Annotated in this window: 404 protein-coding genes, 2 tRNA genes, 3 other RNA genes, 4 pseudogenes, 2 riboswitches and 1 other annotated feature (2 of these 416 running past the window's edge); of the genes and pseudogenes, 199 read left to right on the top strand and 214 right to left on the bottom strand. The window is 59.7% G+C overall.

All coding sequences use genetic code 11. The annotated features are described in order from the left end of the window. The 4 genes from ACMGGW_RS12310 to sppA form a co-directional block, all read right to left on the bottom strand. On the bottom strand, positions 1-201 hold the 5' end (the start) of the coding sequence (locus ACMGGW_RS12310) for a glycosyl hydrolase family 18 protein (RefSeq protein WP_197822986.1). Its footprint begins 1,077 nt before the window's first position; the window shows 201 of its 1,278 coding nt (coding positions 1-201); the start codon lies at positions 199-201; its stop codon lies off the left edge, out of view. A gap of 233 nt (positions 202-434) precedes the next feature. Continuing rightward, positions 435-1,067, bottom strand: a complete 633-nt coding sequence (gene pncA / locus ACMGGW_RS12305; protein ID WP_049203352.1) for a bifunctional nicotinamidase/pyrazinamidase — start codon at positions 1,065-1,067, stop codon at positions 435-437. Positions 1,068-1,089: 22 nt separating this feature from the next. Continuing rightward, complete coding sequence (gene ansA, locus ACMGGW_RS12300) at positions 1,090-2,106, bottom strand: asparaginase (RefSeq protein WP_025303090.1); 1,017 nt, start codon at positions 2,104-2,106, stop codon at positions 1,090-1,092. Between the two features lie 93 nt (positions 2,107-2,199). Beyond that, on the bottom strand, positions 2,200-4,056 hold the full coding sequence (sppA, locus tag ACMGGW_RS12295; RefSeq protein ID WP_033643311.1) for a signal peptide peptidase SppA: 1,857 nt from the start codon (positions 4,054-4,056) through the stop codon (positions 2,200-2,202). Between the two features lie 160 nt (positions 4,057-4,216). On the opposite strand from sppA, the gene ACMGGW_RS12290 reads away from it, so the two are divergent. The 5 genes from ACMGGW_RS12290 to ACMGGW_RS12270 all read left to right on the top strand — a co-directional run bounded on the left by ACMGGW_RS12290 (position 4,217) and on the right by ACMGGW_RS12270 (position 9,305). Beyond that, entirely contained in the window at positions 4,217-4,768 is a 552-nt protein-coding gene (locus ACMGGW_RS12290) for an NAD(P)H nitroreductase (RefSeq protein WP_197832028.1), read from the top strand. Between the two features lie 157 nt (positions 4,769-4,925). Continuing rightward, on the top strand, positions 4,926-5,969 hold the full coding sequence (gene selD / locus ACMGGW_RS12285; protein ID WP_025303088.1) for a selenide, water dikinase SelD: 1,044 nt from the start codon (positions 4,926-4,928) through the stop codon (positions 5,967-5,969). 8 nt (positions 5,970-5,977) lie between these two features. Further along, positions 5,978-7,087 carry a tRNA 2-selenouridine(34) synthase MnmH gene (gene mnmH, locus ACMGGW_RS12280; RefSeq protein WP_038629396.1) on the top strand — a complete coding sequence of 370 codons (1,110 nt, stop codon included), beginning with the start codon at positions 5,978-5,980 and terminating at the stop codon, positions 7,085-7,087. After that, entirely contained in the window at positions 7,087-9,012 is a 1,926-nt protein-coding gene (locus tag ACMGGW_RS12275; protein ID WP_043142985.1) for a DNA topoisomerase III, read from the top strand. The genes mnmH and ACMGGW_RS12275 overlap by 1 nt, the downstream gene beginning before the upstream one ends. After that, positions 9,009-9,305, top strand: coding sequence for a DUF1496 domain-containing protein (locus tag ACMGGW_RS12270; RefSeq protein ID WP_047574918.1), 297 nt, complete (start codon positions 9,009-9,011; stop codon positions 9,303-9,305). The genes ACMGGW_RS12275 and ACMGGW_RS12270 overlap by 4 nt, the downstream gene beginning before the upstream one ends. Before the next feature lie 21 nt (positions 9,306-9,326). On the opposite strand, the gene ACMGGW_RS12265 is transcribed toward ACMGGW_RS12270, so the two are convergent. The 10 genes from ACMGGW_RS12265 to ACMGGW_RS12220 form a co-directional block, all read right to left on the bottom strand. Further along, complete coding sequence (locus ACMGGW_RS12265) at positions 9,327-9,728, bottom strand: pyrimidine (deoxy)nucleoside triphosphate diphosphatase (protein ID WP_197832087.1); 402 nt, start codon at positions 9,726-9,728, stop codon at positions 9,327-9,329. A gap of 44 nt (positions 9,729-9,772) precedes the next feature. Continuing rightward, the gene (xthA, locus tag ACMGGW_RS12260; protein ID WP_197832027.1) at positions 9,773-10,579 is read right to left on the bottom strand and encodes an exodeoxyribonuclease III; all 807 of its coding nucleotides are present in this window, start codon (positions 10,577-10,579) and stop codon (positions 9,773-9,775) included. 101 nt (positions 10,580-10,680) lie between these two features. Beyond that, positions 10,681-11,253 (bottom strand): TIGR00730 family Rossman fold protein, encoded by a 573-nt coding sequence (locus ACMGGW_RS12255; RefSeq protein WP_004932190.1) that lies wholly within the window; start codon positions 11,251-11,253, stop codon positions 10,681-10,683. A gap of 192 nt (positions 11,254-11,445) precedes the next feature. Further along, a non-coding RNA gene (locus ACMGGW_RS12250) (RtT sRNA) lies at positions 11,446-11,573 on the bottom strand. A gap of 47 nt (positions 11,574-11,620) precedes the next feature. Continuing rightward, positions 11,621-11,748, bottom strand: a non-coding RNA gene (locus ACMGGW_RS12245) — RtT sRNA. Between the two features lie 47 nt (positions 11,749-11,795). After that, positions 11,796-11,923: non-coding RNA, RtT sRNA (locus ACMGGW_RS12240), on the bottom strand. 47 nt (positions 11,924-11,970) lie between these two features. After that, a tRNA-Tyr gene (locus ACMGGW_RS12235) sits at positions 11,971-12,055 on the bottom strand. Positions 12,056-12,268: 213 nt separating this feature from the next. Beyond that, positions 12,269-12,353, bottom strand: a tRNA-Tyr gene (locus tag ACMGGW_RS12230). Between the two features lie 175 nt (positions 12,354-12,528). Further along, on the bottom strand, positions 12,529-13,377 hold the full coding sequence (gene purU, locus ACMGGW_RS12225; RefSeq protein WP_004932187.1) for a formyltetrahydrofolate deformylase: 849 nt from the start codon (positions 13,375-13,377) through the stop codon (positions 12,529-12,531). 68 nt (positions 13,378-13,445) lie between these two features. Continuing rightward, on the bottom strand, positions 13,446-13,910 hold the full coding sequence (locus tag ACMGGW_RS12220) for a YchJ family protein (protein ID WP_025303082.1): 465 nt from the start codon (positions 13,908-13,910) through the stop codon (positions 13,446-13,448). 118 nt (positions 13,911-14,028) lie between these two features. On the opposite strand from ACMGGW_RS12220, the gene rssA reads away from it, so the two are divergent. From rssA to ACMGGW_RS12195, 5 genes are all read left to right on the top strand, one after another. Further along, positions 14,029-14,931 carry a patatin-like phospholipase RssA gene (gene rssA / locus ACMGGW_RS12215; RefSeq protein ID WP_197832026.1) on the top strand — a complete coding sequence of 301 codons (903 nt, stop codon included), beginning with the start codon at positions 14,029-14,031 and terminating at the stop codon, positions 14,929-14,931. Positions 14,932-15,034: 103 nt separating this feature from the next. Further along, positions 15,035-16,048, top strand: a complete 1,014-nt coding sequence (gene rssB / locus ACMGGW_RS12210; RefSeq protein ID WP_025303080.1) for a two-component system response regulator RssB — start codon at positions 15,035-15,037, stop codon at positions 16,046-16,048. A 212-nt stretch (positions 16,049-16,260) separates the two neighbouring features. Continuing rightward, on the top strand, positions 16,261-17,178 hold the full coding sequence (gene galU, locus ACMGGW_RS12205; RefSeq protein ID WP_197832025.1) for a UTP--glucose-1-phosphate uridylyltransferase GalU: 918 nt from the start codon (positions 16,261-16,263) through the stop codon (positions 17,176-17,178). Positions 17,179-17,218: 40 nt separating this feature from the next. Further along, positions 17,219-18,562 (top strand): UDP-glucose dehydrogenase family protein, encoded by a 1,344-nt coding sequence (locus ACMGGW_RS12200; protein WP_197832024.1) that lies wholly within the window; start codon positions 17,219-17,221, stop codon positions 18,560-18,562. A 9-nt stretch (positions 18,563-18,571) separates the two neighbouring features. After that, a complete protein-coding gene (locus ACMGGW_RS12195) occupies positions 18,572-19,582 on the top strand; it encodes an NAD-dependent epimerase/dehydratase family protein (RefSeq protein ID WP_197832023.1) in 1,011 nt (336 codons plus the stop codon). A 185-nt stretch (positions 19,583-19,767) separates the two neighbouring features. On the opposite strand, the gene hns is transcribed toward ACMGGW_RS12195, so the two are convergent. Continuing rightward, positions 19,768-20,175, bottom strand: coding sequence for a histone-like nucleoid-structuring protein H-NS (gene hns, locus ACMGGW_RS12190; protein ID WP_004932170.1), 408 nt, complete (start codon positions 20,173-20,175; stop codon positions 19,768-19,770). Between the two features lie 700 nt (positions 20,176-20,875). On the opposite strand from hns, the gene ACMGGW_RS12185 reads away from it, so the two are divergent. Then, positions 20,876-21,460, top strand: coding sequence for a thymidine kinase (locus ACMGGW_RS12185; RefSeq protein WP_015378091.1), 585 nt, complete (start codon positions 20,876-20,878; stop codon positions 21,458-21,460). Positions 21,461-21,579: 119 nt separating this feature from the next. On the opposite strand, the gene adhE is transcribed toward ACMGGW_RS12185, so the two are convergent. Beyond that, the gene (adhE, locus tag ACMGGW_RS12180; protein ID WP_197832022.1) at positions 21,580-24,252 is read right to left on the bottom strand and encodes a bifunctional acetaldehyde-CoA/alcohol dehydrogenase; all 2,673 of its coding nucleotides are present in this window, start codon (positions 24,250-24,252) and stop codon (positions 21,580-21,582) included. Positions 24,253-24,783: 531 nt separating this feature from the next. Here adhE and ACMGGW_RS12175 point away from each other — a divergent pair. The 7 genes from ACMGGW_RS12175 (at position 24,784) to oppF (ending at position 33,500) form a co-directional block, all read left to right on the top strand. Continuing rightward, positions 24,784-25,428 carry a YchE family NAAT transporter gene (locus ACMGGW_RS12175; protein ID WP_015378089.1) on the top strand — a complete coding sequence of 215 codons (645 nt, stop codon included), beginning with the start codon at positions 24,784-24,786 and terminating at the stop codon, positions 25,426-25,428. Between the two features lie 696 nt (positions 25,429-26,124). Continuing rightward, positions 26,125-27,762: an ABC transporter substrate-binding protein gene (locus tag ACMGGW_RS12170; protein ID WP_049207077.1), complete on the top strand. Its 1,638-nt coding sequence runs from the start codon at positions 26,125-26,127 to the stop codon at positions 27,760-27,762. 147 nt (positions 27,763-27,909) lie between these two features. After that, a complete protein-coding gene (gene oppA / locus ACMGGW_RS12165) occupies positions 27,910-29,547 on the top strand; it encodes an oligopeptide ABC transporter substrate-binding protein OppA (protein ID WP_197832021.1) in 1,638 nt (545 codons plus the stop codon). Between the two features lie 83 nt (positions 29,548-29,630). After that, positions 29,631-30,551 carry an oligopeptide ABC transporter permease OppB gene (gene oppB, locus ACMGGW_RS12160; protein ID WP_004932150.1) on the top strand — a complete coding sequence of 307 codons (921 nt, stop codon included), beginning with the start codon at positions 29,631-29,633 and terminating at the stop codon, positions 30,549-30,551. 14 nt (positions 30,552-30,565) lie between these two features. Beyond that, complete coding sequence (oppC, locus tag ACMGGW_RS12155; RefSeq protein WP_025303073.1) at positions 30,566-31,474, top strand: oligopeptide ABC transporter permease OppC; 909 nt, start codon at positions 30,566-30,568, stop codon at positions 31,472-31,474. A gap of 11 nt (positions 31,475-31,485) precedes the next feature. Continuing rightward, on the top strand, positions 31,486-32,502 hold the full coding sequence (locus tag ACMGGW_RS12150; RefSeq protein ID WP_043142468.1) for an ABC transporter ATP-binding protein: 1,017 nt from the start codon (positions 31,486-31,488) through the stop codon (positions 32,500-32,502). Beyond that, a complete protein-coding gene (oppF, locus tag ACMGGW_RS12145; RefSeq protein WP_025303071.1) occupies positions 32,499-33,500 on the top strand; it encodes a murein tripeptide/oligopeptide ABC transporter ATP binding protein OppF in 1,002 nt (333 codons plus the stop codon). Before ACMGGW_RS12150 ends, oppF begins: the two co-directional genes overlap by 4 nt. Before the next feature lie 72 nt (positions 33,501-33,572). Here oppF and ACMGGW_RS12140 read toward each other — a convergent pair whose 3' ends face one another. Then, complete coding sequence (locus ACMGGW_RS12140; protein ID WP_004932139.1) at positions 33,573-33,896, bottom strand: HI1450 family dsDNA-mimic protein; 324 nt, start codon at positions 33,894-33,896, stop codon at positions 33,573-33,575. 56 nt (positions 33,897-33,952) lie between these two features. Next, a complete protein-coding gene (gene cls / locus ACMGGW_RS12135) occupies positions 33,953-35,413 on the bottom strand; it encodes a cardiolipin synthase (RefSeq protein WP_025303070.1) in 1,461 nt (486 codons plus the stop codon). 242 nt (positions 35,414-35,655) lie between these two features. Between cls and ACMGGW_RS12130 the strand changes: the two genes are divergently transcribed. Continuing rightward, entirely contained in the window at positions 35,656-35,832 is a 177-nt protein-coding gene (locus ACMGGW_RS12130; protein ID WP_025159792.1) for a YciY family protein, read from the top strand. Between the two features lie 45 nt (positions 35,833-35,877). On the opposite strand, the gene ACMGGW_RS12125 is transcribed toward ACMGGW_RS12130, so the two are convergent. Both ACMGGW_RS12125 and smfY read right to left on the bottom strand, forming a co-directional pair. Continuing rightward, a complete protein-coding gene (locus ACMGGW_RS12125) occupies positions 35,878-36,369 on the bottom strand; it encodes a Dps family protein (protein WP_004932132.1) in 492 nt (163 codons plus the stop codon). 200 nt (positions 36,370-36,569) lie between these two features. Beyond that, positions 36,570-38,042: a multidrug efflux MFS transporter SmfY gene (gene smfY, locus ACMGGW_RS12120; protein WP_025303068.1), complete on the bottom strand. Its 1,473-nt coding sequence runs from the start codon at positions 38,040-38,042 to the stop codon at positions 36,570-36,572. 127 nt (positions 38,043-38,169) lie between these two features. Between smfY and ACMGGW_RS12115 the strand changes: the two genes are divergently transcribed. Continuing rightward, a complete protein-coding gene (locus ACMGGW_RS12115) occupies positions 38,170-38,733 on the top strand; it encodes a TetR/AcrR family transcriptional regulator (RefSeq protein WP_141998237.1) in 564 nt (187 codons plus the stop codon). A gap of 142 nt (positions 38,734-38,875) precedes the next feature. Here the strand turns inward: ACMGGW_RS12115 and ACMGGW_RS12110 are convergent, their stop codons facing one another. From ACMGGW_RS12110 to ACMGGW_RS12090, 5 genes are all read right to left on the bottom strand, one after another. Beyond that, the gene (locus tag ACMGGW_RS12110) at positions 38,876-39,883 is read right to left on the bottom strand and encodes a substrate-binding domain-containing protein (RefSeq protein WP_025303066.1); all 1,008 of its coding nucleotides are present in this window, start codon (positions 39,881-39,883) and stop codon (positions 38,876-38,878) included. A 33-nt stretch (positions 39,884-39,916) separates the two neighbouring features. Continuing rightward, positions 39,917-40,894: an ABC transporter permease gene (locus ACMGGW_RS12105; protein WP_016927501.1), complete on the bottom strand. Its 978-nt coding sequence runs from the start codon at positions 40,892-40,894 to the stop codon at positions 39,917-39,919. 76 nt (positions 40,895-40,970) lie between these two features. Then, complete coding sequence (locus ACMGGW_RS12100; RefSeq protein ID WP_049295757.1) at positions 40,971-42,476, bottom strand: sugar ABC transporter ATP-binding protein; 1,506 nt, start codon at positions 42,474-42,476, stop codon at positions 40,971-40,973. Continuing rightward, positions 42,473-43,990, bottom strand: coding sequence for a xylulokinase (gene xylB, locus ACMGGW_RS12095; RefSeq protein WP_049295755.1), 1,518 nt, complete (start codon positions 43,988-43,990; stop codon positions 42,473-42,475). Before xylB ends, ACMGGW_RS12100 begins: the two co-directional genes overlap by 4 nt. A gap of 4 nt (positions 43,991-43,994) precedes the next feature. After that, on the bottom strand, positions 43,995-45,029 hold the full coding sequence (locus ACMGGW_RS12090) for an alcohol dehydrogenase catalytic domain-containing protein (protein ID WP_197832020.1): 1,035 nt from the start codon (positions 45,027-45,029) through the stop codon (positions 43,995-43,997). Between the two features lie 228 nt (positions 45,030-45,257). On the opposite strand from ACMGGW_RS12090, the gene ACMGGW_RS12085 reads away from it, so the two are divergent. Further along, on the top strand, positions 45,258-45,812 hold the full coding sequence (locus ACMGGW_RS12085; RefSeq protein ID WP_025303061.1) for a D-lyxose/D-mannose family sugar isomerase: 555 nt from the start codon (positions 45,258-45,260) through the stop codon (positions 45,810-45,812). A gap of 70 nt (positions 45,813-45,882) precedes the next feature. Continuing rightward, positions 45,883-46,884 carry a LacI family DNA-binding transcriptional regulator gene (locus ACMGGW_RS12080; protein ID WP_025303060.1) on the top strand — a complete coding sequence of 334 codons (1,002 nt, stop codon included), beginning with the start codon at positions 45,883-45,885 and terminating at the stop codon, positions 46,882-46,884. A gap of 24 nt (positions 46,885-46,908) precedes the next feature. Here the strand turns inward: ACMGGW_RS12080 and ACMGGW_RS12075 are convergent, their stop codons facing one another. After that, entirely contained in the window at positions 46,909-47,865 is a 957-nt protein-coding gene (locus tag ACMGGW_RS12075; protein ID WP_089180987.1) for a DMT family transporter, read from the bottom strand. A gap of 91 nt (positions 47,866-47,956) precedes the next feature. Between ACMGGW_RS12075 and ACMGGW_RS12070 the strand changes: the two genes are divergently transcribed. Next, positions 47,957-48,811, top strand: a complete 855-nt coding sequence (locus ACMGGW_RS12070) for a LysR substrate-binding domain-containing protein (RefSeq protein WP_197832019.1) — start codon at positions 47,957-47,959, stop codon at positions 48,809-48,811. A 108-nt stretch (positions 48,812-48,919) separates the two neighbouring features. On the opposite strand, the gene ACMGGW_RS12065 is transcribed toward ACMGGW_RS12070, so the two are convergent. Then, the gene (locus ACMGGW_RS12065) at positions 48,920-49,216 is read right to left on the bottom strand and encodes a YciI family protein (RefSeq protein ID WP_004932096.1); all 297 of its coding nucleotides are present in this window, start codon (positions 49,214-49,216) and stop codon (positions 48,920-48,922) included. 175 nt (positions 49,217-49,391) lie between these two features. Between ACMGGW_RS12065 and ACMGGW_RS12060 the strand changes: the two genes are divergently transcribed. Beyond that, complete coding sequence (locus ACMGGW_RS12060) at positions 49,392-50,045, top strand: epoxyqueuosine reductase QueH (RefSeq protein WP_025303057.1); 654 nt, start codon at positions 49,392-49,394, stop codon at positions 50,043-50,045. Between the two features lie 236 nt (positions 50,046-50,281). After that, complete coding sequence (tonB, locus tag ACMGGW_RS12055) at positions 50,282-51,025, top strand: TonB system transport protein TonB (protein WP_147823874.1); 744 nt, start codon at positions 50,282-50,284, stop codon at positions 51,023-51,025. Between the two features lie 68 nt (positions 51,026-51,093). Here the strand turns inward: tonB and yciA are convergent, their stop codons facing one another. Then, complete coding sequence (gene yciA / locus ACMGGW_RS12050; protein WP_004932085.1) at positions 51,094-51,522, bottom strand: acyl-CoA thioester hydrolase YciA; 429 nt, start codon at positions 51,520-51,522, stop codon at positions 51,094-51,096. 76 nt (positions 51,523-51,598) lie between these two features. Continuing rightward, on the bottom strand, positions 51,599-52,138 hold the full coding sequence (locus tag ACMGGW_RS12045; protein WP_016927511.1) for a septation protein A: 540 nt from the start codon (positions 52,136-52,138) through the stop codon (positions 51,599-51,601). A 222-nt stretch (positions 52,139-52,360) separates the two neighbouring features. Here ACMGGW_RS12045 and ACMGGW_RS12040 point away from each other — a divergent pair, with 222 nt between their 5' ends. Next, complete coding sequence (locus tag ACMGGW_RS12040) at positions 52,361-54,064, top strand: SulP family inorganic anion transporter (RefSeq protein ID WP_025303055.1); 1,704 nt, start codon at positions 52,361-52,363, stop codon at positions 54,062-54,064. A 53-nt stretch (positions 54,065-54,117) separates the two neighbouring features. On the opposite strand, the gene ACMGGW_RS12035 is transcribed toward ACMGGW_RS12040, so the two are convergent. Further along, a complete protein-coding gene (locus ACMGGW_RS12035; RefSeq protein ID WP_016927513.1) occupies positions 54,118-54,870 on the bottom strand; it encodes a YciC family protein in 753 nt (250 codons plus the stop codon). 34 nt (positions 54,871-54,904) lie between these two features. Next, positions 54,905-55,345, bottom strand: a complete 441-nt coding sequence (locus ACMGGW_RS12030; protein ID WP_025303054.1) for a YkgJ family cysteine cluster protein — start codon at positions 55,343-55,345, stop codon at positions 54,905-54,907. Between the two features lie 286 nt (positions 55,346-55,631). Between ACMGGW_RS12030 and ompW the strand changes: the two genes are divergently transcribed. Further along, a complete protein-coding gene (gene ompW / locus ACMGGW_RS12025; protein ID WP_016927514.1) occupies positions 55,632-56,264 on the top strand; it encodes an outer membrane protein OmpW in 633 nt (210 codons plus the stop codon). 44 nt (positions 56,265-56,308) lie between these two features. Here ompW and ACMGGW_RS12020 read toward each other — a convergent pair whose 3' ends face one another. From ACMGGW_RS12020 to ACMGGW_RS11995, 6 genes and pseudogenes are all read right to left on the bottom strand, one after another. Continuing rightward, positions 56,309-56,623, bottom strand: coding sequence for a BON domain-containing protein (locus tag ACMGGW_RS12020; RefSeq protein WP_060447751.1), 315 nt, complete (start codon positions 56,621-56,623; stop codon positions 56,309-56,311). Positions 56,624-56,840: 217 nt separating this feature from the next. Beyond that, positions 56,841-57,647: a tryptophan synthase subunit alpha gene (gene trpA, locus ACMGGW_RS12015; protein WP_025303052.1), complete on the bottom strand. Its 807-nt coding sequence runs from the start codon at positions 57,645-57,647 to the stop codon at positions 56,841-56,843. After that, positions 57,647-58,837 (bottom strand): tryptophan synthase subunit beta, encoded by a 1,191-nt coding sequence (trpB, locus tag ACMGGW_RS12010; RefSeq protein ID WP_025303051.1) that lies wholly within the window; start codon positions 58,835-58,837, stop codon positions 57,647-57,649. The genes trpA and trpB overlap by 1 nt, the downstream gene beginning before the upstream one ends. A 41-nt stretch (positions 58,838-58,878) precedes the next feature. Next, positions 58,879-60,240: a bifunctional indole-3-glycerol-phosphate synthase TrpC/phosphoribosylanthranilate isomerase TrpF gene (trpCF, locus tag ACMGGW_RS12005; protein WP_193402373.1), complete on the bottom strand. Its 1,362-nt coding sequence runs from the start codon at positions 60,238-60,240 to the stop codon at positions 58,879-58,881. 3 nt (positions 60,241-60,243) lie between these two features. Next, positions 60,244-61,840: pseudogene (gene trpD, locus ACMGGW_RS12000) on the bottom strand (bifunctional anthranilate synthase glutamate amidotransferase component TrpG/anthranilate phosphoribosyltransferase TrpD). Continuing rightward, a complete protein-coding gene (locus tag ACMGGW_RS11995; RefSeq protein ID WP_025303047.1) occupies positions 61,840-63,402 on the bottom strand; it encodes an anthranilate synthase component 1 in 1,563 nt (520 codons plus the stop codon). The pseudogene trpD and the gene ACMGGW_RS11995 overlap by 1 nt, the downstream one beginning before the upstream one ends. A gap of 24 nt (positions 63,403-63,426) precedes the next feature. Next, positions 63,427-63,530 (bottom strand) — a sequence feature (Trp leader region). Positions 63,531-63,782: 252 nt separating this feature from the next. Here ACMGGW_RS11995 and rnm point away from each other — a divergent pair. The 5 genes from rnm to rluB all read left to right on the top strand — a co-directional run bounded on the left by rnm (position 63,783) and on the right by rluB (position 67,822). Continuing rightward, on the top strand, positions 63,783-64,664 hold the full coding sequence (rnm, locus tag ACMGGW_RS11990; RefSeq protein ID WP_049205503.1) for an RNase RNM: 882 nt from the start codon (positions 63,783-63,785) through the stop codon (positions 64,662-64,664). A gap of 47 nt (positions 64,665-64,711) precedes the next feature. Next, positions 64,712-65,332, top strand: a complete 621-nt coding sequence (locus tag ACMGGW_RS11985) for an L-threonylcarbamoyladenylate synthase (protein WP_025303045.1) — start codon at positions 64,712-64,714, stop codon at positions 65,330-65,332. Between the two features lie 115 nt (positions 65,333-65,447). Further along, positions 65,448-65,807, top strand: coding sequence for a Rap1a/Tai family immunity protein (locus ACMGGW_RS11980; RefSeq protein WP_025303044.1), 360 nt, complete (start codon positions 65,448-65,450; stop codon positions 65,805-65,807). A 149-nt stretch (positions 65,808-65,956) separates the two neighbouring features. Beyond that, positions 65,957-66,754: an alpha/beta fold hydrolase gene (locus ACMGGW_RS11975; protein ID WP_049205501.1), complete on the top strand. Its 798-nt coding sequence runs from the start codon at positions 65,957-65,959 to the stop codon at positions 66,752-66,754. 162 nt (positions 66,755-66,916) lie between these two features. Then, positions 66,917-67,822, top strand: a complete 906-nt coding sequence (gene rluB, locus ACMGGW_RS11970; protein WP_025303042.1) for a 23S rRNA pseudouridine(2605) synthase RluB — start codon at positions 66,917-66,919, stop codon at positions 67,820-67,822. A 38-nt stretch (positions 67,823-67,860) separates the two neighbouring features. Here the strand turns inward: rluB and cobO are convergent, their stop codons facing one another. Further along, positions 67,861-68,451: a cob(I)yrinic acid a,c-diamide adenosyltransferase gene (gene cobO, locus ACMGGW_RS11965; RefSeq protein ID WP_197832018.1), complete on the bottom strand. Its 591-nt coding sequence runs from the start codon at positions 68,449-68,451 to the stop codon at positions 67,861-67,863. 13 nt (positions 68,452-68,464) lie between these two features. Next, the gene (locus tag ACMGGW_RS11960) at positions 68,465-69,226 is read right to left on the bottom strand and encodes a YciK family oxidoreductase (RefSeq protein ID WP_025303040.1); all 762 of its coding nucleotides are present in this window, start codon (positions 69,224-69,226) and stop codon (positions 68,465-68,467) included. A 359-nt stretch (positions 69,227-69,585) separates the two neighbouring features. On the opposite strand from ACMGGW_RS11960, the gene sohB reads away from it, so the two are divergent. After that, positions 69,586-70,632 (top strand): protease SohB, encoded by a 1,047-nt coding sequence (sohB, locus tag ACMGGW_RS11955; RefSeq protein ID WP_197832017.1) that lies wholly within the window; start codon positions 69,586-69,588, stop codon positions 70,630-70,632. Positions 70,633-70,683: 51 nt separating this feature from the next. Here sohB and ACMGGW_RS11950 read toward each other — a convergent pair whose 3' ends face one another. Beyond that, positions 70,684-70,935 carry a YciN family protein gene (locus ACMGGW_RS11950; protein ID WP_033650243.1) on the bottom strand — a complete coding sequence of 84 codons (252 nt, stop codon included), beginning with the start codon at positions 70,933-70,935 and terminating at the stop codon, positions 70,684-70,686. A gap of 427 nt (positions 70,936-71,362) precedes the next feature. Here ACMGGW_RS11950 and topA point away from each other — a divergent pair, with 427 nt between their 5' ends. From topA to acnA, 5 genes are all read left to right on the top strand, one after another. Then, the gene (gene topA / locus ACMGGW_RS11945; protein WP_004930691.1) at positions 71,363-73,960 is read left to right on the top strand and encodes a type I DNA topoisomerase; all 2,598 of its coding nucleotides are present in this window, start codon (positions 71,363-71,365) and stop codon (positions 73,958-73,960) included. Positions 73,961-74,320: 360 nt separating this feature from the next. Beyond that, positions 74,321-75,295 (top strand): HTH-type transcriptional regulator CysB, encoded by a 975-nt coding sequence (cysB, locus tag ACMGGW_RS11940; RefSeq protein ID WP_004930690.1) that lies wholly within the window; start codon positions 74,321-74,323, stop codon positions 75,293-75,295. A 333-nt stretch (positions 75,296-75,628) separates the two neighbouring features. Further along, positions 75,629-77,938, top strand: a complete 2,310-nt coding sequence (locus ACMGGW_RS11935; RefSeq protein WP_197832016.1) for a type VI secretion system tip protein TssI/VgrG — start codon at positions 75,629-75,631, stop codon at positions 77,936-77,938. A gap of 17 nt (positions 77,939-77,955) precedes the next feature. Next, the gene (locus tag ACMGGW_RS11930; RefSeq protein ID WP_043142513.1) at positions 77,956-78,351 is read left to right on the top strand and encodes a hypothetical protein; all 396 of its coding nucleotides are present in this window, start codon (positions 77,956-77,958) and stop codon (positions 78,349-78,351) included. A 218-nt stretch (positions 78,352-78,569) separates the two neighbouring features. Then, a complete protein-coding gene (acnA, locus tag ACMGGW_RS11925) occupies positions 78,570-81,242 on the top strand; it encodes an aconitate hydratase AcnA (protein ID WP_127145975.1) in 2,673 nt (890 codons plus the stop codon). Between the two features lie 56 nt (positions 81,243-81,298). Here acnA and ribA read toward each other — a convergent pair whose 3' ends face one another. Further along, the gene (gene ribA, locus ACMGGW_RS11920) at positions 81,299-81,892 is read right to left on the bottom strand and encodes a GTP cyclohydrolase II (protein ID WP_025303036.1); all 594 of its coding nucleotides are present in this window, start codon (positions 81,890-81,892) and stop codon (positions 81,299-81,301) included. A gap of 279 nt (positions 81,893-82,171) precedes the next feature. Between ribA and pgpB the strand changes: the two genes are divergently transcribed. The 3 genes from pgpB to lapB all read left to right on the top strand — a co-directional run bounded on the left by pgpB (position 82,172) and on the right by lapB (position 84,716). Continuing rightward, complete coding sequence (gene pgpB, locus ACMGGW_RS11915; protein ID WP_148123496.1) at positions 82,172-82,936, top strand: phosphatidylglycerophosphatase B; 765 nt, start codon at positions 82,172-82,174, stop codon at positions 82,934-82,936. Positions 82,937-83,234: 298 nt separating this feature from the next. Then, entirely contained in the window at positions 83,235-83,537 is a 303-nt protein-coding gene (locus tag ACMGGW_RS11910; protein ID WP_025303024.1) for a LapA family protein, read from the top strand. Between the two features lie 6 nt (positions 83,538-83,543). Beyond that, entirely contained in the window at positions 83,544-84,716 is a 1,173-nt protein-coding gene (gene lapB, locus ACMGGW_RS11905) for a lipopolysaccharide assembly protein LapB (RefSeq protein WP_025303023.1), read from the top strand. Positions 84,717-84,777: 61 nt separating this feature from the next. Here the strand turns inward: lapB and ACMGGW_RS11900 are convergent, their stop codons facing one another. Both ACMGGW_RS11900 and bhsA read right to left on the bottom strand, forming a co-directional pair. Then, the gene (locus tag ACMGGW_RS11900; protein ID WP_025303022.1) at positions 84,778-85,077 is read right to left on the bottom strand and encodes an Arc family DNA-binding protein; all 300 of its coding nucleotides are present in this window, start codon (positions 85,075-85,077) and stop codon (positions 84,778-84,780) included. A 172-nt stretch (positions 85,078-85,249) separates the two neighbouring features. Beyond that, positions 85,250-85,510, bottom strand: a complete 261-nt coding sequence (bhsA, locus tag ACMGGW_RS11895) for a multiple stress resistance protein BhsA (RefSeq protein WP_025303021.1) — start codon at positions 85,508-85,510, stop codon at positions 85,250-85,252. Between the two features lie 329 nt (positions 85,511-85,839). On the opposite strand from bhsA, the gene pyrF reads away from it, so the two are divergent. Continuing rightward, positions 85,840-86,568 carry an orotidine-5'-phosphate decarboxylase gene (gene pyrF, locus ACMGGW_RS11890; protein ID WP_025303020.1) on the top strand — a complete coding sequence of 243 codons (729 nt, stop codon included), beginning with the start codon at positions 85,840-85,842 and terminating at the stop codon, positions 86,566-86,568. A gap of 10 nt (positions 86,569-86,578) precedes the next feature. After that, a complete protein-coding gene (gene yciH, locus ACMGGW_RS11885) occupies positions 86,579-86,905 on the top strand; it encodes a stress response translation initiation inhibitor YciH (protein ID WP_025303019.1) in 327 nt (108 codons plus the stop codon). Positions 86,906-87,095: 190 nt separating this feature from the next. On the opposite strand, the gene osmB (ACMGGW_RS11880) is transcribed toward yciH, so the two are convergent. The 4 genes from osmB (ACMGGW_RS11880) to ACMGGW_RS11865 all read right to left on the bottom strand — a co-directional run bounded on the left by osmB (ACMGGW_RS11880) (position 87,096) and on the right by ACMGGW_RS11865 (position 91,728). After that, complete coding sequence (osmB, locus tag ACMGGW_RS11880) at positions 87,096-87,314, bottom strand: osmotically-inducible lipoprotein OsmB (RefSeq protein WP_004945176.1); 219 nt, start codon at positions 87,312-87,314, stop codon at positions 87,096-87,098. A gap of 280 nt (positions 87,315-87,594) precedes the next feature. Beyond that, positions 87,595-88,341 carry a DNA-binding transcriptional regulator YciT gene (locus ACMGGW_RS11875; RefSeq protein WP_004930631.1) on the bottom strand — a complete coding sequence of 249 codons (747 nt, stop codon included), beginning with the start codon at positions 88,339-88,341 and terminating at the stop codon, positions 87,595-87,597. 50 nt (positions 88,342-88,391) lie between these two features. Next, positions 88,392-90,824 carry a formate C-acetyltransferase/glycerol dehydratase family glycyl radical enzyme gene (locus tag ACMGGW_RS11870; protein WP_049205491.1) on the bottom strand — a complete coding sequence of 811 codons (2,433 nt, stop codon included), beginning with the start codon at positions 90,822-90,824 and terminating at the stop codon, positions 88,392-88,394. 4 nt (positions 90,825-90,828) lie between these two features. Further along, complete coding sequence (locus tag ACMGGW_RS11865) at positions 90,829-91,728, bottom strand: glycyl-radical enzyme activating protein (protein ID WP_049205489.1); 900 nt, start codon at positions 91,726-91,728, stop codon at positions 90,829-90,831. A gap of 149 nt (positions 91,729-91,877) precedes the next feature. On the opposite strand from ACMGGW_RS11865, the gene fsa reads away from it, so the two are divergent. Then, positions 91,878-92,543, top strand: a complete 666-nt coding sequence (gene fsa, locus ACMGGW_RS11860; protein WP_049205488.1) for a fructose-6-phosphate aldolase — start codon at positions 91,878-91,880, stop codon at positions 92,541-92,543. Positions 92,544-92,591: 48 nt separating this feature from the next. Here fsa and ACMGGW_RS11855 read toward each other — a convergent pair whose 3' ends face one another. After that, a complete protein-coding gene (locus tag ACMGGW_RS11855) occupies positions 92,592-94,658 on the bottom strand; it encodes a carbon starvation CstA family protein (RefSeq protein ID WP_025303016.1) in 2,067 nt (688 codons plus the stop codon). A gap of 385 nt (positions 94,659-95,043) precedes the next feature. Between ACMGGW_RS11855 and ACMGGW_RS11850 the strand changes: the two genes are divergently transcribed. Together ACMGGW_RS11850 and ACMGGW_RS11845 are read left to right on the top strand one after the other, a co-directional pair. Further along, positions 95,044-96,207, top strand: a complete 1,164-nt coding sequence (locus tag ACMGGW_RS11850; RefSeq protein ID WP_197780417.1) for a M20 aminoacylase family protein — start codon at positions 95,044-95,046, stop codon at positions 96,205-96,207. 30 nt (positions 96,208-96,237) lie between these two features. Then, positions 96,238-97,548, top strand: coding sequence for an MFS transporter (locus ACMGGW_RS11845; RefSeq protein WP_197824087.1), 1,311 nt, complete (start codon positions 96,238-96,240; stop codon positions 97,546-97,548). A 65-nt stretch (positions 97,549-97,613) separates the two neighbouring features. Here ACMGGW_RS11845 and ACMGGW_RS11840 read toward each other — a convergent pair whose 3' ends face one another. Both ACMGGW_RS11840 and gloA read right to left on the bottom strand, forming a co-directional pair. Further along, a complete protein-coding gene (locus ACMGGW_RS11840; RefSeq protein WP_142590324.1) occupies positions 97,614-99,548 on the bottom strand; it encodes an exoribonuclease II in 1,935 nt (644 codons plus the stop codon). Between the two features lie 187 nt (positions 99,549-99,735). Continuing rightward, on the bottom strand, positions 99,736-100,263 hold the full coding sequence (gloA, locus tag ACMGGW_RS11835; protein ID WP_025303012.1) for a lactoylglutathione lyase: 528 nt from the start codon (positions 100,261-100,263) through the stop codon (positions 99,736-99,738). Between the two features lie 99 nt (positions 100,264-100,362). On the opposite strand from gloA, the gene ACMGGW_RS11830 reads away from it, so the two are divergent. Continuing rightward, positions 100,363-101,217 carry a LysR family transcriptional regulator gene (locus ACMGGW_RS11830; protein ID WP_043140670.1) on the top strand — a complete coding sequence of 285 codons (855 nt, stop codon included), beginning with the start codon at positions 100,363-100,365 and terminating at the stop codon, positions 101,215-101,217. Positions 101,218-101,232: 15 nt separating this feature from the next. Here ACMGGW_RS11830 and ACMGGW_RS11825 read toward each other — a convergent pair whose 3' ends face one another. Further along, the gene (locus tag ACMGGW_RS11825) at positions 101,233-103,539 is read right to left on the bottom strand and encodes an FdhF/YdeP family oxidoreductase (RefSeq protein WP_197832015.1); all 2,307 of its coding nucleotides are present in this window, start codon (positions 103,537-103,539) and stop codon (positions 101,233-101,235) included. A 282-nt stretch (positions 103,540-103,821) separates the two neighbouring features. Here ACMGGW_RS11825 and dacD point away from each other — a divergent pair, with 282 nt between their 5' ends. Both dacD and ACMGGW_RS11815 read left to right on the top strand, forming a co-directional pair. Further along, the gene (gene dacD, locus ACMGGW_RS11820; protein WP_197832014.1) at positions 103,822-104,991 is read left to right on the top strand and encodes a serine-type D-Ala-D-Ala carboxypeptidase DacD; all 1,170 of its coding nucleotides are present in this window, start codon (positions 103,822-103,824) and stop codon (positions 104,989-104,991) included. 64 nt (positions 104,992-105,055) lie between these two features. Next, positions 105,056-105,961 carry a LysR family transcriptional regulator gene (locus tag ACMGGW_RS11815; RefSeq protein ID WP_025303008.1) on the top strand — a complete coding sequence of 302 codons (906 nt, stop codon included), beginning with the start codon at positions 105,056-105,058 and terminating at the stop codon, positions 105,959-105,961. 43 nt (positions 105,962-106,004) lie between these two features. On the opposite strand, the gene ACMGGW_RS11810 is transcribed toward ACMGGW_RS11815, so the two are convergent. The 6 genes from ACMGGW_RS11810 to sapA form a co-directional block, all read right to left on the bottom strand. Further along, positions 106,005-107,189: a peroxidase gene (locus tag ACMGGW_RS11810; RefSeq protein ID WP_197810802.1), complete on the bottom strand. Its 1,185-nt coding sequence runs from the start codon at positions 107,187-107,189 to the stop codon at positions 106,005-106,007. Between the two features lie 424 nt (positions 107,190-107,613). Continuing rightward, complete coding sequence (gene sapF, locus ACMGGW_RS11805; RefSeq protein WP_016927550.1) at positions 107,614-108,426, bottom strand: putrescine export ABC transporter ATP-binding protein SapF; 813 nt, start codon at positions 108,424-108,426, stop codon at positions 107,614-107,616. Position 108,427: 1 nt separating this feature from the next. Next, positions 108,428-109,420, bottom strand: coding sequence for a putrescine export ABC transporter ATP-binding protein SapD (gene sapD, locus ACMGGW_RS11800; protein ID WP_019452674.1), 993 nt, complete (start codon positions 109,418-109,420; stop codon positions 108,428-108,430). Beyond that, a complete protein-coding gene (gene sapC, locus ACMGGW_RS11795; RefSeq protein ID WP_004930580.1) occupies positions 109,420-110,310 on the bottom strand; it encodes a putrescine export ABC transporter permease SapC in 891 nt (296 codons plus the stop codon). Before sapC ends, sapD begins: the two co-directional genes overlap by 1 nt. Beyond that, a complete protein-coding gene (gene sapB, locus ACMGGW_RS11790) occupies positions 110,297-111,262 on the bottom strand; it encodes a putrescine export ABC transporter permease SapB (protein ID WP_004930575.1) in 966 nt (321 codons plus the stop codon). Before sapB ends, sapC begins: the two co-directional genes overlap by 14 nt. Continuing rightward, positions 111,259-112,908: an ABC transporter substrate-binding protein SapA gene (sapA, locus tag ACMGGW_RS11785; protein ID WP_025303005.1), complete on the bottom strand. Its 1,650-nt coding sequence runs from the start codon at positions 112,906-112,908 to the stop codon at positions 111,259-111,261. Before sapA ends, sapB begins: the two co-directional genes overlap by 4 nt. Before the next feature lie 204 nt (positions 112,909-113,112). Here sapA and folE2 point away from each other — a divergent pair, with 204 nt between their 5' ends. Genes folE2 through zigA form a run of 3 tightly spaced genes read left to right on the top strand, consistent with a single transcriptional unit; the run spans position 113,113 to position 115,787 of the window. Then, the gene (gene folE2 / locus ACMGGW_RS11780) at positions 113,113-114,039 is read left to right on the top strand and encodes a GTP cyclohydrolase FolE2 (RefSeq protein WP_025303004.1); all 927 of its coding nucleotides are present in this window, start codon (positions 113,113-113,115) and stop codon (positions 114,037-114,039) included. Next, a complete protein-coding gene (locus tag ACMGGW_RS11775; protein WP_025303003.1) occupies positions 114,029-114,589 on the top strand; it encodes a carbonate dehydratase in 561 nt (186 codons plus the stop codon). The genes folE2 and ACMGGW_RS11775 overlap by 11 nt, the downstream gene beginning before the upstream one ends. A gap of 10 nt (positions 114,590-114,599) precedes the next feature. After that, entirely contained in the window at positions 114,600-115,787 is a 1,188-nt protein-coding gene (zigA, locus tag ACMGGW_RS11770) for a zinc metallochaperone GTPase ZigA (RefSeq protein WP_197832012.1), read from the top strand. Positions 115,788-115,980: 193 nt separating this feature from the next. On the opposite strand, the gene pspF is transcribed toward zigA, so the two are convergent. Beyond that, positions 115,981-116,988 (bottom strand): phage shock protein operon transcriptional activator, encoded by a 1,008-nt coding sequence (gene pspF / locus ACMGGW_RS11765; RefSeq protein ID WP_025303001.1) that lies wholly within the window; start codon positions 116,986-116,988, stop codon positions 115,981-115,983. A gap of 184 nt (positions 116,989-117,172) precedes the next feature. On the opposite strand from pspF, the gene pspA reads away from it, so the two are divergent. From pspA to tyrR, 7 genes are all read left to right on the top strand, one after another. Further along, positions 117,173-117,838, top strand: coding sequence for a phage shock protein PspA (gene pspA / locus ACMGGW_RS11760; RefSeq protein WP_025303000.1), 666 nt, complete (start codon positions 117,173-117,175; stop codon positions 117,836-117,838). A gap of 63 nt (positions 117,839-117,901) precedes the next feature. Then, complete coding sequence (gene pspB / locus ACMGGW_RS11755; RefSeq protein WP_004930553.1) at positions 117,902-118,129, top strand: envelope stress response membrane protein PspB; 228 nt, start codon at positions 117,902-117,904, stop codon at positions 118,127-118,129. After that, complete coding sequence (gene pspC / locus ACMGGW_RS11750; RefSeq protein WP_004930552.1) at positions 118,129-118,488, top strand: envelope stress response membrane protein PspC; 360 nt, start codon at positions 118,129-118,131, stop codon at positions 118,486-118,488. Before pspB ends, pspC begins: the two co-directional genes overlap by 1 nt. A 96-nt stretch (positions 118,489-118,584) precedes the next feature. After that, on the top strand, positions 118,585-118,851 hold the full coding sequence (gene pspD, locus ACMGGW_RS11745) for a phage shock protein PspD (protein ID WP_025302999.1): 267 nt from the start codon (positions 118,585-118,587) through the stop codon (positions 118,849-118,851). Further along, entirely contained in the window at positions 118,832-120,229 is a 1,398-nt protein-coding gene (locus ACMGGW_RS11740; protein WP_025302998.1) for a YcjX family protein, read from the top strand. Before pspD ends, ACMGGW_RS11740 begins: the two co-directional genes overlap by 20 nt. Continuing rightward, on the top strand, positions 120,226-121,287 hold the full coding sequence (locus ACMGGW_RS11735; protein WP_004930545.1) for a YcjF family protein: 1,062 nt from the start codon (positions 120,226-120,228) through the stop codon (positions 121,285-121,287). The genes ACMGGW_RS11740 and ACMGGW_RS11735 overlap by 4 nt, the downstream gene beginning before the upstream one ends. A gap of 313 nt (positions 121,288-121,600) precedes the next feature. Beyond that, positions 121,601-123,172 carry a transcriptional regulator TyrR gene (gene tyrR, locus ACMGGW_RS11730; RefSeq protein WP_025302997.1) on the top strand — a complete coding sequence of 524 codons (1,572 nt, stop codon included), beginning with the start codon at positions 121,601-121,603 and terminating at the stop codon, positions 123,170-123,172. 57 nt (positions 123,173-123,229) lie between these two features. On the opposite strand, the gene tpx is transcribed toward tyrR, so the two are convergent. Beyond that, entirely contained in the window at positions 123,230-123,733 is a 504-nt protein-coding gene (gene tpx / locus ACMGGW_RS11725) for a thiol peroxidase (protein WP_004930536.1), read from the bottom strand. A gap of 225 nt (positions 123,734-123,958) precedes the next feature. Here tpx and ycjG point away from each other — a divergent pair, with 225 nt between their 5' ends. Next, positions 123,959-124,933: an L-Ala-D/L-Glu epimerase gene (gene ycjG, locus ACMGGW_RS11720; protein ID WP_049207462.1), complete on the top strand. Its 975-nt coding sequence runs from the start codon at positions 123,959-123,961 to the stop codon at positions 124,931-124,933. Between the two features lie 3 nt (positions 124,934-124,936). Here the strand turns inward: ycjG and mpaA are convergent, their stop codons facing one another. After that, positions 124,937-125,644: a murein tripeptide amidase MpaA gene (mpaA, locus tag ACMGGW_RS11715; protein ID WP_049205472.1), complete on the bottom strand. Its 708-nt coding sequence runs from the start codon at positions 125,642-125,644 to the stop codon at positions 124,937-124,939. Between the two features lie 206 nt (positions 125,645-125,850). Here mpaA and ACMGGW_RS11710 point away from each other — a divergent pair, with 206 nt between their 5' ends. Beyond that, positions 125,851-126,201, top strand: a complete 351-nt coding sequence (locus ACMGGW_RS11710; protein WP_025302994.1) for a hypothetical protein — start codon at positions 125,851-125,853, stop codon at positions 126,199-126,201. A 158-nt stretch (positions 126,202-126,359) separates the two neighbouring features. Next, positions 126,360-127,994, top strand: a complete 1,635-nt coding sequence (locus ACMGGW_RS11705; RefSeq protein WP_049205471.1) for a peptide ABC transporter substrate-binding protein — start codon at positions 126,360-126,362, stop codon at positions 127,992-127,994. A gap of 160 nt (positions 127,995-128,154) precedes the next feature. On the opposite strand, the gene ACMGGW_RS11700 is transcribed toward ACMGGW_RS11705, so the two are convergent. The 3 genes from ACMGGW_RS11700 to ACMGGW_RS11690 all read right to left on the bottom strand — a co-directional run bounded on the left by ACMGGW_RS11700 (position 128,155) and on the right by ACMGGW_RS11690 (position 130,342). Further along, on the bottom strand, positions 128,155-128,403 hold the full coding sequence (locus ACMGGW_RS11700) for a hypothetical protein (RefSeq protein ID WP_004930507.1): 249 nt from the start codon (positions 128,401-128,403) through the stop codon (positions 128,155-128,157). Between the two features lie 194 nt (positions 128,404-128,597). Next, entirely contained in the window at positions 128,598-129,689 is a 1,092-nt protein-coding gene (locus ACMGGW_RS11695) for a hypothetical protein (RefSeq protein WP_141998188.1), read from the bottom strand. Continuing rightward, positions 129,641-130,342: a hypothetical protein gene (locus ACMGGW_RS11690; RefSeq protein WP_043143631.1), complete on the bottom strand. Its 702-nt coding sequence runs from the start codon at positions 130,340-130,342 to the stop codon at positions 129,641-129,643. Before ACMGGW_RS11690 ends, ACMGGW_RS11695 begins: the two co-directional genes overlap by 49 nt. A 154-nt stretch (positions 130,343-130,496) precedes the next feature. Between ACMGGW_RS11690 and zntB the strand changes: the two genes are divergently transcribed. Beyond that, complete coding sequence (gene zntB, locus ACMGGW_RS11685) at positions 130,497-131,480, top strand: zinc transporter ZntB (protein ID WP_025302990.1); 984 nt, start codon at positions 130,497-130,499, stop codon at positions 131,478-131,480. Between the two features lie 218 nt (positions 131,481-131,698). Here zntB and ACMGGW_RS11680 read toward each other — a convergent pair whose 3' ends face one another. Beyond that, positions 131,699-132,097: a VOC family protein gene (locus ACMGGW_RS11680; RefSeq protein ID WP_099817206.1), complete on the bottom strand. Its 399-nt coding sequence runs from the start codon at positions 132,095-132,097 to the stop codon at positions 131,699-131,701. Between the two features lie 146 nt (positions 132,098-132,243). Further along, positions 132,244-133,182: a tRNA 2-thiocytidine(32) synthetase TtcA gene (gene ttcA / locus ACMGGW_RS11675; protein ID WP_197832011.1), complete on the bottom strand. Its 939-nt coding sequence runs from the start codon at positions 133,180-133,182 to the stop codon at positions 132,244-132,246. A gap of 294 nt (positions 133,183-133,476) precedes the next feature. Here ttcA and ACMGGW_RS11670 point away from each other — a divergent pair, with 294 nt between their 5' ends. Next, on the top strand, positions 133,477-133,791 hold the full coding sequence (locus ACMGGW_RS11670; protein ID WP_025302987.1) for a hypothetical protein: 315 nt from the start codon (positions 133,477-133,479) through the stop codon (positions 133,789-133,791). An 87-nt stretch (positions 133,792-133,878) separates the two neighbouring features. Here the strand turns inward: ACMGGW_RS11670 and nifJ are convergent, their stop codons facing one another. Further along, positions 133,879-137,412: a pyruvate:ferredoxin (flavodoxin) oxidoreductase gene (nifJ, locus tag ACMGGW_RS11665; protein WP_197827623.1), complete on the bottom strand. Its 3,534-nt coding sequence runs from the start codon at positions 137,410-137,412 to the stop codon at positions 133,879-133,881. 238 nt (positions 137,413-137,650) lie between these two features. Here nifJ and ssmE point away from each other — a divergent pair, with 238 nt between their 5' ends. Then, positions 137,651-137,983 carry a multidrug efflux SMR transporter SsmE gene (gene ssmE, locus ACMGGW_RS11660; protein WP_025302985.1) on the top strand — a complete coding sequence of 111 codons (333 nt, stop codon included), beginning with the start codon at positions 137,651-137,653 and terminating at the stop codon, positions 137,981-137,983. Positions 137,984-138,482: 499 nt separating this feature from the next. Further along, the gene (locus ACMGGW_RS11655; RefSeq protein ID WP_015377999.1) at positions 138,483-138,737 is read left to right on the top strand and encodes a DUF333 domain-containing protein; all 255 of its coding nucleotides are present in this window, start codon (positions 138,483-138,485) and stop codon (positions 138,735-138,737) included. 21 nt (positions 138,738-138,758) lie between these two features. Here ACMGGW_RS11655 and hslJ read toward each other — a convergent pair whose 3' ends face one another. The 3 genes from hslJ to ACMGGW_RS11640 all read right to left on the bottom strand — a co-directional run bounded on the left by hslJ (position 138,759) and on the right by ACMGGW_RS11640 (position 140,662). Next, positions 138,759-139,187, bottom strand: coding sequence for a heat shock protein HslJ (gene hslJ / locus ACMGGW_RS11650; RefSeq protein ID WP_049205463.1), 429 nt, complete (start codon positions 139,185-139,187; stop codon positions 138,759-138,761). Between the two features lie 50 nt (positions 139,188-139,237). Continuing rightward, positions 139,238-140,230 (bottom strand): 2-hydroxyacid dehydrogenase, encoded by a 993-nt coding sequence (locus ACMGGW_RS11645; RefSeq protein WP_025302983.1) that lies wholly within the window; start codon positions 140,228-140,230, stop codon positions 139,238-139,240. A gap of 141 nt (positions 140,231-140,371) precedes the next feature. Further along, complete coding sequence (locus ACMGGW_RS11640) at positions 140,372-140,662, bottom strand: putative quinol monooxygenase (protein WP_025302982.1); 291 nt, start codon at positions 140,660-140,662, stop codon at positions 140,372-140,374. 139 nt (positions 140,663-140,801) lie between these two features. Here ACMGGW_RS11640 and ACMGGW_RS11635 point away from each other — a divergent pair, with 139 nt between their 5' ends. The 5 genes from ACMGGW_RS11635 to ACMGGW_RS11615 all read left to right on the top strand — a co-directional run bounded on the left by ACMGGW_RS11635 (position 140,802) and on the right by ACMGGW_RS11615 (position 145,211). After that, a complete protein-coding gene (locus tag ACMGGW_RS11635; RefSeq protein ID WP_080287156.1) occupies positions 140,802-141,626 on the top strand; it encodes a LysR family transcriptional regulator in 825 nt (274 codons plus the stop codon). Between the two features lie 324 nt (positions 141,627-141,950). Beyond that, positions 141,951-144,563, top strand: coding sequence for a YdbH family protein (locus ACMGGW_RS11630; protein ID WP_197832010.1), 2,613 nt, complete (start codon positions 141,951-141,953; stop codon positions 144,561-144,563). Further along, positions 144,560-144,757 carry a YnbE family lipoprotein gene (locus tag ACMGGW_RS11625; RefSeq protein ID WP_025302979.1) on the top strand — a complete coding sequence of 66 codons (198 nt, stop codon included), beginning with the start codon at positions 144,560-144,562 and terminating at the stop codon, positions 144,755-144,757. The genes ACMGGW_RS11630 and ACMGGW_RS11625 overlap by 4 nt, the downstream gene beginning before the upstream one ends. Before the next feature lie 8 nt (positions 144,758-144,765). Continuing rightward, positions 144,766-145,089 carry a YdbL family protein gene (locus tag ACMGGW_RS11620; protein WP_048796882.1) on the top strand — a complete coding sequence of 108 codons (324 nt, stop codon included), beginning with the start codon at positions 144,766-144,768 and terminating at the stop codon, positions 145,087-145,089. Then, on the top strand, positions 145,074-145,211 hold the full coding sequence (locus ACMGGW_RS11615; protein ID WP_127145959.1) for a hypothetical protein: 138 nt from the start codon (positions 145,074-145,076) through the stop codon (positions 145,209-145,211). The genes ACMGGW_RS11620 and ACMGGW_RS11615 overlap by 16 nt, the downstream gene beginning before the upstream one ends. Here the strand turns inward: ACMGGW_RS11615 and azoR are convergent. Further along, complete coding sequence (azoR, locus tag ACMGGW_RS11610; protein ID WP_015377994.1) at positions 145,208-145,813, bottom strand: FMN-dependent NADH-azoreductase; 606 nt, start codon at positions 145,811-145,813, stop codon at positions 145,208-145,210. The two genes, ACMGGW_RS11615 and azoR, sit on opposite strands and share 4 nt — an antisense overlap. Before the next feature lie 269 nt (positions 145,814-146,082). Between azoR and hrpA the strand changes: the two genes are divergently transcribed. Next, entirely contained in the window at positions 146,083-149,970 is a 3,888-nt protein-coding gene (gene hrpA, locus ACMGGW_RS11605; protein WP_072070378.1) for an ATP-dependent RNA helicase HrpA, read from the top strand. A 98-nt stretch (positions 149,971-150,068) separates the two neighbouring features. Here the strand turns inward: hrpA and ACMGGW_RS11600 are convergent, their stop codons facing one another. Both ACMGGW_RS11600 and asr read right to left on the bottom strand, forming a co-directional pair. After that, positions 150,069-150,881, bottom strand: a complete 813-nt coding sequence (locus tag ACMGGW_RS11600; protein WP_025302976.1) for a trypsin-like serine peptidase — start codon at positions 150,879-150,881, stop codon at positions 150,069-150,071. 294 nt (positions 150,882-151,175) lie between these two features. Beyond that, positions 151,176-151,451, bottom strand: a complete 276-nt coding sequence (gene asr / locus ACMGGW_RS11595) for an acid resistance repetitive basic protein Asr (RefSeq protein ID WP_197832009.1) — start codon at positions 151,449-151,451, stop codon at positions 151,176-151,178. A gap of 185 nt (positions 151,452-151,636) precedes the next feature. On the opposite strand from asr, the gene ACMGGW_RS11590 reads away from it, so the two are divergent. Further along, a complete protein-coding gene (locus tag ACMGGW_RS11590; RefSeq protein WP_197832008.1) occupies positions 151,637-152,542 on the top strand; it encodes an alpha/beta fold hydrolase in 906 nt (301 codons plus the stop codon). Between the two features lie 166 nt (positions 152,543-152,708). On the opposite strand, the gene ACMGGW_RS11585 is transcribed toward ACMGGW_RS11590, so the two are convergent. The 4 genes from ACMGGW_RS11585 to folM all read right to left on the bottom strand — a co-directional run bounded on the left by ACMGGW_RS11585 (position 152,709) and on the right by folM (position 157,068). Continuing rightward, a complete protein-coding gene (locus ACMGGW_RS11585) occupies positions 152,709-154,208 on the bottom strand; it encodes a carboxypeptidase M32 (protein WP_197832007.1) in 1,500 nt (499 codons plus the stop codon). A gap of 35 nt (positions 154,209-154,243) precedes the next feature. After that, entirely contained in the window at positions 154,244-155,548 is a 1,305-nt protein-coding gene (gene rstB, locus ACMGGW_RS11580; protein WP_043143616.1) for a two-component system sensor histidine kinase RstB, read from the bottom strand. Then, the gene (rstA, locus tag ACMGGW_RS11575) at positions 155,545-156,270 is read right to left on the bottom strand and encodes a two-component system response regulator RstA (protein WP_004938307.1); all 726 of its coding nucleotides are present in this window, start codon (positions 156,268-156,270) and stop codon (positions 155,545-155,547) included. Before rstA ends, rstB begins: the two co-directional genes overlap by 4 nt. Positions 156,271-156,345: 75 nt before the next feature. Next, on the bottom strand, positions 156,346-157,068 hold the full coding sequence (folM, locus tag ACMGGW_RS11570) for a dihydromonapterin reductase (protein ID WP_025302971.1): 723 nt from the start codon (positions 157,066-157,068) through the stop codon (positions 156,346-156,348). 184 nt (positions 157,069-157,252) lie between these two features. Between folM and ACMGGW_RS11565 the strand changes: the two genes are divergently transcribed. Continuing rightward, positions 157,253-157,663, top strand: coding sequence for a hypothetical protein (locus ACMGGW_RS11565; protein WP_025302970.1), 411 nt, complete (start codon positions 157,253-157,255; stop codon positions 157,661-157,663). A gap of 99 nt (positions 157,664-157,762) precedes the next feature. On the opposite strand, the gene ACMGGW_RS11560 is transcribed toward ACMGGW_RS11565, so the two are convergent. The 4 genes from ACMGGW_RS11560 to ydgH form a co-directional block, all read right to left on the bottom strand. Further along, entirely contained in the window at positions 157,763-158,158 is a 396-nt protein-coding gene (locus ACMGGW_RS11560; RefSeq protein ID WP_025302969.1) for a pyridoxamine 5'-phosphate oxidase family protein, read from the bottom strand. A gap of 33 nt (positions 158,159-158,191) precedes the next feature. Then, positions 158,192-158,677, bottom strand: a complete 486-nt coding sequence (locus tag ACMGGW_RS11555; protein WP_197832004.1) for a hypothetical protein — start codon at positions 158,675-158,677, stop codon at positions 158,192-158,194. 219 nt (positions 158,678-158,896) lie between these two features. Beyond that, complete coding sequence (locus ACMGGW_RS11550) at positions 158,897-160,288, bottom strand: amino acid permease (RefSeq protein WP_049207475.1); 1,392 nt, start codon at positions 160,286-160,288, stop codon at positions 158,897-158,899. A 244-nt stretch (positions 160,289-160,532) separates the two neighbouring features. Next, positions 160,533-161,483 carry a DUF1471 family protein YdgH gene (gene ydgH / locus ACMGGW_RS11545; RefSeq protein WP_025302966.1) on the bottom strand — a complete coding sequence of 317 codons (951 nt, stop codon included), beginning with the start codon at positions 161,481-161,483 and terminating at the stop codon, positions 160,533-160,535. A gap of 537 nt (positions 161,484-162,020) precedes the next feature. Here ydgH and pntA point away from each other — a divergent pair. Both pntA and pntB read left to right on the top strand, forming a co-directional pair. Beyond that, positions 162,021-163,550: a Re/Si-specific NAD(P)(+) transhydrogenase subunit alpha gene (gene pntA / locus ACMGGW_RS11540; protein ID WP_089195928.1), complete on the top strand. Its 1,530-nt coding sequence runs from the start codon at positions 162,021-162,023 to the stop codon at positions 163,548-163,550. 10 nt (positions 163,551-163,560) lie between these two features. Beyond that, positions 163,561-164,955, top strand: a complete 1,395-nt coding sequence (gene pntB / locus ACMGGW_RS11535) for a Re/Si-specific NAD(P)(+) transhydrogenase subunit beta (protein WP_025302964.1) — start codon at positions 163,561-163,563, stop codon at positions 164,953-164,955. 63 nt (positions 164,956-165,018) lie between these two features. On the opposite strand, the gene uspE is transcribed toward pntB, so the two are convergent. The 13 genes from uspE to ACMGGW_RS11470 all read right to left on the bottom strand — a co-directional run bounded on the left by uspE (position 165,019) and on the right by ACMGGW_RS11470 (position 178,129). Continuing rightward, positions 165,019-165,981, bottom strand: a complete 963-nt coding sequence (gene uspE / locus ACMGGW_RS11530; protein WP_004938281.1) for a universal stress protein UspE — start codon at positions 165,979-165,981, stop codon at positions 165,019-165,021. A 126-nt stretch (positions 165,982-166,107) separates the two neighbouring features. Continuing rightward, complete coding sequence (locus tag ACMGGW_RS11525) at positions 166,108-166,872, bottom strand: FNR family transcription factor (protein WP_004938278.1); 765 nt, start codon at positions 166,870-166,872, stop codon at positions 166,108-166,110. Positions 166,873-167,143: 271 nt separating this feature from the next. Next, the gene (gene ogt / locus ACMGGW_RS11520) at positions 167,144-167,668 is read right to left on the bottom strand and encodes a methylated-DNA--[protein]-cysteine S-methyltransferase (RefSeq protein WP_025302963.1); all 525 of its coding nucleotides are present in this window, start codon (positions 167,666-167,668) and stop codon (positions 167,144-167,146) included. 219 nt (positions 167,669-167,887) lie between these two features. Then, entirely contained in the window at positions 167,888-168,199 is a 312-nt protein-coding gene (locus ACMGGW_RS11515) for a hypothetical protein (protein WP_043144071.1), read from the bottom strand. 306 nt (positions 168,200-168,505) lie between these two features. Then, positions 168,506-169,360, bottom strand: coding sequence for a tagatose bisphosphate family class II aldolase (locus ACMGGW_RS11510; RefSeq protein WP_025302961.1), 855 nt, complete (start codon positions 169,358-169,360; stop codon positions 168,506-168,508). A gap of 9 nt (positions 169,361-169,369) precedes the next feature. Beyond that, positions 169,370-170,536 (bottom strand): SIS domain-containing protein, encoded by a 1,167-nt coding sequence (locus ACMGGW_RS11505; RefSeq protein WP_043144075.1) that lies wholly within the window; start codon positions 170,534-170,536, stop codon positions 169,370-169,372. Positions 170,537-170,562: 26 nt separating this feature from the next. After that, the gene (agaR, locus tag ACMGGW_RS11500) at positions 170,563-171,333 is read right to left on the bottom strand and encodes a transcriptional repressor AgaR (protein WP_025302959.1); all 771 of its coding nucleotides are present in this window, start codon (positions 171,331-171,333) and stop codon (positions 170,563-170,565) included. 332 nt (positions 171,334-171,665) lie between these two features. Beyond that, positions 171,666-172,571 (bottom strand): ROK family protein, encoded by a 906-nt coding sequence (locus tag ACMGGW_RS11495; RefSeq protein WP_049207688.1) that lies wholly within the window; start codon positions 172,569-172,571, stop codon positions 171,666-171,668. Positions 172,572-172,589: 18 nt separating this feature from the next. Further along, positions 172,590-173,873 (bottom strand): Gfo/Idh/MocA family protein, encoded by a 1,284-nt coding sequence (locus ACMGGW_RS11490; protein ID WP_141998174.1) that lies wholly within the window; start codon positions 173,871-173,873, stop codon positions 172,590-172,592. A 19-nt stretch (positions 173,874-173,892) separates the two neighbouring features. Then, the gene (locus tag ACMGGW_RS11485; protein ID WP_025302956.1) at positions 173,893-175,005 is read right to left on the bottom strand and encodes an ABC transporter ATP-binding protein; all 1,113 of its coding nucleotides are present in this window, start codon (positions 175,003-175,005) and stop codon (positions 173,893-173,895) included. Positions 175,006-175,026: 21 nt separating this feature from the next. Continuing rightward, the gene (locus ACMGGW_RS11480; protein WP_004938251.1) at positions 175,027-175,845 is read right to left on the bottom strand and encodes a carbohydrate ABC transporter permease; all 819 of its coding nucleotides are present in this window, start codon (positions 175,843-175,845) and stop codon (positions 175,027-175,029) included. Between the two features lie 10 nt (positions 175,846-175,855). Continuing rightward, entirely contained in the window at positions 175,856-176,797 is a 942-nt protein-coding gene (locus tag ACMGGW_RS11475; protein ID WP_025302955.1) for a carbohydrate ABC transporter permease, read from the bottom strand. Positions 176,798-176,875: 78 nt separating this feature from the next. Continuing rightward, the gene (locus ACMGGW_RS11470; RefSeq protein ID WP_043143430.1) at positions 176,876-178,129 is read right to left on the bottom strand and encodes an ABC transporter substrate-binding protein; all 1,254 of its coding nucleotides are present in this window, start codon (positions 178,127-178,129) and stop codon (positions 176,876-176,878) included. 466 nt (positions 178,130-178,595) lie between these two features. Here ACMGGW_RS11470 and ACMGGW_RS11465 point away from each other — a divergent pair, with 466 nt between their 5' ends. The 4 genes from ACMGGW_RS11465 to ACMGGW_RS11450 all read left to right on the top strand — a co-directional run bounded on the left by ACMGGW_RS11465 (position 178,596) and on the right by ACMGGW_RS11450 (position 183,817). Next, complete coding sequence (locus ACMGGW_RS11465) at positions 178,596-180,266, top strand: DUF4091 domain-containing protein (protein ID WP_164099659.1); 1,671 nt, start codon at positions 178,596-178,598, stop codon at positions 180,264-180,266. Positions 180,267-180,421: 155 nt separating this feature from the next. Further along, entirely contained in the window at positions 180,422-182,143 is a 1,722-nt protein-coding gene (gene olsF / locus ACMGGW_RS11460; RefSeq protein ID WP_049207482.1) for an ornithine lipid synthase OlsF, read from the top strand. Between the two features lie 101 nt (positions 182,144-182,244). After that, positions 182,245-183,027: an N-formylglutamate amidohydrolase gene (locus ACMGGW_RS11455; RefSeq protein WP_025302951.1), complete on the top strand. Its 783-nt coding sequence runs from the start codon at positions 182,245-182,247 to the stop codon at positions 183,025-183,027. A 76-nt stretch (positions 183,028-183,103) separates the two neighbouring features. Then, positions 183,104-183,817: a flagellar brake protein gene (locus tag ACMGGW_RS11450; RefSeq protein WP_025302950.1), complete on the top strand. Its 714-nt coding sequence runs from the start codon at positions 183,104-183,106 to the stop codon at positions 183,815-183,817. A 43-nt stretch (positions 183,818-183,860) separates the two neighbouring features. Here the strand turns inward: ACMGGW_RS11450 and pdxY are convergent, their stop codons facing one another. Genes pdxY through ACMGGW_RS11435 form a run of 3 tightly spaced genes read right to left on the bottom strand, consistent with a single transcriptional unit; the run spans position 183,861 to position 185,674 of the window. After that, positions 183,861-184,703: a pyridoxal kinase gene (gene pdxY, locus ACMGGW_RS11445; protein ID WP_025302949.1), complete on the bottom strand. Its 843-nt coding sequence runs from the start codon at positions 184,701-184,703 to the stop codon at positions 183,861-183,863. A gap of 3 nt (positions 184,704-184,706) precedes the next feature. Further along, complete coding sequence (locus tag ACMGGW_RS11440) at positions 184,707-185,423, bottom strand: glutamine amidotransferase (RefSeq protein ID WP_025302948.1); 717 nt, start codon at positions 185,421-185,423, stop codon at positions 184,707-184,709. Beyond that, positions 185,420-185,674, bottom strand: a complete 255-nt coding sequence (locus ACMGGW_RS11435) for a hypothetical protein (protein ID WP_025302947.1) — start codon at positions 185,672-185,674, stop codon at positions 185,420-185,422. Before ACMGGW_RS11435 ends, ACMGGW_RS11440 begins: the two co-directional genes overlap by 4 nt. A gap of 66 nt (positions 185,675-185,740) precedes the next feature. Here ACMGGW_RS11435 and ACMGGW_RS11430 point away from each other — a divergent pair, with 66 nt between their 5' ends. Then, complete coding sequence (locus ACMGGW_RS11430) at positions 185,741-187,045, top strand: aminotransferase class I/II-fold pyridoxal phosphate-dependent enzyme (RefSeq protein ID WP_164099660.1); 1,305 nt, start codon at positions 185,741-185,743, stop codon at positions 187,043-187,045. Here ACMGGW_RS11430 and ACMGGW_RS11425 read toward each other — a convergent pair. The 5 genes from ACMGGW_RS11425 to ACMGGW_RS11405 form a co-directional block, all read right to left on the bottom strand. Further along, a complete protein-coding gene (locus ACMGGW_RS11425) occupies positions 187,042-188,028 on the bottom strand; it encodes an MsnO8 family LLM class oxidoreductase (protein WP_043143445.1) in 987 nt (328 codons plus the stop codon). The two genes, ACMGGW_RS11430 and ACMGGW_RS11425, sit on opposite strands and share 4 nt — an antisense overlap. 138 nt (positions 188,029-188,166) lie before the next feature. Beyond that, positions 188,167-189,003, bottom strand: a complete 837-nt coding sequence (pbpG, locus tag ACMGGW_RS11420; protein WP_043143447.1) for a D-alanyl-D-alanine endopeptidase — start codon at positions 189,001-189,003, stop codon at positions 188,167-188,169. 93 nt (positions 189,004-189,096) lie between these two features. After that, positions 189,097-189,522 (bottom strand): nucleoside triphosphatase NudI, encoded by a 426-nt coding sequence (gene nudI / locus ACMGGW_RS11415; protein ID WP_060433134.1) that lies wholly within the window; start codon positions 189,520-189,522, stop codon positions 189,097-189,099. 120 nt (positions 189,523-189,642) lie between these two features. Further along, the gene (ppk2, locus tag ACMGGW_RS11410) at positions 189,643-190,557 is read right to left on the bottom strand and encodes a polyphosphate kinase 2 (RefSeq protein ID WP_164099661.1); all 915 of its coding nucleotides are present in this window, start codon (positions 190,555-190,557) and stop codon (positions 189,643-189,645) included. A gap of 26 nt (positions 190,558-190,583) precedes the next feature. Further along, positions 190,584-192,194 (bottom strand): inorganic phosphate transporter, encoded by a 1,611-nt coding sequence (locus ACMGGW_RS11405; RefSeq protein ID WP_025302941.1) that lies wholly within the window; start codon positions 192,192-192,194, stop codon positions 190,584-190,586. A gap of 186 nt (positions 192,195-192,380) precedes the next feature. On the opposite strand from ACMGGW_RS11405, the gene ACMGGW_RS11400 reads away from it, so the two are divergent. Then, positions 192,381-193,409: a transporter gene (locus tag ACMGGW_RS11400; protein ID WP_197832003.1), complete on the top strand. Its 1,029-nt coding sequence runs from the start codon at positions 192,381-192,383 to the stop codon at positions 193,407-193,409. Here ACMGGW_RS11400 and ACMGGW_RS11395 read toward each other — a convergent pair whose 3' ends face one another. The 9 genes from ACMGGW_RS11395 to ACMGGW_RS11355 all read right to left on the bottom strand — a co-directional run bounded on the left by ACMGGW_RS11395 (position 193,410) and on the right by ACMGGW_RS11355 (position 200,843). Beyond that, the gene (locus ACMGGW_RS11395) at positions 193,410-193,943 is read right to left on the bottom strand and encodes an SRPBCC domain-containing protein (protein ID WP_197832002.1); all 534 of its coding nucleotides are present in this window, start codon (positions 193,941-193,943) and stop codon (positions 193,410-193,412) included. Positions 193,944-193,946: 3 nt separating this feature from the next. Beyond that, positions 193,947-194,294 carry an ArsR/SmtB family transcription factor gene (locus tag ACMGGW_RS11390; RefSeq protein ID WP_004938187.1) on the bottom strand — a complete coding sequence of 116 codons (348 nt, stop codon included), beginning with the start codon at positions 194,292-194,294 and terminating at the stop codon, positions 193,947-193,949. A gap of 83 nt (positions 194,295-194,377) precedes the next feature. Next, on the bottom strand, positions 194,378-195,604 hold the full coding sequence (locus ACMGGW_RS11385; protein WP_164099663.1) for a Zn-dependent hydrolase: 1,227 nt from the start codon (positions 195,602-195,604) through the stop codon (positions 194,378-194,380). Beyond that, positions 195,601-196,092, bottom strand: coding sequence for an L-2-amino-thiazoline-4-carboxylic acid hydrolase (locus tag ACMGGW_RS11380; protein WP_025302937.1), 492 nt, complete (start codon positions 196,090-196,092; stop codon positions 195,601-195,603). Before ACMGGW_RS11380 ends, ACMGGW_RS11385 begins: the two co-directional genes overlap by 4 nt. An 18-nt stretch (positions 196,093-196,110) precedes the next feature. After that, entirely contained in the window at positions 196,111-197,220 is a 1,110-nt protein-coding gene (locus ACMGGW_RS11375; RefSeq protein ID WP_376788159.1) for a branched-chain amino acid ABC transporter substrate-binding protein, read from the bottom strand. A gap of 76 nt (positions 197,221-197,296) precedes the next feature. Further along, a complete protein-coding gene (locus tag ACMGGW_RS11370) occupies positions 197,297-198,010 on the bottom strand; it encodes an ABC transporter ATP-binding protein (RefSeq protein ID WP_049205646.1) in 714 nt (237 codons plus the stop codon). Further along, complete coding sequence (locus tag ACMGGW_RS11365) at positions 198,003-198,773, bottom strand: ABC transporter ATP-binding protein (protein ID WP_025302934.1); 771 nt, start codon at positions 198,771-198,773, stop codon at positions 198,003-198,005. Before ACMGGW_RS11365 ends, ACMGGW_RS11370 begins: the two co-directional genes overlap by 8 nt. Then, on the bottom strand, positions 198,770-199,882 hold the full coding sequence (locus ACMGGW_RS11360; RefSeq protein ID WP_164099664.1) for an ABC transporter permease subunit: 1,113 nt from the start codon (positions 199,880-199,882) through the stop codon (positions 198,770-198,772). The genes ACMGGW_RS11365 and ACMGGW_RS11360 overlap by 4 nt, the downstream gene beginning before the upstream one ends. Before the next feature lie 10 nt (positions 199,883-199,892). Beyond that, complete coding sequence (locus tag ACMGGW_RS11355) at positions 199,893-200,843, bottom strand: branched-chain amino acid ABC transporter permease (protein ID WP_049205650.1); 951 nt, start codon at positions 200,841-200,843, stop codon at positions 199,893-199,895. Positions 200,844-201,013: 170 nt separating this feature from the next. Here ACMGGW_RS11355 and ACMGGW_RS11350 point away from each other — a divergent pair, with 170 nt between their 5' ends. Further along, positions 201,014-201,946 carry a LysR substrate-binding domain-containing protein gene (locus ACMGGW_RS11350; protein WP_043143466.1) on the top strand — a complete coding sequence of 311 codons (933 nt, stop codon included), beginning with the start codon at positions 201,014-201,016 and terminating at the stop codon, positions 201,944-201,946. 77 nt (positions 201,947-202,023) lie between these two features. Beyond that, on the top strand, positions 202,024-202,326 hold the full coding sequence (locus ACMGGW_RS11345) for a cupin domain-containing protein (protein ID WP_043143548.1): 303 nt from the start codon (positions 202,024-202,026) through the stop codon (positions 202,324-202,326). Here ACMGGW_RS11345 and ACMGGW_RS11340 read toward each other — a convergent pair. After that, positions 202,323-202,913, bottom strand: a complete 591-nt coding sequence (locus ACMGGW_RS11340) for a TetR/AcrR family transcriptional regulator (RefSeq protein ID WP_164099665.1) — start codon at positions 202,911-202,913, stop codon at positions 202,323-202,325. The genes ACMGGW_RS11345 and ACMGGW_RS11340 overlap by 4 nt on opposite strands. Before the next feature lie 140 nt (positions 202,914-203,053). Between ACMGGW_RS11340 and ACMGGW_RS11335 the strand changes: the two genes are divergently transcribed. The 3 genes from ACMGGW_RS11335 to ACMGGW_RS11325 are packed head-to-tail and all read left to right on the top strand — an operon-like array spanning position 203,054 to position 205,920. After that, positions 203,054-204,109, top strand: coding sequence for a sugar phosphate isomerase/epimerase family protein (locus tag ACMGGW_RS11335; protein WP_164099666.1), 1,056 nt, complete (start codon positions 203,054-203,056; stop codon positions 204,107-204,109). A 25-nt stretch (positions 204,110-204,134) separates the two neighbouring features. After that, positions 204,135-205,028 (top strand): alpha/beta fold hydrolase, encoded by an 894-nt coding sequence (locus ACMGGW_RS11330; protein WP_025302927.1) that lies wholly within the window; start codon positions 204,135-204,137, stop codon positions 205,026-205,028. Beyond that, positions 205,018-205,920: an alpha/beta hydrolase fold domain-containing protein gene (locus ACMGGW_RS11325; protein ID WP_197832000.1), complete on the top strand. Its 903-nt coding sequence runs from the start codon at positions 205,018-205,020 to the stop codon at positions 205,918-205,920. Before ACMGGW_RS11330 ends, ACMGGW_RS11325 begins: the two co-directional genes overlap by 11 nt. Before the next feature lie 48 nt (positions 205,921-205,968). On the opposite strand, the gene ACMGGW_RS11320 is transcribed toward ACMGGW_RS11325, so the two are convergent. Next, on the bottom strand, positions 205,969-207,402 hold the full coding sequence (locus ACMGGW_RS11320) for an NAD-dependent succinate-semialdehyde dehydrogenase (protein ID WP_025302925.1): 1,434 nt from the start codon (positions 207,400-207,402) through the stop codon (positions 205,969-205,971). A gap of 196 nt (positions 207,403-207,598) precedes the next feature. Between ACMGGW_RS11320 and ACMGGW_RS11315 the strand changes: the two genes are divergently transcribed. Together ACMGGW_RS11315 and ACMGGW_RS11310 are read left to right on the top strand one after the other, a co-directional pair. After that, positions 207,599-208,426 carry an AraC family transcriptional regulator gene (locus tag ACMGGW_RS11315; protein WP_164099667.1) on the top strand — a complete coding sequence of 276 codons (828 nt, stop codon included), beginning with the start codon at positions 207,599-207,601 and terminating at the stop codon, positions 208,424-208,426. A 98-nt stretch (positions 208,427-208,524) separates the two neighbouring features. Then, a complete protein-coding gene (locus tag ACMGGW_RS11310) occupies positions 208,525-209,493 on the top strand; it encodes a DMT family transporter (RefSeq protein ID WP_043143475.1) in 969 nt (322 codons plus the stop codon). A 27-nt stretch (positions 209,494-209,520) separates the two neighbouring features. On the opposite strand, the gene fusA is transcribed toward ACMGGW_RS11310, so the two are convergent. Next, entirely contained in the window at positions 209,521-211,626 is a 2,106-nt protein-coding gene (fusA, locus tag ACMGGW_RS11305) for an elongation factor G (RefSeq protein ID WP_164099668.1), read from the bottom strand. 249 nt (positions 211,627-211,875) lie between these two features. After that, complete coding sequence (locus tag ACMGGW_RS11300) at positions 211,876-212,124, bottom strand: CsbD family protein (protein ID WP_016927634.1); 249 nt, start codon at positions 212,122-212,124, stop codon at positions 211,876-211,878. A gap of 221 nt (positions 212,125-212,345) precedes the next feature. Between ACMGGW_RS11300 and ACMGGW_RS11295 the strand changes: the two genes are divergently transcribed. Beyond that, the gene (locus ACMGGW_RS11295) at positions 212,346-213,842 is read left to right on the top strand and encodes an alpha/beta hydrolase (RefSeq protein WP_164099669.1); all 1,497 of its coding nucleotides are present in this window, start codon (positions 212,346-212,348) and stop codon (positions 213,840-213,842) included. Positions 213,843-213,872: 30 nt separating this feature from the next. Here the strand turns inward: ACMGGW_RS11295 and ACMGGW_RS11290 are convergent, their stop codons facing one another. The 3 genes from ACMGGW_RS11290 to ACMGGW_RS11280 are packed head-to-tail and all read right to left on the bottom strand — an operon-like array spanning position 213,873 to position 217,540. Continuing rightward, a complete protein-coding gene (locus ACMGGW_RS11290) occupies positions 213,873-214,910 on the bottom strand; it encodes an ABC transporter ATP-binding protein (protein ID WP_025302920.1) in 1,038 nt (345 codons plus the stop codon). Next, positions 214,907-216,490 carry an ABC transporter permease gene (locus ACMGGW_RS11285; RefSeq protein ID WP_151428548.1) on the bottom strand — a complete coding sequence of 528 codons (1,584 nt, stop codon included), beginning with the start codon at positions 216,488-216,490 and terminating at the stop codon, positions 214,907-214,909. The genes ACMGGW_RS11290 and ACMGGW_RS11285 overlap by 4 nt, the downstream gene beginning before the upstream one ends. A 33-nt stretch (positions 216,491-216,523) precedes the next feature. Next, on the bottom strand, positions 216,524-217,540 hold the full coding sequence (locus ACMGGW_RS11280; RefSeq protein WP_043143486.1) for an iron ABC transporter substrate-binding protein: 1,017 nt from the start codon (positions 217,538-217,540) through the stop codon (positions 216,524-216,526). Between the two features lie 411 nt (positions 217,541-217,951). On the opposite strand from ACMGGW_RS11280, the gene ACMGGW_RS11275 reads away from it, so the two are divergent. From ACMGGW_RS11275 to ACMGGW_RS11255, 5 genes are all read left to right on the top strand, one after another. After that, positions 217,952-219,571 (top strand): ABC transporter substrate-binding protein, encoded by a 1,620-nt coding sequence (locus ACMGGW_RS11275; protein ID WP_043143549.1) that lies wholly within the window; start codon positions 217,952-217,954, stop codon positions 219,569-219,571. A gap of 142 nt (positions 219,572-219,713) precedes the next feature. Next, positions 219,714-219,887: riboswitch (M-box (ykoK) riboswitch) on the top strand. Between the two features lie 75 nt (positions 219,888-219,962). After that, the gene (locus ACMGGW_RS11270; RefSeq protein WP_025302916.1) at positions 219,963-220,985 is read left to right on the top strand and encodes a magnesium transporter; all 1,023 of its coding nucleotides are present in this window, start codon (positions 219,963-219,965) and stop codon (positions 220,983-220,985) included. 132 nt (positions 220,986-221,117) lie between these two features. Further along, entirely contained in the window at positions 221,118-221,210 is a 93-nt protein-coding gene (gene mgtS, locus ACMGGW_RS11265; RefSeq protein ID WP_004938109.1) for a protein MgtS, read from the top strand. Between the two features lie 107 nt (positions 221,211-221,317). Then, on the top strand, positions 221,318-221,497 hold the full coding sequence (locus ACMGGW_RS11260; RefSeq protein ID WP_025302915.1) for a hypothetical protein: 180 nt from the start codon (positions 221,318-221,320) through the stop codon (positions 221,495-221,497). Positions 221,498-221,523: 26 nt separating this feature from the next. Further along, positions 221,524-222,900 (top strand): cation diffusion facilitator family transporter, encoded by a 1,377-nt coding sequence (locus ACMGGW_RS11255; RefSeq protein ID WP_164099670.1) that lies wholly within the window; start codon positions 221,524-221,526, stop codon positions 222,898-222,900. Here ACMGGW_RS11255 and ACMGGW_RS11250 read toward each other — a convergent pair. The 3 genes from ACMGGW_RS11250 to ACMGGW_RS11240 all read right to left on the bottom strand — a co-directional run bounded on the left by ACMGGW_RS11250 (position 222,843) and on the right by ACMGGW_RS11240 (position 225,973). Next, complete coding sequence (locus ACMGGW_RS11250; protein WP_142590346.1) at positions 222,843-223,688, bottom strand: inositol monophosphatase family protein; 846 nt, start codon at positions 223,686-223,688, stop codon at positions 222,843-222,845. The genes ACMGGW_RS11255 and ACMGGW_RS11250 overlap by 58 nt on opposite strands. Positions 223,689-223,754: 66 nt before the next feature. Continuing rightward, positions 223,755-224,195 (bottom strand): GNAT family N-acetyltransferase, encoded by a 441-nt coding sequence (locus tag ACMGGW_RS11245; protein ID WP_043143491.1) that lies wholly within the window; start codon positions 224,193-224,195, stop codon positions 223,755-223,757. A gap of 47 nt (positions 224,196-224,242) precedes the next feature. After that, positions 224,243-225,973: an ATP-binding cassette domain-containing protein gene (locus tag ACMGGW_RS11240; RefSeq protein WP_197831999.1), complete on the bottom strand. Its 1,731-nt coding sequence runs from the start codon at positions 225,971-225,973 to the stop codon at positions 224,243-224,245. A gap of 450 nt (positions 225,974-226,423) precedes the next feature. Here ACMGGW_RS11240 and ACMGGW_RS11235 point away from each other — a divergent pair, with 450 nt between their 5' ends. Further along, a complete protein-coding gene (locus ACMGGW_RS11235; protein ID WP_065424061.1) occupies positions 226,424-228,853 on the top strand; it encodes a DUF3772 domain-containing protein in 2,430 nt (809 codons plus the stop codon). A gap of 48 nt (positions 228,854-228,901) precedes the next feature. Here ACMGGW_RS11235 and ACMGGW_RS11230 read toward each other — a convergent pair whose 3' ends face one another. Further along, entirely contained in the window at positions 228,902-229,069 is a 168-nt protein-coding gene (locus ACMGGW_RS11230; RefSeq protein ID WP_164550866.1) for a hypothetical protein, read from the bottom strand. 129 nt (positions 229,070-229,198) lie between these two features. On the opposite strand from ACMGGW_RS11230, the gene ACMGGW_RS11225 reads away from it, so the two are divergent. After that, on the top strand, positions 229,199-230,014 hold the full coding sequence (locus ACMGGW_RS11225; protein WP_197770336.1) for an alpha/beta fold hydrolase: 816 nt from the start codon (positions 229,199-229,201) through the stop codon (positions 230,012-230,014). 50 nt (positions 230,015-230,064) lie between these two features. Here the strand turns inward: ACMGGW_RS11225 and ACMGGW_RS11220 are convergent, their stop codons facing one another. Further along, positions 230,065-232,203: a TonB-dependent siderophore receptor gene (locus ACMGGW_RS11220; protein WP_420279446.1), complete on the bottom strand. Its 2,139-nt coding sequence runs from the start codon at positions 232,201-232,203 to the stop codon at positions 230,065-230,067. A gap of 387 nt (positions 232,204-232,590) precedes the next feature. On the opposite strand from ACMGGW_RS11220, the gene ACMGGW_RS11215 reads away from it, so the two are divergent. The 5 genes from ACMGGW_RS11215 (at position 232,591) to ACMGGW_RS11195 (ending at position 237,137) form a co-directional block, all read left to right on the top strand. Then, entirely contained in the window at positions 232,591-234,033 is a 1,443-nt protein-coding gene (locus ACMGGW_RS11215) for a sensor domain-containing diguanylate cyclase (RefSeq protein ID WP_049295670.1), read from the top strand. 104 nt (positions 234,034-234,137) lie between these two features. Further along, positions 234,138-234,488, top strand: a complete 351-nt coding sequence (locus ACMGGW_RS11210) for a DUF1428 domain-containing protein (RefSeq protein WP_025302905.1) — start codon at positions 234,138-234,140, stop codon at positions 234,486-234,488. An 11-nt stretch (positions 234,489-234,499) separates the two neighbouring features. Continuing rightward, positions 234,500-234,973: a VOC family protein gene (locus ACMGGW_RS11205; RefSeq protein ID WP_025302904.1), complete on the top strand. Its 474-nt coding sequence runs from the start codon at positions 234,500-234,502 to the stop codon at positions 234,971-234,973. Between the two features lie 27 nt (positions 234,974-235,000). Next, positions 235,001-235,690, top strand: a complete 690-nt coding sequence (locus tag ACMGGW_RS11200) for a VIT1/CCC1 transporter family protein (RefSeq protein WP_089191793.1) — start codon at positions 235,001-235,003, stop codon at positions 235,688-235,690. A 109-nt stretch (positions 235,691-235,799) separates the two neighbouring features. Beyond that, positions 235,800-237,137, top strand: coding sequence for a D-serine ammonia-lyase (locus ACMGGW_RS11195; RefSeq protein WP_164099671.1), 1,338 nt, complete (start codon positions 235,800-235,802; stop codon positions 237,135-237,137). A 48-nt stretch (positions 237,138-237,185) separates the two neighbouring features. Here the strand turns inward: ACMGGW_RS11195 and ACMGGW_RS11190 are convergent, their stop codons facing one another. From ACMGGW_RS11190 to tet, 4 genes are all read right to left on the bottom strand, one after another. Further along, on the bottom strand, positions 237,186-238,622 hold the full coding sequence (locus tag ACMGGW_RS11190; RefSeq protein WP_099817256.1) for a 6-phospho-beta-glucosidase: 1,437 nt from the start codon (positions 238,620-238,622) through the stop codon (positions 237,186-237,188). 130 nt (positions 238,623-238,752) lie between these two features. Beyond that, entirely contained in the window at positions 238,753-239,487 is a 735-nt protein-coding gene (locus tag ACMGGW_RS11185; protein ID WP_167324328.1) for a MurR/RpiR family transcriptional regulator, read from the bottom strand. A 258-nt stretch (positions 239,488-239,745) separates the two neighbouring features. Beyond that, entirely contained in the window at positions 239,746-240,702 is a 957-nt protein-coding gene (locus ACMGGW_RS11180; protein WP_197812576.1) for a sulfonate ABC transporter substrate-binding protein, read from the bottom strand. A 198-nt stretch (positions 240,703-240,900) separates the two neighbouring features. Further along, complete coding sequence (gene tet, locus ACMGGW_RS11175) at positions 240,901-242,220, bottom strand: Tet(A)/Tet(B)/Tet(C) family tetracycline efflux MFS transporter (RefSeq protein WP_145957798.1); 1,320 nt, start codon at positions 242,218-242,220, stop codon at positions 240,901-240,903. Here tet and tetR point away from each other — a divergent pair. From tetR to ACMGGW_RS11150, 5 genes are all read left to right on the top strand, one after another. After that, positions 242,144-242,785, top strand: coding sequence for a tetracycline resistance transcriptional repressor TetR (gene tetR / locus ACMGGW_RS11170; protein ID WP_043143511.1), 642 nt, complete (start codon positions 242,144-242,146; stop codon positions 242,783-242,785). The two genes, tet and tetR, sit on opposite strands and share 77 nt — an antisense overlap. Positions 242,786-242,960: 175 nt before the next feature. Further along, positions 242,961-243,434, top strand: a complete 474-nt coding sequence (locus ACMGGW_RS11165; protein WP_025302897.1) for a (2Fe-2S)-binding protein — start codon at positions 242,961-242,963, stop codon at positions 243,432-243,434. Continuing rightward, positions 243,431-245,689, top strand: a complete 2,259-nt coding sequence (locus ACMGGW_RS11160; protein ID WP_167324327.1) for a xanthine dehydrogenase family protein molybdopterin-binding subunit — start codon at positions 243,431-243,433, stop codon at positions 245,687-245,689. Before ACMGGW_RS11165 ends, ACMGGW_RS11160 begins: the two co-directional genes overlap by 4 nt. Before the next feature lie 28 nt (positions 245,690-245,717). Then, positions 245,718-247,016, top strand: coding sequence for a c-type cytochrome (locus ACMGGW_RS11155; protein ID WP_049295664.1), 1,299 nt, complete (start codon positions 245,718-245,720; stop codon positions 247,014-247,016). 69 nt (positions 247,017-247,085) lie between these two features. Further along, positions 247,086-247,691: a nitroreductase family protein gene (locus tag ACMGGW_RS11150; protein WP_025302894.1), complete on the top strand. Its 606-nt coding sequence runs from the start codon at positions 247,086-247,088 to the stop codon at positions 247,689-247,691. A gap of 209 nt (positions 247,692-247,900) precedes the next feature. Here ACMGGW_RS11150 and ACMGGW_RS11145 read toward each other — a convergent pair whose 3' ends face one another. After that, positions 247,901-248,809 carry an EamA family transporter gene (locus tag ACMGGW_RS11145; protein WP_197831996.1) on the bottom strand — a complete coding sequence of 303 codons (909 nt, stop codon included), beginning with the start codon at positions 248,807-248,809 and terminating at the stop codon, positions 247,901-247,903. 129 nt (positions 248,810-248,938) lie between these two features. Between ACMGGW_RS11145 and ACMGGW_RS11140 the strand changes: the two genes are divergently transcribed. Beyond that, a complete protein-coding gene (locus tag ACMGGW_RS11140) occupies positions 248,939-249,508 on the top strand; it encodes a helix-turn-helix domain-containing protein (RefSeq protein ID WP_043143518.1) in 570 nt (189 codons plus the stop codon). 123 nt (positions 249,509-249,631) lie between these two features. Then, positions 249,632-251,557 (top strand): DUF3857 domain-containing protein, encoded by a 1,926-nt coding sequence (locus ACMGGW_RS11135; RefSeq protein WP_049295663.1) that lies wholly within the window; start codon positions 249,632-249,634, stop codon positions 251,555-251,557. Positions 251,558-251,624: 67 nt separating this feature from the next. Here ACMGGW_RS11135 and ACMGGW_RS11130 read toward each other — a convergent pair whose 3' ends face one another. The 3 genes from ACMGGW_RS11130 to ACMGGW_RS11120 all read right to left on the bottom strand — a co-directional run bounded on the left by ACMGGW_RS11130 (position 251,625) and on the right by ACMGGW_RS11120 (position 256,824). Next, the gene (locus ACMGGW_RS11130) at positions 251,625-253,919 is read right to left on the bottom strand and encodes an FdhF/YdeP family oxidoreductase (protein WP_197781537.1); all 2,295 of its coding nucleotides are present in this window, start codon (positions 253,917-253,919) and stop codon (positions 251,625-251,627) included. Positions 253,920-254,125: 206 nt separating this feature from the next. Beyond that, positions 254,126-255,799, bottom strand: coding sequence for a gamma-glutamyltransferase (gene ggt / locus ACMGGW_RS11125; RefSeq protein WP_043143523.1), 1,674 nt, complete (start codon positions 255,797-255,799; stop codon positions 254,126-254,128). A 161-nt stretch (positions 255,800-255,960) separates the two neighbouring features. After that, positions 255,961-256,824, bottom strand: coding sequence for a LysR substrate-binding domain-containing protein (locus tag ACMGGW_RS11120; protein WP_197831995.1), 864 nt, complete (start codon positions 256,822-256,824; stop codon positions 255,961-255,963). Between the two features lie 143 nt (positions 256,825-256,967). Between ACMGGW_RS11120 and ACMGGW_RS11115 the strand changes: the two genes are divergently transcribed. Further along, positions 256,968-258,107: an agmatine deiminase family protein gene (locus ACMGGW_RS11115; RefSeq protein ID WP_164099681.1), complete on the top strand. Its 1,140-nt coding sequence runs from the start codon at positions 256,968-256,970 to the stop codon at positions 258,105-258,107. A gap of 76 nt (positions 258,108-258,183) precedes the next feature. Beyond that, complete coding sequence (locus ACMGGW_RS11110) at positions 258,184-258,879, top strand: class I SAM-dependent methyltransferase (RefSeq protein ID WP_167324322.1); 696 nt, start codon at positions 258,184-258,186, stop codon at positions 258,877-258,879. Here ACMGGW_RS11110 and ACMGGW_RS11105 read toward each other — a convergent pair. Beyond that, positions 258,876-259,544 carry a TetR/AcrR family transcriptional regulator gene (locus tag ACMGGW_RS11105; RefSeq protein ID WP_197770310.1) on the bottom strand — a complete coding sequence of 223 codons (669 nt, stop codon included), beginning with the start codon at positions 259,542-259,544 and terminating at the stop codon, positions 258,876-258,878. The genes ACMGGW_RS11110 and ACMGGW_RS11105 overlap by 4 nt on opposite strands. Before the next feature lie 82 nt (positions 259,545-259,626). Between ACMGGW_RS11105 and ACMGGW_RS11100 the strand changes: the two genes are divergently transcribed. The 5 genes from ACMGGW_RS11100 to ACMGGW_RS11080 all read left to right on the top strand — a co-directional run bounded on the left by ACMGGW_RS11100 (position 259,627) and on the right by ACMGGW_RS11080 (position 267,505). Beyond that, the gene (locus tag ACMGGW_RS11100; RefSeq protein WP_025302884.1) at positions 259,627-261,141 is read left to right on the top strand and encodes an MDR family MFS transporter; all 1,515 of its coding nucleotides are present in this window, start codon (positions 259,627-259,629) and stop codon (positions 261,139-261,141) included. Positions 261,142-261,270: 129 nt separating this feature from the next. Then, positions 261,271-262,413 (top strand): efflux RND transporter periplasmic adaptor subunit, encoded by a 1,143-nt coding sequence (locus ACMGGW_RS11095; RefSeq protein ID WP_025302883.1) that lies wholly within the window; start codon positions 261,271-261,273, stop codon positions 262,411-262,413. Between the two features lies 1 nt (position 262,414). Further along, positions 262,415-265,552, top strand: coding sequence for an efflux RND transporter permease subunit (locus ACMGGW_RS11090; RefSeq protein WP_197831994.1), 3,138 nt, complete (start codon positions 262,415-262,417; stop codon positions 265,550-265,552). Position 265,553: 1 nt separating this feature from the next. Next, positions 265,554-266,996, top strand: a complete 1,443-nt coding sequence (locus ACMGGW_RS11085; RefSeq protein WP_025302881.1) for an efflux transporter outer membrane subunit — start codon at positions 265,554-265,556, stop codon at positions 266,994-266,996. Between the two features lie 155 nt (positions 266,997-267,151). Continuing rightward, on the top strand, positions 267,152-267,505 hold the full coding sequence (locus ACMGGW_RS11080) for a DUF1493 family protein (RefSeq protein ID WP_025302880.1): 354 nt from the start codon (positions 267,152-267,154) through the stop codon (positions 267,503-267,505). A gap of 7 nt (positions 267,506-267,512) precedes the next feature. On the opposite strand, the gene ACMGGW_RS11075 is transcribed toward ACMGGW_RS11080, so the two are convergent. Beyond that, on the bottom strand, positions 267,513-268,082 hold the full coding sequence (locus tag ACMGGW_RS11075; protein ID WP_025302879.1) for a DJ-1/PfpI family protein: 570 nt from the start codon (positions 268,080-268,082) through the stop codon (positions 267,513-267,515). Between the two features lie 336 nt (positions 268,083-268,418). On the opposite strand from ACMGGW_RS11075, the gene ACMGGW_RS11070 reads away from it, so the two are divergent. Further along, the gene (locus ACMGGW_RS11070; RefSeq protein ID WP_197812600.1) at positions 268,419-269,408 is read left to right on the top strand and encodes a hypothetical protein; all 990 of its coding nucleotides are present in this window, start codon (positions 268,419-268,421) and stop codon (positions 269,406-269,408) included. Positions 269,409-269,475: 67 nt separating this feature from the next. Here the strand turns inward: ACMGGW_RS11070 and ACMGGW_RS11065 are convergent, their stop codons facing one another. Continuing rightward, entirely contained in the window at positions 269,476-270,750 is a 1,275-nt protein-coding gene (locus ACMGGW_RS11065; RefSeq protein ID WP_043143546.1) for a Glu/Leu/Phe/Val family dehydrogenase, read from the bottom strand. A 618-nt stretch (positions 270,751-271,368) separates the two neighbouring features. On the opposite strand from ACMGGW_RS11065, the gene ACMGGW_RS11060 reads away from it, so the two are divergent. Together ACMGGW_RS11060 and ACMGGW_RS11055 are read left to right on the top strand one after the other, a co-directional pair. Next, the gene (locus tag ACMGGW_RS11060; protein WP_025302876.1) at positions 271,369-272,826 is read left to right on the top strand and encodes an amino acid permease; all 1,458 of its coding nucleotides are present in this window, start codon (positions 271,369-271,371) and stop codon (positions 272,824-272,826) included. Between the two features lie 110 nt (positions 272,827-272,936). Then, on the top strand, positions 272,937-273,557 hold the full coding sequence (locus tag ACMGGW_RS11055) for a helix-turn-helix transcriptional regulator (protein ID WP_016927684.1): 621 nt from the start codon (positions 272,937-272,939) through the stop codon (positions 273,555-273,557). Positions 273,558-273,624: 67 nt separating this feature from the next. On the opposite strand, the gene ACMGGW_RS11050 is transcribed toward ACMGGW_RS11055, so the two are convergent. Further along, positions 273,625-274,539, bottom strand: a complete 915-nt coding sequence (locus tag ACMGGW_RS11050; RefSeq protein WP_089196524.1) for a LysR substrate-binding domain-containing protein — start codon at positions 274,537-274,539, stop codon at positions 273,625-273,627. Positions 274,540-274,715: 176 nt separating this feature from the next. Between ACMGGW_RS11050 and ACMGGW_RS11045 the strand changes: the two genes are divergently transcribed. Beyond that, entirely contained in the window at positions 274,716-275,492 is a 777-nt protein-coding gene (locus tag ACMGGW_RS11045) for an SDR family NAD(P)-dependent oxidoreductase (RefSeq protein WP_043137268.1), read from the top strand. A 176-nt stretch (positions 275,493-275,668) separates the two neighbouring features. On the opposite strand, the gene ACMGGW_RS11040 is transcribed toward ACMGGW_RS11045, so the two are convergent. Continuing rightward, positions 275,669-277,858 (bottom strand): TonB-dependent siderophore receptor, encoded by a 2,190-nt coding sequence (locus ACMGGW_RS11040; RefSeq protein ID WP_049204053.1) that lies wholly within the window; start codon positions 277,856-277,858, stop codon positions 275,669-275,671. Between the two features lie 201 nt (positions 277,859-278,059). On the opposite strand from ACMGGW_RS11040, the gene fes reads away from it, so the two are divergent. From fes to entS, 4 genes are read left to right on the top strand one after another with little or no spacing between them, the layout of a single operon-like run. Continuing rightward, the gene (gene fes, locus ACMGGW_RS11035) at positions 278,060-279,367 is read left to right on the top strand and encodes an enterochelin esterase (RefSeq protein ID WP_239662951.1); all 1,308 of its coding nucleotides are present in this window, start codon (positions 278,060-278,062) and stop codon (positions 279,365-279,367) included. A gap of 30 nt (positions 279,368-279,397) precedes the next feature. Next, entirely contained in the window at positions 279,398-279,622 is a 225-nt protein-coding gene (locus tag ACMGGW_RS11030) for an MbtH family protein (RefSeq protein WP_049295632.1), read from the top strand. A 51-nt stretch (positions 279,623-279,673) separates the two neighbouring features. Further along, a complete protein-coding gene (locus ACMGGW_RS11025) occupies positions 279,674-288,184 on the top strand; it encodes a non-ribosomal peptide synthetase (RefSeq protein WP_197831993.1) in 8,511 nt (2,836 codons plus the stop codon). A gap of 60 nt (positions 288,185-288,244) precedes the next feature. Next, positions 288,245-289,528, top strand: coding sequence for an enterobactin transporter EntS (entS, locus tag ACMGGW_RS11020; RefSeq protein ID WP_197831992.1), 1,284 nt, complete (start codon positions 288,245-288,247; stop codon positions 289,526-289,528). Positions 289,529-289,532: 4 nt separating this feature from the next. Here entS and ACMGGW_RS11015 read toward each other — a convergent pair whose 3' ends face one another. Beyond that, positions 289,533-289,892 carry a winged helix-turn-helix transcriptional regulator gene (locus ACMGGW_RS11015; RefSeq protein ID WP_025302868.1) on the bottom strand — a complete coding sequence of 120 codons (360 nt, stop codon included), beginning with the start codon at positions 289,890-289,892 and terminating at the stop codon, positions 289,533-289,535. A gap of 102 nt (positions 289,893-289,994) precedes the next feature. On the opposite strand from ACMGGW_RS11015, the gene ACMGGW_RS11010 reads away from it, so the two are divergent. Beyond that, complete coding sequence (locus ACMGGW_RS11010; RefSeq protein WP_043137298.1) at positions 289,995-290,549, top strand: NAD(P)H-dependent oxidoreductase; 555 nt, start codon at positions 289,995-289,997, stop codon at positions 290,547-290,549. 92 nt (positions 290,550-290,641) lie between these two features. Then, complete coding sequence (locus tag ACMGGW_RS11005; protein WP_072008229.1) at positions 290,642-291,292, top strand: LysE family translocator; 651 nt, start codon at positions 290,642-290,644, stop codon at positions 291,290-291,292. Between the two features lie 15 nt (positions 291,293-291,307). Here ACMGGW_RS11005 and ACMGGW_RS11000 read toward each other — a convergent pair whose 3' ends face one another. Next, the gene (locus tag ACMGGW_RS11000; RefSeq protein WP_049295628.1) at positions 291,308-292,084 is read right to left on the bottom strand and encodes an NAD(P)H-dependent oxidoreductase; all 777 of its coding nucleotides are present in this window, start codon (positions 292,082-292,084) and stop codon (positions 291,308-291,310) included. An 84-nt stretch (positions 292,085-292,168) separates the two neighbouring features. Here ACMGGW_RS11000 and ACMGGW_RS10995 point away from each other — a divergent pair, with 84 nt between their 5' ends. Beyond that, positions 292,169-293,062, top strand: a complete 894-nt coding sequence (locus ACMGGW_RS10995) for a LysR family transcriptional regulator (RefSeq protein WP_049295626.1) — start codon at positions 292,169-292,171, stop codon at positions 293,060-293,062. Between the two features lie 22 nt (positions 293,063-293,084). On the opposite strand, the gene ACMGGW_RS10990 is transcribed toward ACMGGW_RS10995, so the two are convergent. The 5 genes from ACMGGW_RS10990 to ACMGGW_RS10970 form a co-directional block, all read right to left on the bottom strand. After that, positions 293,085-293,246, bottom strand: coding sequence for a hypothetical protein (locus tag ACMGGW_RS10990; protein WP_162837924.1), 162 nt, complete (start codon positions 293,244-293,246; stop codon positions 293,085-293,087). A gap of 141 nt (positions 293,247-293,387) precedes the next feature. Beyond that, complete coding sequence (locus tag ACMGGW_RS10985; RefSeq protein WP_420279539.1) at positions 293,388-295,400, bottom strand: TonB-dependent copper receptor; 2,013 nt, start codon at positions 295,398-295,400, stop codon at positions 293,388-293,390. A 280-nt stretch (positions 295,401-295,680) separates the two neighbouring features. Then, the gene (locus ACMGGW_RS10980; protein ID WP_089195890.1) at positions 295,681-296,082 is read right to left on the bottom strand and encodes a DUF2946 domain-containing protein; all 402 of its coding nucleotides are present in this window, start codon (positions 296,080-296,082) and stop codon (positions 295,681-295,683) included. A gap of 338 nt (positions 296,083-296,420) precedes the next feature. Continuing rightward, a complete protein-coding gene (locus tag ACMGGW_RS10975) occupies positions 296,421-297,722 on the bottom strand; it encodes a PQQ-dependent sugar dehydrogenase (RefSeq protein ID WP_197831990.1) in 1,302 nt (433 codons plus the stop codon). 10 nt (positions 297,723-297,732) lie between these two features. Next, positions 297,733-298,158 carry a DUF2231 domain-containing protein gene (locus tag ACMGGW_RS10970; RefSeq protein WP_025302860.1) on the bottom strand — a complete coding sequence of 142 codons (426 nt, stop codon included), beginning with the start codon at positions 298,156-298,158 and terminating at the stop codon, positions 297,733-297,735. 168 nt (positions 298,159-298,326) lie between these two features. On the opposite strand from ACMGGW_RS10970, the gene ACMGGW_RS10965 reads away from it, so the two are divergent. Continuing rightward, a complete protein-coding gene (locus tag ACMGGW_RS10965; RefSeq protein WP_025302859.1) occupies positions 298,327-298,785 on the top strand; it encodes a YbaK/EbsC family protein in 459 nt (152 codons plus the stop codon). 85 nt (positions 298,786-298,870) lie between these two features. Here ACMGGW_RS10965 and ACMGGW_RS10960 read toward each other — a convergent pair whose 3' ends face one another. Beyond that, positions 298,871-299,248 (bottom strand): VOC family protein, encoded by a 378-nt coding sequence (locus ACMGGW_RS10960; RefSeq protein WP_025302858.1) that lies wholly within the window; start codon positions 299,246-299,248, stop codon positions 298,871-298,873. A gap of 312 nt (positions 299,249-299,560) precedes the next feature. Here ACMGGW_RS10960 and ACMGGW_RS10955 point away from each other — a divergent pair, with 312 nt between their 5' ends. Next, complete coding sequence (locus ACMGGW_RS10955) at positions 299,561-299,950, top strand: GrpB family protein (RefSeq protein WP_197832085.1); 390 nt, start codon at positions 299,561-299,563, stop codon at positions 299,948-299,950. A 181-nt stretch (positions 299,951-300,131) separates the two neighbouring features. Here ACMGGW_RS10955 and ACMGGW_RS10950 read toward each other — a convergent pair whose 3' ends face one another. The 3 genes from ACMGGW_RS10950 to ACMGGW_RS10940 all read right to left on the bottom strand — a co-directional run bounded on the left by ACMGGW_RS10950 (position 300,132) and on the right by ACMGGW_RS10940 (position 302,161). Beyond that, a complete protein-coding gene (locus tag ACMGGW_RS10950; RefSeq protein ID WP_043137323.1) occupies positions 300,132-300,512 on the bottom strand; it encodes a DUF4440 domain-containing protein in 381 nt (126 codons plus the stop codon). 86 nt (positions 300,513-300,598) lie between these two features. Further along, complete coding sequence (locus tag ACMGGW_RS10945; protein WP_043137327.1) at positions 300,599-301,111, bottom strand: hypothetical protein; 513 nt, start codon at positions 301,109-301,111, stop codon at positions 300,599-300,601. A 39-nt stretch (positions 301,112-301,150) separates the two neighbouring features. After that, a complete protein-coding gene (locus ACMGGW_RS10940; protein ID WP_043137331.1) occupies positions 301,151-302,161 on the bottom strand; it encodes a LacI family DNA-binding transcriptional regulator in 1,011 nt (336 codons plus the stop codon). A gap of 317 nt (positions 302,162-302,478) precedes the next feature. On the opposite strand from ACMGGW_RS10940, the gene ACMGGW_RS10935 reads away from it, so the two are divergent. The 3 genes from ACMGGW_RS10935 to ACMGGW_RS10925 all read left to right on the top strand — a co-directional run bounded on the left by ACMGGW_RS10935 (position 302,479) and on the right by ACMGGW_RS10925 (position 305,597). Next, positions 302,479-303,402, top strand: a complete 924-nt coding sequence (locus ACMGGW_RS10935; protein WP_197831989.1) for a substrate-binding domain-containing protein — start codon at positions 302,479-302,481, stop codon at positions 303,400-303,402. 67 nt (positions 303,403-303,469) lie between these two features. Then, positions 303,470-304,645, top strand: coding sequence for a Gfo/Idh/MocA family protein (locus ACMGGW_RS10930; RefSeq protein WP_197831988.1), 1,176 nt, complete (start codon positions 303,470-303,472; stop codon positions 304,643-304,645). Between the two features lie 10 nt (positions 304,646-304,655). Then, the gene (locus ACMGGW_RS10925; RefSeq protein ID WP_025302851.1) at positions 304,656-305,597 is read left to right on the top strand and encodes a sugar phosphate isomerase/epimerase family protein; all 942 of its coding nucleotides are present in this window, start codon (positions 304,656-304,658) and stop codon (positions 305,595-305,597) included. Positions 305,598-305,640: 43 nt separating this feature from the next. Here the strand turns inward: ACMGGW_RS10925 and ACMGGW_RS10920 are convergent, their stop codons facing one another. After that, positions 305,641-306,726, bottom strand: coding sequence for an NAD(P)-dependent alcohol dehydrogenase (locus tag ACMGGW_RS10920; RefSeq protein ID WP_025302850.1), 1,086 nt, complete (start codon positions 306,724-306,726; stop codon positions 305,641-305,643). A 293-nt stretch (positions 306,727-307,019) separates the two neighbouring features. Between ACMGGW_RS10920 and ACMGGW_RS10915 the strand changes: the two genes are divergently transcribed. After that, a complete protein-coding gene (locus ACMGGW_RS10915; RefSeq protein WP_197831987.1) occupies positions 307,020-307,433 on the top strand; it encodes an energy transducer TonB in 414 nt (137 codons plus the stop codon). Between the two features lie 19 nt (positions 307,434-307,452). On the opposite strand, the gene ACMGGW_RS10910 is transcribed toward ACMGGW_RS10915, so the two are convergent. Next, the gene (locus tag ACMGGW_RS10910; protein ID WP_025302849.1) at positions 307,453-307,767 is read right to left on the bottom strand and encodes an ArsR/SmtB family transcription factor; all 315 of its coding nucleotides are present in this window, start codon (positions 307,765-307,767) and stop codon (positions 307,453-307,455) included. Positions 307,768-307,952: 185 nt separating this feature from the next. Here ACMGGW_RS10910 and ACMGGW_RS10905 point away from each other — a divergent pair, with 185 nt between their 5' ends. Together ACMGGW_RS10905 and ACMGGW_RS10900 are read left to right on the top strand one after the other, a co-directional pair. Beyond that, positions 307,953-308,375 carry an MAPEG family protein gene (locus ACMGGW_RS10905; protein WP_025302848.1) on the top strand — a complete coding sequence of 141 codons (423 nt, stop codon included), beginning with the start codon at positions 307,953-307,955 and terminating at the stop codon, positions 308,373-308,375. Beyond that, positions 308,372-308,728 (top strand): thioredoxin family protein, encoded by a 357-nt coding sequence (locus ACMGGW_RS10900; RefSeq protein WP_025302847.1) that lies wholly within the window; start codon positions 308,372-308,374, stop codon positions 308,726-308,728. Before ACMGGW_RS10905 ends, ACMGGW_RS10900 begins: the two co-directional genes overlap by 4 nt. Here ACMGGW_RS10900 and ACMGGW_RS10895 read toward each other — a convergent pair. The 9 genes from ACMGGW_RS10895 to ACMGGW_RS10855 all read right to left on the bottom strand — a co-directional run bounded on the left by ACMGGW_RS10895 (position 308,709) and on the right by ACMGGW_RS10855 (position 319,910). Next, a complete protein-coding gene (locus ACMGGW_RS10895; RefSeq protein WP_025302846.1) occupies positions 308,709-310,244 on the bottom strand; it encodes a phospholipase D family protein in 1,536 nt (511 codons plus the stop codon). The genes ACMGGW_RS10900 and ACMGGW_RS10895 overlap by 20 nt on opposite strands. Before the next feature lie 186 nt (positions 310,245-310,430). Next, positions 310,431-310,604 (bottom strand): hypothetical protein, encoded by a 174-nt coding sequence (locus tag ACMGGW_RS10890; protein WP_154649133.1) that lies wholly within the window; start codon positions 310,602-310,604, stop codon positions 310,431-310,433. A 4-nt stretch (positions 310,605-310,608) separates the two neighbouring features. Continuing rightward, positions 310,609-313,707 carry an efflux RND transporter permease subunit gene (locus ACMGGW_RS10885; protein WP_089180906.1) on the bottom strand — a complete coding sequence of 1,033 codons (3,099 nt, stop codon included), beginning with the start codon at positions 313,705-313,707 and terminating at the stop codon, positions 310,609-310,611. Then, positions 313,704-314,813 (bottom strand): efflux RND transporter periplasmic adaptor subunit, encoded by a 1,110-nt coding sequence (locus ACMGGW_RS10880; RefSeq protein ID WP_060447169.1) that lies wholly within the window; start codon positions 314,811-314,813, stop codon positions 313,704-313,706. Before ACMGGW_RS10880 ends, ACMGGW_RS10885 begins: the two co-directional genes overlap by 4 nt. Before the next feature lie 74 nt (positions 314,814-314,887). After that, entirely contained in the window at positions 314,888-315,502 is a 615-nt protein-coding gene (locus tag ACMGGW_RS10875; RefSeq protein WP_089180905.1) for a TetR/AcrR family transcriptional regulator, read from the bottom strand. 390 nt (positions 315,503-315,892) lie between these two features. Beyond that, positions 315,893-316,684 carry an AraC family transcriptional regulator gene (locus tag ACMGGW_RS10870; RefSeq protein WP_025302842.1) on the bottom strand — a complete coding sequence of 264 codons (792 nt, stop codon included), beginning with the start codon at positions 316,682-316,684 and terminating at the stop codon, positions 315,893-315,895. A 357-nt stretch (positions 316,685-317,041) separates the two neighbouring features. Beyond that, complete coding sequence (locus ACMGGW_RS10865; RefSeq protein WP_025302841.1) at positions 317,042-317,359, bottom strand: cupin domain-containing protein; 318 nt, start codon at positions 317,357-317,359, stop codon at positions 317,042-317,044. 314 nt (positions 317,360-317,673) lie between these two features. After that, the gene (locus tag ACMGGW_RS10860; protein ID WP_060447172.1) at positions 317,674-318,720 is read right to left on the bottom strand and encodes an NAD(P)/FAD-dependent oxidoreductase; all 1,047 of its coding nucleotides are present in this window, start codon (positions 318,718-318,720) and stop codon (positions 317,674-317,676) included. Positions 318,721-318,737: 17 nt separating this feature from the next. Continuing rightward, positions 318,738-319,910, bottom strand: a complete 1,173-nt coding sequence (locus tag ACMGGW_RS10855; RefSeq protein WP_230201384.1) for an MFS transporter — start codon at positions 319,908-319,910, stop codon at positions 318,738-318,740. Between the two features lie 181 nt (positions 319,911-320,091). Here ACMGGW_RS10855 and ACMGGW_RS10850 point away from each other — a divergent pair, with 181 nt between their 5' ends. After that, entirely contained in the window at positions 320,092-320,961 is an 870-nt protein-coding gene (locus ACMGGW_RS10850; protein WP_149570021.1) for a LysR substrate-binding domain-containing protein, read from the top strand. 82 nt (positions 320,962-321,043) lie between these two features. Here the strand turns inward: ACMGGW_RS10850 and ACMGGW_RS10845 are convergent, their stop codons facing one another. From ACMGGW_RS10845 to ACMGGW_RS10835, 3 genes are all read right to left on the bottom strand, one after another. Beyond that, entirely contained in the window at positions 321,044-321,451 is a 408-nt protein-coding gene (locus tag ACMGGW_RS10845) for a DUF2000 family protein (protein ID WP_043137360.1), read from the bottom strand. A 58-nt stretch (positions 321,452-321,509) separates the two neighbouring features. After that, positions 321,510-322,358 carry an AraC family transcriptional regulator gene (locus tag ACMGGW_RS10840; RefSeq protein ID WP_043137364.1) on the bottom strand — a complete coding sequence of 283 codons (849 nt, stop codon included), beginning with the start codon at positions 322,356-322,358 and terminating at the stop codon, positions 321,510-321,512. 71 nt (positions 322,359-322,429) lie between these two features. After that, a complete protein-coding gene (locus ACMGGW_RS10835) occupies positions 322,430-324,310 on the bottom strand; it encodes a diguanylate cyclase domain-containing protein (protein ID WP_043137367.1) in 1,881 nt (626 codons plus the stop codon). 180 nt (positions 324,311-324,490) lie between these two features. Next, positions 324,491-324,566: riboswitch (Fluoride riboswitch) on the top strand. A gap of 40 nt (positions 324,567-324,606) precedes the next feature. On the opposite strand from ACMGGW_RS10835, the gene ACMGGW_RS10830 reads away from it, so the two are divergent. Genes ACMGGW_RS10830 through eno form a run of 3 tightly spaced genes read left to right on the top strand, consistent with a single transcriptional unit; the run spans position 324,607 to position 327,304 of the window. Beyond that, entirely contained in the window at positions 324,607-325,572 is a 966-nt protein-coding gene (locus tag ACMGGW_RS10830; RefSeq protein ID WP_167324313.1) for a DHH family phosphoesterase, read from the top strand. Positions 325,573-325,575: 3 nt separating this feature from the next. Beyond that, positions 325,576-326,004 (top strand): universal stress protein, encoded by a 429-nt coding sequence (locus ACMGGW_RS10825; protein WP_025302833.1) that lies wholly within the window; start codon positions 325,576-325,578, stop codon positions 326,002-326,004. A 16-nt stretch (positions 326,005-326,020) separates the two neighbouring features. Beyond that, positions 326,021-327,304 (top strand): phosphopyruvate hydratase, encoded by a 1,284-nt coding sequence (gene eno, locus ACMGGW_RS10820; protein WP_167324312.1) that lies wholly within the window; start codon positions 326,021-326,023, stop codon positions 327,302-327,304. Here the strand turns inward: eno and ACMGGW_RS10815 are convergent. After that, positions 327,301-327,708 carry a MerR family transcriptional regulator gene (locus ACMGGW_RS10815; RefSeq protein WP_025302831.1) on the bottom strand — a complete coding sequence of 136 codons (408 nt, stop codon included), beginning with the start codon at positions 327,706-327,708 and terminating at the stop codon, positions 327,301-327,303. The genes eno and ACMGGW_RS10815 overlap by 4 nt on opposite strands. Positions 327,709-327,778: 70 nt before the next feature. On the opposite strand from ACMGGW_RS10815, the gene ACMGGW_RS10810 reads away from it, so the two are divergent. From ACMGGW_RS10810 to ACMGGW_RS10800, 3 genes are all read left to right on the top strand, one after another. Continuing rightward, the gene (locus ACMGGW_RS10810) at positions 327,779-328,999 is read left to right on the top strand and encodes an NADH:flavin oxidoreductase/NADH oxidase family protein (RefSeq protein WP_025302830.1); all 1,221 of its coding nucleotides are present in this window, start codon (positions 327,779-327,781) and stop codon (positions 328,997-328,999) included. A gap of 505 nt (positions 329,000-329,504) precedes the next feature. Continuing rightward, the gene (locus ACMGGW_RS10805; protein ID WP_071826114.1) at positions 329,505-330,887 is read left to right on the top strand and encodes a diaminobutyrate--2-oxoglutarate transaminase; all 1,383 of its coding nucleotides are present in this window, start codon (positions 329,505-329,507) and stop codon (positions 330,885-330,887) included. A gap of 18 nt (positions 330,888-330,905) precedes the next feature. After that, positions 330,906-332,375, top strand: a complete 1,470-nt coding sequence (locus ACMGGW_RS10800) for a pyridoxal phosphate-dependent decarboxylase family protein (protein WP_043137457.1) — start codon at positions 330,906-330,908, stop codon at positions 332,373-332,375. Between the two features lie 76 nt (positions 332,376-332,451). Here the strand turns inward: ACMGGW_RS10800 and ACMGGW_RS10795 are convergent, their stop codons facing one another. Together ACMGGW_RS10795 and ACMGGW_RS10790 are read right to left on the bottom strand one after the other, a co-directional pair. Then, positions 332,452-332,979 carry a carboxymuconolactone decarboxylase family protein gene (locus tag ACMGGW_RS10795; protein ID WP_049204030.1) on the bottom strand — a complete coding sequence of 176 codons (528 nt, stop codon included), beginning with the start codon at positions 332,977-332,979 and terminating at the stop codon, positions 332,452-332,454. Positions 332,980-332,982: 3 nt separating this feature from the next. Beyond that, a complete protein-coding gene (locus ACMGGW_RS10790) occupies positions 332,983-333,771 on the bottom strand; it encodes a cyclase family protein (protein WP_049204029.1) in 789 nt (262 codons plus the stop codon). Between the two features lie 127 nt (positions 333,772-333,898). Here ACMGGW_RS10790 and ACMGGW_RS10785 point away from each other — a divergent pair, with 127 nt between their 5' ends. Both ACMGGW_RS10785 and ACMGGW_RS10780 read left to right on the top strand, forming a co-directional pair. Further along, positions 333,899-334,705 carry a helix-turn-helix domain-containing protein gene (locus ACMGGW_RS10785; protein ID WP_239665988.1) on the top strand — a complete coding sequence of 269 codons (807 nt, stop codon included), beginning with the start codon at positions 333,899-333,901 and terminating at the stop codon, positions 334,703-334,705. Between the two features lie 69 nt (positions 334,706-334,774). Beyond that, positions 334,775-335,707, top strand: a complete 933-nt coding sequence (locus ACMGGW_RS10780; RefSeq protein ID WP_197833435.1) for a LysR substrate-binding domain-containing protein — start codon at positions 334,775-334,777, stop codon at positions 335,705-335,707. Positions 335,708-335,714: 7 nt separating this feature from the next. Here ACMGGW_RS10780 and ACMGGW_RS10775 read toward each other — a convergent pair whose 3' ends face one another. Then, positions 335,715-336,356: a TetR family transcriptional regulator gene (locus ACMGGW_RS10775; protein WP_089180899.1), complete on the bottom strand. Its 642-nt coding sequence runs from the start codon at positions 336,354-336,356 to the stop codon at positions 335,715-335,717. A gap of 93 nt (positions 336,357-336,449) precedes the next feature. Between ACMGGW_RS10775 and ACMGGW_RS10770 the strand changes: the two genes are divergently transcribed. The 8 genes from ACMGGW_RS10770 to pqqF all read left to right on the top strand — a co-directional run bounded on the left by ACMGGW_RS10770 (position 336,450) and on the right by pqqF (position 343,897). After that, positions 336,450-337,112: an O-methyltransferase gene (locus tag ACMGGW_RS10770; protein WP_089180898.1), complete on the top strand. Its 663-nt coding sequence runs from the start codon at positions 336,450-336,452 to the stop codon at positions 337,110-337,112. Positions 337,113-337,193: 81 nt separating this feature from the next. Beyond that, entirely contained in the window at positions 337,194-338,243 is a 1,050-nt protein-coding gene (locus ACMGGW_RS10765; protein ID WP_049207640.1) for a dipeptidase, read from the top strand. A 117-nt stretch (positions 338,244-338,360) separates the two neighbouring features. After that, the gene (gene pqqA, locus ACMGGW_RS10760) at positions 338,361-338,438 is read left to right on the top strand and encodes a pyrroloquinoline quinone precursor peptide PqqA (RefSeq protein ID WP_004937827.1); all 78 of its coding nucleotides are present in this window, start codon (positions 338,361-338,363) and stop codon (positions 338,436-338,438) included. 58 nt (positions 338,439-338,496) lie between these two features. Further along, the gene (pqqB, locus tag ACMGGW_RS10755) at positions 338,497-339,408 is read left to right on the top strand and encodes a pyrroloquinoline quinone biosynthesis protein PqqB (RefSeq protein ID WP_025302821.1); all 912 of its coding nucleotides are present in this window, start codon (positions 338,497-338,499) and stop codon (positions 339,406-339,408) included. A gap of 8 nt (positions 339,409-339,416) precedes the next feature. Next, positions 339,417-340,172: a pyrroloquinoline-quinone synthase PqqC gene (gene pqqC, locus ACMGGW_RS10750; protein ID WP_025302820.1), complete on the top strand. Its 756-nt coding sequence runs from the start codon at positions 339,417-339,419 to the stop codon at positions 340,170-340,172. Next, positions 340,172-340,450, top strand: coding sequence for a pyrroloquinoline quinone biosynthesis peptide chaperone PqqD (gene pqqD / locus ACMGGW_RS10745; RefSeq protein ID WP_016927749.1), 279 nt, complete (start codon positions 340,172-340,174; stop codon positions 340,448-340,450). Before pqqC ends, pqqD begins: the two co-directional genes overlap by 1 nt. Continuing rightward, the gene (pqqE, locus tag ACMGGW_RS10740; RefSeq protein ID WP_142590387.1) at positions 340,443-341,579 is read left to right on the top strand and encodes a pyrroloquinoline quinone biosynthesis protein PqqE; all 1,137 of its coding nucleotides are present in this window, start codon (positions 340,443-340,445) and stop codon (positions 341,577-341,579) included. The genes pqqD and pqqE overlap by 8 nt, the downstream gene beginning before the upstream one ends. A gap of 2 nt (positions 341,580-341,581) precedes the next feature. Next, positions 341,582-343,897 (top strand): pyrroloquinoline quinone biosynthesis protein PqqF, encoded by a 2,316-nt coding sequence (gene pqqF, locus ACMGGW_RS10735; RefSeq protein WP_197831985.1) that lies wholly within the window; start codon positions 341,582-341,584, stop codon positions 343,895-343,897. A gap of 140 nt (positions 343,898-344,037) precedes the next feature. On the opposite strand, the gene ACMGGW_RS10730 is transcribed toward pqqF, so the two are convergent. After that, positions 344,038-347,073, bottom strand: a complete 3,036-nt coding sequence (locus ACMGGW_RS10730; protein WP_197831984.1) for an autotransporter domain-containing protein — start codon at positions 347,071-347,073, stop codon at positions 344,038-344,040. A 907-nt stretch (positions 347,074-347,980) separates the two neighbouring features. Between ACMGGW_RS10730 and ACMGGW_RS10725 the strand changes: the two genes are divergently transcribed. Beyond that, a complete protein-coding gene (locus ACMGGW_RS10725; protein WP_025302815.1) occupies positions 347,981-350,074 on the top strand; it encodes a putative bifunctional diguanylate cyclase/phosphodiesterase in 2,094 nt (697 codons plus the stop codon). Here ACMGGW_RS10725 and ACMGGW_RS10720 read toward each other — a convergent pair. Then, complete coding sequence (locus ACMGGW_RS10720) at positions 350,071-351,267, bottom strand: MFS transporter (protein ID WP_167324308.1); 1,197 nt, start codon at positions 351,265-351,267, stop codon at positions 350,071-350,073. The genes ACMGGW_RS10725 and ACMGGW_RS10720 overlap by 4 nt on opposite strands. A 149-nt stretch (positions 351,268-351,416) precedes the next feature. Here ACMGGW_RS10720 and ACMGGW_RS10715 point away from each other — a divergent pair, with 149 nt between their 5' ends. Next, positions 351,417-352,334 carry an ABC transporter substrate-binding protein gene (locus ACMGGW_RS10715; protein ID WP_021504584.1) on the top strand — a complete coding sequence of 306 codons (918 nt, stop codon included), beginning with the start codon at positions 351,417-351,419 and terminating at the stop codon, positions 352,332-352,334. A gap of 55 nt (positions 352,335-352,389) precedes the next feature. Here ACMGGW_RS10715 and ACMGGW_RS10710 read toward each other — a convergent pair whose 3' ends face one another. Next, positions 352,390-354,168 (bottom strand): sigma-54-dependent Fis family transcriptional regulator, encoded by a 1,779-nt coding sequence (locus ACMGGW_RS10710; RefSeq protein WP_167324307.1) that lies wholly within the window; start codon positions 354,166-354,168, stop codon positions 352,390-352,392. A gap of 276 nt (positions 354,169-354,444) precedes the next feature. Here ACMGGW_RS10710 and ACMGGW_RS10705 point away from each other — a divergent pair, with 276 nt between their 5' ends. Then, positions 354,445-355,965, top strand: coding sequence for an aldehyde dehydrogenase family protein (locus tag ACMGGW_RS10705; RefSeq protein WP_049207655.1), 1,521 nt, complete (start codon positions 354,445-354,447; stop codon positions 355,963-355,965). A gap of 52 nt (positions 355,966-356,017) precedes the next feature. Here the strand turns inward: ACMGGW_RS10705 and adhP are convergent, their stop codons facing one another. Continuing rightward, a complete protein-coding gene (gene adhP, locus ACMGGW_RS10700) occupies positions 356,018-357,034 on the bottom strand; it encodes an alcohol dehydrogenase AdhP (RefSeq protein WP_004928541.1) in 1,017 nt (338 codons plus the stop codon). 556 nt (positions 357,035-357,590) lie between these two features. On the opposite strand from adhP, the gene ACMGGW_RS10695 reads away from it, so the two are divergent. From ACMGGW_RS10695 to ACMGGW_RS10680, 4 genes are all read left to right on the top strand, one after another. Next, positions 357,591-357,800, top strand: coding sequence for a hypothetical protein (locus ACMGGW_RS10695; protein ID WP_049207659.1), 210 nt, complete (start codon positions 357,591-357,593; stop codon positions 357,798-357,800). 355 nt (positions 357,801-358,155) lie between these two features. Further along, entirely contained in the window at positions 358,156-366,102 is a 7,947-nt protein-coding gene (locus ACMGGW_RS10690) for an RHS repeat-associated core domain-containing protein (RefSeq protein WP_197831983.1), read from the top strand. A gap of 58 nt (positions 366,103-366,160) precedes the next feature. After that, positions 366,161-367,645 carry a Ca2+-dependent phosphoinositide-specific phospholipase C gene (locus ACMGGW_RS10685; protein WP_049207663.1) on the top strand — a complete coding sequence of 495 codons (1,485 nt, stop codon included), beginning with the start codon at positions 366,161-366,163 and terminating at the stop codon, positions 367,643-367,645. A 66-nt stretch (positions 367,646-367,711) separates the two neighbouring features. Further along, positions 367,712-368,005 (top strand): SelT/SelW/SelH family protein, encoded by a 294-nt coding sequence (locus ACMGGW_RS10680; protein WP_004928553.1) that lies wholly within the window; start codon positions 367,712-367,714, stop codon positions 368,003-368,005. A 6-nt stretch (positions 368,006-368,011) separates the two neighbouring features. Here ACMGGW_RS10680 and ACMGGW_RS10675 read toward each other — a convergent pair whose 3' ends face one another. Beyond that, positions 368,012-368,953 (bottom strand): LysR family transcriptional regulator, encoded by a 942-nt coding sequence (locus ACMGGW_RS10675; RefSeq protein WP_089195875.1) that lies wholly within the window; start codon positions 368,951-368,953, stop codon positions 368,012-368,014. Between the two features lie 97 nt (positions 368,954-369,050). Here ACMGGW_RS10675 and ACMGGW_RS10670 point away from each other — a divergent pair, with 97 nt between their 5' ends. The 7 genes from ACMGGW_RS10670 (at position 369,051) to ACMGGW_RS10640 (ending at position 373,671) form a co-directional block, all read left to right on the top strand. Next, the gene (locus ACMGGW_RS10670) at positions 369,051-370,250 is read left to right on the top strand and encodes an MFS transporter (protein WP_025302806.1); all 1,200 of its coding nucleotides are present in this window, start codon (positions 369,051-369,053) and stop codon (positions 370,248-370,250) included. Positions 370,251-370,355: 105 nt separating this feature from the next. Further along, positions 370,356-370,850: a TIGR00645 family protein gene (locus ACMGGW_RS10665; protein ID WP_025302805.1), complete on the top strand. Its 495-nt coding sequence runs from the start codon at positions 370,356-370,358 to the stop codon at positions 370,848-370,850. 189 nt (positions 370,851-371,039) lie between these two features. After that, on the top strand, positions 371,040-371,495 hold the full coding sequence (fabZ, locus tag ACMGGW_RS10660) for a 3-hydroxyacyl-ACP dehydratase FabZ (protein ID WP_025302804.1): 456 nt from the start codon (positions 371,040-371,042) through the stop codon (positions 371,493-371,495). A gap of 30 nt (positions 371,496-371,525) precedes the next feature. After that, a complete protein-coding gene (locus tag ACMGGW_RS10655; protein ID WP_197831982.1) occupies positions 371,526-372,314 on the top strand; it encodes a fused MFS/spermidine synthase in 789 nt (262 codons plus the stop codon). 80 nt (positions 372,315-372,394) lie between these two features. Further along, positions 372,395-372,589 carry a ribbon-helix-helix protein, CopG family gene (locus ACMGGW_RS10650; protein ID WP_004928567.1) on the top strand — a complete coding sequence of 65 codons (195 nt, stop codon included), beginning with the start codon at positions 372,395-372,397 and terminating at the stop codon, positions 372,587-372,589. 141 nt (positions 372,590-372,730) lie between these two features. Then, entirely contained in the window at positions 372,731-373,132 is a 402-nt protein-coding gene (locus ACMGGW_RS10645; RefSeq protein ID WP_025302802.1) for a VOC family protein, read from the top strand. Next, the gene (locus ACMGGW_RS10640; RefSeq protein ID WP_197831981.1) at positions 373,132-373,671 is read left to right on the top strand and encodes a dihydrofolate reductase family protein; all 540 of its coding nucleotides are present in this window, start codon (positions 373,132-373,134) and stop codon (positions 373,669-373,671) included. The genes ACMGGW_RS10645 and ACMGGW_RS10640 overlap by 1 nt, the downstream gene beginning before the upstream one ends. Here the strand turns inward: ACMGGW_RS10640 and ACMGGW_RS10635 are convergent. The 3 genes from ACMGGW_RS10635 to ACMGGW_RS10625 form a co-directional block, all read right to left on the bottom strand. Then, on the bottom strand, positions 373,656-375,053 hold the full coding sequence (locus ACMGGW_RS10635) for an MFS transporter (protein WP_049204010.1): 1,398 nt from the start codon (positions 375,051-375,053) through the stop codon (positions 373,656-373,658). The genes ACMGGW_RS10640 and ACMGGW_RS10635 overlap by 16 nt on opposite strands. Positions 375,054-375,166: 113 nt before the next feature. Continuing rightward, the gene (locus tag ACMGGW_RS10630) at positions 375,167-376,234 is read right to left on the bottom strand and encodes an oxidoreductase (protein ID WP_025302799.1); all 1,068 of its coding nucleotides are present in this window, start codon (positions 376,232-376,234) and stop codon (positions 375,167-375,169) included. Between the two features lie 12 nt (positions 376,235-376,246). Beyond that, complete coding sequence (locus ACMGGW_RS10625; protein WP_025302798.1) at positions 376,247-376,996, bottom strand: DeoR/GlpR family DNA-binding transcription regulator; 750 nt, start codon at positions 376,994-376,996, stop codon at positions 376,247-376,249. Positions 376,997-377,148: 152 nt separating this feature from the next. On the opposite strand from ACMGGW_RS10625, the gene ACMGGW_RS10620 reads away from it, so the two are divergent. After that, positions 377,149-378,024 carry an alpha/beta hydrolase gene (locus ACMGGW_RS10620; protein WP_049204058.1) on the top strand — a complete coding sequence of 292 codons (876 nt, stop codon included), beginning with the start codon at positions 377,149-377,151 and terminating at the stop codon, positions 378,022-378,024. Here ACMGGW_RS10620 and ACMGGW_RS10615 read toward each other — a convergent pair. Next, entirely contained in the window at positions 377,951-379,168 is a 1,218-nt protein-coding gene (locus ACMGGW_RS10615) for an MFS transporter (protein WP_127145888.1), read from the bottom strand. The genes ACMGGW_RS10620 and ACMGGW_RS10615 overlap by 74 nt on opposite strands. Then, positions 379,168-380,325, bottom strand: a complete 1,158-nt coding sequence (locus ACMGGW_RS10610) for a serine hydrolase domain-containing protein (protein WP_197791009.1) — start codon at positions 380,323-380,325, stop codon at positions 379,168-379,170. The genes ACMGGW_RS10615 and ACMGGW_RS10610 overlap by 1 nt, the downstream gene beginning before the upstream one ends. Before the next feature lie 121 nt (positions 380,326-380,446). Here ACMGGW_RS10610 and ACMGGW_RS10605 point away from each other — a divergent pair, with 121 nt between their 5' ends. The 6 genes from ACMGGW_RS10605 to ACMGGW_RS10580 all read left to right on the top strand — a co-directional run bounded on the left by ACMGGW_RS10605 (position 380,447) and on the right by ACMGGW_RS10580 (position 386,813). Next, positions 380,447-381,334, top strand: a complete 888-nt coding sequence (locus ACMGGW_RS10605; protein ID WP_197831980.1) for a LysR substrate-binding domain-containing protein — start codon at positions 380,447-380,449, stop codon at positions 381,332-381,334. A gap of 225 nt (positions 381,335-381,559) precedes the next feature. Continuing rightward, positions 381,560-382,864: an MmgE/PrpD family protein gene (locus ACMGGW_RS10600; RefSeq protein WP_167324302.1), complete on the top strand. Its 1,305-nt coding sequence runs from the start codon at positions 381,560-381,562 to the stop codon at positions 382,862-382,864. A 19-nt stretch (positions 382,865-382,883) separates the two neighbouring features. Continuing rightward, positions 382,884-384,221, top strand: coding sequence for an LLM class flavin-dependent oxidoreductase (locus ACMGGW_RS10595; RefSeq protein ID WP_049204006.1), 1,338 nt, complete (start codon positions 382,884-382,886; stop codon positions 384,219-384,221). Positions 384,222-384,238: 17 nt separating this feature from the next. Further along, positions 384,239-385,153: an ABC transporter substrate-binding protein gene (locus ACMGGW_RS10590; RefSeq protein WP_049204005.1), complete on the top strand. Its 915-nt coding sequence runs from the start codon at positions 384,239-384,241 to the stop codon at positions 385,151-385,153. After that, the gene (locus tag ACMGGW_RS10585) at positions 385,150-386,055 is read left to right on the top strand and encodes an amino acid ABC transporter permease (RefSeq protein ID WP_025302790.1); all 906 of its coding nucleotides are present in this window, start codon (positions 385,150-385,152) and stop codon (positions 386,053-386,055) included. Before ACMGGW_RS10590 ends, ACMGGW_RS10585 begins: the two co-directional genes overlap by 4 nt. Beyond that, positions 386,052-386,813, top strand: a complete 762-nt coding sequence (locus ACMGGW_RS10580; RefSeq protein ID WP_025302789.1) for an amino acid ABC transporter ATP-binding protein — start codon at positions 386,052-386,054, stop codon at positions 386,811-386,813. Before ACMGGW_RS10585 ends, ACMGGW_RS10580 begins: the two co-directional genes overlap by 4 nt. Before the next feature lie 39 nt (positions 386,814-386,852). Here ACMGGW_RS10580 and ACMGGW_RS10575 read toward each other — a convergent pair whose 3' ends face one another. The 3 genes from ACMGGW_RS10575 to ACMGGW_RS10565 all read right to left on the bottom strand — a co-directional run bounded on the left by ACMGGW_RS10575 (position 386,853) and on the right by ACMGGW_RS10565 (position 388,180). Beyond that, positions 386,853-386,990, bottom strand: coding sequence for an AcrZ family multidrug efflux pump-associated protein (locus tag ACMGGW_RS10575; RefSeq protein ID WP_016927779.1), 138 nt, complete (start codon positions 386,988-386,990; stop codon positions 386,853-386,855). 193 nt (positions 386,991-387,183) lie between these two features. Then, complete coding sequence (locus ACMGGW_RS10570; RefSeq protein ID WP_043142753.1) at positions 387,184-387,654, bottom strand: Rrf2 family transcriptional regulator; 471 nt, start codon at positions 387,652-387,654, stop codon at positions 387,184-387,186. Between the two features lie 130 nt (positions 387,655-387,784). Then, a complete protein-coding gene (locus ACMGGW_RS10565; RefSeq protein ID WP_025302787.1) occupies positions 387,785-388,180 on the bottom strand; it encodes a DUF427 domain-containing protein in 396 nt (131 codons plus the stop codon). A gap of 231 nt (positions 388,181-388,411) precedes the next feature. On the opposite strand from ACMGGW_RS10565, the gene osmB (ACMGGW_RS10560) reads away from it, so the two are divergent. Continuing rightward, a complete protein-coding gene (gene osmB, locus ACMGGW_RS10560) occupies positions 388,412-388,624 on the top strand; it encodes an osmotically-inducible lipoprotein OsmB (protein ID WP_004940700.1) in 213 nt (70 codons plus the stop codon). Positions 388,625-388,778: 154 nt separating this feature from the next. On the opposite strand, the gene ACMGGW_RS10555 is transcribed toward osmB (ACMGGW_RS10560), so the two are convergent. Then, on the bottom strand, positions 388,779-390,326 hold the full coding sequence (locus ACMGGW_RS10555) for a methyl-accepting chemotaxis protein (RefSeq protein WP_197832084.1): 1,548 nt from the start codon (positions 390,324-390,326) through the stop codon (positions 388,779-388,781). Positions 390,327-390,740: 414 nt separating this feature from the next. Between ACMGGW_RS10555 and ACMGGW_RS10550 the strand changes: the two genes are divergently transcribed. Then, entirely contained in the window at positions 390,741-391,979 is a 1,239-nt protein-coding gene (locus ACMGGW_RS10550; protein ID WP_197831979.1) for a hypothetical protein, read from the top strand. Between the two features lie 49 nt (positions 391,980-392,028). Continuing rightward, complete coding sequence (locus ACMGGW_RS10545; RefSeq protein ID WP_025302784.1) at positions 392,029-392,424, top strand: polyketide cyclase; 396 nt, start codon at positions 392,029-392,031, stop codon at positions 392,422-392,424. Positions 392,425-392,430: 6 nt separating this feature from the next. Here the strand turns inward: ACMGGW_RS10545 and ACMGGW_RS10540 are convergent, their stop codons facing one another. Further along, positions 392,431-394,149, bottom strand: a complete 1,719-nt coding sequence (locus ACMGGW_RS10540; protein WP_025302783.1) for a penicillin-binding transpeptidase domain-containing protein — start codon at positions 394,147-394,149, stop codon at positions 392,431-392,433. 107 nt (positions 394,150-394,256) lie between these two features. Continuing rightward, a complete protein-coding gene (mrdA, locus tag ACMGGW_RS10535; RefSeq protein WP_089195869.1) occupies positions 394,257-396,182 on the bottom strand; it encodes a penicillin-binding protein 2 in 1,926 nt (641 codons plus the stop codon). Positions 396,183-396,476: 294 nt separating this feature from the next. On the opposite strand from mrdA, the gene ACMGGW_RS10530 reads away from it, so the two are divergent. After that, complete coding sequence (locus ACMGGW_RS10530) at positions 396,477-396,758, top strand: YjcB family protein (RefSeq protein ID WP_004940713.1); 282 nt, start codon at positions 396,477-396,479, stop codon at positions 396,756-396,758. A 36-nt stretch (positions 396,759-396,794) separates the two neighbouring features. Here the strand turns inward: ACMGGW_RS10530 and ACMGGW_RS10525 are convergent, their stop codons facing one another. Further along, the gene (locus ACMGGW_RS10525; protein ID WP_038629307.1) at positions 396,795-397,241 is read right to left on the bottom strand and encodes a MarR family winged helix-turn-helix transcriptional regulator; all 447 of its coding nucleotides are present in this window, start codon (positions 397,239-397,241) and stop codon (positions 396,795-396,797) included. A 251-nt stretch (positions 397,242-397,492) separates the two neighbouring features. Here ACMGGW_RS10525 and ACMGGW_RS10520 point away from each other — a divergent pair, with 251 nt between their 5' ends. Then, positions 397,493-398,692, top strand: coding sequence for a multidrug efflux MFS transporter (locus tag ACMGGW_RS10520; protein ID WP_004940721.1), 1,200 nt, complete (start codon positions 397,493-397,495; stop codon positions 398,690-398,692). Positions 398,693-398,863: 171 nt separating this feature from the next. On the opposite strand, the gene ACMGGW_RS10515 is transcribed toward ACMGGW_RS10520, so the two are convergent. The 4 genes from ACMGGW_RS10515 to ACMGGW_RS10500 form a co-directional block, all read right to left on the bottom strand. Next, the gene (locus ACMGGW_RS10515; RefSeq protein WP_197831978.1) at positions 398,864-399,355 is read right to left on the bottom strand and encodes an ester cyclase; all 492 of its coding nucleotides are present in this window, start codon (positions 399,353-399,355) and stop codon (positions 398,864-398,866) included. Between the two features lie 9 nt (positions 399,356-399,364). Beyond that, entirely contained in the window at positions 399,365-399,817 is a 453-nt protein-coding gene (locus tag ACMGGW_RS10510) for a MoaF-related domain-containing protein (RefSeq protein ID WP_028127408.1), read from the bottom strand. A gap of 310 nt (positions 399,818-400,127) precedes the next feature. Beyond that, positions 400,128-400,562 (bottom strand): glyoxalase/bleomycin resistance/dioxygenase family protein, encoded by a 435-nt coding sequence (locus ACMGGW_RS10505; RefSeq protein WP_049203999.1) that lies wholly within the window; start codon positions 400,560-400,562, stop codon positions 400,128-400,130. Positions 400,563-400,579: 17 nt separating this feature from the next. After that, complete coding sequence (locus ACMGGW_RS10500) at positions 400,580-401,449, bottom strand: helix-turn-helix domain-containing protein (RefSeq protein ID WP_049207125.1); 870 nt, start codon at positions 401,447-401,449, stop codon at positions 400,580-400,582. Positions 401,450-401,630: 181 nt separating this feature from the next. On the opposite strand from ACMGGW_RS10500, the gene ACMGGW_RS10495 reads away from it, so the two are divergent. Both ACMGGW_RS10495 and ACMGGW_RS10490 read left to right on the top strand, forming a co-directional pair. Continuing rightward, entirely contained in the window at positions 401,631-402,548 is a 918-nt protein-coding gene (locus ACMGGW_RS10495; protein ID WP_049207124.1) for a DMT family transporter, read from the top strand. 54 nt (positions 402,549-402,602) lie between these two features. Continuing rightward, the gene (locus ACMGGW_RS10490; protein WP_167324298.1) at positions 402,603-403,499 is read left to right on the top strand and encodes a PhzF family phenazine biosynthesis protein; all 897 of its coding nucleotides are present in this window, start codon (positions 402,603-402,605) and stop codon (positions 403,497-403,499) included. A gap of 47 nt (positions 403,500-403,546) precedes the next feature. Here ACMGGW_RS10490 and ACMGGW_RS10485 read toward each other — a convergent pair whose 3' ends face one another. The 10 genes and pseudogenes from ACMGGW_RS10485 to ACMGGW_RS10440 all read right to left on the bottom strand — a co-directional run bounded on the left by ACMGGW_RS10485 (position 403,547) and on the right by ACMGGW_RS10440 (position 413,201). Next, on the bottom strand, positions 403,547-404,077 hold the full coding sequence (locus ACMGGW_RS10485; RefSeq protein WP_060433018.1) for a hypothetical protein: 531 nt from the start codon (positions 404,075-404,077) through the stop codon (positions 403,547-403,549). A 219-nt stretch (positions 404,078-404,296) separates the two neighbouring features. Continuing rightward, positions 404,297-404,845: a hypothetical protein gene (locus ACMGGW_RS10480; protein WP_420279421.1), complete on the bottom strand. Its 549-nt coding sequence runs from the start codon at positions 404,843-404,845 to the stop codon at positions 404,297-404,299. 86 nt (positions 404,846-404,931) lie between these two features. Beyond that, positions 404,932-405,333, bottom strand: a complete 402-nt coding sequence (locus ACMGGW_RS10475) for a hypothetical protein (protein ID WP_420279419.1) — start codon at positions 405,331-405,333, stop codon at positions 404,932-404,934. A gap of 12 nt (positions 405,334-405,345) precedes the next feature. Next, on the bottom strand, positions 405,346-405,804 hold the full coding sequence (locus ACMGGW_RS10470) for a hypothetical protein (RefSeq protein WP_025302773.1): 459 nt from the start codon (positions 405,802-405,804) through the stop codon (positions 405,346-405,348). Between the two features lie 141 nt (positions 405,805-405,945). Continuing rightward, on the bottom strand, positions 405,946-406,332 hold the full coding sequence (locus ACMGGW_RS10465) for a hypothetical protein (RefSeq protein WP_154219756.1): 387 nt from the start codon (positions 406,330-406,332) through the stop codon (positions 405,946-405,948). A 200-nt stretch (positions 406,333-406,532) separates the two neighbouring features. After that, positions 406,533-406,862, bottom strand: a complete 330-nt coding sequence (locus tag ACMGGW_RS10460) for a hypothetical protein (protein ID WP_242405506.1) — start codon at positions 406,860-406,862, stop codon at positions 406,533-406,535. After that, positions 406,855-407,934 (bottom strand): annotated as a pseudogene (locus ACMGGW_RS10455) (RHS repeat domain-containing protein); the annotation flags it as partial. The gene ACMGGW_RS10460 and the pseudogene ACMGGW_RS10455, both read right to left, overlap by 8 nt. 148 nt (positions 407,935-408,082) lie before the next feature. Continuing rightward, positions 408,083-408,436: a hypothetical protein gene (locus ACMGGW_RS10450; RefSeq protein ID WP_033633100.1), complete on the bottom strand. Its 354-nt coding sequence runs from the start codon at positions 408,434-408,436 to the stop codon at positions 408,083-408,085. 3 nt (positions 408,437-408,439) lie between these two features. Further along, a complete protein-coding gene (locus ACMGGW_RS10445) occupies positions 408,440-412,738 on the bottom strand; it encodes an RHS repeat-associated core domain-containing protein (RefSeq protein WP_167324296.1) in 4,299 nt (1,432 codons plus the stop codon). A 31-nt stretch (positions 412,739-412,769) separates the two neighbouring features. Then, positions 412,770-413,201, bottom strand: coding sequence for a DcrB-related protein (locus ACMGGW_RS10440; protein ID WP_049207056.1), 432 nt, complete (start codon positions 413,199-413,201; stop codon positions 412,770-412,772). A 233-nt stretch (positions 413,202-413,434) separates the two neighbouring features. Between ACMGGW_RS10440 and ACMGGW_RS10435 the strand changes: the two are divergent. Both ACMGGW_RS10435 and ACMGGW_RS10430 read left to right on the top strand, forming a co-directional pair. Continuing rightward, positions 413,435-414,456 (top strand): annotated as a pseudogene (locus ACMGGW_RS10435) (alpha/beta fold hydrolase). A gap of 69 nt (positions 414,457-414,525) precedes the next feature. Then, complete coding sequence (locus ACMGGW_RS10430) at positions 414,526-415,176, top strand: dihydrofolate reductase family protein (RefSeq protein ID WP_167324295.1); 651 nt, start codon at positions 414,526-414,528, stop codon at positions 415,174-415,176. Between the two features lie 42 nt (positions 415,177-415,218). On the opposite strand, the gene ACMGGW_RS10425 is transcribed toward ACMGGW_RS10430, so the two are convergent. Then, positions 415,219-416,835 carry a serralysin family metalloprotease gene (locus ACMGGW_RS10425; RefSeq protein WP_099816820.1) on the bottom strand — a complete coding sequence of 539 codons (1,617 nt, stop codon included), beginning with the start codon at positions 416,833-416,835 and terminating at the stop codon, positions 415,219-415,221. A 411-nt stretch (positions 416,836-417,246) separates the two neighbouring features. Between ACMGGW_RS10425 and ACMGGW_RS10420 the strand changes: the two genes are divergently transcribed. Then, positions 417,247-417,600: a protease inhibitor Inh/omp19 family protein gene (locus ACMGGW_RS10420; protein ID WP_016927814.1), complete on the top strand. Its 354-nt coding sequence runs from the start codon at positions 417,247-417,249 to the stop codon at positions 417,598-417,600. A 4-nt stretch (positions 417,601-417,604) separates the two neighbouring features. Here the strand turns inward: ACMGGW_RS10420 and ACMGGW_RS10415 are convergent, their stop codons facing one another. Together ACMGGW_RS10415 and ACMGGW_RS10410 are read right to left on the bottom strand one after the other, a co-directional pair. Next, positions 417,605-418,126: a chromate transporter gene (locus ACMGGW_RS10415; protein ID WP_025302761.1), complete on the bottom strand. Its 522-nt coding sequence runs from the start codon at positions 418,124-418,126 to the stop codon at positions 417,605-417,607. After that, positions 418,123-418,689, bottom strand: coding sequence for a chromate transporter (locus ACMGGW_RS10410; RefSeq protein WP_060433884.1), 567 nt, complete (start codon positions 418,687-418,689; stop codon positions 418,123-418,125). Before ACMGGW_RS10410 ends, ACMGGW_RS10415 begins: the two co-directional genes overlap by 4 nt. Before the next feature lie 103 nt (positions 418,690-418,792). Here ACMGGW_RS10410 and ACMGGW_RS10405 point away from each other — a divergent pair, with 103 nt between their 5' ends. Then, on the top strand, positions 418,793-419,707 hold the full coding sequence (locus tag ACMGGW_RS10405; protein ID WP_043143219.1) for a LysR family transcriptional regulator: 915 nt from the start codon (positions 418,793-418,795) through the stop codon (positions 419,705-419,707). On the opposite strand, the gene licT is transcribed toward ACMGGW_RS10405, so the two are convergent. From licT to ACMGGW_RS10390, 3 genes are read right to left on the bottom strand one after another with little or no spacing between them, the layout of a single operon-like run. Beyond that, entirely contained in the window at positions 419,692-420,534 is an 843-nt protein-coding gene (gene licT, locus ACMGGW_RS10400; RefSeq protein ID WP_049206105.1) for a BglG family transcription antiterminator LicT, read from the bottom strand. The genes ACMGGW_RS10405 and licT overlap by 16 nt on opposite strands. 20 nt (positions 420,535-420,554) lie before the next feature. Next, complete coding sequence (locus tag ACMGGW_RS10395; RefSeq protein ID WP_151428495.1) at positions 420,555-421,970, bottom strand: glycoside hydrolase family 1 protein; 1,416 nt, start codon at positions 421,968-421,970, stop codon at positions 420,555-420,557. Then, entirely contained in the window at positions 421,967-423,823 is a 1,857-nt protein-coding gene (locus ACMGGW_RS10390; protein WP_193403133.1) for a beta-glucoside-specific PTS transporter subunit IIABC, read from the bottom strand. The genes ACMGGW_RS10395 and ACMGGW_RS10390 overlap by 4 nt, the downstream gene beginning before the upstream one ends. 560 nt (positions 423,824-424,383) lie before the next feature. Between ACMGGW_RS10390 and ACMGGW_RS10385 the strand changes: the two genes are divergently transcribed. Next, entirely contained in the window at positions 424,384-425,553 is a 1,170-nt protein-coding gene (locus ACMGGW_RS10385; RefSeq protein ID WP_167324293.1) for a cupin domain-containing protein, read from the top strand. 36 nt (positions 425,554-425,589) lie between these two features. Here the strand turns inward: ACMGGW_RS10385 and ACMGGW_RS10380 are convergent, their stop codons facing one another. The 5 genes from ACMGGW_RS10380 to ACMGGW_RS10360 all read right to left on the bottom strand — a co-directional run bounded on the left by ACMGGW_RS10380 (position 425,590) and on the right by ACMGGW_RS10360 (position 431,683). Then, complete coding sequence (locus tag ACMGGW_RS10380) at positions 425,590-426,894, bottom strand: c-type cytochrome (protein ID WP_025302753.1); 1,305 nt, start codon at positions 426,892-426,894, stop codon at positions 425,590-425,592. Between the two features lie 11 nt (positions 426,895-426,905). Beyond that, positions 426,906-427,364, bottom strand: coding sequence for a (2Fe-2S)-binding protein (locus ACMGGW_RS10375; protein WP_025302752.1), 459 nt, complete (start codon positions 427,362-427,364; stop codon positions 426,906-426,908). After that, positions 427,364-429,586: a xanthine dehydrogenase family protein molybdopterin-binding subunit gene (locus tag ACMGGW_RS10370; protein WP_049207190.1), complete on the bottom strand. Its 2,223-nt coding sequence runs from the start codon at positions 429,584-429,586 to the stop codon at positions 427,364-427,366. Before ACMGGW_RS10370 ends, ACMGGW_RS10375 begins: the two co-directional genes overlap by 1 nt. Positions 429,587-429,786: 200 nt before the next feature. Beyond that, complete coding sequence (locus ACMGGW_RS10365; RefSeq protein WP_197831973.1) at positions 429,787-430,611, bottom strand: M55 family metallopeptidase; 825 nt, start codon at positions 430,609-430,611, stop codon at positions 429,787-429,789. A gap of 16 nt (positions 430,612-430,627) precedes the next feature. Next, positions 430,628-431,683, bottom strand: a complete 1,056-nt coding sequence (locus ACMGGW_RS10360) for a P1 family peptidase (RefSeq protein WP_197831972.1) — start codon at positions 431,681-431,683, stop codon at positions 430,628-430,630. 109 nt (positions 431,684-431,792) lie between these two features. Here ACMGGW_RS10360 and ACMGGW_RS10355 point away from each other — a divergent pair. Next, positions 431,793-431,992: pseudogene (locus tag ACMGGW_RS10355) on the top strand (monooxygenase); the annotation flags it as partial. 69 nt (positions 431,993-432,061) lie between these two features. Here ACMGGW_RS10355 and ACMGGW_RS10350 read toward each other — a convergent pair. Together ACMGGW_RS10350 and ACMGGW_RS10345 are read right to left on the bottom strand one after the other, a co-directional pair. Beyond that, positions 432,062-432,328 (bottom strand): hypothetical protein, encoded by a 267-nt coding sequence (locus ACMGGW_RS10350; protein WP_197831971.1) that lies wholly within the window; start codon positions 432,326-432,328, stop codon positions 432,062-432,064. Between the two features lie 291 nt (positions 432,329-432,619). Then, complete coding sequence (locus tag ACMGGW_RS10345; RefSeq protein WP_167324291.1) at positions 432,620-433,363, bottom strand: sulfite exporter TauE/SafE family protein; 744 nt, start codon at positions 433,361-433,363, stop codon at positions 432,620-432,622. Positions 433,364-433,470: 107 nt separating this feature from the next. On the opposite strand from ACMGGW_RS10345, the gene ACMGGW_RS10340 reads away from it, so the two are divergent. Beyond that, positions 433,471-434,352: a LysR substrate-binding domain-containing protein gene (locus ACMGGW_RS10340; RefSeq protein WP_127146118.1), complete on the top strand. Its 882-nt coding sequence runs from the start codon at positions 433,471-433,473 to the stop codon at positions 434,350-434,352. 6 nt (positions 434,353-434,358) lie between these two features. Here ACMGGW_RS10340 and ACMGGW_RS10335 read toward each other — a convergent pair whose 3' ends face one another. From ACMGGW_RS10335 to ACMGGW_RS10320, 4 genes are all read right to left on the bottom strand, one after another. Continuing rightward, positions 434,359-437,928, bottom strand: coding sequence for a molybdopterin cofactor-binding domain-containing protein (locus ACMGGW_RS10335; protein ID WP_167324290.1), 3,570 nt, complete (start codon positions 437,926-437,928; stop codon positions 434,359-434,361). Continuing rightward, the gene (locus ACMGGW_RS10330; RefSeq protein WP_167324289.1) at positions 437,921-438,463 is read right to left on the bottom strand and encodes a (2Fe-2S)-binding protein; all 543 of its coding nucleotides are present in this window, start codon (positions 438,461-438,463) and stop codon (positions 437,921-437,923) included. Before ACMGGW_RS10330 ends, ACMGGW_RS10335 begins: the two co-directional genes overlap by 8 nt. An 85-nt stretch (positions 438,464-438,548) precedes the next feature. Then, positions 438,549-439,022 carry a MarR family winged helix-turn-helix transcriptional regulator gene (locus ACMGGW_RS10325; protein WP_025302743.1) on the bottom strand — a complete coding sequence of 158 codons (474 nt, stop codon included), beginning with the start codon at positions 439,020-439,022 and terminating at the stop codon, positions 438,549-438,551. Positions 439,023-439,088: 66 nt separating this feature from the next. Continuing rightward, entirely contained in the window at positions 439,089-440,147 is a 1,059-nt protein-coding gene (locus ACMGGW_RS10320; RefSeq protein WP_025302742.1) for a 2,5-dihydroxypyridine 5,6-dioxygenase, read from the bottom strand. 326 nt (positions 440,148-440,473) lie between these two features. Here ACMGGW_RS10320 and ACMGGW_RS10315 point away from each other — a divergent pair, with 326 nt between their 5' ends. The 5 genes from ACMGGW_RS10315 to ACMGGW_RS10295 all read left to right on the top strand — a co-directional run bounded on the left by ACMGGW_RS10315 (position 440,474) and on the right by ACMGGW_RS10295 (position 445,276). Continuing rightward, positions 440,474-441,625, top strand: a complete 1,152-nt coding sequence (locus ACMGGW_RS10315; RefSeq protein WP_033645813.1) for an FAD-dependent monooxygenase — start codon at positions 440,474-440,476, stop codon at positions 441,623-441,625. Continuing rightward, a complete protein-coding gene (locus tag ACMGGW_RS10310) occupies positions 441,622-442,416 on the top strand; it encodes an alpha/beta fold hydrolase (RefSeq protein ID WP_049207178.1) in 795 nt (264 codons plus the stop codon). Before ACMGGW_RS10315 ends, ACMGGW_RS10310 begins: the two co-directional genes overlap by 4 nt. 15 nt (positions 442,417-442,431) lie before the next feature. Beyond that, positions 442,432-443,184, top strand: coding sequence for a maleate cis-trans isomerase (locus tag ACMGGW_RS10305; RefSeq protein ID WP_015377793.1), 753 nt, complete (start codon positions 442,432-442,434; stop codon positions 443,182-443,184). Positions 443,185-443,193: 9 nt separating this feature from the next. Beyond that, complete coding sequence (locus ACMGGW_RS10300) at positions 443,194-443,823, top strand: N-carbamoylsarcosine amidohydrolase (protein WP_025302739.1); 630 nt, start codon at positions 443,194-443,196, stop codon at positions 443,821-443,823. Between the two features lie 142 nt (positions 443,824-443,965). Further along, positions 443,966-445,276 carry an MFS transporter gene (locus tag ACMGGW_RS10295; RefSeq protein ID WP_004938595.1) on the top strand — a complete coding sequence of 437 codons (1,311 nt, stop codon included), beginning with the start codon at positions 443,966-443,968 and terminating at the stop codon, positions 445,274-445,276. Between the two features lie 127 nt (positions 445,277-445,403). Here ACMGGW_RS10295 and ACMGGW_RS10290 read toward each other — a convergent pair whose 3' ends face one another. Beyond that, complete coding sequence (locus ACMGGW_RS10290) at positions 445,404-446,819, bottom strand: aldehyde dehydrogenase family protein (protein WP_025302738.1); 1,416 nt, start codon at positions 446,817-446,819, stop codon at positions 445,404-445,406. A gap of 105 nt (positions 446,820-446,924) precedes the next feature. On the opposite strand from ACMGGW_RS10290, the gene ACMGGW_RS10285 reads away from it, so the two are divergent. Beyond that, positions 446,925-447,821: a LysR family transcriptional regulator gene (locus ACMGGW_RS10285; RefSeq protein ID WP_025302737.1), complete on the top strand. Its 897-nt coding sequence runs from the start codon at positions 446,925-446,927 to the stop codon at positions 447,819-447,821. 107 nt (positions 447,822-447,928) lie between these two features. On the opposite strand, the gene dcp is transcribed toward ACMGGW_RS10285, so the two are convergent. After that, positions 447,929-450,130, bottom strand: a complete 2,202-nt coding sequence (gene dcp, locus ACMGGW_RS10280; RefSeq protein WP_043143240.1) for a peptidyl-dipeptidase Dcp — start codon at positions 450,128-450,130, stop codon at positions 447,929-447,931. 300 nt (positions 450,131-450,430) lie between these two features. Here dcp and ACMGGW_RS10275 point away from each other — a divergent pair, with 300 nt between their 5' ends. The 6 genes from ACMGGW_RS10275 to ACMGGW_RS10250 form a co-directional block, all read left to right on the top strand. Continuing rightward, a complete protein-coding gene (locus ACMGGW_RS10275) occupies positions 450,431-450,721 on the top strand; it encodes a hypothetical protein (RefSeq protein ID WP_025302735.1) in 291 nt (96 codons plus the stop codon). A 362-nt stretch (positions 450,722-451,083) separates the two neighbouring features. After that, positions 451,084-452,610 carry a hypothetical protein gene (locus ACMGGW_RS10270; RefSeq protein WP_025302734.1) on the top strand — a complete coding sequence of 509 codons (1,527 nt, stop codon included), beginning with the start codon at positions 451,084-451,086 and terminating at the stop codon, positions 452,608-452,610. A gap of 18 nt (positions 452,611-452,628) precedes the next feature. Next, on the top strand, positions 452,629-453,078 hold the full coding sequence (locus tag ACMGGW_RS10265; RefSeq protein WP_025302733.1) for a toxin-activating lysine-acyltransferase: 450 nt from the start codon (positions 452,629-452,631) through the stop codon (positions 453,076-453,078). A gap of 17 nt (positions 453,079-453,095) precedes the next feature. Then, positions 453,096-456,902, top strand: coding sequence for an AMP-binding protein (locus ACMGGW_RS10260; RefSeq protein WP_420279409.1), 3,807 nt, complete (start codon positions 453,096-453,098; stop codon positions 456,900-456,902). Further along, on the top strand, positions 456,902-461,047 hold the full coding sequence (locus tag ACMGGW_RS10255) for a non-ribosomal peptide synthetase (protein WP_197831969.1): 4,146 nt from the start codon (positions 456,902-456,904) through the stop codon (positions 461,045-461,047). Before ACMGGW_RS10260 ends, ACMGGW_RS10255 begins: the two co-directional genes overlap by 1 nt. A gap of 244 nt (positions 461,048-461,291) precedes the next feature. Beyond that, a protein-coding gene (locus ACMGGW_RS10250; protein WP_016927848.1) for a hypothetical protein crosses the window boundary here: on the top strand, positions 461,292-461,373 show its beginning. It continues 179 nt past the right edge of the window; the window shows 82 of its 261 coding nt (coding positions 1-82); it begins with the start codon at positions 461,292-461,294; its stop codon lies beyond the right edge, outside the window.

Raw genomic sequence — 461,373 nt, 5'->3', positions numbered from 1 at the left:
GTAGATCAGGCCGAACGAATAGTTGAGGTGGGTGATTTGCGTGACGTCCAGCTTATCGATATCGCCACCGGGGCCGGCGGTGACGTCGCCGCCGCCGTTGAAGTAGCCGACGGAGAGATAGGCCGCCTGGGCCGTGCTTGCGCCAGCCATAGCCAATTGCACCGCCGCCAGCAAAGGCAGCAGTTTTCGGGTTATTTTCATGTCAGTCTCCTTGTGGTCGGCAAGGCCGACCGTACCGCCAGGGGCGGGCACAATAAAGCCGGGCTCAGTGGGCCCCGGATGCGTATAACCGATTGACGCCAAAAGCGTCGCAGTCATAACAGCAAAAGCGCCTGCCGGTCACAAGCCGTTGGGGAAGAAGAAAGGCGGTATTGTGAGCAGCGTCGATAATTTCGCCGCCGCGCAGAGAGGGCGCCGGTGGCGCACGAGCGGATTTAGTTGGCGAGAAACTGTGACAGGGTAACTAGCTGCGCGCCGGCGCGCGCCATGTCCTGCAGCGCTCGCTCACTGTCGTCCGGCTGCAGATTCACGCCGCGGCAGCCGTCGACGATCACTTGCGTCGGATAGCCGGCAGCCAGCGCATCCAGCACGCTGAACTTCACGCAGTAGTCGGTCGCCAGGCCCATGACAGCCAACCGCCGGACGCCCTGCGATTGCAGCCAGCCGTGGAGTTCGGTTTGCGCACGGTGGCCGTTATCGAAGAACGCGCTGTAGCTGTCGATGTTCGTATCTTGCCCTTTGCGAAAGACGGCATTGATGTGTTGCCGCTGTAACTGGGGATGAAAATCGGCGCCGTGGCTCCCTTGCACGCAGTGCACCGGCCACCACACCTGCGGCAGGCCTTCCAGCTCACCGAGAGTGCCGACCTGCGCATCGGAGTTCACCGCAAAGCTGCGGTGATTGGCGGGGTGCCAGTCCTGGCTGGCCACCACCGGCTCTCCCCGCGCCAGGCAGGCGGCGATCGCCTGATTGGCGACCGGGATGACGGCGTCGCCCGCCGTGACCGCCAGCGCGCCGCCGGGGCAGAAGTCGTTTTGCAGATCGATCAACAACAGGGCCGTTTTCATCGCCGCTCCAGAGTTCAGTCGATTAACCGTTGATGCTCAGCTCGCCGCGCAGATCTTGCTGCATCAGGGCGCGGATTTGTTCCGGCGTCAGCGGCTGGCTCAACAGATAGTGCAGCTTGGTCAGGGCGGCTTCCACCGTCATGTCGAAACCGCTGATAACCCCGGCGTGCGCCAGCGCGTTGCCGGTGGCGTAGCCTTCCATATTGACGCGCCCGGAGATGCACTGCGTCAGGTTGACCACCACGATGCCGCGTTCGGAGGCCGCACGCAACTCGTCGATCAGCTCGGCCTTCTGCGGCGCGTTGCCGACGCCGTAGGAACGCAGGATCAGCGCCTTGACCGGCTGCAGCAGGAAGTTACGCACCACCGCGCCGGAAATGCCCGGATAGATAGTGACCACGCCGATCGGCTGCGGCGTGATGTCGTGCACTCGTAACCCGCCGTTGCAAGTCGGGCTGTCGATGCCGTGCTGGCGACGAATGTGGATACCGGCTTCCAGCAGCGGCGGCAGGTTGGGTGAAGCGAAAGCGTCGAAGCCGTCGGCATGCGCCTTGGTGGTGCGGTTGCCGCGGAACAGCTTGTTGTTGAAGAACAGGCTGACTTCGTTCACCGGATGGTTGGCTGCCAGGTACAATGCATTCAGCAAATTGGTTTGGCCATCGGAGCGCAGCTCCGCCAGCGGAATCTGCGAGCCGGTGACGATCACCGGCTTAGCCAGGTTCTCCAGCATGAAGGAAAGCGCCGAGGCGGTGAACGCCATGGTGTCGGTGCCGTGCAGGATCACGAAGCCGTCGTAGCGATCGTAGTTCTGCTTGATGTCGTCGGCGATGTGCTGCCAGTCTTCCGGCGTCATGTCCGAAGAGTCAATCAATGGCGCGTATTCATGAATGGTGAAATCCGGCATTTCCGGCCGATGGAATTCCGGCATCAGCGCCAGTTGGCGCTGCAGGTGGCCGGAAACCGGGATATAGCCGTGATCGGAGCGCTGCATGCCGATGGTGCCGCCGGTGTAGGCGACGTAAATGGATTTCTTTTGCATGGTCATGATTTTAACAAAGATAAGATGGGCTGAATTATAGGGGCATGGCGGCAGAAAAAAAGCCCGGCGATGGCCGGGCTGTAGAATTATTTGTTAGCGGACTTCTCCGCAGGTCAGACAGATCGCGTAGCGGTTCTGCGGATCGTTCAAGTTATTGAACAAACCCGGCTGCTCTTTCACCGCATTGGCGACCGAGGCCAGCGGGGCAGGCAGCATGGCCTGAATCGCCGCTGGCAGCATGGCGTGAATGGAAACGCCGAACTGGCTGAGCACCATATCGCTCAGGCTCGGGGTGTCGACGAACCAGTCGAGCTGCCACTGTTGCAGTTTCGCCAGCTCAGCGGCTTTCTTCACCGCGTCGTCGAAATCGCCCAACTGATCGACCAGGCCGTTGGCCTTGGCGTCGCTGCCGAGCCACACGTGGCCCTGCGCGATTTGGTCAACCTGCTGCGGGGTCATCTTGCGTGATTTGGCGACCAGATCGAGGAAGTTCTTATACCCGTTTTCGATATTCAGCTGCATCATCTGCGAGAACTCCTGCGGCAACGCCTTGGTGACCGCGATATCGGCCAGCGGCGATGTCGCCACGCCGTCGGTGTGCACGCCCAGCGTATCCAGGGTTTTCTCGTAGGTATTGATGATGCCGAAAATACCGATGGAGCCGGTCAGCGTGCTCGGGCTGGCGATGATGTAGTCGGCCGGCGTCGAGACCCAGTAACCGCCCGACGCGGCCATGCCGCCCATCGACACCACCACCGGTTTGCCGGCGGCGCGCACGGCGGCCAGCTCGGAGCGGATCACTTCGGACGCGCTGACGCTGCCGCCAGGGCTGTTGACGCGGAACACCACGGCTTTGACGGCCGGATCCAGACGGGCCTGACGCAGCTCGGCGGCGGTGGTGTCGCCCCCAACGTTGCCCGGCGTCTGCGGGCCGTCCATGATGGCGCCGTTGGCGAACACCACGGCGATCTTGCCACCCTGGTTGGCGTCCGGCTTCGGCTGGTAGTCGTAGATGCTGATGGCGTTGAAATCGTTCGCCTGTTTGTCCCAGCCGAAGGTTTTGACCAGCTGATTTTCGATCGCGGTGCGCGACGCCAGCTCGTCCACCAGCTTATTGTCCAGCGCATAGCGGGCGGTGTCGCCGCCTGCCGCCTGCAGGCCGCTCAGCACGCCGGCGGCGCCGGGGAACAGCTGCTGCGGCGTCAGCTGCCGGTTGGCCGCCACGGTTTCCAGATAGTTCTGCCACAGGCCGCCAATCCAGCGGCTGTCCGCTTCACGCGCCGCCGGGGACATGTCGTCGCGGATCAGCGGTTCGACCGCCGATTTATAGGTGCCGACGCGGAAGATATTGGTGGTGACCTTGAGCATGTCCAGCAACGACTTGTAATACAAGTTGTTGGTGGCGAAACCGTGCAGATCGACCGCGCCCTGCGGCGACAGGTAGACCTTGTTGGCGTAGCTGGCCAGGTAGTATTGCGTTTGATTGTAACTGTCGCCGATGGCGAAGATCGGTTTGCCGCTGTCGCGGAACTCGCGCAGCGCTTTGCCGATATAGCGCAGCGACGGCTGATCGGCACCGGCAAAGTCATTCAGCTGCAACACCATGCCGGTAATGTTTTTGTCGTCTTTGGCCTTGCGGATGCTGTCGACTACGTCGAACAGCGAGTTTTCCTGCAGGCGGCTGCTGGAGGCGCCCAACAGTTCGCGGCCCCATTGCCGCACTCGGTTGTTTACCGAAGGCTGATCGACCACCACGCCGCTTAAATCGACCAGCAGCGCGCCGCGCGCCGGGGCCGTCGAGGTGGAGGAACTTTGGAAGGACAGATAGATGCCGACCCCAACCAGGATCAGCAAGACCAGGAACAGGTTAAGGATCAGTTCCCTGATAAAATTCAGCAGACGCCATGTCCACCGGAAAATGCCGGCAATAATTTGCCACAATGTGCGCATGTGCTCTCCAACAAGAGTCGAGAATGTTCCGCTATCCTAATGAGCGGCCGGGTAAATGTCAGCTTTAAATCGTGGCACACAGACGCTATCGCCGAGGCTGTAACTCGTCGTTTAGCTATGTTAACGTGGCCGGAATGAAAATTGTTATCAGGAGTTTACGATGGATGCTCTGGATCTTTTATTGAATCGTCGCTCGGCTTCGCGCCTGGCGGAACCGGCGCCGGCGGGGGAAGTGCGCCAAAATATCATCAACGCGGGCCTGCGTGCACCCGATCACGGCGCGCTGCAGCCGTGGCGTTTCGTGATGATCGAGAATCAGGGCCTGGAACGCTTCAGTCAGCTGCTGCAGGCGGCGGCGAAGCAGGATCAGCTGGACGAGGCGGCGATCGAAAAAGCCACCAAGGCGCCGTTCCGCGCACCGCTGATCATCACCGTCATCGCGCACTGCACGGAAGAGACCAAAGTGCCGCGCTGGGAGCAGGTGGTTTCCGCCGGTTGCGCCGTGCAGGCGATGCAGATGGCGGCGCTGGCGCAGGGCTTTAACGGCATCTGGCGCACCGGCGCCTGGACCGAGCATGCGCTGGTGCGTGAAGCCTTCGGTTGCCGCGCGCAGGACGAGATCGTCGGCTTCCTCTATCTGGGGACGCCGCAGCTGAAGGCTGCCACCAAGGTGACGCCGCCGGACAGCACGCCTTTCGTCAGCTATTTCTGAGTTTTTTCCAACGGGGCGCGGTGAAAATGCGCCAAACCCCGCAAAATTGCATGGTTTCTGAGCAGGCCGTTCGCTTATCGGCGGCCCGCTCTTATCAATCCCCTCGGCAAGCGCTACCCTATGTTATCTTGAGTGCCGTTACCGAAGGGAGTGGACTATGACATCGCCAGCGATCCGTTTAACCCAGTACAGCCATGGCGCTGGCTGCGGCTGCAAAATCTCACCGAAAGTTCTCGAAACCATCCTGCATAGCGAGCGGGAAAAGTTTGTCGATCCGCGCCTGCTGGTCGGCAATGAAACCCGCGACGATGCGGCGGTGTACGACATTGGCAACGGCGTCGGTATCATCAGCACCACCGACTTCTTCATGCCGATCGTCGACGATCCATTCGATTTCGGCCGCATTGCGGCTGCCAACGCCATCAGCGACGTGTACGCCATGGGCGGCAAACCGATCATGGCGATCGCCATTCTCGGCTGGCCGATCGCCAAGCTGCCGCCGGAGGTGGCGCAGCAGGTGATCGACGGCGGCCGTTTCGCCTGCCAGCAGGCGGGGATCGCGCTGGCCGGTGGCCATTCTATCGATGCACCGGAACCTATTTTCGGCCTGGCGGTGACCGGCGTGGTCAATACCGAGCGGGTGAAGAAAAACAGCGCGGCACAGGCCGGATCAAAACTTTATCTGACCAAGCCGTTGGGCATCGGTGTGCTGACGACCGCCGAGAAGCAAAGCAAGCTGCGCCCTGAGCATCAGGGCCTGGCGACTGAAGTGATGTGTCGCCTGAATAAACCGGGTGCTGATTTTGCCGAGGTGGCGGGCGTCACGGCGATGACCGACATCACCGGCTTTGGCCTGCTGGGCCACCTGAGCGAGGTATGCCAGGGCTCCGGTCTGCAGGCGACGGTCTGGTTTGATCGGGTGCCGAAACTGCCGGACGTTGAGGCGTATATCGCCGAGGGCTGTGTGCCGGGCGGCACCGGGCGCAACTTCGACAGCTATGGCCATCTGGTGGGCGAGATGAGCGATTTGCAGCGCCAGCTGCTGTGCGATCCGCAAACCTCCGGCGGCTTGCTGTTGGCGGTATTGCCGGAGGCGGAAGCGCAGGTGCTGGCGATTGCCGAACAGCACGGTATCACGCTCAATGCTATCGGTGAATTGCATGTGGCATCGGCCGATAAGCCGCTGATCGAGGTCGCGTAGTGTCCAACATGCAAGGAAGGGCGGACAGCGACGATTACCAACGCATTTTCCTGCAGGACGTGCCGCTGATTGACGTGCGCGCACCGATCGAGTTTCAGCAGGGCGCCTTCGCTCAGGCACTGAATCTGCCGCTGATGATCGACAGCGAACGCCAGGCGGTCGGCACCTGCTATAAGCAGCATGGGCAACAAGCGGCGATCGCGCTCGGCCACAGCCTGGTGAACGGCAAACTGCGCGAACAGCGCACCGCCGCCTGGCTGGCGGCCTGCGCAGAGCGGCCCGAAGGCTATATTTACTGCTTCCGCGGCGGGCTGCGCTCGCAGCTGGTGCAGCAATGGCTGCATGAGGCCGGCGTCGAGTACCCGCGTATCATTGGCGGTTATAAGGCGCTGCGCAATTATTTGCTCGGCGTGCTGGCGCAAAGCGCGGCATTGCCGATGGCCCTGGTGGGCGGCAATACCGGCAGCGGCAAGACGTTGCTGGTCAACGAACTGGCCGACGGCGTCGATCTGGAAGGCGTGGCGCGCCATCGCGGTTCATCTTTTGGTCGAACGCTGGCGGGCCAGAGCTCGCAGATCGATTTTGAGAATCGTCTGGCTGTGTTATTGCTGAAAAAACAGCATGGTGGCAGCCGCCGTTGGGTGCTGGAAGACGAAGGGCGGATCATCGGCAGCAACAATCTGCCGCTGCCGCTGTTCAATGGGATGCAGCAGGCGCCGGTGGCGGTGATCGACGATCCGTTCGACATTCGTCTGGCGCGTCTGCAGGCGGAATATATCGACGGCATGCGCGAACAGTTCGAACAGGCCTATGGTGTGGAAGACGGCTGGCGACAGTACGACGACTATCTGCACCACGGCCTGTTCGCCATACGCCGCCGCCTGGGGCTGGAACGCTTCCAGCAGCTGACGCAACGACTGGAAGCGGCGCTGCGGGCACAGCGGCTCAGCGGCCAGGGCGAGGCGCACCGTGAATGGTTGGCGCCCCTGTTGCAGCAGTACTACGATCCGATGTATTGCTATCAGTTGGAAAAGAAAGCCCAGCGGATTGTCTTCCGTGGGAACTATGCAGAAGTAAGAGAATTCTTGATGACGTTCAGCCAGAAAAACGGTGAATAATGCGACTGTTCATAGCCGAGAAACCGAGTTTGGCGCGCGCCATTGCCGACGTCTTGCCCAAGCCGCATCGCCGCGGCGACGGGTATATCGCCTGCGGTAACAACGACGTGGTGACCTGGTGCGTCGGCCACCTGTTGGAGCAGGCTCAGCCTGACGCTTATGACAGCCGCTATGCGCGCTGGTCGTTGGCGGATCTGCCGATCATTCCCGAAAAATGGCGGTTGCAGCCGCGTCCTTCGGTCAGTAAACAGCTCAACGCCATTAAAAAGTTGCTGCTTGAAGCCGATGAAGTGGTTCACGCCGGCGACCCGGATCGCGAAGGGCAACTGCTGGTGGATGAGGTGCTGGACTACCTGGATTTGACGGCGGAGAAGCGCCAGAACGTGCGCCGCTGTCTGATCAACGATCTCAACCCGCAGGCGGTGGAGCGCGCGGTCGAGCGTCTGCGCGACAACCGAGACTTTATCCCGCTGTGCGTGTCTGCGCTGGCACGTTCGCGCGCCGACTGGCTGTACGGCATCAATATGACCCGCGCTTATACGCTGCTGGGCCGCAACGCCGGTTACGACGGTGTGCTGTCGGTGGGCAGGGTGCAGACGCCGGTGCTGGGATTGGTGGTGCGGCGCGATGAAGAGATCGAAAACTTCGTGCCGAAAGATTTCTTTGAGGTCAAGGCGCACATCGTTACGCCGAAAGAAGAACGCTTCGTGGCGCTGTGGCAACCCAGCGACTCCTGCGAACCTTATCAGGATGAAGAGGGGCGTTTGCTGCACCGGCCGTTGGCGGAGCACGTGGTCAAGCGCATCGAGGGCCAGCCGGCGCTGGTCACGTCCTATAACGATAAACGGGAATCAGATACTGCGCCGCTGCCGTTTTCGCTCTCCACGCTGCAAATTGAAGCGGCCCGGCGTTATAACCTCAGCGCCCAACAGGTGCTGGACGTTTGCCAGCGGCTGTACGAAACCCATAAATTGATCACCTATCCGCGTTCCGACTGTCGCTACCTGCCGGAAGAACATTTCGCTGGCCGCCATGCGGTGCTGAACGCCATCAGCGTGCACCAGCCTGAACTGTACCCGCAGCCGGTGATCGACAGCGATCGCCGCAACCGCTGCTGGGACGACAAAAAGGTCGATGCGCACCACGCTATCATTCCTACCGCCCGTGCCGGCAAGATTAACCTGACGCAGGATGAACGGAACGTGTATGGGCTGGTGGCGCGCCAGTATCTGATGCAGTTTTGTCCGGATGCGGTGTTCCGCAAATGCGTGATCGAGCTGGATATCGCCGGCGGCAAATTCATCGCCAAGGCGCGTTTCCTGGCGGAGGCCGGTTGGCGTACGCTGCTGGGCAGCAAGGAACGCGACGAGGAAAATGAGGGCGCACCGTTGCCGGTGGTGGCTAAAGATGATGAGCTGCTGTGTGAGCGCGGTGAAGTGGTGGAGCGCCAGACGCAGCCCCCGCGGCCGTTTACCGACGCCAGCCTGTTGTCGGCCATGACCGGCATCGCGCGCTTCGTACAAGATAAAGCGCTAAAGAAAATACTGCGGGCGACCGATGGTTTAGGTACGGAAGCGACGCGAGCGGGGATCATCGAATTGCTGTTCAAACGGGCGTTTCTGTACAAGAAGGGACGCTATATTCACTCCAGCGAAACCGGGCGCGCGTTGATTCACTCGCTGCCGGATCTTGCTGCGCGTCCTGATATGACGGCAAACTGGGAAGCCACGCTGACGCAAATCAGCGAGAAATCCTGCCGTTATCAGGACTTTATGCAGCCGTTGGTCGGCACGTTGCAAGAGCTGATTTATCAGGCCAAGCAGAGCCGGGCGAGCATGGCATTTCGTGGATTGCCGCCGCCGCCCTCCAGCGGGGGCAAAAAACGCAGGAAAAGCGCCGGCAAGGCGCAGGAGAAAAGTGAATGAAGCGTGGACTCAATGGGGTGCTGGCTGCCGCTGCCCTGGCGTATTGCGGCCTGGCGGCCGCCAACCGGGGCGATGTGGACGTGGTGTTGCCGGTTTCGCCGGAGATTTGGGGGACGGCGAAAAACGGCGCCAATTCGCCACCGGCGCAACCCTGCAACCGCTGTTGCGTCTACCAGAATCAAAACTATTCCGAAGGCGCGGTGCTCAAAGTCGAAGGCGAAGTGCTGCAGTGTGTGCGTGAGCCTAACACTATCGGCACCAACCCCTTGATTTGGGTGCGATTAAAGAAGTGACCATGTAACCTATCGCCGCGCTCAGCGCGCATCGCCTTGCGCGGCGATATAGTCCGCCAGCAGTGGAATGTCGGCCGGGGCCAGGGTATATTCCTGCGCCTGTTGCGGCGTGACCCACACCAGCGCTGAGTGACAATGCAGCTGCAATTCACCGGAGAACTCCGCGACTCGCCAGGCGTGTAGCCGGATGAGGCGTTCGCCTTGCCGCCACTGATTGCTGCCTACATAGTTGCCGATACGGGCGCAAATCCCCAATTCTTCATCCAGTTCGCGCGCCAGCGCCTGCGGTTGGCTTTCACCCGGCTCAACTTTGCCGCCGGGAAACTCCCACAGACCGGCCTGATCGCTGTCTGCGCCGCGCTGGGCCAGCAAAATGCGGCCATTTTTTTCCAGAATGGCGGCCACCACGTCGATAATTTTCATTGGCTTCACAGAGTAAAACCCCGGCGAGCGCCGGGGTGATGGGGTTACAGCGTAAATTCCGCCCAGACCGGTGCATGGTCGGAAGGTTTCTCCATACCACGGGTTTGGTAATCGATGCCGGTGGCGATGCAGCGCGAAGCCAGCGGGGTGCTGGCGAGCAGCAGATCGATACGCAGGCCGCGGTTGTCGTCGAACCCTTTGGAGCGGTAGTCGAACCACGAGAATTCGTCGCTGCGCCCCGGGTTGGCGTGGCGGTAGGTATCCACCAGGCCCCAGTTCAGCAGGCGGTCCATCCATTCACGCTCTTCCGGCAGGAAGGAGCATTTACCGGTGCGCAGCCAGCGTTTGCGGTTGTCTTCGCCGATGCCGATATCGTAATCGCTGGGGCTGATATTCATGTCGCCCATGATCAGCACCGGGGATTCTGCCGACAGCTGTTGCTCCAGGTAATTTTGCAGGTCCTGATAAAACCGCGTTTTAGCCGGGAATTTGATCGGATGGTCGCGGCTTTCACCTTGCGGGAAGTAGCCGTTGATCACCGTCAGCGTGCCCTGTGGCGTAGCCAGATCGGCCATGATGATGCGACGCTGCGCATCTTCTTCATCGGTCGGGAAACCGCGGCGCACGGCCAGAGGCTCCTCTTTGGTCAGCAGCGCCACGCCGTAATGGCCTTTTTGCCCGTGATAGAATACGTGGTAGCCGTGTTGGCTGACGTCTTCCAATGGGAACATGTCATCGTGAACTTTGGTTTCCTGCAGACCGATCACGTCGGGCTGGTGCTGTTCGATAATTGCCGCCAGCTGATGCGGACGCGCGCGCAGTCCATTGATATTAAAAGAGACAAACTTCATGAGCGGTGCCGTTTTCACGAGAAAAATGTGCTGTGATAGTAGCAGAGTTTGGCGGGAAATGTAACGCAGACAGCGGCGGGACCGCTGACTGCGCAGCGGGTTTATTTCGCCCAGCGGTCGTAATTTTTAGGTTGATAGTCGTCAAACTGTTGCAGCAGCGTTTGTGCCGATTCACTGATGTGCAGGGTACCGAGATAGTCGTGGCGCATGAAACCCTGATCGGCGACGTGCTCGAGGAACTGGCTCAGTGGGCGGTAGAATCCGTTGACGTTCAGCAGGCCGACCGGCTTGTTGTGATAGCCGATTTGCCCCCAGGTCCAGATTTCAAACAGCTCTTCCAGCGTGCCGATGCCGCCGGGCAGGGCGATAAAACTGTCCGCCAGCGCCGCCATACGGGCTTTGCGCGTATGCATATCGGGTACCACTTCCAGTTCGGTCAGGCCGCGATGCGCCGTTTCCGCTTCCACCAGGCGCTCGGGGATAATGCCGACAGCTTCACCGCCCGCTGCCAACACCGCGTCTGCCACGATCCCCATCAATCCTTTTTTGCCGCCGCCGTAGATTAAACGGCGCCCCTGAGCGGCCAGCAGCTGCCCCAGTTGACGAGCCTGCTCGGCATAAGCGGGATTGACGCCCTCACTGGCGCCACAAAAAACGCAAATATTGTTTCGCATCCACCTGTTCCTTACTGCACTAAAGAAGCCAGTGGTATAGCGAATTGTCGGCCGGAGTTCAAGTTACGGCTGGGAGAGAGGAATAAAACGGCTGGGTGAAAGCGGCGATAAGGGGAGATAAATTGAGTTTATTGATACGAGAACATTGGATGCAACGAGTTTTAAGTAGGGTTTGGATTTTTCTGCAAGAGATGGTGGTGGGGGAAGGATGATTCGTCGCTGTGCGACTCACCCTGCGGGCCGCGCTGAAGCGCGTTGTCTCACTGCGTGAGACTCGAACCTTGGTCGAAGCTTCTCATCCTTCCCCAATACGGAACATTATGGAGGCGATGTGCTTTTAATTCGGTTTGGGGATTTCTGCAAGAGATGGTGGTGGGGGAAGGATGATTCGTCGCTGTGCGACTCACCCTGCGGGCCGCGCTGAAGCGCGTTGTCTCACTGCGTGAGACTCGAACCTTGGTCGAAGCTTCTCATCCTTCCCCAATACGGAACATTATGGAGGCGATGTGCTTTTAATTCGGTTTGGGGATTTCTGCAAGAGATGGTGGTGGGGGAAGGATGATTCGTCGCTGTGCGACTCACCCTGCGGGCCACGCTGAAGCGCGTTGTCTCACTGCGTGAGACTCGAACCTTGGTCGAAGCTTCTCATCCTTCCCCAATACGGAATATTATGGAGGCGATGTGTTTTTAATTCGGTTTGGGGATTTTTGCAAGAGATGGTGGTGGGGGAAGGATTCGAACCTTCGAAGTCTGTGACGGCAGATTTACAGTCTGCTCCCTTTGGCCGCTCGGGAACCCCACCATGGTATTCATGGATTTACAAATTGTTGTTCTGGTTTTATCCAGAAGAAACCTGGCCGGTTTCTTTACTGCGTCTTCGCTCCTGGCGGAGAGAAGATGGTGGTGGGGGAAGGATTATTCGTCACTTCGTTCCTCACCCTTTGGGCCGCGCTAAAGCGCGTTATCCTTCCCTTTCTGACTCGCTTAAACTCAGTGCGTATCAGCAACGAAAAGATGGTGGTGGGGGAAGGATTCGAACCTTCGAAGTCAGTGACGGCAGATTTACAGTCTGCTCCCTTTGGCCGCTCGGGAACCCCACCATATACATGGCTATTTAACTGGCCTTGCTTGCGAGAGCGCTGTCTCGGTAAGCGGGGCGCATCATATCAAATGAAGCGGATGTGTAAAGCATTGAAATGCAGAAAATGAATCGTTTGCCGTTTTTTTATTCTTGGCGGTGCATCCCTGAACGAAATGCACCGATTTATTGAGCGATTACAGAATAACGGTGCGGTTGCCGTAGACGAAGACGCGCTGCGCCAACACCTGATAAAGCGCGCGGCTGAGCACGTTTTTCTCTACGTCGCGGCCGGCGCGCATCATATCCTCGGCGGAATAGGTGTGATCGACGTGGATCACGTCCTGCATGATGATCGGGCCTTCGTCGAGATTGTCGTTAACGTAGTGGGCGGTGGCGCCGATGATTTTTACCCCGCGCTCATAGGCCTGGTGATAAGGGCGTGCGCCGATAAACGCCGGCAGGAACGAATGGTGAATGTTGATCACCTGGTTCGGATAATGTTGCACGAAGGCCGGCGTCAGCACGCGCATATATTTGGCCAACACCACGTAATCCGGCTGATATTGATCGATCTTGGCCGTCATTTCGCGGTCATGCTGCTCCCGCGTCAAGCCTTCGTGGCTCACCAGATGGAAAGGAATATCGAAACGCTCCACCAGCGTTTGCAGCGTGTCGTGGTTGCCGATCACGGCGGCAATTTCAACGTCGAGGCCACCATAGGCGCTTTTCATCAACAGATCGCCCAGGCAGTGGGCCTCTTTGGTGACCAGCACCACGATGCGCCGGCGCCCGGTGCTGTGCAGCTCGCGCAGCGAACCTTCCGGCAGCGCGCTGTCCAGATCGGCCAGCAACGTGTTGTCGTTGAAAATGCCTTCCAGCTCGGTGCGCATAAAGAAACGCCCGGTGCGGTGATCGACGAACTCATTATTCTGGACGATATTGAGTTCGTGCTTGTAACAGATGTTGGTGATCTTGGCGATCAGCCCTTTGGCGTCCGGGCAGATGGTGCGTAACACTTTTCGTTGTACATTTTGGTGTGGCATGGGTTTGAGGATCCTGTCTGATACTGAACGGCCTGTCTGCGCAGGCGTAAACGTGAAGCGCCGGCCGGTTAGCGCCCGCAGCACTTCTTATATTTTTTCCCTGAGCCACAGGGACACATCGCATTTCTGCCGGGCTGGGGTTTGGTACCGTCGATATAATACCAACGTTGATCGCGACGAAGGAAGCGTGAGCGCTCATGCATCGCTTGCGGTTCGCCGCTTTCGCCATCGGTAAAACGGGCGATGAATTCGACGAAGCCTTCATCCGGCTCATGACCGGCTTTCTCTTCCACGACCGTCAGGCCCAGCCATTCGGTATTCTTAAAACTGTCGACGATTGCATTGCGCCACGCTTCGGCACCGCAGTCGGGGTGCCAGGTGGCGATCAGATAGTCGACGTTATGACTCACGTAGGCGGTGAAGCGTGAACGCATCAGCTGGCCGGGCGTCGGCGCTGGCTGATTGCCGCTGATAAAAGGGGCGCAGCACGCGTTATACGCCAGTCCGCTGCCGCATGGGCATAATTCGGGCAAAATAACTCCTGAGAACACGAGGCAGAAAATGAATTTAGCGCATATGTTACCTAACAATATTCGTCAGTGACAATCTACCCTGAAAGCAGAGAACACCTTTCACCCTGAGGATGGCGCGATGCGGCAAATCAAGATCGGACTGGCGCTGGGAGCGGGCTCGGCCAAAGGCTGGGCGCACATCGGCGTGATCAATGCGATAAAGAAATTGGGGATTGAGGTTGATGTCGTTGCCGGCTGTTCTGTCGGCGCGTTGGTGGGCGCGGCGTTCGCCAGCCATCGTCTGCCGGCGATGGAGCAGTGGGTGCGATCGTTCAGCTATTGGGACGTCATTCGCCTGATGGATTTTTCCTGGCAGCGCGGCGGCCTGTTGCGCGGCGAGCGGGTGTTTAACGCCGTCGGACAGCTGCTGAAGGTCAATGATATCGCCGATTGTGCGTTGAAGTTCGGTGCCGTGACCACCAATCTCAGCACCGGGCGCGAGCTGTGGCTGACCGAAGGCGATATTCATCAGGCGATACGCGCCTCCTGCAGTATGCCTGGCCTGTTGGCGCCGGTATGGGCCGACGGCTATTGGCTGGTGGATGGCGCGGTGGTCAATCCTGTGCCGGTGTCGCTTTGCCGCGCCATGGGCGCCGATATCGTCATCGCGGTCGATCTGCAGCATGATGCGCATCTGATGCAGCAGGATCTGTTCTCGATACGTATCGAGGAAGAAAGCCCGAACGATGCGCCTGCGGCGACCTGGCGCGGGCGTCTGCGGGAACGCGTCGGCAGAATGCGTAAGCGCAAACCGGCGACGGCGCCGACGGCGATGGAGATTATGAGCACATCGATTCAAATGCTGGAAAATCGTTTGAAGCGTAATCGGATGGCGAGCGATCCGCCGGATGTGTTGATTCAACCTTTTTGTCCGCAAATCTCGACGCTGGATTTCCACCGCGCCGATGAAGCGATCGCAGCGGGGGTGCTGGCGGTGGAAAAACAACTGGATCGGTTGTTGCCGTTGATAAAAAATAGATAATTCTCGGTTCTCGGTTGGCAATGCGCGGTCAGTCTGTTTCAGACGAGCATAAGTGACCTTTTTGAGCCACTATTACACTATGGAAAGGGACGAGGCTCGGCTGATGGCATTACCACTTACTCACAAGCGCATCTTGATCGTTGAGGACGAACAGGTTTTTCGTTCAGTGCTGGTCGGTTATTTGGCCTCACTGGGTGCTGAAACCGGCGAGGCGACCAACGGTATACAGGCGCTGGGTGCCGTCGATGACTTCAAGCCGGATCTGATCCTGTGCGATCTCGCGATGCCGGAAATGGGGGGGATCGAATTCGTAGAGCACCTGCGTTTGCAGGGGCTGCAAATCCCGGTGCTGGTGATCTCGGCCACCGACAAGATGGCTGACATCGCCAAGGTGCTGAGGTTGGGCGTGCAGGATGTGCTGCTCAAGCCGCTGACCGATCTCAATCGCCTGCGTGAAGCGGTGTTGGCATGCTTATACCCCAATATGTTCACTTCCCAGGCGATTGAAGAGGTTGAACTGTTTCAGGACTGGGATGCGTTGAGCAAAAATCCCTCCGAAGCCGTCAAACTGCTTAAACAATTGCAACCGCCGGTACAGCAGACTATTGCGCATTGCCGGATCAACTATCGGCAGTTAACCACCGGCGAAAATCCTGGCCTGGTGCTGGATATCGCCGCTTTGTCAGAAAAGGATCTGGCATTCTATTGCCTGGACGTCACGCGCGCCGGCGATAATGGCGTATTGGCGGCATTGCTGTTGCGTGCATTATTTAATGGGCTGCTGCAAGACCATCTGGCTAATCAACAGCATCGTCTGCCGCAAATGTCGGCATTGTTAAAGCAGGTTAATCAATTATTGCGGCAGGGGAAATTAGACGGTCAATTCCCGCTGTTGCTGGGATATTATCACGCCGAAAATAAAAATCTGATTCTGGTTTCTGCCGGGCTGCATGCCAACGTCAATACCGGTGACAATCAAATCCAGCTGAGCAATGGCGTGCCACTGGGGACGCTGGGGGCCACCTACATGAATCAGATCAGCCAGCGCTGCACTGCCTGGCAGTGTCAGGTATGGGGAAGCGGTGGTCGGTTGCGACTGATGCTCAGCGCTGAATAACAGGCAACGAACGGCGAGATCTTAAGCTATTCACTTATCGGTAATTAAACCGTTTATTTATTCTCCCGATTATCCGAACGGGTAATAGTCCTAAATGTTTTCTATTTGTGTTCTGGTTAATGCCAGGCGCGCATAAGCTGGTATACTCCGAAGGTTTTTTATATTGAGCCCAAGCTCATAAAATGAGCGCTTTAGCTTCAAGAGAGGAAATAATGCCTGCTGTAAATCGCAAAGTCAGAAAAGCCGTGATCCCGGTTGCAGGCTTGGGTACGCGGATGTTGCCGGCCACCAAAGCCATTCCGAAAGAAATGCTGCCGCTGGTTGATAAACCGCTGATCCAATACGTCGTTAATGAGTGCATTGCGGCGGGGATTAACGAGATTGTGCTGGTCACCCACTCCTCCAAGAACTCGATCGAAAACCATTTTGATACCAGTTTCGAACTTGAAGCGATGCTGGAAAAACGCGTCAAGCGCCAATTGCTGGATGAAGTGCAGTCGATCTGCCCGAAAGGCGTTACCGTGATGCAGGTTCGTCAGGGCAATGCCAAAGGCCTGGGGCACGCGATTATGTGTGCCTACCCGATGGTGGGCGATGAACCGGTGGCGGTGGTGTTGCCGGACGTGATCCTCGACGAATACAGCGCCGATCCGAAAAAAGACAACCTCTGCGAAATGCTGCAGCGCTTCGAAACTACCGGCGTCAGCCAGATCATGGTTGAACCCGTGCCGCATAAAGATGTCGGAAACTACGGCGTAGCCGACTGTAAGGGCGTTGCTTTGCAACCGGGCGAAAGTGCGCCGATGGTGAGTGTGGTTGAGAAACCTTCGCCGGATAAAGCCCCTTCCAACCTGGCGATTGTCGGTCGTTACGTGTTATCCGCCGATATTTGGCCGCTGTTGGCTAAAACGCCCCCTGGCGCCGGCGACGAAATTCAGCTGACTGACAGTATCGAAATGTTGATGCAGCAGGAAACGGTGGAAGCGTATCACCTGAAGGGCGTAAGCCATGACTGTGGTAACAAGCTGGGATACATGCAGGCTTTTGTAGAGTACGGCATGCGTCATGCCAGCCTGGGCAAAGAATTTTCTCAGTGGCTGCAACAGGTTGTTGCCGCTGACAAGAAGTAATTTGATCTTTCGTCTTAATTTGAAAAACTAGGATTTTCACATGAAAGTAACAGTTTTTGGTATTGGCTATGTAGGGCTGGTGCAGGCCGCCGTACTGGCTGAAGTTGGCCATGACGTTATGTGCATTGACGTCGATGAGCGAAAAGTCGAAAACCTGAAAAAGGGCAATATTCCGATTTTTGAACCGGGCTTGACGCCGCTGGTGCAGAAAAACTATGAGGCTGGGCGCCTGCATTTCACCACCGATGCCAAAGCGGGCGTGGCGCACGGGAATATCCAGTTTATCGCCGTCGGCACGCCGCCGGATGAGGATGGCTCCGCCGATCTGAAATATGTCACCGCGGTTGCACGTACCATCGCTGAACACATGATCGATCGCAAAGTGGTGATCGATAAATCCACCGTGCCGGTCGGTACGGCGGACAAGGTGCGTCAGGTGATGGCGGAAACGCTGGCTAAACGCGGCAGCAACGTGGCGTTCGACGTGGTATCCAACCCTGAATTCCTGAAGGAAGGCGCTGCGGTAGCTGACTGCATGCGCCCTGAACGCATCGTGATCGGTACCGATAATAAAGAGGTAATCGAACCGATTCGCGAACTGTACGAGCCGTTTAACCGCAATCACGATCGTATGATCATGATGGATATCCGCAGCGCAGAGCTGACCAAATACGCCGCCAACTGCATGCTGGCGACCAAAATCAGCTTTATGAACGAAATGTCCAATCTGGCGGAAATGCTGGGTGCGGACATCGAGAAAGTGCGTCAGGGCATCGGTTCCGACTCACGCATCGGTTATCACTTTATCTACCCTGGCTGCGGCTACGGTGGTTCTTGCTTCCCGAAAGATGTCCAGGCGTTGATCCGCACGGCGGAGCAGATCGGTTACCAACCGAAGCTGCTGCAGGCGGTAGAGCAGGTCAACTACCAACAGAAAGATAAGTTGAACAGCTTTATCAAAGATTACTTCGGCAGCGATCTGAAGGGGAAAACCTTTGCGCTGTGGGGCCTGGCGTTCAAGCCGAATACCGATGACATGCGTGAAGCGTCCAGCCGCGTGCTGATGGAGCAATTGTGGGCTGCCGGCGCCACCGTTCAAGCCTACGATCCTGAAGCGATGAACGAAGTTCAGCGCATCTATGGCCAGCGCGACGACTTGAAGCTGATGGGGACCAAAGAGGCTGCATTGCACGGCGCCGATGCTCTGGTGATCTGCACCGAATGGCAGAATTTCCGCGCACCGGACTTCGATGTGATCAAGAGTGCGTTGAAGCAGCCGGTGATCTTCGATGGACGTAACCTGTACGATCCGGAGCGTTTGGAGAATCGCGGCTTTATCTATTACGCGATTGGCCGCGGCGCCTCGATTAAACCGGTTATTTAAGGAGTGGGCATGAAATTCCTGGTTACAGGCGCCGCAGGGTTTATTGGTTATCACGTTGCAGAGCGTTTGTTGACCGCCGGGCATCAGGTTGTCGGCATCGATAACCTGAATGACTATTATGACGTGGGCCTGAAAATGGCCCGTCGGGACAGACTGGCGGATAAGCCGGGATTCCGCTTTATCAAGCTGGATTTGGCCGATCGTGAAGGGATGGCGGCATTGTTCGCCGAGCATCAGTTCCAACGAGTCATTCATTTGGGGGCACAAGCCGGCGTGCGTTATTCGTTGGTTAACCCGTTGGCTTATGCGGACGCCAACCTGATCGGCCATTTGAACGTTCTGGAAGGCTGCCGCCATAATAAGGTCGAGCATTTACTTTATGCTTCCTCCAGCTCTGTTTATGGCCTCAATCGCAAGTTGCCGTTTGCTACCGAAGATTCTGTCGATCACCCTGTGTCACTGTATGCGGCCACCAAAAAAGCCAATGAGCTGATGTCACACAGCTACTCTCATTTATACGGTCTCCCGACGACGGGGTTACGCTTCTTTACCGTATATGGTCCCTGGGGGCGTCCGGATATGGCGCTGTTCAAGTTTACCAAGGCCATATTGGCGGGGGAGAGCATCGATGTATATAACCACGGTGAAATGCACCGTGACTTTACCTACATCGATGATATCACCGAGGCGATTGTGCGGCTGCAGGCGGTTATTCCGCAGGCAGATCCGTCATGGAGCGTTGAACAGGGATCGCCAGCGACCAGTTCCGCACCGTATCATGTTTATAATATCGGCAATAACACCCCTGTTAAACTGATGGAATATATCACGGCGCTGGAGCAGGCTTTGGGGGTAACTGCCCGCAAGAATATGCTGCCGATGCAACCTGGCGACGTGATGGATACCAGTGCGGACACCGCAGAGCTTTATCGTGACATTGGTTTTAAACCGGAAACCAGCGTTGAAGAGGGTGTAAAGCGCTTTGTTGATTGGTATAAGGCATTCTACCAGGTTCAATAATTGAACGAGGGTAAATGCGATAAAGGGGCCTTAGGGCCCCTTTTTTCATTGGGGCTCCATGCAGGGAAGAAAATGCGAATTAGGATATTTACTAAAAGGAGAGGGGTGAGGTGGGATCACGTCGATAAGCTTTAAAATGAAAAGGCCCCCCGGAGGGAGCCTTTCAGATACGGACTGAATCGCTATTACAGCAGGAAATCGTCCAGAGATTTACCTTGCTCTTCGATAGCTTTCTTAATCACCGCAGGCGTACGGCCTTGGCCGGTCCAGGTTTTCAGTTCGCCGTTTTCATCTTTATATTGGTATTTAGCAGGACGTGCTGCACGCTTTGCTTTGCCGGCAGCCTTGTTGGCAGCCATGGTTTGCAGCAGCTCATTTGGATCGATACCATCAGCAATCAGCATTTCGCGGTATTGCTGCAGTTTACGAGTGCGTTCTTCGATTTCTGCTTGAGCCTGGCTGTCTTCTTCGCGACGTTCGTTCACAACAACTTCCAGTTTCTCGAGCATTTCTTCCAGCGTTTCCAGTGTGCATTCTCTTGCCTGGGCGCGCAGAGTGCGGATGTTGTTCAAAATCTTTAATGCTTCGCTCATTGTCCTAGTCTCAAATTATATTGGTGGGGGGCGTCTCGATAATAATAGAGTGCTATTTTCTTTTCTGCAATAGCCAAATTGACTTGAATACTCAAATTTACCTTTTAAAAAACCGTTAATCGGATCTGTCCGACTAATATAGGAAGGGCTGTTAACTATTATCCTCACCGCACTTAAGTCAAAATTTCAGCAGGCATGCTTTAAAAGGCGCGTGTCGCAAGGCTTTCATCGATAAGTTATCGTCGTAATTTATATCAATATTACAATGAGTTCTGTGGGCTTAATCACGCCATGGTAAGGCAGACATTGTAAACAATAGGGGTATATAGGTAAAGGTTGCGTCAGGAAACGTCGGGGGGATAGCGAAGGTGATTAAATGCCCTGTATTGGCCTCACGTATAATAGACAAGCACTCTCCCGCGGCTGCGGTGCCTGCCGCAGTGAAAGAGGATTATGCATTAATGGGCAAATGTTCGGGGTTAACCATTAGCAAGAATTAATAGTGATGACAGGCATACATTATCCTGTAAATAGCTGTAAAAAGAACGGGCCGACAGAACGATATGTTTCGCTTGAAAGCGCATTATTACGGCGAACGCAATATTCGTTCGCTTTGGGCTGAGCCGGGGGGCGGCTTATGGTACACTTACCGTCCTAATCAACATTTGAATATTTCTTATACCATCGGAGTTGCGGGGCCATGGCTCAACTTTATTTTTATTACTCTGCGATGAATGCCGGCAAGTCCACCGCGCTGCTACAGTCTTCATATAACTATCAAGAACGTGGTATGCGCACGCTGGTGTTCACCGCGGAGATCGATCACCGCTTTGGCGTCGGTAAAGTCAGCTCGCGCATCGGTTTATCCTCGCAGGCCCAGCTCTATAACAACGACTCGATGCTGTACGCCATGATTCAGCAAGAGCATCAACAGCAGCCGGTGCATTGTGTGCTGCTGGATGAAAGCCAGTTCCTGACCAAGGCGCAGGTTGAGCAATTGTGCGATGTGGTGGACCAACTGGACATTCCCGTATTGTGCTACGGCCTGCGTACCGATTTTCTCGGTGAGCTGTTTACCGGCAGCCAATATTTGCTGGCCTGGGCCGATAAGCTGGTGGAATTGAAAACCATCTGTCACTGTGGGCGCAAAGCCAACATGGTGTTGCGGTTGGATGAAAACGGCCAGGCGATGCACGCTGGTGAACAGGTGGTGATTGGCGGTAACGAGAGCTATGTCTCCGTCTGTCGCAAGCATTATAAAGAGGCGATTCACTCCCTGGAGTAGGAGCGAAAATGCCGCCAGCGCCCGCTGAGGCGTTTTGGCGGCGGGATAAGAAAAACCGCGCGCCAGGCGCAATAAAAAACCCGCCGTTTGGCGGGTTTTTTTATCGGTTCACGGAACCGTTATTTCTTGGGCTTCTTTACCGCGGTTTTGGCTGCAGCCGGAGCCGCCGCTTCCTCGTCGACCGCTTCGCTGAATTCGCGGCCGTGGAAGGTATCCAGCATGATTTGCTTCAGTTCGGCAATCAGCGGGTAGCGCGGGTTGGCGCCGGTGCATTGGTCGTCGAATGCGTCTTCCGACAGCTTGTCGACTTTCGCCAGGAAGTCCGCCTCCTGCACACCCGCCTCACGGATGGAGGTTGGGATGCCCAACTCGGTTTTCAGCTCGTCCAGCCAGGCCAGCAGTTTCTCAATCTTCTGCGCGGTGCGGTCGCCCGGTGCGCTCAGGCCGAGGTGGTCGGCGATTTCAGCGTAGCGGCGGCGCGCCTGAGGGCGGTCGTACTGGCTGAAGGCCGTTTGCTTGGTCGGGTTGTCGTTCGCGTTGTAGCGAATGACGTTGGAAATCAGCATCGCGTTGGCCAGGCCGTGCGGAATGTGGAACTCCGAACCCAGCTTGTGCGCCATGGAGTGACAAACCCCGAGGAAGGCGTTGGCGAAAGCGATACCGGCGATGGTGGCGGCGTTGTGCACGCGTTCACGGGCAACCGGGTTTTTCGCGCCTTCTTTATAGCTGGCCGGCAGATACTCTTTCAACAGTTTCAGCGCCTGCAGCGCCTGGCCGTCGGAGTATTCGTTCGCCAGCACCGACACGTAGGCTTCCAGCGCGTGGGTTACCGCATCCAGACCGCCGAAGGCGCACAGGGATTTTGGCATGTTCATCACCAGGTTGGCGTCGACAATCGCCATGTCCGGGGTCAGCGCATAGTCGGCCAGCGGGTATTTCTGTCCGGTGGTGTCGTCGGTCACGACGGCGAATGGCGTGACTTCCGAACCGGTGCCTGAGGTGGTGGTGATGGCGATCATCTTCGCTTTCACGCCCATTTTCGGGAACTTGTAGATACGCTTGCGGATGTCCATGAAGCGCAGCGCCAGATCCTCGAAGTGGGTTTCAGGATGTTCGTACAGCACCCACATGATTTTCGCGGCGTCCATCGGCGAACCGCCGCCCAGCGCGATGATGACGTCCGGTTTGAAGGAGTTCATCTGCTCGGCGCCTTTGCGCACGATGCTCAGCGTCGGATCGGCTTCCACTTCAAAGAACACTTCAGTTTCGATACCGTGAGACTTCAGAACCTTGGTGATCTGGTCGGCATAGCCGTTGTTGAACAGGAAACGGTCGGTCACGATGAAGGCGCGTTTCGCCCCGTCGGTCGCCACTTCTTCCAGCGCGATAGGCAGTGAGCCACGGCGGAAGTAGATCGATTTCGGAAGTTTATGCCACAACATGTTTTCTGCTCGCTTCGCTACAGTTTTCTTGTTGATCAGGTGTTTAGGTCCGACGTTTTCAGAGATGGAGTTACCACCCCAGGAACCGCAACCCAGCGTCAGCGAAGGCGCAAGTTTGAAGTTGTACAGGTCGCCGATACCGCCCTGAGAAGCCGGGGTGTTGATCAGAATGCGAGCCGTTTTCATTTTATCGCCGAAGTAGGCGATGCGAGCCGTTTGGTTATCCTGGTCGGTGTACAGGCAGGACGTGTGGCCGATACCGCCCATGGCGACCAGTTTTTCGGCTTTGGCGACGGCGTCTTCGAAGTCTTTGGCACGGTACATCGCCAGGGTAGGCGACAGTTTTTCATGTGCGAAAGGTTCAGACTCGTCGACCAGCTTCACTTCACCGATCAGCACTTTGGTGTTGGCCGGCACTTTGATGCCTGCCATTTCGGCGATTTTCGGTGCGGATTGCCCGACGATGGCCGCGTTCAGGCCGCCGTTTTTCAGGATGATGTCCTGCACCGCTTTCAGTTCTTTACCCTGCAGCAGATAGCCGCCGTGGGAAGCGAAGCGCTCGCGTACCGCATCATAGATAGCGTCAACAACGATGACCGACTGTTCGGAAGCGCAGATAACGCCGCTGTCGAAGGTTTTGGACATCAGGATAGAGGCGACCACGCGTTTGATATCTGCGGTTTCGTCTACCACGACCGGCGTATTGCCGGCGCCGACGCCGATTGCCGGTTTGCCGGAACTGTAGGCGGCTTTCACCATGCCCGGGCCACCGGTGGCGAGGATCAGGTTGATGTCAGGGTGGTGCATCAGCTGGTTGGACAGCTCGACGGTAGGTTGGTCGATCCAACCGATAATGTCTTTCGGCGCACCGGCGGCGATAGCGGCTTGCAGCACGATATCGGCGGCTTTGTTGGTGGCATTCTTCGCACGCGGGTGCGGCGAGAAGATGATGCCATTGCGGGTTTTCAGGCTGATCAGCGCTTTGAAGATCGCGGTAGAAGTTGGGTTGGTGGTAGGCACGATACCGCAAATCAGGCCGATAGGCTCGGCGATGGTGATGGTACCGAAAGTGTCATCTTCAGACAGGATGCCACAGGTTTTTTCATCTTTATAGGCGTTGTAGATGTACTCGGAAGCGAAGTGGTTTTTGATCACTTTGTCTTCGACGATACCCATTCCGGATTCTTCCACGGCCATTTTGGCCAATGGGATACGGGCATCAGCAGCGGCGAGGGCGGCAGCGCGGAAGATTTTATCCACTTGCTCTTGAGTGAAGTTGGCATATTCGCGCTGGGCTTTTTTGACACGTGCGACAAGCTCGTTCAGTTCAGCGACATTCGTTACAGCCATAATGCTCTCCTGATAATGTTAAACTCTTTCAGTAAATAAGCCGTGCGAGCCACTAGTATAGTCGTAACGGGGATAAGCGGTGATGAGAATACCGGGGTCTTCCCGCGTTATTTCTTCGCATGCTGCTGATTTGCTTAAAGAGCTTCACCCTACGCCAACCGGAGGGGCAGGCAGTGAGGAGAACGGAACCGGCGATGCAGCTGCCGACTTTGTTCTACTCCCTGACTACGACTAAGAGCTTACCCACAGTTGGGTAGTTGATTTGTGATCTAAATCATGAAAACTGCAAGCTGACACCTTTCAGCTTGCTGGTGTTGGGAATTATTCTCGATAACTGTGAGCGGTGACTCTTTTTTCAACATAAAAAATCAAAAGGCCATACATCACTTTAACAAAGGGCATTTGTTTTGTTGCATAACCTGCTGGTAGTCAAAAATGCTGCTCTGGCCGGATGGATTACCCGCGGCAATTCCATTACATTAGCGCGCATAGGCAGCACACCTTTTTATAGTACTTAATGCGGAGCCATCTGTGGGCCAATCTCTGTTGGATCTTTCCGGCTTTATCAAGTTCTTTGTCGGTCTGTTTGCGCTGGTCAACCCGGTGGGCATCTTGCCGGTGTTTATCAGTATGACCAGCTATCAGGCGGAAGCGGGGCGCAACAAAACCAACCTGACCGCCAACCTGTCGGTCGCCATCATTCTGTGGACCTCGCTGTTCCTGGGCGAAGGGATCCTGCGGATGTTCGGCATCTCTATCGATTCGTTCCGCATCGCCGGCGGTATTCTGGTGGTGACCATCGCCATGTCGATGATCAGCGGCAAGCTGGGGGAAGACAAACAGAACAAACAAGAGAAGTCGGAGAGCGCGATCCGCGAAAGTATCGGCGTGGTGCCGTTAGCGCTGCCGCTGATGGCGGGGCCAGGGGCGATCAGTTCTACCATCGTCTGGAGTTCACGTTATCACAACTGGCAAAGCCTGCTCGGTTTTACGGTGGCGATCGCCTTGTTCGCCTTTTGCTGCTGGCTGTTGTTCCGCGCCGCGCCGCTGTTGGTGCGTTTGCTTGGGCAGACCGGCATCAACGTGATCACCCGAATCATGGGCCTGTTGCTGATGGCGCTCGGGATCGAGTTTATCGTTACCGGCATTAAGGCGATATTCCCCGGCCTGTTGTAATACCCTTTGTTTAGCCGCGCACCTTTCGCGTTGGCGCGGCTAAAATTAATTTTAAAATTTAAATTATTTATTGGTTCGCATTATTATAGTGCAGAGGATGAATAAAATTTATTCGGTTGCACCCTTATGTTGCATAAATCTCATCTTGCTGTGCAAAAAAAACGCTAAGCGTTATTTCAGATACTTTTCTTCCCCCATTTCCGCGCGTTTTGTCCCCGTTCAACGGTAAAGCTGTTGTTAAATTAATCACATCATTCTGTGGGGCTTGTCTCACTTTCATCCAGGTGTTATTAGTGATTAACCGACCATAGGCAGGTGTTTGTTCTTTGAATGGCTGGATTGTTAACTGAATGTTTCTTTGTGCGGCGGTGAGATGACGCTGACGGTTTCAAACGAAATGATTTTGGTTTTTTTATCTTTAAAATCAAAGTGATGATTTTGTTTTTTCGTTGCCCCGCTCTCGGGGAGCGGATCGGGCTTCGTGCGATAAAAGAGAATTGCTTAACATTTTCGTAAAATTTATTGGCTATGGAATTTGGCTTCTGCTAATTTCCGAGCAACTTTCCCGTGGTCAATTAACTGAAATGCGCCATAAAAACGGGAATGATTTTTGCTGGTATCCGTTTATTTAGAATTCTTATAAACACTTCACAAACTTCGATAAGCGATGCTTGTCGGTGAAAAGGAGCCTCGATTATGCAGCAAACCCTGAAGCGTACTTCTTTGACCTTGTTGATTAGCGGCGCGTTGAGCGTCGGCGCCATAAATAACAGTTTGGCGGCGGAAGTGCCGGCCGGCGTTCAGTTGGCGCAGCAACAGAATATTGTGATCAACAACGGCAGCGAAGTGGCTTCATTGGATCCGCATAAGGTCGAGGGCGTACCGGAAAGTAATATCATTCTTAACCTACTTGAAGGGCTGGTGAGCACCGACGCCAACGGGCATGTGGTGCCGGCGGCGGCGGCGAGCTGGGAAAACCAGAATTATCAGCAATGGACCTTCCACCTGCGCCCCGGCGCGGTGTGGAGCGACGGTACTCCGGTGACCGCGCAGGACTTCGTCTACAGCTGGCAGCGCCTGGCCGATCCGAAAATCGCCTCGCCTTACGCCAGCTATCTGCAATACACCAAAGTCGACAATATCGACGACATCCTGACCGGCAAGAAGCCTCCGCAGACCCTCGGCGTCAAGGCGTTGGATGACCAGACGCTGCAGGTGACGCTGAGCGAACCGGTGCCGTATTTCATCAGCATGCTGAGCCACACGTCGCTCAAACCGGTCAAACGGGCGGTGGTGGAGAAATTCGGCGATAAATGGACGCTACCCGCCAACTACGTCGGCAACGGCGCTTACCGCCTGAAAGAGTGGGTGGTGAACGAGCGCATCGTGCTGGAGCGCAGCCCGAGCTACTGGAACAACAAGCAGACGGTGATCAATCAGGCGACCTTCCTGCCAATTACCTCGGAAGTCAGCGACGTCAACCGCTTCCGCAGCGGCGAGATCGACATCACCAACAGCGCGATCCCGCCGTACCTGTACGTCAAGATGAAGCGCGAAATGCCCGAACAGCTGCACGTTAACCCTTATCTGTGCACCTTCTATTACGAGCTCAATAACAAGCGGGCGCCGTTTACCGATCCACGCGTGCGTACGGCGGTGAAGATGACGCTGGATCGCGACATCATCGCCAACAAGATCATGGGCCAGGGACAGATCCCGGCCTACAGTTTCACGCCGACCTTTACGGAGGGCGCGAACTTTACGCAGCCCGCATGGGCCGGCTGGAGCCAGGAACAGCGCAACGCCGAAGCCAGGAAGCTGCTGGCTGAGGCGGGCTACAGCGATGCCAAACCGCTGAAGTTCTCGTTGCTCTACAACACCTCCGATCAAAACAAACAGCAGGCGATCGCCGCCGCATCGATGTGGAAGAAGAACCTCGGTGCGGAGGTCACGCTGCGCAATCAGGAGTGGAAGACTTCATTGGAGAGCCGCCATCAGGGGCAATACGATGTGGCGCGCGCCACCTGGTGCGGCGATTACAACGAACCCAGTGCGTTCCTGAACCTGGTGCTGTCCAACAGCAGTATCAATACCGTGTTCTATAAGAGCCCGGCGTTCGACGCCATCATGGCCGCTACGCTGAAGGCGCCGGATGAGGCCGCGCGCGCCGCGCTCTATCAGCAGGCGGAAGCTCAGCTGGACAAAGACTCCGCGTTGGTCCCGGTTTATTACCGCGTCAGCGCACGGTTGATCAAGCCGACGGTAGGCGGGTTCACCGGCAAAGACCCGCTGGACTATACCGACGTTAAAAATCTGTACATTATCAAGCAGTAAAGGGGTATTCCTTGCGCTAACTCGCGGAGGAATATAGGGAAGGCCGGCCGCCGCATTCGTTCCGCGGCGGCGGGAAAACAGAGTCCGCTTACGGGCAACGCAGGTTCCACGAAGAGCCTGTGATAATAAAAACTGGAGTCGATAAGTATGACCAACATCACGAAGAAAACGCTCATTGCCGCCGGCGTCATCGCCGCGCTGGGCATCACAGCAACCACCTCCGCCTTTGCCGCCGACGTTCCTGCCGGCGTGCAACTGGCCGACAAGCAAGAAATTGTCAAAAATAACGGTTCCGAAGTGCAGTCGCTTGACCCACATAAAATCGAGGGCGTGCCGGAAAACAACGTCACCCGCGATCTGATGGAAGGCTTGGCGAACAACAGCCCGGACGGTTCCATCGTGCCGGGCGTCGCGGAAAGCTGGGATAACAAAGATTTCAAAGTCTGGACCTTCCACCTGCGTAAAGACGCCAAATGGTCCAACGGCAAGCCGGTGACGGCGCAAGATTTCGTCTACAGCTGGCAGCGCGTAGTGGATCCGAAAACTGCATCGCCTTACGCCAGCTACCTGCAGTACGCCCATGTGGAAAACGTCGATGACATTATCGCCGGTAAAAAAGACAAGTCGACGCTGGGCGTGAAGGCCATCGACGACCACACCTTCCAGGTGACCCTGAGCGAGCCGGTGCCTTATCTGGTTGAAATGACCCCACACTACGCCATGAAGCCGGTTTACAAAGACGCGGTGGAGAAGTTTGGCGAGAAGTGGACGCTGCCAGCCAACTACGTCAGCAACGGCGCTTACAAACTGAAAGACTGGATTGTCAACGAACGCATCGTACTGGAACGCAACCCGGAATATTGGGATAACGCCAAAACCATCATCAATAAAGTGACGTTCCTGCCTATTTCGTCGGAAGTGACCGACGTTAACCGCTACCGCACCGGCGAAATCGACATGACCTACAACAACATGCCGATCGAACTGTTCCAGAAGCTGAAGAAAGAGATCCCGAAAGAGGTGCATGTCGATCCTTACCTGTGCACCTACTACTACGAAATCAACAACCAGAAGGCGCCGTTCACCGATGCGCGCGTGCGTGAAGCGCTGAAGCTGGGCATGGACCGCGACATCATCGTCAACAAGGTGAAAAACCAGGGCGATCTGCCGGCCTACAGCTTTACGCCGCCATACACCGACGGCGCCAAGCTGACTCCGCCGGAGTGGTTCGGCTGGACGCAGGAAAAACGCAACGAAGTGGCGAAGAAACTGCTGGCGGAAGCCGGCTACGGCCCGGATAAACCGTTGACCTTCTCCCTGCTGTACAACACCTCCGATCTGCACAAGAAGCTGGCGATCGCCGCCGCCTCCATCTGGAAGAAAAACCTGGGCGTGGACGTGAAGCTGGTGAACCAGGAGTGGAAAACCTTCCTGGATACCCGTCATCAGGGGACCTATGACGTGGCGCGCGCCGGCTGGTGCGCCGACTATAACGAGCCGAGTTCGTTCCTGAACATGATGCTGTCCGACAGCAGCAGTAACACCCCGCACTATAAGAGCGCCGAGTTCGACAAGCTGATGGCCAACGTGTTGACCGCGAAGAGCAAAGACGAGCGCGCCGATCTGTATCAGAAAGCGGAAGTTCAGCTGGATAAAGATTCCGCCATCGTTCCGCTGTATTACTATGTGAACGCCCGTTTGGTGAAACCTTACGTCGGTGGCTACACCGGCAAAGACCCGCTTGATAACGTGTACGACAAAAACCTGTACATCATCAAGCATTGATACGGTAAGAGCCGGCGGCGCAGGCCGCCGGCCCATGTTGAGAATAATAAGCCGTCATCAGGCTGTCGCACAGGGTTAGGGCAATGCTTAAATTTATACTTCGTCGCTTATTGGAAGCGATCCCGACACTATTTATCCTTATCACCATCTCATTCTTCATGATGCGCCTGGCGCCCGGCAGTCCATTTACCGGGGAACGCGCATTGCCGCCGGAAGTTATGGCGAATATCGAAGCCAAATACCATTTGAACGACCCGATCTGGAAACAGTACGGTCATTATCTGGCGCAGCTTGCGCAGGGAGACTTCGGCCCGTCCTTTAAATACAAGGACTATTCGGTCAACGATCTGGTCGCCAGCTCTTTCCCGGTTTCCGCCAAACTCGGCCTGGCCGCGTTTCTGCTGGCGGTGGTGCTGGGCGTGAGCGCCGGCGTGATCGCCGCGTTGAATCAGAACACCAAATGGGACTACACGGTGATGGGGTTCGCCATGACCGGGGTGGTGATACCCAGTTTCGTGGTGGCGCCGCTGTTGGTGCTGATCTTCGCCATCACGTTGAAATGGCTGCCGGGCGGCGGCTGGAACGGCGGCGCGCCTAAGTTCATCATCTTGCCGATGGTAGCGCTGTCTCTGGCCTATATCGCCAGCATCGCCCGTATCACGCGCGGCTCGATGATTGAAGTGCTGCACTCCAACTTCATTCGCACCGCGCGCGCTAAAGGCTTGCCGATGCGCCGCATCATTTTCCGCCACGCGCTGAAGCCGGCGCTGTTGCCGGTGCTGTCCTATATGGGCCCGGCGTTCGTCGGGATCATCACCGGTTCGATGGTGATCGAAACCATCTACGGCCTGCCGGGGATCGGCCAGCTGTTCGTTAATGGCGCGCTGAACCGCGACTACTCCCTGGTGTTGAGCCTGACCATTCTGGTGGGCGCTCTGACCATTCTGTTCAACGCGATCGTCGATGTGCTGTATGCGGTCATCGATCCGAAAATCCGTTATTAATCTGGAGCACGCGAATGATGTTGACTAAAAAGAACAGCGAAGCTCTGGAACACTTCAGCGAGAAGCTGGAAGTGGAAGGACGCAGCCTGTGGCAAGACGCGCGCCGGCGCTTTATGCATAACCGTGCGGCGGTCAGCAGCCTGTTCATCCTGGTGTTGATCACGCTGTTTGTGGTGCTGGCGCCGATGCTGTCGCAATTTGCCTACGACGATACCGATTGGGCGATGATGTCCGCCGCGCCAAGCCTGGAATCGGGGCACTATTTCGGCACCGATTCCTCCGGGCGCGACCTGCTGGTGCGCGTGGCGATTGGCGGGCGTATCTCGCTGATGGTCGGCGTGGCGGCGGCGCTGGTGGCGGTGATCGTCGGCACCCTGTACGGCGCGATGTCCGGTTATCTGGGCGGCAAGATCGACTCGGTGATGATGCGTCTGCTGGAGATCCTCAACTCCTTCCCGTTCATGTTCTTCGTGATCCTGCTGGTGACCTTCTTCGGCCAGAATATCCTGTTGATCTTCGTGGCGATCGGTATGGTGTCGTGGCTGGATATGGCGCGTATCGTGCGCGGCCAAACGCTCGGTCTCAAGCGTAAGGAGTTCATCGAAGCGGCGCTGGTGTGCGGCGTCTCCACGCGCAACATCGTGCTGCGGCATATCGTGCCTAACGTGCTCGGCGTGGTAGTGGTGTACGCGTCGCTGCTGGTGCCGAGCATGATCCTGTTCGAATCCTTCCTCAGCTTCCTGGGGCTGGGCACGCAGGAGCCGCTGAGCAGTTGGGGCGCATTGCTCAGCGACGGCGCCAACTCAATGGAAGTTTCACCGTGGTTGCTGCTGTTCCCGGCGGGTTTCCTGGTAGTCACTCTGTTCTGTTTCAACTTTATCGGCGATGGCCTGCGTGACGCCCTCGACCCGAAAGATCGTTAAGGAGTGCAACCATGAGCACCATTGAACATCCTCAACTGCAAACCGGCGCCGGCGTCAAAACGTCGCCGCTGCTGGACGTGAAAGACCTGCGCGTCACGTTTTCCACGCCGGACGGCGACGTGACGGCGGTAAACGATCTGAACTTCGATCTGCGCGCCGGCGAAACGCTGGGCATCGTCGGTGAATCTGGCTCAGGCAAATCGCAGACCGCGTTCGCCCTGATGGGGCTGCTGGCGAGCAATGGCCGCATCGGCGGCTCGGCCAAATTCAACGGCCGCGAGATCCTCAACCTGCCGGAAAATCAGCTTAACAAGCTGCGGGCCGAGGAGATCTCGATGATCTTCCAGGACCCGATGACCTCGCTCAACCCTTATATGCGCGTTGGCGAACAGCTGATGGAAGTGCTGATGCTGCATAAGAAACTGAGCAAAAGCGAAGCCTTCGAAGAGTCGGTCCGCATGCTCGACGCGGTGAAAATGCCGGAGGCGCGCAAGCGCATGCGCATGTACCCGCACGAGTTTTCCGGCGGTATGCGCCAGCGCGTGATGATCGCCATGGCGTTGCTGTGCCGGCCGAAGCTGCTGATCGCCGACGAGCCGACCACCGCGCTGGACGTGACCGTCCAGGCGCAGATCATGACGCTGCTCAACGAGCTGAAGCGCGAGTTCAACACCGCCATCATCATGATCACCCACGACCTGGGCGTGGTGGCCGGCATCTGCAACAAGGTGCTGGTGATGTACGCCGGCCGCACCATGGAATACGGCAGCGCACGCGAGGTGTTCTACCAGCCGAGCCATCCGTACTCCATTGGTCTGTTGAATGCGGTGCCGCGTCTCGACGCCGAAGGCGAAGCGTTGTTGACCATTCCCGGCAACCCGCCGAACCTACTGCGGTTGCCGAAAGGCTGCCCGTTCCAACCGCGCTGCCCGTACGCCATGGAACAGTGCGCGAGCGCTCCGCCGTTGGAGCAATTTGGGGAAGGGCGCCTGCGCGCCTGCTTTAAACCGGTGGAGGCGTTGGTATGACAGCGGTAACCGACAAGAAAGTGCTGCTCGAAGTCGCCGATCTGAAAGTGCACTTCGACATTCATGATGACAAACAGTGGTTCTGGCAGCCGCCGAAAACCCTGAAGGCGGTCGATGGCGTCACGCTGCGGCTGTTCGAGGGGGAAACGCTGGGCGTGGTTGGCGAATCCGGCTGCGGCAAATCCACCTTCGCGCGCGCCATCATCGGCCTGGTGAAGGCCACCAGCGGGCGCGTCGCCTGGCTGGGCAAAGATCTGCTGGGCATGAGCGACGCTGACTGGCGTAAAACCCGCAGCGATATCCAGATGATCTTCCAGGATCCGCTGGCTTCGCTCAACCCGCGCATGACCATCGGCGAGATCATCGCCGAGCCGCTGCGCACCTACTACCCGAAAATGCCGCGTCAGGAAGTGAAGGACAAGGTCAAGGCGATGATGCTGAAGGTCGGCCTGTTGCCTAACCTGATCAACCGCTACCCGCACGAGTTCTCCGGCGGTCAGTGCCAGCGTATCGGCATCGCGCGCGCGCTGATCCTCGAACCGAAGCTGGTGATCTGCGACGAGCCGGTCTCCGCGTTGGACGTGTCGATTCAGGCGCAGGTAGTGAACCTGTTGCAGCAGCTGCAGCGCGAGATGGGGCTGTCATTGATCTTTATCGCCCACGATTTGGCGGTGGTGAAGCACATTTCCGATCGCGTGCTGGTGATGTACCTGGGCCATGCGGTGGAGCTGGGCACCTATGACGAGGTGTATCACAACCCACAGCACCCTTACACCAAAGCGCTGATGTCGGCGGTGCCGATCCCGGATCCGGACAAGGAGAAGGAAAAACAGATCCAGCTGTTGGAAGGGGAGCTGCCTTCGCCGATCAACCCGCCGACCGGCTGCGTGTTCCGCACCCGCTGCCCGATCGCCGGGCCGGAGTGCGCCAAGACGCGTCCGCTGCTGGAGGGCAGCTTCCGCCACGCGGTATCCTGCCTGAAGGTCGATCCGCTGTAATGCGCCGCTAGCCGGCAACAAAAAGCCCCGCTGAATAAGCGGGGCTTTTTTATCCGATGCGCTGGCGGCGAATCACTCTTTCCACAGAATGTGGCACAGCTTGTGGTCTTTCTCGCGGCAGATCAGCACGCGGGCGAACACGTCGTTGATTGGCTCGCCGTCGCTGTCCGCCAGACCGATCACCACTTCGGCGAAGAAGTCTGGGTTCAGATCGTAGTCCACGTGCTCGCTCCAGTCTTCGGAGGGATCGTACAGTTCTGCGCCGCCGCGCTCTTCAAACTGCAGATTGAACAGCAGAATATCCGCCGGATCCAGATTGTCGCCGGCCAATTCGAGAAAGATGTCGTAGGCCTGTTCCAGCGTTTCGTCTTCGGTAAGGCGGTTATTCAAATCCATAAAAAAATCCTGATAACAAATGATTTGGCGCTATTAAAGCACGCTCGTTGCGGCTTTTACAGCAGCGGGCTGAAAAAGTAGAACAGGCGCTCAACCAGGCGATGCCAGAACGGCCGCTTCAGCCACTCTTTGGCGTTCAGCAACTGGGAACGGGCGATGTAATCTTCCTGCACGCAGGCCAGATCGCTGCCGAAGCCGTCGTCGTCGATCACCAGGGTGATTTCGAAATTCAGCCACAGGCTGCGCATATCCAGATTGACGGTGCCGACCAGGCTAAGCTGGCCGTCAACCAGCACACTCTTGGTGTGCAGCAGACCGCCTTCGAACTGATAAATTTTCACTCCGGCTTCCAGCAGCTCGGAGAAGAACGCGCGGCTGGCCCAGCGCACCATCATCGAATCGTTGTCGCGCGGCACGATGATGCTGACCTCGACGCCGCGCAGAGCGGCGGTGCAGATGGCGTGCAGCAGATCGTCGCTCGGCACGAAGTACGGCGTGGTCATGATCAGCTGCTCGCGCGCGGAATAAACCGCGGTTAGCAGCGCCTGGTGGATCATTTCCTCGGGGAAGCCGGGGCCGGAGGCGATCACCTGAATGGTGTGGCCGCTTTCCTGCTCGAACGGCATGATGTTGACGTCCGGCGGCGGCGGCAGAATGCGCTTGCCGGTTTCAATTTCCCAGTCGCAGGCATAGACGATGCCCATGGTGGTGGCCACCGGGCCTTCCATGCGCGCCATCAGATCGATCCATTGGCCGACGCCCGCATCCTGTTTGAAGTAGCGCGGATCGACCATGTTCATGCTGCCGGTATAGGCGATATAGTTGTCGATCAGCACCACTTTGCGGTGCTGACGCAGATCCATGCGGCGCAGGAACACGCGCAAGAGGTTGACCTTCAACGCTTCGACCACTTCGATGCCGGCGTTGCGCATCATCGCCGGGTAGGGGCTGCGGAAAAATTGCAGACTGCCGGCGGAGTCCAGCATCAGGCGGCAGTGTACGCCGCGCCGGGCGGCGGCCATCAGCGATTCGGCCACCTGATCGACCAGGCCGCCGGGCTGCCAGATATAGAACACCATTTCGATGTTGTGGCGCGCCAGCTCGATGTCGCGGATCAGCGCTTTCAGCGTGTCGTCGGTGGTGGTGAGCAGCTGCAGCTGGTTGCCCTTGACGCCGTCGATGCCCTGGCGGCGGTTGCACAGCTGGAACAGCGGTTCGGCGACTTTACTGTATTCGGTGGCGAAGATGCGACGGCTCTCTTTCAGTTCCTTCAGCCAGCGCGCGGTCGACGGCCACATGGCCTTGGCGCGCTCGGCCCGGCGCTTGCCCAGATGCAGCTCGCCGAACGATAAATAGGCCACGATGCCGAACAGCGGCAGAATATAGATAACCAGCAGCCAGGCCATGGCAGAGGGAACCGCACGGCGTTTCATCAAAATGCGCATCGTCACGCCGGCGATCAGCAGCCAGTAGCCGAACACCATGAGCCAACTGATTACGGTATAAAATGTTGTCATAAAGGCGAAAAATCCCGTTCGCAAACCACCAATGATGAGTGTACGCACAGATCGGGCAAGGCGAAACCTTTTATCGGCGCTTATGTTACATAAATATGATGAAGTTAAGGCACTTGCCGAAATTGAAAGGGGGGTTTTTGCCGGTGCGACGTCCGGTATGTTGCCGATAACGGCGGCTTGGATCACGGGCGGAAAGGGCTATAATGCCCGCGGTTGGCATTAGACGAACGAGTGACGGAATTATGAGACGCAGTAGAAATGAAGTGGGCCGTTGGCGCATGTTGCGACAGAGCCAACGTCGCCGGCATCGCTGGCTGGAACGCCAGTCGTGCAGCAATCGCCATATTATCCGGGTGCGGCGCCGCCTGGACGATCAGCATCGGCGTGCGCTGCTGTTTGCGGTATCCTGCGAGTGGTAAAACGAAAACAGTCCCGAGAGGGACTGTTTTGTTATGGCGTCAGGGTTATTTGCCCAGATAGGCGTTGAGCATCCAGACCTGTTTTTCCTGCTCTTTGATATAATCGCTCATCAATGACGCGGTGCCTTCGTCGCCGGCGTCTGCCGCTACCGTCAGCAGTTCACGCTGCTGCTGCAGCAAGATTGAATACCCTTCCAACAGGCCGCGCAGCGTGCCCTTATCATCGGTCACGTTGGTGTGTTCCTTGATGTCGGCGGTTTTCAGATAGTCGCTGAAAGCGTGACGCGGCTGTGAGCCCAGCGTCAGGATACGTTCCGCCAGCTCATCCACCTTGGTCAGCAGATCGTTGTAAGTTTCTTCGAATTTCGCGTGCAGCTCAAAGAACTGCGGGCCGGTAATATTCCAGTGATAGCCGCGCACGTTCATATACAGCACCTGATAATTCGCCAACAGCGCATTCAGCGCTTCGGCGAGTTTTGCCGATTGTTTACTGTCGAGGCCGATATGGGTTTTCGCTGCTTTCTTCGCCGTTGCCATAATAATCTTCTCCTGATTATTCGTTCCAAGGGTAGACAGAATCAATTTCCATAGCTGTTACAGTAACCGGATTTATCGCAGGGTTAAACACGATAACAGGCATCATTACCATCGCTTAAACCGATGACGATAAATCCGTCGAGCAAATTGCCGAATCAGTTTACGCAGGATCCGCCGGCGAAAAAAGCCGCTTTTATCGGTTACTTGCGCAGCGCCAGTTTTACCACGCCGGCGCCCAGCGCCATTAACAGCGCGGCGGCGATCAGCACCGTAATAAAGGCGCGATCGAAGGCCAAACGCGCCAGCTGCGTCAGCTGCTGCGCGCGATCGGCCGCCATTCCGGCGGCCAGACGCAGGGCTTCGTCGATACTGTCGTAGGCCAGATCGCTGACCGGCAGCGCCGCCGGCAGCGCCAGGCTGTGACTGTAAACCGCCGTCATCAACCCACCGAGCAGCGTCACGCCCAGCACGCCACCCAGCTCGTAGGAGACGTCTTCGATAGATGCCGCCATGCCGGATTTCTCCTCCGGCGCGTTCAGCATGATGGCGGTGGACGCGGCGGTGATCACGCCGCCGAGGCCAAAGCCCACCAACGCCAGGCTCACCAGCTGCGGTGCCATGCTGCTTTGATACCACAGGGCGAGGCCGGCGATGCCGAAGGCGGTCAGGACGAAACCGCCGAGGATGATGCTGCGCTCACCGTAGCGCGGCAACAGTAAACCGGCCATTGGCCCCGCCAGCGCCGAGGCCAGCGGGATCGGCAAGATGAACAGCGCAGCCTGCAGCGGGCTGAGGCCGAGCACCAGCTGCAAGCGTTGGCTGAGCACCAGCTCGACGCCGATCAGGGCCACCATCGACAGCAACGCCACGCCGATGCCGCCGGCGAACAGCCGGTTGCGGAACAGGGAGAAATCGATCATCGGGTGAGCGCTGCGCTGCTGACGACGCACAAACAGCACCAGGAACAGGATGCCGATCAGGGCCGCTGCGAGCAACGCGCTGAGGTCAGGCGCCGGCTTGCTCAGTTCCTTCAGCGCATAGATAGCGCCGACCAGACCGATCATGATCTGCACCGAGCCGACGATATCGGCGGGGCGCGGGTTATCGCCGCCGCAGCGCGGGATCAGTTTCCACGCCAGCGGCCAGACCAGCAACACCACCGGTACGTTGATCAGGAACACCGATCCCCACCAGAAATACTCCAGCAGCAGGCCGCCGACCACCGGGCCGATGGCCGCGCCGCCGGAGGCCACCGAGGCCCAGATGCCGATCGCCAGCGCGCGTTCGCGTTCGTCGGTAAAGACGTGGCGCACGATGGACAGCGTGGCGGGCATCATCATTGCCGCGCCAACGGCGAGGAATACCCGCGCGGCGATCAGCCACTCGGCGGTGGGCGAGAAAGCGGCGCACAGCGAAGCGACGGCAAACACCGGCAGCCCGGCGAGAAACAGCCGCTTATGGCCGATGCGATCGCTCAACATGCCGGCGCCGGGCAGTAGCCCGGCGACCACCAGCGGGTAGGCGTTGACGATCCAGAGTTTTTGCGAGGCGCTGGCGTCCAGCGCCTGGGTTAAGCGTGGCAGAGCGGTATAGAGCACCGTCATGTCGATAACAATCAGGAACAGGGCGCTGGCGACCATTGTCAGGATTAACCAGCGGTTCTTGGCGTACATAAGTCATAATCCAGTTAACGTGGGCGGCGCGAAGGCGCCGCCATTGTGGTAACCCTCCGGCGATGCCGGGTGGTATACTGGCGATAATATATATCCATACGTTCGTATTGAAAAGAAGGGTTTCTTATTGGGACGTCAACGCAGCATCGATCGCGACAAAGTTTTGGACACCGCCGAAGAGATCGTCGCCACCCAGGGCGCCGCCGGCTTGACCATTGACGCCGTCGCCAAAGCGATGGGGATCTCCAAGGGCGGGGTGCAGTACTGTTTCGGCAGCAAAGACGCCCTGATCGACGCGATGTTCGATCGCTGGGGCAGTGCCTACGAGACGCTGTTCGCCGCTATCGCCGGTGACGATCCTTCGCCGCAGACCAGCGTGCGGGCGCATATGTTGGCGACGCAAAGCTCGGATCAGACCGCCAGCGCCAAGGCCGCCGGGCTAATGGCGACGCTGATTCAAACGCCGGAGCATCTGGCGAGCACGCGTGAATGGTATCGCAGCCGCATCGCCGGTTTGGATTTGACGACGGAAGAAGGCAAGCGCGCGCGCCTGGCGTTTCTCGCCACCGAAGGCGCCTTTATGCTGCGTTACTTTGGTTTAATGGATATCGACCAGGCGGAATGGGAAACGATGTTCACCGATATGCAGGCGTTGATTTTAACTGAGGGTGCCTATCGCACTGATAGCTAGTAAAGCCCGCAGTGAAAGGCGTATGTTTATCGCACAAGATATTCCCTCGAAGAACTTTTTAGCCAGCCACTCCGTGCTGGCTTTTTTTTGCCTGCGGCAAGCTTCGGAGCAAAGGCCCCCTGCGTGCAGGGGGCTCCGGACATTACTTGCGCGCGTCCAACAGTTGCTGGGCATTCTCTGTGGTAACGACGGTCCACGGAATGTAGTAATGCTTCTGCGTGCCACCCTCCCATTTCAGATCCTTGGCGTACTGTTTCCAGATATCCGACTGTGGTTGATAGCTTTCACCTTTCACGGCGCGCAGCGCGACGTCGATGGAACCCTGCATCTGGCCTTTGGCATCTTGCAGAATAGAGACCATTTCACCGGCCTGCACCGCATGAATCGCGTCGGAGACGCCGTCAACGCCGGCAATCGCGAAGTCCTTCACATTCAGGCCAGCGCCTTTGATCGCTTCGATAGCGCCCAGCGCCATCTCGTCGTTTTGACCAATCACGCCGTTGATTTTACCCCGGTGCTTCTGCAGCCAGTTTTCCATCAGCGGCTGCGCTTCCGCGCGTGACCAGTTGGCCGTTTTGCGCTCAAGTACCGTGACCTGGCCGGCGCCGCACTCGGCAATCGCTTTATCGTTACCCTTGCCGCGCTGGATCTCGCCGCTGCCGCCTTTCGGGCCTTCGATAATCACCACATTCACCTTCTGGTTCTTGCAGTCGAGTTTGTCCAGGACGGCTTTGGCTTCCAGATACCCCCCCAACTCGTCATTAGACACCACTTCAGACGTCATCGCGTCCGTGTTCAGGCGCGCGTTGGTGACCACCACCGGGATTTTGGCTTCGTTGGCATTAGTGACGATATCGATATTGGCCTCAAAATCCATTGGGTTGACGATAATGGCATCGGCGCGCGTTTGGATAGCGGTGGCGGCCTGATCGTTTTGCACCGATGCATCATAACGCCCATCGTAGAAGGTCAGCACGGCTTCGCCGCTTTTCACCGCCGGGTGTTCCTTCCCGAACCTTTCCATCAATTGCACGAACTCGGCTTTGTTGCCGTACATCAATACCGCGATTTTTACCGGGGCGGCCTGAGCTGCCGACAGGCTACCGAGCATCATGGCAGAGGCAAACAACGCTATCTTGGTCTTATTCATGGTTTTCTCCTGGTAGAGTTGGGTCTGATGTTATTAATCGCGCTGTTGCTTACGCGATGGGTCGAGCAATACGGCAAGAACGATCAATGCGCCTTTGATAATTTGTTGGTAATACGATTGCACGCCGAGCAGATCGAGGCCGTTATTCATCACCCCGATAATCAGCACGCCGAAGAAGGTGCCGACCAGCGTACCGACGCCGCCGGCCATGCTGGTGCCACCGATCACCACCGCCGCGATGGCGTCCAGCTCATACCCTGCGCCGGCGTTGGTCTGCGCCGAACCGGTGCGTGCGGTGAGGATCAGGCCGGCGATGCCGGCCAGTGCGCCGCACAGCGTATACACCAGTATTTTGATGCGGGTGACGTTAATCCCCGAGGTGCGCGCGCTTTTTGGGTTGCCGCCGACGGCGTAGATGTAACGCCCGAAGAGGGTTTTATTCAGCACCAGCCAGGCGAGGGCGAACAGCACGATGAAGATGATGACCGGCACCGGAACGCCGCCGACATAGCCATTGCCTAACCAGCGGAAATCGCTGTTCAATTGCGATACCGGATTGCCGTTGGTGGTCAACATGGTTAACCCGCGCGCCGCGGAGAGCATGCCCATGGTGACGATAAACGGCTGCAGCCGATAACGGGCTAACACGGTGCCGTTCACCAGGCCGCAAACGATGCCGATGCCCAACGCCACAATCAGCGGCGCCATGACGGCGGTCGCGGTGTCGCCGATAGCCAATCCGCTGTTGTTGGTGGCGAAGCGGGCGGCAACGATCCCGCTTAGCGCCAGCACCGAGCCTACGGAGAGATCGACGCCGGCCGTAATGATGACGAAGGTCATGCCGATCGCTAGAATGCCGTTGATCGAGACCTGGCGCAGGACGATCAGGGTGTTTTCATTGCTGAGAAAATAATTGCTGCTCCAGGCCCCCTGAGCGACCTGATATTCGCCAATCAGCGCCACGATCAGGCACAGGGCGAAAAAGGCGATGATAATGCCGTATTTGTGCATACGGCGCTTATTGCGGGTGAAAAATGAAATTCCTGGTGATAAGGAGTGGGCGCTGCTCATTTTTTTTCTCTCTCTGTTAAACCGCAAGTTTCATCAGTGCTGCCTGGGTCGCATCGGCCGCCGAAAGCTCGCCGGCCAACTGCCCGTCACGAAACACCAATATGCGATCGCTCATGCCGATAATTTCCGAAAGCTCGGAGGAAACCATGATGATCCCTTTGTTTTGCAAGGCGAACTCCGACATAAATCGGTAGATCTCTTTCTTGGCGCCGACGTCGATGCCGCGCGTCGGCTCGTCGAGCAGCAAAACCTCCGGATCCAGCAGTGCCCAACGGCCCAGCACCACTTTTTGCTGGTTGCCGCCGCTCAGGTTACCCACGGGTTGTTCGCCATCGTGGGTTTTAACGTTGAAGCGCTGGATCATGTCGCGGGTTCGCGCCTGCTCCCGTTTCTCGCTGACAAACCCCATCCGGCTGATGCCGGCAAAAGAGGCGATATTGATGTTTTCACTGACGGAACGGCACAGCACCAGGCCGGTTTCCTTGCGATCTTCCGTCACGTAGGCAATACCGCTGTCGATGGCCTTGCGCGGAGAATGGCGGTTCAGCGTCTTGTCACCCAAGCGGATCGTGCCGCTGTCGGCATGCTGAATGCCGAAGATAAGATCGAGAAACTCGCTGCGGCCCGATCCCACCAGGCCGTAGATGCCCAGGATCTCACCGTGCTTAAGCTGCAGGCTGATATCCTTTATCTTGCTGCGCCAACACAGGCCGTTGACCTCCAACAAGACCTCTTCACCGGGCTGATTGAATTTGGCGAACTCGCTGTCGTACTCGCCGCCAATAATGTGTTCGATCAGCTGCTCACGGGTAATGTCAGCGATATAGCCTTCATGGATATAGGCGCCGTCGCGGAAAATGGTGTAGCTGTCCGCGATTTGGAATATCTCTGACAAACGGTGGGATACGTAGATAATGCCTTTACCTTTCGCCGCCAGTTGCTGAAGCGTCTGAAAGATTTTTTGCGCATCCTCCTCGCCAATCGCCGAGGTGGGTTCATCCATGATGATGATGTCGGCATTGGCATGCGACAGCGCTTTGGCGATCTCGACCAACTGCTGCTCGGCGACGCTCAGGTTGCGCATTTTTTCTCGGGCGTCGATCTTGAAATCGAGTTCTTTGAGCAGGCGGGTCGTGCGCTGGTTGAGCGTCGCGAAGTCGACGAATCCCAGGCGTCTCGGCTCGCGGCCCAGCCAAATGTTTTCGGCCACCGTCAGATCCGGGATCGCGCTCAGCTCCTGCTGCACGATGGCGATGCCGGCGTTGAGGGCTTCCCGGGGATGATGAAACTCACAGCGTTGGCCATTGATAAAAATGTCGCCGCCATCGGGTTGAATAAAGCCCATCAGAATGCTGAGAAAGGTGGATTTACCCGCGCCGTTGCCGCCGCACAGGGCATGGATGGATCCACGCCGCAGGCAAAACTCCGCATTCTTGAGCGCCACGACCGGGCCAAAAGCTTTCCTGACGCCGCTGACCTCCAGCAGGTAGGCGGGCGCTTGCGTCTGGGGATCTCGCGTCACAGTTGCACCTCCGGATAGGTCTGCTGCAAGCGTTGCAGGTACCGTTGATAAAGCGTCTCGTATTGCGCCTGTCTGCCAGCATGTGGCCGTGTGCGCGTGGCCTCATCCAGCGCAACGAAACGCTGGCACAGTTCGGCCAGCAACGCGCCGGCGTTCCGCTGCGGATCGTCGGCCAACGTCGTCGCCCACATCGCCTGAATGGCGCCGCCCAGCGCGGCGGTCTCTTTGGCTTTCAGACAGACTACCGGGCACCCCATCACGTCCGCGACGATTTGTCGCCAGGCGGCGCTGCGGGCGCCGCCGCCGGTGAGGCGGATCTCGCGCGCTTCAATGCCCTGACGGCGAAACAGCTCGATGCCATAGCGCAACCCATACGTAGCGCTTTCGACTACCGCCAGGCAGAGATTGGCACGGGTAAAATTGTCGCTATCGAGGTTATGCAGACTGGCGCGTGCGTGAGGCAGCGGCGGAACACGTTCGCCATTGAAGAACGGCAGCATCTCGACACCGCCTGCGCCGGGCGAGGCCTGCGCCAATAAACTGTTAAAGCCGGCAAGGTCTTCGTCCAGCAGCGTTTGTACCGCAGTGGTGGCCGAGGTGACATTCATGGTGCAAATCAATGGCAGCCACCCATTGGTGCTGGAGCAGAAGCCGGCAATCATGTCCGATTCCGCCGTGACGGGGGCGGCAGACCAGGCGAATAGCGTACCGGAGGTGCCCAGACTCAGGGTAAGGGTGCCGGCCTCGATGTTGCCGGAACCGATGGCCGCCATCATGTTGTCGCCGCCGCCGGTCGATACCCGAACTGCCGGGCCGAGGCCGAGTTTTTCCGCGGCGGCGGGGCGCACCGTGCCGATGCAGCACTCCGCGCTTTTGAGCGGCGGCAGAGCCTGCCACAGGCGGCCGCTGTCGTCGATGAGATCGACCGCGGTTTTGCTCCAGCGACGGGTGCGTACATCGAACAACCCGGTGCCGGAAGCGTCGCCATATTCCGCTACGCGCTCCCCGGTCAGCCAGAAGTTCAAATAATCATGAGGCAACAACACGGTGTGCAGTTTTGCCCAGAGCGCCGGATGGTGTGTTTTGAACCAAAGGATTTTTGACGCGGTATAACCGGTGGCGATCCGCAGGCCGAGTGTTTCCAGCGAGCCGTTGGCTCCGCCGAGCTGTTGCAGGAGCCGTTCGTTTTCCTCTGCGGTTTCGGTATCGCACCACAGCTTGACGCTGTGCAGCACGTTGCCGTCTGCGTCCAGTGGCACAAACCCATGTTGTTGGCCCGAGACCCCCAGAGCATGAATCTCCCGTGCATCAACGCCGGCGTTAGTCACGGCTTGGCGAAAAGCGATGACTAACGCCTCAATCCACCAGTCGGCCTCTTGTTCGCGCCGGCCATTGGCTTGGCTGATGAGACGGTGAGGGGCGTTGCCCTCACCGAGGATCACGCCCTGTGTGCTGTCGACAATCACGACTTTCGTGCCTTGCGTACCGCAGTCTATGCCAGCATAGAGCGCCATAGGATCACTCCATTTCCAGCATGATTTTGATGTCCGAGGCATGTCCTGCCGCCGCGCGCTCGAAAGCGGCTACGCTGTCGGAAAACTTGTAGGTTTGGCTTATCAACGGCTGGACGCGCAATTTGCCGCTGCTCAACAGCCGCAGCGTGCGCGGGTACATGTTAGCGTAGCGGAAAATGGTCTTGAAGGTGATTTCCTTGGCCTGCGCGGCGACGATATCCATCGGCGCGGCATCGATCGGCATGCCGACCAGCACGGCGGTCGTCCCGGGCGCCGCATGCTCGGCCAGCGTAGCGATAGCCGGTTTGGCGCCGCTGCATTCAAACACGACATCGGCGCCATTGCCGCTGGTGAGCGCGGCCACTTTCCCCGCCAGGTCGCCGGTTTTGATATTGACGGCGTGCAGCCCCTCATAACTGGCCGCCACGGCGAGTTTTTCGTCAAACAGGTCGCAGATAATGACGTCCGAACAGCCGCCCGCCAGCGCCGCGAGGGCGGTGACCACGCCGATCGGCCCGGCGCCGATCACCAGTGCGATATCGCCGGGTTTGATCCCGGCTTTGGTGGCCGCTTGCATGCCGATGGCTAAGGGTTCCACCATGGCGCCCTCAGCGAAACTGACGTTGTCCGGCAATCTGAACGTGAAGGCGGCGGGGTGGATGACGGTTTCGCGCAGGCAGCCGTGCACCGGTGGCGTCGCCCAGAAGCGAACGGCGGGATCCAGATTGTAAATCCCGGCGCGCGTCTGCGCCGAGTTGAGGTCGGGAATGCCGGGCTCCATGCAAACGCGATCGCCGATGCTGAGGTGAGTGACGTTTTTACCGGTCGCGAGCACCACGCCGGCGGCTTCATGGCCGAGCACCATCGGGGCGTTAACCACGAACGGGCCAATGCGGCCATGTTGGTAATAGTGCACATCGCTGCCGCAGATGCCCACGGAATGAATTTTTATCTGCACATCATCGGGCCCCAGCGTTTCGGCAAGCTGGACGTCCTCGATAGCGATTTCCCCCGCTTTGGCCAACACTAATGCTTTCATATTGCCTCCTGGTGAATCATTTTTATGGTAACGGTATCATTTCAATGCGGCGATAGTGGGCTAAAGCGGGGGGTTAAACTGTGATCGATGTTGGAATTACTCGACGGGAGTTAATTTTGCTGGTGGGTTGTTATTCAATATAGGGATGAAGATCACAAAATCGGCGATGCAATGACGGTTTTAATATCAGCATGCTGATATCGATACCGTTACTTTGCAGGGGAAATGATGAACAAACAACAACGTGCCATAGCCGCTACGCTGGAATACTTGCGTGAGGCGGACATTGTTTTGACTGAGGAAGAACAGCAACGTATTGAAATTGCGACGTTTGGCTTGGCTGACTATCCCGTCTCAGGGCTGCAACTGCTGACCTATGTCAACTCACCTCGGTATTGCGCGAAAGAGCTGGTGCTGTTTCCTGGTCAGACTTGCCCGGAACATTTACATCCTCCCTTTGCCGGCACACCCGGCAAGCAAGAGACGTTCCGTTGCCGTTGGGGAGAGGTGTTTTTGTTTGTCGATGATGAAAACCTGACGCTTAATGATGCCGGCGGCGAACCGGTATGTCGGGTGCCAGAGGGCGCAGAACCTTGGTACACCTGCAATCGCTATATTCTCTTGCGGCCTGGCGAACAATACACCATCGCACCCAATACCCGGCACTGGTTTCAGGCTGGAAAGCGGGGAGCGGTGGTGTCCGAGTTCTCTTCCGAGAGTCGTGACGAGCTGGATATCTTTACCGATCCCCGGATTAACCGCCTAGCAGGCGTAAACCATTAGCGCCACGATGAAAGTTCTGTCATGATGTTGCCAATGGTACAAAATGATACTTTAAGCTAAGGAGCTGCATTTGGCAGTGGGTCGAGGACGGAAAGCGACGCTGGCTAGCGTGGCCGCACAGGCAAACGTCAGTAAAATCACCGCGTCGCGGGCATTTTCACAGCCGGACAAGGTTCATCCGGAAACGCTGCGCCGCATTCGGGAGACGGCTGCCGAACTCGGTTATGTGGTCAATGCCGCGGCGCGCAACCTGCGGGCGAAAAGCAGCAGAACCATTGGCATCGTCAACCCGGATATGGCCAACCCGTTCTTTGGCGGCCTGACACGCCTGATGACGCTTGAAGCGCAAAAAATGGGGTACGACACCCTGGTGTTCGACTCCTATGAGTCTCAGGAAAGCGAAGACAGAATCATCGACAAACTGATTGGCTACAACGTCGATGCGATCATTCTCTCGGTCATTTCCAACGATCATCTGTACCAGCCTTCCTATCTAAAACGGTTGGAAACATTGAATATCCCGGTGGTGCTGATCGACCGGGAACTGGACAATCGCCACTGCAGCGGCGTGTATATCGATAACCTGGACTGCGGTCTCCAGGCGGGGCGCTGGCTTTTGGAACAGAAAGCGCAGCGGGTGGTGGTGGTGTCCGGACCGGAGAACTCCAACGTTGCACGGGACAGGGTCACAGGGCTGCAGGCGGCGTTGCAAGGGAAAGTGGCGTCGTTTGAAGTGCTGTATGCCGATTTCTTTATGGACGTCGCCTGGCAAGAGACGAGCCGCTGGCTGGCCAATCACCGCGCGCCGGACTTTTTCGTCGGCTGCAATAACCAGATCTCCCTGGGTATCATCAAGGCCTGTATCGAACATCGGCTGCCGTTGATGCAGGACGTGTCGCTGTTCAGCATCGATGAGGTTTCGCATGCCGAGATCTACGGTTTCCATTTCCCTTGCGTGTCGCATGATTTGCAAGAGATCGCCTGGCAAGCCTTGAATCTGGCGATCCGTCGTATTGCCGACCCCGAGATCAAGCCGGGCAAAGTGGTGGTGCGAGGAAAACTCGTCGCGTAACGGCGCCGCCGTTCGGCTTATCCGTCATTTTTCAGCGTGTTGCGCTGTTTTTGGCTCATCCCGCCCGGCGGGACGGATGAGCAGCCACAAACCGCTTCCTGCCGTCGCCGCGCCTAGCAGCATGGGCCAGGAAAGGGGTTCATTGAACATTAACCCGGCCCAGCAGAAGGTAACGAAGGGACTGAGAAACAGCAGGCTCGTCACGCGCAGCGCAGAAGTGAGCTTTAGACACAACCAGTACAGGCCGTAACCGGCCAGCGTCGCCAGTAGCGCGTTCCAAAGCACGCCGATCGCAAACCCCGTCGTTACCGTGGGCAGCAGCGGGCCTTCATTGCCGGCCAGCGCGGCGAAAGCCAGCGCCGAAACCGCGCTTTGTATCCCCAGCGAGGCCGGCAAACTCATTGCGTGCGCCCGCGGCAGCCGTTCCTGCCACAGGGTTGCCAGCGCGAGCGAGAGCATCCCCGCCAGCGGCAACAGGTAACTCCACAATGGGGCTTCTCCCCATGAGATGGCGCTGCCGGTCGCCAGCGTTACCCCGCTAACCCCCAAGGTTAAGCCGGACCAAACGCGACCATCGGGCAGACGGCGTTGCAACAGCATGCTCAGCAGCGCGGTGCCGAGAGGGAGCAAATCGGCGATGAGTGCGGCCAACCCGGCCGGCACGCCATATTCGATGCCTTTGCTGACGCCGGCCAGGTAACCGGTCATGGCAAGCAACCCAATCCCGGCGTGAACCGCTATCGTCAGAGGAGATGCACGCCTGATGGCGTTCAGACTAAACGGCAGCAACGCGAGAGCGACGACCACGCAGCGCCAGAACGCCACCAGCAACACCGGCGCGTAATCGGCGGCGAAGCGGATGCCGACGAAACCGGAGCTCCAGGCCACGATCAGCAGAACCTCGGCCGCAGCCAGCCAGAGGGCGGCTTTGCCGCGATGTTTGCCGCCGTGGGACGAGGGGCGAAATGATGGCAGGGACATGATGGTCACCTCCTTTCCGCCCGATGGTAGTGTGTGGCTATAATTTAATAAATCGAATAATTTTCGTTCAGTTGTTTAATGGAGTTAAATCATGCGGCCGACATTGGATATCGATCTCTTGCGCACTTTTCACGCCATTGCACGTTTGGGGCAATTTCGCGCGGCGGCGGCATTTGTCAATCGCAGCCCCGCCGCCGTGAGCGTGCATATCCAGCGCCTGGAACAGGTGGTGGGCGGCCGCCTGCTGGAGCGTGACAATCAGGCCGTGGTGCTGACGCCGCTGGGAAGCAAGCTGCTGGCATCGACGCTCGGGCTGCTGAGCGCCCATGACGATATTCTGCGGGAACTGCAGGGCGCGCCGCTAAGCGGCCATATCAAATTGGGATTGCCTGATGAGTACGCTTCTCATGTGATACGCCATATTTTGCCGCGGTTTGCCGACAGTTTCCCCGCGGTGGAGCTGGAGGTCTCTACCGCTGCCAGTCAGGCGCTGGTGGAACAAATTGGCCGTAATCGGCTGCATCTTGCGCTGGTGGTTCAACCCTCGAAGAGACAGAGTCAGACACCGCTCGCGGTGACAGTACCAGTGTGGGTTGGAGGCCGTTCGCTGGCGCTGCAGGCTAACCGGCCGCTGCCGCTGGCATTGCATGCCGCCGATTGCCCTTATCGTGAGGCTATGATCGATGCATTGACCAGGGCGGGAAGGCATTGGCGAGTGGTTGTGAGCAGCCCTTCGGCCAGCGTGGTGGCAGCTGCCATCGAGGCAGGATTGGCCGTCACGCTGCTTGACCGCGCACGGGTTTCGGCGGCGATGCGGATACTCGACGAATTGCCTTCGGTCGCACCACATGAAGTGCAACTGCTCCGTTCTGCCACGGCCGCCAGCCAACCGGCGGTGGCGATGCTGGAAAGCGTCATCGGTGAGTATTTACGGGGGGGAACATGAATATCGGCCGCGTGGGGAAGACGAATCGAGCATGACGGTGACGGAGAGATGTGGCTAGCGCCGGGAACGCTGTATCGCGGGGCGTTCCCGGTATTCGAGGGCTGGAGATCAGAACACCTGTTTGAACGGCTTCACCGTCACGTCGGCATAGACGCCGGCGGCGATATAGGGATCCTGCTGCGCCCAGGCCTGGGCTTCCGCCAGCGAGGCGAATTCGGCGATCACCGTTGAACCGGTAAAGCCGGCGGCGCCGGGATCGTTGCTGTCGATGGCCGGGTTAGGGCCGGCGACCACCAGGCGGCCGGCGTCGCGCAGCGCCTGCAGGCGCGCCAGGTGTGCCGGGCGCACCGCCAGACGGTTTTCCAGCGAGTTGGGGACGTCTTGCGCGTAGATCAGATAAAGCATGTTTCACCTTTAAAATCATGGCTATAAAACGGTGCTACCAAGGTAGCGCAAAAGGCGCGGCAGGGGAACGGTACGCGGCGAATTTCCCCGCGGATTGGCGCTTATGCCTTGAAGCCGCTACTTTTTATTCGTATAGTGCGGCGCGCTTAAACTGATATGCCATTGAGGTGAGGACATGACGGAACTGGTAAGGGAAAAACTCGATTTGCCGGCGGGCAAAAGTAAACTGCTGCTGCACTCTTGCTGCGCGCCCTGTTCCGGCGAAGTGATGGAAGCGATCCAGGCGTCCGGGATCGAGTACGCCATTTTCTTCTATAACCCCAACATTCACCCGCAAAAAGAGTATCTGCTGCGCAAGGAAGAGAACATCCGTTTCGCTGAGCAGCACGGGGTGCCGATTATCGATGCCGATTACGACACCGACAACTGGTTCGCCCGCGCCAAGGGGATGGAGAATGAGCCGGAGCGCGGTATCCGCTGCACCATGTGTTTCGACATGCGTTTCGAGCGCACGGCGCTGTATGCGCATGAGCATGGTTATGACACTATCTCCAGTTCGCTGGGCATCTCGCGCTGGAAGAATATGCAGCAGATCACCGACTGCGGCATCCGGGCGGCGGAAAAGTATCCCGATCTGGTGTACTGGGATTACAACTGGCGCAAGAAGGGCGGTTCGTCGCGCATGATAGAGATCAGCAAGCGCGAACGCTTCTATCAGCAGGAATACTGCGGCTGCGTCTATTCGCTGCGCGACACCAACCTGCACCGTAAGGCGCAAGGGCGACCGCTGATCAAACTGGGCGTGCTTTACTATGGTGATGAAGAATAGCGCTGACTCACCGCAATTAACCCGCTCCGGCGGGTTTTTTACTTTTTGACGCCTGGCCAAACGTTAATGAAGCGTGTCGCCCCGGCGGTAAAAAAGCAACGGCCAGGTTAATATCCTTATGAGTTTGCTGGTTTTAGCCGCGCATACTGACGATTAAAGCGATAGTTTGCCTTTCGTTATTGAATATGATTGCTATTTGCATTTAAACTTGGCGAACCAGAGGAAACAGAATCATTATGCCGCTAAAAAAGATGTTCCTTAATCGCCGTATATCCGTGCCTTTCGTCTTGTCCGTAGGCCTGCACAGCGCCCTGGTGGCGGGATTGCTTTACGCTTCGGTAAACGAAGTAGTGGAGCTGCCGAAGCCAGAGGACGCGCCGATCAGCGTCATGATGGTCAATACTGCCACGATGGCCGAACCGCCTCCGCCGGCGCCGGCCGAGCCGGAGCCGCCGCAGGTCGAACCTGAGCCGGAGCCAGAACCGGAACCTATTGTGGAGCCGCCGCCGAAGGCGATCGTGAAGCCGGAGCCGGTCAAGCCGAAACCAAAACCTAAGCCGAAGCCAAAGGTCGAAAAACAGGTCAAACCGGAGCCGAAAAAAGTCGAGCCGCGCGAACCGTCACCGTTCAACAACGATTCGCCGGCCAAGCCGATCGACAAAGCGCCGGTGAAACAGGCGCCTGCCGCGCCGGTGCAGGGCAATTCGCGCGAGGTCGTGCCGAAGGCGTTGGTGCAGTCCAAACCGATGTATCCGCCGCGCGCGCTGGCCTTACAGATTGAAGGCAGTGTTAGGGTCCAGTTTGATGTCGACAGCGATGGTCGCTTGAGTAACGTGCGTATCTTGTCGGCCGAACCGCGCAATATGTTCGAGCGCGAAGTGAAGCAGGCGCTACGCAAATGGCGCTATGAAGCCAAAGAAGCGAAAGACCTCATCGTCAACATTCGCTTCAAGCTGGATGGCTCGACCGAATTGAACTGAGGTCGGTCAACACCAAAAAGAAAGGGTCGCCTCGGCGACCCTTTTTGCATTTGCGGTGTAGCGTCAGTTTATTCTTCGAAACCGACGCGGAAATTCATTTTGCCCTCAGGCAGCGCGCGCGAGTTGCCTTCCGCATCGACCGCCACATAGGTGAACACCGCTTCGGTCGCCCGGTAACGCTGGCCGATCGGGGCGGAAGAAACTTTCTTTACCCACACTTCGATATTGATGGTGATCGAGCTACGCCCGGTGCGGATACAGTGCGCATAGCAGCAAACCACGTCGCCTACCGCCACCGGTTTCAGGAAGGTCATGCCGTCTACGCGCACCGTCACCACGCGCCCTTCGGCGATTTCTTTTGCCTGGATGGCGCCGCCGATATCCATTTGCGACATCAGCCAGCCGCCGAAGATATCACCGTTAGCATTGGTATCAGCCGGCATCGCCAGCGTGCGCAGCACCAGCTCGCCGCTGGGTAAAGGTCGTTGTTGTGTCATAGCAGTCTGCTTTTAAAAGGAGGGAATAACATCATACTGCCCGCGGCAAGCGCCGCAGGCATTAACAATTTTGTAACTATTTTTTCTGTTCTTCCGGCATGTGCCGGTAAATATAGATACCGCTGAGGAGGGTGAAGACCAGCGTCAGTACCGTCAGGCCAAAGACTTTGAAATTGACCCAGACGCTTTGCGGCAGCCAGAAGGCGACATAGATGTTCGCCAGGCCGCAGGCCAGGAAGAAGATCGCCCAGGCCAGGTTGAGGTTGCTCCACACTTTGTCCGGCAGCGTCAGCTCTTTGCCCAGCATGCGCTGAACCAGCGGCTTTTTGAGCACCCATTGGCTGATCAGCAGCGCCAGCGCGAACAGCGCGTAAATCACCGTGACCTTCCATTTGATGAACAAATCGTTGTGGAACACCAGCGTCAGGGTGCCGAATACCAGCACCATCAGGAAGGTGATCAACGTCATCTTCTCGACCTTGCGGTATTTCACCCAGGTGAACACCAGCGCCAGCGCGGTGGCGACAATTAACGCGCCGGAAGCAACGTAAATGTCGTACAGCTTATAAAAAGCGAAAAAGACAATTAGCGGGAGGAAATCAAGAAACTGCTTCATAAATCAATCCATCATCTGTTCATCGGCCGACTATACCGGATTCGGCGAGCTCTGTGTACCGCCGGGCGTTGCCGATTATCGGCGTTTGGCCGGCGGATTTCTGCCGCGAAAGCAGGAATTTGCATAAACTTACGCAAGAAAGTGCCGGTACATTGCCAGCGCGGGCCGCAGGCCGCATAGTAAGTGTCATAATAACCAGATAATTTACCGCGGAAAACAAGCATGCAGTGGAAATCTCTCCAGGCCCTGACGCCTGGTTTGACGCATTTATTGGGCTATCAACGCAGTTGGCTCAAGCCGGATATTCGCGCCGGCCTTTCCGTCGCCGCCGTCGCCCTCCCGGTGGCCATCGCCTACGCCGAACTGGCCGGGGTCAGCCCGGTGGTGGGGCTCTACTCCTGTATCTTGCCGATGATGGCCTACGCGCTGTTCGGCTCGTCGCGCCAGCTGATCGTCGGGCCCGACGCTGCCACCTGCGCGGTGATCGCCGCAGTGGTGACGCCGCTGGCAGCGGGCAATATGGAACGCCATTGGCAGCTGACCATTATGATGACCGCCATGATGGGCGGCTGGTGCCTGCTGGCCAGCCGGTTCAAGCTGGGGGCGCTGGCGGATTTGCTGTCGCGGCCGATCCTCAGTGGGCTGCTGAACGGGGTGGCGATCACCATTATTGTCGATCAGATCGGCAAGGTGTTGGGGTTTACGATGCGCCCGGCACAGCTGATCGAGCGCATCTACGCGCTGCCCGGTAACCTGCTGCACAGCGACTGGCTGACGATGGCGGTGTCGTTGCTGACGCTGGTGACGCTGCTCGGATTTAAAAAATGGCGGCCTAACTGGCCGGCGCCGCTGTTCGCTATCGTGCTGGCGGCGTTCGTGACCTGGGCGGGCGGCCTGCAGCAGCATGGCGTGGTGACGGTGGGCGGTTTCAGCGGCGTGCTGCCGATCGTCCAGTGGCCGGACTTCCAGCCCGGTTTGCTGCGCGACATGGTGATCCCGGCGCTTAACCTGGCGGTGGTGAGTTTTGTCAGCATGATGCTCACCGCCCGCAGCTTCGCCGCCAAAAACGGTTATGAGGTGAACGCCGACGCCGAGTTTCGCGCGCTGGGGCTGGTGAATATCGTCTCTGCGCTGTCGCAAGGTTTCGCCATCAGCGGCGCGGATTCGCGCACCGCGGTGAATGATGCCAACGGCGGCAAGAGCCAACTGGTGTCGATCATCGCCGCCGCGGTCATTGCCTTTGTCTTGCTGTTCCTGATGGCGCCGCTGCAGTTTATTCCGGTGGCCGGGTTGGGCGTGGTGCTGATGTATGCGGCCTGGTCGCTGCTGGACATCCGCGGCATCTGGATCTTGCGCCGTCGCAACGCGCAGGCGTTCCGCCTGGCGCTGTTTACCTTCCTCAGCGTGCTGCTGGTGGGAGTGATCAGCGGCATTGGGCTGGCGGTGTTGCTGGGGCTGATGCAGTTTCTGCGCACCGTCTTCCGGCCGACGGAACAGCTGCTGGGCGTCAACGACGAAGGCATGATCCATTCCATGGGCAATAACAATGGGGTGAAGGCGGTGCCTGGCGTCATGATGTATCGCTTCAATTCGCCGCTGACCTATTTCAACGTGGCGTATTTCAAACGCCGTATTCTCAATTTGGTCGACGGCACGCCGTTCCAGCCACGTTGGGTGGTGGTGGATGCGGTGGCCAGTTTCACCCACGCCGATATCAGCGTGCTGGCGGCCATCGACGAACTGAAACGCGACCTGTTACAGCGTAACGTAAGGCTGGTGCTGGCGGGGCGCCGCACCGAGCTGACGCGTTGGTTCCGCATCAACCGCTTAGGGCGCGACAAAGAGCTGATTTTGGTGCCGGACCTGTATCTGGCCCTGAAACTGATTCAGAGTAAGGAGCAGGCGGAAGCCGCCGTGGTGGGGTAAACAAAAAAAGGGGCGCGCCGAAGCGTGCCCCTTGGTTTTTGCTTGCGCCGGCGTTAGCCGCGCAGCAGCATGTACAGACGGAACAGGTAGATCAGCAGCAGAGCAGACACCAGGTTGCTCAACGCGGTCAGTACCACGCTGGCGACGTTCGGCGTCAGTACCGACAGATGGCTCACCAAAAACAGCACCAGCAGCTTGGCCGCCAGCCACAGCATCATCGCCGGCACCAGCACGCGCGCATTGGCGAAGGCTAATTTGCTGCTCAGCTTGAGCGAAGCGAAGACGCCTTTTTTGTCGACGGAGGCGATCACCGGCGCCAGTGCGAAGGCGATAGCCATCAGCACGCCCGGCACCACAAACAGCGTCAGGCCAAGTTGGATCAGCAGGGTGCAGATAAACAGCAGCAACAACAGGCGCGGCAGATCGGGCGCCGAAGCGCCGAGCGCGCGCAGGGCGCTGGTGCGTTGCCCTTGCGACACCAGACGGATCAGCGTCAGCATCCCGCCGACCAGCAGCACGTTGCCGACCAGCGCGGAGAAGGTGGCGGCCGCCGACACTTTCAGCAACACCATCTGCTGTTCCGGCGTCATCTGCTGGATCACTTCCTGAATGCCCATGCCGGTAGAGGAAGCGAAATCGCTGGTGGTGGCAGCGAGCGTCGCCAACTGTTCGGCATCGGGGCTGAAGGCCTGATTCAGCAGCACGGAGATAAACGCCGTCAACAGCGCCAGCATCAGGATGCTGGCCAGTTGGTTGCGTAAAAAGTTAAAACTGTCACGGTACAAAGCGTTGGCCGTGATAGGCATGCAGACTCCTTGGCGTCGGGAAAACAGAGATAAATCAGTGGGTGATTGTACCCTGTTCCACGCCGCTGTGGCACCCCGCGAATTGCACTACGCCTATTTCTTCAACGATCGTCGTCTCAGGCAGCGATAGCGGCAAGGGCACCGGCAAGGGGGGCAGGCCGTAGCGTTCCCGGGCGCGATCGCAGGCTTCGTTACGCAGGCCGTTTTCACCGGACTGATCGAACTCTCTGCACGGGCTGGGTCGATTGAGGTAGATCGAGCAGGACACGGCTTTGCCGATCTCGCCGTCCAGCGCGGTGCAGCGGGGGGACTTGCTGTTGGTCCCCTGCATGCAGCGCAGGAACGGGCTCAAAGGCTCCGTCAGGGAAAGGGGGACGGTGCCGCCGCCGTCTTCGGCTTCGGCCCAATAGAATGACACTCGAAAATAACCGCAGCATGCGCCGCAGCTGACACAGGGATTAAGGATTTCGCTCATCTTGATTGCCCGCCGACTCCTCACGGCACCAACCAAAACCAACACGGAAAATGAAATTACCTCAGCCGCATTTTTCTCCGCAACTGAAATTTGAACATGTAGATAATTTGCAACAAAATCGTTTTTTTGATGCAGATCAATCCTTGATTTATTAGACGGTTAGGTAACCTTGTTTTTAGTGGGATTTTAAATTTTTACACATAAGATGTGATCTCGATGGGATCACAAATACCCGAAAGTAGGTATATTCCCCCTCGAGCGATTAACCACACAAATGGAATGGATAATGAAAAAGACAACTCTGATGGTATTGGCGACGATGATGGCGCCTATGTTGGCAAGTGCGCATCAGGCCGGTGATTTCCTGTTCCGCGCGGGAACCGCGACCGTGCGTCCAAATGCGGGTTCAGACAACGTACTGGGGTTGGGCTCGCTGGATGCGAAAAACAACACCCAGCTCGGTCTGACCTTCGGTTACATGGTGACGGACAACATCGGCGTTGAGTTGTTGGCCGCAACGCCATTCCGCCACAAGGTGACGCTGGGCGGTACCGATCTGGCGACCGTTCACCAACTGCCGCCTACGCTGATGGCGCAATACTACTTCGGCGACAAGCAGGACAAACTGCGTCCTTACCTGGGCGTTGGCGTTAACTACACCACCTTCTTCGACGAGAAGTTCAACGACTACGGCAAAAGCGCCGGGTTGAGCGACCTCGATCTGAAAGATTCCTGGGGCGTGGCGGCGCAGGCCGGCCTGGATTACAACCTGGATGAGCACTGGATGCTGAACATGTCGGTGTGGTGGATGAACATCGAAACCAAAACTCGCTTCAACGATGCGAATGGTGGGCACCATAGCTTCGATACGCGTCTGGATCCGTGGGTGTTCATGTTCGGGGCGGGTTACCGCTTCTGATGAAGGCTTCAAGCAGGGAGGCGTTGCGCCTCCCTGTGTCAGTATTATTTAATCTGCATCACGTTTTCAACAGATTTCACGCCGGCTACGCCGCGTGTGACCTGCACCGCACGGTTGGCGTCATCGCTGGACGTCACGAAGCCGCTCAGCTGTACGCGCCCTTTAAAGGTTTCCACGCTAATCTCGCGTGACTTGATGTTTTTATCCGCCAGCAACGCCGATTTCACTTTGGTGGTGACCACGGTGTCATCGATATAACCGCCTGTTCCCTCTGATTTTGCCGTCGGCGCGCAAGCGCTCACCGCGACCGACACAACGGCTGCCATGCACAAGGCCGAAAGGGTTTTAAACAGCTTCATAAATTACTCTCCATGCAATGTTATGGTTGAAATTCGCTACGGTTTTTCGCCGCAGCGAGCGCATTCCCCAAATCAAACGAAGAAATGCATAGCGAACAAAGTTCATTGTGAGACAAGACTGGGTTTTGTTCAAATTTTTGCTGTAAATAAATGGAACAAACTTTGAGGGGAAACAAGCTGTTAAAACGAGCGCCGGCAGGGCGCTCGCTAAAGAGGATCACGCCCGGGTGGCGCGCTTCATATTGCTGACAAAGGCCGCCAGCTTAGTCAGCATCTCCGCCGGGTTGGCATGGTGCTGTTCGATGATTTTGACGATTGCCGAGCCGGAGATCGCGCCGGCGGCCCCGGCCTGCAGCGCCGCCTTCACCTGCTCGGGTTCGGAGATGCCGAAGCCCTGCAGCGGCGGCGCGGCGTGATACTCGCGCAGCTTGTTCACCAGGTGATGCAACGGCAGCTGCGCTCGGCTTTCGGTGCCGGTGACGCCGGCGCGCGACAGCAGGTAGGTGTAGCCGCGGCCGTGCGACGCGATTTCACGCAGCAGATCGTCATCGGCGTTCGGCGGGCAGATGAAGATCGGTGCGATACCGTGGCGAATGGCCGCGGCGCGGAACGGCGCAGACTCTTCAAACGGCACGTCGGCGACCAGCACCGAATCCACGCCCACTTCGGCGCAGCGTTGGTAAAACGCATCGATGCCTTTATGGAACACCAGATTGGCGTACATCAGCAGCCCAATGGGAATGGTCGGGTGCTTCTGGCGGATGGCCGCCAGCATCTCGAAGCACTGGGTCGGCGTGACGCCGGCGGCGAAAGCGCGCAGCGTCGCGCTCTGGATAGTGGGGCCATCCGCCAGCGGATCGGAGAAGGGGATGCCCAACTCCAGCGCGTCCGCACCGGCTTCGATCAGGGTGTCGATAATCTGCAGCGATAGCGTCGGATTGGGATCGCCTAACGTCACGAACGGGACGAAGGCGCCTTCCTTGCTGCTTTCCAGACGCGTGAACAGTTGCTGATAACGTTCCATCAGATTTCTCCCCGAGCTTTCAAAATGTCGTGAACGGTAAATATGTCTTTGTCGCCGCGGCCGGACAGGTTGACCACCAAGATTTGCTCTTTCTGCGGCGTTTCACGGATCATTCTCAGCGCGTGCGCCAGGGCGTGTGAGGATTCCAGCGCCGGGATAATGCCTTCATGGCGCGACAGCGCCTTGAACGCTTCCAGCGCTTCGTCGTCGGTGATCGACACGTATTCGGCGCGGCCAGTGCTGTTCAAGTAGGCGTGCTGCGGCCCGACGGATGGGAAGTCCAGCCCGGCGGAAATCGAATAGGACTCTTCAATCTGGCCTTCGTCGGTCTGCATCATCGGCGCCTTCATGCCGAAGTAGATGCCGACGTGGCCGTGCTTGAGCGGCGCGCCGTGCTGACCGGTTTCGATACCCAGGCCGGCAGGTTCCACGCCGATAAGCCCAACGTCGGCGTCATCGATAAAATCGGCGAACATACCGATGGCGTTGGAGCCGCCGCCGACGCAGGCGATGACCGCATCCGGCAGGCGGCCTTCGCGCTCCAGCACCTGCGCTTTGGTTTCTTCGCCGATCATGCGCTGGAATTCACGCACGATGGTGGGGTACGGGTGCGGGCCGGCGGCGGTGCCGAGCATATAGTGCGCGGTTTCATAGCTGCCGGACCAGTCGCGCAACGCTTCGTTGCAGGCGTCTTTCAGGGTGGCGGAGCCGCTGTGCACCGGGATCACTTCCGCGCCCATCAGCCGCATGCGGAACACGTTCGGCGACTGGCGCTCGACGTCTTTGGCGCCCATATAGATGCGGCATTTCAGGCCGAGCAGTGCGCAGGCCAGCGCCGACGCGACGCCGTGTTGGCCTGCGCCGGTTTCCGCGATGATCTCGGTTTTGCCCATGCGCTTGGCCAGCAACGCCTGGCCCAGCACCTGGTTGGTCTTGTGTGCGCCGCCGTGCAGCAGGTCTTCACGCTTCAGATAAAGCTTGGTGTTGCTGCCGGCGGTGAGGTTTTTGCACAGCGTCAGCGCCGTCGGGCGGCCTGCGTAGTTCTTTAGCAGATCGATGAATTCGGCCTGAAACGCCGGATCGCGCTGAGCGCTGACAAAGGCTTCTTCCAGTTGTTTCAGGGCCGGCATCAGAATTTGCGGCACATACTGGCCACCAAATTCGCCGAAGTAGGGGTTAAGCAGCGTCATGAGAGTTCCCGTTATTATCCGTTATTAATGTTGAGCCGTATTCAGTAGGCGCGCAGGGTCTGGAAGACCGAGGCCAGGCGCGCGGGATCTTTGATGCCCGGTTCGCTTTCCACGCCGGAGTTGAAGTCCAGCCCGGCGCAGCCGAGCTTGGCCGCTTCGACGCAGTTGTCGGCGCGCAGGCCGCCCGCCAGCATCACGTTAGTCAGATCTTCGTCTTGCAATACCGACCAGTCGAAGCGTTGGCCGGTGCCACCGGCACCGTTGTCGAGCAGGTAGCGATCGACATACTGCAAATCGCGCGCCGGCACCCGATCTTTCACGCTCAGCGCTTTCCAGATGCGGCAATCGGCCGGCAAGCGGGCGCGCAGGGCGCTGATATAAGCCTGGTCTTCCGCGCCGTGTAATTGCACCGCGTGCAGACCGAGGCGCTCAACGGTCAACGCCACGGTCTCGACCTGGGCGTCGCAGAATACGCCGACGTACTTCAGCGGCGCGCCGGAAATCACTTCGCGGGCGCGGGTGATATCCACGTAGCGCGGGGAGCGGCCGACGAAAATCAGCCCGCCGTAGATGGCGCCCGCCTGATACGCGGCGGCGGCGTCCTGTGGGCGGGTCAGGCCGCACACTTTGTTGTCGCCCAGGATCACGCGGCGCACGGCGGCGCGCAGATCGGGTTCAGACATCAGCGCGCTGCCGATCAGGAAGCCGTTGGCGTAATGGCTCAGCTCGCGGATCTGCCCATAGTTGTTGATGCCCGACTCGCTGATCACCGTCACGCCATGCGGCACGCGCGGCGCCAGTTGACGAGTACGGTCCAGATCGATGCTCAGATCGCGCAGATCGCGATTATTGATGCCGACCACGCGCGCTTCCAGCGCGATCGCCCGCTGCAGCTCTTCTTCACTGATCACTTCGGTCAGCACGCCCATATTGAGGCTGTGGGCCACCGCGGCCAGCTGGCGGTACTGCTCGTCGGTTAACACCGACAGCATCAGCAGAATGGCGTCGGCCTGATAGTAGCGCGCCAGGTAAATCTGATACGGGTCGATGATAAAGTCTTTGCACAATACCGGCTGGCTGACGGTCTTACTGACCAGCGGCAGGAAATCGAAGCTGCCCTGGAAGTATTTCTCGTCGGTCAGCACCGAGATCGCCGAGGCGAAATCTTTATAGACCGTGGCGATCTCCACCGGATCAAAGTTTTCGCGAATCAGCCCCTTGGAAGGCGAGGCCTTCTTGCATTCGAGAATGAAAGCCGTCCGGGTGCCCTGCAGCGCGTGGTAGAAGCTGCGTTCGCTCGGTACGATGTCATTCTGAAAGCCGGCCAGGGGCTGTTGCTGTTGTCGCGCCGCGATCCATTGCGCTTTGTCGCGGACAATCTTGTGTAGCACGGTTTCCTGCATCATTTATCCTCTTGCCGCCAGTGCGATGACACGCTCATAGGCCTGCCCGCTGTTGATCATATCCAGTGCCTGCCGCGCATTTTGGCGCAGGTCTTCATGTCCGAATAACTTCAGAAGCAACGCGACGTTGGCCGCGACCGCCGCGGCGTGCGCCGGCTCGCCTTTACCTTGTAACAGCCGCGCCAAAATGTCACGGTTTTCTTCCGGCGTGCCGCCCAGCAAGGCTTCCAGCGGATAGGTTTCCAATCCGAAGGACTGCGGAGTGAGCTGGTAGCTGCTGATTTCGCCGTTGTTCAATTCCGCTACGTGCGTCGGGGCGTGGATCGCCACCTCGTCCATGCCGCCGCCGTGAACCACCGCCGCACGTTGATAACCCAGCACGCGCAGGGTTTCGGCAATCGGCAGCACCAGTTCCGGGCTGTATACGCCGATCAGCGCCAGCGGCGGACGCGCCGGGTTAATCAGCGGGCCCAGCACGTTGAACAGCGTGCGGGTCTTCAGCTGCTGGCGCACCGGCATGGCGTGGCGAAAACCGGTGTGGTACTGCGGCGCGAACAGGAAGCACACGCCGAGGTCGTCCAGCGCTTTGCGCGCTTCTTCCGCCGGCAGATCCAGACGGATGCCGAACGCCGCCAGCAGATCCGAAGAGCCGGAACGGCTGGAGACGCTGCGGTTGCCGTGTTTGGCGATTTTCGCGCCGCACGCCGCCGCCACAAAGGCGCTGGCGGTGGAAATATTGATGCTGTTGGTGCCGTCGCCGCCGGTGCCGACGATATCGGCGAACGGGTAGTCAGGGCGCGGAAACGGCTGAGCGTCGTCCAGCAGCGCTTTGGCGGCGCCGGCGATCTCTTCCGGGCGCTCGCCGCGGACTTTCATGCTGATCAACGCCGCCGCCAGTTGGCTAGGTTCCAGTTCGCCGCGCACGATAGCGCTGAACAGCTGTTGGCTTTCCTGCTGGCTCATCGACTCGGCGCGGTACAGTTTCTCAAGAATAGGTTGCATCGTCGTGTTCCTTATATTACTTCGCCAGCGCCCAGGCGAGGGTCTGCTCAAGCAGGCGCGCGCCATGGGTGGTCAGAATCGATTCCGGGTGGAACTGGAAGCCGCACACGCGGCGGTGGTCGTCGCGCACCGCCATCACCATCTCGCCGAAATGGGCGTTGACGGTGAGATCGGCCGGGATGTTGCTGCCGACCAGCGAGTGGTAGCGCGCCACCGGCAGCGGGTTGGCCATGCCGGCGAACATGCCTTCGCCATCGTGAGCGATCGCCGAGGCTTTGCCGTGCAGGATCTCACCCGCCTGGCCGACCTGGCCGCCGTAGGCTTCGACGATCGCCTGGTGGCCGAGGCAGATGCCGATAATCGGCAGCCGACCGCGCAGGCGCTGCAGCAGTTCCGGCATGCAGCCTGCTTCGGACGGCGTGCCGGGGCCGGGCGACAGCATCAGTACCGGCTGGGTCATGTGCTCCAGGCGTTCGATGATCACCTCGGCGGCGATCTGGTTACGGTAAATCACCACCTGGTGGCCGCTGGCGCGCAGCTGATCGACCAGGTTGTAGGTAAAGGAGTCGACGTTGTCGAGCAGCAGGATATCGGCCATCAGAACACCTCCTTGGCATGGTGCGCAGTGGCGATGGCACGCAGCACGGCACGGGCTTTGTTGCGGGTTTCGTCGGCTTCCGCCTGCGGGATGGAATCCAGTACCACACCGGCGCCGGCCTGCACGGTGGCGATGCCGTCTTCAACGTAGGCAGAGCGAATGACGATGCAGGTATCCAGATCGCCGGTGGCGGTGAAGTAGCCCACCGCGCCGCCGTAGCTGCCGCGGCGCGTGCCTTCTGAGGCGGCGATCAGCTGCATCGCCCGCACTTTCGGCGCGCCGCTGAGGGTGCCCATGTTCATGCAGGCCTGATAGGCGTGCAGCACGTCGAGATCGGCGCGCAGGGTGCCCACCACGCGGGAAACCAGGTGCATGACGAACGAATAGCGATCCACCTTGGTCAGGTCGGCCACGTAGCGGCTGCCGGCCTGGCAGATGCGTGCCAGATCGTTGCGCGCCAGATCGACCAGCATCAGGTGCTCGGCCAGCTCTTTGTGGTCGGTGCGCATTTCCAGCTCAATGCGGCTGTCGAGATCCAGATCCAGCGAACCATCGGCACGGCGTCCGCGCGGGCGGGTGCCGGCGATCGGGTAGATTTCGATCTGGCGATTGCCCGCGTCGTATTTCAGCGCGCTCTCCGGCGAAGCGCCGAACAGGGTGAAGTCATCATCCTGCATGAAGAACATGTACGGGCTGGGGTTGTTGTCTTTCAACGTCTGGTAGGCCGCCAGCGGCGCCGGGCACGGCAGGGTGAAGCGGCGCGACGGCACCACCTGGAAAATCTCGCCCTGGCGGATCGCTTCCTGCAGCTCGCTGACCACCGCGCCGTACTCTTCGTCGCTCTGGTTACAGCTCAGCTGCATGTTTTCCAGCGTTTGGTGCGGGATCGGCTGCGGGGTTTGTTGCAACTCGGCCTGAAGTTGTTCCAGACGTTGCTGCAAACGCTGCGCTTCACTCGCTTGTTCACTGAAGACGCTGGCCTGCAGACGGGCCGTACCGCGTTGGTGATCAAGCACCAACAGCGTTTCCGCCAGATAGAAGCAGAAGTCCGGGCAGCGCTGATCCTGGCGCAGTGCCGGCAGGTCTTCGAAACCGGCGACCAAATCGTAGGCGAACAGGCCGCCCAGCATCACGGCTTCGCGCTCGTCCGCCGGAGAGTCCACCAGGGTCAGCAGCGTACGCAGCGCGTCGAACACCGACAGTGAGCGCAGGCGGGCATCTTCGTCCTGCACCGCGTCGATCGCCGGGAAGGTCAGCTCGCGGCCGTTGGGGCGTGCCTGGTTGCGTACCTCAGGCGGCAGCGCTTCGTCCAGCAGCGGCAGCAGCGCCGCGCCGTTGGCGGTCAGTGCCTGCACGCTGACGGTGTGGCCCAGTGCGGTAATGCGCAGCGCGCTGTCGATCACCAGCAGGCTCTGCAGATTCTGTTTGCTGTTGATTTCCGCCGATTCCAGCAGCAGGGTGGCCGGACGGGCGCCGCACAGCTGGTGGAAAAGGGTGGTGGGGTCGCCCCGATAGCTGGCTTGCGCCTTCAGCAATGTCAGTTGTGGTTTGGTGTTCATCATCGGTGGTTCCAGTGGATTCTGTCCATAAAAAAGCCCGCATCAAGTGCGGGCTCAGGAAATCTGCATTGTCAGATGACAGCTATGCGCGATTACACCGCCCGCAAGAGGGAGGTACGCCACCAACCGTGAAGAGAAATATAGTTGTTCATTTGCCGACTCTCTCTGTTAACGCTCATCTGACACGGCCGTTGCCGTGAACTTGTGTACTAGTTAACTGGTTCGTGGCTGCAAAGTCAACCCTCTTTTTGCACAATGTTTTAGCGGCCAGCGTGAATTCTATTCATCATCCGCCTGGCGCCTGCGGCCAGGGCAGAATAGATTTCCGTCCGGCCGTCGATCGCGGGTATGATAGAAAACCAAGCCATTGCCGGATAGCCGTTTTGACAGACAGTAACCCCCCATCCACCGCTTTTACTCTGTACGATCTCCACAGCCACACGACCGCCTCCGACGGTTACCTGACGCCGACGCAGCTGGTACTGCGGGCGGTCGAGATGCGTGTAGGCGTGCTGGCGATCACCGATCACGATACCACCGCCGGATTGGCCGAGGCCGCCGCGGCCATTGCGGAGCAGGCGTTGCCGCTGCGGTTGGTCAACGGGGTGGAAATCTCGACGCTGTGGGAAAATCATGAAATTCATATCGTTGGGTTGGGCATGGACGTCACGCATCCGGCGCTGGTGGCACTGTTGGCGGAACAAACCGAACGCCGCAACTGGCGGGCGCAGGAGATTGGCGTGCGCCTGGGTAAAGCGCGGATCCCTGACGCCTATGCCGGCGCGCAACGGCTGGCGGGCGCCGGCGCGGTCACCCGCGGCCATTTCGCCCGTTACCTGGTGGAGCTTGGCGTGGCGAACAACATGGCGCAGGTGTTCAAGAAATACTTGGCCAAGGGCAAAACCGGCTACGTGCCGCCGCAGTGGTGTACAATAGAACAAGCCATTGATGCGATTCATCAATCGGGCGGTCAGGCGGTGATGGCGCATCCCGGCCGTTACGATCTGACCGCGAAGTGGTTGAAACGTTTACTGGCGCATTTCGCCGAACACGGCGGCGACGCCATGGAAGTGGCGCAGTGTCAGCAGGCGCCGCATGAGCGCGCGCAGCTGGCGAAATACGCGCAGGACTACCACCTGTTGGCCTCGCAAGGCTCTGATTTCCATCAACCTTGTTCGTGGATCGAACTGGGGCGCAAGCTGTGGCTGCCGGGCGGTGTCGAGCCAGTGTGGCGCGATTGGCCGCAACCGGGCCAGGCGGTCTGATTTTACGCGCGTGGCAACGCGCGCGGGCATCATTTTAGGAGCAAGTCATGAGTCAGCTTTTTTATATTCATCCGGACAACCCGCAACCGCGTTTGATTAACCAGGCGGTCGACGTGCTACGCAAGGGCGGAGTGATCGTTTATCCCACCGATTCCGGCTATGCGTTGGGTTGCATGCTGGAAGAGAAGGCGGCGATGGAGCGCATTTGCCGCATCCGTCAACTGGACGGCAACCACAACTTTACCCTGATGTGCCGCGATCTGTCCGAATTATCGACCTATGCGCACGTCGATAACACGGCCTTCCGCCTGATCAAAAACAATACGCCGGGCCACTACACGTTCATTCTGAAGGCGACCAAAGAAGTGCCGCGCCGCCTGATGAATGAAAAGCGTAAAACTATCGGCCTGCGCGTGCCCTCAAACCCGATCGCGCTGGCGCTATTGGAGGCGTTGAACGAACCGATGATGTCCACCACCCTGATGCTGCCGGGCAATGATTTTGCTGAGTCCGATCCGGAAGAGATCAGCGATCATTTGGGCAAGGTGGTCGATCTGGTGATCCACGGCGGCTTCCTCGGCCAACAGCCGACTACGGTTATCGATCTGACCGAATCCACGCCGGAAGTGGTGCGCGAAGGGGCGGGCGACGCGGCGCCTTTCCGCTGATGTAAAAGGTTGCCACCTTGCCCATTGTCTGAAAATCGGCTGAAGCGAGGCTATTTCGCGTGAAAGCCGCTATTCTTGATTACTTCAGAATTGATAATGGGCAGGATGCGCAGCAATGATTAAACAGGTTTCTTTTTTAGCGGCCTTATTATTTTCCTCAATGGCAAATGCGGGTTTTTATTCAGGCAGCGGTTTGCTGGCGGAATCCGGCGGTTACGTAAAAAATAAAAGCGGTGAAGCCACCGTGGCCGAAGCGCTGAATGGTGGCATGTTTATGGGATACGTCGCCGGCGTATTCGATACCTATTCTATGCAGGGCAATCGCAATATCTGTCCGGCTGCCGGGATGAGCATCGGCGTCGCCGCCGACGCGGTGATGAAGTATTTGAACGAGCACCCAGAGCAACTGCATTATTCCGCTCCGTCGGTGATCATGCTGGCATTAAGCGCTGCCTATCCCTGCGTGCGCCATTAAGTTCCCGTTCCAATTAGTGCGCATTTTTTCATAAGATGCGCTCGGGGCGCATTCCGCACGAACTTCAATAGATCAATGCCTGCTGCGCTGTCACCTTATTCCCGTCGGTATTTCCCGAACGGGTCGGGGAGAGACGCGCAGGAGGTAATATGACCGCATTTCACAGTGCCAACATGATGCTCGACTATCAGGATATCGGCTCAGGGCCGCTCACGCTGGTGCTGTTGCCCGGCTGGTGCGAACCGAAAACCGTGTTCGAGCCGTTCATTGCTTTGGCGGCCGAACGTTATCGGGTGATCAACATCGACTGGCGGGGCCATGGCCTGTCGTCGAAAGCCGCGGAGATGTCGCTGACGGCGGACGATTTGCTGGAGGATGTGCGCCAACTGCTGACGGCGCTGCGTTTGGATAACGTGGTCACCCTGTCGGTGGCGCACGCCAGCTGGCTGGCGGTAGCGTTGGCTGAAGCGTTGCCGCAGAGGGTGCAGGGCATGGTGTTTCTCGACTGGATCATGACGCAGCCGGAACCGGCGTTCTTTACGGCGGTGAGCCGCATGCAGGAGCCGCAGCAGTGGCTGGCGGCGCGCGACGCCTTGTTCGACTTCTGGCAGGGCGGCATCCGCCACGATCGGGTCAAACGCCATCTGGAGGTTGAGATGGCGCAGGAAGATTACCGGCTCTGGCGTGCCGCCGGCGTGGCCATCGAACAGGCCTATCGGCAATTCGGCTCACCGCTGCAACGCCTGGCGGGAATGAGCGCACCGCCGCCGTGCCGGCACATCTACTCGTTGGATCGCCGTGACGACTATCTGCGGCAACAGCAGGCCTTTGCCGCCGAGCAGCCGTTTTTCTCCGTGGTGCGTCTCGGGGAGGCCCGTACTCACCTCGGCATTCTGGAACGGCCTGACTCGGTGCTGTGGGCTGTGGAGGATTTTTTGGCGCCGTGAACGCCGTCTGAAGGGGGACACCGCCGATAAAGTGGGTTTCAACACCTTAGAAAGCCTGTATAATACACGGTTCGATCCTGATAAACGTATTATGACCGTTGTGGCTGTTGGCCACGACGGTATCCCCCCGACGCCTGTGAAGGCGACATTAGAGGTTGCTCAATGAGCGAAAAGTTACAGAAAGTATTAGCGCGCGCCGGGCATGGCTCGCGTCGTGAAATCGAAACCATGATTGAAGCCGGGCGCGTCAGCGTCGACGGCAAGGTCGCCAAGCTGGGCGACCGCGTTGAAGTGACCCCGGCGATGAAAATTCGTCTGGATGGCCATGTCCTGTCGATCAAAGAATCCGAAGAGGTGGTTTGCCGGGTGTTGGCTTACTACAAACCGGAAGGCGAGCTGTGTACCCGCAGCGATCCTGAAGGCCGCCCGACGGTGTTCGATCGCTTGCCGAAGCTGCGCGGTTCACGCTGGGTGGCGGTAGGGCGACTGGACGTCAACACCTCCGGTCTGCTGCTGTTCACCACCGATGGCGAACTGGCCAACCGTCTGATGCATCCAAGCCGTGAAGTGGAACGTGAGTACGCGGTACGCGTGTTCGGCCAGGTTGACGATGCGAAAGTGAAGCAGCTGAGCAAGGGCGTGCAATTGGAAGACGGCCCGGCCGCCTTCCGCACTATCAGCTTCCAGGGCGGTGAAGGCCTCAACCAGTGGTACAACGTGACCCTGACCGAAGGCCGCAACCGTGAAGTGCGTCGCCTGTGGGAAGCGGTGGGCGTGCAGGTGAGCCGCCTGATCCGCGTGCGCTACGGCGACATCGATCTGCCGAAAGGCCTGCCGCGCGGCGGCTGGGCGGAACTGGATCTGCCGGCGATCAACTACCTGCGCGAGCTGGTGGAACTGAAGCCGGAAACGGTCAGCAAAATGCCGGTGGAGCGTGAGCGCCGCCGCGTGAAGGCTAACCAGATCCGCCGTGCGGTCAAGCGCCACTCGCAGGTAGCCGGCAGCGGCCGCCGCAGCGCGCCTGGCAGCAAACCGGGTAAACCGGGCAAGCCAAGCAAACGCAGCTAATCCCTCATTCTGGCCCCGTTCGGGGCCAGAACTTTTTGTTACCAATCGATCCCTTGTTGCGCCTTCACGCCTGCGTCGAACGCGTGTTTCACCGGTCGCATCTCCGTGACCGTATCAGCCAGTTCCAATAGATCGCGATGGCAACCGCGCCCGGTCAGGATCACCGTTTGGTGCACAGGGCGCCGTAGGAGCGCTTCCTTCAACTCGTCCAGTTCCAGATAGCCGTAGGTCAGCATGTAGGTCACTTCGTCCAGCAGCACCAGGTCCAGGCTGCTGTCGGCCAGCATGCGTTTACCGTGCTGCCACACCGCCTGGCAGGCGGCGGTGTCGCCGGCCTTGTTCTGCGTCTCCCAGGTGAAACCGGTGGCCATTACCTGAAATTCAACGCCGTGTTGCTGTAGCAGATTCTTTTCGCCATTGGGCCATTCGCCCTTGATGAACTGGATCACCCCGGCGCGCATGCCGTGGCCAACCGCCCGGGTGACGGTGCCGAAGGCGGCGGTGGTTTTACCCTTGCCGTTACCGGTAAACACCAGCAGCAGGCCGCGGGTATCCTGCGCCGCGACGATGCGCGCATCGACCTGTTCTTTCAGGCGCTGCTGGCGCTGTTGATGACGATCTTCCGCCATGAAACGCTCCTTATTATTCGGCCGCGCCGGGTTTACGGTTCGGCTGCGCGTCGAAGCTCATGCCAGTTTTGCGGCGGCTGTCCTCGCCCATCAGATACAGGTACAACGGCATAATATCGGCGGGGGTCTTCAGTTTGTTCTTGTCTTCGTGTGGGAAGGCGGATGCGCGCATTTTGGTGCGGGTGCCACCCGGATTGATGCAGTTCACCCGCAAATTGCGAGTTTTGTACTCGTCGGCCAATACCTGCATCATGCCCTCGGTGGCGAACTTCGACACCGCATAGGCCCCCCAGTCTGCGCGGCCGGTACGCCCGACGCTGGAGCTGGTGAACACCAGCGAACCGGCGTGGGATTTCAGCAGCAGTGGCAATAGTGCCTGGGTCAGCATAAAGGTGGCGTTGACGTTAACCTGCATCACCTCTTGCCACATGGTCATCGACAGCTCGGCCATCGGCGCGATGTCGCCGAGCAGGCCGGCGTTGTGCAGCACGCCGTCAAGGCGGGGGATCTGGCTAGCCAGATCGTCGGCTATCTGCCGGCATTGCTCCTGAGTGGCGTGCAGCAAGTCCAGCGTCACCACCAAGGCCGGGGCGCCGCCCTGGGCCGCAATTTCTTGTTGTACCGCCAGCAGTTTGCTCTCGGTACGGCCCAGCAGCACCAGTTGGGCACCGAAGCGCGCGTAGGTCAGCGCCGCTTCACGGCCGATGCCGTCACCGGCGCCGGTAACTAAAATGATACGTTGTTCGAGCAGGTCTTGTTTGGGTTGGTAATGCACGATACATCCTCGCCTGGGTGGCTGTTCTCCCGCGAATATCGGGGAGCAAGGGTGAAACGCGCGGCCGGGGCGGGAGCAAAGGCTCGACCGTCTGCGGGCCGCGCAGCGAATCCGTCTCATCGTATTGATGAATAATGGGTGTTATATGCCTTAATCCGCGGGCATTTTCAATGCGTAGCAGGCTGAAATGGCATTCTTTTGTAACAAAAGCGCGGCAGCGGCGGCTTGGTTCGACCGTAAATCGTCCCCATAGTGATGCTCCGTGCGCAATGAATTTTCATTTAGCCGCGACAGCAGCCGCTGCGGTTGGCTAGAATGGAAAGAAGTATACTAACAACCTGTAAATAAAGGCGGAATCTGTGGAGTTTATATCTGTTTATGGCCTGTTTCTGGCCAAGGTCGCCACGGTGATGCTCGCCATCGCCGCGTTGGCCATATTGGCGGTCAGCCTGGGGCAACGTAAGAACCGCCAGAAAGGGGAGCTGCAGCTGACCGATCTCGGTGAACAGTATCGCGAGATGCAGCGTGATATGCGCCTGGCGCGCATGGATGCCGCCGAGCAGAAGGTCTGGCTGAAACAGTTCAAGAAGCAGACCAAATCTGATGACAAATTGAAGAAGCAGCGCGCCAAGTCCGGCGCGGTGGAAGTGGCCAAGCCGTGCCTGTATGTGCTGGATTTCAAAGGCAGCATGGACGCGCACGAGGTGACGTCGTTGCGTGAAGAGATCTCGGCGGTGCTGGCGGTGGCGTCGGCGCAGGATGAAGTCCTGCTGCGCCTGGAAAGCCCTGGCGGGGTGGTGCATGGCTATGGCCTGGCGGCCTCGCAGTTGGAGCGCCTGCGCAAGGGCGGCATTCGCCTGACGGTAGCGGTGGATAAAGTGGCGGCCAGCGGCGGCTACATGATGGCCTGCGTCGCGGATCGCATCGTGGCGGCACCGTTCGCCATCATCGGTTCCATCGGCGTGGTGGCGCAGATCCCGAACTTCCACCGCCTGCTGAAAAAGAATGACATCGACGTGGAGCTGCACACCGCCGGGCAGTTCAAACGCACGCTGACGCTGTTCGGTGAAAACACCGAGCAAGGGCGCGAGAAGTTTCGCGAAGATCTGAACGAAACCCACGAACTGTTCAAGCGCTTCGTGCATGAGCAGCGCCCGTCGCTGGATATCGATAGCGTCGCCACCGGTGAGCACTGGTTCGGTTCTCAGGCCAAAGAAAAGGGGCTGATCGACGCCATCGGTACCAGCGACGATTTGCTGATCGCCGAGTTGGATAACCACGAAGTGATCGCCGTGCGCTACACGCGCCGCAAACGCCTGATGGATCGCTTCACCGGCAGCGCGGCGGAAAGCGTCGATCGTTTGCTGTTGCGCTGGTGGCAGCGTGGGGAAAAGCCGTTGTTGTAACGGCGATGAGAGCAGGAATCAACGGGGGCCAGGTGCCCCCGTTTTCTTTACTCAATCGACCAGGTGGTATTTTTCCGAAAGCAGATGGGCCAAATGTTTAAACATATTAAATACCGCGGTGGTTTTGGCGGTGGGCAATCCGTCGGCATCCAAAAAGTATTCGCCTCGAAAAACTAAAACGCCGCTTTTTTGTTCAACGTCGGTGGCGATCATGCCGTGCAGATAATCTTCGTGTTGGCGGATGATGTTATTTGCTTCCGCCAGTAGGGCCTCGCGGCCGATAGGTGCAGTATTCTTGTGCATTTATTAGACTCCAAACAAAAAACGCTGCGCATATTCTAACGCCGGTTCGCTTTTATCCGCAAACCGACTAAGGTTTATTTGCCGTCTGGATGGCCATGGGCGGCCGCCGGTTGGCGAAATCTGCCTTTCCGTGCTAATTAGGTTGCGTGACGCTTTTTATCAGGTACAGTGTGGGATTTTGCGGCGTCGGGTGGAAGGTTTTGTTTACGCCATGAATAAAACTCACACAGCCATACTTCTGGGGCATGGGTGAATAGCAGGCAGGATCAACAACTTGCGTTCAGGTTGAGCAATTGGGCAACCAAAAGAAAAAAATCTGTTGATCTCTTGCCAGACTGCCGCAATATAAAAAAAGAGACACGAATTGCCGCGGCACGGCGAGATAAAAGACTTCTTTTTAGAAGAAATAAATTAGGTAAAGGTAAATATGGGTAAAGCTCTCGTAATAGTTGAGTCCCCGGCAAAAGCCAAAACTATTAATAAATATTTAGGAAGTGACTACGTGGTGAAGTCCAGCGTCGGTCATATCCGTGATTTGCCGACCAGTGGCTCAGCCAGCAAAAAGAGCGCTGACTCAACCGAAGACAAAGCCAAGAAAAAAGTTAAAAAAGATGAGAAGGCGGCGCTGGTAAATCGCATGGGCGTCGACCCTTACCACGGCTGGAAAGCGCATTATGAAATCCTGCCGGGTAAAGAAAAAGTGGTCGCCGAGTTAAAATCGTTGGCGGAAAACGCCGACCACATTTATCTCGCAACCGACCTTGACCGCGAAGGGGAAGCCATCGCCTGGCACCTGCGGGAAGTGATCGGTGGGGATGACAAACGCTTTAGCCGCGTGGTGTTTAACGAAATCACCAAAAACGCAATCCAACAGGCGTTCAAACAGCCGGGCGAGCTGAACATTGACCGCGTCAACGCGCAGCAGGCACGCCGGTTTATGGACCGCGTGGTGGGCTATATGGTCTCGCCGCTGCTGTGGAAGAAAATCGCCCGCGGCCTGTCCGCCGGCCGCGTGCAGTCGGTGGCGGTGCGTCTGGTGGTTGAGCGCGAACGAGACATCAAGGCGTTCGTGCCGGAAGAGTACTGGGAACTGCATGCCGATCTGCTGGCGAAGGGTGAAACCGCGCTGCAGATGGAAGTGACCCATGCGCACGACAAACCGTTCAAGCCGGTCAACCGCGAGCAGACTCACGCCGCGGTCAAGCTGCTGGAAAAAGCCCGTTATACGGTGCTGGATCGCGAAGACAAACCGACCAGCAGCAAGCCGGGCGCGCCTTTCATTACCTCCACGCTGCAACAGGCCGCCAGTACCCGCCTGAGCTTCGGCGTGAAGAAAACCATGATGATGGCGCAACGGCTGTATGAAGCCGGCCACATCACCTATATGCGTACCGATTCCACCAACCTGAGCCAGGATGCGCTCAACATGGTGCGTGGCTACATCGGCGACAACTTCGGCGACAAATACCTGCCGAAGGCGCCGAATCAGTACAGCAGCAAAGAGAATTCGCAGGAAGCGCACGAAGCGATCCGTCCTTCGGACGTGAACGTGCTCGCCGAGCAGTTGAAAGACATGGAGGCGGACGCGCAGAAGCTGTATCAGCTGATCTGGCGCCAGTTCGTTGCCTGCCAGATGACACCGGCGCAATACGATTCCACCACGCTGACGGTGAAAGCCGGCGATTATCAACTGCGCGCCAAGGGCCGTACGCTGCGCTTTGACGGCTGGACCAAGGTGATGCCGGCGCTGCGCAAGGGCGATGAAGATCGCACTCTGCCATACGTCGAAATCGGCAGCGAACTTGATCTGCAGAAACTGATCCCAAGCCAGCACTTCACCAAGCCGCCGGCGCGCTACAGCGAAGCCTCACTGGTGAAAGAGCTGGAAAAACGCGGTATCGGCCGTCCGTCCACCTACGCCTCCATCATCTCGACCATTCAGGATCGCGGTTATGTGCGGGTGGAAAGCCGCCGCTTCTATGCCGAGAAAATGGGCGAGATCGTTACCGATCGCCTGGAAGAGAACTTCCGCGAGCTGATGAACTATGACTTCACCGCGCGCATGGAAGACGGCCTTGATGAGGTCGCCAACAACCAGGCCGAGTGGAAAGCGGTGTTGGACGAATTCTTCGTCGACTTCAGCGAGCAGCTGGAAACGGCGGAGAAGGATCCGGAAGAAGGCGGCATGCGGCCTAACCAGATGGTGATGACCAGCATTGACTGCCCGACCTGCGGCCGCAAGATGGGCATCCGTACCGCCAGCACCGGTGTGTTCCTCGGCTGTTCCGGCTACGCGCTGCCGCCGAAGGAGCGTTGCAAAACCACCATCAACCTGGTGCCTGAAGCGGAAGTGCTCAACATCCTCGAAGGCGACGACGCGGAAACCAACGCGCTGCGCGCACGCCGCCGCTGCCAGAAATGCGGTACGGCGATGGACAGCTATCTGATCGACAACCAGCGTAAGCTGCACGTCTGCGGTAACAACCCGGCGTGTGACGGTTATGAGATCGAAGAGGGCGAGTTCCGTCTGAAAGGCTATGACGGCCCGGTGGTGGAGTGCGACAAATGCGGCTCGGAAATGCACCTGAAAATGGGGCGCTTCGGCAAGTACATGGGCTGCACCAACGAGAACTGCAAAAACACCCGTAAGATCCTGCGTAACGGCGATGTCGCGCCGCCGAAGGAAGATCCGGTACCGTTGCCAGAGCTGCCGTGCGAGAAGTCCGACGCCTATTTCGTGCTGCGTGACGGCGCTGCCGGCGTGTTCCTGGCGGCCAATACCTTCCCTAAATCGCGCGAAACCCGTGCGCCGCTGGTGGAAGAGCTGGCTCGCTTCAAGGATCGTCTGCCGGAGAAACTGCGTTATCTGGCCGATGCGCCGGTCGCGGATGCCGAAGGCAATAAAACGCTGGTGCGTTTCAGCCGTAAAACCAAGCAGCAGTACGTCTCCTCTGAAAAAGACGGCAAGGCGACCGGTTGGTCCGCGTTCTACGTGGACGGCAAGTGGGTCGAAGGCAAGAAGTAAGGCCGATGTCCTGCCTGCAAGATGAAAAACCAGCCCTGGCGGCTGGTTTTTTATTGGTGAAAAGGGGCAAACGGATCTATCCTTTGCTGCTTTTATCCCTCCGACACCGCCGTTTCACGTTGATACCCATGCAAAATAATCGTTATCATAGTGTGACGCGGATCTATACTTGAAGCTGCAACGTGGTATAGTGGTTATATAAAAAGTTTTTTTATTATTAAAGCTTATTAACAACGGCGCTTTCTTCACCATCAGGGTAGAACACGGTGTTTATGGCTTGTGAGTTTCAGCATACCGGGGCGACACCGATATACCTGGCTGCGGGTAAGCCGCAGTGTTTAACCTAGGATGGTATAAGATATGAAATTGCAGCAGCTTCGTTACATTGTGGAAGTGGTTAACCACAACCTGAATGTCTCCTCGACGGCAGAAGGGCTCTATACCTCGCAACCCGGCATCAGTAAACAGGTGCGCATGCTCGAAGATGAGCTGGGCATCCAGATTTTCGCCCGTAGCGGCAAGCACCTGACCCAGGTCACCCCCGCCGGCCAGGAAATCATTCGCATCGCGCGTGAAGTATTGTCCAAAGTGGACGCCATCAAAGCCGTTGCCGGTGAACACACCTACCCGGACAAAGGCTCGCTGTACGTCGCCACCACGCATACGCAGGCTCGCTACGCCTTGCCCAACGTGATTAAGGGCTTTATCGAGCGTTACCCGCGCGTCTCGCTGCACATGCACCAGGGGTCGCCGACGCAGATCGCCGAAGCGGTCTCCAAGGGCACCGCCGATTTCGCCATCGCCACCGAAGCGCTGCACCTGTACGACGATCTCATCATGCTGCCGTGCTACCACTGGAACCGTGCGGTGGTGGTGAAGCCCGATCATCCTTTGGCGGGGAAAAGCAGCATCAGCATTGAAGAACTGGCGGCTTACCCGATCGTCACTTACACCTTCGGCTTTACCGGCCGCTCGGAGCTGGACACCGCCTTCAACCGCGCCGGCCTGACGCCGCGCATCGTCTTTACCGCCACCGACGCCGACGTGATCAAAACCTATGTGCGTCTGGGACTGGGGGTGGGGGTGATCGCCAGCATGGCGGTGGATCCAGTGCAGGATCCGGATCTGGTGACGGTGGATGCGCGCGATATCTTCACCTACAGCACCACCAAGATCGGCTTCCGCCGCAGCACCTTCCTGCGCAGCTACATGTACGACTTTATTCAGCGCTTCGCGCCGCACCTGACGCGCGACGTGGTCGACAGCGCGGTGGCGTTGCGTTCCAACGAAGAGATTGAAGCGATGTTCAAGGACATCAAGCTGCCGATTAAATAGCCGCCAGCGTTGACGACATCAAACAACACCCGGACAGGCCTGCGCCTCTCCGGGTTTTTTATGCGTAAAACCCTGCGCCATAACACACCCCATTCGCAAGCTGCGCTAATCCAATCTTGGTTGGGGGAACGCGTAATGGCGCTTTAACGTCAGACCGACTCCCTCTGTCATTTCCACTAAGTTTCTGAATAACGCCCATTCTGCCTTAAGACAGCTTATGTCTTCCTTGTTAGGAATCATCTGAAAACAAAGTGTTTTTGTTCTGGCAAAGAGTTTTTTTTCTCTCGGAAGTTAAAGTAATGCTAACCAATTACCACCGGAGCCGCTTATCTCATGACCAGCCGTATCTCTGTCCAATTGCCCGTTGAGGGCCTGCTTTTTTGGAAGCTGGCGGGCCGTGAGGCCTTGTCCGAGCCGTTTGCGCTTACGCTGACCTTGCTGGGCCGGGATGCCCGCATTAATCGCAGCGAGCTGTTGGGACAACCGGTCACGGTGAATCTACCGACGGGGCTGCTGTCTGCGGATCGCCATATCAATGGGAAAGTGACCCGCGTTGCCGTCAGTGCCGTCGAGTTAAGTGGCACGCGTTATGCTGTGTATACGCTGACGGTGGAATCGGATCTATGGCCGATGAAGCGGGATCGCAATCTGCGCATCTTCCAGGGGCAGACGGTGCCGCAAACGGTGCATGCTTTGCTCAGCGAATATCAGGTGAACGTAGAGGATAAACTCACCGGTCGCTATCGGGTGTGGGATTACTGTGTTCAGTATCAGGAGAGCAGTCTCGATTTTATCAGCCGCCTCATGGAGCTGGAGGGTATTGTTTACCATTTTCGCCATGAGGCGGGCCGCCACACGCTGGTGCTGACGGATGCGGCAGGGCAGTATCAGCCGTTTAGCGGCTACGAGACGATTCCTTACCATCAGACTCCGTCTGGCGGCAGCACCCTCGAGCAGGGCATCGGCCAATGGGCACCGGAAGACAGCGTAACGCCGGGCATTTACGGTTTGGACGACTATGACTTTCGCAAACCGAACGCCTGGCTGTTCCAGGCTCGCCAAAACCCGGCCTCGCCGATGCCGGGCAGCATCGACGTCTACGATTGGCCGGGCCGCTATGTCGAGCACGCCGATGGAGAATTCTACGCACGCGTGCGCCAGGAACGCTGGCAGGTGGAACATCAGCAGGTACACGGCACAGCAACGGCGATCGGAATCGCGCCGGGCTATACCTTTACCCTGATCAACGCCCCGTTTTTCAGCGATAACGGCGAATACCTGACGACGGCCGCCGATTACACGTTCTCCGAGAACCGCTACGCCAGCGGCGAAGAAGGAGAGACGATTCATCGCATCGACTTTACGGTTATCCCGGCTGCTACCGTCTTTCGTCCGCTGACGGTGACGCCGTGGCCGCGCACCTATGGCCCGCAAACGGCCAAGGTGGTGGGGCCCGTCGGCGAGAATATCTGGACGGACAAATACGGCCGGATAAAAGTGAAGTTTCACTGGGATCGCCGCGCCAAAGGGGATGATACCAGTTCGTGCTGGGTGAGGGTCTCGAGTGCCTGGGCGGGGCAAGGGTTCGGTTCGGTACAAATACCGCGCGTCGGTGATGAAGTGGTGGTGGACTTTATCAATGGCGATCCGGATCGGCCGATTGTCACCGGGCGCGTCTACAATGAAGCGAGCATGCCGCCGTGGGTGTTGCCGGCGGCGGCTACGCAAATGGGCTTTATGACTCGCAGTAAGGACGGAAGCCGGGACAATGCCAGCTATCTGTTTTTCGAAGATAAGGTGGGCAGCGAGGCCGTGGAACTGCACTCCGAAAAGGATATGAAGGTTTCGGTGGAAAATGACCAGCAGGTCAATATTGACGGTAACCGGTCGACAACTATCCTCAAGCAACAGCAAGACGAAGTGACGGGCAATGCCACCTTCCATTACAAGAGCCAGCGCACCACCACGGTGGATAAAAAAGAAACCGGCTATTTTAATGGCGGTGTCGCTACGGAGATCAAGGCAGGGCGGACGTTCGACATTAAGGACGGCGGTGACAAGGTAACGATCAAAGGCGACCGTACCAGCGATATCGACGGGAATGAAAGCCACCATGTCTCCGGCAAACTGACTGAGACCCTGGATAAAGGGCGGGACGTTACGATCGGCGCTGGCGGCCATAAAGAGAACATCACGGGGGGCGTTACCAGCGAGATCAAGGGCGGCGTCAACGAAACGATCAAAGACGGCGTTACCACCAATATCAATAGCGGCGACTGGACGCAAAACGTCAACGCGGGAACCATTACGATTTACAGCCCGCATCAGATCAAAATTGTCAGCGGCGAAAAGATCAACCTCGAAGCGCCGGAGTCCGTGTTCAATCCCAAGCTGCACAGCCTGACCGTGACTGCCTTCAGTGAAAGCATTACCGGTAATAGCGTATCGGCATCGGCGATAGCCAGCAGCATCGTTGGCGTGTCCAACGGCCTGACGGGGCTATCCAATTCTTATAAGCTGAAAGAGTTTTCAAAGACGGCGTTCAAAACGGAAACGAACGGGGTGGTGGTGAATGTCGAGGTGACCAATATCAGCAACAGAACGCTGAATGTAACGAATAACTCATTGTTTATAATTACATAAAATGGAGCAGCACGCTTATGTCTCTGGCTGATATGTCGAAGTACTTCCTGTATGCGGGGATCGCCACCCCTGTCGTGATGGGCATTTTCTTTTACTGTATTTTTAAAAACAACGGCGGTAACTCGACCGAGATGTCTGCAGTTAAAAACTATCTCAACAAGGACAGCTGGCAAGGTGAAATTATCGCCTCACACCTCGAATCCTGTCGGCAAACCAACACTCGATATGGCAATGACTTTTTCTTTGACGTTGATTTTTATCTCCCGGGCGACACCCGACTCCACACTGCCAAGGCCCTGGTTCAACCAGGCCAGATGCATCTACTGCGCAAAGGGATGGACATCAAGGTAAAGAAGGGGCGTAAGAATCAGCTGGCGGTTGTGGAGATGGATTTCCCCGCTGAGCTGTTGTAGCTAACCTTTCCCTGCCAAAGCGCCGCATCGTTGCGGCGTTTTTGTTGGCGTATTGCCTAACCCCTTGGCTGGGCTCGCACTTCCTTTCGGCTGATTGTTCCCACCTATCGTTGTGATCAAATCGTGTTGTTATCAAAACGTTAACTTATCTTTGTGGTATCTTTAAACAAGACCTCACTGATTACCCTGTTTTAGTCACAATAAGAAATGGAGGAGCTATGTCGTCCGATCTTCGTGAAACAAGTCTGGATAAGCTGGTTGCGCTGAATAGCGAATATTACTACTACAGTCTGCCGCTGGCGGCGAAGCAGCTGGGTGATATCGACCGGTTGCCGAAATCAATGAAAGTGCTGTTGGAGAACCTGCTGCGCCATGTGGATGGCGATACCGTGCAGGTTGACGACCTCAAGGCCATCGTCGCCTGGCTGCAAACCGGCCATGCTGACCGTGAGATCGCCTATCGTCCGGCGCGCGTGCTGATGCAGGATTTTACCGGCGTTCCGGCGGTGGTAGATCTGGCCGCGATGCGCGAAGCGGTACGGCGACTGGGCGGCAACGTCGACCAGGTGAATCCGCTGTCGCCGGTGGATCTGGTGATTGACCACTCGGTTACCGTCGATGAATTTGGCGACGATAACGCCTTCGAAGACAACGTGCGTATCGAAATGCAGCGCAACCACGAGCGCTACACCTTCCTGCGCTGGGGGCAGAAAGCCTTCAACCGCTTCCGCGTGGTGCCACCGGGCACCGGCATCTGCCACCAGGTCAACCTCGAATACCTCGGCCAAACGGTCTGGCACAGCGACGAAAGCGGCCGCCGCGTGGCTTATCCGGATACGCTGGTGGGCACCGATTCCCACACCACCATGATCAACGGCCTGGGCATTCTCGGCTGGGGCGTCGGCGGTATCGAAGCGGAAGCGGCGATGCTGGGCCAGCCGGTGTCGATGCTGATCCCGGACGTGGTCGGCTTTAAGCTGACCGGCAAGCTCCGTGAGGGCATTACCGCCACCGACCTGGTGCTGACGGTGACTCAAATGCTGCGTAAGCATGGCGTGGTCGGCAAGTTCGTCGAGTTTTACGGCGATGGGCTGGCCGATCTGCCGCTGGCGGACCGGGCAACCATCGCCAATATGTCGCCGGAGTTCGGCGCCACCTGCGGTTTCTTCCCGGTGGATGACGTTACGCTCGGCTATATGAAGCTCAGCGGCCGCAGCGCCGAACAAATCGCGCTGGTGGAAGCCTACGCCAAAGCGCAGGGCATGTGGCGCAACCCGGGTGATGAACCGGTCTTCACCAGCTCGCTGGCGCTGGACATGTCAACCGTGGAAGCCAGCCTCGCCGGGCCAAAGCGCCCGCAGGATCGCGTTGCGCTGCCGAATGTGCCGCAGGCGTTCAAGGCCGCCACCGAGCTGGATATCGGGGGACACAAGGCCAATACCGACAGCAAAACCTTCACGCTGGACGGGCAGCAGCACGAACTGCGCGACGGCGCGGTAGTGATCGCGGCGATCACCTCTTGCACCAACACCTCCAACCCGAGCGTCATGATGGCGGCCGGCCTGCTGGCGAAAAACGCCGTCAAGAAAGGGCTACGCAGCAAACCCTGGGTAAAAACCTCGCTGGCGCCGGGTTCCAAAGTGGTGACCGACTACTTTGACAGTGCCAAACTCACCGCCTATCTGGAAGAACTGGGGTTCAACCTGGTGGGATATGGCTGTACCACCTGTATCGGCAACTCCGGGCCGCTGCCGGATCCCATCGAGCAGGCGATCAAAGAGGGCGATCTGACCGTGGGCGCGGTGCTGTCGGGCAACCGTAACTTCGAAGGGCGCATCCACCCGCTGGTGAAAACCAACTGGCTGGCCTCGCCGCCGCTGGTAGTGGCTTATGCGCTGGCGGGCAGCATGAAGATCGATCTGACCAAAGAGCCGCTGGGCGAGGGTAATGACGGTCAGCCGGTCTATTTAAAGGACATCTGGCCGAGCAGCCAGGACATCGCTCAGGCGGTGGAAGAAGTGCGCACCGAGATGTTCCACAAGGAATATGGTGAAGTGTTCGACGGCGACGCCAACTGGCAGGCGATCCAGGTGACCGGTTCGGCGACCTATCAATGGCAGGAGGATTCTACCTATATCCGCCATCCTCCGTTCTTCAGCACCATGAAGGTGAAGCCGGATCCGGTGCAGGACATCAAGGACGCGCGCATTCTGGCGATTCTGGCCGACTCGGTGACCACCGACCACATCTCGCCGGCGGGTAACATCAAGCGCGACAGCCCGGCGGGGCGTTATCTGAGCGAGCACGGCGTGGCGCCGCAGGATTTTAACTCCTACGGTTCACGCCGCGGCAACCACGAAGTGATGATGCGCGGCACCTTCGCCAACATCCGCATTCGCAACGAAATGGTGCCGGGCGTCGAAGGCGGCTATACCCGCCATATTCCGTCGCAACAGCAGCTGTCTATCTACGACGCCGCCATGCAGTACCAGCAGGAGAAAGTGCCGCTGGCGGTGATCGCCGGTAAAGAGTACGGTTCCGGCTCCAGTCGCGACTGGGCGGCGAAGGGGCCGCGCCTGCTGGGCGTGCGGGTGGTGATAGCCGAATCCTTCGAGCGCATTCACCGCTCCAACCTGATTGGCATGGGGATTTTGCCGCTGGAGTTCCCGCAGGGGGTGACTCGCAAAACGCTGGGGCTGACCGGGGATGAGCAGATCAGCGTTGGTGGCCTGCAGCAGCTGCAGCCGGGCCAGACGGTGCCGGTGCATATCACCTATGCCGACGGGCGCAAGGAAGTGGTCGACACCCGTTGCCGCATCGATACCGGCAATGAGCTGACCTACTACGAAAACGACGGTATCCTGCACTATGTGATCAGGAAAATGCTGTAATTAAGCAATAAAAAGGGCGCCGCGAGGCGCCCTGATTGTTTCCACCGCGGTAGCGATCACTTCTGGTCGAGCAAATGGCCCATTTTGGCGGCCTTGGTGGCCAGATAGCGTTCGTTCTTCGGATTGCGGCCGACGATCAGCGGCACGCGCTCGCTGATATTGATACCGGCTTCGGTCAGGATCTCGACCTTTTTCGGGTTGTTGGTCAGCAATCGCACCGCGTCGACGCCCAGCAGTTTGAACATATCGGCGCACAGGGTGAAGTCGCGCTCGTCGGCGGCGAAGCCGAGCTGATGGTTGGCTTCCACGGTGTCTGCGCCCTTATCCTGCAGCGCATAGGCGCGGATCTTGTTCAACAGGCCGATATTGCGGCCCTCCTGGCGATGATAAAGCAGGATGCCGCGGCCTTCTTCGGCGATCTGTTCCAGTGCGGCTTCGAGTTGAAAACCGCAGTCGCAGCGCAGGCTGAATAAGGCGTCACCGGTCAGACATTCGGAATGCACGCGTGCGAGTACCGGCACTTCGCCGGAAATATCACCGAATACCAGTGCCAGATGGTCATGCCCGGTCGCCAGTTCTTCGAATCCTACCATCAGGAAATCGCCCCAAGGTGTCGGCAGTTTAGCCTCTGCCACCCGTTTAAGCTGCATGTCATTCTCCACAAAAACCTACGATTCAATCATTGTCGCGCATCCTAAGTCCGGTTCAGTGAATTGACCAAGACTAAAACGTGCTACGCCGATCTCTATTTCGTTAATTATCGGCTATTTTGCCACAACTTCTTGCCGGGCGGTGCTCAGCAAACCAGCAGATGACGTTTTCTGACCACCTATTATTGCGATAGGTTGCCTATCTGTTTAATTTTTCGCGTGTTATCAATATTGCACTCTTGTTACACTGCAGACTGATTCACGCAGAGGAAAACGGGAATGTATGAGATAGCGAAGCGTACGGCGGGCGGCGCGCTGCTGCTGCTGTTGATGCCGCTGATAGTATGGGCATCCGGCTGGCACTGGCAGCCTGGCGGCAATGATCGGCTGCTCAAAGCGCTGTACTGGGTGACCGAAACCGTGACCTCGCCGTGGGGTATTCTGACCAGCGCTATCCTTTGCGGCTGGTTTTTGTGGTGCCTGCGCTTTCGGTTGAAGGCGGCCATCGGTCTGGCAATCCTGCTTTCCGCCGCGTTGGTGATTGGGCAGGGGGTCAAATCGTTGATCAAGGATCGGGTGCAAGAACCGCGACCGTTTGTGGTATGGCTCGAGCAAACCCACGGTGTGGACGGAAAATATTTCTATTCGCTGCACCGCAAAGAGCGCAGCGCGCTGGTGCGCGAGCAGTTGCAAGACCAGACGCTGGTGCCGAACTGGCTGCGTAAGCACTGGCAGTTTGAAACCGGCTTCGCTTTCCCGTCGGGGCATACGATGTTCGCCGCCACCTGGGCACTGTTGGGCGTAGGGCTGCTGTGGCCGCGCCGCCATTATAAAACTGTTGCGCTGCTGATGGTGTGGGCAACGGGTGTGATGGGCAGCCGTCTGCTGCTGGGCATGCACTGGCCGCGCGATCTGGCAATGGCCACGTTGATCAGTTGGTTGCTGGTGGTGATCACCTGCTGGCTGGCGCAGCGTTGGTTCGGTCCGCTGACGCCGCCGCCGCAAGAGCAGCAGGAAATCGCGGCGCGCAAGCCGGAGAAATGAACGTTATGTGACCGCGTCACAAACAAAGCGGCGTCGGATCGGCGCCGCATCAATCGCTTACATTTTCCCGCCATTGCAATCCACGCGGTTGCCCCCATATCCTTATAAATTCGACGTTTTGAGAAGCTTTCTCATCAATTTGTTCGCTAAAGCCGTTTACTGCCGAATATGCCAGCAGATATGTGGTTTTATCGTGCCGCAGGGTTTCCCTGCCGCAGCGGGAAATGCTAACTTAAGGGTTAGGGACGCCACGTTTTGGCATCGTTCATCCGATTCACTCGGCATCGCGGGAAAGAATGTGAAATATTTGCTGATTTTTTTGTTGGTTCTGGTGATCTTCGTGATTTCCGTCACTTTGGGTGCGCATAACGATCAGGTGGTCAATTTTAACTATCTGGTTGCGCAGGGCGATTATCGCGTATCGACCCTGTTGGCCACGCTGTTTGGCGCCGGCTTCGTTCTCGGCTGGATCATTTGCGGCTTGTTCTACCTGCGCACGCGCATTGCGCTGGGCCGCGCCGAGCGCAAGATCAAAAGGCTGGAGCTGCAGCTTGAGCAGCCCGCTGAACCGGCGGCTCAGGCCGTTGTCAGCAAGGAATAACCCTCTATGTTAGAACTGCTGTTTCTGTTGCTGCCCGTGGCTGCCGCGTACGGTTGGTACATGGGGCGCAGAAGCGCTCAGCAGGATAAACAGCAAGAAGCCAACCGCCTGTCGCGCGAATACGTGGCAGGGGTGAACTTTCTGCTTTCCAACCAGCAGGACAAGGCGGTTGATCTGTTCCTCGATATGTTGAAAGAGGACAGCAACACCGTTGAAGCCCACCTGACGCTGGGTAACCTGTTCCGTTCGCGCGGTGAAGTCGACCGCGCCATCCGCATCCATCAGGCTTTGATGGAAAGCGCTTCCCTGACCTTCGAACAGCGCCTGCTGGCGGTACAGCAGCTGGGCCGCGACTATATGGCGGCCGGGCTGTACGATCGCGCGGAAGACATGTTCAGCCAGTTGACTGACGAAGCGGATTTCCGCGTATCGGCGCTGCAGCAGTTGCTGGTGATCCATCAGGCCACCAGCGATTGGCAGAAAGCCATCGACGTGGCGGAAAAGCTGGTCAAGCTGGGCAAAGAGAAACAGCGCGTCGAGATTGCGCATTTCTACTGTGAGCTGGCATTGCAGGCGATGGGCAGTGACGATCTCGATCGGGCGATGAGCTTACTTAAGCGTGCGGACGCGGCCGATAAACAGTGTGCACGAGTATCTATCATGTTCGGGCGCATCTACATGGCGCAAAACGACTACGCCAAAGCGGCAGAGTCGCTGCAGCGCGTACTGAGCCAGGACAAAGAATTGGTCAGCGAAACGCTGCCGATGCTGCAGGAATGCTACACGCATCTGCCGGAACAACAGCACAACTGGGCTGAATTCCTTAAGCGCTGCGTAGAAGAAAACACCGGCGCTACCGCCGATCTGATGTTGGCCGAGATCATCGAGCAGCACGAAGGGCGCGACGTGGTGCAGGTCTATATCAACCGTCAGCTACAGCGTCATCCTACTATGCGGGTGTTTTATCGGTTGATGGATTATCACCTGGCGGACGCCGAAGACGGCCGTGCGAAAGAGAGTCTGCTGTTGTTGCGCGATATGGTCGGCGAGCAAATTCGCACCAAGCCGCGTTACCGCTGCCACAAGTGCGGATTTACCGCACACTCGCTCTATTGGCATTGTCCGTCGTGCCGCGCCTGGTCATCGGTCAAACCGATCCGCGGTCTGGACGGACAATAACGCGGCGGCGCGACAAAATAAAACGGGGCGATTCATCGCCCCGTTTTTCTACGTTCATCGCTTACTTTTTCTTGCCGCCTTTGGCGCCGGTTTTCAACAGCTGACGCAGTTTCTTCAGCTCTTTCTGGCTCAGCGGCTGTTCAATCTCTTCTTCAGTGCTTTGATTGTCGATCTCGCCGTGGTGCAGCTCATCCGCCTTTTTGGTCGGTTTTTCTGCCTTGGCGGCGGGGGCGCTGAAGCTGCTTTCCAGGCGCTGGCACACTTCCACGCTCAATGAAAACTCGTTTTCAGCGGCGGCGGCGCGGATTTTTTCCTTCAGTGCCAGAGGAATTTTAATGGTAAGTGTCGATATCTCGCTCATTTTGAAAGCCTTTCTGCAGGAAGATGCCTTCAAGCTAAGCCACTGGCGATCGGGTGTCTAGTGTGTAATAAAAATTTAATATTTTTGTAACAGTGTAAGGCGAGCAAGATGCGGTTTTTTCAGGCGGGAAACAGAGGCAGGGCCCGAGCGAGCGGGCCCTGTACCGGAAACATTATTTGTAGATGACCGCGGTGCCGCTCAGCATGTTGTTACCACCGGCGGAGATGATGCGGTAGCTGCTGGCGCCCTGGGCATCCGCTTTAGCGGCCAGTTTTTTCTCCAGGCTGCTGAGGGTGGTCGCATGACCTGCGGAAACGACGCCGGTGGCGGTCAGGCTATCGGCCTGCTGGCTGCTGATCGGCTCAGCGGCGAAAGTGGCGAAAGAGGTCAGTGCGATAGCGGCAGCGGCTGCAAAATATTTGATGGTTTTCATAGGTGACTCCAGTATGTTTATTTAGGAAGGAAGCCATTCGCTTCCGATGTGGTGAATAATAAAGCATCTTGGCCGATTGAAAATCTGATAATGCTGAGTAATTTATTCAAAATATTTGATTGATAATTTACGCATCTTTACGGCGTTTTACGCTGCGTGGTTTATCGCTGGCGCGCTTTCGTTGACGCGCCATGACAAAGGTGAGAGGTAGCATGACAGAGCGCCGGTGCGCGCTGCGGCTGGGATTTCTGGCCCCCGGCATGTAGAATGCGGCGGTCAGTTTCGCGGGTGAGTCCCTGATTATGTCTATTTTACAGAAGGTAGAAGAAATGAAGTCTGAAAATAACGCTAATAACAATGACTTAAAATCATCTCCAATCGTTGTGGCGTTAGATTACGCCGATAAGAATGCCGCGCTGGCGTTCGCCGACCGTATCGATCCGCAAGACTGCCGGCTGAAAGTGGGCAAAGAAATGTTCACGCTGTTCGGGCCGCAGCTGGTGCGCGATCTGCACGGGCGTGGCTTCGACGTATTTCTTGACCTGAAATTCCACGATATTCCCAATACCACCGCGCATGCGGTCGCGGCGGCGGCCGAGCTGGGCGTTTGGATGGTCAACGTCCACGCCAGCGGCGGCGCGCGCATGATGACCGCCGCTAAAGAAGCGCTGACGTCATTCGGGGCGGATGCGCCGCTGCTGATCGCCGTGACGGTGCTCACCAGTATGGAAGCGGAAGACCTGCGCGGCATTGGTATCGAAGCCAGCCCGGCGGAACACGCCGAGCGCCTGGCGCGCCTGACCCGCGACTGCGGGCTGGACGGCGTGGTGTGTTCGGCTCATGAAGCGCAGCGCCTGAAGGCCGCCTGCGGGCAGGCTTTCCAGCTGGTGACGCCGGGGATCCGCCCTGAAGGCAGCGCGGCGGGCGATCAGCGCCGCATTATGACGCCAGTGCAGGCGCAGGCCGCTGGCGTGGACTACATGGTGATTGGGCGTCCGATCACCCAATCTGCGGATCCGGCCGCGACGCTGCGCGCGATCCGCGCCTCTTTGGCCTGAGGAACCGCCGATGAATGACGATAACAGCCGCCTGGTGTATTCCACGGACACCGGCCGCATCAAGCAGGAAGACGTTAAACCGCAACGCGCCAAGGGCGACGGCATCGTGCGCATCCAGCGTCAGACTAGCGGCCGCAAGGGGAAGGGCGTGTGCCTGATTACCGGCGTCGATCTGGATGACGCTGCGCTCGACAAACTGGCGGCCGAACTGAAAAAGAAATGCGGCTGCGGCGGTTCGGTGAAAGACGGGATCATCGAGATCCAGGGCGATAAACGCGATCTGCTCAAACAGCTACTGGAAGCCAAAGGCATGAAGGTCAAACTGGCGGGCGGTTGAGGCGAATCGCCATGCCGCAGTGCAATGCTGCGGCATGGCTTGAGGCTGTTGCTGCCGGGGGTTAGCCCGTTAACGGCGAAAGAACCATAGACTTAAAGTAAAGCAGACCTGAAATCATCGTTATTCTGGTTAATACGTCAAAGCGCCTCGGCGCTTTTGCCCGCCTGTCGGCAGAGGAACATCGGAAAGGTTATTTGCCAACCTGGTGACCGATGATGCCCCCTACCGCAGCCCCACCCAGCGTGCCCAACGCGCTGCCGTCTGTCAGCACTGCGCCGCCGACTGCACCGGCGCCGGCGCCGATAGCGGTGTTGCGATCGCGTTTGGACATGTTGGAACAGGCGCTCAGTGAAAACGCCAGAGTCAGAGCCAGAGCGGCGGTGGCGAAACGTTTATTGATAATCATCATAATGACTTCTCCTTAGCATTGGCTATATGGAAGTGCCCTCTAAGTATAGGCGCTAACCATAAATCAGGCCTGCTGTTGATTCCCGTACAGTATCGATATAAAAAATGGCACTTTTTGTTAACGGCCGAATAATTAGCAGGTTACGGCCCAAAAGTGACCGAAACTGAGTATAGGTTTCTCTGAAAGGATAAACAGGTAAATAGTCTTAAAATCCCGTTGCACAAGGGAAACGGCGCGCGGCGTGGCCCGCGCGACGCGAGAGGTGCGGTGGCGGCCCGCGTTATTCGTTGACCAGCTCCACCTGTACGCCCTGGCGTTTCAGCTGATGCTGATACTCCAGCGCCAGGCGTGAATCGGTGATCACTCGGCTGATTTGCCCCGGCTGCGCCAGCGGGTTGGGTTGGATCTGGCCGAATTTGCTGGAGTCCGTCAGCACGATATTCTCCACGCCCTTGGCCAGCACCGCGCTGACCACGTCGGCGCGCATCATGTCGCGGCCGGTAAAGCCGGTTTCGGCCTGAAAGCCGTCAATGCCGATAAACGCCTTGTTGAAATGCACCTGCTGAATGCACAGCCGTGTGAGCGGGCCGACCACGGTCTCGCTTTTCTTCTGATACATGCCGCCGAGGACAATCACGTCGCAGTCGGTTTCTTTCAGCAGGTTGGCGATATAGTGGCTGACGGTGATCAGCGTAATACGCTTGCGTTCGGCGATGTAGCGCGCCAGCAGGGCGTTGGCGCTGCCGCTCTCGATGAAGATCGTCTCACCGTCGTTGACCTGCGCCGCAGCGTACTGTGCCAATCGTTGTTTGAGGGTGAAATTGGACATCATGCGAGCGTCGACGTCGTCGCTTTCCAACGCCACGGCGGAACCGTGTACGCGCTTCAAATAACTGCGTTTTTCCAGCAGGTTGAGATCCTGCCGGATGGTGACTTCCGATACGCCCGAGGCCCGCGCCAGCTCATTGACGCTGATCCGCCGGCGATCGTTAACCAACTGCAATATGGTCTGTTGTCGTAAATTCATATCGGCCTGATGATGCGGCCGCCAAGGCGCGGCCGCTAAGAGTCAAAGGTTTAAAGAGTATGTTCTGTGCGCGCAATAATATCATCCTGCGCCTCAGGGGATAATGCGGTAAAGAAAGCGGAATAGCCAGCTACGCGAACCACTAAATCACGATATTGGTCAGGGTGTTGCTTCGCCGCCAGCAGCGTTTCGCGCGACACGATGTTGTACTGCACATGCCAACCGCGATAGCTCTCGAAGAAGGTGCGCAACATCAGCATCAGCTTTTCCCGATCGCGCGGGTTGTCCAGCGTCGCCGGATTCAGCTTTTGATTGAGCAGCACGCCGCCAAGGATCGCCTCGGTTGGCAACTTGGCGAGCGAATTGAACACCGCCGTTGGCCCCAGGTGGTCGGTGCCGGACGCCGGGCTGGCGCCTTCCGCCAGAGGCTGGTGCGCCTTGCGCCCATCCGGCGTGGCCAGGGTGGCGGCGCCGAAGGGCACGTTGGCCGAAATCGACGAGGTGCCGGCGTAGTAGCCGCCGCCGATCGGCCCGCGGCCGAAGCGGGTGTTGCGGTACTGTTTCAGTTCTTCGATGTAGGTTTGGTAGGCGCGCACCAGCAGCCGATCGACCTCGTCCACATCGTTGCCGTATTTGGGCGCGGCGTTGAGCAGCCGCTGACGCAGCTGTTCGCCATCCAGTCCGGCGAAGTCTTCGGCCAGCGCGGCCGCCAGCTGCTGCTGGCCGATTGCCCCTTGGTCGAACACCAGTTTGCGCACCGCCGCCAGGCTGTTGCCCAGGTTGGCGATGCCGACCTGCAGGCCGGAAACCCAGTCGTATTTGGCGCCGCCTTGCTTGATGCTTTTGCCGCGTTCAATGCAGTCATCCACCAGCGCGGAGCAGAGGATATCGTGGGCGTTCTCCTCCAGCACGCTGTCCACCACGCACTCGATCTCGATCGACTTGCGCGTGTAGTAGCGAATTTGCCGATCCCAGGCGGTTAAGACCTGTTCGAAATCGGCGAAGTTTCCTTTGGACAGCGCCTGTTCCTGCGGCAGGAAGATCTGCCCGGAGGTGGCGTCGCGGCCTTGTTCCAGCGCCGCCAGCAGCACGCGGGCGAAGTTGATGAAGCTCATGCCGGTGCAGCGATAACCCCATTTGCCGCCGACGGCGGTCTCGATACAGCCGATGGCGGCGTAGTCGTAAGCGTCCTGCGGCTCGACCCCCAGCTTGATGAACTCGGGAATGACGATTTCGTCGTTATTGAATGCCGGCATGCCGAAGCCGCAGCGGATCACCTGTACGCAGGCGTCGAGGAAATCGGCGCTCATCCCGGCGTGGTAACGCACGCTGAGGTTGGGCTGGGTGGAGCGCAGGCGGCCGCAGGACTCGAGAATGGCGTAGGACAGCGGATTGACCGCGTCACACGGCCGCCCATCGACCCGTTTTTGCCCGCCGATGGTGACGTTTTGGTACAGCGGGCTGCCGGCGGAGGCCTTGGAGTGCGAGCCGGAGCGGATCTTGTTGATCTCCAGCAGCTTCAGCCAGCAGCTGTGCAGCAGCTCGATGGCGTCTTCCCGCGCCAGGTTTTGCTCCAGCTCCACGTCGCGCCGATACCAGGGATAAAGATATTGGTCGAGGCGACCGAAGGAAACCGAATGGCCGTTGGATTCGATCTGCAACGTCAGCTGGATGAAATAGCACAGTTGCAGCGCCTGCCAGAAGGTTTGCGGCGGGCGATGGGCGATCAGGTCGCAGTTGTCTGCGATAGCCAGCAGCTCGGTGCGACGCCAGTCGCGGGTTTCGCGTTGCGCCATATCGCGCGCCAGGCGTGCGAAGCGTAGGATGTGCTCACTCAGCGCCGTCAGCACGATATCGATAGCGTTGAGAAACTGCGCTTTGTGCAGATCTTCCCACTCGGTCAGGCGCAGGCGGCTGCGGCGCGCGTTCACTTTTTCGCGCAGGCCGTCGAGGCCTTGTTCCAGTAGCAGCGGGAAGTTGACCGCCAGATGGGCGTCGCCAGAGGTCATGTTGCCCTCGGCCTTGATGATGCCGGTGGCCAGCAGCGCCTTTTGTTCGTCGGTGAACATGCCGTAGCAGCGATCCTGCACCGTTTGGCCGCGCCACCATGGGCACAGACGGTGCAAAATCGCCTTATTCTCTTCGCTGACCGAGAAGCCGGCACCCGGCCGGTCTGCCAACTGGTCTATCTCGTTTTCTATCCAGCCGACGGTGTATTCGGGGAAGATCGGCGCGGCGCGCAGCTCGCTGGCCTGGTTGCCGACGATCAGCTCGTCGTTGGCGATCCAGATGCTGCGCTTCGCCAGGTGGTTGGCCAGCGCCAGCGCACGGCGCACCGGCAGCGGCCGATCCTGATGCTGCTGATAGGCCTCGGTATAGTGCTGCGCGCGTTCGGTGCACACCGGCGGTTTGACGATGTGGATCAGCGCGTTCTTATGCGCCTGAATACGGGCGCTGAGGGTGGTCAAATCCAATGTGGTCATGGCGTTATCCTCGCAAAATGGCGGTCAGGCCTTTGGCGCCGGCGTACGTTTCGGCGAAGGCCAGCAGATCGGGCGCGTCCAGCGGTGTGCGGGCGGCGCGGTAGGGTTCGCCGAGCAGGTGATACTTGTTGATGCCCAGCGTGTGGTACGGCAGAAAGTGGATCTCCGATACGCCGATCTCGTCGGCGGCGAAGTCGACAATCGCGCGGACAGAGTGGCGATCGGCATTGAAATCGGGGATCAGCGGTACGCGCACGGTCATTGGCACGCCGTGCGCCGCCAGCCGGCGAAAATTGTTCATCACCCGGCGGGCCGAGCCGCCGGTCCAGGTTTTGAAACGCGCTTCATCGGTGTGTTTGAGATCGGCCAACAGCAGATCCAGCCAGGGCAACGAAGGGGCGATGTAATGCCACGGCACGTGCAGACAGGATTCGACGGCGGTGTGGATGCCGGCTTCGCGACCGCGCCGCAGCAGCTCCGCCGCGACTTCCGGCTGCATAAAGGGTTCGCCGCCGGACAGCGTTAAACCGCCGCCGCTGCGCAGGTAGAAAGGCTTATCCCGCATCACCTCGGCCATGATATCGTCGGGGTTGACCACGCTGCCGCACAGGCTGAGCGCGCCGGTTGGGCAGGCGGCGGCCAGCGCCGCGTAGTCGTCTGCGCTGATGACGTCGCGCCGCAGCGTCAGTGCGCCCTCGTCACGTAGCAGGCCTTGTGGGCAGCGCTCGGTGCACAGCGTACAGCCGCTCAGACACAGGCGCTCGTCAAACAGCAGATCCGCGTGGCGCGAGCGGCTTTCCGGGTTCTGACACCAGCGGCAGCTCAGCGGGCACCCTTTTAAAAAGACCACGCTGCGGATGCCGGGGCCATCATGGGTCGAGTAGCGCTGCAGATTGAAGAACATGAATCACCCGTTTGGCGTTGCTGAATCTTTCGCCATTAAAGATCTTTCGAATGAAAGTTGAATTGATTTTGATCAAAAGTTGACGGGGTTTTTGCCCTATGATGATCAGAGTTTGAATCCGCCCACAGAACATGACACAGGAGTCCGTGATGGAGCTTTATCTCGATACCGCCGATGTGACCGCGGTAAAACGCCTGGCGCGCATTCTGCCGCTGCACGGCGTCACCACCAACCCGAGCATCGTGGCGAAGGAAGGCAAGCCGATCTGGGAAGTGCTGCCTGCGCTGCGCGACGCCCTTGGCGGCACCGGCAAGCTATTCGCGCAGGTGATGGCGGCCGATGCGGAGCGCATGGTGGCGGAGGCGTCGCTGCTCAGCCAGCGGGTACCGGGGCTGGTGGTGAAGATCCCGGCAACCGCGGAGGGATTGGCGGCGATCAAGAAGCTTAAAACGATGTCCATCCCGACGCTGGGCACCGCGGTGTACGGTGCCGGGCAGGGGCTGTTGGCCGCCTTGGCCGGGGCGGAATATGTGGCGCCTTACGTCAATCGGGTTGACGCGCAGGGCGGCGACGGTATTGAAATGGTGCACGAGCTGCAGCAGCTGCTGAGCCTGCACGCGCCGTCGGCGCAGGTGCTGGCCGCCAGCTTCAAAACACCGCGCCAGGCGCTGGAATGCCTGCTGGCGGGCTGCCAGGCCATCACGCTGCCGGTGGATGTGGCGGAGCAGTTCCTCAGTGCGCCGGCGGTGCAGGCCGCGGTCGAGAAGTTCGAGCAGGATTGGCAGGGGGCGTTCGGCTCCACGCTGTTAGGCTAAAGCCAGTAAAAAGGGCGCCGCGGCGCCCTTGCTTGATGCTCGGTTCGTTTAGCCGCGGCCGGTCTCCTCTCGCAGCGCGGCGCCGACCTCGTGCGTCGTCGGCTGTTCGGAACGCAGCGCCCGGCGGATCGCGAAGAAGGCGGCAATCAGCATGGTTACCGCCACCAGCATAAAGAACCCGCACAGCGCGGCGTTGATCTGGTTGCTGAACACGATGGTTTCCATGTCTTTCAAAGACTTGGCCGGCGCAATGATCGTGCCTTGCTCGATGCCGGTGGAGAACTTCTTCGCCTGCGCCAGGAAGCCGATGCTTGGTTTTTCGTGGAAGATCTTCTGCCAGCCGGCGGTCATGGAGGTCACGAACAGCCAGGCGGTCGGTAAAATGGTGACCCAAGCGTAGCGCTGTTTTTTCATCTTGAACAGCACCACGGTGCCGAGGATTAGCGCCATCGACGCCAGCATCTGGTTGCCGATACCGAACAGCGGCCACAGGGTATTGATGCCGCCGAGCGGATCGACCACGCCCTGATACACGAAGAAGCCCCAACCGGCCACCGCCACCGTGGTGCCCGCCAGGTTGCCGAACCAGGAGCGGTTGTTGGCCAACTGCGGTACCGCCACGCCCACCAAATCCTGCACCATAAAGCGACAGGCGCGGGTACCGGCGTCGACGGCGGTCAGGATGAACAGCGCTTCGAACAGAATGGCGAAGTGGTACCAGAAGGCCATCATCGCCCGGCTGTTGAATACCTCGCTGATGATGTGCGCCATGCCCACGGCGAAGGTCGGGGCGCCGCCGGCGCGCGACAGGATGGAGTTCTCGCCCACCTCTTTGGCGATCAGCGCCAGCGTTTCCGGCGTGACGATAAAGCCCCAGCTGTTGATCACCTGCGAAGCATTTTCCACCGTGGTGCCGATCAGTGCCGCCGGCGAGTTCATGGCGAAGTAAACGCCCGGATCCAGCACCGAGGCGCAGATCAGCGCCATGATGGCGACGAAAGACTCCATCAGCATGGCACCGTAGCCAATAAAGCGAATGTGGCTTTCGCGTTCCACCAGCTTGGGCGTGGTGCCGCTGGAGACCAGCGCGTGGAAGCCGGAAATGGCGCCGCAGGCGATGGTGATGAACAGGAACGGGAACAGGGCGCCGGCGAACACCGGGCCGCTGCCGTCGATGAAGCGCGAGACCGCCGGCATTTTCATCTCCGGCATGGCGAAGACGATGCCGATAGCCAGGCCGATGATGACGCCGATTTTCATAAAGGTGGAAAGGTAATCGCGCGGCGCCAGCAGCAGCCACACCGGCAGCACCGAGGCGACGAAGCCGTAGATCACCAGCACCCAGGTCAGGGTGGTACCGTGCAGCGTGAAGAACGGCCCCCAATAGGGATCTTGCGCCACGTTGCCGCCGTAAACGATCGCCAGCAGCATCAGCACGAAGCCAATCACCGAAATTTCAGCGATTTTGCCCGGCCGGATAAAGCGCATGTAGATGCCCATGAACAGGGCGATCGGGATGGTGGCGGCGATGGTGAACAGCCCCCACGGGCTGTCGGCCAACGCTTTTACCACCACCAGCGCCAGCGCCGACAGGATGATGATCATCACCCCCAGTGCGCCGAGCATGGTGATCACCCCGGCGAATGCGCCCAGCTCTTGCTTGGCCATTTCCCCCAGCGAACGGCCGTCGCGGCGTGTGGAGATGAACAGCACCAGGAAATCCTGCACCGCGCCGGCCAGCATGACGCCGACCAGGATCCAGATGGTTCCCGGCAGGAAGCCCATCTGCGCGGCCAGGATCGGCCCCACCAGCGGCCCGGCACCGGCGATGGCGGCGAAGTGGTGGCCGAACAGCACCCATTTGTTGGTGGGCACGTAGTCCAGGCCGTCGTTGTGACGTTCTGCCGGGGTCAGACGACGGTCATCCAGTTCAAAGACCTTGTCGGCAATGAACCGGCTGTAGAAGCGGTAGGCGATGCTGTAGCAGGCGACGGCGGCGACCACCAGCCAGACGGCGTTGACGTGCTCGCCACGGCTGAGCGCCAGCATGGCGAAAGCGAAGGCGCCGACCAACGCCACCAGCAGCCAGATAAATCCGGACCTGATGTTTTTCATGAAACAACTCCTTGGCGTGCAGAGGTAAAAATCAACGTTGTTATTAGGAATGACGTTTTAACAGTAGAAGTTTTGCCGCCGAACCGCGGCAGGTCGGATGAGAAATGTGAAGCAGGTGGGGTTTTAGTGTAAAAACAACGTGATGAAACCGCGTTGGCGCAGGCTGTCGCCCACACCATCCTGAGCAGTTATTCATTCTGCATTTTCACGGCGCGCACAGCGAATTATCGTCGTTTTTTATCTGGGCACAGTGTCTGGCGGATTATTATTTTATCTGTCGAGGCGTGCCGAAATAAAATTATTCATGCCGTGTTATACCTTTATTTTCACCCGCAGGCTTAATCATTCATCAAATAAATAATAAAGCTACGAAAGGAATTTAATTATGATAAATAAAATCATCGAAGGGTATTTACCGCAGCTCACGGCCATTCGGCACGATATTCATCAGCACCCTGAATTGGGTTTCGAAGAGTTTCGCACCAGCGATCTGGTGGCGGATTATCTGAGTTCGTGGGGCTATGAGGTGCACCGCGGATTGGCGGGCACCGGCGTGGTGGGTACGTTGCGGGTGGGCGACGGCGTTAAACGCCTCGGATTGCGTGCCGATATGGACGCTCTGCCGATCGAAGAGAACAACGGCAAGCCCTGGAGCAGCAGCGTGGCCAACCGCATGCACGCCTGCGGCCATGATGGTCACACCACTATGTTGCTCGGTGCCGCCCGCTATCTGGCGCAAACGCGCAACTTCAACGGCACGCTGCACCTGATTTTCCAACCGGCGGAAGAGATGCTGAACGGCGGCGCGCGCATGGTGGAACAGGGGCTGTTCGAGCGCTTCCCCTGCGACGCCATCTTCGCCATGCACAACATGCCGGGGATGCCGCTCGGCGAGTTCTTCTTCCAACACGGTCCGTTTATGGCCTCGATGGATCAGTTCAACGTGCGGGTGCAGGGGCGTGGCGGCCACGGCGCCATCCCGCAGCTGGCGGTCGATCCCGTGCTGGTGGCCTCGCATATCACGGTCGCCCTACAGAGCATCGTTTCGCGTAATATCGATCCGCTGGAGGCGGCCGTGATCACCGTCGGCAGCATCAAGGCCGGTGAGGCGGCCAACGTGATCCCGGACAGCGCGGAAATGAAGCTCAGCGTACGCTCTCTGGATCGTCAGGCGCGCGCAACCCTGCTGGCGCGCATTCCGGCGCTGATCGAGGCGCAGGCGGCAAGCTTCGGTGCCCACGCGGTGGTGGAGCACGTTAACGGTACGCCGGTGTTGGTCAACGACGAAGCGATGACCCGCTTTGCCCACCGTGTGGCGGAGCAGCAGTTCGGCGCCGCCCGCGCGCACTACGGTGCCCGGCCGCTGATGGGCAGCGAAGATTTCGCCTTCATGCTCGATGCACATCCGCAGGGCTGCTACCTGATCGTTGGCAACGGCGATGGCGAAGGCAGCTGCATGGTGCATAACCCGGGATATGACTTCAATGACGGCTGTCTGGCGGCCGGCAGCCAGTATTGGGGAGCGTTGGCGGAAGCGTATTTAAAATAAACGCGAAAAATAATAACAGGGAAGATAATGATGAGTGAAAATACGGCTGAAACCCAAACGGAAATAATATCGGCCCCGAAGGTCGGTGGCAAAAAGGTCATATTCGCCGCCTCCTTCGGTAATGCGCTGGAGTTTTTCGATTTCGGTATTTATAACTTCTTCGTTATTTATATCAGCGTATTGTTTTTTCCCCCGTCTAGCGATCCGCATCTGGCGTTGCTGTTGGCGTTTGCCACGTTCGGCGTCAGCTTTTTCATGCGGCCGCTGGGCGGCATTCTGATTGGCGCCTATGCCGATCGCTGTGGCCGCAAGCCGGCGATGATCCTGACGATTTCCTTGATGAGCCTGGGCACGGCGATGATCGGCTTTGCGCCGACCTACGCCAGCGCCGGCTATTGGGGAACCGCCACGCTGGTGGCCGCGCGTCTGATCCAGGGCGTAGCGGCGGGCGGCGAGGTGGGGGCGTCGATGTCGTTGCTGGTGGAGTCGGCGCCGCCCAATCGGCGCGGTTTCTATTCCAGCTGGTCACTGGCGACGCAGGGCATCGCCACCGTGGTTGGCGGCGTCACCGCGCTGGCGCTCAGTGCGACCTTGCCGGTGCTTTCCGGCGAACCGAACGCCATGGCCGAGTGGGGATGGCGCATTCCATTCTTTATCGGCGTGGCGCTGGCGCCGCTCGGTTGCTGGCTGCGTCTCGGGCTGGAAAGCGATCGGCCGTCGGTGGCGCGGGCTCACGAGCCGCCTGCTCAGCTGCGCCAGCACTCGCGGGCGGTAGTGCTCGGTGTGATGCTGACCATCGGCGCCACCGTCGCCACTTACATCTCGATGTATTATCTCGGCACCTACGCGGTGAAATACCTGGGAATGGCGCAGGCCTACGGTTATGCCGCGATGCTATTGGCGGGGCTCATCACCTTCGGCGGCAGTCTGCTGGTCGGGCACTGGTGCGATCGTTACGGCCGTCTGCCGCTGATCCGCGGGTCGCGGGTCGCGATTCTGATCGTGGCCCTGCCGGCGTTTTGGTGGCTGAGCGCGGTGCCGCATCCTGCGGTGCTGCTGCTGATCGTCGCGGTGCTGGTCGGGTTGACCACGCTCGGTTCGGTGCCGACCATGCTGATGATTTCGGAGCTGTTCCCGCAGCGCATTCGTGCGCTGGGGTTTGCGTTGGTCTACAGCCTCGGGGTGGCGATCTTCGGCGGCTTCGCCCAGTACATCGCTTCGCAGTCGATCGCGCTGAGCGGTTCGCTGCTGGCGCCCGCCGTCTATCTGATGGTGGCTACGCTGGCTTCGCTGGCGGTGCTGCCATTGCTGCGTGAAACCGGCGGAGAGCCGCTGCGCTAGCCGAAAAAAAACGCCGGCGGTTTTCACCGTCGGCGCTTTGCGTTGCGACCGTTTCAGGCTGGCGTTCAGACCGCCGGGCGGGCGATCACGCTGCGGGTTTCCATGCGCACTTCGGCGATGGTGACCTGCAAGGTATCGCTCTGGCGGTAAACCACTTCGCCTTTAATCTGCACGGTGCCGGTTTCCTGGCTGCACTGCATCTCGTCACGCACCGCGTGAATGAACGGTGCCGGGATGAAGGCAACCGCGCCGTTGTCCAGCAGGCGTACACGCAAGCCGCCACGGGTCACGTCGATGATCTCGGCGTTGAAGCGGGTATCGGTACCGGCCTTGTCCTGCAGGAAGCGGGCGTACAGCCAGTCGCCGACGTCGCGCTCCGCCATGCGGTTCAGGCGGCGGCGCTCCGCCAGCTGCACCGTGACGTCATCCTGTGGCTTTTCCGCCGGTTGCTGGTTGATGATCGCCTTCAGCAGACGATGGTTGACCATATCGCCGTATTTACGGATCGGCGATGTCCAGGTGGCGTAAGCCTCCAGACCCAGACCGAAGTGTGGCCCCGGCGTAGTGCTGATCTCGGCGAAGGTCTGGAAGCGACGGATGCGGCTGTCGAGGAATTGGGTCGGCTGCGCATCCAGGTGGCGGCGCAGTTCGCAGAAACCGTCGAGGGTCAGCAGCTTCTCGGCTTCGGCTTCCACGCCGTTGGCCTGCAGCACGGTGACCGCTTGTTCAACCAGCGCAGGATCGAAACCGGTGTGCACGTTGTACACGCCGAAGCCCAGGCGATCGCGCAGCACGATGGCGGCGCAGACGTTGGCGGCGATCATGCACTCTTCAACGATGCGGTTGGCGCTGCGGCGCTGCTCGGTAACGATCTCCAGCACGTCGCCTTTTTCACCCAGCACGAAGCGGTAGTCCGGACGATCTTTGAACACCAGCGCATGCTGGTGGCGCCAGGCATTGCGCGCATCGCAAACGCGCTTCAGCAGGGTGATTTGTTGCGCGATGGCGTCGCTCGGCGGTTGCCAGCCGGCAATGCCGTCCAGCCAGTCGGAGACTTCGTCGTACACCAGTTTGGCTTTGGATTCGATCTCGGCGGCGAAGAACTGAATATCGTCGCCTAGCGCGCCGTCGGCGGCGATGGTCACGCGGCAAGCCAGCACCTGGCGGCGCTCGTTAGGGCGCAGCGAGCACAGGTTGTCCGACAGATCGCGCGGCAGCATCGGGATGTTGAAGCCCGGCAGGTAGTTGGTGAAGGCGCGCACGCGGGCGATATCGTCCAGCTTGCTGCCTTGTTCGACGTAGGCAGTCGGATCGGCGATGGCGATGGTCAACTGCAGCGAACCGTCACCGTTGTCGGTCACGTACAGCGCATCGTCCATGTCCTCGGTGCTGGCGCTGTCGATGGTGACGAATTCGAGCGCGGTCAGATCTTCACGCACCAGCGCAGCGTCCGGCTCGCTGAGGGCCTGCATCTCCGGCGCCTCTTTTTCCAGGTTGTGACGCGCCAGCGTCACCCACCACGGGGCGAAATGGTCTTCGCCTTCGGTGATAAAGTGGGTCAGGTCGGCGTTGAAGCCGCGATCGCCTTTCAGCGGATGGCGGCGCATTTCCGCCACCGCCCAGTCGCCGGCCTGGAAATTGTGGGTCAGTTCACGCACCGGGCGGCACGGAATCGCATCTTTCAGCAACGGATGATCGGGCACGATGGACAGGCGATCGTCGCGCTTTTGCACGCGGCCGACAAAGCGCGACAGGAACGGCTCGACCAGGGTTTCCGGCTCGGCGATTTCGCGCTCTTTCTCGGTGTGCAGGGTGGCGATAATGCGATCCCCGTGCATGACTTTCTTCATGTACGGCGGTGGAATGAAGTAGCTTTTTTGACCGTCTACTTCAAGAAAGCCAAAGCCTTTCTCGGTCCCTTTCACGACGCCTTCAACGCGCGGGGTCTGAGAGTGAAGTTGCTGTTTAAGCTGCGCCAGCAGCGGGTTATCTTGAAACATATCGTCCAGTGAATGGGTTGTGAGTGGCAAGATTTGCGGCTGACAGTTTTACGCGAATCACCCGCTGCGAGCAAGCCTAACGTCACGGAACCCCGCGTTGCCGCGCGATTTTGCGCAAGAATGGTCAATCGAAGGGCGAACGATGAAAAACCCCGGCGCGCAGGCCGGGGTGAAGGGCGTGGGACAATCAGTCCCGCAGCGGCGTCGGCTGCAGGATTTCAATCCAGTAATCGTCTGGATCGCGAATGAACGCCACGTAGTTCATGCGGCCTTCATGCAGGCGTTTCTGGAAGGTGACGCCCAGGCGCTCAAACCGCTCGCAGGCGGCGCGCACGTCCGGCACCGTGACGCACAGGTGGCCAAAGCCGCGCGGTTCGCTGTTGCCGTTGTGGTAGTGGAAATCCGCCTGATTTTCGGTGCCGTGGTTATGGGTCAGCTCGAGAATACCCGGCTGGCTCAGCGCCCAGCGTTTGCGTTCGTCGTCATCCTGCGGGATCTGCTCGCGCGGGCTGCGCGTCAGGTAGCAGATGGTGAAAGCGGCTTCTTTGAACTCTTCCAGATAGACCGGGGTAAAGCCCAGCACGCGCGTATAGAAATCCAGCGCTTTGGCCAGATCCTTCACGCGGATCATGGTGTGGTTGAACACGTAACCGTCGGTAACCGCGTCCGGTTGGGCCGCCACGCCGGGCAGCGTCAGTAAATCATTCAGTGGCATCAGTGATCCTCCTCAGGGTGTCGGCAGACTGTAGGTGAAATCGATGCTAATCTAAAGTAATTGTTTTTAACTAAAACACTAACTAAAAGTGAATGATAGATGAAGCTGAGCCAGCTGAAGTATTTCTGCACCGTGGTGGAACACAAAACCATCGCCGCCGCCGCCCGCGAGCTGCACTGCGTGCCTTCCAACGTCACGCTGCGGCTGCGCGAACTAGAGGAGTCGCTGGGCGGCGAGCTGTTTTTCCGCGACAAGAACCGGCTGTACGTCAATCCCAAAGGGCGGCTGTTCTACCAGCAGGCGCGCGACATCGTGGCGCAGGCGGAGCGCAGCAAGCAGCTGTTCGCCGGCGAGCATCAGCATGGGCTGCTGAACCTCGGGGCGCTGGATTTCTCGCTGGTCAGTCATTTACCGGCGCGTATTGCCCGGCTGCGCCGTTTACAGCCTCATCTGCACATCAACGTACTGAGCCGCGACTCGCTGGTGCTGGAACGCATGCTGATCGACAGCGATCTCGACCTGGCGATCACCGACGGCCCGATTGAGCATCCGTTACTGGCCAGCCAAAAGGCATTCGATGAACGGCTGGTATTGCTGATGCCGGCCGATGTCGGGGAACCCGACGCCGCCACGCTGGTGCCGCTGGAGTTTTACACGTTCAGCCGCGAATGTTCGTTTCGCCTGAAGGTGGATCACTGGCTGGCCTCGCGCGGGCTGAAACCGCGCATGACGCTGGAAATGGAGTCTTATGCCGCGATGGCGGCCTGCGTGCAGGCCGGTTGCGGCGTGGCCTGCGTGCCCGGTTCGTTGCTGCCGCTGATCTTGCCGGCACCAGGGTTGAAGGTGGTGGAAATGGGTGAGGAGGGCGTGAGCGATCTGTACTTCGTCTGGCGACGGCATCAGCTGTCCGACGAGTTGCAGACTATCCTGGAAATATTGGCGCGCCCGGCGTGAACCGGGCGCGCATGTTCAGGCAATACGCAGCGAGGGTTGCTGCTCGCTGCGGCGAATCACCACCGGGATCGACTTCGAGGTCGGGGTGCCGGTACCGTCGCCGAAGCTGGCCAGCGGCACCAGCGGGTTGGTTTCCGGGTAGTAGGCCGCCAGGTTGCCACGCGGAATGTCGTAACTCACCAGCTTGAACCCGTCCACTTTACGCACCACGCCATCGTTCCACAGGGTTTCTATCTCTACCCGTTCGCCATCCTGTAGGCCCAGTGCCGCCAGATCCTCCGGATGGATGAACAACACTTCGCGCTGGCCGTAAACGCCGCGATAGCGGTCATCCAGACCATAGATGGTGGTGTTGTACTGATCGTGCGAGCGCAGCGTCTGCAGGGTAAACGGCGCTTGCTCGTCGCCCAGCTGCGGGAACAGGGTGGTCGGCAGCGCGGCGGCGCTGAATTCCGCCTTGCCGCTCGGCGTGGCGAAGCGCAGTTCGGCGGCAGCATTGCCCAGGTAGAAACCGCCGGGCTGGTCGCAGCGCCGGTTGAAATCTTCGAAGCCGGGAATGGTGGCGGCGATATGATCGCGGATCAGCGAATAGTCGTCGGCCAGTTCCAGCCAGTCCAGCTGTTGCGTACCTAGCACGGCGTCGGCGATGCCGCAGACGATCGCCGTCTCTGAACGTTGAGTATCCGCCAGCGGTTTGCCGATGCCTTCCGAAGCGTGAACCATGCTGAATGAATCCTCGACCGTGATGTACTGCGAGCCGCTGGCCTGCATGTCCAGTTCGGTGCGGCCGAGCGTCGGCAGGATCAGCGCGTCTTTGCCGGTCACCAGGTGGCTGCGGTTAAGCTTGGTGCTGATATGCACCGTCAAATCGCAGTTGCGCAGGGCGCGGGCGGTGCGCTCGGTGTCCGGCGCTGCGGCGGCCAGGTTGCCGCCCAGCGCGATCAGCACTTTCACTTCGCCGCGCAGCATCGCTTCGATCGCTTCCACCGTGTTGTGCCCCACCGCGCGATTGGCGGTGAAGTTAAAGTGGCGTTCCAGGCTGTCGAGCAGCGCCTTCGGCGACTTCTCATCAATCCCCATGGTGCGGTTACCCTGGACGTTGCTGTGGCCGCGCACCGGGCACAGACCGGCGCCCGGTTTGCCCAGTTGCCCGAACAGCAGCTGCAGGTTGGTGATTTCACGCACCGTCGCAATAGAGTGTTTATGCTGAGTCACGCCCATCGCCCAGGTGCAGATCACCCGTTCGGCACCCTGGTAGGTGGCCGCCGCCTGGCGCAATTGCGCTTCGCTCAGGCCCGATTGCGCGGTAATGGTCTGCCACTCGGTCGCGTCCACCTGCGCCAGGTAAGCCTCCACGCCGACGCTGTGCTGTTCGATAAATGCCAGGTCGAACAGGGCGGGTTCACCAGCGGCCATACGCTGGCGGTGAGTTTCCAGCAGCGCTTTCACCATGCCGCGCACCGCTGCCATATCGCCGCCCAGATTTGGTTGGTAATAGGAAGAGCTGATCGGCGAGGATTTTGGCGTCAGCATCTGTACCGGATCCTGCGGATCGGCGAACCTTTCCAGCCCACGTTCGCGCAGGGTGTTGAAACTGACGATACGCGCGCCGCGTCGGGCGGCGTTTTTCAGGCTGTGCAACATGCGCGGGTGGTTGGTGCCGGGGTTTTGACCGAACACGAAGATGGCGTCGGCCTTTTCGAAGTCATCGATGCGGATGGTGCCTTTGCCAACGCCGATGCTCTGCTTCAGCCCGACGCCGCTCGCTTCGTGACACATGTTGGAGCAGTCGGGGAAATTGCTGGTGCCGAGCATGCGGCCGAACAGCTGATAAAGGTACGACGCTTCGTTGCTGGCGCGGCCCGAGGTATACAGCTCGATCTGGTTCGGGTTGTCCATATCGTTGATGTGCTTGGCGATCAGCGCCAGCGCGTCCGGCCAATGGATAGGCTCATAGTGGTCGGTTTCGGCGTTGTAGCGCATCGGATGGGTGAGGCGACCCTGGTATTCGAGGAAATAGTCGCTCTGCTGCTGCAGGGTGCTGACGCTGTGGGCGGCGAAGAACTCAGGCTCCACGGCGCTGCGCGTCGCTTCCCAACTGACCGCTTTGGCGCCGTTTTCGCAGAAGCTGAAGGTGCTGTGGTTGTCGTCGCCCCAGGCGCAACCGGGGCAGTCGAAGCCGCGTGCCTTGTTGACGCGCATCAGGTTGCGCATGTTTTTTAGCGTTTGTTTACTGTCGAGGACAAAGCGGGTGGTGGCTTCAAGCGAACCCCAGCCGCCCGCTGGGCCGGTATAAGGCTTGATTGACGGTTTGAATTTCATGGTGACACTTCGCAGGTGGTTGTAGCTAAAAAGTAAACGCTTTTTTATGCGTCTTGCGTATTTATGTCACAAGTTTAGGGGCGTGGCAGGCAGGCGTCTAATCGAATGGGGCAATGGCGGCATAGAGCGTATCTATCGCAGGCGGACGCTGACCTAAACAAATGGTTGCATAAAGACACCCGCTGCAAAAGAGTAATGGTTTCGTCTGAAAGTGAATTCATGCAGTCTATCTCGCGGATTATATTGGCATTTTATTCAGCCTGCGGGCCTGAGGAACACAGCGTGAAGCGTTCAGTATCAGTGGTGATCGGCGGTATATTACTGCCTTTAGCGGCGCAGGCGGCGGAAACGACGCCCCATTTTCCCACCATGACCCCACCGGCGATAGACGCCGCCTCTTACGTTTTGATGGATTACACCACCGGCCAGGTACTGGCGGCCGGCAATGCCGACGAACGGCGCAACCCGGCCAGCTTGACCAAACTCATGACCGGGTTGGTGATCGACCACGCGCTCGATCAGCACAAGATTGGCCTCGACGATGTCGTCACCGTGGGGAAAGACGCCTGGGCGCAGGGCAACCCGGTGTTCAAAGGCTCTTCGTTGATGTTCCTGAAGCCTGGTGACAGGGTCACGGTTCGCGATCTCAGCCGCGGCATCATCATCGATTCCGGCAACGACGCCTGCGTGGCGATGGCGGACTATGTGGCGGGCAGCCAGGCCAACTTCGTCAAGCTGATGAACGAGAAGAGCGCGCAGCTGGGCCTGCAGAACACCCATTTCGAAACGGTACACGGGCTGGATGCGCCGGGGCAATTCACCACCGCCGGCGATCTGGCGGTGATTGCGCGCGCCATCATCATGAGTGAGCCGGCGGAATACCACATGTACAGCGAGAAATCGCTGACCTGGAACGGTATCACGCAGCAGAACCGCAACGGCCTGCTGTGGGATAAGACGCTGCACGTCGATGGGTTGAAAACTGGGCACACCGCCTCTGCCGGCTTCAACATCATCGCCTCCGCCACCGAAGGGGATCGCCGCCTGATTGCCGTGGTGATGGGCGGCAAAAGTTCCAAAGGCCGCGAGGAACAGGCGCGCAAGCTGCTGAGCTGGGGGCTGCGCGACTTTACCACGGTACACCTGTTCAGCGCCGGCCAGAGCCTGGGGGAAGAGCCAGTCTGGTACGGCGAGAATCACCGGTTACCGGTCGGCAGCGTGCAAGAGCAGTCGCTCAGCCTGCCAAAAAACGAAGCGGACAAGCTGAAGGCGCAGTACGTGATCAATACCGCGCGGCTGGAAGCGCCGATTGGTAAAGGGCAAACCGTCGGCGAGATCCGCATCAGCAACAATGGCCAGGTAGTGAAAACCCTACCGCTGGTGGCGCTGCAGGCGGTACCGCAGGGCGGCGTGTTCTCGCGCCTGGTGGATTACGTGAAGCTGAGGCTCTGACTCGTCGGGCGGGCGGCGGCCCCCGGTGGTATACTGGTGCGAATGCCGATCATTGAGCTGCGCTATGGATATTAAACAACTGATTTATTTGTGCAATCTGGAACGAGAGCGCCACTTCGGCCGGGCGGCGGAGGCCAGCTTCGTCAGCCAGCCGACGCTATCCATGCGATTGAAAAATTTGGAAAAAGAGCTGGGCGTTTCGCTGATTAACCGCGGCAACCATTTCGGCGGTTTTACCGCCGAAGGCGAGCGGGTGTTGGCGTGGGCGCGTGAGATCGTCTCGGTTTATCAGGGGCTGAAGCTGGAAGTGGAGTCGCTCAAGCACGGTTTGCACGGCACGCTGCGCCTCGGCGTGGTGCCGCAGTGCAGTATCTCGGTATCGGAAATGCTCAAGGCGGTCAGCGAACGTTACCCGCATCTCGATTACCGGCTGGCGGTGCTGAGCGCTGATCAGCTGTTGGAGGCGCTGACGGCGCACACCGTCGACATCGGCATCGGCTTTTTCGAGCTGTCGACCTTGAAGGAGCTGCATTTCCAATCGCAACCGCTGGTGGAAACCGGCGTCGAGCTGGTATTTCATCCGCAACATTTCCCGAAGCTGGTGGGCGATACGCCGTTGCCGCTGGAGGCGGTGGCCGCCTTGCCGTTGTGTCTCGCCGAGCCGACGCGTTATTTCCGCCGCTATCTCGATCAACACTTTCGCGACGCCGGGTTGACGCTGCACACGCGGCTTGAGACCGCGTCGATCTTCCAACTGCTCGAAGGTATTTTCGTCGGTTTGGGCTGCGGACTGTTCCCGCGCGGCCAGCTGCAATCGCCGTTGATGCCGGCGTTGCAGCGGCGTCCGGTGGCCATCGGCGCCATGCCGCGTCATGCGGCGGTGGTCGTCGATATGGCGGAGCGCGCTACGCCGTTGGCGCAAAAGTTCTTCGATGCCGCCAGCGAGTGGCTGCGTCAGCAGAATGTCTAAAACGCGCCGTATTGCGGCCGGTAATAAGGTCGCATAGCGGTATTCAGTCGGCGGTGATGGAAGATGTTGCATCGCCCAACGTTTGGCGCAGGCGATTTTCCCAGGCGTAGAGTGCGGCGGTGAGGATCACTTCCAGCGCCTGCGCCTGATTCAGACCGCTGTTGAACAACGGCTGCACGCTCTGCGGGGTAAATTTCTCCGGTGCGCGCGTCAGCTCGGCGGCGGTGTGGATCACCGCGCGTTTGACCGTATCCTCGGTAGAGGCCAATCCCTGAGGCAGCCCGGTGAACAGCGCCTGTACCAATCCGTCATCCTGCATTTCATGCGCCACCGTGGCCGCGCAGTAACGGCTGCCGTTGATGCGCGAGACCACCAGCGTCGCCAGCGCCTTCAGGCGGCTCGATAACCCATACCCTTCGGCATTGATGCCATTGAACACGCCGTTGCGTTCGCGCAGTGCGGCGGCATCGTGCGCTAACAGCAGATAATAAGATTCGGCGCGCGCCTGCGGGTGGCTCTGATCCAACACGTCAAGCTGTTCGGCGGCGGCGGTTTCCGTGTCGATCGGCGACAGCCGCGCAGTCCAGCTCAATTCTTCGGTACTGAAAGCGACGCCATCGGCGTCTTCGACATTCGGGAAGCCGGGCACCACTACCGCCGGTCGGCCGGCTAACGCCGCGATGCCAGCTACCACACGCGCCTGATAGCTGACAAAACCGATGATTTGCGAAAAGGTGACGATATCCGCAGGGCTCAGCCCGACGTCGACAAGCTGTTGCAGCGCCTTGCGGCAAATCAGCGTGGGTTGGCTGGCAAGCTGGCGGGCATATTGGGTGATCTGGGCGAGCCGGATATTGCTTTCCCGGGAGGCGTCCGGGCTGTGCAGCGGGGCGAGGCGGGCGGCATAGTGGCTACAGAGGGACTGCACGCCGGTCACCTGCGCGACGGTCAGTGCGGTGCTGAGGCGATCGTAGGGTGACAATGTCACGTATCGTGATAGCGACACCTGGTCGGGAAACAGGGCGTGGTAACCGGCCAGTGAGGCGTTGAATACCCCGGCGCGGGCGCCGAGCGCGCTGTTTAACGCTTCATCGGCGAAGGCACCCAGCCCCAGCAGAAAACGATCGCGCAGGGTAGCCGCCTGCGGCTCCAACGGCGCATCGCCCCGCACGCTGCTTTGGGTTTCGTGATACCACTGGGCATTATGTTGTCGACGGAGTCGTTCCATAGGGTCAATCCTTAATCATGATCAACAGCCACCGCTGCGTACGGCAGCGGCGGCTGGACAAAGAGGCAACATGCCCGCAAGCGGGGCGAAAGGCGGATTTAGCGCAGCTCATCGCAGTACAGCGCGTGGCCGTAAACAGAGAAACCGGCGGCCAGCGTGAGCAGAAACTGCGTGAGGCGGCGATGGCGAAGGCTGTTCATCAGTGCGATATCCTGTCGTATGAGAGGCTCAACGTAGGGGATATCCTCACCGATCGCCCTGGCGAGATAAAATAATGTTACGGACTAATCAATAACTGAAAGGAATAAAATATAAGGATATATAACAAGAATGTAATTTGTATGTGCGTTTTCTCGCTAAGCGACCGAGGCGCGCAGCAATAAAAAACCCGCCGCAGCGGGTTTGTTGCAGGCCAGGACGGGGCTCAGAAACGGCCGCCGTCGCGTCGCCAGGCGTCGGCGGTCAGCGCCTCGCCGAAGTGGCTGGCGATAAGGCGCTTGGTCAATTCGTGCAGCGGCGCCGCCAACACCTCGGCGGTACTGCCGCGTTCGACGATTTCCCCTTCGTGCATCACCAGCACCTGGTCGCTGATATGCTTCATCATGCCGAGGTGCTGGGTGACGTAGATATAGGAAATGCCGTGTTTTTCCTGCAGTTCCAGCATCAGGTTGATGATTTGCGAGCGCATCGACATGTCCAGCGAGGCCAGCGCCTCATCGGCGACGATCACCTTCGGCTGCAGGATCAGCGCACGGGCCAGCGCGACGCGCTGTTTTTGCCCGGAAGCCAGCATGTGCGGATAGTAGTAAGCGTGATCCGGCAGCATGCCGACCTGGCGCAGCGTCTGGTTGATACGCTGCTCGCGCTCGGCGGGTTCCAGATCGGTGTTCAACCGCAGCGGCGCATCCAGCAGCTGGCCGATGCGCTGACGCGGGTTGAGCGAGGTGCTCGGATCCTGAAAAATCATACGAATGCGCTGGCTGCGGTAGCGATAATCACCGAACGCCAGCGGATGATCGTCGATCAGCAGTTCGCCGGCGGTCGGTTCCACCATGCCGGAGAGCATTTTCGCCAGCGTGGATTTGCCAGAGCCGTTCTCACCGATCACCGCCAGCGTCTGACCTTCACGCAGGGTAAAGCTGACGGATTTCACCGCCTCGACGTGCTGACGGCGGAACAGCCCGGTGCGGTAGCGGTAGGTTTTGCTCAGGTTGCGCACTTCCAACAGCGTTTCCATGTTATTGCTCCTCCATGTTCAGCGGGAAGTGGCAGGCGAAGAAGTGGTTTTTGACCGGGCGCAGGCGCGGCGTTTCGATGCACTTCTTCTGCGCGTAAGGGCAGCGTGGCCCCAGGCGGCAGCCGATCGGCAGGTGTTCCAGCGAAGGAATGGCGCCCGGTAGCGTGTTCAACCGGCTTTTGTGCGGCAGCGAGCGGCCGAAGTCCGGCATGGCGCGGATCAGCGCCTGGGTATAAGGGTGGTGCGGCGCCGCCAGCAGCTCTTCGCACTGGGCGCTCTCCACCGTTTGCCCGCAGTACAAGACGTTCACCCGGTCGGCCCACTTGCTCATCATCTGCAGGTCGTGACTGATCAGCAGAATGGTGGTGTTGTTGTTCTGATTGAGACGCGCCAACAGGCGGAAAATCTGCGCCTGGGTGGTCGGCTCCATGGCGTTGGTCGGCTCATCGGCGATCAGCAGGCGCGGCTGGTTGGCCAGCGCGATGGCGATCATCACTTTCTGGCACTCGCCCTCGGTCAGCTCGTACGGGAAGCTGCCCATGATGTCGTCGTGATCCTTGATGCCGACGCGGTGCAGCAGTTCGATGGCGCGGCGTTTGCGCCAGTTGAAGCGTTGCCACCAGCGGCCCTTGTAGGTCCAGCCCGGTATGGCCTGCGCCAGCTGGCGGCCGATGCTTTCGGAAGGATCGAGACAGGACTGCGGCTCCTGGAAGATCATCGAGACGTTGTGGCCCACCAGCCTGCGCCGCTCGCGCGGACTTAGCTGCAGCAGGTCGATGTCGTCGAAGCGAAAGCGATCGGCGGTGACGCGCCAGTTGTCTTTGGTCACGCCGCAGATGGCCTTGGCGATCAGGCTCTTGCCGGAGCCCGATTCACCCACCAGGCCGCGCACCTCGCCCTCGGTCAGCGTCATGCTGACGCGATCGACCGCCTTGACCGGCCCTTCGGCGGTCATAAATTCAATCGTCAGATTGCGGATATCGAGTAACGGCATTATTCCACCCCGGCATTGATTGCGCGGCGCATACCGTCGCCTAACAGGTTAACCAGCAGCACGCTGACGAGGATGGCCGCGCCGGGCAGCATCACCGTCCAGGGCGCAACGTACACCAGCTCGAGCGAATCGCCGAGCATCGCTCCCCATTCCGGCGAAGGCAGCTGCGCGCCGAGATCGAGGAAGCCGAGTGCGGCGATATCCAAAATGGCCATCGACAGCGCGCGGGTGAATTCGGTCACCAACACCGCCGCGATGTTCGGCATGACCGCGTACCACAAGATCTGCAGCGTGGAAGCGCCGTCAAGCCGGGCCGCCACCACGTACTCTTTCTCCAGTTCGTCGTGCACCGCGCTGTAGATGGTGCGCACCATGCGCGGCAACAAGGCGAGCCACACCGCCAGCATGGCGTGTTCAAGTTTGGGGCCGATAAACGCCACCACCACGATCGCCAGCAGCAGCGAGGGAATCGACAGCAGGGTATCGAGGATGTGGTTGAGCACCGCCGAGCGCAGCCCGTGGGTGACGCCGGCGAACACGCCGAGGATCACCCCGCAGAACGCCGCGGCCAGCGTCACCGCCAGCGCGGAGCCGAAGGTGGCGGCGGTGCCGGTCAACAGGCGGCTGAGGATGTCGCGCCCGAGATCGTCGGTGCCGAGGAAAAACGACACGTTGCCATAGCGCGACCACGACGGCGGCAGCAGCTGATAACCAAGGAACTGCTGATCCAGCGCGTAGGGCGCCAGCAGGCTGCCGAACAGCGACAGTAGCAGCAGGGCGATCACCCCGTAAAAACCGATCATCGCCAGCGCGTCGCCATAGAAAATCCGCCAGGTGTAGCGCAGCGGGCTCGGCATCTTTTTCTCGCGGTATACGTTATCGAAGGGCATACCATTCCTTATGTTTCAGCGGGTTGGTTGCCGCACCCAGAATGTCGGCCAGAACGTTAATGGTGATCACCAGCGTGCCGACCACCATGACGCCGGCGGAAATTGCCGCATAGTCCTGCTGGCGAATTGCGTTGATCAGCCACCGGCCGAGGCCTGGCCAACTGAACACCACTTCGGTGATCATCGCCAGCGTGAGCATGGTGGAGAACTGCAGCCCCAGTTTGGGCACGATCGGCGGCAGCGCGTTGTGCAACACGTGGCGACGAATGATGGTGAAGCGCGACAGGCCGCGGGTGGCGGCGGCCTTGATGTAGTTTTGGCTCAGCACGTCGTCGGTGCTGATGCGCATCAGCCGCACCACTTCGGTGGTGGGCGCCACCGCCAGCGCGGCGATCGGCAGGATCATGTGGCGCAGGGCGCTGCCGATCATCTCGGCGCGATACGGCGAGTCCGACAGCCAGGCGTCGATCAGCGCGAAACCGGTGATAGGCTTCACCTGATACAGCAGATCGAAACGGCCGGAAACCGGCAGCCAGCCGAGATGCAGCGAGAAGAACAGCATCAGCAGCAGCGCCAGCCAGAACACCGGCATTGAAAAGCCCAGCAGCGCGAAGGTGCTGATGGCGGTGTCCTGCCACTTGCCGCGCAGCACGCCGGCGATGATGCCCAGCGGAATGCCGATAAACAGCGCCAGGGCGAACGCCAGCAGGCACAGTTCCATGGTGGCCGGGAATACTTCGCGCAGCTGTTCGCTGATCGCCTGGCCGTTGATGCTGGAGACGCCGAAGTCCCAATGGAGCAGGCTGACGAAGTAGAACTGATAGGCGTCCAGCAGGGCGGCGCCGTTCAGCGGCGCGCGCGGCGTGAAATAGCTCAGGCTGAAGCTGACCAGCGTCAGGAAGAACAGCGTGATCAGCAGCAGCAGAATGCGGCGCAGGGTAAAGATAATCACTTGTTCACCTCCGGCGCGGATTCACGGTACACCCCGGCGAACGAGGCGTTGCCGAACGGGCTCAACACCAATCCCTTGATGTCGTAGCGGTAGGCCTGCAGACGCAAAGAAGAGGCCAGCGGCAGCACCGGCAGTTGCTGCTCGAGGATTTTCTGCGCCTTGCGGTAGTTGTCGATGCGCTGAGACAGCTGCTGCGACAACAGCGCGTTCTGCAGCACCTCGTCGAAGCCTGGGTCACACCAGTGAGCATAGTTGGTTTGCGAACGGATTGCCGCGCAGCTCAGCAGCGGCCGGAAGAAGCTGTCCGGGTCGTTGCTGTCGGTGGCCCAGCCGGTCAGGGTCAGATCGTGGTTCATTTCCATCAGGCGCGCCTCTTGGAAACGGCCTTCTACCGGCACGATGGTGACGTTGATGCCCACCTGGCCGAGATCGGCCTGGATCAGCTCGGCGGTTTTCAGCGGGCTCGGGTTGTAAGACTGCGAGGCGGTCGGCACCCACAGCTTCAGGTTCAGCTGGCCGACGCCGGCCTGCCGCAGCATCTCGCGCGATTTGGCCGGATCGTACTCGGTGACGTGCGCGTCGTTGTCATAGGCCCAGGAGGCGCGCGGCAAGATTGAGGCGGCGGTTTCCGCCGTGCCGTAATAGATCGACTGCATCAATCGTTGGTTGTTGATCGCCAGCGAAATCGCCTGGCGCACATTGAGGTTGTCGAGCGGCGGTTTGCGGGTGTTGAACGCCAGATAGGCGATGTTCATCCCAGGGCGCAGCGTCAGGCGCAGGCGCGGATCGTCGCGCAGGATCGACAGCTGGCTGGCCGCCGGATAAGCCAGTACGTCGCACTCGCCGGTCAGCAGCTTGGAGAGGCGGCCGGTGCCGCCGGCGCCCAGATCGATCACCACCTGCGGCATGCGCGGCAGGCCTTTCCAGTAGGCGGCGTTGCGCGCCAGGCGAATATATTGCCCCGAGCGGTATTCGTTGAGCAGGAACGGGCCGCTGCCGACCGGCTCGCGGTCGATCAGCTCCTGATGGCCTTGGCGCGTCAGCGTGTCGGCGTATTCGGCGGACAGCACCGGCGCGTAGTGGGTCGCCAGGTGCCACAGGAACGAGGCGTCCGGTGACTGCAGGCGAATCTCCACCGTGTAGTCGTCGAGCTTTCTCACGCTCTGCACCGAATCGCCGAACTGCAGGCTGTCGAAATAGGGGTATTCGCCACCGTTGACGTCGTGATACGGGTGTTTTTGGTCAAATACGCGCGCGAAGCTGAACACCACGTCGTCGGCGTTCATCTTGCGGGTGGGCGTAAACCAGGCGGTGGTCTGGAACGGTACGTCCTTGCGCAGATGGAAGCGGTAGGTGGCGCCGTTGTCCAGCACCTCCCAGCTTTGCGCCAGTTCGGGGATCAGCCGGTAGGTGTACGGGTCGACGTCCAGCAGGCGATCGTACAGCTGGGCGGCCAGGGTATCCACCGTCAGGCCGCTGCTGGCCATTTGCGGGTTGAAGGTATTCAGTATGCCGCTGACGCAATAAACAAAGCCGCTCTGGCGAATGTCCGGCAGCGGCGCCGCGCTGGGCACGGGCGGTGTTGTCGCGGCCAGGGCAGAGCCCGTCAGGCACAACGACAGTATCCAAAAGGGTAAACCACGCATAGAGGCTCATGGGTTAATCAGCAATAGCGTTAGTGTATCGTACTCTGACCAGCAGCCCAATCCATTGAACAAAATCGCTGAGTTTTCTGCGACTTGATTAATCAGGCCGTTCAGCGGCAAGAAAAAAGTTTTTCATGTTATGTTATAATATAACAAAACCGTGTTACCGTTCCCCGGCAAAGTCACAATAACGCAAGGGGATGTATGAACGAAGTTGCACTTCCACCACGCCGTTCGCTGCCGGACGCTCAGGCATGGCGCGGCGAAATGAGTGATGTCGGGCTCGATTGGGTCGGGATGCAAGGGATCGCGCTGCCGCTGGAACTGGCTGGCAAGCCATTGATGGCGAAGGTCGACGCCGGCATCAACCTGCGCGCCGAAGCGGCGGGCGAACGCGGTATTCACATGTCGCGGCTGTATCTGGCGCTGGACGAATTGACGCAGGGCGAGCTGACGCCGCAGCGCATCGGCCGGACGCTGCAGGCCTTTCTGGATTCGCAGCCAGAACACAGCGATCGCGCCAGCTTGTCGATCGGCGGCGAGCTGTTGCTGTCACGTCCGGCGCTGCTGTCGCCACAGCGTGGCTGGAAGGCTTACCCGCTGCGCATCGAGGCCACCCTGGCAGGCACGCTGACGCTGGCGCTGACCGTCGGCGTGCCTTACTCCTCTACCTGCCCGAGTTCGGCGGCGCTCAGCCGTCAGTTGGCGCAGCAACAGTTTCAGTTTGATTTTGAACAGGCGGCGGAGCGGGTCAGCCAACGCCAGGTGAGCGAGTGGCTGCTGGAGCAAGGTATGCCGGCCACGCCCCACAGCCAACGCAGCTGGGCCTGGATCACCGTGACGCCCGAGAATGAACGGGCGTTCGAACCGGTGAAACTGATTGACCGCATCGAACACGCGCTGGGCACGCCGGTACAAACGCTGGTGAAACGCCGCGACGAGCAGGCCTTCGCATTAGCCAACGGTCAGAACCTGATGTTTTGCGAGGACGCGGCGCGCCGTCTGTATGGCATGCTGCGCAGCCAGTGCGACTACCGCGCTTTTTCGCTGCGCGTCGAGCATCAGGAGAGCCTGCATGCCCACAATGCGGTGGCGGAGCTGAGCTGGCGGGGAGAACACCATGCTGCGTAAAAATCCCAGCGGCCATCTGCCGCAGGTCTCGCCGCTGGCCTACATCGATCCCACCGCCATTATTTGCGGCCGGGTGATCGTCGAAGATTTCGTCTACGTCGGGCCGTATGCGGTAATTCGCGCCGACGAGTTGAACGCCGCCGGCGACATGGAACCTATCGTCATCGGCTCGCACTCCAATATTCAGGACGGTGTGGTGATCCATTCCAAGAGCGGGGCGGCGGTCACCATTGGCCGTTACAGCTCGATCGCCCACCGCGCCATCGTTCACGGCCCGTGTCGCATCGACGATCGGGTGTTTATCGGTTTCAACAGCGTGCTGTTCAACTGCCACATCCAGTCCGGCTGCGTGGTGCGTTATAACGCGGTGGTGGATGGCGTGACGCTGCCGGAAAACCGCTATATCCCCTCGACCGAGCGCGTGGGGCCGGACAGCGACCTGTCGCGCTATCGCCAGGTCGACCGCGGCGCGCTGCAGTTTTCGGAAGAAGTGGCCGCCACCAACGTCGAGCTGGTGCGCGGTTACCAGGCATTACGCAATGAATTTTAGTGAGGCTCTCATGAAACAACTTCCCGTGACCGTGCTTTCCGGCTTTCTCGGCGCCGGCAAGACCACGGTGCTGAACCACATCCTGAACAACCGGCATGGCATGCGCGTGGCGGTGATCGTCAACGACATGAGCGAGGTGAATATCGACGCCGCGCTGGTGGAGAATGAAGTGCACCTCGATCGCCAGCAGGAAAAGCTGGTGGAGATGAGCAACGGCTGCATCTGCTGTACGCTGCGCGAAGACCTGCTGGTGTCGGTGCGCGAGCTGGCGCAGGACGGGCGCTTCGATTATCTGCTGATCGAATCGAGCGGCATCTCCGAACCGCTGCCGGTGGCGGAAACCTTTACTTTCGAGGATGAAGAAGGGGAAAGCCTGTCGCAGTTCGCCCGGCTGGATACCCTGGTGACGGTGGTCGACGGGGTAAATTTCATCCAGCAATATCAGCAGGCGCAAAGCCTGCAGGAGGCCGGTCAAAGCCTGGGCGAGGACGATCTGCGCAGCGTGGCGGACCTGTTGATTGAGCAGATCGAATTCTGCGACGTGATCCTGGTCAGCAAAACCGATCTATTGACGCCAACCCAGCAGGGCGAAGTGATGGCGCTGCTGGCCAGCCTGAACCCCGACGCCCGCATTGTGCCGATCGCGCCGGGCAAACTGCCGCTGGAGGTAGTGCTGAATACCGGCAGCTTCAGCTTTGAAAAGGCTCAGCAGGCACCCGGCTGGCTGAAAGAGCTGCGCGGCGAACACGTGCCGGAAACGGAAAGCTACGGCATCAGTAGCTTTGTCTATCAGGCGCGGCGGCCGTTTGCGCCGGACAAGTTCTACCGCGTGATCAACGGCGACTGGGGAGGCGGCAAGCTGCTGCGGTCGAAGGGCTTCTTCTGGCTGGCGACGCGGCCGCGGCAGGCCGGGCAGTGGAGCCAGGCGGGCGGCATCGCCCATTATGGCCTCGCGGGCACCTTTTGGCGCGCCATCCCGCAAGACAACTGGCCACAGGATCCCGAAACGCGGGCGCATATTCAGGAGAAATGGGTGGAACCGTTCGGCGACATGCGCCAGGAGCTGGTGTTTATCGGCCAGCATTTACAGCAGGCGACGATCGTGCGTCTGCTGGACGACTGCCTGTTGAGCGACGATGAAATGGCCGCCGGCGTGGACTATTGGCTGGACATGGCAGACCCGTTCCCTGAGTGGTAATTGCGCAATCTTCGTGTGGAGATGAGAAAAATTCTCAACAAAGTGCTTTACAGACGATACTGATAACTATTATCATCGCCTGGCAGTTCACGGAAGGCCACAGTTTGCGGCTCTGATGTGGAAGGCACGACATTGCTCACATTGCTTCCAGTGTTTTTTAAGCCAGCTCGGGTGCTGGCTTTTTTTTTGCCTGTTATTCCTCGTCCGCTTCGCCGTTTTGCAGCAGCGCATGCTTTTTCAGCATACCGCGCAGCTGATGATAGGTGAGCCCCAGCAGCTGCGCCGCCTTGCGCTGATTGAACCGCCCCTGCTGCAGCGCCGCTTCGATCAATGCCTTCTCCTGCTCAAGCTGCCAGAGTTTCAAATCCAACGGCAGCGGCGGTAACGCGCCGGCGTCTTCAGGAATGGGCGCGACCGGCGTGGCCTCGCGTGGCGCAAACGGGTTGATGACGATCTCATCCAGCGGGCTGTCGCTGTCGCCGTGACGATAGACTGAACGCTCCACCACGTTTTTCAGTTCGCGCACGTTGCCCGGCCAGCCATACTCGAGCAACGTTTGCCTGGCACGTTCGGTAAAGCCGGGAAACAGCGGCAGCGCCAGCTCGCGGCACATTTGAATGGCGAAATGCTCGGCCAACAGCATGATATCGGGCCGCCGTTGGCGCAGTGGCGGCAGTTGCACCACGTCGAACGCCAGCCGATCTAGCAGATCGGCGCGGAATTTGCCCGCCGCCGCCAGCGCCGGCAGATCGTCGTTGGTGGCGCACACCAGGCGCACATCCACCCGCAGCGGCTGGCTGCCGCCCACGCGTTCCAGCTGGCCGTATTCGATCACCCGCAGCAATTTCTCCTGCACCAGCATCGGTGCGGTCGCCAGCTCATCGAGGAACAGCGTACCGCCGTCGGCGCGTTCGAAGCGGCCCAGATGGCGCTTTTGGGCGCCGGTAAACGCGCCGGCCTCGTGGCCGAACAGTTCGGAATCCAGCAGGTTTTCATTCAGCGCCGCGCAGTTAAGCGAGATGAACGGCCCTTGCCAACGGTTGGAGAGGTAGTGCAGACGGTGGGCGATCAACTCCTTGCCGGTGCCGCGTTCGCCGATCACCAGCACCGGCTTGTTCAGCTTTGCCACCTGGGAGACTTGCTCCAAGACTTCGACAAAGGCGTTTGCTTCGCCCAACAAATTCTCTGGCTGTTCGTTCATGATGAAATTCGCCAATGTTTGGTGAAAATAATCACTCTACAGCAAGCGCGCAGAGAGTCAAAAATAAAGAGTTGTTGTTTTTCAATGAAATAAAAGTTGGCACGGGTTTTGATTGTCTCTTTGGGCAAGCTGTACGACTTAACGCGGCGCTTCAGACGCCATCAGAACCAAGAGGAAGTGAATTATGGGTATTTTTTCTCGTTTTGCCGACATCGTGAACGCCAACATCAACACCCTGCTGGACAAGGCGGAAGATCCGCAGAAGCTGGTGCGGTTGATGATCCAAGAGATGGAAGACACGCTGGTTGAAGTTCGCTCTACGTCGGCGCGTGCGCTGGCGGAGAAAAAGCAGCTGCTGCGTCGCATCGAGCAGGGTGAAAACCAGGTCAGTGACTGGCAGGAAAAAGCCGAACTGGCGCTGCGCAAAGATAAAGAAGACTTGGCCCGTGCGGCGCTGATCGAAAAACAAAAAGTGGCCGATCTGATCGCTACGCTGACGCAGGAAGTGGCGACCGTAGAAGAAACGCTGGCGCGCATGAAGAGCGAAATCGGCGAGCTGGAAAACAAGCTGACCGAAACCCGTGCGCGGCAGCAGGCGTTGGCGCTGCGTCATCAGGCCGCATCTTCTTCTCGTGACGTGCGCCGCCAGCTCGACAGCGGCAAGCTGGATGAGGCGATGGCGCGTTTCGAACAGTTCGAACGTCGCATCGACCATATGGAAGCCGAAGCGGAAAGCATCAGCATTGGTAAAAAGAAGTCGCTGGACCAGGAGTTTGCCGAGCTGAAAGCCGACGACGCCATCAGTGAGCAGCTGGCGGCGCTGAAAGCCAAAATGAACCGCTCCGAGTAAGGCGAGCCGCGGCCACACGCCGGAGGTGGCCGCCTATCCAGGATCCGATAAGAAGGAACAACAATGAGTGCTTTATTACTTGCCATTCCGCTGACAATTTTCGTGCTGTTTGTCGCGCCGATTTGGCTTTGGCTGCATTACAGCAATCGGCAACAGACCGGCATACAGCTGAGTCAGCAAGAAATGCAGCGCCTGGCGCAGCTGGCGGAAGATGCCAAACGCATGCGTGAACGCATTCAGGCGCTGGAAGAGATCCTCGATGCGGAACACCCGAACTGGAGACAGTCCTGATGAGCACGACGCTGGGCAGTAAAAAGCTTTATCGCGTTCCCGAAGAAGGCATGGTGAAAGGCGTCTGCGCCGGTTTGGCGCACTATTTCGACGTACCGGTGCGACTGATCCGCGTGATGGTGGTGCTGTCGCTGTTCTTCGGGCTGTTCTTCTTCACGCTGGTGGCCTATATCGCGCTGGTGTTCGTGTTGGATGAAGCGCCGGCCAGCCGTTTCGAAGGCGAGCATCAGAAGACGCCGCGCCAGCTGCTCGATCAGCTGGAGTATGAGTTGGGCAGCGGCGAGCAGCAGCTGCGTCAGGTCGAGCGCTACGTGACGTCCGATACCTTCGGCGTACAGAGCCGTTTCCGCAAGCTGTAACCCTTCTTGCGATACCCGGCCTGCGCAGGCCGGGCATCTTCGCCGCCGTTATCCCGTTGAATGTAACCTTAATCTCTTGTGCCGGAGGGCATTGTCATGAATAAAATCGATGTTGCAAACACCGCCAGAACGGGTGGATTTAAACGAGGAGCGGCGGCAATGTTGAAGACATTGGCTAAAGTCATCATCATAGCGTTATTGAACTATGGCCCGGCGGGCGCCGCCGGCTGGCTGCTGAAAACCGTCGGCCGTAAACCGGTGCGCGTCGTGCTGGCGCTGGTGCTGGAACCGCTGTTCCGTAAAGGCCTGAACAAGGCATTCGGGCGTTACGTCAAGGAGAGCAATGAAACGACTGCAAAATGAGTTAACCTCGCTGGTCAACCGCGGAATGGATCGCCATCTGCGCCTGGCAGTGACCGGCCTGAGCCGCAGCGGCAAAACCGCCTTTATCACCGCCTTCGTCAACCAACTGCTGCATGTGCACAGCGGCGCGCGCATGCCGCTGTTTTCACCGGTGCGCGAAGAGCGCCTGCTGGGCGTCAAACGCATCCCGCAACGCGATCTCGGCATCCAGCGTTTCACCTATGACGAAGGGCTGGCGCAGCTGTACGGCACGCCGCCGGCCTGGCCGACGCCGACGCGCGGCGTCAGCGAAATCCGGCTGGCGCTGCGTTACCGCTCCAACGATTCGCTGCTGCGGCACTTCAAAGACACCTCCACGCTGTACCTGGAGATCGTCGATTATCCGGGCGAATGGTTGCTGGATCTGCCGATGCTCGAACAGGATTACCTGGCCTGGTCGCGCCAGATGACCGGGCTGCTGCAGGGCGAACGCGCCGAATGGGCCAAGCCCTGGCTTGAACTGTGCAAGGCCTGCGATCCGCTGGCCCCGGCCGACGAAAACCGGCTGGCGGCGATCGCCCAGGCCTACACCGATTATCTGTTGCGCTGCAAAAGCGAAGGGCTGCACTTCATTCAGCCGGGGCGTTTCGTGCTGCCGGGCGACATGGCCGGCGCGCCGGCGCTGCAGTTTTTCCCGTGGCCCGACGTGGCCGCGATCGGCGAATCGAAGCTGGCGCAGGCCGACAAACACACCAACATCGGCATGTTGCGCGCTCGCTTCAACTATTACTGCCAGTCGATCGTCAAAAACTTCTACAAAGAACACTTCGTTCGTTTCGATCGGCAAATCGTGCTGGTTGACTGCCTGCAGCCGCTCAACAGCGGCCCGCAGGCGTTCAACGACATGCGCCTGGCGCTGACCCAACTGATGCAGAGCTTCCATTACGGCAAGCGCACGCTGTTTCGCCGCTTGTTCTCGCCGACCATCGACAAACTGATGTTCGCCGCCACCAAGGCGGACCATATCACCGCCGATCAGCACGCCAATCTGGTGTCATTGCTGCAGCAGCTGGTGCAAGAGGCGTGGCAGAACGCGGCGTTCGAGGGCATTAGCATGGATTGCGTCGGCCTGGCCTCGGTGCAGGCGACCGAGAGCGGCATCGTCGATCACCAGGGGCAACGCATTCCGGCATTGAAGGGCAACCGCCTGAGCGACGGCGCGCCGCTGACGGTGTTCCCCGGCGAAGTGCCCGCCCGCCTGCCGGGACCGGCGTTCTGGCAGAACCAGGGGTTCCACTTCGATGAGTTTCGTCCGCGCGCCATGAGCGTGGACAGCCCGTTACCGCACATCCGTCTGGATGCGGTGATGGAGTTTTTATTGGGAGACAAATTGCGATGAGCGAGCCGATCAAACCGCGTATCGATTTTGACGAGCCGCTGCAGCCGCCGCAGGAGCCGGCGTTGCGCGCCGGCGTCGCTTTCGATGCCGAACAGGCAGAAAGCTTTTTCCCGGCGGCGCCGGAACTGCAGCAGGAAGAGGAAGAAGGGCGCGCCGAAGGCATCATCAACGCCGCGCTGAAACCTAAACGCAGCCTGTGGCGCAAAATGGTCACTGCCGGGCTGGCGCTGTTCGGCGTCAGCGTGGTGGCGCAGGGCGTGCAGTGGGTGCATACCGCTTGGGTGCAACAGGACTGGATCGCCATGGGCGGCGGCGTGGCCGGCGGCCTGATCGTGTTCGCCGGCGTCGGTTCGGTGGTCACCGAATGGCGGCGTTTGTATCGGCTGCGCCAGCGCGCAGAAGAGCGCGACGTGGCGCGCGAGCTGTTGCACAGCCACGGGCTGGGGCAAGGGCGCGAATTCTGCGAGAAGCTGGCGCGTCAGGCCGGGCTGGATCAGGGGCATCCGGCGTTGCAGCGCTGGCAGGCCTCGCTGCATGAAACCCAAAATGACCGTGAAGTGGTGGAGCTGTACGCCAAGCTGGTACAGCCAGTGCTCGACAACCAGGCGCGGCGCGAAATCAGCCGCTCCGCCGCCGAATCGACGCTGATGATTGCCGTCAGCCCGTTGGCGCTGGTGGACATGGCGTTTATCGCCTGGCGCAACATCCGTTTGATTAACCGCATCGCGGCGCTGTACGGCATCGAACTGGGTTACTTCAGCCGCATTCGTCTGTTCCGCCTGGTGCTGCTCAACATCGCCTTCGCCGGCGCCTCTGAACTGGTGCGTGAAGTGGGCATGGACTGGATGTCGCAGGATCTGGCGGCGCGGCTATCGGCGCGCGCGGCGCAGGGCATCGGCGCGGGGTTGTTGACCGCGCGGTTGGGCATCAAGGCGATGGAGCTGTGTCGCCCGCTGCCGTGGCTGGAAGGGGAAAAACCGAAGCTTGGCGATTTCCGCAGCCAGCTGATCGGCCAGTTGAAAGACACGCTGAAAAAGAGCGACGGCAAGGCCAAATAACCCCGCGACGGCGCTCCCAGGAGCGCCGTTTTCTCAACGGCACCGACGCCGGACGTAATCGAGACTTGACGACAGTCGATCCCCCTGTGATTGCGTGATAAATCTCTGCAAAATTAATTCTGGTTGTGATAACTCTCTGTTTGTAGGCTAAAATGACGCCGATGCTGTTATCCGCTTGCGTTTAAAATCAGCAACCACGGCAATAAATCAGAGTTCTGTCAACTTTTGCTGACAGATCGCTTCTACCGCCCGGTGCGAGGGAGTATCATCATCGTCAACGATCCCCGCACCTGCAGAGATAAGGCCAACACTGATGCGTTTGGAAGTATTTTGCGAAGACCGCCTCGGTCTCACTCGAGAATTACTCGATCTTTTGGTATCGCGCAGCATTGACTTACGTGGCATCGAAATCGATCCCATCGGCCGCATTTACCTCAATTTCTCCCAGCTGGATTTCGATACTTTCCGCGCGCTGATGGCGGAGATCCGCCGCATCGCCGGCGTGACAGACGTGCGCACCGTCAGCTTTATGCCTTCCGAACGCGAACATCGCGCGCTGCGTGCGCTGCTGGAATCGATGCCGGAACCGGTGTTCTCTATCGACATGAAGGGCAAGGTCGAGCTGGCCAACCCGGCGGCGCAGGCGCTGTTCAGCCTGAACGAAGACAAGATCCGCAACCAGACCGCCGGGGCGCTGATCGGCGGCTATAACTTCAGCCGTTGGCTGGAGAGCGAGCATACGGCGCCGCACGCTGAGCGGGTGGTGATCCGCAGCCAGGACTTCCTGATGGACATCACGCCCATCTATCTGGAAGACGAACAGCAGCAGGCGGCCGCGGTCGGCGCGGTGGTGATGCTGAAGTCCACCGCGCGCATGGGCCGCCAGTTGCAAAATCTGTCGGTGAACGACGATACCGAATTCGACCACATCGTGGCGGTGAGCGCCAAGATGCGTCACGTGCTGGAGCAGGCGCGCAAGCTGGCGATGCTCGATGCGCCGCTGCTGATCGTCGGCGATACCGGTACCGGCAAGGATATTCTGGCCCGCGCCTGCCATTTGCGCAGCCCGCGTGGCAAACAGCCGTTCCTGGCGCTGAACTGCGCCGCGCTGCCGGATGACGTGGTGGAGAGCGAACTGTTCGGCCATGCGCCGGGCGCTTATCCCAACGCGCTGGAAGGCAAGAAGGGCTTCTTCGAGCAGGCCAACGGCGGTTCGGTGCTGCTGGATGAGATCGGCGAAATGTCGCCGCGTATGCAGACCAAGCTGCTGCGTTTCCTCAACGACGGCACGTTCCGCCGCGTTGGCGAAGAGCATGAGGTGCACGTCGACGTGCGCGTGATCTGCGCCACCCAGAAAAACCTTACCGAGTTGGTGCAGCGCGGCGAATTCCGCGAAGATCTCTATTATCGCCTCAACGTACTGACCATCACCATCCCGCCGCTGCGCGAACGTCCGCAGGACATCATGCCGTTGACCGAGCTGTTCGTGGCGCGCTTCGCCGATGAGCAGGGGGTGGCGCGGCCCAAGCTGGCGAACGATCTGGGCGGCTTCCTCAGCAAGTACGGCTGGCCGGGCAACGTGCGTCAGCTGAAAAACGCTATCTACCGCGCGCTGACGCAAACCGAAGGCTACGAACTGCGGCCACAGGATATCGTGTTGCCGGAGTTTGAGGTGGAGATGTCGCTGGGCGACGAGGTGCTGGACGGTTCGCTGGACGACATCAGCAAGCGTTTCGAGCGCTCGGTGCTGACGCGCCTGTATCGCACCTATCCCAGCACCCGCAAGCTGGCGAAGCGGCTGGGCGTTTCCCATACCGCCATCGCCAACAAGCTGCGCGAGTATGGCCTGAGCAGCCGCAAAGGCGGCGCTGAGGGCGAAGAATAAGAAAGGCGCCTTGCGGCGCCTTTAATGGGTATCCAAAGCCGGCGAACGCCGGCTTTGTTATTTCAGCGCAGCCAGCGCCGCGTCGTAGTCAGGCTCGGTGGTGATTTCGTTCACCAGCTCGCTGTACAGCACGTTGTCCTGGCCATCCAGCACCACGACCGCACGCGCGGTCAGGCCTGCCAACGGGCCTTCGGCGATTTCGACGCCGTACGCCTGCTTGAACTCGGCGCCGCGCAGGGTAGACAGGGTAACCACGTTGCTCAGGCCTTCCGCGCCGCAGAAGCGAGACTGCGCGAACGGCAGATCGGCGGAGATGCACAGCACCACGGTGTTATCCAGGCCGCTGGCCAGCTGGTTGAATTTACGCACCGACGTCGCGCAGACGCCGGTATCGATGCTTGGGAAGATGTTCAGGACTTTGCGTTTACCCGCGAAGCTGCTCAGCGCCACGTCTGACAGGTCTTTGGCAACCAGCGAGAAGGCCTTGGCCTGTTCGCCCTGCTGTGGCAGTTTGCCTGCTACGCTGACCGGATTGCCTTGAAAATGTACTGTCTGAGTCATTGCTAGATTCCTTTTACAGGTGTTTATACAAAGGGTATGAACCTGATGAAACGGCGCGCCGGCAACGGCATTTAACATCAGGTTCACACCCTGGCGCCAGTTTATGACAACCGGGGCGGATTGGATATCAAAGTTTGCTAAATAGTTGTATATATTAGGCTGTTCTATAAAACATCACCGGCGCATCAGCCTGGCTGAATGCGCAGTTTTCGCTCAGGAGCCGTTATGAGAGACATGCGTTTTTACCCGGAAGCCTGGCCGCTGCATACTGCCTTCGTGATTGCGCGCGGCAGCCGCACCGAAGCCCGGGTGGTGGTGGTCGAAATCGAACAGCAGGGCGTGCGCGGCACCGGTGAATGTACGCCGTACCCGCGTTACGGCGAGAGCGAGGAATCGGTGATGGCACAGCTGGCAGAGATGGCGCCGGCGATCGCACAAGGCATGACCCGCGAACAGCTGTTGGTGCAGATGCCGGCGGGCGCCGCCCGCAACGCGCTGGATTCGGCGCTGTGGGATCTGGAGTGCCGCCTGCACGGGCAGAGCCTGTGGCAGCGCAGCGGTGTGACGGCCCCGGCGCATATCCGTATGGCGCAGACCGTCAGCATCGGCACGCCGGAAGCGATGGCCTTCGCCGCGCGTGAACTGGAGCAGCAGGGCGCCACGCTGCTGAAGATCAAACTCGACGATCACTATATCAGCGAACGATTGGTAGCGATCCGCGCCGCGGTACCGCAGGCGACGCTGATCGTCGACGCCAATGAGTCCTGGCAGGCGGAAGGGCTGGTGGCGCGCTGCCAGCTGCTGGCCGATCTCGGCGTGGCGATGCTGGAGCAGCCGCTGCCGGCCGGTGACGACGCTGCGTTGGAGCACTTTATCCATCCGCTGCCGATCTGCGCCGATGAGAGTTGCCACACCCGTGCCGATCTGCCGCGGCTGGCGCAACGCTATCAGATGGTCAATATCAAACTGGACAAAACCGGCGGCTTGACTGAGGCGTTGGCGCTGGCGCAGGCCGCGCGCGAACAAGGGTTCGCCATCATGCTCGGCTGCATGTTGTGCACGTCACGGGCGATATCCGCCGCCTTGCCGCTGGCGCCGGCGGCGCGCTTCGTCGATCTGGACGGCCCGACCTGGCTGGCGCGGGACGTCGAACCGGGTCTGGCGTTCGAATGCGGGGCGATCGTCGATATCGCCCCGTAGGGATTAATTCGGGTAGGTCAGCAGCTCGGTCATCGCGTCGATGTAGCGCTCGCTGGCGGCATCGGCGGAGATCGGCGGGAATTCGGCGGTGATGCACGGCAGCGACAGATCTGCGCACCAGCTGCCGAACGAACCGGGCGTTTCATAGCCGACGCTGGTCACCAGCGGCAGTTCGAACTTGTGCGACAGCCAAACGCCGAGCCGCGAGCTGGCGGGATCTTCGATGCAGGCCAGCGGTTCGTGGAACGACACCACCCAGTGCGGCTTCAGACGATGGATCAGATGACACAGCGCCTGGGTTTCCGGTTCGGAACCGGGGCGCCCACCGGTGGAGAGCTTGACGTCGCGCACCGGCGCCGCGCTGTTCCAGCGGTAGACGGTGTCGCCGGAGCGCCAGTTGGCAGCCGGGAAGTTGCGGTTCAGATCGACGCCGTTGGCATTGGCGCGCAGCCCCAGCTGACAGCCGTCGGGGTTGACCGCCAGCACCACGTGGTGGCGCAACTGTTCGGGGGCGATGCTGCGCAGCGCGCAAGATAGGGTCACGATGGCGGCGCTCTCATCGCCGTGGGTGCCGGCGATGATAAGCCCGGTCTCCGGGCCGCTGATCGCCGCCGGGAAATAGAGCAGCGGCGCGCCCAGCAGCGAGCTGCCGTAGTTCTCTCCTGCGATGGCCAACTGGCCACGTTCACTGCGTGGTCGATGTTCGGTCATGGTGTTGTCCCTGGATTAAAGGTCGAGAGTCATTGTCATTTTATTCAGTGTATTACGCTTTGAGGCATCTTTCCCATCGCAATTGTGCGACGTTTGCGCAATCTGTGACGCCGCGGCGGTGAAAACGCCAATTAAACCGCACCTGGCCTGACGCTGTTGTTATACTAACGGCAGAGCTAAGCCAATCACCCGCAAGAGGATTTAACATGCCAGTAGCCAGAATCATCGCCAGCTATAGCGAAAATGAAAATGACACCATCACGCTGCTGTGCGGCGTGGATGCTGAAAACCAGATCCGTCAGGGGGAATGGTTCGGCGTGGTGAAAAATGACGACGGGCGCGGGGACGAATCGAACTATCCGTTCACCCTGCATATCGATTACCAAAAAGATGTCTTCTACCTCGACTACGGCTACGACGACGCCGACGCGCGCCAGCTGCAAAAAACCGATATCTCGGCCCGTCCGCTGGCCGAGAAAGGCTTTTTCACCGTGTTCGATGAAGAAGAGGGTGAAGAGTTCAGCTACCGCATCAACAGCATCCACCTGTACGACTGACGGTCGCCGCTGCAAACACCGCCCGTGCCGCCCTGCGCCGCACGGGTTTTTTATTGCCTGAATCGCACTTTTTGCAACTTCTCGGCCGTGAGCGCTAGGCCGGACGGATCTTGTGCTATATGATAAAAAATTCAGATGGTTAACGGGGGTAAATCATAATGACGGGAAGAAAAATGCAACGGGGTTTTCGTTTGGCGCTTTGCGCGGCGGCGATCGGCGCCTGTATGAGCAGCGCTATGGCGGCGCAGGTTCCCCCGGGCACCGCGTTGGCGGCCAAACAGGAAATCGTGCGCCACATTAAAGACGAACCGGCCTCGCTCGATCCGATTAAAGCGGTAGGCCTGCCGGAGGCCCAGCTGGCGCGCGACCTGTTCGAAGGGCTGGTCAATCAGGACGCCAATGGGAAAGTGATCCCCGGTGTCGCCACGCGCTGGCAGACCAGCGATAACCAGACTTATATTTTCCATCTGCGCAAAGATGCGCGGTGGTCAAACGGTGACCCTGTCACGGCGAAGGATTTCGTCTACAGCTGGCAGCGGCTGGTCGAACCGAAAAACCTGTCGCCGTTCGCCTGGTTCGCGCAGTTAGCGGGGATCCAGAACGCCGAGCAGATCATCAGCGGCAAACTGCCGGCCGATCGCTTGGGCGTGTCGGCGCCGGACGACTATACGCTTAAAGTACAGCTGGACAAGCCGGTGCCGTACTTCGTCAGCCTGACGGCTAACTTCAGCCTGTTCCCGGTGAATAAGGCGGTGGTGGAAAAATACGGCAACGACTGGACCAAGGTCGGCAATCTGGTGGGCAACGGCGCGTTCAAACTGCAAGAGCGGGTGGTGAACGAGAAGCTGGTGCTGACGCCTAACGATCATTACTGGGATCATGCGCAAACCGTGCTGACCAAAGTGACCTTCGTGCCGATCAATCAGGAATCCAACGCCACCAAGCGTTACCTGGCGGGCGATATCGACATCACCGAATCCTTCCCGAAAAACATGTATCAGAAGCTGCTGAAAGATATTCCGGGGCAGGTGTACACGCCGGATCAGCTCGGCACCTATTACTACGCGTTCAACACCCAGCGCGCGCCGACCAACGACGTGCGGGTGCGCCAGGCCTTGTCCTACGCCATCGATCGCAAGATTATCGCGGAAAAAGTGCTGGGCACCGGCGAAAAACCGGCCTATCACTTCACGCCGGACGTGACTGCCGGGTTCAAACCGGAGGCGAGTTTGCTGCAACAGCAATCGCAGGCGGAGCTGGATGCGCAGGCCAAGGCGTTGTTGCAGGCGGCCGGTTACGGCCCGAACAACCCGCTGAAGCTGACGCTGTTGTATAACACCTCGGAAAGCCACCAGAAGATCGCCATCGCCGTGGCTTCAATGTGGAAGAAAAAGCTCGGCATTGACGTCAAGCTGCAAAACCAGGAGTGGAAAACCTATATCGACAGCCGTAATACCGGTAATTTCGACGTGATCCGCGCCTCCTGGGTAGGTGACTATAACGAGGCGTCGACCTTCCTGTCGCTGTTGACCTCTACCCACAGCGGCAACATTGCCAAGTTCAAGAACGCGGACTACGACAAGCTGCTGGCGCAGGCGGGGCGGGAAACCAACCCGGCGGCGGTGACCGCCGATTACAACAAGATGGAGCAAATCATTGCCGATCAGGCACCGATCGCGCCGATTTACCAGTACACCAACGGCCGCCTGATCAAACCGTGGGTAAAAGGCTACCCGATCACCAATCCGGAAGACGTGGCCTATAGCCAAACGATGTATATTATCAAACACTGATTGGGCTTATTTTTCACCCCCGCATAACGCGGGGGATTTATTTTTATTGACGGTTAAATGAAGAAGGTAATTAATTTATCCACGCGATAAACCCCGTTTAATAATAAACAGGGTTGCCATCATCACATTATTTTTTTGCTATTTCAGAGAGCGGTTACGCTTATAGACAGTCCCGCATGGCATCCACCACCACACGGCCGCTCATGTCGGTTTGGGTGATGCGATAGCTGGTGGGATAAGAGCGGCGAGTGCTGAAACGATCGTGGACGGAGACCTTGCCAATCTGCAGGCCAGCGGCGTTTTTTACCACGAATTCACTGATCTCTTCCTGCCCCTGGTTTTGCAAATGGATATTGCTGATTTTTTCCAGCGTATCGCTGGCGTTTATTTTTAAATGGTCGCGTAACATAACTACCTCCTCGTAGTGAGAAAAGTATATGCCCCTAAAATTTGCGCTGAAACAGCTTTATGTTGATTTATTATTATCATTTTGAATTAAAAGTGATAGCAATATGTTAAGTCATAATAATAACGGCATTACCAGTGCTTTATCGGCGATATTGCCCGATTTATCGGCAATGGTTTATTTCATTACCGTTATTATTAGTCTGCATTAATCGGGAAAAGCGCCTGCCTGGCCGCCGGGGCGGGAAAGACGCAGGCGACGTTGTGCCCGCAGCCGGGAACGATCGTTAACCGATGCGGCTTCTTCGGCGCCAGGTAACGCCGATCGTAGTCGGCATAGGCCAGGGCGCGCTGCAACCGGTAGGGGCCCTGCAGCTGGGCGGCGCAGGATTTGTCGAGTATCCGATAGTAGGCGCCCGGCGCGGTGCCGGTATCCTCGGCGGCAGCCAGATAGGTGATATCGGCGGCGGCGTAACGCCGGCGTGCCGTGTCTGCGGTGCGTTGCAGATGAGCGGGAAGCGCTTCCAGACCGTATTTCCACTGGTTAGCCTGTGGGCACTGGCCGCCATTCACCGTTTGCCAACGGAATCGACAGGTTTTTTCACTGCCGCAGCTTCCCCAGCTTGTGGGCTGAGGACGCAGATTCTCAAAGTAGAGCCAGCTGCCGGGATCGGCCACCACATAGCGCAGACGCACCCCGTTTGGCGGATGGGCAAAGCCGACATAGTGCTGCACGAACTGGGCGCCGGCGGAAAAACCGGCCACGGTTATCGACTGCAGCGATGGCCAGCGCCGTTTCAGATCGGCCAGCAGGTTATCCAGGGCGTTGAACGAACCGGTTTTCCCGCTATTATCCAAATCGCCTGCGATCCAGGAGCCGCAGCGCCACAGGGCATCGCCGTCTTGCGGTGACGGGAGCCCGGCGGAATGGCAATGAACGGCAAGTTTCTCCGGCACCTGGAACAGCGGGGCGACCAATAAGCCATTGTCTCCCGCTTCCTGCGCGGCATCGATCGCCGCTTGCAACGTCTTGGCGACATCGCGCGGGCGGCCGTGCATCACCACCAGTGCGGTGCGCGGCTGGCGGGAGTGAGCGTGAGCGACAAAATAAGGCAGTGAACCCGCCGCCGTCGGCGCGTGATAGGGCGTGGCGAGGCGTTCTAATACCGGCTCTGCACGAACCGATTGGCCGAACAGCAGCAGGGCGGCCATTGCGATGTAGCGCAGGCGGCGCATCCTCGTCAGGTTCGGCGCAGCGCAGTGCGCAGTTGTCTCAGGACTTCCCGGCATCGTTGTTCCTCACGCGCTCGTTGATAGTAGCGATAAAAGGCGCGTTCCGAACTGAGGTTACCCGCCAGCGCCAGTTGCCTGAAGATTAAGTATGTCAGACTGAGCATGATGATAATAAATATAAAGCCGGGGAACAGCAGCTGCCAGCCGTCGGTGATGCGCGCACCGGACATAAACACCAGCGACGGCGCGATAACCAGCACGCCAAGCTGCCGCAAGCCCCATTGCGCCAGCACAGGCATTAGCACCAACAGAGTGACGAATAGCAGGTATTTCAACAGATAGCGACAGGAAAGCAGCGAGCGTTTTAACGCACTGTCGGCGCGTCGTTGCAAAACGAAACCCTTGGACGTGGTGCGCAGGATCTGCTGTCGGCCGCCAGTAGGTCTGTAGCGCTCCAGCGCCGTTACGCCGTCCGGCAGTGCCAGCAATTGCTGCAACTCCGCCAGCCCGACGGTTTTGCTACCGATGTAATCCCTAAACAGTAAGAGCTGCATGCGCTCACTGTGGGGCTTCTCGACGGATTCGAGTAGCTTGAGCAGCTTGTCATGGTTTTCCCGCCGAATACGAAATGGCGTTTTAACAACGGCGATAAACAGGGTGATAACGGTCAAACTGACTTTGAGAATATCTGCGGCGCTGATCTCAAACATGGGGGCTTCCTGTCGTTGCGATGTGTTCCCTAAGGCCAGAAGTATAGAGCACGTTTTTCACCTGGCGTGAAAACTGGCGTTACAGCTTGGCCTTTGATCTCCAAGGCGTTAAGGCTAGACTCAGCAACATAAGTAAGACTGAGGGGATAAATGAATGGATGTGATTGAGGGGAGCGAGCTGCAGATCGCCGATGCGGTTTACGCCTACCAGCTGGACGGCAAGGGCGGCGTCACGCCGATCGAGCAAGATGACAAGATCACCTGCGACGCGCCGTGCTGGCTGCATCTTGATTACGCGCACCCGGCCAGCGCCGAATGGCTGAGCACCACGCCGCTGCTGCCGGACTCGGTGCGCGAAGCGCTCTCCGGCGAAAGCTCTCGGCCACGCGTCAGCCGCCAGGGCGAAGGCACCATGATCACCCTGCGCAGCATCAACTTCAATGCCAACTCACGGCCGGACCAGTTGGTCACCATCCGTGTGTACATCACCGATAAACTGATTATCTCCACGCGGCACCGCAAGGTGTATTCCATCGATCAGGTGGTGAACGATTTGCAAAGCGGCGCCGGGCCGACCAACAGCGGCAACTGGCTGGTGGAGATTTCCGATGCGTTGACCGATCACACCAGCGAATTCATTGAGGATCTGCACGACAAGATTATCGATCTGGAGGACGCCTTGCTGGAACAGCAGGTGCCGGAGCGTGGTCAGCTGGCGTTGATCCGTAAACAGCTTATCGTGCTGCGCCGTTACATGGCGCCGCAGCGTGACGTTTTCGCACGGCTGGCCAGCGACCGCCTGCCGTGGATGAGCGACGACGATCGCCGCCGCATGCAGGACATCGCCGATCGCCTGGGGCGCGGGTTGGACGATCTGGACGGCAGCATCGCGCGCACCGCTATCTTGTCCGACGAAATCACCACGGTGATGGCCGACGCGATGAACCGCCGCACTTACACCATGTCATTGTTAGCGATGGTCTTTTTACCTACCACCTTCCTGACCGGGCTGTTTGGCGTCAACCTTGGCGGCATACCGGGCGGCGGTAACCCCTTCGGTTTCGCGGCATTTTGCCTGATGTTGGTCGGGTTGGTGCTTGGCGTCGCCTGGTGGCTGAAGCGCAGCCGCTGGCTGTAGGTGAAAATGACGAAAACCCGGTTAACATTGAGCAAAATCAACATTTAGCCGGGGGAAATGGGGCATGATCTCTCTCGCAGGTGAATGCAACGTCAAGCGATGGGCGTTGCGCTCCATAATTGTCTTACTTTCTTATTTTTGAATTACTGCATAGCACATTTGATTCGTACAATGCCGGTTTAATCACCGGCATTTTTTTATTCGGCTTCCCTTCTTCTTCAGGCCGCGCTTTCATCCCAGAAGCTGGCTTCAATCTTGTGCCCATCCAAATCCCGGACAAAGCAGCCGTAGTAAGCCTCACCGTAATGCGGCCGCGAACCGGGCGCGCCTTCATCGACGGCACCGGCCAGCAGCGCCTGGCGATGGAATTCATCCACCTGTTGCTTACTGGTGGCGAAAAAACCGACGTGCGTACCGTTGCCGGGTGAGGCCGGGCGGCCGTTGATCGGCACCTGCAGCCAAAACTCCGGGTAGTCGCGGCCGTAACCGATGGCGCCGGGATGCTCCAGCACTCGTCGGCATCCCAAGGCGGCCAGCGCACGATCGTAAAAGGCGGCGGCGGCCTCGAAATCGTTGGAGCCCAGCGAGATGTGGGACAGGCAGGGGGTAATATTCATTGCGCGATCTCCATGTAACTGTATAAATAAACAGTATAGGGTAAAAACGGCACTGCCCAGTAAATTTTGCGCAAACTGTGAACAGGATCGAGATCGTCGAGAAAGGGAAATGTCGCCGCTCGCAGGATGGCAAGCGGCGAGGGGGCTTATTTGATTTCCAGCACGTTCAAACGTTCTGGCGCAGGTATCGCGTCGTCCGAGTCTTCCGGCTGCCAGCCGACCGGCTGCATCGGGATGTCTTCGCGATCGAAGGCCAAATCGCCGCCGTCTACCACGGCGCTCCCGTGGTGAATGCCCTTGAAATCGAACAGATTGATATCGCTCAGGTGCGAAGGCACCACGTTTTGCATGGCGCTGAACATGGTTTCCAGCCGGCCAGGATAACGTTTGTCCCAGTCACGCAGCATATCGCCGATCACCTGGCGCTGCAGGTTAGGCTGCGAGCCGCACAGGTTGCATGGAATGATCGGGAACGCTTTGGCGATCGAGAAACGCTCGATGTCTTTCTCGCGGCAATAGGCCAGCGGGCGAATGACCACGTGCTTGCCGTCGTCGCTCATCAGTTTGGGCGGCATGCCTTTCATCTTGCCGCCGTAGAACATGTTGAGGAACAGCGTCTGCAGAATGTCGTCACGGTGATGGCCCAGCGCGATCTTGGTGGCACCCAGTTCGGTGGCGGTGCGGTACAGAATGCCGCGGCGCAGGCGCGAGCACAGTGAACAGGTGGTTTTGCCTTCCGGGATCTTGTCTTTGACGATGCTGTAGGTGTTCTCTTCGACGATCTTGTATTCCACCCCCAGGCTTTGCAGGTAGGCAGGCAAAATATGCTCAGGGAAGCCGGGCTGTTTCTGATCGAGATTCACCGCGATCAGCGAGAAGTTGATCGGCGCGCTCTGCTGCAGGTTACGCAGGATCTCCAGCATGGTGTAGCTGTCTTTACCGCCGGACAGGCAGACCATGATGCGGTCGCCTTCTTCAATCATATTGAAATCGGCGATCGCTTCGCCCACGTTGCGGCGCAGGCGCTTTTGCAATTTGTTCAGGTTGTACTGCTCTTTTTGGCTAACGGATTGCTTTTCTGACATTTAAATCGTGCTCATTCTCAATAGGGGGCACTAGGGGCATGGCGTTGTAGACCGCGAGTTTACCATTCAACCGGCCGATTTTGATCATTATTCATCATCCAGCCGCCACGCACCCGACGCGAGGTCTGTATGGTACGGATTGTAGCGATGAATACCAGCAGGTTTTTCAGCTCGCCGCTTTATCGGTTTCCCTTAAAAGCCTTCGCCGTCATTTGAACGAAGGCCTTGAGGGAACGTTGTTTCGCGGTGCAGGTCTCATCTCAGACAGAACTTACTTCGAGAGGCACTGAGAGCATGAAAGGAATCGCTGTTGTTGGATTTTACGCATCGTTTTTTGCCTACGCAGAAAACGCACTGGCGTTTGACACGATACCTGTTGGTCTGAGCGAACCGACCGAAACCGTGGTACTGGTACCGCGCGAGCAAAAAGAGCGTCTTGATGGCAAGGATAAGGGAGATGCACTTTATTGTTATTATGACGGGAAATTATTCTCGCTGGGCGCCACGTTCAAAGACAAGGTTTGCGCTTTAGCGGAGATTAAAACGGATAAGCCGTTCTCAGCACGCGTCATGGCCCAATGGATAAAAGAAAAAAGTGCGGCTCGCTAAGTGTGAAACCCCTGAGCATTGAGGCCCACCGCTGATTCAAACGGTATGTGAAAAACAGGGCGCGAATCGCTCGCGCCCTGAGGGAGGTTACTCAGCAGCGGACTTTTCCGCCTTACCGGCCAGCAGGCTGAGGAAATCGTATTTCTCCTTCAGCTCTTTCTCGGCGGCCTGATACAGCGCGCTGGCCACCTCCGGCTGCTGCGCGTTCAGGCGTCGGAAACGCTGTTCTTTCAGCAGCGTTTCCGACAGGTTGCTGTTTGGCGGCCGCGAATCCAACGCTAACGCGGCCTTGCCCTCGGCGCTACGGCGCGGATCGAAGCGGTACAGCGGCCAGAAGCCGGTGGCGGTCAGCTGTTTCATCTGATCGTGGCTGAGCGCCAGATCGTAGCCGTGTTCTTCGCACGGGCTGTAGGCGATGATCAGCGACGGGCCCGGATAGGCCTCGGCCTCCTGAATCGCTTTCACCGTTTGGTTAAGCTGCGCCCCCAGCGAGATCTGCGCGACGTAGACATGGCCGTACATCATCATGCTGACGCCCAGATCCTTGCGCGCCTTCCGCTTGCCGTGCTCGCCGAACTTGGTCACCGCGCCGAGCGGCGTGGCTTTCGACTGCTGGCCGCCGGTGTTGGAGTAGCATTGGGTGTCGAGCACCAGCACGTTGACGTTCTCCGTCAGGCTGAGGACGTGATCCAACCCGCCGAAGCCGATGTCGTAGGCCCAGCCGTCCCCGCCGATCAGCCAGATGGATTTATCGACCAGGTAATCGGCGTCGGCCGCCAGCTGGCGTGCGTCTTCACCTTCAATACTCGCCAGCAGCGTGCGCAGTTCGGCGATTTGCTTACGGCGCGGCTCCGGCGCCACATCTTCCATCTGCAGGGCATTGACCAACTGCTCCGGCAGCTGCGTCGCCAGCGAATTCAGCAGGCGCAGCACCCGTGCGCGATGTTGATCGACCGTCAGACGGAAGCCCAGGCCGAATTCGGCATTGTCTTCGAACAGCGAGTTGGCCCACGCCGGCCCGCGCCCTTCGGCGTTGGTGGTGTACGGCGTGGTCGGCAGGTTGCCGCCGTAGATCGACGAACAGCCGGTGGCGTTGGCGATCAGCAAACGGTCGCCATAGAGCTGGGTCAGCAGCTTGATGTACGGCGTTTCGCCGCAGCCGGAGCAGGCGCCGGAGTATTCGAACAGCGGCGTGATCAGCTGCGAGGTGCGAATGTCGATGCGCTCCAGCTGCGCTGGATCGATTTCCGGCAGCTGTAGGAAGAAGTCGTAGTTGTCTTTTTCCGCCGTCAGATTATCGAGGCGCGAAGCCATGTTGATGGCCTTGATCTCTGGGTTCTGGCGATCTTTCGCCGGGCAGACCTCGACGCACAGGTTACAGCCGGTGCAATCTTCCGGCGCCACTTGCAGTACGTATTTCTGGCCGCGCATATCGCGTGATTTGACATCCAGAGACTGCAGGGAAGCGGGGGCGTGTTCCATCTCCGACGGCTGAACCACTTTGGCGCGAATGGCGGAGTGCGGGCAGGCGGCGACGCAGTGGTTGCACTGGGTGCACAGATCGGGCTGCCAGACCGGGATCTCTTCGGCGATGTTGCGCTTTTCCCACTGGGTGGTGCCCACCGGCCAGGTGCCGTCCGGCGGGAAGGCGGAAACCGGCAGCGCATCGCCCAGCCCGGCCAGCATCGCGGCGGTAACGGTTTTGACGAAGTCCGGCGCGGCGTCCGAGACCACCGGTGGGCGCATCGGGCTGCTGTCGTCGACCGGCTGCAGTGGAATTTCAATCAGTGCGCCACGGGTGGCGCCCAGCGCCTGCCAGTTGCGCTCGACGATCTCCTGGCCCTTGTTGCTGTAGCTGCGCGCGATGGCATCCTGCAGCTGTTGCAGCGCCACGTCGCTCGGCAGGATCTGCGTCAGGTGGAAGAACGCCATCTGCATTACGGTGTTGATGCGCGCGCCGAGCCGGCATTCGCGCGCCAGCTTGGCGGCGTTGATGATATAGAAACGCGCCTGGCGTTGATGCAGCAGCGCCTGTACCTCCTGCGGCAAGCGTGACCAGACCTCGTCCGCGCCGTAAGGGGTATTGAGCAGGAAGGTACCGCCGGGTTTGAGACGTTCAACCATCTGATACTTATCGATAAACTGCAGCTGGTGGCAGCCGACGAAATCCGCCTGGCTGACCAGATAGGCCGAATTGATCGGCTGCTCGCTGACGCGCAGATGCGACACCGTCAGGCCGCCGGCCTTTTTGGAGTCGTAGACGAAATAGCCCTGCGCATACAGCGGCGTGGCGTTGCCGATGATTTTGATGTTGTTCTTGGTGGCCGAGACCGAACCGTCGCTGCCCAAACCGTAGAACAGCGCTTCCAGCGAGGCGCGCTGCGGCAGGATTTCGTCGCTCAGCGGCAGTGAAAGCCCGGTGACATCATCGAAGATGCCGACGGTAAAGCGCGGGCGCGGCTGCGGCTGGGCCAGCTCGCGAAACACCGCCAGCGCACAGTCCGGGCTGAACTCTTTCGACGACAGGCCGTAACGGCCGCCGATCACCCGCGGCAGCGTGGCGCGCTCACCCCGGCTGTAGGCCTCCGCCAGCGCGGTCATCACGTCCAGATACAGCGGTTCGGCCAGCGCGCCCGGTTCTTTGGTGCGATCGAGCACCGCGACGTTGCGCACGCTGTCCGGCAGCGCGCCGAGCAGGTATTTGGCGGAGAACGGCCGGAACAACCGGACTTTCAGCACGCCGACTTTCTCGCCGCGGGCCAGCAGGGTGTCAATCACCTCTTCGCAGGTGCCGGCGGCGGATCCCATCACCACCACCACGCGCTCGGCCTGCGGGTGGCCGTAGTAGTCGAACGGCCGATAGTGGCGGCCGGTGAGGGCGGCGAAGGCCGCCATGGCGTCGATCACGTGTTGGCCGGTGGCGTCATACCACGGGTTGGTGGCTTCGCGCGACTGGAAATAGGTGTCCGGGTTGGCGGAAGTGCCGCGCACCACCGGATGATCGGGCGACAGCGCCCGGCTGCGGTGAGCGTCGATCGCCGCCTGCGGCAGCATTTGCCGCAGCGTATCGTCGCTGAGCGGCACGATCTTGTTGATTTCGTGCGAGGTGCGGAACCCGTCGAAGAAGTGGATAAACGGCACGCGCGCGTTGAGAGTGGCGGTCTGTGAGATCAGCGCGAAGTCCTGCGCCTCCTGCACGTTGCTGGCGCACAGCATGGCGCAGCCGGTTTGGCGCACTGCCATCACGTCCGAATGGTCGCCGAAGATCGACAGCGCGTGTGTGGCTACGGTGCGGGCGGCGACGTGCAGCACGAACGGCGTCAGCTCTCCGGACAGTTTGTACAGCGTCGGGATCATCAGCAGCAGACCCTGCGATGAAGTGAACGAAGTCGACAGTGCGCCGGTTTGCAAGGCGCCGTGCACGGTGGCGATCGCGCCGCCCTCAGACTGCATTTCCACCACCCGGGGGATGTCGCCCCAGATGTTTTGCCGGCCATCGCCGGACCAGGCGTCTGCTTGCTCCGCCATGGTGGAACTTGGCGTGATAGGGTAGATGGCAATCACTTCGTTGGTGCGATAGGCCACGGAAGCGACTGCGTTATTACCATCTGTAGTTATCATCGACATTACCTTTTCATTGCTCACAAAGCCGCGAAAGCACACTTTCGCAGTAATGGGAAAAAGTCTAACAGAGGGTTTGAACGTGGCTTTATCGCGTTTGTGTGGCGGGTGATAAATCGTCAATGGCGTATTTCCTCGCCGAATGAGATGCAGTGGCAATAAATTGTTTTGACCGTTTAAAGACAATTTATTTCCGGCGCGTCATAATTGCGCATCGGCAAACTGACAGAAGAAAATCATGAGCGCATTTATGTATTTGACGATGGCGATAGTCGCGGAAGTGATCGCCACCACCATGTTGAAAGCCTCCGAGGGCTTTACCCGCCTGTGGCCGTCGCTGCTGGTGGTGCTGGGTTACGGCGTGGCCTTTTGGGGGCTGTCGATGGTGGTCAAGAGCATGCCGCTGGGCATCGTGTATGCGATTTGGTCGGGTATGGGCATCGTGCTGGTGTCGATCGCCGCGGTATTCGTTTACCAGCAAAAATTGGATTGGCCAGCGATTGTCGGCATGGGATTAATTATTGCCGGCGTGCTGGTGATTAATTTACTGTCTAAAGCCTCGGTGCACTGAGTGTTATTTTAATGTGAAAAAAGGCCGGCGTGACAGCAAGTCGCGCCGGTTGAAGAATTCAGCCATCATTCACTGAAAATAGTGGAATGCTAATTACTTAGCGCCGCCAGCATAGACGTAAATATCGTCCTCTCCGGTAGCAAAAAATGCGTCGTCTCACTGAAAGCACGTGAAGATAATGAATACCGATGTCGCGGGAGAAATCTCTTCGTCAGCAGCGGTGACGTTATCACTTTCTGCGTGCGGCCGGGGCCAGGCACAGGGTGGCGCTGTCACGTTTGGCGTATCGCGCCGGGGCGGAAATATTCTGCAAACAAAATAAATGTCCGGCCGGTGCAAAAAAATGACAAATAATGGCTGGAATATATTTTCATTATTTATATATCGAGCTAGATTAAACAAGTTTGCATCAAAGATAGCGAAACGTGTCCGCTAAGTGACGCGCGTTATCAGCAATGGCGATTTTACACAGCGCAGTTCCGGGTTCAGGAGTGGGATAATGACGACATCAAAATGGTTGCTTGCCAGCGCCGTGCTGCTTTTAGCCGCCTGCAGCAGCAATAACGAAGAGCCAGTACAGCAGGGCAACAGTGCCAGAATCAATACGTTGCAGACCAGCGCCGGTTGCGCGGCGGTCGGCGGCGTTACTACCATCGCGCATAACCTGAACGGTGAAGCGCTGCGCATGTGCCAAATGCCGAATGGCAAGCAGTGCGAAGAACGCACGCTGGGCCTGGGCAGCTGCGCCGGGTAAGCCCGCAGCGACAGGCCCGGATCAATACACCCAGTCGCGCAGGGTATAAACCAGCGTGTGGCCGCTGCCGTTGAGCGTCAGTTGCTGCGCGTTCAGCATCACGTCGGCGCCGTTTTCGAGCACGGTGCCGATCACCCGATCCCAGCGGTTGCGCTGCTCATCAGGGCACAGCTTGCGCGTCGAGGCCAACGGTTTTACCGTCAGCACGCCGTCGCGTAACTGCCCCTGGCCGAAGAAGCGGTTGCACATCGCGCCGGAGACATGCAGGTTCTCGCCAAATTCCAAATTGAGCAGGCCGCCATCCGTTCGTGATTGTGCCGCTTCACCATCTACGCTCTGCAACACGAAGTTGTGATGCAACAGATCGCCGGGTGTGACGGTAGACTGTGGTTTCATGCTGCATCCCCCTAGGACCAGCGTCGCAAGGGCGGCCACCGTGGTTTTTCTCATTGCGTTCTCTCAAATAAACAGGGCGCCGCAAGGGCGCCCCGAAGTTACGCTCAGGCGTTCAGCTGGTTCGGGCAGGCTTCGCCGCGATCCAACAGGCTGATGTTCTGCAGCGTGGTTTGCGAAATGCTGGTCAGCGCCTCTTCGGTCAGGAAAGCCTGATGGCCGGTGAACAGCACGTTGTGGCAGGCCGACAGGCGGCGGAACACGTCATCCTGAATCACGTCGTTAGACTTGTCTTCAAAGAACAGATCGCGTTCGTTCTCGTAGACGTCCATCCCGAGCGCGCCGATTTTTTGCTGCTTCAACGCGTCGATGGCGGCGGTAGAGTCGATCAGCGCGCCGCGGCTGGTGTTGATCACCATTACGCCGTTTTTCATCATCGCGAAGGCGTCGGCATTCAGCAGATGGTGGTTTTCCGGCGTCAACGGGCAGTGCAGGGTAATCACGTCGGATTGCGCGTACAGCGTTTTCAGGTCGACATACTCCGCGCCCAGCGCCAGCGCCTGCTCGCTCGGGAACGGATCGTAGGCCAGCAGCTTCATGCCGAAGCCTTTCAAAATGCGCATCGTCGCCACGCCGATTTTACCGGTGCCGATCACGCCGGCGGTGCGGTTGTGCATGTTAAAACCGATCAGCCCTTCCAGCGAGAAATTGGCGTCGCGAGTGCGTTGATAAGCGCGGTGAATACGGCGGTTCAGGCACATCATCATGCCTACCGCGTGTTCTGCCACGGCCTCCGGCGAGTAGGCCGGCACGCGCACTACCTTGATGCCCAGTTCTTTGGCGGCGTCCAGATCGACGTTATTAAAACCGGCGCAGCGCAGGGCGAGGATCTCGACGCCCAGTGCCGCCAGTTCTTCGAGCACTTCACGGCTGCCGTCGTCGTTGACGAAGATACACACCGCCTTGCAACCGGCGGCCGTTTTGGCGGTTTTTTTGCTGAGTAAAAAGTCGAAGAATTCCAGCTCATAGCCAAACTGCTGATTCACCAGTTCGAGATATTTACGGTCATACTGTTTGGTACTGTATATCGCCAATTTCATCGTGGTTTCTCCACCGTGATTTTGTGATCAATTTAACAGATTTTAGTAAATTCGACAATTGGTTAGCGGTTTGGCCAGCGTGGGGTTTGTTCGGTCAACCAAGAGGATGAAACCGGCCCCATAGGGCCGGTTCACGCGATGTTAGCGAGCGATTTCCGTGTAATGATGCTCATCGTAGTCATGGGTCAAGTACCCGTTGACGGCATCGTTAAAGGCGACCCAATGCGGGGTTTTCTGGTGTGCCGAAAGCGCCGCCTTATCGTCCCAGTTTTCGATCAGCGCGTAGCTGTTTTCATCGTTCTGGCATTGCCAAAGCTGGTAAAAAGAGCAGCCGGTTTCTTTATTGGATTCCTGCACCATGGTGTTGAGCAGGCTGAGAAACGCGGGGCGTTTGGCCGGATTGACCTGAAAAAAGACATTGAGCGTGATCATGGTTTATTTCCTCAGTCGATAATGAAACTGGAATTTCCAGGTGGCAGCAATGTGCTGACTGCGAGGATTCTACGGACTTGATGGTTGACTAAAAGTGAAATAAAGTTCCGTTGCTATTCATTTTTGGTGAAGGTTTGTGATGTTGAAACGTGCTCAGTTGGTGACCTTTTGCATGGTGGTTGAGTCAGAGAGTCTCACGGCAGCGGCTGAGAGGCTGTTTTGCGTGCCCTCTAACGTGACCAAGAAATTAAAAGAGTTGGAAATGGCGTGTGGCGTTACGCTATTTGATCGTGAGCGCAATCGACTGTCGCTCACACCGGAAGGTCGGGCGCTTTACCATAAAGCCAAGCGCTTTTTGGCTATCGAAGAGCGGGCGCGAGCGCAGCTTGAACAGGATCCGGTGCAGGGTGAACTGAAGCTTGGCGCGCTGGATATCGCCTTGAGTCATCATCTGCCGCAAAAGTTGGCGCATTACCGTGCGCAGAACCGCCGCGTTCAGTTGAGTGTGGTGCAGGGCTATTCGCTGGATCTGGAGTTTCAATTGCAAAAAGGAACTCTGGACGTGGTGTTTTCAGATGGGCCGATAGAACATCCGCAGCTGCAGAGCCGGCGTGCTTTTCAGGAGCGTTTGGTCTTCATTGGCGGGGCGTATCAGCCAGCGTTGTTGGCAAAAAGCGATCTCTATGTTTATTCGCGTCAATGCCACTATCGCCATCTGGTGGACGCCTGGCTGCAAAAGCAGCAAGTGATCCCCGCCGCGCTGCTGGAGGTGGAATGCTATGACGTGATATTCGCCTGCGTAAGCGCGGGGTTGGGGTATGCGTTTGTCCCTGAGAGCCTGGCGCGACAGCGGGAGGTTGCGTATACCGAGTGCGGGAATGAAATGCGCAGCGATATTTATGCTATCTGGCGTAAAGCGAGCGACAGCCGCATAGTACAGGCTTTTATTGAGGCCGTGATTTGAAATTAGCGGCAAAAAAATCCCCACGGGGGTGTGGGGAATGGCTTCTCTAGTACACAGTTAGCTAGCAGCTAAACTTTTATTAGAATGGTTGCAAGACTATTAATCATCAACGGTAACGACAATAACAAAAGTCTGAAAACCGTCCTATTTATGTGATGTATATGTAACGAAAATCTACAACTTCGCACACGTTTGCGCTAAAAAGGTGCAAATCGCCTTTGCGACCCCGCTCAGCTTCACCCTATGTCAAATTCGTGCCATCATTATTGTCAATTCAGGCATAGACTTAACCAATGCCTAACTCAGGAACGAAGCAATCATTTAATGACCAGGCGATTGAAAGTATTCATAGGGACCGTGGCGGGCTGTGCAATTCTGGTGCTGGCGTTATGGCAAACTTTGCCGCGCTGGCTGCCGGGGGTGTTATCGCATTGGTTGCCGGCGGGAAGCCGACTTGAGTTACAGGGCAAGTTGTATTGGCGCCAAGGCGGCCTGGCGTTGCCGGGGGCACGTTTCACCGCGCAAGATTGCCTGCTGGCCAACGTCGGTCCGACGCGGCTGGCTTACCGCCAAGGCCGCTGGCAGCTGTCGAGCGATAAGGTCAGCGTCGATAGCGCCTGTTTGTCAAAACTGCCGGGCGGCGACGCCAACAGCGCGCCGCTGGCGCTCGATCAATTGCAGCGGCAACTGCCGGCGCTGGATCTCACCATTAATGATCTGACGCTTATTCCCTGGCAGCGCTATGCCGGCAAGCTACAGATTTCCTCCGGCCCCGACGGGCAACGTCTGCATTATCGGGGACCGAATCTCAGCGCCGAGGCGCGGCTGGATGAAAAACAGCAGCTGACGTTGCAGAGTCTGACCGTCGTCCCGCCCAACAGCGCGCAACCGCTGCACCTAGCCGGTAAGATAACTCTCCCGCTGGATCTGGCCAGCCTGCCGAAGCAGGGCGCGTTGCAGGGTGAAATGCAGACGGCCTATCTGGAAAAACCGGTTTTGCTGGATATGCGCTGGCAACAGCAGCAGGGCGTGTTGACGGTGAGCGAGAAAGGCGACGATCGGCCGCTGGCGGTGCTGCCGTGGGAAGTGACCCCGCAGCGGGTCAGCATCAAGCAGGGCGAGTGGCGTTGGCCCTACAGCGGACAGCCGTTGAACGGCGGCCTCAGCATCGCGCTGCACGACTGGAGCAAGGGATTGGATGAAACGGAGATCAGCGCGCGGCTGAACGTGATCACCGCCGGCCACAACGGCAAGGGTAATGCGGTGCTCACCCTCGGGCCGGGCAAGGTGGGGTTGACCGACAGCGATCTGCGCTTCCAACTGACCGGGCAGGCCAATCTGGCCGATTTCTCCACCACCGCGTCGATCCCGGGCGTGATCGGCGGCAGCATTCTTAACCCGACGCTGGTTCTGCAGCCAGGTTCGCTGCTGCGTCTGTGGGGCAAAGTGACGCCGGAAATGACGCTGGAAGAGGCGCGTCTACCGCTGGCCGGCGTGAAGGTGACCGCCGCCGGCATCACCGGCCGCCTGCAGGCGATTTTGAGCGCCAGCGACAGTTATTGGGGGCGTTTCAAGCTCCACCTGGACGGCCAGGCGCAGGATTTCTGGCCGGACAAGGGCGACTGGCAGTGGCGTTACTGGGGCAACGGCCGGTTGCCGCCGCTGCAGGCCGCCTGGGACGTCGCCGGCAGCGGTCGTTGGCAGGACAGCGAGCTGGTGCTCGACAAGCTCTCCACCGGTTTCGACAAATTGAAGTACGGTCTGGTGACGGTCGCCGCGCCGCGCTTGAGCCTCAACCAGCCGCTGCGCTGGCAGCGTGATGAACAAAGCCCGCAGTTCAACGGCGAATTCCAGCTGGCGGCGGATAAGGTCAGCTTCAGCGACGGTGGCTATCTGCCGGCGCCGGTGCTGGCGCTGCAGGTGAACGGCCGTTCGCCGGACAGTTTCCAGATGCAGGGCAAGCTGCAGGCGCAACAGATCGGGCCGATCGCGCTGCGCGGCCGTTGGGACGGCGAACGTCTGCGCGGCGAAGGCTGGTGGCCGAAACAGTCGCTGAAGGTCTTCCAACCGCTGTTGGCACCGGATCTCAATCTCACGCTGCGCGACGGCGAGTTTTACGCGCAGTCGGCGTTTTCCGCCGCCCGTGAACAAGGGTTCGAGGCCGGTGGCCACTGGGTGGTGAAAAACGGCGGCATGTGGCTGAAAGACGGCGAAATGAGCGGCCTGGATTTCATCCTGTCGTACCGTTTCAAGCAGCATCACTGGCAATTGGGAGCTAAACAGCCGGTATCGCTGCGCATCAAGTCTTTCACCAACCTGTTCGAGATGCAGAACATTTCCGCCGATCTGCAGGGCACCTATCCTTATAGCGAAGGGCAGCCACTGACGTTGAGCAACGTCGGCGTGGACATGCTCAACGGGCATATCAGCTTGTCGGCGCTGCGGTTGCCGCAGCATGACGCCGCGGTGCTGAAGCTGGATAAGGTCGATCTCAGCGCGCTGTTTACCGCCCTGAAACCGAAGCAGTTCGCCATGTCCGGCCGGGTCGACGGCGAGCTGCCGCTGTTCCTGAACCATCCGAAGTGGTTGGTGCAAAACGGCTGGATCGCTAACGCCGGCACGTTGACGCTGCGCCTGGACAAAGACATGGCCGACGCCATCGGCAGCAATAACCTGGCGACCGGCGCGGCGATCGACTGGCTGCGCTACATGGAAATCAACCGTTCGCATGCCCGGGTCGATCTCGACAACCTGGGCGAGTTGACGCTGAGCGCGCGCATCGACGGCATCAACCCGCAGAAAAGCGCCAAGCGCGAGGTGATCCTGAACTATCGCCATCAGGAAAACGTGTTTCAGCTGTGGCGCAGTTTGCGCTTCGGCGACAATTTACAGGAGTGGCTGGAGCAGGCCCTCTCACAACCTGGGGAGCAACAATGAAAATCATGAGTGTGTCGACGCTGGCAGCGGTGCTGTGCGTTTCGCTGCTGAGCGGCTGCGTGCCGCGCATCGAGGTGGCGACGCCGAAGGATCCGATCACCATCAATATGAACGTCAAGATCGAGCATGAAATTCATATCAAGGTGGATAAGGACGTCGAAAACCTGCTGAAAACCCAAAGCGGTCTGTTCTAGGAGCCGACATGAAAAAACGTTATTTGTGGCTGGCCGGCGCCGCCTGGTTGTTCAGTGGCATGGCGATGGCGTTGACGCTGGATGAGGCGAAGCAGCAAGGGCGGGTAGGTGAAACCCTGAGCGGCTACATCGCGCCGGTGAAGCAGGACGCGGAAACCCTGGCGCTGGTGAAACGCATCAACGCCGGCCGCGCCGAGAAGTATCAGGAAGTGGCGGACGGCAACCATATCGCCGTCGACGAAGTGGCGCGCATGGCCGGGCAGAAGCTGGTGACGCGGGCGCAGAGCGGCGAGTATGTGCGCGGCATCAACGGGCAGTGGCTGAAGAAATAAAAAAAGCGCGCCGTCTGGCGCGCCAAAAGATACGGATAGATGATTATTATGAGGGTAGTGCAGGTTTGACAGGACTTGCCTCTTGTCCGGCAGGGGCTCGGCGCCCCTGCGCAGGGTCTTAGGCAGCAACCACCTGAGACAGGGCCGCCTTGGCGTCTTCCTGTGCTTTGGTCGCCACTTCCGGGCCATAGGCGATGCCTTCCGCGAAGACGAACTCCACGTCGGTGATGCCGATGAAGCCCAGGAACAGACGCAGGTAAGGTTCTACCAGGTCGGTCGGGGTGCCTTTATGGATGCCGCCGCGGCTGGTCAGGATCACGGCGCGTTTGTTTTTCACCAGGCCTTCCGGACCGTTTTCGGTGTAACGGAAGGTCACGCCGGCGCGGGCAACCAGGTCGAAATAGTTTTTCAGCTGGGTCGGAATGTTGAAGTTGTACATTGGTGCGGCAATCACGATGACGTCATTGGCCTGCAGCTCGGCGATCAGCTCGTCCGACAGGGCCAGCGCTTCTTGTTGACGTGGAGTCAACGGAGCATCGGAAGGACGCAGCGCGCCGACCAGTTCACCGTCCAGCACCGGGATTGGCTGTGCGGCCAGATCGCGCACGGTGATGGTGTCGCCGCTGTGGGCGTTGCTCCATTGCTCTACGAAGAAATCGGCCAGTTGGTTAGACTGAGAGTAGGTCGCCAGGATGCTTGATTTCAGAACCAATACGTTGCTCATCGATAATTCCTTACGTTGTGACAGTGACATCAGGACTCAGCGTCCCTTGCATGAAGTACATGCTATTCACATTCCCCCAACAGTGATAGCGCAATATTTCGAGATCTCCGTTCAATTTTATTGAATGACATGGCGACGCTTTACTCGCGGAAGTAGGGGGAGAAAGCCGTTTGTGATAGGCTGTGCGGCTAAAGCAAAAAAATCGCTAAAAAAACATTAAACCGTTGCCAAGCCTGGCCTTGGCGGCGAAGAAACAAGGAACACCGAACGTGAAATCTCCGCTCGAGGCACTGCCGGCCCAACTGGGCGAGCTGATGCTCCGCGATCAACAACGCCTGCGTCGTCGCCTGCAGGGCGCACGAAAAATCAAAAATCCCGATGCCCAGCTGGCGGTCGCCGCCGACGTGGAAAGCGACATCGCGACGGCGCGGCAAAAAGTGCAGGCGCGCGCCGCGTCTTGCCCGCGCATTACCTATCCGGAAAGCCTGCCGGTCAGCCAGAAAAAGCAGGACATCTTAAATGCTGTCCGCGACCACCAGGTGGTGATCGTCGCCGGGGAGACCGGCTCGGGAAAAACCACCCAGTTGCCGAAGATCTGTCTGGAGCTGGGGCGTGGGGTGAAAGGGCTGATCGGCCATACCCAGCCGCGCCGCCTGGCGGCGCGCACCGTCGCCAACCGCATCGCCGACGAGCTGGAAACCCCGCTCGGCGGCAGCGTCGGCTACAAGGTGCGCTTCAACGATCAGGTGGGGGAAAACACCCTGGTCAAGCTGATGACTGACGGTATCTTGCTGGCGGAGATACAGCAGGATCGCCTGCTGATGCAGTACGACACGTTGATCATCGATGAAGCGCACGAGCGCAGCCTGAATATCGACTTTATTCTCGGCTACCTGCGCGAACTGCTGCCGAAGCGCCCGGATCTCAAGGTGATCATCACCTCGGCGACCATCGATCCGCAGCGTTTCTCGCGCCACTTCAACAATGCGCCGATCATCGAGGTTTCCGGCCGCACCTACCCGGTGGAGGTGCGTTACCGCCCGGTGGTGGACGACGGCGATGATACCGACCGCGACCAGCTGCAGGCGATTTTCGATGCGGTGGACGAGCTTGGGCGCGAAGGGCCGGGTGACATTCTGATCTTCATGAGCGGCGAGCGCGAGATCCGCGATACCGCCGACGCTTTGAACCGCCTCAATTTGCCTCACACCGAGGTGCTGCCGCTGTATGCGCGCCTGTCGAACAGCGAGCAGAACCGGGTTTTCCAGTCGCACCACGGCCGCCGCATCGTGCTGGCCACCAACGTGGCGGAAACCTCGCTGACGGTGCCGGGCATCAAATACGTCATCGATCCGGGCACCGCGCGCATCAGCCGCTACAGCTTCCGCACCAAGGTGCAGCGCCTGCCGATCGAGCCGGTGTCGCAGGCCTCCGCCAACCAGCGTAAAGGGCGCTGTGGCCGCGTGTCGGAGGGCGTGTGCATCCGTCTGTACTCTGAACAGGATTTCCTCTCGCGGCCGGCGTTTACCGATCCGGAAATTCTGCGCACCAACCTGGCGTCGGTCATTCTGCAGATGACCTCGCTGGGGCTGGGCGACATCGCCGCGTTTCCGTTTGTCGAGGCGCCGGACAAGCGCAACATTCAGGATGGCGTGCGCCTGCTGGAAGAGCTGGGGGCGATCACCACCGCCGATAACGGCCACTATCAGCTGACGCCGCAGGGCCGGCAGCTGGCGCAGTTGCCGATCGACCCGCGTCTGGCGCGCATGGTGTTGGAAGCGCAGAAGAGCGGCAGCGTGCGCGAGGTGATGATCATTACCGCCGCGCTGTCGATTCAGGATCCGCGCGAGCGCCCAATGGATAAGCAGCAGGCCTCGGATGAAAAACACCGCCGTTTTGCCGACAAAGACTCGGACTTCCTGGCGTTCGTCAACCTGTGGGATTATCTGCAGGAGCAGCAAAAGGCGAACTCTTCCAGTCAGTTCCGCCGGCTGTGCCGCAACGATTTTCTCAACTACCTGCGGGTGCGCGAGTGGCAGGATATCTATACCCAACTGCGCCAGGTGGTGAAAGAACTGGGGCTGCCGATCAACAGCACGCCTTCCGATTATCGCAGCGTCCACACCGCGCTGCTGACCGGCCTGTTGTCGCACATCGGCCAGAAGGATACGGACAAGCAGGAATTTACCGGCGCGCGCAACGCCCGCTTCTCGATCTTCCCCGGCTCCGGCCTGTTCAAGAAGCCACCGAAGTGGACCATGGTGGCCGAACTGGTGGAAACCAGCCGCCTGTGGGGACGCATCGCCGCGCGCATCGAACCGGAATGGATCGAGCCGCTGGCTCAGCACCTGGTGAAACACAGCTACAGCGAACCGCACTGGTCGAAGTCGCAGGGGGCGGTGATGGCCAGCGAAAAGGTCACGCTGTTTGGTCTGCCGATCGTTGCGGCGCGCCAGGTCAACTACGGCGCCATCGATCCGCTGCTGTGCCGTGAGCTGTTTATCCGCCATGCGCTGGTAGAGGGAGACTGGCAGACGCGCCACGCCTTCTTCCGCGAAAACCAAAAGCTGCGCGCCGAGGTGGAAGAACTGGAGCATAAATCGCGCCGCCGCGACATTCTGGTGGATGACGAAATGCTGTTCGGGTTCTACGATCGCCGCATCCCCAACGACGTGGTGTCCGGCCGTCATTTCGACAGCTGGTGGAAGAGCGCGGCCAAGCAGCAGCCGGATCTGCTGAACTTCGAAAAAGAGATGCTGATCAAAGACGGCGCCAACAAGATCAGCGCGCTGGATTACCCGAACTTCTGGCATCAGGGCAACCTCAAGCTGCGGCTGAGCTACCAGTTTGAACCGGGCACCGACGCTGACGGAGTGACGGTGCACATCCCGCTGCCGATCCTCAACCAGGTGGAGGAGCAGGGCTTCGAATGGCAGATCCCCGGCATCCGCCGTGAGCTGGTGATTGCGCTGATCAAGTCGCTGCCGAAACCGGTGCGTCGCAACTTCGTGCCGGCACCGAACTACGCCGAGGCGTTCCTTGGCCGCGTAACGGCGCTGGAATTGCCGCTGCTGGACGCGCTGGAGCGCGAGCTGCGGCGCATGACTGGCGTGACCGTGTCACGTGATGACTGGCAGTGGGATCAGGTGCCCGATCATCTGAAGATGACCTTCCGCGTGGTGGGCGAGAAAAACCAGACGCTGCGCGAAGGCAAAGATCTGGCCGCCTTGCGCCTGCAGTTGAAAGAGAAGGTGCAGGAGACGCTGTCGGCGGTGGCCGATGACGGACTGGAGCAGAGCAATCTGCATGTCTGGAGCTTTGGCCAATTGCCGGCGTTTTACGAGCAGAAGCGCGGCGGCTATTCGATGAAGGCATACCCGGCGCTGGTGGATGAAAAGGACAGCGTGGCGATCCGCCTGTTCGACAGCGAAAGCGAGCAGCAACAGGCGATGTGGCAGGGCACGCGTCGTCTGCTGTTGTTGAATATTCCTTCACCGATCAAATACCTGCATGAGAAACTGCCGAACAAAGCCAAGCTGGGGCTCTATTTCAACCCGTACGGCAAGGTGCTGGAGCTGATCGACGACTGCATATCGTGCGGCATCGACAAGCTGATCGCAGAACACGGCGGCCCGGTCTGGCAAGAAGCAGACTTTGCACGGCTGCAGGAGCAGATCCGCGCCGAGCTGAACGACACGGTCGTCGAGGTGGCCAAGCAGGTTGAACAGATCCTGACGGCGGTCTTCAACATCAACAAACGGCTGAAAGGCCGGGTGGACATGTCGTTGGCGCTGGCGCTGTCGGACATCAAGACCCAGCTCGGCGGGCTGGTCTACCGCGGCTTCGTGACCGGCAACGGGTGGAAACGCCTGCCGGATACGCTGCGTTACCTGCAGGCGATCGAGCGGCGGTTGGAAAAACTGGCTATTGATCCGCACCGCGATCGCGCGCAGATGTTGCGGGTGGAGCAGGTGCAGCAGGCCTGGCAGCAGTGGCTGAACAAGCTGCCGCCGAAGCGACAGCAGGAGGAAGAAGTAAAAGCGGTGCGCTGGATGATAGAAGAGCTGCGCGTCAGCCTGTTCGCGCAACAGTTGGGCACGCCTTACCCGATCTCCGATAAGCGCATTCTGCAAACTATCGAGCAGCTTTCGAGCTAAGCTCGGGTGCACCGGCCGGCAAGCGGCCGGCGCAGCGCAAGTTGAAATTCGCAGAGCAGAGAAACAGCAACGGCGCATAATGCGCCGTTGAGAGAGGGTTAGTTGCCTGCCGCCAGCGCGTCCAGCGCTTCGCGGATACCGGGCACCGCCAGGGCACGGTTATCGGCGCGATAGCGATCTTTCGCCGCCGGTGCCGAGCTTTGGATGGCGATCAGTTGCCAGCCGTCGGCGGTTTTCAACAGCAACGGCGAACCGCTGTCGCCGGGCAGAGTATCGCACTGGTGCGACAGTACGCTTTGCTGGGCCCAGCCGGTGACCTTGCAGTTTTGGTGGCTGTAGAGGTCATCCAGATGATCCTCCGGGTAGCCCGCTTGAGTTATCAGCCGTTTGGCCTGTTTCAGGGCCTGAGTCAGCGCCTTGCTGTCGCCTTGCCACAGCGGCAAGGGTGCGATCGGCAGCGGTTTTTTGTCTTTCAGACGGATCAGCGCAAAGTCATAAGCGGCCGCGGCGGGCGGGACGATCCAGCCATCACCGTCCGGCTTCAGCTTTTTGCCCAGTTTGCTGTCGACCAGGGTCTCGATATTGTCGGTTTGATACTGCCACGACTTATCACCCGCCACGAAGCGCAGAGCGATGGCTTTATCCAATTGCCCCGGCGGTGCCAGCACGCAGTGGCCGGCGGTCAACGCCAGGTGTGGGGAGATCAGCGTGGCGGTACACAGATTGCCGCTGGCGGTTTCGACCTGGCCGATGGCCTGCCACGGCTTGGCGGCGGTATCCGTGACCTTGATTCGTTCATCTTTGCCGAAAAACAGACGCGTTTGCTCGGCCTTGGACGGGCCGTCTGCGCGTGCCGCCTGAGAAGCGATGAGCGGGAGTGAACACAGCAACAGTAAAACGGATATGCGCATAGATCTCTTGCCTGACAAATACGGATCATCCATAAACACACTGAATGCTAACTATAGACTGATTTAGCAGCCATGTGGATGGGCAATAATTGATTTTTCAATAATTTCCCGCCGGCGATGCGGCAGGCTACAGGTAAAAAAAGACGGCGATCAGTCCGCAAAGGATCAGGGCGGTCAGAACGATCTCGAACAGGTAGCGGCGCAGCATCAATGAGAACCCCCCGATGAAAAAACACCCGGTGAACCGGGTGTCGTACACGTCAAGCCTGAAACGGTGAGGGGACCCTCACGACATTACGCTTTTTTGTGGCTGGCTTTCTTGTGGTGCTTTTTAGCCGCCTGGGCTTTTTGCGCCGGGGCTTTCTTGCCGGCTTTTTTGTGATGCTTTTTGGTCGCCTGAGCTTTCTGAACCGGGGCTTTCTTGCCGTGGTGTTTCACCTGAGCTTTAGCCGGCGCAGCGGTGGCGGTGGTTGCGGTAGCCGCAGGTGCGGTGGTGGCAGCCTCGGCAGCGAAAGCCACGGAAGACAGACCCATTGCAGCGGCAACAACCAGAGCTAATACTTTTTTCATCGCAGAATCCTCAACATGACTTTTGGGTACCAACCCCACTGCGGGGCCGTTGAGATGATAGTAGGCAAACGGCGTCCGGCTTTCCGTGAGTGATTGGTTTCGGCATGTAACCTAATGTACAGGGCGGCGGTGGCGAGGGGGATTGCTGCTATAATGACCGCCAGACAAGGAAAAAGGGATTTAAAATGAACGAGATAACGATTCGTTGTGGCGTGACTGAACAGGGCGAGGTGCCGCTGGCCTATGAGGACTGGGGCGATGAGACGCACCCGCCGTTGTTGCTCATCATGGGCATCGGCGCGCAGCTCCTGTTGTGGCCTGACGACTTCTGCCGCGCCCTGGTGTCCATGGGGTTTCGGGTGATCCGTTATGACAACCGCGACGTCGGCCTTTCAGGAAAAACGCAGGCACAACGCTCACAGCCATTGTGGCTGCTGATGTTGCGCGCCCAGCTTGGCTGGCAAACGCCGGTGCCTTATACCCTGGCGGACATGGCAACGGACGCGGCGCATCTGCTCGATCATTTACGCATTCCGCAGGCTCACGTACTGGGCGCTTCGATGGGGGGGATGATCGCCCAGGTGCTGGCCGCCGAATACCCGCAGCGCGTCGCCTCGTTATGCATCTTGTTTTCCAGCACCAATCAGCCGCTGTTGCCGCCGCCGGCGCCTTCGCTGCTGTGGTTGCTGGTGCGCCGGCCTGCCGCCGATATGACGCTGCAGCAGCGCCAGGAAGGGATGAAGGCCTTTCTGCGCGCGCTTGGCACCGCGACTTATCCACCGGAGGAGGCGGAGCTGGATGTCCTGGTGACGCGGTTGCTGAAGCGGGGTGTGGATCCGGCAGGCATGCAGCGGCAACTTTCCGCGTTGCTCGGCAGCGGCGATCTGCGGCGTTACAGCCGGCGCATCGCCGCGCCGACGCTGGTGATTCACGGCGATCGCGATCGGCTGGTGCGCAAGGCCGGCGGGGTGGCGATCGCTCGGGCCGTCGCCAACGCCAGATTGCAGATTATGCCGGGCATGGGGCATGACCTGCCCGCCGCGTTGAGGCCGCAGCTGGCGGCGATGATCGCCCGCCATGCATTGGGATGAGAGGCCGGTTGGTTCGGTATTTTTGCTTTTTTAGTTACAACATACTAATGGTGGGTGGCCACCCGCCACTCTGTAGCCAAGGCGTTACCCGCAGGAAAGTGCACTATGGAACAGTGTCAGGTCAACCAGAGGAAAAAAGGGCGCGGCAGGGCCGCGCCAGGAGAGATTACAGGTAGCGGTTTTCCAAATGCTGACGGAAGTAGCGTGGGTTGAGCGCTTCGCCGGTCGCGTTGGCGATCAGCGTCTCGGTCGGGAAGCGGCTACCGTGGCGCCAGATGTTGTGCTGCAGCCAGTGGAACAGCGGCTGCAGATTGCCGGCGGCGATATCCTCGCTCAGCGAAGGTAGGGCCTGGCGCACGCTGTGGAACAGCTGCGCGGCGTACATCGCGCCGAGGGTGTAAGTCGGGAAGTAGCCGAACGCGCCGTCTGTCCAGTGGATATCCTGCATGCAGCCGTTGCGATAGTTGCCGATGGTGTCGAGGCCGAGGTAAGCGTGCATCTTTTCATTCCACAATGCCGGAATGTCTTCCACTTCGACCTCGCCTTCGATCAGCGCTTTTTCAATTTCGTAGCGCAGGATGACGTGGGCAGGATAGCTCACCTCGTCGGCGTCGACGCGGATCAGGCCCGGTTTAACGCGCTGGTTGAGGCGAATGAAGTTGGCTTCTTCCAGCGCCGGCTGTTCGCCAAATTGCGCGGTGACCAGCGGACGCAAGATTTTCAGGAATTCATTGCCGCGCGCCAGCTGCATTTCGAACAGCAGGCTCTGCGATTCGTGGATGGCGGTAGAGCGGGCCAGGGCGACCGGCTGGCCGAGCAGATCGCGCGGCAGGTTCTGTTCGTAACGGGCGTGGCCGGTTTCGTGCACGATACCGAGCAGCGCGGTCAAAAACTCTTTCTCGTTGTAGCGCGTGGTGATGCGTACATCTTCCGGCACGCCGCCGCAGAACGGGTGGGCGCTGACGTCGACACGGCCGTTGTCGAAGTTGAAACCGAGCAGTTTCATGACGCTCAGGCTCAGCTGACGCTGGGTGTCCACATTGAACGGGCCTTGTGGCGCCTGGCAGGGCTCATTAGCCTGTTTGGCCACCACGCGCTGCAGCAGATCCGGCAGCCAGGTTTTCAGATCGCCGAAGATGCGGTCGAGATCGCTGCTGCGCATGCCCGGTTCATACAGATTGAGCAGGGCGTCGTAACGGCTGGTGCCGGTCGCCTGCGCACGGATCTGCGCCTCTTCCCGGCTGAGTTTGACCACTTCGCGCAGGTTCTCGGCGAAGCCGTCCCAGTCGTTGGCCGGGCGCTGGGCGCGCCAGGCGTGTTCGCAGCGCGCGCCGGCGAGCGATTTGGCTTCGACCAGCGACGCCGGTAGCAGCACCGCGTCTTCATACTGGCGGCGCATTTCGCGCAGGTTGGCGCGGTCGATCTCGTCCAGCGTCTCTTGCTGCGCGCGATCCAACAGCGCGCCGGTGCTTTCCGCTGTTAAAAGCTGGTGCTGCAGCACGCTCAGCTCGGCCAGTGCTTCGGAGCGCGCCTTGCTGCCGCCCGGCGGCATCATGGTTTGCATGTCCCAACCGGCGATGGCGGACAGGTGGCCGAAACGCGACAGACGGCTAAAAAGCGCGCGCAGGTGATCGTAAGCAGACGTGTTGGAATGTGCAGATGTCATTATTATTCGACTCCAATGAGAAGGGTCCGGCGGTATTACGCCAGATCGGCTTTTAAACTGAATGTCGGCTTCACCGGCCAACAGAAACGGAAACTGGCGCCGCCGAGCGAACTGCTCTCTACGAACACCTGTCCCTGGTAGGCGACGGCGATGGAATGGACGATGGCCAGCCCCAGTCCGCAGCCGCCGGTGGCGCGATCGCGGCTGGGATCGAGGCGAACGAAAGGCTCGAATACCCGCTCGCGCTCTTCCGGCGGGATACCCGGCCCGTCATCTTCGACCTGCAAACAGGCGAGGTCGCCGTCGAACCACAGACCCACGCGCAGACGCTGCTCGGAATAGCGCAGCGCGTTATTGACCAGGTTATCGAGCACGCGTTCCATCAGGCGCAGATCGACGCCGCCGAAGTCGCCGACGTGCGGGATATCGAGCTGGATGTCGCGTTCCTGATGAATAAGACGGATATCGTCGACCTTGTCCTCCAGCCACTTTGGCAGATCGATGGGTTCAATGTTTAGCGCAACCTGCGGCCGGTCCAGGCGGGCATAGGTCAGCAGCTCGTCGATCAGCGACTCCAACTGGCCGATATCGCGGTTCAGCGCTTGCTGTTCGCCTTCGGACAGGTTATCGCTCATCTCGAGCCGATAGCGCAGGCGCACCAGCGGCGTGCGCAGCTCGTGCGCGATGCCGTCGATCAGCTGTTTCTTGCTGGCGATCAGGGTGTTGACGTTGTCGGCCATCTGGTTGAACGCCACGCCGAGCCGGCTTAGGCTGGAAGTGGGATCGAAGTGGGTGCGTTCATCCAGATGCCCGGCACCGAGCCGCTGGGCGGCGTTTTCCAGTTTGAGCAGGTCTTGCCAGTGCGGCCGCATCCACAGAAACACCGGCAGCGCCAGCGACATGCCGATAAACACCAGCAACACCAGATCCAGCAGGCGCATCTGGTGCAGATAGAACAGATAAGGAATGGGGCCGACCACCAACACATAGTGGCTGCGCGGAATGCGCTGCATAAAGGTGTACTGATCGTCGAGGGCGATGATTTCACCCAGCCGCAGCCGCTTTTTCAGATCCTCGCTCAGTTCCTGTTTGCCGAGCGGTTCGATATGCAGCTTGAACGACAGATTGAGATCCAGCGTGGCGATAGTCTTGTTCCAGTCCTTCAGCGGGATTTCGCGCAGCTCGCTGCGCATCAGGTACAGCGAGCTTTTCATCAGATCGTCCATCGACTGGCGGCCTGCGCGCTCGGCGGTCACCTTGTACACCAGGCCGACCAGCATCGCCATCACCAGAAAACAGACGAACAGCAGCAGGAAGAACTGGACGAAAAGTTTTCTCATTGTTGCACCGAAGCCCAGGCATTAGGGGCGAACAGATAGCCCTTGTTGCGCACCGTCTTGATACGGAAAGGCTCCAGCGCATTGTCGTACAGCTTACGACGCAGGCGGGAGATCGCCACGTCGATGCTGCGATCCATACCGTCGTAGCTCACGCCGCGCAGGTTTTGCAACAACGCCTCGCGATCCATGATCTGCCCGGCGTGGGTCGCCAGCTCCCACAGCAGATCGAAATCCGAGGTGGACAGGGTGATGGTTTCTTCGCCCAGCGTAACCTGACGGTTGACCGGATCGATGCACAGCAGCCCGAAATGCAGCGCGTTATGCTGGGTGAGCGGCTGAACCGACTCTTCTTTCGGCTGTTGGCTGTGTTGGCGCAGGTGCAAACGCAGGCGCGCCAGCAACACCGCCGGTGGCGTGGTTTTCAGGATATAGTCGTTGGCGCCCATCTCCAGCGACAGGATATGGTTCATGTCACTGTCGAGCGAAGTGAGCAGCACGATCGGGCCGGGGAAGGTAGGGCGCAGATCGCGGCACAGCGTCATGCCGTCTTTGCCGGGCAGCATGATGTCCAGCAGCACCAAATCGGGTTGCTCGCGCTCGATGCGCGCCTGCGCGCTGTCGCCACGCGGTTCGATCAGCACCTCGATGTCATGTTTGCCCAGATAGGCGGCGATCAGTTTGCCGACTTCAGGATCGTCTTCCACAAAAACAATTTTATGCATATGCCCGTGTTTTAATATAAAAAGCGGATTTGAGCATAGCGCGGCCCGCGACGTTGCGCCATGCGGATCTTGGCGTCAGCGCAGCGGCCGGCCGCCGTCGACGCCGTGGGTGCGGCCGGTGACGTAGCGGCTTTCCAGCAGGTAGTTCACCAGATTGACCACTTCACTTTCGCCGGGCGCGACCTTCATCAGCGATTTCGCCAGCGCCTGCTGGCGATAGGCTTCGTCGTCGCCCGGATTGAAGATGATCAGCGCCGGCGCGATGGCGTTGACCTTGACCTCCGGCGCCAGCTTGCGGGCAAACGAACGAGTCATATTGTCCAGCGCAGCCTTGCTGGCGGCGTAGGCGATATGCTTGTCGCTGCCTTTTTCCACCACGTAGTCGGTGAGATGGATAATGTCGGCGCCAGCCTGGCCCTGGCCGGTCAGACAGGATTCGAGCAGCTGGTTGAGCAAATAGGGCGTGTAAACGTGAATTTGCAGCATTGCTGCCATCACCTGTTCCGGCGGCACCTCCGGTGACTCGGCCTGCCAGGCGCTGGCGTTGTGGATCATCGCGCGCAGCTTGGGCGCCACTTGCCGCACCTGGTCGGCGAAACGGTAGATACCTTCATGTGTGGCAAAGTCGCCCTGAATGCAGCGGGCGCCCAAGGCCTGCAACTCGGCCATCGCCGGATATTCGCTGCGATAGGCGATAATGACCGGAACGCCGCGCTGGAGAAACGCTCTGGCGAGCGCCAGCCCTATGCGCCGCGCGCCGCCGGTAATCAGCACCGGGGCGGAGTTGGGGTGTTCCATTGATTAAAGCTCCTGGACAGACTGGCAAACAATAGGGGAATTATGCCATCATACGGCGGAAAGTCGTTAAAGCTTCGCATGATTATCCATTTCTGGATGTAAGATCCCCAATGCATTTCAGGTTGCCGTCCGGCGGCGGCTTGAAAGACCACGGGTTAACACTGGCCATGAGAGGAATGAGGGGATGAACAGCAATCACCTTGCATCCATCGCGCGCAGTGAGAAAATCTGTTTTGACTACATGGATTTTCTGTCCGCATCGTGCAGGAAGCACTGGCGCTTTGTTGATGCTATTTATGGTGTGATGCCGATCTTCGGCATGGTGTTGAAATCGCGCGTGACCACGTCACAAACGCGCAAAGAGCAGTTGAAAGAGCTGGCGCTGCAGGTGGTGTCAACGCAGGTTAGCGATGAAACCAATATCGTGCGCCTGATTGACCTGGCGCAGCAGCAGGGCCTGACGGTATTTGATATTCAGCTGCCCTATGCGCTGGAGGCGCAACAGCTGGCGGCCATTCAAAAAGAGTGCGCGGAAGGCATTGCGATCGCCCTGGTGGGTGAGCGTATGACCGTCACCATTCCCCCTAAAAGCTGACCGGGAATCAACCCGGCCGCCCGTTCATGGTTAGGCAATTGACCTGCTGCGATCGCCTAACCATGAACGTGAAATCTCACGCCGCGTGACGCGTGCTGTCTAAAGTCGGGTCCCGGCATTGGGACCGGAACGCAGGGTGTAAATACTGTCTATATGTATTAACACCGCGTATTTCGGCGGATTCATCCCGTTTTTTTCTGCAAATGCCAGCGCCTCGTCAAACGGTTTGCCTGTCAGAAACAGTTCGGGTGTACCAACGAAGCGGTAGCCGTCCAGTGCCTCGCGGTCGATGACCACAACGGCCATTTTCGAGCCTTCCTTGATGTTTTGCAGCGTTTGGCCACCGGTATTTTCGTTGTAAATCAGTGTACGGTCATCATAGAGGCGCAGAGAACGCTTGGGGCCGATATCGGGCACGCCGCTCGGGCTGCTGGTTGCCTGCACTGGCAGCTGTTTAGCCAGCATCTTCTTCATCTCGTCATTCAATTCATTCATGGGCAGATTACCCCTCAGGTTGATGTGTCACTGTTAATGCACGGTGGCGGAATGATGGGTAGCGGGCGCGCAGATGCTGGTTTCCGGCAGACGGTGCTCGCGCAGTAAGTGCAGGGTTTCAATCCTGAAGCGCAGCAGGTGCCGCTCAGCGAGCTGCTGCATCTGTTCGCACAGCGACGAATCGGCCAAGAGTTGCTCGATAGCGACTCGGGCCTGATGAACATGCAGCTCGACGCCGCGCAGAGGCTTCTGCCGCAGGCGCAGATGGGTGATGTTGTTGAACGTGACGATCAGCGCGGCAAGGGCAGACTCGAAAATATTCAGCGCTTCAAATCTGGCGGTATAGTCCGCATTCAGCCAAGGCTTCTCGGCGATGATCGCCTGAGCCCCCTCCAGCGCCTGTTGATAGCTGGTCATCGCCTGGCGATCGTGCCGCTGATTAAACGCCGTGTTGCCCTCGGCGATCAGCGTCTCCCAGGCGGCAAACAAAGGTAATGCGTGCAGCAGTTTCTCAGCCATGAAATGCCTTCCATTTTCAGCCTGTCTTCATCCGCCGCCTGACGCCTCTCGCCAGGGGCACTCGCGTCTTACCACTAACCAATAAGTGATAATGATAATTAATTGCATTTGGGATCGCAAGCGTGGCGCATGGCTGACTGTGCAAAGGGGGGAACGCGGTAGCAGGGGAAAAAGAGGAAGCAAAATGCGGCTGACGGGCAGCCGCATTGACGGGGCACTTTAGTGCAGCATAAACCAGCCGGCGGGCAGCGTGGCCACCAGCAGCAGTAAGATACTGCCTTTTTCCAGGCGATTCAGCAGATTGATATCCTGATGGCCGCGACGGGCGTACATGAACACCAACAGGCCCGGCGCATACAGTAGCACCGACATCAGCAGGTGCATCAGACCGGAAGCGTACAGCAGCCATAAACCATAGACGCAGGCGCCGGTGGCGGCGAAGATCAGGCGTTTGTCGCGGCGGCGGTAAGCCACCTTGAACAGAAATGCGCCGACCAGGAAGTAAGGCACCAGGATCATTTCCGACGCGATGGTCAACAGCGAGTTGTAGTTGCTACCGGTCAGCCAGATCAGCACCAGCGCCAGCTGCACCGCGATGTTGGTCAGCCACAGCGAAGACGCTGGGGCGTGATGGCGGTTCTGCTTGCCGAACACGCGCGGAAACGCGCCGTGCTGTGCGGCCAGCAGCGGCACTTCCGCTGCCATGATGGTCCAGCTGAGGTAGGCGCCGCACACGGAGATGATAAGACCGGCGGCGATGATCACGTCTCCCCACGGGCCAATCAGTTCCACCATCAGCACCGCCATCGACGGATTGCGCATGTCGGCCAGTTCGCTGCGTGGCACCACGCCCAGCGACAGCAAGGTGACCATCAGGTACACCGCCAGCGCCGACAGCACTGCCAGCATGGTGGCGCGGCCCACGTCTTTCTTATTGCGGGCGCGAGCAGAAACCACCACGGCGCCTTCCACGCCGATAAATACCCACAGGGTGATCAGCATGGTATCCTTGACCTGTTCCCACACCGGCTTGCCGAGGGCGACACCTTTGAAATCCAGCGTGAACACGTCCATTTTGAAGGCGATCGCCGCCAAAACGGCGAACATCCCCAATGGCAGCAGCTTGGCGAGGGTGGCCGCCAAGTTAATGCTGGCGGCAGTTTGCACGCCGCGCAGTACCAACGCGTGCACGATCCACAGCAGGGCGGATTCGGCGATCAGCGCCTGCCAGGTATTGCCGTCACCGAGAATCACGTTGCCGCCGCGATCGGTGAAAATACTCAGCGCCGCAAACACGATCACCAGATACGAGACGTTGGCGATCACGGCGCACAGCCAGTAACCCCAGGCGGAGCAGAAGCCCATCAGCTCGCCGAATCCTTCTTTGGCGTAGGTGAAGATGCCGCCGTCCAGATCCGGGCGCAGACGCGTAAGCAACAGCATGGCGAACGCCAAAAACAGAATGCCGACGCCGGTGATCCCCCAACCCAGCAGCAACGCGGCGGGGCTGGCGACCTGCGCCATGTTTTGCGGCAGACTGAACACGCCGGCGCCCAGCATCGAGCTGAGCACCAAAGCGGTTAGCGCGGTAAGACCGAGTTTTTTTTCCAATGACGGATCCTGAACGCAGAATAAACAACTGGAAGGGAACTGCTTGGCGGCAACAATGTGTTAACAACCACTGCACGAATAGACAATAGCCCTAAAAATTGGCGCAAATTCTACGGAGGGATGATTAGAGATGCAATGATTGAATATGCGGAATTTACAAAAAACTATTCAACGAGTGGCGAAAAGAACGGCAATAAAAACGGGCAGCTCAAGGGCTGCCCGATGGTAAACCGAAAAGCGGGTTTTATTTGAACAGATCGGCGCTGACGGTCAGGTTGCCGCCGCTCTTGTTCTGCCATTGGCGAGTGACGTGATAGTACTTGGCGCCTTTCTCGGCCGCGCGTTTCGCCACTTCGGTGGACACGTCGGTCATGCTGTTGAAGTGGCCGGTGAAGGTGACGGAATCGAACGGCACCATCTGCGCGGCGGTCACGTTGTTCACTTCCTGGATCTTGGTGCCGTTAGGCAGCGTGACGGTATAGCGCTGGCCGGTAGAGGACTGCGTTTCGAAGAAACGGCCCACTTCGCGGCTTGGCGAACCGGAAGACGCGACGCCAGGGATTTCGACTTTCGCGGCTGCGGCACCACCGGCGGCCAGTGCGGCGCGGCCGGCGTCAGAATCAGCCGGGATAGCGTCCGGGCTCTGCACGCGGCGTTTCGGCGCATCGGCCTTATAGATGTACGCGGTGACGAACTGGTTGCCGCCGGAGTTGGCGTCAACCTGGCGCACGATGAAGAACGAGGCGGCGCCTTTTTTCTGCGCTTCTTTGGAGATGGCGTCGTTGATGTCCGGCTGGCTGCGGTAGAAACCGCTGACGCTCACGGTATCGTAAGGCTCCAGCAGGTAGGCTTCCTCTTTAGGCAGTTCATTCACGCCGTTAAATACGCGGTATTTTGGTGTTTTGCTCACTTCTGGCGCATCTTTATGATAAAGGTCTGCGGTGACGCGCCAGTTGCCGCCGTTGTTGCTGTTGTTGCTGTCCTGGATATAGAAGGAATCGGCACCCAGTTTGTCTGCACGGCGGGATACGGCGTCGACGGCTTCATTGATGGCATTGAAGCGGCCGGTAATCGTGATGCGATCAAACGGCTTCAGCGCCGCTGCTTTCTCAGGAGTTAACTCTTGCGCCGCATGAGCAGACAGCGCGGTGAGTGATAACAAGGCTGACGCGATGATCGTGGTCTTCAGCTTCATAAAAAATCCTTTCGCCTAGCGCATTAACGTTTATAACGTACTGAACTGTTTAAGTGTAATTCAGCCGTCGATTATTACATGTAATTCTGAAAACTGTCTCAGCATTTTATGTTATCCCGTGCGACAAATCGCTTACGGTGACGCGGGCCGCACGGATGGCGCCATCATCATAAGTTTCCATAATAAAGGCTTTGGTGTCATTAATGTTAATTATTCACAAAATGATAACTTTTATGCTTTTTCGCCGCGTGTGGCCATCAATCGTTACGCCGGGCGTAAACCTCTTGTCACGCAGAATGTGCTGTTCTGTATGGATTTTTTCACAGTAAATTGCGATTTGTCATATCACGCGCGGCATTTTTATGTAAAAACAGAGCTGAATGCGTAAGCAATTATGGATCATCGACCTTATTTTCAGTAGGTTATAGTTGGCGTCTGAAATCAGTGCGGGCAAGTTAACGCCTTGCTCGCCGGTGGCGTCGTGCTATGGGCAGGAAAATAATAAACATCATCCAAGACAGGTGAGAAGGGAACATTATGCGTATTGGTGTACCAAGAGAGCGGTTGGCCAATGAAGCCCGGGTCGCAGCCACGCCGAAAACGGTGGAACAACTGCTGAAGCTGGGTTTTACCGTCGCGATTGAACGCGGGGCGGGCAAACTGGCCAGTTTTGACGACGTCGCCTACGAAGCCGCCGGTGCGGCGCTGGTCGACGAAAACGAAGTGTGGCAGTCGGATCTGATCCTGAAAGTCAACGCGCCGCAAGACGACGAGATCGCCTTGATGCGCGAAGGCAGCACGCTGGTCAGCTTTATCTGGCCGGCGCAAAACCCCGAGCTGATGGCCAAGCTGGCGGCGCGCAACGTCACCGCGCTGGCGATGGATTCGGTGCCGCGCATCTCGCGCGCCCAGTCGATGGATGCGCTGAGCTCGATGGCCAATATCGCCGGCTACCGCGCGATCGTCGAAGCGGCGCATGAGTTCGGCCGCTTCTTCACCGGCCAGATCACCGCCGCCGGCAAAGTGCCGCCGGCTAAGGTGATGATCATCGGCGCCGGCGTGGCCGGCCTGGCGGCGATCGGCGCTGCGGGCAGCCTCGGCGCCATCGTGCGCGCCTTCGACACCCGCCCGGAAGTGAAAGAGCAGGTGCAGAGCATGGGCGCGGAATTCCTCGAGCTGGATTTTGAAGAGGAAGCGGGCAGCGGCGACGGTTACGCCAAAGTGATGTCCGAAGCCTTTATCAAGGCCGAGATGGCGCTGTTTGCCGCACAGGCGGCGGAGGTTGATATCATCGTCACCACCGCGCTGATCCCAGGCAAACCGGCGCCGAAGCTCATCACCAAAGAGATGGTGGCGTCGATGAAGCCGGGTAGCGTGATCGTCGATCTGGCGGCGCAAACCGGCGGCAACTGCGAACTGACCGTGGCCGACACCATTACCGTGACCGGCAACGGCGTGAAAATCATCGGCTATACCGACCTGCCGAGCCGCTTGCCGACCCAATCTTCGCAGCTGTACGGCACCAACCTGGTCAACCTGTTGAAGCTGCTATCGAAAGAGAAAAACGGCGAGATCGACATCGATTTCGACGATACGGTGATCCGCGGCGTTACCGTGGTGCGCAGCGGTGAAGTCACCTGGCCAGCGCCGCCAATCCAGGTCTCCGCCCAGCCGAAAGCGGCACCTGCCGCTGCACCGGTCGCCAAACCCGAAGCCAAACCGACCTCGCCGTGGCTGAAGTACGGCCTGATGGCCCTGGCGATCCTGCTGTTCGGCTGGCTGGCGGACGCGGCGCCGAAAGAGTTCTTGTCGCACTTTACCGTGTTCGCGCTGGCCTGCGTGGTCGGTTACTACGTGGTCTGGAACGTCAGCCATGCGCTGCATACTCCGTTGATGTCGGTCACCAACGCGATATCAGGGATTATCGTGGTCGGTGCGCTGCTGCAAATTGGCCACGGCGGCTGGGTGAGTTTCCTCTCCTTTATCGCCGTGCTGATCGCCAGCATCAACATTTTTGGTGGATTCACCGTCACTCAGCGCATGCTGAAGATGTTCCGCAAGAACTAAGGGGTAACAAATGTCTGGAGGATTGGTTACAGCTGCATACATTGTTGCCGCTATTTTGTTTATTTTCAGCCTGGCGGGCCTGTCGCGTCATGAAACGTCGAAGCAGGGCAACCTGTTCGGCGTCGCCGGTATGGCGATCGCGCTGATCGCCACCATTCTGGGGCCGGATTCCGGCAACGTCGGCTGGATCATCATCGCCATGATCATCGGCGGTTCGATCGGCGTCTATCTGGCGAAGAAGGTCGAGATGACCGAAATGCCGGAACTGGTGGCGGTGCTGCACAGCTTCGTTGGCCTGGCCGCGGTGCTGGTCGGTTTCAATAGCTACCTGGATCACGGCGCACCGATGGAACCGGTGATGGCGAATATCCATCTGACCGAAGTGTTCCTCGGCATCTTTATCGGTGCGGTGACCTTCACCGGGTCGATCGTCGCCTTCGGTAAGCTGCGCGGCATCATCTCTTCCAAGCCGCTGATGCTGCCGAATCGCCACAAGCTGAACCTGGCGGCGCTGGTGATCTCGTTCCTGCTGCTGGTGGCGTTCGTGCGCGCCGACAGCGTGGGCTGGCAGGTGGTGACGCTGCTGCTGATGACGGCGATCGCGCTGGCGTTCGGCTGGCATCTGGTTGCCTCGATCGGCGGCGCCGACATGCCGGTGGTGGTGTCGATGCTCAACTCTTACTCAGGGTGGGCCGCGGCCGCGGCGGGCTTCATGCTGAGCAACGATCTGCTGATCGTCACCGGCGCGCTGGTGGGCTCTTCGGGGGCTATCCTGTCTTACATCATGTGTAAGGCGATGAACCGTTCGTTTATCAGCGTGATCGCCGGCGGTTTCGGCAGTGACGGTTCATCCACCGGCGATGCCGAAGAGATGGGCGAATACCGTGAAACCACGGCGGAAGAGGTGGCCGAGCAGTTGAAGAACTCCACCTCGGTGATCATCACCCCGGGTTACGGCATGGCGGTGGCACAGGCGCAATATCCGGTGGCGGAAATCACCGAGAAACTGCGGGCGCGCGGCGTGAAGGTCCGTTTCGGTATTCACCCGGTCGCCGGGCGCTTGCCGGGCCACATGAACGTGCTGCTGGCGGAGGCGAAGGTGCCGTACGATGTGGTGCTGGAGATGGATGAAATCAATGAAGATTTCCCGGATACCGACACCGTGCTGGTGATCGGCGCCAACGACACGGTGAACCCGGCGGCGCTGGAAGATCCGCGCAGCCCGATCGCTGGCATGCCGGTACTGGAAGTGTGGAAAGCGCAGAACGTGATCGCGTTCAAACGGTCGATGAACACCGGCTACGCCGGCGTGCAGAACCCGCTGTTCTTCAAGGAGAACACTCAGATGCTGTTTGGCGACGCCAAAGACAGCGTGGAAGCGATTCTGCGGGCGTTGCAGAAGTAAAATTGGGTAACCAAAGAAAAACGGGCCGCTGAAAAGCGGCCCGTTTTTCTTTATGCGCGAAGCTTAATCTTCGTCGTCGTGCTCATCGTCTTCATCCGCCTCGATCGGGCAGTTGAAGTTCTCCGGTTTAATCACCAGCAGGTCGCATTTCAGATGATCGATCACATGTTCCGCGGTGTTGCCGATAAAGGCGGCTGAAATGCCGGTGCGGCCCAGGGTGCCCAGCACCACCACGCCGGCCTGCAGGTGTTCGGCCAGATCGGGGATCACCTCTTCCGGCAGGCCTTTTTCTACGTGGGTGAACTCTTCCTTAATGCAGAATTTCTGCCGCAGCGCCTTCATGGCGATCAGGTGCTGGCCGCGAATGGCGTCGTTGTAGACGCTCGGGTCGAAGTCGGGCAGTTCGATGGCGATGTTGATCGGCGTGACGGGATAGGCGCCGACCAGGTGAACCTCGGTCTGGTTGACGTTTTGCGCCAGTTCGACGGTTTCTTGCACCAGTTTGATATTGAGCGGGTCGTGATAGGGTTCTTCGCTGGCCAGGTTGACCGCTACCAGCGCTTTGCCGCCTTCCGGCCAGGGCTGGTCTTTCACCATCCACACCGGGCAAGGGCATTTGCGCAGCAGGTGCCAGTCGGTGGGGGTAAAGATCACCGACTCCAACCGGTCGTGCTGGTGCGCCATTTTCAGCAGCAGGTCATGTTGGCCAGAAAGCACTTCCTGAATGATGGCTTCGAAGGGGCGGTTATGCCAGACCACTTTGATTTCGATCGGCACGCCGTCGTTGAGGTAGAAGCGGCACTGTTCATTGATCCAGGCGGCGCGTTGGCTGATCACACCTTGCCGCATCGCCGTTCTTTCGTCCGGGGAGAGCAGGGTCGTCATTTCGTAAGAGAAGTCGTAAATGGGCAGGAAGGCTTTGATGCGCCCGCCGTTCCGTTTTACCAGGTACACGGCGCGGCGCAATGCCGGCTGATCGTCCTGATTGGGGTCAATAGCCACCAGAAGATTCTGATACTTCGCCATAGGGCCTCCTTACAGCTGAAATCAACAGTCTGTTAATTTACAGAGTAACCCAACATTGAAAAACAGAACAACAACAGAAGCGTGCCGGATCAACAATTTCGGGGAAATGTTGATCCGGCAGGGGGATCAGGCGTTGACGGTCACGTTGATACGTGGCGTTCCGGCCAGCACCGACAGGGCGTCGGCATTTTCGATGGTGATGTATTTGCCTTTCACGCTGAGAATTTCGCTTTTCTGGAAGCGGCCCAGCAGGCGGCTGATGGTTTCCACCGTCAGGCCGAGGTAGTTGCCGATGTCGCCACGGGTCATGGTCAACCGGAACTCGCGCGGTGAGAAGCCACGTTCCGCGAAGCGACGCGACAGGTTGTAAACGAACGCCGCCAGGCGCTCTTCGGCATTTTTCTTCGACAGCAGCAGGATCATGTCCTGGTCGCCTTTGATCTCGCCGCTCATCAGCCGCATGATCTGCTGACGCAGGTTCGGCATTTTGCCGGACAGATCGTCGAGGGTCTCGAACGGGATCTCGCACACCATCGAGGTTTCCAGCGCCTGGGCGAAGCTCGGGTGCTTCAGGCCGCCGATGGCATCGAAGCCCACCAGGTCACCCGCCAGGTGGAAACCGGTGATTTGCTCGTCGCCTTGCTCGGTGATGGTGTAGCTTTTGATGGTCCCGGAACGGATCGCGTACAGCGATTTCAGCTCGTCGCCGGCCTTGAACAGGGTCTGGCCTTTCTGGATGGGCTTTTTCCTCTCGATAATGTTGTCGAGCTGGTCCAGCTCGTGAGCATTAAGGGTGAAAGGAATGCACAGCTGGCTGATGCTGCAGTCCTGGCAATGGATCGCACAACCACCAGACTGGATACGACGAATCACGCGTTTTTCCGGGATCATAGATTACGCTCATTCAATAATTGATATGAGTCAATTTTAACATCTTTTGCTGCAGCTGATAAGGGTGGCATTAGCATGAATAGGGGTATTGTGTGCGAATTTTGCGCACACATGCCGCCGATTATTCTGTATGGGACTGAAGTTATGAGTATTATTTGTGACTTATGCGTTTTATTCACACAAGCTATTAATAGTACCCAAGTGGTCACGCGCGCGGCGTAGAGCAATGTGTTTTATTAAGCAGCGCCAAACAATGGCGCTGGATAGGTGGCTACAGCAAATTTTTCGGCAGGTAGCCTTCGTGCTGCAGCAGCCACTGCTTGCGTTGTACGCCGCCGGCATAGCCGGTCAGCGCGCCCTGCGAACCGATCACTCGGTGGCAGGGCACCACGATGCTGATCGGATTTGAACCGTTGGCCATGCCGACCGCGCGCGAGGCGGTCGGACGGCCGATGCGTTGCGCCAGTTGGCCGTAGGTCAGGATCTCGCCGCAGGGGATTTGGCGCAGCTGTTGCCACACGGTGCGTTGGAACTCGGTGCCGGCAGTCATCACCGGCAACCGATCGATAATGCTCAGTTCACCGGCGAAATAGCGCTGCATGGCGTCGGTCAGCCCGCTGGGATCGCGCTGTTCGCGCAGGGTGAAGCGATCGGCGCGGTAGTGGGTATTCAGCAGCTTCATGAGGCGCGCTTCGTGATCGGTCCAGTCAATCGCCCGCAGGCGCCCCTGTTCATCGGCAATCAGCACCAGTTCACCCACCGGCGTAGCGGTACGATCAATCAAAAAAGTCTGCATCTGGATCACTCCTCGGTTTAGTGTGGGGATTATCGCATGAAACGGAGGGAGACGATGGCGGATTTCGGACATGTTGATGGGCAACCGCAGGGTTACCCAAATAGGCGGCTCAGGGGAAGCCAGAGAATCATTGTTCGACGAATTTATAAAATAAATTTATAAGTTATCAAGACAAGTTGTTTCTTGTTTATTATTTCATCAAGCATTGACACATTGGGGTTACTTATAGCTGATGGTCACACGCTTTAAATGGGGATTGTTATTCACCATTTCACTGGTGACGGCAGAGACTAATTCTTTTGGCATCTCTTTTAACGAAGAAGAAATATACCCGTTCTGATATTCCGTCACTTTGCCGAAACAGTTGGAGATAAGCTGTTCATCCTGATGTGTGATGGCGCAGGTTGGCGTAGTAATGGCGCCGGTGAAGCGCACGACGCCGGAGGCGACCTGGCTTCCGGAAAGCGGTTTTGCTTGCAGAGCGAAGGGCAGAATGACCAATGCGCTTAATACGGCTAAGTAATGGTTCATACGCTGTTCCTCTTAGAGTAAAGAATGCCGCCAATTAAAAACAAGCATGCTTGTTTTCATTAAATAAGCTATTTCGTGTGGCGAAATAAAAACGAATGGGCAAAATTCCTACTGCCTTCATCCAATGGGTTTGATAATAGGGAGGTAGGGTGAGCAAAACCATGATTTGGATCATAGTGAAGACCGGTTAATGGTTTCCGGTGCGGGCAGGGTAAAAGGCTGTGATCGTTCTCTCAGGAAAGCGGGGAATGGCGGGATGTTTTCGCCCCCGTGGTGTAACGGCAGGAACCGGGGGCGAGAGCGGGCTTACAGCATGCCGCTGCTGCCGCAGATGCGGATCTTTTCCGCTACCACTTCTTTCATCGCCAGCTTGCCGGGGACGATGTATTTGCGCGGATCGTTAGCATCCGGGTGCTGCGAAAAGTAGCTTTTTACCGCATCAGCGAAGGCGATTTTCAGTTCGGTAGCGACGTTGACCTTGCAGACGCCGAGCGAAATTGCGCGCTTGACCATCGCTTCCGGAATGCCGGAGGCGCCGTGCAGCACCAGGGGCACGTCCACCTGTTCGCGGATCAGCGCCAGGCGCTCGAAGTCCAGCTTCGGCTCGCCGTGATACAGGCCGTGGGCGGAACCGATCGCCACCGCCAGCGAATCGATGCCGGTGGCGGCGACAAACTCGCGTGCCGCCATCGGGTCGGTATAGAAGCTGTCCGCGGTATCGACGATCAGATCGTCTTCCTGCCCGCCCAGGCGGCCCAGCTCCGCCTCCACGCTGGCGCCATAGCGGTGGCACAGGGCCACTGCGGCGGCCACCTTGGCGATGTTCTGCTCGAACGGCAGATGGGAACCGTCGATCATCACCGAGCGGATACCGCTTTTCACCTTGTGCTCGATGTCGTCCAGCTCTTCGTGATGATCCAGATGCAGCGCCAGCGGCAAATCGTAGCGGTGCGCGGCCGATTGGCAAATGCCGATCAGGTAGTCGGTGCCGGCGTAGCTGAAGGTGCCGGGCGTGCCGGCCATGATCACCGGTGAGCGCAGCTCGGCGGCGGTCTCCGCCACCACCTGCACGGTTTCCAGATTGTGGACGTTAAACGCCGGAACGGCGTAACCCTGGCGCTGTGCCTTGAGCAGCATTTCTCGATTGGCTATCAGATACATGGGATCTCCTTACAACTCAGGGGAGGGAAAACGGTAAATCGTCACGCCTTTCACCACCCGGTTGACCTCGCCGGTCGGGCAAGGGTTGTCCGGGGTCAGCCCCAGCGCCAGCGAACTCTCGAAGGCCAGCATCTGGGTGAACAGCAGATACGGGAACAGCAGCCAGATATCGTCAGCCGCGTCGTGCATATTCAGCAGAGCGTCGGACAGGGGTTGGCGTTCGCCGGTCAATCCGACCAACTGCATCGCCAGCCCGTCGCGCTGCAGCTCGTTCCACAGATCGCGGTCATACTGGCGGGCGTAGTCGTCGTGGGAGAACATCAGCACCACCAACGTCTGGCCGTCGACCATGAATTTCGGGCCGTGGCGCAGGCCGAGCGGCGAGTCGTAGCGTGTAACGATGCGGCCGGCGGTCAGCTCCAGCATCTTAAGTGAGGCTTCTTCGGCGAGGCCGGTAAAGCAGCTGCCGCCGAGGGTGATGTAGCGGCGGAAGCCGCTGGCGGCCAGCGCTTTCACCTGCGCCTGCAGCGTTTCACGCAGTTCTCGGCAGCGCTGCACCATGGCACTCAGCGGTGCCTGGGCGGCCTCGAGCGACGTTGGGCCGAGCAGCAGCGCGGCGCTCAGCATCATGCAGCTGAAGCTGGAGGTCATGGCGAAGCTCTGATCGTTGGAACCTTGCGGCATCACCAGCGAACAGACGTTGTCACGCCGATGCGCGTACTGCGCCAGCCGGCTGTCCGGGTTGCACACTAGCATTAGGTGATAGCTTTCCGGCAGCAGCTGGTCGGCCAGCTCCACCGTCGCCACGCTTTCCGGGCTGTTGCCCGAGCGGGCGAAAGAGACCAGCAGCGTCGGCCGATCAGGGTCGAGATACTGCAGCGGGTTGGCGACGATATCGGTGGTGCCGTAGGCTACCACGTCGCGGCCGGTGCGTTCGCGCAGCCAGGGCGCCAGGGCACGGCCGGCAAATGCCGAACTGCCGGCGCCGCACAGGACGATCTGCAGGCGCGGATTGGCCAGCAGCGGCGCCAGGAACGGCTGCCACTGCGCCTGTTGATCCTGCAGCTGCCGGTGCAGCGCTGCCCACAGATCCGGCTGTTGCCAAATTTCTGCGGCGGTGTGCCAGGCGTTGCGCTGCTTCAGCCAATCCGCCTCGTAAGAGAAATACGCGTTCATGATGACAGCTCCTTAAAAAGCCTCGGTTAACGGTCGGCGATAATCACGTCGATCCCTAAATGGTGCAGCGCCTGCAGGTAGTGCGCCGGAATGCGGCTGTCGGTGACCAGACGGTGGATCTGGCCGATTTCGCGGATCATGCAAAAACTGGTGCGGCCGAATTTGCTGGCGTCGGCGATGGCGATCACTTCACGCGCCACCTCGCACATCACGCGGTTCAGCTGCGCTTCGCCCGGATCCGGCGTGGTGATGCCGCTCGTGAGATCGAAACCGTCGACGCCGAGAAACAGCTTGTCGAACCGGTATTGGCGCAGCTGCTGTTCGGCGGCAGGGCCGTAAAGCGACCAGGCTTTGCGGCGCACGCTGCCCCCGACCACCATCAGATCGATCTGCTCGTTGCTGGCTAATTCGAAGGCGATGTTGAGCGCGTTGGTCATCACCACCAGATCCTTTTTCCCCGCCAACTGCGGCGCCATCTGGCTGGTGGTGGAGCCGGAGTCGAGGATGACGGCATCGCCGTCTTCAATCAGCGCCGCGGCCGCGCAGGCGATGACGTGTTTTACGTCGCGATTGAGGCGGCCCTTGTCCTGCAATGGGCGGTCGAAGGCGAACTGTTTGTTCAACATGGCGCCGCCGTAGGCGCGCACCGCGCAGCCGTGTTTTTCCAGCTGGCGCAGATCGCTGCGGATGGTGACGCTGGACACCGAAAACTGCTGGCTGAGCTGCTCCACGCGCACCGTGCCCTCGCGGCACAGCTGGTCGATAATTAATTCCCGGCGTTTTGCGGTATTGATCATTAACGCAGACTCCTGATTTACCTGTAGCCGTGCCCGACCGCGGCTTAATAAGCCGCAGCGATACCGACCGGAGCGCTTTCAGTAGTTCGTGGCGAATTACAGCAAACGAAACACTGAAATGCAATCGATTAATTTTAAAATATCTATATCTATCAGATGGTTATATTTAATTTTGCTTTCAGTTTAATGCCAACCGAAAGCGGTGTTAACGCAAAGTGAAAACGGCAAATTCGTTATTTTTCAGTCGCCAATTCCCGGCATTTAATTATTCAGCCCGTCGAGGCCGAAAGCCGCAACGATCGCTCGACAACCGCCAGGCTTTCACTGTTTTTTTATGCCGGCGCGCGTAAAAGCGCCGCGCCGCGTACTCCGCTGCTGTCACCGTGCACCGGCGGGAACACCGCCGCCGGTTCCACGCCCGGCAGCAGCCAGCGCCGCATCGCCGGCGGCAACAGCCGGTAAAGCTCGCCGACGTTGGACAAGCCACCGCCCAGCACGAAGGCATCAACATCCAGCAGCAGCTGTAAGCCGGCCAGCGCGCTGGCCAGAATGTCGACGTAAATCGTCATCAGCCGATGCGCGAGCGCATCACCGGCACGATAGCTGGCGACCAGCGCTGGCACGTCGGCGGCCGGATGGGCGAAATGGCGGCTCAGCGCCAGCAGTCCGCTGCCGGAGACGTAGCGCTCAAAGCAGCCGGTCAGCCCACAGTTGCAGCCGAACAGCGGCAGATCGTAACGCTGCGCCAACTGGGCCGAGATCGGCATATGGCCCCATTCACCCGCCACGCCGCTGCGTCCCTTATGCAGTTGCCGGTTCACCACCAGGCCACCGCCGGCGCCGGTGCCGATGATGGCGCCGAACACCAGCGGCAGGTGTGCGGTTTGCGGCGTACTGGCTTCCGACAGCGCGAAACAGCGGCAATCGTTCTCGATGGCGATCGGCCGCGCCAGCGCCCGCGTTAAATCATCCGCCAGGCAATGCCCGGTCAGGCAGGGCACGTTGACCGCCAGCTGGCGGCGGCTGACGGGATCGGTGATCCCCGGTAAACCGATGCCGATGCTGCCGCGCGTATGCAGTTCGCGATCCGCCTGCTCGACCAGCCCGGCGATGCAGGCCACGAATTCGCCGTAATCTCTGGTAGGGGTGCGCACCCGCTGGATCAGCACCTGATTGAGCCGGCGATCGTAAGCGGCCATTTCAATCTTGGTGCCGCCGATGTCGAAGCCGTAACGCATCTCTGTCGTGGCCATGCTTCAGGCTCCGTTCAGGGCGATCACCGCCGCTTCACGGCGTGCGCGTTCGGCGGCGAACACCATCAGGTGGCTCTCCAGCGCTTCGGCCGGGCCGGCCAGCACCTGGCTCGGATCGTTGGCGCGAATGGCCGCGATAAAGTGCTGCATCAGGTAGTAGTCGCCGCCGCCGTGGCCACCCATCGCGTGCAGATCCTGGCCGGCGTCGGTGTCGTAATGCGTTTCGCCGTCGTCGAGGAACGAGGTGATGCGGATATGGCGGCCGTCGCCTTCCAGGCAGCCGCGGCTGCCGAAGATGCGGGTGTGGCGATCTTCGTGGCGAGTGAAGGCCGTCATGGTGAACGACGCAGTGCGGCCGCCGGCGAACTGCATGTTGACCACCTGATGGTCGACCACGTTATTGTCGCAGCGGTAGACGCAGCGGCCGTAGGGCCCGTCGCGCAGCGCCGCCCGCAGCGTCGTCTGGTCGGGTTCCGGCGTCAGCACCCGCAGAAAACCGGGCGTGGCCTTGTGGTCGTCGCCCAGATAGATGCGTTTGGCGGAATAGGGACAGGCTGCCTCCACCGCACAATCCAGGCAGTTGTCCGCCGCGCCGGCCGGTTGGTTTTCCTGGTGGAAGTGGTGCAGGTTGCCGAAGGAGCTGACCTGTTCGCAGGGCTGTTCCATCACGTAGCGGATCCAGTCGATGTCGTGGCAGGATTTCTGCAACAGCATAAACGCGGCTTGTTGATCGTTGCGCCAGTTGCCGCGCACGAAGGAATGCGCCTGATGCCAGTAGCCGACCGGTTCTAAGTGTTGCAGGCTGACGATGTCGCCGATCGCGCCATCGCGCAGCAGCTGTTTGAGCTTTTGGGTATAGCGGGTATAGCGCAGTACGTGGCCGACTGAGAAGATCAGCTTTTGGCGCACGACCTCGGCGACGATGGCCCGGCACTCGTCGGCGTCCGGCGACAGCGGTTTTTCCAGCAGCATGGCGTAGCCCTGACGGGCGAAGGCCAGCGCCGGCTCCAGGTGCATCTGATCCTGAGTGCAGATCAGCACCGCGTCGGCCAGCTTGCCGGCGTCGGCGGCCTGGCGCCAGTCGGTGAAGATGTTTTCCGGCGCGATGGCGTGCTGCACCACGAACGGCTCGCGGTAGGCATCGCGCGGTTCCGCCACCGCCACCACCTGCATCAAATCGGGGTGCGCCAGCGCATAGCGCGAGTAGATTTCACCGCGCGCACCGGCGCCGACGACCAGCACTCGCACCGGGCGCTGGGCAACGTTGTTGGGTTGTGTTGACGACATTGCTGATACTCCGCTGTTGTTATTTGAGGTTTTGGCCGCTGAGCTCGTCGAACAAATGCGCGCGCGTCAGATCGAATGCCAGATGAATGCTTTCGCCGAGGCGCGGCTCCCAGTCCGGCAGCGACGCCATGCGCAGCACGAAGCGCAGGTCAGCCAGTTCGCAGTGCAGCAACTCTTCGTTGCCCATGCGCTCGATGGTGACGATCTGCGCCGGGAAACAGTTGGCGCTGCCGGGCGCACACAGCCGCAGGGACTCCGGCCGGATGCCAAGACACACCCGCGCATGTGGGTAGTCGGCCAACTGCCGTTGCAGCGCCGGCGGCAGATCGAGCTGGTGCTGCAGGCCGATACGCAGCCGCACCGTTTGGCCGTCGCGCACGATCGCCAGATCGTGCAAATTCATCGACGGGCTGCCGATAAACTCGGCGACGAAACGGTTGGCGGGGTGGTGGTACAGATTGATCGGTTTATCCACCTGCATGATGGCGCCGCGATTCATCACGCAAATGCGATCGCCCATGGTCATCGCTTCGACCTGATCGTGGGTGACGTACACCATGGTGGCGGCGGCGCCTTCCTGCTTCAGCTGGTTGTGCAGTTCGATCAGCTGTACGCGCATCGACACTCGCAGCTTGGCGTCGAGGTTGGACAGCGGCTCATCGAACAGGAACACCTTGGGCTTGCGCACGATGGCTCGGCCGACCGCCACCCGCTGGCACTGGCCGCCGGAAAGCTGGCCCGGCTTGCGCTGCAGCAGGTTGGTGATCTCCAGTTTTTCCGCCGCGTCGCGCACCCGGCGGTCGATCTCGGCCTTGCTCTCTTTGCCGATCAGGCCGAACGCCATGTTCTTGTACACCGTCATGTGCGGGTACAGCGCATAGTTCTGGAACACCATGGCGATGCCGCGATCCTTCGGCATGCTGTCGTTGACGCAGCGATCGTGGATCAGGATCTGCCCCTCGCTGACGCTCTCCAGCCCGGCGATCATCCGCAGCAGGGTAGACTTAGCGCAGCCGGACGGGCCGACGAACACCATAAATTCCCCGTCTTCAATTTCCAGATCGACGCCGTGCAGCGCGTGGAAACCGTTGGGGTAGACTTTTTTAACGCTGTTTAACTGAATTCCGGCCATGTCGTTTACCTTGTCTGCGCGTTAGCCTTTCACCCCGGCGCTGGCGATGCCCTGGATGAAATAGCGTTGGAAAATAATGAACAGCATCAACATCGGGATCACCGCCATCAGCGCCCCGGCCATCAGCAACGGGTATTCCACCCCGGCGCGGCTGGAGAGCGAGGCGAGGCCAACCGGCAGCGTCAGCTTCTCGGTGGTGGTATTGACGATCAGCGGCCACATCAGGTTGTTCCAGCTCCACAGGCCATTGATGATGACGCAGGCGATAATGCCTGGCCGGATCAGCGGCAGCATGATGCGCCAGAAGATGGCGAAGTAGCTGTAGCCGTCGATCAAAGCCGCTTCTTCCATTTCCTTCGGTACCGCCAGGAAGAACTGGCGCAGCAGGAAGGTGGCGTAAACGCTGAAAATGCCCGGCAGCACCAACCCGGTGATGCTGTTGACCAGCCCCAGCTTCTGTACCACCAGGAATTGCGGGATCAGAAACGCCTGGCCGGGCACCATCAGGATCGACACGCATACCAGAAACACCGCGTCGCGGCCGCGAAAATGCAGGCGCGAGAAGCCATAGGCGGCCAGGGTAGCGATCGCCATCTGCAGGGTGACGGTGAAGAAAGTCGCCAGCAGCGAGTTGAGGTAAAAGCCGGCGAACGGGATTTCGTGCATCACCCGGCCGTAGGCCTGCAGGCTAGGGTGCGCCGGCAGCAGCGTCAGCGGGATCTGAATGCTCTCGGCCTGGGTTTTCAGCGAGGTCACCAGCATCCAGATAAAGGGCACCACCGAGGCCAGCGCCGCCAGCCCCATAAACAGGTACACCAGCGTTTTCTTGCTTGCGTTCATGTGCAGCTCCTCAGCTGACTTTCAGGCGCTTGCCGATCGCCATTTGAATCAGGGTGATCACCAGCGTGACGGCGAACAGCACCACGGTGATGGCGGAAGCGTAGCCTTTTTCCTGCAGGTAAAACGCGTACTTGTAGAACAGGTTGGTGACGGTCATCACGTCGTTTTCCACCAGCGCACGGTCGAACATCAGGAACACCACGTCGAAGATTTGCAGGATCTCGATAAAGCTCATCACCGACACGAAAAACAGCGTCGGCACCATCATCGGCAACGTGATACAGAAGAAGCGGCGCAGGGTGCCGATGCCGTCGATATCCGCCGCCTCGTACAGCTGGCGCGGAATGCTCTGCAGCCCGGCCAGCAAAATGATGATCTTCAGCGCCAGCGACGACCAGATGATGATGATGGACACGCTGATGCGCACCACGTCCGGATCGGACAGCCAGGCGACCGGCGCAATGTGCAGCAGGCCCAGCGCCTGGTTGATCAGGCCGAAATCCTTGTTGAACAGCCATTGCCACACCATGGCCACCGCCGCAGGCATGGTGACCGCCGGCAGGAACAGCAGGGTGCGCAGCAGGCCTTTGCCACGGATGTTCTGATTGAGGCCGATCGCCAGCAGCAGCGACAGGCTCAGGCTGATCGGCACGCACACCACCACGTAGAACAAGGTGTTGGCGGCGGCGGTGTAGAAGTCGTCGTCTTCGAACAGGTTGAGATAGTTATCGACGCTGATGCTGCTCCAGCGCATGAACTGGTTCAGATCGGTAAAGCTGTAAAAAATGTTTTGCAAAAAGGGGATCAGGTAAAACACCGTCACCCCCAACAACAGCGGCAGGATCATCACCCAGCCCCAGAAGCGTTCGGCGCGTTCGAGCCGATTGAGCGCGGGGCGGGCGGTGCGCCGGGATGGTTTTAGGGTGACCGTAGCCGTTTCTGCCAGCGACATGTTGCCATTCCTCACCTATGACGTTCAGCGTGGGTCCACCGCGGCGCGCGCTCGGGGCTGCGCGCCGCGGCGGGGCGATTACTGCTCCATGACGCGCGCGATCTTCTTGACCGATTTGTCCATTTCCTGCTTAGCGTCCGCGCCCATAAAGATCTTCTTCAGGCTGGCGATCCACATGTTCTGCCACTTCGGCGTATTGGTGCCGGCGGTGGGGTAAGCCTGGGTCACTTCAAGGGTCTGAATATAAGGCGAAACGTCGACTTTCTGAATCTGCTGTGCCCAGACCTTGGCCGCCGTCTTGTTGGCCGGGATCACCACCTTGGCCAGCTCAGCCTGTGAGGCTTCGCTGCTCATGAAGGCAATATATTTCCAGGCGGCCTGCTTATGGGCGCTTTTGGCCGACATGGCGAAGGCGAGGCTGTGCGCCACGCCGGACTGGCGTTCAATTTTGGGCATCATCACCACGCCGATGTGGTCGTTGATCAGCGGGTTATTGGCGAACGGTGCCGCCAGCCAGGAACCGGCATAGACCATCGCCGCGCGGTTGGACTGGAAGATGTTCTCGGTTTTGACTTCGCTCATCTGCTGGGCGCTTGGCATCAGGCCGTCTTTCATCATGCCCTGCAGCTGCTGGTAGACCCAGAGGGATTTGTCGTTGGCGATGTCGGTGGGCTGGCCGTCTTTCGGCACGATGTGATTGCCGTTTTGGAACAGCAGGTTCATGTAGCTGTCCTGACCGTCGATGCTGAGATCCATCACCAGCGGGAAGGCCGTGCCTTTCAGCCCGTTTTTCAGCGCGGTAGCCTTGCTTTTCAGATCGTCCCAGTTCCAGTCGCTGGTGGGGTAGCTGACGCCGGCCTGATCGAACAGTTTTTTGTTGTACCACACGGCGATGGAATCGACGTCGCGCGGGATGGCCATCTGCTGGCCGTCGTACTGGTAGGCTTTCACCGAGCTGGCGACCACGTCGTCCAGCTTAAGGCCGCTGTCTTTAATATAGGGTGCCAGCGGCTCCATAATGCCGTTTTTGGCGTACTGCACAAAATAAGGCATATTGATCCAGAATATATCCGGCGCCACGCCGCCGGCGGCTGCGGAATCTAATTTAACGAAATATTGCGCCGAGGGGGTTAATTCTATTTCTATTTTTATATCCGGGTTGGCCTGCTCAAATCGCTTAGCAATCTCCTGTTCGGATGATAATTGATTTCTGTCCCAAACGGCATAGCGCAATGTTATTTTATCTGCGGCGTGGAGCAGTGTGGGCAATAATAATGCGCTGGCAAGAATAGAGTGCGCCAGCAGGCGGCCGGTATTTTTTATCGGTGACATTGCTTTCCCCTCGGTGAGCGACGAATAGCGTTTTTCGCAACGTAAATTCTTTCTATCCCTTAACTTTCAATGTGTCAATACACCCCCAAACGCCCAAAAATGGGGCGTTGATGTTTCATTGTTGTTAAAATCGAAAGGCTTTGACGGCCAAGTGAAAGGTGTGTTTATTCACAATTCGTTAACCTTTTGGCGGGTTTTTTCCCCGGTGGCGCGGCATTTAGCGGCCTTCGCAGGCATAGGAATAACTGATAACCCTTGCACCATAATGGGGATTAAAAACATTTTTATTGTGCAAGCTTCTGCTTCTTTCATTTTTGTGATGCAAATAAACAAAAAAAATCTTGCTGTGGCTGTCAGAGGAAGGTGCAGGAACGTTTTTTATTGCCGGCTATTGTCTGTGGCGATAAAAGACGTTAGCCTGAATTTCACAATATTGACTTATCCAAAATAAAGAGGCCCGATTATCATGCGCCTGTCTCTGGTATTTACGCATTGCCTGGAGAAAGTATTTCATTGCCAAAATATGCCGCCCGTTGCCGTAGAAAATCGGCTGAGCGGGTTAAATAACGAGGTGCTTTCCTGGCAGGCGGTGTACTGTTTGCAAACCCCGGGCAACGAGACTCGCCATGAGCTCAGTTATCAACTTGACGGACCGCTGGCGGCGTATATCAGCGTGCGCCAGGTGCAATCGGTACCGAGCGGTTTTCCCTGTTATCGCGAGACCGATGAGAATTACCTGACGACCGAGCCGGGCTTATTTCCCGATCCGCTGATGCCGCTGCCGCAACGGCGTTTTTTTGCCGCCTGCCGCTATTATGGCAGCCTGTGGCTGACCTTGACGCCGCCGGCCGACGCGCAACTGGCTGGTGACTTTCCGTTGACCCTGCGGCTGCGGGATGCCCAGAGCGGCGAGGCGCTGGCCGAGGCCACGCTGACGCTGCATCTGGTGCCGGCGGCGTTGCCGCCGCAAACGCTGTTGCACACCGAGTGGTTGCACACCGACTGCCTGGCGGATTACTACCGTCTGGCGGTGTTCAGCCCGGATTACTGGCGCGCGGTGCGCAACTTTGTGCGCTGTGCGGTTCAGGCCGGGGTTAATATGCTGCTGACGCCGCTGTTTACGCCGCCGCTGGATACCGCCGTCGGCGGTGAACGCACCACGGTGCAGTTGGTGAGGGTGTCGCGTTCGGCGCAGGGGTATGACTTCGATTTCAGTCTCCTGGCGCAGTGGATAGCGTTGGCGCAGGAAGAGGGCATCGAGCACTTCGAAATCGCGCCGCTGTTTACCCAATGGGGCGCGGCACATGCGCCGAAGATCGTGGTGGAAGAGCAGGGCGAGGCGCGACCGCTTTTCGGCTGGCACACCGATGCGCAGGGCGAAGCGTACCAGCGTTTTCTGCAGGCGCTGCTGCCGGCGTTGACCGCCTGGTTCCGCGAACGGGGGCTGGAACGGCAGGTGTGGTTCCATGTTTCCGATGAGCCGACGCTGGACAACCTGGCGGCCTACCAGCGCGCCAGCGCCGCGCTACGCCCATTGCTGGATGGCTTTCGCACCTTCGATGCGCTGTCGGATTTCGCTTTCTATCAGCGAGGCCTGGTGGAAATCCCGGTCGCTGCCACCGATCATATCGAACCCTTTATCGAACACCGGGTGCCTGGCCTGTGGGCCTATTATTGCTGCGTACAGAAGACCGAGGTCGCCAACCGGTTCTTCGCCCAGCCTTCGGCGCGCAACCGCATATTGGGCGTGCAGCTCTATCTGTACCGCATCGCCGGCTTCCTGCATTGGGGATTCAACTTCTATAACAGCGCTCATTCGCGCGAGCGCATCAACCCTTACGCCGTGACCGACAGCGGCCATGCGTTTCCCTCCGGCGATCCGTTCGTGGTCTATCCGGGCGAGGATCTGCAGCCGGTGGAGTCGCTGCGCCTGCGGGTGCTGCATCAGGGGCTGCAGGACATGCGCGCGCTGCAGCTGCTGGAGAGTCTGACCGACCGAGCGACGGTTGAGGCGCTGCTCGAACGCGAGCTGGGCATGCGCATTACCTTCAAGCGTTATCCGCACCAGGCCGGGCCGCTGCTGCGCTTGCGCGAAGCGGTGAACCGCCGCATCGAAGCGCTGCTGGCGCCGATGTGAGGGCAAGTGGGGGCGAAAATGCGTCTTTCGCTCCCAATTCGTCATTACTTTGCTATACCTGATAGTCGATGGATTCATTTTATTGTCATGTAACTGACACGTCAGAGTCACGGCTCTGGCTTAAGTTTGCAGCGACTACGTCAGGAGATAACGCGATGTTCAGCCTGGATTCTCTGTTGCAAGATGCATTTCCACACCGCAATACCCCTGCCTGGCAGCGCAGCCTGCTAAGAACCCTTCTCTTCGAAAAAGAATTCAAACAGTTCGCTGCCGACTATCCCCACCTGAAAGGGCTCGATCTGATCGAGCAGGTGGTGGACTACTTCAACCTCAGCTGCGAGCTGGTGGACGGCGATCTGGAAAACATCCCGAGCCAGGGGCCGGTGGTGCTCGTCGCCAATCACCCGATCGGCTCGCTCGACGGCCTGGTGCTGCTGCGCGCCGTCGCGGCGGTGCGCCCGGATGTGAAAGTGGTGGCCAGCCAGCTGCTGACCTATATCGAACCGCTGCGCAACCTGTTCGTGCCGGTGGATAACGTCGCTTATAAAACCAGCCGCAAACAGATTGAAGGGATGCAGCAGCAACTGGACAATCAGGGCGCGCTGATCCTGTTCCCGGCTGGCGAAGTGTCGCGCATGAGCCCGAAAGGCATCCGCGATGGCCACTGGCATACCGGCTTTCTGCGCCTGGCCGCCAAGGCGCGCGCGCCGATCGTGCCGATCCACATCAGCGCGCGCAACAGCAACCTGTTCTACTTTACCTCGCTGGTTTATCGGCCGCTGTCGACGCTGCTGCTGGTGCGTGAAATGTTCCAGCAGCGGGGCGGGCGCATCAAGATCCGCGTCGGCGGCCGTGTGCCGTTCGCCAGCTGGCACGACGGCCACACCAGCGCCAAGGATCTGGCGGAGCGCTTTCGCCGCCACGTCTATCGCCTGGGCCAGGGCAAACCGGGGCTGTTCGCCAGCGAGTCGCCGATCGCGCTGCCGGAAGAGCGTCTGGAGCTGAAAAAGGCGTTGGCGAACTGCGAACGGTTGGGGGTAACGCCGGACGGTAAAACCATCTACCTCTATCGCCGCCGTGACGAAGCGCGTACGCCAATCCTGCGCGAGCTGGGGCGCCTGCGCGAGATCGCCTTCCGCGCGGTGGGGGAAGGATCCGGCCGCCGCCGCGATCTGGACAGCTACGACGACGATTACTACCACCTGGTGCTGTGGGATGAGGAGGAGCTGGAGATCGTCGGCGCCTATCGTTTTATTCCCACCGCCGAACAAATCGCGCGTAAGGGCCTGGAGAGCATCTACAGCAACAGCCTGTTCCACTATGACCGCGATATGGAACCGATCCTGGCGCAGGGCATCGAACTGGGGCGCAGCTTCATTCAGCCGGCCTATTGGGGCAAGCGCGGGCTGGACTATTTGTGGCTGGGCATCGGCGCCTATCTGTCGAAATACCCGCAATATCGCTATCTGTTCGGCCCGGTGTCGATCTCCGGCGGCATGCCGCTGGCGGCGCGCGATTTGCTGATCGCCTTCTACCGGCTCTATTTCTCGCCGGATCACGCCTTCGCGCAGTCGCGCCGGCCTTATCCGGCGTCGCTGCCGCAGGTGTTGGCGCAGTTTGCCGGAGACAACTACCAGGAAGATCTGGTACGGCTGAAGAGCCTGCTCAGCAACATCGGCTGCTCGATCCCGACGCTGTACAAGCAATACACCGAGCTGTGCGAACCGGGTGGGGTGCAGTTCATCGACTTCGGCACCGATCCGGCGTTCAACAACTGTATCGACGGACTGGTGCTGGTGGATACCACGCGGCTCAAGCCGTCGCGCTATCAGCGTTATATCGCGGTGCACCAGCCGCAGCCAGCCGAGACGGCATGACTACAGTCTGACTCATGCCTTTTTGATCTAAGCACGACCTTGGGGCCGGCGACGGGATAGCGCTACGATAAACGTTTTGCTTTCCACCGCCGGAGCCCGTCATGCCCCATTCGTTTATCCCGCCGTTATTGTCCGCCGATGAACCGCCCGCAGCTGCCGTTGAAATCCCGCGCGGCAAAGCGCCTTTTTTGCTGCTGTGCGATCACGCCGGCAAGGCGATACCGCAGTCCCTTGGCGACCTCGGTTTGCCGCCGGGGGAGATTGAACGCCACATCGGCTGGGATATCGGCGCGCTGAGCGTGTCGCGCCATCTGAGCCGCCAACTGGACGCCACGCTGATCCATCAGCGTTACTCACGGCTGGTGATCGACTGCAACCGGGCGCCCGGCATCGCCAGCTCGATCCCGCCTTTGTCCGAACTGACGCCCATCCCCGGCAATATCGGCATCGACGGCGAACACGCGCTGGCGCGCGAGCGTGAGGTATTTTTGCCGTATCACCACGCCATCGACGATCATCTGGGGCAACGCCAACTGCGCGAACTGCCGACGGCGGTGATCGCCATGCACAGCTTCACGCCGGTGTTCAAGGGCGAATCGCGCCCCTGGCAGGTGGGCCTGCTGTTTAACCGCTACCCGGAATTTGCGCTGCTGCTGGCCGAACTGCTGCGCGAAGAGGGGGATTTGCAGGTGGGGATCAACGAACCCTATGCGATGACCGACGCCACCGACTACACGTTGCCGGTGCATGCGGAACGTCGCGGTTTGCCTTATGTCGGCATCGAAATCCGCCAGGATCTGATCGCCGATGAACGCGGGCAGCAGGCGTGGGCGAAACGTTTCGCACGCCTGCTGCCGCAGGCCTGGCAGCGTTGGCAAATTTGACTTTAGGAATATTCCCAGAGATGATAACCGTAAGGAATACGTAATACGTCATTAGAAAAAAAGTCAGGAGAGACGTGTGGAGCACAGCGATAACGGACTGTTTATCAAACGGGAGCGTTTTGAAGTTCTGGCGATTCTGCGTGAAATTTGCAAACAACGCACGCCGCTGCGCGTAGAAAATCAGCAGCACCGGTTTCAAAGTCTGTTATTGAGCGTCGGGCCGGACAATATCGTGTTTAGCGGTGAGGAAGCGGAAAATGCCATCGACGGCGCCTGCACCATCGTGATTGAAAGCAACGACGCCAAAATCGAGTTTTCCGTCGGCCAGGCGGAACTGACCGAACATCAAGGCGTCCAGGCCTGCTCGACCCGGCTGCCGCAGGAGTTGGTCTACATCCAGCGCCGCCGTCAGTTCCGCATCACCACGCCACACTGGCGCCAATTCTTCTGTACCGGCGAATACCCGGACGGTACGCCTTATGAGCTGCGGATCCACGATCTGTCTGCCGGCGGCGTCGGTTTGCGCTTCGACGGGCCGCTACCGGATTTCTTCCAGCCGGGCCTGCAGTTCAAGAAAGCGGAGTTGGATCTGGGCAGCTACGGCAGCTTCAAGGTCAACATGGAGCTGGTGGTGGTCAACGACGATCAGGAAACCGACGATAACGATCAGGTGGTGCACTTCTCGCGCCTGTCATGCCGTTTCCTCAAGCTGGGGTTGGCGATGGAGCGCAAAATTCAGAGCGCCGTGTTCGCCTTCGAGCTGGATTTCAACAAAAAGAAAAAACGCTGATAGTGATCAGGGGCGGCACGCTGCCCCTGACTCTCCACCGGCCTTACGGCTTTAACGCCCGCAGGCTGCCGATTTCTTCCCAACCGAAATGTGCCGCTTCGGCCAGCACGTCGCACACTTCACCCCCGGCGGCGACCACGGCCGCGTCGAGCGCAGCGCCGTGCAGCAGATGGCTGACCAGCAATGCGGCGAACAGATCGCCGGTGCCTTTGACCGCCGATTTAACCTTCGGATGGGTAAAGCACTGTGTTTCCTGCCGGGTGACCAGCATCAATCCCACCTCGTCTTCGTGCTGCGCGACGCCCGGCGCGCTGGTGACCAGCACCCATTCGGTGGTGTCGTTCAACAGCGCCTGCGCGGCGTGCTGCGTCTGCTCCCGGCTGCTCAGTTGTCGGCCGCACAGCTGTTCCAGTTCAAAGCCGTTCGGCGTCAGGCCGTTGGCCAGCCGCAGGAACGGCGATCGATAGCAGTTGACGATGCGCTCATCCACGTAGATCCCTTCACCGTAATCGCCCATCACCGGATCGATATAGATTTTTATCTGAGGATTGAGCGAGCGCACCCGCTGCAGCCAGTTGGCCAGAATATGGCACTGCATCACATCGCCCAGGTAGCCGACAATCACCGCCCGGGTGCGCTTCATCACGCCGCGGGCAATCAGATCGTCGAGAAAGCCGCCGAACCACTCGCCGGAAATGACGCCGCCGTGCGGCTTGCCGTAATAGGGCGGGCAGCCGAACAGCACGCTCGGCACCTGCAGCGCTTCCAGCCCCTTTTTCAGCAGGGCGCGGTAGGCGATGCCGTTGCCGACGCTGCCGTAGACCACCTGAGATTGAATGCTGATCACGTCGATGGACGGTGACCGCAAGGGTGAAGACTGTTGCATGAGTTACATCCTTGGTTCGTTATTATCCAGCCAGCGTGCGAACACCTGCCGCGCGCGTTGTTCCAGCTGTGCGCCGTGGCACGCCGCCTGTTCACGCAGGCTCTGTGGCGCAACGCCGGCCAGTTCCAGCTCGCAGGCATGGCCAATCAGCCAGCGTTCGATATCGCGATGATCCGCCTCCAGATGGAACTGCAGGCCGAGCGCGAACCCCTGATAGTCGAAAGCCTGATGTGGGCAAATCGCCGTGCCGGCCAGGCAGCGGGCACCGTCCGGGATCATGAACATATCGCCGTGCCAATGCAGCACCGGCGTATCGGCCAGCGGGGCCAGCACCGAGTCGTCTTCCGCCGCGAGCGTGCTCAGCGGGGCGAAGCCGATCTCTTTGACGCCGAGCGAGATCACGTCGGCGCCCAGTGCCTGGGCGATCACCTGCGCGCCGAGACAAACCCCGAGGGTCGGTCGCTGCTGCGCCAGGCGCTGTTTGACCAGCGCTAATTCATGGTCGAGAAAATCATAGCGCTGCTCACCGGAAAAGTGTTGGGCGGCGCTGATCGGCCCGCCGAGCACTACCAACAGATCGGTCTCTTCATTATTGATAGCACGAATATCATCGCGGCCGGCATCGTAATAGTCGATCTGATAGCCGCGCAGCGAGAGCAGAGAACCAAGGATACCCAGGTTTTCAAAATTGACGTGTCGAATGGCGACGGCTTTTTTCATTGTTCAACCTCGCTAGCGTGAGTGAAAGGGGTCAGCGCCAGCGACTCGCCCAGCACAGTGATGCCTTGCGCACCGCTCTGGTAGACGATGCGACGTTCGCTGACCTGGCTGAGCTGCACCTGATAACCCTGAGCGGCCGGGAACAGCGCGCACGCCTGTTCCAGCTGATCGGCTGCCCAGGGAGTGAACATCTGCAGGCGGGCAAAGGCTTTTCCTGCATACTGAATGTCGAGCACGTAATGTTTATCCATGGAACCCCTTACTTTTGGCCGCGGAAACGGGTAATCTATTTTGAACTAGTACAAAAGGATTTATGTATGAATTCATTGTATGCAAAAGGCGGCGGCGCTGTCCAGATTGCCGAGCAGATTGCCGCACGCATCAAAGACGGCGCGCTGCGGCCAGGTGAGCTGTTGCCGCCGGTACGCCAACTGGCGGCGGAGCTGGAGGTCAATCCGAATACCGTCGCCAGCGCTTACGCCCGATTGCGCGACGCCGGTCTGGTGGCGACGCGCGGGCGGGCCGGAACGGTGGTGCTGGAGCCGCCGCTGGCGGCGGTGAGGGCGGCCTATGTGCCGCGTCAGGTGCCTGCAGGGATGTGCGATCTGGCCAGCGGTAACCTGGATGCCGCATTGTTGCCGGTGCTGGCGCTTGGCACGGCGGAGGTGTTCCCGCAGCAAAACGGCTATGACATCAGCGGCGATCTGCCGATATTGACCGGTCTGGGTCGAGAGTGGCTCGGCCGCCAGGGCGTCGCGCTGGGGGAGCCGGCGGTGTTCTCCGGCGCGCTGGATGCGATGGAAAAGGCGCTGCGCTGCCATGTGCAGCCGGGCGCGGCGGTGTGGGTGGAAGATCCCTGCTGGCCGCCGCTATTGACGCTGTTGCGCCACCTGCGCCTGCGGCCGCTGCCGCTGGCGGTAGATGAACAGGGCTGTCGGTTGCCGGAAAGCGGGGCGGCCGCTGCGGTGATCCTGACGCCGCGCGCCCACAATCCGACCGGAGCCTCGCTCTCTGCGCAACGCGCGCAGCAGTGGCGGCGTTTTCTGCACGACAACCCGCAGTGTCTGGCGATCGTCGACGATTTCTGGGGGCCGCTGTCGCAGCAGCCGCTGCATCTGCCGTTCGACGGCGATCGCGGCCTGTACGTGCTGTCGCTGAGCAAGTTTCTCAGCCCGGATCTGCGTATCGCGCTGGCCTGCGGCGACCCGACGTTGCTGCAGGCGATGCGCGCCGATCAGTACATCAGCGAACGCTGGGTCAGCCATATCTTGCAGCAGATCGCCGCCAGACTGTGGGGACAGGCGTTGCAGGAAGGGCAACTGCAGCGGGCTCAACAGGCGTATCAGGCCAGAAGGGATGAACTGGTACAGCGGCTCAATACGTTGAATCACACGGCGCTGGCGGCGGGTGAAGGGCTGCATCTGTGGTTGCCGGTGAGATCAGAAACCGCCGCCGCGCAGCTGATGGCGCAGCGGGGGTGGTTGGTGCAGGGCGGTGAACCTTTCCGCCTGAAGGGCGGCCCGGCGCTCCGCGTCAGCCTGGCTAACGTCACGCCGGCGCAGTTGGCGCCGCTGGCGCAGGATCTGACCGACGCCATGCGGGCCAGCGCGGCGATCAACTAGGCCGGCGTCAGGCTCTCCTCAGCCAGCAGCTGTAGCGAAGTGAGCCGGGCGCTCGGTTCGCCGATCGGCGTGTCGATGATGAACTCGTCCACGTCGTACCGCTGCTGCAGCTGCGCCAGTTGCTGATGTACCTGCGGCGCGGTACCAAGCAGGATATGGCTTTCCCGCGGCTCGATGCGGTAGTCGGTCGCGCCGGCCTGCTGCACGAAACTCTCTGCCTGCGCCAGGCTACCGACGGTCACGCTCTGCTCACCGGCGACGTGCACGCGGTATTGCTGAATATCCGCCGCCAGCGTCGCGGCCTGCTCCGGGCTCTGCGCCACGATCGCCGCCACCGCCAGCAGCGCCTTGCGGCCGCCGCTCAGTGCGGTGTAGTGCGCCAGCGCCTCGCGGATATCTTGCGGATTGCCGTTCAGATGCGCGGCAAACACGAAGGCCCAGCCGGATTCGGCCGCCAGCGTCGCGCTCTCTTTACTGGCGCCGAGCAGAAAGCGCTGGGCGGCGTGCGGCGGCAGCGGTGTGGCGCTCAGGCCCGGTTCGGCGTCGTCGTTCAGGTAGGCGGTCAGCTGCGACAGCTGCTGCGGGAATGCCGGTTTGTTTTGTCGGTCATGGGCGGCCTGCAGCGCCTGGGTGGCGAGCGGCAGCCCGCCGGGCGCTTTGCCTACCCCGAGATCGACGCGCCCCGGCGCCAGCGCCGCCAGCAGGTTAAAGTTTTCGGCTACCTTGTAGGCGCTGTAGTGTTGCAGCATCACGCCGCCAGAGCCGATGCGAATGCGCGACGTCTGGCCGAGCAGGTAGCCGATCAGTATTTCCGGCGACGGGCAGGCGAGCTGCGGCGTGTTGTGGTGTTCCGCCAGCCAGAAACGCCGATAGCCCCAGCGTTCCGCCTGTTGCGCCAGATGCAGCGTGCGCGCCAACGCCTGCGCGGCGCTTTCCCCGTCGGCGATCGGACTTTTTTCCAATATGCTCAAGGCATAAGCCATTTTCCCGCTCCTTTGATCATCAGATATGCCTGACAAATACCATGCGGGCGGCGTGAGGCTTAATACTGATTGGCGATAGGATATTCCATTGATCCAAAACGGATTTGGATATGCGTGGGACGGTAAAGCGCCACGGTGTTACCCCTCGAGCCAGGCCTTCAGGCGAATGGCGTCACGGTAGTGGCCGTAGCGCGGCTGCGCGCCGAGCAGGATCATCACCACCGGTTGGCCTTTGATGGTGGTGCGCATCACCAGGCAGTGACCGGCCTCGTCGGTAAAGCCGGTTTTCTGCAGCTGGATCTTCCAGGCCGGGTTATTGATTAAGCCATTGGAGCTGCGGTAGACCAGTTGGCCGCGGCCGGGGCGTACGATCTGCTGCTTGTCGGTGCTGAAGCGGCGGATCGACTGATAGCGATAGGCGTGATTGACCATCTTCAGCAGATCGTTGGCGCTCGCCACGTTGCGCGGCGTTAGCCCGGTCGGATCGTAGAAGCGGGCGCGTTTCATGCCGATGGCGCGCGCTTTCTGATTCATTTTCGCCACGAAGGCCTTGCGCCCGCCGGGATAGCTGCGGCTCAGCGCCGCGGCGGCGCGGTTCTCCGAAGACATCAGGGCGATGTGCAGCATGTCGCGGCGGCTGAGCACCGAGCCGATGGTCAGCCGCGAATGGGTTTTCTTCAGCAGATCGCGATCGGCGGCGGTGACTTTGAGCTTGCCGCCCATCGGACGTTTGCTGTCCAGGGCGACCATGGCGGTCATCAGCTTGGTGAGCGAGGCGATCGGCAGTACGCGGTTCGGCTGCTTCTGATAGAGGGTCTTTCCGGTGCGTTGATTGACGACCAGCACCGATTTGGCATTCAGCACCAGCGGTGGCGCAGCGGCATACACGGGCGCCAAAACGAACAGCAGGCTGAACAGAAGGGCGGCGCCGAAGCGCCGGACAGGCAGACGGAGAAAAGCGTGAGATAAAAGCATAACGGCGGAAATAGTGACCCTAAGTGATTAAAAAATATCAAAAGAGTCTGCCCGGCAAATGTGAAGGAAATAGGGCGATAATCGCTCAAACTGTTACAACAATCCCTTTTGCTGCAGCGTGAAGCGGGTAGCCTCGTTCAAATCGTAGTCCCCCAGGCGCTCGCGCGGCACCCAGGCGTAGTCGTCGAACTCGTCGTTGATCGTTACGTCGCGGTTGGCGGCATGGCAGTCGAAAATCAGGTAAATCATGTAGATTTGCTCCTGGCGGCCGTCGGCGTAGGTTTTCATACGCACGTCGTCGCGGAAGGTCCAGGGCGTGATGTTGTCGAGGATCAGCGCGGCGCCCAGCTCTTCGCGCACTTCACGCCGCAGCGCCTGTTCTATCTGTTCACCCGGCTCGACGCCGCCGCCGGACAGCGCCCACTGGCCGGGAAACACGCCCTTGTGCGCCGCCATCTTGCACAGCAGAAAGGCGTTATCGTTTTCAATCAGCGGGCAGACAATGATGCGTTGGCGCATGGAAGACTCCTGTCAAAATGGAAAACAACCACTTTAACATGGGGTTTGGCACAGTAGCGTGAGAGAAATCAAAGCGTTGTCTTCGTACAGAGAAGCGGCAACCGCTTCTCTGCGCTAAGGTCAGTAGATTTCCGGCACCACCATGTTGTCCGGCACCGGGCTACGGTGGTATTCCGGGCTGCGTTTGCGCTGCGGCAGCGTGATGACGTTGCCTTCGGCCTCCTCATAAGGCACCTGCTGCAGCAGGTGAGTGATGCAGTTCAAGCGGGCCTTTTTCTTGTCGACGCCCTGAACTACCCACCAGGGTGCCTCGGCAATGTTAGTGCGCGCTAACATGATCTCTTTGGCTTCGGTGTAGTCTTCCCAGCGGCGGCGGCTTTCCAGATCCATCGGGCTGAGCTTCCACTGTTTGAGCGGATCGTGAATGCGGCTGAGGAACCGCAGCTCCTGCTCGTCATCGGTGATCGAAAACCAATATTTGACGATTTGGATGCCGCTGCGCGTCAGCATTTTTTCGAATTCCGGCACGCTGCGGAAAAACTCCTCATACTCTTCGTCGCTGCAAAAGCCCATCACGCGTTCCACGCCGGCGCGGTTATACCAGCTGCGGTCGAACAGCACCATTTCGCCGGCGGCGGGCAGATGCGCGATGTAACGCTGAAAATACCACTGGGTGCGTTCGCGATCGTTTGGCGCCGGCAGCGCCGCCACGCGGCAAGTGCGCGGGTTGAGGCGCTGGGTGATGCGTTTGATCACGCCACCCTTGCCGGCGGCGTCGCGGCCTTCGAAGATGATCACCAGCCGGTGGCCGGTGCGCATCACCCAATCCTGCAGCTTCACCAGTTCGCCCTGCAGGCGTAGCAGTTCGCGGAAGTATTGTTTGCGCCAGGCTTTTTTCGCGTCGCTGTCGACTTCTGCCGCGTCGAAGCGCAGGTCGTCCAGCTCCATTTCCAGCTCTTCATCGTAGCTGTCGTAAAATTCTTGCAGCAGGCGCTGGTTGAAACCGTCATCGCGGTTGAATTCATGCATGGTCATCAGATTTTCTCCGTATCAGCCCGGTGTTAGAAATGGTTGAAGATCCAGTACAGCACCGCCGACAGCAGCACCGAGGCCGGCAGCGTCAGCACCCAGGCCATCAGTAGATTACGCAGGGTGGCCATCTGCAGGCCGGAGCGGTTGGCGGCCATGGTGCCGGCGATGCCGGACGAGAGTACGTGCGTGGTCGAAACCGGCAAACCGAAGGCGTCGGCCGCGCCGATGGTGGTCATCGCCACCAGTTCGGCGCTGGCGCCCTGGGCGTAGGTCAGGTGCGATTTACCGATCTTTTCGCCCACCGTCACCACGATACGGCGCCAGCCGACCATGGTGCCGAGCCCCAGTGCAATCGCCACCACCACTTTCACCCAGAAGGGAATGAAGCGGGTGGCGTTATCGAGTTCACCCTTCAGCGCGTCGAGGTTGCGCTGCGCATCGGGATTGATCTGCAGCTGACGCTCTGCTTTGAGGTGCTTGATGGTCTCGGACGCCAGGTACATGTCGTTGCGGGTGTTCGACACCGCCTGCGCCGGGATCTTGTCGACCGAGCCGTACTGACGGATTTGATCGCCGATCGCGCCGGCCAGCTGCGCCAGCGCCGGTACGACTTCCGGCGTCAGTTCGCTGGTGCGCACATAGCCGGTCAACACCTCACGCGGCGGGGTTTGGCCGCCGGCCGGGAACTGGCGCAGCAGCTCGTTTTTGGTCACCTCCGCCAGCGCCGCCACCCGGGGGATCTGCTCCGGCGGCATCGAACGGTTCAGGGCGTAGGCGATCGGCATGGTGCCCACCAGGATCAGCATGATAAGGCCCATGCCTTTCTGCCCGTCGTTGGAGCCGTGGGCAAAGGAAACGCCGGTGCAGGTGAGGATCAGCAGCCCGCGGATCCACAGCGGCGGCGGGGTATTGCCTTTAGGCGCGCTGTACAACTGGCGGTTCTTGACGAACAGCTTTAGCGCCAGCAGCAGCAGGCCGGCGAACACGAAGCCGATCACCGGCGACAGCAGCAGCGCATAGCCCACCTTGATCGCCTGGCCCCAGTCCACGCCGCTGGTGCCGGTGCGGCCGTGGATCAGGGCATTGGCCACGCCGACGCCGATAATCGAGCCGATGAGCGTATGCGACGACGAGGCGGGCAGCCCGAGCCACCAGGTGCCGAGGTTCCAGATGATGGCGGAGAACAGCAGGGCGTACACCATGGCGAAACCGTTGCCGGTGCCGGCTTGCAGGATCAGCTCGACCGGCAGCAGTGAAATGATGCCGAAGGCCACCACGCCGCTGGAGAGCAACACGCCGAGAAAGTTGAAGAAACCGGACCACACCACGGCGACCATCGGCGACAGCGAGTGGGTGTAAATCACCGTCGCGACCGCATTGGCGGTATCGTGGAAGCCGTTGACGAATTCAAAGCCCAGCGCGATCAGCAGCGCCAGCCCCAATAATAAAAACGGAATGTAACTGGTATAGACGGCGCCGGCATCGCTGACGTCGTTAAATAAGTTCACTCCGGCAAACGCGATCCCCAGAATTAATAAGAAAACAAAAAAAAGAACAGTGAGTCGACTGTTCTTTTGATGCAGCTTGGGCAGGCTGGATGCGGCCGGCACACCCGTTTGAACGGCGCTGTTATCGCTCATAATGACCTTCCTGAAAGGATTGAATGCGGTAGCTGTCGCCTGAAAAGTATTCTGAATGAATGTGGCCTTTTTATGACGAAAATATTAATCATCGGGAACGGCGAAAATCATTAACGCCGATAAATAAAGATTGTTATAACAGCGGGGAAGGTCTTGGGTTAACGGCAACAGGCAGGATATGGCGTTATGGTGCAACGGTTAGCGGAAAAGATGCACAAGCTGGATTTTGATGATGAGGTGACCGGGCTGATCTACGGCCATGTGTTCCGCTCCGGTGAGGCGCCGGCGCGCCTGAACTCGCAGCAGGTTTGTCAGGCCTACCAAGCGTTGCCGCCCGGCGACGGTTTTGTCTGGCTGCACCTCAATCTCAACCACGCGGCGGCGGAGAAGTGGTTGAAAAACCATTTCGCCATTTCCGATTTTTTCTTTCACGAGATCCGCCACGGCTCCCACACCACGCGCATCGAGCGCCAGGGCGACGATCTGTTCGCCGTACTCAACGACGTGATTTTCCACCCCGAGGACAGTAATCCGGAAACGGCGACGCTGTGGCTCTATTGCTGCCGTGGGCTGGTGGTCACCGTGCGTCACAAACCGGTGCGACTGATTGAACGGCTGCTCGGCCGCCTGACGGCGCTGCAGCTGGCGTCGTCTACCGAGCTGCTGGCGCACCTGCTGGAAGAGCAGGAGGACGTGCTGGAGCAGGTGGTGCGGCAGGCCAACCAGTATGTCGATACCATCGAGGATCGTCTGCTGACGAGCCGCGTTAAACGCAACCGCGCCGAGCTGGGGCGCATGCGCCGCATGCTATTGCGCTTTCAGCGCCTGTTGGCGCCGGAGCCGGCCGCGCTGTTTCGCCTGTTGAACCGGCCGCCGAGCTGGCTGAGCCGTGAGGTGGTGCAGGATCTGCGGCAGTTTACCGAAGAGTTCACCGTGGTGTTGAACGATCTCGCCAGCCTGACCGAACGCATTCGGCTGCTGCAGGAGGAGCTGAGCGCCAAGCTGATGGAGCAGAATAACCGCACGCTCTATACGTTGACGGTGATCACCGTGCTGGCATTGCCGATCAATATCGTCGCCGGTTTCTTTGGCATGAACGTGGGGGGGATCCCGCTGGCCAGCAATCACCACGGTTTTATCCTGCTGGTGTTGCTGGTCGGCAGTTTCACGCTGATCGCCGGTTATCTGGCGTTCAGGCGCAGGGACGAGTCGTAATTACAGGCGGGCGCGGTACTCTTCTTCCAGCCGGGCATGGGTGCTCCAGAACGGCTGCGGCGCCCGATCGTGCAGGCGATCCAGCAGAATATCCAGATGAGTGTGCCAGCCGCCGGCGACGCTGAGCATCTCGTCGCGGTTGGCCAAGCGCCGGTGGGTGACCGTCAGCAGCACCGCGTTTCCCTGCTCCGTCAGTTCGAAGGTCACTTCGGAAGGGCGCCCCTGATCCTGTTCGGCCCAGGTAAAGCTCAGCAGGCGCGGCGGGAACAGGCAGGTGATGTGGCCGCGGTTGCTGACACAGCCGCCGTGCTGTTTGTACTTGGCCGGCGGTTGCTCGTGCTCGCCGGCCAGATCGGAGTTGCGAAACTCCAGCTCCAGCGGTGCGCCGTTTTCCAACTTCATGGCGCCGGACGCCAGCCAGGTGGCGCGCTTGTCGGATTCGGTCAGGTAAGCCCACACCCGCTCGATGGGCCCGGGCAGCAGCCGCTGGATGCGCAGCGTGCCGGGTTCGATAATTATGCCGTAATCATTCATGGTTCACTCCTTGGGAGGAAGCTGTTCGGGCTGTAGCAGCGCCTGTTCGAGCGCATCCAGCCGTTCAGTCCAGAAATGTTCATAGGTTTGCAGCCAGTGCATGGCCTGCGCCATAGGCTCGGGTTCGAGCCGGCAGATATGGTTTCTTCCTTGCACGGTGCGTTGCACCAGGCCCGCATGTTCCAGTGCTTTCACGTGCTTGGAGGCGCCGGCGAACGACATCTGCAACGGCGCGGCCAGTTCGCCGATGCTGCGCTCACCGCCGGCCAGCGCGCGTAACATCGAACGGCGGGTCGGGTCGGCCAGCGCATGAAAAATGGCGTCCAGCTGTGAGGAAGATAATTCAACCATATGGTTGAATATAGAACAGGTGGGCTAATATTCAACCGTTTTGTTGAATATTTTTTTGCCCCGGCGAGAAACCGGGGCGAGGATCAGGCGCAGGTGTGCGCCAGCAGGGCGTTGAGCAACACGTCGGCGCCTGCGGCGGCCCAGGAGGGGGTGATATCTTCCCGCTCGTTGTGGCTGATGCCGTCCACGCAGGGAATGAAAATCATGGCGGTCGGGGCGACGCGGTTAAGGTAACAGGCATCGTGGCCGGCGCCGGAAATCATGTCGCGATGGCGATAGCCCAATGCTTGCGCGGCGTGGCGTACGCTGTCGATGCAGCCCCGATCAAAAGCGATAGGGGGATACTGGAAGATGCGGTCGGCGCGGGCGGTCAGACCGTCGCCGTTGACGTGGTTTACCGCCGTCAGCAGACGCTGCTCCATCTGCTCCAGGGTAGACTCTTGCGGATGGCGGAATTCGACGCTGAAAAAGACGCGCCCCGGCACCACGTTGCGTGAATTGGGGGTAATTTGCGCCATGCCCACCGTGGCGCGCGCATCGGGCGCAAAATCCCAACCGATGCGGTTGACCGCCGTGACCAGCGCCGTAAAGCCCAGCAGGGCGTCGCGGCGTCGATCCATTGGCGTGGTGCCGGCATGGGCGCTGAAGCCGACGACCTCCAGCTCATACCAGCGCTGCCCTTGTGCGGCGGTCACCACGCCGATGTCGAGATGTTCCGCTTCCAGAATCGGCCCCTGTTCGATGTGCAGTTCGAAGGCCGCGTGGATCGGCGTGCCGCCCACCGGGTGCTCGCCGGCGTAACCAATGCGTTCCAGTGCGTCGCCAAGGCTGACGCCGTGCTCGTCGCGGCGCGTCAGGCCGTATTCCAGGTCGAATACCCCGGCGAACACCCCGGAGGCGATCATCGCCGGCGCAAAGCGTGCGCCTTCTTCGTTAGTCCAGTTGATCACTTCAATCGGGCGTTCGGTGACGATCTGCCGATCGTTAAGGGTACGAATAACCTCCAATCCGGCCAGCACGCCGTAGATGCCGTCGAAACGGCCGCCGCGGGGCTGCGAGTCGCCGTGAGAACCGGTGACGACCGGCGGCAATTCGGGGCGCGCGCCTTCACGGCGCAGGAACATGTTGCCCATCCGATCGACGCGCACGTTACAACCTGCCTCCAGCGCCCAGGCGCGCAGCTGCTCGCGCGCTTGGCGATCTTCTTCACTCAGCGCCAGCCGTGTGACGCCGTTATCGGCGATGGCGCCGAACTGCGCCATCGCGTGCAGGCTTTGCCACAGGCGCTCGCCGTTGACCCGATACGTCATTGTTCTTCTCCCGACGTTTTGGCGGTGTAGCGAAAATCGCAGCAGGGGGCGCCGGACATGATGGTTTGGCTGCGCTGCAGGTCAACCTCTGGGGCATAGCCGACGATGAACTGGCTGTCGCGGGCGCAGGAGAGCAGGTGGCCGATCTCCCCCAGCCCCATCTCGTGATACATCTCGGCGTAGCGGCAGCGGGTGACGTTATAGTCGAAGTGCTGCGCATCCTGGTTGATCACCTCGACGCGCAGCGCATCGTCTTTTTCCCACAGGTACTGCAAGGCGGCGAAGCTGCGCAGATCCGCGCCGTTCGGTTCCTGGGCGGCGAACTGTTTGCCCGCCTCGATGGCGGCATTCTCGATGGCTTCGCCGATCACCGCCTGGGCGCGCGCCTTGCCGATTTCACGCACCAGAATCTGGTAGATCGGCTTGATGATCTCCGCCTCGATCTTTCTGCGGGCCAAAATGCCCAATTCGTTTTTTGCACAGCTCATCGCCTTGCTCCTCTTGATTTATTGTGACTTGGCGCCGCCCAACACGGTTTGCGGCTGCCATTTGCCGTCAACCACCCGGTACAGGGTGAAGCTCGGCTGTTGCAGGTTGCCTTGCGCATCGAAGGCGATGTCGCCGGTGACGCCCTGGTAATGTATGGCGCGCAGTTTCGGCAGATAATCGGCCGGATTGGCCGAATCGGCTTGCTCAATGGCGGCGATCAGCACCCGGGTGGCGTCGTAGGCGAAGGGCGCATGCAGTTCGATGTGGGTGTGATAACGATCGCGGTAGGCTTGTTCAAACGCCTTGCCGCCCGGCATCTGTTCCAGCGGCAGCCCCGGCTCCAGCGCGACGACGCCTTCGCCTTCCCGCTGCGCCAGCGTCAGGAAGGTTTGGCTGACGAAGCCGCCGGCGCCCATCAGCTGCGCGTTCATGCCCAGCTGTTTCAGCTTGCGTGCCAACGGCGCCGCTTGAGAATCCACGCCGCCGAAGAAAATCAGATCGGCGTTTTTACTGCGCACGGTGGTCAGCACGGCGCTGAAATCGACGGTCTTGTCATCCACATACTCGCGGGTGACCGGCTGCACGCCCTGGGCCTGCAGCGATTTGATAAACTCGTCCGCCAGCCCCTGGCCGAAAGCGGTGCGATCGTCGATTACCGCGATACGCTTGGCTTTCAGCGTTTTCACCGCATATTGCCCGGCGTAGTTGCCGCCGTCGTCGTCGTGGCCCATCACGCGGAAGCTGGTGTCAAAGCCTTGCTGCGTGTAGCCGTGACCGGTCGCCACCGGCGCCACCTGAGCGATGCCGGCGTCGTGGTAGATGCGCGCCGCCGGGATGCTGGTGCCGGTGTTCCAGTGGCCGACCACGCCGGCGACGCCTTCGTCGACCAAGCGCTGCGCCACGGCCACGGCGGTGCGCGGGTCGGACTGATCGTCCTCGGACAGTAATTTGAAGGTGACCGGTTTGCCGTTCAGCGTCGGTTTCTGTGCGTTAGCGTCGGCGATCGCCAGCCGTGCGCCGTTTTCGAGATCTTTGCCGATGCGCGCGGAAGGGCCGGTCAGCGGCCCGGCCAGGCCGATCAGCACGGTGTCGTCCGCCAGCGCCGGGAGGCTCAGGATCATTGTCATGGCGGCCAGCGCCAACGGCTTGATGCGAATGTTCTGCTGCATGTCATACTCCTGGTGCGGTTAAAGGTAACAACGGTTATTCACCCAAATAGATCTGTTTGATTTTTTCATCGTCCAGCATGTCGGCGGAGCGGCCGCTGTGGCTCAGGCTGCCGCTGTCCAATACGTAGGCGCGATCGGTGGACGCCAGCGCCAGGCGGGCGTTCTGCTCGACCAACAGCAGCGTGACGCCGTCACGGGCTAACTGCTTGATGACCGAGAAAATGGCCTCCACCACAATCGGCGCCAGCCCCATCGACGGTTCGTCCAATATCAGCAGCCGCGGGCGGCTGAGCAGCGCGCGGCCCATCGCCACCATCTGTTGTTCACCGCCGGAAAGCAGCCCGGCCGGTTGATGCAGGCGCTCGCTCAGCCGTGGGAAGGTGGCGCACACGCGTTCGAAATCTTGCCGCACCGCCGATGCGTCACGCCGCGCATAGGCGCCCAGCTGCAGGTTTTCTCGCACCGTCAGGCGGGTGAAAATGCCGCGTCCCTCCGGCACCATCACCAGCCCCTGTTGCAGCAAGCGGTGCGGCGGCATGCCGCGAATCGAACGGCCGTCGAACAGGATGTCGCCCTCAAACGGCTGCAGGCCGGTCAGCGCCCGCAGGCTGGAGGTTTTGCCCGCGCCATTGGCGCCGATCAGCGTCACCTGTTCGCTGGCGTTCACCGTGAAATCGATGCCTTTGACCGCATGAATGCCGCCATAAGACACTTTGAGTCGTTTAACGCTCAGCAGGGCTTCAGACATGCGCGCCGCCTCCCAGATAGGCTTGAATGACCGCCGGTTCGCGCCGCACCTGCGCCGGTTCGCCTTCGGCGATCGCTTTGCCGTAATCCAGCACCGTCAGCCGATCGCACAGGCCCATCACCAGCTTGACGTCATGTTCGATCAGCAGCAGCGTTTTGCCGCTGTCGCGGATGCGCAGCAGCAGTTCGCGCAGCGCCACTTTTTCTCCGGCGTTCATGCCGGCCGCCGGTTCGTCCAGCGCCAGCAACCGGGGCTCGGTCGCCAGCGCGCGGGCGATCTCCAGCCGCCGCTGATGGCCGTAGGCGAGATCGCCGGCGCGGTAATGGGCGAATTGGCTGATGCCGACGTACTCCAGCAGCGCATGAGATTTATCGCGCACCGCCTGTTCCTCCTCCCTGGCGCGACGGTGCCGGGCGATCGCCGCCCACAGGCCGTTGCGGGTGCGCACGTGGCAGCCGACCATCACGTTTTCCAGCACGCTCATTTCATTGAACAACCGCAGGTTTTGGAAGGTGCGGGCAATGCCGGCCTGCGCCACTTTGTCGATCGCCTGGGGCTTATAGCGCTGGCCCGCCAGGCGGAATTCGCCCGCGTCGGCGCGATACAGGCCGGTGATCAGATTGAAGCAGGTGGTCTTACCGGCGCCGTTCGGCCCGATCAGGCCGTAGATTTCCCCCTGGCGGATGCTCATGCTGACGTCATCCACCGCCGTCAGGCCGCCGAAACGTTTGCTGACGTGATTTAAAGCGAGCAGTGGCGTCATGCGGCGGTCCTCCCAGCATGGCGAGCCGGCCACAGGCCCGCCGGGCGATACAGCATCACCAGGATCAACGCCAGGCCGTAAAACAGTTGGCGAATGATTTCCGGGTCGATCAGCACCTGACCGAACAGCGCCTGCTGCAGCGGCCCCATGCTGCTGCGCAGCAGCTCCGGCAGGGCGGCCAGCAGCAGCGCGCCCAGGATCACGCCGGGGATGTGCCCCATACCGCCGAGCACCACCATCGCCAGCACGGCGATCGATTCCTGCAGGGTGAACGATTCCGGCGACACGAAGCCTTGAAACGCGGCGAACAACGCGCCGGCCACGCCGCCAAAGGTGGCGCCGATGGCGAAGGCCAGCAGCTTGAAGTTGCGGGTGTTGATGCCCATCGCCCGCGCGGCGTCCTCGTCTTCGCGGATCGCCGTCCACGCGCGGCCGATGCGCGAGTTTTGCAGCCGCAGGCTGATGAACAGGATCGCCAGCAGCAGCGCGGCGAACAGGTAGTAATAGAGGTACAGGCCGGAAAAACGCACGCCGAACCACTCGTGCATGCCGGAAAACTTCAGGCCGAACAGGCTGACCGGATCGACGCCGGAAATGCCTTTGGGGCCGTTGGTGAGGTTGACCGGGCGATCCAGATTGCGCATCAAAATACGCACGATTTCGCCGAAACCGAGCGTGACGATCGCCAGATAGTCGCCGCGCAGCCGCAGCGTCGGCGCGCCGAGCAGGATGCCGCACGCCGCCGCCAGCAGCGCCGCCAGCGGGATCAGCCCCAACATCGCCAGGTGCAGCCCGTCGGGGAACCACTGCAGCAACAGCGGAAATTGCTGCGTCAGATGCGGTGACGACAGCAGCGCGGCCAAATAGGCGCCGACGGCGTAAAAGGCGATAAAGCCCATGTCCAGCAACCCGGTCATGCCCACCACGATGTTCAGCCCGAGCGCCAGCATCAGGTACAGCAGGGCGAAGTCGACGACCCGCACCCAGTAGTTGCCGCCGGCGGCGCCCGCCACCCAGGGCGCCAGCAGCAGCGCGAGAATGAACAGCGTCAGCCCCAGCCTGGCGCGACGCGGCGTGGCCAGAGGAACGGGGGGAGTCAAAACGGTCATGGTGATGTCCTTATGCGCGCGTGGCGATGCGTTCGCCCAAGAGCCCGGAGGGGCGGAAGACCAGCACGGCGATCAGCACCAGAAACGCGAACACGTCCTGGTAGTTGCTGCCGAACACGCCGCCGGTCAGCTCGCCGAGATAGCCGGTGCCCAGCGATTCGAACAGGCCCAGCAGCAATCCGCCGAGCATCGCGCCGCGCAGGTTGCCGATGCCGCCGAGCACGGCGGCGGTAAACGCCTTGATGCCCGGCAGAAAGCCCATCGAGAAACCGGCGTTGCCGTAGTTGCTGGCCATCATGATGCCGGCCACCGCCGCCAGCGCGCCGCCGAGCGCAAAGGTCAGAACGATGATGCGGTCAGGACTGATGCCCATCAGGCCGGCGACCTGCGGGTTTTCCGCCGTGGCGCGCATGGCGCGGCCGAAACGGCTGTGTTCGACCAGCAGCCAGAGGCCGGCCATGACCGCCACGGCCACCACCAGCGTGACGATCGCCGTGCCGGTGATCACCGCTGGCGCATGCCCGCCGCTGCCTGCAGTCAGGGCGATGGGGGTCATTGGCAGCAGCTGCGGAAACATCAGGGGATTGCGTGACCAGATCAGCATCGCCAGGGTTTGCAGCAGCAGCGAGACGCCGATGCCGCTGATCAGCGGAGCCAGGCGCGGCGCAGTGCGCAACCGGCGGTAGGCGAGACGCTCGATCGCCATCGAGGTAATGGCGCAGACCGCCATGGCGAACAGGGCCGCCAGCAGCAGCGTGGCGTACGGCGATAACGCGGGAAAGTGGTGTTGCAACACGCCGATCGCCGACAACGCGCTCAGCGCACCGACCATCAGCACGTCGCCGTGCGCGAAATTGATGATGCGCAGGATGCCGTACACCATGGTGTAACCGAGCGCGATCAGCGCATAGATGCTGCCGAGCATCAAACCGTTGACGGTTTGCTGTACCAGCGTATCCATAAGGAGAGTCCGGAGATAATGAGTCAGGAGGCTCACAGTAGAGAATTTAAAAAAATTGTAAAATACGGAAAAATACTTTCTTATACAAAAAACGAGTGATTTTAATACGTTGATTTTTATGTATATTAAACCCATCCCTTCAGTGTCGATTTCCCAAAAATAGTCAATATATGAAAAAAACAGAACAGTACGATGAGCCATTGCCGATGCTGCCGAACGATCCGCCGCTGCGCGCCGTGCGGGCGTTCGAAGCCATCGCGCGCCTGGGGGGCATCAGCGCGGCGGCTAACGAGCTGATGATTTCGCCTTCGGCGGTCAGTCATCAACTCAAAACGCTGGAGGCATTTTTGCAGATGCCGTTGACCGAACGGCAGGGGCGTAACCTGGTGCTGCGCAGCGAGGGGCGGGAGTATTACCGTTCGATTCGCTCGGCGTTCAACGTGCTGCGCCAGGCGACCGAACACGTGCGCGAGCAGTCCGCATCGCGGCAGGTCACCATCAGCCTGATCCCGCTGTTCGGCATGGGCTGGTTCATTCCGCGGCTGCGTGGCTTTTTGCGCGAAAATCCGGATATCGACATCAATGTGGTTTACGCCAACCACCGCAATTACCTGAGCGACGCCGCCGATCTGTCGATCCGCTTCGGGGTTGGGCAGTGGACCGGCTATCGCAGCGAAAAGCTGATGTCTGGCCAAATGGTGCCGGTGTGCAGCCGGGCATTCAGTAAACTGCACGGTTTGCTGGATACGCCGGATCAGCTGGCGACGCTGCCGCTGCTGCACGACGAGGAGCGCAATACCTGGATGCAATGGTTTCAGCTGGCCGGCGTTAAACGCCCGCTGCGCAGCATCGGGCCGATGTTTGAAGACGGATTGTTGACACTGGCGGCGGTGCAGGCGGGGCTAGGGTGCGCGTTGATGCGTGAACCGTTAATCGCCCAGTACCTTGAGAGCGGTGAGTTGATCAAAATGTTCGATCTGCCGATCGACGACGGCCGCGATTATTACCTGTGCGCTCGACTGGATAGCGAGCTGTCGCAGGAAGGCGAAAATCTGCGGCAATGGCTGCGGCGTGAGGCGGCGGCTCAGAACGTCGGGGCATAATCTACAACCAACGCGTCTTTCAGCACCTGGCGGCTTGCAGTAGAGTGCGGGTTCCTGTGTCGCGATAAGGTATGACGATGCTGTTCGATTTAAACCAGCAGGCGGCCGAACTGCCCGAGGCCTGGCGTTCTGCCGTGCTGGGCCGCGTCGGTGCGGCCAATATCAAAGTGCTGCGCATGGACGCGCGCAGCATTGCGGATGAAGTGCATGATTACAGCGAAGGATTGCTGGTGATCAGCGGCCACCTGCGGCTGCAGGTGGCGGGGGAAGTGGTGGTGGTGCGCGCCGGCCAGCTGTATCAGGCCGCGGCCGGCGTGCCGCATCGCGTGTTGCCGGGCAGCGAAGGCACGCTGGTGATTGTCGATCTGCCGGAGGATTAAGTGGCGCCCAGGACCGCCAGCGCCACCTTTACCGCTGCCAATAGCCGCTCTTCAGTGACGCCGTCACGTGCCTGAATCGACAGGCCGTGCAGGAAGACGGCGAAATAGTCACCCAGGCTGTCGGCGTCGGTATCGGCCGGCAATTCGCCGGTTTGCACCGCCTGCCGCAGCCGTTCGATGATCTGCTGCGTACGCTGCAACCGATGCTCTGCCAGCCAGGTTTTGAGCCCATCGTTTTCCGCACTGACACTGGCGGCGGCGGAGACCACCATGCAGCCCTGCGGCAGATCTGGCCGGCTGTAGAGGCGCACGGCATCTTCCAGCATACGTTGGATCGCCGGGCGAATGCCGCTTTCCTGCGCGAAGGCGCGATCGGCGAAGCCGCCTTCCTCGGTTTCGTAACTGGCGATTGCCTCGCGGAACAGCTGCTCTTTGGAGCCGAACGCCTTGTAGATGCGCGCGGAAGCAATGCCCAATTCCGCCACCAGATCCGACATCGAGGTGCCTTCGTAACCTTGCCGCCAAAATAAGTTTCGCGCCTTCAAGAGCGCCTGTTCGCGGTCGAACTCACGCGGTCTGCCAGCCATTCTCTGCTCCAATTTACCTGCCATTCAGCGACATAGGATCGCTTAAATCGGCGGGAATACCAATGTCTTTATAAATTTCGCTTGCGGTCATCGCGCCTTGCCTCTATTGTTTGTTAATCGACAACTAATAGGAGTTTACGATGAAAACCCTCAAAGGTCCAAGCCTACATCTCGCGCAGTTCAGCGATGAGACAGCGCCGTTCAACAGCCTGCCGGCCATCGCCGAGTGGGCGGCGCAAACCGGTTTTACCGCCTTGCAGATCCCGGCCTGGGATCGGCGTTTATTCGACGTGGCCACCGCCGCGGAAAGCCAAACATACTGCGACGATCTGACCGGCATGTTGGCGGAGCAGGGGTTGGTGGTCAGTGAATTGACCAGCCATATCTTCGGCCAGCTGATGGCGGTACACCCGGCTTACGATGCGCTGTTTGACAGCTTCGCGCCGCCGGCGCTGCAGGGCAATCCGCAGGCGCGCGGCGAGTGGGCGCGGCAGCAAATGCTGCTGGCGGTGAAGGCGTCGGCGCGGCTCGGGCTCAGCGAGCTGGGCACCTTTTCCGGTTCGCTGGCCTGGCCCTATCTGTTCCCGTTCCCACAGCGCCCGGAAGGATTGATCGACACCGCGTTCGACGAACTCGCCAAACGCTGGCTGCCGGTGCTCGACGCCTGCGAAGAACAGGGCATCAACCTGTGTTATGAGATTCACCCGAGTGAGGATCTGCACGACGGCGTGACGTTCGAGAAGTTTCTTGAGCGCGTCGGCAACCACCCGCGTTGTCGGGTGCTGTTCGATCCGAGCCATATGGTGCTGCAGCAGCTTAACTATCTGGAGTTTATCGATATCTATAAGGACGTTATCGGCATGTTCCACGTCAAGGACGCCGAGTTCAATCCGACCGGTCGCCAGGGCATTTACGGCGGCTATCAATCCTGGATCGATCGCGCCGGCCGCTTCCGCTCGCTGGGCGACGGCCAGGTTGATTTCAACGGCATCTTTTCGCGCCTGACGCAGTACGGCTATTCGGGCTGGACGGCATTGGAGTGGGAATGTTGCCTGAAAAACCCGCAGGACGGCGCGCGCGAAGGCGCAGCCTTCATTCGCGATCGCATTATCCGCGTCACCGACAAAGTGTTCGATGACTTCGCCGGTGCGCCGGTCAGCCCGCAGCAGATCAACGCCTTGCTCGGCATTCGCTGAGCCCAACTTTTCAGGGAGTCACCCCATGCAATATCTACAGAACGAGGTCCCGTTGGCGGATCTCGCGGCGGAACACGTCTATCTCCAGGTGAACGGCCGGCGCCTTCACTGCGTGGTGGCCGGTGAAGGGCGGCCGGTGCTGCTGATCCCCGGCTGGCCGCAAACCTGGTACACCTGGCGCCATGTGATGCAAGCGCTGGCGGCGGCCGGTTTTCAGGCGATCGCCGTCGATCCGCCGGGCATCGGCGATTCTGACAAGCCCGCTGGCGGCTACGACACCGGCAGCATCGGCGCGGTGTTGCACACAATGATGGCGCAACTGGGCCATGGACGTTACCAACTGGTTGGCCACGACATCGGCATGTGGATCGGTTACGCCATGGCGAGCGATTTCCCGCAGGCGGTGGAGCGTCTGGTGCTGACGGAGGCCGTGATCCCCGGGCTGGCGCCGCCGCCGCCGATTTTCGTTGCGCCGGAGGAGAACATCTTCCTGTGGCATTTCATGTTCAATCAACTGGCGGATTTGCCGGAGACCCTGACCCAGGGGCGCGAACGGGAGTATCTTGGCTATATCTTCAACCGCTGGTCCTATCGGCGCGATCGGGTGGCGGCGGAGGTGTATATCGCCGCCTATTCGGCACCGGGCGGCCTGCGCGCCGGATTCGACTATTACCGGGCGATCCCGGAGACCGTGCGGCAGAACCGGCTGCGCGCCGCTACGCCCTTGACGATGCCGGTGTTGACGGTGGGAGCGGAGCACGCCACCGGCGACGCGCCGCTGACGACGCTACAGGGCAATGCGCACGATCTGCGGGGCGAAACCGTCGCCGGCTGCGGCCATTTCATCACCGAGGAGTGTCATGAGGAATTTATTGCACTGATTACGTCATTCCTGGCGGGAGAGCCGTATGCCGCTTGATGAACGCATCGCCGCCTTTTTGACGGCATCGGCCGACGTGCCACCGCCCGCTTCGCTGGCGGCAATGCGCGCGGCCACGGAAACCGGTTTACGCCAGCTGCAGGGCGAGGCGGAACCGAGCGGCGGCGTCAGGGACCATACGGTGGTCGCCGCCGATGGACACCGGATTGCACTGCGCGCCTATCTACCGGTGGGGGAAAACGGCACGACCGCGCAGCCGGCGATGCTGTTCGCCCACGGCGGCGGCTGGTGCCTCGGCTCACTGGCGTTGTACGATCGGCCCTGTCAGGCGTTGGCTAACGCCACCGGCCGGGTGATCCTGTCGGTTGACTATCGTCTGGCGCCGGAATACCCGTTTCCACAGCCGCTGGAAGATGTCTATCAGGCGCTCTGCTGGGTGGCACAACGGGCGCCGCAGTTGGGGATTGACGCGCAGCGCCTGGCAGTGGGCGGTGATAGCGCAGGGGGCAATCTGGCGGCGGCGGTCGCACTGTTGGCGCGGGATCGCAGCGGCCCGTACATCGAACGTCAGCTGCTGCTGTACCCGGCGCTCAGCCGCGAGATGACGACGACGAGCTATCACGAGTTTGCCGAGGGGCACTTTCTGACGCGCGACGCAATGGTGTTTTGTTGGCAGCAGTATCTGGCCCAGCGGCGCGATCCCAGCGCCGAACCGCTGCATGCCGCCACGCTGCGCGGGTTACCGCCGGCCACCATCCTGAGCTGCGAATACGATCCGCTGCGCGATGAGGCCGAACAGTATGCGCAGCGGCTGCGTGAGGCGGGCGTGCCGGTGCGCTGCGAACGGTTGCCGGGCATGGTGCATGCCTGTATTCACATGCTGGGGCTGACCCCGGCGGCGCGGCAGCTGTTCGAACTGGCCGGTGAGTAAAAAAAAGCCCCGCATTGCGGGGCTTCTGGCTATTCATCCGCCGGGCGATTAACGGCCGGCGACGGTGACAAAGCGCGTTTCCAGGTAGGATTCGATCGCTTCGCTGCCGCCTTCGGTGCCGTGGCCGGAGTCTTTCACGCCACCAAACGGCGTTTCCGGCAGGCCGAAACCGATGTGGTTGATGCTCAGCATGCCGCTCTCCACGTCACGCCCCAGCGCATTGACGGTGGCGATGTTGCGGCTGTAAGCGTAGGCGGCCAGCCCGTACGGCAGGCGGTTGGCTTCGGCGATCGCCTCGTCATAGGTAGCGAACGGGCGCAGCAGGGCGACCGGGCCAAACGGCTCTTCCGACATGGCGCGCGCGCTCAGCGGCACGTCGCGTAGCACCGTCGGCTCGAAGAAGTTGCCTTTGCCCGCCACGCGTTTGCCGCCGGTGCTGGCCTTCGCCCCGTGGGCGACGGCATCCTGCACCAGCGCCTCGATATTGTCGACGCTGCGGCCCAGCACCATCGGGCCCATCGTCACGCCGTCTTCCAGCCCGTTGCCGAGCTTGAGCTCACGCACCGCGGCGGTGAATTTCTCCACGAAGGCCTCATAAACGCCTTGTTGGATCAGGAAGCGGGTCGGGGCGATACAGACCTGGCCGGCGTTGCGGAACTTGGACTGCGCCAGCTCTTTGGCCGCCGCGTCGAGATCGGCATCGTCGAAGATCAGCACCGGCGCGTGGCCGCCCAGCTCCATGGTGGCCTTTTTCATATGCTGGCCGGCCAGCGCCGCCAAATGCTTGCCCACGCGAGTGGAGCCGGTGAAGGAGATCTTGCGAATGGTCGGATGGGGGATCAGGTATTCCGAAATGTCCGCCGGGGTGCCATACACCAGCGCGATCACCCCGGCCGGAATACCGGCGTCGGCGAAGGCTTTGATCAGTTCAGCCGGTGAGGCCGGCGTTTCTTCCGGACCTTTGACGATGATGGAACAGCCTGCCGCCAGCGCGGCGGACAGCTTGCGCACGATCTGGTTGATCGGGAAGTTCCACGGCGTGAAGGCGGCCACCGGGCCGACCGGCAGCTTGAGGGTTTGCTGCTGTACATCGCGGGCGCGGGAAGGAATGATCTGCCCGTAGGTGCGGGTGGCTTCGCCGGCGAACCAGTCGATAACGTCGGCGGCGTTGAGAATTTCGACTTTGGCCTGCGCCACCGGTTTGCCCTGTTCCTGCGTCATGACGGCGGCGATGGCGTTGGCGCGTTCGCGCAGCAGCGCCGCGGCTTTGCGCATCAGGTTGGCGCGCTGGTGCGCGGCGGTGTCGCGCCAGACGTTAAATCCGCGCTCGGTGGCGGCCAGCGCCAGATCGAGATCCTCTGCGGCGGCATGCGCCACTTGACCAATGACCTCGTCGGTAGCGGGATTGGTGACCGGCAGGGTTTTTCCGGCCAGTGCGCTGCGCCATTGTCCATCGATATACAGTTGAGTATCCGGATACATTGTTGCCTCTTGTTTGCGGAGTGTCAGGGGCCGATGAGCTTCGCGATGCGGCCCGTCTGAAAGGGACAGGGACCTTAACCCTACGCCGAATGGCGGCGATCGTCCAGGCGAGGGGCACGAAAGGAGCAGGGCGGCTACTCAACCGGCGATGTTTTGGCTATGCTGAGCAGATTGTCAGCACGGATGAGGAGGTCGGGTGCAAGGGGTTCCACAACAGTTTCCGTTCGAGAAGGACTGCGCGCAGTTCCGGCATTTGTCGCATCTGCCCGGCGTCGAACTCTATCAGGCGCATATCGAACGCTATGCCTTCGAGCCGCATACCCACGACGCCTTCGCCATCGGCACCGTGGACACCGGGGCGGAGCGTTTTCGCTATCGCGGGGCGCAGCACCTGGCGGCGCCGGGCGCGCTGGTGCTGATGAACCCGGACGAGCTGCACACCGGCGAAGCCGAAACGCCGGGCGGCTGGTGTTATCGCATGCTCTACCTGGCGCCCGAGGCGCTGGAGCAGCTGTCCGGCGATCGGTGCCAGTGGTTTACCGATGCGGTGCGCCACGATCCGCGGGCGGCGCAGCGCCTGTCCGCCATTCTCTCCACGCTGTGGCAAACCGACGATCCGCTCACGCTCGACGGCCTGCTGTTGGAGGCGGTCGAGCTGTTGCACCCGCACATCCGTACCGGGCGGCGAGAGAAAGCCGAGGCGGCGCACCGTTTCGAGGTGGTGAAAAGCTACCTGCACGATAACTTCGCCGAGGCCGTGACCCTCAACCAGCTGGCCGATCTGGTATCGCTCAGCCCGTACCATTTCCTGCGCAAGTTCAAGGCCGAATATCACGTTTCGCCGCAGCAGATGCTGATGGCGATCCGGCTGTCGCAGGCCAAACGCATGCTGGAGCGCGGCATGCCCGCCGCACAGGTGGCGGCGGCGGCGGGGCTGACCGATCAGGCGCACCTGACGCGCGCCTTCGCCAATCGTTACGGCGTCACGCCAGTGCGTTTCCAGAAACAGGTGAAATTGGGCTAAAACAGCAACCTGCTACAATAATTCCTCCCCGCGTTTTCGTTACTCTGCCGCTGTCTTGTCGGGCGGATTGGCCGCGCCGGCCGTTTGTCGGAGTCGTTATGTTCATTGGCGTTGTGTTTGCCCTGGCCGCCGGGCTGATGTGGGGACTGATTTTCGTCGGCCCGCTGCTGGTGCCGGATTATCCCGCCGCGCTGCAGTCCACCGGGCGCTATCTGGCCTTCGGGCTGATCACCTTGCCGCTGGCGTGGTTCGATCGCCGCCGCCTGCGCAAGCTGCGGCGCCAGGATTGGCTGGAAGCGCTCAAACTGACGGCCATCGGCAATCTGCTGTACTACCTGTGCCTGGCCAGCGCCATTCAGCGTACCGGCGCACCGGTATCGACCATGATCATCGGCACCTTGCCGGTGGTGATCGCCATCTGCGCCAATCTGTTTTACGGCAGGCACGACGGGCGGCTGGCCTGGAGCAAGCTGGCGCCGGCGCTGCTGCTGATCGTCTGCGGGTTAGCGTGCGTAAACATCGCCGAACTGCGCGGCAATGCGGTGCCGATCGACGGCTGGCGCTATCTCAGCGGCCTTGGGTTGGCCGCGTTGGCGGTGGCGTGCTGGACCTGGTTTCCGCTGCGCAATTCGCGTTGGCTGCGGGATAACCCGACGCAGCGGCCGGCCACCTGGGCCACGGCGCAGGGGCTGGTGACGCTGCCGCTGGCGCTGCTGGGCTATCTGGCGGTCTGCGGCCAATTGGCGCTGAGCGAACCGGCGTTTGCCTTGCCGTTCGGCCCGCGCCCCGAGGTATTTATCCCACTGATGCTGGTTATCGGCGTGTTCTGCTCCTGGCTGGGGGCGCTGTGCTGGAACGAAGCCAGCCAGCGGCTGCCGACGGTGTTGGTGGGGCCGCTTATCGTGTTCGAAATTCTGGCGGGGTTGGCCTATACCTTTCTGCTGCGCCAGGCCTGGCCGCCGCTGCTGACATTGGCCGGCATCGTTTGCCTGATCGCCGGCGTGGTGTACGCCATGCGTATCAAGCCGCAGCCGGTGGTGGTGGCGCTGGAGGACAAGCCGAGGTGACGCCCGCCGCGAAGGCGGGCGCGAGGGTTAACGCTTGCTGTGGTGAATGATTTCTTCGGCCACGTTGCGCGGCGCTTCGGCGTAGTGGCTAAATTCCATGGTGTAGGTGGCGCGGCCCTGCGACATCGAACGCAGGGTGGTCGAGTAACCGAACATCTCGGACAGCGGCACCTTGGCGCGAATTTCCTTGCCGCCGCCGCCCGGGATCTCTTCCATACCCTGTACTAGACCGCGGCGTGAGGAGAGGTCGCCCATCACGTTGCCGGCATAATCTTCCGGCGTTTCCACTTCTACCGACATGATCGGCTCAAGGATCACCGGGTCCGCCAGGCGGCAGGCGTCCTTGAAGCCGAAGATCGCCGCCATGCGGAACGCCTGTTCCGACGAGTCGACATCATGGTAAGAACCGAAGGTCAGGTGTACCTTGACGTCCACCACCTGATAACCGGCCAGCACGCCGTTATTCAGCGCCTCAAGCACGCCTTTTTTCACCGCCGGGATAAACTCGCCCGGAATGACGCCGCCCTTGATCTCATCGAAGAACTCGAAGCCTTTGCCAGGGTCGTTGGGTTCGACGGTCAGCACCACGTGGCCGTATTGCCCTTTACCGCCGGACTGGCGCACGAACTTGCCTTCCACGTCGGTTACCCGTTTGCGGATGGTTTCGCGGTACGACACCTGCGGCTTGCCGGTGGTAGTCTCCACCCCGAACTCGCGGCGCATGCGATCGACGATGATCTCCAGGTGCAGCTCGCCCATGCCGTAGATAATGGTCTGGCCGGATTCTTCATCGGTGCGCACGCGGAACGACGGATCTTCCGAAGAGAGCCGCTGCAGCGCAATGCCCATTTTCTCCTGGTCGCCCTTGGTCTTCGGCTCGATCGCTTGGGCGATCACCGGCTCGGGGAAGGTCATGCGCTCCAGCGTGATGATGGCGCCAGGGTCGCACAGCGTATCGCCGGTGGTGACGTCCTTCAGGCCGACGCAGGCGGCGATGTCGCCGGCGTGCAGTTCGTCGATGTCCTTACGATCGTTGGCGTGCATCTGCACGATGCGGCCGATGCGCTCCTTTTTGCCCTTGATTGGGTTGTAAACGCTGCTGCCTTTGGCCAGCACCCCGGAGTAGACGCGCACGAAGGTGAGTTGGCCGACGAACGGATCGGTCATCAGTTTGAACGCCAGCGCCGAGAATTTTTCGTTGTCGTCGGCTTTGCGAGTGATGATTTCATCATGTTCACCGTGGCCTTCCATCGGCGGCACGTCGAGCGGCGAGGGCATCAGTTCAATTACCGCGTCCAGCATGCGCTGCACCCCTTTGTTGCGGAACGCCGACCCGCACAGCATCGGCTGGATTTCGCCGGCGACGGTGCGCACCCGCAGCCCGTGAACGATCTCCTCTTCGCTCAGCGGCACCTGGTTGAGGTATTTCTCCATCAGTTCTTCCGACGCTTCGGCGGCGGCCTCAATCATGTTTTCACGCCACTCCTGTGCCGAGTCGCGCAGCTCTGCCGGGATCTCTTCGAAGCTGAAGTTCATGCCCTGCGAGGTCTCGTCCCACAGAATGGCTTTCATCCGCACCAGATCCACCACGCCGCTGAAGTGATCTTCGGCGCCGATAGGGATAACGATAGGCACCGGGTTGGCTTTCAGGCGCTCGATCATCATTTTGCGCACGCGGAAAAAATCCGCGCCGATGCGGTCCATCTTGTTGACGAACGCCAGCCGCGGCACTTTGTACTTGTTGGCCTGGCGCCAGACGGTTTCCGACTGCGGCTGCACGCCGCCCACCGAGTCATAGACCATCACGGCGCCGTCCAGCACGCGCATCGAACGCTCCACTTCAATGGTGAAATCGACGTGCCCGGGGGTGTCGATGATATTGATGCGGTGCTGCGGATAATTATGCTGCATGCCGTTCCAGAAGCAGGTGGTGGCCGCCGAGGTGATGGTGATGCCGCGCTCCTGTTCCTGCGCCATCCAGTCCATGGTCGCCGCGCCGTCATGCACTTCACCCAGCTTGTGGCTGACCCCGGTGTAAAACAGAATCCGCTCGGTGGTGGTGGTCTTGCCGGCATCGATATGCGCGGAGATGCCGATATTGCGGTAACGTTCGATAGGGGTGGTGCGAGCCATAATTAACCTTTCTTAGCCGCATGAAGGAGAGCGGCTTAAACAGCATGGATAATGATGATAATCCTCATAGGGTTATCCGCCGGATTGCAGAGCCTCGCTCTGGTCACAAACTAATCGTAGTTGAAGGCGTTAGTTTTTTTAAGCGATGGCTGTGATAGATGAAAGTTTGCGCGCATAACGGCGCCGGTGCAGAAAAGGGCGAAAAAAAAGGCCCGTAACGGGCCTGTTGTCGTAGGGCGCATTCGCCGCTTATTTGCGTCCCAGCAGGAAGCCGAAAACGATGCCGACCGCTGCTGCAACGGCTACGCCGGCCAGCGGGTTGGCTTCCACCTGCGTTCTTACGCTGTCCGCTGCGTCACGGGCGGCATAGCTGGCCTGGGAGGCGTATTTGCGCGCCGCGCCGCGCACCTGATGCTCCGGCGAATCAACGGCTTTGCCGAACGCTTCTTGTACCGCGCCTGCGGCTTCATTGGCTTTGTCTTCCGCTTTACCAAACATGCTGCTCTCCTGTTCCTTGTGGGTTAACGAACACTAAGCCTAGCAGGTGAATGGCATTTTTTGCAGCATTCTGTGCGTTATAAGATCAATCTGAGCAAAGAAAAGTCTTTCCATACGCACGGCGTCGGCTTCACCCGCGCGTTTTTTTATGTTCTATTGGCTAGCGGTTTAACCGAGAATCTTTACCCTTTGACCGATTCGTTGAGTTGAAAGGACTCCCCATGTCAGTACTGCGTATTCTGGCGCTGTTCGCCGCGACTGCCGCCGCGTTGCCCGCCCTGGCCAAGCCGGTGGCTCACGGCATGGCGGTCGAGAACGGCATTCGTTGGCAATCTTGTCTCAACAGCGGTTTTCAGCGCTGGTTCGATGAGGCGCCACCGCCGGGGCTGCGCTGCGGTTACCTCGAGGTGCCGTTAGCCTACGCCACGCCGCCCGCCCATGCGGCGCAGGCGGGCGAACAGACCGTGCGTCTGGCACTGACCCTGCAGCCCGCTACCGGGCCGAAAAAGGGCAGCGTAGTGATGATCAGCGGGGGCCCAGGCCTGCCGGGCATCAACCCCTATCTGGGCAACGACGCCCACGTCGCCAGACTGCGAAAATCCTACGATATCATCGGTTACGATCCGCGCGGCGTCGGTCAGTCGACGCCGAAAATCTCCTGCCAGCTGGCCGAAGGCGACGAAACCCCGACGCCGGACGACAACGACGTGGCCGGTGCGGAGAATCAGACGCGCACCCTGATTGCCGCCTGCATCAAACAAACCGGCGCGGACGTGTTGCAACACATCGGCACCGACGAGGCGGTCAACGATCTGAACGCAATCCGCCACGCGCTAGGCGAACCGGGGCTGACGGCGGTGGCGTACTCTTACGGCACCAAGGTGGCGGCGCTGTATGCCGAACGTTTTCCGAAGAAAACGCGCGCGCTGGTGCTGGACGGGGTGGTGGATCTGGCGGAGGACGATTTCACCCAGCGCATGAACCAGGAGCGGGGCTTCCAGCAAAGCTTCCTGCGCTTCGCCGCCTACTGCGGCAAAACCGACAGCTGCCAGCTGGGCGGCGGCGCTAATCAGGCGCTGCAGCGCTATCATGCCTTACTGCGCAAGCTGCACGATCAACCGTTCGTCACTGCGGCGGGCTATGAAATCTCCGCCGACGATGTGCTGACGGTCACGCGTTCGCTGCTGCTGTGGCCGGAGCGCTGGCATGAGCTGGCGACCGTGCTGCGTCAACTCGATGCCGGCATCGCCGGGCAGCAGGTTTCCGATCTGATTGACGAAAGCTATTCGCCGGACGCCGATGACGCCCTGAACGTCATCACCTGCGCCGACGTCGCCAACCCGACAGCCGATCCGCAGCAGTTGCGCAGGCAGCGGCAGGAGATCAATACCGCTGCTTTGTACGCTCACTACCTGCCGCTACACGAGTATCCGCTGGAAATGTGCGATCTATGGCCGTACCGCGGCAAAGATCGGCCGCACACCCCGGTGGCGTCCGCCGCGCTGCCGCCGCTGCTGTTCGTCGCCCAGCGCTACGATCCGACCACGCCGTACCGCAACGCCCAGGTGATGGCCGCCGCCTTTAAAAGCCCGCTGATCACCCGCGAACGCGACGGACATACGCTGGCGCTGAACGGCATCGACAGCTGCGTTGACGAAAGCGTGGTGGAGTATCTGCTGGCGCCGAAAAAGCCGCGCCGCGACAAGGTTTGCCGCTGAGGAGGCCGGGGCAGCCCGGCCACAAGAGAGTCAGCCGGCGAAAATATGCGCCTGGCCCATCACGTTGAGATTGACTTGTGCACCGGGCCGCAGGCCTTCGCGGCTGACGGTTTTGATCTCGAGCTGTGCGCCGGTGGCCGCCATTTGCAGATTGAGGGTGGAGACGAAGCCGGCGAAATCGATGCCGGTGATCACCGCCTGGCCGCGCTGCGCCGGATCAGACAAACCGATTTGAATCTGCTCCGGGCGCAGCATGATGCGCGCTGAGCCGCTGCGTTGGCGATCGTCGACGGCGATGCGCCCCAATGCGCAGTCTGCCCAGCCCTGCGCCAGTTCGGCGGTCAGCACCAGCGTTTCGCCAAGGAAACTGGCGGTCGGTTCATCGACCGGGCGCAGATAGAGATCTTGCGGCGCGCCCACCTGCGCCAGCCGGCCGTTGCGCATCACCGCCACCTGATCGGCGAACGACAGCGCCTCGCTCTGATCGTGGGTGACCAGGATCGACGCGACTTTGGCCTCCGTCAGCAGTTCGGCCACCGCTTTGCGGGTGGCGGCGCGCAGGCCGGTATCCAGCGCCGAGAACGGCTCATCCAGCAACATCAGCCGAGGTTGTTGCGACAAAGCGCGCGCCAGCGCGACCCGCTGCTGCTGTCCGCCGGACAACTCGTGCGGCCACAGCGCGGCCAGGCGGCGATCCAGCGCTACCATTTCCATCAGCGCCTCAATACGGTGCTGTTTCTCGCGTTTGCTGCCTTTAAGGCCAAAACCGATGTTGCCGGCAACGGTAAAGTGCGGGAACAGTGCGCCATCCTGCGGGACGAAGCCGATGCCGCGCAGATGCGCCGGCACCCAGCCGCCGCCGTTGCCCATGGCTTGCCCTTGCAGCAGGATCTGGCCGCCGTCGGGGATTTCAAAGCCGGCGATGATGCGCAGCAGGGTGGTTTTGCCGGAGCCGGAAGGGCCGACGATCGCCGTGCGGCTGCCGGCGGCAACCTGCAGGTCGATGTGTTCCAGCACCCTGATGGCATTGTAAGATTTTCCGATACCGTGCAGTTCGAGCGTGCTCATAGTCCCGCCGTACGTTTAGATTGAGAGTAAAGAAGCCAGGTGAGCGGCAGCGACAGCGCCACCATAATCAGCGCATAAGGCGCGGCGGCGACATAGTCTATCTCGCTGGTCAGCGCCCAAAATCCGGTGGCCAGCGTGCGGGTGCCGTTCGGCGCCAGCAGCAGCGTGGCGGTCAGTTCATTGGCGATCGCCAGAAACACCAGCGCGGCGCCCGCAGCGGCGCCCGGCGCCGCCAGCCGCAGCGTGGTGCTCCACAGCGCCTGCGCCGGCGATTTGCCGAGGCTGCGCGCCACGTTTTCCAATTCCACCGGCGCCTGTGCGATACCGGCGCGCAGATTGATCAGCGCCCGCGGCATAAACATCAGCAGATATGCCAGCAGCAGGGTGATTTCGGTCTGGTAAATCGGCCGGAAGCTGTGAATGGTGATGGTCACCAGCGCCAGCGCCACCACGATACCAGGCAGCGAGCTGGTCACGTAGTTGCAGCCTTCCAGCACCCGATACAGCCGGGCCGGATAGCGTACCGACAGCCAGGCCATCGGAATGGCGCACAGCGTAATCAACAATGCGCCAGCGGCGGACAGCGACAGCGTTTGCCACAGCGCGGGCCACAGCTCGGCGTTACGCCACACCTCGAATCCACCCAGCCAAAGCCAGCGGGCCAGGGTGATGAAAGGCACGCCCAGCGCCAACGCGGTCAGCGCGATCGGCAGCAGCAGCGCCAGTGCGGCGAACGGCGCTGACAGGCGACGCGGCGTTTGGCTGCGGGCGCTGCCGGAACCGACGCGGGCATAGCGCGCGCGGCCGCGGCTGAGAGCCTCAAGCAACAGCAGCCCCAGGCAGCACAGCACCAACACGCCGGCCAGCATGTTGGCCGCCGGGCCGTTGAAGGTCGACTGGAACTGATCGAAGATCGCGGTGGTAAAGGTATCGAAACGGATCATGGCGTACAGGCCATACTCCGCCAGCAGGTGCAGCGCGATCAGCAACGAACCGCCCCAGACCGCCAGCTTCAGCTGCGGCAGCACCACGCGGAAAAACACCGCCGGCGGCCGGGAACCAAGCGAGGTAGCGACGTCTTCGATACCGGGATCCAGGCGGCGCAGCACGGCGGCGGCCGGTAGGTAAATGAACGGGAAATAGGCGAGCACCGAGATGAAAACGCCGGCGCCCAGGCCGTGCATCGACGGCACCAGGCTGATCCAGGCATAGCTTTGCACAAAGGCCGGCACCGCCAGCGGCGCGGTGGCCAATACCGCCCAGAGACGGCGGCCCGGCAGCGTAGTGCGTTCGGTCAACCAGGCCAGGGCCACGCCCAGCACGGCGCAGATCGGCAGCGTCAACACCACCAACAGTAGGGTGTTCAACAGCAGTTCCGCCACGCGTGGGCGGAAAACCAGAGCTTTGACCATTTGCCAGCCGGTTTCAAACGCCACGCCGATAACGAATCCCAGCGGCAACAGCGCCAGCAGCGACAGCAGCACAGCGCTGGCCACCACGATCGCCCCTGGCCGCGGGTGACGGGGGACAACAGAATAACGCCGCGCGGTCTGCGCGGCGTGGGTACTCAGGTTTGACATAACGATCAAAAACTCTCGGTTTGCCGGCGGGCCTTACAGCAGGCCGGCCTCGGTCATCAGTTCGACCACTTTTTTACTGTTCAGCTGCGCGGCGTCTACTTTCGGTGCGTCCAGATCTTTCAGCGGCACCAGTTTCGGGTTGGAGGCCGCACCGACGCCGACGGCGTATTCGAAGGCATTGTTGGTGCGCAGGATCTCCTGGCCCTGTTTGCCGGTGATCCACTTGATGAAGGCCTGCGCCTGCTGCTGATGCTTGCTGGAAGCCAGCACGCCGCCGCCGGAGATGCTGACGAATGCGCCCGGATCCTGATGTTTGAAGTAATACAGCTTGATGTTGTTGCTGTTCTCGCCGGTTTTAGCGCCGTCGACGAACGGGTAGTAATGATAGATCACGCCGCTGTCGATCTGGCCGGCATTGACCGCTTTCATCACCGTGCTGTTGCCTTTATAGGCGGTAAAGTTGGTTTTCATCGCTTTCAGCCACTCCAGCGTGGCTTTCTCGCCTTTCAGCGCCAGCAGCGCGCTGACGATCGCCTGGAAATCGGCGCCCGATGGCGAAGCGGCCCAGCGGCCTTTCCATTCCGGCTTGGCCAGATCCAGCAGCGACTTCGGCAACTGCGCGTCGGTCAGTTTGGCCGGGTTGTAGACGAACACGGTAGAACGGGCGGCGATGCCGGTCCAGCGGCCGTGGCTGGGGCGATATTGCGGCTCTACCTGGGCCAACGTCGCGGCGTCCAGCGGGGCGAACAGCTTGGCGTTATCCACCAACACCATCGCCGGGGAGTTTTCCGTCAGGAACACGTCGGCAGGCGAGGCGCTGCCTTCCTGCACCAGCTGATTGCCCAGCTCGCTGTCGCCGCCGTTGCGCAGCGTGACTTTGATGCCGGTGTCTTTGGTAAACCCGTCGACCCAGGATTTCACCAGATTTTCATGCTGGGCGTTGTAAATAACGATGCCCTGGTCGGCGGAGGCCGCCTGAGCGCCAAAGGCCAGCATCATCGAGGAGGCGAGCAGGGCGACGGGGCCGAGAGATGAAATACGCAGCTTCATGCAGTTATCCTTTTTAGCGTTCGAATGAAGAAAACGAATATCGCCTGGCAAGCGCAAGCAGGCCGATTTTAGCCAAGAACATCAATAATGATAGTGAAAACGATTCGTATTAAATTATTTTTGACGATCGCTCACAAAATGAATTGCCCTAAGGATACGTTAAGCTTCGGCTGGAATAATCTATATTGATTGCCTGAATTTATGTCACCGCCGATTCACGGCGTTCCCGGCGGCAATGCCGGTCTCCGCGTTTATCCTCGTGTTCTTTATCGTTCCGTCACCAGTACTCCTTTGATAATGAAAGAAATTCAACACCGCTTTTGGTTATGACTCATAGCGATTAATGATTTAATTTATTCCACTGCCTCATTGCATATTGAACGCGATAAAACACTCATCAGGGATATCGACGTGAAATATTCATTCAATGGCAAGAAATTGGCTGGTTTAATCATCCTGGCTTTTAACGCGACGGTCGCACAGGCGGCCGAGGTGCCGGCGGGCGCTAAACTGGCGGCGGCGCAAGAACTGGTGCGCGCCAACGGGTATGAACCGGCGACGCTGGATCCAAACCTGGCCGAGAGCAATGTGGAGTTCTACATCTTCAACGATCTGTTCGAAGGCTTGCTGCGCGTCGGAAAAGACGGCGAAGTGATCCCGGCGCTGGCACAGAAGTGGGAGCACCAGGGCAACGTCTGGACTTTCCATCTGCGGCCGCAGGCCAAGTGGTCGAACGGCGATCCGGTCACCGCCGACGATTTCGTCTACAGTTGGCAGCGCCTCACCGATCCGAAAACCGCGTCGCCGTACGGCAGCTATCTGGCTTCGGCCTACGTGCTGAACGCGGCGGCGATCAACGCCGGCAGCAAGCCGCCGAGCGAGCTGGGCGTCAAGGCGCTAGATGCGCACACCCTGCAGGTGACGCTGTCGGAGCCCAACTCCTATCTGCTCAAACAACTGGTGCATTTTCCGGTCTTGCCGGTTAACCGCAAGGTGGTGGAGCAGTACGGCAAAAACTGGACTCAACCGGCGCATTTTGTCGGCAACGGCGCGTTCCGCCTCAGCCAGTGGGTGGTGAACGAAAAGGTGGTGGTGGAACGCAATCCGCAGTATTGGGATAACGCCAACACCGTGCTCAACAAGGTGACGTTCTTGCCGATACAGGGATTCCCGGAAGTGGCGCGTTTTCGCGCCGGCGAGGTGGAATTGGGGTATACCACGCCGCCGGAGCTGTATCAGCAGCTGAAAAAAACGCTCGGTGAGCAACAGCTGGTGACCTATCCGCTGCTCTCCACCAGCTATTTCGCCTTCAACAACCGCCAGGCGCCGTTCAACGACGTGCGGGTGCGTCAGGCGCTGAATCTGGCGCTGGATAAAGAGATCATCGCCGGCAAGGTGCTGGGATATGGCCAGCAGCCGGCCTGGACCTTTACCCCAACGGGGGCGGGCGGCTATCGCCTGCAGCCCGGTGCCGCGGCCGGCTGGACGCCGGAACAACGGCACGCCCAGGCGAAGCAACTGCTGGCGCAGGCCGGTTTCAACGCCGAGCATCCGCTGCGCTTTACCGTGCTGTACAGTAACGACGCCACCATCAAGAAGATCGTCATCGCCGCCGCCGCCATGTGGAAAAAGAACCTCGGGGTAGAGGCCACCTTGCAAAGCCAGGAGCGTAAAGTGACGCTGGATAATATCAACCGCGGGCAGTACGGCGTGGCCTTTACTCGATGGCTGGCGGATTACAACGATCCGTCTACTTTCCTGAACGTGTTCCGTTCCGACAGCAGCGAAAACAGCCCCAAATACCGCAATCCGGAGTACGATCGCATTCTGCATCAGGCGACGGCGGCGCCGACACCGCAGCAGGTGCAGCAGTATTTCCAGCAGGCCGAGGCGGTGCTGGCCGTCGATACGCCGGTCGCGCCGGTGTACTACGAAGCCAACGCCACGCTGGTCAAACCTTACGTGAAGGGGATCGACTTTACCCGTCAGGGCGCGCTATACGATAAAAACGTCTACATTCTCGCGCACTGAGAAATAAAAAAACGGCTGATTTATATCAGCCGTTTTTATAGATTCACATTTAATAAAATTATCCTAAATACTCCATAAACGACGGGCAATCTTTTCTTCCCGCCGGATAAAACAACGCCTATACTGCGCCGGTAGTTTATATGCAGTATCTCGTTTGGCGAGGCTCCTATACAAACACAGGTTACTGATCTGACGACATCGAGAGATGCCCAAGGTTAAGACAGGCTTTATCGGATTAAGGTTCAGCCCAAAGTAACTTCCGAGCAACAATTCGGATACGTTGTATAGTGCTAAAACCTGGACGCGGAGATAGGCAGTCTGCACTCCCTCTGTGGTTACGCCCCTATGCGATTCGCTGTTGAAGTTCACAACAGAAATAGGGACTGACAAAATGATCAAGTCACATCAATACTCTTCTTCTCCGGCGCTGCGCGCGACTGAAACTCTCGATGAAACTTCAGTTGCCGGTTATATGAACGCCGATTTTATTACCGTTCCCGCGACGATGACGGTCACGCATGCCCGGGAATATTTACTTTCGCAGCTAAAAACGGACGAAATTCCCACCCGGGTCTTTATTACCGCGGACGACTATCATTTGCGCGGCACGCTGTCGGTGAAAAAACTGCTGCAGTGCGACGATGAGGATAAAGCGGTCGGCGTAATGATGGATTACAGCTATTTCCAGGTTTCACCCGACGACGATCGCAATGACGTGGCGCATCTGCTGGGCAAAGGCGGTTTGGACGTGGTGCCGGTCGTGGCGAACAACACGCTGGTCGGCGTGCTGGGCGAGCGCGAGATCGCTCGGCTGGTCGAAGATGAAAACACCGAAGACGCGCAGCGTCAGGGCGCGAGCCTGCCGCTGGACAAGCCTTATCTGGAGACCAGCCCGTGGGCGCTGTGGCGCAAACGCTCGGTGTGGCTGCTGATGTTGTTCGTGGCCGAAGCTTACACCGGCAACGTGCTGAAAGCGTTTGAAGATCAGCTCGAAGCGGCGATTGCGCTGGCGTTCTTCATCCCGTTGCTGATCGGCACCGGCGGCAACAGCGGCACTCAGATCACCTCGACGCTGGTGCGTGCTATGGCGCTGGGCGAGGTCAGCCTGCGCAATCTGGGCGCAGTGATCCGCAAAGAGGTCACGACCTCGCTGCTGATCGCCGTCACCATCGGTCTGGCGGCCTGGGTGCGCGCCTGGATCATGGGCGTCGGCATGGAGGTGACGCTGGTGGTCAGCCTGTCGCTGGTGGCGATCACCGTATGGAGCGCCATTGTTTCGTCGATCATCCCGATGCTGCTGAAACGGCTCGGTATCGATCCAGCGGTGGTGTCGGCGCCGTTTATCGCCACCTTTATCGACGGCACCGGCCTGATTATTTATTTCAAAATCGCCCAGCACGTCCTGGGAATTTAAACGGGTCCCGCGCTTGAAAGCGCGGGAATGTTGCCAAAAAGAGGAGGACGTTAAAAAACCATGGATACCGACCAACCCCGATATTTAACGCAAGGGGCTTTTATCGATAACATTTAACCTGAGGACAAAATAATGGGAAACATGACTATTTTTATGGGATTCCTGGCAATGATCAGCTCGCTGGGCCTGTTGGCGGCCTATATGAGCACCAAATGGGATGATTGATGAACGCTAAAGATCCGCCTAGATGCATCCTCCCCGTAACCGCTATTTATTATGGGGAGGATTTAGTGGCGCGCTGAACGCGCGGCCTGATACGGGAGTTGATAATAATGACGATTCTTATTCTGGGATTGCTCTACGCCATTTTAATGATCTCGGTGGGCGTTAATGAGATTTATTTTTATTCCACCGGAAAATCCAATTTTCTTACTAGCCTCATGCTGACATTCTCTGGCAGTATGCTGCTGATCGCCTTTGTCTGGCAATTATCCGCTAAAGTAAAAAAATAAATCACCGTCTGAATGTGAGCAGCATCATGCAGAATGAAAAACAGGCCGTGGCCAGAAACTCGATGATTGCCAGCGGGGTGCTGGCCACGGGCAAATTCGTCGCCGGCATTTTTACCGGCAGTATTGGCCTGATATCCGAAGGGATCCACTCTTTCACCGATTTTATCGCCACCAGCATCACCTGGCTGGCGGTGCGCATCAGCGATAAACCCGTCGATGACGATCACCACTTCGGCCACGGCAAAGTGGAAAACCTGGCGGCGCTGTTCGAAGTGCTGTTGTTGCTGGGCGCCGCCGGTTGGATTGTCTATGAGGCGGGCAGCAGCCTGCTCGGGCAACCGCATGAGATCGTCGCGGCGCCGGTGGTGATCGCGGTGTTGCTGATCTCCATCTGCGTCGATTTCTTCCGCGTGCGGGCGCTCAACCGCGTCGCCAAAGCCACCGACAGCGCGGCGCTGGAGGCGGATGCGCTGCATTTTTTCTCCGACATGCTTTCATCCGGCGTGGTGCTGCTGGGCATGGTGTTTGTGCTGCTAGGCTTTGGCCGTGCGGACGCCATCGCCGCGCTGATCGTCGCCGGTTTTATCTTTGTCGCCGCAATCAAGCTCGGTAAACGCTCCTTCGACTCGTTGATGGATACTGCGCCCGCCGGAGCCACCGAAGCGATTCGCGCCACGCTGGACAGCTTTCCGGCGGTGCTGGCCTGCGACAGCGTGCGCATTCGCAACGCCGGCGCCGTAATGTTTGTCGAGATCACGGTGGCGGTGTGCCGCACCTTGCCGCTGGAATGCATCGACGCGCTGAAGCGAGAAATTGTTGAGCGACTGCGGGAGCAATACGCCAGGGCGGAGTTTACCGTCATCGCGGTGCCACAGACCCGCAGCGATGAGGACATGGCGACCCGCATTCGGGCGATTGCCGCCAACCACGGCGCGCAGGTGCAGAATGTGACCTTGCAGCAGTTGCCGACGCGTATGGCGATCGGCATGGATTTGGCGGTGCCGGCCCACGTCAGCGTGGCGCAGGCGCATGACATCGCCACGGAAATAGAAGGGATCCTGCGCCAGGCGATCGGCGAAGACACTGAAATAGAGACGCACCTGGAGCCGCAGACGCCGCACTGGCTGACCAGCGAGGATGTCGATGCGGCGGAGCTGGCTGCTATTCGCCGCATCCTGCAATCGGCGCTGGAGCAGGGGGAGAATGTGCAAGACGTACACAACATCCGTGCGCGCAAGACCGACGGCGGCATCATCGTAAACTTCCACTGCCGCGTGTCGCCGGCGGTAACCATCGCCGCCGCGCACGATGCGGTCGATCGGGTCGAGCGGCGGCTGCGCGCGCTTTATCCGGCCATCACGCGCGCGATAGGGCACGTCGAGCCGATCAAGCCCGGCATTTGAATCAGCTCGGCCAACTGCGGATAGAGCACCGCGTTGGCCAGTAGCAACGGGTTGCCGCGCCGCAGCCCGTTGTTGTGCATAAAGTCATTCGCCACGCCGCCGGCTTCGCGCGTCAGCACCAGTCCAGGCAGACTGTCCCAGGCATTCATGTGCGGTTCGTAATAGCCCAGCAGCCGTCCGGCGGCCACCTGGGCGGTCATCAACGCGCCGGAGCCGCTGCGCACAAACATTCCTCCCGCCTGCAGCAGGCGACAGAGAAAGCCGCTGAATTCCGCCGCCGAGGCGCGCGGTGATATCCCGACGCCCATCACGCCATCCGCAACGCTGCGCCCGGCATGCACGCCTATCGGTTCCCCGTTGAGGAAGGCGCCGCCGCCGCGGCAGGCGCGGAACATCTCGCGGTGGTTGGGATCGTAGACCACACCGATCGTCGGCTCGCCGTCGATCACCACGCCTATCGCGATACACCAGGTATGCAACCCGTTCAGGAAGCAGGCGGTGCCATCGATAGGATCGACGACCCAAACGCAGGCGGCGTGCTCGCCGCTGCTGCCGCTCTCTTCGCCGAGAAAGCCATCCTGGGGAAACCGGCGATTGATCATGCGGCGGATCAGCGCTTCGACGCGGCGGTCGGCTTCGCTGACCACGTCCTGCAGCCCCTGTTTAAAGTCGACCGCCAGGCTTTGCCGCCGTTGATAAAAACTGAAAGCGAGATCGGCGGCGGCGCGGGCGATCTCACGCGCGAAGCGGTAGCGCGTTTCGATATCCTGTGGGGAAAGTAACGGCATGGCAGGCTCGATAACAAAGAATGAATCGACTTACTCTGCCATAAAAGAATGAACGTAATGTGTCGTTCAACGCGGCGGATAATAAAAACGTAGCAGTATCAGGGCGTCGTGGGCTGAAAGCGGTTCGGTCTTGGCCTCGGCCGGTATTATCGAGCGCCAAAACGCCAGCCCGCGCGGATTATCCTGGCTGACCGACAGCGACCAACCGCCGGGATGCTGCGCGAACAAGGAATGAGCGGCCCGTTGTCCCAGCCCGTTGCGTCGCCATTCGGGTTTGATGTAGAACTCCGCCATTTCGACGGTGGCGCTATCCAGACGCCTGACCAACGCGAAACCGGCGGTTTGCCGATCGCTCAACATCAAATAAGGGTAGCGGCCGACCTCGCGCCAGTAGAGCGGCAGATAGGGGTAATCTCCATCGGCGCCCAACTCGCGAAGGCAATCGGACAGCATGGCCGCCAGCAGTGGCCGCTGCGAGAGTGAGGCTTGCTCAAGGGAAAATGCCATGTCGCACTCCATCAAAAAACAGGCCGCCGGATGGCGGCCTGTCAAGGTTAGCCCAGATGCAACCGGGCGGTGATGTCGGCAATCTCGCGGCGCCAGCGCGCCTGAAGCTCCGGTTTCTGGTGCTTCGGCTTGCGCGCCTGGTCGGCCTCCAATTTGCTTTCGAGGGCAAACAGGGCGGTCAACAGCGCTTCTTCGCCTTCCAATCGATCGTCCGGCGTCGGGCCATCAGCATTAGCCCTGTCCGCCGTCGGCAGTGCCGGCGCTTCGCCCGCCAGGCGCTGATACACCGGCGCCAGATCGTGCCACTCCTCCAGTTTTTGCTGGTCGATCAGCCAAAAGCGGTTGCAGCTCTGTTCGATCAGCATCCTGTCGTGGGTAACCAGCATGACGGCGCCGGGGAACTGGCGCAGCGTTTCCGCCAGCTCCTCTTTGCCCGCCATGTCCAGGTGGTTGGTGGGCTCGTCCAGCAGCAGCAGCGAATGGTTGGCCAGCGTCAGACCGACGAACAGCAGCCGCGAACGCTCGCCACCGCTCAGCGAACGGATCTGCTGATGGTGGCGCAGGTAAGGAAAACCGGCGCCGATCAGCGCCATTTTCCGCTGTTCCTCGGTCAGCGGTGCAAACTGCGCCAACGCGTCGCTCAACGTGTCTTCATCGCGCAGCTGTTGCAGGCTCTGATCGTAATAGCCGATGCGCACGCGCGGATGGAACAGCGCCGGGCGCTGCGTTTGTTGCTGATACTCACGCCACAACAGGCGCAGCAGCGACGATTTACCGCAGCCGTTGCGCCCGACGATGGCGATGCGATCGCCGCTTTTCACGCGCAGATGTTCGAGGCTGAACAGCACCGGCGCATCCGGCGCCGGGCGCACCGCCCAGTGCGGCAGCGCCAGCAGGCGATCGGCATCCAGCGCTTCTCCCTGCAGCCGCAACCGCCACGGGCTGCCGGCGGTCAGGGTGGTCTGTTCTTCCTTCAACCGATCGACGCGCTTCTCCATTTGCTTGGCCTTGCGCGCCAGATCTTCGTTGTCGTAGACCTTGCCCCAGGTCGCCAGGCGTTTGGCGCTTTTTTCCACCCGGTCTATCTCTTTCTGCTCGGCGTAGCGCCGCTGTTCGTCCGCGGCGTCCTGTTCCGCCAGCGCGGTGCGCGCCGCAGAGCAGGGCAAACGGAAGAACTGCAGCGTTTTGTCGCGCAGGATCCAGGTGCAGTTAGTCACCTGATCGAGCAGGTAGCGATCGTGCGACACCAGCACGAAGCTGCCGGCCCAGCTGCGCAAGAACTGTTCCAGCCACAGCAGCGTGGGCAGGTCCAGGTGGTTGCTGGGTTCGTCGAGCAACAGCAGATCGGGTTGGCGGATCAACGCGCGCGCCAACAGCAGCCGCGTATGCTGGCCGCCGCTGAGGGTGCCGGCGGTCAACGTCCAGCTCGCCGGTTCAAACCCCAGCTCGGCCAGTAACGCTTCACAGCGCCAGCGTTCACTGAGGTGTTGGCCCACAGGCAGCCGCGCCAGCACCGCATCCAGCAGGGTGCAGGTGTGCAGCTCCGGCGGCAGGTGCTGCTCGATGCGCGCCATCAGACATTGGTGTGACAATGTCACTGAACCGGTGTGCGCAGGTAGGTCGCCGCTGAGAATTTGCAGCAGGGTGCTTTTGCCGCAGCCGTTATCGCCGATCAAACCGATGCGATCGCCTTTTTTCAGGCTGAAGGATATCTCGCTCAGCAGGACGCCGAACGCGTTGTCGTAACCGACAGATTGTGCAGACAGTAATGTGCTCATTGCTTACTCAAGAGTTACAGGCATGACAATGCCTATCGTCAAACATCGCTGACGACAACCCGGTAAGCCGGAGGGAAGATCCTGGATTTTAGTAAGCTTCGCTCAAGCTGGGTTATCGCAGCACGATACCGGTAATGCTTGAGCGGCGACGATTACCAAAGAAGTGTGAGTGAAAAACCAATTCACACGTCAGCATAGTAAGTCTCCTTTTATTCGTTGCAGGTTAATCGGTGGCTGGAGTATAGAGCGCTTTATGCCGTATCGCCAGTGTAAAAGCGCCTGAATAATCAGCAGGCTAAGGCGAGCACGGGCGCGTGGCACACAATGGGAATAATTACTGTATTTCGGCCGACATTAAGCAGCTATTATAATTAGCGTTTATGGTTAAGCGACGGTTCATCCGCCGCCTTTTCGTCTGTCTATCAGATAATGATGCTGAGCACTGAATTTATGTTAAAGCCCCGTTCGTTCCTGCTGTTGTTGTTATTGCTGTTGGGTTTGCAGCTGACGCCGCTCGGCGCCGTCGCCGCCCCCCAGGATGATCCCACCGCCGAAAGCGCGCCCGATCCCGCTACGCAGCTGAAAGCCGCGCAAAAGCAGTTGGACAGCATGAAGCAGCTGGTTTCAAAGGCTACCACCGACACCCAGCTCAGCAAGCTGCGGCTGGCGACCGACGATCTGGTCGCCAGCATGGATAAATTGTCTGCCGATCTGCAGCCGCTGCAGGAAAAGCTGCAGGCGCAGTTGGACGTGTTGGGGCCGGCCCCGGCGGCCGGCGCGCTGCCGGAAACCCCGGCTGTCGCCCAGCAGCGTAATGCGCTGAACAGCAGCAAGAAGCAGCTGGACGATGCGGTAAAACGCGCGCAGGCCATCAAGACCAGCGCTTTCGACCTGGGGCAGCAGATCAGCGATCTGCGCCGGGTAGCGTTTAAAACCCAGCTGGCGCTGAACACCGGCAGCATTTTGGGCGTCAAGTTCTGGACGCCGGTGGTGCAGCCGTCAGCGGATGACGTGCAGCGGCTGGACCAGTTCAACGCCGAGATGAAAGCGGCCTGGGACGCCAGTTGGCAGGACGAATGGCGGTACGGCACGCTGGCGTTGCTGGCGCTGGCGGTGATCGTCTGGTCCTGGGGGCGCTATTTGTCCGAGCGTTTCCTCGCCTGGGTCAGCATTCGCTTCCTGCCGGACGGGCGCCTGCGCCGCAGCTTTATGGCGATCATCACCGTGGCCGTGACGGTGTTCACTACCTCGATCGCGCTGAATTTGCTGTATTACGTTTTTATCCGCGTGCAGCCGCTGCCGGTGATGCTGGAAGACTTCGCCGAAGGCTTTAACCGTCTGGGGATTTTCTGCGCGCTGATCGCCGGGCTGGGGCGTGCGGCGCTGTCGCTGAATCGTCCGTCGTGGCGTTTGGCTTCGCTGGACAATGAAGTGGCCGCCGGGCTGCGTTACTTCTCGCCGCTGCTGGCCGGTCTGGCGCTGGCGTTCGGCACCGTTGAGCTGATCAACAACGTCGTCAGCGCCTCATTGGCCACCACCATCTTCGGCAACGGCCTGGTAGCGGGATTGATCGGCATGGTGCTGCTGGCGGCGCCGCTGCGCGGCCAGCGCATTCGTCGCCGCCTGGAGCAGCAGGGCGCGCACCTGGAAAAACGCACGCTGGTCGGCGGGCTGGTGCATATCGTCACCCTGGTGTGTTCGGTGGTGATCCTGCTTTCCTTGCTTGTGGGTTACATCGCCTTCGCCCGCTTCCTGACCTACCAGCTGATCTGGGTGGTGCTGGTGCTGATGGCGTTCTACTTCATGGTGTTATTCGCCACTGACCTGTGCGCCGCGCTGTTTTCGCCGCAGACCGTCAGCGGCAAGATGCTGAAGAAAACGCTCAGCTTCAAGGATCGCCATCTGGAACAGGTGGCGATCATCACCACCGCGCTGGCCAAATGTTCGCTGTTGCTGTTGATGATCGTCGCGTTGTTCAATGGCTCGTTCGGCAGCACCACGCCGGGGTCGTTGATGGAGAAAATCGTCTCGATCCTGACCGGCGAAGGCTTGCAGCGTTTCAACATCGTGCCCGGCAACCTGCTCAACGCCGTGATCTGTCTGGCGATCGGTATCTACATTCTGCGCGCGGTGCGGCGCTGGCTGGGCTCTGAGCTGCTGCCGAAAACCATTTCGGACGTCGGCATCCGGGCCTCGCTGGTGACGCTGTTCAGCAATATCGGTTATGTGCTGGTGATTCTGATCACCCTGGCGGCGCTCGGCATCCAGTGGAGCAACCTGGCGTGGATCGTCAGCGCCTTGTCGGTCGGTATCGGTTTCGGTTTACAGGAGATCGTGAAGAACTTTATTTCCGGCCTGATCCTGCTAACCGAGCGCCCGGTGAAGGTCGGGGATATGATCGGCATCGGCGGCGTGGAAGGCGACGTGCGGCGCATCAACGTGCGCGCCACCGAAATCCAGCTCAGCGACCGCTCCACCATGATCGTACCGAACTCGCAGCTGATCTCGCAGAACGTGCGCAACGCCACCATGGGCAACGCGCAAGGGGTAGTGACCATCGCGCTGACGTTCCCGACCTCGATCGATCCGGAGCAGGTGCGCAATATCTTGCTCAGCGCCTATAACGAGTACGAAACCATTCTGGAGACGCCGGCACCTTATGTGCGCTTTAGCCAGCTGGGGCCGGACGGTATTATCCTGAGCGTGACCGGCTACGTGCCGAGCCCGCGCATGGTCGGCGCCACCAAGAGCGAACTGCTGTTCAATATCCTCAAGCTGCTGCGCGCGCAGGAAGTGAGCCTGTCCAGCCCGCAAGAAGTGGTGTTTATGAAACAGCAGGCGACGCGGTATCAGGCCAACGAAGAGGAACACTCCTCCTAATCCAGCCCTGAGGCGGCGGGCCGTTAAGTGACGGCCCGCCGAACGTGGCTAGTACATCGACGGCTCCACCGATTGCGAGCAGTCGCTGTTGGCGCTGGATTTGGTGCAGGTGTAAGGCTCATTCGGCGATGCCGAAGGCGCATTCGATGGGCCGCCGCCTCCGCCGATACAACCGCTCAGCATCAGCATCAAAAACACGAGAATTATCTTCTTCATCTCACCGTCCTCCATTGCGATTCCTCCCTTAAGTATATGTCGGGAAAGCGAACGGCACCGCTCACCGGTGCAATCTATACTCCTTTGATAACGTTTCGGCGCACAACGGCGGCGAACGAGGAGGGAAAGATGCAAACCGACGACGATTTGACCCACTTTGCCGCGCAGGGTGCGCCGCCGTTGCCGCCCTTTACCAAGCAGGGTGATGTCGAACATGACGGCGCGCGCATCTGGTATGCGGCCTATGGCGCGGATCCGACGGTGATCCTGCTGCACGGCGGCCTAGGCCACAGCGGCAACTGGGGGTATCAGCTGCCGACGCTGCTGGCCGCCGGGTACGGCGTGCTGGTCATCGACAGCCGCGGGCACGGGCGCAGCACTCGCGACGCCCGGCCGTATCGTTACGCTCGCATGGCCGATGATCTGTTGGCGGTGATGGACGCGTTGCGGATCCCGCACGCCGCGCTGGCGGGCTGGAGCGATGGCGCCTGTGTTGCGCTTATCGCTGCCCATCGGGCGCCGCAGCGGGTGGACGGCGTTTTTTTCTTCGGTTGCAATATGGACGCCAGCGGCGTTAAACCGCCCGCGTCCAACCCCATCGTGGAGCGCTGTTTTGCGCGTCATGCGCAGGACTATGCCGCCTTGTCGCCGACGCCGGAGGAGTTCGACGCGTTCGTCGCTGCCGTGAGCCTGATGATGAGCAGCCAGCCAGACTACCGCGTACAGGAATTGGCAGCCATTCGCGTGCCGGTGACGATCGTTCATAGCGAGCACGATGAGTTTATCCGCGTCGAGCATGCCGTCTACTTGAGCCGCAGCATCCCTGGCGCCCGTCTGGTGATGCTGCCGGGTGTCAGCCACTTCGCGCCGCTGCAGCGGCCGGCGGTGTTCAACCGCGCGCTGTTGGATTTTCTCGCCGATGTGATGTGTCGCAAGGCGTTTTGAGGGCCGCCGCAAAGAAAACGGGCGCCAAACGGCGCCCAAGGCGTGACAGGTTAGAAATCGACCGTCGCCTGCAGGCTCAGGCTGCGCGGCTCACCCTCAATCACGCGTAAATTACCGGCGCTGGAAGCATAGTATTCGCGGTTGAACAGGTTTTTCACATTCAGTTTCAGCTGAGTATGTTTCCCCAGCAGCTTGCTGTCCCAGGCGACAAAGGCATCCGCCACGGTATAGGCCGGCATGGTGAAACTGTTCTCCGGATCGCCGGCGCGGCGACCGACGTAGCGCGCGCCGCCGCCAATGCGCACCTCGCCGGGCACCACCGGCAGCGTCATGCGGTGGCTGAGGTACAGGCCGCCCATGTTGGTCGGGGCGTTGACCAGCCGATTGCCGACGTTGGTCGGATTGAGGTTGTCTTCGACGATCTCGGTTTTGTCGTAGCTGTAGTTGGCGGTGAGATCCCAGTTGGGCGCCACTTCGCCGTTCAACTCCAATTCCGCACCGGTGGAGCGCGCTTTGGGAATGCTGCGGGTCACGCCGTTGATAAAGATCGACATATTGCTTTCATCGATGCGATAGAGCGCCAGCGTGGCGTCGAACGCCGGAGTGATCTGCCATTTTCCGCCCACCTCATAGGTGGTGCCGGTTTCCGGCGTGGCGACGTCGCCATTGTCGTCGATGGCGGTGGACGGCGTGAACGAACGGCTGTAATTGCCGTATAGCGACAGGCTCGGCGTCAGCTTATACACCAACCCCGCCTGCGGCAAAAACTGGTCGTCTTTGTCATTGAGCGTATTTTTCGGTTTCTGGAAACCGTTGCTGTTGTTCTGGTAATACGACTGATAGCGCGCGCCCAGCACCGCGATCCATTGATCGGTGAGATGAATGCTGTCCTTGGCGTACAGGGAACGGCTGAACAGCGTGGCGCGCAGGTTGCTTGACGCGTCACTGTAAGTGGTGCTGTCGGTGACCGGCGTTTCGCCATACACCGGATCGTACATGTTGAAGGTCTTCGAGACCTTGCCGCGGTAGGAATAGGCCTTGTAGGTCTGATTTTTCTCGTAGTCCACGCCCAGCAGCAGGTCGTGCTGCATGCCGAACAGCTGCGGCGAACCGGTCAGATCCCAGGAGTAATAGTGGGTTTGATGATTGAAACCGCGATTGGCGTCGGCGCGGCGCGAGACGATGCCGGTCGTGGTGTCGACCGCGGTGGCGCGCACTTCGTTGCTGTCGTAACGGCGTTGCAGCCAGGCGTAGTTGAAGCGGGTCGTCCAGATCGGATCCAGCGCGTACTCATAATGGGCGTTCAGACGTTTGTTCTTGCCCCAGGCATGGTTCGCGTAGTCATCCAAGCGGCGGTCATAGGGCACATCGACCGGTTTGCCGTCGATAAATGCGGTGCCGCGATCGTAAGGAATGTCGTACTTGTATTCGCTGTAGGCGATGTTAAAGGAAGCCTGGTCGCCGAACCAACTGAGCGAGGGGGCGATCAGCGTGTGTTCGTCGCTGCCGAAATTGCGCCAGTAATCTGCGTGCTGGCGTTCGGCGATCAGGCGAAAGGCGAAGCCGCCGCCCAGCGGGCCGGTCACATCGACGCTGCCGCTGCCGCCGCCAACACTGTTGGTGGCGCCGCTGATGCGGGTGTTCCAGTCATACTGCGGTTTTTTGCTGATCAGATTGATGACGCCGCCGGGGCTGAGGATGCCATACAGCAGCGAAGCGGAACCTTTCAGGACCTCAACGCGATCGGTGGTGGCGTCCATGCTCAACCCCTGGTTGCTGCGCACGCCGTCGATGAAGACCGAGCCATCGGAGTTAACCCCGAACCCGCGTTTGACGAAACCATCCTCCGTGCCGCCGAGCGTGTTGCCCTGGGTGACGCCGCTGACGAACTTCATCGCGTCATTGACGCTTTTGACCTGGAAGTCGTCAATGACCTGAGAGGTGACGACGCTGACCGATTGCGGCACCTCGGCGATCGGCGCGGCGGTCTTGCCGGCGGTCGAGGCGGTGTCGGCGCTATAGCTGCCAGAAGGCTGGGCCGCGGCGGTCACCGTAATGGATTCCTCCGTTTTTGCGCCGGGTGCGGCGGCGATCGCCAGGGCGGGGAACAGGCCGGCGAACAGGGGCAGCGAGCGAAAAACGTGATTTTTTTTGTTTTTGTTGGGGTGGCGAAGAACTGAGTGGCGCATATAATTCCGTAAAAAATAATAAATAGTAACGATTATCATTATAATTATCATTTATACGTTTTGAATAGTGGGGAATGCCTGTATCCCTTCACTGCGCGATTTAATTTTGTCTTTACGGTAAAAGGCGGCCATTTTTCCGGTAAAAAATCGGCTGGGTGGCAATAACGATCGTAGTGACGGGAGGGGCACGGCAGTTTGTTCGCCGGAAGGGGGATTTCTGTCAATATATTGATACACAAATATATTTTCCCTTGATGAATAAACAGGTGTCCGGGCAGGCAAAACTGGCAATAATAGGCGGGTCGGCCGTTTATCTTCGCCTCATCGCCGACGGTTGTGACGCGAACAGACGGTCACTTTATGCTAGCGGAAGTCTCTGGATCCAAGATGCAAACCACCTCGTTGTCCGATACCCGGAAAATCTGGCCCGCGCTCATCATTTTTTTGCTGGTGTTCACCCTGTGTCTGCTGGGCATCGTGAGTCGCCCCGGCAGCTTTCTGGCGATATTCTGGCCGGTGAACGCTGTACTGCTGGCCGTTTTGGTGCGGCGGCCACAGTGGGCTACGCGGGCCGGCTGGGGCATGGCGGTGCTGGGCTATCTGGCGGCGGATCTGTTGACCGGCAGTTCGCTGCAAAAGACGCTGCTGCTGAACGTCGCCAATCTGACCGGCGTCGTGGTGGGGTATCTGTTGTTCATGCGGCTGTCGCCGCCGGCGCGCACGTTGCAGCGCGGCACGTCCAGCATGTACCTGTTCGGTATCTGCCTGGCTGCCGCCGCCGCGACCGGCGCGGTGGGCGCCGCAACTTCGCAGTGGCTGTTCGGCAGACCGTATCTGACCTCGCTGGCGCTGTGGTTCTCGTCCGAATTCACCAACTACGTCACGCTGATGCCGTTTATTCTGGCGTTTCCCGCCGATTGGCGACGTCGCCTTGCGGCGGCCGGCGCCCTGTTCACCCAGCGCAGCCACTGGCCGCGGGCGGGGCGAAAACTCACGGTATTGGCGCTGCTGTTACTGGCGGCGGTGTGCAGCGTGCTGATCGGCGGCCCCGGGGCGGTGATCTTTCCCATGCCGGTGCTGCTATGGCTGGCGATGTCCTTCTCATTGTTCTGCACCATGATTGCGGTGCTGATTTATGTGCTGTGGTGCCATCTGGCGATCGATTTCGGGTTGCTTAGCACGACGCTCGACATGAAGGTGTTGCAAAACGCGGTATCGATGCGTTTGGGCATCGCGCTGCTGGCGCTGGGGCCCATCGCCGTGGCCAGCATGAACTATGCGCGTAATGCGCTGCTGCGCACGCTGGAGCACGTGGCGAATCACGATGCGTTAACGCACGTGCTGACGCGCAATGCGTTTATGCAGCGCGGCGAACGGTTGATAGACCAAAAGGGCGAGCTGGTGTGCGTCATGATGCTCGATATCGACTATTTCAAATCGATTAATGACCGTTTTGGCCATGCTGGCGGCGATCAGGCACTGATGGCCTTTACCCGCGCGATCGCCGCCGATCTGAGCGTCGGTGACCTGTTCGGCCGCATGGGGGGCGAAGAGTTCGCCATCGTTTCGACGCTCGGCCAGCCGCAGCAAGGATGGCAATTGGCCGAACGCCTGCGGCAACGCATCGAAACGGAGTCTATCCTCATGCCGGCCGGGCATCCGCTGCAGATCACCGTCAGCATCGGCATGGTGACCTGCCCGGGCGGCGCCGGCCAAAGCCTGGCGGATCTGCTGAAGCTGGCGGATCTGGCGGTGTACAAAGCGAAAAACGCCGGCCGTAACCGGGTTGCCACACCGGAATCGTCTCCGCCGGCTGCTCATGGCCGCTGAACTTCCGATCCGCGCTCTGCCCCGGCCGTCTAAACTGGTAGGGGGCGCGGGCATTTCCGCCTGCGCCGAACCGACTGTCCTTAATCAGACAAGAGGATGCCAGAATGAAATACGTAGACGGGTTTGTGGTGGCGGTACCGGCCGCCAATAAGGAGGCCTATCACCGGTTGGCGGCCGCAGCGGCGCCGCTGTTCAAAGAGTTTGGCGCCACGCGCATCGTGGAATGTTGGGGCGATGACGTGCCCGACGGCAAACTTACCGACTTTCGCGGCGCGGTGAAAGCCCAGGAAGACGAAGTGGTGGTGTTCAGTTGGATAGAGTACCCCTCCAAGGCGGTACGCGACGCCGCCAACGAAAAAATGATGAACGACCCGCGCATGAAAGCGCTGGGCGAGATGCCGTTCGACGGCAAACGCATGATCTTCGGCGGTTTCGCGCCGATCCTCGATGCGTAAAGGAGGCACAGATGGCCAGAATTACGCAACATCTGTGGTTTGAAAAAGACATGGAAGCGGCGCTGAATTGCTATGTCGCGTTGATCCCCGGTTCGTCCGTGAACTGGTTTTCCGAGCTGCCGGCGGATACGCCGAGCGGCCCGGCCGGCAGCGTGAAGCTGGCTTCCTTCACGTTGGGCGACCAGCGCTATGCGGCGATCGAAGCCGGGCCGTTGGATCCGTTCAATCACAGCTTCTCCGTGATGGTGGAATGTGACGATCAGGCGGAGGTCGACAGGCTGTGGGGCGCGCTGAGCGAGGGCGGCGAGGCGGAGCAGTGCGGCTGGCTGCGCGATCGCTGGGGGCTGTGCTGGCAGATCGTGCCGCGGCGCCTGACGGAGTTGATGAACGATCCCGACGCCGCCCGCGTGCGGCGTGTCACGGAAGCGATGCTGTTGATGGGCAAAATCGACATCGCCGGGTTGGAAGCGGCGGCGCGCGAGTAGCGCAACGCTCACTGAGGGAGAGAACGGATGCACCGAGAACGGCACAGTATTGAACGCATCGGCTGGCTGCGGGCGGCGGTGCTCGGCGCCAACGACGGCATCGTTTCAACGGCCAGCCTGCTGCTGGGCGTCGCGGCGGCCAGCGCCTCGCATTCCGCGCTGATGATCGCCGGCGTCGCCGGGTGGGTGGCCGGCGCAATGTCGATGGCCACCGGCGAGTATGTGTCGGTCTCGTCGCAAGCGGATACCGAAAAGGCCGCGCTGGCGGAAGAGCAGGCGGAGCTGCTTGAAGACTACCCGGGGGAGTTTCGCGAACTGACGTCAATCTACGTGCATCGCGGTCTGGATCCGGCGCTGGCCCGGCAGGTGGCGGAAAAGCTGATGGCGCATGATGCGCTGGAGGCGCACGCGCGCGACGAACTGGGCATTTCCTCCGCCACCCGCGCCCGGCCGCTGCAGGCTGCGTTGGCGTCGGCCCTGAGTTTCTCCCTCGGCGCGCTGTTGCCGCTGTTGGTGGCGATGTGGGTGCCGGTCGCCTGGACGCGGCCGGCGTTAGTGGCGTCGGCGCTGATTTCCCTCGGCGTTCTCGGCGGCATCGCCGCGAAAACCGGCGGGGCGCCGATCTTGCCGGGCGTGGCGCGCATCCTCATCTGGAGCGCACTGGCGATGGCAGTTTCTTCCGGCGTCGGCCTGCTGTTTGGCGTGACGGCCGGCTAACGTCGCACTTGCATCAATCTATTGCACCTCAAGCTCAGAATTTATCATTTGTCAGCCGCCGGCGTTCGCGGCAAGGTGACGGCAACGCCAACCTCAGTCAGGGACACTTATGCAGAAATCACAGATCCTATCGTGGGTCGCCCAGCATCCGCTGTTGCAACGCATAGTCGCGCTAGAGCCGATCACCTGGTTCAATCCACGCGCGACAACGTTGGCCGCAGGGCTGCCCCACGTCGGGTTGACCGCCGCCGACGTCGCCGACGCGGAGCAGCGCCTGGCGCGCTTCGCGCCTTATCTCGCCGCGGCCTTCCCGGAAACCCAACCCACAAAGGGGATCATCGAATCCGAGCTGGTGGCGCTCCCCGTCATGCAGCTCGCGTTGGATCGGCGCTATGGGCAGACTTTGGGCGGACGCCTGCTGTTGAAAAAGGACAGCCATCTGCCGATTTCCGGCTCGATCAAGGCGCGCGGCGGCATCTATGAGGTGCTGACGCACGCGGAAAAGCTGGCGCTGGAGGCGGGGCTGCTGCACACCGGCGACGACTACGCCCGGCTGTTTTCCGACGAGTTCCGTCAATTCTTCAGCCAGTACCGCATCGCCGTCGGATCGACCGGCAATCTGGGATTATCCATCGGCATCATCAGCGCCCGGCTGGGGTTTGACGTTAGCGTGCACATGTCGGCGGATGCGCGAGAGTGGAAAAAACAGAAGCTGCGCGAAAATGGCGTGACGGTGGTGGAGTACGCCGACGATTACGGCGTGGCGGTCGAACAAGGGCGCAAACAGGCGGCGGACGATCCGAGTTGCTTCTTTATCGATGATGAAAACTCGCAAACCCTGTTCCTCGGCTACGCGGTGGCCGGCGGTCGCCTGAAGCGGCAATTTGCCGAACAGGGCATTGTGGTGGACGCGCAGCATCCGCTGTTCGTGTATCTGCCGTGCGGCGTCGGCGGCGGGCCGGGCGGTGTGGCGTTTGGCCTCAAGCTGGCGTTCGGCGATCACGTTCACTGCATTTTCGCCGAGCCGACCCATTCGCCCTGCATGCTGCTCGGCGTCTACAGCGGGCTGCATGACGGCATTGCGGTGCAAGATCTCGGCATCGATAACCGCACCGCGGCGGACGGGCTGGCGGTGGGGCGCGCCTCCGGCTTTGTCGGCCGGGCGATGGAGCGCCTGCTGAGCGCGTTTTACACTCTCAGCGACGAAGAGATGTTTGCGCTGCTCGGGTTGTTGGACAAGCACGAGCATCTTCAGCTGGAGCCGTCCGCGCTGGCGGGCATGGCCGGACCGTGGCGCGTTGCCGCCCATGCGAAGGCGCTCAGCGAGCAAGGCATCAGCGCCGAGCACCTGGCGCAGGCGACGCATCTGGTGTGGGCGACCGGCGGCGGCATGGTGCCGTCGGCGGAAATGGCGAAGTACCTCGCCGCCGGGCAGGCGGCGGAGTAAGGCACAGTAAAAAGGGGCGAAAATCGCCCCTGATTGTCTGTCGTGCGGTTACAGCTGTTCGCCGTTGCTGGCGATCACCTGGCGATACCAGTCGAAGCTTTTCTTGCGCGAACGTTCGAGCGTGCCGGTGCCGTCGTCGTGTTTGTCGACGTAGATGAACCCGTAGCGTTTGCTGTACTCACCGGTGGTGAACGACACGCAGTCGATGCAGCCCCACGGCGTGTAGCCGATCAGATCTACACCGTCTTCAATCACCGCTTTCTTCATCTCTTCGATATGGGCGCGCAGATAGTCGATGCGATAGTCATCGTTGATCTGGCCGTCCGCCTCCACCTTGTCGAAGGCGCCGAAGCCGTTTTCCACGATAAACAGCGGCTTCTGGTAACGTTCATACAGCACGTTCAGCGAATAGCGCAGCCCGACCGGATCGATCTGCCAGCCCCAGTCGGAGGCCTTGACGTGCGGGTTCGGCACGTTGCCCGGGAAGCCGAACATGCCGTCGCTGCCGTCCACCGCGTTGGCCTGCAGCGCATTGCTCATGTAGTAGCTGAAACCGATGTAGTCGGTGCAGCCCTCGCGCAGGATCTGCGCGTCCTGCGGCTGCATCTCGATCTTCAGCCCTTTGCGTTCCCAATCGCGCAGCAGGTAGCTTGGGTAGTAGCCGCGCATCTGCACGTCGGTATACAGATAGCGCTGGTGCATCGCTTCCACGGCGTACATCACGTCGTCCGGTTTACAGGAATAAGGATAGAACGGCACGCAGGCAAGCATGCAGCCGATTTTGAATTCCGGGTTGATCTGATGGCCGAGTTTGACCACCTGCGCGCTGGCGACGAACTGGTGGTGCAACACCTGGTACAGCGCCTGTTCCGGGTTGTCTTCCTGGGTGTAATCCACGCCGGAACAGCAGTAGCCGAACAGCGGGTAGCGGTAGTTGCTCTGGTTGTTGATCTCGTTGAAGGTCATCCAGTACTTCACTTTTTCGCGGTAGCGACGCATCACCACCTCGCTAAAGCGCACGAAGAACTCCACCACCCGGCGATTTTTCCAGCCGCCGTAAGCTTTCACCAAATGGTAAGGCATTTCGAAGTGGGACAGGGTGATCACCGGCTGAATACCGTATTTCAGCAGTTCGTCGAACAGGTCGTCGTAAAACTGCAGGCCGGCCTCGTTCGGCGTCGCTTCGTCGCCGTTCGGGAAAATGCGCGTCCAGGCGATCGAGGTGCGAAAACACTTGAAGCCCATCTCGGCGAACAGTGCCACGTCCTGCTTGTAGCGGCCGTAGAAGTCCACCGCTTCGTGGTTGGGGTAACGATAGCCGTCGAGCACGCCGTCGGTCATCACGCGATCCACGCCGTGTGAGCCGCCGGACAGCACGTCGGCGATGCTTGGCCCTTTGCCGCCCCGATCCCAACCGCCTTCAACCTGGTGCGCGGCGACCGCGCCCCCCCACAGAAAATCCTTCGGCAACTGTTTCATCGTCAATGTCTCATCGGTTTATTTAATGAAGGGTAATAACGCTGCGTTGAGAACAGAGTAGCAAGACCGAAAGAAATGTCACGATATAACAAATCACCGTGAAAAGTGATTTGTCACAATAAAAAAACAGCCTGTTTTATTTTTCCGAATTAATATGCCCGAGCCGTTTGCCGATGGTTTCAATAACGTAAAGTACGGGGATCTGCGTGGTAATATTGTGATGCCCGCCGATCAAATGCTGCGGAACGTGGTAGGAGAGGTTGAAGTCCGCCAGCCGCGCCAGCGAAGAGGTTTCGTTGTTGGTGATGCTGATGATCTTGCAGTGGTGCAGGCTGAACTGGCTGGCCAAACGCAGGATCTCTTCGGTCTCGCCAGAGACCGACAGCATGATCGCCACCGCGTTTTTATACATATCGCTGTTGACGGGATAATAAGGATCGTCGATATGGGTGCTGAATTTCCCGACGTTGGAAAAGAAACGCGCGCCATATTTCCCCAATGCGCCCGACGTACTGATGCCGACGAAAATAATTCGCTCGGCGGCGGCGATATGTTGCACCGCCTGATCGATCAGCTGATTAAATTCTTCGTTGCTGACGCTTTTAAAAAAGCTGAGGATTTCGCCGATGCCAGAATCGACCGGTGGCGCATCGGTTTGTTCCAGATACAGCTTGAAACGGATGCGAAATTCCGAATAGCCGTCACAGCCCATTTTCTTGCAAAACCGCAGCACGGTGGTGGTGGAGACGCCGGCGGCCTCGGCCAGCTCGCGGATGGTCATGTACATCACTTGATTCTTGTGTTTGCTGACGTAGGTATAAACCATCAGCTCCAGGGCGTTGAGCTCGGCGATTGCTTTATGGGTAAACATGAGTCGGTCCGGCGGCTGAAAACGGGAAGCTTATCTGCGGGTTAACATAGCAAAATTCACCGCCGCTGGCACTGCCGGGCAAAAAGAAAAGCCGCACCAGTCAGGCGCGGCCCAGGGTTCACGACGAACAAATTAAAGCAAAACGTTCCGGAAGACATGCCATGAAAACGCGTTTCATCACACAGGGTTAGCATAGGTCAGCTTATTCCGGTGGCAAAATGCCGGTTTCTGCTTTCTAAAGCCAAAGCGCGGCAAAGGCTATGGCGTCTCGGGTTTATCTTCGGACCAGCGGGCGGCGTTGACGTCCACCTTAACCGGCAGCAGCCCGATGGCGGTGAATTTATCCGCCAACTGCTGTTGCTGCCTGAACACCTCCGGCGACATGCGCTGGCTGCCGAACGGCATGCGGGCGATGGCTCTGGCCCAAATGGCCTGATCCAGGCCGGTGCTCTGAGCGAGGATCGCCGCCGCTTCCTGCGGATGGCCGTTGGCCCAGTCGCTCAGCACGCCGAGCTGTTGAATCACCTGTTTGGCGCTGTCCGGGTACGTTTCGGCAAAGCGGCGGCTGGCGAGATAGAAGGTGTAGTGCGGCACCAGGCCTTCCGCGTCTTTCAGCCGACGGGCGTTGGCACGGGTTTCCACCTCGGCGTAGTAGGGATCCCAAATCACCCAGGCGTCGACGCTGCCGCGCTGGAAGGCGGCGCGGGCATCGCTCGGCGGCAGGTAGACCGGCGTGATGTCCTTGTAGCTCAAGCCGGCCTGTTCCAGCGCGCTCACCAGCAGGTAATTGACGTCAGACCCTTTGTTCAACGCCACGCGTTTCCCTTTCAGATCGGCCACGGAGCGGATCGCCGAATCCTGCGGCACCACGATGGCTTCGGTTTTCGGGCTGGGCGGCGAATGTGCCAAATAAACCAGATCGGCCTTGGCGGCTTGCGCGAAGGCCGGCGGAGCGTCGCCGGTCGCCGCCAGATCGATGCTGCCGACGTTCAACCCTTCCAACATCTGTGGGCCGGCGGGGAATTCTATCCAGCGAACCTTGATACCCTGCGGCTCCAGGGTTTTTTCCAGCGTACCGCGGTATTTCAGCAGCGCAAAAATGTTGGCTTTCTGGTAACCGATGGTGATTTGTTGCGGTTTCTCCTGCGCGCCGGCCGGCAGGCCAAACAGGCCGAGCAGCAGGGCGGCGATCAGCGGCGTTGTGAGTTTTCTCATCCTGATTTTCCGATAGGCGAAGTGAACGGTAGCGATGACGCGCTGGGCGTAACGCCATGAAACGGCATTTAAATTTTCCTGCGGCGGGATAAGGGCGATGATAATGAGCGGCGCAGTGGCGTGTAAAGCGCCCGCTTATGCTGAATAATGCCTTGCTTAGCCATAAATGAGCTTAATCGGGAGAGGGTGAGCTTGACGCTACGCCGCGTCACGCTCACGCGAACGCGCCAGCAACAGCGGAACCAACAGATACAGGGCGGCGGCCAACGCCCAGACCAGGCCGGGCCAGACATCGCGCGTGGCGGCGTACAGCGCCGTCGCGACCAGCGGCCCCGCGACGCCGATCAGGCTGCCCATGCTGGCCAGCGTCCCTTGCAGCTCGCCCTGATGATCGTCGTCCACCTTGTGCGCCATCAACGCCTGCAGCGCCGGCAGCGCCATACCGCCCGCGGCGAAGAACGGCAGCAGCGCAAAGGGCGCCCAGCCGCGGGTGGCGATCGATAACAGCACCAGACCCAGCGCGTCGGCCGCCAGGCCGATCAGCAGTGCCTTGCGCTCGCCGAGCCGTGCGACCAGCGGGCCGATGGCGAAGGCCTGCGACAGCGCGTGGCAGGCGCCGTAACCGGCCAGCGACAGGCCCGCCACCATCATGCTCCAGCCGAAACGATCCTGACCGTATAAAATCCACAGCGTGGCCGGCGCCTGTGAAACCAGCGCCATGATCAGGTAAATACCGGCCAGCGGCAGCAGGCCCGGTTTGCCGTGCAGCCGACGCAATGACGAAAATGGATTAAGGCGGATTTTCTCGGCGGCGCGGGCGCGGGGTTTACGCGATTCCGGCAGCAGGAAAAACGCCATGATCAGGTTGAGGGCATTCATCGCCGCCGCCGCCAGGAAGGGGGCATGCAGATGCCATTCGCCCAGCGATCCACCGAGCAGCGGACCGACGATAAAACCGACGCCGAACACCGCGCCCACCAGGCCAAAACGCCGCGCGCGCTGGCCGGCGGGGGTAATATCGGTGACGTAAGCGGTGGCGACCGCCATGTTGGCGCCGGTGATGCCCGCCAGCAACCGGCCCAGATAGAGCCAGGCCAGCGTCGGCGCGAACGCCATCAGCAGATAGTCGGCCGCCGCGCCGGCGAGCGAAATCAACAGCACCGGACGCCGGCCGAAACGATCGCTCAGTGCGCCGAGGATCGGTGAAAACAGGAATTGCATCAACGCATACGCCGCCAGCAGCGCGCCGTAATGCACGCTGCCGGCGTCGAGGCCGCCCAGTGAGCGCAACAGCGCCGGCAGGATAGGCATGATCAGGCCGATGCCTACCGCATCCAGCAATACCGTCAACAAAATAACCAGCATAGGTTTTTTCAAAATTGCGACTCTAACAGTGATAGAGTATTGAGTATTCCATAGTAACCCTATCAGTGATAGAGAGATGAGCGAAAAAAATACCGCGACGCGTTTAACGCGAGAGACCGTCCTGCGCGGGGCGCTGGCGTTGCTGAATGACATCGGCATCGATGCCCTGAGCACCCGTCGCCTGGCACAACATTTGGGAGTGCAATCTCCCACGCTCTATTGGCATTTCAAGAACAAGGCCGAACTGCTGAAGGCGATGGCGGAAACCATCATGTTGGATCACCGTGAAGAGGTGCCCGCCGACATGCCCTGGCAGGATTGGGTCGTTACCAATGCGAGCCATTTCCGTCGGGCGCTGCTGGCTTACCGCGACGGCGCGCGTCTGCATGCCGGCACCCGGCCGCAGGAACCGCAATTCGCCATCATTGAGGCCAAGGTGGCGCTGTTGTGTCGGGCGGGGTTGACGCCGGAACGCGCCGTTAATCTGCTGTTCGCCGTCGGACGTTTCGTGGTGGGCTGGGTGCTGGAAGAGCAACAAATGCAGTCGGACGATGCGCTGAATGACGCCGATCGCCGGCGTTACCCGCTGCTGTGCGAAGGCTGGGAAACATTGCAGGATAAGGGCGCAGACGCGCTGTTCGAAGCCAGCGTGCGGCTGTTGGTTGACGGCGCCGAGGCCGAATTGACGATCGACAATAATCACGGCCAGCAATCATAAAACCGGGCTTATCTATAGGAAATTTATAGGAAATACCCACTTTTCGTTAAAGCCATGGCGGCTACATTCCCTTAACATCATCATGTCTTTTGATGATAATTATTAGCACGCTGCTCAATTGTTCTTCGCAGTGATGTTACGGATTAAATCCGTTTGTTTAAGGGATAGTTTCACCATGGAAATCAATGTTAATGGCCGGGTGGTTCCACTCGGCAATCTCGCGCCCGACACGCCGCTGCTGTACGTTTTACGCAACGACCTGCAATTGAATGGCCCCAAATACGGCTGCGGCTTGGGGGAATGCGGCGCCTGCACGGTGCTGATCGACGGCGTCGCCGCGCGCTCTTGTTCAATGCCGCTGTCCGCCGTAGGAAGCAAATCCGTCACTACCCTGGAAGGCTTGGGCACACCGGACGCGCTGCATCCAGTGCAGCAGGGGTTTGTCGATGAGCAGGCGGCGCAGTGCGGTTACTGCACCAACGGCATGATCATGACGCTGGTCGCGTTGTTCGAACGCGAGCCGGAGGCGGACGAGCAAACGATCAAGAAAGCGCTGGCCTACAACCTGTGCCGCTGCGGCACTCACCTTGAGATCTTGCACGCCGCCGAGCGCGCCCGCGACCTGTTGGCAGCACGGAGGCAAGCATGAGCCGCCTCGAACTGACTCGCCGCCAGTTGTTGCAGGCCGGCGGGGTGGTGATGGTCAGCAGCCTGCTGCCCGCGCCGTTTAACGCCTTCGCCGCAGAGGCGGTTGTAGCGCCTGCCGATCTGCCGCTGGATCGGGTGGACAGCTTTATCAGCCTTACCGCCGACGGCCGGGTAACGGCCTTCAATGGTCACGTCGATCTGGGTACCGGCATTCGCACCGCGCTGGCGCAGATCGTCGCCGAAGAAATTTGCGTGCCGTTCGAGCACGTCACGATGATCCTTGGCGATACGCAGCGCACGCCGGATCAGGGGCCGACCATCGCCAGCGCCACCATTCAGGTCACGTCGGTGCCGCTGCGACAGGCGGCGGCGCAGGTGCGGCACATGCTGACGGCGTTGGCGGCCAAAGCCTTCGAACTGCCGGCCGACCAGCTGACGGCGGCTGCGGGGCAGGTATTTGTGACCAAAAACCCGGGGCGCTCACTGAGCTATGCGCAGCTGGCGAGTGGGCAGAATCTGCACGTGATGCTGGATAAAAACGTTCAGTTGAACAGCGAACACCAGAATCGCTACGTCGGCCGCGCCGTTGCCCGGGTCGACATTCCGGCCAAAGTGAGCGGTGGGCTGACCTACGTGCACGACCTGCGCTTGCCCGGCATGCTGCATGGCCGGGTGGTGCGCCCGCCTTACGTAGGCGCCGACAGCAGCGCCCCGCTGGGCGGCGGCCTGCTGTCGGTGGATGAAAATTCGATCGCGCACCTGCCGGGCATCGTGAAACTGGTAGCGATCAACGATTTCATCGGCATCGTGGCCGAGCGCGAGGAGCAGGCGATCGCCGCCATGCGCCAGCTGAAAACCAAATGGAAACCCTGGGCCGGGTTGCCGGATCTGTCGCCGGAAGCGCTGCCCGCCGCGCTGGAAGCCAATCCGAAAACCGACCGCGTGCTGCGCGACGATGCGGGAACGGACGCCGCGTTGGCGGCGCTGCATACCGAAGTGCAGGCCGACTATGTCTGGCCCTACCATCAGCACGCCTCGATCGGCCCTTCCTGCGCGGTGGCGGAGGTTAAAGACGGGCGGGCGCAGGTGTGGTCCGGCACGCAAAACCCGCACGATCTGCGCAAAGACATCGCCACGCTGCTGGAATTGCCGCCTGAGCAGGTGCACATCATCCGCATGGAGGCCTCCGGCTGCTATGGCCGCAACTGCGCCGACGACGTCTCGGCGGACGCGGCGCTGTTGGCACGGGCCACCGGCCGCCCGGTGCGGGTGCAGCTGATGCGCGAACAGGAATCTGGCTGGGAGCCGAAGGGCACCGGCCAGCTGATCCGGGTGCGCGGCGGCCTCGACGCGCAAAACCGGGTGGCGGCCTACGAATTGAAAACCAGCTATCCCTCCAATAATGCGGTGACCTTGCCGCTGGTGTTGACCGGCAAGGTGGCCAACCGGGCCGACGTGCAACAGATGGGCGATCGCACCGCCATTCCGCAATACGCGTATCCGCACATGCGGGTGATCTGTCAGGACGCCGCGCCGATCGTGCGGGCGTCGTGGATGCGCGGTGTTTCGGCGCTGCCCAACGTGTTCGCCCATGAATCCTGGATCGACGAACTGGCCTGGCACGCCGGCGAGGACCCGATCGCGTTTCGCCTGCGTTACCTGAGCGATCCGCGCGCGGTGGCCTTGATTGAGGCCCTGAAGCGGCAAGCCAACTGGCAAGACGGCCCGGCGTACCGGTCGCACGCCGCCGGCGCCGAAGTGGTGAGCGGTCGCGGCTTCGCCTATGCCCGCTACTTCCACAGCAAATTCCCCGGCTTTGGCGCCGCCTGGGCGGCCTGGGTGTGCGATCTCAGCGTCAACCGCCTTTCCGGGCAGATCACGCTCGATAAAATCTTCGTAGCGCATGACTGCGGGCGCATGATCAACCCGGCAGGGGTGCGCCATCAGGTGCACGGCAACATTATCCAATCCGCCAGCCGGGTACTGAAAGAGTTTGTGACCTTTAACGAGACGGGGGTGACGTCATTGGACTGGGGCGGCTATCCGATCCTGCGCTTCGACGAATTGCCGCAGATCGATATCCAGCTGATTGACCGCCCGGACGAAGCGCCGATGGGTGCCGGCGAGTCCGCCTCGGTACCGAGTGCGGCGGCGATCGGCAACGCGCTGTTTGACGCGCTCGGCGTGCGTCTGCGCGAGGTGCCGTTTACGCCGGCGCGGGTGCTCGCCGCGCTGCGCGCCCAGGCCGGCCATTAATCCCCCGTAACGAACAAGGACAGCAAAGATGAGTAAGATGAAAAAAATCGTCGGGTGGGGCGGCGTCACGGTGATCGCCGTTGTGGTGGCCGGCGTGGTCGCCAGTTGGCAGCCGGAAATCGCGCCACTCGCCGCCGATGCGACCCACCGTTTCAGCGAGGCGCAGATCGCGCGCGGCAAAACGCTGGCCGACCTCGGCGACTGCGCCGTGTGCCACACCCGTGCGGGTGGTGAGCGCAACACCGGCGGGCTGGCGATGGAGATCCCCTTCGGCACCATTTACACCACCAACATCACGCCGGACGTGGAAACCGGCATCGGCAGCTGGAGCTACGCGGCGTTCGAACGCGCCATGCGCCACGGCGTCGATCGCCAGGGCCGCTATCTCTATCCGGCGTTTCCCTATACCGCCTTTACCCGCACCCGCGACGAGGATCTGCAGGCGCTGTACGCCTACCTGATGTCACAGCCGGCGGTCAAATACCGGCCACCGGCCACCGATTTGCACTTTCCGTTCAATATTCGCCAGGGCATCTTTGCCTGGAACCTGCTGTTCCTGACGCCGGGCGCGATGCCGGAACAGGCGGCCCAAAGCGCCGACTGGAACCGCGGCGCGTACCTGGTCGAAGGGCTGGGGCACTGCAGCGCCTGCCATTCGCCGCGCAACGTGCTGTTCGGCGAGAAAACCGGCGGCGAGCACCTGGCCGGCGGCGTGGCGGAGGGATGGACGGCGCCGGCGTTGACCGGCCTCTCACCCGCGCCGCTCGCCTGGACGCAGCAGGATCTGGTCGATTTCATGCGCACCGGCTACTCGGCCAACCACGGCGTCGCCGCCGGCCCGATGGCGCCGGTGATCGAAGAAGGGCTGTCGCGCTTGCCGCAGGCCGATCTGCAGGCGATCGCCGTCTATCTGCGCAGCTATCATCCTGAAACGGCGGCGGGCGCTACGGCGGCAACGTTAAACGCTCAGGCGGAACGGCAGGTGGAGCCTCTGAGTTCGGAAGGGGCACGGCTGTTTTCCGGCGCCTGCATGGCTTGCCATGCGCAGGAAAAAGGCGCGCAGATGGCGGGGGTGCGGCCGTCTCTGGCGCTGAACACCAACCTGTTCGCCGATGCGCCGGACAACGCCATTCGTGTGGTGCTGGACGGCATACAGCGGCCGGCGAACGCCGAGCTGGGCTATATGCCGGGTTTTCGCCATAACCTGAATGACGCGCAGATCGCCATTCTGCTCAACTACCTGCGGCAGCATTACGCCGGTCAGGCGCCGTGGCCGGACTTGGCGGCGCAGGTCAGCCGTTTGCGCGCCGAAACCGCGCAGAAATAGCCGCCTGGGGCTGGACAGCCGCGCCGCGGTGACGACAATAGACCTTTTCACATGGACAGAGGCAGTAAAATGAATACGTTAGACGCAATCCGCCAACGCCGCGCCACCAAGCAGTTCGATACGCAGTACGTGATGACGCTCGAAGAGAAAAAAGCGCTGTTGAACATTGCGCTGCAGGGCGCACCCAGCGCGTTTAACCTGCAGCACTGGCGCCCGCTGCTGATCGAAGATCGCGCGCAGCGCGAGAAAATTCGCGAAGCGGCGTGGGGGCAGGCGCAGGTGACCGACGCATCGATGCTGGTCGTGCTGTGCGGCGATCTGTCGAGCTGGGAGTCACAGGTTAAAAACGTCTGGGCCGAGGCGGCGGAGCCGGTACAGCAGTTCATGATCCCGGCCGTCGATCAGTATTATCGCGGTAAGCCGCAGGTGCAGCGCGACGAAGTGATGCGCAGCAGCGGCATCTTCGCCCAGACGCTGATGCTGGCGGCCAAGGCGCAGGGCTACGACTCTTGCCCGATGGACGGATTTGATTTCGACGCGGTGGGTGAGATTATCAATAAGCCGGCGCACTATCAGATCGCGCTGATGGTCGCCATCGGCAAGGCGGCGGGGCAGCCTTATCCGCGCATCGGCAAACTGCCGTTCGACGACGTGGTGAAAACCGACCGTTTCTGATCTGAGCGGTGAATGACAAAAGGGAAGGCTTGCGCCTTCCCTTATTTTTTGGTGACGCACAGTTCGTTCCAGTAGCTGAAACGGATGCGCCGTTGCAGGCGGTGATGCCACATAGAAAACTCCTTCTACCCTACACGGTTTAAATAAATAGCACCGCGCCGGACACAAGGCGAATGCCTTATTGTGCATAGCTTGCCCGTCGGGCGGGATTAACCGATTTTACCGGCCCGGTGCGCGGCGAGCGTCCATCGCCAGCCGAAGTTCATGCCCGCTGCCGCGCCGAGAATGGCCAGCGTGCCCAGCAGCTGCAGCAGGCTGAGACGGTGCCCGAACACTGCCCCGAACACTGCCCAGTCCACCACGATCGCCACCGCCGGGTAGATAAACGACAGGGCGCCGACCAGGGCCGTGGGGATCTTCTGAATGGCGCCATAGAGCAACGTGGACATCAAACCGGTATGCACCAGGCCGAGGGTTGCCAGCAGCAGCCAGTCGATGGGGGCCGCAGGCGGCGTGGCCAGGCCGGCGAACGGTGCCAGTGCCAACGTGCCAACGGTCAGTTGAATCAACACGATGAGCTGCGGCGGCAACGCGGCCAGCCGTTTGACGATCGCCGCCGCAATGGCGTACATCAGGGCCGCACCGAGCGCCAGTACCACGCCGAGCAGGTAGTCATCGCCGCTGCCGCCGCTTTGCCGGCCGGCGACGATCAACACCATCCCCGCGAACGCCAGCAGAAGCCAGCCCAGCCGGTTAGCCGTTAGTTTTTCGCCGAACAGCAGCGCCCCCAGCGCCACCAACATAAACGGCTGAACATGGTAGGTCACGGTGGCGACAGCGATCGAAGCATGCTGATAGGCGGCAAACAATAGCGTCCAGTTGAGCACCAGCGCGATACCCCCGAGGGTGGCGACAGCCAGCTGCCGCCGGTTGATTGCGCCGGGTTTCAACTGCCCAAGCGCGGCGCAGGTCGCCAGCATGGCCAGCGCGCCGAACGCGCAGCGCCAAAACACCACCGTTGTGGGCGGCTGCCCTAAAACGAGTACCGGCCAACCGACGGTGCCTGAGATGGTCATGGCGAGGATCATTTGCACTGCGCCGCGCGTCTTTGTTTTCATGTTGTTGCCCTCGCTGCCTGACCGTACTTGTGGTGAAGCCGCTTAATCATTAAAATGAACAATTGGACATTATGATGAACACGCATGCGGCTGTTCGTCAAGTCGAACAAGCGGATGATATAGCGAACGATGAGCAATAACCTGATGCAGAACATTACGCCGATCGGCCTCTTGTCGGCGGCGATCCGCCGCGAGCGTGAGCGATTGAACCTGTCGGTGACCGAGCTGGCGAAGCGCGCGGGCATCGCCAAGTCCACGCTGTCGCAGCTCGAAGCCGGCAGCGGTAATCCCAGCCTGGAAACGCTGTGGGCGTTGGCGATGGCGCTGGACGTGCCGGTCAGCCGACTGATTTCGCAACCCAGCAGGCCGGTGCAAGTGATCCGCGCCCATGAGGGAACGCCGGCGCTGTCGGAGCAGGGCAACTACGCCGCCACGCTGCTGGCCACCTGCCCGCCGGGCGCGCAGCGCGACATTTACCGGCTGCGGGTGCAACCCGGAGAGGCGAAACTTTCCCGGCCACATCCCCCCGGCACCGTCGAGCATGTGATCATCAGCAGCGGGCGAGCGCGCCTCGGGCCGGCGGAGCAGCCGCTGGAGCTGAGCGCCGGCGATTACATCAGCTACTCCGCCGATCGCGAGCACGTTTTCGAAGCGCTGGAGCCGGAGACCACCGCCGTGATGTTGATAGAACAGGGTTAGCCCGGGCGTTGAAGGTCCGTTTATTGAAAATGATTCTCAATTATATTAGTGTGCCCGCCTGTTTTGACGCCGGGGCAGGCGCGTAGCCCGGCGTCGCCGTTTATTGCCCTTCAAGGACCGAAGATGAAAATCGCTATTCCTTCCCTGCTGTTATTCGCCGGTTTGACGGCAACGCACCCGGCCACCGTGTTGGCCGCTACACCGCCCGTCGCGGCGGATCAGGGCCAGAACGACACGGCCAACAACGATTTCAGCTTCGTGCGCTATCGCGCGGATTACCGCGTCAACGCCAACGCCACCAACGTGAAGACGGAAAGCTACGAAGTGCTGCTGAAGACCAAGGCGGCGGTCGAAAAATTCAGCCAGATCCGCCTGAGCTACAGCGAAAAAATGGAAACGCTGGAGGTGGTCGCCGCCTACACGCTGACTGCCGACGGCCAGCGGCACGACGTGGCGCCCGATCGCATCTATACCCAGGAGAGTTACTCCAGCGCCACGGCCCCGCTGTATGCCGACCGCAAAGTGCGCGTCATCGTGTTCTCCAACCTGGCGCCGGGCTCGCGGGTGGTGTATGAGCTGCGCCGCACGCAAAACACCCCGTATTTCCCCGACTATTTCGGCCTGTGGGAGACGTTCAGCGTTTTCGATCAGTTCGACGACGCCGAAGTGACCCTGCAGGCACCGGCCAAGCTGCCGATGCATATCTTCACGCGTGGCGTGGAAGGCGGGGACAAGCCGCAGATCCGCAACGGCCAAGCGCACTGGCGCTGGCATTATTCGCGCAGCGCGCCGATGAAATCACAAAACTGGGCAGCGGACAGCTGGACCTTCAGCCCGACCATCATGGCGAGCACCTACCGCGAGTGGCCGCAGTTGGCCAAGGCCTATCAGCTGAAGGCCGGTGCGGCGGCGAAGGTGACGCCGGGCATCCAGGCACTGGCAGACAACATCACCGCCGGCATCAGCGATCGGCGCGAGCAGGCGGAGGCCCTCTATCGCTGGGTGGCGCAAAACATTCGCTACGTGGCGGTGTATCTTGGCAACGGTGGGCTGGAGCCGAATTCGGCGCAGAGCATTCTCGACAACCACTACGGCGACTGTAAGGACCACGTGGTGATCCTGGAGGCGCTGCTCGCTGCCAAGGGTATTGAAAGCTCACCGGTGCTGATCGGTATGGATGAAGGCCCGTTACTGCCTAAAGTGCCGCTGCTCAGCCGCTTTAATCACGCCATCACCTATGTGCCGGAGTTCAAACTGTACCTGGACTCCACCAATCCCTGGGCGCGGTTCGGGCAACTGCCGCAAGGCGATCTGGGGGCGCCGGTGCTGCTGACGCGCGACGCCAAGCTGGCGCGCACGCCGGGCAGCGATGAGCAGCCGGTCAAGAGCGCGCTGAGCGTCGATTTCGTGTTTGACAAAGCGGGCAATCTGCACGGACAAACCGAGCGTCGGCTGAGCGAAGTGGAAGAAATTGACCTGCGGGGCTATTTCTCGCAGATCAACCGGCAGAACCGGGCGCAGGCCGAAGCGTCGATCATGTCAGCCTCCGGTATCGACGGCAGCGGCGAAATGGCGATGAACAGCGATCCGCTGGATCTCAAAAAACAGTTCGGTTACCGCTTCCGCTTCAAGGCGGACGACTACGTCGATTTCGGCGTGGTGGGCGGCATGACGCTACCTAATCCGCCCGGTGGCAAATCTTTCCGCACGCTGTATACCACCACGGCGGCACCGGACAACGAAACGCCGTTCTACTGCAGCGCGCAGCGCTACGACGAAACCTACCGTCTGCAGCTGCCGGCCAACGTGCCGATCATTGCCATTCCGCAAGACAGACAGTTCCGCAATGCGGCGGGCGACTATCGCGTGGCGTGGCGGCGCGACGGGCAGCAGGTGACCGTCAATCACCGCCTGCAGGTGAACGCCATTCGCGGCAAGGAAGCGCTGTGCCAGGCGCAGGATTACCCGGCGTTCCGCGAGCTGTTCCAGCAGGTGCGGCGCGGTTTCCGCGGCCAGGTGGTGTACGGCGAATTGGCCAACGGCAAATAAGCCGCGGCCCCGTAGTCGGATAAAAATGGCCCCCACTCAGATACCAGTGGGGGCCGTAGCGTTCCCACTAAGCGATCTTAACCGCGCGCACCTCTTTGGATCTCAACTTCACGCGGATCGGCACCGATTTATACGAAGGCGTGCCGCTTTCCTCATCGATGTAATGCAGCGGTACCAGCACGTTGGCCTCCGGGTAGTAGGCGCCGACCGAACCGGCTGAGATGTTGTAGGCGATCACCGTGATGCCTTCCAGGCGCTGGGTGCTGCCGGGCAGCGCCGTTTCCAGATCGACCACGTCGCCATGTTCCAGCCCCAAACGTTGCAGATCGCTGTCATTCATGAACAGCACGTCGCGCCGGCCGAAGACCCCGCGGTAACGGTCATCCAGGGCATAGATGGTGGTGTTGTACTGATCGTGGCTGCGCAGCGTTATGAGCCGCAGCGTGTCTTTGTCTGTCGTTATCTCGTCCTCATGCAGCCCGCTGAACACGGAAAACATCGCTTTGCCCGTCGCCGTCGGCCACTGGCGTTCGGTCGGCGGCAGCGGCATGCGGAAGCCGCCGGGTTGGCGAATACGCGCGTTGTAATCGTCGAAGCCGGGAATGGTTTTTTCGATCAGCTCGCGGATCACGTCGTAATCTTCGATCAGCTCATCCCAGGGCACCTTGCTGGCGGGCATCACCGCTTTGGCCATGCCGGCCACAATGGCGGGTTCCGAACGCAGCAGTTCCGACGCCGGTTTTAATTTGCCGGATGACGCATGCACCATCGACATCGAATCCTCCACCGTCACCGATTGCCGCCCGCCGGCCTGCATGTCCAGTTCGGTGCGGCCCAGGCAGGGCAGAATGAGGGTTTCTTTTGCCACCAACAGATGGCTGCGGTTGAGTTTGGTGCCGATATGCACGCTTAACTCCAGGGCTTTCATCGCCGGGAAGCTCTGCTCGGGGTCCGGCAATGCTACGGCGAAGTTGCCGCCCAGGCAGATCAACGCCTTCGAGGCACCATCGATCATCGCCTGCATGCATTTCACGGCATCGTGACCATGGGCTTTGGGCGGCGTGAAGCCAAACACCGTTTCCAGCTTTGCCAAAAAATCGGCCGACGGTTTTTCGGTGATGCCGACGGTGCGGTTGCCCTGCACATTGGAGTGGCCGCGCAGCGGGCAGATGCCGGCGCCCGGTTTGCCGATGTTGCCGCGTAGCAGCAGCAGATCGGCGATCAGGCGCACATTGGCCGTCCCTTTATTGTGCTGCGTAATGCCCATGCCGTAGGTCACGATGGTGGCGTTGGATTTCGCGTAGGCGGTGGCGACCCGTTCCAGGTCCTGGCGCGCCAGGCCGCTCTCCGCTTCGATAGCCTCCCAATGGGTGGCCGCCAGATCGGCGGCGAAAGCGGCAAAGCCTTGCGTGTGCTCGGCAATAAAGGCGTGATCCACGGCGTTGCCTTGTGTTTCATCCAGCTGCAGCAGCGCTTTGGCGATGCCTTTGAGCGCTGCGGCGTCGCCGCCGGCCTTGACCTGATAGTAGGTGGACGCGATAGGGGTCGAACTGTAGGTCGCCATTTCGATGACGTTTTGCGGATCGGTGAAACGCTCGAGCGCCCGCTCGCGCAGCGGGTTAAACACGATAATCGGCACCTTTTTACGCGCCAGTTCATGCAGCGTGCCCATCATGCGCGGGTGATTGGTGCCCGGATTGTGCCCGATGGAGATAATCAGCTCCGCGCTGTCAAAGTCGTCCAGCGACACGGTGCCTTTACCGATGCCGATCGACTGGGGCAGGCCAACGCTGGTCGGCTCATGGCACATGTTGGAACAGTCGGGGAAGTTATTGCTGCCGAACTCCCGCGCAAACAGCTGGAACAGATAGGCCGCCTCATTGGACGCCCGGCCGGAGGTATAAAACTCCACCTGCTCCGGCGGCAGCGTTTGCAAAACGGCGGCGATGCGTTGAAACGCCTCATCCCAGGCCAGCGGGCGCAAGGTGTCCGTCCCGGCGTCATAGCACAGAGGGGTTGTCAGGCGGCCATAGTCTTCCAACTGGTAATCGGTTTTCTGCAGCAGCGACGTTACGGTGTTCTGCGCCAGAAATTCGGGCGTCACGCGCTTGCTGGTCGCTTCCCAGGTCACGGCTTTGGCGCCGTTTTCACAGAACTGGAAGGTAGATCGATGTTCTTTATCCGGCCATGCGCACCCCGGACAATCAAAACCGTCGGGTTGATTGGTGCGCATCAGCGTCACCGGCGCTTCTAAGGTGTCCATCTGCGTGCGCACGGCGATGGCCGTCGCTTTTAGTGCGCCCCAACCGCCGGCGGGCCCATCGTAGGGATGCACCCCGGGTACTGCTCGTCTTTTCGCCATTGTTGATTGCCTCCGACATCGCTTACGATAAATGCAGGTGATTGATTTACTGAAAATATTATTTTTATCGTCCAAGATGGAACGCAAGCGCCGTCGCCGTTAAACGCGAGCCTGTCGATTCAGTATAGATGAGTGAAAAAGGGAGCAACGTCAGTCTGTGCGGGGAGAACGGCGGCCCGGCGTGGCTGAAGCGGGCCGCCGGCGCGTTACTTTTTCACCACCAGTCCGACGCCGCGGCCGCGCGGATCTGATGCGGTTTCCGGCGTGCGGCCATCGATGCGGATAGCCTGAATATCCCCCATGTTCCAGCCCTGGTCTTCGAGGGTGTAACCCATGGCCTTCAGCTCGTCTGCCGGTTTGCCGGTCAGCGGCGCAAAGCTGTCATAGTAGACGGTGTCCTTCGGCAACAGCTGATGGTGCACGCGCTGGGCGGCCACCGCCTGCGCCAGCGGCAGGTGGTAATCGTAGAGGTTGTTGATCACCTGGAAGATCGAGGTGAAGATGCGTGAACCGCCCGGGGTGCCGATCACCAGAGTGACGTCGCCGTCGCGGGTGATGATGGTCGGGCTCATCGAGGAGAGCATGCGCTTGCCCGGCTCGATGGCGTTGGCGTCGCTGCCCACCACGCCGAAGGCGTTGGCGACGCCGGGTTTGGCGCTGAAGTCGTCCATCTCGTCGTTAAGCAGGAAGCCGGCGCCTTTGACCACCACGCCGCTGCCGAAGTCCCAGTTGAGCGTATAGGTGTTGCTGACCGCGTTGCCGGCGGCATCGACGATCGAGAAGTGGGTGGTTTGGTGGGTTTCCAGCCCCGGCCGCACCTTTTCGGTCGGCGAGATCGCCGTCGGGTTGATCTCGGCGGCGCGTTTTTTCAGGTAGTCGGGGGCGATCAGCTGCGCTTCCGGCACCTGGGTGAAGTCCGGATCGCCGAGGTAGTCGGCGCGATCGGCGAACACGCGTTTTTCGATTTCCGCCAGCAGGTGGATGTAGCGCGCCGAGTTCAGCGGCACGCCCTTGAAGTCGGCGGCGCGATCTTCTTTGATCCCCAGCAGCTGCGCCAGCGCGATGCCGCCGGAGCTGGGCAGCGGGGCGGTATACACGGTGTTGCCGCGCCAGCTGATGCGCATCGGTTCACGCCATTTCACCCGATAGTCGGCCAAATCCGCCGCGCCGATCAGCCCGTTGTCGCGCTGCATTTGCGCCACCAGCAGGCGAGCGGTTTCGCCGTGATAAAAATCGTCGGCGCCCGATTTGGCGATGCGCTCAAGGGTGGCGGCCAGCTCCGGCTGCTTGAACACCGTGCCGGGCTTCATGGCGCCGAAATAGTCGCCGAAGTTGGTTTTACCGGCGAACAGCTTGTTGGCATCTTCGCGGTACTGATACTGCTGATCCGCCACGGTGAAACCTTGCCGGGCGTAACCGATCGCCGGCGTCAGCAGCTCGGCCCAGGGCAACTTGCCGAAGCGTTTATGCGCTTCCCACAATCCCAGCACGGTGCCCGGCACGCCGGCGGCGCGGCTGCCCACCAGGCTGAGATTCTCGATCACTTCGCCTTTCTCGTTCAGATACATAGTTTTGCCGGCGGCCTTGGGCGCCACTTCGCGGTAGTCGAGGAAATAGGGTTTGCCGTCGACGTACAGCGTCATAAAGCCGCCGCCGCCGATATTGCCGGCTTCAGGGTAGGTAACGGCCAGGGTAAAGGCGGTGGCGACCGCCGCATCGACCGCATTGCCGCCGGCCTGCAGAATGTGCGCGGCGACCTTGGCGCCATACTGATCCGGGGCGGCGACCGCGCCGGCGGTCAGTTCGGCGGCAAAGGCAGCGGGAACGGTGCAGGCAAGGGCCACGCTCAGAGCTATCGTTTTCAATAAACCGGCAGACATAGAAGATCCTTTTAGCGATGTTCAGTTATCAGGTGAATTCAACTAATGATTTTGAAACAGCAGGTTAGCGCGTTTTCTTCGGGCTGTTGCGACGCTTTATTGAAAGTAGCAGCGGGCAGGCGGGGCCGCCTGACCAGAGTAGCAAATCGTGACGTGGCGCGTTATGCGCCGGCGGGCAGCGCCGACTGCAGCCATTGGCAGAAGTGCCGGGCGAGCGGATTGTGTTCGCTGTCGCGGTGCAGCAGCCACGCCCAGTTGGCGCCGCGCACGCGTTGCTCGGTTAACGGTTGCAGCAGCCCGGCGTCGCGCGCGTGTTGCGCCAGCAATTGGCTGACCAACGCGATGCCGAGGCCATTGCAGGCGGCGTCCAGCAGCAGACCAGGATCGGAGAAGTTCAGCCCGCTGTCGCGCTGGCCGACGTGCGCGCCGCCCGCCACTGCCCAGTGGCTCCAATCCATCTCGCGTTCGCCGTGCAAGGTCACGCGCTGCTCCGGCGTCAACGCCAGCAGGCTGGGGTGGCAGGCGGGGTAGAGTCGGTCGGTACAGAGAACGTTAAAGGTGCAGTCCGCCTGCGCGCTGAGATCGTCACGGATCGCCAGATCGATGCTGTCCGTCGCCATATCCGGCGGTTCAAAGCTGGTGAACAGCCACAGATCGATCTGCGGATGCTGCCGATTGAAATCGCCCAGCCGCGGCGTCAGCCAGTGGCGGGCAAAGGCCGGGGTGGTGTTAACGCTCAGTTGGTTGGGTTTGCGGTACTGATCCAAACGGCGAATGCCGACGGCCAGCTGTTGCAGCATCACCTGTGCGGTGCTGAACAGATCGTGGCCGGCGTCGGTCAGCGCCACGCTGCGGCCGGTGCGGAAGAACAGCGGTTGCTCCAGAAACGCCTCGAGGCTGCGGATTTGCTGGCTGATCGCCGACTGAGTCAGGTGCAGCTCTTCGGCAGCCTGATGAAAACTGCCCAGGCGCGCCGCCGCTTCGAAACCGCGCAGGGCGCTCAAGGGGGGCCAGTGTTTTAACATTATCGATAAGCCTGTCTAATCAGATATCCGCTAAATATATCGTTTGTCGCGGTGGCAGGGGAAGACTAGCATGGGATTCAAGCGCCGGAGCGCAAGAAATCCGGCTAACAGTTTGAATTTAAATCAATTTAAAGAGGCTATTTATGTCAACTCGTCGCACCTTTATCAAGCAGCTTTCGGCGGTGGCCGGTGTGAGCTTGACGGCATCATTGGGCATCCCGTTACGCGGTCACGCGAAAGCTGCGCTTAATCCGGCCTGGCGGATGCCCGACGAAGGGGAACCGCAACAGCGGGCGTTTCTCGCTTTCGGCGCGCAGCGTGCGATTTGGGGCGGGTTCACCGCGGACGTGCAGGCAGCGCAGGGGCGTATCGCCCGCGCCATCGCCGACTTTCAGCCGTTGACGGTTTTTTGCCGCGGCAATGAACGGCAATTGGCTGAGGCCACCTGCGGCAGTCACAACGTCAGCTATGTTGTCACTGAGCTGGATGATATCTGGATGCGCGACATCGGCGCCAATTTCGTCGTCAATGACGCCGGCGAACTGGGCGCGGTGGATTTCAACTTCAACGGCTGGGGCGATAAGCAGCAACATGCCAGGGATGCGCGTCTGGCAGGGTTTGTCGCCAGGCGATACGGCGTCGCTCAACCGCGCCGCAGCGCGCTGGTAGGCGAAGGCGGCGGCATCGAAGTGGATGGGCACGGCACCGGCATCATGACCGAGAGCAGTTGGGTGAATGCGAACCGCAACCCGGGCTGGAGCCGAGACCGGGTTGAGCAAGAGCTGAAGGCGATGCTCGGCCTGCGCAAAATTATCTGGCTGCCGGGTATTAAAGGCCGGGACATCACCGATGCCCACGTCGATTTTTATGCCCGTTTCGTGCGGCCTGGCGTGGTGGTGGCCAACCTGGATACCGATCCGGCCTCTTATGATCATGCGGTTACCCAAGCGCATCTGGCGATCCTCAAAGCAGCGACCGACGCCGACGGCCGCACGCTGCAGGTACATACGCTTTCGCCGCCGCGGGCACCGCGCGAAAGCCGATTCAGTCGCCGCAACCCCGATTTCGCGGCGGGCTACATCAACTATTTCGTCATCAACGGCGCGGTGATCGCCCCGGAGTTTGGCGACCTGCAGGCGGACAAGGCGGCGTTTGAACTGCTGTCGGCGCTCTATCCGCAGCGCAAGGTGGTGCAGCTGGAGATCGACGCCATCGCCGCCGGCGGCGGCGGCATTCACTGCGTGACCAGCCAATTGCCGGTGCATGGCAAGCCAGACCAGTGAATGTTCAAAAAATGCGCACGCGGTTGTTTGTCGCCATAGGGTGTGATTGGCTGAGTGGAAACATAAGGAGGCCATAATGAACGACTCACCCTTGAGCATTCCCACCTGGTATCGCGATCCGCACGCAGAACAGGCCATGGCCGAAGGCCATGCGCCCATCTGGCGGCATCTGCTGAGCCTGGTGCCGGAACACGAATTGTCCGGCGTCAAGGTACTGGACTTCGGCTGCAATCAGGGCGGTTTTCTGCGTCTGTTGCACCAAATCCGGCCATTTCGTGAAGGGCTCGGCGTTGATATCGCCCGCCAATCCGTCGAACACGCCAACCGCCTGAAAGGAAACCTGCCGATCGGTTATCAAACCGACACGCGGTTGACGGGTTATGAGAACCACTTCGATATCGCCTTCAGTCATGAAGTCATCTACCTGATCGAAGATATCGCGCAGCATGCCGCCGATATGCTGCGGGTGCTGAAGCCGGGTGGCGTTTATTATGCGGTGACCGGTTGCCACACCGACAACCCGCTGTGGCCGCAATGGCGCGAAAGGGTGGCTGAACAGACGCATACCGTGGTGCAGGATCGCGCTCTGGACGACTATGCGCGCATTTTCTCCGCCGCGGGATTCCAGGTCTCTGCCCGCCGGCTGGGCTTTTCCGGCTTCGTGCCCTATGAGCCGGACGGCTGGATGCCGAATATCGCGGCGGCGATCGACTACTATTGGCACACCAAAACGGTGTTTAGACTGGTTAAACCCCCAGTGCCGGTGAGTTAACGCGCCGGGCCGATGCCGTAGCGCAGCAGGGCAATGGCGTGGCGGGCGATATCCTCGGCGTTTAGCTGGCCTTTATCCCGTTCGCGCCGCCATTTGGGTGCGGTGGCCAGCGGCAGCAGCGTGATGCCGAACAGCGTAAAGAACAGCAGGGCAGGCTCGAGATCGGAATTGAGTTTACCCTGCGCCTGCCAGCGTGCGATGGCTTGCAACGCGATCTGATGGCGTTCATTACCGAATCGTTCATCCATTCTCTGTTTCAATACGCCACTTTCACTCATGACCTCCCGCAGCCACAGCGGGGCGAACCAAGGGTGTTCCAACGCGATGTCGATAAAACGTTGCGCTAGCTGGGTGAACGCGGTGACGGGATCGTCCGCGTTGGCGTCGAACACCTCGCCGGCCATCTTGCGCACTGGCAGAAAGCGCTCTTCGATCAGCACGTCCAGCAACTGTTCCCGGTTATGAAAGTAGTAGTGCAGCATGGCCGGGGTGACGTTTGCTTCGCGCGCAATGGCATTCAATGAGGTGTCTACGATCCCCTGGCGGGCAAACAGGTTCAGCGCGGTATCAAGCAAATGCTCGCGTTTGTCCGCCCCTTTGGCACCGCCGCTCGGCCGGCCGGGGCGGCGAGGCTTGGCGGGAGTTTGAACGTTTCGTGCTGTCATCGCGATAAGATCCATTGACCGGAAAAAAGGATGACTCATATATTAATTATGCGATTAATTAATTACAAGTGAACTGACTCCGATGACGATTGAAAACCCGACAATCCGGCCCGATCACGGCGGGGCGCCTGCCAAGGCGCCTTCGCTCCCGTTGCTGTTTTCCGCGTTGCTGCTGGTGATGCTACTGGCGGCGCTGGATCAAACCATTGTCTCCACCGCGTTGCCGACCATCGTCGGCGAGTTTGGTGGTCTTGAGAAACTGTCCTGGGTGGTGACAGCCTATCTGCTGTCTTCCACTATTGTGGTGCCGCTGTACGGCAAATTCGGCGATCTTTTCGGCCGCAAGATTGTGCTGCAAATCGCTATTTTGCTGTTTTTGCTTGGGTCGGTACTGTGTGGGCTAGCGCAAAACATGACACAGCTGATTATGATGCGCGCGCTGCAAGGGTTGGGCGGCGGCGGGCTGTTGGTGGTCACTTTGGCGGTGGTCGGCGACGTGATCCCGCCGGCGGAACGCGGCCGTTATCAGGGGCTGTTCGGTGGGGTATTCGGCCTGGCCACGGTGGTGGGGCCGTTGATCGGCGGCTTACTGGTGCAGCATTTTTCCTGGCGCTGGATTTTCTACATCAATCTGCCGCTGGGCCTGTTCGCCCTGCTGGTGATTGGCGCGGTGTTTCAGTCGCAGGTTAATCGAGTGCGACATGAAATCGACTTCCTCGGCGCCGGTTACCTGGCGATGGCGCTCACCTGTATCATCCTGTTCACCAGCCAGGGCGGCACGGTAATGGCCTGGTCGGACGGCCAGCTGTGGTGCATTCTGGCCTTTGGCCTGGTGTCGCTGGGCGGCTTTATCTATGAGGAACGTCTGGCCGGTGAACCGATCATTCCCCTCGGGCTGTTTCGCAACCGCACCTTCGTGCTGTGCGGCCTGATCGGCTTTATCGTCGGCATGTCGCTGTTCGGCTCCGTAACTTTCCTGCCGCTGTATCTGCAGGTGGTAAAAGGCTCGACGCCATCGCAGGCCGGGATGCAGCTGCTGCCGTTGATGGGCGGCCTTATGGTCAGCTCGATCATCAGCGGGCGGATCATCAGCAAACGCGGTAAATATCGCCTGTTCCCGATCGTCGGTACCCTGTGTGCGCTGGGGGCGATGACGCTGCTCGGCACCCTGACCAATAACACGCCGGTGCAACAACTGTATCTGTACCTTTGCCTGCTGGGATTGGGGCTGGGCATGGTGATGCAAGTGATGATTTTGGCGGCGCAAAACAGCGTGGAGCCCCGACATATCGGGGTCGCGACGTCCAGCGCCACGCTGTTCCGCTCTATCGGCGGTTCGATAGGCGTGGCGGTGTTCGGGGCAATTTTCACGCAGGTGTTGCATACCCGTTTGGTGGCGCTGTTGCCGGAAGGCGCGCAGCTGCCGCGCTCGCTCGGCGCAGAAGCGGTGCACCATTTGCCGGCGGCGCTGCAGCAGGATTACCTGCAGGCCTTCGGCGGGGCGATCCATTCGGTGTATCAAATTGCCGCCGGGGTGATGGCGCTGGCTTTTGCGCTGACCTGGCTCTTGAAAGACGTGCCGCTGCGGCACAAATAATCCCGATACCGGCCGCTCCGGCCGGCTCAGCCCGACGGACTTTTACCGAATCCTTACGCAACCCTTTCAGAAGCGAATGTCTGCATTCGATATATTGAGAATAGTCATTCTCAATGGGATCGTATTGCAATGCAGAGAAAAACGCTTTTGGTGCTTGGGCTGTCGCTGTTGCTGTCCGCCTGCGATGGGCAAAACGCCGGTGCGCCGACGGGCGCAGGCGGTGAGCAGGAGGTCGGCGTCGTCACGCTGCGCGGCCAGTCAGTGACCCTGAGCAGCGAGTTGACCGGCCGGGTCAACGCCACCATGACTTCCGACGTGCGGCCGCAGGTCGACGGCATCATCAAGCAGCGGCTGTTCACCGAAGGGGCCGAGGTGAAAGCCGGGCAGGTATTGTACCAAATTGACCCCGCCAGCTATCAGGCCAGCTACGATCAGGCCGCCGCCCAGCTGAAAAACGCCCAGGCCACGGTGCAATCCACCCGGCTCAAATCACAGCGCTATGCGGCGCTGGTGAAAGAGAACGGCGTTTCTCAGCAGGATGCGGACGATGCCAAAGCCGCCTATTTGGCGGCCGTGGCGTCGGTGGCCCAGTATCAGGCAGCGCTGGAGACGGCGCGCATCAACCTCGCCTATACCCAGGTGCGGGCACCGATCGCCGGCCGCATCGGCATCTCATCGGTGACGCCGGGCGCGCTGGTCACCGCCAGCCAGACCGATGCGTTGGCCACCATCCGCGCGTTGGATCCGATCTATGTCGATCTGACCCAGTCCAGCGCCCAGTTGCTTAAACTGCGCCGTCAGCAGGCCGCTTTGCAGCGCGGTGCGGTCACGCCGGTCGCCATCAAGCTGGAGGACGGCACGCCTTATGCCCACGCCGGCAAGCTGGAGTTGACCGAGGTGGCGGTGGATGAGGCCACCGGTTCGGTCACGCTGCGTGCGGTGTTCCCCAACCCCGAGCATGAGCTGCTGCCCGGCATGTACGTCCACGCCACGGTGGATAACGGCGTCGATCCCAAAGCCATTCTGGCGCCGCAGCAGGGCATCACCCGCAACGCCAAAGGGGAAGCCACCGCGTTGGTGGTGGACGAGCAAAACAACGTGGCGCAGCGCACCGTCAGCGCCGAACGGGTGGTGGGCAGCAACTGGCTGATCGGCAGCGGGCTGAACGAAGGCGATCGCCTGATCGTCGAAGGCACCGGCAAGGTCACGATCGGCGCCGCGGTGAAGCCGGTTGAGGTTTCAGTCGACAAAACCCAACGCGGGGAGCAGTGATATGGCGCAGTTCTTTATCCGGCGGCCGGTATTCGCCTGGGTGATTGCCATCATCATCATGCTGTGCGGCCTGATGTCGATCAATTCATTGCCCGTCTCGCAGTACCCGGATGTCTCACCGCCGCAGATTTCCATCTCCGCCACTTACCCGGGCGCGGACGCGGAAACGCTGGAAAACAGCGTCACGCAGGTGATTGAGCAGCAGCTCACCGGCCTGGACGGCCTGCTGTATTTCTCTTCGACCAGCAGCTCCAGCGGCTCGGTCAGCATCAACGTCACCTTTGATCAGGGCACCGATCCGGATATCGCTCAGGTGCAGGTGCAAAACAAGGTGCAGCAGGCGGAAAGCCGTTTGCCGAGCGCGGTCACTGCGCAGGGCGTGACGGTCAAGAAATCCCAGAGCAGCTTCCTGCTGATCGTCGGGCTGTATGACGAAAGCGACAAGGCGACAATGGCCGATATCTCCGACTATCTGGTCAGCAACCTGCAGGATCCGCTGTCGCGCATTGCGGGCGTGGGGGACGTGCAGGTGTTCGGCTCGGAATATGCGATGCGTATCTGGCTGGATCCGACCAAGCTGGCGAGCTATGCGCTGATGCCTTCCGACGTGCAGACGGCGATCGAAGCGCAAAACACCCAGGTGTCTGCCGGCAAGATCGGCGATCTACCGGCTGCCGCCGATCAGCAGCTGACCGCCACGGTAAAGGCGCAGTCGCGGCTGCAAACGCCGGAACAGTTTCGCAATATCATCCTGAAAAGCGACAGCAGCGGCGCGCTGGTGCGGCTGGGTGACGTGGCACGGGTTGAGCTGGGCAACGAAGACTACTCCGCCAGCGCGCACCTCAATGGCCACCCGGCGGCGGGGATCGCGGTCAAGCTGGCGGCGGGCGCCAACGCCCTGAGCACCGCCAAACTGGTTAAGGCCAAGGTGGCGGAATACCAAAGCGCGATGCCGCAGGGCTACAAGGTGGCCTACCCGAAAGACAGCACCGACTTCATCAACATCTCGATCGAGGAGGTGGTGAAAACGCTGTTTGAAGCGGTGGTGTTAGTGGTGGTGGTGATGTTCGTGTTCCTGCAAAACCTGCGCACCACGCTGATCCCGACCATCACCGTGCCGGTGGTGTTGCTGGGCACCTTCGGCGTGCTGGCGGCGTTCGGCTATTCGATCAATACCCTGACGCTGTTCGGCATGGTGCTTGCGATCGGGCTGTTGGTGGACGACGCCATCGTGGTGGTGGAAAACGTCGAACGCGTGATGCGTGAAGATAAACTGCCGCCGCGCGAGGCGACGGAGAAATCGATGCGCGAGATCACCGGCGCGCTGGTCGGCATCGCACTGGTGCTGTCGGCGGTGTTTCTGCCGATGGCGTTCTTCGGCGGTTCCACCGGGGTGATCTACCGCCAGTTTTCGATCACCGTCGTCTCCTCGATGGTGCTGTCGGTGGTGCTGGCGTTGACGCTGGCGCCGGCGCTGTGCGCCACATTGCTGAAATCGACGCATGAAGAACAGACCGACAAAGGGCTGCTGGGTAAATTCAACCGCGGTTATAACCGTCTGCAGGAGAAGTACGCCGACAAGGTCGGCGCAGTGATCCACCGGCCGACGCGCTATCTGCTGCTGTACGGTCTGCTGTTGATCGCCGCGGCCGTGATGTACCTGCGTTTGCCGACCGGCTTTCTGCCCAACGAGGATCAGGGTTCGGTGATGGTGCAGTACACCTTGCCGGCCGGCGCCACCAACGCGCGCACCTCGGCGGTGAGCGAGGCGGTGACCGCCTATTTCCTCGGCCAGGAAAAGGCCAACGTCAGCACCATTTTCACCATCAACGGTTTCGGCTTCAGCGGCAGCGGGCAAAACGCCGGCATGGCGTTCGTCAGCCTCAAGGACTGGAGCCAACGCAGCGGCAGCGAAAACACCGCCGACGCCATCGCCAAACGCGCCATGGCGCACTTCGCCTCGCTGCGCGACGCCCAGGTCTTCTCCATGAGCCCACCGGCGATCGACGGTTTCGGCCAGTCCGACGGCTTCACCTTCGAGCTGCAGGCCAAAGGAGCGACCACCCGCGCCGAGCTACAGGCGATGCGCGACCAGATCGTCGCCGCCGCCGGCAACAATCCGACATTGCTGGCGGTGCGCGCCAACACCTTGCCGGACACCCCACAGCTGCAGGTGGAGATCGACAACGGCAAGCTGCAGGCGCTCGGCTTGAGCGCCGGCGACGTCAACAGCACACTCAGCAGCGCGTTCGGCAGCACCTACGTCAACGACTTTATCGACCGCAACCGAGTGAAAAAGGTCTATATGCAGGGCGACGTAGAGTATCGCGCCAAGCCGGAAGACCTCGACCGCTGGTTTGTGCGCGGCACCAATGCGTCGGGCGCCAGCAGCATGACGCCGTTCTCCGCCTTTGCGTCTTCGCACTGGATCTACGGGCCGGAGAACCTGTCGCGCTATAACGGGCTGTCGTCGTTCGAGATCACCGGGCAGGGCGCCGCCGGCGTCAGCTCCGGTACGGCGATGAGCGAGATGGAGAAACTGGCGGCGAAATACTCCGCCGGCAACAGCTATTCCTGGAGCGGGCTGTCCTATCAGGAACGGCTGACCAGCGGCCAGGCGTCGTCGCTGTACGCCATTTCGCTCATCGTGGTGTTCCTGTGCCTGGCGGCGCTGTATGAGAGCTGGTCGATTCCATTCGCGGTGATGTTGGTGGTGCCGATGGGTGTGGTGGGCTCGCTGCTGGCGATCACGCTGCGCGGGCTGGAAAACGACATCTACTTCCAAGTGGCGCTGCTCACCATCATCGGCCTGTCGGCGAAGAACGCCATTTTGATCGTCGAGTTCGCCGAGGAGATGCACCAGCGGGGGGAAACGCTGATTGGCGCGGCGGTCCACGCGGCACGCATGCGCCTGCGGCCGATCCTGATGACCTCGCTGGCGTTCACCGCCGGGGTGCTGCCGCTGGCGGTATCCAGCGGCGCCGGCGCCAACAGCCGAATCGCCATCGGTACCGGCATTATCGGCGGTACGATCACCGCCACCGCATTGGCCATCTTTTTCGTACCGCTGTTTTATGTGTTGGTGCGCCGCATGTTTACCCGCCGGCCCACCAACTCGCCGTCTCAGGCAGGAGAATAACGTGTTGCAACGAGTCATGATGTTAACTTTACCGCTGCTGCTGAGCGGGTGTCTGTCGCTGGATCCACACTACCAGCGCCCAGCGGCGCCGGTGCCCGCCAACCTGCCGCAGGGCGAGGCCGCCGGCAAGCAGGCGTTGAGCTACCCGGACGTCGCCTGGCGCGACTATGTGCAGGACGCCAGGCTGCGGCAGGTGGTGGCGCTGGGGCTGGACAGCAGCCGCGATCTGCGCGAGGCGATCGCCAATATCGCCTCGGCGCGCGCCCTGTACGGTGAGCAGCGCTCGGCGCTGTTCCCGACGATCAACGCCACCGCCGACGGCAGCCGCGGGCGTTCGCTGACCGGTAGCGGCAATGCCACCGCCATCAGTCAGAGTTATGAAGCGCAGGCCGGCGTCAGCGCGTTCGAGCTGGATCTGTTCGGCAAAAACGCCAGCCTGTCGCGCGCGGCGTTCGAAACCTATCTGGCCAATTCGGAGGCGGCGAAAAGTACTCGCCTGACGCTGATCGCCGATATCGTCACCGACTGGGTGGCGGTGGCGGCCGAGCGCAGCAATCTGGCGGTGGCGCAGCAGACGATGGAAAGCGCCAAACGTTCGCTGGACGTGACGCGTAAGAACCAGCAGCACGGCATTGCGTCGCTGGTTGACGTGGCGTCGGCGGAGACCGTTTATCAACAGGCGCGATCGGACGCCGCCAGCTATGCGACCAGCGCCGCGCAGGCGAAAAACGCGCTGGATTTGGCGGTGGGGCAAAGCGTGCCGGAAAATCTGCTGCCGAGCGGTATCGATGGGCTCGGCGAAATCATGCGCAATCTGCCGGCTGGGGTGTCTTCGCAGGTGCTGCTGACGCGGCCGGACGTGCTGCAGGCTGAGCATAACCTGAAATCCGCCAACGCCAACATCGGCTCGGCGCGGGCGGCGTTTTTCCCGTCGATCAGCCTGACCGCCAGCGGCGGCGTGGGCAGCGGTGAACTCTCGTCGCTGTTCAGCCACGGCGCGGGCGTCTGGTCGTTCGCCCCGAGCATCAGCCTGCCGATCTTCAGCGGTGGCTATAACACGTCGCAACTGAACTACAGCAAAGCGCAGAGAGATCTGTATGTCGCCACCTATGAGAAAGCGGTGCAGACTGCATTTCAGGAAACCGCCGACGCGTTGGCGCGTAAAGCGACTCTGCAGGAACAGCTGGCGGCGCAAACCGGCTATGTGGCGGCGGCGCAGCAATATTATCGCCTGGCCGAGTTGCGTTACCGCCAGGGCGTGGACAGCTACCTGACGCTGCTGGACGCGCAGCGCACGCTGTACACGGCGCAGCAGTCGCTGATCGCCGCGCAGCAGACCGCGTACGACAATCAGGCCACCCTGTATAAAGTGTTGGGCGGCGGCATTGCCGCCGAGCGGCAGGGGGACGGCGTCATCGCCGACAAGACGACGCTCAGCCGCTAACCATCGACCGCGCGCGCCAGAAGTGTGGCTGCGCGCGGTTTTTTATGGAAAGTGTAAAGAAACAGAAAACCCGCGCGGCGGCCCGAACTCGCCGCGGCGAGCAGAGTCAGACAGAGAACCGCATTCATCTTTATTCATACCGGCTTGAGGTCGTCATGGCAGAAGACATTCAGCAACAGGTCATCGCGCTTATCGCCGCATTCAACGCGCCAGGGCGGCAGAAGAAGGGCGTGGTCATCACCCCGGAAACCGAGATCAACACCGCGCTCAGTCTGTCGTTCAGCGACTCCAACACGCTGATGCGCCGCTACTTCGATACCTTCGGCGTCGACAGCAGCAATTACAACCACGAGCTGTATTTCCAGCCGCCGGCCAACACCGGGCGCTGGTTTTCCCCCTCCGCCTGCAAAGAACACCCCCGGCCGCTGTGCGTGTCGATGCTGGTACGCTCCGCACGCGCCAAACGCTGGCTGTACGACATCCACTTCCTGATCGAGCAGCTCCGCTAGTACCGCATTACTGCTCCAATACCTCGGCGAATTTCGCCAGCCACTGCGGATGCGCCGGCCAGGCCGGGGCGGTGACCAGATTGCCGTCGACGTGGGCCTGATCGATGCCGATCTCCGCATAATGGCCGCCGCCGAGTCGCACCTCCGGGGCGCAAGCCGGGTAGGCGCTGCAGGTGCGGCCCTTCAACACCCCGGCCGCTGCCAGCAGCTGCGGGCCGTGGCAAACGGCGGCGATCGGTTTTTTCGCGGCGTCAAACGCCTGCACCAGCGCGATCACCTCGGGGTTCAGACGCAGGTATTCGGGCGCCCGACCGCCGGGGATCAAGAGCGCGTCATAGTGTTCTTCTTTGGCGGCGGCAAAGTCGGCGTTCAGGGTGAAACGATGACCGGGTTTCTCGCTGTAGGTCTGTGCGCCGTCAAAGTCGTGGATCGCGGTCTGGATGTAGTCGCCGACGGCTTTGCCGGGGCACACGGCGTCCACCCAATGGCCAAGCATTTGCAATGCCTGAAACGGCACCATGGTTTCGTAATCTTCGGCGTAGTCGCCGACCAGCATCAGGATTTTTTTCTTGCTCATGATCACAACTCCTGCAGGAGGGGGAATGCCTAAGGTATAGCCCAGCCCCCCTGGGAATGCGAACCGCAAAGTGCTGTGGAATACACGATTAAAAAGCATAAAATTGAGTTGACTTTCTTGGTAAGAATAAAGGTCATAATTATCTTGGCGGCCTAATCAGTAATGAATTTGATTTTCGTTTGTTTCCTATGGTAGAAAAACGGCTCCCCACTAAAATGGTAGAGAAATCTGTTAGCACGCTTCATACGAATACTTCAGAGTTCTGTGATTATGACCATTGCGTAATAATGGAAAGCACTTGTTTAATTTTTTTTATTATTTTGAAGGAACAAAAAAATGCCTATTTTAAATCGCTGTGCCACAGCCTGCGCACTGGCGCTGGGCCTGCTGGGGAGCTCGGTTGCAGCACACGCTGGGGAACAAGAGGAACTCACCCAAAAACTCGATGAGTCGGTAATGACGTATGCTTACTCTAAGAGTAGTAGCGATATGGACACCATTAATGAACTGATAAAAAATGGCGCTCACCCTACTATTCAAACGTTATGGTATGCCGCCTATTACAAACAGCCGGCGCTGCTCGATCGTTTTCTTGATATGTCGGTGAATGTGAATCAAGCCATCAGTGACAATGGAGAAACCGTATTGTTGTCAGCGTTGGGAAATACCGACAAGTCTGAATTATCCGATGATGACCTTCACATTTTACAGAGCTTGCTAAAAGCAGGTGCCAATACCAACGTCATTGCGCAAGGGGGGACTAATACACCACTTATTGCCGCCGCCCAAAGCCAAGGAGCCGCGCCCGCGCTGGTGAAACTGTTGCTGCAATTTGGTGCGGATGCCAAGCAGGTTACCCCGCAAGGATTCTCACCGATAATGGGGGAAGGGGCGGCTAATCTGGAGGTCATCAAACTGCTGGTAGCCGCCGGAACAGACCCTTATGGCGTCAGCAAGGTAGGATCAACGCCTTTACACTTTGTTTGCACGCGGGACTCTTCCCAGGACGGCCAGCCGGACCCGCAAGCGGCACAGCGTATCGCCTTGTTGCATAAACCCGGAACCTCTATCGATGCTCAACCGCCCCAGCAACAGGCCTGGCCTGTTGGCACACCACTGCTGGAAAGCCTGACCAGCAATAATCCTGACTGCGTCAAGGCGTTGTTGGCTGCGGGTGCCGATAAAGATGCGCTGGCTTTCCCGGCAGAGTATGTGGCAGCAGATCCAAGCGTAAAAGGTAAAACGGTTCGTCAGAATATACTCGGGTCGGCAGAAAAATATCCCGACCTGTATTCGCCAGAAATCGTGGCCTTGTTTCAAAAATAGGTGAAACGAAAAAGGGGGCTTTCGCCCCCTGAAACAATGGCCCGCTCGCAGGCCAAATAAGCCGGCATCAACCTGGGTAGATGCCGCGCTCTTTACGTGCGGTCAGGATGCGCTCACAAGCCACGATGTAAGCCGCGGTGCGCAGGCTGCACTCTTTCTCTGCGGCCTTGTTCCAGACGTGGACCATCGCGTCGGTCATGATCTTGTCCATACGCTCGTTGATCTCGGACTCGCTCCAGAAGTAGCTCGCCATGTCCTGAACCCACTCGAAGTAACTGACCGTTACGCCGCCGGCGTTACAGATAACGTCCGGAACTACGGTGATGTTACGGGAGCGCAGAATGTCGTCCGCTTCTGGGAAGGTTGGGCCGTTAGCCCCTTCCAGCACCAGCTTGGCGCTGAGGATTTCGGCGCGCTGGCGGGTGATCTGGCCTTCCAGCGCCGCAGGGATCAGGATGTCCATGTCAACCGACCAGAACGCTTCGCTCTCGATCTCGCTGGCACCCGGGAAGCCGGCGATCTGCTTGTGCTTGGCCTGGTATTCGGTCAGCGCGACCAGATCGATACCGTTGGCGTTGAACAGGGTAGCGGAGTGGTCCTGGATGGTGACGACGCGAGCGCCGACGCCGACGAACAGACGGGCCGCTTCGCTGCCCACGTTACCGAAGCCTTGTACCGCCACTTTGGCGCCTTCGATCTGCACGCCCAGACGCTTGGCCACTTCGCTGCCGGTGACGAACACGCCGCGGCCGGTCGCTTTCTCACGGCCCAGGGAACCGCCGAGGTGGATTGGCTTGCCTGTCACTACGCCGGTGATGGTGGTGCCGTGGTTCATGGAGTAGGTATCCATCATCCAGGCCATCACTTTGGCGTTGGTGCCGACGTCCGGCGCAGGGATGTCTTTCTGTGGCCCGATGATGAAGCCGATTTCGCTGGTGTAGCGGCGGGTCAGTCGCTCCAGTTCACCTTCAGACAGTTTGAACGGATCGACGCGGATGCCGCCCTTGGCGCCGCCGTACGGCAGGTTGACCGCGGCACACTTGATGGTCATCCAGGCGGACAGGGCCATCACTTCGTTCAGATCGACGTCAGGGTGGAAGCGGATACCGCCTTTACCCGGCCCGCGCGACAGGTTGTGCTGTACGCGGAAACCTTCGAAGTGACGGATGGTGCCATCGTCCATCTGCAGCGGGATATCAACAATCAAAGCGCGTTTAGGGTGACGCAGCGTATCAACCCAGCGTGAGAGGTCGCCGAGGTAAGGGGCGACGCGATCGATTTGTTGCAGATATGTAGCCCAAGCGGTGGTGCTGCTGTCTGAAGCGTAGGATAGCTTTTCCATAACCAACCTTTATATTTTAGAGGTATTTATTTCGTTTAACCGTGGATTAGCAAGCGCATAACACTTTGCGACGCTAAATTTACCACTAATTATGCCGGTTGTTAGCCCCCCTCTCATCGGGCCAGCGGACGGTTTTTCGCCGCCTGCAGGGCGGCAAATGAATAGTTAATTACTTTTTGTCGACGGTGAGCGAGTTCATGCATATTTTATGCATATAAAGCGCATAAAACCCCTTTTTATCTATTTTTCAGAAGCTTGAATGTGATCAAAAAGTTTCATTTTATTTAACTGCCATGTTGACAATGGCATTTCCCCTCGCCAGAGTTAAATTAATGTTAAAACGACTCCGGCGTCGTTTTTTTGTTGCACAAGGGAAAGTATAACCATTTGATATTGTAGTGTTTACCCACCACGCTCAGGCTATGTTCGCCAAACGTGGGCGATACGACGGCTCACGAGAGCATTTTCTCGGTACCCATTATTATTACCTCCCTGTCACAACAGGGCGGGCAGCGTTCGGTCTCACTTTTTTGCCGGTTAGAACGCCCACGGGCGTTTCACTCCTGCTGCAGCCGCATATCGGTTGCTTAATCGCCTTAATGACGGACAGGTAACACCATGACAAAAAATCACTGCGATCGGCTGAACCCAGGTTCAGCCGAGGGGCCAAACTGTGCCCAAACCTTGCAGCGCGGGCTGAGCGCGCGCCACATTCAACTGATTTCGATCGGCGGCGCCATCGGCACCGGGCTGTTTATGGGCGCTGGGAAAACCCTCGCGCTGTCGGGCACCTCCATCGTACTGACTTACGCCATCGTCGGCTTTTTCATGTTCATGGTCATGAGGGCGATGGGGGAGCTGCTGCTCACGCGGCTCGATTACCGTTCGTTCGCCGATTTCGTCTCCGAATACCTGGGGCCGCGCGCCAGCTTTTTTCTCGGCTGGTCCTACTGGCTGAGCTGGGTCGTGACCTGCATTGCCGACGTGGTGGTGTGCGGCGGCTACGTGCAGTATTGGCTGCCTAACGTCTCGCCCTGGTTGCCAGCGCTGCTGACGCTGGGGTTTCTGTGTCTGTTCAACATGCTGTCGGTCAAGATGTTCGGCGAAGCCGAATTCTGGTTTGCGATGATCAAGGTGGTGGCGATCGTCGCGTTGATCGCCACCGGCGCCTGGATGGTGTTCAGCGGATGGACCTCGCCGGACGGCGTGACCGCTTCGCTGCATAACGTCACCGATCCCGCCATTTTCATGCCGCACGGCATCTTCGGCTTTTTCGCCGGGTTCCAGATCGCCATTTTCTCCTGTACCGGCATCGAGCTGTTGGGCACGATGTCGGCGGAGACCAAAAACCCGCAGAAGGTGTTGCCGAAGGCGATCAACGCGATCCCGGCGCGCATCATCGTCTTCTACGTGTGCTCGATGCTGACCATTATCGCCGTCACCTCGTGGAGCCACATCTCGCCGGACAGCAGCCCGTTCGTGATGCTGTTCGATCGGGCGGGGCTGCCGGCTGCCGCCGCGGTGATCAACTTCGTGGTGCTGACTTCGGCGATGTCCTCGGCCAACAGCGGGGTGTATTCCAGCACCCGCATGCTGTACAGCCTGTCGATGGAAAAGCACGCCCACGGTCAGTTCCGCATTCTGTCTCGCACCACGGCCATTCCGATCCGCAGCCTGCTGTTTTCCTGCTTCTGCATGGTGGCCGGCACCTTGCTGCTGATACTGGTGCCGAACGTCATGACGCTGTTCACCATCGTCTCTACCGTGGCGGCAATCCTGGTGGTTTACAGCTGGGGCATGATTTTGGTCGCCTACCTGGTGTATCGCCAGAAGCGACCGGATCTGCACGCCGATTCCAATTTCAAAATGCCAGGCGGGGTCGCGATGGCCTGGCTGACGCTGGCATTCTTCGCCTTTACGCTGGTGCTGATGGTGTTCGATAGCGAGACGCTGATCGCGCTGTGCAGCATGCCGCTGTGGTTTACCACGCTCGGGCTGATCTGGCGCTATCGGGTCCGCGACAGCGTGGCGCGCGAGAGCTACGTGTTTTATCGGCGTGGCGCCGAGGCGGAATAACCGGCAAAGGATACGCCGCTTGCCGCCGCTCCACTCGGCAAGCGGCGGCAACTGCGGTATGCTAAGCGGCTGAACAGCAAACCAAACCGGGCCATACGGAGACCCCCAGCGTGCCGAACTCTTCTTCTCAACTCGAACTTTTGCGCTCGGTCGCTGACGGCATCGCGGCGCTGTTTTTCCCGAATGCGGAAGTGGTGATCCACGATCTGGCCACCAACAAGATTGCCTATCTGGCGAACAACCTGTCGAAGCGCAAACCGGGCGACGACGCCGGGCTGGAAGACTTCGAGCTCGATGGCGGCGCCGGCGTGACCGGCCCCTATGAGAAGCTGAACTGGGACGGCAAAAAGATGCGTTCGGTGAGCATTGCCGCACGCGACGAACAGGGCAAGCCCAGCTATCTGCTGTGCATCAACCTGAGCACCGCGATGTTCGAGGACGCCCGCAACGCGCTGGACATGTTCCTGTCGGTCACGCGATTGCAACCTCAGCCACAAGAGCTGTTCAAAGACGACTGGCAGGAGAAGATCAACACTTTCCTGCACGATTGGCTGCGGCGCGAAAACGCCGCGCTCGGCGCGCTGAGCCGCGAACAAAAACGGCGACTGGTCAGCGATCTCTACCATCAGGGCGCGTTCAAGGCCAAAAGCGCCGCGGACTACATCGCCAATGTGCTGTCGATGGGGCGCGCCACGGTGTACAAGCACTTGCGGGAATTGAAGCAGGAGTAAAGGCGGCGGGAAAGGGCACGACGCCCCAGGGCGAATGCCGAGGTAGCGCAATAGCTGCGATGATCGTTTATGAACGGTCTGAGACGACGTCCTGAAGAAGCCAGTCGTGGAAAATTTTCACTTCATCACGCATGACATGTTGCTGCGGGGTGACCAGATAGTAGGACCATCTAAGTGGCCAGCGATGGTCGGGATGGAGATGAACCAACTGCTCGGTCTCGATAAGCTGCTTTACCAGAGCGTTTCGAACGATGGCCACGCCCCTGCCGCTCAGCGCCGACAGGATCACTGCTGAAGTAGAATTGATATGCAGCCCGCTTTCCCGCGTTTCGGGCGCACCGACCGCTCTCAGTACATCACCCCATGATGGAAAATCCGCACCAGGATGCGGCGTGTCATCGTGAATGAGTTTTTGCGTGGCGAGCCATTCACTGCAGGCCATTTTCTCGGGGGGAGCCAGGCGTGGACTGCAGACCAGCACGGCTTCCTCATCCATTAGCCAGGTTTTACTCACGCCGGGCCACTCTCCCTGTCCACAGCGAATGCCGATATCAGCCTCGCCATACGACACGTCCATCAGCTTTTCCGTGACGTTAAGCCGCAGATCGATATTCTCATGCGTTTCCGCAAACCGGTTCAGGCGGTCCATCAGCCAGTTCATCATCAGTACCTGGGACGCCGTCACCACGACCACCGAGCGTGACCGGCGACCACGAAGCTTACTTAAACCGGTTTCCAGTTTATCGAGACCCTGAGTGATATCTTGTAGGGCCTCCTGCGCTTCGTCTACCAGCGTCAGCCGCTCCTTGCCGGAACGGGTGCGGTGAAGAAGCGGGTGTCCGACCCAGTCTTCCAGCGAACGGACCAACTGACCTACGGCGGCGGGTGTGACACCCAGCTCCTGTGCCGCGCCGGTAAAACTGCCATGCCTGGCGGTGGCTTCAAAAGCGTGCAGCCATTTAAGTCGGTTTAACGATCGCATTGTGATCATCCTGATTCATTCTTTTCCTCAGTATACGCCGGCGAGAAAGATTTTCTTTCCTGTGTCGCAATTTCTTCTCAGTCGTCAATCGGTTTTCAGGGTGGCAATCTGGTTTCACACGATGAGAAGCCAGGCTTCTTATTAATGACAACCAGATGAATGTAAAGAGGTTAGCGATGAATACATCTTTTGCTGGCAAAAAACTGTTAGTGGTCGGCGGTACAAGCGGTATGGGCTTCGAAACGGCGAAGCGGGTCCTGAAAAGCGGCAGCAGCGTGGTGCTTGTTGGCCATCGTCAGGACAAAGCCGAGCAGGCCCGTCAGGCGCTGGCTGCAGACGGCCAGGTTTCCGTCATCGTTGCAGACCTGATGAAAGAAGAAGGTCTGCAGCATGTAGTGAACATCATTAACGCCGAACACAAAGATATCAGCCTGCTGGTCAATGCGGCTGGCGTGTTCTTCCCGAAACCGTTTACAGAACATGAAGCGTCAGACTATGACATGTACATGAGCATTAACCGCGCCACGTTTTTTATCACCCGCGACGTAGTGCGCAATATGGTCGAGGCCGATATCAAAGGCGCTATCGTCAATATTGGCTCTATGTGGGCACGACAGGCCATCGGTGCCACACCGTCTTCAGCCTACTCAATGGCCAAAGCCGGTCTGCACGCGCTGACCAAAAACCTGGCTATTGAACTGGGTGAAAAAGGGATCCGTGTGAATGCGGTTTCTCCAGCTGTCGTTCACACGCCGATTTATGAGGGCTTCATTCCGAAAGACGACGTCAAGGATGTGATGAACAGCTTCGACAGCTTTCATCCGATCGGACGCGTGGGTTCACCGGTCGACATCGCGGAAACCATCACTTTCCTGCTTTCTGACAAGACTGGCTGGGTGACCGGCGCTATCTGGGATATCGATGGCGGCGTGATGGCGGGGCGTAACGCCTGATGACCATGCCGCACGAGTTAACCCGCGTGCGGCATGGGGATTGGACAAAGGCGTGGGTTGCAAGGGGCAGCATCTTACGGCCCCTTGCTCATTTTCATTTATCGCCCGAAAACGTCATCAATACCTTCAGAAAAACGCTAACTGACAGACATTACGATGTTGGCCACCCCTTTTTGTTACCAGCGGTAGTTGACCGAAGCGATGATGCTGCGGCCGCTGCCGTAGAAGCAGGCGTACTCGCCGCTGCAGGATGAGACGTATTTCTTGTCCGTCAGGTTCTGCACGTTGAGCTGGAGCGCCGCACCGCGCAGCGCCGACGAAGCCTGGCCGAGGTCATATTTCACCATGGCATCGTACAGCGTGTAGTGCGGCACGTCGTACTGGCCGGTGGCGTCGGCCGGCGCATCGCCGATGTAACGCACGCCGCTGCCGACGGTCAGGCCGTTCAGCGCACCGCTCAGGACGCTGTAGCTGCCCCAGGCGGAGGCCGCGTGGCGCGGGATGCCCGCCGGGCTGTGGCCAATTTCATCCGCCGAGTTGGAGTCTTTGGTCACTACGTCGGTGTAGGTATAAGCGGCGGTCAGCGTGATCTCCGGCGTAGGCTGAGCGTGCACTTCCGCCTCAATCCCTTTGGATTTCACCTCACCGATCTGCTCGTAGGCGGAGGTGAGACGGTTATAAGACGCCACATTGCGCTGGGTAATGTCGAACCAGGAGAGGGTCAGTAGGGTGTTGCCGCCCGGGATCTGGTACTTCACGCCCACCTCGGTTTGCTTGCCGGTGGTCGGCTTGAGCGGATCGGCGCCCGCGGCACTTGGGTACAGGTTAGGATCGAACGAGGTACTGTAGCTGACATACGGTGAAATGCCGTTGTCGAAGGCGTAGAGCAGGCCCGCGCGGCCGGTGAACTGGGCATCGTTATAGGTCTGCTCTTTGCCGCCGCTGGTGCGATCGCGGGTGTTGACCTGCGACCAGTCCTGACGGCCGGACAGCAGCAGGTTCCAGTTATTCCACTCCAGCTGGTCCTGCAGATACACCCCGACCTGATTCAGCGTCTTCAAATCGCTGGAAGCCAGCGCCAACGTGCTGCCATCGATGCTGGGGCGAACCGGGTTGGCCCAGTCGATCGGGTAATCGTTACCGCGATCGCGATACATCTTCGAATCGATATGGCTGTAGCGGTAATCCAACCCGCCCAGCACCGTGTGCTTCACCTCGCCGGTGTCGAACAAACCCTTCAACTGGTTATCCACGCCAAACTCGTTGGTCATCTGCGTTTCATGCTGCGCCATGCGGGTGACGGTGTGGTCGTTGACCGTCGAGTTTACGTTATAAACCAGATATTTATAGTCTTCATCACGGTGGGTGAAGCGCAGGTTCTGGGTAAACGACAGCGCATCGCTGAAGTTATGCTCGAGGCTGTAGCCGATCGACGCCTGTTCGCGCCGCGACTTGTTGAAGCTGGGTTCGCTGACGTTGAAGTCGTAAGGCACGTAGCCCGCGCTGGTCGGGAACAGCGTGCCGGAACGCGGCAGGAAGTTACGCGATCCGGCTTTCGGATCGTTCTGGTAGCTGGTCAACAGCGTAAAGCTGGTATCTTCGTTCGGCAGCCAGGTGAAGGCCGGGGCGATGGCCACCCGTTGCTGCTTGCTGTCTTTGACAAACTCATGTTCGGTTCGGGCGATACCGTTCAGGCGGTAGAACAGGGTGTTGTCGTCGTTAAGTTTGCCGCCAAAATCAAACGCCGTTTCCGCCAGATGGCGGTTGCCGGTGCTGAATTTCACCTCGTGAATGCTCTGGGCGGTAGGGCGCTTGCTGGTCATCACCACCACGCCGCCGGGGCTGACCTGGCCGTACAGCACGCCGGCCGGGCCGTGCACCATCTCCACGCGCTCCAACAGCCAGGGATCGATCTGCCCGGCGCCGCCATTTTGGCTCGAGAGGCCAAAGTGCAGGCCGTCGAGCAGCTTGGGCGCATAACGGAAGCCGCGGCTGATCACTTCGTCATTGCGGTTGGAGTTGCCGCGGTAGGTGGTGATCACCCCGCTGGTGTAGTTCAATGCGTCGGCGACCGACGCCGGCTCCTGGTCGTTCATCTGCTCGCGCGTGACCACCGAGATGGCCTGCGGCGTCTTACGCAGAGCGGTGGCGGTCTTGGTGCCAGCGGCGCTCTCTTTAGCGACGATCCCTTTGGCCGGTGCGGTCACGCTGTTTTGTGCGTCGGCGGTCACCAGAATCGTCTCGTCCGCTGCGGCGGACGCGTGTGGCGCGAAGGGCAGTAAGGCCAGCGCCGATCCCAGCAACAGACGCTTGGCGGACATCGCCTCCGCGTTCGCGTTTTCTATCCCTTTGTTTTTAATCTTCATTATCTCTCCTGAATACCTACTTTTGTGTGTCATGCCACCCTGATAAACCCCGAAATGCCGACAAGCGGTCTTGTCCCGTCGACGTGGAGACGTCGTGTTTGCACGACGGTAAAAATCCGACAAATAGTATTGAAAATGATAATGAGTATCAATACGATTGTCAGGTTTTGTAAAAGACACTCATGTTATGTAAGGGGCGCTATGGAGTTTTTGCCGGAAAAGAGGCCAGAAAACGGTCGTGAGGGATTGGCGGCGCAGTGGCTGCGTGAAGAGGCGGCAGGGCAATCCGCGTGGTGGCAGAAGGTTGCCGCTCAGGGCACGCCTGTCGTCGAACCGCACGATGACAGTCACGTCAAAATGACCTGGCTATGGCGCGATCCCGCCGGCGATGAACGGCACTCGCCGATATGCCGCGTTTACGCCGATATCAACGGCATTACCGATCACCACAGCACGTCCCCCAGCGGCCTGACCCGGCTCCCCGGCACCGACGTTTGGTACGGCTCGGCCGTAGTCGATCGCCGCTGGCGCGGTAGCTACAGCCTGATCCCCATTACCGACCGGGATCTTCCCCCCGCATTCAGCGACGACGAAACGTTGCGCGACCGCCAGCAGCGTGCCTGGTGGGTATCGCTGTCCCCGTTGGCGATTGCCGATCCGCTGAATCGTCTCTCGTTGGGACCGTCTCATCGCCCGCGGCCCGTATCCCTGGCGCAAGGGCCGGATGCCGACGATCAAAGCGCCTGGCAGGCCGTCGATCGGCCACTGGAGGAGGCGCGGCTGCAGCTTTTCCAGTGGCAGAGCGAACGGCTGGATAACCAGCGGCGAGTTTGGCTGTATGCCAGCGGCGACGCGGCGATGAAAGCGAATCGCCCGCTGGTGCTGCTGCTCGATGGCCAAAACTGGATCGAAAAGCACGCGCTGTTGCCGGTGATCGAGCACGAAACCGCACAAGGGCACCTGCCGGCCGCATGTTGGCTGCTGATCGATGCGATCGACGGCGAACACCGGGAAAACGAGCTGCCTTGCAACGCCGCGTTTTGGCAGGCGGTGATCGACGAACTGTTGCCGCAGGCGCAGCGGCGCGAACCGTTCAGCGAGGCAGGGGCGCGCACCGTCGTCGCCGGCCAGAGCTACGGCGGGCTGGCGGCGTTATATGCCGGGTTGCACTGGCCAGAGCGCTTCGGCCACGTGCTGAGCCAGTCCGGCTCCTTCTGGTGGCCTACGGTGCAATTCGTTACCCAGTTCGAAAAACGCCACGAACTGGAGGAAGGCTGGCTGATACGCCAGGTTCGGCAACGCAGCGCAGCGGCAGCCACGCTCACCGTAATTCAGCAAGCCGGCGATCGGGAGGCGGACATCGAATTCGTCAATCGCCAGATGCATCAGGCGCTGACGGCGGCAGGGCACCGCGCCGAATACCGCGTGTTTTCCGGCGGGCACGATGCGCTCTGCTGGCGCGGTGGCCTGGTGGACGGCGTGCGCCAACTGCTTTCCGCGATGGAATAACCCACACATTTTGACAGACAGGTAAGGCAAATGACTCAGGAACAACAAAACCCGTTCGATGACGAAAATCTCCGTTTCTCCGTGCTGATCAACGCGCAACAGCAATATTCGCTGTGGCCGCAGTTTGCCGATACGCCGCAGGGATGGCGCGTGTTGATGGGGCCGGCGTCACGCGGTGAATGCATCGACTACATCGAAACGCACTGGCAGGACATGCGGCCGGCGGCGCTGAAAGCGGCGGATGCGGCGCGTTAAGCGCCAGGCAGCCACATCGATACATTCCGTTTGAGGGAAAGGACAGACACCATGTCAGAAACGCTTTCTTTACCGGATACTCAGGTCGAGTATCGGGATTATCCGCTGGTTGCTGCGCAACCGGGGATCTGGATCGCCGACCAAATCGCGCTGCGGCGTAACAGCTTCGCCGTGGCGCACTACACCGAATTGCACGGCGCTATCGATCGTTCGGCGCTGGAGCGCGCGATCCGTCAGGGGCTGGCCGAAGCGGATACGGTTCAGGCGCGGTTCTTTGAGGCGCAGGACGGCCAGCCGGTGCAGCGTCTCCCGTTGATAGCCGACCCTGCGCGCGTACAGGCGCCGGAGTGGTTCGATTTCAGCGCGCAGCCGGACGCCGAACAGGCGGCGCTGGCGCTGATGAACGACGATCTGGCGCAGGATTTGCCTGCGGACGGCGAACGGTCGCTTTATCGCCATGCGATAATCCGCGTCAGCGCCGATCGTTGGTTTTGGTACCAGCGCTTTCATCATCTGACCCTGGACGGCTTCAGTTTCGAAGCCATCACCCGCCGGATCGCCGATATCTATCGCGCGCTGCGCCACGGGCTGTCGCCGGTGTCCTCGCCGTTTACCCCGTTCGGCAAGGTAGTGGAAGAGTTTCAGCAATGGCAAACGTCGCCCGCACGTGAGCGGGCGGCCGAATTTTGGCGCCAGCATCTGCGCGAACTGCCGTCGCCGCTGTCATTATCGACGGAAAGCCGGGAGGTTGAACCGGGCGCCCGGCCGCTCAAACAGGTGCTGGTGCTGCCGGAGTCACTGTTTGACGAAGCGCTGCGCGACGACGCGTTGCAGGCGCTGCAACCGGCCGACATCGTCACGGCGGCGCTGGCGATGTATCTGGCGCGCATGAGCGGCGAAACCCGCTTCTCAGTCGGTTTTCCTTTCATGCGGCGGATGGGGTCGCAGGCGCTGGCGGCGGTCGGCCCGGTGGTCAACGTGCTGCCGCTGCTGCTGAACGTGACGCCGGAGCTGTCGCTGGCGGACGTCTGCCAGGCCGTCGTGGCGGAGATCAAGCAGGCGCGCCGCCATCAACGCTATGAGGCGGAGCAGATCAAGCGCGATCTCGGCCTGGTCGGTGGCCATCAGGAACTGTACGGGCCGGTGATCAACGTCAAGGTCTACCACAGCGCCTTGTCGTTCGACGGCCAAGCGGCCGTTACCCATACGCTGGCGATGGGGCCGGTCGATGACCTGGAGTTTGAGATCGGCTTTCGCAACGGCGTGCTGACGCTGTCTCTGGTCGCCAACCCGGCCAAATACTCGCCGCGCACCTTGCATCATCACGCGGAGCGCATCGGCCATTGGCTGCAGCAGTTGGCGCGACAGCCGCACCAGCCGAACGCTCAACTGGCGCTGATCGGCGAAGGGGAGCTAAGGCAACTCGCGGCCTGGGGGCGCGGCGCCGATCTGACGCCGCCGACGGGCATGGTGTCAATCTTGGATGCGTTCCAGCGCCAGGTTGAGCGCCAGCCTGAGGCATTGGCGGTGGCCTGCGGCGACGAGCGCCTCAGCTACCGGCAGCTCTCCGAACGGGTGATGCAGTTGGGGCGAGTGCTAATCGAAAGCGGCATCGGCGCTGAAGACGTGGTGGCCATCGGCATTCCGCGCTCGGTGGACACGCTGGTCGCGCTGTTCGGCGTGTTGGCCAGCGGCGCGGCCTATATGCCGCTCGATCTGGATTACCCGCGTGAACGCCTGGCGCTGATGTGCGACGACGCGCGGCCGGTAATGTTGCTGACCCACCGCGCGACGCAGCTCAATATGCCGGATCTGCCGCAGGTATTGTGCCTGGACGACGCAGCGTGCCTGGCGCGCTGCGCGGCTGCCGAGGCGACGCCGATAACGGACGACGAACGGCGTGCGCCGCTGAACGAGGCGCATCTGGCCTATATGATTTACACCTCCGGTTCGACCGGCAAACCCAAGGGCGTGATGTCCACGCACCGCGGGCTGCTGAACCTGTTCCTGTCGCACCAGGCCTCTCTGTTTGGCCCGGCGATCGAAAAATTCCAGGCTCGCCACGCGCGCCGCTTGCGCGCCGGCCATACCGCCTCGTTTTCTTTCGACTCCTCCTGGGAACCGCTGTTCTGCATGATGATGGGCAGCGAACTGGTTATCTTCGACGAGGAGCTGCGCCGCGACCCCTGGGCGCTTCTGGAACAAACCCAACAGACGCCGATCGATCTGCTGGACATCACGCCGTCATTCTTCTCGCAACTGGTGGACTGCGGCCTGCTGAAGGGGCAGTTCCCGCTGCCTGCGTTCGTGATGATCGGCGGTGAGGCGGCGACGCCGACGCTGTGGAACCTGATGCAGCAGCATCCGGAGGTGGAGATCCACAACTATTACGGCCCGTCCGAATATACCGTCGATACCCTGGGCGCGCCGGTCACGGCCGCCGATCAGCCGGTGATCGGTCGCCCCCTCGCCAATACCGCCGTCTGGCTGCTCGACAGCCGCCTGCAGCCGGTGCCGATCGGCGCGGCGGGCGAGCTGTACATTTCCGGCAAAGGCATCGCGCGCGGTTACCTGCGGCGCCCGGATCTGACGGCGGCGCGCTTTGTCGCCAACCCGTTCGCCGAAGGCGAGGTGATGTACCGCAGCGGCGATCTGATGCGCTGGAGCGCGGAGGGTCAGCTGGTATTCATTGGCCGTACCGATCACCAAATCAAGGTGCGCGGCTTCCGCGTCGAGCTGGGTGAGGTGGAAAGCGCCTTGGCCGCCTTGCCGGACGTGGGGCGGGCGGTGGTGATCGCCGAGCCGATCGGCGCCACCTATCGTTTGATCGGTTACTGCTCGGTGCAGGATGACGCGCGTCGCGCTTCGCCAACGTTGCAAAGCGAGCTGCTGGGGCAATTGGCGCAGCGTCTGCCGGATTATATGGTGCCGGCGATCCTGGTGGTGATGCCGGAGCTGCCGCTTAACGTCAACGGCAAGATTGACCGTCAGGCGCTGCCCAAACCGCAGGAAACGCTGGCGCAAAGCATTCGCGAGCCGGCCACCGAACAGGAAAGGCTGATTTGCGGCGCCATGGCGCAGCTGCTGGGGATGGATCGCGTCGGTGCCGACGACGATTTCTTCGCGCTCGGCGGCGACAGCATCTCGGCGATGGGGCTGGGTACCGCCCTGCGGCGCAAAGGGTATCTGCTGCGGCCGCGCGAGATCTTCGCGCTGCACACCCCCGCGCGCATGGCGCAGGCGATGCAGCCGCTGGCCATAGACTCTCAGGCTACACGCAGCGTACAGCAAGGCCCGATCGACGGGCTGCCGATCCTGCACTGGTTTGCCGAGACGGGCGATATGCATCGCCGCTTCGCGCACGGCGTTTTCCTGCGTGTACCTGCCGAGCTGCAGCCGCAACAGCTGCGTTATGCGTTGGAACAGCTGCACACGGCACACCCGGCGCTGGGCGCGCGGATCCGCGACGGTCAGTTGGTGGTTGAAACTGCCGCCGCCGGTGAACTGATGCAGGTTAATACCGTGTCCGGTGAGCTGGAATCAGCGGCAGAACAGGCGTTTGATGCCGCGCTTGACCATCTCGATCCGGCGGCCGGCGCCATGATGCAAGCCATCCTGCTGCAGCGCGACGAGCAGAGCCTGGGGCTGGTGCTGGCGATCCACCATCTGGTGGTCGACGGCGTTTCCTGGCGCATCTTGCTCGACGAACTGCGGCAAGTGGCCGACAGCGCCATGCAGGGGCAGCCGATCATGCTGCCGCCGGAAGAAACCTCGCTCTATGAGTGGTCTGCACGCCTACGAGCCGACGTCGAACGCCGCGAAGCCGAGCTGCCGTTCTGGCGGCAGATGCTGGCGGACGACGTGCCGCGTTTGGGCCGGCGCGCGCTGGATCCGCAGACCGATCGCCTCGCCTCGGTGAGCGAACGGCGCACGCTGATCGACAGCCGGCTGACCGCCGCGTTGCTCGGCACCTTGCCGCAGAACTATCGCGCCCAGGTTGAAGAGATCATGCTGTGCGCGCTGGCTCAGGCCTGTCGCCAGCGTTTCCAGGCCGCTTCGCTGCGTTTCTCTCTGGAGTCGCACGGCCGCGCCGAACTGGACGACGGCCTCGATCTGGCCCGCACCGTCGGCTGGCTGACGGCGGAGTATCCGCTGCGCATCGAACTGCATGACGCTGAGCACAATGAGGCCGTGCGCGCGGTGAAACGGGCGACGCGTGCGGTAGCCGATCGCGGCATCGGTTACGGCCAGCTGCGTTATCTGCATCCGCGGCGTGACGAACTGGCGGCGCTGGCGCAGCGCAATGCGCCGGAGATTTTATTCAACTACCTCGGGCGCTTCAGCCAGGACGAGGGGAACTGGGCGCCGCAACGCAGCCAAACCCGCTTCCGCGACGCCTTCGCCGTGGCGCAGGATGCGCAGCAGGCGCTGTCGTATGGCCTGGAGGTGAATATCTTTGTCGAAGAGCGGCGCGACGGCGCCTGCCTGGCGATCAACTGGAGCTGGCTGGAGGGGATTTTCAGCGAGAGCGACATTACGCAGCTGCACAGCGACATCGAGCAAGCGGTGCGTGCACTGTGCGAATTTGCCGAACGGCATCCCGATCGCGCGGCGGCAACGTTGGTGGCGGCCGAGATCGCCCAGCCGGGCGCCGACGATGAGGCGGTGCGCGCCTGGGAGCGGGAGTGCGGGCCGTTAGCCGCGGCGCTGCCGCTGTTGCCGTTGCAACACGGCCTGCTGTTCCATGCACAGACGGCGCAGCAGGGCGGCAGCTATAACTCGCTGACGCGCCTGAGCCTCTGCGGAGAATTGGACGTACATCGCCTTCAGCAGGCGCTGGATGCGGTGATCCGCCGCCATCCGCAGCTGGCCGCCCGATTCAACCGCGAGGGCGAACCGCTGCAGCTGATACCGCAGGAAAGCCATTGGCCGCTGGACAGCCACAGGCTGCTGCCGCTGTCCGACGAGCAAGAAATGCAGGCGCTGAATGAGCTGGAGCAGAAAGAGCTGCAGCGCGATCTGTTCAACCAGCCGGGCGCAATGTTGCATGCGCTGTGGGTCAAACACGGCGATAGCGAACGCCACACGCTGTTCCTCAATGCCCATCACTTGATCGTCGACGGCTGGTCGACGCCGGTAGTGCTCAACGATCTGATGCTGGCCTTGCGTGAAGGCGAGCAGGCGCTGCCGACGCTGCGTTCGAACTACGCCGATATCGTGCGCCGCCTGACCGCGCGGGATGCTGAAGCTTCGCGCCGCATCTGGCGTGATACGCTGCAGGATGTGCGCCCAACGTTGCTGTTCGGTGAAGTGCAGGACGATCGCGTGCATGAGCTGGAAATGACGCTGCCGCCGGCCGAGGAAAGACGCTTGCTGACCCTGTGCCGCGAACGCGGGTTGACGCTCAATACCGTGATGCAGGGCATTTGGGCGCTGCAGCTGGCCAGCTATTGCGGCCATCAGGACGTGGTGTTCGGCTCGCCGGTTTCCGGCCGCTTTGGCCAGATAGAAGGGGTCGAGGAACACGTTGGCCTATTCAGCAACACGCTGCCGGTGCGGGTTCGTCTGCAGCATGACCGTTCGTTGACGGAACAGCTGACCGAACTGCAGCACCGGCAGATTGAACTGCTGGAGCACGACGATTTGGGGTTGGGGGAGATCCAGCACCTGGCCGGGGCGGGCACGCTGTTCGATACGCTGTTGGTGGTAGAGAACTACCCGGACAACGACGCTCTGCTGGGCGGCGAAGGGTCGCTGCGCTGCGACGCCATCCGCAACAAAGGCTATACCCACTATCCGCTGACGCTGTTGGTGCTGCCGGGCGAACGTCTGCGCCTGTTGATGGAGTACCGCGCCTCGGTGCCGCAGCCTGAGCGCTTCGCCGCGCGGCTGATGGCGCTGCTGCAACAGTGGATCGCCCAGCCGGATCTGCCGCTGCCGCGCTGGCAGTTGCAAACCCCGCAGGAACAGGCGCTGATCGCGGCGGTCAACCGCACCGGACAGGCGGTGGCGGACACCACCTTGCATCAGGCGATCGCCGATCAAGCGCGGCGCACGCCGGAACGCATCGCGCTGCAGGATGCCGGGCACAGCCTCAGCTACCGTGACATGCAGCGCCAGGCCGCGCTGTTGGCCGAGCGGCTGACGGCGGCCGGCATTCAGCCGGGCGATATTGTCGCGGTGGCGTTACCACGCTCCGTGCGCCTCAGCCTGGCGCTGACGGCGATTGTGCAGACCGGCGCCGCCTGGTTGCCGCTGGACACCGGCTACCCGGACGAGCGGTTGGCCTACATGGTGGAGGACGCCAAACCACGGTTGATTATCACCGAAAGTGCGTTGGACGCCCGCTTTGCCGCACTGGCGCCGACGCTGCGGTTCGATGTGCTGGACGACAGCGGGCGCGAACCAGCGCCGCGCCCACCGGCGGGGAATGGCGATTATCCCGCCTACGTGCTGTATACCTCCGGCTCTACCGGGCGGCCGAAAGGCGTGGTGGTGAACCACCGGGCGATCGTCAACCGCCTGTTCTGGATGCAGCACGAGTATGCGCTCGATGCGCAGGACGTGGTCTTGCAGAAAACGCCGTGCAGCTTCGACGTTTCCGTCTGGGAGTTCTTCTGGCCGCTGATGGTCGGCGCGCGCCTGGTGATGGCGCCGCCGGAGGCGCACCGCGATCCGCAGGCGCTGACGACGTTGATCGACGACTATGGCGTGACCACGCTGCATTTCGTTCCATCCATGTTGGCTATCTGGGTGGAGGCCTTGAACGAGCGGGCGCCACAGCGCGCCGCCGCCAGCCTGAAACGCGTGTTCTGCAGCGGCGAAGCGCTGTCGTGTGAACTGGCCTCCCGCTATCAGGCGTTGGTTACCGCGCCGCTGCACAACCTGTATGGCCCGACGGAGGCGGCGGTCGATGTCACCTATCAACCGGCGTCCGGCGCGGCATTGGCGGCGGTGAACGGCGCCGGCGTGCCGATCGGCAAACCGGTCTGGAACACCCAACTGAGCATTCTCGACGCCATGCTGCGGCCGGTACCCGTCGGCTGCGCCGGCGATCTCTACCTGCGCGGCATTCAGTTGGCCGATGGTTATCTGCATCGGCCGGGATTGACGGCGCAGCGGTTTGTCGCCGATCCCGCCGGCAACGGCGCGCGCATGTATCGCACCGGCGATATCGCCCGCTGGCTGGAAGACGGCAGCGTCGAGTATTTGGGCCGCAGCGACGATCAGCTGAAGATCCGTGGCCAGCGTATCGAGCTGGGTGAAATCGAGCAGGCGCTGCTGGCACAGCCGGGGGTAGCGCAAGCGGCGGTGCACGCCATCGAACTGGGCGAGGGCGCGACGGGGCTGGGCGGGGCCGATATGCGCCAGCTGGTTGCCTGGCTGATCGCCCAACCGGGCGTGACGCTGGATACCGGCGCGCTGCATCAGGCGCTGGAGCAACGTTTGCCGGCGCACATGATGCCGGTCAGCTATGTCATGACCGACAGCTTCCCGCTCAGTGCCAGCGGCAAACTGGATCGCAAGGCATTGCCACGGCCGCAGCTGAGCCACCAGAGCGGCCGCACGCCGGAGAGCGACAGCGAGCGCCTGCTGGCAGCGCTGTTCGGGGAACTGCTGGGGCGTGAGACGGTGTATGCCGACGACGACTTCTTCGCGCTGGGCGGCCATTCGCTGCTAGCGATGCGTCTGGCGGCGGAGCTGCGTCGGCGCGTCCCTCGGCCACTGAGCGTCGGGCAAATCATGTTTGCCCGTAGCCTAGAGAAGATGGCGCACCTGCTCGATGACGCACAGGCCGCCAACTCGGCCGAGAGCCGTGGCGTCGGCGAGTGCCTGCAGCTGCGGGCGGGTCAAGGCCCCGCGCTGTTCTGCCTGCATCCGGCTTCCGGTTTCGCCTGGCAGTACTCGGGGCTGAGCCGTTATCTGCCAGGGAACTACCCGATCATCGGCCTACAGTCGCCAAGGCCGGATGGCGCTATCGCCACCTGCGAGGACATTGAGCAGATGGTCGATCGTCATCTGGCCAATCTGCGCCGCCTGCAGCCGCAGGGACCTTATTACCTGCTGGGCTATTCGCTCGGCGGCACGCTGGCGCACTCGATGGCCGCGCGCCTGCAGCAGCAGGGTGAAGAGGTGGCGTTCCTCGGCATGCTGGATACCTATCCGCCGGAAGGCCAGGATTGGACCGGCCCCAGCGAGGAGGACGCGCAGAAAGAGGTGGCGCAGGAGCAGGCCGAGTTTATGGCGGAAGATCATGGCGATCCGGCGCTGATGGCGGAGAAGGCGGCGATGTTCGACAGCATCGTCGCCAACTACCGCGATGCGGTGCGCATTCTGTCTCAGGCGCGCAGCCGGCGCTTCCACGGCACGGCAACGCTGTTTGTCGCCGACCAGACGCTACCGCCGGAGATGGATATCGACGCCGTGTGGGCGCCGTATCTGGATGGATTGATCTGCCATCATCAGCGCTGCGAACACGCGGACATTCTGTCGCCGGCCTCGCTGGAGACGCTTGGGCCGCTGTTGCATTCGCTGCTGACGCGGCAATACGGGTTGGTATAACGCAACCGGGCCGGGGGGCGTGCGTCCCGGCCCGCACTAAAACATGACATGCAGGACACTATGGCCAGACCTTCTTTTTTTCTTGATTTCAGTTTGCTGAGAAGCAATGCGCATTTTCGCGCGATTTTCTGCGCCCGCATGCTGTCGGTGTTTTCCCTCGGCATGTTGGCGGTGGGGGTGCCGATTCAGATCCAGGCGATGACCGGATCCACGTTGCAGGTGGGCGTGGCGGTGGCGCTGGACGGCGTAGGTATGTTTATCGGCCTGATGCTGGGCGGGGTGCTTGCCGATCGCTACGATCGCCGCAAGCTGATCCTGTTTGCGCGCGGCACCTGCGGGCTGGGTTTTGTCGTCCTGAGCCTGAACGCCTTCGCCCCGGCACCGTCGCTGTGGGCGCTCTACCTGCTGGCGGCCTGGGACGGCTTCTTCGGCGCGCTGGGTATGACGGCGCTGATGGCGGTGATCCCGCTGCTGGTCGGGCGTGAAAACCTGGCGGCAGCAGGGGCCTTGAGCATGGTGACGGTGCGCATCGGCGCGATCCTCGCACCGGCGCTGGGCGGGATTATCATCGTGTTCGGGGGTGTCGGTCTCGCCTTCGCCGTCGCGGCGGCAGGGACGCTGGGCACCCTGGTCCCGCTGGTGCGCTTGCCGACGCTGCTGCCGCAGCAGCAGGAGCCGGAACACCCGCTGCGTGCGCTCGCCAGCGGCTTCCAGTTTGTCTGGCGCAATAAGGTGGTCGGCTCGGTGGTGCTGCTGGGGATGCTGATGAGCATCGTCGGCGCCGTCAGGGTGCTGTTCCCGGCGCTGGCGCAGGACGCTTACCACGTTGGCGCGTCCTCTATCGGCCTGATGTACTCCGCGGTGCCGCTCGGTGCGATGCTGGGCGCGCTGACCAGCGGCTGGGTGGGGCGATACGCTCGCCCTGGCGTGCTGATCCTGATCGCCGCTATCGTCGCGTTCACCGCCATCGCGTCACTGGGGCTGTTCAGCCACCTGGCGCCGGCGCTGCTGGCGCTGGTGTGCTACGGCTACGCCAACGCTATCGCCTCACTTCTGCAGTTCATGCTGATCCAGAGCAACACGCCGGATCATTTGCTGGGACGGGTGAACAGCCTGGGCACCGCGCAGGACGTGACCGGCGACTCGATCGGTGCGCTGGGGCTCGGCGTACTGGGCAGGGTATTCACCCCGTTGATGAGCGTGCTGTCGTTTGGTGCATTCGCCGCCTTGTTGGGCGTGCTGGTGGCTTTCAGCGTACGCACGCTGCGCCAGTGCCGGCCGGCGGACGCGTTGGTTGAGCACGACGATCCCGCTCCGGCAACCTCAGCGGCGGCGGACAACTAACCCCTCAGGGCACCGGCTGTTCCGGCCGGTGCTGTTCCCCCCAGTTACACATCATGTCGATCACCGGGATCAGCGAACGCCCGCGTTCGGACAGGCTGTACTCCACCTTGGGCGGGATCTGCGGATACTCCTTTCTCACCACCAAGCGATCTTTTTCCAGCTCTTTCAGCGTCGAACTCAGCGTTTTGTACGAAATGGTGCCGATGCAGCGCTGCAGCTCGTTGAACCGCAATACTGGCTTATACAGCGCCAGCCAGTAGAGAATAATCATTTTATATTTGCCGTTGATCACCGACAGGGTGTAGCCATAGCCGGTGTCTTCGAGACTGATGCCCGTTGGGCTGCAGTGAGATTCGGCGGTCATTTTATACTTTCTCCAAGGTAAGTATGTGTCGTGAGTGTGCGTATTTTACATTCTGTCAGCATACCCTAAGATGCGTCGAAACACCTGACTGGAGAAATCAGTATGAAAACCTTGGTGATCGTGGCCCATCCCGATATGGCGAACTCGGTGGTTAACAAACGTTGGCTGGAGGAACTGCGTCGCTATCCGGAGCGGTATACCGTGCACGAATTGCATCAGGCCTATCCGGACTGGCAGATCGACGTCGCCAAAGAACAGCAGTTGATTGAAGCGCATGACAACATCGTGCTGCAGTTCCCGATTTACTGGTTCAGCAGCCCGCCGCTGCTGAAAAAATGGCTGGACGACGTGCTCACTTACGGCTGGGCCTACGGTTCCCGCAGCGGCTATAAGATGCAGAACAAGAAACTGGCGCTGGCGGTCACGGCGGGCGTGCGTGCAGAAGATTACGCGCGTGAAGGGCGTTATCGCTACTCGCTGGAGGAGATCTTCCGGCCGTTTGAAGTGACCGCCGATTACGTGCGGGCTGATTATGCCTCGTTCTTTGCCTTTTACGGCAAGGAAGCCGCTTCGGACGGGACGGTGGAACCGCTGCAATCCCACGAATTGGATAGCAGCGCGCAAGGCTATCAGGCATTTCTCGCCGCCCTGAGTTAACGACACTCCCCGGATGCGTCTGATAGTGCTGTTGCGAATGTCCGGGGAGGAATATGATTGCCGTATCCTTTGACTCGCCGGTGATAACCCCCATGCCTTCAGCCGAAACGTTTATTGCTTTTCTTGTTGCACTCACCCTTCTGGAACTCTCTCCCGGACCGGACATGATGCTCACGCTGGCCCGGGGTATCGGCCAAGGCCGTCGCATCGCGCTGCTCAATGTTTTCGGCATGGTTTTTGTCGCCGGTATGGTGCAGGTTTCCATGCTGGTGCTCGGCCTCGCCACGCTGTTGCATAGTTATCCGCTGGCGTTGGACGTATTGCGTTGGGTTGGGGCCGCCTATCTGGTCTGGCTGGGGATAAAAATGCTGAAGGTAAGCCGGCAGCGTTCCGATGCCGTGCTGAAACCCCGGATGATGACCGGGTGGCAGGCGGTGAAAGAAGGGGCAATTAACAGCCTGACCAACCCTAAGTCGCTGCTGTTCATGTTTGCTTTCCTCCCGCAGTTTGTTAACCCTGAAACCGGGCCGGTTTGGTTGCAATTGCTCGTTTTAGGTTCCATTCAGAAGCTGGCCGGGATCCTTTCGCTGGGCTCTGTCGCTATGGCCTCCGGCACCGTGGGGCAATGGCTCGCCCGCAATCCTCGGTTGTTGGTGTGGCAGCAGAGATTTACGGGCTTGGTCATGATGGGATTGGGCGCCAAACTCCTCCTCGGGGGCGGCGCTGCGTCAGCGCCGCGATAAGAGGAGCGGTTCGCGCTATTTCAGGTGAATGCTAAAACCGTCTTGCCCCGGCGCGAGATGTGCTTTCAGCGTCAGCTGCGGGATCAGGTAGTCACCGGCGTTCTGCCGCCGAAACGGAATCGGCTCAGTGTGCCACAGATTATCGAGCCGCTGTCCGAGCTGTTCACACAGGGCGGCGAAGCGCGTCTCGTCGGTCTTTCCGGCACGATAGGTGACAAACGGCGGTAACACCTCCAATCCCGGGTAATACAGTATGCCGTGCTGGATCGGAAACAGGATATCGTCGATCGGCCCGTTAATGCCGCGCGGGGCGTAATGGGATTCCCAGCCACCGGCGCTGACGATCAGCATCGCCCGTTTGCCCGCCAACATACCCTCGCCGTAACGGTCGCCCCAATGCGTATCGGAATGCTCACCGACGCCATAGGCAAAACCATAGGCATAGACACGCTCGAACCAGCCTTTCAGAATCGCCGGCATCGAGAACCACCACAGCGGAAACTGCAACAGCACCGCGTCCGCCCAGCGCAATTTTTGCTGCTCCCGTTCGATATCGGCGCTCTGCACGCCGTTGGCAAACGCACGCTGGGAATCCAGCGAAGGATCGAAACGGGGCCCTGATGCGCCTTCCAGGCTGTCGTTGGCGTCAAGTGCCGCTTTCCACTTCATGGCGTACAGATCGGACACCTGTACCTGATGACCGGCCTGCGTCAGACGCTCAACGGCGAAGTTTTTCAGTGAGCCGGTCAGCGACTGCGGCTCCGGGTGGGCGTAAACAATCAGCACATTCATAGCAACTCTCCTTGGGGTGAGAGCTGCAGGTTAGGGCGTCACAAGGTATATTAGAAATGAATTGCCGTTATCCCAGGTATAATCATGAATAATTTAAGGCGGCTGGATCTCAATCTGCTGGTGACGCTCGACGCGCTGCTGGCGGAGCACAACGTTACGCGCGCGGCGCAGCGGCTCAATTTCTCTCAGCCGGCAGTCAGCGTGCATCTTGCCAAACTGCGGGCGATCTTTGACGATCCGCTGCTGTTGCCCGGCCCGCGCGGCATGCGTCCGACCGCCAGAGCGGAGCAGCTGCGAGAACCGCTGCGCCAGGCGCTGGCGGCGCTTGAGTTGGCGGTAACGCCGGCGACGCCGTTCGATCCCGCCGTGGCGACCGATACCTGGCGTGTGGCCGCCTTCGACTACGGCGAATCCACCATCGTCCTGCCGGCGCTGAACGGTTTGCGCACGGCGGCGCCCGGCACCCGGCTGGCGGTGCTGGAAACCGCGCCGTCACGCATCGCCAAACTGGCGGAACAGGGGGAGATCGATCTGGCGTTTCACACCCGCGAGGGGTCGCCGCCCGGTTTGCGTCAGCGCACGCTGTTCAGTGAACGCTATGTGCTGGTGGGCAGAGTCGGCCATCCCAAGCTGCATGAAAACCTGACGCTGGCGCAATTTTGCCAATTGGAGCAGGTGATGGTTTCGCCGGACGGCGCCGGTTTCTACGGCATCACCGACCAAGCGCTGGCGGACGTGGGGCTGACGCGGCGCGTGGTGCTTTCCGTGCCGCATTTTCTCTTCGTGATCTCGGTGCTGGCGCAGTCCGATTTGGTGGCGATGCTGCCGGAGCGGCTGGTGCGCAACCAGCCTTTATTGCAACAACTCGAGCCGCCGCTGGCGGTGCCGGGTTTTGAAATGACCATGCTGTGGCACGAAAGATCGCATCGGGATCCCGCGCACCGGTGGCTGCGCGAACATATCGTGCGGTCAGTGTAAGCGGGTTAAACAGCGCGGGAAATTACATGAACAGGAAGCGGTCGGCCAGCGGAACGCCGCGTTCGAGGCGCGGTGGCAACGCGTCGTCGCGATCGTCTGGCTGAGTAGCCTGTGGCGCGACATCGTCGGCTTTTTCGATCATCAGCTCGCCGAGCAGGGCCAGAAAACGAGTGAGCTTTTGCATATTCCCTCCGGATCGTTGATTACGTTGAGGGTGATAGTAATCGCCGCTAAACCGAATGGGAAAAACTTAAAACTCATATCCTAAGAACCGGATCGCATATCGCATGACCGGGCGACGGTTGCCCATCGCCCGGTGGATGGCTTAGAAGGTGACGTTAACCTTGGCCCACAGGGTGCGGCCCGGTTCATTCACCGCGCTGTTGGCCGAATAGCCGAAGGCGCTGTTGCCCGCCAGGTTAAGGTGCTCGCTGTAGGTCTTGTTCAGGATATTATCCAGACCGGCGCTCAGCTTGACGTTTTTATTCACCTTGTAGGCGGCGTTGGCGGAGAGCACGCCGAAGCCGGCGCTTTCGGCAAAGTCTTTGCCCACCACGTTGCCTTCGTTGATCGCCACACGGTGCTGGCTGCTGACCAGACGCCACAGACCGGTGCCGCTCCAGTCGCCGTACTCATAGGTCAGCCCCAAGCGTGCCTCCAGCGGCGGGATCTGCGGCAGCGGGCGGCCGTCGCTGGTGTTTTTACCCCAGGAGTAGGCCAGGCTGGCGTCGGTTTTCCAGTGCTCGCTCAGTTGGTAACCCATGCCCATTTCGCCGCCCATGATGTTGGCGTTGACGTTATCGGCCTGGCTGAGACGCGCATTGTGCGGATCGTATTTGAACAGGATGAAATCATCGACGCGGCCCACATAAGCGGAGACCCAGCCGTTGAAGCGCTTGCCGTTGTACTGCGCGCCGATGTCGAGCTGCGTGGTTTTCTCGCTCTTGACGCTGGAGAACGGATCTTTGCTGCCGTTCGGGCCGAGCTTCGGCGAGAATAACTCCCAGTAATCCGGGAAGCGCTCGGTATAACCGACGCCGGCATACAACATCAGCGGCAGGTCGGCCAGCGTATGCTCAAGACGCATAAAGCCGCTCGGCAGGGTGTCTGAACGCTCCCCATCGCTGCCGCTGCGGAAATTCTCCACCAGGGTGCGATCAAGACGCGCGCCACCGATCAGTTTATCCTGCTCGCTGGTGGACCAGGTCAGCTCACTGAAGGCGCCGTAGCTGTTGAACTGGGCGTCTTTTTCCCAGCTGCCGCGGCTCATGCTGCGGTGGGTGTTGGTCTGCGTGTCCAGGCCGCTTTCAAGCTTCACGTCCTGCCACTGCCAGGTGCCCATCACGCGGCCGCCGACGGTGCGGCGATCGAGCTGCATCGTCATGCCGGAAGACATCATGTGCCCGCCGTGGCCCCCCATGCTCATACCGCCATGGCCGCCGTGCCCCCCCATGCCACCGCTGCCCGGCGAGCGCAGGGTGACGTTGTCCATCACGTGGTTGGCGTAGTTGTAGTAGACCTGCGCTTCCAGCTTATCCAGCACCTCGCCGATGTTGGATTTTTCCACCCGCATGCCCAGGCTTTCGCGCTTGAACTGCGAACCGTCCATGCTGCGGCCGGCATAGCGCGCTTCGCCGTTGCCGCGGCCCATGGTCACTTCCAGCAGCGTATCGTTGTCCGGCGTCCAGCCGAGCGCCAGATCGCCGTTCCACTTGTCCCAGCGCGACGGCACACGCGTATTGGTGCCGTCCTGATAATCGTTGGAACGAGATTTGTTGGCCATCACCCGCAAGTAACCTTGCTCGGCGCCGAGGCTGGCGTCGATATTCTCGTCCCAGCGGCCGTTGGAGCCGGTCAGTACGCTGGCGTTGCCTTTGACGCCCGGCTCGTCGAAGCGCGGACGTTCACGTTCGAAACGCACGGTGCCCGCCGACGAACCCGGCCCCCACAGCACCGTCTGCGGCCCTTTGGTGATGGTCAGCAGATCGAAGCTTTCGGGCGAGATGTAAGAGGTGGGCGCATCCATTCTCGATGGGCAGGCGCCGAGCATCTCTGAACCGTCGGTGAGGATCTTCAACCGCGAACCGAACATGCCGCGAAATACCGGATCGCCGTTGGTGCCGCCGTTGCGGATCTGAGAAAAGCCGGGAATGGTTTTCAGGTAGTCCGAGCCATCGCTGGCCGGCACCGGCTGACGCGGGGTTTTCGGTGACGTCACGATGGTCAGCGGAGAGTAGAACGGTGCGGTAACGGTGATCACGTCGCCATCATTAAGCTGTGCGTCGGTAGGGTGCTGATGCGCCTGCGCCGCGTGGCCGGCCAGCAGGAACAGTGGCATGGCGGTGGTAATGGCGCGGGTGACGGCGTTCTTTTTATAAGTCGGTTTAAACATCATCTTTCCTTAAGCTAACTCTATTCCGTTCTTGGCCGAGGGATTATTCAGGCGTAGGGCGGCCTGGCGAAAATCACCATCGGTAAATACGGGAGGTTAATTCCATCGACGTGGAAATAACCGGACTAATAATGTCGTCTCGATGATTAACCGTTGGGCGAGTTAATTCCGCCGGGTTGAAGCAATCAACGGCAATACAGAGAACGGCAATGGGCTTATTGTTAAATCAGAGGAAAGAGACGGGGGGCGCGCGCGGCTGTAATTCGGTGTGAACGACGTGGGCAAACAGGGGAACGAGGTAATGGATCGGCGGCGGGCGCGAAGCCAGCGACTGGGACCAGAACAGCGGGGCGTGGCTCACGTCCAGCAGCGGCGCGTGCAGCAACAGCACGCAGTAGCCGCAGGCGCTGTCGTCCATCATCATCGCCATGTTATGGTGGCCGCCGCCGTGCTGCATCAGCGGCTGTGAGGCTTTTTCAGGCTCAGGCGGCGGCGAATGCATCCCGTGATGCATCGGCATCGCCATGCCGCAATCCGCCATGGCGGTCGTTCCAGCACTTCCGGCGCGTACATGCTCCAGAGATCGCGAGACCACCGGCGCAATGAACAGCATCAGAATGGCAAACATCCCTAACCAGGCGGCGGCCCGATTTCGCGATGCAGAGGGCTGAATTAACGACACAATCAACCTAAAAAAAGGGTTAACACAGGGTAGGGAATTGTACTGGTTTATGTCGAAATGTTAAAACCTTTTATTTCTGGTCAACGCTCTGTTGATGAATATATTATCGGATAAGCGCTTTAATTCTGACCAAAGGCTATTTTTTTGCGCCAATGACATGACGGGGACAATATTAATGACGGAAAAACTGGCGGGCACGATTATTCCGCTTTATGACGATCTGGCTGGCGCAGAGGGATGAGTGACAATGTCACGGGCGAGTTCACCGGAACCCGCCCGTAACCTTACTTCGCGCTGACGCGCCAAACGGTGTTGCCCACGTCATCCGCAACCAGCAAAGCGCCGGTCTTGTCGATCGCCAGGCCCACAGGGGCGCCATAGAGTTCCTTCTCATCATCGGAGACAAAACCTGTCACCACGGCTTTGAGCTTGCCGACCGGCTTGCCTTGTTCAAACGCCACGTAGCTGACCCGGTAGCCGTTCAGCGGCGAGCGATCCCAGCTGCCGTGCTCGCTGACAAAGGCGCCGCCGCGATACTCGGCCGGCAGAGCGCTCGCGGTGTAGAACAGCAGCCCCAGCGGTGCGACGTGCGAGCTGAGGGCGTAGTCCGGTTTGATGGCTTTCGCCACCAGATCCGGCCGCGCCGGCTGCACCCGACGATCGACGTGCTGGCCGAAATAGCTGTAAGGCCAGCCGTAGAAGCCGCCGTCCTGCACCGAGGTCAGGTAGTCCGGCACCAGATCGGCGCCGATCTCGTCACGCTCGTTGACGATGGCCCACAGCTTGCCGCTGTGCGGTTCCCACTGTAGCCCGGTCGGGTTGCGCAGCCCGCTGGCGAAGATGCGGCTGGCGCCGGAGGCGGTGTCCACTTCCAGTACCGCGGCGCGCCGGTACTCTACGGCCAGGCCATTTTCGGTGATGTTGCTGTTGGAGCCGACGCCAACATACAGCTTTTTGCCGTCCGGGCTGGCCAGCAGAGCTTTGGTCCAGTGGTGATTGATCGTGTTCGGCAGATCGGCCAGCTCTTTACCCGGATCGCTGATGCGCGTTTCGCCCGGTTGATAGGAGTACTGCATGATATTGCCGGTGTTGGCCACGTACAGCGTATTGCCAATCAGCTGGACGCCGAACGGGGAATCGAGCCCCTCGAGGAAGACATGCTTTTCCCAGTTGCCGCCGGCGGTCGGGCGCAGAAGGGTGATACGATTGCCCCCTTTACCGCCTTTACCGGACTGGCCTTTCACCAGGCCGGCGATCAGCTGCTTGGGCGTGCTCACCGCTTCAGTGCCCGGCCCGTTGGCCTCCACGACCAACACATCGCCATTGGGCAGCGCGAGCAACTGACGCGGATGAAGCAAATCGTCCGCCACCTTATCGATTTTCAAGCCTTCCGCCACTTTCGGCGTCTGATCTTGTTGCCAGCCAACGCCCTTAGGCACCTGCATCGGCGGCATCAGAAAGTCTTGCGCCGCCGGCAACGTCGGGTCCGGGCCCATTTGTTGCTCTGGCGAAATGACGGCGCTGTTATCGCAGCCGGCCAAGGCCAATACGGCGGAAAGGGTGAGCGCCAGAGATGAGAGCTTCATGAAAACCTCCTTATTTTGCGCGGGCGCCAAGGGCCAGCAGAATATTCGCCAGGCTGAGCAGCGCGACCACGATCGCAGACAGCACCAGGCCTTGGGGCACCACGGCATACGCATCCCGGCTATGCACGAAAGCGTTGATAATGGCGAGAACGATGGCCAACAGGTTCAGCCAGAAATGGAGTTTGACCGACGAACCCAGCAGCCGGCCGCTGCCGAACCATACTTGCACCAGGTTAATCAGGCGAGGAATGATGGCAAAAATCAGGCCGATGGCGATTAGCCAACTGGCGCCATTAACCCACTGAATATTGGCAGTGCAGGCATAAATGATGTCGAAAATTAGCGCCGCGGTGAAAAATCCATAAGGTATCGGGTTGAGCCATTCATAGACGGCCACTGCGGCCGCTGAGGGCCTTGCTGTCGTTTGCGTGGTCATGCAGGCATCTCCATGAAAAATGATGGGTAAAAAGGCCATTGGCCCCTTAAAGCTTTGTTCAGATCCAGCGATTTGAACAATTTTGATTCTCATTTTTAGCATGCGATGTTAAAACCGAAACCATCACTGCGGCATTATCAATGGCTTAGCAATATCAGGAGGAAGGGCATGAGTATAGAGCGCGTTCAGCGATTTCTGGCCGAGCACGCACCGGAGACGACGGTGACGGTGCTGGCAAAGAACACCGCGACGGTAGCGCTGGCGGCGGAAGCCTTTGGCGTGGAGAGCGGGCAGATCGCCAAGACGCTGTCGTTTCGCGTGAACGATGGCGTGGTGCTGCTGGTGATGGCGGGAACCGCCAGAATCGACAACAAGAAGTACAAGCAATTCTTCGGCGTGAAGGCGCGTATGCTGCCGGCGGAAGAGGTTGAAGCATTAACCGGCTATCCGCCCGGCGGCGTTTGCCCCTTTGCCGCACCGGAAACGGTGAGAATTTACTGCGACCGCAGCCTGTGCAGTTACGGTGAAGTGCTTCCGGCAGGCGGCAGCGATAACTCAGGCGTGAGAATTGCGCCGCAACGTCTGGCCAGCATCACCGGAGCGGAGTGGATTGACGTGACAGGGTAACTATAGGTGACCGCGTCACAATTACATTATGTTAAATAGATTGTGTCAATTCTTAACTAATAGATTGTTTTAACAGGGAAAATTACTAATCCATCGGGTGATGGCAAACCGCCTCGATATTGTGGCCATCCGGGGCGATCACAAATGCCGCATAGTAATGGGCATGGTAATTGGGCCGCAAGCCGGGCGCGCCATTGTCTTTGCCGCCGGCGTTTAACGCGGCGTGATAGAACGCATCGACCTGTTCACGGCTGCTTGCGGCAAATGCCAGGTGCAGATGCGCCGGTTTTTCATCGGTCTGAAACAGGCATAATGACACGTTATCTCGATCGCGGCACAGCTCAACGCCATAGTCGGGTTCGCCTTCGGCAACGATCTTTACGCCCAGTGGCGCCAGCGCATTGAGGAAAAACGCTTTGCTGAGGGCAAAGTCGCTGACGCCAAATTTCACATGATCAAACATGGGGAGGCTCCTTGAGCGTGAAAGAATGTTCCCATTCAGTATAGCCAACGCCGTGTTGGACGTAGAAAGCGATGCAAACGCACGCCAATGCGCATTTAACAGGCAAATACTGCCCGTTTAAGTGACGCGTTTGGATGAAATCTGCAGTATCGTAGCTGCCACGTTTTATCAGATTTCACGTAGCGCGATCAAAAAAGCAGAGGATTTCTGGCCAATACCGGCAGGTAGCCGCCATAGAAAATCATGTCCGGTCATCATTACTGGAGCGGGAAATGGCAGAGCGCATACCGGCCGGCATGTTAACGGCAATTCATCAGCAGACCGGCGCTGCCGGCCAAACCAGCGATTGATATCTTGCTAGAAGTTGAAAGCCTGGCGGCGTTGGATGGTTTGAATGACAGGATACATGATATGAGAGCTACGCCGCGCGGCGAGAACGGCATAGCCGGCAGGCGTTACTACATCACGGGAAACGGCAATCATGTATTTACTGCAGTAAGTGAACAGGCGACCCGACATTTGGTGTTCAGAGATTATCTGCGCAAGCATCATGGTGTTGCTCAGCAATATGCGGCAATCAAACGTCAGGCAGCAGAAGACAGCCGGCAAAACCCGGCGGCTTATGGCCGGTTGAAAAACGAATTTGTTCAGCGGCATGAGCAGCTGGCGCTGATATGGTTAACCGCAGGAGAAAGCCCATGATCAAACCTGAACGGCAGAATCCACATATCATTACTTAGGTGCGCATAATGTATATTATGTTAAATAGAATTACTGGGTACGCACCGGGATTATCCTGCCCGTCCTTTCTCACCTCACCTTCAAGGCTTATCAGGCTGACATCCTTTTTTATGTTTAAGCCCATCTATCAACCCATCTCAGTTTAGCCCTTAGTCGGCGTACCTTGATGAAAGCGCATCTGCCAACCCGCCTTTTCCGTCAGGAGCCAAATCGATGAGCGTTCGGTGCAACGAACGACGCGGCCCTGCGCGTCACGCTGAAAACTTTTATACGTCAGCAACACGGCGCCTTCACTGATTTTCGCCAGCTTAAACCCTTCGGCGAAAATCGGCGGATAATCCGTTTCCATCTCCAGCGCCGCAACGGTTTGGCATTTGTCATAACGTAGGCCTGAACGACCAATCTCTTCAAAGTCTTCATGCAACAATGCCGCGACATGTTTCGGATCGCAGCGCGTTGTTGGCTGGTGCAGTTCAACCTCAAGCGCCTGAATTTGGCTAAGCCACTGTGCAAAATGGGTCAAAATGCCCTCCTTTTTTGATCGCGCTACGTGAAATCTGGCAAACTTCGGCAGTCAATCTACACCAGAATGACACTCGTGAAACCTGACTATTCCCAGGATTCCTTCTCATAGGGTTTTTGCCAGTTCTTTTCCGTGACGGGTACGAGTTCCCCGTTGAACGTATAGGTACAACAGCGGCATCTCACCGGCACATCTTCTGCGGTGAATGCCGGGTTCACTTTCTGCAGTATCCCGTGATCATCTATGCATAGTCCGCTGTAATAGCTCGACTCACCACAGCGGACATAGCTCTGCCAGTTTTTACGGTGCAGCGCCACCAGGTAAAAAATAGGCGCTTCTTTATCCAACCGACTTACCGCTTCGCTATGTACTTCATTCCAGGGTTGGCCCACTTTACTGAGCAGAAATTGAAATAGCGGCGTGTAATCCATGCCATGTTGTATCTGCCCATGCATACTTTCACGCAGTGGCAACTGCTCATCGTCTGCCTGTTTGCCATGGCGTTCCCAGCGGTACTTACCACCGCTGGCGATGGGCCCTCTGGATGTAACGCTTTCTCTTCTATAGAGTTTCTTCTTTACATCTCGATGTGCTCTCATCAAGCCTCAATAGTGACATTGTCACACAAAAAGAAATCCTTACGCCGGTTTCCCAGCCAAATGCGACCGCCGAACCCGCAATTCCCCGTGCCGCCAGGCGCCGTCCGCCGTGGCGCGATTGTCGATCAGGCGATTCAAGGCCTCTTCGACCAGCCGGTCAATACGTTGGCTGTAGCTGGTCAGCGCCCAGTTGGCTGAGCCGGCCTCGTCGATATCGTCGAAACCTACCACGGCCATCGAAGACGACGGTGCCACTTGCCTGAGCGCTTCGAGCGCCCCCAGCGCCAACACGTCGTTCTCGCAGAACAATGCCTCAACCCGCTCACTTTCCGGCGTTGCCTGCAGGTATTCACTCATCAGTTGGAAACCGCGCTGGCGATCGTAGTGGCCAGCGGTGAGCACCCGATCCAGCTGAAAACCGGCGGCCATCAGTTTGTCGCGGTAGCCTTCCATGCGCAGCAAATGGCTACTTTGCGTATCCGGCCCCTTCATGTAGCCAAAGCGCCGATGACCTTGCTCTATCAGCAGCGTGGCGATCTCTTCGCCAGCGCGGTAGCCGTCGATGTTCACCACATCAATGTGTTCACTTTCCGTATTGCGGCATACCTGCACCAGCGGGATCTGATGCAGATCTTGCGCAATCGCCGCCCACTCTTGGGTTAACACCGTCGCCAGGAACAGAATGCCATCGACCTGCAGCTGGTCGGCCATCGCCATTACCGCCCGGTAGTTTTCCCCGGCGGTGATGTTCAGCAGCAGCGCCATATAGCCGCGGGTTTGCAGCTGTTTGGTGACCATATCGAGCATCATCATCGAATGCGGGTTCTTCATCTCGTCGATGGCTACGCCTATGATGTGCGTGCGTTTTTGCGACAGGCTGCGCGCCAGCAGATTGGGTCGATAGCCCAGCTCGGCCGCCGCCGCCAGTACGCTTTCACGCGCGCTGTCTGAGATCGACGCGCCGGGCGTAAAAGCGCGCGATACCGTCCATTTGGAGACGCCGGCCTTTTCGGCGACGTCGCTGGCGGTGGCTTTGTGGTGTTTCGTCATGGTTGCGTCGATCCCTGCTTCGGTGAAGTCACACTATACCCTGCTCGCTCAGATCCCCTAAGCGCCTGCCGGCATACCTGCTGCGATTATGTCCCGTTTTTGCACCCGATTGCAATTTGTTATGCAACCGGGTGCAAAAGGTAAAGAGTTTGTGATCGTCCGCGCTGTTTTCACCTTTCCCCTGTTGACCAAATTTTCTTCATGGCCGACATTCACGGTGTCATTCAGAGACTCATCGCGGTTTTGTCTCCTGCTTTGCACCCGGTTGCAAAAGAACTGTTTTTACATAACACCTCTCTTCTCAACAGGATACCGTAATGAAAAAAACCAGACTGCTGTTGATGTTAGCCTGCTCGCTGTTTGTCGTGACCGCCCAGGCCAAGACCTACCAGGTCGGCGTGGTGCTGGCCAACTTCGATCTCAACTTCGTCTCCATCCTGCGCAGCCAAATGGCGCGAGAACTGGCTGCGCAACAGCTGCAAGGCCAGTTCGTCGATGCCAAAGGCGATGTCGCCCTGCAGGTGCAGCAGGTAGACGATCTGATTAATCAGGGCGTGGACGCCATTATCCTCAACCCGGTCGATACGCAAGGCGTCCAGCCGATGATAGCGGCCGCCCAACGCGCCGCGGTCCCCCTTATCTTCGTCAACCGCAAACCCGAAGTGCCGCTCAGCGGCGCGACGGCCTACGTCGGCTCCGACTCGGCGCTCAGCGGCCGCCTGCAGATGGAGGCCCTGGCGAAAAAAATGAATTACCGCGGCAACGTGGCGATCCTGATGGGCGCCCTCTCCAACGAAGAAACTCGCGAACGCACCCGTGCAGTGGAAACGGTGATCGCCAAATACAAAGACCTGAAAGTGGTAGAGAAACAGACCGCCAAATGGCAACGCAATGAAGCGGTCGACGTGGTTTCCGGCTGGTTGCTGAACGGCGCGGCGATCGATGCGATCGCCGCCAACAACGATGAGATGGCCATCGGCGCGATCATGGCGCTGAAACAGGCCAAAAAGCGCGACGTGCTGGTTGCCGGTATCGATGGCACGCCCGACGGCCTGCAATTTATCAAAAATGGCGACCTGGCGGTGACCATTTTCCAGGATGCCAAAGCCCAGGCGATCGGTGCGGTGCAGGTGACCCGAGCGATGTTGGATCACGCCAAAACCGAGCCCTATAACTGGGTACCCTACGCCACCGTGACGCGAGAAAACTACCCGCAATTTGCACAGATGAATCAGAAATAAGCCGTTGCCACTCTCTTTTTCAACCCACTTTGCACCCGAGTGCAAAACCACAGTATCAGGAGTCAGCATGTTAAATGGTGAAAGAAGCATCCCTCGCCCGCTGCGTTGGGCGATGATCGGCGGCGGCCGCCTCAGCCAGGTGGGCTACAAACACCGTTCCGGCGCACTGCGCGACAACACCGCCTATCGGCTGGTTGCCGGTGCCTTTGATATCGACGCGGCGCGCGGACGTGAGTTTGGCGTCAATCTCGGCGTGCCCGCCGAACGCTGCTATGACAACTATCAACAGCTGCTGGAGCAAGAAGCTAACCGCGAAGATGGCGTTGAGGTGGTAACCATCGCCACTCCCAACGGCACCCACTATGAAATCACGCGCGCCGCGCTGAATGCCGGCCTGCATGTCATCTGCGAAAAGCCGCTGTTCTTCACCACGGCGGAGGCGAGAAAAATCAAGGCGCTGGCGGCGGAGAAAGGCCTTATCGTCGGCGTAACCTACGGCTTCTCCGGCCATCCGCTGCTGATGCAGATGCGCGCCATGATCGCGAACGGCGACATCGGCGAAATACGCATGGTCGAATTGCAGTACACCCACGGCTTCAATGCCAACGAAAGCGCGGACACGTTCGAGGCACAAAAGTGGCGCGTCGATCCGAAAATCGCCGGCCCCTCTTTTGTGCTGGGCGACATCTCCACCCACACCTTCTACATCTCGCAGCTGGTGATGCCCGATATGAAGATTGCCTCCCTGCTGTGCGATCGCCAGAGCTTTATTCCTTCCCGCGCCCCGCTGGAAGACAACGCCATGGTGCTCATGCACTACGAAAACGGCGCCGTCGGCCGCATGTGGGCTTCTGCCATCAACGCCGGCGCGATGGACAGCCAAAGCATCCGCGTGGTGGGCTCACGCGCCAGCCTGCAATGGAGCGATTCCACGCCCGGCGAATTACGCTATGAGATCCAGGGGCGGCCCAGCCAAACGCTGCACCACGGCATGCCCTATCTGGACGACAGCGCGCTGGCCGAAGAGCGGCTCGGCGCGCTGCATACCGAAGGGCTGGCCGAATCCTGGGCCAATATCTACCTCAAGTTCGCCATCGCGATCAGCGCCAGCCAGCGCGGCGATCGGCAGACGCTGGCCGCGCTGATCTATCCGGATATCGATGCCGGATTGGAAGGCGTACGCTGGATTGAAAACTGCGTTCGCTCCGCCGACAACGGCGCCACCTGGGTCAATTACCAATAAGGAAAGCACCATGAAACTTTCGTTCTGTACCGACAGCCTGGGCCATTTACCCTTCGAGCCGATGCTGGATCGGCTGCTGGAGCTGGGGGTGCGCGGCGTGGAAATGACCACCGGCGGTTGGTCCCCGGCGCCCCATCTGGATGCCGACGATCTGCTGGCCAATCCCGCCAAACGCCGGCAGCTGCAACAGGCGCTGGCCAGCCGCGGCATGGAGATCGCCGCGCTCAATGTCTCCGGCAATCCGCTCGATCCGGGCGAGCTGGGGCAGCGCCATCTGCGCCAAACCGACAATACGCTGGAACTGGCTGGCCTGTTGGGGGTGAAGAAGATCGTCATGATGAGCGGCCTGCCGCCGGCCAGCCCGCATGACACCATCCCCAACTGGATCACCTATACCGTCAGTTGGCCGCCGACGGTGAAAAACTGTCTGGATTATCAATGGAATGAGGTGGCGATCCCCTATTGGCAGGCGCTGGTCGCCCGAGCCAAAGCGTGCGGCGTTGAGCGCTTTGCGCTGGAAAACTTCAGCGCCATGCTGGTGTGGAACCCGGAAACGCTGTTCCGGCTGCGCGAGGCCGTTGGTCCGATGGTGGGCCTGAACCTCGATCCCAGCCATTTAATCTGGATGGGCGCGGATCCCATCGCGGTCGCTCGCGCCCTTGGCCCCGCCATTCACCATGTACACGGCAAAGACGTTCGCCTGGAACGCGGTGTCGTCGAAGTTAACGGACTGCTGGAAACCAAACCGATCGATGAGGTGGCCGGCCGCGCCTGGAACTATGTCGCCGTCGGCTGCGGCCGGGATCTGCAGTGGTGGAAGGAATTCTTCTCGGTGGTGCGCATGATGGGTTACAACGACTGGGTGTCGTTGGAAATGGAAGATTTGACCATGTCGGTCGATGCCGGCATCGTCTCTTCCGTTCAGGCGCTACAGCAGACGATCAGCCAATAACACCCTGCGCGGCGGCCACGGCCGCTGCGCAGAGTTCATCACGTTACGGGGTTATCGCCAACTTAATCACGCCATCGCGCTTTTCGGAGAACAGGTGGTAAGCCTCGGCAATATTCTCCAGTTGAAAACGATGCGTCACGAACGGCGTGAGATCCAAACCGCCATGCTGGATCACGTTCATCATTCTGCGCATCCGTTCCTTGCCGCCGGGGCACAGAGCCGACCGAATCGTATGATCGCCAAGCCCATAGGCAAACGCCTCGACAGGCAATTGAATATCGTCGCTATAGACGCCAAGGCTGGACAATGTGCCACCGGGTTTTAAGACTCGCAGCGCCTGATTAAAGGTGGCCTGCGTCCCCAAACACTCGATGCTGGCATCCACGCCGCGCCCTGCCGTAATCTTGAATATTTCATCAATCACATCGGTTTCCTTGTAATTCAACAAGACGTTTGCCCCCATTTTTCCCGCCATCATCAGCTTTTCGGGAGAGCTGCTGATGGCAATAATCAGGCTGGCGCCCCGCAGGCGAGCCCCCGCGGTGGCACATAAGCCGATCGGGCCCTGGGCGAAAATGGCTACCGTATCGCCAATGTTAATGTTGGCATTTTCTGCCCCTTTGAAACCGGTAGACATCACATCCGGGCACATCAGCACCTGTTCATCCGTCAGACCGTCGGGGATGAGCGCCAGATTAGCTTCCGCATCAGGCACCAAGACATATTCAGCCTGAGTGCCGTCGATAACGTTGCCGAAGCGCCAACCCGCCGTGGCTTTATAGCCATGGCAGCGGCATTCGGGTAAATAGGAACCGTCCTGCGCGGGAAAGCCGTCCTGACATGAATAGGAGGTAAAAGAGGGGCAAATAGCCCCAGCCAATGCCCGCTGCCCCTCTTGAAAGCCTTTAACATTGCTTCCCAACTTTTCAATAATGCCGACCGGCTCATGGCCAATGGTCAACCTACGCGGCACCGCATACTCTCCCTTGAGGATATGAATATCCGTGCCGCAGATTGTCGTCGTGGTTATTTTGAGCAAGGCATCGTTGGGACCAGGGGAAGGAATAGGTTTTTCAATGAGTTCTATTCGCCCCTTTTCGATAAAGGCAGCGGCTTTCATCATGCGCATGGCGGAAGATCCTTTGGTTTCTGCCGAAGTGGCTACAGAAAAGAATAATCCAATCGGTCATTTTTTCCGATTTTACCGCCTTGGGAAATAATTAAACACGCCAGTAATCTTTATCGGTAAATAATATAAAAAATATAATTCAATAAAATAACATCCAATAAAATCTGCTTTGTCACGCTGCCGAAAAACACGGTCGATTTATATCGACAGACGCTGCATCATTTCTCTTTCCAAATACTCTACGCTCAGCGAAAATATACGTTATCTGATTGATAAGTCATGCAGGAAATGCCATGTCACGACTCACCCTCCTCCCGCTGAGCCTGGCATTTGCCGGCTGCGTGCCAATGCAGCCTGATGGCTGTGAAAAAGCCAGTGCGGTGAATGATTGCGTTTATGCCTGGCGTGCAGGCAGCGATGTTCCAACGGCAAAGCAACCGCCTAACTTGGGATGCGACGGACAAGTTTTTTATGAGCGGCCGCACTATTCCGCCTCTGCGAAGGCAGAAAAACGCGAAGGCGAAGTGAGCGCAACGTTTGATGTTGATGATAAGGGTAAAGCCAGAAATATCGTGCTGACGGGCACCCCAGAGTTCTATCGCGACACCAAAAGCGCCATCGCACGCAGCTGCTGGACACCGGGCCGTGTTCATGAAACGGCGTTGTTTACTTTTAAACTCTCTGGTGATGCAGAAGCCAACCGATAAGCGACTCTCGGCCGGCGGTTCACTTCGGCGCGTAAATCTCTCTGAGCGTGGCGATCACTTTCGCCACGTTTGGGTTATCGATGCGGTAAAACAAGGTTTGCGCTTCGCGTCGGTACGTCACCAGACCTTCATTGCGCATTTTCGCCAGGTGCTGCGACAGCGCCGATTGGCTTAGCGGCACCAATTGTTGTAGCTCCCCCACGGCAATCTCATCGTGTTTCAATAGCAGGCAAAGCACCAGCAAGCGGTGTTCGTTGCCTATCGCTTTCAACAGCCTGGCGGCTTCAATCGCCCCTTCGATCAGAAAGGGATCTTGGTTAGCTTTTGCATTCATGGTCAATCACGGCCCCGTCATCATTCAGCCGCATTATAGCGGCTTTCAGACGCTGGCACAGCATTATATTAGCATTCTTTAAATTAGATATTGCTAATTTATATAAATCTAATATAACCTTATATTCATGCCAAGTGGCTCTCCCTGAGGCCGCAGGCCTTCCCCAACACAAGTGAGAATGCATTATGAATATGCCAACCCTGGTACTGCTGGCGTTTGCCGGCTGGACCTTATTGATTCTATTCGGCACCGTCGGCGTTTATCGCTGGTCCAGAATTTTAACCGGCCGTGCCACGGTGAGCGAATGGCAAGCGAACAAACCACAGGGCAGCGATAGCTACCAGCGCGCCATTGCGGCGCATCGCAACTGCATTGAAAATTTGCCGGTTTATACGGCCCTCGTCGTGGCGATAGCCGTATTTCAGGTGGAAAGCACGACGCTGAATGTCTTGTCTCTGGTGCTGCTCGGCGCGCGCATGGCGCAGAGTCTGGTTCACATCGGTTTCGAGCAGACGGAAAACGTCGCCACATGGCGTTTCGCTTTCTTTTTCACACAAATCGTCACGATGTTTTGGATGGGGATAGAGATCGTCGGGAGCCTGCCATGACGATAACGAACCTGGCAGAGCCCCATGAGGTGGCCCATTTCCTCTATGATGCGGATAAACCCAAGGGGCAGCGGGCCATCCTCTACTTTTCCGCCTCCTGGTGTCGCCCCTGCCAGAATATGCAGGGGATCGTTGAACAGCTGCACCGTCACGCCAACGAGATCGCCTTCGGCAGCATTGACGTCGCGCAGGCGCCGACGCTCGCCCCTGCATTCGGTATTAAATCCGTGCCCTCCCTCGCCCTGTTTGAGGATGCGTGCCTCATCGCGATCATTGCGGGCGAGGTTCCCTTGCAACGGCTATCTCACCGGGTGGCGGCGGCATTCGCCGGCGTTACAACATCCACTCAATAGGCAGCCAGCCGGCCACGGTAAGAACGATGCGTTTTACCCAGCCGGCGCCGGGTTCTTGCTGGTGCACCTCGGTATGGCCGTCTTCGAAGGCTTCTTTCCACACCATTTTGCCTTCGGGCGTCAATGCCGGCCGATAGGCGGCGTACTCGAGCGGGCCATCAAACAGTTGGCGGGTGTCGGCCGCCAGCGCCGGGCTGTCGATCAAGAATCCCATTTCGCAGTTCAGGTGCGCCGAGCGCGGATCGAAATTGAACGAGCCGATAAACACCCGCTTATCGTCGATGGCGAAGGTTTTGGCATGCAGCGCAGCGCCGGACAGCCCCAGCGGCTTGAGCTCCTTGCGCCCGGTCGGTTGACCGGCGCGCAGCTTCAGCTCGAACAGTTCGACGCCCGCCTGCAGCAGCTCACGTCGGTATTTGGCGTAGCCCGCATGCACCACCAGCACGTCGGTGGTGTTCATCGCGTTGGTCAGCACGCGAATGGATTTCCCCTGTTTGGCAAGCGATTCAAAGAAAGTCGCCCCTTCTCGCCCCGGCACGAAATAGGCGGAGACCAGATCCAATTGCTGGCTGACGCCGCCGATGATCTTACCCAGTTGCGTCACCATCAAACGATCGCGCGAAGCCTTGCCCAACCCTTTCGCCGGATCGTCGGCCACCAGCTCTACCTGGGTGAATTCCGGCTGTATGGCGCCATCGCGAAAGCGCACCGCGCTGGTTTCCAGCTGCACCGCCAGTTTACGGGCGCGCTCGCTGGTTTCGGTGGCGGCGGCCTGCGTCAGGAAGGCGGAAAGATCGCCTTTTCCCCGAATAATCTGCTCAACGCCGAACACCGAGGCGCTGTTCCAGTAGCGATCGAAGACCTCGGCGGTCTCCGCCACCACGTTGCCGACGCTCAACACGTCGAGATCGAGGAAATAGTTTTCGTCACCGACCTGAAAATACTCGTCGCCGATGTTGCGGCCGCCGATGATCGCCACGGCACCGTCGACGATGTAGGACTTGTTATGCATGCGCCGGTTCATGCGCATAAAGTCGAAGGCGTAACCGGCCAGCTTCGGCGTACGTACGGTGGACGGATTGAACAGACGGATCTCGACGTTTTCCTGGGCGTTCAGCGCCGCCAGCGTCTCATCCATGGCGACGCCGTTATCGTCCAGCAGCAGCCGCACGCGCACCCCACGTTGGGCCGCGTCATACAGGGTTTTCAGCAGGATCTGCCCGGAGGTGTCGTTATGCCAGATGTAGTACTGAGCGTCGATAGACCTTTCCGCCATCCGCGCCAGCGCCAGGCGGCTGGCGAACGCATCGTGGCCGCTGACCAGCGGCACCACGCCGCTCAGGCCGGAATGTGCCGCCATCTGTTCGGCGGCCCGCGCCGGCAATAGCGCGGTAGGATCAGCCGGCAATGCCGCCTGCGGCAGACGCTGCGAAATATCCGGCAAACGAAAGATGACTCTTGCCGCAATAATGGCGATCGTCACGGCGATAATCAGATACACGACAATTTTTATCACGGGAGGCGGCCTCGGAGGTTGACTGCTTTGCTTTATACGTCATTAGGTTGCTTCAATCTATAGGAGAAGCGCGCTATGCGCGAGGTCCGCTTGGAAAACGAAAAATATCTTACGTTACTATCCAAATCATGCCAGTTGCGCCGTATTGCGCAACTGGCATATCTATCGGCTTTAATTTATTCCAGCTTAGGCATGATGCTTAAATGACGAACATCCATTTCTGTCAGCGCAACGCCATTCAACGGCGAAGCGCCATCGATATCCCTGACGGTACCAACCTCTGGCTTTAAAAGCCAAGGCGGCAGCCCTGCCAATGCCTGATGAAACGCCGGCAATCAGAACAGCTTTATATTCAGACATTTTTTTATCCTTCAGACGTGGAATGGCTTTCGGTTGGCAAGGTTGCCGTTGGGCTCTTTATCCGGAACCAGATAGCATACATAGCAGGCAGGAACACCAGCGTAATAATGGTTCCACCCAGTGTCCCGCCTATCAGGGTATAGGCCAGGGTTCCCCAGAATACCGAGTGGGTTAACGGGATAAAGGCCAGAATGGCCGCCATCGCCGTCAGCAGTACAGGCCTGGAGCGCTGTACCGTTGCCTCAATGACCGCATGATAGGGTTCAAGCCCTTCCTGCTCGTTGTGATGGATCTGCCCAATGAGGATCAGCGTGTTACGCATCAAGATCCCTGACAGGGCAATCAAACCAACCAGCGCATTGATACCAAAGGGCTGGTTGAAGAGCAGCAAGGTTGGCACCACACCGACCAGCCCCAGAGGTGCGGTCATAAAGACCATCACCATCGCCGACATCGAACGCACCTGAAGGATAATGATCAGCAATGTCATGGCTATCATGATAGGGAATAACGGCACCATCGCTTGGGTAGCTTTCCCTGACTCCTCAATAGAGCCTGCCTGTTCAACCCGGTATCCATTCGGAAGCGTTGTGATGATGGGCTGCAGTTGTTTAAAAATCGCAGTGGAAACATCAGGTGCCTGAAGGGATTCGGCAATATCGCCTCGCACGGTAATGGTTAGCATACGGTCACGACGTCGCAGGACCGGGTCTTCCATGCGCACTTCGACCTCGCCAACCTGCGATAACGGAATACGCTGCCCTGCAGAACCGACCAGGGTGAAACCCTCTATTTTCGCCGGATCAAGTCTGATATCGCCGGCAGCGCGTCCCACGACCTGCACCGAACGGATATCTTCGCGCACCGCGGTGATAGGAACACCCGAAAGCAAGAATTGAAGCTGCTGGGCCACGGCATTTGACGTCAGCCCCACGGCCTGCAGGCGGTCCTGATTCAGGGTGAAATGCAGTGTTGGCACGCGTGAGCCCCAATCCGTGTTGACCGTTCTCATCAGCGGGCTGGCCTGCATCAGCATTTTCACCTTGTCCGCGATGTCTCGTAATACCGTCGGATCAGGCCCTGTCACACGGAAGGCAACCGGATAGGGTGAGTAAGGGCCAAACACCAGTTGGGTCACGCGAACTCGCGCCTCAGGAGCCAGTCCATCAGCCGCAGCCTGGCGAAGACGGAACTTAAGCGCCTCACGGGCTCCCTCACTGTCCGTCAGGATAACAATTTTCGCAAAAGAGGGATCAGGTAGCTCGGGTGCCATGGCGAGATAAAAACGAGGTGCCCCTTGCCCGATATAAGCCGTCACGATTTTTGCTTCTTTCTGGTGCTTCAGCCAGTCCTCAATTTTCGTCACGGCGGCGCTGGTTCGTTCAATGGACGAGCCATACGGCATCTGGACGTCCACAAGGACCTCTGGCCGGTCAGACGTCGGGAAAAACTGTTTTTTCACCAGCGCCATGCCGAGAACAGCAACGGTGAATACCGCGACGACAGAAGCCGCGACCAGCCATTTTCGCGCGATGACCTGCGCCAGCAACTGACGAAAACGGTTGTAGCGGCGGGTGTTGTAGATAGCTGTGTGCCCCCCTTGAACCGTTTTGATATCCGGCAGCATTTTCACCCCAAGGTAAGGGGTGAACACCACTGCCACCACCCAGGAGGCAATCAATGCAATTCCCACAATCCAGAACATATTGCTGGTATATTCACCCGCCGTGGATTGTGCAAAACCGTTGGGCATAAAGCCAACGGCCGTCACCAGGGTGCCTGCCAGCATCGGCGCAGCAGTGTGGCTCCATGCATAGGCCGAGGCTTTGATTCGGTCGTACCCCTCCTCCATTTTCACCACCATCATTTCAATGGCAATGATGGCGTCATCCACCAACAACCCCAGGGCCAGGATGAGCGAGCCCAGGGTAATACGGTCGAAGTTTTTACCTGACGCCTCCATGACCACAAAGACGACAGCCAGCGTCAGGGGCACAGCAGCAGCGACCACCACACCCACACGCCAACCCATACTGAGAAAGCAGACCACCATCACGACCAGCAACGCGACGAAAAATTTGATCATGAACTCATCTACGGCGGAACTGATGTTAACTGACTGATCGGTGACTTTCACGAATGTCATGCCGAGTGGCATGTCCGCATTGATGCTGGCGGCTTCCTTATCCAGCGCTTTACCCAGCTCTAGACCATTCCAGCCCTCACGCATCACGATACCCAGCAGAAGTGCAGGTTCGCCCTGATTACGCACCATAAAGGTCGCCGGATCTTCGTAGCCACGCTCGACCGTCGCCACATCGGAAAGCTTCAGCGTCCTCCCTTGCACCACAACCGGCGTTTCACGAATTTTTTCCAGTGTGTCAAAAGCCCCATCCAGACGGATAAAAACCTGCGGCCCACGGGTATCTATCGAGCCCGCAGGTGTCAGCACGTTCTGGTTGTTCAGGGCTGCAAAGATATCCTGGGCAGAGACCCCCAGGGTTGCCAGACGGTCATGGGAAAATGAGACAAATATCCGCTCGGCCTGCTCACCGATAATATTGACTTTTTTTACCCCGGGAACATGTAATAAGCGCTGGCGTAATGACTCGGCATCGCGCACCAGTAGCCGCTGTGACTCGCCTTTTGCCTTCAGCGCAAAGAGCGCAAACGTGACATCCGAAAACTCATCGTTAACCATCGGCCCAGACACCCCTGCCGGCAAGTTTTTAGCCTCGTCGCTGAGTTTTTTGCGTGCCTGATAGAACGCTTCCTGGACCTCTGAGGGGGGAGTGCTGTCCAACAATGAGAGCATGGTAAAAGCCAGACCGGGACGCGTGTAGGTCTCTGTGCGGTCATACCACTTGAGCTCCTGGAGACGCTTCTCCAGCGGTTCGGCCACCTGATCCTGCATTTCCTTAGCCGTTGCTCCAGGCCAGGCGGAAATGATGGTCATCTGCTTGACCGTAAAAGGCGGGTCTTCTGCGCGCCCCAGCCCAAGGAACGAGAGAATACCGGCAACGGTGATCAACAGGATAAGAAACAGCGTAACGGAACGCTCGCGTACGGCGAGCGCGGAAAGATTGAAACGTCCGCGACTCATGGACGACTCCCGGCGACACGGATATCGCTCTGCTTCGCCAGCCGGACTGTCTCACCATCATGCAGTAGATGAGCGCCCAGCGCTACGACCTGTTCGCCAGGCTTAAGGCTGCCGGTTACGCTTGCTGCATCATCCCCGAGGCTCACGACCTGTACGGACCGCCAGGTCACTCTGGCGGGATTTCCTGAAATGCTCCAGACCCCCGGACCTTTACCCGCGTCAAAAACAGCCGCTAAAGGCACCTGCAGCAACGGCTGCGATGCTCTGCTCTGCGCAATATGGATGGTGACAGTGGCCCCCAGAGGGGCACCAGACAATGGACCGTCGAGCACGTACCTTGCTTCAAACGTGCGCGTCAGCGGATCGGCTGCATCAGAGAGTAACCGTAGCTTCGCGGAAACAGAGGGTGTATCGCTGCCGTACAGAGAGGCCTGTGCCACGCTTCCAATTACCGGGCGCAGCGTCTCAGGCAGTTGGACGACCGCTTCGCGTTGTCCAGCCCTCGCCAGCCTGATAACTGGCTGTCCGGCACTGACCACCTGACCTGGCTCGGCCAGCGTGTCCATCACCACTCCGTCGGCGTCAGCGACCAGGACTGCATAGCCCATGGCGTTTTGCGCCACATTCGCCTGCGCCTGGGCGGCACTGAGGTCAGCCCTGGCCGTCTCTGCGGCAGCCTTAACCTGATCGTAAGCGGATGCCGACACAGCACCTGTAGTGACCAGACCGCGATAACGCGATTCATCATCCGCTGTCTGTCGGGCTCGCGCTTTTGCTGCGGCGACTGCCTGCTGTTGAGCCTGAGCCTGTAGGCTCAGATCAACCGGATCCAGACGCATTAACGGCTGGCCACGTTTCACGGCCTGGCCGGTATCGACGAGACGTTCCAGGATTTTGCCTTGAACCCTGAAACCAAGGTCGCTCTGAATTCGTGCAACCACCACCCCCGTAAAAGCACGGGAAAAGTCGGTTGCATTGATCGCTGCGGCAGACCTGACCAGAGGTGGCAGACTGCGTGGATCGCGGTTATCGGAAGCCTCACCGCAGGCCACAAGGGCAAACGGCAACAGACAGACAGCAAAGGTGACAGGTTTAAGTCCGAGCATGGGTTCCCTTAATTAATTAACAGGACAGGAACCCATACTTATACTTGTGACCATTATTGTCAATGGTCACAAAGTCAGGGTGACAAACTTCTCAAGATCAGTGATGGCAGCAACACCGCCGCTGCTTGGACGGTGTCCAAATTATATTGCAGCTGAACCGGGCTGATATAGGGACGCATGACCATAAAAATCGCATCCGCCGCCTCATCCAGTGGCGTTTTTCTTTCGAACTCACCTGCCTGGCGCCCTTCAACAATGATCTGCTCGATTAGCTGCCGCAGGTGCTGCTCATGAGCTTGTGCTGAGGGCCATTTATCACGCACAGCAACAGCCGCAATATCGTGCAACTTACGGTCATGAAAAAATAAATCGCAGCCAGATTCTGACAATGCCTTGAATAACCGCCTTATTTTCTCTGCAGCTGTCGGCGCATCCGCAATCGCTGCGTGGACAATATCCCTTATGATCGCCAGCCGATTAGCGCAGATCACTTCTCCAATCGCCTGCTTGGAATCGAAAAATTTATAGATATAAGCTTTTGAAAAACCAATTGCTTTGGCGAGGTCGGAAACCGTTGTTTTTTCGTAGCCATAGTGACCGAAATGCTCAGTGGCCGCGTCAACGACCTGATCGCGGACACTGTGGTCGGAAGGTCCCCTGGAAGGGGTTTCATTCATCTGTTTAGTCATTTTCCCATCCTAGCTCAATGAAGCCCGGCTGACAACGAGTGACCAATTGGTAATATGGTCACAATTCAAATTCGGTTCAAGGCTTCTTCCTGTTTGCCCTAAATACACTTGCACTCTGGCAGACTTTTCGCCGGATGATACAGCGCCCCCGGGCACTCCACTTAATCAACAAAACGGAACATCTCACCATGAATAATGACGTCATCATCATCGGCGGCAGCTTTGCCGGTCTCGCCGCAGCCCTGCTATCAATATGGTTAATGCCCGCGCGGACAGCCTCTCTGATACTCCCTCAGTCACCACGGCGCGATGGCGGGTATCTTCGCTCGGCAGTCGATGCTCACCTGAGTGCAAGCAACAACAATCTCCAAGCGGATCACTGCCATAAGGCTATAGCGTAAAGCGCGAAGGCGAAACGCCAAACAGTTTTTTGAACGCCACCGAATAGGCGCTGTGGCTCTCATAACCGCTTTCGAAGGCGGCGTGGATGATCGAGTTGCCCGCCAGCAGCAGCGGGATGGACGACAACAGCCGTAGACGCTGTTTCCACTGACCAAAGGTGATGCCGGTTTGTTGAGTGAAGTGACGCTGGAAGGTTTTCGCGCTGATCGACAATGAATCCGCCCAGATCTCAATGCCGCGATCGTCGGCCGGCGTGATGACCAACTGCCGGCAAATGTCAGCCATTCTCGCTTCCATCGGCCAAGGGAGATGCAGCGCCAGCTGCGGCTGCAGGCTCAGTTCCTCGAGGAACAATGCTCTGAGCAACGCGTGGCGTTTGGTCTCCTCGCCCTCGGGCGCCAGCGTCGCCAACTGGGCGATCAGCTCGCGCAGCAGCGGCGACACCTGCAAGACGCCGTCGCGCAACGGCAACCGCGCGGCGGTGAATTCATCAACAAAAATCCCGTAAACGCAAATGTTGCTCTGCATGACCAACTGATGTTCTACCCCCGGCCGCAGCCAGACTGCGGTGGTAGGCGGTACGATCCAGCGTCCGCAGCTCGCCTCGACCGCCATAACACCCTGTTGCGAATAGAGCAAATGGCAGCGTTTATGCGAGTGGTAAGGAATGACAAAGCCCGCCGGGTAGTGTTTCACCAGCCCCGTCACCTCGAACGCAGAGTTTTCGTGGCTGCTGAGGTCGATGCGTTTCGTTTCGGCGTTGTCGACGTCGAATCCCATGGTCGTTTGTCCCTTTTGATAACGCGAATGTCTTTTATTTGATAGAGAGGCCGCATGATCCTCCATATAGTGACGTTCTCGCAAGCCACACCAGGGGCCTTATGCGAAGAAACTCACTATTTACACCAAAATTTCATCGTTCTGCTTAAAACGAAGGCGATGACGTTGCGCATGCGCTGCGCAATGGCGGCTCGTTGCGGGGGCGACGCGGCCGAAAGTGATGGAAAGGGAAAGCGCGGTGGCTTAAATCAGGAGGTATGCGCATCAATCAGCAGGTAGCTCAGCCTGGGGGGCGGCTTAATGCTAAAGGGATAGGGAGAGCGCCTAGGCTCTCCTCCATCCAGAATGGTTATCTCGTCAACGGGCCAACTCGGCGCCGTCCAGCTCGGAAATCGCCAGACAAATCACTTCCGTGATGGCCTGTACCGTATAGGCGGTCTTGGCAGGAATGATTAACATCTCATGGGGTTGCAACGTCTGATCGTCAACCTTCAGTTCACCGCTCAGCACCATCAGTTTCACCCAGCCCGGATGAAAACGCGCCGGTTGTTGGCTGCCCGCATCGAGCTTCAGCAACGCCGTATGGCCAGGCGTCTCCCGTTTCAAAATGTGAAAGTGTACCCCATCGTAAGGCATGTTTTCGTAATGCAGTGACGCCAGTGTTCTCTTATGCATGGTAAGTGTCCTCGTGACCTGTGAGTAGCTGCTCCGCCTTCGGTCGCCGTAAAAACGATTGGCGGCTGTCCCTACCGAAAGCACCGGCTCGCAGCCTCTTGGCGAACGGATTAACTGTCGTACTTGCAGCGGCCAGATCGACCGCCGTTTCATGCCTAACCTGCCTCAGGCATGCTACTAAATATATAAGAGCCTCGCCGAGGGCGCAAAAAACCGCTGCAGGGTTGAGCGTATTACGGTGCTGATCCGTAGTCGGAAAACCTGAACGGCGAGACCAAGGCGCCGTCTGCCGGAGATCGCGATGGTCTCCCCCTTCACACCCCATCATTAATAAATCGCGCCGGGCGATAAGCGTGCGGAATGGCGGAATTGACGCCATGCAGCAGCTCGTCTCCGATCAGCCGGCCAAGCGTCGGTGCGCACATCACGGCCGGATGCATCACCGCCACATAGAGGCAGGTGGCGCCCAGCGGCCCAACGATGGGATAACCGTCGCGCGGCCGAGGGCGCATCCCCACCGAACACGCCTGCAGTTTCAAGGGCGCCGTGCCTGGCAGGCGCCCTTCAATCGCCGATTGCGCTTCGCCCTCCACGCGATTTTCATCGCCGTGCGCAGGATAATCTTCCGCCGCCAGCAGATCGCCATTTTGTGCATGACGCACTTCGATGTCGTCGCCCGCAATCAGCGTGTTCACCACCTGCGCCGCCGCGTGATAGCGTAACAAAATGGCCGGCGACGCCTCGATCGGCAGCGAGAATCCGCTGCCGTCCAACAGCGCCGAGATCCCCGTGCCACAGGCGAGCACCACCCGATCGGCGGTAATCGCGCCTTCCTCGGTAACGATGCCGATTATCTGCCCGTCTTCACGCAAAAATCCGCTGACGGTTCGCCCCAGGAACAACTCCCCGCCCCACGCGCGAACGCATTCGAGCAACCGCTGTGTCACCTCTTGCGGATCGACGGCGCCGTCACGCGCCGCAAAATAGGCTTGACTATCGGGCTGCCTGAGCCCCGGTTCCAGCGCGGTCACCTCGGCGGAGGGCAAAAGCCGATTATCGGGGTTTTGCGTCGCCGGCGCCTGACCATAGCTGAGCGCGCCGGACCAATTCACCCAGAGATCCGGGATCTCCTGCGCCAGGCGTATCCAGTCAGCCACGATCTCGCGCCGCAGAAACGCGTCGGGCGCGCCCTCAGGCACGCCTTCGCTGATCCAGCCAAACGAGCGGCCTGTGGCTCCCGCCGCGGGATGCGCCTGCTCAACCACGATAACGTGCTGCCCTTGGCGCGCGAGATGATAGGCGATCGATGCGCCGACAATCCCGGCGCCCACGATAACCATGCGTGATGATGTTCCATTCATTTAATGATGTCCGAACCTCATTTCAAGTGTTGTCGCCAAAGCAATCCTGCCGCCAGGCAGGCTACCCCGCCGCCGCAGGCCAACACGGCATAAGACGTGCCCCAGCTCTGGGTGGTATCCATCACGATGCCAAAGGATAACGGGGCGAACGAACCGATGCCGAACCCCAGCAACGATCGCCAGCCCATCACGCTGCCGAGCTGTTGCGGCGGCACGTTGTCCGCCATCGCCGCCGACAGCACGCCGGAGTCGCCAAGAATAAAGAAACTGCCGATGCTGACGAACAGCAGCGTCCAGCCCGGCCCCCAGTTCGCCGACCACCCCATCAGCAGCGATCCCAACGCACCGGCGGCGCCCACAAACGTCAGCACCGAGGCACGATTGAAATAGTCGGAAACGGTGCCGACAATCAGCGTGGCGATCATGCCGGCCAGGTGGATCACCGCCGCGGCGATCAATCCGGCGCTGAGCGGATCCAGAGAGAAACCGCTCAACGCCTCGCTGACCAGGCTGGGTGCCCAGGCCCAGTTACCGAGCAGTTCCCAGCTGTGAGCGATATACCCGATCAGCAACAGCAGGGTCGCATAGGTGATAGCATAGCTTTCTCGTTTCGTCTTCCTCCCCAGCGTGCGCGGTTGCGGTTCCTGATAACCGACCAGGGCCAACGAACCCGCCAGCGCCCCCAGTAGCGCACCGGCGGCGCACAGGGCAAACGCCACGCCGGCGCCCCAGCGCATAGCGCTCCAACCGGCGATGAAAACCGACAGAAAATACCCCAACGAACTGGCCGCCAGGATCATGCCGATGGCGTAACCGCGTCGGGCCGGGCCGTTCATCCCCATCGCTAACAGCAGCGCCGGCGTATAGGCGCCGCCCTGCGTCAGGCCGACGAAGGCCATCAACACCAGAGCGCCGATATACGAATGGGCAAACACGGCGAACAGCATCAGCGCACCGGCACCCAGCCAGGAAAACAGCAGATACACCCGACGCGCGCCCAGCGAATCACACCACCAGGAAGCCACCAGCAACGCCAGGGCGTTGGTCAGGCTGAACACCGTCTGCACTGTACCGGCGGAGGCGGCGCCGAGCTGCCACTCGCTTCTGATGGTCGGCAGCGCGCCGGCGAACATCATGGTGCCCAGGCAGAGGCCGGCCCGGCTCACGCAAAGCAAAAAGAAAGCTCGCATCTCAGGGGCGCCTCCCTGTCAACCGCAGGGTGAGGATAACGCCATTAACACGCATGACCGATAGCCAAAAGATCCGCATCATAAACTCAGCAATCAGAAGGAGATGCCTCATCATAGTGAGCAAAATCAACGGCTGACAAACGATCTTTCCTCCCTCACTTGGTTGAGCTAGACTCAACCTATGAAAAAAATTCACTCCCTGCCGCACCTGTCCGCTTTCGAAGCCGCCGCCCGTCTCGGCAGCTTCAGCGCCGCTGCGGATGAGCTGTTTCTCACCACCGGCGCGGTCAGTCGCCACATCCGCAGCCTGGAAGAACAGCTGCAGCTCAAACTGTTTTATCGCGGACACAAGTCCGTGCGGCTGACGCAGGCCGGCGAGAATTTTTCCCGCACTGCGTCCCGAGTGATAAGCGAATTGTTTTCGGCGGAAAGCGCACTGAAAGCGAGCGCCGGCCGGCAGCGGCTGGTGGTACACAGCCTGCCGACGTTCACCATGCACTGGCTGATGCCGAAATTGGCAGCGTTCAACGAGATTCATCCGGAGGTCGCGATTGATATCACCACCGCCACTGGGGCCGTCGATCGCAATATGCCGTTTGACCTGGCGATCCGGCGCGATCCCGCGCACTTCTCCGGACTGAAAGCGATCCCTTTTTTGCAGGAAGACAGCCTGCTGGTCTGCAGCCAAAGCTATTTGCGCACCATGCCGATCAGCGCGCCAGACAATCTGGCCGAGCATACCGCCATTCGCATCCGCGCCCGTGAGGATTTATGGCACAGCTGGTTGAATACCTATCCGACGGCGCTGGACGCCTCGCCGCCGCCGCTGACGCTCGACCATACCTTCGCCGCCATTCAGGCGGCCGAAGACGGCCTGGGACTGGCCGTCGTGCCTTACCTGTTCTGCGCCAAACATCTGTCGTCTGGCCGGCTGGTGTCGCCTTTCCCAGCGTTGACTATCCGAACCGGCGTTTATTCCCTGCTGCTGCGCGATCGGGACGATGAGGTCGTGAGCCAATTCGCCGCCTGGCTGCAAACGTTCCAGGCGTAAGCGCCGTATCGGAAACGCGTCACCCTCCTGGACATGCGCGAGCGTTTCGCGCGTCCAGTCGGTAAACCAGGCAAAGACATTCTCAGGCGTGGAGCGTCAGGCCTTTTATCGCCTTATCCACCGCTTTCTTCGGCCCGCGCAACGCCAGGCCGACCAAATCCAGATTGTCCGCGTCTTCAGCGAGAAAAACCTGCCGGTTGGCTGCATCGTGCCCGGTCGCAAACATGGCGTGCACATAGGGAACCAACGTCAATTCCCGCTCCAGCCCTTTGCGATGCACCTTTTGCAGGCCCGGCAGATCCGCGGCAAAAATCAGCATCGGCTGCCCGGAAATGCCGCCGTAGCGTCTGCCTTGCGCATCCACATAACACTCGCCGATGATTTCCGGGGCGGCGGCGGCGATGCCCGTCGCCAGAAAGGCCACCACATTCAGCCGCTGCCAGGTCTGCAGATCGTCGCGTACGATAAACGCTATCTTGGTATCAAACATGTTTCGCTCTACTCCGTTGTGCTCTTAAAATAAAAGCGCATCATCGGCGATGGGCGAATCAGCGGTATAGAACGTTTGTGCACTGACGTTGATAGGCCGCCGGCGATAAACGGTAGGCGCGCTGGAACCAGCGGCCCAAGTGGCTCTGATCGGCAAAGCCCACCTGCATCGCGACCTGCGCCGGTTCTTCCCCCTGCGCCAACAACAAGCGTGCAGCCCGCAGCCTCAGCCGGACCAGGTAAGCATGCGGCGACTGGCCGAAGGCCCGGGTGAACTGGCGAGTCAGGCGGAAGCGGTCCAGGCCGCACTGAAGCGCAAGTTCATCCAGGCTGGGGTTACCCGCCATGTGCTCGTGCAGGTAGTCTCGTAAGCGATTCATCACAATCAAAGCATCATCGCTTTGGGACGTTGGCCTGACGCGTATATGCCGCGCCAAAAGCGTCAGCAGTTGATCCAGGCTTTGATCGCGCGCCAGCCGGCCTTCCCCCTGATGCAACGCAAAAAAAGCCTGTTGTATCGCGGTCGCCAGCATCGGATCGTCGGTCAACGTGCTGTGGAAGGCGCCTTCCAGCACAGAAACGTCCCCTAATCCGCGGCGGTTCATCGCATCGGAAACCCAATGCTGCGGCAGATAAAGCATGGCATAGGTAAACCCTTCGGCCTGCGGCGCATGACCATCGTGCACCGCGCCCGGCTCGATCAGCATGGCACGTCCCGGCCGGCTGGTATGCAAGGAACGATGACAGTTGAAACGTTGTAAACCTTGCTGCGTCACGCCCACCAGCATTTCGTCATGATCGTGGGGATCGTAGGCATGCCCCTGAAAGTGGGCATTGACGCTTTCGATGCCGGTTTCGTCATCGCGCCGCAGTTCCAGCCAGTCTTTGTGTTGATGATTAGACGCCATGCAGTCAGTCCGGAGTTCTGCTCACAGGAAAGAAGAAAACAGCTTACCCTGAGACGGTCACCGTTTCACGCTCATAACTCGCAGATGGCATAAGTGCCCTTACCGGCCGATTTCGCCTGATACATCGCGCCGTCGGCGCGGGTCAACAGCATCTCCTCCGTCACGTCAGTGTGTGAGGAAATCGCCGCCCCCAGGCTGGCGGACAGGCTCACCGTCTGCTGCCCGATCTGCGAAATATCAGCCAGCCGCGCCAACACGTTTTCGCAAAATTCGCTGACCTCGCGCTGCGGTTCCGCCAACGGCCACAGGATGACCGTGAATTCGTCACCGGCCAGGCGCGAAACGCTATGGCGCTCGCCGGCGCAGGCGCTGAGCAACCTGGCGAACGTCTTGAGGATCAGATCGCCGAAGTCATGGCCATAGCTGTCATTGAGGGCTTTGAAACCATCGAGATCGATGAACACCAGCGCCATTTGCCGCTGTTCGCAACAGGCCTGCACCGTGCTGGACAACCGACGCAGAAAAGCGCGGCGGTTGGTCAACCCAGTCAGCATGTCGTGCGTAGCATCGTACTCCAGCCGTTGCTGCAGGCGCTTCAACTCGGTAATGTCCATGGACAGAATGTAAAACCCCTGAGCCTCGCACGGCACCAGCGTAGTGTGGATCATCAGCAACCCCTTCTGGGTCTGGAGCTCATTTTCGAAGCTCACCATTTCCCCCGCCAGGGCCCTGTCTATCATCGGTTTCGCTATCTGATAAACGTTCTCCCCCATAAAATCGCGCACCGTCATTCCTCTAAGGCGGCTTTCTTCCAGGCCAAACCAGGTTTTATAGGCGCTGTTAGCGAACAGGTAGCGTTCATTACCGTCGATTTGGCTGATCAACGCCGGCATGTTGTCAGTAATGGCCCGCAGGCGTTCCTTCTCCGTGCTGAGCTGATATTCGGCGAGTACCCGGGTTTCAATCTCTTCGTTGAGTTTCTTGACGACCACGTTCAGCTCCCGCGTGCGGATTTCGACGCGTTGTTCCAGCTCGTGTTGCAGAGAGAACAGATCGGCCTCCGCCGCCTTGCGCTCGCTGATATCGACGATAACCGAGATGAAATGATCCGGTTTGCCGTTAGGCAGCCGGTTTAACGCCACCGTCAGCTGCACCCAGACGATCGAGCCATCGGCACGGAAATAGCGTTTCTCCAGCGAGTAAGTACTGATCTCGTTTCTCAGCAGTTGCTGCAGTTTTTCCAGATCGGTGTTGAGATCGAGCGGATAGGTAATGTCCTGAAAGGTGCGATCCATCAGCTCGCGCTCGGAATAGTGCAACATTTCGCAGATGCGCGGATTGACCCGCAGCCAATACCCCTGCAGTGACACCAGCGCCATCCCTACCGCCGCCTGGGCGAAGGTCTGTTCGAACAAGGCTTCCGAGCGTTGCAGGTTGGACTTCAGGTTTTCGGTATAGACATGGCGTTCAATGCTCTGCAGGTACTCTTCCACCACGGCGGCGAAGTCGTGCAGGTCGGCCACCTGTTCCGGAGAAAACGGCTGCGGCTGGCTGTCGATAATGCACAGGGTGCCGAGCGGCAAACCGTCGAGCGACAGCAGCGGTTGCCCAACGTAGAAACCGATTCGCGGCCCGCCGATCACCAGCGGATTGTCGAAAAAACGCGGGTCGTTGGCGGTATCGGGCACCACCAGCGCTTCACGTTGCAAGATCGCATGGCCACAAAATGAGATGTTACGCGGCGTTTCCCGGACATCCAGACCGTAGCGCGATAGAAACCATTGGCGATCCCGGTCGATCAATGACACCAGCGCAATGGTGACGCCGAAGTATTTCGCCGCCAGCCGTGTAATACGATCCAGTTTTTCCACCGAGTTCGAATCCAGCACGTTCAGCGAGTTCAGTACCGACAGACGTTCGGCTTCGTTTTCGGGGAAGCAGGGTTCAAGCATGTTGTCTCCCATTGTGTCACCCACGGATCCGGCGCAGCCAGCCTGCGTGATTCCGTTCAGCCTATCCGTCGGTTAGCGGCAAATATCCTTGTCCATCATAGACTCACTCAGTATCAATCCGATTGCGCATTCTCGCCAGCTTTGCCGGGCGTTGCGTTTGCCACCGCGCTGCGCTACAGTCGTTCACAAGGTGATGGTGTTCCACCTTTCCCAACCGCCGCGTTCGCTCGAACCGGATGATGACGCCTGATATACAACTTCGCTTTATTTTTTAGGCAGGTATGTCAGGAGTCGCTATGAATGAAATCTCACGTATTACCCCTTTTCCGTCCCAGCCTGATCTCGCCGTGCGGGAAATGCCGCTGTACGTTTTCGGCCATAAAAATCCCGACAGCGACAGCATCTGCAGCGCGCTGGTGGTCGCGGACTGGCTCAATCACCTCGGCAAACCGGCCGTCGCTTTCCGCCTTGGCGAATTGACGCCGGAAACCCGCTACATACTGGCCGCCGCCGGCGTACAAGCGCCTGCGCTGCTGACAGACGATCTCCGTGACCGCAAAGTCTGGCTGGTGGATTTTACCGACGTCGAACAAGGGCCGGCCTCATTGCCCGACAGCGATGTGGTCGGCGTTATCGATCATCACCGGCTGGGCACCTTGATCACCCGCAACCCGCCCGATGTCTGGATCCGCGCCGTTGGCTGTTGCGCCACCGTGATCCTGTCCATACTGGCGTCAGATACGCCGATGCCGCTTTCTTCCGCCCAGGCCACACTGCTGCTGGGCGCGATTTTGAGCGATACCGTTGCGCTGAGCGCACCGACCACCACCGAACAGGATCGGGTGGCGGTCGCGCGGTTATGCGCAATCTCTCACGTTGACTATGACGCCTTCACCGCCGGATTGCTTGCCGCCAAAACCGATCTTTCGGGGCAATCCGCCCCGCAGTTGCTGCACCGTGACGCTAAGAATTACCGCATCCATAGCGTCTCGCTGCTGCTGTCGCAGATAGAAGTGCGGGCTATGAGCGATATCGATCCGCTGTTGCCCGCGCTGCAACAGGCGCTCGATCAGGCTAAGCAGGAGGCCGGGCTGGAGATGGCCGCGCTGCTGGTTACCGATATCACCCGCCACCGCTCTACCCTGTATTTCTCGTCGAACCGGGTGCTCGCCATTCGGCAGGTGTCGCTGCCCGGCATGACGAGCCGGAAAAAAGAGGTTTTACCGTGGTTAACCCTACAGATTGCTAACGCAGGGAGATAAGTCATGTCGCTCTATCAACATGCTTTACTGCTGGTGCAGGATGAACGCGACGGCCGGCTGCTGTTGCGCCATGCCGAACGCCTCAATCAGCAGATGAATACGCGCATTACCGTGGCGCACATCAGCGCCGACTATGCCGAGCTGGACTACCTCAGCGATGCACAAACCAAAGATCGCCAGTCCAGCGAGGTGATCGCTGCCAAAGCCATGCTCAGCCGGCTGGTGGAAGACTGCACAATCCCCCTGGAGGTGCGCGCAATTGTCAGTATTCACCGCTTCAAAGACATCGAGGCCCTGATTGCCCGTGAAGGCGTCGATCTGTTGCTGCTCGGCCATCAGAACCGTCCGTTCGGCGTCTTTGCCTCCTTCGGCTTCGAGTTCATTAACCATTTGTCGATCGACGTGCTGATAAAGCACGTGCCCACTCCCTAGAATGAGGTGATCATCCATGAGCTATGAAATTGAAAACGTAACCGCCAGAGAGATCCTGGATTCGCGCGGCAACCCCACCGTCGAAGTTGAAATGACTGCGGCGGGCGTCGTGGCACGGGCTTCGGTTCCCTCCGGCGCCAGCACCGGTTCACGCGAGGCGGTGGAACACCGCGACGGCGATCCGCACCGTTACGGCGGTAAAGGCGTTCAGGAAGCGGTGCAAAGCGTCAAAACGGCGATCAATGAAGCGCTGCGCGGGGTGGATGTACGCCAACAAGGGGAGATTGACCGCCGGTTGATCGCACTGGACGGCAGCGAGAACAAGAGCCGATTGGGGGCCAACGCCCTGCTCGGCGTTTCTCTGGCCGCCGCCCGCCTCGCGGCGCAATTGTCGCAGCTGCCGCTGTATCATTATCTGGGCGGTCTCGGCGCCAACCTGCTGCCGGTGCCCTGCATGAATATCATCAACGGCGGCGTGCATGCCCGCTGGCAAGGTGCGGACTTTCAGGAATTTATGATAGCGCCGCTGGGCGCGCCGTCGCTGCGCGAGGCCGTGCGCTGGGGCAGTGAAGTTTATCAGGCGCTGCGCCAAATTCTGTTGGAGAAAGGCCTGTCGGTCGGCGTTGGCGACGAAGGCGGTTTTGCGCCGGCGGTTGCCTCTAACCGGCAACCGCTGGAGCTGATCGTACAGGCGATAGAGAAAGCCGGTTATCAACCGGGAGACGATATCGCCATTTGCATGGACCCGGCCTCGAGTGAATTCTATGCCAACGGCAAATACCGCCTGCGCAGCGAAAACGCTGAACTGGATGCCGAACAGATGACGGCCTATTACCAGCGGCTGGTGCAAGATTTTCCCATCGTGCTGATTGAAGACGGTTTGGCCGAGGACGACTGGGCGGGCTGGCGCATTCTCAGCGACGCCCTGGGCGATCAGGTGGAACTGGTCGGTGACGATCTGTTCGTCACCAACGTGAAATACATCCAGCGCGGGATTGATGAAAGATTGGCCAATGCGGCGCTGATCAAGCTGAACCAGATTGGCACGCTGAGCGAAACTTTCGCCGCCGTGCAGCTTTGCCAGGCAAATGGCTGGGGCGCCTTTATCTCACACCGCAGCGGCGAAACCGTCGACAGCTTTATCGCCGATATGACGGTTGCGATGCGAGCTGGCCATGTGAAAACCGGCGCGCCGTGCCGCGGCGAGCGGATCGAAAAATACAATCAGCTGATGCGCATCGAAGACCAATTGGGCATCGCGGCGGTATATGCCGGGCGCGCCGCCTTTAAACACCGTTAATCTTTGCAGGCCGGCCACGCACCGGCCTGTTTTTCATTTTTTGCGCGGCATAATCCCGCCACGCCGGATTCCAACAGAATACGCCGCGTCGCCATCAACGTCTCACGCTGCTCGTTCAGCGTCGCCATCATCCGCTCGATTTCCGCCAGCCGGCTGTCGACGCCCTGTATCAACCCATCCTGATAGGCGCTGCCCTGCAGCGCCAATACCCCGCGGATCGCCTGCAGCGAAAACCCCAGATTCTGGCCGATTTGGATCAGGTGCAGCCGCTCCAGCGCGCTTTCGCTATACACCCGATATCCGTTAACGCCGCGCACCGCTTTGGGCAGCAGACCCTGCTGTTCGTAGTAACGTATCGCCGAGGCGGCCATGCCGGCGCGCTCCGCCAACTCTCCGATTTTCATGCCCTATTGACCTTAAAGTTAACTTTAACCCTAGTATAGCGCCATTCCCCCTGCGACAGGAACGTACCCGATGTTTACCCCACTGATTCTGCCCAACGGCAGCCGCTTACCCAACCGTCTGGCCAAGGCCGCGTTGGAAGAAAATCTGGCCGATGAGGGCCAACTGCCCGGCCCCGCGCTATGGCGCCTGTATCGCCACTGGGGTATCGGCGGCGCCGGCCTCATCATCACCGGCAACGTGATGATCGACGGACGCGCCATGACCGGCCCCGGCGGCGTAGTGTTGGAACAGGATACGCCGCTCGAGGCGTTCAAAACCTGGGCGGCGGCCTCGCGCCAAGAAGGCGCACAGGTATGGATGCAGCTCAGCCACCCGGGCCGTCAGGTGATGGCCAACATGGGCGGTAACGCCTGGGCGCCCTCCGCCATTCCAATGGCGATGGGCAAGTACAGCAAGCAGTTTGCCCCGCCGCAGGCCATGAGCGAAGCGCAGATTGCCGAGGTGATCGCCCGCTTCGCCGCCAGCGCGCACGCCGCCGAACAGGCCGGGTTTACCGGCGTGCAGATCCATGCGGCGCACGGCTACCTCATCTCCCAGTTCTTGTCGCCGTTGTCCAACCAGCGCAGCGATCGTTGGGGGGGCGAGCTGGCGAATCGCGCCCGCCTGCTGCTGGAGGTGGTGCGCGCGGTGCGCCAGCGTGTCTCGCCAGGCTTTTGCGTGGCGGTCAAACTGAACTCCGCCGATTTTCAGCGTGGCGGCTTTTCGCCGGACGAGGCCCGACAGGTATTGTTGATGCTCAACGAACTGCCGGTCGATCTGGTGGAGTTGTCAGGCGGGAGTTATGAGAGCCCGGCGATGCAGGGCGAAGCGGCGGACGACAGCACCCTGGCGCGCGAAGCCTATTTTCTGACCTTCGCCCGCGATCTCGCCGCAGTGGCCCGCATGCCGGTGATGACTACTGGCGGCATCGCCCGCCCGTCGGTGGCGCAACGGGTGCTGAACAGCGGCATCGCGGTGGTCGGCATCGCCACCGCCATGGCGGAAATTCCCGATCTGCCGCACCGCTGGCAAACCGGCGAAGCCCCTCATGCGCTGCCCGCACCGGTAAAATGGCGCGATAAAACGCTGACGCTGCTCGCCCGTATGGCGCTGATCAAGCGCCGCATGCACGCCCTGAGCCGCGATCGGACGCGCAACGTGCGTTACTCCCCGCTGTGGTCGCTGCTCATCGACCGGTGGCGCACCCGCCGCACTCTGCGGCGCTATCACGCCTGGTTACGGCAACGTTAATAACCGCGGTGCCGGCAGACTCGCCGGCACCGCACAAAAATCCCGCTTTTTTGATCGCGCTACGTAAAATCTGCAAGAAATCACCACTCTGGGTACTGCGCTTTTAACGCTCGACCGCTTATATTCATCACAAATTTTGTGTATATAACCGCTATAGGACTTAAGGTGGTGAATAGATGAAAATAAGCCGCTATTTTCTATTTATGTTATTAATCGGAAATTCACCTTAATAATAAATGCATTAAAGAAGTAGCCAAAGGAAAGCAGAAAAGGATTTTTACGCAATGTTAAAGAAATGTTGTTTTTTGCTGGCAAAACCAACGGTCAACAAATCAACAACATATTGATGAGCCTAAGAAAAAACTAAACAATTCAAAACAAAATCGGCTATTGAGTCCCAGGCAAAAAAGCCATATATTGGTCGCGCTTTTCACAAGGCAGTTACTTTTCTAATTCATTAATTCAATCGTTGCGTCTTGAGACCTTCGGTTGTAGGAGAGATATGATGACGGATAAAGTCCGTATTGATACTTTAGTTGCAAACTCATTAAACGGAAACAATGAAACCTATTTGGCGCGTCAAGCCGAATTTGAGTCGAATGTTAGGAGTTATCCGCGCAAATTGCCGTTGGCAATTGCGAAAGCCCAGGGCGTTTGGATCACTGATGTTGAGAATAATCAATATCTTGATTGCCTGGCCGGGGCGGGAACGTTGGCTCTTGGACATAATCACCCCGACGTCCTGCAAAGCATCCAAAATGTCATTACCAGCGGCTTGCCGTTACATACTCTCGATCTCACGACCCCGTTGAAAGATCGTTTCTCCGATTACCTGCTCTCTCTGTTGCCTGGCGAAGGCAAAGGGTATTGCCTGCAGTTCTGCGGCCCGTCCGGCGCCGATGCGGTGGAAGCCGCGCTGAAGCTGGCGAAAAAGCACACCGGCCGTTCCGGCGTGATCAGCTTCTCCGGCGGCTATCACGGCATGACCCACGGCGCGCTGTCAGTCACCGGCAACCTGTCGCCGAAGGCGGCGATCAACGGCATGATGCCGGAAGTGCAGTTCATGCCTTATCCGCATGAATACCGCTGCCCGCTGGGCATCGGCGGCGAAGCCGGCGTCAAGGCGCTGACCTACTACTTCGACAACCTGATCAACGACGTGGAAAGCGGCGTGCGTAAACCGGCGGCGGTGATCCTAGAAGCCGTTCAGGGCGAAGGCGGGGTTAACCCGGCGCCGGCCGAGTGGCTGCAGCGCATCCGCAAAGTGACGCAGGAGCATGGCATTCTGCTGATCATCGACGAAGTTCAGGCTGGTTTCGCCCGTACGGGCAAGCTGTTCGCCTTCGAACACGCCGGCATCGAGCCGGACATCATCGTGATGTCGAAAGCGGTCGGCGGCGGCTTGCCGCTCGCGGTGCTGGGCATCAAAAAAGAGTTCGATGCCTGGGAACCGGGCCACCACACCGGCACCTTCCGCGGCAACCAGCTGGCGATGGCCACCGGCCTGACCACCCTGCAGTACCTGAAAGAGCATAAGGTCGCCGATAAAGTGGCCGCTCAGGGCGAATGGCTCAAAGGCAAGCTGACCGAGCTGCAGAAACGTTATCCGGTGATCGGTCACGTCCGCGGTCTGGGCCTGATGATCGGCATCGAGATCGTCAAGCCGAACGAAGCGCAGGATCACATGGGCTGTTACCCGGCCGATGGCGAGCTGTCCGCGCTGCTGCAGAAAAAATGCTTCGAATCCGGCTTGATCCTGGAGCGCGGCGGGCGCAACGGCTGTGTGCTGCGCCTGTTGCCTTCCCTGCTGATCACCAATGATGAGCTGGGTATTTTCCTGGATAAATTTGAGCAGGCGCTGTTGGCCGCCGGCGTCAAGCCTGTCTGATTGGAGCGAATGACCGCGATGTCCAAGTTAAACCCGATTCTGGCTTCCTCGGCGCACAGCGCCGAGGCTTACCGCCAGGCGATCGCACAGAGCAGTGAAGCCGTTGTGCAGTGGCTGCAACAGCCCGAGATGTATCAGGGCAAAAGCGTTGCCGAACTGCGCGAGCGCATCCAGCTAGACTTCACTCCGCAAGGCCTGGGCAACCAGGCGGCGATCGAGCGCGCCATCGAGTACTTTTTGAAAGACAGCCTGTCGGTGCACCACCCACAGTGCGTGGCGCACCTGCACTGCCCGAGCCTGGTGATTAGCCAGGCTGCCGAAGTGCTGATCAACGCCACCAACCAGAGCATGGACTCCTGGGATCAGAGCCCGTCGGCCACGCTGATCGAAATGAAATTGATCGAGTGGCTCCGCGCCCAGGTCGGTTACCCGTCCGGCGACGCCGGGGTGTTCACCAGCGGCGGCACCCAGAGCAACCTGATGGGGCTGATGCTGGCGCGCGACGCGTTCTTCGCGCGTCAGGGCCACTCCGTGCAGCAGGACGGTCTGGTGGGCGATCTGCGCAAGCTGAAGGTGTTCTGTTCTGAAAACGCCCACTTCTCGGTGCAGAAGAACATGGCGCTGATGGGCCTCGGCTATCAGTCCGTCACCCTGGTGAAAACCGATCGCTTCGCCCGCATGGACGTGAACGATCTGGCGGAAAAACTGGCGCAGGCCAAGGCCAACGGCGAGCAGGTGATGGCGATTGTCGCCACCGCCGGCACCACCGACGCCGGTGCCATTGACCCGCTGCGCGACATCGCACGGCTGGCGGCGGAGCAGCAGATTTGGGTGCACGTGGATGCGGCCTGGGGCGGCGCGCTGCTGCTTTCCGAGCAGTACCGCGACTACCTGGACGGCCTGGAGCTGGTGGACTCCATCACCCTGGACTTCCACAAGCAGTTCTTCCAGACCATCAGCTGCGGCGCCTTCCTGCTGAAAGACGAGCGCCACTACGAGCTGATGCGCTATCAGGCGGCCTACCTGAACTCCGAGTTCGACGAAGCGCAAGGCGTGCCGAACCTGGTGTCCAAGTCGCTGCAGACCACCCGCCGCTTCGATGCGTTGAAGCTGTGGATGGGGCTGGAAGCACTCGGGCAGAAGCAATACGCCGAGATCATCGATCATGGCGTGACGCTGGCGCAACAGGTGGCACGTTACATCGCCGATCAGGAAGCACTGGAACTGGTGATGCAGCCGCAGCTGGCCAGCGTGCTGTTCCGCTACCGTCCGGCGCAGCTGGCGGCGAACGGCGATGCGGCTGTCGCGCTGTTCAACCAGCGTATCGGTGACGCCCTGTTGGAATCGGGCCGCGCCAACGTCGGCGTGACCGAGTTCGATGGCGTGACCTGCCTGAAGATGACGCTGCTGAACCCGATCGTGACGCTGGAAGACATCAAGCTGTTGCTGGCGCTGGTCGAGAAAACCGCCCAGCAGCTGCCCGCGTAACCCTCTGCCACTGCGCATTAAAAGCCGACAACCCCAGGTTATCGGCTTTTTTATCGCGCTCACGCCGTGCGCGTATTCAATCCGTTGACATGTTTTCCCAGGATGTCGCTTGTAGGTCCAGATCGATTTCCAGCGTTTCCAAAAAGCGCGCCGTCATCATGTAGTGCCCAATCATTAATGCCAGTTCAGCCAGTTGAACCTCGTCATAATAGCGCCTGACCGCGTTAAATGTGTCGGCAGAGACCTTCACCTGCTTCACGCATTCATCGACAAAATGCAAGATGGCCGTCCCTCTGGCGTCGATGCCCACACCCTGCTCTATTTTCTCGATGTCGTCATCGCGCCACCCCGCAAGGATCGCCAGCGGATAGTGTTGCATACGCTCATAAGCGCTGTGGCTTAACGCGCCAACCCTTAATATGATCATTTCCCGATCTTTATCACACAGTCGCCCGGCCGGAAAAGAAGCGCCCAGGGACAGATATCCCTGCGTCGAACGGCTGGTTTTCAACAGACCCAGCGTAAGATTGGCGGGAAAACGGGCATATTGCTGCTGCTGCTCAGCCGTTAATTCACTCACTGCCGGCAGTTTTATTCTGGCCATCGTTTATTCCCCTGCGCGTTCATCGATAATTGCAACCGGCCGAGCCCAGCCGGCGGATGCCTTATAAACCTTCACCGGCAGACTGATCACGTTAAATCCACAGGGCGGCAGCAATTCAAGATTGCACAGTTTTTCAATCTGACAATAAGGATATTGACTGCCGGCATAGTGCCCTTCCCAAATAAGCGAAATATCGCCGCTTTGTTCAAATTTGGTGCGCGTATGGCTGAATGGCGCGTCCCAGCTCCAGGCATCGGTGCCCACCACCCTGACGCCACGTTCAGTAAGATACAGCGTCGCTTCGCGGCCCATGCCGCAACCGCGATGAATAAAATCTTCGCTGCCGTAACGCCCGCCGGCCGCCGTGTTGACCAGGACAATATCGCCGGCGGCGATAGGATGGCCGATCCTCGCTAATTCACGCTCAATATCATGTGCAGTGGCTACATAGCCGTCGGGAAAATGCCGAAAATCCAATTTGACGCCAGGGCCGATACACCATTCCAGCGGTATTTCATCAATGGTCTTTGACGCCGATCCGTCATCCATATGTGAATGGTAGTGATAAGGGGCGTCCATATGCGTCCCCGCATGGGTGCTCATGCGGACAAACTCCACCGCCCAGCCCTCCTGACGCGGCAACTCCCGGGGATCCAGACCGGGGAATGATTCCGCCAGCTGCAACGCTCCGTGCTTGTTATCAACATACTCGATTTCCGGCAGAAACCGCTCCGGATCGGAAGCGATCCCGCTCATCAGCGGCACCGAAAGATCAATGATTTTACCGTACATATTGTTACCTTTATCCAGGGGAATGACCTGCCCAGAGTAAGCTTTCCCCATAGAATAGAAATGCCGATTATCAGACAACTTATTGTTATAATAGGAAGACGCAGCCATGAACGGACAGGAGGGCGTCATGAAACCGTCAGAATTGACCGGGGAAATCCCAATATCGATTTGGTTCAGAAATAAATCCTGGCCGGCAGGAACGCAATTCCCTTTACAGGCGTTGCCATGGGGCAAACTGATGTATTCCATGAAAGGGTTGGCGGAAATAAATATTGAGAACAATATTTATTTATCCACACCAGAATATGCCATTTGGCTCCCCGTTAATACCGAACATGAATCCGTAGCAAAGAGTGCAATTGACTATGTCATTCTTCATGTCAGCCCCTCGCTATGCCAATCCTTACCGAGCAAACCGCAAACCCTGCGGCTGAATAAGATCGTCAAAGCGGTGCTGGCCGATTTTTCAGAAAGGCTTATTGGCTATCCGCACACGCCTCAGGACCAGACGCTGGTTACCGCGTTGCTTGAGCAGCTGGCGCTGTCGGAGCGTTTTGACAGCTACCTGCCGCTCGGCAGCGATGACGTTGTCAAGATCATGACCGAAAAGATGAGCGCCGCGCCGCACGATCTCAACACCCTGACACAATGGTCGGGCATGCTGGGCTTGAGTGAGCGTACGCTGTCGCGGCGATTTCTCGCCGCTACCGGCATCTCTTTCAATGAATGGAAGCTGAGAAGCAAAACCCTCATGGCGATGACGCTGTTACAGGAAGGGAAAGCCGTCAAATATGTCGCCTCTACCCTGGGATATAACGATCCGTCCGCGTTTATCGCCATGTTCAGACGGCAAACGGGCCAGTCCCCCTCCGGTTTTTTAGCGGTAAGTCATGGCACAGCGAAAACAGGCTCAGGCATAATGCATGGCGACTGATGCAGCATTCGCACGCACAAACTGCATCGAACGCCTTTCCCCCTATTCAGCACGACAGGATGCGCACGCATGACCGACCCTGATTTCAACCTGCTGATCGCACTCGACGCGCTGCTGACGGCGGGCAGCGTTGCCGGCGCGGCGCGGCGTCTCGGTTTAAGCGCCTCGGCGATGAGCCGCACCCTCAGCCGGCTGCGCACGGCCACCGGTGATCCTCTGTTGGTGCGCGCCGGCCGTCATATGGTGCTGACGCCCTATGCCGAAACGCTGCGCGAGCGGGCGCGGCACGCGACGTTCGAAGCCCGTGCGGTGCTGCGTCCGGCGCAGGGAGCATTGGATCCCGCGGTGCTGGATCGTACCTTCACGCTGCGCGCCAACGATGGCTTCGTTGAAGCCTTCGGCCCGGCGCTGATCGCCGCCGCCGCCGAACAGGCGCCGCGGGTGCGGTTGCGCTTTGCGCCCAAGCCGGAGAAAAGCGACCGCCCCCTGCGTGAAGGTCTGGTCGATCTGGAGATCGGCGTATTGGGTGACATGGGCCCGGAAATCCGCCTGCAGGCGCTGTTCCGCGATCGCTTCGTTGGCGTGATGAGAACCGCACATCCGCTGGCGCAACAGCCAGAGATTGGCGTCGCCGACTACGCCGCCTGCGGCCACGTGGTGGCCTCGCGCAGCGGGCGCATTCTCGGGCCGGTAGATGCCGCGCTGGCGGAGCTGGGGCTGGCACGCCATATCGCCGCCGTGGTGCCAAGCTTTCCCGCCGCGCTGGCGGTGGCGCAAGCCTCGAACCTGTTGGCGTTGCTGCCCACCTCTTTCCTGCAGGCTCAACCTGCCGATGGCCCGCTGCGCGTCTTCGAGCTGCCGGTGAAAACGCCGCCCATTACCGTCTCGCAAATGTGGCACCCGCGCCTGGACGCCGAGGCGGATCACCGCTGGCTGCGGCAGTTGGTGTTGTCGGTTTGTCATCGGGAGGCGCAGCCCTCGGTGAATGACAATGTCACCTAAAAAGCGTTTACGGCCTCTGATGCCGGTTTAAATCGGCCAGATAAGCGCAAAACATGTCCGCCATCGCATCGGCATAAGCCGCGATCTCGGTATCGGTTCGCGGCGTTTCGGAGAATTGCTTGCCCGCCGCCCCCAACGTGCCGACGATCAGATCGCCCGCCAACCGGCGAGTGACCTGCGGAACACCAGGCAACGCTTCGCACATGAAAACCTGCACGATATCCTTGCCGGCTGCCTTTACCGCCTGTGCCTCCGGCGCATCGCGGTAAAGCGGCGCCGCATCATTCAACGCTACGCGCATCTGCGCCTCTTCACATTCCGAACGGATAAACGCCTGCACCAACAACCGCAAGCGCGCGAACGGCGTTTTCTCGCGATCGGCCAAAATACGGCTCAGCATATCCGTGGTCTGCCGCCATTCGTCGCTCTGCAAACGAAACAGGATCGCCGCCTTATTGGGGAAATACTGATAAAGCGACCCGACGCTGACGCCGGCACGCTCGGCCACCCTGGCGGTGGTGAAACGCGCCGCCCCCTCCTGCGCCAAAACCTGAATAGCGGCGGTCAGAATAGCGGACACCAGTTCGGCGGAGCGCGCCTGTTGCGGTTGTTTTCTCGAAGAAATTTGCTTACTGCGGCGTTCAGTCATAGCGGGCGGCCAATGCGAATAGAGGAATGCGAATAGTTCGTCATATTATAACGGCATGCGCTAACGCGCTCCATTTACGACAGGAAATTTGCCATGAGTACCCTGACCACTGCCCCCTTAGCGCCGCTGCTAACCCGTCTGTTCCAACAGGCATCCCGCCGGTCCCCGGCGCTTGCCGCCCTGTTCCGCGACGTGCCGGACGCAGAGCAAAGCCGGCTGATGCAGAGCAAAACCGAGTACCGCGAACTCTACCACCGCCTGAAGGATTTCCCGCTGGCCGTGTCGCCGGCGACCGGTGCCTTGCTCTACATGTTGGCGCGGGGTTGTCGGGCGCAAAACATCGTCGAATTCGGCACGTCGTTCGGTATTTCGACCCTGCACCTGGCCGCCGCACTGCGCGATAACGGCGGCGGCCGATTGATTACCTGCGAGTTTGAACCGAGCAAAGCGGCGCGGGCGCGTGACAACCTGACCGAAGGCGGCGTCATCGACCTGGTGGAGATCCGCGTCGGCGACGCCCTGGAAACGCTGCGCGGCGATCTGCCGGCCACGGTCGACCTGCTGCTGCTCGACGGCGCCAAGGGACTTTATCCCGATATTCTCGACCTGCTTGAGAGCCGTCTGCGGCCCGGTGCGCTGATCGTCGCGGACAACGCCGATGACAGCCCGGATTACCTGGCGCGGGTGCGCGATCCGGCGACGGGCTATCTCTCCACGCCGTTCGCGGATGACGTCGAATTGACAATTCGGCTTTAAAATCCCCATCGAGCGAGGGTTGTTCCCCCTCGCTCGATGGGAGAACATAGCGTTCACGATGCCTGACTCAGTGAAACGCCCATGACGCTTCCCCCTCTCTGGCCGGTCTTCGACGGCCATAACGACCTGCTGCTCAATCTGTGGCTGCAGCATGACGACGATCCGGTCGCCGCCTTTTATTCCCGCGTCACGCCGGGCCACCTCGATTTCTCCCGCATGCGGCGCGGCGGATTTTTCGGCGGGCTGTTCGCGGTATTTATTCCTCCGGTCAGCTATATCGCCCAGATGCGTAATCAAACGCAGGACGAGGCGCAGGCCGCCTTCGATCCGCTGGCGATCGCCGAACGGCAGATCGCCATCCTGCAGCAGCTGGAGCAGGCTTCTCAGGGGCAGCTGCGCATCTGTCGCACCGCCACCGAAATAGAACAGTGCCGCCTCAACCGGCAAATCGCCGCGGTGCTGCATATCGAAGGCGCCGGCATGATCGATGCAGAACTGACGCAGTTGGAGGCCTTCTACCGGCTGGGCGTGCGCAGCATCGGGCCATTCTGGAATCTGCCAAACGCCTTTGGTACCGGCGTCAGCGGGTCGTTCCCCGGCTCACCCGATACCGGCCCCGGCCTGACGCCGGCCGGCGAGGCGCTGATCCGTGCCTGCAATCAGCGCCGCATCATGATAGACGTCTCGCACATGAACGAGAAAGCCTTCTGGCAAACCGCCGCGTTGAGCACCGCACCGCTGGTCGCTACCCACTCCAATGCCCATGCCCTCTGCCCGCAGCCACGCAACCTGACCGACGCGCAGCTGGACGCCATCGCCCAGAGCGGCGGGATGGTCGGCGTCAATTTCGGCACCGCCTTCCTGCGGGCGGACGGTAAACGTGACAGTGCAACGACCGGCTTAACAGAAATTGTTAAACACGTTGAGTATTTGATCGCTAAACTTGGTGAAGATCGCGTGGGGTTTGGCTCTGATTTTGACGGGGTCAACGTACCGCAACCGTTGGAGGACGCCGCAGGCCTGCCGCGCCTGACGCAAGCGCTGGCGCAGGCCGGGTTCGATAACCGGCTGCTGGAGAAGCTGACCTGGCGCAACTGGCTGAACGTGCTCGCCGCCACCTGGGGTGAATAACCCGGTTACGCTTTAAAGGTTGCGATCTCCGTCACATTTCGCCAACATTGGGCCGGCCGAATGCGAACGTTTCTCATTGGGTTCGACATATTACGATGCATGCTAAGGAGCACCGCTATGACTACCTGGACTAAACCTGAGTTTGTTGACCTGCGTCTGGGGCTGGAAGTAACGCTGTACATTTCCAACCGTTAATCGCCCGTCTGCCCGCCCTTCGCGCGGGCATTTCTTTCCCTCTCTTTCTGGTTTAGACATGCAGATAAAAGTTCTCGGCTCGGCGGCGGGCGGCGGCTTTCCCCAGTGGAATTGCAACTGCGACAACTGTCGGGGCGTTCGCGACCACAGCATCAGCGCCACGCGCCGCACGCAGTCTTCCATCGCTATCAGCGACGACGGTAAAAACTGGGTGCTGTGCAACGTTTCCCCGGACATTTGCCATCAACTGTTGGCCTCGCCCGAATTGAATAACCCCGACGTGCTGCGTGGCACCGGCATCGGCGCGATCGTGCTGACCGACAGCCAGATCGATCACAGCGCGGGCTTACTCAATTTGCGTGAGGGCTGTCCGCACCAGGTCTGGTGCACGCCTGAAGTACATGACGATCTCAGCACCGGCTTCCCGGTGTTTCCCATGCTCTCCCACTGGAACGGCGGGCTGATTCACCACCCGGTGACGCCCGGTGAGCCGTTCCACACGGCGGTCTGTCCGAACGTGCGCTTTACCGCCATTCCGCTGCTCAGCAACGCGCCGCCCTATTCGCCGTACCGCGATCGCCCGCTGCCGGGCCACAACGTGGCGCTGTTTATCGAAGATACCGCACGCGGGGTCGGGCTGCTGTACGCACCGGGCCTGGGTGAGCCGGACGAGGCGCTGATGCCGTGGCTGCACCGCGCGGACTGCCTGCTGATCGACGGCACGCTGTGGCGCGACAACGAGCTGGCCAACGCCGGCGTGGGCCGCAATACCGGCAAGGACATGGGGCATCTGGCGCTGGCGGAAGAACATGGGCTGGCGGCCCTGCTCGCCACCTTGCCCGCCAGGCGCAAAATCCTGATCCACATTAACAATACCAACCCTATCCTCAATGAAAACTCGGCAGAGCGGCAAAGCCTGACCGCCGCCGGCATTGAAGTGAGCTGGGACGGCATGAATATCGAACTGTAGGGACCGCCATGACGCAACCACTCCCCCTTGACCCACAGGCGTTTGAAGCGGCGCTGCGCGCCAAAGGCGCTTATTACCATATCCACCACCCGTACCACATCGCGATGCACAACGGCGAAGCGACCCGCGAGCAGATCCAGGGCTGGGTGGCCAACCGGTTCTACTACCAGACCAGCATTCCGATTAAGGATGCAGCGATCATGGCCAACTGCCCACAGCCGGAAACACGCCGCAAATGGGTACAGCGCATCCTGGATCACGACGGCTACGGCGGCAGCGAAGGTGGCATCGAGGCCTGGCTGCGCCTGGGCGAAGCCGTTGGGCTGCAGCGCGACACTTTGCTCTCTGAAGAGCGGGTACTGCCGGGCGTGCGCTTCGCGGTGGACGCCTACGTCAACTTCGCGCGCCGCGCCTGCTGGCAGGAAGCGGCCTGCAGCTCACTGACCGAACTGTTCGCGCCGCAAATTCACCAATCGCGCCTCGACAGCTGGCCGCAGCACTACCCGTGGATCGACGCCGCCGGCTACGACTATTTCCGCAGCCGCCTCGGCCAGGCCAACCGCGATGTGGAACACGGCCTGGCGCTGGCGCTGGACTATTGCGACACCGTTGAAAAGCAGCAGCGCATGCTGGAGATCCTGCAGTTCAAGCTGGACATTCTGTGGAGCATGCTGGACGCCATGAGCATGGCCTACACCCTGAACCGCCCGCCTTACCACAGCGTGACCGCCGCGCGGGTATGGCACAACCAGAGGCTGGTGTAATGACGCTGAACCCTGAACACACCCCCGTCTTCCGCCGCGGTTACCGCCTGCAATGGGAGCAGGTGCAAAACAGCCATGTGATCCTCTACCCGGAAGGCATGGCCAAGCTGAACGACAGCGCCGCCGCCATTTTGCAACTGGTCGACGGCCACACTACGCTGAACGGCATCATCGCCCAGTTGAACGCCCGCTTCCCCGGCGCCGAAGGGTTAGCGGACGACGTGCTGGAATTTTTCCAGCGCGCCTACGAACAAAAATGGGTGACCTTCCGTGACTGAACCACGTGCGCCGGCGGTGAATCCGCCGCTCTGGCTGCTGGCGGAGCTGACCTACCGCTGCCCGCTGCAGTGCCCCTATTGCTCTAACCCGCTCGATTTTGCCGCGCAGGAAAAAGAGCTGACCACCGCGCAGTGGATCGAGGTGTTTCGCCAAGCGCGGGCGATGGGCAGCGTGCAGCTCGGCTTCTCCGGCGGCGAGCCGCTGGTGCGTAAAGACCTGCCCGAGCTGATCGCCGCCGCCCGCGATCTCGGGTTTTACACCAACCTGATCACCTCCGGCATCGGCCTGACCGAGAAAAAGCTGCAGACCTTCGCCGACGCCGGGCTGGATCACATTCAGATCAGTTTTCAGGCCAGCGATGAAACGTTGAACGCCGCGCTGGCGGGCTCCGCCAAAGCATTTCAGCAGAAGTTGGCCATGGCCAAGGCGGTCAAGGCGCTCGGCTATCCGATGGTGCTCAACTTCGTGCTGCATCGCCATAATATCGGCCAGATCGACCGCATTATCGAACTGGCGATCCAGCTGGACGCCGACGACGTCGAGCTGGCGACCTGCCAGTTCTACGGCTGGGCGCACCTGAACCGTGAAGGTCTGCTGCCGACCCGCGAACAGATCGCCGATGCGGAAACCGTGGTGAAACGCTACCGCGAATGCATGGCCGCCGACGGCAAGCTGGCCAACCTGCTGTTCGTCACGCCGGACTACTACGAGGAGCGCCCCAAAGGCTGCATGGGTGGCTGGGGCGCCATCTTCATGAGCGTGACGCCGGAAGGCATGGCATTACCCTGTCACAGCGCCCGTCAGTTACCGATCGCCTTCCCGTCGGTGCTGGAGCACGATCTGCAGCATATCTGGTACCACTCGTTCGGTTTTAACCGCTATCGCGGCTATGACTGGATGCCGGAGCCCTGCCGTTCCTGCTCGGAGAAAGAGCAAGACTACGGCGGCTGCCGCTGTCAGGCGTTCATGCTAACCGGCAACGCCGACAACGCCGACCCGGTGTGCGGCAAATCGCCGCACCACGGCACCATTCTGGCGGCGCGGGAAGCGGCGAACCGTTCGCAGATCGGTATCGATCAGCTGCGTTTTCGCAATCAGGCCAACTCCCGTCTGATCTTCAAGGGTTGACGATGGCACTCGCCGGCGCCTCTTGGCAGCTCGAGAACGGTTTGGCCGTCAAGGCGATAAGCGACCCTGCTGCCGACTGCGCCGCCGCGCTGGTGCGCATTGAGGCGGGCAGTTTTCAGGCGCCCGTCGCCTGGCCGGGCCTGGCGCACCTGCTGGAGCATATGTTGTTTCGCGGCAGCGCGAACTTCAGCGCGCAAGAGGGCCTGATGAGCTGGGTACCGTCGGTCACTGGCCGACTGAACGCCACCACCCAGGCTACGCAAACCGCGTTTTTCTTCGAGGTGGGCACCGAACATTTGGCGCAGGGGTTGGCGCGGCTAAGCGATATGCTCGCCGCCCCACAGCTGGCGACCGAGGCGATTGAGCAGGAGATCGAGGTCATCGACGCCGAATACCGCCTGCTGCGCGCAGATGGTGAAACTCGCTGCGAAGCGGCGCAGCGGCAGATGTTCGGCGGCCTTGGTGCAATGCATCGCTTTCATATCGGCAGCCGCGCCGCCTTCGGCAGCGACATTTCCGCGTTGCAGCTGGCGCTGCGGCAGTTTCACCAGCGCTATTTTCGCGCGCCAAACATGACGCTGTGGCTGCAAGGCCCGCAATCGCTGGCGCAGCTGCATGCGCTGGCACAGCGCTACGGCAGCCGCTTGCCATCGGGCAGCGCCATACCGCACGAAGCCTCACCGCCGCTAACCGCCGCGAAAGATTACACCCTGTCTCTTCCCGGCACGCCGCAGCTGAGGCTGGTATTTGCCCTGTCGCGTTCCCATTCACGCGGTTGGCTGCGGCGGCTGGAGCGCCTGCTGTTGGACGAAGCCCCCGGCGGGCTGCTGGCGCGGCTGCGCGCTCAGGCGTGGTGTGACGCCGTTCGGCTGGACTATTCGCGCTGCAGTGAGAACAACGCCCTGCTGAGTTTTATCTTTACCGTCAATCGCGGTTCAGCCGCTGAAGCTGCCCACATCGAAAGCGCCCTGCTGGCGTGGCTACAGGCGCTGCAGGTGCTGACACCGGCTCAGCTTGCGCATTACGAGCGGCTGGCAAATCGCGATTTCCACCGTTTGGCGCCGCTCGATCAGCTGCAGGCCAGAGCGCTTGGGCTACCGCCGGTGGAGTCGAACGACGATTGGCCGCGGCATATTGCGGCGCTGATTAGCGCGCCGCGCCGTCGCCTGGCCGTGCGGCCTGATGGCCACGGCGAAACCCGTGAAATTCAAGGGCTGCCGCTGGCGCTTGGCCCCTTCGCCGGCGCCGCGCTGACGTCTGCCGCGGAACCTTTCCGCTTTTTCGCCACCTCGGCGGCGCTGCTTAGTCCGACCTTGCCTTCCGGCCTGGCGCCGCTGCGGCATCTGCTCCCCGGCGAAGCGCAGCCTGTGCTGCTGCTGCGGCCGGCGCCGTCGAGCCGCTTCAGCGATGGACAGGCCTACGGCTTACAGGCGGCGCTGCGCACCGGGGCGGCAGAACTGGCGCATCGGGAGGGACATTTGAGCTTCGAGCGCCATCAGGGCGTGTGGCTGCTGCAACTGGCGGGCAGCCACGCGCTGATCTGCCACGGGCTGAGTGAGGTGAACCGAGCGCTGGCGGTGTTGCCGCCGACCGTTCTCAGCGAAGCGGCGAGAAACCTGCGCCATACGCAGCTGAAAGAACAAAGCGATATCGCCATTCGCCGCCTGTTAGCTCAATTGCCGGCGGCGCTCAGTGCGCCAACCGAAGCAGCACAATGGCATGCCACCTTGATCGGCGGCGATGGCGAGTTAAAACGGCAGCTGTCGCACCTGCTGTACGACTTCCCCTATTTCGTGGCCGCGGAGCCGCCGCTGCCGACACATCAACATCATTGCCCCATCACGCTGACGGAAAGCGGCGCCGAAAGTGCCTTACTGCAGTTTTACCCGCTGCAAAACGATGAAGCCGAAGGCCGTTGGGCGCTGCGCGTGCTGGCCCAGCTTTACGCGCCGCGCTATTTTCAGCGGCTGCGCGTGGAACGCAACGTGGGTTACGTGGTGCAATGCGCCTTCCACCGCTGCGCCGATGCCGAAGGCCTGCTGTTCGCGCTGCAATCCCCGACGTTCACCGTTGAACAGCTGAGGCAGTTAACCGACGAATTCTTATTGCAGATGCGTCATGAGTTGCCGCACGTTAGCGCGGGTGAACTGGCGCAAATACAACAGGCGACGCAACAAAACTTGCAGCGCCTCAGCACCGAATCGTTGCAGCGCGCCCGAGAAATTGCCTTGGAAGATCGCGCGGCCATGGCTGCCGCTGCGCCAGTCACGCTGACCCAACTGTTGCACTGGCAGCAGCGTTTGCTTTCCTCTGATTGATTAACCCGACGGGGAACACCGGCCAGGGGGAATAGGACGCGGAGAAAGTATCACCTCATGCCAAAGAAGGCCGGCTGGCCGCGAAAAAAACCCCCATCGTCACGATGAGGGCTGAATAAAGCGAAGCACGCTAACCGCGATCAGAAGCGCCAGGTCAGACCGGCGTTGACGCTGTTATCCTGGTGGTTGGACGACAGCTGCCCGCCGTAGCCAAGGGACAGGACGGCGTTTTTGTTAATCGACACATCGACGCCCGCTTTCAGAATCGCGCCATCGCGGGAAACCGGCACGCTGTTTACGTCGAACGCCGCATCAGTGCGTTTGAACATCAGCTGCGTTTTGCGCTCCAGCTTGCCGTATTGATGCTGCCAACCCAGCTCGCCGCGTAGCGCGATCGCCACACTGTCGGTTTGCCACTCGGTGTCGGCGCGGAGACCCAGCGTCGAGGCGGTGGCGGACTGACTTTGTTTGTCGCCGCGCAGTGCCGCTGCCCCGCCTTGCTCGTTGATCTCCTCGTTACGGTAATGGGTATACGCCAGGTTGGCGAACGGCTCAAGGTTGACCGCATCGCTCGACCAATCGTAGCCGCTTTCGATGAACAGCTGACCGGTACGCGCGTTATACTTGGCCTTCTCGCGATCCGACTGCGCGCCGTAGTTCACCGAGCGCGAGGTGTCGATGCGATGCCAGGTATAGGTGCCGCCTGCTCGCAGGGCCAACGCGCCGAAGCGTTTGTCGCCGTACAGCCCCAGATGGTAGTTGTCGCTGTGGGCATCTGACTGATAACCGCCATCCAGCGAAGTGCGGGTATACCCGGTCATCACCCCAAGCCGGCCGTCGTCAAACAGTTCGCTGTCCAGACCTAACAGTACGCCATAGGTAGAGGTCTGGTAGCCGGTGGCGTTGTCGTTGCCGGAAGCATGCCCCCAGTTGCCCAGCAGTTTCGCCCAGGCCCCATTATCATCCGCCTTGATATCGGAAGCGATACGGCGGCCTTCCGCCTGGCGCAAGCGCTCGGTGGCGGCATCGCGCAGGTAACGGCTTTCGTTAATCTGGGCGGAAGCCATATCCGCGTGGATCTGGCCGGACAGTTGACGGGTCGCCTGTTGCAGCTCTCTGGCCGACGTGAAGCCGAGGAAGCTTTCATACACCGGATGGCCGGTTACGACGCCCGCATCTTCGGTAGCGGCTTGCGCTTTGCCTTCATCACCTTGCAGTGCGCTTAGCGCCTCAGCGGTAGGGGCCGCCACGCTGCGCTTCACCGTTTCCGTGACTGGCTCCGTCGCGTTGAGCGTCTCCACCGCACGAGCTACCGCTTTCTCGTTCTCAGTGCTGGCCAGGCTGTCAAAGCTGGCGTCGGTGCGCGTGATGCCAAGGCCGACGTCATTGCCCTGATAATCCAGCGCGACTTTAACAAACGGATACGATGGGTTGGCGTTTTCGAACCGGCCGTTAACGCCGTCCGTCGTGGTCAGGATGGTGTACTTGTTGCCCAGCAGACTCTGCGCCTCATTCTGCGACAGCAGGTTTTGGCTGCGCTCCAGGCTGACATTCACACTGCCGCCGTTGAGGAAAGCGCGCCGCGCGGCGATCTTATCGCTGCGGCCATTGTCCGCCACTTCCACGTTATACTGCGAACCGCGATCAAAAATGGCGTCGTGCAACACATGCAGCGTGCCGATGCCGTTACCCGGCGCGACGCTGCCGCCCCGAACCGCTCTGAAGGCGCCTACGGTACCCTCACCGGACAACGTGCCGCTATTTTCGATATAGACGTTGGAGGCCACCGAACCGTTGATCGCCAACACGCCCTGTTTCACCCAGGTATCACCGCGATAGGTGTTATTACCCAACAACGCCAGCGTACCGGCGCCCGTTTTGGTCAAGCCGCCGTGCCCGCTGATGTCGTTACTCCACGAATCGAAGTCGCATTCGCTCGACGTGCAGCGCCGCTCAACAGAGGTACCGGGTTCGACGATATTTCCCAGGCCGGGGATATTCACCACGAACTGTTTTTCACTGTAGGAGCCCGGTACATAATATTCCTGCGGGATATCCTCTTGGGTAATAAACATTTTCGGGCCGTTGATCGCATCGCGTAAATTGACACGTCCCCAGCCGAACAGATTATCAATACCGGCAACACCCAAATCGGTGGCGGTGGTTTTAATTACCGCGGATATTTGATCGGCGCTCATATAAGGGAAACGTTGCATCAATACGGCGGCAACGCCGGTAACGTGCGGCGCCGCCATTGAGGTGCCGGATTTATTGCCGTAGCCGGGATTAACCGACAGCTCGCCCTTATTATAAGCTTCGCGATTCACGGCGCCACCGGTATTGGATTCCAGCCGGCCAACGGTGCTGTAAATATCAGAACCCGGCGCGGAAACGCAGTAGCTGGCCGTTTGTCCGCAGCTGGTCGAGGAAGCGCTTAACTGATTTTCGTCACTCAGGTTGGTCACAATCAGGTAATTATTCAGTACGTCCGGGAAAGCGTAAGGCAGTGACTTTTGCGCTTCCGGGATATTGTAGTTGTTGTAATTTCCTGCCGAGAAGACGATCAGCTTGCCGTGCCTGGCCGCCCGCAGCAGCGTCGACATGGCGCTGTGCCCGCCGGTGGGCACCGGTTGTTCGCTGCCCCATTCCACGCTGGATTTGCTGCGCATCATCTCGGCGATCACTTCGTTTTTTACAAATGCCACGTAGTCCGGCCTACCGTTCGGCAACCAGATGATATCGCCTTTGGCGTCTCGCCGTATATCTGGCGCGATCCCCCAGCTGTTATTGATGACGCGGGCTGCGCTCTGAATCAGCTCTTCACGGCCGTTGCGATTACCGTAATCATTCAATTTGGTGCCGATAATATCCGCGTCGAAAGCAACGCCGTGCATACCTGCGCCATCTCTTTTAGCCGCCGCGATACCGGCTACGTGCGTGCCGTGATCGCCGAAAGACATATTATCTTGTTTATCATACGAGAAGTTATAACTGCCGTTATCCAGGCGCGTCAGTTTACCGGCGAATTCAGAATGGGAAAGAATGGCGTTATCGATAATGCCGATGGTTATACCTTTTCCGGTATAGCCTCTGGCATAGGCGAATTCGGCGGAAATAGCCTTAAGCCCCCATTGGCGATTAAACTCCGCGGTTTTCCAACTGTCAGGTACGCCCAACCGACCGGGATCCTGATAAGCGGCAAGAGAAGAATGAATGGATAAGCCATAACAACCCAGAAAAACGCAATACGCTAACTTCAATCTTTTATTAAGTATCATTTTACGCTCCATGTTTATTTATACCCAGAAGAAAACTTACGTTTTAACCGCGCTGAAACCTCCTATGATCGTGAAACGACGGATAACACATGCGGGCCCGACGCGGGCCGCGCGAACAGACAGGCTGAGAGATGCAAATGGGCGCAGACTGACAAAGAGATGCCATCGCGCCGGGCGCCTATGGCGCAGACGTTTGGAGAGGAGGCGAATGTACGCTTGCCGGCGCCGTTGCGCCGAAATGCCCCGACCATCGGGTGCGGGCGTAAGGATCAGGCTGTGGGTGCATTTCGCCTCACCATCCAGTTTTTCTAATGATTATCATTCGCGAGGCTATCTTATACGTAAGCAAAGTGTCAACAGATGAAACAAAACATTTCTTTATTTGCATCATAACTTTTCTCTAAACGCCGGGCGACGGTGCCGCGACAACCGCTGAAGAGTGCATAAAATGGCGGTTATTGCCGCCATAAGTGAGATTTTCGTCAGTGAAGACGCATAGCGCCGGCAGAGCAACCGGTGGAAGAGCATAAAAACACCTGAACATTTCATCAAATAGAAACATCAGATTGATTAATTTTTATGGCAAAACCCCATCGTGGTCCGATCACTTATTTTTCGTTGCAATATAAGGGGGGCTTATAAATAACAGGAGTATTCCTAATGCGTTCACGCTGGATGTATTCCATGCTAGCGGGCTGATTTTTAGCCGCGCCCGCTGGCTATTCCCAATTTCATTGGCAAGACTATATTGAAAGAGGCTCTGCTAGAGAGCGAGAATATGGGTAATTTTCCGAGGAAATGCCGCATGACCCTGTTGCCCAAGCAGACCAATAACAAAAATCCGATTGATCTCTATAGCGAAATCGTAGACGACTTGCCCGGTCTGATTTGCTTCGGCAACCGCCTTGGCGGCTACTTCAATAAACAGTGGCGCGACTATACCGGCGCAATCGCCGGTGAACACGGCGCCGCTGATTGGCTCGATACCCTGCACCCCGACGATCGCGATCGGCTGGCCACACAATGGCGCCAGGCGATCGTTGCCCTCTCCTCATTCGCCGGCGAGGCACGCCTGCGCGATCGCAGCGGCGCCTACCGTTGGTTTATGCTGGCGTTTAACGCCCGTCAGGACGGCATGGCACTGGAGCCCAGCTGGTACCTCACCGCTACCGACATCCACCCGCAAATGCTGCAACGTCAGCAAAACGTTCAGGCGCTCTCTATCCAGCAAGACATGCTGGACGCCAGCGTCGACTGCATCAAAGTGATCAATCGCGACGGCACGCTGCGGCACATGAACCGCTCCGGCAGCCTGGCGCTCGGCCTGGATCCGGCGCAAAAAGAGTTTGGCATGCCCTGGCTGGGGCTGTTGTCGCCCGAAGTCCGCCGCCGTGGCAGCAAGGCGCTGCACAGCGTCAGAGCCGGTAAAAATGCGCGCTTCGCGGGATTAAGCGTGACGCCGCAAGGAAAAAAACAGCATTGGGACAACATTCTCTCGCCCGTCAGCGATGAACACGGCGCCGTGGCCGAGATCTTGTGCGTCTCGCGCGACGTGACGTCGCAACGCGTGATGGAACAGCGTCTGTTGCTCGCCAGCGAATATGACGAATTGACCGGCCTGCCCAACCGGCGCTTATTCAAGAAAAAGCTGAAGCAAGAGATGAAGCGTGCCCTGCATGGCAACAAGTCCCTCGGGCTGATGCTGCTGGATCTTGACCACTTCAAGCTGGTGAACGACACGCTGGGCCACGCGGCGGGCGACCATCTGCTGCGGGTTCTGGGTAAAAGGCTCAGCGCCTGCATGAATACGCATTCGTTCGTCTCCCGCCTCGGGGGGGACGAATTCGCGGTGGTAATCAGCGACGTTGAAAACGAGCAGGATATTTTCCGCATCGCCAACAAGTTTCTGCTGCAGCTGGAGACGCCGATCACCCACGGTGGCAAGACGCTGCATTGCGGCATGAGCATCGGCGGCGCCATCTACCCCAAAGATGCCCGCGACGCTTCGGAACTGATGAAATGCGCCGATACCGCGCTGTATGAGCTGAAAGACGGCGGCCGCGGCGGCGTCTATATGTTCGATCGCAAGATGATGGACAAGGCCCGCGCGCGCGCCAGCCAGCTCAACTACGCGCGCCAGATCGTGCGCGACAACTGCATCCGTCCCAGCTACCAGCCGAAGGTCAGCCTCTCCGACGGCAGCATCGTCGGCTTCGAAGCGTTGCTGCGCTGGCATTGCCCGCAAAACGGCATACAGCTGCCGGCGACGGTCAGCGAAGCCTTCAACGACTACGAGCTGGCGACCAAGATCAGCGAAGCCATGCAGCTGAAGGTCTTCGCCGATATCGCCCGCTGGCGCACGGCCGGCGTGGCGGTACGCCCTATCTCGCTGAACGTGTCGCCGATCGAATTTTTACGCGACAACTACGCCGAAACCTTCCTGCAGCGCCTGCTGAAATTCCATATTCCCCACCACCTGATCGAACTGGAAGTGACCGAGCACGCGTTCAACAAACATGGCTCCAAGTACGTGCTGCGCGCGCTGCAAATGCTCAAAGAGATGGGCATCCGCATCGCACTGGACGACTTCGGCACCGGCCATTCCTCATTCAGCCATATCATGGATTACCCGCTGGACTGCATTAAGCTGGACTGCGATTTCGTTCAACGCATGAACACCGAACCGGCGATCCTGGCGATCGTGGAAAGCATCGGTATCCTCGGTCAGAAGCTGTCGATCGATATCATCGCCGAGGGCGTGGAAACCGAGCAGCAGCGGCAAACGCTGTGCGAAGCCGGTTTCCATATTGGCCAGGGTTTTCTGTTCAGCCGGGCGGTGGAATCCCAGCGGGTGCCCGAGCTGCTGCAAGCGGTGCCGCAATCTGTCGAGGGCCGTTAAGCCCCCTGCCGTGCGCCAAACGGCGCCAGTTGCATACCGATAAGCGTCACTACGCAGATGAGTGCCCCGGCGTAGAAGGTGGAGGCGGAACCGAACAGCTCCCACAAGGTTCCAGCCCCAAGACTCGCCAGCAGCAGCGCCACGCCGCTGATCAGATTGAACATGCCAAACGCGGTGCCGCGCAGATGAGCCGGCGCTGTATGCGCCACCATCGCCGCCAATAGCCCCTGGGTCATGCCCATGTGCACCCCCCACAGCGCTACGCCAAACAGCACCCCGCCCCAATGATCGCTCAGCGCCAATACCAGGTCGGCGGCGATCAGCACCAGCAACCCGGCTTTCAGCAATCCTTCATGGCTTATGCGGTCAGACAGTTTTCCGAACGGATAGGCCGAGCAGGCGTAGACCAGATTCATGGCGACCATCACCAGTGGGATCAGCGCCAGCGGCGTGCCGCCCTGCTGCGCCTTCAACACCAGGAACGCTTCGCTGAAGCGCGCCAGCGTAAAGATCGCGCCGATGCTCACCACCCACCAATAGCTGCGCCCCAGCAGCCGCAGGTTGGCGCGGGTGATCGGGTTGGTGCGCTTGTGGGTTATCGCGGCGGTCGGCTCTTTCAGGCCGAAAAACAGCAGCGCAATCGCCAGCGCCGCCGGGACCGTCGCCACCCAAAAGATGGCGCGAAAATCGTTGTGCCACAGCAGCATTAGGCCGACGGCCAGCAGCGGCCCTAAAAAGGCGCCGACGGTATCCAGCGACTGCCGCAGCCCGAAGGCCGCGCCGCGAATTTCCGGCGGCGTCACGTCGGCCACCAGGGCATCGCGCGGCGCCCCGCGGATGCCTTTGCCCACGCGATCCAGCAGGCGCGCGCTCATCACCATGCCGGACGACGATGCGATAGCGAAAAACGGCTTGCTGATGGCGCCCAGCCCGTAGCCCAGCAGCGCCAGCCCTTTGCGTTTACCGAGGTAATCGCTGAGCACGCCGGAGAACACCTTGACGATCAATGCCGTCGCCTCCGCGAGCCCTTCGATCAGCCCGATGACGATCACGCTGGCACCGAGCGTCGTCGCCATAAACAGCGGCAGCAGGCTATGGATCATTTCCGAGGAAACGTCCATCAGCAGGCTCACGCCACCCAATACCCACACGCCGCGCGGTATGCGGCCCAACGTAGCGAAACGCGACGACATGCTTCATCCTCGATCGATTCAGCGCCGCCAGAGGCGCCTCATGATTTTTCCAAGATTGGTTAGTTGATTTTGTTCGTTCACAGATCTGCAGCCTTTAGAGATAGTGCAACGACCGTGTGACACCCATAATAATGAAGGTAATTAACATAATGATATATAGCAAAAAGATGATAGTGATTGCGGCGCTGCTGAGTTTTTCCGCCGCCGCCGCACCGGGCGTGGATCTCGTCGCTAACGAAACGCCGATCCACACGGTGAAGAGCGCCGAAGCCGTGGCCAAAATCCCCGCCGGTTTCCGGTTCGTGGAACCCGGCACGCTGACGGTGGCCATTTCCCTGCTGGGCAGCGGCCCGCCGTTCGGCCTGTACGCCCGCGACAATAAAACGGTGATCGGCAGCGAGGCGGACATCGCACGCCTGGTGGCCGACGGCTTGGGGTTGAAACTCAAACTGGTGCCCACGTCGTGGGAAGACTGGCCGCTGGGGGTGGCCTCCGGCAAATATGACGCCGCGGTTTACAACATCACCGTAACCAACGAACGCAAGACCAAATTCGATTTCGCCACCTATCGGCAGGATACGCTGGGCTTCTACGTCAAGTCCGACAGTAAAATCACCCAGATCAAAACGGCGCCGGATATCGCCGGTAAAAAGATCATCGTCGATTCCGGCACCAATCAGGAAGCGGTGCTGCTGGCCTGGGACAAGGAGAACCGCGCCAAGGGATTAGCGCCGCTGCAGCCGGTGTACGTCACCGATAAGGCCGCCTCCACGTTGGCCATTCAGTCTGGCCGCGCCGACGCCACCTTCGGGCCCAACGTCTCCGGCGCTTATCAGGCGCGGCTGACCGGCAAAACCCGGCTGGTGGGCATTGTGCCCGGCGGCTGGCCGAAGACCGCCAACATCGCCGTCACACTGAAGAAAGGCAACGGTCTGGTGGACGCGGTGCAGGCTTCGCTCAACAGCGCCATCGCCAACGGCAGCTATCTGCAGGTGCTGGATCGCTGGGCGGAAAGCGACGAGAAGATTGCCCATTCGGAGATTAACCCGCCGGGACTGGGGGACTAGAGCATGAACCGGCCCCGCATCGAGGGGCCGGTTATTGATGAGCAATCATGACGTTTCATTCCGCCACCGCTTTCTGCCTCCCCAACTTGCGGTACAGCGTGCTGCGCGAAACGCCCAGCGCCTTCGCCGCCCGGCTGAGATTGCCGCCCGCCCTGTCGATCGCCGTCTGCAGATCCGCCTGGCCGGTATCGGCGTTCTCCTGGCGCGGCGCCAGCACCGCGATGGACTGAGGCAGATCGTCCAGGGTGAGCACCGCATGATCGTCCGCCAATGCCAGCAGCACCTTGAGCGTACTCAACAGCTGCCGCACGTTGCCGGGCCATGGATAGCGCGCCAGCATCGCCAGCGCCTCCGGCAACAGGCGAATGTCGCGCCGCTCGCCGCCCAGCTCACGCCACAACTGCAAAATGAAGGTCTCCAGCTGCGCCCGCTCTCTGAGCGGCGGGATGCACAGGCTATATTCCTGTATGCGGTACAGCAAATCCTCACGAAACGCCCCCGCCTCTACCTGCCGATGCAGATCGTGGTGCGTGGCGCACACCAGCGCGAAATCGACCGGATAAGCGCTGCGGCTACCGAGCGGCGTGACCGTTTTTTCCTGTAACACCCGCAGCAGGCGCGTTTGCAGGCCCGCCGGCATGTCGCCGATTTCATCGAGGAACAGCACGCCGCCGTCCGCCTCGCGGATCTTGCCGATATACCCTTTCGGGTTGGCGCCGGTAAACGCCCCCGGCGCATAGCCGAACAGTTCGGATTCGATCAGCGGCTCAGGCAGCGCCGCGCAGTTGATCGCCACGAAGTTGCCGTTGCGCCAGCGGCTCTGTTGAAACAAGCGTCGGCTGAAATGCTCTTTACCGCAGCCGGTTTCGCCGGTCACGCACAGCGAAAGGCCGGCGTTGAGAATGCGTAGCGCCTTCTGATGCTGTTCGTCATGCCTTTCCGCCGGCGGCTGAACCGAACGCAGGGCGCTAACGCGGCGCTGCGGCGCCTCGAGCAGCGAATAATAATGCCGTTGATTGCCGGCCAGCGTCTGGTGCGGTGCGCCGGAGGGCTGTCGCAGCAGGTCGGGAAACAGTTGGGCAAACTCAACCGAGCCTAATGCGGCCGGTGAAAGCCGGAACTCCAGCATCGCCAGCCGATTGGCGGCGACCAGCACTTCGTCGTGAAACACCAGCAGCAGCTCCTGCGCGCTGCCCAAGCTCCCGGCGTTGGCGTGCAGGCGCAGCGTCCAGTGACGGTCGGCGATCGCGCTTCTGACCCAGCGGTGTTCGATATGCCGCACCGCCTGCATGATCAGGCGCTGTGCATCGCGGTACGGGCGCTGCGCGGGGGCGGAGAGATCCAGTATGCCGGCAATGCGGCCATCCGGCCGATAGATCGGTGCGGCAGTGCAGTTCAATCCGGCATTTTGGTTGAGGAAATGCTGGTCGCCTCGGACCTCGCAGAACGCGCCGAGTGCCAGCGCGGTGCCGATGGCATTGGTACCCCGATCCGCTTCGCCCCACTGGTTGCCCGGCGCCAGCGCAAAGCGCGACGCCTTGTGCAGAAAGTCGGTATTGCCGCGGGTTTCCAGCACCAGTCCGTCGGCATCGGCGATCACCACGATGGCGGGCTGGCGCGTAATTTGCGCGCCCAGCTGCTCGATCAGCGGCTGTACCCGTTGCGGCACCCAGTCATTGCGGCTGCGTAGCTCTTCGAGTAATCCGGCTTTGATAAAAGGGATATGTTGATCGGCGCGCGTCAGGCCGTAGCCCCGGCTGCGCTGCCAGGATTCCGCCAGCGGGCGGGTCAACAAACTGGCGCCCTCGGTGGGCAAGCGGTCATCAGGCAACATGCGTTTCTCCCCCCGTTTACGAGTGTTGCAAATATGTATCACAGATGTGTATCAGGCGTTGCGACACGGAACACAAAAACCCATCGCCGGCGGCGGTACCGCATGATTCGTCACGTCATATCAATTTTTAACGCGTTAATAAATGAGATCTTTTAACGATCATCTTCGCCATTCATCAATCTGGCACGGGCCGTGCTTCTCCGTGCTGCGGCGACATGCCGCACTCACAGGCGCAGCCCAATAGCGCCGGTTATCATCTGCAGAGAGGTGCTTCACATGAAATATGTCCACCCCGGTTTGCCTGGCTCGCTGGTTTCGTTCCGCAAACGCTATGGCAACTACATTGGCGGTAAATTCGTCGAACCGGTATCCGGCAACTACTTCACCAACACCTCGCCGGTGACCGGCCAGCCGATCGCCGAATTCCCACGTTCCGACGCCAAAGACATCGAACTGGCGCTCGACGCGGCGCATGCGGCGGCGGACGCCTGGGGCAAAACCAGCGTGCAAGAACGCGCCAACGTGCTGCTGGCGATCGCCGATCGCATCGAGTCGCGGCTGGAGATGCTGGCGCTGACCGAAACCTGGGACAACGGCAAACCGATCCGCGAAACCCTGAATGCCGATTTGCCGCTGGCGGTCGACCATTTCCGCTACTTCGCCGGCTGCCTGCGCGCGCAGGAAGGCACTGCGGCGGAGATCGACCAAAATACCGTGGCCTACCATATCTATGAACCGCTGGGCGTAGTCGGTCAGATCATACCGTGGAACTTCCCGCTGCTGATGGCCGCCTGGAAACTGGCGCCGGCGCTGGCGGGCGGTAACTGCGTGGTGCTGAAACCGGCGGAACAGACGCCGCTCGGCATCAGCGTGCTGATGGAAGAGATCGGCGATCTGCTGCCGCCGGGGGTGCTCAACGTGGTGCAAGGCTTCGGCGCCGAGGCCGGCGAAGCGCTGGCGCGCAGCAAACGCATCGAAAAAATCGCCTTCACCGGCTCCACGCCGGTCGGCCGCCACATCCTCGCCTGTGCGGCGGAGAACATCATCCCCAGCACCGTCGAGCTGGGCGGCAAATCGCCGAACATTTATTTTGAAGACATCATGCAGGCGGAGCCGGCGTTTATCGACAAGGCGGTTGAGGGGCTGGTGCTGGGCTTCTTCAATCAGGGGGAGGTGTGCACCTGCCCTTCACGCGCGTTGATCCAGGAATCCATCTACCCGCAGTTTATGGAGAAAGTGCTGGCACGCATCGCCACCATCCGCCAGGGCGATCCCTTCGACACCGAGACCATGATCGGTGCCCAGGCGTCAAAACAGCAGTATGACAAGATCCTGTCGTACATCGACATCGCTAAAAACGAGGGAGGCGAAATCGTTGCGGGCGGCGAACCCGCTCAGCGCGGCGACGAAGTGCAAAACGGTTTCTACCTGCAGCCGACGCTGATTACCGGCAACAACAGTATGCGTTTCTTCCGTGAGGAAATCTTCGGGCCGGTGATTGGCGTCACCACCTTCAAGGATGAGGCCGAAGCTCTAGCGTTGGCCAACGACACCGAGTTCGGACTGGGCGCCGGGCTCTGGACCCGCGACATCAACCGCGCCTACCGCATGGGACGCGCGATCAAGGCCGGGCGCGTGTGGACCAACTGCTACCACCTGTACCCGGCGCACGCCGCGTTCGGCGGCTACAAGAACTCCGGTATCGGGCGCGAAACCCACAAGGCGGCGCTGTCGCACTATCAACAGGTGAAAAACCTGCTGGTCAGCTACGACGCCAAACCGCTGGGCCTGTTCTGAGCCGGGCATAGCGACAAGAAGGCCACCCGCGGGTGGCCTTTTTTAGCGATGCTTATTTCGCCATGCCGAGATCGATCACCATGCGACCGCGAATGGTGCCCGCCTTCATCTCGTCGAAGATGGCGTTGATATCGCCCAATGGCCGTTTGGTCACTTTCGGCGTCACTTTGCCTTCGGCAGCGAACTGGAACGCCTCTTTCAGATCTTCGCGTGTGCCGACCAGCGACCCCACCACCTGAATGCCGTCCAGCACCAGGCGCGGAATGCTCAGATCCATGCTCTCCGGCGGCAGCCCCACGGCCACCACTTTACCGCCGGCGCGCACCGCATTGACCGCCGAGTTGAAGGCGGCTTTCGCCACCGCCGTCACCACCGCCGCGTGAGCGCCGCCGGTTTGCTGCTGAATGATCTCCTCCGCATTTTGCGTTTTGGAGTTGATGGTCAGATCGGCGCCAATCTGTTTGGCGAACTCCAACTGGCCGTCGTTGACGTCGATGGCAATCACTTTGGCGTTAAACACGTTTTTGGCGTACTGCAACGCCAGGTTGCCCAGCCCGCCCAGGCCATAGATGGCGATCCACTGCCCCGGCTTGATATCGGAAATTTTCACCGCCTTGTAGGTGGTGACCCCGGCGCAGGTGATACTGCTGGCGGCGAAAGAATCGAGCCCGTCCGGCACTTTCACCGCGTAGTCCGCCACCACGATGCACTCTTCCGCCATGCCGCCGTCAACGCTGTAGCCGGCATTTTTCACCGAGCGGCACAGGGTTTCGTTGCCGCTGACGCAATATTCGCAATGGCCGCAACCCTGGTAAAACCAGGCGACGCTAGCGCGGTCACCCACTTTTAACGAGGTAACGCCCTCACCGACGGCGGAGACCACGCCGATACCCTCATGTCCCAACGTAATGCCCGGCACCTCGCCGAAATCGCCGTTTTTCACGTGCAAGTCGGTGTGGCACACCCCGCAACACTCCATTTTTAACGCCGCCTCGCCGTGCTTCAGCGGGCGCAGCACTTTATCCTGAATGTCTACGGTATGGTTTTTCGTCACTACGGCAGCTTTCATGCTGTATTCCTCCAGCCGGATTATAAAAACGGTCTTGATCACGGTCGTTACTGTCACCCAGGGCGACAATTCACATTCTCTTTTTCCGCTAAACGGTTAGCTTTAAAATATAGCAGAGAAATTTTTTTTATTGAATTAATTGCACGGCATTGCAGAAGCATGAGTGCCATTCACTTAACACAATAAAAACAACGCTCTCTAATTAATGTAACATCACCTGTCACAGAAATACCCTTAGTTCAATAACGACTGAATAAGATTATAATTAACACGCTTAATATCATTGATAAAAAAGTTATTTTATTTATCATCATGATTTTGAAATGGTTTAATTTTATTTATACTTTCATTGACAGAATCAATTACCTCCCCTAGTTTTAACTATGCTGTTTATCTCTGATAAGACTTTTCTTCACCTTCTATTTTTCATCGCCGCTATTTTTAGCGGCGCTACCCACAGCTGTCTAAAAATTCGAGGTTATATATGTCGACGACACAATTTAAAGTTATTAGCGTCAGTTCCGGCTCCACTCAAAGTTTGGATTTTGGTTCACGGGTGATTAATGCTTCCGTCGCCGTTCAGGGGTTTAACGTTTCTTACGGCAACACCGACCACCACCTGAAAACAATCGACGTCTCCAGCGCGATCGCCGGCCTCAGCGGCAGCAGTGTCACGGTGTCCGCCACCTGCTTTATGGAGGACAAATCCAACAATAAAACCTCAGGTACGGTAAGAGTGCTGGTGATCGCCGAATGCGAATCCTGAGACGTTGAGCGGCCGCTGGCCCGCCGTTTGGGCGCAGAGGCGCATCGCCTGGCTTTCAATCGCCCCTGGCGATTGAAAGCCATTTTGTTTCCCTGCGCTTTATCGATGAGGGTATTTAAAAATGAGTGACAAAACCAACGGTCAGATCCCGCCAGTACGGCCAAGCCAATTCGAAAGCAATGAAAAAAACATATTCGAAGACAGCGTCAATCTGTTTCGCGGCGATGTGAATTTATCGCTTGATTTGGTTGCGTTAACCGGAAGGAATCAACTCGACGTCAAAGTCACTGCATTTTATGGCAGCAACATCAAAAATGAAATTTATCAATCAAATGTTAGCGCACCAACCGGAATTATGGGATTAGGCTGGCAATTGCCTTTCGAACGCATTGAAGTCGATCACCGGGATAATGCAACACCCGGTGACAACCTTTATCGAATTTATACCAACAACGCCTCATCAGAATTAATTCGCGCGCCCAACGATTGGCTGAGAGCGAAATTACCAATCGCCGCCACCACCGCGCTCAATAGCGGCAAAGTGGACACCGAAATCCAATCCGCTTTCATCGCCGCCGGCCTGCAGTTGGGTTGCCATGCTCAGGTCGTCACGCGGTTCGACGATCGACAATGGGAAATTATCGACCCAGTCTATCAGCGCACCTTCAACGTGCTGCGCCAGGACGCCGAACTCGCCGTCTTCTCCGGCGGTGAAGCGTTTGAGTGCTTCCACTATGATTTCAGCAAGGTCCTGTATTATCCGCAGTTCGAACGCTGGGAGCTGGTCAAGGACAACGGGGTCAGCTACTTCTACGGCGGCAACGCGCAGGATGATCAGAGCATTCAATGGAAAGTGCGCTGGGGCAACTGGTCGGGACAATCCGCTTTGACCCACTCGCCCCAGGGCGATGCCTTGCAGTCTCGCTTTGCGGCAATCTGGAATCTGGCGCAGGTGGAAAGCCTGTGGGGCGATCGGATCGCCTTCCGTTACGAGGCCGTTGAACAGCCGGTTGGCGAACGAGGCTTAAGTTTTACCAAAGCCTGCTACCTGACGCGCATCACCGACATGTTCGATCGCACCGTCGATTTTGGCTATCAGGAGAAGCGGTACGACACGCAGTCGCCCGCAGGCCCACGGGAATACCTGTCTCCGCATTGGGATACCCCCTACAGCAAGGCCCCCGGCAACGCCGCTTCAGCCTATCAGGATCGCTACGAAACGCGCTATCTGGACAACATCGTCGTCAAAAACTCGCAGGGCACATTGCTCTATGCGGTGCAGCTGAGCTATGACACGCAGAGTAATTTCAGCGGTTACCCGCAAAGCGATCCGCTTTACGGTGATACCGTCAAACGCACGCTCACCGGCGTCCAGCGGCGCTATGCGGAAAATTGTGCGCTGCCGCAGATGCAGTTCAGCTACTGGCCGGCGGGTACGGTCAATGCCGGCGCGCTCAGTGGCGCCGTCACGCCGGACGGTGCGAAAATCGCCTACCGGTATAAGCAACAAACGCTGCCGCTGTGCGATCGCCAGCGGCAGATCGTCAGTCCCTGGCCGCGCAGCGCCAAACCGCGCGTATGGTTCGGCGGCGATTACGCGGTCTGCCTGTGGCTTAACGAGTCGAGCGACCAAATCCACGTCACGTTTTACACCTGGCTTGGGCGCTGGCAATGCTGGGCTCCCGAGCAGCAAACGATCAAGGCCGCTTTCGACATCAACAGTGTCAACGTCGTCACTGCCGGTGATTTCGCCTGCCTGACCTATGCCACCCCGCAGAGCGGCAAATCCTATGCGCATGTCTATCACAAGGATAACCGCAAATGGGGCGAGTGGTTCGACAGCGCGCCAATCGCCGCCAACACCACCCAACTGCAGCTGGCCGCCGGCGACAACTTTTTTGTGGTCTGCGACAAGGATCAACGGACGCTGCTGCGCTACACCTGGGATAACTTCACCAAACGGTGGGCGATCGCCGATAGGTCTGGCGATCTCAACGCCACCGCCCGCCCCTACATCGCGGCGGCCAACGGCTATTACGCCGTCCTGGATTATGCCCCCCTCACCGGCGGCGAACACCGTAATCGGCTGGCGCTTTATTATCAGGATAGCCAAGAACAATGGCGAAACGGCGCCTCACTCCCGCTGGTGTTCACCCTCGGCGGCGATGCGTCGGCCACCCGTTTCGGTTTTGCCGCCGGCGCCTCGTTTATCGCGCTGACCTACATCACGCAGGAGGTTTCGCTCAGCGTTGATTACACCGTCAAGGTCATCGGATGGGACGCGGCATTCGGCGCCATGACCAGCACTGACTTTCCCTGCCGCCTGCCGAAAAGCGCGCCGTCGCAAACCCTCACCATTCCGTTCCTGGCAAAATTCGTCAACAACGCCATGATTGCGTCCGGCCCCTATCTGCTGCGCTATAACGGCGCAGACTGGCTGCGTAACGACAGCCTGCTGTTACGCAGTACCTGCAGCGATCAGGACATCAACTGGTTCGCCTACGGCGCCGATTACGCAATCGCCGTCAGCAACCGCGAATTCGCGGCTCAGGCGCGCATGGTAGCCTACGATCCCAACCGGCAAATCACCGCCTGGAACGATGCGGCGCGCGATCTCTATACCCGTGACGATCCGACTTCGGAAAGAAAAAGACACTACTTCCCGACGGCAGGCGCGGATATCGCCACCATGGGCAACCGCGTCTATCACCGCGGTTCCTGGTGCAATTGGTTGGACGCGGCAGCTGGATATGCCGAAGTGCCCTACGCGATAGACAGCACCACCATGATCAATCAGGGACCGCGCTTTATCTCTTATCTGAACCTGGACGGCACGGCAGCCAAAAACACCACCGTGAAAACCTTCCGCAATCAGGCCTTCGCCGGCGATGACACGCTCACGCAACGTTATTTCACGCAGATTGGCGTCTCCGGCATGGTCAAACCCAATATCAACGGCCAATATCCCGCCGGCCTGTCCGCGTTCGTTACCTATCTACCGCTGAACAAAGACTTCGATAATGCGGAAAGCCTGACGCTGAATCGCTACCTCGACAACACGCTGCAAGGCGCACTGGTGGATTACTGCGTCGACACGGTCAGCATCGATGACGGCTACGCCGTCAGCACCACCTGCTACGTGTTCGACATTGCGACAGCGACCTGCGACCCTACCGGCGCGGTCTTCAAGTACTACAAGAGTGCCAGCTATCCCGGCAGCGAGAGCATGTCCGCGCCGCGCTTCGGCTATCGCGAGAACTATTACTTCAATGGCCTGACGCGCCAGGATCCGCAGGTCGGCGAGCGAGTTCGCGCTGCAGATCAAGCGTCATCCGGGCTGTTGGACGGCCAATTGATCGAGCAAAAGGTGTTTGACGCCGACGGCAATCTGTTGGTTCACGAACAAAAAAACCTGATGGCCTTCACCTCCGTAGCGATCGACGGCGTCGAGCGACCGCTGTTCGGCGGTTATACGCGCTGCATCGCCGACAACAGCCTTAATGATGGCCTGGCGATACGTACCGATTATCGCTATGACTCACGCTTCGGCAAATTGATCCGCGAGCGCTTTGACAATGTGACCGCCACCGGAGAAACGCAGGGCGTTGCCAAACTCTACGGCTATGCGTTCGAAGCCTATCCCTGGTTCTTACTGAAAAATGCGATCGACGCGCCCTTCAGCCAATTCGACGCAGCGGGGAGCGCGGCGCTGGGAGAGGCGCTGCCAATCTACGCCGGCAGTCTGCAACGCTACGGCGCTCTGCAACGGCAACAGCCGCTTGCCGATGAAGCTGCGCCGACAGTGTGGGCCGCCACGCAAGCCTATGTGCTGCAAGCCGCGATTGGCGCCCAGCCCCCCAGCCCGCCGGCGCTGGCAAGCGATCCGGGTGACGCGTGGTTGCCGGTAGGCACGATACTGGCCAGAACATTCTATGGTGCGATCCTCTCCCAGAAAAACAGCGAAAGCCAGGTCGAAAGCACGCTGTGGGACAACAACCAGATCCTGCCGGTGGCGGCGTTCGTCAGCGGCGCGGCGGATGAGTGCGATTTCATCGGTTTCGAACCCTATCAACACAGCACCGATCCCTGGCGGCTCGACGGCGATACGGCGATCGTCGACGACGACGCCTATGTCGGCAGCCGCAGCCTCAAACTCGGCGTCGGTGCGACCCTGACCCGAACGGCGCCGCTGCGGCAAACGCAGCCGGTCGTTGTCTCCGCCTGGCTCAAAACCTCGCCCGGTTTCAACGCGGCGCCCGGTGCGGCAAACTTGATCAGCCGTAGTGGCAATGCCGCGCCGCACACCACGCCGATCGTCCCCACGGCAGAAGGCGCTTGGGTTTACTGGCAAAGCGTCATCCCCTATAGCGGCGATCCGGAGCGTCCGCTCGCGCTCGCCTTCGACAACCAAAAAACGGTCGGCTATGTGCTGTTCAACACCGTCAGCGTCACGCCGTTGGCCAGCAAGATGGAGGCCCGCTGCTACGATCCGCTGTATCTGGATGAGATCGCCGTTATGGGCAACAACGCCGATGTCCTGCGCTGCGGCTACGATCCGCTGCGGCAAAAGTTCGTTGAGACCGGGCCACAAGGCGAAAGCAAGAAAGGCGTGGTGAACTATGCGCCACGCAGTTGGCACGATACGCTGCCATTCAGCTACCCGCAGCACGATCCCGCCAGCAGCTGCGAAATTCTGGCCGCCGACGGTGGGCAATACGAAACCTTCACGCAGGGCGAACAAACCTGGACGCGCTGGCGGCGCGACGACGACAGCGCCTGGCGTCTCAGCCAGGGCCGGCTACTGCATTGCGGTACGACGCTCAACCGCCTGCGTTGGTTGGCCACCGCCGGCCGCTACGCGGTGGGCTTCACCCTTTCGTCGCCGGCGACGCAGAACCTCGCCTTCGGCCTGACGATCGGCGACAGTCTGAGCGCCCAGTGGGACGCCATCGCGGGATGGCGGCTGACGCTGGCGGGCAACACCTACACTGACGACGCGACCAACGGCTGCCTGCCCACCTCGGTGCTGCTGGTACCGGGCGACGATGCCGTTCTGTTATATGCCGACGGTCGTCAGGTTTTCGCCCTTCAGACCGATGCAAGGATCGACGGTGAATTCAGCCTGCAGGCACAGGGGGAAATCTATTTTGCCAATGCGGTTACCTTCCGATCGCCGCAGCTGGCCATCACGTATAAAAACGCCAACCGGCAGGAAACGCAGCACCAGGTGCTGAACGAAGGACGATGCCTGGTGCGTGAAACGCTGTACGACGCGCTGGGCAATACGGTTGCCGAAACCAAGATCGCCGCCTTTGAACGCACGTTGTTCGGCTACCGGGCGGCCTTTGTCCGCACACTGGACGCCGCAAACGGCGTGATGACCGGTGAAGTGAGTGATTATTACCCGCAGGACGAAGGTTACCCCTATAGCGGCACCCGTTATGAGGCTTCCTCGCTGAAACGCCCGGTGGCCAAAGGCATGCCAGGCAAAATCTTCGCCATTACCGGCGACAACCCGCATATTACACGGTTCATTTACGCCGTCACCGATCACACGCAGGTGGCAGGTATCGCCTGTCGCCCTGGAGAATTGCGGGTGAGCGCCCTGTACGATGCCGATGGCACCGGCGTGCTGTCACTCAACGATCGCCGTGGCCAGACGCTGAGCAAGCAGACCGAGGCCGGCGGCGTTGTTCGCGACGCTGTCCAACAGATCTTCGACGCGGCGGGCAATATCGTGCAGGTTCGCCACCCGTCGTCTTCCCCGGCGGATGACGCCTTCATCAGCCACAATCGCTACAACTTCCTGTGTCAGCTCGCTGCACGCGTCACGCCGGATGCCGGAGAAACGACGTATATCTACGATCCTGCCGGACGTCTGCGTTTCAGCTCAACGCCGCTGAGCCGCGCGAAAGACCGCGTGTTGTATAAAAAATATGACGTTCTGGGGCGCCTGAGCGAGGATGGCGAAGTGGCGCAAGCCTGGGGTGACGGTTCGGCGCTGCAGGCGATCGCCGATAACGATCCGCACTACCCGCACCATGATGACTGGCAAACGCAAAACGTCTATGACGGCGAAGGCGACGAGCCGACTCTGCGCGGCCGCCTGTGGAAAATGTACCGTCGCGCCGCTGACGGACTCTGCGTCGAAAACTGCTATGGCTACGATACGGGAGGCAATGCGACCCTGTCGCAACTGCGTCTGCCGGACGCTGGCGATTACATCACGGGCTATGCCTACGACAACCTCGGCAACGTCATCCGCATCGATTATCCCGCCGGCGCGCCGCTCGCCAGCGTGGCCTATCGCTATAACGACATGGGACAAACCGCCGCCATCGGCACGCCGGACGATCCGGAGAAGTTCGTTCGCTACCGTTACCATGCCGACGGCAGCCTGGCTGAAGAGCAGTTGAATTCACAGGGGGGGCGGGCGCTGCGACGCACCATGAGTTATAACTCTCCCGGCTGGTTGAATGAAATCAACAACCACTATGCCGACGGCGCACCGCTGTTGAAACATCGCTTCAGCTACACCGACGGCGGCTACGAGGGCGCCGGTTACTTCAACGGCAATATCGCCGGCGTAGTGCACGACAATGCGGTCAGGCCCGAAAACAGCTTCGCTTATCGCTATCGCTACGATCCGCGCGGCCAATTGACGGTCGCCGAGCACAGCGTCAATTCCGCTTACAGCCTCGGCGTCGGCGCGCCGCTGACCTTCGACGCCGGCGGCAACATCCTCCGGCTGCAACAGGGAGACACCCTCTTCAGCTACGAGTATCAGCCGAACAGCGGCAAAGTCGCCGCCGTGCTCGCCAATGACGCGGTCGCGCAGCGTTACGAGTATGACGTCGTCGGTAACGTCACGCTCTCCGCCAGTCGCGGTATTCAGCGTATCGATTACAACCCACTGAATAATCTTCCGTTAACGATCGCACTGGATGACGGCCGCCAGCTTGCGCTGTGCTACAACGGCATCAATCAGCGGGTGCAAAAGCGGTTCGCCGACGGCAGCAAACTCGCTTACGTACACGGCCTGAGCGACGCGCCGCTGATGGAGTTCGGCGCTCGTACGACGCAATATCTCTATGGCGTCGGCGGATTGCTGCTGCTCATCGACGGTGGTGAGGCCCAGTACGTGCTGAAGGATCAGCAAGGTTCGATCCGTGCCGTAGTGGCGGAAAACGGTCAGGTCAACGCATTGCTCGACTACATGCCCTTCGGCCAATCGTTGCCGACTGGCGTCGGCACGTCCTCGTTACTGCGCTATCGCTACACCGGCCAGGAGTTGGACGAAGATTTGGGACTCTATAACTATCGGGCGCGCTTCTACGATCCGCAATTGGGGCGCTTTTACTCCTGCGATCCTAGATTCCAGTATGGCGGCCCTTACGTCTACTGCGGCAACAACCCGGTTAATCAGACCGACCCTTCCGGTGAGATCGCCCCAATCATTATCATCTTGCTGATCGGGGCCGCCGTCGGCGCCGTGCTGGGCGGCGGGGTCGCCCTGTACAGCGGCTATCAGTCCGGATTGCGCGGCGGCGCGCTAGCCGGTTATGTATTCGCCGGCGCAGGGATAGGAGCCCTCGCCGGGGCTCTGTCCGCCGCCGGCGGAGTCGGCGCCTTTGCCGCAGGGTCGGCAGCGGCGGCGGCAGCTTCCACCACCGCCGGCGGCATTGCGGCGGGCCTGGCGGCCGGCGCAGGGGTCGGAGCCACCGTAGGCGCGGCAGTAGGTGCGGCGCAGGGAGTGAGCCAATTCTTCATCAACGACGCCTTTGGCGTCGCCAACAGCGGCAGTTGGCAACAGTCGCTGCTGAAAGGCGCCGTTACCGGTGCCGTCGGCGGCGCGATCAGTGGCGGCGCCGCAGGGGTTGGCGGTGCGGCCGCCTTCCAGCAGGCTGCGCGTTTCGCCGAGCTGACCGGCGGCAACGGCTGGGCCTTCAGCCCGACCTCGCTCACCCAGGTCAGCAACGCCTACAACGCTTTCGGTAGCCTGGGCATCGTGCCGTTGCCAGCCTTCGTCAGCCGCATCCCCAACTACAACCTGCCACTGGTCGGGGGAATGCAAAGTTTCGTCCTGGGGAAATTCAGCCTGCCAACTTTCAGCAGTCTCGGCGGTGCGGTGGCCAAGCAGGCCGTCTCGCCGCTGCTGCCGAGCGGCGGTGGCACGGCGACAGGAACCCCGCCGACGGCCTTCTATGGACAACAGGCCTACAGCCCGGCGATGACCGGCAGCATCGGGCTGCAAACGGCGCTGGTATTGGATCCCGCCGGCTGGAGCAACGGCAAAGCATAACCCACGCAGGGTGCGGGACTGCGCGTCCCGTCCCTGCGTCTTGATGAGAGGCAACGTCATGAATGATGCAACGATTCGCTACCATCAGGTGCGGCAAAAGAGCACCCACAACTCGTATCAACGCACGGAAAGCTACCCGGCTCAGGCGCTGTACTGGCGCATCCGTTCCCTTGAGATCGATATCCACAACAGTAATAACGCCGCCGGTTGGCCGCAGTTAAACGGCAACTGGTACGTTTATCATCTGGCGGTCATCGATCAGGTCAGCTCAGTCAACACCTTGGCGGATGCACTGGACGCGCTGTTGGCGTTTCATCGCGCGGTGCCGCAGCACGAAGTCGTCACCCTGTGGCTGGATTTGAAAGACGACTTCAACGCCGCCCGAGATCAAACACCCGAATCGCTCGATCGTTTGTTGGCCGAGCGCCTGGGGCGCGAACACATTTGGGGACCACCCGATCTGATCGGCGACTGCACCGATCTGCAAGCAGCGATCGCCGCCTATGGGTGGCCGTCGCTCGACACCCTGCGCGGCAAGTTCATTGTTGGCTGCACCACCGGCGATCTCGCCTCGCCGAATTCGGTGCTCAATCAGTATGTGCAAAACGGCGCCACCGCCAATCAACGGCTGGCGTTCGTCACGCCGGAAATCACCCAGGCGCAACAAATCGACCAACACGCCTGCGCCGTGATGTTCAACCTCTCGGCCGCCCACACCGCCCTGGCGAACGCGGTGTTTACCGCCGGCTTTGTCGGCCGCGCCTACGGCCTGAACGACGCAAACAGTTGGGCTACCGGCTGGAACAGTCGCGCGCACCATCTGGCCACCAACAAGGTTAACGCCGATTGGGACGGGTGGGCGCGCACCGATCTGCCGATGACCGGCTATCCGTTTACCGGCATCGACGTCACGCTACCGCCGGATCTGACCGAATCCGGTGCACTCTGCGCCATCAAGGTCGACTCCGGCGATATCTGGAATAAACGCGACAGCGGCTATTTTCGTTTCGATCGTGCCACTATCGGTGCCGAACGCACGCTCAGCGCCTTCGTCGCCAACCCGCAGTCACATACCGACGGCTTTATCAAAGGCGGAGTGATGGCGCGGGCCACGACCGCCGATGACGCCGCCTATATCGCAATATTTCAAACCGCTGCTCACGAAATCCGCATGCAGTACCGGCGGGATAACGGCGCCGGTACGGAAAAAATCGATGCCCGTCTGCCAAATGGCGTCAACGGCAAGCCCGTCGTCAGCAGCAATACGCCGATATGGCTGAAGCTGACGGTTCGGGCCGATGGCCACCAGGCACAAGGCAGTTATTCAATCGACGGCCTGATCTGGCACGCCGTAGGGGAGATCGGCGTCAGCCAAACGCTGCCGCTGCAAGGCTGGGCGGCCTCTTCACACGGCGCCGGCTCCGTAAAATGGCTGTTCGGCGGCGCAAAGACGCCGACAGAGAGCACCGTCTTCGGCAACTCGGCCACCGGCGAATTCATCGCCGACAGCGCCCCTGCCGCGAGCCTCGGCCCCTACCGTTAGGAAAATTGACAACGGCGGTGCGGCAGCTGATGATGCAAGCACCGCTTCCTACTCGATCCGCCAACGATGAAAAATGCCCCCGCAGTGACGATCCACTACTGTTCGCAATGCAACTGGCTGCTGCGCGCCGGCTGGATGGCGCAAGAGCTGCTAAACACCTTTGGTGACGATCTCGCCTCCGTCACCCTGATGCCGGGCACCGGCGGGGTCTATCAAATCAGCGTCGATGGCGTGATGATTTGGGATCGCAAGATTGACGGCGGCTTCCCCGATGCGGCGCAGTTAAAGCAGCGGCTGCGCGATCACAGCTTCCCCGATCGCTCTCTCGGCCACAGCGACGGTAAAAAAGCCAGGCACTGAAGGCCGTCAGCGCCCCGTCGGCGGCTGCGCGCCGATAATGCGCGGCATCGTTTCTTTCATCATTTCCATGAATTTGCGTAAACGCGCGGGATAATAGCTGGCGTAAGGATACAGCAGGTAGATAGGCAGTGGCTCGGCTCGCCACAGGGGCAACAGCGTCTGCAGAGATCCTTGCGCCAACTCTTCTTTCACCACCCAAGACGACACGATCGCTACGCCCAGCCCTTCCAGCGCCGCTTTACGCGCCGCATAAAGGCTGTCGGTGCTCAACCTGGGTGCGATGTCGAAACGCCGCTGCTCGCCGCTGGTCGCGTGGGTCAGGACGACCTCATTGCGATAAAAACTGTTTACCGCCAGCCACGGCAATGATGCCAAATCGTCGAGATCGACGATCGCCGGTCGTTCAGTCAACAGTGCGGGTGACGCCACCGTGCTGCGCGGCACTTCCGCCAACAGCACCGCCACCACCGAAGGATCGGTCACCGCGCCAACGTGAATGGCGCAGTCTACGCCTTCGGAAATGAAGTCGGGAGAGTGGTCGTTCAGCGTCCACTCCACGCTGGTTTGGGGATAGCGCCGCAAATACTCCCCGAGCGGCCCGATCAGCTGATCCTGCCCAAAGGCGTGCGGAGCGCGCACGCGCAGTGCGCCAACCGGTTCGTCGCGCGCGCCGCGCAGCGCATCTTCCAGGCTTTGCCATTGCGCGAGCAAGCCGCGCGCTTGCTGATAGCAGCGTTCGCCGTCATCGGTAAGATGGAGCGCATGCGTCGTCCGTTGGATCAACCTGGTGCCCAACAGCTGTTCCAACGCCCGCAGACGTCGGCTGATGGTCGGCTGCGAGGTGCCCAGCTGCTGCGCCGCCGCCGACAGGCTCCCGCTCTCGACAATACGCACCAGGGTTTGCAGCAGGATTATACGGTCGCCGTTGGGTAAATTAATTTTATTCATACGCATTACGTATAACAGTTCTACCCATATCGGGTCTACCCGCCGATAGCATTCAAGACAAAAATAGCCGCACATCCACCTTGTCAGGAATTATCGAATGAGCCTCTCACCCACCGGCGGTGCGCTTTCCGCCAAAACCGTTTTCCTGTTGGCCACCGGCGCCGGCCTTAGCGTCGCCTCTATTTACTACAGTCAGCCGATGTTGAGCGTCATGGGTGCCGACTTCCATGTCGGCGTTGGCGATACCGGATTCGTACCGACCCTGACCCAATTGGGGTATGCCTTGGGTATTCTGTTACTGGCGCCGCTGGGCGATCGCCACGATCGCCGCGGGATCATTCTGGTGAAGGGCGTGCTGCTGGCCATGATGCTGCTGTTGTGCAGCCTGGTTTCCTCTTTTTCGCTGCTGTTGCTCAGCAGCCTGACGCTCGGCCTGGCCGCCACCGTCGCGCAGGACATCATCCCCGCCGCCGCGGCTCTGGCTCCTGATGCCCGACGCGGTAAAATCGTCGGCACCGTGATGACCGGGTTGCTGGCCGGTATTTTGCTGTCGCGCGTGTTCAGCGGGCTGGTCGCCGATTATTTCGGCTGGCGCAGTGTTTATGCGTTAGCCGCGCTGGCCGTTTTACCGATCACGCTGGTGATAGGGCGAGCTTTGCCGCGCTTTCAGCCTCACAGCACGCTGAGTTATCCCGCCTTGCTGCGTTCGATGAGCCGGCTTTGGGCCACCTACCCTGAATTGCGGCGCGCGGCGTTGTCTCAGGCCTTTTTGTCCGTCGCCTTCAGCGCCTTCTGGTCCACGCTCGCGGTGATGCTGGCCGATCGCTATCAGCTGGGCAGCGCAGTCGCCGGCGCGTTCGGCCTGGCCGGCGCAGCGGGTGCACTGGCGGCACCGTTGGCGGGCAGTCTGGCTGACCGATACGGCCCAGACGCCGTCACTAAAATCGGCGCTGCGCTGGTAACGGTTTCTTTCGCCCTGATGTTTTTACTGCCGTTACTACCGCAATCGGCGCAATGGGGGCTGATTGCGCTGAGCGCCATCGGGTTTGATCTCGGCATTCAGGCCACGCTGATCGCGCACCAGACCATTATTTACGGCCTCGATCCGGCTGCCCGCAGCCGCCTTAACGCCATTCTGTTCACGCTGGTATTCATCGGCATGGCCACCGGCGCCGCACTGGGCAGCCGCGTACTGGAACACCTGGGATGGCCGGGCGTAGTGGCGCTGACGACGGCCGCGGCGGGTGTTGCTTTGCTGATCCGCATGACGCGCCACTCTTTGCGTGCAACAGCCTGATCCGCGCCGTGATAGGCGCTCGGATAACGCAACCGGTTGATTTCGCCCGGGCCACCTGCGCTATACTGAGCGCCCTTTTTGCCACGCATTTAAAACAATTTTATGATGGAACGCTTGCTAGAAAACGCGATGTACGCCTCCCGCTGGTTGCTCGCACCGGTTTATTTCGGCCTTTCACTGGCCCTGGTTGCCCTGTCGATCAAATTTTTTCAAGAGATCCTGCACGTCCTGCCCAACATTTTTTCTGTCGCGGAAGCCGATCTGATCCTGACCCTGCTGTCGCTGGTCGACATGGCGCTGGTGGGCGGGTTGTTGGTGATGGTGATGTTCTCCGGGTATGAAAACTTCGTCTCGCAGCTGGATATCACCGAAGGGAAAGAAAAACTGAGTTGGCTGGGCAAAATGGACGCCACCTCGCTGAAAAACAAAGTCGCCGCGTCTATCGTCGCCATTTCCTCCATTCACCTGCTGCGGGTGTTTATGGACGCCAAGAACGTGCCGGACAACAAGCTGATGTGGTATGTGATCATCCACCTTACCTTTGTGCTGTCCGCCTTCGTGATGGGCTACCTGGATAAAGTGACCCGCTCCAAGCACTAAAACGTACTGCCACACCCGGTCGTCATGATCGGGTGCCTCCCTCACGCGCCCTTCTTCGCCTGTTTCCCCGCCGTCGTTTTTTTCATCTGGCACATCTGATGATAATTTTATTATAATGTTATTACACTCATCATGGACTGAACGCCGGCCCTTGCACCGGTTTCGCCGCAGACAGGATCACGCTCTCTCATGCCATTGACTGGTCACCCCCTGCAATTCAACGATATTCAGGCGATTTTGCCTCATCGTTATCCCTGCCTGTTGGTCGATCGCGTGCTTCCCGCCGGCACCTGCATTGCCGAAGGGAGGCTGAGCGCCATCAAGAACATCACCGCCAATGAGCCGACGTTCTGGAACGGCCACGCGCACTTCGCCGGTTTTCCCGGCGTGCTGTTGGTGGAAGCGCTGGCGCAAAGCACCGGACTGCTGGCGCATTACTATCTCGGGGCGCTAAACGAGGGGGAGCATTACTATTTTGCGGCCATTCAGCGTGCGCGGTTTTATCGCGCCGCCCGCCCCGGCGACCAGGTGCTGATGGAGGTGGCCTTTGTGCGCCGCCGCGGGGCGATCGCCCGCTTTACCGGCCGCGCCAGCATCGATGGCCAGCGCATTTGCACCGCCGATTTCATGTGCGCCCGTAAATAGGCCGCTTGCCGAAGGAGCCCTGCGAATACCATGTCTCTGGTTGACAGCTTACTCAAAACCCTTGATTTCTCTCCGCGCGGCCAGGTGATCGCTCGCGAAACCGACGCCTGGGGCGAAATCATCGTTTCCGACCACAAGGACTACCGCACGCTGCGGTTTGACGGCATCTGCGAACAGAGCAAGATGAGCCTCAGCAACCCCGCGCAGCCGATCCACAACTACATCAAAGCGATGCTGATGGCGGTGGCCTGGCAGCCGCCGGCCTCGGCGTTGATTTTGGGGTTGGGCGGCGGCAGCTTGCTGCGTGCGCTGCACGCGCTCGATCCGGCGATGCGCCTCGACGTCGTCGAGCTGCGCGCTGCGGTGATCGCCGTCGCACGCCGCTATTTTACGCTGCCGGCCACCGACACCATCAGCCTGCGCACCGCCGACGCCATGGACTTTGTGCGCCCGCCCGCCGAGACGCGTTACGATCTGATCTTCTCCGATCTCTATTCGGCGTTCGCCATGGATCCGCAGCAAGGCACCCAGACATTCCTGGAAAACTGCGCCGCGCGGCTGAACGACGGGGGCTGGCTGGTGCTGAATTACCACGATCTGCCCGACGAAAACAGCCTGCTGTACCACAGCCTGCACCGGATATTCGGCACCGTATTGTTTTGCGTCGCCCCCAGCGGCAACGTGATCATTTACGCCACGCCGGCCCAGGTGACATTGCCGCTGAGCGCGCTGCGCAACCTGGCCGCCGACAGCGGCGAGCTGTTCAACTGCGAACTCGGCTACCTGTCACGCAAAATAGAGCGGCTGCATTTCCGCTAAAGACGAGAGGCGACGCGGTCTGGCTGGCCGCTTCGCCCACGTGGTATTATCATTCAGTTATCATTCTCTGGAGGATCCTGATGGAAAAGAAAACGGCGCGGCTAACGGTGCTGATTGACCCGGACAAGAAGAAAGCTCTGGAAGAACTGTGCCTACAGCAGGACGTCACCCCTTCCCAGGTGGTACGCCAGCTGATCCGCGATTATCTGCACAAGCATCAGGTTGACTATCCCAGCCAGCCGACTCACGCCAATCCACGCGTCGAAAGCAATTGAGCGGCTGCCTGTTCCGCCTACTGTGAAGCGCGCGTTGCTCCTGCGCGCGTCCCTAATCCGAATCCTCCGTTACGGTCTGTCCATTCTGCAATATCGCTGCTACTGTTTGCGTTCATACTCTCTCTTCGGAAAGGAAGCGCCATGTTCAGCCATATTACCGTCGGCGTCAGCGATCTGGACGCCGCCGCCGCCTTCTACGACGCCATTCTGTTGCCGCTGGGATTACAGCGGCGGGAAGTGACGCCGGACGGCGGTCCCGCTGCCCGCTGCTGGGTGAAGCCGGGCCAAACGCTGCCGCGTTTCTATGCTTACCAACCCTTCGACAGGCAGCCAGCCAGCGCTGGCAACGGCAGCATGCTGGCCTTTCTCGCCGCCGATGAGCTGGAGGTTAAACGCGCCTACGCTGCTGGCCTGCTGGCGGGCGGCAGCAGTGAAGGCGAGCCCGGCGAACGCGCGCATTACGGCAAGGGCTATTACGGCGCTTACCTGCGCGACCCCGACGGCAACAAGGTCCATGTGGTGTACCGGGGAGATCTCGCCTGATGAAATGTTCGGTTTATATCGCCACCAGCGTAGACGGATTCATCGCCGGCGCGGACGGCGACATCGACTGGCTGCTGCGCCCCGAGTACGCGGTTTCGTTGCTAAACGGCCTGAGTTATGAGGCATTTATCGCCGACATCGACGCACTGGTAATGGGGCGCCATACCTATGAAAAAGTCCGCGCCTTTCCCGAATGGCCCTATGGTGACCTGCCGATGGTGGTGCTGTCGACGCAGCCGCCCTCGCCGCACGAGACAGGCCACGTTCGCTGGATGAATGGCGAACCGGCGGCCATCGTGGCGCAGTTGGCCGAGCAAGGCTACGGTCACCTGTATATCGACGGCGGCCAGACCGTACAGCGTTTCTTGCAGGCCGGATTGATCGACGAACTGACGATTACCCGCGTGCCGCTGCTGCTGGGTGGCGGCATTCCCTTGTTCGGTGCCGATGGCCCGGAGCAACGCCTGCGCCTGCTCGCCGTCACCCAGTCGGACAATGGTTTCGTGCAAGAACGCTACGCGGTTCAGCGCGCATCGTAACGCAGCATCCGTCGGCGGCCGCCGAAGGCGATGAGCAACGCAGCCAGCGCCAACAGCGCCGCCACGCCGTAAGTCACCCGCATGCCGTCAACCGCGGCCGCCGCCGCAGTACCCGCCACCTGCTGCGAAGCCAGATAAAACAGCGCCCCCATCGCCGAAGCGCCGGTGATCGCCCCGAGATTGCGCGCCAGGTTCACCATGCCGGCGATCAGTCCGCGCCGTTCAGGAAACAGATCCTTCATCAGCATGGTGTTGTTGGCCACCTGAAACAGCGCATAGCCGGCGGTCAGCAGCGCGATGGGGGCGATATAGCCGAGCACGCCCCAGCGGTTAAGCAACGACAGCAATGCCGCCCCGGCGGCCACCGCCGCCAGCCCAAACTGGGCGATGCGCTGCGAGCCAAAACGATCCACCAGATAACCGGCCGGTATGCCGGTCAGGATCGCCACCGCCGGCCCCGCCGACATCACCAGCCCGACCTGCGCAGCGCTTAACCCCAGCGCGCGTGACAGATAGAACGGCCCGACCACCAGCGTGGCGGTCATCACCGTCATCACCAGCGCGCTGGCCGCCAGCCCCGCCGTCAGGGCCGGATGGCGGAACAGCGTCGGCGCCAACAGCGGCGATACGGCGCGGCGTTCCACACCGATGAACAGCGCCCCCGCCAACAGCGCCCCCAGCATCAACGCCAGGTTGAGCGCGCCAAAATTGCCGCGCCCAAGGGTCATCGCCAGTGAATAGCAGAGCAATGCGCCGCCCAGCAGCAGCGTACCGGCGCGATCGAACGGTTCCGGGGGCGCTGCCGCGCGCGGCCCATTCGGCAAGTATCGCCAGGCGAGCCACAGCGCCAGCAGCCCCAGCGGCAGGTTGATCAGGAACATCGCCCGCCAGCCGAAACCGACGATCAGCGCGCCGCCCAACGACGGCCCCAGCGCGGTGCCCACGGCCGACATAGTGCCGAGCAGCCCCATCGCGCGGCCGATTTTTTCCGTGCCCAGCGCCTCGCCCGCCAGCGCCATGGCGATTGACATCATGACTGCGCCCCCCAGCCCCTGCGCCAGGCGCGCCGCCAGCAGCAGCCAAAGCTGCGGAGCCAACGCACAAGCCAACGAAGCGGCGGTAAACAGCGCGATGCCCGCCAGCAGCAGGCGGCGGCGATTGAGGCTGTCGCCCAAGCGGCCGATGCCGATGATGCAGGTGGTGACGGCCAGCAAATAACAGAGCAATACCCACTGCACCGCTTGGAACGAGGCATGGAACGCGGTGGCGAGCGCCGGCAGCCCGACATTGGCGATGCTGATGCCGAGCGATGACAGCAGCATGCTCAAAGACAGTGCGGCCAGTATGCCGCGGACGCCCTGCGGCGAAGGATGGGATAACATGATAAGCACTCCTGACATAGACTGAGGATTAGCCTATGTCAGGAGGTAGGATGGCGGAAGACGCACGGTGTGCACTGTATCCATGCGCCTGACGCCTTATCTGACGCGAGCCGTTACCAGGCGGCGATTTCCGCCTCGGTGAGCGGCAACGGCTGAGTCACACCGGTTTCCGCCGCCAGGGTGGCCGCCTCCAGCACCGCCATTACCGCCAGCGCCTGCGGTGCGGTAACCGGATTGCTGCCGGCGCCGCGCAGCGCGTCGCGCACCTGGACGTAATATTGACGCTGGTCGCCATCCGGCGTCGGCAGCGTACGCACCGGCTCCGTGCCGATAAACAGGCTCATCGCATCGTCGTCTTTGCCCCACTCCGCCGAGCCCGGCGTCACGCCAGCCAGCAGTTGGCTCTCCTGCCCGTCGGCGCGCGCTTTGACCACGCTGCCTTTCTCGCCGTGCACGGTAAAGCGTGAGACGCCGCCCGCCACCAGCATGCTGCCGTGCAGGATCACGCGGTGCGTCGGGTAGTTGAGCACCACGTGGGCCCAGTCGTTAATCTGCGCGTTGGGGCGCAGCGTAGCGATGTTGGCCTGCACGCTGTGCGGTAAACCGAACAGCTGCAGCGCCTGATCGACCATGTGTGGCCCCAGATCAAACCACAGCCCGCTGCCCGGCAGGTTCTGCTCGCGCCAGCGCACCCGCACTTCTGGGCGGTAACGATCGATGTGCGACTCAAAGTGCGTCACCTTGCCGATCAGCCCCTGTTCGATCACCTGCTTCACGCCCAGGAAATCGCTGTCCCAGCGGCGGTTCTGGAATACCGACAACAGGCGATCGTGTTTTTCCGCCGCCGCAATCAGCGTACGCGCCTGCGCCAAATCCAGCGTAAACGGCTTATCCACCACCACGTGCTTGCCCGCCTCCAGTGCGGCCAGCGCCAGCGGCGCATGGGTGTCGTTCGGCGATGCGATCACCACCAAATCCACCTCCGGCCGGCGGATGGCCTCCAGCGGATCGGCGATCACCTGCACGTGCGGCAGATCGGCATGCACCTTGGCGGCATCGCGCGAAGCCACCACGCTCAGTTCCAGCCCCGGCACCGCGTTAATCAGCGGCGCGTGAAACGCCTTGCCGACAAAGCCGTAGCCAATCAGCGCCACCTGCAACGGTCGAGCAGTATCGTTCATCAGTGTTCTCCTCTAGCGGTCGTCGGCGACGACACAAAGTTCAATCAATGATTGTTCGTCCAGGTTGTCCCACGGGCGATCGGTAAACAGACGTTGGATCTGCGCCAGATCCGCAACGTGATGCGGCTCGCAGCGGTCCAGTTTCATATGGTCGGCCACCAGCCAGCGCTCGCCGCTGTTGGCCAACATGGCGCGTTTGACCTCTGCATCGGCCTCTTCGCCGGCGCTCAGTCCCAGCTGGGGATGCACCGCACAGGCGCCCAGTAAGGCGATGTCCGCGCGGTAGCGCGCCAGCAACGCCAGCGTGGCGCTGCCGGCGAATAGCCGCTGACGCACATCCCACTGACCGCCAAGCAGGATCAGGTTGATCTCCGGCCTGTCGCTCAGGCACTGCGCGATATCCAGCGAAGCGGTGATCACCGTCGCCGGGCCGCGCAACGCCTGCGCCACCGCCAACAGCGTACTGCCCGCATCCAGCATCAGGGTGCTGCCGGGCGGGATCTGCGCAGCCACCGCGCGGCCGAGCCGCTGCTTGATCTGCGGCAACAGCGCCGCGCGCGCCTGACGTGGCATGCCGGACGGTTCGAGCGCGATCGCCCCGCCGTGATTTTTCTGCGCCAACCCTTGCCGCTCGAGATCGGCCAGATCGCGGCGCACGGTATCGACCGAAACGCCGATGGCGCCGGCCAATTCCGCCACCGCCGCCTGCCCGCGTTCGCTGAGCAAATCCAGTAAATGGCGCTGTCGTGCCGCTTTGTGCATGGGCTTATTCCGCCGTAAAAAGCATAAAACAGCAATATACAGCAGATAACAGCAATGGAGAAGCCGCAATTGTGCGCACCGGCGATCAAACATCTTTTCGCCTGTGGGACGATGATGATGAAGACATAACGCATAACAATCCGGAGAAACGCATGAACATCGATCTGACGTTTGAACACCTGAACGCACGCGCCGTGCAATACAATGCCCGCGCTTCGGTGGAGGATTTTGACGCCTGCATGGCGGAATACGCCGCGCTGGCCCAGCGCGCCAAGGCCCAGACGCCGGGCATTTACGATCTGCGCTACGGCATGAGCGCCGCCGAGCGCCTCGACCTGTTCCCGGCCAGCGCACAACCCGCCCCGCTGCTGATCTTTATTCATGGCGGCTATTGGCATTCACAGCGCAAAGAGGAAGCCTGTTCGATGGCCGCCGCGTTTGCTCGCCGCGGCGTGGCGGTCGCCACGCTGGAATACACGCTGGCGCCGGAAGCGACGCTCGCGGAGATCGTACATGAGGTGCGCAGCGCCGTCGCCTGGCTCTATCATCACGGGGCACCCTTCGGCATCGATCCGGCGCGCATTTTCGTCAGCGGCAGTTCGGCCGGCGGTCACCTGTGCGGCATGCTGATCGCCGACGGTTGGCAGCAACGCTATCGCCTGCCGCCCGACGCGATCAAAGGCGCGCTGGCGCTGAGCGGCCTCTACGATCTGCGCCCGCTGTGCGATATCTACATCAACGACTGGTTGCACCTGACGCCCGAGCAGGCGCAAACCCTCAGCCCGCTGTTTTTACTGCCGGCGAAAGACCATGCGCCGCAGATCCTGCTCGACGTCGGCCAGCGGGAAACGCAAGGTTTCAAAAACCAGACGCAGGCCTATTATGACGCTTGCCTGGCGCATGGCCTCGACGTCCAGCTGCTGGCCGACCGTCACTGCAATCACTTTACGCTGGTCAACGAGCTGGCGGATGCGGAAAGCGCGATGTTCCGGCAGGTGATGGCGATGATCGACGCAACGCAACGGTAGCCTGCCGCTGCAACCGCAGCCTGGCGGCGATCGTAATCACCGCCAGCGCGGCGAACAAGGCTCCGCACAGCAGGCTGCCCTGTAGCCCCCACGCGGTAATAAACCCGCCGCCCGCCAGCGAGCCCAGCGCCACGCCCAGATTGATAAAGGCGATATACAGCCCGGTGGCGAACGCCGGCGCTTGCGGGGCTTCGGCGGTCAGCCAAATCTGCGTGACAATCAAACCGCTGGTGTGCGCCGCTCCCCAATACAGGCAAAGCGCCGTCATCGAGCCAATATTCACGCTGCCATAGCGATACAGCAGCGCATAAGCCGCAATCAAGGCTATCGGATGCAGCAGCACCGTCACCGCACGATGGCGGCTCAGCCATCTGCCGGCCAACAGGTTGCCCACGACACCGCCCACACCGAACGCCACCAGAAGAAAGCCGATGACGCCGCCGCTGAGACCGATTTCGCGGCTGAGGTACTCGGCCGCGTAAGCATAGACGGCAAACATGGCGGCAAAGATCAGCACGCAGGTAGTGATATTCAGCCACAGCGTACCGCTGCGCAGTATCGCCAACTGTTTGCCATAGCTGAGGCGCTGTACGGCCGCATCAGGCAAACGCCACAGCAATCCCAGCGCCGCCAGAAGGTTCACCCAGGCACAGAACCTGAACGACGCTTCATAGCTGAACTGTCCGGCGATCCATTGCGTCAGCGGTATCCCCAGCACCATGCCCATGCTGGTGCCGATGAACGCATAAGCGGTTGCTTTGGTAGCTTGATGCGGCGGATAAAGCGCCGCGGCCGCCACCATGGCCAGTGAAAAATAGATCGGATGAAACAACGCCGGCACAATGCGCAGCAGCATGAGCATGGAGAAGCTGTCCACCTGTGCGGACAGCGCGCTGGCCGCCGCAAACACGGTCAACGCGATCAACAACATGCGTTTGCGATTGAATTGCGACGCCAACAGCACCAACAGCGGCCCGAGCAGCGCAATGGTCAGGGCGAAGATCCCGACCAGCCAGCCTGCCTGCGCCGTGGAGATGCCATACCGTGCAATGATCAGCGGCAAAATGCCCACCACGCCGAACTCGATGCAGTAAACGCCGAACAGCCCCAGCGCGAGGAAGAAAATCGGTGGCATCAGACCCATCACCTCACTCCCGTCGCGGCATAAACCGCCTGACAAATCTCGCCGACAAAGGCGCCGGACATCCCCTCCAGCGCCGTGTTGGTAAACGCCACCACGCTGAGCTGTCGGGCAGGATCGACGAACCACGAGTGGCCATAGGTGCCCCCCATCCGCCAGCTGCCTACGGACTCCGGCGTTTGTGCGGCGACGGGATCTTTCAGCACGGTGATGCCCAGGCCAAACCCGCGCCCTGGCCAAAACGGCATCGTTAAATCGCCGATTTGGTTGGTGGTCAGCGCCGTCACCCACTCGGTTGGCAGTACCGGCTTTCCTCCCTGGCGCAACGCTTCCAGCAAGCGCAGGAAATCCTCGGCCGATCCGACCATGCCGGCGCCGCCTGAAGCGTAAGCCTGCGGATCCAAGGCTCGCGCCGGCGACAGAAGAAAACCGGCGCTGCCATCGATGAACGGTAAACGATCCGGTTGGCGCAGGCGGCGTGGCCCACCGGGATGGTCGGCGTAAGCGGCCGCCAGGCGCGCGGCGTCCACCGCCAGGAAGTCGGTATCCGTCATCGCCAGCGGCCCGGTCACCCATTTTTTTACTGCCTGCGCCAGCGGCAGGCCGCTCGCCTGTTCAATAACCGCGCCCAACACATCGGTGGCGATAGAATAGCGCCACGCCGCGCCGGGCGGAGCCAGCAAAGGGGCGCAGGCAATACGCCGCACGTTTTCCTGCAGGCTGACGGACGCGTCATCCATACCGTCGGAGACCGCCGACTGAGCGTAGAATCCCCCTTCCGGCTGGAAAAATCGGTAGCTTAATCCGGCGGTGTGGGTCATCAAATGCCATAACGTCATCAACGGTTGGGTGCCATCCGCCAGTCGCGGACGAAAATTCGGTAGCCAACGCGTGATCGGATCGTCTAACCGCACGGCGCCTTGCGCCATCAACGCCAGCGCCGCCGTGGACACGATCGGTTTGGACACCGAGGCCAGACGAAACAGCGTATTGAGCGCCATCGGCCGGCCGGCTTCGCGATCCGCCATGCCCGCCGCGCGTCGATAAACGATTTCACCGCCCTGCGCCACCAAAACGACCACACCAACCAATCGTTTTTCGCGTAAGGCTTTCTCTATCGCGCCGTCAATCGCGTTGGCGGTGGATCCGTATTCATTCATCTTTATTACCCCAGGTAGTCAGCCCATGCTGTCGCCACCGAGCATAGGGCGTGGCGATTAACGAAAAAACAGGCTAGATTTCCTTTCATAGCGGACACTCACGTCCGTAATGGGGCAAGCAATGGATAATCTGTCTGGGGTGAGCGTCTTTGTGCAGATCGCGGAGACGCTGAGTTTCGTTGAGGCCGGGCGCGTGCTCGGCATTTCCGCTTCCGCGGTGGGGAAAAGCATCGCCCGCCTGGAAAACCGGCTGGGCACGCGCCTGTTTCACCGCAGCACGCGCAGCATGACCCTGACCGCCGAAGGCCGGCTGTTTCTGCACCGCTGCCAACGCATTCTGGAGGAATTGGCGGCGGCGGAACGGGAAATCAGCGATACGCACAGCGCGCCGCGCGGCAAGCTGCGTGTCAGTTTGCCGCTGGTGGGCGGCCTGCTGAATCCGGTGCTGGCGGAATTTGTTCGGCGTTACCCGGAGATTGAGCTGGAAACCGATTTTTCCGACCGTCGAGTCGCGGTGATTGAAGAAGGGTTCGATGCGGTGATCCGCGTGGGCGATACCGAGGACTCTCGCTTAATGAGCCGCCAACTGGGCACGTTTCACCTACAGCTAGTGGCGGCGCCGGACTATCTGCGCCGGGCGGGAATACCCCGCCAGCCGGCAGAACTGCGCGATCACGCCTGCCTGTTATACAGATTCCCCACCACCGGCAAAGTCGAGACCTGGCCGGTGGCGGGCGGAGATAAACTGCTCGACGAAGGCCTGGGCAAGCGCACGGTATGCAACACCGTCGATACGCTGATTTACCTGGCGGAACAGGGCCTGGGCATCGCCTGCCTGCCCGATTTCGCGGTGCGACAGGCGCTGGAGCAGCAGCGGCTCCAACACGTGCTTGGCGACCAATGCCGACACAGTGGCAGTCTCAAAATCCTCTGGCCTTCAAGCAAACATCTTACACCGCGTCTCAGGGCATTTATCGACATCATGAGCGTTCGCCTTTTCTCAGCCTAAGTCCTCTACCGTGTTAGAACAAATTCAGCTTTGTTTTGCACAAAAATAGCTAAAGCGCAGCCTGCCGCGCCTGCCAGCAGCCCTGACGGCGGCGCAGTGCCGTCGTGATATTCCATTCAGCGATATAGAAGCGCCGTTCGTTCTTTCGGGACAAAGAAAACCGCCACACAATACCTTTCACCCCGCACTCGTGCATAACCATCTATAAATTCAGGTGTTAACGCCTTGTCATTATCGATAACCGCCCAATTCGCTCATCTGATATTGAACAGCCAGCCGGATCAAACCGCCCTGTCAGCCGCTCGCCGCGGCGTGAAAGATTACTTCGCCTGCGCATTGCCGATTGCCCGCGGGGCGTTGAGCGATGCCGGTCTGGCAGCGATCGGCACGACGTTTCCGCCGACCAGCAGTGAGAACCGTGCACTGCGCTATGGCTATGTCAGCCACTCGTTGGACTTCGATGATTACCATCCTGCGCTGCGTGGCCATCCTAGCACCGTAGTGCTCTCCGCCCTGCTGGCGCTGAACGGTGAGAGTGACAATGTCACTGAGCTGTTAACCGCCTATATCATCGGTGTAGAGGCCGCTGGCCGGCTGGGATTGGCCGCTGGCACGCAACATTACGTGCTGGGTTTTCACAGCACCGCCACCCTGGGCGCGGTCGCCGCCTGCGCCGCCGTGGCGCGTTATCTGCAGCTTGACCAGCGGCAAACGCAAATTGCTCTCGGCCTGGCGGCCACCCAGGCGGCGGGCCTGCGCAGCCAGTTCGGTTCGGCGGCCAAACCGCTGCACGCAGGGCTGGCGGCACGCAACGCGGTCAATGCCGCCCTGCTGGCTCAGGCCGGTTTCATCGGCCAACCGGAGGGCGTGCTGGACAGCCTGCTGACTTCCCACGGCGACGGCCGGCAAAAACCGGAATGCCTGACCGCCGACTGGGGCACGCCCTGGCGCATCCTGCAACCAGGGCTGGAGTTCAAGCGGTACCCGACCTGCGGTGGCACTCACAGCGCGGCCGAGGCGGCGCTCGCCTTGCGCGCGCGGCTGCTGGAACAAGGCGACGCCCTTGCGGAGATCGCACTGGTTGAGGTCAGTTTTCCGCCCGGCGCAGATACCGCACCCTATATTCGCCAGCCGGCCACCGGTGTGGAAGCGCGCTTTAGCCTCGAATACGTCATAGCCGATGCGCTATACCACGGCGAGATCCCGCTGACGCATTACGGCGAACAGCCGGTCGATGCGGCTATCGCCGCCCTGGCGGCAAAAGTTGAGCGCCATGTCGATCCCGCAGCCCCGCCGGACGCGCTCGATCCGGAGATGCGCTTCCATCGCCTGACCCTGACGCTGCAGGACGGAAGGCAAATAAGTGACATGGTCACAAGAAAGCAAACCGCCGCCCGGCCGACAGACCTCGACGCCAAGCTGCACGCCATTCTGCAGCTGCTTCCGGGCCTCGAAGGCGAAAGCGTTATCCGCGACTGCGCCCTCATGTCCCCTGGCGCGCTGCCGCGACTGATTGCATTGTTAAATTAATAATAAAACAGGAATAATTATGAGTACTTCACCTTCAACACCATCGCGCCAACTCCGTCTCGGCCTGTTCGTTCAGGCGCTGGGACACCACATCGGAGGATGGCGCGCACAAGGCGCCAGCGGTTCACCGACCGATATCGACTGGTTCACCTGGATCGCAAAAAAAGCCGAAGAAGGCACCTTCGATATGTTCTTCGTCGGTGACGCGTTGGCAACCAGCGTGCACCGCCTGCCCTCGACGATGTCACGCCTGGAGCCGCTGACGCTGCTGGCGGCGCTGGCGGTTAACACCCGCCATATCGGGCTGGCGGCGACCGCCTCCACCACTTTCGATCAACCTTTCCACCTGGCACGCGCCATGGCCTCCATCGACCATATCAGCCACGGCCGCGCCGCCTGGAACGTGGTGACCTCTTTCTCCAGCGATGCGGCGCGCAATTTCAGTCGTGAAGACCTGCCGTCGCACGCCGAACGCTATGAAGTGGCGCGGGAATTCCTCGAGGCCAGCTACAAACTGTGGGACGGCTGGGAAAAAGACGCCATCGTGCGCGATAAGCAAAATGGCGTATACGCCATCGACGAGAAAATCCACGCCGCCAACCATAAGGGCAAGCATTTCTCGGTGCAGGGCCCGCTGAATATTTCCCGCTCGCCGCAGGGGCGGCCAGTGATCATTGAGGCCGGCTCTTCCCCGGCCGGCCAACAGTTGGCGGCGGAAACCGCCGAAGTGGTGTTCACCGCCGCCGCCAGCCTGGAAGAAGGACAGGCTTTCTACCGCAGCCAGAAAAAATACGTGGCCGACGCCGGCCGCAACCCGGACCACCTGCTGATCCTGCCAGGTGTGATGCCGATTGTCGGCCGTACCAAAGAAGAAGCGCAGGAAACCTGGTATCAGCTGAATCAACTGGTGGATATCGATAACGGCATTGAGCAGCTGTCGGCGCGCTTTGGCTTCGATTTGAGCGATTACCCGCTGGACGGCCCGGTGCCGAACGTGGGCGCCACCGAAGGCGGCCAAAGCCGCGTGAAACTGCTGACCGATCTGGCCGCGCGGGAAAACCTGACGCTGCGCGAGCTGGCGGCCGTCGCGGCCGGTTCGCGTGGCCACCGCGTGGTGGTAGGCACCGCCGCAGAGATCGCCGACGACTTCCAGCTGTGGCTGGAACAGCAAGGCGCAGACGGCTTCAACATCATGCCGGCGGTGTTGCCCAACCAACTGGAACTGTTCGTCGAGCTGGTGATCCCGGAGCTGCGCCGCCGTGGCCTGTTCCGTGAAGAGTATCAGCATGCAACCCTGCGTGAAAACCTGGGCCTGCCGGAACCGGCAATCAACTTCGCTAACGTAAAATCGGCTTAATCCGCAGGGAAATCATGATGAAAAACACATTCAAACGCACCGTACTGTCCCTGCTGTTGGCTTCCTCCACGCTGGCGCCGTTGGCCGCCGGTCATGCCGCTGAAGGCGATGTTCCCTTCAAGGCGGCGGTGAAAGCTGCCGCCGATCCGGCGCTGCACGACAGCCTGCCTGACGCTATCAAAAAGGCCGGCTATATCGTTGCCGGCACCAACCCGAACACCCCGCCGACCACCTTTTACCAGGCGGACAACAAAACGCTGGCCGGGCGTGAAATCGACGTGATGAGCGCAATTGCCGATCGCCTGGGCGTGGCGATCCACTGGAAGGACACCGGCGGTTTCGACAACATCATCCCCGGCCTGAAGTCCGGCCGTTATGACGTCGCGCTGGCCAACATTGACGCCAACAAAAAGCGCTTCCAGCAGGTGGACTTCGTCGGCTATTACAACGCTTCCAAACTGGCCTTGATCGCCCGCAAAGACGCTGCGCTTGGCCCTTACACCGAGCTGGCCCAGCTGTGCGGCCAGACCGTCGGCGCCGGCGCAGGTACCTCGCAAATCACCCGCCTGCAGCAGGCCAGCGATCAATGCGTCGCCGCCGGCAAGCCGGCCATCACCATGCCGATCTTCCCGGACCGTCCGGCCGGGGTGCAGGCGGTGATCAGCGGCCGCGTGCCGATGTTTTTCGGCCCGTATGAAGGGCTGCGCTACCAGGCCACCCACGTCAAACCGCTGACGCTGGCCGGTGATATCAACATCGACGGTACCACGGTGGCCATCGCACTGCCGAAAGGCTCCGAACTGGTGAAACCGGTGCAGGCGGCGCTAAATTCGCTGATCGCCGACGGCAGCTACCAGAAAATCCTCGACGGCTGGGATATCGGTTTTGGTGCCGTGAAAACCGCCGGCATCAATGAAGAGATCGCAAAATGAGTGGGCAATACCCTGTCGACGACGCGGAACTGAGCATCGTTGGCCACCGGCATTACGGGCGCTGGCTCAGCGCCCTGGTTGTGCTGCTGATCGTCGGCGTTATCGTCAATTCCATGCTGCACAACCCGCGCTTTGAATGGTCGGTGGTGGCGGAAAATCTTACCGAGGCGTCCATCCTCAACGGCGTGCTCATGACGCTGAAGCTGACGGTGATTTCGGTGGTGTTTGGCTTCGCCGGCGGCGTGCTGCTGGCGCTGATGCGCCTGTCGGCCAATCCGGTATTGGTGGCGGTAAGCTGGTTCTACACCTGGTTCTTCCGTGCAGTGCCGATGCTGGTGCAGCTGTTCCTGTGGTACAACATCGCCGCGCTTTATCCTCGCATCAGCTTGTGGATCCCGTTTCTGGGCGAAGTCGCCAGCGCACCGACCAATACCCTTATCAGCACCTTCAGCGCCGCGGTGATTGCGCTGGTGATGCATCAGTCGGCCTATGCGGCGGAGATCGTGCGCGCAGGCATCCAAAGCGTCGGCAGCGGCCAGTTGGAAGCCGCCAAAGCACTGGGCTACCGTCGTGGGCAAATCCTGTGGCGCGTGGTATTGCCGCAGGCGATGCGCACCATCCTGCCGCCGGCGGGCAATGAGGTGATCGGGCAGTTGAAAACCACCGCGGTGGTGTCGGTGATTGCCCTGCAGGACGTGCTGTATTCGGCGCAGATCATTTACCAACGCACCTACGAGGTCATCCCGCTGCTGCTGGTCGCCACCCTGTGGTATCTGGCCATGACTTCGATTCTGTCGATTGGTCAATACTACGTGGAGCGCTATTTTGGCCGCGGCACGCAGGCAACGCGCAGCGGCCGGTTCTTCCTCAACCGCAAAGCCCCTCAGGGAGGTGAACAATGAGCGCATCTATCCACATCAACCGGGTGCGGAAATCCTTTTCCGGCACCGACGTGTTGAAAAACATCAGCCTGACCATTCCGGCAGGTTCGGTAACGGTGATCCTCGGCCCTTCCGGCTCCGGCAAATCCACCCTGTTGCGCTGCATCAACCACCTGGAAAAGCTGGACGGCGGCACCATTCGTGTTGGCGAACAGCTGATCGGCTATCGCCAAAAAGGCCGGCATCTGTACGAGCTGAAAGAAGCCGAGGTGGCCGAACAGCGTAAAAGCATTGGCATGGTATTTCAGCAGTTCAACTTGTTTGCACACCGCACCGTGTTGCAAAACGTCAGCGACGCGCCGCTGCGGGTGAAAAAGGAAAAAAAAGCCGAGGTGCAGGAACGGGCGAAACAGCTGCTGACCCGCGTCGGGCTGGAACATCGCATCAACGCCTGGCCGCGTGAACTGTCCGGCGGCCAGCAGCAGCGCGTCGCCATCGCCCGCGCGCTGGCAATGAACCCACAGGTGTTGCTGTTTGATGAACCGACCTCCGCCCTCGATCCTGAATTGGTTGGCGAAGTGCTGCAGGTGATGAAAGACTTGGCGCATTCGGGCATGACCATGGTGGTGGTCACGCACGAAATCGGCTTCGCACGCGAAGTGGCCGACCAGATTGTCTTTATGGATCAGGGAAAGGTGGTTGAAACGGGCAGCGTGCAGCAGGTTCTGGATGCGCCGGGACATGAGAGGACGCGCAACTTCCTGGCGACGGTATTGTAACCCTCCGTCAGGGGGCGTTGCGTCCCCTGACGTTCAAATTCAGCCGTTATTTTTTCTGCCGATAGCGGAAAAGACGTTGAACACTTCACCCAGGCCGTAAATCGCGCCGAGCAAGACGGCCACCATTACCGGCACCAGGACCACCACGGTGGCCAAGCTTTCAATCATTTCTAACATCGTTCTCTCCTGGTTTATAAGCACAGCGAATCTACGCCGGAAGAAAAGGTTTCCGGCCAATCGATCGATTATCGTGGGGAGGCAGTCTAAAACGTGAGCTACATCACACTTGATGCGAGCTAATGTAACTTACACAATTACATTAACGCAATGCAAAAAATGCTCTGCGCGTAGCGGGAATTTGCGTGGTTTTTTATTGCGTATCCGCTTGATATTGCGGTGAACAAGGGACAAAAGGATAGCCTGCGCACCGTTCGACCTGCCCGGCCATTTCGGCGATGCTGGTTTGCGCCAGGCTGGCTTCCAGCGCGTGACCGACGCGTGCAAATTCTTGCTCCAGCACCGGGGTAATGGCGTGGCCGATATAGCACGCATCGTTAGGCCGGGTACGGTGCAGCATGAAATACGGTTGATCCTCTACCGCGCGATACACGTCCAGCAGCGAGATCGTTTCCGCCGGCCGCGCCAGCAGCGCCCCACCGCCTTGTCCCATCTGTGAATAGGTCAGCCCGGCCTCCGCCAGCGCGCCGAGGATGCGCCGTACTACCGTCGGATTCGTGTTGACGCTGTGCGCGATGTCTTCGGAACGCACCGTCTGGCCACGACACAGCGTGATATTGGTCAGAATATGGATGGCAACGGCAAATCGCGTAGAGGTAGACACCTTGGCACCTGCTCAGAGTTTCGTTTATGTCGGATTAAAACATAAGGAAAGCGTATCAATTTACGGTAATACACATAATGAGTAGGGATAATGAGAATGTCAACCTGCCCCGCCCGATGGCGGCGGCGGCTCACGCTTCTGTGCGGATCTCCGTCACTTTATCGGGATAAAATGCCAGATGATCCTTGATCGCTACCACGGCGTTGTAGGGCATTTCATAACTCCAGGCCACATTGGCCTCCTGCTCGCCGTTAAGCACAAGGGAGAAATAACTGCAGTCGCCCTTATAAGGGCAGTAGCTGACGTGCTCGTTTTTCTGCAACAGCGCCCGATTCACATCCTCACGCGGAAAGTAAAACACCGGCGGATAGGTGGCTTCCTGCAGGATGAGCACGTTGCGGCTGTCGGCCAGGGTCTGACCGGCTGCACGCACGACAACCCGCGCCGGATGGCGGGTCAAGGTGATTGGGTGGTCCGGGCCGGGGATTTTCACCGGTTTGCCGGATGCGGAAACGAGATCGGACATGGCGGCCTCCAGAGTGTGCGCCCCGCACCCCGCGAGGCGTCTTTCCAGTATAGACCCACGATTTTACCGTCGGCCGCACATTCGGCGAGCAATCGCTTTTCACCGCCGCAAAATTAAGAATTTTTACCTGTTCGATTTTCTTACGGAGGAATACATTCATCCCAACTTCTACCGGCAGGTTAATCGGATTATTTTTAATCCATTAATCAGTCAATTTACCAGGAACTCATTATGAATATTAAACGTGCCGCAGGTGTGTTGGTGGTGGTGATGGCAACGCTTTCCGTTACCGCATGTGGGCATATGTCCAATCGCGATCGCAACACGGCGATCGGCGCTGGCGTCGGTGCAGTCGGCGGTGCGGTGCTGACCGACGGCAGCACGCTGGGTACCCTCGGCGGCGCGGCGCTGGGTGGCATTATCGGCCACCAGACCAGCCGTTAATCATCGCGTTAAAATAATCTCTGCAGGCCGGCACTTTTTTAATCCATAAGCGCCGGTCTGTTTTTTATTTATCGAAATAACGTCCCTCAGCGGTGGAAAATAATAAATAACGTTTAGCGCAGCTTTATTATTCATTAACCTGCATCAGGGTTATTTATTGCACAGGCAGCCTGAAACGCGCCATCGCTTTTTCCAACCGTTCCGATTCACCCTGCAGCGACTGAGAAGCTTCGGTCACCGCGTTCACCACGGCGCCGGTTTGTTGCACCACCTGATTCAGCGCCGCAATGCGCGCCGTCACGTCCTGAATGCTCTCCCCCTGATTGAAAGACGCCTGCGAGATTTCCCCCATCAGGGCACTGCATTTGTTCACCAGATCGATAATCTGGCGCAGGTTGCCGGTCAGCAGATCCACCGCCTGCGAACCTTGATCGATTTGCTGCAGTGAACGGTTGATCAACTGCTGAATATCGCGCGTCGAATGGCTGCTCTTTTGCGCCAACAGACCCACCTCTTTGGCTACGATGGCAAAGCCGCGGCCGTGAACGCCGGCATGCGCGGCCTCGATTGCCGCATTCAGCGCCAGAATATGGGTCTGGAACGCCACGCTGTCGATCAGCGCGACGATGCCACGCATCTCGGCCGATTGGTTGACGATCCCTTGGATTGAAACATTGACGGTTTCCATCATCTGCTCACCGGCGCCGGCGTACTGCCGGGCTTGTTCGGTTCGTTGGCTGGCCTGCTGGGCGTATTGGCCGTTTTCTTCCACCCGCGCCGCCAGCTGCTGCACGTGCTCGGTCGCCAACTGCAATTCGCCGTCCTGCTTCGCCGATTGTGCCGTCAACTGGCGATTGCCGTCCGCCAGCCGGCCGACGCCACTCAGGATCCCGCTCGCCGCATCGCGCACCTCGCTCACCAGCCGCTGCAGGCCGTTTTGCATATGGCCAATGCTGGTCTGCAGCTGACGCATCTCGCGGTTCAACGCCCGCTCAGGCGGCAGCGGCCGCGAAAGATCGCCGGCGGCCAGCACGTTGAGGTGTGCGATTGCCCGCTGCAACGGTGCGATAACCCAGCGAGAGACGCCGACCCATACCCCCACGGCGATCAGCGCCAGCGCCGCCAGCGCGCCAAACGCAAAGATCTTGGCCTGCTCCAGCGCCGCCAATTGCCGCACGTTGACGTCATCGCCACGCCGCTCGTTCAGCGTCTGGTAGGCAAGATACTTCTCGTTGAAATCCGCCTGAAACGCCTGGATCGGCACGGCGAAAAACGCATCGACGCTGGCGCTGCTTTGCAACCCTTGCGCCTGTTCCTTCAGGCCGTCATAGAACAGACGATAGCTGTCTTTCAGGGCGCCCGTCGCTTCGGGCGCAGCCGCGCTCAAGCGCTCGAACCGGGCAAAGGCCTGCTTTGAAGCCGCCAACGCCGCCAACGATTCATCCAGCAGGCTATGCCAACTGCCCTCGGAGCCGGTGGCTTTATCCTGCAGATAATAGATGCCCGCACGGTTCAGGGTATCGCTGGCCGTCAGCAGCGACAGTCTGGCGCGATCCATTGTCGCCTGCTGGCGATGCAACGCATCGCCCGTCACCAGATTAACCTTGGCGTCGCGCAAAATATTGGAAATAAATAGGGTGGAAAACAATTGAAGCAGAGAAAATAGCGCGATAACGCAAATTACCCCGCTTAATAAGCCCATGCTCTTGCCGAAGCCAAACGCACGCGGTAGCGCTGCCGCAGGTTTTACCCTGCGGCCCAGTGTCAGTTTTATGTTCATGATTTTTAGTCAGTCATACCAGGATGCCGCGAGTCTAACGGGCATTGATGACACGACTATTTCAGCCTGCTCTGCGTCGCCCCCGCCGGCCAAGATCCCCCAATAATCGGTATTGCCCGTCAACTCTCATTTTTATTTCTTGACTTGTTTAATACCGGATTTATAGTTTTTCCATTAAAAAAGAAACAAAGTTTCATATATTAACCGGCGCGGCATTTAATATATGAAACGCTCAATAAAATCGTCTCAAATATAAAACCGATGAGCGTAAATGCCCTGTTCACAGGTGAAACTCGCTCGCCTTAATAAACAGTCTATTTTCTTCAGGGGCCTGCTATGCGCAAGATCACGCTTTGTTTTTTCCTTGTTTCACCAGTGAGTTATGCAACCGTCGCCGCATTGCCCAACGATGTTGCCACCACCGCGGCGCCGGTAAAAAAAAGCCGCCCGGCATTTCCGCATATTCATTGGCAAAGCGAGGATAATAAAAAGAATATTGATATCGGCGGTGCACTGCGCGCCAATTATCGCTATGAAGACTGGCACAGCAGCAATTATCGGAATCCTCCGCATTTACGCTTTGACGCTTTTCGCATCGATGCCGTCGGCCAGGTAAACGATGCATTTTTCGATGGCGGATTCTGGTTTCAGGATCGGCGCAAATACGCCATCGACCGCGCCTATGTCGGCTATCACCTGTCTGAACGTTCCGCCGTGCAACTGGGCGCGCCGTTCAAACCGTTCGGCCTGATGCCCTACCCGCAGTTCGGCTGGTCGTACGGCATTCCGTTTTACCTCGGCTTTGGCGTCAACACCGGGCTGGGCGCCAAATACCAATATCAGCATGACGATTGGGCCTTCGACGCCGCCTATTACCCGCGCATGATGCCGACCGGCGTGCGTTACGCCCCCGACGTCGCCAGCTACGACGATTTGAAAAACACCAACTATGCGTCACAGCACCTGCAGCGCAACGAAAAACGCGATCAGATAAACCTGCGGCTGACGCGCGCTTTCCACCAGGGCGGCTGGGACAATGAGCTCGGCGGTTCGCTGGCGGCCTCACGGCTCTACAACCAGGCTACCGGCGATAACGGCAGCTTCTGGGCGGCGGGCCTGCATACGCTGGTGAATAACGATCCCTGGCATCTGTCCGGCCAGGTGATCCGCTACGGTTACGATGCCAAAGGCCCGGCCGGGGCCAACAATTCGGTGATCCTGATGGGCGGCAACGGCCTGACGCCGGCCTATCTGATCCCGTCGCAGGCCACCACCGCCGCCATCAACCTGGCGCGCGACGTCGACGTACCTTGGGGGCAGGTGAAAAAGCTGCGGTTCTACAACGATTACAGCGTGCTCTGGAAGGATAAGCACGGCGGTTCCGACTCCAAAATGAATACGCTGGGGGTGCAGGTGTTCGCCATGCCGGTGATGCTGTGGGTGGACCTGACCTGGGCGCAGAATGCCAACCCGTGGGGCGGCGTGGAAAACGCCACCGGTTGGACCGGCACGCCATCCTCCGGCAGCAATAAATGGTATTTTCGCACTAACGTGAACATCGGTTACTACTTCTGAGCACGGCGAGATCTACACTGAAGTATCACCGCCAACCGGAGAAGCCACGATGCTGAGCGCGCAAACGCTGCATATTGCCATCAACCGCCCCTGTGACGAGGTGTACGCCTTTCTCAGCCAGCCGGAAAATTTCCCCTTGTGGGCCAAAGGGTTGGCCAACAGTTTACGGCAGGAAGATGAAGAATGGGTGGCAGACACCCCACAGGGAAACCTTCGTATTCGCTTCAGCGCGCCGAATGCCTTCGGCGTGCTGGATCATTGGGTGACGCTGCCGAACGGCGGCGTGGTCTACGTGCCGCTGCGCGCGCTCGCCAACCGGCACGGCACCGAGGTGATCTTCACCCTGTTCCGCCAGCCGGACATGGACGACGCGCTGTTCGCCCGCGACGCCGGGCTGGTGAACGCCGATCTGCAGGCGCTAAAGCGCCTGCTGGAATCGCGCTAATCCCCATCAGCCCTTGACCGACGACACCACGTTAAGCGGTTGGGCATCCGGCAGGATATTCATGTGCTCCAGCACCTGGGCCATGATCTTGCCGAACACCGGCCCCGCCACCGAACCGCCGAAGTGCTTGCCGGCTTTCGGGTTGTTGACCATCACCACCAGCGCCACCTGCGGATCGCTGGCCGGCGCCACACCGGCGGTGTAGTTGATGTAGCCGCCGTCGTATTTGCCGCTGGGGCCCATTTTCTCGGCGGTACCGGTTTTGATCGCCAGCCGATAGCCCGGCACCGCGGCGCTCACCCCGCTGCCGCCAGGCAAGGCGTCGCTCTCCATCATATGCACCACGGACCGTACCGTATCCGCCGGCAGAATACGTTGCCCCATCACCGGCGGCGTCACCTTGGTGATCGACAGCGGCCGATAAATGCCGAAGGAACCGATAGCAGCATATTCGCGTGCCATCTGCAGCGGCGTCACGCGCAGCCCATAGCCGAAGGAGAAGGTAGCGCGTTCGATATCGGCCCAGCGTTCACGGTGCTGCGGCAGATAGCCGCTGCTCTCGTTGCCGATGCCAAGCTCGGTTGGCCGCCCCAGGCCAAAGCTACGGTAGACCGCCGGCAGCACGGTGGCCGGCAGCGCCAGCGCAATGTGCGATACCGCGATGTCGCTCGATTTTTGCAGCACGCCGGTGATGGTCAGTTTCGACCAGTGGCCGACGTCTTTGATCAGGTGACCGTTCACCCGATACGGCGTGGTGTCCAACACGGTATCCGGCCGGATCAGCTTATGTTCCAACCCCACCATCACCACCACCGGTTTCACCGTCGAACCCGGTTCGAAGCTGTCGCTGCTGCACACGTTGCGGATATCTTTCGCCGGCGTGCTGCCATAGTTGTTCGGGTTGAACGACGGATAGCTGGCCATACCGAGGATTTCGCCGGTGTCGATCTTGACCAGTACCGCACAGCCGGAGTCGGCCTGGTTAGCCACCACGCCGTCGCGGATCTGCGCATAGAGCACGTACTGGATAAATTTGTCGATGCTGAGCGTCACGTTCGGCGGTGGCACCGGATCCACGCTTTTGAGCACGCCGATCACCGCGCCGCTGCCATCCTTCTGATAGACCCGCAGGCCGTTTTTGCCTTGCAACAGCGGGTTGAAGCCCAGCTCGATGCCCTCCAGCCCCTGATTGTCCTGGCCGACGATGCCGATCAGCCCGGCGGCATCCTGGCCCATCGGATAAAAGCGGCTGAAATCCTGCTCGGCGCTGACGCCGGTCAGGTGCAGTTTGCTGATGTAGGCGGCGTTGTCGTCCTCCACCTTGCGCGCCAGGTAGACAAAACGTTTGTGCGCGTTGCTCTGGATCAGATGCTGTACGTCCGCCAGCGGGATCTTCAGCACGTTGGCCATACTCTGCCAGCGTTCGTTACCGGTATCGGTCTGGGTATCGAGAATATGCTTCGGGTCCAGCACGATGTCTTTGGACGACACGCTGACCGCCAGCGCCTCATCGTTGCGATCGGTGATCATAGCGCGGTTGGTCGGCACCACCTGGGTGCGGATCGAACGCTGGTCGGCCTGATCCGCCAACTGCTGGTGTTCCAGCAGCTGCAGGTAGCCGACCCTGAACGCCAACAGAAAAAAACAGACCAGCATGCCGGCGCAAATCCAGCCGAAACGAACTGTGGAATAGGTTTTACCGCTCTTTTTGGTCGATGGCGCCACTGTTGTGTTAACCCTACGTTTTTATTCGGTTTATGGTGTTATTTCAGTCTACCTTGCCGGAAATGGTCAGGAGATTGCAGTTTGTAAGAAAGTAAAAACAAACCGCATCACCGTTGCACATCTGCACTGTCGTTTAACTGCGGTTTACTTTGCGGCATATCACCGGGCTGTGGCGCGTTGGCCGGGTCAAAAATATGGTCGAGGATCGCGCGTGCGGTCGGCCCCGCCACCACGCCGTCGCCACCGCCGTTTTCCAGGATCAGCGCCATCGCCACCCGGGGGTTTTTGTAAGGCGCGAACAGCGTATAGAAGATGTGATCGCGTAGCCGCACCGGGATCATTTTGGCGTTGTAGGTCTGGTTTTGCTTCAGGCTGAACACCTGCGAGGTGCCGGATTTGGCGGCGATCTGGTACGGCGCGGTATGGAACAGCTTGTAACCGGTGCCGTTCGGCAAGTTGGCCATGCCGTACATGCCGTTGCGCACGATGCCCCAGTAAGGCGAGTGGGGATCGCCGATCTGCGCCGCTTGCGCCGGCGGCTGGTAGCGCGTCACCCGGTTGCCCTGCTGCAGCGAATACAGCAGGTGCGGCGTTTTCACCTTGCCGTTGTTGAGCAGCGTGGTCAACGCTTTCACCATCTGGATTGGCGTCGCCACCCAATACCCCTGGCCGATGCCCACCGAAACCGTATCCCCCTGATACCAGCCTTTTTTGTGCACCTTCAGCTTCCAGTCGCGGCTTGGCAGCACCCCGCGATACTCTTCGTTCAGATCGATGCCGGTGGACTGGCCGTAGCCGAACTGGCTCAGCCAGTGGTGAATACGATCGATGCCCATCTCATACGCCACCTGATAAAAGAAGGTGTCGGCAGACTCCTCGATCGCTTTGGTGACGTTGAGCATGCCGTGGCCGGTTTTCAGCCAGTCGCGGTAGCGGCGCTCCGTGCCGGGCAGCGTCCAGGTCGGCGCGCCGAAAAAGGTGGTGGTGGGCGTGATCACCCCGGCGAACAGCGCCGAAACGGCCATGTAGGGCTTCACCGTGGACGCCGGCGGGTACAGCCCCTGGGTGACGCGGTTGATTAGGGGCAGATCCGGGTTGCGGAGCAGCGCCTTATAGGCCTGATAGCCGATGCCTTTGACGAAGGGATTGGGATCGTAACTGGGGCTGGAGACCATCGCCAGAATGCCGCCGTCGCGCGGATCTTCCACCACCACCGCGGCGCGTTGCCCCTTCAGCACCGATTCAATGTACTGCTGCAGCGGCAGATCCAGCGTCAGGTAGATGTTTTTGCCAGCCTTCGGCGGCTGCTCCTTCAGCAGGCGGATCACCCGCCCGTGGTTATCCACTTCCACCTCCTGATAGCCGGTGGTGCCGTGCAGCTCGGACTCGTAATAGGCTTCGATGCCCTGTTTGCCGATGTTGCGGTCGGCGGCGTAGTTTTCGCTCAGGCCGGCCTTGTCCAGGCGCTTGAGATCGCTGTCGTTGATCTTCGACACATAGCCCAGAACGTGCGCCAGCTGAGCGCCGTAAGGATATTCACGCTGTTGATAGGTATCGATTGTTACCCCGTCGAAACGGTATTGATTGACGGCAAAACGCGCCACCTCGGTGTCGCTCAGCCCGGTTTTTAGCGTCACCGGCTTGTAACGGCTGTTGTGGTGCATGTCATCGCGAAACGCGCTGATGTCCTCCGGCGTCAGGTCGACGATCGGCGTCAGCGCCTGCAGCAGCGCCGCCATGTCGGTGATTTTGCTGGGCGTGATCTCGATACGATACAGTGTCACGTTTCGCACCAGCGGAGTGCCGTTACGATCAAAGATCAGCCCGCGGCTGGGAGCTAGCGGCAGCATCTTGATGTCGTTCTGGTTGGAGCGCGTCTGGTAAAAGCCGTGCTGGCGGATTTGCAGCCGGTAGAGGTTGACGATCAATACGCCGAAGCACACCACTACCAGCGCCAGCGCCACGCCTGCCCGGCGGATAAACAGTCTTTCTTCCGCAGAGTGGTCGCGAATTGTTTCTTTTAACAGGGCCATGCAGTGCCGGTACCTTTTGCGTCACATTTCCCCGCAAAATCAGGGGGCTGAAAAGCCGGCAAGCATAGCGTTATCGGGCGCGACGCCCCATGAAAAGGTTGCTAATGAAATGGCATAACTGTTTCAGCATATTGGAATGTTACCGGCGGCGATTTTTTCACCGCGATCCCCATTGAGCCCCCGTTCGCCCCAATGCTACAATGTGATCTTAATCACACTATTACCGATATTCCCCCGCATTTCCCTGTCGGCGCCCTGCCGGATGCGGCTTTTTGTTACATAGGATCGAGTTCGATGAGTACCATTGCCACCGGTTTAGTCATGATGCGCTGGGAGTTGCTGAGCGCCGTGATGATGTTCTTCGCCAGCCAGTTAAACGTCGTTTGCCGTAAAACCAGCCGCAATGGCATGGCGTTCATGTTCAGCAGCCTGGGCCTGTTTACCGCCTGCTGGTTCGTGATGGGCCTGATGGGCATCCACCTTACCCTGGAAGCCTTCACCCAGTTCTGGTCATCGGCCTGGGATCGCTACGTGGACGTGGTCAGCACCATGCCGGCCGATTGGCCGATGCCGTAACCTCGCTGCACGGGCGGCGCACCGGCCGCCCAGCGATTATTCCTCGTCCGTTGGCGCCGCCGCCAGCCGCGCCATCAACGCCCCCGCCTCAACCAACAGCGCCTGTTCTTGCTCCGTTAAACAACTTTCCATCGCCGCCAGCAGCCACGCCTCGCGCCGGCTGCGGCTTTGCTGCAGCAGGCCCAGCCCGGCGGGCGTCAGGCGTACCCGCACCCGGCGTTTATCTTCGGCATCCGGCGTGCGCACCAGCAGCCCGTCGGCCTCCAGCTCACGCAACGCGGCCGCCAGATTAGAGGAACGCATGCGCTCCGATTCCGCCAGCAGCGACGGCGTCGCCTCGCCGCCGTGGCGATCGATAGCCCCCAACAGCATCAGCTGGGCCCAGGATTTTTCGTCGCTACGCGACTCGCGCCGTAAACGGCGCACCAGCGACATTAACTGCGTGCGCAGCAGCGTCACGTCTTCAGGGTGATCTTTTTTCATTGGCATCAATCTAGCGTTCAGTTTATCCCTGCTTTCACACCGCCGGATCGCGCAGTGCCCTGCCTGGCTACCGCGCCGCTCTGGCTTAACCTAGTTACCTATGATAATATAGCTATTAATATATAGCAAAAAAGACACTGCATCGGCAGGGTTACGTTTGCTCACGCATTTGCCCCTCGCCGATTAATTTGCAGTGTTATTATTATTTTGCTTAATAAATCCCTCCTTATTCAACGTGGTACGGTAAGCCGATGGAAGCGTGGAAAGTCAATCTGATCTCGGTCTGGCTCGGGTGTTTCTTCACCGGGCTGGCGATGAGCCAAATCCTCCCTTTTCTGCCGCTGTACGTCGAACAGCTCGGCGTCAGCGATCACCAATCCCTCAGCCTGTGGTCCGGGCTGGTGTTCAGCGGCACCTTTTTGGTCTCGGCGGTGGTCTCGCCGCTGTGGGGCAGCCTGGCCGACCGCAAAGGCCGCAAGCTGATGCTGCTGCGCGCCTCGCTGGGCATGGCGATCGTCATCGCGCTGCAGGGGCTGGCCACTAACGTGTGGCAGCTGTTCGCGCTGCGCGCCCTGATGGGGCTGACGTCCGGCTATATTCCCAACGCCATGGCGCTGGTCGCCTCGCAGGCGCCGCGTGATAAAAGCGGCTGGGCGCTGGGCACGCTCTCTACCGGGCAGATCTCCGGCGTGATCGCCGGGCCGCTGTTGGGCGGGCTGATGGCCGACCATCTGGGGCTGCGGGTGGTATTTTTCGTCACCGCCGGGCTGATGTTCGTCAGCTTCCTGGTGACGCTGTTCCTGATTAAAGAGCGGCGCATCACGGTGAAAAAAGCGGATCAGCTGAGCGGCAAGGCGGTATTCCGTTCGCTGCCCTATCCGACGCTGATCGTCACCCTGTTCGTTTGTACCCTGATGATCCAGCTGGCTAACTCGTCCATCAGCCCGATCCTGACGCTGTTCATTCGCGAGCTATCGGGCGACGTCAGCAATATCGCCTTTGTCAGCGGCATGATCGCCGCCGTGCCCGGCATTGCGGCGCTGATCTCGGCGCCACGCCTCGGGCGGCTCGGCGATCGCATCGGCACCGCGCGCATCCTGATCGCCGCGCTGCTGTTCACCACCGGCCTGTTCGCCGTGATGGCCTGGGTCAATACGCCGCTGCAGCTGGGCATTCTGCGCTTCCTGCTGGGTTTTGCCGACGGCGCGCTGATGCCGGCGGTGCAGGCGCTGCTGCTGAAGTATTCCTCCGATCAGGTGACCGGGCGCATCTTCGGCTATAACCAATCCTTCATGTACCTGGGGAACGTGGTTGGCCCGCTGCTGGGATCGGGCATTTCGGCGATGATGGGGTTCCGTTGGGTGTTCGCCGTCACGGCAGTCTTGGTGCTTTGCAATGCGCTGCAGCTGCGCCATCAGTTCAAAAAAGTGGAAAATCAACGTGCGGGATAACGGGGAATGTGGGGAAACGCCTCAAGCAGTGGCGGGACAATGACGCCCATCAACCGTACCACCACTGCCAAAGGCGGCCGTAGCCTACTCGACGCGGCGGTCATTTAATATTTATGTAAGTAAATAAAGTGTTGCGGGCGCGTAGAGGGCCGCCGCAGCGGCCCTTGTGGCTCAGAACATGGTATTGTCGTTAGCCGATTTTTCCGGCACATCCTGATTGACGTCCCAATGCTCGGTGATTTTCCCCTGATCGTTCACCCGATAAATATCCACGCTGGCGGTGCCGCGATCTTGCGGGTTATTTTGGTATTTGACGTGAACGTAGACCAGATCGCCGTTGACCGCGCTGCGGTATATTTTGGCGCTGTATTGCGGATTGTCTTTAAAGGTCTGGCTGAAGAAATCGAGGAACGGCTTGATGCCGTCGCCGACGAACGGGTTATGCTGCTTGTAGTTTTCCACAATCAGCCTCTGCGCCACGCCGATGTCGTGGCGGTTGAAGAAGCCCGCGTACAGATCTTCCACCACCTTCAGCTTTTGCTGGGCATGATGATAGCCGCCCTTGCCGGCCGACTTTTGCGACACCGCCTGATCCGTTGACAACGCCGGGTAACTCGCCAGCAAGCCGCCGACGATCGCACAGGCGATCAATGCCTTTTTCATAACTGCTCCTTAGTTTCCTGAGTGACCTACGATTTTCAGCTGCCCTTTCAGATGGGTGAAGCTGCCGTCCTTGGCGGCAATGTTGGTGTACACCTCGCCGCGCTCAAAGTCCTCGATATGCGTCACGTTGTCGCCGGACTGCGGTTCGTGCCAATAAACCATGTAGACCTTCGGCCGAATCTCCACTGCGGTGTACTGTACCGTGTCGGTAATGCCCTGCGACGCCTCGCCGATACCGGTGAAGGTCATGGTCTTGTCATCGGTAAAATCCAGCTTGAAGGCGAAATCGCCGAAGGTCACCTGCACCACTTTACCGACCGCAATAAACTGCCCGTGTTTTTCCGTCATCGTCGCCGCCTTACTGTTTGTCAGGGAGGGTTGCGCCGCCATAGCGGCAGGCAATGCCAGGGGGAAAGTCAGGGCTATCGCCAACGCGATGCCCGTTCGTTTCACTGTTTTCATCGTTCCTTCTCCTTTCCGTGGTTGAAAACGAGAATCATTATTATTTCTTAAGCATTGATGGAAATATAAGAATAATCTCTATTCCCATCAATCACCTGGCGGCAAAAAAAGACGGGGGAAAATCGCCGTAAAATGGCATGGCAATAGCGCGTTCTGGCCCTTGGTTTTTACGCAATGAACGGGATTACTGCTTTCAGGGAAGGAAACAACTCGGGGATTCGATAGGTCTATAGCGCGGATCGCTTTAAGCTAATGCGTATTTGTTCTTAGGCCGCCCGCCGCTGCAAAACGGCGGCGAACGGCACGGCATTTAACGCAGCCAGGGGGTATGGGTGACGCCAACCAGCAAGCCTTCCGGGCTAAGCAAACGGGTAACGCTTTGCCCCCACGGCTCTTCGCGATTGGCGACCAACAGCCGATAACCGCGATCGACCAGCCCCTGGGTGGCTACCGCCATGTCGGCCACGTCAAACTCGATCCATGCCTGCGGCACCGCGAGATCCGCCGGCCAGCGATCGTCGCCAAAGCAGGACTGCGCCGCCTGCGCCAGCGGCCACAGGGCAAAATGCTTCACCCCGTCCAGCGCGCCTTGCTCCGACAGCAGATAGGTTTCGTTGCCCGGCATCGGCTTGAGCGGCAGCCCCAGCGCCTCGACATAAAATGCCTTACTCTCGTCGCTCTCACGCGTGATGGGCCCGAATCCGGCGACAAACAACACGCCCAGCCCGGCAAACTGTTGATCCATGCTGCACTCCCTTTCGGTTAGCGCCCCAGCCGCACCTGCAGCGGAGCAAATCCATAGGCCGCCTTGAAGCGGTTGCTGAAATGGCTGGCGGAACTGAAGCCGCACGCCAGCGCGATCTCGGTGATCGGCTGTTGGCTATGCCGCAACAGCTGTTCCGCCCGCTGCAGCCGGGCGCGCATCACGAACTGGTGCGGCGCCAGGCCGGTGGCGTGCTTGAACATGCGGGCGAAATGGTATTCGCTCAACCCGGCCTGCGCCGCCAGATCCGCCAACAGCAAAGGCCGATCGAGGTGGCTTGCGATATATTCCCGCACCCGCCGGGCTACCGCAGGAGCCAGGCCGCCGCGCACCGGCGGCAGCTTCCACTGCAGCTGGCTGTAACGCTGGATCAGATGCGACATCAGCAGGTTCGACGCGCTGCTGAGCGCCAGCAGATTGGCGCTGTCATGCCAATCGCAGTTGAGCAAAAACTGACGATACAGCAGCGTGATCTGCGGATCTTCGCCGAAGCTGCGCGGCTCCACGTTGATCGCCGCCGGGCTGCGATCCCAGGTCTGCTCCGCCAGCTGCCGCAGATGCCCATCGGTGCAATACAGATGCACGAACGACAGATCGCTGCGCACATCCCAGGTGGAGGCGTATTGGCGCGGCATGATGCAGAACCGATCCGGCCCGCCGCCGTTGCGCCAGCCGCCCGGCACCTGCTGGTAGCACTCATAGCCGTCGGCGACGTACAGGCTCAGGGTATGGTGGTCGGCGCTTTCCTGCGTGACGCGATCGTTGCAGTTGGACCAGGCGGCCAGCTCCACGCCGGTGCCCAGCAGCACGCTGCCGTGCAGCCGCGCCTTGTGCTCACGCAGTGTTTCAAACGCCTGATAGTTGGACATCGCCGGCCCCGTTGTTCGACATGCCGACAGTGTAAAGAGTGGCGCCGCCGCATACCAGCCGCCGCCCCGCGCTTTTGGCAAAAAAAGCGCAAGAATATGCAACTGGGCGCAAAGCGCTGCAAGCGCCGCCGCGCGCCAAAGCGGATACTGCGCCATCGGTTTTTTCGGAGTAACAAATAGAATGAATGCGCTGTTGTACCTCGCCGTGGTGCTGATTTGGGGCACCACCTGGATTGCGATCACCCTGCAACAGGAAGGGCCGGTGGCCATTCCCGTCTCAATCGCTTACCGCTTCGCCATTGCCGCCGCGGTGATGTTCGCCGTGCTGTTGCTAACGCGCCGCCTGCGCCGCCTCGCCCCGCGCGATCATCTGTTCTGCGTGCTGCAGGGCTGCTGCGTATTCGGCTTCAACTTCTTCTGCTTCTACCACGCGGCCGCCTACATCAGCAGCGGGCTGGAATCGGTGATCTTCTCGATGGCGGTGCTGTTCAACGCCCTCAACAGCCTGCTGTTTTTCCGCCAGCGCCCCAGCCCCAACCTGCTGCCGGCGGCGCTGCTGGGTTTGACCGGCATCGTGGCGCTGTTCTGGCAAGATCTGGCCGCCACCCGCATGGCGCCGGAGCTGCTTAAAGGCATCGGCCTGAGCGCGCTCGGTACCTACGGTTTCTCGCTGGGCAACATGATCAGCACGCGCCATCAGCGCCGCGGGCTGGATATCTTTTCCACCAATACCTACGCCATGACCTACGGCGCGCTGTTGATGGCGCTGATCGCCCTGGCGCAGGGCGCATCGTTCCAGATGGAATACAGCAGCCGCTATATCGGCTCCCTGCTGTACCTGGCGATCTTCGGATCGGTGATCGCCTTCGCCGCTTACTTCAGCCTGCTCGGCCGCATCGGCGCCGGCGCGGCGGCCTACAGCACCCTGTTGTTCCCGCTGGTGGCGCTGACCATCTCAACGATCTACGAAGGCTATCAGTGGCACTTCAACGCCGTGCTGGGCCTGTGCCTGATCCTGCTGGGCAACCTGGTGATGTTCGCCAAGCCGACGCTGAAATGGCGGCGGGCGGATATCTCAAAACAAAACTCAACCCTTTGAAGCCATTGGCGAATATCGTTATCATCAGGTTTTGTTGATAATGGATGATGGCCAATGCTCAGAAGTGATGATGTGACACCCCGCGCCTACAAACAGGTGGACGTGTTTACCCGTACGCCGCTGCAGGGCAACCCCGTGGCGGTGGTGCTGGAGGCCGAGGGGCTGAGCAGCGCGCAGATGCTGGCACTGGCCCGCTGGACCAACCTTTCGGAAACCACCTTTGTGCTTAAACCGACGCACCCGGCGGCGGATTATAAGGTGCGCATTTTCACCACCGAAAAAGAGCTGCCCTTCGCCGGCCACCCGACGCTGGGCACCGCCCACGCCCTGCTGGAAGCCGGATTGGCACCTAAACGGCCTGGAACGGTGATGCAGGAATGCGGCGTCGGCCTGGTGGCGGTCAATATCCAGCCGGAAGGCACCTTGGCGTTCGCCGCGCCCGAAGTTGAGTTTCGCCCAATGGCGGCTGAGGAAACAGAACGGCTGATGGCCGCTTTACGGCCCGCGATGATTGAAGGAGACCCCCTGCCGGTGATTGCCGAGATGGGCATTCGCTGGCTGATGGTGCGCCTGCCGGACGCACCATCCTGCCTGGCGATAACGCCGGATCAGGCCACGATTAAACGGCTGCAAACGGCGTGTGATGTAGATGGCGTGGTGATCTATGGCCCCTGCTCCGCAACCGAACCGGCCGATTACGAAATGCGCGCGTTTATGGTGGAATGCGGCGCCTTGATTGAAGATCCGGTGACCGGCAGCGCCAACGCCTGCCTGGCGCGCTTATTGAAGGCCAACCGCTTTCCCGACGGCGGCCAGACCGCACAGGGCTACCTGGTGCGCCAGGGCACCCAACTGAAGCGAGATGGCCGCGTGAGCGTGCGCTTTATTGACGGTGAGCCCTGGATCGGCGGGCAGTGCTGCACCCTGATTAACGGCACATTGGGTATTTAGTTTGGGGGAGGAATAAGAGGATGGTGAGCATCTTTTGGGAACGTCAATTAGCAACTCTCAAAGCCTATGTTTAGCTGTTCTTCATTACATAGGTCAACAAACTGCTGAGAGACAATTATCCTTTCACAATAGATGCTATCCCTAGCAATAAAGAACTCCCTGTCACACTTGTAAGCAGGCACATCAATGAGCTTGCTTCCATCCCCAAGCTCTCTGAACGTCGAGGCTTCCTCATCAATAATTGAAAAATAATTATTCACTTTACACAGAAGCATCGTTTCAGTTACGTTTTCTACCGCACACTCATAGAATAACATTTCAGACGAAACCTTGCGTTCAAATACAGCCTTAGCTTTTTTTGAAAAAATTGGAATTCCGAGACTGGCAGGAAAATAGTCATGCAAATTAAAAATGTCGCTACTCAAAGCGCTTGGCACTTTCCCTTTTGGCAGTGAGTAGGATAGGAACTTACCATCACCTTCATTCCAAATAAAAAAGCTGGACAATCTTGATTTCGGATCGGGAAAACAAATCAAGTTATCGCCAAATGTAAAGCTACTGAAAGTATAGAAGTTCATGTCACTCTCACTCAACATAATTTAACGATGTTGCATTTTATTCTCTTTCTTGCCAAGCACTCTTTAATTAGAGAAAAAATAGCATCCCAATCACCACCTCCCAATCCTGCACCAATCATAGGCAATTGTATACTAAGCCTTTCTTTTAATGCATAATCAGAAACCAGACTCAGGCATTCTTTCAGTGCTTCATATGAAACATACTGAGCATTATCATCTTTACTTTTCTTTAGTCCATCCTGAGCCAACATATTTGCAACATATATCCGCTCGTTTCCGTTCACACAGATGAATTGTACATTCCCGAGAAAAAAATCCTTTTTTTTCAGAGAACCACTTTAAATATCCTTCCTTTACTGCTGGATAGCGTTTTGATAGAGGAACAACAAAGCCTTTTCCCCACTTCCCCTTATTATTCACAATATGAATGATCATTTTAGATTTTGACAAAGGAATAGACGCATCACCATAACTAAAACTGACATAATTATTCAAAACATCAGGGGTGATTGTCTTATCCCATTCACTTTCAAATTCAAGACTAGTTATCAACTTTGACTCAGAAAGATCAAGCTCACTTTTCTTACCATCATAAAGTAAAAAACCTATATCTTCGTGCCAATCTTCCAAAGATGAGGATGAATAATACAAATCATTTATTATAGTTATTTGTCTTGTTGCAACATCGCCATTAAACTCAGTATAGATCCTCCCCTCGCCAGAAATGAGTTCACATGTGCCTTTATAATAATTCTTATCGGATTCCACAGTTTTTCCTCCTCCCACGGAAAATAGAATAAGTCATTTCCAACAGTTAATTACCATTTTATTTAACAATCTCCAAATCCTTTAAGCTATGAAATAAGAAAGCCGAAAAAATTATTTGGTTCTAAAGTCAATAACCACTCATCGTCACCCTCCTTATATTCTAAGAAAACCCCTGAGAACGGAACGTCACTATGATTTACTCCAACTATCCTAACCTCTTGCTCAGTTTTAAATGATTGAGAATAAATTGACATCATGGAAAATTTATCATCCTCATCCACCTCAAACCACGGAGCGATGTTTTCAACCAGATGTGAGTTAACAACCCCATCATCATTGATGTAAAGTTCAAATATAGCTTCATCTGATATAAAGTAAATCCTGTCATACATCGGGTGAAAAACCGGCGGCGTATCCGAGCCTATGTAGCCAGTGACAACTATATCACTCACCCCAAATTTAATTACATGCCCACTAAACTTACTCATATACTCCATAAGCTAACGCCAGAATGAAAAATCAGATATGAAAATTTCGTTTATTATCACCCCGGCAGGAATATAGTTTATCGCATCGGCGATCTCATCATATGGAGGTGGGAGGATAAACGAAATACCAAAGTCATCATTAATAATGATTGAACCATTATATATTTTCTGTGATGTCGTCAGCTTGATTATATCTATTATTTTCATTCCTGGGAATATGATTCCATTGTAGCCCCCTTGATAATGAGCATTACATCCAAGTGACAAAATGACACCGTCTTTATCAGTTACGACGGTCAGGGTATTGTCGACTGTATATGACTTTCGCTCACTCCCGTCAGGTAGGAAGTGTTTTTTAACTGTAATGCTAAATCTGGAGTACATTTCATTAATATATAGTGAAATATTTTCATTTAGAATGATATTACCTATAGAAGCACCCGACACGATCCTAGCGTTAAAATCAATCATGTTAGATACCGTAATATTAAGTGATTTATCGATGTGTACAGATGGATATTTCAAAATTATTAAACCTGATCTTTTAGATACTTTTCACTCTAGACATTTAGAACCGACTGAGAACTGTCGGCTCTAGCAACATCACTTATTTTAATCATTAAAAACTAGAGTGTTTCTCTCAAGATTGTGATCTTTTATATAACTATCTTCCCATTCAAAATAATCATTCGGTGCTGTACGAGGAAAACCCTTCTCAAAATATCTATCACCATGTGACATTACCATACCCCAATAATATTCATCCTCATGACCTAACATACAGGCCTCCATGAAATTCTTGGGTGGTGTTGTAAACATAGGCGTATTGTTAATTATGTAACTTGCTTCCTCTTCACTTTTTCTTCCATAAAAAATAATCACTCCATAAATAATATGGACCCAAGAATAAAAATTCATAATGACACTTTCATTTTTACTAGATTCATTCAAAAATACCAGATTGTCAATTAATCTATTATTTTCAAACATATTAATCATTACCCACCTAGATTATACACCGTGTCACTTACTTCCAATAACGCACTAATCCGAACAATGTAACACCAGAAAATATTCGCCGAACAGTCGCCGTTGTCACATCACTCCTGCGACAACCGACGGTGCTGCCACAGGAGGCTTATAAACTCTTCGAACTATGTGGTTAGTAAGAGAGAGTATTACCCTCCTATTAAGATACTTTATCTTGGTTTAAATGGATGAAGACATTGTTTAAAGACTTCCCTCATAGTCTCGTCACTCATTTTATTTAAAGAATCATGTTGATATTTATTAATTTTGTTCATTACTGCAATCTCATTGTCCGGGTTTTGTATGTCATAAAATTTTCGCTCAAACTCTCCAAGATAATCAATAGCAATCAACTTATCAAAGAAACTATTGATTGCATAACTACCAGCATACTCTATTGATTCAACATCATCACAAGAAAACTTAACATACATTATAAGCTTCTTCAGTGCACTAATTTCAGCCTGAGTAACAATTATTTTCTTTTCATTTTCATCCACCACAGCTCCCCCTTGCCTTAATCTGATTAAAGGTTAATTTACTTCTCGTTTCATAATTCATTTTAGATACTATGGAATAAGCATTCCCCCCAGAGTAAAGGACATCTTTTAACTTCAACCTTCCATTATGAATGTATTCAAGGGCAGATGACTGTTTTATGTTACTCATTTGCACAGGATCTGCTTTAAAGATAATAGCATAATCACCTCTTCCTACATGCTTAGGATCATTAATAAGAATGTCCCGCATGACATCGTTAGGTGACATAAGTATATCTGTTATATAAACCTTCCCCTTGGCATTAGCCTCGAGAACTCCTGTTTTCATTATACTCTCAAAACCGCTTTTATCCGTATAATGTATAAAGACACTTTCACCACTCAACCCCAACGGATCCACCCACATCAGCGGGTTCGGCGCATACTGATAAAGGTTCAGCCCGCCGCGCAGCCCTATCGGATCCTGCGTGGTGAAACGCCCCACCTCGGGTTCGTAGTAGCGGAACAGGTTGTAGTGCAGGCCGCTTTCGTCGTCCTGATATTGCCCGGCGTAGCGCAGCGGCTGCTGGTATTGCGCGCCCTGCCGCTTCGCCGCGCCGGCCACCGTCTGGCCCTGCAGCTTGCCGAAGGTGTCGTATTGACCGGACCAGCACAGGTTGCCCGCCGCGTCGGTCACTTCCAGCGGCGCGCTGTTCAGATCGGTGTGGTACCAGTAAATATCCGCCGAGCGGCTGTCGCCCGCCTGCTCCAGCGCCGCCAGCGGGCTCCACGGGCTGGCCGGATCGTAGCTCCAGCTGCGGCAGCTGCCGTCGTCGCGCTGCTCCTGCAGCAACCGGTAGCCCTGCCACAGGAAACGGGTCGTCTGTTCGGTTTTTCCCTTGTAGCGCACCACCTTGCGGCTGCGGCGGCCCAGCGCGTCGTAATGATACTGCGCCTCGAATTCGCCCTGCGGGCCGCGACCGTGCGCCTGCACCAGCCGATTATCGGCGTCGTAGCTATCCGCCAGATCGTACACCAGCCGCGTGCCCGGTTTGCCCTGATGGGGCTCGCTGTGTTGCAGCAGGCGGCCTTTGATGCAACTAACAATCTAATGTTTTTACTCTTCCTTTTTTATTTTTAAAGAACCTAATATCTCCTTTTCAAGCTTTGATCTTATATCTCATATTTAATGCTGCACACTAAAGTGCCCCAAAGAAAGGATCCTTTCGACAGCTTGTCGGTCACTCTTCTTCGATGCACTCATCACTTATGATCGATAATCCATCAAGTTGATTAAACGCATTCTTCAAGAATTTGTACCTGCTGAGTTTTTCTGGATTCTTCCCATTAGTGAAAGACACCTTAATTATCGTGCTAAACTCTTTGTTATCCTCCTCTAACCACTCATTAGAGTGAGGAATATAATTATCAGTAATGGTTAACTTGTCCGCATAAAGGCCAGTATATGCAAAGTAAACACCAAAATAGGAGCTATCATACTCCGAGCAAGTTATATCCCATTTATCGTCCAGTAATTTGCTCGCTTCTTTTTTTGATATAATACTGCCATATTTTAAAAAATATAATTTTTTCATAATTTATCCACCACATTTACCAGGTATTCTAGTTCCCTTTCCTTTAGCCTTAACTTCAGCAGCAGACTCAAAGACCATTGCGTTCACAGGTCTACCTCCTGACATTTTGGATAATTTTTGCAATGTATCATCAATACCTAATTTCTTAGCCATTTCACTACCCATATCAATTGGTCCAGTGCGCCCTCCTTTTCCTATTCCCAGCTGCTCTGCTTTTTGATATAGCTCAGGATGTGAAATAGCAACGTCAAAATCACTAACACGGCCAACATCAAATGGTTGACCTGTAGAGAAACTTACCCCCGATACGGAGCTTCCTTGCATATATGAAACTGTGCCGGGATATCCTAATTTACTCATTCCTGCCTGTAATGCTTCACCGAACTGTTTAAATTGGCCGAAACTATTAAAGCCATGTGGAACTCCTTCTACAGATAACCCCAGCGGATCCACCCACATCAGCGGGTTCGGCGCATACTGATACAGGTTCAACCCGCCGCGCAGCCCTATCGGATCCTGCGTGGTGAAACGCCCCACCTCGGGTTCGTAGTAGCGGAACAGGTTGTAGTGCAGGCCGCTTTCGTCGTCCTGATATTGCCCGGCGTAGCGCAGCGGCTGCTGGTATTGCGCGCCCTGCCGCTTCGCCGCGCCGGCCACCGTCTGGCCCTGCAGCTTGCCGAAGGTGTCGTATTGCCCGGACCAGCACAGGTTGCCCGCCGCGTCGGTCACCTCCAGCGGCGCGCTGTTCAGATCGGTGTGATACCAGTAAATATCCGCCGAGCGGCTGTCGCCTGCCTGCTCCAGCGCCGCCAGCGGGCTCCACGGGCTGGCCGGATCGTAGCTCCAGCTGCGGCGGCTGCCGTCGTCGCGCTGCTCCTGCAGCAACCGATAACCCTGCCACAGGAAATGGGTCGTCTGTTCGGTTTTGCCCTTGTAGTGCACCGTTTTGCGGCTGCGGCGTCCCAGCGCGTCGTAATGGTACTGCGCCTCGAACTCGCCCTGCGGGCCGCGGCCGTGCGCCTGCACCAGCCGGTTGTCGGCGTCGTAGCGGTAGTGCTGTTCGTACAGACCGTTGCGCCGGCTGATCAGGTTGCCCCAGGCATCGTAACGGTAAAACAGTTTTTGCCAGTGCGTCAGGCGGTTGTCGGCGATCGGCGCCAGCGGCAGGTGCGCGTCGATATCGCTCTGCGGGCTGCGCTCGCCCAGCAGGTTATCCGCCAGGTCGTACACCAGCCGCGCGCCCGGTTTGCCCTGATTGGGTTCGCGGTGTTGCAGCAGGCGGCCCTCGGCGTCGTAACCGTAGTGCACTTCGCCGCGCAGCGCGTCGCTCACCCCGGCCAGCTCGCCGCGGCCGGTGTAGCGATAAGCGCGCCACAGCACGCCGTCTTCCGGCCGGGTCAGTTTGTCGTGGCCGAAGGCGCTGCTCTGCCAGCTGCGGCGGCCCATGGCGTCGTAACGCCGCTGCTGCTGCAGCGCGCCCTGACTGCGGCCGGTTTCCCGGTGCAGGCGATCGCGGGTGAACTCGCTCACCACCTGCTGGTTGAATTTGATGGCGCTGGCGTGGCCGGAGCCGTAATACAACCACTGCAGGCGATCGCCCTGCGGCAGCGTCAGCGCCTGCAGGTTGGCCAGCGCATCCCACTGGTATTGCAGCTCGCCGTTCACGCCCTGCTCGCCGAGCAGCCGCCCGGCGGCGTCATAGCGCATCTGCACGCTGTCCGGCTCGATCCCCAACGCCACGCCGCTCGCCGTCGGCAGGCGGTTCAGCTCACGCAGCCGCCCCATGGCGTCGAAACGGTAATGCCATTCCGCACTGGCGTTACTGCGCCAGACCAGCTGCCCGGCCTCGTCGAAGCGGAAGCGCTGTTCGCGCTGAGTCAGCTCGCCCGCGCCGCCCGGCAGGCCGACCTCACGGTGCTCTTCCAGCAGCCCGGCCGCGCCGTAACGATAATAGTGGCGGGTGTCGTCCGGGCGTTCTTCGGCCAGCACGCGGCCCACCGCATCGTAGCTGAAGCGGTAGTCGCCGCCGTTGCCGTTCTCCAGCCGCGTCAGCCAGCCCTGCGGGCTGTAGTGATAGCGCCGGGTGCGGTTGATGCGATCGGTGATGCTGACCGGCAACCCCAGGGCGTTGTACTGCCAGCGGGTCAGGCTGCCCAGCGCGTCCTGATGTTCGGCCAGCTGGCCGTGCGCATTCCAGTTAAAACGCTCTTCGCCGCCGTCCGGGTGGATCAGGGTGTGCAGGCGCCCGCCGTTATCCCATAGGTAGCGCGTCTGGTGGCCTTCGGCATCGGTCTGCGCCGTCAGTTGCCCCAGCGCATCGTAGGTATAAGCCGTGACGCTGCCGGAACAGTCGGTGTAGCGCGTCAGCTGGCCGCGGGCGTCCCACTCCAGCTTCACTTCCCCGCCCAGCGCGTCGATCACACTGGCCGGCAGGCTCTCTTCGTCATCCGGATAGCGGTACAGCGTGGCATTGCCCAGGGCATCGACATAACGCGTCGGGCGCCCCAGCGTGTCCCAGTGCTGCGCCTCGCTGCTGCCATCCGGGTACGCGACGGCGAACAGCCGGCCGCTGTTGCGCGAATATTGATAGCGCGTCACGCGGCCGAGCGGATCGGTCTCCGACAGCAGGCGGCCATAAGGATCCCATTCGCTCTGGCGCTGCGCGCCGCCGGGCAGCAGCACGCTGCACAGCTCGCCGCGTTGGTAGATAAAACCGTAGCGGCGCTGGTCGAAATCGGTGTACTGCGCCACGTTGTCGTCGTCATCCAGCCGCCACTCCGCGCGCTTGCCGTCGCCGCGCACCGCGCTGCGGCGCCCGCCGGCGAAGTCGTAACCGAACTCAAGGGATTCTCCGGCGCTGTTGCGGTAGGCCGTCACGCGCGGCACGCCGTCGATCTCTTGCCATTGGTATTCGTTCAGCAGCCCGGCGGCGTCCTGGTGGCTGATCATCAGGCCGTCGCGCCAGCCAAAGCGGCGCGTCACCTCACCGGCGCGGTTGCTCACCGTCGTCAGTTGGCCCTGCTCATCGTAACCGTAGCGCGCCAGCGTCCGTTCGCCTTCGGCGGTTTGCAGCGCCACTTCGCGCAGGCGGCCCTGCGCATAGCGGCACATCAGGCGCTGCCCGGCGCTGTCCACCAGTTCGCTCAGCAGCCCCTCGTCGTCGTAAAACAGCGAGGTGGCGTTGCCGATGGCGTCGGTGATCATGCTGAGCCGGCTCGGCTGCTCGCCCGCCAGCGGCGGGTAGTGGAAAATCTGTTCGCCGACGTCAAACAGCTGCCAGCTGCCGTCATCGTTGTGCATCAGCCAGCATTTTTCGGCTTCGCAGTAAGTTTTGTGGCCGCGCGGCACCATAGGGAAAGCGACGAAGTCGCCGGAAGGCGCGCGCCACACCAGGCCGTCCTGATACGGCTGCAGGCTGCTCTCCCAGAACAGGTTCCAGCCGCGGCCCAGTACGCTGTCGCCGGGGTTGCCGCTGCGCCAATAGCGCTGCCAGGCGACCGGCAGGCGCGATGGCAGCACGAAATCGAGATCGTCTTCGCCGTCGAGGAATTTCTGGCCGCTGACGATATCCACCGGCCGGGCGATAATGCCAACCGCGGCGGTCGCGGTCATCAGGGTGCCGGCACGGCAGGCGATGCGCGCCAGTTTGTTGATGCCGGGCAGCTTGCCCAGCAGTTTGCCGAGCGCCCCCAACTTGCCGGCGGCGCCGCCCACGCCGCCCACCAGGCCGGCGAACAGCAGCGTCAGGTCAGAGACCTTGTACAGCCAATCCGGCACTTCGGGCTTGATCGGCAAGGTGGTGACGGTGCCGCCGCCGATAAACACGTTGGGCGAACCTTCCATCACCTGCGCGTCGCAGTTGGTTTTGTCCCCCACGCGCGAGGCGGGCTGGCCGTTGATGCTGACCTTGTCGGAGCCCTGCGCCATCTGCATGCTCGGGCCGTCGTCGCTGCAGGCCACCTGGCTATTGGTGGCGAGCGCGGCGGGTTTGCCGTTGATGAAAACGTTGGGGGAACCGGTGACGATATTGCCTTTGGGGGTCAGGCTACCGGCACCGGCGTCGGCAATGCCGTCGCGCGCCGCGGTGGCCGCCTCCCCGGTGAGATACCCCACCGCCAGGCTGGCGCCGATAAGCAGCACGCCGACGCCGATACAGGAGGCCGCCAGGCCGGCGACGAACAGCGCCCCCGCCGCCACCGCGCCTGCGGCGGCGATCAGGCCGCCGACAAGGGTGCCGGCAATCATGCCGGCCAGGGCATGGGAATGCCCGATAATATCGCCGACGCGAGCCGCTTCGGTCATCGTAAGGTCCTTTTACGCAAAGAGTTCATCGTTAGGCCGCCCGGTAGCTGCTCAGCACCTGCTGCAGCAGCGCGTCGTCTTGTGGCGTCAGCTTGCGCGCCATCGCCAGGGTGAACACCAGCACCCGGCCTTCCGCCAGGGCGAACACCGCCTGGTTCTGCCAGATGCGTTTGCCGTCGCGCAGGTAGCTGGCGCGCACCCATTCACCGGCGGCCAGCCCATCGCCCAGCGTCGCCGGCTCGCGGCTTTTGAACGCCCAACCTTTCAGCCCCTGTGCCAGCGCATCGAGCTGGCGGGTGACGTAGCCTTCCAGGTTCTCCGCCGGCTGCAGCGCATCGCGGGAAATATTGACTGAGGGGGAAACATCATCGCCGGCCAACAGGACGTTGACCGTGCGATCGGCATAGCCTTCCGGCAAAGCGACGCTGCCTTCGCTGAAAGCGCAGCGGGATAAAGCGGACATGCGAGGATCCTTTTGCATAAATAATGCTTAAGCATCGCATAACTTAGCCTTGAAATAAAACCATCAGGCGCCGCCAATGTTGCGCGGCGTGACCGCGTTCACTGTGAAAAAGAGCGTTGCCCGGAATCTGGCCGGGAATCAAACCGTCATATACAGAATTATCTGAAACCACTGGCGCGCCGCCGCGCCGATTATGGCTATACTCGGCTCTCGTCCGTTTTCAGGAGATCAGGATGCTGAGATTCACCCGTAGTGCGCTGCTGTGCGCCGCGCTGGCCGCGTTCAACGCCGGCGCCGCCGAAACGCCGACGTTCGGCCCGGAGCTGCAGGGCTTTCACTACCCCTACCCGTTGCAGCAGTTCAGCTTCACCTCGCAGGGGCAGCCGTTAAAAATGGGCTATATGGACGTGCCGCCGGAAGGCGCCGCCAACGGCCGCACCGCGCTGTTGCTGCACGGTAAAAACTTCTGCGCCGCCACCTGGCAGGACACCATCAAGGCGCTGAGCAAGGCCGGCTACCGCGTGATCGCGCCGGACCAAATCGGCTTTTGCTCCTCTACCAAGCCGGCGCATTACCAGTACAGCTTCCAGCAGCTGGCGCAAAATACCCACGGCCTGCTGCAGAACCTGAACATCAGCAAGGCCATCGTCATCGGCCACTCCACCGGCGGCATGCTGGCCACGCGCTACAGCCTGATGTATCCGCAGGCGGTGGAACGGCTGGTGATGGTCAACCCGATCGGCCTCGAGGACTGGAAGGCGAAAGGCGTGCCGTGGCGCAGCGTCGATCAATGGTTCGCGCGCGAGCTGAACACCACCGCCGAGGGCATCCGCAATTATGAGCAGCACACCTACTACGGCGGCCGCTGGAAGCCGGAGTACGATCGCTGGGTGGATATGCTGGCCGGGCTGAACAACGGGCCGGGCTGAACAACGGGCCGGGCCACCGCCTGGTGGCGTGGAACTCGGCGCTGATCTACGACATGATCTTCACCCAGCCGGTGTACTACGAGTTCAAGGATCTGCAAACCCCCACCACGCTGATGATCGGCACCGCCGACACCACCGCCATCGGCAGCGATATCGCCCCGCCGGCAGTCAAGGCCAAAATCGGGCATTACGCGGTGCTGGGCAAACAGGCGGCGAAACTTATCCCGCACGCCACGCTGATCGAGTTCGCCGGGCTGGGCCATGCGCCGCAAATGGAGGAGCCGGCGCGCTTCCATCAGGCGTTGCTCAAGGCGCTGCAACCCTGAGCGGCCGGTTGGCGCAGCCGCCGCGCGGCGGCTAAACTTTCAGCTGGCACTCAATTGCAGGAGACAGCCATGCGACAGATTATTGCCAGCGCGTTCGTCAGCCTCGACGGCGTGATGCAGGCGCCCGGCGGGCAGGACGAAGACCGCAGCGGCGGCTTTCGCTTCGGCGGTTGGACCGCCCCCTACTGGGATGACGCCGTCGCGGAAACGATGAGCGATCTTTTCTCTGCGCCTTTCGATCTGCTGCTCGGGCGGCGCACCTACGATATCTTCGCCGGCTACTGGCCGCATATCACCGACGAGGCCGATCCGTTTTCCGCCGACATCGCCCGCACGTTCAATCAGGCGGCCAAGTACGTCGCCACCCACCACGGCGAGACGCTGACGTGGGAGAACAGCCAGTGGCTGGGGCAAGACATCCTCGCCCGGCTGCGCGAGCTGAAGCGCACCCAGGGGCCGGTGCTGCTGGTGCAGGGCAGCAGCACGCTGATGCAACAGCTGCTGGCCAACGATCTGGTGGATGAACTGCGCTTGCTCACCTACCCGGTGCTGCTCGGCGGCGGCAAGCGGCTGTTCGATGACAACGCGGCGCCGGCGGCCTTCACGCTGACCCACTCGGTGGTCTCGCCCGGCGGCGTGATCGTGGCCCACTACCGCCGCGCCGGCGAGGTGACGACCGGTTCCTTCGTGGCGGAAAGCGCGGCGGCGGCCCAGCCGTAAAAAAAGGGCCGTTCGGCCCTTTTCTCTTTCCCCTTCATCACCTCAGGCAAACAAAATATCGCTCTGTTCGACCTGCCCGACCACGTGGATCTTGAAGTCGGCGGCGTAGCTGTTGCTCTGGGTGTTCATCAGCAGATCGGTGGTGCCGTTGAAGGCGTCGAAGTTGAGCTGGATCTCGCCTTTCTGACCGCTGAAGGCGCTGCCGCTGTCGATAAAGCGCAGCTCGCTCAGGCTGTTGTTGAAGCGCAGGCCGGAGAGATCGATCTTGTCGATGCCGTGCTCGAAGTCTTCAATCACGTCGAACGCCGCCACCGTGGACTCTTTGGCATTGAGGTAGACGAAATAGTCGGTGAAGTTATTGGCATCTTTGCCGCCCCACAGATGATCCGCCCCCAGGCCGCCGTACAGGATATCGGAGCCGGCGTTGCCCGCCAGCAGGTTGTCCTGATCGTTGCCGATGATCACATCGCGCCCGCTGCCGCCGATGGCGTTCTCGATGATCGCCCCGCGCGCGATGGCGACGTTCTGCGTGCCGCCGCCGACGCTGGAGAACGCGCCGTCGTTCAGATTGATCATCTGCTGCTGGCTGTAGCCGGAGAAGTCCAGCGTGTCGTTGCCGCCGGCGTCCCACACCGCGAAGTTGACCGGTTTGCCGTTGTCCGCCGTGGCGGTCAGGAAATCGCGCCCGGTGTTGGAGTTGAAGCCGTACACCGTGTCGCCGGTGCGGGTGCTCATGTTGGCGCCGTACAATTTTTGGATCGCGGCGATGTCATCCACCATCGGGCCATAGCCGTACACCCCTTTGGTGTCGGCGCCGGTGTAACCGGCGTTGAAATAGCTCATGATCGAGTATTGCAACGAATCCTGATAATAGGCGGCATCGTTCTGGTAGCTCGGGTTGCCCAGCGACGCGTCATAAGATCCCGGGTGCGCCAGCCCCAGGGCATGCCCCAACTCGTGGGTGAAGGTCTGGCTGCTGAAGTCACCGCTAACCGGCGCCTGATGGGTGGCAAAGTTCTTGTTGAACCACACCGTGCCCGCAAAGGCGTTATCGCTGCCCGGTTTGGCGCTCGGCGGGTAATAGGCGTACGCGTTGATGGCATTCGGGCCGCTGCCGGCGGCGGTGCTACCGTCGGCGCGCTGGGTGAAGTACGCGAAGGTGATGTCCGCTCGGTGGTTGATATCGGTGGACGCCGCCTCGGTAAAGGTCACGTTCGCCACGTCGGCCCACGCCTGCATCGATTTCAGCGCCTGAGCCTGCGCCGCCTGGGTCAACGGCTGCAACCCCTTGTCGCCGTCACCGGTCTGGCCGATGCGGTTCAGCGCGCTCTGCGTCAGGAAGGAATAGGTCAGCGCGACCGGCTGGTGATACACCTGGTCGCCGTTGTGCGTCAGGCCCGGCCGCGTCAGCTGATCGGCGGCGCGATCGAAGCTGAAGTTATCGCGGATTTTACCCAAATTATTAATCGCCGCCCCGCCGCGCTGGTTGCTGTACAGGTTAGCGTTGTCCAGCGTGAACAGCGCGCCGTAGCCCAATCCGTCATAGGGGCTGCCGGGCTGGTGATAGTAAAACTGATAGTTATGATCGTTGGGGGATGTGGCGGCCAGGCTGGTGAACTCATCGTCATCTTGCAAAATGTCGTTGTGGCGACTGCGCATTGTATTCTCCTTTTACACAATAGGAACCCACTCGCTTTGTAAGACTATTCATCAGTCGTTCTAATCTAAGCCAAGGCTTAGGAATGACCAGTATAGTGACTCACCCCGCTGGCGCGAGCCCACCCGGCCTGGCTTCACCGCGCCGGGCATAGAGATGGAGATACGCATAACAATTTGTATTCTCACTATATTAATGAGAAAAATGAGCGCATTAACGGGTTAATTATTCGTCTTTTTGCGTATTTTATCACCGATCAGATCAGAATAATCGAGGATTAAAAAACCTAATCCTTCCCTCATCATCAAGATAGGTACGTGCTAAAGTGTGAACGGACAGCCGAAAGGAGTGACCCGATGCCAACCCATTTCCTTATGCGCGCCTTGCGCCGCGCCAGCCTGACAGGAGTCGTTATGAGCATATTGTGCAGCAGTGCCCTGGGCAGTTCACTGCCGTTGCTGGAACCCGCCGCGCTGAAGGGCGACTGGCAGCTCGCCGCCATCGGCGACGGTAAAACCGTCTGCGAGGTGCAGCTGAGCGACGAAGCGGTGGCCAACACCAACGCTTTCCGTTTCAGCGCCTCCGCCCAATGCCTGCAGCCGCTGGCGCTGCACGCGCTGCCGGTCGCCTGGCGGCCGACGCCGGACGGCATGACGCTGACCGACGCCGAAGGGAGCATGGTGGCGTTTCTGGCCCTGACCGCGCCGAAGCGCTATGAGCTGATCGACCGCAATGGCCCTTCGCGCTTTGTACTGATCCCGCGCTAACCCTTCAGGCGAACAGTAACCCGAGCAGCGCGCCGCCCGCCAGCACCCACAGCGGATGGAGGCGCTTGCTCATGCTCAACCCCGTCGCCAGCGCCACGATTGCCGCCAGCCGCCAGCTGGGCGCGGAAGCCTCGGCGATCAAGATACCGCTGGCCGCCACCAACCCCACGGTCAGCGGCACCAGTCCGGCCTGCACGATGCGGCGCCACGGGCGATCCTTAAAGCGCCGCCAGGCGCCCATCACCAATAGCGTAACGATGGAAGACGGCCCGAACTTGGCGATCGAAGACACCAGCAGCCCCGCCCAGCCGGCCACGTGCCAGCCGACCAGCGGCACGATCATCATGTTCGGCCCCGGCGCGGCCTGCGCCATGGCGAACAGCGCGCTGAACTCCTGGGCGCTCATCCACTGATGCACCTCCACCACCTGCCGCTGCATTTCCGGCAGAATGGTCATGCCGCCTCCGAACGCCAGCAGAGAGAGTTCGGTGAAGATCAGCGCTAACGCAATCAACACCCCGCTCATGACGGCCACCGCCACATCAGCAAAATGCTCAGCGGCGCCAGCACCAGCATGGTCGGCAACAGCGGCAGGCGCAGCCAGGCGATGGCGATCAGCGCCAGCGCGACGATCGCCAGCGCCGGCCATTTACCGCGCAGCGGCAGCAGCATCTTGATCCCGGTAGACAGCAGCAGCCCGGCGGCGGCGGCGGCCAGCCCGGCGAACACATGCTGCACATGCGGATCGTTTTGGAAGCGGGCGTACACCACGCCCAGCCCCACCACGATCGCCGTCGGCGCGCTGATGAGGCCCAGCAAGGCGCACAGCGCGCCGCGCAGCCCGCGAAACTCCATGCCAACCGCCACCGACAGGTTGATCACATTGCCGCCGGGCAGGAACTGGCACAGACCGAGCAGTTCGGTAAACTGTTCGCCGCTCAGCCAGCGCCGGCGCTCCACCAGCATACTGCGCGCCATCGGCAGCACGCCGCCGAAGCCGATCAGCCCCAGCCACAGAAAGCCCAAAAACAGCTCCGCATTACCCGGCGCTGCCGCCGGGTGCGGTTTTAACGTATTGATATCTGACATGACATTGCCGTTCCACATCGCTTGTTTTGATGTCTGGTATCATGCGCGCCGCCGTGCCATGATGTCTAATGCATTCCGGAGAAACTAACAATACCTTTGAGGTATGGCTATGATCGAACTGCGTCGCCTGCGGGCATTCGTCACCGTGGTGGAAGAAGGCAACATCACCCGCGCCGCCGAGCGGCTGTTTATCCAACAGCCGCCGCTGACCCGCCTGCTGCAGGGGCTGGAAGACGAACTGGGTGTAACCTTGTTGCAGCGCCTGCCGCGCGGCGTGCGCGTCACCGAAGCGGGGGGCGTGCTGTTTGAAGAGGCCCGTGCCCTGCTGGCGCGCGCCGAACGCCTGCGCGAAGCGGTACAGCGCGCCGCCCGTGGCGAGCAGGGCCACATCGCCATCGGTTTTACCAGCTCCGCCGCGCTGCATCCGTTCGTGCCCAACCTGCTGCGCCGCTACCGCGACATCCTGCCGGGTATCACCACCCAGTTGGAAGAAGCCGGCAGCGGCGAACTGATGGAGGCGTTGCTGGAACAGCGCCTCGACGCCGCCTTCGTGCGTTCGCCGGCCAACGGCATTCCCGGCCTGAGCGTCGAGCCGGTGCTCAGCGAGCCGATGATCGTCGCCCTGCCGCTGGGCCACCGGCTGGCGCAAGAAACGCAGCAACCGCTGCCGCTGGCCGAACTGGCCCACGAGGCGTTTATTCTCTATCGCCGTCCGGCCGGCCAGGGGCTGTACGACGCCATCCTGGCCGCCTGCCACCGCGCCGGCTTCAGCCCGCGCATCGTGCAGGAAGCGCCGCGCCTGCCGGCCACCCTCAGCCTGGTCGGCGCCGGGCTGGGGTTGTCAATCGTGCCCGGCTCGATGCGGCGGCTGGGCGGCGACGGCATTGTCTACCGCACCCTCGCCGAAGAAGCGCAGCTCAGCGCCCCGCTTTACCTGGCGCTGCGCCATAGCCCGGCCTCGCCGATCGTCGAGCGCTTTCGCGAACTGGTCGCCGAGGCGGTTCAGGCCTCGGGCTGATCGGTGATGCGCGTCAGGTGGATCATCAAATACAGCAGCTCATCGTTCGACATCTCCATTTGCAGCAGATTCTTCACGTAATCGCGGATCAATAGCGCGCCACGATAGGCATGCGGGTACTCGGCCGTCATCTGAGCAAACAGAAAATCGGCCTTCGAGGTCATCTGTTTGCCGTCGAGCATGCGCTGGATAAAGAACTGCATATGCACTAAAAAGCGCGCGTAGTTCAGCGAATCGGTGTCGATATTGAGGCGAAAGTGGTATTTGATGATATTGAAAACATCTTTCAGCATCTTCACCGCCAGCAACGTGTGCTCCATGTTTTGCACTTCGGTCTGGCCGTTGACCAGATGAAAGGCGATATTGCCCGCTTCCTCTTCAGGCAGATGGATATTCAGCCGCTGGTTAATGTAGGCCAAGGCTTGCAGCCCCACCGCAAACTCTCGCGGATAGAAACGCTTCACCTCGAACAGCAGGCGGTTTTGGATGGCGATACCCTTGTGATGACGTTCGATAGCAAAACTGACGTGATCCACCAGCGTAAAGAAAATCTGTTCATTAATGTTGCCGTTCAGTTGGCGGTTGGCCTCACTGAGGATCATCTGCACAATTTCGATGTGTTCCGTCGGGGCAGTTTCAATCAGCCGCAGGTAATCCCGCCCCTTTTGCCCCTCCTGCACCACATACACTTTCTCAATGGCGGCCGAGTTGATCTCGTCTCCGGTTTTGCTGTTAAAACCAATTCCCTTGCCCATGACGATAACCTCACGGTTATCGTCGTCCGCGGTTAACACCAGACTGTTGTTGAGCACCTTAATGACTTTCATCGTCTCGGCCGTCACCTTGCTTATTTGCCCAACCGGCCATTGGCGGCGATAAGCTGCCGATACCAGTCAAAACTGCGTTTTTTGATGCGCCGCAGATCCTTAAGATCCCGTTCTCCGCGGTTCACGTAGATAAATCCATAGCGCTTGGCGTAACCCTGATGCGTACTGACGACGTCAATCGCCGCCCACGGGCAGTAACCGAGCAGCTCGACGCCATCGTTGATCGCCAGCCGCATCTGTTCGACATGCTGCCGCATGAATTCAATGCGATAGTCGTCGTCGATGGTCTCATCCGCCCGCAATTCATCCGGCGCGCCAATGCCGTTCTCCGTGATCAGTATCGGCAGGTGATAGCGTTCGAAGGTCTTGCGCAGCGTTAAGCGCAGGCCAACCGGATCGATCACCCATCCGTAGCGCGTCTTGCCGACAAACGGGTTTTCCGCCGCACGATACACGCCCGGTTCGCCGAGCATGATTTGCTGATCGCCGGCGCGTGCGCTCACGTCTGCACCGTCGCCGCGGCTGGCGGCGATCGTGGCGGTGGAATAGTAATTGATCGCCACATAATCCGGTCGTGCCGCCAACAGCAGCGCCGCATCCTCCGGCTCCCTGTCCGGCGCCCACCCTCGATCCTCGAGATAACGCCAGGCCAGGGCGTTGTAGCGGCCATGCACCGCCACATCGAGAAAACTCCAACAGCGCAACGTCTCCCAGTTGTGGGCGGCAATGGCATCCAGCGGATTGCAGGTCTCCTGATACATCGAGGTGGTATTGATCGCCGGGCCAATTTTCCCGCCGGGACAGCGCTGATGGCATAATGCCATGACTTTGGCCTGAGCGACCAACATATGATGACTCTGCTGATACAGCGTCCGTTTGTCAGGCAACGCACCGCCTTTGGGCGTGCCGATAGCGCCGGGGTGCAGGATCATGGTGTTCTGTTCATTGATGGTGAGCCAATACTTCACCCGATCGCCGAAGGCGTCGAACAGCACGCCGGCGTAAGTGACAAAAGCGTCAATGGTGGCGCGATTGGACCAGCCGCCCTGCTGCTCCAGCACATAAGGCAGATCGAAATGATACAGCGTCACCACCGGCTCGATGCCGTGCGCCAGCAATTCGTCGATCAACTGCCGGTAAAACGCCAGCCCCGGCGCATTGACTTCGCCGACGCCATCGGGCAACACGCGCGTCCACGCAACCGAAAACCGATAGGCCTTTAACCCCAGTTCAGCGAACAGCTTCACATCCTCGCGAAAGCGATGATAGTGATCGCTAGCCACCGTAAAATCCGCCGTGCCTGCGGGATGTTCGAGCATATCGACGATCGACGGGCTTTTGCCGTCTTCATTCCATGCGCCCTCCACCTGATAGGCGGAAGTCGACGCGCCCCAGAGAAACTCGGCGGGAAAATCGTGCAAGCGTTGATAAATCATGCCGGCTCCTTATTGGTCTTCAGCACCATAATCGTCTCACCGGCATGAACGCCATGCGGCTTAGGTAACACCTGAACCTGAAACGCTTCGCTGTTGACGATCAATACCGGCGTCGTCAGATCGAAGCCCAATGCGGCGATCGCGCCGATGTCAAAACGCACCAGCTCGTCGCCGACCTTCACGCGGTCGCCGACCTGCAGTCCGGAGTCAAAGTGTTGGCCACCCAGGTTTACCGTATCGATGCCGATATGCAGCAACAGCTCCGCACCGTTGTCCCCCTTGATGCCGACCGCATGTTTTGACGGCAGGAAAGTCACGATCTCGCCGTCCAGCGGCGCACGCAGCACGCCTTCCGACGGAATGATCGCCATGCCCTGGCCCAACAAGCCCTGTGAGAAGACGTCATCGTTGACCTGATCCAACGTCACGGCTTTGCCGGTCAGAGGGCTGAAAACCGGCGATACCTCGTCGGCTGCCGCCACCTGAGTCTCTTCGTTCGTCTCCTCGACCGGATCGTCGAAGCCAAGGATCCAGGTCAGGGCAAAGGTCACGACGATGGCAATGGCGCAAGTGATCAGCGCATGCACGATATTCATCGGGTTTTCACCGATAAACGCCGGCAAAGCAGCCAGGCCAGGAGAGACGAAGGCATAGCGCACCAACCCGCTCAACCCGGCGTAAATGCCGGCGCAGCCACCGCCGATCATCGCCGCGATTAACGGCTTGCGCAGTTTCAGCGTCACCCCGTACAGCGAGGGTTCAGTGATCCCCAACAGCGCGGTAAAACCGGCAGAGGAAGCCAACTGGCGCAAATTCGTGTTCTTGGTGCGGAATGCCACACATAGCGTCGCCGCACCTTGCGCAATATTGGACGCCAACATGCCCGGCCCGTTAATCATCTCAAAACCATTCTTGGTCAATTGGCCGGTGGCTATCGGTGTCATCGCCCAGGCGGTGCCGGTGATCACCAAAAATGGCTGCAGCCCGCCCATCAACATAGGAATCAGCCAGCTAGCCCTACCATCGACGATCGCCGCACCGGCGGCCACCATGTCATTGAGGAAAATGCCGAACGGCCCGACCACCACCAATGCCAGCGGCGCGGTGACCAGCAGCACAATCATCGGTTTGGTGAAGAACTTGATCATCGTCGGCGAAACCTTCTCGGCAAACCGCTCTATATAGGACATCAGCCACACGGTAAAAATGATCGGCAGCACCGAGCCGGCATAATCCGCCAGCCGCACCGGCATGCCGAGAAAATCAATCGCGGTGCCTGCCGCCAGCATCTGAGCCAGATTAGGGTGCAGCAACGCGCCGGCGAGGGTCATCGCCAGGATGGGATTGCACTCGAATTTTATCGCGGCACCGTAAGCCAACAGCACCGGCAGGAAGAAAAAGGCCGCATCGGCGACGGTATCCAGCAATCGATAGGTCGTGCCGGCGGGATCTATCGCCCCGGCCAGCTTGAGGATCGCCAGCAGCGCCTTGATCATCCCCGCGCCGGTAATGGCCGGGATCACCGGGGTAAAGGTCGTGGAAATCACACTGATAATCCGTGACACCACGCCACCTTTCGGCTGCTGCTTTTGAGCGCCGGTTTGCGGCTGGCCAATCTCCTTTTGCAGCACGCGGAACGTTTGCTGCACGTTATTGCCGACCACGATCTGAAACTGGCCGCCGCGCACCACCACGCTGATAACGCCCGGCAGGGCTTCGATCGCCTTCGAATCCACTTTAGCGTCGTCGTTGAATTCCATACGCAAACGGGTCGCGCAGTGCGTCAGCTTGCTGACGTTGCCTTTACCGCCGACCCGCGCCAATATTTCTAAGCCAAGTTTCTGATAGTCCATCGTTTTCCCCGGTAAAATGCAAAAAAAAAGACCAAAATGGAAATGCGCCTCGTCACAAGGAGAAGTGCATTCCTATTTTGGTCTTGCCTGCTTTAGCAGTAACACGCCGCAATAAAAATGGTGTGCGGTCTTCTCGACCGCGCTAAAAGTATCACCATACTCGCGAATACTCGGCAATAGCCATACGTCAGCGTTGTGAAAGGCGTCACGATTTAGCGTAAATGCACTGCAATGTCGCCGCTGCACGCTTTTTGCGCACACCCATAGCGCAATCGGAAGGAAATAACCCAAAATAATGCGCTTTATTGTCACTTTGTTTATTTAATTACGGGGGAAGATTAATTCAGATCCATGACTATTCAACTTCCGGGCAATTAATTAAACCTGCACTCACTTAGTAACAAACGCAAACAAATAAGCGCCTACGCAATACATTCCAGCCGCTAGGATTTAAGGGTCACAGCCTATTCCCGCCGATGACAAAAAATCATTTCAATGGCGATCGCGCCTTCCCCGTTGCCTGCTGCTGCAGGCGCACGGTTTATATTGGAGAAAATGCTATGCTATCGCGTCGTGATATATTGAAAGTCTCCGCCGTCAGCGCGGCCGCCGCCGGCATGATCGGCGGCATCGCCAAAAATGCCGCTGCCGACGACCATCGTAATATCGTGCCTCCCAGCAGCTATCAGCCGCCTGCCGATGCGCAGCATCTCTATAAATACAAATTCACCGACAGCAAAAAACGCAGCCTGCCCAACGGCTGGGCACGCGAAGCCACCGTCGAGCAATTCCCGATCTCCGAAGGCGTGGCGGGCGTCGACATGACGCTGGAGCCGGGCGGCGTGCGCGAACTGCATTGGCACGCCATCGCCGCCGAATGGGCATTCATGCTGGAAGGCCATGCGCGCATCACCATCCTCGATCCCGAGGGAAAATGTGAGGTGGCGGATTTCGGCCCCGGCGACGTCTGGTATTTCCCGAAAGGCTATGGCCATTCCATTCAGGCGCTGGCGGACGGCGCGCATTTTATTCTGGCATTCGATAACGGGCATTTCTCCGAATTCGGCACCTTCAGCATCACCGACTGGGTGGCGCATATGCCGAAAGAGGTATTGGAAAAAAGCATCGACATGCCGGCGGCGGTATTTTCCAAGGCCAAACAGGGTGAAGCTTATATTGTCGGCGGCGCCGTCCCGCCCACATTACCATTGCCGAAAAACGACGGCGGATTAAATAATGCCCCGCTGACCCACCGCTATGAATTAATGAAGCAAAAGCCGTTCTTTGAAAATGACGCCGGCAGCGTCCATTTGGTGTCGTCGAAAGAATTTCCTATTTCCACCACCATGACCGGCATCATCGAGATCGTGAAACCCGGCGCGATCCGGGAATTGCACTGGCACCCCAACGCCAACGAATGGCAATACTATATTGCCGGCAAAGGCCGGATGACGGTGTTCAGCTCGCACGGCCACGCGCAGACGGAAGAGTACGCCCCTTCAGACGTCGGTTACGTGCCGCAGGGCTTCGGCCATTACATCGAGAACATCGGCGATGAGGATTTGAAGGTACTGATCGTGATGGACAACGGCATTTATCAGGATATTTCGTTGTCCGACTGGCTGGCGAAAACCCCGGCTTACCTGCTGGCGGACAACTTCAATAATCAGGTTGAGGACTGGCAGGATAGACCGAAAGACAAACGGGTGATGTCGCGGCGCAGCCGCTGACGCTGCGGCGAGGGAGAATCTCCCTCGCCGCTTTCTTTACTGCTTGCGCTGCTCCGCCACCTGTTTGGCGGTGACCTTGCCCTGTTTGTCGCCGAAATGGCCGACCACGAAGTTGGCGACCGCCGCCACTTCCTCGTCGGAATAGGCGCTGCCGAACGACGGCATCATCTCATGCCGCTCGCCGACGCTGATGCTCGTCCCCTTCAAGATAGCCTGCACCACGCTGCGCCCCTGCGGATCGTTCACCGCCGTGCTGCCCACCAGCGACGCGTACTCGCTCTGGCGGCCCGGCCCGTTCCACTGGTGGCAGCCGCTGCAGTCGTTGGCGAACATCCGCCGCCCGAGCGAGCTGTCTTGCCCGCCCGGCAGGATCGGGGTGGAAGCCCCCGCGCCCTTCGGCTGCAGATTCACCGCAGCGGCGCCATCGCCGGCAATCGGTTCGATGTCGCGCAGGTATTTCACCAGCGCCAGATTATCTTCCGGCGTCAGGAACTGCAGGCTGTTTTCCACCGCTTCCGCCATCGGGCCGGCGGCGCTGCTACGCCCCGGCGCATGGCCGGTGGCCAGATATTGCGACAGCTGCTGGTCGCTCCAGCCGCCGATGCCGGTCTGTTTGTCCGGCGTGATGTTGGCGGCGAACCAGCCCTGCACCACTTCACCGCTCAGGTGCTTGCTCTGGTTAAGACCAAACCCCAGATTGCGCGGCGTATGGCACTCGCCGCAGTGGCCGAGCGCCGTCGCCAGATAGGCACCGCGATTCCACTGTTCATCCTTGTTGAGATCCGGCGCGAAACGCTGCTCCTGGAAGAACGCCAGGTTCCAGAATTTCATGCCCCAACGCTGGTTGAACGGGAACGACAGCTCGTTTTGCGGGTTGGCCTGTTTCACCGGCGGCAGACTGAACAGATAATCCTTGATCGCCAGCACGTCATCGCGGCTCAGTTCGGTGTACGAGGTATAAGGCATCGCCGGATACAGGTTGCCCTGTGGGCCGATGCCCTCACGCACCGCGCGCACGAACTGATCGTCGCTCCAGTTGCCGATGCCGGTTTCCTTGTCGGCGGTGATGTTGGTGCCGTAAATGGTGCCGAACGGCAACTTGAAGGCGAAGCCGCCTGCATAAGGCGCGCCGCCCGGCGCGGTGTGGCACGCCACGCAGTCGGCGGCACGCGCCAGGTACTCGCCGCGCGCCAGTTTGTCGGTGATGCCGGCCGGCGCCCCGGCGATCGGCGCCGCAGGCTCAGCGCCGGTGGGCCGCAGCAGCGTATACAGCGCGTATCCTCCCGCCAACACCACCACGGCGATAATCAGCCATAACAGCCCTTTCAAGGCATTGCTCATCGCATCTCTCCCTAACCCAACGCCTTGGCGGCCTGGTGGATGGCGGCGCGAATGCGCACATAGGTGGCGCAACGGCAAACGTTGCCGCCCATCGCCGCGTCGATGTCCGCATCGCTCGGGTTCTTGCTTTGCGCCAGCAGCGCGCTGGCGCTCATGATCTGGCCGGACTGGCAGTAACCGCACTGCACCACGTCCAGATCAAGCCAGGCTTCCTGCACCGCCTTGCCTTCCGGCGTGGCGCCCACGGCTTCGATGGTGGTGATTTTTTTGCCGACGGCGGCGGAGACCGGCGTCATGCATGAACGCACCGGCACGCCGTCCAGATGCACGGTACAGGCGCCGCACATGGCGATGCCGCAGCCGAATTTGGTGCCGGTCAGGCCGGCTTCGTCACGCAAGAACCACAGCAGCGGCATGTGCGGATCGCCCTCGAAGGTCAGCGGCTGCTCGTTTACGGTTAATTGAATCATCAGGTTCTCTCCTTGTCAGACGCCGGATTCGCAGTGGGATTATGCAGCGGCAGGCTCAGCGAGGTGCGCGGCCGCCCGAGCAGCGCCAGCGCGTTGCCGACTGCCGGGGCAATGGTCGGCACCCCCAGCTCGCCCACGCCGGTCGGTTTCTCGGTCGAGGGCACAATGATCACCTCGATCTCCGGCATCTCATCGATGCGCAACGGGCGGAAGTTATTGAAGTTGGACTGTTCGACCACGCCGTCTTTCAGCGTGATATTGCCGTACAGCGCCAGGCTCAGGCCGTAACCGATGCCGCCCTCGATCTGCGCGCGGATCACATCGGGGTTCACCGCCACGCCGCAATCCACCGCGCACCACACTTTATGCACTTTCGGGATGCCGCCTTCGCCGATCGACACCTCGGCCACCTGCGCCACATAGGTGTCGAACGCCTTGGCGACGCCCACGCCGCGCGCGCGTCCGTCTACCACTTTAGCGCCCTGCCAGTCAGCGGCTTTCGCTACCGCCCGCAGCACGCCCGCCGCGCGCGGCGCATCGCCCATCAGCGCCAGCCGCCCTTCGACCGGATCCTGGCCGGTTTCCTGCAACAGCTGATCGATAAAGCTCTCCACCGCATGGCCGGTGTGGGTGCTGGCGACCGACCGCAGCGAGGTGGTCGGCACCTTGCCGGGCACGATATGCGCATCGCAGCGGAAGGCTTCGAAAGTGTATGAGACCTCGCTGGCGCCTTCGACCATCATCTGATCGAGGCCGTTGACCACCAGCGCATCCATCGCGCTGTGGCGCGTCCAGGAGTGGCCGACCACGGTATCGGTCCAGCCCACCACCTTGCCGCCCCGAATGGCGCCGCGCAGGCGGTGCAGGATCATCGGGCGATACCAGCCGTTGCGGATGTCGTCCTCGCGCGTCCACACCACCTTCACGCCGTGGCCGGGGCCGATGCCTTTGGCCGCCGCCGCCATGTCGGCCGCCAGATCCGGCCCCAGCGTCGGGTTGCCTAAATCGATGCGCCGGCCGAAGCTGCCGCCCGCCAGAATGGTTTCAATCTGTACCTTGTCCGGCGGCAACTCGAACAGATCGCACAGCTGCTTGTGGTCGAGCGTTTGGATTTGGCAGCCGTAGCGCGCCTTGACGCTCTCGCCGTCCCAGAACAGATAGCCGTCCAGCGGCTCCATCGGCGCGTGCGCGACGTACGGGAAGGTGTATTCGGCCTCGATCACCTTGTCGGCCTTGTCGAACACCTCGTCCGGCTTGCCAAGACTCTTCGCCACCACGCCGGTTTTCTGCGCCACCTGACGGAATTCGGCGTAGATTTCCTCGGTGTTGCGTCGCTCCGCCTGCGCGTCGTCCCAGGTGACCCGCAGCCGGTCCCGCCCCTGGATCGCCGCCCAGGTATTGTTGGCGTAAACCGCCACGCCGGTGGCAACCTGTTTCACCGCCACCACGCCCGGTACCGCCAGCGCGCGTTCGGCGTCAAACGTCGCCACCTTGCCGCCGAAACGCGGCGGTTTTTTGATGGTGACGGTCAACATGCCCGGCTCGTGGATATCCTGCGAGAACTGCGCGCTGCCGTTGGTTTTCGCCAGCGAATCGACGCGGTGCAAACCGCGCGTTTTGCCGATCAGGGTGAAATTGGCCGGATCCTTCAGCGTCAGGCTGGCGGGATCGGGCGGCGGCAGCGTGGCGGCCAGCGCGGCGAATTCGCCGAAGCCCGCTTCGCGCCCGCTGGCGGCATGGCGGATCTTGCCCGCCTGCACGGTGATTTCCTGCGCCGAGGTTTTCCAGCTCTGCGCGGCGGCCTGCACCAACAGCGCGCGCGCCATGGCGCCCATGCGCCGCATTTGCTCATAGGCATTGGCCACCGAGCTGGAACCGCCGGTGCCCTGGAATCCGAAGGCCAGGTTTTTGTAGACATTGGTGTCCACCGGCGCGGCCACGACCCGCACCTGTGCCCAGTCGGCATCGAGCTCTTCGGCGACCAGCGTCGCCATGCCGGTATAGACCCCCTGGCCCACTTCGGTGTGTTTACTGATGACGGTGACGACGCCGTCGGCGCCGATCTGAACGAAGGCGTTGGCGTCTAACGCCGCCGCGCCGGAGGCGATCGGGGCAGCCGAACGCGCCAGCGCGCCGGTGGACGGCAGATAGGCGCCGATCACCAACGCCCCGGCGCCGACGATAAACCGCCGCCGCGAAAGCGGAACTTGGGATATGCTCATTGCTCATGACTCCAAAAAAACCGAAGGCGTCACTGCCTTCGGCGAAACAAATCTTGTTATGGGAATGGCTTGTTGCGCCCGTCAGGTGATATAGCGCAACAGAGCAATAATTAGCGTAGCCTATTATCCAGTAGACTTAATGTTGAAGAGGGTTTTTCTATTGGAGAATCGTGCGGTGCGGGCAGGCACCCGCACCGGGGTCAACTCTGCGTCGTCGCCAGATAGGAGAAAACGCTGAGCAGGTTGATTTGCGCCGCCATGTTGTCGCTGTCGAAGGCCACGGTCAGCGCGTCCTGGCGCTCCACGCCAGGCACCAGGCTGAACAGATCCGCCAGCACCGGTTTGGCCGCCATCAGCGTCAGCCGGTAAGGCGGCATAAAACGGCGCTCCACCGGCAGTCTGGCGCCCTGGCGCACCTGTTGCATCGCCCGCTCGCGGATCTCCGCCCGCGCCCGCTGTGGGCTGAGCGATTCGGCGGCGGTTTGCGAGAGGGCGCGTTTTACGCAAACATAGCCAGATTGCGGATAACGTTCAGCGATCCAACGTTGCAGCTCGTCGTCACCGCTCACCAACCACAGCGGCACGTTCAACTCCGCCGCCATCGCCGCATACAGATCGCTTTCGCCTACCACCTCGCCGTTCAGGCTGACGCGATAAAAGGCCCGGCCGTTGATGGTATGCGCCAGCACGCCGCGTTCGCCGGAGGCGCTGTGATAACCGATAAACATCAGGCCGTCGTAACGTTGATGCTGCAGCCCTTCCACCATCGACAGCCCGCGCGGCTTGCCCTGCACCAGGCGCGCCCGCGCATCGATGCGATCGGCGCGCAGATTCTGCATCATGGCGTGGCTGTCGGCCACCGTCACCTCGGTGGCGCCGCCGGCAAAAGCGCCGTCGATGGCGGCGTTGACCTCCTGCTCCATCAGCTCGCGCGCCACCGCATAGTCGGCATGGGCCGGGTTGCACTGCTCCGGCCGCATCACGCCGGCAATACCCTCGATATCCGCAGAGATAAAGACTTTCACATCACACTCCCGTTATTCAATTTGCCGCCAGCCGATCGAGCAGCGGGCCCAGCGCTGCGCGCGCGTGCTGCTGGAAACCGCTGACGCCCTCGGCGCTCAGCAACGCATCCAATACTGCGTATTCGGTGGCATCCGCGGCAGCCGCAAACAGCGGCTCCAGCCGTTCGTCCGGCAGCGTGGCCCCCAGCAACCGGGTGGAGAACGCCAGCGCGATGTCGCCGGAGCCGTGCCCCCAATGGCTGCCCACCCGCCCCAGACCCGCGCCCGCTCGGCGGGCGATACGGTTCAGTTGCCGGCTGTCCAGCGCCCGATCGCAGGCGATGATGATAATGACCGAACCGGCGTCCACCTGCGGCGGTGGGTCCGCCAGCAGCTTGCCCAGCGCCGGGCCGACGCGCACGCCGCTCAGCGTCAACGAGTCGAGGGTACCGAAGTTGGCCAGCACCAGCACGCCGAGCGTGGTGCCAAGCCCCGGGCAATAACGCGAGGCGGTGCCGATGCCGCCCTTCAGGCCGAAGCTGCTCATGCCGCGCCCGGCGCCGACGCTGCCGCGCGCAAAGCGGGTGGAATGGTTATCCAGCGCGCTGAAGACGTGCTCCTCACGCACCGCCATCGCCTGAATATCGTTGAGGTAGCCGTCGTTGCACTCCAGCACCAGCGGGTTGATGGTGGCGCTGCCGCGGCCGATCTGCGGGTAGCGCAAGCAGCTGCGCCGCACCATGGCGTTGAACAGCGTGCCGACGGCGAAGGTGTTGCTCAGCAGGATCGGCGTTTGCAACTCCCCCAGCTCATTCAATTGCACCAATCCCAGCGGCTTGGCGAAGCCATTGAGCACCGCGCTGCCGCACGGCAACGGTTGGTTGAACAGATCGCCCGGCGGCACGATGGCGGTGATGCCGGTCTGGCATTCGCCGTCGGCCAAGGTGTGATGCCCGACGCTGACGCCCGGCACGTCACACAGGCTGTCTGTCGGCCCGGCCGGATAGCGCGCGCCCGGCAGGCGGCGATGGCGCCGCCAATAGCTCAGCAGATTGTCGAGGCTTTGTTGTTCAAACACCTGGCTGTCAATCATGGTTCCCTCATCCGCCGTTAGCCCATCAGAAAACCAGAATATCGCGCAATGCGCCGCGCCGTAAATTGAAAGCGGAAGCGGGCAGCAAAAATCGCCTTGCCCCATCGCCGTTCAGACCCACTCGCAGGGCATCGAAGACACCCTGCTGCGTTATCAAGATCTGGTGCTGAAGGCACGCAAACGCTGCGACGTGGCGCACGGCAAAGACATGGCTATCACCCACGGCGGGTATGAAGACTGAAGAGCGAAATCGGCAAACGCATTCTCGCCGGCATGTGGGAGACCATTTTGGGCGGCCCGCAGGCCTGAGCCTTATTGGGTTTTTAGCGGGCAATCGGATAGTATAAAAAAATGAATGATTCAAAACTGGATTATGGCTCAATTGAATAAATAAACCATGACCATAACAATGACGCAAACAGAGCAAAACAATAAATCACCGGAAAAATTTCTCAATGAGTCCAAATAGTCATTGCTGTTCTTATTTAGTTGGTTAATGGCATCATTTTCGTTCTCAGCTTCTACTTCAATATGATGCTTTCTGAACCCTTTCTGCTTCATATCTTTAATTACTTCTCGTGTAACCACTTCCTTTCTCTGCCCCCTTGATTCATCGCTCTTTATAAAAACAACATATTTATTCATCATATACCCCATAAAAGCACAGAATTTTACTTCTGTGCTGGGATTGCAGCTGTTAATTAGCGTTTGGTTCTGGATTCTCTGGCCTCTCTCGGTCCAGTGCCATTGCCGCCATAACCATTTCCTGTAGAACTGCCATTCCCCAGAAACCACTGGCGCAGGAACCGCTGTCATAAGGGCTATTTTTTGACAAGAATGACTGAAGGTGTATTCTCACTGCTGAAAATAATCATATTGGAATAAAATCCAGAATAATATACCGAACCTAATTACACGCAGATGCTATCGATTCAATTAATTGAATCGCCAAATAATCTCAACGCCCAAGATTAATAACCCAATAAAGAAGAGGCGGCGGAACAGCTGCGGGCGACAATGACGACGCACCCTCTCCCCCAGCCACATGCCGCCCAGCGCCGGCAACAGCGCCAACAGCGAACCGCCGAGCAGCGTAGCGGGCAGCGCCTGATGCCAGGCTAATCCGGCGGCCAGCGCCAGCGTCGAGACGGTGAACGACAGCCCCAGCGCCTGCACCAGATCGTCACGCGCCAGGCCCAATGCGTTCAGATAGGGCACCGCCGGTATGACGAATACGCCGGTGGCGCCGGTCAGCACGCCGGTCACCAGGCCGCACAGCGGCCCCAACCAAGGCTCTGCCGTGGCGGAAACGCGCCAATCGAAACGGGTGAATCCCAACAGCGCATAGCCGATCAGGCAAACGCCCAGCGCCAGCGGCGCCAGGCGGCCGTCGGTGGCGGTGAGCGCGCCGGCGCTCAGCAACGTGCCCAGCGTGACGCACAGCATCATCGGCCAGAGTCGACGGCACAGCGCCCCCAACCTCGGCCCGCACAGCAACTGCCACAGATTGGTGATCAACGAGGGTAACAGCAGCAGCGCGGCGGCCTGCCCCGGCGGCATCATCAGGCTGAGCAGCCCCATCGAGACCGTCGGCAACCCCAGACCGATCGCCCCTTTGACCGTGCCGGCCAGCGTAAAAATGCCCGTCAGGGCGATAATCTCGAGTAACGTCAGCGACATGCGTCTATCCTTATGGCGAATCAACGGCTCGATTGTGGCCAGCGCCGCGCCGCAGCACAATGCGGCAATGGCAGAGCCTGCCTGCGGCAAAGACAGAGGAAGAACGCATGCATTTTGACTTTATCGATCTGCGGCTGTTGGTGGCGGTGCTCGAGACCGGCAGCATCACCGCCGGCGGCGAGCGCGTCGGGCTGTCGCTGGCCGCCGCCAGCGCCCGCATGCGCGGGCTGGAACAACAGGCCGGCGTGGCGCTGTTGACGCGCAATCCGCGCGGCGTCCAGGCGACGCCCGCCGGTGAGCGCCTGTTGCAACACGCGCGCGTGCTGCTGCAACAGCGCGACCGGCTGCGGGGTGATATGGCCGAGTTCGCGCCGGGCCAGCGCAGCCAGCTGCGCATCGTCGCCAATACCGTCGCCGCCGACGCTTTTCTGCCGGAGCTGTTGGCGGATTTTCTGGTGCTGCACCCGCACACCGACATCGCGCTGGAGGAGCTGCCCAGCCCGGCCATCGCGCTGGCGATCGCCGAACGGGCGGCGGATATCGGCATCGTGGCGGACCACGCCGATCTGCGTGGGCTGGCAAGCTACCCTTTTCGCCAGGATCGTCTGGTGCTGGCGCTGCCGCCGGGGCATGCGCTCAGCGGCCGCCGCACGCTCAGCTTTGCGGACGCCCTGCCTTTTGATTTCATCGGCCTGCCGGAAGAGAGTGCGCTGCAACAGCATCTGGAACAGCTGGCGATACGCAGCGGCGGCCCGATGCGGCTGCGGGCGCGTGCGGCTAATTTCGACGCCATCTGCCGCATGGTGCTGCGCGGCGCCGGGCTGGCGGTGGTGCCGGAAGAGAGCGCCCAACGCCATCCGGAGATCCGACACGGCGCCCTGCCGCTGACGGACGAGTGGGCAACCCGGCGTCTGTCAATCGCGGTGCGTGACCTGGCGCAGCTGCCGCTGCCGGCGCAGCGGCTGGTGGCGTTCCTGCGCCAAGCCTGAGGCGGCTCAGTGCGTGCCCGGCTCTGCGCGCAGCCGCGCCACCTGAGCCTCCACGTCGCGCCAGGCCGGTTTGTCGCCGGCATAGCGTTGGCGCAGATAATTCACCAGCGCCGTCACCTGCCGATCGGAAAAGCTGTCCTTAAAGCCCGGCATAAAGCCCAATTCGGCGGTGGCCGGCTTGGGGATCCCTTGCAGGATCACCTTGATCAGGTTATCGGGGCGATCGCTGAAGATATTGGTGTTATTGGCCAGATCCGGGCTGACGCCGAACAGCTGCGGCCCGCCGGCGGCGGCGCTGTGGCAGGCCTGGCAAGCGCCCTGGAACAACCGCTCGCCCGCCAGTTGACCCGCAGGCAACGCGCGGGCCGCCAACTGCGCCTGCGGTTCCACATTCAGCGTCGCCTTGGCGCTCAGCGACATCACATAGTTGGCCATCGCCCGCAGATCGCTCTGCGGCAACGTCGCCAGTTCGCTGACCACCGGCCCCATAGGCCCGGCCGCCACGCCGTGCTCGGCGGAATGCCCGGAGCGGAAGTACTGAAACAGCTGCTCCTCAGTCCAGGGCTTGTCCGCATTGGCCAATTGATTCAGCGCCGGCGCTTCCCACCCGTCCACCATCCCTCCCGCCAGGAAGGCCGCGCCGCCCTTTTCCGCCCCCAGCAGATTACGCGGCGAATGGCAGGCGGCGCAGTGGCCAAGGCCGTTGACCAGATAGGCGCCGCGGTTCCACTGCGCGCTTTGCTGCGGATCGGGTTGATATTCCCCCTGGCGCAGGAATAGCGCGTTCCAGCCCGCCATCAGCGGCCGCAGGTTAAACGGGAAGCGCATCTGATTGGCCGGATTGCTCTGGCGCACCGCCGGTTGCGACATCAGATAAGCGTACAGCGCCTGCATGTCGCCGTCGGTCATTTTACTGAAGGCGGTGTAAGGAAATGCCGGATAGAGGTGGCGGCCGTCGCGGGCGATGCCCTGACGCATCGCCCGATCGAATGCGGTAAACGACCAGTTGCCGATGCCGGTTGCCACGTCCGGGGTAATGTTGGTGCTGTAGAGCGTGCCGAACGGCGTCGCCATCGCCAACCCACCGGCGTTGGTCGCCCCTTCCGACGCGGTATGGCAAACCGCGCAGTCTCCGGCGGCGGCCAACTGACGGCCGCGCTCCAGCGTGGCGGCCGACCAGGTGCCGGCGCCAGGCGTCGCCACCGGCGCGATCTCCGTCCGCCATGGCAAGGCGCTGCCGGCGATGCCCAGCACCGCGCCGAACAGCCCCGCCGCGCCGCCGAACCACCATTTACCGCGTTTCTTTTTCTTGGGCGGCGCGGCCTGCCGCTCGGCATCCGGCCCGTTCAGGGCCTCACGCAGCTTGTCCGAGGTGATCGGCAGCTCGCGAAAACGAATGCCGGTGGCGTCGAACACCGCGTTGGCGATGGCCGCCGCGCTGGGCACCGACGCCGACTCCCCGGCGCCCAGCGGCGGATCGTAAGGGCGCGGCATCATCACCACGTCCACCTCCGGCACCTCCGGGAAGGTCAGGATCGGGTAAGCCCCCCACTCTTTGGCGGAGACCGTCGATTCCTCAAAGGTCACGCGCTCTTTCAACACCCGGCTGGTCGATTGCAACACGTTGCCATGGATTTGGTGACGCACGCCGTCCGGGTTAACCATCATGCCCGCGTCGTGGCCGACCACGATGCGCGTTACCGCCACTTCGCCGCTGGCTTTGTCGATCGCCACGTCGGCCACCCAGGCGGCCCAGGCCGCGCCAAAGCCGGGAAACTTGCTGTGGATGTAACGGGCGTAGGCAAAGCCGCGCCCGCGCAGCACGCCGTCTTCCGCCGGGGTCTGCATCGGTTCGGTATGCGGCGTCCAGCCGGCGCGTTCTGCGGTGCTGCGCATCAGTTCACTGGCGCGTTCATCATGGATGTAGCGCAGCCGATACTCCAGCGGATCGACGCCGGCGGCGTGGGCCAGCTCATCGATATAAGACTCGTGGGCGAAGGTGTTGGGCAAGGCGGAAACGCCGCGCATCCAGGAGGCGCGCACGATCGGCGCCATGTCCTCGATGCTGACGCGCAGCGACGGATATTCGTATGGCGGCACCGAGGTGCGGTCGCCCATTTCATAGGCCACCGGCAGCGGCTCAACCCGGCCGGTCAGCAACAGCGCCAGCGTCGGCGCGCCGTTGGAAGGATAATAGGTGCGAAAATCGTAGGCGACCGGGTGCCCGGCGGCGTCCAGCCCGCCGTCCACCTCCATCAGTTGCGCCGTGCCCTTCGGTTCCCACACATGCTCTTGCTCGCGGGTCAGCTGCACCCGCACCGGCCGGCCCACCGCCCGCGACAGCAGCGCCGCGTCGGCGCAGACGTCATCGGCGCAATTGCGGCCATAGCAGCCGGCCGCCTCCATGCGAACGATCTCGATCTGCGCTTCCGGGTATTCCAGCAGCCAGGCCAGATCGGCGCGCAGCAGGTGCGGATTCTGGCTGCCTGACCAGACCTGCAGGCGCTCCGGCCGATAGTCCGCCAGCGCGCAGGAAGGGCCTATCGAGGCATGCAGCTGATACGGCCACAGGTAGCTGCGGGTGAAGCGCCTGTCGGCCGCCGCCAGCGCCGCGTCCACATCGCCGGTATCGTGCACCACCCGGGTCGAGTGCGGATTGTCGCGCAGCGCCTGCGCCACGTCGGTCATCTGCGGCAAATTGCGGCGCCAGTCTTTCCAACTGACCTGCAGCGCCTGTGCCGCCTTGATCGCCTGCTCTTCGCGCTCGGCGACGATGCCGATGAAATCGCCGATCACCACCAGTTTGACGATGCCGGGAATATGCGCGATCGAGGTTTCGTCCACCGCCAGCAGGCTGGTGCCGACAAATTCGCCGCTGTCGTAGCCGGCATAGGGCGGCCGCACCACCCGGCCGTGCAGCATGTTCGGCAGGCGCATATCGTGTACGTAGGTGGTTTCGCCGGTCGCCTTGGCCGGAATATCGACGCGCGCGGTGCTGGTGCCCACCAGGCGATACTCCGCCTGCGGTTTCAGCGGCGCGTCGCCGGAAATCGACAGCTCGACATGACCGCCGGCCACCAGCTCGGCGTAGCTGAGCGCCTGCCCCTGCGGGCTGCGGATCACGCCCACCTCCAGCGTCAGCTGTTCCACCGGCGCATCGAAGCGCTGCGCCGCCTGGCGCAACAGCCAACGGCGCGCTTCGGCGGCGGCGTTGCGCAGCGGCACGGCGGAGATCTGCAGCGTGGCGCTGGCGATGGTGGCGCCCTGATTCGGCGCGCGCTCGGTATCGCCCAACACCATTTGCACCTGATCCATGCGCAGGTACAGCTCTTCGGCGACGATCTGCCCGAGCGCGGTGCGCACGCCGGTGCCAAGATCGACATGGCCGTTAAAGGCATAGATTTCGCCGCTGCCGCACAGGGCGATAAACAGCCCCTGCTCTTTGGGCTTCAGCACCGGCGTTTGCCCTTTGGGCACCAGTCCCGGCGGCGGTTGCACGCTGTCGACGATCAGCAGCACGCCGTCGCGCTGCAGCAAGTCGGCCTGGCTCGGCGATGGGACACGGGAATCAGTCATGGGCGTGGGCGTCCTCATCGCGGCAGAGAATGATGGCGCGCTGAACCGCACGCAGGATTTCGAGATGGGTGCCGCAGCGGCACAGGTTGCCGGACAGCGCCTGACGGATCTCCGCCTCGCTCGGGGCGGGATTACGATCCAACAGGGCTTTGGTGGTCATGATCATGCCATTGAGACAGTAGCCGCATTGCGCCGCCTGCTCTTCGATAAAGGCACGCTGCACCGGGTGCGGGCGCTGGCGATCGCCAAGGCCTTCCAGGGTCACGATCGCCCGGCCGGACACGCCGAGCGCCGGGATCACGCAGGAGCGCGCCGCCACGCCGTCGATCAACACGGTACACGCACCGCATTCGCCCAGGCCGCAGCCGTACTTCGGGCCGTTGAGCGCCAGATCGTTGCGCAGTACCAGCAAGAGCGGCGTATCCGCCATCACCTGCGCATGAAGCTGTTCGCCGTTCACCGACAGCATCAGCGGATGCTCCGTCAGCGTGGTTTTCGCGCCGTCCCTGGGCGATTGCACTTCAGATATCACCATTGTTCGCGTCTCCGCCTGCACGTGATGATCTTATGGGCTGGCCTTTCGCCACCGACCACCAGGCAACCGACGTTGCGCGGGCGAATCAGCCGGTGGGCGGATCTTCCAGCATTTTATTCAGCAGGAATATCAGCGCTATCCGTTCGGCCGGGTTCAGCGTACCGAACGTCAGTTCTGTGATTTTCGCCGCCTGCGGCACCGTTTCCGCCAGCAGCACGGCGCCGGCGTCGGTGAGGCCGACCACCACCTTGCGCCGATCGATCGGATCCGGCGTTACCGTGATCAGATCGCGCGCCTTCAGCCGTTCGACGATGCCGCGGATGGTGGCCTGATCCACCGCCGTCACCTGCACCAGCTCGGTCAGCGAGCTCGGCCCCATATCGCGCACCGCGCACAGGGTGATGAACTGCACCGCCGTCAGCTGCGAATCGCCGACGTTTTGCTGGAAAATCGCCACGTGGCGCTGATAAACCTTGCGCAGCAGGTGCCCGACTTGCTCGGTAAAATGATAATTTTCAGGTTGGCCGCTCACGGCTGACGGGTATTCGGGGGGCGTCATTGCGTTACTCTCACCATCTATGGAATCCACGAGAATAGTACAAACCCCCGCCGTTGGCAGCAACGATTACGCCCGGCGCACGCGCGACGCCTCCGGCGCTACCACTTCACCGTCCGCCACCACCGTTTGCCCGTCGAGGCGAATGTCGCAGCGGCGCAGCGCGATATCCATATGGCAAGGCGTTTTGCGCGTGCCGCCCACTTCGGTGTTCGGCCCGGTGGAGAACAGGAAGTTGCCGTAGAACGCGCGCGCGTCCATGCACATGCCGTCGTTCTTGTCGTGCAGACCCATCGCCGTCCACTGGGCGCGCGGCTGCAGACCCCAGCCGATGTGCGAGATGCCGTACACCTCCGGATCGTCGAAGTATTTCATGTATTCGCGCAGGTATTCCGCCTCGAAGCCGCCGTGAATGCGAGTAACGAACCCTTGTTCGATCTCCAGCGTGATGCGTTCACGCGCATAGCTTTTGAACGGCAGCAAGATATCGCCGACCTCCAGCACCAGCACCCCTTCCGCCTGCTCCTCATTCGGCCAGGTGAACAGGAAACCGCTCGGCCAGTGATCCCAGCGCCCCGGTTCATCGGCATAGCCGTACTCGGTCACCGTCGGGTATTGCCCCAGCGGCGCGCGGAAATCGCTGCCGGCGGCGGAGGTCACCTGCATCAGCTTCGCCTGCTCCAGCACGGCGGCGGCGGCCAGCACCCGCGCCTTGTCCTCCGCGTTGGGCAACATGCGCGCCAGCACCTCCGGCGGCTCCACCGCCAGCAGGATGCGGGTGCCAGTTTTCAGGATCTGTTCCTGCTCCGGCGAATGCAGCAGCATCATGGTATCGACGATCAGGTCGGCGGCCTCCAGCGCACGCTGCGCCGCCAGATTGCCGGTCAGCGCGGTATCGCCGCAATAGGCGGTCATGTCGTTGCCCATCGCTCGCGGATGGTTGAACGCCGGCAGTTCGACGGCATACACCTTGGCGCCCAGCCGCAGCGCTGCGTCGGTCGCGGCGCGCACCGTGCGCGCATCGGAATAATGGCTTTTCAAAATCGCCACGCTCTGCGAAGCATCGACCTTCGACAGCGTAAGCACCTGCTCGAACAGCTGTACCAACTGGGTTTCATTGACCGCCATGGCCTGTCTCCTGTCTCGTCAAGGGTGACCGACGCCCGCAAGGCGGCGGTGATTTTTCAAACAATTTAAAGTGAACACACTCATTTCATCTAAGTCAAAAAAGCAAAGGAAAGCAAGCTGCGAATATCCACCATAAGAAAGTCCTATTTCATCCCGCATCAATCCTGTGATTAACATGAGCTTAACAGTAATACGCCGTCAATTAGCGTGAGCGAGATCTGATTTAACACTTTTGCAACTTTGCGTTATCTAGCGCATACACTATAAATCGATCGTCCAGCCACGCGTTGGGCCTACGCTGAAAAAAGCCAACAGACAGGGGAAACATGATGAGCAAACAACCACGCATCGCCGTCGTCGGCGCCGGGCTGGGGGGCGCCGCCGCCGCCGGGCTGCTGCAAAAAGCCGGCTTTACCGTCGATCTGTATGAACAGAGCCCGGCGTTCTCACGCCTTGGCGCCGGCATTCACATGGGGCCGAACGTACTGAAGATTTTCCGCCGTCTCGGTATTGAGCAGCGGTTGGAGCAGATGGCGTCTCATCCCGATTTCTGGTTCAGCCGCGACGCCGAAAGCGGCGACTACCTGTCGCGCATCGAACTGGGCGCCTTCGCCCGCCGGGAGTACGGCGCCGCCTATGTGACGGTGCACCGCGGCGATTTGCAGGCGTTGCAGCTCTCCGCGCTGCAGCCCGGCACCCTGCACTTCGGCAAATGCCTGAGCAAAATTGAAGATCGCGGTGACGAGGTGGTGCTGAACTTCGTCGACGGCACCTCGGCCCACGCCGACATCGTGATCGGCGCCGACGGCATCAATTCGCGCATTCGTGAGCACCTGCTGGGCGCTGAAGCGCCGACCTACAGCGGCTGGGTGGCCCACCGCGCGCTGATCCGCGGCGAGAAGCTGGCGAAATACAACCTGACGTTCGAAGACTGCGTGAAGTGGTGGTCGGCGGATCGCCATCTGATGGTCTACTACACCACCCAACGGCGCGACGAGTATTACTACGTCAGCGGCGTGCCGCACCCGGCCTGGGATTTCCAGGGCAGCTTCATCGACAGCAGCCGCGAAGAGATGTTCGAGACCTTCGCCGGCTACCACCCGATCGTGCAGGCGCTGATCGAATCCAGCGAGCAGGTCACCAAATGGCCATTGCTGAACCGCAAACCGCTGCCGCTGTGGAGCGAAGGCCGTCTGGTGCTGCTCGGCGACGCCTGCCACCCGATGAAACCGCACATGGCGCAGGGCGCGGCGATGGCGATCGAAGACGCCGCCATGCTGACCCGCTGCCTGCAGGAAACCGGCCTCGGCGACTACCGCACCGCCTTCCAGCTGTATGAAGCCAACCGCAAGGAGCGCGCCTCCCGGGTGCAGGCGGTGTCCAACGCCAACACCTTCCTGCGCACCCAGGAAGATCCGGCCTGGGTCTACGGCTACGACCTGTACGCGCAAGCGCTGAAATCGGAGAACGCCGCATGAGCACCTTCCTCTACGGCGCCCACGTTCACGCCAACGACATTCGCCAACACTATCTGCGCTACGGCGGCCACGGCCCGGCGCTGATCCTGGTCCCCGGCATCACCAGCCCGGCGATCACCTGGGGCTTCGTCGCCGAGCGGCTGGGGGAAAAATACGACGTCTACGTGCTCGACGTGCGCGGCCGCGGTCTGTCGTCCAGCGGCCCGGAACTGGCTTATGACGCAGAGACCTGCGCGCAGGACGTCAACGCCTTCGCCGCTGCGTTGAACCTGGGCAGTTACGCCCTGCTCGGCCATTCGATGGGCGCCCGCTTCGCCCTGCGCGCCGCCGCTCTGCAGCCCGCCGGCGTGCGGCGGCTGGTGCTGGTCGATCCGCCGGTTTCCGGCCCCGGCCGCCGCGCCTATCCCGGCCAATGGCCGTGGTACGCCGACTCCATCCGGCAGTCGCTGCCGGGCATGAGCGCCGAGCAGATGCGCGCCTTTTGCCCAACCTGGAGCGAAGAGCAGCGCCGGCTGCGCGCCGAGTGGCTGCACACCTGCTACGAGCCGGCGATCCAACGCGCCTACGACGATTTTCATCAGGTGGACAGCCACCGTGACTACCCGCTGCTGACCATGCCGACGCTGCTGATGGCCGCGGGCAAAGGCGGCGTCATTCAGCCCGAAGACCGGGCAGAGATCCGCGCGCTACAGCCGGAGATCGCCATCGTCGAGGTCGAGAACGCCGGACACATGATCCCGTGGGACGATTTCGACGGCTTCTTCCGCGCCCTGGGCGTTTTTCTGGATTAACTGAGGAACACCGACATGAGCAACCACTACCGCATCGGCCAGATCGTGCCCAGCTCCAACACCACAATGGAAACCGAGATCCCGGCGATGCTGGGCGCGCGCCAGCTGATACGCCCGGAGCGTTTCACTTTTCACTCCAGCCGCATGCGCATGAAACACGTCAATAAAGAAGAATTGGCGGCGATGGACGCCGAGTCCGATCGCTGCGCGCTGGAGCTGTCCGACGCGCGGGTCGACGTGCTCGGCTACGCCTGCCTGGTGGCCATCATGGCGATGGGGCTGGGCTATCACCGCGAATCGCAGGCCCGGCTGGCGCAGGTGACGAAAGACAATCAGGCCGCCGCGCCGGTTATCAGCAGCGCCGGCGCGCTGGTCAACGGCCTGAAGGTGATCGGCGCCAAACGCATCGCGCTGGTGGCACCCTACATGAAACCGCTGACCCAGCTGGTGGTGGACTACATCCAGCACGAAGGCATCGAGGTCAAGGTGTGGCGCGCGCTGGAGATCCCGGACAACCTCGAGGTCGGCCGGCACGATCCGGCCAGGCTGCCGGGGATCGTCGCCGAGATGGATTTACGCGAGGTCGATGCTATCGTGCTGTCCGCCTGCGTGCAGATGCCTTCTCTGCCGGCCGTCCCAACGGTAGAGGCCCAAACCGGCAAACCGGTGATCACCGCCGCCATCGCCACCACTTACGCGATGCTGACCGCGCTGGAGCTGGAACCGATCGTCCCCGGCGCCGGCGCCCTGCTGTCCGGCGCCTATTGAGGAGGCAGAATGAACGACACCCTCAGCGACAACTACCGCGGCGTCTGGGGCCAGCGCATCGGCTTCGGCCGGCGCCCGGCGCTGCTGGCGATCGATTTTATGCAGGCCTACACCACCGAAGGCGCGCCGCTGTTCGCGCCGGGCGTGGTGAGCGCGGTCGAGGAAAGCCGCGAGCTGCTGGCCTGCGCGCGCCGAACGGGAATTCCGGTGATCCACACCCATATCCGCTATCATGCAGGCCATTTTGCCGATGGCGGCCTGTGGGTGAAGAAAGCGCCGGTGATGAAAGACATGGTGGCGGGCAACCCGCTGGCGGCGTTCTGCCCGCCGGTGGCGCCGCTGGCCGATGAGGTGGTGCTGAGCAAGCAATACGCCAGCGCCTTCTTCGGCACCGCGCTGGCGCCGCTGCTGGTGGCGCAAGGGATCGACACGCTGCTGATGATCGGCTGCTCCACCAGCGGCTGCATCCGCGCCAGCGCGGTGGACGCGGTGCAGCACGGCTTCCGCGCCATGGTGGTGCGCGAGTGCGTCGGCGATCGTCACCCCGACCCGCACGAAGCCAACCTGTTCGACATCGACAGCAAATACGGCGACGTGGTGCACAAACGGGAGGCGCTCGACTACCTGAACCGGTTATGAGTCAACGATTCACCTGCAACGACAATAACGAAGGCGCAGACAGCGCCTCACGCGACCGCCCGAAACAGGGCGGCGTCCATGCAACGCAAACACAACAGGCGCCTCCTGCGGAGGCCAACACGCACCACCTGGAGACAACATCATGGCCATTGTCGACACCCCGCTGGCGGGGAAAGCGGACGCAGAATCGCTGCTGCTGTACCGCAAAATCACCTGGAAACTGATCCCGTTTCTTTGCCTGTGTTACCTGGCGGCCTACCTCGATCGCATCAACGTAGGGCTGGCCAAGCTGCAGATGGCCGACGCGCTGCAGCTGAGCGAAGCGGCCTTTGGTCTGGGCGCCGGGCTGTTCTTCGTCGGCTATATTCTGTTCGAGGTGCCGAGCAACCTGATCCTGCAGCGCGTCGGCGCCAAGATGTGGATTGCCCGTATCATGATCACCTGGGGGCTGCTGTCCACCGCCACCATGTTCGTCACCACGCCGACCCAGTTCTACGTCATTCGCTTTCTGCTCGGCGTGGCGGAGGCCGGTTTCCTGCCCGGCGTGCTCTTTTACCTGACGCTGTGGTTCCCGACCTATCGCCGCGGCCGCATCATCGCGCTGTTCATGATCGGCCTGCCGCTCTCCAGCGTGATCGGCGGGCCGCTCTCCGGCTGGATCATGGGCCATTTCGACATGCGCCACGGGCTGCACGGCTGGCAGTGGCTGTTTTTGCTGGAGGGCATTCCCAGCGTGCTGTTGGGCGTGCTGACCTTCTGGCTATTGCCTAACACTTATCAGCAGGCCAAGTGGCTGACGCCCGAGGAAAAACAGCGCATCGCCGACGATCTGGCGCGCGACGACGCCGAGGCCGATCACGGCAAGCACAGCTTCCGCGACGGCTTCTTCAACCTGAAGGTGTGGATGCTCGGCGGCATCGACTTCGCTATTCTGCTCAGCGCCTACGCCATGGGCTTTTGGATGCCGACCTTCATCAAAACCGCCGGCGTTACCGACATCACCACCATCGGTTACCTGACGGCGATCCCCAGCGTCGCCGCCCTGCTCGGCATGCTGCTGATCGGCAGCAGTTCCGACCGGCTGCGCGAACGGCGCTGGCATATCATCGTGCCGTTTATCGTCGGCGCGCTGGCGATGGCCGGCAGCACCTTCTTCACCCACAATGCGCTGGCCACGGTGCTGCTGTTCTCCATCGCCCAGGCGGCAATCATCGGCGCGGTGCCGGTGTTCTTCAGCCTGCCGGCCACCTTCCTGCGCGGCACAGCGGCGGCGACCGGCTTCGCGCTGGCCTGTTCGCTGGCCAACATCGCTGGGCTGGTGAGCAATTCGCTGATGGGGCTGGCGCTGGATCTGACCGGCAAGAGCGGTGGCGCGCTCTGGGCCTTCGCCGGCTGCCTGCTGCTCAGCTCGCTGCTGGTGGTGGCCCTGCCGGCCAAGGTGGTGAACCGCTGAGCGTTAATAGAAAGGGAAAAGGCGCAAGACAATGAAAATGATGATAACGGACCGTTGTCTGCTTTGATTCTTGCGCCGTTTTCTCCCCCCACAACACGGCATGTCAATAACGACGATGGGCTCTGGGTTACCCCACCAACAACGTTTTTGCTTCCAGATAGGCCTGCATCCCCCATTTGCCCATCTCGCGCCCCAGCCCGGACTGTTTGAAACCGCCAAACGGCGCTTTAGGTTCATGATCCAACGTGTTCAGCAGAACACGCCCGGAGTCAATCTGCTGCGCCACCCGCACCCCGCGTTCGCGATCGCCGCTTAACACCAGCGCACTCAGCCCGTAGGCGGTGTCGTTGGCGATCGCAAGCGCTTCGGCCTCATTGTCGTAAGGGATGATCACCAGCACCGGACCAAAAATTTCTTCCCGGGCAATGCGCATCCGGTTATTGCCCGCAAATACCGTAGGCTTCACGCACCAGCCTTTATCCATACCCGATGGACGGCCAACGCCGCCAACCAACAATGTCGCCCCTTCTTCCTCGCCCAAGCGGATATAATCCTGCACCCGTTGCCACTGTTTTTGGCTCACCATCGGGCCGATTTCCGTATTTTCATCGCGCGGATCGCCCGACCGGACTTTGCCTACCGCGTCGGCAATCGCCTGTTCAAACTCCGCCTGACGGCTGCGCGGCACCAGAATTCGCGTGCCTGCAATGCAGGCCTGGCCGCTATTCATAAAACCGGCGGCAAGCGCCAAAGGCACGGCCTGCATGACATCCGCATCGTCCAGGATCAGCGTCGGCGATTTGCCCCCCAGTTCCAATGTCACCCGTTTCAGCGATTCTGCACCGCTTTCTACGATATGTTTGCCCACCGCCGTGGAACCGGTAAACGAGATCTTGGCAATATCGGGATGTCGATTAATGACCTCACCCACCACCTCGCCTCGCCCGGTGATAATGTTAAATACCCCGGCAGGAATGCCCGCATCGTGCAACGCTTCGGTGATGACCCGCGTTTGCATCGCGCTCATTTCGCTGGGCTTGATCACCGCGGTGCACCCTGCCGCCATCGCCGTCGCCAGTTTGTTGCAGATAAACCCGGCATCGCTGTTCCATGGCGTAATCAGCCCGGCGACGCCGACAGGCGTCATGATGACCTGCGCCTTACCTGCCTGTTCCGTAAACTCGAAATTTTCCAGCGCGTCGATCGCCTGAGCTATCGCGTCCGCCGGGTAGCTGGCCATCCAGCGCCCACGAATTTTGGGCGCGCCATATTCCATCACGACGGCGTCCATCAGCTCATCTTCACGGGCCATAACCGCTTTGTGCATACGGCGCAATACGGCAAGGCGTTCCGCCTTACTGGTCTTGGACCAGTAAGGAAATGCGGCCTTGGCTGCGGCAATCGCCCGCTCGGCATCCACCTCGTCCGCCAGACGCACAGTGCCAATCACGTCTTCTGTCGCCGGGTTAAACAGCGTGAAGCGTTCTTCACCGTGGGGTGTCACGAATTCACCGTTGATATAAATGCTGTCAATTTTTTGCATGGTGCGCTCCACATGTTCCGATTAGTCAAACGAGTATAGAAACAGATGATCAATACGATAAGTGGGTCTATCCTGTACGAACTGTACCGATAATCGGGATAATCTATGCATCGCAGTGGACTGACAGAGTTGGAAGTCGTGTTGGCGGTGGCGCAGCGACAAAGCTTTCGCGCCGCCGCACGGCAATTAGGCATGTCGGCCACCGCCGTCAGCAATGCGGTGGCCGGGTTGGAAAGCCGCCTGAAAATACGTCTGTTTAACCGTTCGACCCGCAGCGTGGCGCTGACGCCGGCGGGCGCGCGTTATGTAGAACGAATCGCCCCCGCTCTGGCCGAGATTCGGCGTGCATCAGAAGAGATCGCCACCCAGCCCGACGCGCCAACCGGCACGCTGCGCATCAGCGCACCGCAGGAGTGCGTCTCCCTGCTCTACGAACCGTTGATCGAAACGTATTTGCGGCGTTACCCGCAAATGCGGCTCGATATCACCAGCGAATCAAGAATGGTGGACATTGTGGCGGAAGGTTACGACGCGGGGATCCGTTTGGCGGAGTCCGTCCCGCAGGACATGATCGCCGTGGAGCTAACGGGAGATATCCGCATGTTGGTGGTCGCTACACCAGACTATTTCGCTGAACATGGCATACCGCAATCGCCGGAGGATCTGTTACGGCACAAAAGCGTCGGGATGCGTATGTCACACGGAGGGATTTACCATTGGGAATTGGAACGCCACCAGCAGAAACTTCGAGTCAACGTACCGCCGCGCATTGTATTGAATGAAATGCGCGCCATTCATCGTGCCGCATTGAGCGGTGTGGGGATTGCCTTCGTTTCAGATTGGTTTGCCCGTGAAGATATCGCATCAGGTCGTCTTATTAGCGTACTGGACGAATGGTGCCCAGCTTTCGGCGGATTGCGTCTCTATTATCCCGGCAGACGACATGTGCCTCCGGGGCTCAAGGCATTTATCGATTTGGTGCATGAAATTCAGGCCAGGTAGCTTGTCTTCTCTCTGTCGACCAGAAAACGGCACCGCCAAACGTCGGAATGCGACCAGCATTTGGCGTGCCGTTGGTTTACTCACTCTCCTTGTTCATACCCTCGGAACTATTCGTCCTTCAGCCCGCGGTTGATCAGCATCGGTTCGATGCTCGGCTCTTTGCCGCGCCAGTCGATGTACAGCTTCTCCAGATCCTGGCTGTTGCCGCGCGACAGGATCATGTCGCGGAAGCGCTGGCCGTTTTCGGCGGTCAGGCCACCGTGCTCGGTGAACCACTGGAAGGCGTCGTCCGCCAGCATTTCCGTCCACAGATAGGCGTAATAGCCCGCGGCGTAGCCGTTACCCCAGATGTGCTGGAAATAGCTGGAACGGTAGCGCGGCGGCACGTAGCTGAGATCGACCTTGTCTTTTTGCAACGATTCGGCCTCGAACTTGTCCACGTCTTGCTGCGGCTGGTCGGCGGTCAGCATGTGCCAGTGCATGTCCAGCAGCGCGGCGGACAGCAGCTCGGTCATGCTGTAGCCCTTGTTGAACTTGTCGGCCTTCTTGATCTTGTCGACCAGTTCCTGCGGCATCGCCTCGCCGGTCTGATAATGCTTGGCGAAGTGGCTGAACACTTTCGGATCGCTGACCCAGTGCTCGTTGAACTGCGACGGGAACTCGACGAAATCGCGCGCGGTGTTGGTACCCGACAGGCTCGGGTATTCCTGATCGGCGAACATGCCGTGCAGCGCGTGGCCGAACTCGTGGAACATGGTGATCACGTCGTCATACGACAGCAGCGCCGGCTGCCCCGGCGCCGGTTTGGTGAAGTTGGCGACGTTGTAGATCACCGGCTTGGTGCCGTTGAGCTTCGACTGATCGACGAAGTTGCTCATCCAGGCGCCGCCGCCCTTGTTGTCGCGCTTGAAGTAGTCGGTGTAGAACAGCGCCAGCGATTTGCCGTCCTTGTCGAACACTTCATACACCTTAACGTCCGGCTGGTAGACCGGAATGTCCTTGCGTTCTTTGAAACTGATGCCGTACAGCAGGTTGGCGGCGTAAAACACGCCGTTGTTCAGCACGTTGTTCAGCTCGAAGTAAGGTTTGATCTGCGATTCGTCCAGGTCGTACTTGGCCTTGCGCACCTGTTCGGCGTAGAACTGCCAGTCCCAGGCCTGCACCTTGAAGTCGCCTTTCTGCTGATCGATCACCGCCTGAATGTCTTTGGCTTCACGCTCGGCGCGCGCGGTGGCCGCCGGCACGATGTTGCGCATAAAGCTCAAGGCGGCATCCGGCGTCTTGGCCATCTGGTTTTGCAGCTTCCAGGCGGCGTAGTTCGGGTAGCCCAACAGCTTGGCCTGCTCGGCGCGTACCTTGGCCAGACGGGAAAGGGTCTGGCGGGTATCGTTGCCGTCGCCCTTCTCCGCGCGCGTCCAGGAGGCGTCGAACAGCGCTTGGCGGGTGTCGCGATCTTTCAGGCTCTGCAGCAGCGGCTGCTGGGTGGTGTTCTGCAGCACCAACAGCCACTGTTTCTCCAGCTTGCGCTCGGCGGCCGCCTGCGCTGCCGCGGCCAGCTCACCTTCGGACAGACCGTCCAGTTTCGCCTGGTCGGTTATCGCCAGCGCGCCGTTTTTGCTCGCCGCCAGCAGTTTGTTGGTGAACTGGGTGCTCAGCGTCGCTGCTTCCTGGTTCAGCGCCTTCAGCTTGGCCTTGTCGGCGTCCGACAGGTTGGCGCCCGCCAGCTCGAAGTTCTTGTAGGTCACTTCCACCAGCCGGCGCGATTCCGGATCCAGCTTCAGCGCATCGCGATCCTGATAGATGGCCTTGATGCGCGCGAACAGCTTGCCGTTGAGCATGATGTCGTCGTTCAGCGCCGCCAGCATCGGCGAGGTTTCTTCATCCAGCTTCTGCAGCGCATCGCTGGTGTTGGCCGAGGTCATGGCGCCGAACACGTTCATCACCCGCGTCAGCAGCGAACCGGCCTGCTCCAGCGCCACGAAGGTATTCTTGAAGTTGGGCTTGGCCGGGTTGTTGGCGATCTTCTCCACCTCTTCCCGCTTTTGCTTGATGCCCGCCTCGATCGCCGGCGCGTAGTCGCTTTCCTTGATCAGGTTGAACGGCGGCGCCTGGAACGGCAGACGGCTTTGATAGAAGAACGGGTTTTGGGTCTTTTGCTTGTCGTGCTGATTGGCTTCACCGGTCACGGTAGCCTCCTTCGCCTGGCCGCTGGGCAGGGCACTATGGTCGGCGTGAGGTTGGGTTTCTGCTGCCTGTGCCTGCGAGCCCAGCGCCATGCCGATCGCCAGCACCAATGTGGATAAACGCATCAAATCGAAACTCCTCCATGTTCACGGAATAAGGTCTCGGGGAATGGCTCCCTCAGAGTCATCACCTAGCTTAGGCGCAGTTGGCAGTTTGAGCAAAAACAAGTGATTAGAAGTTAACCGCCTCGCCGACCGCGGCCAAACGCTTCTTTGACATCTTTATTTTTCATCATCGACACATAGTCACAAAAGGTAATCATTTTATGATTAATTAATTCAATACCATGATAAATAAAGAGGAATCATAAAATACCCTGTTGACTTATCAGGTTACCCAATGTAACTTGATGTAAATTTTGATTAATGGAGCTAATCAAATTGTATCTTATAACGGAAATAGTTCTTATTGTCATTTTCATCCTCATTATCAGTGCGATCTATAAAAACGCGAAGAAAAAAGGCGTGCGCACGTACCACATCGTTATGCTGTTCTTGATATTTCCCCTTGCCGTATTTTTAGACTACTGCCTGCAGCGCCAGGCGATCCTTTTGGATACGGCCGCCCTTAAAACCACGGCCAGTTATGGTTTGCCGATGGCGATTATTTTTTCGCTTGTTTTATCTATCACCTCTCGCAAGAAGGAGTTTAAATGAGAGCCTTAACGGAAGTTGAATTGTCATGTATTAACGGATCTGACGGCAACGATTCTTATAATCCGACTTCGCTCATTGTCGGTAGCCTGAGCACAATAGCGAAATTACCCACCCCCGTATCCTTAGCCGTGGGCGTCGGGACGGAAATAGCTATTCAAGCCGCACCACACATGCCGGTTAACGTTGCTATTCCACAGGTTCCTATGGGCCCAACCTGGAATGGCAGTGGCGGTGGCCGCCCTTCACCTTCGTCTTCACTTTCAACACCGGATTCATCAAATTAAAAAAACAGTCTTATTATTCCTTGTGCAATAAGGCCGGGATTTAACTTACTCTGCACCAATAAAAATAACGATTAAAAAATGACAAAGCTCGCCATGCTTCACGAAAGCTTGATCCCTTTCGTCGCAAAAAAGACAGGTTCTCAATTACTCTGGCACAATGCATTAAGCCCTGCTGAACAAGACGAACTGAAAAAAGAGACCAGCTATCTCATCGAAGAAAATAATCGCCATGCTATTTTTGATGATGGTACGCCGCGCTTAAATGATGAAAAAGTCTTTTTCGCCGAACGTTATGGCGGCGGCGCTATTTCGCGCAACGGCGGCGGAGCACGCTGTGGCTTTGATGGGCGTTGGCAGGTTAAAGGTATTGGGGCTAATGCGTTAGTCGGTCAAGGGGCAAAGCATGTCGATGGCGAGTTGACGATGACCGGCGCAGTATTGGAGGCATTATGGGGGAACGTCATGGCCAAACTGCTGCCTTACGGTGCCGTGCCCAATAAGGCGATCTTGGTGACCGATAGCCCCTTAGCCGCCATCTCTCCTGAATCGGCGAGAAGTCCCCATAACCGCAAGGCGTTGCTGGTGCGTGAGCCCGTCGTGCGCCCTGCACATTTTTGCCGCGCACCCTACTATCATCCTCATGATGCGATGCAAAGGCAGCCTTCGGATATTCAGCGGGTCGAAAAGCTGATTGTCGCCGCGCCGGCTTTTCTGCCTCGTCCCCCGGAGTTTGACGCCGCAAGCTGGTTGGCATTGCCCCAGGAAGAACAAGCATTCTACGGGCTCTGCGAGCTTGCCCGGCGTCTCGCGACGCAGATCGCGTACTGCCGCACCCGGCATTTGGTGATGATGACCTCACCCTCCAATTGCGATATGGCCGGTAGGCTGCTGGACTTTCATGGTGTTCGCAGTGTTTTTCCCGCAGAACGTCGCGATCCCGGGCGCAGCTACATTCAACACAACAAGCTCAATGAAGACGCCCCTTTGTTGCTGAGAGGCTTGCAAGATCTCGCTTTTTATTTAGCCAAGCATCAATTCGGCCCGGCATTTCTCGCGGCAGCGCACCAAGGCATCGGTGCGGCCTTCAACATGGCCTATAAACGAGCCTGCCTGCTGGATAATCTCGGTATGGCGGGTTTTGACCCTGCATTTTTACAACGCCTGCCTCTCACCGCCGAGTGGTTCTCCTTAGGCGAACGCTTGCAAAAAATGTTCGATTTGGCTCCCGGCGTCTTTACCCGTCGACAAGGTCTTGGCCTGGGGAATGCTCATCCGGCGATTGCCCTATTGCACCGGCTCATCGACGCACCCGTAAGGGTTCCCGCCGAACAACAGGGTACGACCGCGGAGGAGAGATTTTCTCTGGCGTTCCGTCGGTTATACGCGCAATACCTTCAGGAAACATCAGCAGCTCAAACCTCCGCCGGATTACAACTGGCGATGAAGCAGACCGTCACCAGAAGGTTGGGTTCCCGCACGTTCATGCGCCGTGAAGTGATTTTTCAAGAAATTTCCGGCTGGCGCGGCGAAGTCAGCGAGATCACCGAACAATTGCAAACCTATCTCGACCGTTTCGAGCGCCAGGCGATCAACGTATTACAATAACAACGCTGAGGATATTTCGTGAGTTTTATCAAAGAAAACCAGCAGGGTAAAAGTAGGTTCAGTCAATACGAGAGCCTGGGCTTCGCCGTTAACTGTATGTTGATGAATAAAAATTACAGTTTGTACCATATAAAAACGTTGCAGCTATGGACTCAGGAAGCGATTAATCAAAACCAATTTAAAATATTATTCGACCATTTGGATAACCCGATAGGGTATATAACCTGGGCCTACCTGAGAGATGAGACGCTGAGTCGATTTATTAACGATCCGCAGTTTCTTCTCCATAACTCAGAATGGGATGAGGGCGGTACGCTGTGTATTTTAGATTTTTGCTGCAAGCCAGGCAGCGCGCATTTATGTTTGGAACACCTTAAAAGAGTTCACCCCATCGTAGAACGCCGCACGGTTGTGTGGCGCTCCCGCCGAACGGGCAGACTGATGACTGTAAAAAATAAAGAAAAATAATTGTCAGGGATGAGGCAATGAGCAAACATCAATTACTGGATTCACAGGCAGGATTTTACTATGGCACCAAGATCGGCGATGATAAATCGAGCTATAATATCGCGGAATATGTCGAAATAAATCACACTCTCGATATCGCAAGAATGAAACGTGCTATTCATCGTGTCATCAGCCAAACCCCTACGCTGCACGTTCTGTTTGATGAGGATAACGGCACGCCTTATCAATATTCCGTCACCGCCAATATCTCAGTGGAATGGGTAGATCTTTCGCAGAGCGCCAACGATATGGCCACCGCTATCGAATTAATGGAAGCGGATGCTAAGCGCCCCTTCTCGCTGAACGCAGCGCCATTATTCAGACAAAAAATCATCAGGCTGGGTGAGAAACGCTTTCTGTGGTATTTCTGCAGCCACCATCTGCTGCTTGATGGTTACGGCACTTATTTGCTGATCCATCAAGTGGCGCAGGCCTACCGAGACCAGACACAACAACCGCAAGACGTACCGGCGATCGATGCCTTGCTCAGGGCTGAATCTGAGTATAAACAGTCAGCCGCCTATCAAGCAGACCGACATTTTTGGCAAGCGGCCAGCGCCTCACTGCCAGACCCGATGACATTAGCCTGCGCCAATATTCCCTCGGGACAGACCATCCGCCATGTGACGTCGTTGCCCTATCCTGCCGAGCGCCTTGCGCTGCAAACCGAACATCCTTCCTGGCTGGCGCGCACTTTTGTAGCGGTGATGGCGTATTTGTACCTATGTACCGGCGAGAAGCAGCAAACGATCGGCGTCCCTATGATGGCGCGAACAGACGCCCTGTCGAGGCAGGCGCTAACCTGCAAGACCAACGTTGTTCCTTTGACTCTCGATATTGAGGACACCGCTTCATGCCGACAGTTGGCGCAAACCATTGAACACGCGCTCAAGCAACTCAAGAAACATCAAGCGTTTCGTTACGAAGAGATAAAAAGTCTGAGGAGCGTCGCCAGCCGCTCGCCGTTGTTCAACATCGTGGTCAATATCATTCCCTTTGAAGCGGCAGCCTCATTCTCTCCCGCTCAGCGTAGTGAAATCCGTAACTTACGCTCAGGAGGCGCGCAGGATCTGGTCTTCAACATGCGTCCCGATCTCGATAACCAAACGCTGCGGCTGGAGATCGATGCCGACTCAGGGCTTTACGATGCGGCCAGTCTGGTGCGGCACAGCCAGGGGATACAGACCTTGTGCACCTTGCTGTACGACGATCCGGAAAATCTTTCCGTCGCGGCATTGCGACAGCGTTTCCCGCTCTCGCTGCTGGGTAAAACAGCCAACGACAACGTGGTCGATATCATGCAGCGTATCGATCGTGCCGTCGTTCAAGCGCCGCAACGCACGGCGATCCTCACGCCTGAACACGCTTCGTCATCGCTCAGAACGCTGTCTTATGCCGTTTTGCAGCAGCAGTGGCGTGCGCTGGCCGATGTCCTGGCTCCCGTTCGCGCCGCACATACCGTACTGTTGCTCGACTTGCCGCAAGGGCCGGAGGCCATCATCTGCATGCTTGCTGCGTTGCAATTGAAAATGCCCTTCGTCAACCTGAATGCCAAAGGGGATGGAGCGGCTTACCGTCAACTGCTTGAACAGTTTAGCGACGCTATCCTGATTACCGATCGCACGCGTCCCTCCGTTCATTCCGAGCCTGGCGCATTGGCGTATTGGCGCGCATCGACACTCAATATGCCGACGGATTTCGCACACTTCACCGTGTTTCGCCGGCAAACATCGACTGAGGCGCCGGCGTTCCCGGTCGGTACCAGCTATATCATGTTTACCTCCGGTTCGACGGGAATGCCTAAAGGCGTGATAGGCGCCCGACATGCTCTCAACGTTTTTGTCGATGCGGCGATAAAATGCTATGGCATTCAACCGCACGAACGCGTGTTGCAATTTGCGCCCTTGCATTTCGATGCCTGCATCGAAGAAATTTTCATGACGCTGGGGGCCGGCGCCCACCTGTGTATCGCCCCCGAGACCGTCAAGCACAGCTTTGCCGCTTTCTTCACATTCTGCGACGATCATCAAATCAGCCTGTTGGATCTGCCGACCGCCTACTTTAATGAAATGCTGTTCGCCTCCGGCGGTGAACAGACGCTACCGCCGGCCGTCACTACCGTTATCATCGGCGGCGAAAGCCTTTCACCGCGAGCCAAAGAACGCTGGTTCGCGCACTACCCCAAAGGCAGGAAGTTATTCAACTCCTACGGCCCAACCGAAACAACCGTGGTGGCGACGGCCGCAGAAATCAAAAACGATGGCGCCGCCGTGACGATAGGCACACCGCTGGATGGTATATACACGGCGATCGTCGGCGAGGATCTCAGGCCGTTGCCGCTCGGCTGCAGCGGCGAATTACTGATAGCCGGAGCGACCGTCGGCCTGGGATATTGGCATCAACCAACGCTGAGCGCGGAAAAGTTCGTCACCCTTGAGGCCAACGGCCATCTCATGCCCGCCTTTCGTACCGGCGATATCGCCTGCCAGCGCCAAGATGGGCAGTTGGTGTTCCTTGGCCGCAAAATTCGTGAAGCGAAAATCGCCGGGCAGCGCGTCAATATGGGTGAGATAGAAAGCTGTCTGGCCCGCTTGCCCTCCATTGTCGAGATTGCCGTACTGGCCAAAAGCGGCGACGCGGGAACGGAACTGTACGCGCATTATCACAGCCGGCAGCCGCTCAGTGAGGCAATGCGCCGCACACTGTACGGCGAACTGCCCAATGCCCATATTCCTCAGCGCTTCGTGCATCATCCAACGCCGCTGGTCAAACTGGCTAACGGCAAGATTGATTATCGCACCCTGGAGAGACAATCCCGGATGCCTGAACCCACACGGGAGTTGCGTTCGACGACATTCAACACCCTGGTGCATGAAGTTTGGCTGGCGACGCTGGGCAGTGACGATGGCGACTTCTTCACGCTCGGCGGCGAGTCCCTGCAGGCCATAAAAATCATTAACGTGCTTAACGCCCACTGTCGGTTGGATCTGAACCTGAGCGACATTCTTGAACATCCAAGACTCGCCGATCTCTGCCGACACCTGACGCAGTTGGCCCATGCACGCTATGGTCTGGATCCGCAGCATCTGGACATCCGTTGCGCTATCGGCCGCTGTCTATCAACCGAGGCGCCGACCAGCAGCAGGCTGTTTATTCAATCTCCCGAAGGCACAGATGAACGGCTTTTATTGGCCGCCCTCGCCGACAAACGCGGTGTGGACATTCTGTCACCGCAGGCGCTGCCGTTGCCTGCTGAATGGTCGCTGAACGCGGCCATATTCAACGTACCGAACGAAGCCACTCAATATGCCAGTTGGCTCGATGCACTTTCGGCCCTGCTGCACACCCTGCCCTGCCGAGTTAACCACATGATCTTTATGCATGATACGGCCGGCGGAGCCAGACTCACGCAGGGCCTGCTACGCGATTTCCGGCATGAGCGACTACTGTTGCTGCATAAAGTCGATGCGCGCCGCCAAGCCGTCGACGCCGGCGTTACAGAGTTGATAACCCTCTCTGCGCGGCTGGGTTATTTCCCGCACATTCGGTTCGATACGGCCAATGAGCGATTGAACGGCTGCGTACTGAGGATCTTCGGTTTCGATGATGGCGAGAATATCGACCATCGCGCCGCCTTCACAATGGCGCAGCGGAGAAACCCGGGAGTGCAGTTGTGTAGCTTAGCGCATTGGCTGAATTTGATTTCCGCCCACAGCGACAAACGCCCGAATAAAAGCGGTCGAACAGCGAAAACTATCGACGTCAACATGGAAGGAGCGCACTGATGAGCGTCATCGGCTTGATCAATCTGATGGAAATGGCGAAACAGGGAGCAAAATTCGGCGAGCTGTCGCCTCGACGCCAAACCATCGAGCATGTTGACGCCGCCGCACTCAGTGCGGTGCAGGAAGACATTACCGCATTTTTATCTGTCTGTACGCCAGACAATTCAGAGCGGCACACCGGCGAGAAGCCTTGTTACACCGTCAATCACTACGCGGGCCAATACCTGTGGCTGTATGAAAACTTCACCAAGAACAGCCCGCTGTATAACATTCCGATCGCTAAAGAGATCCTGGGGCCCTTTGAACCCGAGCGTTTGCTCGCCGCGTTGAAAAAACTGCTCAAGCGGCACGGTGCGCTTTGCGGCCGCTACCGGCTAGACGGTGAAGCCATCACCGTTGACATCGTGCATCCTGATGAAACCATTTTCGAACACAGCCTCGAGGACATCAGCAGGCTGAACAGTGAAGAGCAGCAAGAAAATATGCTGGCGGCGCTTAACGCCCAGTGTACGATTCCGTTTGACCTCGCGGCTGAGTATCCCCTGCGCTGCCGGATCTTGAGAAAGAGCGCGCAGCACCACTATCTGTTCTTGACCTTCCACCATTGCGTGGTCGACGGCTGGACGGCCAATTTGCTGGTGGATGAACTGAGCCGTGACTATCAAGCGTACGAAGAGCATTGGCATTATGACAACGGTCAGGCGTTTTTCCGCTATCTTGAAGACCCTTTCCTCGCCGTCGCCAATGTCGATGACAGCATGGCGTTTTGGCGCGATGAACTGGATGGTGCGCCGGAAAAACACGCGCTTGAATACGATATCGCCATCACCGCGGCAGGCAAAACACAGAATATCGTCAGAACATCGCTGACGAACGAACTGCAGCCGGCCCTGGCCCAGTTAGCCAAACATAACGGTACGACGCTGTTTACGCTGTTGCACTCCGCCTTCGCGTTACTGATTGCCAGAGAATCGGCGACGGATCGCGTGGTCATCGGTAGCCCGATCGCCAACAGGAACGAGCCGACGTTAAACGACGCCGTTGGCAGCTTCGTCAACACGATCGCTCACCAATTTATCATCACTGGCGACGACAGTTTCACCGCGCTGCTGCAAAAGAACGCCAATAAATTTGCGCGCGCTTTCAAACATCAGGGATTGCCCTTCTCTTACCTGGTTGAACAACTCAAGCCCACGCGCGGCAAGTTCCACCCCATTTTTCAAATCATGTTCGTCTGCCAACATCGCAAAAGCAACGAGCTAAATCTTGGCGGTGCGCAGGTTAACACCCTGCCAAGACGCTATGCGCCGCCCAAGTTTGATCTGGTTCTGGAAGTAATTTCTGGCGCAGAGGGCATTCAGTTGGAGTGGCAATACAACGCCAAGCTGTTTACGCCGGAGCGTATTAACGGATTGGCGCAAGCTTACGCATTGCTGTTGCAGCAAATTGCCTGCGATCCTTCGCGGGCCGTCGACCACTATTCGCTGGCGCCAATGGCCGATAACCGGCAATTGCGGCAGCTCTCCGTCGGGCAGGCGATGCCGGTATGCTTGCGGCAACCTCTTTCCGATCGGCTGTTACGCGCTGCCCACCAGCATGGGGATCGCCCGGCGTTGTTCGAGGGAGAGCAGGTGTGGCATTACGATCGGCTATTGCGGCACGCCGGCCTCGTGGCGCATTGGCTGAACGCCCATACCGCTCCAGGCGCGCTCATCGCCATCGATCTTCCACGCGGCGCTCATCAAGCTATTGCGGCGCTCGGCGTGATCCTTGCCGGACGCGCCTACTTGCCGTTGGCCGAAGGATTACCGGATGCCCGCGTAGCGGCCATTGTGCGAATATCGGGTTGCGCCTGGGTTTTGAGCAATCGGGCTCACCATCGCGCCCGCTATCCGCAGACAACCCGCCTTCAGGATCTGGAGGCGCTGTTTTCTCCCTCTGCCACAGGCACAGCAACCTTCCCATCAGGCGAAGCGGAAGCACTCGCCTATGTCATTTATACATCGGGGACGACAGGTACGCCAAAAGGCGTGGCGATGGAACACGGCGCCGTCACCAATACCTTGCTGACCATGAATCAACTGTTTAACGTTTCACATCGTGACAACGTATTGGCGCTCGCCGACCTGGCCTTCGATTTATCGGTCTATGACCTGTTCGGCAGTTGGCTAGCCGGCGCATCGGTAACCGTGTTATCGCCGCACGACGCTAAAGAGCCGTCAGCATGGCTACATGCGATACGCCAGCGGAAAATCAGCATCTGGAACTCGGTTCCCGCCATCTTGCAAATGCTGGTGCAATACTGCGCACAAGAAAACATCCTGTCGCTGCCTCAACTGCGGCATATCTGGCTGAGCGGCGATCGTATCTCTCCGCGGCTGATCGCCGAAGCACATCGGCTTTGCCCCAACGCCACCATCACCAGCCTTGGCGGTGCCACCGAAGGGGCAATATGGTCAATTTATCATCCACTTACACGAGATACGCACTACAGAAACGCCATCCCCTATGGAACCGCATTGCCGAATCAAAGCATGTGGGTGTTGAATGAAAAACTCGAGCCGTGCGGTTTCGGCGTTACCGGCGACATTTATATCGGTGGCGTTGGCGTTGCCCGCGAGTATTGGCGCGATAGGCAAACCACCGCCGGCAGCTTTATTCTTCTCCCAACCACCGGAGAACGCGTGTACCGCACCGGCGATCGTGGCCGTTGGCATCGCAGCGGTTACATCGAATTCCTCGGCCGCGAAGACCAACAGGTGAAACTGCAGGGTTTTCGCGTCGAATTGGGTGACGTCGAATTCGCGCTCAAAAGCAGCGAACTGGTCGCTGAAGCGTGCGTCGTCTGTCGCGATGAAACCAGGAACGGCACACCGTATCTGGAAGCCTATTTCACATTGACCGAGGCGGGGAAAGCCAGTGTCCAGGCGGAGCAAAGAATACGCGAGCAGGTTACGGCCGCATTGCCCGCATATATGGCGCCATCCCACTATCATCTTATTGAACGTTTCCCGCTTTCACGCAACGGCAAATTGGATCGCACCTTGCTATCGCCAGGCACCGAACGGAGTCAGGCCAGCGATGTTGTTCCCGCCGCGTCCGCGGAACTCATGCTGCTACGTGAGTTGTTGGCGGATACGTTAGGCTGTGCTCCAGACAAGATCGACCCCTATGCCAGCTTCTTCAGCAATGGCGGCAGCTCGCTTTCCGGCATTACGTTTTTGGGTAACATCAAGCGCGCCCTTAATGTGGAATTAACCCTGGCGGAAATCCTTGGCTACTCACAGCTCGATAAACTTGCCGAGCGTCTGCGCGATAACGCGCCCCTGCCGTTATCGATGTTGTCCGGCGCAGCCGATCGCCCCTCTCTGCCCACCTTGTATTTGGTGCATGGTGCCGGTGGCCAGGTACATCAATATGCAAAGTGGACAAAACAACTTTACGCCTGCGCCAACATCATCACCATCGCCAGCCCGGGGTTGGCCGCGCCAGGCGCAGACGACACACTCACCCTGCAGCGATTGGCCGCCTCCCATTTGGCGGCCATACCGCGTGCCAAACGCGACACTGCCGTTATCGCCGGCTGGTCATTGGGCGGCCAATTAGCTGTCCATATGGCGGCGCAGGCGACGGAACAAGGCGCGCCCTTTGCGCATGCGGTGCTTGTCGACAGCGGTTTGCCCACCCAGCACCCCTCAGTGAATCGAGGTTTCAGCGTGGCGCAAAGTTACCTCAGCCTGTTCGACTCTCTCGGTATTGCGCGCCATTTGTGTCGGCATCAAGAAACGAACGCGATAGACAGCTTCGCCAACGAGATAAAAATGCACTATGCGCTGAATCAGAGCGTGCTTGCGGAGAAGATCACGCTGGAACATGCCGAAGCCTTTTGTTGGGCGCTGAAAAAATCCTTTGATCTGACGAATAACGCCGGCCCTCTGCCACAGATAGCGATACCGCTGACGCTTTGGCTCAGCCAGCAACGTCAGCGTAAACACCCCAATCTTGCACAACGCTGGGAGAGGCAATCCTCTCATGACGTTCACCTCAATTATTGTGCAGAAACGCATTACAGCATTTTAAACAACGCTCAACTTCTTCGAGCGCTGACGCGGATGCTGCGCGCGTTGTCCACATCATTGGAATAACGCGAGAAGATACCCCTGGCCAATCAAACCTATCGAGGCACTGATGAAATTACCCAGCAGTTGGATTTTTTTGTTCTGCTTTTACTACACATTCATGGATATTTTTTATTCGTTATTTTTTTCCGAAGACAGGAGGTTTACCAGCACAATCATTCAATCCTTTATCTTTTCAACCTTGCTAGTGGCATTTTTCTGGTATCGGAAAACTGCAAAAACCAAAAACCAATAATATAAGGAAGTCGTTATGAGAGAACTTACGATTAATGAAGTGAACTTTATCGCAGCCGCTGGGGATTTCAGCTATGCGGAACTGGGCGGGGCCGTCG

It is taken from the genome of Serratia sp. BNK-4, assembly GCF_048685115.1.
Lineage (GTDB): Bacteria > Pseudomonadota > Gammaproteobacteria > Enterobacterales > Enterobacteriaceae > Serratia > Serratia bockelmannii.
Note: the sequence above shows the minus strand (reverse complement) of the source record. Positions and strands in the feature narration are given on the sequence as shown.

Bases quoted from the DNA above. Each gene is read 5' to 3' on its own strand.
- pncA (WP_049203352.1), bottom strand. From the start codon at position 1,067: ATGAAAACGGCCCTGTTGTTGATCGATCTGCAAAACGACTTCTGCCCC.
- ansA (WP_025303090.1), bottom strand. From the start codon at position 2,106: ATGCAAAAGAAATCCATTTACGTCGCCTACACCGGCGGCACCATCGGC.
- sppA (WP_033643311.1), bottom strand. From the start codon at position 4,056: ATGCGCACATTGTGGCAAATTATTGCCGGCATTTTCCGGTGGACATGG.
- ACMGGW_RS12290 (WP_197832028.1), top strand. From the start codon at position 4,217: ATGGATGCTCTGGATCTTTTATTGAATCGTCGCTCGGCTTCGCGCCTG.
- selD (WP_025303088.1), top strand. From the start codon at position 4,926: ATGACATCGCCAGCGATCCGTTTAACCCAGTACAGCCATGGCGCTGGC.
- mnmH (WP_038629396.1), top strand. From the start codon at position 5,978: ATGCAAGGAAGGGCGGACAGCGACGATTACCAACGCATTTTCCTGCAG.
- ACMGGW_RS12275 (WP_043142985.1), top strand. From the start codon at position 7,087: ATGCGACTGTTCATAGCCGAGAAACCGAGTTTGGCGCGCGCCATTGCC.
- ACMGGW_RS12270 (WP_047574918.1), top strand. From the start codon at position 9,009: ATGAAGCGTGGACTCAATGGGGTGCTGGCTGCCGCTGCCCTGGCGTAT.
- ACMGGW_RS12265 (WP_197832087.1), bottom strand. From the start codon at position 9,728: ATGAAAATTATCGACGTGGTGGCCGCCATTCTGGAAAAAAATGGCCGC.
- xthA (WP_197832027.1), bottom strand. From the start codon at position 10,579: ATGAAGTTTGTCTCTTTTAATATCAATGGACTGCGCGCGCGTCCGCAT.
- ACMGGW_RS12255 (WP_004932190.1), bottom strand. From the start codon at position 11,253: ATGCGAAACAATATTTGCGTTTTTTGTGGCGCCAGTGAGGGCGTCAAT.
- purU (WP_004932187.1), bottom strand. From the start codon at position 13,377: ATGCCACACCAAAATGTACAACGAAAAGTGTTACGCACCATCTGCCCG.
- rssA (WP_197832026.1), top strand. From the start codon at position 14,029: ATGCGGCAAATCAAGATCGGACTGGCGCTGGGAGCGGGCTCGGCCAAA.
- rssB (WP_025303080.1), top strand. From the start codon at position 15,035: ATGGCATTACCACTTACTCACAAGCGCATCTTGATCGTTGAGGACGAA.
- galU (WP_197832025.1), top strand. From the start codon at position 16,261: ATGCCTGCTGTAAATCGCAAAGTCAGAAAAGCCGTGATCCCGGTTGCA.
- ACMGGW_RS12200 (WP_197832024.1), top strand. From the start codon at position 17,219: ATGAAAGTAACAGTTTTTGGTATTGGCTATGTAGGGCTGGTGCAGGCC.
- ACMGGW_RS12195 (WP_197832023.1), top strand. From the start codon at position 18,572: ATGAAATTCCTGGTTACAGGCGCCGCAGGGTTTATTGGTTATCACGTT.
- hns (WP_004932170.1), bottom strand. From the start codon at position 20,175: ATGAGCGAAGCATTAAAGATTTTGAACAACATCCGCACTCTGCGCGCC.
- ACMGGW_RS12185 (WP_015378091.1), top strand. From the start codon at position 20,876: ATGGCTCAACTTTATTTTTATTACTCTGCGATGAATGCCGGCAAGTCC.
- adhE (WP_197832022.1), bottom strand. From the start codon at position 24,252: ATGGCTGTAACGAATGTCGCTGAACTGAACGAGCTTGTCGCACGTGTC.
- ACMGGW_RS12170 (WP_049207077.1), top strand. From the start codon at position 26,125: ATGCAGCAAACCCTGAAGCGTACTTCTTTGACCTTGTTGATTAGCGGC.
- oppA (WP_197832021.1), top strand. From the start codon at position 27,910: ATGACCAACATCACGAAGAAAACGCTCATTGCCGCCGGCGTCATCGCC.
- oppB (WP_004932150.1), top strand. From the start codon at position 29,631: ATGCTTAAATTTATACTTCGTCGCTTATTGGAAGCGATCCCGACACTA.
- oppC (WP_025303073.1), top strand. From the start codon at position 30,566: ATGATGTTGACTAAAAAGAACAGCGAAGCTCTGGAACACTTCAGCGAG.
- ACMGGW_RS12150 (WP_043142468.1), top strand. From the start codon at position 31,486: ATGAGCACCATTGAACATCCTCAACTGCAAACCGGCGCCGGCGTCAAA.
- oppF (WP_025303071.1), top strand. From the start codon at position 32,499: ATGACAGCGGTAACCGACAAGAAAGTGCTGCTCGAAGTCGCCGATCTG.
- ACMGGW_RS12140 (WP_004932139.1), bottom strand. From the start codon at position 33,896: ATGGATTTGAATAACCGCCTTACCGAAGACGAAACGCTGGAACAGGCC.
- cls (WP_025303070.1), bottom strand. From the start codon at position 35,413: ATGACAACATTTTATACCGTAATCAGTTGGCTCATGGTGTTCGGCTAC.
- ACMGGW_RS12130 (WP_025159792.1), top strand. From the start codon at position 35,656: ATGAGACGCAGTAGAAATGAAGTGGGCCGTTGGCGCATGTTGCGACAG.
- ACMGGW_RS12125 (WP_004932132.1), bottom strand. From the start codon at position 36,369: ATGGCAACGGCGAAGAAAGCAGCGAAAACCCATATCGGCCTCGACAGT.
- smfY (WP_025303068.1), bottom strand. From the start codon at position 38,042: ATGTACGCCAAGAACCGCTGGTTAATCCTGACAATGGTCGCCAGCGCC.
- ACMGGW_RS12110 (WP_025303066.1), bottom strand. From the start codon at position 39,883: ATGAATAAGACCAAGATAGCGTTGTTTGCCTCTGCCATGATGCTCGGT.
- ACMGGW_RS12105 (WP_016927501.1), bottom strand. From the start codon at position 40,894: ATGCACAAATACGGCATTATCATCGCCTTTTTCGCCCTGTGCCTGATC.
- xylB (WP_049295755.1), bottom strand. From the start codon at position 43,990: ATGGCGCTCTATGCTGGCATAGACTGCGGTACGCAAGGCACGAAAGTC.
- ACMGGW_RS12090 (WP_197832020.1), bottom strand. From the start codon at position 45,029: ATGAAAGCATTAGTGTTGGCCAAAGCGGGGGAAATCGCTATCGAGGAC.
- ACMGGW_RS12085 (WP_025303061.1), top strand. From the start codon at position 45,258: ATGAACAAACAACAACGTGCCATAGCCGCTACGCTGGAATACTTGCGT.
- ACMGGW_RS12075 (WP_089180987.1), bottom strand. From the start codon at position 47,865: ATGTCCCTGCCATCATTTCGCCCCTCGTCCCACGGCGGCAAACATCGC.
- ACMGGW_RS12070 (WP_197832019.1), top strand. From the start codon at position 47,957: ATGCGGCCGACATTGGATATCGATCTCTTGCGCACTTTTCACGCCATT.
- ACMGGW_RS12065 (WP_004932096.1), bottom strand. From the start codon at position 49,216: ATGCTTTATCTGATCTACGCGCAAGACGTCCCCAACTCGCTGGAAAAC.
- ACMGGW_RS12060 (WP_025303057.1), top strand. From the start codon at position 49,392: ATGACGGAACTGGTAAGGGAAAAACTCGATTTGCCGGCGGGCAAAAGT.
- tonB (WP_147823874.1), top strand. From the start codon at position 50,282: ATGCCGCTAAAAAAGATGTTCCTTAATCGCCGTATATCCGTGCCTTTC.
- yciA (WP_004932085.1), bottom strand. From the start codon at position 51,522: ATGACACAACAACGACCTTTACCCAGCGGCGAGCTGGTGCTGCGCACG.
- ACMGGW_RS12045 (WP_016927511.1), bottom strand. From the start codon at position 52,138: ATGAAGCAGTTTCTTGATTTCCTCCCGCTAATTGTCTTTTTCGCTTTT.
- ACMGGW_RS12040 (WP_025303055.1), top strand. From the start codon at position 52,361: ATGCAGTGGAAATCTCTCCAGGCCCTGACGCCTGGTTTGACGCATTTA.
- ACMGGW_RS12035 (WP_016927513.1), bottom strand. From the start codon at position 54,870: ATGCCTATCACGGCCAACGCTTTGTACCGTGACAGTTTTAACTTTTTA.
- ACMGGW_RS12030 (WP_025303054.1), bottom strand. From the start codon at position 55,345: ATGAGCGAAATCCTTAATCCCTGTGTCAGCTGCGGCGCATGCTGCGGT.
- ompW (WP_016927514.1), top strand. From the start codon at position 55,632: ATGAAAAAGACAACTCTGATGGTATTGGCGACGATGATGGCGCCTATG.
- ACMGGW_RS12020 (WP_060447751.1), bottom strand. From the start codon at position 56,623: ATGAAGCTGTTTAAAACCCTTTCGGCCTTGTGCATGGCAGCCGTTGTG.
- trpA (WP_025303052.1), bottom strand. From the start codon at position 57,647: ATGGAACGTTATCAGCAACTGTTCACGCGTCTGGAAAGCAGCAAGGAA.
- trpB (WP_025303051.1), bottom strand. From the start codon at position 58,837: ATGACGCTGCTTAACCCCTACTTCGGCGAATTTGGTGGCCAGTATGTG.
- trpCF (WP_193402373.1), bottom strand. From the start codon at position 60,240: ATGCAGGAAACCGTGCTACACAAGATTGTCCGCGACAAAGCGCAATGG.
- ACMGGW_RS11995 (WP_025303047.1), bottom strand. From the start codon at position 63,402: ATGATGAACACCAAACCACAACTGACATTGCTGAAGGCGCAAGCCAGC.
- ACMGGW_RS11985 (WP_025303045.1), top strand. From the start codon at position 64,712: ATGAGTCAGCTTTTTTATATTCATCCGGACAACCCGCAACCGCGTTTG.
- ACMGGW_RS11980 (WP_025303044.1), top strand. From the start codon at position 65,448: ATGATTAAACAGGTTTCTTTTTTAGCGGCCTTATTATTTTCCTCAATG.
- ACMGGW_RS11975 (WP_049205501.1), top strand. From the start codon at position 65,957: ATGACCGCATTTCACAGTGCCAACATGATGCTCGACTATCAGGATATC.
- rluB (WP_025303042.1), top strand. From the start codon at position 66,917: ATGAGCGAAAAGTTACAGAAAGTATTAGCGCGCGCCGGGCATGGCTCG.
- cobO (WP_197832018.1), bottom strand. From the start codon at position 68,451: ATGGCGGAAGATCGTCATCAACAGCGCCAGCAGCGCCTGAAAGAACAG.
- ACMGGW_RS11950 (WP_033650243.1), bottom strand. From the start codon at position 70,935: ATGCACAAGAATACTGCACCTATCGGCCGCGAGGCCCTACTGGCGGAA.
- topA (WP_004930691.1), top strand. From the start codon at position 71,363: ATGGGTAAAGCTCTCGTAATAGTTGAGTCCCCGGCAAAAGCCAAAACT.
- cysB (WP_004930690.1), top strand. From the start codon at position 74,321: ATGAAATTGCAGCAGCTTCGTTACATTGTGGAAGTGGTTAACCACAAC.
- ACMGGW_RS11935 (WP_197832016.1), top strand. From the start codon at position 75,629: ATGACCAGCCGTATCTCTGTCCAATTGCCCGTTGAGGGCCTGCTTTTT.
- ACMGGW_RS11930 (WP_043142513.1), top strand. From the start codon at position 77,956: ATGTCTCTGGCTGATATGTCGAAGTACTTCCTGTATGCGGGGATCGCC.
- acnA (WP_127145975.1), top strand. From the start codon at position 78,570: ATGTCGTCCGATCTTCGTGAAACAAGTCTGGATAAGCTGGTTGCGCTG.
- ribA (WP_025303036.1), bottom strand. From the start codon at position 81,892: ATGCAGCTTAAACGGGTGGCAGAGGCTAAACTGCCGACACCTTGGGGC.
- pgpB (WP_148123496.1), top strand. From the start codon at position 82,172: ATGTATGAGATAGCGAAGCGTACGGCGGGCGGCGCGCTGCTGCTGCTG.
- lapB (WP_025303023.1), top strand. From the start codon at position 83,544: ATGTTAGAACTGCTGTTTCTGTTGCTGCCCGTGGCTGCCGCGTACGGT.
- ACMGGW_RS11900 (WP_025303022.1), bottom strand. From the start codon at position 85,077: ATGAGCGAGATATCGACACTTACCATTAAAATTCCTCTGGCACTGAAG.
- bhsA (WP_025303021.1), bottom strand. From the start codon at position 85,510: ATGAAAACCATCAAATATTTTGCAGCCGCTGCCGCTATCGCACTGACC.
- pyrF (WP_025303020.1), top strand. From the start codon at position 85,840: ATGAAGTCTGAAAATAACGCTAATAACAATGACTTAAAATCATCTCCA.
- yciH (WP_025303019.1), top strand. From the start codon at position 86,579: ATGAATGACGATAACAGCCGCCTGGTGTATTCCACGGACACCGGCCGC.
- osmB (WP_004945176.1), bottom strand. From the start codon at position 87,314: ATGATGATTATCAATAAACGTTTCGCCACCGCCGCTCTGGCTCTGACT.
- ACMGGW_RS11875 (WP_004930631.1), bottom strand. From the start codon at position 88,341: ATGAATTTACGACAACAGACCATATTGCAGTTGGTTAACGATCGCCGG.
- ACMGGW_RS11870 (WP_049205491.1), bottom strand. From the start codon at position 90,824: ATGACCACATTGGATTTGACCACCCTCAGCGCCCGTATTCAGGCGCAT.
- ACMGGW_RS11865 (WP_049205489.1), bottom strand. From the start codon at position 91,728: ATGTTCTTCAATCTGCAGCGCTACTCGACCCATGATGGCCCCGGCATC.
- fsa (WP_049205488.1), top strand. From the start codon at position 91,878: ATGGAGCTTTATCTCGATACCGCCGATGTGACCGCGGTAAAACGCCTG.
- ACMGGW_RS11855 (WP_025303016.1), bottom strand. From the start codon at position 94,658: ATGAAAAACATCAGGTCCGGATTTATCTGGCTGCTGGTGGCGTTGGTC.
- ACMGGW_RS11850 (WP_197780417.1), top strand. From the start codon at position 95,044: ATGATAAATAAAATCATCGAAGGGTATTTACCGCAGCTCACGGCCATT.
- ACMGGW_RS11845 (WP_197824087.1), top strand. From the start codon at position 96,238: ATGAGTGAAAATACGGCTGAAACCCAAACGGAAATAATATCGGCCCCG.
- ACMGGW_RS11840 (WP_142590324.1), bottom strand. From the start codon at position 99,548: ATGTTTCAAGATAACCCGCTGCTGGCGCAGCTTAAACAGCAACTTCAC.
- gloA (WP_025303012.1), bottom strand. From the start codon at position 100,263: ATGCCACTGAATGATTTACTGACGCTGCCCGGCGTGGCGGCCCAACCG.
- ACMGGW_RS11830 (WP_043140670.1), top strand. From the start codon at position 100,363: ATGAAGCTGAGCCAGCTGAAGTATTTCTGCACCGTGGTGGAACACAAA.
- ACMGGW_RS11825 (WP_197832015.1), bottom strand. From the start codon at position 103,539: ATGAAATTCAAACCGTCAATCAAGCCTTATACCGGCCCAGCGGGCGGC.
- ACMGGW_RS11815 (WP_025303008.1), top strand. From the start codon at position 105,056: ATGGATATTAAACAACTGATTTATTTGTGCAATCTGGAACGAGAGCGC.
- ACMGGW_RS11810 (WP_197810802.1), bottom strand. From the start codon at position 107,189: ATGGAACGACTCCGTCGACAACATAATGCCCAGTGGTATCACGAAACC.
- sapF (WP_016927550.1), bottom strand. From the start codon at position 108,426: ATGGAAACGCTGTTGGAAGTGCGCAACCTGAGCAAAACCTACCGCTAC.
- sapD (WP_019452674.1), bottom strand. From the start codon at position 109,420: ATGCCGTTACTCGATATCCGCAATCTGACGATTGAATTTATGACCGCC.
- sapC (WP_004930580.1), bottom strand. From the start codon at position 110,310: ATGCCCTTCGATAACGTATACCGCGAGAAAAAGATGCCGAGCCCGCTG.
- sapA (WP_025303005.1), bottom strand. From the start codon at position 112,908: ATGCGTGGTTTACCCTTTTGGATACTGTCGTTGTGCCTGACGGGCTCT.
- folE2 (WP_025303004.1), top strand. From the start codon at position 113,113: ATGAACGAAGTTGCACTTCCACCACGCCGTTCGCTGCCGGACGCTCAG.
- ACMGGW_RS11775 (WP_025303003.1), top strand. From the start codon at position 114,029: ATGCTGCGTAAAAATCCCAGCGGCCATCTGCCGCAGGTCTCGCCGCTG.
- zigA (WP_197832012.1), top strand. From the start codon at position 114,600: ATGAAACAACTTCCCGTGACCGTGCTTTCCGGCTTTCTCGGCGCCGGC.
- pspF (WP_025303001.1), bottom strand. From the start codon at position 116,988: ATGAACGAACAGCCAGAGAATTTGTTGGGCGAAGCAAACGCCTTTGTC.
- pspA (WP_025303000.1), top strand. From the start codon at position 117,173: ATGGGTATTTTTTCTCGTTTTGCCGACATCGTGAACGCCAACATCAAC.
- pspB (WP_004930553.1), top strand. From the start codon at position 117,902: ATGAGTGCTTTATTACTTGCCATTCCGCTGACAATTTTCGTGCTGTTT.
- pspC (WP_004930552.1), top strand. From the start codon at position 118,129: ATGAGCACGACGCTGGGCAGTAAAAAGCTTTATCGCGTTCCCGAAGAA.
- pspD (WP_025302999.1), top strand. From the start codon at position 118,585: ATGAATAAAATCGATGTTGCAAACACCGCCAGAACGGGTGGATTTAAA.
- ACMGGW_RS11740 (WP_025302998.1), top strand. From the start codon at position 118,832: ATGAAACGACTGCAAAATGAGTTAACCTCGCTGGTCAACCGCGGAATG.
- ACMGGW_RS11735 (WP_004930545.1), top strand. From the start codon at position 120,226: ATGAGCGAGCCGATCAAACCGCGTATCGATTTTGACGAGCCGCTGCAG.
- tyrR (WP_025302997.1), top strand. From the start codon at position 121,601: ATGCGTTTGGAAGTATTTTGCGAAGACCGCCTCGGTCTCACTCGAGAA.
- tpx (WP_004930536.1), bottom strand. From the start codon at position 123,733: ATGACTCAGACAGTACATTTTCAAGGCAATCCGGTCAGCGTAGCAGGC.
- ycjG (WP_049207462.1), top strand. From the start codon at position 123,959: ATGAGAGACATGCGTTTTTACCCGGAAGCCTGGCCGCTGCATACTGCC.
- mpaA (WP_049205472.1), bottom strand. From the start codon at position 125,644: ATGACCGAACATCGACCACGCAGTGAACGTGGCCAGTTGGCCATCGCA.
- ACMGGW_RS11710 (WP_025302994.1), top strand. From the start codon at position 125,851: ATGCCAGTAGCCAGAATCATCGCCAGCTATAGCGAAAATGAAAATGAC.
- ACMGGW_RS11705 (WP_049205471.1), top strand. From the start codon at position 126,360: ATGACGGGAAGAAAAATGCAACGGGGTTTTCGTTTGGCGCTTTGCGCG.
- ACMGGW_RS11700 (WP_004930507.1), bottom strand. From the start codon at position 128,403: ATGTTACGCGACCATTTAAAAATAAACGCCAGCGATACGCTGGAAAAA.
- ACMGGW_RS11695 (WP_141998188.1), bottom strand. From the start codon at position 129,689: ATGCCGGGAAGTCCTGAGACAACTGCGCACTGCGCTGCGCCGAACCTG.
- ACMGGW_RS11690 (WP_043143631.1), bottom strand. From the start codon at position 130,342: ATGTTTGAGATCAGCGCCGCAGATATTCTCAAAGTCAGTTTGACCGTT.
- zntB (WP_025302990.1), top strand. From the start codon at position 130,497: ATGGATGTGATTGAGGGGAGCGAGCTGCAGATCGCCGATGCGGTTTAC.
- ACMGGW_RS11680 (WP_099817206.1), bottom strand. From the start codon at position 132,097: ATGAATATTACCCCCTGCCTGTCCCACATCTCGCTGGGCTCCAACGAT.
- ttcA (WP_197832011.1), bottom strand. From the start codon at position 133,182: ATGTCAGAAAAGCAATCCGTTAGCCAAAAAGAGCAGTACAACCTGAAC.
- ACMGGW_RS11670 (WP_025302987.1), top strand. From the start codon at position 133,477: ATGAAAGGAATCGCTGTTGTTGGATTTTACGCATCGTTTTTTGCCTAC.
- nifJ (WP_197827623.1), bottom strand. From the start codon at position 137,412: ATGATAACTACAGATGGTAATAACGCAGTCGCTTCCGTGGCCTATCGC.
- ssmE (WP_025302985.1), top strand. From the start codon at position 137,651: ATGAGCGCATTTATGTATTTGACGATGGCGATAGTCGCGGAAGTGATC.
- ACMGGW_RS11655 (WP_015377999.1), top strand. From the start codon at position 138,483: ATGACGACATCAAAATGGTTGCTTGCCAGCGCCGTGCTGCTTTTAGCC.
- hslJ (WP_049205463.1), bottom strand. From the start codon at position 139,187: ATGAGAAAAACCACGGTGGCCGCCCTTGCGACGCTGGTCCTAGGGGGA.
- ACMGGW_RS11645 (WP_025302983.1), bottom strand. From the start codon at position 140,230: ATGAAATTGGCGATATACAGTACCAAACAGTATGACCGTAAATATCTC.
- ACMGGW_RS11640 (WP_025302982.1), bottom strand. From the start codon at position 140,662: ATGATCACGCTCAATGTCTTTTTTCAGGTCAATCCGGCCAAACGCCCC.
- ACMGGW_RS11635 (WP_080287156.1), top strand. From the start codon at position 140,802: ATGTTGAAACGTGCTCAGTTGGTGACCTTTTGCATGGTGGTTGAGTCA.
- ACMGGW_RS11630 (WP_197832010.1), top strand. From the start codon at position 141,951: ATGACCAGGCGATTGAAAGTATTCATAGGGACCGTGGCGGGCTGTGCA.
- ACMGGW_RS11625 (WP_025302979.1), top strand. From the start codon at position 144,560: ATGAAAATCATGAGTGTGTCGACGCTGGCAGCGGTGCTGTGCGTTTCG.
- ACMGGW_RS11620 (WP_048796882.1), top strand. From the start codon at position 144,766: ATGAAAAAACGTTATTTGTGGCTGGCCGGCGCCGCCTGGTTGTTCAGT.
- azoR (WP_015377994.1), bottom strand. From the start codon at position 145,813: ATGAGCAACGTATTGGTTCTGAAATCAAGCATCCTGGCGACCTACTCT.
- ACMGGW_RS11600 (WP_025302976.1), bottom strand. From the start codon at position 150,881: ATGCGCATATCCGTTTTACTGTTGCTGTGTTCACTCCCGCTCATCGCT.
- asr (WP_197832009.1), bottom strand. From the start codon at position 151,451: ATGAAAAAAGTATTAGCTCTGGTTGTTGCCGCTGCAATGGGTCTGTCT.
- ACMGGW_RS11590 (WP_197832008.1), top strand. From the start codon at position 151,637: ATGAACGAGATAACGATTCGTTGTGGCGTGACTGAACAGGGCGAGGTG.
- ACMGGW_RS11585 (WP_197832007.1), bottom strand. From the start codon at position 154,208: ATGACATCTGCACATTCCAACACGTCTGCTTACGATCACCTGCGCGCG.
- rstB (WP_043143616.1), bottom strand. From the start codon at position 155,548: ATGAGAAAACTTTTCGTCCAGTTCTTCCTGCTGCTGTTCGTCTGTTTT.
- rstA (WP_004938307.1), bottom strand. From the start codon at position 156,270: ATGCATAAAATTGTTTTTGTGGAAGACGATCCTGAAGTCGGCAAACTG.
- folM (WP_025302971.1), bottom strand. From the start codon at position 157,068: ATGGAACACCCCAACTCCGCCCCGGTGCTGATTACCGGCGGCGCGCGG.
- ACMGGW_RS11565 (WP_025302970.1), top strand. From the start codon at position 157,253: ATGAACAGCAATCACCTTGCATCCATCGCGCGCAGTGAGAAAATCTGT.
- ACMGGW_RS11560 (WP_025302969.1), bottom strand. From the start codon at position 158,158: ATGAATGAATTGAATGACGAGATGAAGAAGATGCTGGCTAAACAGCTG.
- ACMGGW_RS11555 (WP_197832004.1), bottom strand. From the start codon at position 158,677: ATGGCTGAGAAACTGCTGCACGCATTACCTTTGTTTGCCGCCTGGGAG.
- ydgH (WP_025302966.1), bottom strand. From the start codon at position 161,483: ATGAAGCTGAAGACCACGATCATCGCGTCAGCCTTGTTATCACTCACC.
- pntA (WP_089195928.1), top strand. From the start codon at position 162,021: ATGCGTATTGGTGTACCAAGAGAGCGGTTGGCCAATGAAGCCCGGGTC.
- pntB (WP_025302964.1), top strand. From the start codon at position 163,561: ATGTCTGGAGGATTGGTTACAGCTGCATACATTGTTGCCGCTATTTTG.
- uspE (WP_004938281.1), bottom strand. From the start codon at position 165,981: ATGGCGAAGTATCAGAATCTTCTGGTGGCTATTGACCCCAATCAGGAC.
- ACMGGW_RS11525 (WP_004938278.1), bottom strand. From the start codon at position 166,872: ATGATCCCGGAAAAACGCGTGATTCGTCGTATCCAGTCTGGTGGTTGT.
- ogt (WP_025302963.1), bottom strand. From the start codon at position 167,668: ATGCAGACTTTTTTGATTGATCGTACCGCTACGCCGGTGGGTGAACTG.
- ACMGGW_RS11515 (WP_043144071.1), bottom strand. From the start codon at position 168,199: ATGAACCATTACTTAGCCGTATTAAGCGCATTGGTCATTCTGCCCTTC.
- ACMGGW_RS11510 (WP_025302961.1), bottom strand. From the start codon at position 169,360: ATGTATCTGATAGCCAATCGAGAAATGCTGCTCAAGGCACAGCGCCAG.
- ACMGGW_RS11505 (WP_043144075.1), bottom strand. From the start codon at position 170,536: ATGAACGCGTATTTCTCTTACGAGGCGGATTGGCTGAAGCAGCGCAAC.
- agaR (WP_025302959.1), bottom strand. From the start codon at position 171,333: ATGATCAATACCGCAAAACGCCGGGAATTAATTATCGACCAGCTGTGC.
- ACMGGW_RS11495 (WP_049207688.1), bottom strand. From the start codon at position 172,571: ATGCGTTACGGCTTCGACATCGGCGGCACCAAGATTGAAATGGCCGCT.
- ACMGGW_RS11490 (WP_141998174.1), bottom strand. From the start codon at position 173,873: ATGTCGTCAACACAACCCAACAACGTTGCCCAGCGCCCGGTGCGAGTG.
- ACMGGW_RS11485 (WP_025302956.1), bottom strand. From the start codon at position 175,005: ATGGCCGGAATTCAGTTAAACAGCGTTAAAAAAGTCTACCCCAACGGT.
- ACMGGW_RS11480 (WP_004938251.1), bottom strand. From the start codon at position 175,845: ATGAACGCAAGCAAGAAAACGCTGGTGTACCTGTTTATGGGGCTGGCG.
- ACMGGW_RS11475 (WP_025302955.1), bottom strand. From the start codon at position 176,797: ATGTCGCTGGCAGAAACGGCTACGGTCACCCTAAAACCATCCCGGCGC.
- ACMGGW_RS11470 (WP_043143430.1), bottom strand. From the start codon at position 178,129: ATGTCACCGATAAAAAATACCGGCCGCCTGCTGGCGCACTCTATTCTT.
- ACMGGW_RS11465 (WP_164099659.1), top strand. From the start codon at position 178,596: ATGCGCCTGTCTCTGGTATTTACGCATTGCCTGGAGAAAGTATTTCAT.
- olsF (WP_049207482.1), top strand. From the start codon at position 180,422: ATGTTCAGCCTGGATTCTCTGTTGCAAGATGCATTTCCACACCGCAAT.
- ACMGGW_RS11455 (WP_025302951.1), top strand. From the start codon at position 182,245: ATGCCCCATTCGTTTATCCCGCCGTTATTGTCCGCCGATGAACCGCCC.
- pdxY (WP_025302949.1), bottom strand. From the start codon at position 184,703: ATGCAACAGTCTTCACCCTTGCGGTCACCGTCCATCGACGTGATCAGC.
- ACMGGW_RS11440 (WP_025302948.1), bottom strand. From the start codon at position 185,423: ATGAAAAAAGCCGTCGCCATTCGACACGTCAATTTTGAAAACCTGGGT.
- ACMGGW_RS11435 (WP_025302947.1), bottom strand. From the start codon at position 185,674: ATGGATAAACATTACGTGCTCGACATTCAGTATGCAGGAAAAGCCTTT.
- ACMGGW_RS11430 (WP_164099660.1), top strand. From the start codon at position 185,741: ATGAATTCATTGTATGCAAAAGGCGGCGGCGCTGTCCAGATTGCCGAG.
- ACMGGW_RS11425 (WP_043143445.1), bottom strand. From the start codon at position 188,028: ATGGCTTATGCCTTGAGCATATTGGAAAAAAGTCCGATCGCCGACGGG.
- pbpG (WP_043143447.1), bottom strand. From the start codon at position 189,003: ATGCTTTTATCTCACGCTTTTCTCCGTCTGCCTGTCCGGCGCTTCGGC.
- nudI (WP_060433134.1), bottom strand. From the start codon at position 189,522: ATGCGCCAACGCATCATTGTCTGCCCGCTGATTGAAAACGATAACGCC.
- ppk2 (WP_164099661.1), bottom strand. From the start codon at position 190,557: ATGACCATGCATGAATTCAACCGCGATGACGGTTTCAACCAGCGCCTG.
- ACMGGW_RS11405 (WP_025302941.1), bottom strand. From the start codon at position 192,194: ATGAGCGATAACAGCGCCGTTCAAACGGGTGTGCCGGCCGCATCCAGC.
- ACMGGW_RS11400 (WP_197832003.1), top strand. From the start codon at position 192,381: ATGGTGCAACGGTTAGCGGAAAAGATGCACAAGCTGGATTTTGATGAT.
- ACMGGW_RS11395 (WP_197832002.1), bottom strand. From the start codon at position 193,943: ATGAATGATTACGGCATAATTATCGAACCCGGCACGCTGCGCATCCAG.
- ACMGGW_RS11390 (WP_004938187.1), bottom strand. From the start codon at position 194,294: ATGGTTGAATTATCTTCCTCACAGCTGGACGCCATTTTTCATGCGCTG.
- ACMGGW_RS11385 (WP_164099663.1), bottom strand. From the start codon at position 195,604: ATGACGTATCGGGTCAACGGCGAGCGCCTGTGGCAAAGCCTGCACGCG.
- ACMGGW_RS11380 (WP_025302937.1), bottom strand. From the start codon at position 196,092: ATGAGCTGTGCAAAAAACGAATTGGGCATTTTGGCCCGCAGAAAGATC.
- ACMGGW_RS11375 (WP_376788159.1), bottom strand. From the start codon at position 197,220: ATGACAATGATCCTGAGCCTCCCGGCGCTGGCGGACGACACCGTGCTG.
- ACMGGW_RS11370 (WP_049205646.1), bottom strand. From the start codon at position 198,010: ATGTCTGAAGCCCTGCTGAGCGTTAAACGACTCAAAGTGTCTTATGGC.
- ACMGGW_RS11365 (WP_025302934.1), bottom strand. From the start codon at position 198,773: ATGACGCCACTGCTCGCTTTAAATCACGTCAGCAAACGTTTCGGCGGC.
- ACMGGW_RS11360 (WP_164099664.1), bottom strand. From the start codon at position 199,882: ATGACCGTTTTGACTCCCCCCGTTCCTCTGGCCACGCCGCGTCGCGCC.
- ACMGGW_RS11355 (WP_049205650.1), bottom strand. From the start codon at position 200,843: ATGGATACGCTGGTACAGCAAACCGTCAACGGTTTGATGCTCGGCAGC.
- ACMGGW_RS11350 (WP_043143466.1), top strand. From the start codon at position 201,014: ATGAAAAAAACAGAACAGTACGATGAGCCATTGCCGATGCTGCCGAAC.
- ACMGGW_RS11345 (WP_043143548.1), top strand. From the start codon at position 202,024: ATGCTGTTCGATTTAAACCAGCAGGCGGCCGAACTGCCCGAGGCCTGG.
- ACMGGW_RS11340 (WP_164099665.1), bottom strand. From the start codon at position 202,913: ATGGCTGGCAGACCGCGTGAGTTCGACCGCGAACAGGCGCTCTTGAAG.
- ACMGGW_RS11335 (WP_164099666.1), top strand. From the start codon at position 203,054: ATGAAAACCCTCAAAGGTCCAAGCCTACATCTCGCGCAGTTCAGCGAT.
- ACMGGW_RS11330 (WP_025302927.1), top strand. From the start codon at position 204,135: ATGCAATATCTACAGAACGAGGTCCCGTTGGCGGATCTCGCGGCGGAA.
- ACMGGW_RS11325 (WP_197832000.1), top strand. From the start codon at position 205,018: ATGCCGCTTGATGAACGCATCGCCGCCTTTTTGACGGCATCGGCCGAC.
- ACMGGW_RS11320 (WP_025302925.1), bottom strand. From the start codon at position 207,402: ATGTATCCGGATACTCAACTGTATATCGATGGACAATGGCGCAGCGCA.
- ACMGGW_RS11310 (WP_043143475.1), top strand. From the start codon at position 208,525: ATGTTCATTGGCGTTGTGTTTGCCCTGGCCGCCGGGCTGATGTGGGGA.
- fusA (WP_164099668.1), bottom strand. From the start codon at position 211,626: ATGGCTCGCACCACCCCTATCGAACGTTACCGCAATATCGGCATCTCC.
- ACMGGW_RS11300 (WP_016927634.1), bottom strand. From the start codon at position 212,124: ATGTTTGGTAAAGCGGAAGACAAAGCCAATGAAGCCGCAGGCGCGGTA.
- ACMGGW_RS11295 (WP_164099669.1), top strand. From the start codon at position 212,346: ATGTCAGTACTGCGTATTCTGGCGCTGTTCGCCGCGACTGCCGCCGCG.
- ACMGGW_RS11290 (WP_025302920.1), bottom strand. From the start codon at position 214,910: ATGAGCACGCTCGAACTGCACGGTATCGGAAAATCTTACAATGCCATC.
- ACMGGW_RS11285 (WP_151428548.1), bottom strand. From the start codon at position 216,490: ATGTCAAACCTGAGTACCCACGCCGCGCAGACCGCGCGGCGTTATTCT.
- ACMGGW_RS11280 (WP_043143486.1), bottom strand. From the start codon at position 217,540: ATGAAGCTGCGTATTTCATCTCTCGGCCCCGTCGCCCTGCTCGCCTCC.
- ACMGGW_RS11270 (WP_025302916.1), top strand. From the start codon at position 219,963: ATGATCAAGTCACATCAATACTCTTCTTCTCCGGCGCTGCGCGCGACT.
- mgtS (WP_004938109.1), top strand. From the start codon at position 221,118: ATGGGAAACATGACTATTTTTATGGGATTCCTGGCAATGATCAGCTCG.
- ACMGGW_RS11260 (WP_025302915.1), top strand. From the start codon at position 221,318: ATGACGATTCTTATTCTGGGATTGCTCTACGCCATTTTAATGATCTCG.
- ACMGGW_RS11255 (WP_164099670.1), top strand. From the start codon at position 221,524: ATGCAGAATGAAAAACAGGCCGTGGCCAGAAACTCGATGATTGCCAGC.
- ACMGGW_RS11250 (WP_142590346.1), bottom strand. From the start codon at position 223,688: ATGCCGTTACTTTCCCCACAGGATATCGAAACGCGCTACCGCTTCGCG.
- ACMGGW_RS11245 (WP_043143491.1), bottom strand. From the start codon at position 224,195: ATGGCATTTTCCCTTGAGCAAGCCTCACTCTCGCAGCGGCCACTGCTG.
- ACMGGW_RS11240 (WP_197831999.1), bottom strand. From the start codon at position 225,973: ATGAGCACATTACTGTCTGCACAATCTGTCGGTTACGACAACGCGTTC.
- ACMGGW_RS11235 (WP_065424061.1), top strand. From the start codon at position 226,424: ATGTTAAAGCCCCGTTCGTTCCTGCTGTTGTTGTTATTGCTGTTGGGT.
- ACMGGW_RS11230 (WP_164550866.1), bottom strand. From the start codon at position 229,069: ATGAAGAAGATAATTCTCGTGTTTTTGATGCTGATGCTGAGCGGTTGT.
- ACMGGW_RS11225 (WP_197770336.1), top strand. From the start codon at position 229,199: ATGCAAACCGACGACGATTTGACCCACTTTGCCGCGCAGGGTGCGCCG.
- ACMGGW_RS11220 (WP_420279446.1), bottom strand. From the start codon at position 232,203: ATGCGCCACTCAGTTCTTCGCCACCCCAACAAAAACAAAAAAAATCAC.
- ACMGGW_RS11215 (WP_049295670.1), top strand. From the start codon at position 232,591: ATGCAAACCACCTCGTTGTCCGATACCCGGAAAATCTGGCCCGCGCTC.
- ACMGGW_RS11210 (WP_025302905.1), top strand. From the start codon at position 234,138: ATGAAATACGTAGACGGGTTTGTGGTGGCGGTACCGGCCGCCAATAAG.
- ACMGGW_RS11205 (WP_025302904.1), top strand. From the start codon at position 234,500: ATGGCCAGAATTACGCAACATCTGTGGTTTGAAAAAGACATGGAAGCG.
- ACMGGW_RS11200 (WP_089191793.1), top strand. From the start codon at position 235,001: ATGCACCGAGAACGGCACAGTATTGAACGCATCGGCTGGCTGCGGGCG.
- ACMGGW_RS11195 (WP_164099671.1), top strand. From the start codon at position 235,800: ATGCAGAAATCACAGATCCTATCGTGGGTCGCCCAGCATCCGCTGTTG.
- ACMGGW_RS11185 (WP_167324328.1), bottom strand. From the start codon at position 239,487: ATGTTTACCCATAAAGCAATCGCCGAGCTCAACGCCCTGGAGCTGATG.
- ACMGGW_RS11180 (WP_197812576.1), bottom strand. From the start codon at position 240,702: ATGAGAAAACTCACAACGCCGCTGATCGCCGCCCTGCTGCTCGGCCTG.
- tetR (WP_043143511.1), top strand. From the start codon at position 242,144: ATGAGCGAAAAAAATACCGCGACGCGTTTAACGCGAGAGACCGTCCTG.
- tet (WP_145957798.1), bottom strand. From the start codon at position 242,220: ATGTCATTCAGCAACGCCAGCGCCCCGCGCAGGACGGTCTCTCGCGTT.
- ACMGGW_RS11165 (WP_025302897.1), top strand. From the start codon at position 242,961: ATGGAAATCAATGTTAATGGCCGGGTGGTTCCACTCGGCAATCTCGCG.
- ACMGGW_RS11160 (WP_167324327.1), top strand. From the start codon at position 243,431: ATGAGCCGCCTCGAACTGACTCGCCGCCAGTTGTTGCAGGCCGGCGGG.
- ACMGGW_RS11155 (WP_049295664.1), top strand. From the start codon at position 245,718: ATGAGTAAGATGAAAAAAATCGTCGGGTGGGGCGGCGTCACGGTGATC.
- ACMGGW_RS11150 (WP_025302894.1), top strand. From the start codon at position 247,086: ATGAATACGTTAGACGCAATCCGCCAACGCCGCGCCACCAAGCAGTTC.
- ACMGGW_RS11145 (WP_197831996.1), bottom strand. From the start codon at position 248,809: ATGAAAACAAAGACGCGCGGCGCAGTGCAAATGATCCTCGCCATGACC.
- ACMGGW_RS11140 (WP_043143518.1), top strand. From the start codon at position 248,939: ATGAGCAATAACCTGATGCAGAACATTACGCCGATCGGCCTCTTGTCG.
- ACMGGW_RS11135 (WP_049295663.1), top strand. From the start codon at position 249,632: ATGAAAATCGCTATTCCTTCCCTGCTGTTATTCGCCGGTTTGACGGCA.
- ACMGGW_RS11130 (WP_197781537.1), bottom strand. From the start codon at position 253,919: ATGGCGAAAAGACGAGCAGTACCCGGGGTGCATCCCTACGATGGGCCC.
- ggt (WP_043143523.1), bottom strand. From the start codon at position 255,799: ATGTCTGCCGGTTTATTGAAAACGATAGCTCTGAGCGTGGCCCTTGCC.
- ACMGGW_RS11120 (WP_197831995.1), bottom strand. From the start codon at position 256,824: ATGTTAAAACACTGGCCCCCCTTGAGCGCCCTGCGCGGTTTCGAAGCG.
- ACMGGW_RS11115 (WP_164099681.1), top strand. From the start codon at position 256,968: ATGTCAACTCGTCGCACCTTTATCAAGCAGCTTTCGGCGGTGGCCGGT.
- ACMGGW_RS11110 (WP_167324322.1), top strand. From the start codon at position 258,184: ATGAACGACTCACCCTTGAGCATTCCCACCTGGTATCGCGATCCGCAC.
- ACMGGW_RS11105 (WP_197770310.1), bottom strand. From the start codon at position 259,544: ATGACAGCACGAAACGTTCAAACTCCCGCCAAGCCTCGCCGCCCCGGC.
- ACMGGW_RS11100 (WP_025302884.1), top strand. From the start codon at position 259,627: ATGACGATTGAAAACCCGACAATCCGGCCCGATCACGGCGGGGCGCCT.
- ACMGGW_RS11095 (WP_025302883.1), top strand. From the start codon at position 261,271: ATGCAGAGAAAAACGCTTTTGGTGCTTGGGCTGTCGCTGTTGCTGTCC.
- ACMGGW_RS11090 (WP_197831994.1), top strand. From the start codon at position 262,415: ATGGCGCAGTTCTTTATCCGGCGGCCGGTATTCGCCTGGGTGATTGCC.
- ACMGGW_RS11080 (WP_025302880.1), top strand. From the start codon at position 267,152: ATGGCAGAAGACATTCAGCAACAGGTCATCGCGCTTATCGCCGCATTC.
- ACMGGW_RS11075 (WP_025302879.1), bottom strand. From the start codon at position 268,082: ATGAGCAAGAAAAAAATCCTGATGCTGGTCGGCGACTACGCCGAAGAT.
- ACMGGW_RS11070 (WP_197812600.1), top strand. From the start codon at position 268,419: ATGCCTATTTTAAATCGCTGTGCCACAGCCTGCGCACTGGCGCTGGGC.
- ACMGGW_RS11065 (WP_043143546.1), bottom strand. From the start codon at position 270,750: ATGGAAAAGCTATCCTACGCTTCAGACAGCAGCACCACCGCTTGGGCT.
- ACMGGW_RS11060 (WP_025302876.1), top strand. From the start codon at position 271,369: ATGACAAAAAATCACTGCGATCGGCTGAACCCAGGTTCAGCCGAGGGG.
- ACMGGW_RS11050 (WP_089196524.1), bottom strand. From the start codon at position 274,539: ATGCGATCGTTAAACCGACTTAAATGGCTGCACGCTTTTGAAGCCACC.
- ACMGGW_RS11045 (WP_043137268.1), top strand. From the start codon at position 274,716: ATGAATACATCTTTTGCTGGCAAAAAACTGTTAGTGGTCGGCGGTACA.
- ACMGGW_RS11040 (WP_049204053.1), bottom strand. From the start codon at position 277,858: ATGAAGATTAAAAACAAAGGGATAGAAAACGCGAACGCGGAGGCGATG.
- fes (WP_239662951.1), top strand. From the start codon at position 278,060: ATGGAGTTTTTGCCGGAAAAGAGGCCAGAAAACGGTCGTGAGGGATTG.
- ACMGGW_RS11030 (WP_049295632.1), top strand. From the start codon at position 279,398: ATGACTCAGGAACAACAAAACCCGTTCGATGACGAAAATCTCCGTTTC.
- ACMGGW_RS11025 (WP_197831993.1), top strand. From the start codon at position 279,674: ATGTCAGAAACGCTTTCTTTACCGGATACTCAGGTCGAGTATCGGGAT.
- entS (WP_197831992.1), top strand. From the start codon at position 288,245: ATGGCCAGACCTTCTTTTTTTCTTGATTTCAGTTTGCTGAGAAGCAAT.
- ACMGGW_RS11015 (WP_025302868.1), bottom strand. From the start codon at position 289,892: ATGACCGCCGAATCTCACTGCAGCCCAACGGGCATCAGTCTCGAAGAC.
- ACMGGW_RS11010 (WP_043137298.1), top strand. From the start codon at position 289,995: ATGAAAACCTTGGTGATCGTGGCCCATCCCGATATGGCGAACTCGGTG.
- ACMGGW_RS11005 (WP_072008229.1), top strand. From the start codon at position 290,642: ATGCCTTCAGCCGAAACGTTTATTGCTTTTCTTGTTGCACTCACCCTT.
- ACMGGW_RS11000 (WP_049295628.1), bottom strand. From the start codon at position 292,084: ATGAATGTGCTGATTGTTTACGCCCACCCGGAGCCGCAGTCGCTGACC.
- ACMGGW_RS10995 (WP_049295626.1), top strand. From the start codon at position 292,169: ATGAATAATTTAAGGCGGCTGGATCTCAATCTGCTGGTGACGCTCGAC.
- ACMGGW_RS10990 (WP_162837924.1), bottom strand. From the start codon at position 293,246: ATGCAAAAGCTCACTCGTTTTCTGGCCCTGCTCGGCGAGCTGATGATC.
- ACMGGW_RS10985 (WP_420279539.1), bottom strand. From the start codon at position 295,400: ATGCCACTGTTCCTGCTGGCCGGCCACGCGGCGCAGGCGCATCAGCAC.
- ACMGGW_RS10980 (WP_089195890.1), bottom strand. From the start codon at position 296,082: ATGTTTGCCATTCTGATGCTGTTCATTGCGCCGGTGGTCTCGCGATCT.
- ACMGGW_RS10975 (WP_197831990.1), bottom strand. From the start codon at position 297,722: ATGAAGCTCTCATCTCTGGCGCTCACCCTTTCCGCCGTATTGGCCTTG.
- ACMGGW_RS10970 (WP_025302860.1), bottom strand. From the start codon at position 298,158: ATGACCACGCAAACGACAGCAAGGCCCTCAGCGGCCGCAGTGGCCGTC.
- ACMGGW_RS10965 (WP_025302859.1), top strand. From the start codon at position 298,327: ATGAGTATAGAGCGCGTTCAGCGATTTCTGGCCGAGCACGCACCGGAG.
- ACMGGW_RS10960 (WP_025302858.1), bottom strand. From the start codon at position 299,248: ATGTTTGATCATGTGAAATTTGGCGTCAGCGACTTTGCCCTCAGCAAA.
- ACMGGW_RS10945 (WP_043137327.1), bottom strand. From the start codon at position 301,111: ATGAGAGCACATCGAGATGTAAAGAAGAAACTCTATAGAAGAGAAAGC.
- ACMGGW_RS10940 (WP_043137331.1), bottom strand. From the start codon at position 302,161: ATGACGAAACACCACAAAGCCACCGCCAGCGACGTCGCCGAAAAGGCC.
- ACMGGW_RS10935 (WP_197831989.1), top strand. From the start codon at position 302,479: ATGAAAAAAACCAGACTGCTGTTGATGTTAGCCTGCTCGCTGTTTGTC.
- ACMGGW_RS10930 (WP_197831988.1), top strand. From the start codon at position 303,470: ATGTTAAATGGTGAAAGAAGCATCCCTCGCCCGCTGCGTTGGGCGATG.
- ACMGGW_RS10925 (WP_025302851.1), top strand. From the start codon at position 304,656: ATGAAACTTTCGTTCTGTACCGACAGCCTGGGCCATTTACCCTTCGAG.
- ACMGGW_RS10920 (WP_025302850.1), bottom strand. From the start codon at position 306,726: ATGCGCATGATGAAAGCCGCTGCCTTTATCGAAAAGGGGCGAATAGAA.
- ACMGGW_RS10915 (WP_197831987.1), top strand. From the start codon at position 307,020: ATGTCACGACTCACCCTCCTCCCGCTGAGCCTGGCATTTGCCGGCTGC.
- ACMGGW_RS10910 (WP_025302849.1), bottom strand. From the start codon at position 307,767: ATGAATGCAAAAGCTAACCAAGATCCCTTTCTGATCGAAGGGGCGATT.
- ACMGGW_RS10905 (WP_025302848.1), top strand. From the start codon at position 307,953: ATGAATATGCCAACCCTGGTACTGCTGGCGTTTGCCGGCTGGACCTTA.
- ACMGGW_RS10900 (WP_025302847.1), top strand. From the start codon at position 308,372: ATGACGATAACGAACCTGGCAGAGCCCCATGAGGTGGCCCATTTCCTC.
- ACMGGW_RS10890 (WP_154649133.1), bottom strand. From the start codon at position 310,604: ATGTCTGAATATAAAGCTGTTCTGATTGCCGGCGTTTCATCAGGCATT.
- ACMGGW_RS10885 (WP_089180906.1), bottom strand. From the start codon at position 313,707: ATGAGTCGCGGACGTTTCAATCTTTCCGCGCTCGCCGTACGCGAGCGT.
- ACMGGW_RS10880 (WP_060447169.1), bottom strand. From the start codon at position 314,813: ATGCTCGGACTTAAACCTGTCACCTTTGCTGTCTGTCTGTTGCCGTTT.
- ACMGGW_RS10875 (WP_089180905.1), bottom strand. From the start codon at position 315,502: ATGACTAAACAGATGAATGAAACCCCTTCCAGGGGACCTTCCGACCAC.
- ACMGGW_RS10870 (WP_025302842.1), bottom strand. From the start codon at position 316,684: ATGGGATTCGACGTCGACAACGCCGAAACGAAACGCATCGACCTCAGC.
- ACMGGW_RS10865 (WP_025302841.1), bottom strand. From the start codon at position 317,359: ATGCATAAGAGAACACTGGCGTCACTGCATTACGAAAACATGCCTTAC.
- ACMGGW_RS10860 (WP_060447172.1), bottom strand. From the start codon at position 318,720: ATGAATGGAACATCATCACGCATGGTTATCGTGGGCGCCGGGATTGTC.
- ACMGGW_RS10855 (WP_230201384.1), bottom strand. From the start codon at position 319,910: ATGCGAGCTTTCTTTTTGCTTTGCGTGAGCCGGGCCGGCCTCTGCCTG.
- ACMGGW_RS10850 (WP_149570021.1), top strand. From the start codon at position 320,092: ATGAAAAAAATTCACTCCCTGCCGCACCTGTCCGCTTTCGAAGCCGCC.
- ACMGGW_RS10845 (WP_043137360.1), bottom strand. From the start codon at position 321,451: ATGTTTGATACCAAGATAGCGTTTATCGTACGCGACGATCTGCAGACC.
- ACMGGW_RS10840 (WP_043137364.1), bottom strand. From the start codon at position 322,358: ATGGCGTCTAATCATCAACACAAAGACTGGCTGGAACTGCGGCGCGAT.
- ACMGGW_RS10835 (WP_043137367.1), bottom strand. From the start codon at position 324,310: ATGCTTGAACCCTGCTTCCCCGAAAACGAAGCCGAACGTCTGTCGGTA.
- ACMGGW_RS10830 (WP_167324313.1), top strand. From the start codon at position 324,607: ATGAATGAAATCTCACGTATTACCCCTTTTCCGTCCCAGCCTGATCTC.
- ACMGGW_RS10825 (WP_025302833.1), top strand. From the start codon at position 325,576: ATGTCGCTCTATCAACATGCTTTACTGCTGGTGCAGGATGAACGCGAC.
- eno (WP_167324312.1), top strand. From the start codon at position 326,021: ATGAGCTATGAAATTGAAAACGTAACCGCCAGAGAGATCCTGGATTCG.
- ACMGGW_RS10815 (WP_025302831.1), bottom strand. From the start codon at position 327,708: ATGAAAATCGGAGAGTTGGCGGAGCGCGCCGGCATGGCCGCCTCGGCG.
- ACMGGW_RS10810 (WP_025302830.1), top strand. From the start codon at position 327,779: ATGTTTACCCCACTGATTCTGCCCAACGGCAGCCGCTTACCCAACCGT.
- ACMGGW_RS10805 (WP_071826114.1), top strand. From the start codon at position 329,505: ATGACGGATAAAGTCCGTATTGATACTTTAGTTGCAAACTCATTAAAC.
- ACMGGW_RS10800 (WP_043137457.1), top strand. From the start codon at position 330,906: ATGTCCAAGTTAAACCCGATTCTGGCTTCCTCGGCGCACAGCGCCGAG.
- ACMGGW_RS10795 (WP_049204030.1), bottom strand. From the start codon at position 332,979: ATGGCCAGAATAAAACTGCCGGCAGTGAGTGAATTAACGGCTGAGCAG.
- ACMGGW_RS10790 (WP_049204029.1), bottom strand. From the start codon at position 333,771: ATGTACGGTAAAATCATTGATCTTTCGGTGCCGCTGATGAGCGGGATC.
- ACMGGW_RS10785 (WP_239665988.1), top strand. From the start codon at position 333,899: ATGAAACCGTCAGAATTGACCGGGGAAATCCCAATATCGATTTGGTTC.
- ACMGGW_RS10780 (WP_197833435.1), top strand. From the start codon at position 334,775: ATGACCGACCCTGATTTCAACCTGCTGATCGCACTCGACGCGCTGCTG.
- ACMGGW_RS10775 (WP_089180899.1), bottom strand. From the start codon at position 336,356: ATGACTGAACGCCGCAGTAAGCAAATTTCTTCGAGAAAACAACCGCAA.
- ACMGGW_RS10770 (WP_089180898.1), top strand. From the start codon at position 336,450: ATGAGTACCCTGACCACTGCCCCCTTAGCGCCGCTGCTAACCCGTCTG.
- ACMGGW_RS10765 (WP_049207640.1), top strand. From the start codon at position 337,194: ATGACGCTTCCCCCTCTCTGGCCGGTCTTCGACGGCCATAACGACCTG.
- pqqA (WP_004937827.1), top strand. From the start codon at position 338,361: ATGACTACCTGGACTAAACCTGAGTTTGTTGACCTGCGTCTGGGGCTG.
- pqqB (WP_025302821.1), top strand. From the start codon at position 338,497: ATGCAGATAAAAGTTCTCGGCTCGGCGGCGGGCGGCGGCTTTCCCCAG.
- pqqC (WP_025302820.1), top strand. From the start codon at position 339,417: ATGACGCAACCACTCCCCCTTGACCCACAGGCGTTTGAAGCGGCGCTG.
- pqqD (WP_016927749.1), top strand. From the start codon at position 340,172: ATGACGCTGAACCCTGAACACACCCCCGTCTTCCGCCGCGGTTACCGC.
- pqqF (WP_197831985.1), top strand. From the start codon at position 341,582: ATGGCACTCGCCGGCGCCTCTTGGCAGCTCGAGAACGGTTTGGCCGTC.
- ACMGGW_RS10725 (WP_025302815.1), top strand. From the start codon at position 347,981: ATGACCCTGTTGCCCAAGCAGACCAATAACAAAAATCCGATTGATCTC.
- ACMGGW_RS10720 (WP_167324308.1), bottom strand. From the start codon at position 351,267: ATGTCGTCGCGTTTCGCTACGTTGGGCCGCATACCGCGCGGCGTGTGG.
- ACMGGW_RS10715 (WP_021504584.1), top strand. From the start codon at position 351,417: ATGATATATAGCAAAAAGATGATAGTGATTGCGGCGCTGCTGAGTTTT.
- ACMGGW_RS10710 (WP_167324307.1), bottom strand. From the start codon at position 354,168: ATGTTGCCTGATGACCGCTTGCCCACCGAGGGCGCCAGTTTGTTGACC.
- ACMGGW_RS10705 (WP_049207655.1), top strand. From the start codon at position 354,445: ATGAAATATGTCCACCCCGGTTTGCCTGGCTCGCTGGTTTCGTTCCGC.
- adhP (WP_004928541.1), bottom strand. From the start codon at position 357,034: ATGAAAGCTGCCGTAGTGACGAAAAACCATACCGTAGACATTCAGGAT.
- ACMGGW_RS10690 (WP_197831983.1), top strand. From the start codon at position 358,156: ATGGGATTAGGCTGGCAATTGCCTTTCGAACGCATTGAAGTCGATCAC.
- ACMGGW_RS10685 (WP_049207663.1), top strand. From the start codon at position 366,161: ATGAATGATGCAACGATTCGCTACCATCAGGTGCGGCAAAAGAGCACC.
- ACMGGW_RS10680 (WP_004928553.1), top strand. From the start codon at position 367,712: ATGAAAAATGCCCCCGCAGTGACGATCCACTACTGTTCGCAATGCAAC.
- ACMGGW_RS10675 (WP_089195875.1), bottom strand. From the start codon at position 368,953: ATGAATAAAATTAATTTACCCAACGGCGACCGTATAATCCTGCTGCAA.
- ACMGGW_RS10670 (WP_025302806.1), top strand. From the start codon at position 369,051: ATGAGCCTCTCACCCACCGGCGGTGCGCTTTCCGCCAAAACCGTTTTC.
- ACMGGW_RS10665 (WP_025302805.1), top strand. From the start codon at position 370,356: ATGGAACGCTTGCTAGAAAACGCGATGTACGCCTCCCGCTGGTTGCTC.
- fabZ (WP_025302804.1), top strand. From the start codon at position 371,040: ATGCCATTGACTGGTCACCCCCTGCAATTCAACGATATTCAGGCGATT.
- ACMGGW_RS10655 (WP_197831982.1), top strand. From the start codon at position 371,526: ATGTCTCTGGTTGACAGCTTACTCAAAACCCTTGATTTCTCTCCGCGC.
- ACMGGW_RS10650 (WP_004928567.1), top strand. From the start codon at position 372,395: ATGGAAAAGAAAACGGCGCGGCTAACGGTGCTGATTGACCCGGACAAG.
- ACMGGW_RS10645 (WP_025302802.1), top strand. From the start codon at position 372,731: ATGTTCAGCCATATTACCGTCGGCGTCAGCGATCTGGACGCCGCCGCC.
- ACMGGW_RS10640 (WP_197831981.1), top strand. From the start codon at position 373,132: ATGAAATGTTCGGTTTATATCGCCACCAGCGTAGACGGATTCATCGCC.
- ACMGGW_RS10635 (WP_049204010.1), bottom strand. From the start codon at position 375,053: ATGTTATCCCATCCTTCGCCGCAGGGCGTCCGCGGCATACTGGCCGCA.
- ACMGGW_RS10630 (WP_025302799.1), bottom strand. From the start codon at position 376,234: ATGAACGATACTGCTCGACCGTTGCAGGTGGCGCTGATTGGCTACGGC.
- ACMGGW_RS10625 (WP_025302798.1), bottom strand. From the start codon at position 376,996: ATGCACAAAGCGGCACGACAGCGCCATTTACTGGATTTGCTCAGCGAA.
- ACMGGW_RS10620 (WP_049204058.1), top strand. From the start codon at position 377,149: ATGAACATCGATCTGACGTTTGAACACCTGAACGCACGCGCCGTGCAA.
- ACMGGW_RS10615 (WP_127145888.1), bottom strand. From the start codon at position 379,168: ATGGGTCTGATGCCACCGATTTTCTTCCTCGCGCTGGGGCTGTTCGGC.
- ACMGGW_RS10610 (WP_197791009.1), bottom strand. From the start codon at position 380,325: ATGAATGAATACGGATCCACCGCCAACGCGATTGACGGCGCGATAGAG.
- ACMGGW_RS10605 (WP_197831980.1), top strand. From the start codon at position 380,447: ATGGATAATCTGTCTGGGGTGAGCGTCTTTGTGCAGATCGCGGAGACG.
- ACMGGW_RS10595 (WP_049204006.1), top strand. From the start codon at position 382,884: ATGAGTACTTCACCTTCAACACCATCGCGCCAACTCCGTCTCGGCCTG.
- ACMGGW_RS10590 (WP_049204005.1), top strand. From the start codon at position 384,239: ATGAAAAACACATTCAAACGCACCGTACTGTCCCTGCTGTTGGCTTCC.
- ACMGGW_RS10585 (WP_025302790.1), top strand. From the start codon at position 385,150: ATGAGTGGGCAATACCCTGTCGACGACGCGGAACTGAGCATCGTTGGC.
- ACMGGW_RS10580 (WP_025302789.1), top strand. From the start codon at position 386,052: ATGAGCGCATCTATCCACATCAACCGGGTGCGGAAATCCTTTTCCGGC.
- ACMGGW_RS10575 (WP_016927779.1), bottom strand. From the start codon at position 386,990: ATGTTAGAAATGATTGAAAGCTTGGCCACCGTGGTGGTCCTGGTGCCG.
- ACMGGW_RS10565 (WP_025302787.1), bottom strand. From the start codon at position 388,180: ATGTCCGATCTCGTTTCCGCATCCGGCAAACCGGTGAAAATCCCCGGC.
- osmB (WP_004940700.1), top strand. From the start codon at position 388,412: ATGAATATTAAACGTGCCGCAGGTGTGTTGGTGGTGGTGATGGCAACG.
- ACMGGW_RS10555 (WP_197832084.1), bottom strand. From the start codon at position 390,326: ATGGGCTTATTAAGCGGGGTAATTTGCGTTATCGCGCTATTTTCTCTG.
- ACMGGW_RS10550 (WP_197831979.1), top strand. From the start codon at position 390,741: ATGCGCAAGATCACGCTTTGTTTTTTCCTTGTTTCACCAGTGAGTTAT.
- ACMGGW_RS10545 (WP_025302784.1), top strand. From the start codon at position 392,029: ATGCTGAGCGCGCAAACGCTGCATATTGCCATCAACCGCCCCTGTGAC.
- mrdA (WP_089195869.1), bottom strand. From the start codon at position 396,182: ATGGCCCTGTTAAAAGAAACAATTCGCGACCACTCTGCGGAAGAAAGA.
- ACMGGW_RS10530 (WP_004940713.1), top strand. From the start codon at position 396,477: ATGAGTACCATTGCCACCGGTTTAGTCATGATGCGCTGGGAGTTGCTG.
- ACMGGW_RS10525 (WP_038629307.1), bottom strand. From the start codon at position 397,241: ATGAAAAAAGATCACCCTGAAGACGTGACGCTGCTGCGCACGCAGTTA.
- ACMGGW_RS10520 (WP_004940721.1), top strand. From the start codon at position 397,493: ATGGAAGCGTGGAAAGTCAATCTGATCTCGGTCTGGCTCGGGTGTTTC.
- ACMGGW_RS10515 (WP_197831978.1), bottom strand. From the start codon at position 399,355: ATGAAAAAGGCATTGATCGCCTGTGCGATCGTCGGCGGCTTGCTGGCG.
- ACMGGW_RS10510 (WP_028127408.1), bottom strand. From the start codon at position 399,817: ATGAAAACAGTGAAACGAACGGGCATCGCGTTGGCGATAGCCCTGACT.
- ACMGGW_RS10505 (WP_049203999.1), bottom strand. From the start codon at position 400,562: ATGGATCAACAGTTTGCCGGGCTGGGCGTGTTGTTTGTCGCCGGATTC.
- ACMGGW_RS10500 (WP_049207125.1), bottom strand. From the start codon at position 401,449: ATGTCCAACTATCAGGCGTTTGAAACACTGCGTGAGCACAAGGCGCGG.
- ACMGGW_RS10495 (WP_049207124.1), top strand. From the start codon at position 401,631: ATGAATGCGCTGTTGTACCTCGCCGTGGTGCTGATTTGGGGCACCACC.
- ACMGGW_RS10490 (WP_167324298.1), top strand. From the start codon at position 402,603: ATGCTCAGAAGTGATGATGTGACACCCCGCGCCTACAAACAGGTGGAC.
- ACMGGW_RS10485 (WP_060433018.1), bottom strand. From the start codon at position 404,077: ATGAACTTCTATACTTTCAGTAGCTTTACATTTGGCGATAACTTGATT.
- ACMGGW_RS10475 (WP_420279419.1), bottom strand. From the start codon at position 405,333: ATGAGTAAGTTTAGTGGGCATGTAATTAAATTTGGGGTGAGTGATATA.
- ACMGGW_RS10470 (WP_025302773.1), bottom strand. From the start codon at position 405,804: ATGATTGATTTTAACGCTAGGATCGTGTCGGGTGCTTCTATAGGTAAT.
- ACMGGW_RS10465 (WP_154219756.1), bottom strand. From the start codon at position 406,332: ATGATTAATATGTTTGAAAATAATAGATTAATTGACAATCTGGTATTT.
- ACMGGW_RS10450 (WP_033633100.1), bottom strand. From the start codon at position 408,436: ATGAAAAAATTATATTTTTTAAAATATGGCAGTATTATATCAAAAAAA.
- ACMGGW_RS10445 (WP_167324296.1), bottom strand. From the start codon at position 412,738: ATGACCGAAGCGGCTCGCGTCGGCGATATTATCGGGCATTCCCATGCC.
- ACMGGW_RS10440 (WP_049207056.1), bottom strand. From the start codon at position 413,201: ATGTCCGCTTTATCCCGCTGCGCTTTCAGCGAAGGCAGCGTCGCTTTG.
- ACMGGW_RS10430 (WP_167324295.1), top strand. From the start codon at position 414,526: ATGCGACAGATTATTGCCAGCGCGTTCGTCAGCCTCGACGGCGTGATG.
- ACMGGW_RS10425 (WP_099816820.1), bottom strand. From the start codon at position 416,835: ATGCGCAGTCGCCACAACGACATTTTGCAAGATGACGATGAGTTCACC.
- ACMGGW_RS10420 (WP_016927814.1), top strand. From the start codon at position 417,247: ATGAGCATATTGTGCAGCAGTGCCCTGGGCAGTTCACTGCCGTTGCTG.
- ACMGGW_RS10415 (WP_025302761.1), bottom strand. From the start codon at position 418,126: ATGAGCGGGGTGTTGATTGCGTTAGCGCTGATCTTCACCGAACTCTCT.
- ACMGGW_RS10410 (WP_060433884.1), bottom strand. From the start codon at position 418,689: ATGTCAGATATCAATACGTTAAAACCGCACCCGGCGGCAGCGCCGGGT.
- ACMGGW_RS10405 (WP_043143219.1), top strand. From the start codon at position 418,793: ATGGCTATGATCGAACTGCGTCGCCTGCGGGCATTCGTCACCGTGGTG.
- licT (WP_049206105.1), bottom strand. From the start codon at position 420,534: ATGAAAGTCATTAAGGTGCTCAACAACAGTCTGGTGTTAACCGCGGAC.
- ACMGGW_RS10395 (WP_151428495.1), bottom strand. From the start codon at position 421,970: ATGATTTATCAACGCTTGCACGATTTTCCCGCCGAGTTTCTCTGGGGC.
- ACMGGW_RS10390 (WP_193403133.1), bottom strand. From the start codon at position 423,823: ATGGACTATCAGAAACTTGGCTTAGAAATATTGGCGCGGGTCGGCGGT.
- ACMGGW_RS10385 (WP_167324293.1), top strand. From the start codon at position 424,384: ATGCTATCGCGTCGTGATATATTGAAAGTCTCCGCCGTCAGCGCGGCC.
- ACMGGW_RS10380 (WP_025302753.1), bottom strand. From the start codon at position 426,894: ATGAGCAATGCCTTGAAAGGGCTGTTATGGCTGATTATCGCCGTGGTG.
- ACMGGW_RS10375 (WP_025302752.1), bottom strand. From the start codon at position 427,364: ATGATTCAATTAACCGTAAACGAGCAGCCGCTGACCTTCGAGGGCGAT.
- ACMGGW_RS10370 (WP_049207190.1), bottom strand. From the start codon at position 429,586: ATGAGCATATCCCAAGTTCCGCTTTCGCGGCGGCGGTTTATCGTCGGC.
- ACMGGW_RS10360 (WP_197831972.1), bottom strand. From the start codon at position 431,683: ATGATTGACAGCCAGGTGTTTGAACAACAAAGCCTCGACAATCTGCTG.
- ACMGGW_RS10350 (WP_197831971.1), bottom strand. From the start codon at position 432,328: ATGAATAAATATGTTGTTTTTATAAAGAGCGATGAATCAAGGGGGCAG.
- ACMGGW_RS10345 (WP_167324291.1), bottom strand. From the start codon at position 433,363: ATGTCGCTGACGTTACTCGAGATTATCGCCCTGACGGGCATTTTTACG.
- ACMGGW_RS10340 (WP_127146118.1), top strand. From the start codon at position 433,471: ATGCATTTTGACTTTATCGATCTGCGGCTGTTGGTGGCGGTGCTCGAG.
- ACMGGW_RS10335 (WP_167324290.1), bottom strand. From the start codon at position 437,928: ATGACTGATTCCCGTGTCCCATCGCCGAGCCAGGCCGACTTGCTGCAG.
- ACMGGW_RS10330 (WP_167324289.1), bottom strand. From the start codon at position 438,463: ATGGTGATATCTGAAGTGCAATCGCCCAGGGACGGCGCGAAAACCACG.
- ACMGGW_RS10325 (WP_025302743.1), bottom strand. From the start codon at position 439,022: ATGACGCCCCCCGAATACCCGTCAGCCGTGAGCGGCCAACCTGAAAAT.
- ACMGGW_RS10320 (WP_025302742.1), bottom strand. From the start codon at position 440,147: ATGGCGGTCAATGAAACCCAGTTGGTACAGCTGTTCGAGCAGGTGCTT.
- ACMGGW_RS10315 (WP_033645813.1), top strand. From the start codon at position 440,474: ATGATGAGCAAACAACCACGCATCGCCGTCGTCGGCGCCGGGCTGGGG.
- ACMGGW_RS10310 (WP_049207178.1), top strand. From the start codon at position 441,622: ATGAGCACCTTCCTCTACGGCGCCCACGTTCACGCCAACGACATTCGC.
- ACMGGW_RS10305 (WP_015377793.1), top strand. From the start codon at position 442,432: ATGAGCAACCACTACCGCATCGGCCAGATCGTGCCCAGCTCCAACACC.
- ACMGGW_RS10300 (WP_025302739.1), top strand. From the start codon at position 443,194: ATGAACGACACCCTCAGCGACAACTACCGCGGCGTCTGGGGCCAGCGC.
- ACMGGW_RS10295 (WP_004938595.1), top strand. From the start codon at position 443,966: ATGGCCATTGTCGACACCCCGCTGGCGGGGAAAGCGGACGCAGAATCG.
- ACMGGW_RS10290 (WP_025302738.1), bottom strand. From the start codon at position 446,819: ATGCAAAAAATTGACAGCATTTATATCAACGGTGAATTCGTGACACCC.
- ACMGGW_RS10285 (WP_025302737.1), top strand. From the start codon at position 446,925: ATGCATCGCAGTGGACTGACAGAGTTGGAAGTCGTGTTGGCGGTGGCG.
- dcp (WP_043143240.1), bottom strand. From the start codon at position 450,130: ATGCGTTTATCCACATTGGTGCTGGCGATCGGCATGGCGCTGGGCTCG.
- ACMGGW_RS10275 (WP_025302735.1), top strand. From the start codon at position 450,431: ATGGAGCTAATCAAATTGTATCTTATAACGGAAATAGTTCTTATTGTC.
- ACMGGW_RS10270 (WP_025302734.1), top strand. From the start codon at position 451,084: ATGACAAAGCTCGCCATGCTTCACGAAAGCTTGATCCCTTTCGTCGCA.
- ACMGGW_RS10260 (WP_420279409.1), top strand. From the start codon at position 453,096: ATGAGCAAACATCAATTACTGGATTCACAGGCAGGATTTTACTATGGC.
- ACMGGW_RS10255 (WP_197831969.1), top strand. From the start codon at position 456,902: ATGAGCGTCATCGGCTTGATCAATCTGATGGAAATGGCGAAACAGGGA.